Origin of the sequence: Salipiger bermudensis, from assembly GCF_019801965.1 — a bacterium.
Lineage (GTDB): Bacteria > Pseudomonadota > Alphaproteobacteria > Rhodobacterales > Rhodobacteraceae > Salipiger > Salipiger bermudensis_A.
The window spans coordinates 1-450,377 of the sequence record NZ_JAHVIA010000003.1 but is presented as its reverse complement, the minus strand read 5'-3'; the positions used below and the strand labels follow the sequence as shown (position 1 = coordinate 450,377).

Here is a 450,377-nt window from a genome sequence, read left to right as displayed (position 1 = left end):
GCGGCACGCAGCCGATCACCGTCAGCCGCGCGTCGACGCCGCGCGCGCGCAGAAGCTTCATCGTGTCGAAGGCGATGGGGCCGCCCTTGTGGAACCAGTCGCGCCCGACCAGCACCAGCCGCAGCGACCGACCGCGCCCGAAGGGCGTCAGGGAGAACGGCGGCACCGTCTCGATCCCGCCCCCCCAGGGCACCAGCCGCGATCTCTCCGGGGCGAGCCCGTAGCGCGCATCGGCGGCGGTCTTCAGCCACTGCGACGGCCAGAACAGCAGGTCGGTGCGCCGGAAAACCTCGGCCTCGCAGCGCTCCACCCAGGCATCCAGCGCCCGCCCGCCGGGATATTTCGAGCGATACTGCGCGCCGATCTCGGAGGTCCTGTAGGTGGTCTGCGTCGCGTCGGAGGAAAACGCCGTGACCAACGGATAGGGCGGCGTCAGCCGGTGCAGGGAGTGAAAGGAATAGGCCCCGAAGAGCACGTCATAGCGCTGCTTCGCCAGCTCCGCCCGCAGCTTGCGCGCAATGACCGGGGCGAGCGCGAGATGGGCGCGCCAGCGCAGCCGCATCTGCGCCGAGAGCGGCAACCGGGCGATGCCGCGCCGCACCGGCTCTGCCAGCCCCCAGCCGTTCGGCAGGATCGTCACCTCGCCCGCGTGGCGCTGCAGCGCGCGATACATCCGCGCGTTGCCACCCGAATACATCGCGCCGTCGAGCGGGGAGAAATCGCACAGATAGGCGATCTTCAGACGCTGCTCACTCACACTCTGCCTCCCGGCCTTCGTCAAACCACTGCCAGCGGATGCCCGCCCAATCTGGCCAGAACGTGTCGCGCCATGGGCGTTTCCCGAGCATTGCACCGGTTGTGCCAAATCTGCCAGCCCGCCCCGGCCTCGCAAGTGCCGAGGGCGACAAGCGCCGGGCGCGCTGCTATGGTCGGCCACGCAATCCGGGGCATGTGGGGGTCACGGAGCGCCGCGTAACGATCTGCGAAGCCTGAGTATGCCGAACCCTCTCGCCTTCCTCATGCTGGCCGTCTGGCCGCTGGTGACGATTGCCCTGTTCCGACGCCTGCCGGTGGATCGGGCGCTGATCCTGTCGATGATGCTTGGCTACCTGTTCCTGCCCGAGCCGCCCGCCGCCTTCGACCTGCCGCTGATGCCGCCGATCTCGAAGCACAACATCCCGGCGCTCGCCGCCTTCGCCGTCTGCCTCTGGCGCTTCGGCCCGGAGGGGCTGTTTCTGCCGCGCTCCCGTCTGGCGCGGCTGCTGCTCGGGATCTTCATCTTCGTGCCGGTCCTCACCACCCTGACCAATACCGATCCGGTGTTCTTCGGCCGGGTCGGTCTGCCGGGGCTCGGGATCAAGGACGCGATCGCGCTGATGCTGCAGCAATTCATGCTGGTGATCCCGTTCCTGCTGGCGCGTCAGTATCTCTCCGACGGCGGCTCGCAGCGCTTCTTCCTCGTGGCGCTGATGGTCTGCGGGCTGGTCTACTCGCTGCCGATGCTGGTCGAGCTGCGCCTGTCGCCGCAGCTCAACAACTGGGTCTACGGCTATTTCCAGCATTCCTTCGCGCAGTCGATCCGCGGCGACGGCTATCGCCCGGTGGTGTTTCTCTATCACGGGCTCTGGGTGTCGTTCTTCATCATGACCTCGGCGGTGGCCGCCTTTGCCCTCTGGCGGCAGGATGAGCGGCTCGGCACCTCCCGCACCCTGCTCCTCGCGCTCTACCTGCTGCTGCTGCTGGTCGCCTCGAAATCGCTCGGCGCGCTTGTCCTCGCCGTCATCGCCCTGCCCTGCGTGCTGTTTCTGAGCCGCATGATGCAGATCCGCGTGGCGCTGCTGATCGGGGTTCTGGCGATCGCCTACCCGATCATGAAAGGCACCGATGTCATCCCCGAGGACCGCATCCTCGCCGCCGCCGCCAGCATCGACGAGGAGCGCGCCCGCTCGCTCGACTTCCGCTTCAGCCAGGAGCGCATCCTGCTCGACAGGGCTTACGAGAAGCCTGTCTTCGGCTGGGGCAGCTGGGGCCGCAACCACATCCTCGACCCGGTCTCGGGCTTCATCCTCACCGTGACCGACGGCCGCTGGGTCATCGTCATCGGGGTCTATGGCTGGATCGGCTTCCTCGCCGAGTTCGGCCTGCTGGTGCTGCCGATCTTCCTGCTCTGGCGGGAGAGCCGCAAGGCCGACCCGGACCGCATCTCGCCCTTCATCGGGCCGCTTTCGCTGATCCTCGCGGTCAATGTCGCCGACATGATCCCCAATGCGACGCTGACCCCGCTGACATGGCTCATCGCCGGGGCGCTGACCGGCTATGCCGAGCGGCTGAAGGGCGCGCGGCGCGTCGCGCGGGCCGGGCCCAAGGATGGGGTCGCATGGCAATCGATCATGTGAGGCCCGCGCATGGCTGAGCCCTCCCGACCCCGCGTCCTGGCGATCGCCGAGGCGGCCAACCCGGAATGGGTCAGCGTGCCGCTGGTCGGCTGGTCGCTGGCATCGGCGCTTCGCGCGGTGGCCGACGTCCACATCGTTACCCAGATCCGCAACCGCGACGCCTTCCTGCGCGCGGGGCTGATCGAGGGCGCGGATTTCACCGCCATCGATTCCGAGGCCCTGGCCCGCCCGATGTGGCGGCTGGCGGAACGGCTCCGCATGGGCGAGGGCAAGGGCTGGACCGTCGTGCAGGCGATCAACGCCGTGAGCTACCCGCATTTCGAGCGCCTGGTCTGGCAGCGTTTCGGCGGCGAGATCCGGGCCGGCGCGTGGGACATCGTGCACCGCATCACCCCGCTTTCGCCGACGATCCCCTCCTCTCTCGCCCGCCGTTGCGCCCGCGCCGGAGCCCCCTTCGTGCTCGGCCCGCTGAACGGCGGAGTCCCCTGGCCCAAGGGGTTCGAGGCCGAGCGCCGGGCCGAGAAGGAATGGCTGAGCCACCTGCGCGCAGCCTATAAGCTGCTGCCGGGGCGCGGCGCGACGCTCGAGCACGCCGCTGCCATCCTCGTGGGCTCGCGCCACACCGAGAGCGAGATCCCGGCGGCTTACCGCGGCAAGACGGTCTACCTCCCCGAAAACGGCATCGACCCGGCGCGGTTCAACCGCACCGCCGCACCGGAGCCGAGCCAGCTGCGCGCCTGTTTCGTCGGCCGGCTGGTGCCCTACAAGGGGCCCGACATGCTGCTCGAGGCCGCAGCGCCGCTGCTGCGCACGGGCCGGATGCGGCTCGAGATCATCGGCGACGGGCCGATGCGCGCCGCTCTCGAGGCGCAGGCCGCGGCGCTTGGCGCCGGCGCGGCGACCACCTTCCACGGCTGGAAGGCGCATGAAGAGGTGCAGGACATCATGGCGGGCTGCCACCTGCTCTCCTTCCCCTCGATCCGCGAGTTCGGCGGCGGCGTCGTGCTCGAGGCGATGGCGCTGGGCGTGGTGCCGATGATCGTCGATTATGCCGGCCCCGGCGAGCTGGTCGTGCCGGGCACCGGGATCAAGCTGCCCTGCAGCCGCCGCGACGAGATCGTCGCCGGGTTCGCCGCCGAACTGGCGCGGCTGGCCGAGGATCCGTCCGGGCTTGCTGCAATGGCCGCCGCGGCGCAGGCGCGCGTCGCCGATCGTTTCACCTGGGCGCGCAAGGCCGAGCAGGTGGCGCAGGTTTATGCCTGGCTCCGGGCCGGACGCCCCGCCCCGGCGCCGGAGCTGGTCTGAACCGCGCGCGTTGACCAAGGCGCAACCTTTGCGCCCTAGCGTCTGCGCAAGATGGCGCGAGCCTTGTTTTCGCCCCACTTGCCGAGGATAGAGGGGCTTCGAGAAGACCGAAGCGCGTTGTTGTGCCAGTGTGTTGCCGGAGAACCCGGAATTCGAGTGATGAAACAGTCCGCACCCCACCAAGGCGCACCGGCGCACGGCGCGCACGGCTCCGGCGCCCTGCCCTATCGCAGCGATATCGACGGGCTGCGCGCGATCGCCGTGTTGGCGGTGGTGCTCTACCATTTCGGCGTTCCGGGGCTCGAGGGCGGCTTTGTCGGGGTCGATATATTCTTCGTCATCTCGGGTTTCCTGATCGGGGGCATCCTCTGGCGTGAATACGATGCCACCGGCCGGATCTGGCTCCGCCACTTCTACCTGCGCCGCTTTCGCCGCCTGGCCCCGGCCTTCTTCACCATGGCGCTGGTCACCACGGCGCTGAGCTGGGCGCTGCTGCTGCCCTTCGAGTTCCGCGAATTCGGCAAGCAGCTCATCGCGGCGACGGTCTATCTCTCGAACGTGTTGTTCTTCCGGCAGGCGGGCTATTTCGACGCCGCCTCCGAGGAGAAGGCGCTGCTGCACACCTGGTCGCTGGCGGTCGAAGAGCAGTTCTACATCTTCCTGCCGCTGTTCATCCTCCTGCTGTCGCGCAGCCGCCGTGCCCTTCTGGCGGCGCTGGCGGGCTGCTGGCTGGCCTCGCTGATCGCCTGCATCTGGCTCACCCCGCCCTATCAGACCGCCACCTTCTACCTCTTCCCGTTCCGCGCCTGGGAGCTGCTGAGCGGGGTGCTGCTGGCGATCTGGGGCTGCGAGACCGGGCGGCGCTGGCGCGGCTACACCGCCCTGAGCCTCGCCGGGCTGGGGCTGGTCGCGGGCGCGATCCTGCTGATCCCGGCGGGGCCGATGTTTCCCGGCCTGCTGGCGCTGTTCCCGGTGCTCGGTACGGTGCTGCTGCTCGCCAATGGCTGCGGACAGAACCCGGTCAACCGGATGCTCTCGGCCCGCGAAGCGGTGTTCTTCGGCAAGATCTCCTATTCGCTCTATCTCTGGCACTGGCCGGTGCTGACCCTGTCGCTCTACCTGCGTGGCGCGTACGCCGGGCTCTGGGAAGCGCTGCTGTGGATGGCGCTCTCGGTCGGGCTGGCATGGCTCTCGTGGCGCTACGTCGAAACCCCGGTGCGCCGCGCGCGCCTGCCCGGCGTCGCGATCCTCGGCGGCACCGTCGCCGCCTCCGCGCTGACACTGGCGGTCGGCGGCTGGATCTACCAAATGGACGGGCTGCCCGACCGCTTCGGCCCCGAGGCCCGCGTCCACATCGCCGCCTCCGGCGATTTCCTGCAGGACTGGAGCCGCTGCCACGTCCCCTCCGAAGGCCCGCTCATGGGGCTCGAGATTTGCCCCATCGGCCCCGAGGGCGCGCCGGAAGTGCTGGTCTGGGGCGACAGCCACGTGCGCGCGGTCAAGGAGGGGCTCGACCGCGCCGCGCATGAGGCCGGCCGCCCCGGGCTGATCCTCTGGCGCGCCGGCTGCCCGCCGCTTCTCGGCATCCGCAAGGTCGAAAGCGCCGCGACCCTCGCTCAAGACACCGCCTGCACCAATGCCAACCTGCAGATCGCGCAGAGCTTCCAGCGCCTTCCGAGCCTCGAGACCGTGCTGCTGATCGGGCGCTGGAGCTACTATGCCAACGGCATCGGCATCGGACTCGACGCCGAGAACACCATCGCCGTGCACCCGCTCGAAGCGCCAACCCGGCTCGACATGCCGCAATCCGAGATCGTCGCCGGCGCAGCACAGGCCACGGTGGCGCAGCTCTTCGACCATTTCAACGAGGTGGCGGTGCTGCGCCAGCCGCCCGAGATCCCGCAATATGACAGCCGCATCGCCGCGCGCGAAGCCGCGCATGACGGCTGGCCGCTGGCCCGGCACAAGCTCACCCGTAGCAGCATCCCGCGCGCCGCGCTGAGCCAGCGCATCGCCCCCGCCGAGGCGCCGTGGCGCGCCATGGCCGAGGAGGGCGCGATTGCTTGGATCGACCCGTGGCCGCGTCTTTGCGATGACAGCGCCTGCCACGCGCTGCACGGCGGCACCGGCTATTATTTCGACAACAACCACCTCACCAATTCCGCAGCCCTGGCCCTGCACGATCTCTTCGCGCCGGTCTTCGCCGGCGACGGCGGCACCGGCTCGTGAGCGCTCTGGAGGGCAGCTGGGACGTCATCGTCATCGGCACCGGCATCGGTGGCGGGACGGTTGGCCGCGCGCTCGCCGAGGCCGGAAAGAAGGTGCTGTTTCTCGAGCAGGGCACCGCCGGCCACCGGGCCGAGCGCAATGGCCTGTCGGAGATCTTCGTGCCCGAGGCGCGGCGCGCCCGGGGCCTCTGGCCCGGGCCGCTGCACGCCAGGCTCGACGGGCGCGAGAGCCGCTTCTACGCCCCGCTCGGTGCCGGGGTCGGCGGCTCGTCGGTGTTCTACGCGGCAACGCTGGAGCGCCCCGAGCGCCACGATCTCGAGCCCACCGAGGGCCGCCCGCACCCGACCGGCGGCTGGCCGGTGGGGTTCGACGCCATGCGCCCTTGGTTCGACCGCGCGGCAAAGCTCTACCACCTGCACGGGACCGCCGATCCGCTCTCGCCCGAACCATCCCTGCCGCTGGAACCGCCGCCCGCCCCCACCGGCACCGAGGCGGCGTTGATGCAGGCGCTGGAGCGCGGCGGGCTGCATCCCTACCACGCCCACACCGCGATCCGGCGGGTCGAGGGCTGTCTCAACTGTCTGGGCAGCAAATGCCCCAAGCGCTGCAAGATGGATGGCCGCTCAGCGGGCGTCGAGCCGGCGCTTGCCACCGGCAACGCCACGCTGATCGACCGCGCCGAGGTGATCCGGCTTCTGGGCGCGGGCGACCGGGTCACCGGGGTTGAAACGCGGATCGACGGCGAGATCCGCGTCCTGACCGCCCCGCGCATCGTTCTGGCCGGCGGTGCGCTCGGCTCGCCGCGCCTGCTGCTGGCCTCGGCCTGCGAGGCCTGGCCCGAGGGCGCGGCCAACGGCTCCGCGCTCGTCGGGCGCAACCTGATGTTCCACCTCAACGAGATCTTCGCGCTCTGGCCGCCGCGCGGCACGCCCGACGAGGGCGCCACCAAGGCCATCGCCCTGCGCGATCTCTATTTGCGTGACGGCGAACGGCTGGGCATGATCCAGGCGATGGGCATCCGCGCCTCCTATGGCGAGATCGTGTTCTACCTCAACCAGATGCTGGCGCGCACGGCCCTCTCCCGCCTGCCAGGCCTGTCGCAGCTCACCCGCATCCCCGCCGCCATCGCCGCGAAGCTCTTCGGCCATGCGCAGATCTTCGTCGGGCTGATGGAAGATCTGCCCTATCCCGAGAACCGCGTGACCTATGATCCCGCTCATCCCGAGCGCCTGTCGGTCGAGTACAGCTACCAGCCCGAGCTGCTGGCCCGTCGCCGCGCCTTCCGCCGCGCCATTGCCCGCGCCTTCAGGGGCCAGAAGCGGGTGTTTCTCGGCATCGGGCCGGAGCTGAATTTCGGCCACCCCAGCGGCACGCTGCGCTTCGGCGACGATCCCGCAAGCTCGGTGCTCAACCGCGATTGCCGCGCGCATGAGCTGCGCAATCTCTGGGTCGCCGATGCCTCCTTCATGCCGAGCTCGATGGGGGTGAACCCGAGCCTGACCATCGCCGCCAATGCCCTGCGCGTGGCGGATGCCATCCTGAAGGAGACGCCATGACCCGCCTCACCCCGCAGGACGGCCCCGCCATCGTGACAGGCGCCGGTTCCGGCCTTGGCCGGGCGCTTGCGGTCGAGCTGGCGCGGCAGGGCTTCACCGTGATCGGCACCGGCCGCCGCGCCGACGCGCTGACCGAGACCGCAGCGCTCGCCGGCACCAGTTTCCATGCCCTGCCGCTCGATGTGTCCGACCCGCAGGCCGTCCGCGAGGGCTTCGCGCAGGTACGCGCCGCGCACGGGCCGGCGGCGCTGCTGATCAACAATGCCGCTGTCTATCCGCGGCGCGACCTGTTCGATGAAAGCGCCGAGAGCTTCATGGATACCGTCGCGATCAATCTCGGCGGCGTCGTCGCCTGCACACGCGCCGCGCTCGACCAGATGTGCGAGACCGGGCGCGGCCGCATCCTCAACGTGGCGACCTTCGCCGATCTGCACCCGCTGCCCGCCTCCTCGGCCTATTCCGTCTCGAAGGGCGCGGCGCGCATCTTCACCCGCGCAATGATCGCCGATCTGGCCGACCGCTTCCCCGGCATCGTCATCGGCGACTGGATGCCCGGCATGTTGAAGACGGATATGGGCATCCCCGACGGGGTGCTGCCCGAGGTCTCGGCGAAATGGGGTGTCGAGCTGGCGTTGCGCTGCGATCCAGGCCTCACCGGCGCGGTGTTCGAGCAGGATACCGAGATGCTGCCGCCGCGCGGGCTCAAGGGCAGGCTGAAGGATCTGCTCCTGCTGCGGCGGCAAAGGCCGCGTCGCCTGACCTGAGGCACCTCAGTGCTGCGGCGTGCGGAAGCGCTGCAGCATCGCGGAGAACATCTGCCCCGGCAGGATCGCCAGGCATTGCGCATAGCGCGGCAAGAGCCGCTTCGGGCTGCTGAGCGCGCGCCACAGCCATTCCACCGCGTAGCGGCGCGCCCAGTCGGGCGCCCGCGTCTGCGTCCCCGAGAGAAAATCGAGCCCGGCACCGATCGAGGCAAAGCCCACATGCGGCACCTTGCGGCGCCCTGCGGCGGCGAAGATTTCCTGCTTGGGAGCGCCCAGCGCGATGAAGCAGAGCCCGGCGCCCGAGGCGGCGATCTGCTCGAAGACGGCATCGGCCTGCGCACCCGTCGGATCGAAGCCCATCGGCGGCGCCACGGTGAGCGCCACCTCGAGATCGCGGACCTCGCGCTCGAGATAGCTCTTCGCGGCGGCGAGCGAGGCCTGGGTGCTGCCCACCAGCGCGAGCGTGACGCCCTGCTTGGCAGCGATGCGCGCAATCGGCACGATGGCGTCGGAGCCCGCGACCAGCTCGACCGGGCGCTTCGCCAGCCACGACATCCAGACGATGGGGTTGCCATCGGCGGTGACGAAATCCTGCGCCGCGTAGGCACGACGGAACTGCGGCGACTGCCGCAGCTTCACCAGATGGTCGAGATTCAGGGTTGCGAGGGCAAAGCCCTGACGCTGGGCAAGGCGCTCGGTCACGCGGGCCTGCAACACGGCCCAGGTCGGCACATTGACCGAAATCCGCTCGGCGGACACCTTGAAATCCATAAAACGTCGCATCCAATACACACCCCGATCGCCTCATACCTCAAACCTGTGGCAGGCGGAGGCCCACAATCGGGCGATTTAATGTGGACCGTGTCTCACGGGCCGCATCCGGACAGGTTTTCCCGAGCCTGCGTGGTTTGCAAGACAATCGGCCCTTTTTGCCGAATTATGGTCAAAATTGTCTGTTCAACGGAAACAACCGGCCGGTTCAGGATTCGAGAGTACCGATTTCATGCCCGATCTTTCCCGCTCCCGCCCCTGCGGGGCCTGGCTTTTCCCGGCCGGCGACTGGCGTTTCGCATGAGCCGCGCAATCTCGATTCTCGGCTGCGGCTTCGTGGCCGATCTCTACCTGCGATCGCTGCAGGCCATGGAGGGCATCGAGGTCGCCGGGGTCTATGACCACGACGCGGCCCGGCTCGATCGGTTCTGCAGCCACTGGAACCTGCCGAAGAAGACCACGCTGGCCAGCTTCCTCGAGGCGGCACCCGAAGGCGGCGTGATCCTCAACCTGACCAATCCTTCGGCGCATTACGCGCTCAACCGCGCCTGTCTCGAGGCCGGTCACCATGTCTATTGCGAGAAGCCGCTCGCGCTGCGGCTCGACGAGGCCAAGGCGCTCTGCGCGCTGGCCAAAGAGCGCGGCCTGCTGCTGGCCTCCGCGCCCTGCTCGGTGCTGGGCGAGACGGCCCAGACCCTCGGCCACGCGCTGCGCAAGGGCATCGCCGGCACGCCCCGGGCGATCTACGCCGAGCTCGACGACGGCTTCGTGCCGCAGGCCGCCTACGCCAAGTGGCTCTCCGAGACCGGCGCGCCCTGGCCCTACGAGGATGAATTCCGCACCGGCTGCACCCTGGAACACGCGGGCTACTACCTGAGCTGGCTGATCTCGTGGTTCGGCTCGGTGCGCACCGTGGTCGCGGCCAGCGCCGAGACCATTCCCGACAAGACCGGCGCCGGCCCGATGGCGCCCGACCTGAGCATTGCGACGCTGTTCTTCGAGAACGGTCCGGTGACCCGACTGACCTGCTCCATCGTTGCGCCGCATGATCATTCGATCCGGGTGATCGGGGATGAGGGCGTGCTGCGCTGCGGGGCGGCCTGGGACAACAGCGCCAAGGTGACCTATGCCAGGCGCATGACGATCCGCCGCCGGCTGATGGAAAGCCCCCTGCCCCGACGCGTGAAGCTCAAGGGCCCGACCCATCCCAAGGTCAGGCGCTGGGGCGCGGCAGCGATGAACTTCATGCTCGGCCCCGCCGAGATGCTCGAAGCGCTGGACCAGGGCCGCCCCTGCCGGCTGTCGTCGGCGTTTGCCCTGCACATGACCGAAGTCACGCTGGCGATGCAGAACGCCGGCGAGACCAGCGGCGCCCAGTGCATGACCACGCGCTGCGATGCGATGGAGCCGATGCCGTGGGCGAAGTAGGCGGCAAGATGAGCGGCGAGGTGAGCCGCATCCTGATCACCGGCGCCGGCGGCTTCATCGGCCGCGCCACGGTGGCCGAGGCCCGCGCCCGCGGGCTCGAGGTCGTCGCCGTGGTGCGCAAGACCGTCGCGCCGGAATGGGCGGAGGATGACGGCGTGAGCGTGGTCGAGGCCGACCTGTCGCAGCCGCCTTCGCTGCTGACGCTGCGCCGCGCGCTCGAAGGCTGCGGCGCGGTGATCCACGCGGCGGCGCATCTCGGCGACGACGGTGCCGCCATCGAGGCCGACACGCTCGCCGCAACCCGCCACCTGCTGGCCGCGCTGCCAGGGGACATCCGGCTGGTTCTGGTCAGCTCCATCGCGGTCTACGATCTCGGACAGCTTGCACCCGGCGATGCGGTGACCGAGCGCAGCCCGCTCAACCGCCCCGGCCACGCGCAGGACGCCTATGCCGAGTCGAAGCTGGCGCAGGAAGTGCTCTGTCAGGGCGCGCTGCAGCCGCTCTGGCTGATGCGTCCGGGCGCGGTCTGGGGGCCGGGCCGGACGTGGCACGCGTTGAACGGCTTCTGGTCCGGGCCGCTTCAGGTCACGCTGGCCTCGGATGGCGCGCTGCCGCTGGTTCACGTGAAACACCTTGCCCGCGCGCTGATCTCGGCGAGCCTCACCGACCCGCAGAGCATGACCGCGCTCAACGTCATCGACGACGACCTGCCGACGCGCACGCGCTTCGTCTCGGCCCACCGCAAGGCAGCGGGCTGGCCGAAAGCCGCGGTAAACCTGCCGTGGACGCTCTGGCTGTCGCTCACCCGCACGCTGAAACCCTTGCAAAGCCGCCTGCCCGGCCTCCTGCGCGAGCCGGTGCTGCGCGCCCGGATCATGCCGCTGCGCTGGCCCAACACCGCGCTCCGGGCGAGCCTCGGCGGCGTTGATGACGCGCCCTTCGAGACCCTGCTGCGCGACACGCTGGAGAGCCAGACATGAGCCTGCCCAAGCTGGCCTACCTGACCGGGGAATACCCCCGCGCCTCGGACACCTTCATCCAGCGCGAAGTGGCGGCGCTGCGGGCGCTCGGCCACGAGGTGCTGACCTGCTCGATCCGCACTACCGGCGCCGAGCATCTGGTCGGCCCCGAACAGCGTGACGAGCACGCAAGCACCTTCAAGGTCATCGCCGCCGCGAGGAACCCGCTGCGCCTGTTGAAAGCACATCTGCGCTTCGCCCTGCGCCCCGCGCGCTACCTCGGCGCGCTCAGGCTGGCGTGGCAGACCGCGCCGAAGGGCTTCAAGGGCCGGCTCTACAACCTGATCTATTTCCTCGAGGCGGCGGTGCTGGCCGACCGTCTCAAGCGCGAAGGCGTCGAGCACCTGCACAACCACATCGCCAAGGCGTCGTGCACCGTGGCGATGCTGGCGAGCGAACTCTCAGACATTCCTTACAGCTTCACCATCCACGGCCCCGACATCTTCTTCGAGCCGCAGCACTGGCGCATCGACGAAAAGACCGCGCGGGCGCGCTTCGTCGCCTGCATCTCGGAATATTGCCGCTCGCAGCTCATGTGCTTCGCCGATGCGGCACACTGGGACAAGCTGCACATCGTGCATTGCGGCATCGACCCGGTGCGCTACGACACTGCCCCCCACAAAGGCCAGACGCTGCTCTTCGTGGGCCGGATGGCGGGCGTGAAAGGCGTGCCGATCCTGCTCGACGCGGTGGCGTCGCTGAAGGCGCGCCTGCCGCAGCTCCGGCTTGCGCTCATCGGCGACGGGCCGGAGCGCGCCGCGCTCGAGGCGCGGGCCAGGGCGCTGGGCGAGACGGTGACGTTTCTCGGCTACCGGAGCCAGTCGGAGGTGGCCGAGGCGCTGGCGCAGAGCGATGTCTTCGTGCTGCCGAGCTTCGCCGAGGGCGTGCCGGTTGTCCTGATGGAGGCGATGGCGGCGGGTGTGCCGGTGGTCGCCACGCAGATCGCGGGCATCCCCGAGCTTGTCACCCAGTGGGAAAACGGCGTGCTGGTGCCGCCGGGCGATGCCACTGCGCTGGCCGAGGCCATCGCGCAACTCCTCGCCAGCGCCGACCAGCGCCGGGTGATGGGCAGCGTGGGCCGCGCCACCGTCGAGGCCGAGTTCAACATCCATATCGAGGCGGCGCGGCTCTCGCATCTCTTCTCCGCCTATGCCGAGGGCGAGAGCCCCGCCAAGCGCGAGGTGCTGGGATGAGCCACGAACGGCCCCCTGTCGATGTCGTACTGATCGGGCGCAACGAGGGCGCCCGACTGACGGCGGCGCTGGCCTCGGTCGCGGGGCAGGCCCGACAGGTGGTCTATGTCGACAGCGGCTCCACCGATGACAGCCTCGCCGAGGCGCGCCGCGCCGACGCCACCGTGGTCGCGCTCGATCCCGCCACGCCCTTCACCGCCGCCCGCGCCCGCAATGCCGGCTTCGAGGCGCTCAAGGATCCGCAATTCGTCCAGTTCATCGACGGCGATTGCACGCTGGTGCCGGGCTACCTCGAAAGCGCCCGCGCGCATCTCGCGGCCACCCCCCAACTCGGGCTCGTCACCGGCTGGCGCTCCGAGATCCACCGCAACGCCTCGCTCTACAATCAGATGGCCGATTTCGAATGGCGCCGCCCGGCGGGCCAGATCCGCGCCTGCGGCGGCGACATGATGGTCCGCGCCGAGGCCTTCCGCGCCGTTGGCGGCTTCGATGCCACGGTGATCGCCGCCGAGGATGACGAGTTCTGCACGCGGCTGCGCAAGGCCGGCTGGCGGCTCGAACGCATTCCCGCCGAGATGACCCGCCACGACGCCGACACCCACCGCTTCGGCCAATGGTGGACCCGCGCCCTGCGCACCGGGCACGGCTTCGCGCAGGTCGGCGCGCTGCACCCGGAGTATTTCCTGCGCGAGCGCCAGCGGGCGCTGGTCTATGGGCTGGCGCTGCCGCTCTTCATCCTCTTGGGCGGGCTGCTCTGGTGGGGCTTCCCGGTGGCCGGGCTCTGCGTCTACGCCCTGAACTACTACCGCACCGCTCGCGGCCTGATCCGCGATGGCCTGCCCCCGCGCGAGGCCTACCGGCACAGCACGCTCCTGACCCTGTCGAAGATCCCCAACATGATCGGCATGGCGACCTATCACTGGCGTCGCCGCCGCAATGCGCAGATGCGCATCATCGAGTACAAGTGAGGCACGTTTCCATGTCCGAACCTCTCCGCGTGGGCCTGATCGGGGCCGGCTACATCGCCACCTGGCACGCCGATGCCCTCTCCGCCACGCCCGGCGTTTCGGTCGCCGCGGTCTGCGACCTGTCGGAGCCCGCCGCCCGCGGCATGGCCGAGGCCTATGGCGCCCAGCCCTTCACCAGTGTCGAGGCGCTGATCGAGAGCGGGCTCTGCGAGGCCGTCCACATCCTAACCCCGCCGCAGCTGCACAAACCTTTGGCGATCCAGTGCCTCGAGGCCGGGCTGCACGTGCTGGTCGAGAAGCCGGTGGCCGAGAGCGCCGACGACACGCGCGAGATCCTCGCCGCCGCGAAGGCCGCGGGCAAGCGCTTCCACGCCGGACACAATTTTCTCGGTCTGCCCTCCTATGTGCGGCTCAAGGAGATGATGCTGGCGGGCGATCTGGGCCGCATTTCGGCCTGCGAGATCAGCTACGCGCTGCCGCTCGCGCCGCTGCGCTCGGGGCCGTTCAACCTCTGGCTCCTGCGCGAGCCGAAGAACCTGCTGCTCGAGGTCGGGCCGCACCTGATGGCCTTTGCCGTCGATCTCTTCGGCACACCCGAGATCACCTTCGCCGAGGCCAGCAAGCCGGTCGACCTGCCCGGTGGCGATCCCCGTCCGCAGGCCTTCCGCATCCTCGCCCGCGTCGGCGAGGTCGAGATCACCCTGACCATCTCGCTGGTCGAGACGCAGGACGACCGCTCGGTGACGCTGCGCGGCTCCTCGGGCCGGGCGCGGCTCGATTTCGCCTCCGACGTGCTGATCCTCGAGCGCGAGAACAGCTCCGATCTGATCGTGAACCCGCTGCGCAAGCAGCTCGACCTGAGCTGGCAGCACCTGCGCGAAGGCAGCGTCAATGCAGTCCGGCAGGCCGTGTCGCTGAACCAGAAGGGGCCCTACGCGCTGAGCTTCCGCGGCATGGACGCGGCGCTCTACCAGGACATGGGCAAAGCGCAGGATCCCCGCTTCAGCGGCGAGAGCGCGGTGACGGTGATGCAGGCGCTCGACGATGCGCTGGCGCTGCTGCCTGCCGAGGCGCTGGCGGTGAAGGCCCCCGCGCTGCAGACCCGCAAGCCTCGGCCCACCGCCATGGTGATCGGCGGCACCGGGTTCATCGGGCGCGCGCTCACACGGCGGCTGGTGGCCGACGGGCATGACGTGCGGGTGCTGTCGCGCGGCCGCTTGGGCCCCTTCCCTGACCTGCCCGACCAGGTCGAGACGGTGGGCGCCTCGCTGCACGATCTCGAGGGGCTGACAGAGGCGATGCAGGGCATCGACGTGGTCTTCAACCTCGCCAAGTCGATGGACAAGACGTGGGCGGAAGCGCTGATCAATGACGTGGGCGTCGCCACCCGCATCGGCATGGCCTGCGAGAAGGCCGGGGTGACGCGGCTGGTCTATACCGGCACCATCGCCAGCTACGACATGTCGGATCCCGGCCAGACCATCACCGAAGACACGGCCTTCCCCGAGGACATGACCGACCGCAACCTCTATGCCCGCTCCAAGGCCGAGTGCGAGCGCCAGCTGATGACGCTGCACCGCGAGCGCGGGTTGCCGCTGACCATCGCGCGGCCCGGCATCGTGGTGGGCCATGGCGGCCCGCTGCAGCATTGGGGCATCGGGCGCTGGCACGGCGCCGGCGCGGTGCGGATCTGGGGGCCGGGCGACAACATCCTGCCCTTCGTGCTGATCGACGACGTCACCGATGGGCTGGTGCGCATGGCGGCGCGGTCCTCGGCCATCGGCGAGAGCTTCAACCTGATCGGCGAGCCGATGCTCTCGGCGCGCGGCTATTTCGACGCCATCCACGACGCGCTCGGCGCCCGCATCCGGGTCAGCAGCGGCAACCTTACCGCCTTCTACCTTTCCGACGCGGTGAAATACGGGCTGAAGAAATACGCCCTGCGCAAGCACGGCGTGGTCCGCCCGTCGCTGGCCGACTGGAAGAGCCGGGCGCATTTCTCGCCCTTCGCCAACGCCAAGCCGAAGGCAATGCTCGACTGGACACCCGAGACCGACCGCGGCGCCTTCGTGCGGAAGGCCATCACGGAGGCCAACCTGATCGGCTTCTGACCGAGCCGGTGCGGCAGCGGCCCGGCGGGCCCCTCCTCACTTTGGTCAAATTTCTCTGCTTAAAGGGAAGCAAGGTTAACGCATGCCGAATCTTCGAGCGGTCGGCATGCCCGTAAACGGGCTGGTCGATGCAGGTGTTCAAGGTTCTGGTAGGCTCTCAAGCGCCGCATGATCTGCGGAGCGCAAAGGCATGAACATGGTTGAGAGACGCAAGTTCCGGCGCAGGAAGCGCACTCCCGTCGATGACGGGCCCGAGGATCCGCCGATCGAGCCGCTCGAGAGCCGCGATCGGCGGCTCGAGCGCCGTCGTGCCGAGGATCAGGCCGCCCTGGCCGAGGAGACCGCGCATGCGGCCGAGGAGGCCGCCCGGCGCAGCGCCGAGGAAGAGGCTCGCCAGCGCGCCGCCGAAGAGGCGCGACGCGACGCGGAAGCGCGCGAGGAGGCGCGCCGCCAGGCCGCTGCGAAACGCGAGGAGATCCGCGCCCGCCTGCGTGTCCACGAGGGCGACAAGGTCTCGACCCTGGCGTCTTCGCCCGCCCCCGAGGCGCGGCCCGAGCCGGCACCGCGCCGGCCGTTCAGCGACGGCCCCGTGCGCCGGCCGACGCCGCTCTGGCACCGGCTTCAGGAATTCACCGTCAATCCGCGCCATCTCGAGCGCCACCGCATCATCACCGCCGAGCGCCAGGACCCGGCCCATGCCGCCTTCGACGTGCTGCGCACCCGGCTCCTGCAGGCGCTGGCGGAGCGCGGCTGGACCCGCGTGGCAATCACTTCGCCGACCAAGGATTGCGGCAAGACCTTCACCGCGGCCAATCTCGCCATCAGCCTGTCGCGGCAGCAGAATTGCCGCACCTTGCTGCTCGATTGCGATCTGCGCCGGCCCTCGCTGCACAAGGTGCTCGGGGTGAAGAACCCCGGCTCGATGGGCGATGTGCTGCGCGGGCTGGTCGCGCCGGAGGATCACCTGATCCGCATGGGCGAGAACGAGATCCACGCGGGGCGCAACATCGCCTTCGGCTTCAACAGCACCGTCGAGCCCTACGCCTCGGAGCTGCTTCAGGCACCGCAGACCCGCAGCGCGTTGCGACGGATCGAAGAGGAATTCGCGCCCGACGTGATGCTCTTCGACCTGCCGCCGGCGCTCTATTACGACGATGTCATGGCGTTCCGCAGCCAGTTTGACGGGGTGATCCTGGTCCTTGGTGGCGGCATCACCACCGAGAAGGAAGTTCTCGAGGTCCAGCGCCGGCTCGGCGAGGACGTGCCGCTTCTCGGCACCGTTCTCAACAAGGCCGAGGACAGCAAGGTCCGCGACTACACCTACTGAGCCCGGGCCTTCCGGGAGACGCGATGCCCCGGTGAGGCCGGGCGGCGCCTGCGTCGCAGAGGCCAGGCCCCGGCCCGACCCCTGCGACGCTCAGGGCCGGGCCATCCGCGGCAGGAACCTGTCCACGATCCCCTGCCAGGGCATGACCTCGCTGAACAGCCGGTGCAGCGCCAGCGTCAGCGCCGCCAGTAGACCGGCCGCGGTGATGCTGCGCAGCCGACGGGCCTGGCGGTCGCGCCGGGCTTCGATCACCGGGATCGAGACCACCGGCTGCATCCCGAGGATCCGCTCCATCTGCGCCGCGCTGCGGATCGCCGGGTTCAGCAGCTCCGCCATGAAGGCGAGGCCGATGCCGGCAAACAGGCTGGCGGCAACCCCGGCCAGAACGATTTTCTTGCGACCACTCGACGCCGAGACCTCGGGAACGAGCGCGGTCTCGAGCACCTCGAACCGGTCCATCTGCTGGCGATCCTCGAGCATCTGGCCCATCTCCGCGTCGGCCTTGCGGCGGGTGATGACGCTGTACTGATCCTTGAGGCGATCGAGATCGCGCTCGAGGGCGGAAAGTTCACGCTCGACCTCCGGGGCGCGCAGCAGCGTGGCGTCGATCTCGGCGATCCGCTGCTCGATCAGGGCGCTCTGCTCGCGCATCAGGCCGAGCTGACGGGCCAGCACCTCTTCGCGCTGGCGGGTCGAATTGCCCTCCATTTCGACGATCTCGCGCTCCAGCGAGAGCTGGCTGTCCTCGAGCGTGGTGAGCTGGCTGCGCAGCGCGCCGGTGCCACTGGGCAGGGCCTCGGCATTGTCGCGCTTGAAGCTCGCGATCTCGGCTTCCATCGCCTCGATCTCGGTTTCGACCCGCTCGGCTTCGCTCTCGAAGAAGGCCAGCGTCTCGCGGGCATTGCTCAGGCTGCGGTCGCGCGACTGGTTGATGACCTGGTACATCATCTGGTTGGCAATGTCGGCGGCCTTCTGGGCGTCGGGCAGCGCGACGCGGATCCGCAGACCCGAGGGCATTTCCTGCTGGGCGGCATAGCTGGGGGTGTTGGCACGGATTTCCTCGATGCGCACCGCCTCGCGCATCTGGAACAGGCGCTGGCCCATCGACATCGAGGGATCTGCGGTGAAGAGCTCGTGCTCCTGCATCAGCGCAACGAGATTGTCGCGCGACATCAGGCGCTGCTCGATCAGGCGCACCTGACGGGCAGCATCCTGGTTCTGGGCCGACGCCCCGGCGAGTGAGTCGGGCACCTGGCCTTCCTCGATCTGCACCACGGCCGTGGCTTCGAAGACTTTGATTTGGTTGAGGGCGAGCCAGACGGAGGCGGCACTACCAAGTACGGTCACTAGGAAAATCAGCAGGGCACGGCGTTTCAGTGCGGACAGCACCTCACCGATCGACTGGAACTGGTTCATCTCGTTACTCCGGCAACGTCTGGCCCCCACCCTACGTTCGGAGAAAGCGACCGTTCTCGACCGACCCTCAAGTTGGGCCAAAACACGTCGGGAGCGTGCCACCTTCGAGACATAAATTAACAAATTTGCCCCAATTTGGCCACGTTCAAACGCACACGAACAGGAAACAATTCGTGTCCGTATCGCAGATCACGGCCTCATTTTTGCCTCAATATCGGGGGGTTTTAGCCGGTTTTCGCGCTCAGGCAGAGTGAAATGACGTGGTTCGCGACCAGAAGCTGCCACATTGGCAGGATCGCGCCGTGCCCGAGTCCGACATTTTTTGCCATATTCATGCGCCCGATTTGCAGATTCGCCGCCATTGCCTCGAAGCCGAATAGCGCCTCGGTCAGCGGGTACTGGGCCTTGTAGGCGGCCTCCTTGGCACTGAAGATCCGGGTCGCGGCGAGCGCTTCCGGCAGCGGCGCAAGCAGCGCCAGTTCGTCGGGCGTCGCGATCTCGGGAACGAGATCCCGCGGCAGCGGATGGTCGGGTTCGAGATCGACGCCGATCATCCGCCAGTCGGCGCTGCGGCCCACCACGGCGATGCAGAGCGGCCCGGCATGGCTGATGCTCCCCACCACGCCCTTCGGCCAGTGCGGCGTGCGATCGGGACGGGCGGGGATGGCGCAGGGCGGCAGGCCGAGCTGCGCCATCGCGGCGCGCGCGGCGGTGCGGCCGCCGGCAAACTCGGCAACCCGCGCGGGGATGGCTCTGGACACGGCGACGCGCTCCTCGGGGAAGAGCGCGTCGGGATCGCTGGTCGCTTCGGTCACGGCCCAGCCCAGCCCTTCGGGAAAGCGGACCATCGAAAGCGCCAGTCTCAGCGCGGCGGCATCCATCGCCTCAGGCGCTACGCCGCGCCCGCATCGCCCGGCGGCGCGCCATCGCCTCCGATCTCGCGCGGGCGCGGTCATTGGCGATCGGGGCCGGCGCTTCGGGCATCGGGGTCACCGGCGCGGCGGTGGCAGCCGGCTGCGGGCGTGGCGCGCGCTTCGGGGCGGCAGCGGGAGTGCTTTCGGGATCGACGAGCCCCGTCACCCGCGCGGTCAGATCGCCAAGCACCGGGAAACGGAAGATGTCGGTGATCGACAGGCCCTTGGCGCCGAGCTCGTCGCGGATGGCGCGGTGCGCCTGCACCGCCAGCAGCGAGTGGCCACCGAGATCGAAGAAATTGTCGCGCCCCGAGATCTCTGCCACGCCCAGAACCGTCGACCAGATCTCGGCGATCCGCGCCTCGATCCGGGCATTGCCCTGCCCGGCGTCGCGCGCCGCGGCGGGTCTGGCCTCAACCTTCGAAGCGGCCTCCACAGAAGGCGTCAGCTTGGACCGCCGCGACACCGGCTTCGGAAGCGCCTTGCGGTCGACCTTCTTGTTCGGGGTCAAGGGGAAGCTCTCGAGCCGCATCAGCTGCCCCGGCACCATGAAGGCGGGCAGGTCGGCGCCCATGGCGGCCTTCATCGCCGCGGCATCGAGCGGTGTCTCGGAGCTGTAGTAACCCACGAGGCGGATATCGCCGGGCTGGTCCTCCCGCGCCGCTACCACCGCCTGCGTCACCCCCGGCTGCGCCTCCATCACTGCCTCGATCTCACCCAGCTCGATGCGGAAGCCGCGGATCTTCACCTGCTGATCGACGCGCCCGATGAAATCGATGCGTCCGTCGATCCGGCGGCGCACCAGATCGCCGGTGCGATACATCCGCCCGCCGTGGAACGGGTTGGGCAGGAAGCGCTCCGCCGTCAGCTCTTTGCGGCCCCAGTAGCCGCGCGTCACGCCCTCGCCGCCGATCCATAGCTCGCCCGGCTGACCGATGCCCACCGGGCGCATCTCGTCATCGAGCACGTAGAGCTGCTGGTTGGCCAGCGGCAGGCCGATATTAACCACGCCATCGCCGGCGGACGCCGCCTCGGTCGAAGACCAGATCGTGGTCTCGGTCGGGCCGTACATGTTGGTGACGCTGGCCTCGGTGATCTTGCCGAACTCCTGCACCAGCGCGCCGGGCAGCGGCTCGCCGCCAAGGAACAGGTGCTGCACTTTCGAGAGCGCATAGCGCGCCTCGTCGTTCATCGCGATCATCCGCGCCATCGAGGGGGTGCATTGCAGATGCGTGACCTCGTGGCGCAGGATCTGGGCCGCGATGGAGAAATCGCCGGCGTCGAGCGCGGGCGCCACGTTGGCCGCCTGCACCACCTGCGCCAGCGGCCGCAGCCCGGCGAGCACCTGCTCACGCTCGATGCCATAATCGATCAGGCAGGCGATCTCGCCCACGCCGATGCGCTTGAGCTCCTCGGTGCGCGCCAGCGCATCCTCGACGGTGCCGAAGAAGCCGCTGTCGTTGAAGTAGCGCTCGAAGGCGAAGTCGAGGATGGCGTCGAGCTCTTCGGGGGTGAGGATCTCGAGATCTAGCTCGAACGGGTTGTTGAGCCCCTGCGGGCGCTTGAAGGCCGGAAAGGCCCAGGCGTATTGCTTGATCAGGCCGGCGGCGGAGCGCAGGTAATCCTTCATCGGCTCGCGGGCGACCTCGCGCGCCTCCTCGCGGGTGGCGGCCACGAAGGTGTGCAGCATGAGCGTGACGGTGAAGTCCTTCGGATCATGCCCCGCCTCGCGCAGCGCACCGTGATAGAGCCGGATCTTGTCTGCCACCTCGTCGATCGACTGGCCGAGCAGATGGGTGAGCACGTTGCAGCCCAGCCGCCCCGCCTCTTTCCACGTCTCGGGGTTTCCAGCGGTGGTCACCCAGACCGGCAGCTCGGACGAGACCGGGCGCGGCTGCGTCACCACCTCGTGCAGGGTGCCGTCCTTGCGCGGGAAGCCGACCTTTTCACCGCGCCACAAGCGGCGCACCTGCTTGATGCTCTCCAGCATGGCGGGCTTGTTGTCGGGCGGGGTGTTTTCCGGGCGCAGCACGAAATCGTCGGGCTGCCAGCCCGAGGCGATGGCCAGCCCCGCGCGCCCGTTGGTGAGGTTGTCGATCACCGCCCATTCCTCGGCGATGCGCGCCGGATGGTGCAGTGGTGCGACCACCGAGCCCGAGCGCACCGCGATGTTCTGCGTCACCGCTGCCACCGCCGCACCGGTCACCGACGGGTTGGGATAGGGGCCGCCAAAAGCGTGGAAATGCCGCTCGGGCGTCCAGACCGCGCAGAAGCCGTTCTGGTCGGCGAACTTGGCACCTTCGAGCAGCAGTTTGTACTTGTCGCGCCCGGCGCCGTCATCGTTGCCCCAGTAGTAGAGCGAAAACTGCATCGATCGGTCCGACAGAGGCATCGGCCCGTTCGAGATCAGCGCCCGGTCCTCGTCCGAGGTCAGCACCACCTTGAAGCCGCGCGCGGTGGTGTAGAACAGCTCGAGCACCGAGATGTCGAAGCTCAGCGAGGTCACCGCGAGCCACGTCCCCGCCGGCTCGTGCGGCACGTTGGCATCCATGCCGAGATAGAAGTTCAGCACGTTGCGATGCTCGATCATCACGCCCTTCGGGGTGCCGGTCGAGCCGCTGGTATAGATCAGGTAAGCGAGATCCTCCGGCGTGCTGGCCGGGCCGGGGTTCGCGGTCGGCGCCTGCGGCAGGCGCGGATCGGCGTCGATCACCAGCAGGTCGGCGCTGTGCTCGGGCAGGTCGCCCTTCAGTGCCGATTGCGTGACGATCACCGGCGCGCCGCTGTCGGCGATGTAGTGGCGCAGGCGTTCCGCCGGGTAGGCCGGGTCGAGCGGCAGGTAGGCGCCGCCCGCCTTGAGGATGCCCAACGCCCCGACCATCAGGTCGACCGAGCGGCGGGTAAAGAGCCCCACGACCGAGCCAGCGCCCACCCCCATGCCGCGCAGCACATGCGCCGCCTGATTGGCGCGGGCGTTGAGCTGGGCATAGGTCAGGCTCTGATCCTCGAAGACCAGCGCCACGGCATCCGGCGTCTTGGCGACCTGCGCCTCGAAGGCGGCCTGCATGGTCAGGCTGCGATCGTGGGCCTCTCCGGTGGCGTTCCAGAAATTCAGCACCATATCCCGCTCCGCCTCCGGCAGCACCGGCAGGCTGGCAAGGTCGGAGTGCCCCTGCGCCTCGCGCGCCATCAGCTCGAGCCGCGCGGCGAGCAGTTGCGCCTGCGCTTGCGGCAGACGCCCGGTATCCGCGTGCAGCGTGGCGCCTTCGGCGGTCAGTTCGACGGTGATGGCAGTGCCAATGATGTGGCCCGCACCAAAGCTCAGGCCGATATGCGGCAGCTGCGGCGCGCCGGGAAGCTGTGGCTCGCGCGCCGGCAGGTCGGTGGCGAAGCCCTTGCGTTTCTGCACGGTGGAAAGCTCCGCCTCGAGGCTCTGCCCCAGCGTCGCCACGCTCCCGGTTGCCTCGACCCGCAGCGGCACCGACGGCGCGATGACCCCGCCCGAGGCCAGCTTGGTCAACGCGGCATCGGCATAGGCCAGATCGCAGCTCTCGTGCCCATCGAGCCGCGCCGCCCAGGCGCAAGCGATCACATGCGCCGGAACGGCATTGCCCAGCGCCAGCGGACGCGAGACGACCTCGCCGCGCGCCTTGCCCAGCCCCTGAAGCTCTGCCGGCGAAAGCGCCGCGAGACGCTTGCGCCAGTAGCCCTCATGGGGCGCGACCTGCGCCACCGCCTCGGCGATGGCGGCGCGCTCAGCCTCGGACACAAGATCCAGAGCTTCGCCCGGCCTGCCGACCTGCGCCACCAGCGCCAGCGCGCCGCAGGGGTGGCTGAAATGCGCCATCCGCAGCGCGCCGCTGCCGCAGGCCACCGTCAGGTGATCGTCGGTCGCCTCGAGCACCGCGCCCGGAGCGCCGCTGCCCTCGACCGCCCTCGCCTCGCCGACCAGCCAGAGCGAGCCGCGCGCGCGCAGCTTCGGGGCCGAGAGCGGGTTGGCGTAGCCGCCGTGATCCAGCGCGCGCACCAGCCGCGCCAGCTCGGGCGCGGGCTTGGTGAAATCGAGCAGCCCGTGCGCCGAAGGCCGGTCGGCCAGCGCATGGTAGCTGCGCAGCGACAGGTCCTGCGGGAAGCGGCGCAGCCCGTGCTCGAGCTGCTCGATCAGGTCGCCAAAGCTGTCGATGGCGGCCTCGTAGGCCTTGGTGTTGAGGGTCAGCGCGGTATCGGAGGGCGCGATGTCGAAGCCGCGCGAGACGAGGATATCACCCTCGTCGATGCCGCCCTCGATCATGTGCCAGGTGATGCCGTGGCGGCTCTCGCCCTCGATCAGCGCCCAGACTGGGGCGTTGAGCCCGGCATGGCGCGGCAGCGGGCCGTCGTGGAAATTGATCGCGCCCTTGTCGGGCAGCGCCAGCACGTCCGCGGGCAGCATGTCGAGGTTGGCGATGGAGAGCAGCCAGTCGAAGGCCAGCCCCTCGAGCCGCCCGGCCAGCCCCTTGCCCGGCGCAATTACCGTGAGCCCGCGCCCCGCCGCCCAATCGGCGATATCCGCGTTGCGGGTCACCACCGCGCGGATCGGGTGCCCCGCCGCGAGGAGCTTCTCGCTGCATTGCACGAGGAGGGATTCGTTGCCGATCACCACGCTGGAAAACTGCGCCATAGAACCTACTCCGACTGCGCCCCAAGAGCCGCCCCCGGCACGCGGCCGGGTTTGGTTTCACGCGTGACCGGCAGTGGCCGCGTCATCGCCTTGAGGTCATGTACCACGAGATCGCTCAGGAAATGGTCGGGATCGGCCTGCGGCTTGCGCTGCAGCACCCGCCGCAGCCGCCAGAGCAACCCGCCCGCCAGATGCGCGAGCGTCGCCACGGCCGCATACGCGCGCCCGTGGGTCTTGGTGAAATAGTGCCAGCGGCTGTCGAGCCAGAAGCCCGGCACCCGCGCCCATGTCTTCATCCCCGTCGAGACCGACCCGATATGGGTGACCTCGCTGTCGCGGACATAGTGTGTCTCGTAGCCGGCCCTCGCGGCGCGTTGGCAGAGGTCGGTTTCCTCGAAATAGAGGAAGAAGGTCTCGTCGAAGAGGCCGATCTCGTCGAGCACGCTCTGCCGCATCATCAGCGAGGCCCCGGCCACCCAATCGACCCTTTGTGTCTGCGACGGCATCTCGAGCGGCACGCGTCTCCGATGCAGCAGGCGCGAGATCGGCCCCGAGCGCGCCGCGCCCTCGAGTTCGGAGGCGATGGAGGGGAAGCGGAAGGCGGAGACGTGCGGATCCCCCGCCTCGCCGTGGATATAGCTGCCGGCAAAGCCCGCCTCGGGGTGGGCCTCGAGATGGTCGAGCAGCGCTCTCAGGCTGCCCGGGTCCGGGAAGGCATCGGAATTCAGCGCGTAGACGTAATCCGGCGCGCTGCCATCCGACCAACCCGCGCGGATGCCCACATTGTTGCCGGCACCGAAGCCGCCATTGTGCCCCGACTGGATCAGCCGGATCGGCGCGCCCTCTGCCCAGCCCTCGGAAACGAGCGCAGCCTGCATCGTCTCGAAGGAGCCGTCGCCGCTATCGTTGTCAACGATCACCAGTTCGGCATCGAGCCCCGCCATCTCGCGCAGGGCCGCCTGCACGGAGCGCAGGGTCATCTCGGGCGTGCGGTAGTTCAGCGACACGATCAGCAGCTTCGGACCCATGCGCCTACTCCGCCGCCCGGTGGCCGGACTGGCCGGGGAAGTCGACCACCTCCGAGCCGCCGCGCAGATCCGCCTCGGCGCCGGTGATCGCCTCGCGCATCAACGCCGCCAGCACCCGCACGTTGGGCTCGAGCACCATGCTGTCGTGATCGCCGGGCACCTCGTGCACCTCCACATGCGGGACATACTGGCTCCAGTCGTTGTCATGCATCACGTAGGCGCGCTCGGAGTTGACCATGCGCCCCTGCGAGACGGCCCACTTGCCGACCAGCGGCGGGCGGTAGAGCACCAGACGCCCCTGCCACGGGGTGACGTCATATTCCGCCACGGCGGTCAGGAAGGCGGCCTCGATCTCGGCATTGTGGAAGCTGTGCTGCTCGGCGGTGTCCTCTTTCACCTGCCGCTTGGCAATCTCCCAGCGGATGCGGTTGCGGGCCCAGATCAGCGGGTAGAACGGCCCCTTGGCCTTCAGTTCCTGCATCTGGATCAGCAGCCGGTCCTTCGGCTCGAGCGGCCGGCGGGTGGGCAGCGGCGTGTCGAGCAGCACGCAGAGCGCCACCTCCTCGCCCATCGCCTCGAGCTGGCGGGCGATCTCGAAGGCGGTGATGCCGCCCCCCGAGAAACCGCCGACCATGTAGGGCCCCTCGGGCTGCACCTGCCGCATCTCGGCGATGTAGTCGCGCGCCGCCGCCCCGATGCTGGCATGCGGCTCCTCGCCGCCGTAGAGCCCGCGCGCCTGCAGGCCGTAGAACGGCCGGTCGGACCCCAGCAGATTGGCGAGGTGGCGCAGGTTCAGCACGTTGCCGAACATGCCCGCTACGAGGAAAAACGGCCTGCGCGGCCCGCCTTCGCCATCGTGCATCGGCACGAGATGGGTGAAGCGGCGCTCGGGCGCGCGCGGCGCGGCCTCGGCGCCGTCCGCGCTGGCCGTGATCCCCACCTGATCGGCGATCATGCGCGCGCATTTGCGGATCGTCGGCGCCTCGAATAGCACCGAGATCGGGAAATCGACGCGGTAGGCCTTCTTGACCATCGAGAACAGCCGCACCGCGATGAGGCTGTGCCCGCCGAGATCGAAGAAACTGTCCTCGACGCCGACATCCTGCACCCCCAGCAGCTCTTCCCAGAAGCCCGCCAGCGTGCGCTCGATATCATTTTCGGGAGCGACGTAATCGCCGTCGAGCTGGGGCCGGTCGAATTTCTGCACCTCGCCCGCCTCTGCGGTGACGGCGGCGGTCTGGCTTGTGAGCTGGTCGAGATCCATCGACGAGATGACAACCTGCGGAAGCCCCAGCGCCAGCGCGCGGGCAAAGGCGCGCGCGCCCTCCTCGGGAAGGATGCCCTGGCTGAGGTTGTGCGCCAGCCGCTCCTCGGCGGGCGAGAGCGGCTGCGCCGTGCCCGAGGCGCCGTCGATCTCGAGCTCGGCGGCGGTCAGGCGCGGCGCGGCGTGCAGGACATCGGGCTGGGCCAGTTTGTGGATGGTGAAGCCCGAGATCTCCACCAACACCGCGCCATCGGGGGCGCAAAGCGTGATGTCGAAGCTCGCGGTCTCGGCATCGGCGCGGTTCTCGGCGGCGTTGCGGACCCAGCTGACGATCTGATCGGTCAACGGCGCATGCACACGGACACGGGCATAGCTCACCGGCACCCAGAGATGGGTCGGCTGGTAGCCCTCGATCAGCTCCATCGCCCAGCCGGTGGCGATGTCCATCAGCGCCGGGTGCAGCAGGCAGCCATCGTCCTTGGCGGCCTCGGCCAGCGACAGCTCGGCGATGCCCTCGCCATGACCCAGCGCGCGGCTGTCGAGCACCCGCCAGCGCGGGCCGAAGGCGAGCTGCACCTCCTGCGCGGTGGCAAGCTTGCCACCGTCCGCCACCACCACGGGCTTCCCACAGCGGGCGCGGATCGCATCAAGGTCGAGCGGCTCGGGGCGGCGCATCGGCAGGAGCGCCAGCGTTCCCTGCGCGGTCAGCGCATGGCCGCGCTTGCCCGCGAGCGTGGCGTCGGCCAGCAGCTCGAACCCGTAGCCCTCGTCGCGGCGCGAGAGCCGCAGCCGCACGTCGCGAGCGCCCCCCTCGGCCACGCGCAGCGGACGCAGGAGGGTAAGATCGCGGATCTCGAATCCGCCGGTTTCGTGCTGGGCGCGCAGCGCCTCGGCGGCCAATGTCAGGTAGCCGGTGCCCGGCAGCAGCGCATCGCCGGCGCGGGTGCGGTGCTCGTCGATAAACCAGTCATCGGTGGAGTAGCGCGCGGTGAAGAGCCGGTTGCCCTGCGTGTCGAAGCTCTTGTCGTCGAGCATCGGCACGCCGGCGGGCTCGACCGGCGCCGGCGGCACCTCGCCGCTTCGCGCGGCCACGGCCTCGGCGGCCATGCCGACCTCGTTCCAGATCCCCCAGTTGATCGCCAGAACCCGGGTCCTGCCGCCAGACCGCGACTGCGCAAAGGCGTTGAGGTACTCGTTGGCGGCAACGTAATCGACCTGCCCCGCCGGGGCAGTGACGGTCGAGGAAGACGAGAACAGCACCATCCACTCGGCGCAGCCATCGGGGAAGACCTCGCCCAGCACCTGCGTGCCGTGGATCTTCGGCGTGAAGACGTCCTCGACGCTGGCGGGCGACTTGGTGAGCAGCGGCGCGTCGTCGATGACGCCGGCGCCGTGGATCACGCCGGTGATCGGGCCGAAGCGGGCCTCGGCCTCCTCGCGGACGGCGCGCATCTGGCCCGGATTGCAGACATCGGCGGCGGCGATCATCACCTGTGCCCCGGCCTCTTCCAGAGCCTGTACGGCGCGGATGCGCCGCGCGATGCCGTCCTGCGGGGCATGGCGGGCGAGGTAGTCGGGCCATGCGCTGCGCTCGGGCAGCGCCCGGCGGGCAATGAGCACGAGATTGGCGCCGCGCGCGGCGAAGTCCTGCGCCAGCGTCAGGCCGATGCCGCCGAAGCCGCCGGTCAGCACATAGGTGCCGCCCTCGCGCGCCACCGGGGCGGCCTCGGGCAGGTCGACCGGTTTCATGGCGCATTCATAACGCTTGGCGCCGCGCAGGGCGGCGATGGCGTTGGCGGGCTCGGAGAGCAGCTCTTCGAGCAGCTGCAGCACCAGCGCCTCGAGCGCTTGCTCGCGCCGCGCCTCGGCCCTGGCCCGCGCAAAGAGCCCGGCCTCGGCGCGCGGCGGCAGCGCGAGGTCAAGGGTGGAGACGGTGACGCCCGGCAGCTCGCGCGGGATCACCCGGGCGGGGCCGGCGATGGTGGTCTTGGCGGGATGGGGCAGCGCCTCGTCGCGCACCCGGGCGGCACCGTTTGTGACCACGGTCAGGTGCAACGGGCGCGGCAGGTTTTCCTCGGCAATGGCCTGCGCGAGGAAGAGCAGCGCGTAGAAGCCCTGCTCCTGCAACCGGTGGAAGAAGCTCGAGCCGGGGCGGTGGGTCTCGCCTTCGGTGACCATCCAGAAATGCGCGATCCGGGTCGGCACATGGCCACGCAGGGCGAGATCCTGCAGCAGCAGGTCGTAGCCCTCGCGGCCGCGCTCGGGCGGCAGGATGTAGGCGGTGTCGGAAACGCGGGTAAAGGCATCGCCGGGGCGGATCTCGATCACCGTGTGACCGGCGGCGCGCAGCTTCTCCACCGCGCGGGCGGCAAGCCCGGCCTCGTCCATGAAGACCAGCCAGCTCTGCGGCTCGGCATCCGCAAGACCGGCTTCGACATCGACCTCGACGGCGGCGGCACGCGGCCGCCAGACCGGCTTCCAGCCCCAGCTTGCAACATCGTCGCTGCGCATCAGGAATTGCGGCGCGGTCTCGGAGGACGGCTTGCCCGGCGCGATGAAATAGGGTGCGCGCTGAAAGGCGTAGGAAGGCAGCACCACGCGGTTGCGCCGCGCCTCGCCCCAGACCTGCTCCCAGTCGATCTCGGCGCCCAGCGCCCAGAGCCGGCCGAGCACCTCGAACATGTGCTTGTCGTCGGCAATCGCATCGTCGCGATGGCGCAGCGAGGAGAGCACCGCCTGCCCCGCCACTTCCGAATGCTGGCGGGCCAGCGCTGACAGCGCCTTGCCGGGGCCGACCTCGAGATAGATGCGCTCGGGGCGGGCCAGTGTGGCGATGCAATCGGCGAAACGCACGGTGCCACGCAGGTGCTCGACCCAGTAATCGGGCGAGGTCGCCTGCTCGTCGGTCATAAGCTGGCCGGTGCGGTTCGAGGTCAGCGGGATCTGCGGCGCGAAGAGGTCGATGGAGCGCAGATAGGCGCGGAAATCGTCGAGGATCGGCTCGAGCATGCGGCTATGGGCGGCGATGTCGATGGGGATCCGTTGGCAGTCGATGCCATCGCCGCGCAGCCGCGCCTCGAGCGCGTCGAGCGCAGCTTGCGGCCCGGAGGCGACGGAAAGCTCGGGGGCGTTGACCGCGCCGAGGTCGAGCTCGTCGGCGAGCAGCGGAAGCAGCGCGTCGGCGGAGAGGTTGACCGAGAGCATGCCGCCCGCCGGCACAGTATCGAAGAGGCGCCCGCGCAGGTGCACGAGGCCTATGCAGTCCTCGAAGCCCATCACGCCGGCGAGGCAGGCGGCGGTGTTCTCGCCCATCGAGTGCCCGGCCAGCGCCACCGGCTGGACACCCCAGCTCATCCAGAGCCGGGCCAGCGCGTATTCGGTGATCATGATCAGCGGCAGCTGCAGCGACGGCCTGGTCAGCGCCTCGTCGGCCCGGTGCCGGTCTTCCTCGGCGGGCAGCCAGAGCGCCCGGATGTCGGCGTCGGAGATCTCGGCCAGCGCGTCGAGGCCGCGGTCCATCCACTCGGCAAAGACCGGCTCTGTCTCGTAGAGATCGCGGGCCATGCCGGCATATTGCGCCCCGCCGCCGGGGAACATGAAGACGGTCTCGGGCCGGTCGAGCGCGCTGTGCGAATGCACCCGGCGCGGCGCGTCTTCCTCGAGCAGGCGCGCGGCCTCCTCGTGGCTCTCGGCCACCACGATCCGGCGCTTCTCGAAGGCGCGGCGGCCCTGCTGCAGCGTCCAGGCGATGTCGGCCAGCGACTGCTCGGGATGGGCGCGCAGATGCGCCGCGAGACGCTTGGCGCCCGTGTCGAGCGCCGGCTTGCTGCGGGCCGACAGCGTCAGGATCTGGAACGGCCAGTCGCTCTCTTCCGAGGGCGCGCGCCGAGGCGCCTCCTCGAGCACCGCGTGGGCGTTGGTGCCGCCGACGCCCAGCGAGTTGACCCCGGCGCGACGGGGATGATCGCGCGCAGGCCACGGCGTCAGCGTGTCGTTCACCACGAAGGGCGAGCTTGCGAAATCGATCGCCGGGTTCGGCGCCTCGAAGCCCAGCGATGGCGGCATCTCGGCCGCCTCGAGCGCCATCGCGGTCTTGATCAAGCTGGCGACGCCGGCGGCGGTGTCGAGATGGCCGATATTGGTCTTCACCGAGCCGATGCGGCAATGCCCGACCGCCTCCGCGCTCTCGCGGAAACCTTGCGTCAGCGCGGCGATCTCGATGGGATCGCCGAGATAGGTGCCAGTGCCGTGGCACTCGACGTAATCCACGCTGTCGGAGGCGATCCCCGCCATCGCCTGCGCCTCGGCCACCGCCTGCGCCTGCCCATCGACGGAGGGCGCCAGGTAGCCGGCCTTTTGGGCGCCATCGTTGTTGACCGCGGTGCCCTTGATAACGGCCCAGATGTGGTCGCCATCGGCGATGGCGTCAGCGAGCCGGCGCAGCACCACGACGCCCGCGCCGGAACCGAACACCGTGCCCTGCGCGCGGTGATCGAAGGCGTGGCATTCGCCGTCGGGCGAGAGGATCTCGTTTTCCTTGTAGAGATAGCCGCGGTTCTGCGGCAGCTCGATGGTCACGCCGCCGGCCACCGCCATGTCGCATTCGCCGTTGAGCAGCGCCTGGGCAGCGTAATGCGTCGCCACCAGCGAGGTCGAACAGGCGGTCTGCAGGTTGATCGAGGGCCCGTGCAGATCGAACACGTGGCTGGCCCGCGTGGTCATGAAATCCTTGTCGTTGCCGGTATGGCGCAGCAGGAACATGCCGGTGTTTTCGACCAGGTCCGGGTTGGAGCAGACGTTGAAATAGAAATACGAGCCCATGCCGCAGCCGGCGAAGACGCCGATCTGCCCGGCGAAGCGCTCGGGCACGTGGCCGGCGTTCTCAAATGCCTCCCAGGTGGTCTCGAGAAACTGGCGGTGCTGCGGGTCCATGATCGCCGCCTCCTTCGGGGAGAACCCGAAGAACTCGGCGTCGAACATCTCGAAATCATCGAGCGGCGCGGCGAAAGGAACGTAATCCTTGTGCCGCATCAGGCCCGGAGCTTCGCCGGCGGCGCGCAGATCATCCTCGCTCAGGCGGCGGATCGAGGAGCGGCCCGAGCGCAGGTTGTCCCAGTAGGCTTGGATGCTGTCGGCCCCGGGCAGGTGCGCCGCCATGCCGACGATGGCAATATCGTTTTCGCTGCCATGCAGCGGCACTGATGTGCTCATGAACCCGACCCTCGTAACGCGCGACGCGGCGTCTGCGTAAAGGAAAAGTTAGGAGAAATTTGGGCGGTCCCGCCGTTCAGGCAACGATACGCCCCTTTCCCCCCGGTATTCGCCGCCATTGTCAAAGCTAGCAAGACAATGAGCCGGCTCCTCAAATCGGTCGCGCGCCCCGCGTTGGCCCAGCCTATCAACCAAGCTGCGCCAGCGCCACGATTTCGCTCCAGTTGATCGCCACTGCCAGCGCCGCCAGAAGCAGCGCAACCAGCGCAAACAGCGCGTCGTGCAGCGGATCCCACGCCCCCATGCGCCGCGCCAGCCAGACCACCACCGGGTAGGCCAGCACATAGGCGGCACCGATCCCGAGCAGCGCGCCCAGGAGCCCCGCCATCTCAAGCCCGGCGAGCAGGCACGCCACCATCAGAATCGCCCGCGCCAGCGCCAGCACGAAGAAGGTGCGGCTGTCGCCGGCGGCCAGCGCCGCCTGGTCATAGGTCTGCACGATGATCTGGGGCATCTGCACGCAGGCCACGATCACCGTCACCGCACCGGCGGCGAGGTAGCGCGCATCGTAGAGCAGATCGACCATCCAGTGGCCGAGCGCCGCGAAGATGCCGACCATGACGATCAGAGCCGCCGTCACCACGAAGCGCATCTTGCGCAGGCGCAGGAAATTGGCGCGGCTCTCGGTGGGCGGGGTCTCGCGGTAGATCGGGATCAGGATGCGCCGGGTCACCATGCCGCCGAGCAGCATCGGGAAGGCGGCGAGGAAATAGCCGATATTGTAGATCCCGAGCAGGTCGAGGCTGAGATACTTGCCCATCAGGATCTTGTCGCTCTGGCTGAAGAAGAAGCCGCAGACCGTCGACAGGAAGATCCACTTTCCGAAATTGATCAGCTCATGCGCCGCGGCGCGCTCCCAGCGGAAGCGGTTGCCGGCGCCGGGCAGGAAGATCCAGTTGATCACGACCTCGACGGTGACGGCGATCAGACCACTCAGCACCAGTGCCCAGACCGAGCCGGTGATCCAGGCCAGCAGCACCGCCGCGACCACGCCGGTGATCTGGGTGATGAAATCGAGCAGCGTCACCCGTCCGAGACTGAGATGCCGGTTGGCGCTATCCATGCGCGTGGGCTTGAAACCCGCGATCAGCAGCGCGAAACTCGCGGCGGGCAGCATGGCGAGCAACTGCGGCTCGTCGTAGAACTTCGCCATCGGCCAGGCGAGGCCACAGCCAACGAGAAAGAGCCCGATCCCGCGCAGAACCTGAATGGTCCAGGCGGTGTCGAGGAAGTCTCGTTCGTCGCCGCGCTTGCTCTGCAGGATCGCCGGGGTCACCCCGACATCCGAAAACTGTTGCAGCCCCATCATGAACACCGAGACCAGCGCCATCAGGCCGAAGGCCTCGGGGAAGAGCAGCCGTGTCAGGATCAGGTTCGACGCAAGGCGCAGGCCCTGGCTGAAGGCGAAGCCGCCGACGGTCAGCAGCGAGCTGCGCATCACCCGCGCACCGAGCGAGGCGCCGCGGAAGCGGGAGAGCAGAGCCGCGCTCATCGTCCGCGGCTCCAGCCCTCGGCGGCAGGTCGCAGCCGCACCGCCAGCGCTACCCCGGTATAGACCGCGAAGCCCAGCGGGTCGCGCAGCGCCAGGCCAAGCTTTTCGGAAACGGGGAAGGCAGGCTTGTCGTCATTGGCGAGAAGCCCGGGATAGCGGGCCTCGATCTCGGCCACGCCGGCATCCTGCCGCCGCCGCACCCGCACCAGCCGCGAAAAGCCCTCGGCGATCGGCCAGTCATAGCCCGCCGCGACGCCGATGCGCTCGTCGGGCGCGAAGTTCAGCCGCACGAACGTGTCGTCGGAGATGATCTCCGGGAAGCGCCCCCAGCGTGCCCGCCCGGCTGCGTTGACCGCGAAGATCCCGCAGCCCGGGACGCAGCGCGCCATGAACGGCACTCTGCGCCAGACCCGCGCATAGGCGCGCGAGACCGCACCTTTCGCGGTGATGTTGACGCTGCCGCTGGCATAGCGCGGCTCGGGGCGGGAGAGCGCTTGGTGCAGCTGCTGCAGGAGCCTCGGCGCCACGGTGACATCGGCATCGAGATAGACAAGGATCGCCCCGGAGGCCGCCGCATCACCGGCATCGAGCGCCGCCAGCTTGCCGCCCTCGGCGCGCTCGATGACCTGCAGCGTCCAGCCGCGCTCGGCGAAAGCCGGAGCGCAGGCACGGGCGCGCGCGGCGGTGTCGTCAGCGCAGCCATTGGCGATCACGATGACCTCGACCGGCGCGCTCTCGGACCAGTCGGAATCGCACAGCGCCGCAAGGCAGCCGCCGATCAGCGTTGCCTCGTTGCTTGCCGGCAAAATAACCGAAACGGCTGGCGTCCCGCGAGTCTCGGCGGATCCCGTCATTCTCGTACCAAACAGCCACACACATGCGCGATATGCGCCTCAAGCGGCTCAGGTGCCAGCAAATTGTGTCGAGAAGAAGAAGACAGCCCGGATTATATCCAAAATGATACAAACTGTTCTGATGCGCTGTGAACACGGTGCCACGGCATCTTGTGAAATCGGCAGCCCATTGTGGAAACCGAGGCCAAAGCCGGTCACATTGCCGGGGACGAGCTGACAGCGGGGGATGCGTGTCGCAGGCATTGCGGATCGGATACCTGGTACCCCAGTTTCCGGGCCAGACACATATTTTTTTCTGGCGCGAGGTTCAGGCGCTGGAGGCGATGGGCCACAAGGTGGACCTGCTCTCGACGCGCATGCCGCCCTCGGGGCTGATCGCGCATGACTGGTCCGAAGATGCCATCGCCCGCACCACCTATCTCGGCGAGCCCTCCCCCGTAAGGGCAGTGCAGGCCCTGGCCGGTCTGCTGCCGCGTGGACTGCCCGCGGCGATGCTGAAGGAGGGCCCCGGCTTTGCCCGCGACGTGGCGATGACGCTGTCCGCTGCGCAAGCCCTGAAGGCCCACGCCCAAGAGCTGCAGCTCGATCATGTGCATGCGCATTCCTGCGGTCGCGCGGCGCTGATCGCGGCGCTGTCGCAGCAGCTCGGCGGGCCGAGCTACTCGCTGACCCTGCACGGGCCGCTTTCGGATTATGGCCCCGGCCAGCGCTTCAAGTGGCGCGGCGCGGCCTTTGCCACGATCATCACCCACAAGCTGATGGGCGAGGTGCAGGAGGCGCTGGCCGGTGATCTGCCCGAGCGGCTGACGGTGCGCGCGATGGGGGTCGACACCGAGGTGCTCAAGCGCGAGACGCCCTACCAGCCGCCCGAGAAAGGCCGCCCGATCCGGCTGTTCTCCTGCGGGCGGCTCAACGTGGTGAAGGGGCACCAGGATCTGATGTCGGCGATGCGCCAGCTGCTCGACCAAGGGGTCGACGTGCGGCTCGAGATCGCCGGCGAGGACGATGCCGGCGGCGAGGGTTTCCGCAAGGATCTCGAGGCGCATCTGCGCAAGCTGCGGCTGCAGGATCACGTCAAGCTGCTGGGCGCGATCGACGCCGGCGCGGTGAAGGAGAAGCTGCTCGAGGCGCATGGCTTCGTGCTGGCCTCGTGGCACGAGCCGCTGGGCGTCGCCTACATGGAGGCGATGGCCTGCGGGGTGCCGGTGATCGGCACCGACGCGGGCGGCGTGCGCGAGCTGATCGACGATGGCCGCACCGGCAAGCTGGTGGCGCCGAAGGATCCGACGGCGCTGGCCCGGGCGATCCGCGAGCTGGCCCAGAACCCCGACAGCGCGCTGCGCTTCAGCGCCGCCGGGCGCGCCCATGTGGAGGCGCATTTCCGCGCCAGCCTCGGCGCAGAGACGCTGGTCTCGGAGATCCGGGCGACCCGCAGCACCGGCTGAGCCGCGTCAGAGCCCCGCGGTGGGCAGCGCGACGCCCGGCGCATCGGCAAAGCCCAGCGCCTCGACCTGCACCATGCGCACGATGCCCTGCGGGCCTGCCGCCACCAGCCGCCCGCCCTCTTCGCGCGAGAAGGCATAGGCGCCCTGCCCGCCCGGCAGCACCGCAATGTCGCGACCCGCGCCGCCATGCAGCAGATCATCTCCGCCGCCGCCGATCAGCCTGTCATCGCCCGCCCCGCCGAGCAGGATGTCGGGCTTCGGGCTGCCTTCGAGCGTCTCGCCCCCGTCGCCGGCCTCGAGCAGCAGCCCGCCGTCGAACACGCCCGGTGCGCGCGGCTCCCAATCGGTCGGCGCGGTGGCGTTGTAGCTCATCAGCATGTCCCAGCGCGGGTTGTCATCGCCCAGGTGGCGCAGCGCGCCCCAGCTGCCCCATTGCGAGGCTGGCGCGACATCGACGAAGGCATTGAACAGTGCCCCGCCGCTCGCCACCCAGCCGGCCAGCAGCTCTTCGTAGAGCTTGGCGATCTCGGGCGTGTAGTTGAAATAGGTGAAGAACTCGGCCAGCGCGCTCTCGCTGACGCGCTCCATCTGGGCCGAGACATGGGTGCCGCCCTCATACATCACCAGCCGCAGGCCAGCCGCTTCGGCGACGCTGGCATGATAGGGGAAGATTTCTTCGATCAGCTCCTTGAGCGAGCCCTCGAGCAGCGCCAGCGCCACCGGCGCCACGGCGGCGTCAAAGCGGTGCTCGCGGACATATTCGCGCAGCGCCACCCGGCGCAGCCCCTCCGCCTCGCCCGCCGCCACCGCCGCTGCCTCGGAGCGAGCCAGCCAGTCGTCGAGCTGCGGCGCCATCTCCTCGCCACCCATCTCGTAGCCGAAATAGCCAGCCACCGCGTAGGCATCGAAGACATCCTGCGGAGGATGGCCGAGCTGCAGATAGGCCAGCGGCGCCATCAGGATATTCTCCTCGAGCCCCGGCCAGCCGGTATGGGTCGAGATCACCCGCACCAGCCGCTCGGGCACCTCGTCACCGAACACCTCGGTGAAGATCTGCATGACCTGCGCCGAGCGCAGCCCGTAATACTGCATCCAGCCGGCCTCGGAGCGGCCCCAGAGCGCATCGGCCTGCGCCTCGGCCCAGCGTGCCTGCGGGAAGATGAAATTCCAGACCTCGTTGGAATACTCGACATAGGCCTTCAGGCCCGGATCGAGCCGCGCCGTCACCAGCTCGGCGAAGCGGCGGACGTAATCGTCATCGGCCATGTGGGGGATGTTGAACCACGGATCGGCGCCGACGCGGTTGGCCAGCCGGATCATCACCTCCGCCGGCACGCCCCAGGCGCTCCAGGTGTAATCGCTCATCCGGGGGCGATCATCCCAGCGCTGCACCGGCGAGCCGTTGGTCATCATCCAGTCCATGAAGCGCAGGCTGCGCAGGTCGCCGATGCGCGCCAGCCAGAGCGGGTTGAACAGCGCCCCGGCCTCGTGAAGCGCCAGCTGGTCCTCGCGCACGATGCGGACATCGCGGATCGGGTCTTCGGCATCGGTTGCGCTGATCGAGACCCCAACGGCGCCCTCGCCCGGGCTGTACCAGAACTGGCCCTCGCCCTCCCCGAGCCGCACCCGGCTGGCGCGGCCGGTAATGTCGAGCTTGCCCTTGCCTTGCCAGAATACCCGGTAGGTGCCGGTGAGATACTGCGCCTCGGAGGGCTGGTCGGTGAGCAGCAGCGCCTCGAGCCGCTCGACGCGCTCGGGGATGTATTTCGGCCAGCCGTCCTCGTCGAGCGCTCCTTCGGCGCGCAGCTCTTCGGCCTCGACCCCGCCCCATTGCCCCGGCAGGTGGCCGATCCATTCGCGGGCCATCTTCATGTGATCGAGGAAGGGCGCCTGGGTCGACCAGTCGGAGATGCCGTTGAGCCCCATCGCCAGCGCCGGCGCGCCCTCGGGCCGGGCCCCGGAGGCGGGCAGCGCCACCTCGCCGCGCTGCGGCAGGGGCTCGACCGCCGGGGCGGGCGCGGGTGTGGGCGCAGCTTCGGCGCTGCGGGTTGTGGAGAGCTCCGGCGCCAGTCCGGCGCTCTCCAGAACGCCCGAGGCCGAGACCTCGTCCCAGACCCGCGCGGCGAGCTCGGGATAGGCGGCGGCGATGGCGGGATGCAGGCTCGAGGCCGGCGTGTAGCCGGCGGGAGGCGCTTCGCCATAGGTCGCGGCATAGGTGATCATCGCGGCGAGGAAATAGAGGCTCGGGGTGCCATGCGGGTCGAGATCGACATAGAGCGCCTCCGCCGGAACCTCCTCGAGCGGGCCACCCTCGCCCAGCAGCGCCGAGAGGATGCGGGCCACCGGGATCAGCCGGATGTCGGCCTTGGGCCGCGCGGCCCGCAGGTCGTCCAGCAGGGTCTCGTACCAGTCGTGATACTCCGCTTGGTTCAGCGCGTGGTAGGCCCGCGCGTTGCGCACCGAGGGCGGGAAGCGGCGCGAGACCGAGTTCATCTCCGACCAGCCCTCGTAGAGATAGACCGGCATCCCCGGCGATCGGCCCTGCATCCAGTCGACGATCTGCAGGATGACCCCCATCGGGCTTTCGCCGGCGGCGTTGTCGTAATCATAGGGCGCGTCGGGTGCCTGGTACTGGACGAAGTTCGCCGGGGTGATCCAGATCGCGTCGAACCCGGCATCGCCGAAGGCGCCGCGCCCGGCATCCCAGCTGCCGGTCACGCCGGGAATCGTCCAGTTCGGGCGCGGCGGCAGGCTCCGCGCAAAATCGCGCAGGAAGCCCCATTGCCCGTCGAGCGCGAAGCCGTACCCCCCTGCGCGGGCCAGCTCGCCCATCCAGTGCGGCACGTTGGCATGCTCCTCGTCGCCGAGATGGTGCACGAGGCTGTTGCCGAAGACGTAGAGCTTCGCGGCGTCGCGCTCCTGCGCGAGCGCGGCCAGCGGCGTGAGCAGCGCGAGGCATGCGGCGTGAATGAGACGTCGGATCACGGGATCTCCCTCGGGTCGGCTTCCCCGTCAATATGACCGGCTTGGCGCGTCGCTCAAGGGCTGTCTCGGGAGCCGCAGCGCCTGACGATCGCTCCGCGGGAGCGCGGTATTTTGCGGGTTTTCATTTGGAGGATTGAGCGTATAGTCCGCCGCATGATGACCAATGGCCATATCGCTGCAATCTCCCGCGCCCCCGGCGCGGCTCTTGCGCTTGGCCTGACTCTTCTCCTAATCCGCCTCTGAGCGCGCAGTCACCCGGCGCGACCGCTCAGAGGAGGCATCGTTTCGCGCCGGCGAGACACCAGGACGAAGACCATAAAGAGATTCAGTGACATGACCGACCAGACCAAAGACCGCGTGTACATTTTCGACACGACGCTTCGTGACGGCGAGCAATCGCCCGGCGCCACCATGACCCATGACGAGAAGCTCGAGATCGCCGAGCTGCTCGAGGACATGGGCGTCGACATCATCGAGGCCGGCTTCCCGATCGCCTCCGAGGGTGATTTCAAGGCGGTCTCCGACATCGCCGAGCGCAGCAAGGAGACGGTGATCTGCGGCCTCGCCCGCGCCCAGCTCCCCGATATCGACCGTTGCTGGGAAGCGATCAAGAAGGCGCCGAAGCCGCGCATCCACACCTTCATCGGCACCTCGCCGCTGCACCGCGCCATTCCCAACCTCTCGATGGACGAGATGGCCGACCGCATCCACGAGACGGTGACCCACGCCCGCAACCTCTGCGACAACGTGCAATGGTCGCCGATGGATGCGACGCGGACCGAGTGGGACTATCTCTGCCGGGTGATCGAGATTGCCATCAAGGCCGGTGCCACCACGATCAACATCCCCGACACCGTGGGCTACACCGCGCCGCGCGAATCCGCCGACCTCATCAAGCGCCTGATCGAGACGGTGCCCGGCGCCGACGAGGTGATCTTCGCGACCCACTGCCACAACGATCTCGGCATGGCGACGGCGAACGCGCTGGCCGCGGTCGAGGGCGGCGCCCGGCAGATCGAATGCACCATCAACGGCCTTGGCGAGCGCGCCGGCAACACCGCGCTCGAAGAGGTGGTGATGGCGCTGCGCACCCGCGGCGACATCATGCCCTTCTACACCGATATCGACACCAAGAAGATCATGCACATCTCGCGCAGGGTCTCCTCGGTGTCGGGCTTCCCGGTGCAGTTCAACAAGGCCATCGTCGGCAAGAACGCCTTCGCGCATGAGAGCGGCATCCACCAGGACGGCATGCTCAAGAACGCCGAGACCTTCGAGATCATGCGCCCCGAGGATGTCGGCCTTGCCGGTACCTCGCTGCCGCTCGGCAAGCACTCGGGCCGCGCCGCGCTCCGCGCCAAGCTCAAGGATCTCGGGGTCGAGGTCGGTGACAACCAGCTCAAGGACATCTTCTTCCGCTTCAAGGATCTCGCCGACCGCAAGAAGGAGGTCTACGACGAGGACATCCTCGCCCTCGTGACCGCGGCGATGACCACGGAAGGCGCCGATCACCTCGAGATCGTGTCGCTCAAGGTCGTCTGCGGCACCGGCGGCCCGGCGGAAGCCACGCTCGAGATGGAAGTTGGCGGCGAAGAGATGTCGGCCACCGAGCACGGCGATGGCCCGGTCGACGCCACCTTCAAGGCAGTGCGCGCGCTCTATCCCAATAAGGCCCGGCTGCAGCTCTACCAGGTGCACGCGGTGACCGAGGGCACCGACGCTCAGGCCACGGTGTCGGTCCGGCTCGAGGAAGACGGCAAGATCGCCACCGGCCAGTCGGCGGATACCGATACGGTCTATGCCTCGGCCAAGGCCTATGTGAACGCGCTCAACCGCCTTCACGTGCGCCGGGGCAAGACCGGCAGCGACCAGAAGGAAATCAGCTACAAGGATATCGGCTGATCCTCCCGAAACGCCAGCGCCCGCCCTTCTCGGGGCGGGCGTTTTCGATTCTGCTTGGGCGGCCTTACGCGATGTCGATGTGATGCCCGAGATGCGCCGACGCGTGATCGTCCTGCGCGTCGGCGTGGTCCAGATCCTCGGCAAGCTCGAACGCTTCGCTCTCGTCGTGGATCTCGCGCATCACCTCGGCCATCAGAAGCTCCACCATCGCCTCATCCTGCGGTGGCTTGTCATCGGATTTGGCGCTCTCCCGAAGCTCTTCCGGCGCGTAGAACTCGAAGGTTTCGGGCTCGTCATCCGCTAGGAACAGGGCGATCTCGGCGAGCGCCGGGGCAGACGCCGGCCCGACGACGAGATTGCTTTCGGCCATTGTCGTGAAGACCTGCGGCGCCGCACCGGGCGGGTGCGGGGCCGAGAGCGCGTCATCCTGACCGCCGCCCTCGAGATGATCCAGACCGGGGCTCGGTTCTCCTGCAACGCGGGACTCCGCGGCAGACTCGATCTCCGATGCGGTCTCTGTAACGGGCTCGGCCTCGAGCGCGACCGAGACCGATTGCCCCACGACCGACCCTGCCGGGCTCGGATGCGGTATTTCGAGCAGCTCCGTCAGCTCCGGACGGTCGAGGCCGGAAAGCGCGTCCGCCACCTCTTCCTGCCGGATCCCCTCGCTACGGTCCTGCAGCGTTTCGGCGCTCGCGACCTCCTCGAGCGGCACCACGTAGCCAAGGCTGACCGCCGCATTGCGCAGGCCGCGCACGCTGCCGTCGCCTTCGAATTTCATCGTCGACAGCCCGGCCATGCGCCGCCCGTGGTAGAGCTCGTCGCCATAAGAGGCGTTGGCCTCCGCCTCGAGCCGCTCCTCGATGGTTTCGAGCCGCTCACCGACTGGCGACGCCTCCGGCTCGCCGTCCAAGTCCGACCCGAGCTCGGGCGGGATCACCCCTCCGCTTGCCGGAAGGGGTTTGATCAAGCGTTCAAAGATATAACCTAGCACTGTTCTCACTCACTGTTCAGCCCATGACACTCACGGGAGAGACAGTGATCCGCCGCAATGGCGCGGGCGGGCATGCAAAAGCGGCAATCGCGCGGCGCTTCCCCACAAAGCTTTCCGAAAGCTTAGGTCTTTCGAAACTTTTGGGCCGGCGCGAAGGCCGGCCCGGAAGGTCAGTGCATGGCCGGAACGACCTGGTCCGGCGGCCGGTGGCCATCGGCGAAGGTCTTGACGTTGAGCAGCACCTTCTCGCCCATCTCGATGCGGCCCTCGATGGTGGCCGACCCCATATGCGGCAGCATCACCACGTTGGGCATGTTGACGAGCTCGGGGTTGCCCTTGATGCCGTGCTGATAGACGTCGAGCCCCGCGCCCGCCAGTTCGCCGGCCTTGAGCATCCGGGTCAGCGCGCTCTCGTCGATGACCTCGCCGCGCGAGGTGTTCACCAGGACCGCGGTGGGCTTCATCAGCTTCAGCCGGCGCGCGTTGAGCAGGTGGAAGGTCGAGGGCGTGTGCGGGCAGTTCACCGAGATCACGTCCATCCGCGCCACCATCTGGTCGAGGCTTTCCCAGTAGGTCGCCTCGAAGGCTTCCTCGGTCTCGGTGCGCAGGCGGCGGCGGTTGTGGTAGTGGATCTGCATGCCGAAGGCCTGTGCGCGCTTGGCGACAGCCTGGCCGATCCGGCCCATGCCAAGGATGCCGAGCCGCTTGCCGCCCAGCCGCGTGCCGAGGAAGGCGTTGGGCGCCCAGCCCTGCCATTCGCCGGCCTGCATCACCGCGAGCCCCTCCTGCATCCGCCGGGTCACCGCGAGCATCAGCCCCATGACCATGTCGGCGGTGTCGTCGGTCATCACCCCGGGTGTGTTCGACACGAGGATGCCGCGGCGGCGGGCGGTCTCGACGTCGATGTGATCGACCCCGGCACCGTAGTTCGCGATCAGCTTGAGGCGCTCGCCGGCCTGGCCGATCAGCCCGGCATCGATCGAGTCGGTGATGGTTGGCACCAGCACGTCGCACTCGGACATGGCCTCGGCCAGCTCGGCGCGGGACATCGGCGTATCGGTTTCGCGAAGGGTCACGTTGAACAGCTCGCTCAGACGCGTCTCGACCGCTTCGGGCAAGCGTCGCGTCACGACAACACTCAGGCGTTTCTGAGGCATGGCGCGCCTCCCCTCCCTTTCCACAGCTCGTCTCCGATGGCACAGTGTCGCATGAGCGTGCGGGGCACAAGAACCCCGCCTGAAAAACTCGGGCAGGACAGTGAAATGCGCATAGCCGCTTTGATCGTGGGGCTGATGGCCGCCCTGTTGACCGGTACCGTCTCCGCCGCCACCGAAGAGCGTGGCCCGGTCACCAACCTGCCCTTGCCGCGCTACGTGTCGATGAAGGCCTCCGAGGGCAATGTGCGCCGCGGGCCGTCGCTCACCCATCGCATCGACTGGATCTACACCCGCCGCGACATGCCGCTCGAGATCACCGCCGAATACGGCCACTGGCGCCGCGTGCGCGATGCCGACGGGGCCGGCGGCTGGGTGCATTACTCGCTGCTCTCGGGCGTCCGCACCGTCTTGGTGCAGCAGGACATGCTCGAGCTGCACGGCCGGCCCGACGAGACTGCCCCGGTCAACGCAAAGCTGGCGCTCGGCGTGGTGGCGCGGCTCGGCAAATGCGAAGCCGCCTGGTGCGAGCTTTCGGCCGGCGGCTATGACGGCTGGGCGCCGAAATCCGCACTCTGGGGCGTCGCCGCGGACGAGATCCGCGACTGATCCCCGCCGGAGCCGAGCCTGCGCTGCCGCGTCAGGCCGCCTCGTGCATCAGGATCGCCGCCTCCGACTCCGTGAGATTGCGCCGGGCAAAACTGCCATAGCTCTGCGGGCTGTGCTCGATTCCGGGCTTCATCGCCAGAAGCCGCGCCCTGTCCTCGTCGCGCAGGGTGGTCAGCGCGGTATTCGAGGGGTGGAAGCTCTCGGTCTCGACGCCATTGGCAAACAGCACCTCGTGGCGCGGCAGCAGCAGGTGCACATAGGTCACCTCGCGGACGGACAGATCGCGCACCACCGTGCGCCCGTTCACCAGGTCAGATGCCCGAACCAGCACCTCGTCGGTGTTGAACAGCGCCTGCGCAGCCCGGCCGGTCACCAGCATCCGGTGCTCGGGCGACACCAGAAACTCCTCGTCGGGACGCTCGATCCCGAAGGCACCGGCGCGGATGCGCACGGGGCGCAGCCTCGGCATCGCGAAGAGCCGCGCGCCGGTCATCCGGCGGCTGCCGACCCACTGCACCTCCTGCGGGCCGTTGTCCTTGGTCTGGATCAGGTCGCCCTCGCGCAGATCCTGCACCGGGATCGCGCCCGTCGGGGTCAGGATACGGGTGCCGGGGGTGAAGCAGATCACCCCGCCCGACTGCTCCGCGCCCTCGTGCTTCGCCATCGGCCCGAGCGCGGCGTGCACGATCCACAGATCGGCCCCGCGCGGCGGGATCTCGTTGAGGAACATCAGCAGCGGGCGCGCCGCGCCGTCCACCTGGATCAGCGTGACGGTATAGGTCTGCGCCCCATCGGTGACGACGAAATTGCTCTCCGAAAGAGGATGACCGACCTCGACCGTGTCGAGACGACTGTTGTTCGTCACCGCGGCCCCTACAAGCCGGCGCACCATCTGCGCCGCGCGACGGCGGATGGCAACGATGTCATCCGCACGATCAAGCTCGAGAAGCCCCGAAGGCCCATCCACCCGAACCGCTTGGCCACGCCATGCCCAGGCCGCTCCCACGCGAAGCGAAGAAAATCCTGGGCTTTCAAAGCCGTCGATCAGTGTTTGTGACCAGGAAATGACGAACGTGCCCTTGATGCCCGTTCCCATTTTGCCCTTGTCTGCTCTGCTTTATTGTTTTGACATGGGTAACAAAGCCGGCGTTGCATTTATAGGTCAGGCGGCCGGCGCGGCCCTATAATACCACTCAGACCGCCGAAATGTTGCCACCAGACCACAGCGCCAGCCCAAAATACCCTCTATGGGCGAGCGTGACGCAACGGCATGGCGAAAACCTCTCATCAAAACAATTTCGGCGTGTTTCCCCGCGTCGGCACGGCGGCGGTGGCTTCGAATCTCCCGCCACGGGCCGGCCTCGGACAGCCGTTGTTGGACAGCGCTCCCATAGCGCGGTAACAGGCAGCAGGTTCATATACGGTAGATCAATGGCCCAGACCCCCACCGATATCGCCCGCACGGTGCTGACCACCGAGGCCGAGGCGCTGACCCGGCTCGCCGACGAATTGCCGGCCGCCTTCGAGGACGTGATCACGCTCCTGCTGCACATCAACGGCCGCATCATCGTCTCCGGCATGGGCAAGTCCGGCCATGTCGCGGGCAAGATCGCCGCCACGCTGGCCTCCACCGGCGCCCCGGCGCAGGTGGTGCATCCCGGCGAGGCCAGCCACGGCGATCTCGGCATGATCACCCCCGATGACGTGGTCATCCTGATCTCGAATTCCGGCGAGACCCGCGAGCTGGCCGACATGATCGCCCATTGCGCCCGCTTCTCGATCCCGATGATCGCCATGACCCGCCGCGCCGACAGCACGTTGGCGCGCTCGGCCAACCACGTGCTGCTGATGCCCGACGCACCCGAGGCCTGTGCGATCGGCATGGCGCCCACCACCTCGACGACCATGGCCATGGCGCTCGGCGATGCGCTCGCGGTGGCGCTGATGCAGAAGCGCGGCTTCGACCGGCAGAACTTCCTCGCCTTCCACCCCGGCGGCTCGCTCGGCGCCCAGCTGCTGCGGGTCTCCGCGGTGATGCATCGCGGCGACGAGCTGCCGGTGGTCTCCGCCGAGACGCCGATGGGCGAAGCGCTTGTCATCATGTCGCAGAAGGGCTTCGGTGTCGCCGCGCTGGTCGAGGACGGCAAGCTCGAAGGCGTCATCACCGATGGCGACCTGCGCCGCAATCTCGAGGGCCTGATGGACCGAAAAGCCGGCGATGTCGCCACCCGCAACCCGCGCGCCATCGCCCCGGACGCGCTCCTGACAGAGGCTCTTGGCATGATGAACGCCCGCAAGATCTCGGCGCTGTTCGCCGTCGAGGAGGACCGCACGCTGGTCGGCCTCGTCCATATCCACGACGCGCTGCGCGCAGGTGTCGCATGAGCGCCGTCATCTTCATCCCTGCCCGCTACGCCTCGACCCGCTACCCGGGCAAGCCGCTGGTCGAACTGACCGGCGCCACCGGCGAGAAAAAGACCCTGATCCGCCGCGCCTGGGATTGTGCGCAGAGCGTGAAGGGCGCCGATGCCGTCTATGTCCTGACCGATGACGAGCGCATCGCCGAGGCGGCGCGAGGCTTCGGCGCCGACGTTCTGATGACCTCGTCCGAGGCGCGCAACGGCACCGAGCGCTGCGCCGAGGCGGTGGCGCAACTCGCCACCGAGCCCGACGCGATCATCAACCTGCAGGGCGACGCACCGCTGACCCCGCCATGGTTCGTCGAGGCGCTGATCGAGCGCATGACCGACAGCTCGGTCGAGATGGCCACCCCGGTGCTCAAAACCGACCGCGAGACGCTGGTGCATTTCGTCACCGACCGCCAGAACGGCCGCGTCGGCGGCACCACCGCGGTGATGCGCGGCGACGGCACGGCGCTCTACTTCTCCAAGGAAGTGCTGCCCTACGTCGGCAACCTCGAGAGCCCGCCCGAGGTCTGGCACCATGTCGGTGTCTACGGCTACCGCCCCGCCGCGCTGCGTCGCTATGCCAGCTGGGCCGAGGGCCCGCTGGAAAAGGCCGAAGGGCTGGAACAGCTGCGCTTCCTCGAGAACGGCGTGCCGGTCACCTGCGTCGAGGTCGACGCGCGCGGCCGGGTGTTCTGGGAGCTCAACAACCCCGTCGACGTCGCCCGGATCGAGGGCGTCCTGAAGAAGGAAGGCATCGCATGAAGACCGTCACCATCGGCGAGATTTCCGTCTCGAACACGGCGCCGTTCGCACTGATCGCCGGGCCCTGCCAGCTCGAAAGCCTCGATCACGCCCGCATGCTGGCCGAGCAGATCGCCGCTGCCGCCGAAGCCGCGCGCACGCCCTGGATCTTCAAGGGCAGCTACGACAAGGCCAACCGCTCGTCGCTTTCCGGCAAGCGCGGTATCGGCATGGAGGCCGGGCTGTCGATCCTGTCAACCATCGGCCGCGAGTTCGGCGTGCCGGTGCTGACCGACGTGCATGGCCCCGAGCAATGCGCCACCGTCGCCGAGGCGGTCGACGTGCTGCAGATTCCGGCCTTCCTCTCGCGCCAGACCGACCTGCTGCTCGCCGCCGGTGAGACCGGCGCCGCGATCAACGTCAAGAAAGGCCAGTTCCTCGCGCCGTGGGACATGGCCAACGTCGCCGACAAGATCGCCTCGACAGGCAATCAGCGCATCATGCTCTGCGAGCGCGGTGCGAGCTTTGGCTACAACATGCTGGTCTCAGACATGCGCTCGCTGCCGATCATGGCCGAGACCGGCTACCCGGTGGTGTTCGACGCCACCCACTCGGTGCAGCTTCCCGGCGGTCAGGGCGCGAGCTCGGGCGGCCAGCGCCAGTTCGTCGAGCCCTTGGCGCGCGCGGCGCTGGCGGTGGGCGCGGGGGCGGTCTTCATCGAGACCCACGAAGACCCCGACAACGCCCCCTCCGACGGGCCCAACATGGTGCCGATCTCGGATCTCGGGCGGCTGCTGAAAGGCCTGCGAGCCATCGACGACCTGACCAAGGCAGGCTGACTCAGGCCGGAACAGGCTCTGTTTGGGGCGCGGACTGCCGTTCAGCCCGCGCCTCGGCCACCTCGCGGGCGTGCAGGCCCAGCACCACCAGCGCCGGCCACAACAGATAGGCCTCGATCTCGATATTCTCGCCGAACGAGAGCAGCACCAGCACCATGCAGATGCCGAGCGGCAGCCGCCCGCGAGGCCCGAGTGCGGCATCCTTCAGCGCGATCCAGATCTGCCAGACCAGCGGCACGGCGAAGGCTAAGAGCCCTGTCAGCCCCTTCACGAAGAGCAGCCCGAACCAGGTGTGATGGCTGCCGATCGGCATGTATTCGACGATATGCGGGCCCGGATGCACGGTGCCGTGGCCGAACCACACCGCCTCCTCCTGCCAGCGCTCATGCGCAATGCGCTGCAGCGTCTCGCGCACCCTTGTGCTGTCGGCCCGGGCGCCCTTGAAGGCCGAGACGCCGCGGTCGATGGCGCGCAGCAGCCCCGGCCCGACGATGGCCATCGAGGCGGTGAGCCCGGCAAAGGCGCCCCAAGCCCAGCCCTTGAGGATCAGCGGCATCATCCGCGGCCCGATGGTACAGGCGACGAGCCCCACAAGCCCCATCCGCGATTTCGAGGCGAGGATCATCAGCACACCCGCACCGACCCCGGCGGCCCGCCATTTGTTCTCCTTTTCCTCGAGCGCGAAGAGAACGGTCGTCACGCCGAGCAGCGCCGCGAAGGGCGACCACGGCGCGAAGAACTGCCAGCGCGGCGTCCAGGAGGCGGGATCGAAGGTGAAGAGATAGACCGAGAAATACTCCGGCCCCGGCCCGCCAATGGCCTTGAGCGGCGAGGTGAAGATGCGCTCTGGCAAGCCCAGCGTCGGCGCGATGAGCAGGATCGGCGCGAGACAGAGCGTGTAGAAGCCGAGCCTGCACTGCGCCCGGATCAGGATCTCGCGTCGGATCGGCAGCACCGCGCCGGCAAGCGGGAAGAGCGCCAAGAGCGCCCAGCCCTTGGCCCAGCCGATCGAGGACTTGATCGTCTGCTTGAGCCCCAACCCCCAGTCGAGATGCCCGACCCAGAGCGCCACCAGCATGACGAGCATGCCGAGGATCCAGCCCCAGACCACCGGCGGCACCGGCCCGGTGGCGCGCAAGTCGCTGCGGATCGCCGGGCCGAGATAGAGCGCCAGCACCGCCAGCATCGCCAGAAGCCAGGCCAGCACCGGCCCGACCACGTAGAGCGCGCCGATGCCGTAGAGTGGCCAGGTCCAGACGATGGTGGACCAGACCATGCCCTCGGCGGGGTTCCGGGGCGCGATCACTTGCGCTCGGCCTTGGTGAAGAGCAGGCGTTGGATCAGGGCGAGACGGATCCATGCGAGGCTCAGCGAGAACAGCAGCAGGAAGGTCGCCGCCGCTCCCGCCACCACGGCGAGCTTGCGCTTGGGCGAGCTCGGCGCGTCGGGCAGCGAGGGGTCTTCGAGCACCTGCACCAGCGGGTAGGAGGCGTAGATGTCGGTCTTGCTCGACTGGGTGCGGGCAATGGCGGAGGCAAACACCGCCTCGGCGACGCTGAAATCGCGCTGCAGATCCTCGAGCCGCGCGGCCAGCGGCGCCAGCGCGCCGAGCCGGGCGCTTTCGCTGGCGATATGGGCGGTCAACCCCTCGGCCTGCGCGGCAAGCCCGGTGCGCTCGGATTCCTGCCGCACCAGCTCGGTCAGCAGCGTCGCCCGACCGCCGTCGATGGCGCGCTCGAGCTGGCCGCTGCCGCCGGTAAGCGCCTGCGCGCGGGCCCGCGCCTCGGCGCTGGCGGCCTCGTAGGCGGTCGCGGCCTTGACCACCTCCGGGTGCTGGCGGCCATAGCGGGCGCGCGCGCTCGCCAGCTCGGTCGAGGCCTCCGACATGGTCTCGAGCAGGGCGAGGTAATCGGCGTCGCCATTGAGCCGCAGGATGATCGCCGCCTGAGCGGCGTCGGTGCCGAGCTGCCCCTCGAGCCGCGCCACGGCGGCGAGCTTGTTGCGGTGCTCGGCGCTCAGGGTCTCGAGCTGCATGCGCAGATCGTCGAGCTCGTCGAGCTGGCGCTTGTACTGCTCGGCGGAGTGCAGCCCGCTCTCCGCCTGCAGCCGGGCGATATCCTCGCGGGTGGCGGCGACGCTATCCTGGTATTCGCGGATCGCGGCCAGCCCGCCGGTCTGGCGGCTGTCCTGCTCGTCGCCGCGCAGGCGGTCGATCTCGTCGAAGAAGGCGGCCAGCAGCGCGCCGTTGCGATCGTGCGCAGCCTCGGCGCTGGGGCCGACCATCTCGATATGGATGAAGGCGGTCTGATCGACCAGCCGCACCCGGGGCTCGCCGAACCCGGCCTTGTCGGTGCCGAGCCGCTCCGCGGCATCGCGCAGCACCCGGTCGGCGGAGAGCAGGCGCTTGTAGGTCTCGGTGGGGCTGACGGAATTGCTCGAGAAGGCCGAGTTGGAGTAGCTCGAGGCCTGCCCGATCTCGGCGAGGTTGACCGAGGCGGAGGCGCCGGAGCCGGGCAGGATCAGCGACATGTGGCTGGAATATTTCAGCGGCGCGGTCTTGAGGTAGCCGGTGATCGGCGCCCAGATCGCCGCCGCCCCCAGCGCGAAGATCCAGAGATAGCGCGGCAGGCGGCTGAGATCGAGCGTCGCGCCGCCCATGAGCAGCCGGCGGAAACTGATCCTGCGCGGCCACAGCCGGAAGCGACGGCGGGCGGGCGCGGCGGCCTGGTCGTCGGAAAGGGTCTGGTCGGCGAGTGTCATGGGGCAATCCTCCGTTGCCCCTGACATTAACCTTAAGCGTGTATGAAAGCCGCTGCGCTTGCGGAGGACCGGGGGCCGCGGATGCGCCGCCGACCTATCCTTTCGGCGAGGCCGTGACGTGACCGGATCAGAAGATCCCGGCGTCGCGCGCCACGATCGCCGCCTGCGTGCGGTTGTTGACGTCGAGCTTGCGATAGAGCGTCTTCACGTGAAGCTTGATCGTCGGCTCGGTGATCTCGAGATCGCGAGCGATCTCCTTGTTGGACTTGCCCTCGGTCAGCCCCTTCAGGACTTCCATCTCGCGCTTGGTGAGGGTCTTGGCCAGCGGGTGCTCCTCGACCTCCTCGGCGGCGGTCATGAAGGCGATCGGGGCGTATTGCTCGCCCATCGCCATGAAGCGTACCGCGTTGACCAGCGACTTGGCCGGCAGCGTCTTGGGCACGAAGCCCGCGGCGCCGAGCTCGAGCGCCTCCTCGGCAATGTCGCGGCTGGCCTCGCCCGAGATCAGCGCCACGTGGCGCACCCCCTCGATGGCCAGCGCCTGCTTCAGCCCCTCGAGCCCGTTCATGCCCGGCATCTTGTAGTCGAGCAGGACGAGATCGTAGGCCGCGTCATCCTTCATGCGCTGCAACGCCTCGGCGAAGCTCGACGCGCTGCCGGTCTCGATTCCGTCCTCATCGTCGAGGAAGGCGATCAGCGTATCGCGCAGCAGGTCGTGGTCGTCAGCGATGAGAACGCGCATGTCTTGGCACCGTAAGATCTTGCTTTCGGATCTACACGCTACACGAGTGCCCTCACCCCGTTAAGGCAATTCTGCGAAGGCTCGCGGCAAAGCGGAATAGGCATCCTACCCACATGTATAGGTCGCGCTCGCAAACGCTCGCATAGCGGGACTATCCCGCCGGATAGCGGGTCGGGATGAATGCCCGAATGACGCTGCGTCAGGAGAGTTGGTGCGCCGTCCGCGCCGCTCTCCTCACCGGCTGGGAAATTGAGGTTAACGCTATCTTCAAGCGATGCAGGAGGGGCCACTCAGCCAGGAGGAGACCCCGCCATGAAGATGATGCCCCCCGCCGCGTTCACCCGTTCGCTTGCCGCGCCGCGTGCCCTGCCCACCAAGCGGGTGCTCGGCCTGCCGGTGGTCGACGCCACGACAGACGATTGCGTCGAGGCGCTGCTGAGCGGTGCCGCGCGCACGGTCTATTTCCTCAATGCCCATTGCGCCAACATCCGCGCCCGCGATCGTCACTATGCCGCGGCGCTGGCCCGCGCCGGGGCCGTGCTGCCCGACGGCATCGGCGTCGATCTCGCTGCTCGGATGACCGGCTCGGAGCTCACCGAGAACCTCAACGGAACCGATTTCACCCCGGCGCTGCTCAAGGCCGCCGCCCGGCGCGGCCTCTCGGTCTTCCTGTTCGGCGCCACCCCCGGCACCGCCGAGGCCGCCGCCCGCAAGCTCGCCACGACGCTCCCCGGCCTGCGCATCGCCGGCACCCGCGACGGCTATGCCGGTGCCGCCAGCAGCGTCGACGCGATCCGCGAGATCAATGCCTCGGGCGCCGACATCCTGCTTGTCGCCATGGGCGTGCCGCAGCAGGAGCTATGGATCGACCGTCACCTCTCCGAGCTTGCCCCCGGCCTCGTGCTCGGCGTCGGCGCGCTGTTCGACTTCCTCGCCGGCAACGTGCAGCGCGCGCCCGCGCCGGTCCGCAAGGCGCGGATGGAATGGGCCTGGCGGCTGGCGATGGAGCCGCGCCGCATGGCCGGGCGCTACCTCGTCGGCAATGCCACCTTCCTCGCCCGCGCCGCCAGCCACGCGCTGCGCCTCGCCGGCCGCGAGGCCATCGCCAAGCGGGGGCTGGACTTCGCCGGCAGCCTCGCGCTGACGCTGATCCTCGCCCCCCTGCTACTGCTGGTCGCCACGCTCATCCGTCTCGACAGCCGCGGGCCGGTGCTCTTCCGCCAGACCCGCGTCGGACGCAACGGCAAGCCCTTCACCATCTTTAAGTTCCGCACCATGCACACCGACGCCGCCGAGCGTCTGGCCGAGATCCGCGCCAGCTCGGATCGCGAGGGCATCTGCTTCAAATCGCGCAGCGATCCCCGCGTGACCCGCGTCGGCCGCCTGCTGCGCCGCTACTCGATCGACGAGTTGCCGCAGATCTTCAACGTGCTCTTCGGCCACATGTCGCTGGTCGGTCCGCGTCCGGCGCTGCCCAGCGAGGTCGCCGCCTACCCCGCCCACGCGCTCGAGCGGCTCGACACGCGCCCCGGCATCACCGGTCTCTGGCAGGTCTCGGGCCGCGCCGATATCGGCTTCGACAAGATGGTCGACATGGACATTGCCTACGTGCGCTCGCGCAGCCTCCTGCTCGACCTGCTTCTGCTCGGTCTGACCGCGCAGGCCGTTGTCACCGGGCGTGGGGCATATTGAGCGAAGTTCCGCCAGCGCCTCGAAAAAATGCATCGCACCTATCCTTTCGGATAGGGTCACTGTCCTGATCCCCATATGAAAAAATCGCGCTTCGGTGGCAGGATTCAACAAGTTCGGAATCAAGGTTGGTCGTATGTACATACTCACGGAACGTTTCGCCCTGGCGGCTGGCATGCTGCTATTTGTCAGCATCAATGCCGCCACCGCGGCGGAACTCGACGCACCGACTGGCCCCGTCCTCCTGACCATCAGCGGCGAACTCGCGAATACCAATGGCGACGGCACCGCGGCGTTCGACCTCGAGATGCTCCGCGCCCTCGGCGCCACCGACATCACCACCGATACCATCTGGACCCCGGGCACCATCACCTTCACCGGCGTGGAGCTGAAGACCCTGCTCGATCATGTCGGCGCATCGGGAGACGAGATCGACGCCACCGCGATCAATGATTACACCGTCGTGATCCCGGTCAGCGATGCCGTCGAAGGCGGACCGATCGTGGCTTACGAAATGGATGGCGAGCTGATGTCGCGCCGCGACAAGGGCCCGCTCTGGCTGATCTACCCGTACTCGTCCAACTCCGAGTACCGGACCGAGGTCATCTATTCACGCAGCATCTGGCAACTCGACCGTATGGCGATAAAGTAGGGGTCCACTCAACCCATGCCTTTGGAGGCTGAATGACGCTAGCAACGGGTTTCCGTCGCACGGGGCGAGCCGTCTTCGCGGTTCTCGCCCTGTTGTGTTTGTTGGCCATCGGCATTCTCATCCGGGAAGTCGTCAAGGAGCTGCGCTTCCTCAGCTCGGCCAGCTCCGACAACGTTCACTGGACGCTGTCGCAGGCCGAGGTCGAATTCCTCGAATTCCGCAACGCGGTGAACTGGGCCCGCACCGCGCCCGAGACGCCGCTGAGCACCGTTATCGTCGAGTTCGACGTGTTCTACAGCCGCACCTCGACCCTCGCCAACGGCTCGCTCTATTCCTCGCTGCGCGAAGATCCCGCCTTCGACGCCCCGCTGACCGAGGTGCGTGACCGGCTCAACGCGATGATCCCGCTGATCGACGGCCCGCGGGACGAGCTGCGCGCCAATCTCGATGACCTCGCGGCGCAGGCTGACGAGATGCGCATCCTGGTACGCAAGATCGCCACCACCGGCCTGCAGCATTTCGCCCTCGAATCCGACGCGCTGCGCACCTCCGTCGCCGTGACCCTGCTGCGCCTCGCGGTGCTCACCGGCCTGCTGCTGCTCGCCCTCGCGGTGCTCCTGATGCACGCCCGCCGCACTGCCCAGCAGACCGAGAAGCGCGGCAAGGAACTGGCCATCGCATATGCCCGCCTCAACACGATCCTCAACACCTCGCTCGACGCCGTGGTGGTGACCGACACCCAGGGCCGCATCCAAAACTTCAACCCGGCGGCGGAGCGCATTTTTGCCTGCCGTCTTAAGGATGTCCGAGGCAAGCGCGTCGGCGACATCATGGTGCCCGAGCATCTGCGCGACGCGCATGAGGCAGGCATGGCGCGCTTTGCCGCCGATGGCGATCACCGGGTGATCGGCCAGGGCCGGATCAAGCTCGAGGCGATGCGCTGCAGCGGCGAAACCTTCCCCGTCGAACTGGCGATCGAAACCGCCCATGCCGGCGAAGAGCAGCTCATGGTGGCCTTCCTGCGCGATATCTCGCATCGCGTCGCCGCCGAGAACGAGCTGGTGATGGCCCGCGACAAGGCGCTGGCCGGGGAGCAGGCCAAGGCCGAGTTCCTCGCCATGATGACGCACGAGATCCGCACGCCGCTGAACGGCATTCTCGGCAACCTGTCGCTGATGGAAGACACCAAGCTCAGCAGCGACCAGTCGCGCTACATGCGCAACATGAAGATCTCGGGCGAGCTGCTTATGCGGCACGTGGATGCGGTGCTCGACGTGGCGCGCTTCGAATCCGGCGCCGACAAGTCGCAGGAAGACGTCACCCATCTGGGCCACCTGTTCCAGGACATTGTCGACTCGCAGAGCAGCGCAGCGCATGCCCGGGGCAACGCCCTGCAATGGGGCTGGATCGGCACGCCGGAGGAATGGGTCGAGGTCGACAGCTCGCGCCTGCAGCAGATCCTGCTCAACCTCCTGGGCAACGCCATCAAGTTCACCCGCGAGGGCCGCATCACGATCGAGGCCGAAGTCATCGAACGCGGCGAGCCGGCGAAGATCGAGATCCGGGTCAGCGATACCGGCAGCGGCATTGCCGAGGCCGACCTGGCGCGGATCTTCGAGGATTTCCAGACCGTCTCGCACCAGGTCAGCGACAGCGTCGGCGGCACCGGGCTGGGGCTCGGCATCGTGCGCCGCTTCGTGCAGGCGATGGATGGCGAGATCGGTGTCGAAAGCACGCTCGGCGAGGGCAGCACCTTCTGGCTGCGCATCCCGGTCCTGCCGGTCGAGAGCCCGGTCGAAGAGGCCGGCGTCGGCCCCGAGAGCGAGGCGCCCAGCGATCTCGAGATCCTGCTGGTCGAGGACAACGACATCAACATGCAGCTCGCCTACGAGGTGCTGGTCGGCATGGGCCATCACGTGACCGAGGCGCGCAACGGCCAGGAGGCGGTGGAGATTGCCGGCAAGCGCCCGTTCGACCTCGTGCTGATGGACATTCGCATGCCGGTGATGGACGGCCTCACCGCGACCCAGAAGATCCGCGAGGGCGACGGGCCCAACTGGGATGCCCCCATCGTCGCCTTCTCGGCCAATGTCCTGCCCGAGGCCAAGGATCGCTTCGCCGCCGCTGGCATGTCGGATTTCCTCGGCAAGCCGCTGCAACGCTCGGAGCTGGCACAGATCATCATCCGCTTCTGCGCCGGCCGCGAACGCCGGGTGAAACTCGAGGGCAACACGCCCCTGCTGGTCGAACAGAAGGAGAGCCCGATGGAAAAGCTGCGCCACCGCTACATGACCGAGACCGCATCGCTCTTCGAATGGCTGGCCGAGCTGCCCGAGGACAACGACGCCATCGCCGACCGTGCCCACCAGATCGCCGGCAGCGCCGCCGCCTTCGGGCAGCCAGGTGTGCGCGAGGCTCTGCTGCTGGTCGAACAGGCCGCCGAGGCCGGTGACCGCGAGGATCTCGTGGTCGCCATAAGCGAGGCACAGGCGGCGTGGAAGGCAGCCCCGGAGCCCAGCCTCGTCGGCTAGGCCCCGCGCCGCTCAGGGCAGCACCGCCTTGGCGACACCGACCGCCAGCAACGCCTGGGTCAGGTTGGTGACGCTGCTGTCGTAGCAGGCGATGCCGTCGCCGGGCAGCAGGTAGGGATCGTAATCGTCGCGATCCGGGCGGCGCAGCTGGTTCTCGATGCTGCGCTCGATCACCGTCGAGACCTCGGTAACGGGATCGCGCGTCACAAGGATCGCCGAGCGATGCGCGCTGGTGGCGCGTGCGCCACCGACACAGTTGGTATCGATCACCGCCTGCATCATCCGTGTGCCATAGGGCACCTGTCGCACCTCGCGGCCGATCGCCGAGGGCGCGTTGCCGGTGGCGGGCACGGTGAGGTTCGACAGGAACATCGACACGCCCGGCGGCGAGATCGGGCTCGGGCGCATCAGGTCTTCCTGGAAGCACTGGCGCGACGGCACCACCACCTCGTCACCGGTGATCAGCATGACGTCGACCGCGTTGCGCCCCTCGAAGACGCCGCGCATGTCGAGCACGTAGCGCTGTCCGCCGCGAAAGAGCTCGACGGCGGAAATATCAGCGTCGGGGCGGATGCCCCCGGCGGCGCGGATCGCGGCCGAGAGGTTGCGCCCCTCGGTCGAGGCGCCGAGCGCGGTCTGCCGCGCGATGTCGAGATCGTCTCCCGAGACCCGGCCGATCTGCGCCGCGTGCGGCTCGAACACCGCCCCCGAGACCGCCACCGAGACGCCGGAGAAATCCGCCACCCGCACCGAGACGCGCGGCGCCTCGTCGTAGAACTCGTCGTTGAGCAGCGCGTTGATCAGATCCGCCTCGATCTGGCCGGTGCTCCGCCCCTCGGCGCGGATCGGCGGCAGGAAGGGCAGCTTCAGCGTGCCATCGCGCGAGACCACGTAATCGCCGCCGAAGGTCGTGTCATCGGCCACCCGGATATCGACCAGATCGTTACGCGACAGCCGCTCGCCGCGCAGCGCGTGATGCGCCAGCCCGCCGGTCTTGCCATCGCCGTTTGCACCGCCGCCCGCCAGCGGCTTGCAGCGCGCGGCGTTGAGCCGCTGTGATTGCAGGATCGGATCTTCGGCGAAATTCAGCGGCGGGTCGCGATACTGCGCCTGGTAGCCGCCGCCATCGTCGATCGGCCCGAGGTTCTTTGGCGACGGCGCGGGGCCGCAGCCGGCCACCAGGCCAAGCCCGAGACAAAGGCTCAAGGTTTTGCGGCTTGCGCTCGACATGCAACCCTCACGTGATCTGCTTTTTCTTCTTATCTGTCGTCAGCATGACAGAAAATTCGCTCATGTGCAGTGCCTACCTATCCGCAAGGGTAGGAAACCTCTCTCATGAGTTGTCCGGCTCTCCCCCCGGGCGCAGGACAGCGTGAAGCCCGCAATTTATGGTTACTCCAACCTTAGGAGAACCTGACCGTGTCCAGCCCCGCAACCCCTCTGATGAGCCACCTGCTCGCTTATGGCGCCTCCGAAGTCGCCACCAAGCTGTCGCGGCTCGGGGTTGTCATCGCGGTTGCACGCACCCTCGACGCCACCGAGATCGGCGTCGCGGCGGCGGCTCTGGCCACCGGGGACCTGCTGAAATCGCTCACGGAGAACGGTGTCGGGCAACGCATCATCGCCGCGTCCGACACCGAACTTTCCGCGACCTGTAACCGCGCCCACAGCCTCAACTGGATCTGGTGCCTCGGCCTCTTCACTGTCCAGAGCGCCATCGCAGCCGGGGTCTGGGCCCTGACCGGCAACGCGCCGCTGGCGCTGATGATCCTCGTGCTGGCCGGGGAATACCTGTTCATGCCCGGCGGGCTGGTGCAGACCGGCCTCGCCCTGCGCAGCGGCAAGCTCAAGCAGACCGCCGCCATCGCCGGCGGCCAGGCGGTGATGGCGAACCTGATGTCGGTGCTGCTGGCGCTGGTCTGGCCCTCCGCATTGGCGCTGGTGCTGCCGCGGCTGCTGACCGCGCCGTTCTGGCTCGTCTCGATGCGCGCCCTGCATCCCTGGAGTGCCGACAAGGCCGCCGGCAAGGCGCCGATCCGCCCCTTCCTGAGCTTCGGCTGGGCCGTACTTGGCGTCGAGATCGTCAAGGCCGCGCGGATGCAGGCCGACAAGCTGATCGTCGGCGCCCTGCTCGGCCCAGCCGCGCTCGGGATGTATTTCATGGCCTTCAACGCCGGGCTCAGCCTCGCCACCTCGTTCTCCACCGCCTTCGCCGCCGTGCTCTTCCCGCATCTCTGCGGCAGCAGCGATCGCTCGGCGGCGCTGCGCCAGGGGCTCGCCGTGTCGCTCGGCCTCGTGGGCCCGGCGGTGGTGCTGCAGGCGCTGCTGGCACCGTGGTACGTGCCGCTGCTGCTCGGCGCCGACTGGGCCGATCTCAGCGGGGTGGTCTCGATTCTCTGCCTCGCCGCGATCCCCACCATGCTCTGGACCGCTGCCGCCGGATGGATGCGCGCCGAGGGCCGGCCGCAGCAGGAGCTGACCGCCACCGTGCTCCTCACCGCCGCGCTGATGGCCAACATCGCGCTAACCGCCCGCTTCGGTCTCGAGACCATCGCCTGGGGCTACCTCGTCACCGCCAGCCTGACGATGCTGATCGTCTCCCTGCCGGCGCTTCGGTTCGCCTTCGCGCCGATCCTCGTGAAGTCTCTCGTGAAAGTGTAAGCCCATGTCCCTGATTACCGTCGTCATCCCGGCCTACAACGCAGCCACAACCCTCCCCGCCACGGTTCAAAGCCTGATCGGCCAGACCTGGACCGACTGGCAGGCGATCATCGTCGAGGACGGCTCGCAGGACGACACCCTCGCCGTGGCGCAGGCGCTCGCCGCCGGGGAGCCCCGCCTCTCCGTGGTGCGCAACCCGGGCAAGGGCCCGAGCGACGCGCGCAATCATGCTGCGATGGATCTGGCCACCGGCGTCTTCCTCGCCTTCTGCGATGCCGATGACATCTGGCTGCCGGGCAAGCTCGCCTCGGTTGTCACCTCGCTGCTGATGGGCGAAGCCGACGCCGTGTTTGGCCGCATCGGCTTCTTCGAGAGCGATCCTGCCCGCGTCGGCGCCCGCTCGACCGTGCCCGAGACCCGCGTCACCGTTCCGATGCTGATGGGCGAGAACCCGGTCTGCACAATGTCGAACCTCTCGGTCCGCACCGACGTGTTCCGCGCGCTCGGCGGCTTCCGCGCCGAGATGGTCCATAACGAGGATCTCGAATGGCTGATCCGCCTCGTCGGCAGCGGCTACGAGCTCTGGGGCCTGCACGAGGATCACATCCGCTACCGCACCAGCACCGGTGGGCTCTCCGCCGACCTCGCCGCGATGATGCGCGGCCGCGCCCAGGCGCTGGAGACCGCACGCCGCTTCGGCTTTGCCCCCGACGACCGCGCCGAGGCCATCCACCTGCGCTACCTCGCCCGCCGCGCGCTGCGCGTCGGTTGCGAGCCGCGCCTCGCCCTGCGCCTCGCGCTCTCGGGCCTGCGCCGCGACGCCCGCGGCTTCCTGTTCCCGCTGCACCGGGGCGCCGCCACTGCGCTGGCCGCGATGCTCGCCCCGGCGCTCCCCGCGCCGCTGCGCCACAGCCTGTTCTCGAAATAAGGAGCCGCCCGATGTCTTACGCCTCCATCGTCGTCCCTGCTTTCAATGCCGCCGCCACCCTCCCCGAGACGCTGCGTTCGCTCTCGGCCCAGAGCTTCGGCGATTTCGAGATCATCGTCGTCGATGACGGCTCCACCGATGCCACCGCCGCCATCGCCGAGGCCCACGCCAAGACAGACCGCCGCGTGCGGCTCGTGCGGCAGCACAACCGCGGCCTCGCAGGCGCCCGCAACACCGGCATCGCCCATGCCCGCGGCGCGCTCATCGGGTTCTGCGATTCCGACGATCGCTGGATGCCCGACAAGCTCGACGCTCACGTGTTGCACCTTGCCACCGCGCCGCATGTCGGCTTGAGCTACGCCGGCTCGGCCTTCATCGACGAGACCGGCCGCCGCACCGGCCACGCTATGCGCCCCCGGCTGAGCCATGTCGGCACCGCGCATGTGTTCAAGCGCAACCCGGTCGGCAACGGCTCGGTGCCTGTGTTCCGCCGCGAGGCGCTCGAGGCGATCTCCTGGCGCCCGGCCAGCGAAACCAAGCGCGACTGGGTATTCGACGAGACCTTTCGCCAGTCGGAGGATATCGAGTGCTGGCTGCGCTTCGCGCTCACCACCGACTGGAGCATGGAGGGGGTGCCCGGCCTGCTCACCGAGTACCGCATCAACAGCGGCGGCCTCTCGGCCCGCACCGATGCCCAGCTCGCCGCATGGGAGCGCATGGTGACCAAGCTGCGCCCGACCGACCCGGCCTTCTTCGCGCGCCACGAGTCGGCGGCCCGCGCCTACCAGCTGCGCTACCTTGCGCGCCGCGCTGTGAGCAGCGGCGATGGCGAGACCGCCTGCGCGCTGGTCTCGCGCGCCTTCGCCGAATCCCGCGCCCCGCTGCGGGAAGAGCCGATGCGCAGCCTGACCACCATCGCCGCCGCGCGGCTCTGCGCCCGCTACGGCGATGCGCCGATGCGCTTTGCCCGCAATGTCCTGAGTGCCGTCCGGTCCTGAGTGCCGTGTTTTCCGAGGAGATGTTCGTGATGTCCAAGCTGCCCCACATCGTTCACCTGGTCGACGACACCACCCCCGGCGGTGTCATGCGGGTGCTGGATCATATCTACGGCTCGCCGCTCATGGCACAGGCCGCGCATCACGAGATCCGCGCCGTGCCGCGCAACAAGGGCATCGCCTCGGTGCAGGCCGACATGATCGTCTCGCATCTCTCGGTGAGCTGGCGCCGCCTGCCGGCGCTGGTCTCGCTGCGGGCCCGCCACGCGCATCTCCCGATGGTGCACGTGGAGCACAGCTATACCGAGGCCTTCACCGCCCTGAACGTGCCGTCGAAGCTGCGCTTCTTCACCCTGCTGCGCAACGCCTACGCACTGTTCGACACCGTGGTCGCCGTCAGCCACGCGCAGGGCGATTGGCTCACCGCGCGCCGGCTGGCGCAGCCTCAGGCGCTGCGGGTGATCCCCTCCGCGGTCGATCTGCGCAGCTTCCGCGCCCTGCCCGCGCCACGCCCCGGCGGCCGCACCATCGGAGCCATCGGGCGGCTCGACCGGCAGAAGGGCTTCGACGTTCTGGTCCGCGCCGTTACCGAGATCCGCGACGCCGCGCTGCGGCTCGAGATCTTCGGCACCGGCCCCGAGGAAGAGACGCTTCGCGCCCTCGCCAAGGGAGATGACCGCATCACCTTCCACGGGCATGCGATGTCGCCCGAAGAGGCGATGCGCGCCGTCGATCTCGTGGCCATGCCCTCGCGCTGGGAAGCCTACGGGCTGGTGGCGCTAGAGGCACGGGCGGCGGGCCGGCGGCTCGTGGTCGCCGATGTGGACGGGCTGCGCGACAGCGCCGGGCCGGAGGCCCGTTTCGTGCGCGGCCACGGCATCGCGAGCTGGAGCAACGCGCTCACCCTCGCCCTGCGCTCCGGCGCAGAGGGGGGCGACGCGGCCCGTGCCACCGGCGCCGCGACGGAATTCGCGGCAGCGTGGAACAACCTGATTGCCGAGCGGTTGGGCCCGTCGGCGCCAGGCTTGCGCGCGGCAGGCTGAGGCCGCCGCAAAGAGATCCGCGGGCCCTGTGTGTTTGGGGCCCGACTCGGAGGTTCGGTACGTTTTTTCGGGATGTACGGTAACCAGTGACCTTTTCCGTGCGGTGACCAGTGTGTCGGGGAGTGCGGTGAAGAGTGGCCCGGGCGGGATGGAATCGCTCCGCGTGTTTGGAGCGAGGGTCTGTCCGGGCGAGGTGTTTGTGTCTGGTGAGGTAACCAGTCGGTAAGCGGTTACGGCCCTGTTGGCCGTCGGGTGCCAGTTTTGACGGTACGAGTTTTGTATCTGTCACGAGTGTCGGTCTGTTGGACCGGTCCGTCTTTCTGCTTGAGCCGGGCTTGGCGGGGGTCTTCTGCGGCCCCCGCCGCTGGCTTTTCAGGGACGTCACAGGGCTCTCACAGAGACCTCTCCCCCTTATTTCGGCGCGCTATCGCCCGTGACCGGCGGCGAAAAGTGCCCTGTTGCCGAAACGCCATGCAAAAATCTCAATGCTGCTTTGCAGAATGAGATCTTGTTCTGCACTGCAGCATCGCTTATTTGTAGGCCAACGACGCTGACAAGGCGTTCACAAGTTTCCTGGGGTTCTCTCCTCCTCCCTGAACCCCGGAAATCAGCGGCGGCCCTCTCTCCTCCTCCCTGAGGGTCGCCGCGCTCCTCCCCCCAATCGATGCCAATTGACACGCGACCGGGTTTCGGCGCTGCGCGCTTGCTGTTCTGCCTGATTTTTCGGGAGCTGTTGGGTGCTGCGTCTGGTGTCAGACGGGACCGGGGGCGGCCAGGTGCCGCCCGCGGTCGGATATCTCAGGTAAGATCGATCAGAGTGCGTCTGCGCGCTCACGGCGCTCACGCTGGGCGGAAACGGCTTCGAGAAGCAACTCCGGGTCTTCGTTGTCGGCGCAGACGCTGCGCGCGATATCGAAATCCGACATGCCGCGCTTGAGCAGGGTCTCTACGGCATTGGCCTGTTCGCGATTGAAAAGTGTCATGTGATCCTCTCCCTAAGGACTGCTGAACATGCAGGAAGACATGGACAGACAAGCTGTCCAGTGAATGGGCCTTCCTGTGTGGCAACCCGTCCGAGCAGTGACGGGCCTTTGTGTTAGCACAGAACGGTAGCGCAACCAAGGCTTCGATACCCCGAGACGTGTTTCCAAGAGGTTTACACGCCCATCGCGCGATTTCCCGCGCTGCCCGCGCCCGGCGCGTTTGCCCAGGCCGGCGCTGAAAAGATGTGCAGCGGATATGCCAATTGGTCGCAGATCGCGAGTTTGCAAGGTCGTCACGGTTGCGATCCACGACAGGCAGATTACTTGCTTAGAAGACGCCCGGTCGCCCCAAATCCTCCCCAGGGGCGACCGGTACACGACAGGATGGCCCTTCTCCCTTTCAGCGCCATCCGTCTGACGGTCGGTCCGCCTCCTCCTCCCGGCGGGCCGACCTCCGATATCTCCGTGAAGCGCACGACACATCACGTTGCGTTCAAAGTCCAGAAAATTCTCCGCTGCGCCGCGGCATCCGGTCGCAAGCCACGGAAATCAATGCCTTCAGGCGATTCCGCACGACTGCAGATTGCAATGATTCACATAATTTCGAATCACCACGGCCGCGCTCGACCGCGCCGACCGATGGGTTCGAATCACCCGGGCAGCGGCTGTCTCGCAGCTTGAAGGCGCCTGAGGTCTGGAGGGGAAGACTGGTGCCGGTGATAGGACTCGAACCTACGACCCCATCATTACGAATGACGTGCTCTACCAGCTGAGCTACACCGGCACTGGTGGGCGGCCTCTTAACACCGGGGCCGCCCGGGGGAAAGCGCTATTTTGCGGCTTCCTTTTGGCTCTCGTCAGAGACTTCCTCGGCATCCTCGATGGTCGCTTCCGCGGCCGCCTTGCCCTCCTCGGTCGGAGGATTGGGCGTGAGGATCTCGGGCGCCTCCTCGGCCTCCGCCTCGGCGCTCTCGTCCTTGGACGTGTCCTCGAGCGCGCCGACGATCAGCGGCAGCATCTCCGCACCGGCCGGGGCGGCGTCGGATTGCGGCGGGGTGGTCCAGCTCAGCGTGTCGAAGCCACCGCAATTCTCGCAGATCGGCACCCATTCGCCGTGGATGTGGTGGCAGCTGTCGCAGACCCATTGCGGGCCGCGCGGCGCCACCAGCGCCTTGGCTAGCCAGCCACGCACCTCGGTCTCCGCGGCGCCCTCACCGCGCGCGATGGCCGCCATGACGGTCAGGGTCCGGGCATCCGGCTCCTTGTCGACGAGATCGCCCATGGCGCGGCGCGCCTCGGGGAAATCCTCGGCCGCAAGCGCCAGCTCGGCGCGCAGCAGACGGGTCTCGCGGTGATCGGGGCGGATCGAGGTGATGGTGCGGAAGCGCTTCATGCGCTCCGCCGGCGTCTCGTCGGGCGCGATCTCGGCGAAGGCGGCGGCGAGATCGGGATGCGGCTGCACGCTCCACGTCTTCTTGAGGATGCGCACGGCCTTCTTCTGCTCCCCGCGCGCGATGTAGGCGCGCGCCGCCATGCAGGCGCCGGGGATCAGGTCGGGCGAGCCCTTGGCCGAGGCGATGGCTGCCTCGCGGGCCTCGATCGGCTTGTCCTCGGCAAAGATGTCCTTGGCCTCCGACAGCGCCAGCACCGCGTCGCGGCGGCGATAGACGTCGCGCGGCAGCGAGCCATGCTTGAGCTTGGCCGAGAGCGTCTGACGGGCACCGCGCCAGTCGTGCTTCTGGGCCTGCAGCTGCAGCAGCGTGTCCTGGATCTCGGGGTGCTTCGGCTTCAGCGCGAAGGCGCGTTCGGCCAGCTTCAGCGCGGTGTCGGTGTCGCCCTTGGCGAGCTTCAGCTTCATCATGCCGCGGATGCCGACGAACCGGGTCTCGTCCTCGGTGATGAGCTTCTTGTAGACCTCTTCCGCCTTGCGGGTGTCGCCGGTCATCTCGGCGGCCTGCGCGGTCAGCAGGTTGGTGAGACCGGGGCGATGCAGGTAACGGTCGGCCTTCTGAGCCTTGGCCATCGCCAGCTTGCCCTCGCCCGAGCTCAGCGCCAGCATGCCCTCCGACAGCGCCTGGTAGCCCTTGCGCTCGCGGTTGCGGTCGAAATAACGCGACAGCGCCGTGTCGTCGCCGTTGATGAACTTGAGCACCGCGATGAGCAGCGAGACCAGCTTGAACACCACGTAAAGCGCGATGACCAGCACGATGACGGCGATCACCGACTGCAGCGGCCCGAGGTTGAACTCGTAGCCGCCGGCGGTGATCTGGATGCCGCCCTGGCTCTCCATCACGTAACCGGCGCCAAGGGTCAGGGCCGCCACGACGGCGACGAAGAGAACGATCTTCAGAAGTGACCAAAGCATTGTGCGACCCTTATTCCTTGTTCAGTTCCTGAGCCAGACCGTCGGCGGCCTCGACCGCCGCGACCCGGGTCTGCGCCCGGGCCATCCAGTCCGTCAGCGGTGCCTTGGCCTCTTCGGGAAGGGCCTCGAGCTCGGTCAGAGCCTGTTGCAGATCGCCACCGCGCAGCGCCGCCTCGGCGCGCGAGAGGATCGCGTCGGGCGCATCACCCGAGCGTGGTGTCACCGAGCGCGCGCCGACCTGGTCGGCGAGGAAGGTGGCGAAGCGCTGGGTGCCGGTTTCCGCATCGCTCTCGAGCCGACGTGCCTCCGAAAGCGCCTCGCGGGCGGCTGGCGGATAATCCTCGGTCAGCGCGGCCAGCGTCGGGACGCCATCGCCGGCCGGTCCGGCAAGCCCCGCGGGCACCGCCACGCCATTGGCCTCGATGGTGGTCACCTGCTCGGCATAGGGCGCCCCCGCGCCCAGCGCGGCATAGACCTCGGAGAGCGCCGCGCGCGCCTTCGACAGCGCCGCCTGGGTTTCGGCGTTCGATTCCGCCTCGAGCGCCTGCTGGGTCATCTGCTCGACCTCGAGCCGCTGCTGGGCGATGGCGTCGCGCAGCAGGTTGAGCTCGTTCTCGTAGGCGGCCATCGCTTCGGGTGAGACCGACTCTTCCACCGGGCGTCGCTCGATGGCATCGATGCGGCCGGCCAGCGCGTCATAGGAGCCGGAGGCGGCGTCGAGATCGGCGCGCAGAGCTTCGACCGCGGCTTCCAGCGCCGAAAGGTCGATGCCGTTGGCGGTGTCGGTCGCGGTCTGCACTTCGGCGGCCAGCGCATCGATGCGCGTGGTCTGCTCGTCGAGGGCGGCGGCGGTGTCGGTGCGGAAGCTCTCGAGCTCGGCATTGGAGCCGAAGGGCCAGCCCCCGGATGCCAGCGAGGACGCCCCGAAGCCCAGCACCGCCGCGATCACGCCGCCAAGTAGCATCGGGGCGAGGCTCGCCTTGCGCTCCACCACCGTCTCGCGCACGACATTGACCGGGCCGGAATAACCGGCGCTCCGCGCCGCAGGCGCTTCTTCGACCGCCTCCGGCTCGACCGCAACGGTCTCGTCGCCCTTCTCGGCCTCGGCGAGCAGCTCGGCCTCACCGGCGGAATGGATCTGATCATCGCCTTCGAGCGTATCGTCGCCGGCAGGCATATCGGCCGCGATGCTGTCATCACCGGCAGAGAGCGTGTCGTCATCGCTGATGCTGTCATCACCGGCGGCGCTCAGGCTGTCTTCTTCCGCGAGGCTGTCATCCCCGGACGCAACCGTCTCGGCTTCGTCGACATCGCCGCTCTCAGCCGCGCCGGCCGGCGTGTCGTCGCCATCCTCAGCCAGGGTGTTCCCGGCATCGTCCTCTTCGGTCACGACCGCGTCCGCAGCTGTCTCCGGGCTCAGTTCCGTCTCGGGCGTCTTCGCCTCGTCTCCCTGCTCCTCGGTGCCATCCACTGGCTTTTTTTCGTCGGCCACGCTCCACCCTTTCAAAATCTTGCTTCGGCACGGTAATCGCGCCTGTCTAACCTTTCACAGACCCGCGAGGTTTCACAAGCGCCCCGAGGTCCGTCAGCAAACCAATCACAGCCCGCTTCATCGCCTTGGCGTCGGGCTGCGCCAGAATCTCCAATCGAGTCACATATAGCGCCTCGAGCGCCGCGGCCACATCCCCACTCATCGCTGCGACGATAAGCGGCGCGCCACCGCCGCCGCCACGGGCAAACTGGGCCGCGCTGCGCGAAGAGAAAAGCGGAACGATCACAGGGACATCGCCCTGCAGGGCCGCTTTTGCCCCGGCGCTCAATTCCTGTGCAGGCTGGTCGTAGATCACCGCGTCCGTAGCCACCAGCCCGGCCGCCCGCAGCCGCTCGGCCACCGCGCCCCGGGCATGGGTCCCGCGCAAATGCACCAGCGGCACCCCCGGTGCCTCCTCGATGACCATATCGACCAAAGCAGCAGCATCTCCGCCGGCGCTCCTGGGGGCGAATCCCGCCGCGCGGGCGGCCTCGGCGGTGGCATCGCCCACCGTGAAGCAGAGCGGCAGCACCGGTCCGCCCAGCGCCGCGTAGGCGCGAACGCCATTGGCGGAGGTGAAGATCGCCCCGCCGATGCCCTCGAGATCTGGCAGTGGCCCGGTCACCTCGATGCCGATCAGCGGGCTGATGATGCTTTTGAACCCGCTCACCCCCTCGGCCTCGAGCGCCGACAGAAACTGCCTCGAGGCCGCCTCGGGGCGGGTCAGAAGCAGGATGGGCTCGGACGGGGCCATGGGCGCTCCGGCATTGTGGGGCGGGTGAGCAGGTGGTAGCTGCAAGGGAACGACAATGCAACGGACGCACCGATGCCCGAGCCGATCATCCTGGGACTGGAAAGCAGCTGCGACGACACCGCTGCCGCTGTGCTGCGCGGGCGAAAGATCCTCTCCTCGGTGGTGATGGGCCAGACCGAGCTGCACGCGGCCTTCGGCGGGGTGGTGCCCGAGATCGCCGCCCGCGCCCATGCCGAGAAGCTCGATCTGGCGGTCGAGCAGGCGCTGTCCGAAGCCGATCTTCCGCTCTCCGGGATCGACGCCATCGCGGTGACCGCAGGGCCGGGGCTGATCGGCGGCGTGCTCTCGGGCGTGATGTTGGCCAAGGGGCTGGCGGCGGGGCTCGGCAAGCCGCTTGTCGGCGTCAATCACCTCGCCGGCCATGCGCTGACGCCGCGGCTGACCGATGGGCTGGCCTATCCCTACCTGATGCTGCTGGTCTCGGGCGGGCATTGCCAGTTCCTGATCGTGCGCGGCCCGCAGGATTTCACCCGCCTCGGCGGCACCATCGACGACGCCCCCGGCGAGGCCTTCGACAAGACCGCACGCCTTCTCGGGCTGCCGCAGCCGGGCGGGCCCTCGGTCGAGAAAGCGGCGCAAGCGGCTGACGAGACGCGCTTCAAGTTCCCCCGCCCGCTGCTCGACCGCGAGGGCTGTGATCTCAGCTTCTCCGGCCTCAAGACCGCGCTCCTGCGGATGCGCGACAAGCTGGTCGAAGCCCAGGGCGGCTTGCACGAGGCCGACCGCGCCGATCTCTGCGCCGGGTTCCAGGCCGCAGTGCGCGACGTACTGGCGGAAAAGACCCGCCGGGCGCTGGCGCTCTATCTCGCCGAAAGCCCCGCCGTTCCCGCCTTCGCCATCGCCGGCGGCGTGGCGGCCAACCAGGCCATTCGCGGCGCGCTTGAGACGCTTTGCGCCGAGCATGGCGTGACCTTCACAGCCCCGCCGCTCAGACTCTGCACCGACAACGCCGCGATGATCGCCTATGCCGGTGGCGAGCTGCTGGCCAAGGGCAAGACCTCCGACATGGGACTCTCGGCCCGCCCACGCTGGCCGCTCGACCGCGAAGCCGCGCCGCTTCTGGGCTCCGGTAAGAAAGGGGCCAAGGCATGAGCATCGCGGTTCTCGGCGCCGGCGCCTTCGGCACCGCGCTGGCCCTCAGCCTCGCCCGCGAGGGCCACGAGATCCGCATCTGGGCCCGCGACGCCGCCACCGTGGCGGCCATCAACAACGAACGCCGCGCCCCGCACCTGCCCGCCATCCCGCTGCCCGAGGCGATCTCTGCCAGCACCGAAATCGAGACCGTTGCGCAGGCGCAGACCCTGCTCCTCGCCGTGCCGATGCAATCCCTGCACGACGTGCTCTCCCGGATCGAGAGCCCGCTCGCCGGGCAGCGGCTGGTGGCCTGCTGCAAGGGCGTCGACCTACACGAGCTCACCGGCCCCACCGGCGTCATCGCCCATGCCAAGCCGCAGGCGATCCCGGCGATCCTGACGGGCCCGAGCTTCGCCGATGACATCGCCCGCAACCTGCCCACCGCGCTGACGCTGGCCTGCCGCGATGAGGAGGCCGGTGCGGCTCTGCAGCAGCAGCTCTCCACCGGTGCGCTGCGGCTCTATCGCACCACCGACACCAGCGGCGCCGAGCTTGGCGGGGCGCTGAAGAACGTCATCGCCATCGCCTGCGGCGCCTGCATCGGCGAGGGGCTGGGCGACAGCGCCCGCGCCGCGCTGATGACCCGCGGTTTCGCCGAGATGACCCGCCTTGCCGCCAAGCTCGGCGCCCGGCCCGAAACCCTCGCCGGCCTCTCGGGCCTCGGCGATCTGGCGTTGACCTGCACCTCCGAGCTGTCACGCAACTACCGTTTCGGCCTGTCGCTCGGCAAGCACGAGCGCTTCGACCCGAGCCTGACCGTCGAGGGCGTCAAGACCGCCGAGGCGGTGACCCGTCTGGCCGCCAAGCTGGAGATCGAGCTGCCGATCTGCGCCATGGTGCAGGAGGTCAGCCAGGGCGGCACCAGCATCGCCGAGGCCATCACCTACCTGCTCAACCGACCATTGAAGGAAGAATGACATGCTGATCGCCCTCATCGCCAAGGACAAGAAAGGCGCGCTCCAGACCCGCAAGGACAACCGCGACGCCCATCTCGCCTATATCGACTCGACCGGGAGCGTGGCGCAGGCCGGACCGCTGCTCGACGAGGCCGGCGAGATGGCGGGCAGCCTGGTGATCCTCGACGTCACCGACATGAGCGCGGCGCAGGACTGGGCGGCCAATGATCCCTACGCCAAGGCCGGGCTCTTCGAGAGCGTCGAGCTGGTGGCGTGGAAGAAGGTGATCGGATGAAGTACTGGCTGTTCAAGTCCGAGCCCTCGACCTGGTCCTGGCAGGATCAGGTCGGCAAGGGCGATGCGGGCGAGGAATGGGACGGCGTGCGCAACTACCAGGCCCGCAATTTCATGCGCCAGATGGCCGTGGGCGACCGAGGCTTCTTCTACCATTCCCAGAAGGAGAGGGCCGTCGTCGGCACCGTCGAGGTGATCGCCGAGGCCCATCAAGACAGCAGCACCGATGATCCGCGCTGGGAGTGCGTTGACATCAAGGCGGTGCAGGCGGCCAAGGTTCCGGTGACGCTGGAGCAGATCAAGCAGGAACCGACACTCTCGGAGATGGCGCTGGTGAAAAGCTCCCGCCTGTCGGTGCAGCCGGTCACCGAGGCCGAATGGCGGCTGGTCTGCGAGATGGCGGGGCTCGATCCCTGAGGCCTAGGCGGATCGCCCCCGCGCTGCCAGACTGGTGCGGCAACCACGCGGGGGAATCGCCATGGGTCTGGTCTCTGTCATCGTCGCGGCCGCCGCTGCATGGCTGTTTGGCGCAGGCTGGTACATGATGCTGTCGAAGCCGTGGATCGAGGCCGCCGGGCTCGAATGCGACGAGACCGGCCGCCCCAAGGGCGGCAGCCCCCTGCCCTTCCTGCTTTCGGCGCTGGCGATGCTGCTGGTGGCCGGCATGATGCGCCACATCTTCGCGATGGCGGGCATTGCGAGCGTGGGTGGCGGGCTGATCGCCGGGCTCGGCATAGGGCTCTTCTTCATCTCGCCCTGGATCATGATCAACAACGCCTACGCCATGCGGCCCTTCAGGCTAACGCTGATCGATGGCGGCTACGCCACCTTCGGCTGCGCGGTGATCGGGCTGGTGCTGGCGCTGTTCTGAGGCGGAGATCTTCCGAGTTGGCGCAGGGCCCGGACAGGCCGGGCCCCGCTCTCACCCCTGGGCTGCTCCCACGCAGCGCACGGTTCGATGGGCTCCGGCCATTCTGGCCATTCCCCGACCTTACCAGCGGCCGCGGCATCCGACAAAGCAGATGTGCCTAAAATCCGCCGTTCTGCAGCGATGCAATGAACGCCACGGAGCCTCCCCGCAAAGAAAAATGCGCCCCCGAAGGAGGCGCATTTCTCTCGTTCGGAAGATCGGGCTGCGATCAGATCGCTTCCTTGATCCAGCTCTCGATCGAGGCTTTCGGCGCGGCGCCGGTGCGGTTCGAGACCACCTCGCCATCCTTGAACAGGAACAGCGCCGGGATGCCGCGAACGCCGAGCTGGGCGGCGACGGCCTGGTCATGGTCGACGTTGATCTTGGCAACCTTGACCTTGCCTTCATACTGCTCCGACAGCTCTTCGAGCGCCGGGCCGATTTGCTTGCACGGGCCGCACCATTCGGCCCAGAAATCGACCACGACGGGGATGTCGGAGTTCTTCACTTCCTCGTCGAAGGTCGCGTCGGTGACGGGAACGGTGGCCATGATTCTCTCCTTAACGGGTTTGGCAGCCGGTAACTTGAGGCGGGAAGGTAGGTATGGCCCGGCAGGAGGTCAAGCCGTTGTAGCGCGGGCCAGCGCCGCAGACACAAGATCGTGTGGCAGTGCCATGTAGCTTTGCGTCGCTGTCCAGATCAGCGCCGTTTCCACCTCGCGTCCCGGCCAGATCTGCGCCAACGCCGCCGCGTAGGCGCCCATCTGGCGCAGCAGCCCCTCGGGGACCTCGGCGGCCGTCGCAGGCACCGTCCGGTTCGACTTGAAGTCGACCGCGATGATCTTGTCGGGCGTCACGAGCAGCCGATCGATGATGCCGTGAATGCGCCCGACAGGCTCTATGCTGGCGGAAATCGGCACTTCGGCGAGGCTGCCGGGGGAAAAGAACGGCGCCAGCGCGGGCGTGTCGAGCACCGCGATGGCCTCCCCGGCGAGCCGCTCTGTTTCTTCCGGCAGCTCCTCGGCGATGGCCAGCACATGCGGCACCGCACCGGGGCGCGCCTCCGACGGCAAGGCCGAGAGATGCTCGAGCAGCAGGTGCAGGACGGTACCACGGAGCATCGCGGCCTCGGTGTCGTCGCCGGCCTCGCCGCCCAGCGCCTTGGGGCCGCCAAGGTTCGAGGGCGAGACCGCCTCGGTTGCCGCCTCCGGCACCGGCGCGGGATGGCGGAAGATCTCGGGCAGCTCCGCCTCGACACGCGGGGCCTCCTCGACGGTCTCGTGCGGCAGGTCGCTCCAGTCGGCGCGGCCCAGTGTCAGCCCCTCGCCGCTGCCCCAGCCGCCAAAGCCAAACTCGGTGGGTTCGGCGCCCGAGCGCTCCATGCCAAGCCGCACCTGATCGTACCAGGCGTTGCCCTGGCTGCCGAGCTTGCCGGCGGCGGCGACCACCAGCCACTTCTCCGCCCGGGTCAGAGCCACGTAGAGCAGCCGGTCGCGTTCGCGCTGACCGGCCTCCCTGGCCTCGGCAAGCGCCTGCGCCTGCACCTGCGGCTGGCCCTCGGCGCTGGCCTTCCAGACCGTGCCGGTCTCGCCCTCGAGCAGGCTGTCGCGGATCTGGCTGTTGGGCTCGGCGCAATCGGGAAGGATCACGATCGGCGCCTCGAGCCCCTTGGCACCGTGCACCGTCATCACCCGGATGCGGCTGCCCGCGCTGTCGGGGGCGCGCTTGATCTCGAGATCGTCGGTCTGCATCCACTCGAGGAAGCCGGTGAGCGAGGGCACCTCGGTCTGCTCGTAGGCCAGCGCCTGCGCGAGCAGCGCGTTGATGCCGTCCTCGGCCTCTTCGCCAAGCCGTCCGAGCAACCGCTTGCGCCCGTCATGGCGGGTCAGGATGCGCTCGATGAGATCGTAGGGGCGGAGGAAATCCGTCTCGCTGCGCAGATCGTCGAGCACCGACATCACACGCGGGAAAGCGTCTCTGTTCTTGCGCAACTCGGCCCAGAGATAGCCCTTGCGGCCCTGCGCCAGCGTGAAAAGCTGCTGCTGGCCCAGCCCGAAGAGCGGCGAGCGCAGCGCGGTGGCGAGCGAGAGGTCATCCTCGGGCGTGGCAAGGAAGGCCAGCAGCGCCCCGATATCCTTCACCGCCAGCTCCGACATCACCTTGAGCCGGTCGGCCCCGGCGATCGGCAGGCCATGCTGCTTGCAGGCGCGAATGATCTCGGAGAACAGCGTGCCGCGCCCGCGCACGAGGATCAGGAAATCGCCGGCATGGGCGGGGCGGGTCTTGTAACTGCCGCTATGGCCGATCTCTTCCGGCAGCGGCGTGCCGATGGTGCGGTCGATGAAGCCCGCGATGCGGTTGGCGAGGATCACCGCGTGATGACGCTGGCCGACCCGGTCGACCGGCTCGTACCAGTCGGCCTCCTCCTCGTCGTCCTTGGTCGGCTCCACATGCGGCCAGAGATCGACCCGGCCGGGCATCTCCGACTTGAAAGCGCGGTGCTTCTGATCCTGCGAGAACCCCGCCGCCTCGCGCCCGTCGAAGGTGTTGTCGACCAGCCGCAGGATCGGCTCGGCGGAGCGGAAGCTGTATTCCAGCATCATCCGGCTAAGCGGCGCCTCGGTGCGCTGCAGGCGCTCGGCGAACTCGTCGCACATGCGGTCGAACTCGCGCGGGTCGGCGCCCTGGAAGGAGTAGATCGACTGCTTCTTGTCACCCACTACGAAGATCGTGCGCCGCACATCGGCGCGCGCGCCCTCACCGGAGGTGAACTCATGCGCCAGCCGCTCGATCACCTGCCATTGCACCGGCGAGGTGTCCTGCGCCTCGTCGACGAGGATGTGGTCGATGCCGCCGTCGAGCCGGTAGAGCACCCATTCCGCCACCCGCTCGTCGGAGAGCAGATCGCGGGCGCGGATCACCAGATCGTCGAAATCGAGCCAGCCGCGGCGCTGCTTCTCGGTCTCGTAGGCGGGCAGGAAGGCCTGCGCGAAGCGGTGCAGCGCCAGCTCGCGCCCGACCGCGCCCAGCGCAAGGCGGGTCTGACGCGCCTGTTCGACCCTGCGCATGAGGTCTTCGAGCCTGTTCATCAAGGGCTCGAGCGCGCCGCTGCGTAGCGCCTTCGTGGGGAAGCTGCCGATCTTGGCGGTGAACGGCTCCTTGGCGGCCTTGCCGGTGAGCAGCACGCCCTCGAGGATCTGCAGCGCGTCGAGATCGGGGCCGCCGATCCGCGCCAGTTGCAGACCCGCCTTCTGGTCGTTCTTGCCCGAGCCGGCCAGCGCCGCCGCCACCTCGCGCAGCAACTCGACCTCGCCACCGAGGAAGACCGAGGCCAAGAGCGCCTCCTCGCTGTCATCCGGCGAAAGCCCATACATCGCGAGGATCTCCTCGCGCGACCGCGCCGGCAAGAAGGCCTCCTTGTTGCGGCACATCTCGGCCAGCAGCTTGTCGGGGTCGTCGGTCAGGAAGCGCGCAAGCTCGGCGACCAGAGCCTGTTGCGGGCCTTCCGAGAGCCTGTCGAGCACCTCGGCGCGCAAAAGCTGGGCCGCGCGGTCCTCCATCTCGTGAAACTGCGGCGAGACCCCGGCCTCGAGCGGAAAGCGCCGCAAGAGCGAGGCGCAGAAAGAGTGGATGGTCTGGATGCGCAAGCCGCCCGGCGTCTCGATGGCGCGGGCAAACAGCGTGCGGGCACCGGCCAGCCGCTCGGGCGGCAGCGGCCCGTCGAGCCCGAGCTGGCGCAGCTCGGTCCGCAGCGCCTCGTCATCCAGCATCGCCCAGGCGCCGAGACGGCGGAACAGCCGGTTCTGCATCTCGGTGGCGGCGGCCTTGGTGTAGGTCAGGCACAGGATGTGCTCGGGCAGCACCCCGTCAAGCAGCAGCCGCGCCACTCGGTCGGTGAGCACGCGGGTCTTGCCGGAGCCCGCATTGGCCGAAAGCCAGGTCGACAGATCCGGCCTTGCCGCCCGAACCTGCGCTTCGGTCGCCTCGTCGCGCTTCATTCCAGCACCTCGCGGTCGGCCTCGTCGATCACATCCCATTCGCCGAAGCGCGACAGGTGGTCATATTCCGACACGTCCTTCTCCCGCACCAATGCGGCGCGGGCGGTATAGCCGCGCTCAGGCTCGAACCAGCGGGTCATCAGCGTCTCAAACTCGGCCCAGACCTGCTGCGCCGGCATCTCCTCGAGCGGCGCCGGCACCTCGCGGGGATTGCTCGCAACAGAGACAAACACGGCCCGTTCGGTGTGTCGCGGTTGCAGATCCTTGAACGCCCCGCGCTCGACCATCGCCGCCTCAAGCAGCAGCTGCTTGTCGAAATGGCGCTGCTGGCTCTCGGTCGGGGCCGCGCCGGTCTTGTAATCGTAGAGATGCGCGCCGCCGCGGTTGTCGATGTCGATCCGGTCGGCCTTGCCGCGCAGGGTGAAGCCGAGCGCCGGGATCTCGGCATGGCCCATGATCTCGAAATGCGCCGGGCGGGCGATGCTCTGGCGATCCTGCTCGGTCTCGGCGAACCACTCCGCCACCCGCCCGAGCCGCGCTTGCCAAAGATGCCGCGTGGTCGGGTAAGGCACGCGCTCCGGGTCACCGATCAACGCCGTTGTGCGCCTGAGCAGGGCCTCGGTGGTGAGCTGCGTCGGGTCAGCAAGGCTCTCCTTGACGAACTCCTCGAGCACCTCGTGGATCAGGATGCCGCGCAGCAGAGCGTCGGGGGCGCGCTGCAGCGGGTTGAGCGGCGAGAGCTTCAGCACCCTCTTGGCGTAGATGTGGAACGGGTCGCGGATCAGGTGCTTGATCTCGGTGACCGAGAGGCTGACCGGGCGCGCCTCCCTTGGCGGCGCCGGCGAGGGCCGGGTCGCGGGCGGGCTCGGCTGCGGCTTTTCCAGCGCGCGCCCCAGCGCCAGCCAATGACTGCCACGCGCCTTCATCGCCGCCAGCGCCTGCGGCCCGCTGCGGTCGGGCAGGCCGTTCATCAGGTTCATCAGGCGGTTGAGCCAGCGCGAGGGCACCGTCTCGGCATCGTCGGATTTCATCGCGCGGGTCAGCCAGACCTGCGGCGCGGCCACCGCCTGCTGGAAATCATGCGCCGCGAGCCCGATGCGCCGCTCGGGCACCAGAAGCCCCGCCTTGTACCGCATCCGGCGGTTCAGCCACGGATCCGCGCCCGGCAGCTCCGGCCACGAGCCCTCGTTGAGCCCGCCGAGGATCAGCAGATCGGCCCCCATGACGCGGGCCTCGAGTGTGCCCCAGATCAGGATGCGCGGGTGCGGCGCGTCGCGGTCGCGCAGCTCGTGCTGCTGCAGGATCGCGGCGAAGAGATCGCCATAGTCGCGCGCGTCGAGATCGGTGCCGAAACCGGCCTCCTCGCGCAGCCCCTCGACCACCGACCGCGCCTTGCGCCCGGCGGCCTCCTTCCAGAGCTCGGAGTCGTCCCCCTTTGGCCCTGCGGCAATGGCTTCCGCGCGGGCGACATGCTCCTCGATCCAGTCCGACAGCGCACGCTTGCCGCGCTGGGGCGGCTGGCAGAAGCACTCGGCGACCCAGTTGGCCCAGTCCTCGTTCGTTTCCGCCACGCCCCAGGCGCGGATCAGCTCGGGGCGCGGATAGGGCCAGGATTGCTTGCGGATATGCAGCTCGAGCTCGCGGGTGGCGCGCAGGTGCTCGCCCCGGTCGTGGCCGGAATGGCAGAGCGGGTGCTTGAGCAGCGTCAGCAGCGCCTCGGCGGTCAGATCCTGCTGGAACAGGGTCGAAACGTGGCGCAGGAAACGCCCCGGCGGCGAGAGCTGCAGCGGTGTGCCGGCGGAATCGTCGGGCAGTATGTTCCAGCGGTCGAGCGCCGCCGTCACCTGCCGGGTCAGCATCCGGTCCGGGGTGATCAGCGCCGCCGTCAGCCCCTCCTCGGCGGCCTGCCGCAGGCGCAGGGCGATGGCGGTGGCCTCGTCGCGCTGCGAGGCGGCCTCGACCAGCGTCAGATCCTCGGTGGCGGCGATCAGGTCGGGCAGCATCGGCCCCTCGTCGCGCCACTGGTCGGTGACGGGCGCCGGACGCAGCGCCAGCGAGATCAGCCGGTTGCGCGCCGCACTCGGCGGCTCGGCTGCGGACCAGCGCAGCACCTCTTCGGCCTGCATCCCGAGATCGTTCATCAGCTTGGCGAAGCGGAACTGCGGGTGATCCTCGCTCGAGAGCGCATCGGTCAGCCCGTGCCAGACGCTGTCGGGCGTATCGAAATCGAACCCCGGCAGCACCAGTGCGCCCTGCGGCAGCCGCGCCACGGCGCGCATCAGCTCGTTGGTGCCGCCGCGCGAGCCGGTGGAACCGGCCAGGATCACTGGGTGCTCGGGCGGGTGTTCCTCCCAGTCCGACAATCTTTGTTTCAGCGCAAGACGGCGAAACGCGGTGGTGTCGGGGGCATCCTCGGCGCTGTCGAAATAGCGTTGCACGATGTTGAGAAAGCTCAGCGCGCGCTGCCAGTGGCCGGACTCGTCGCTGACATCGAGCGCGGCGATATCCTCGGGCGAGACGCCCTCGTCCTGCATCTCGTCCATCAGCGTGGCGAGGCTGTCGGCGAGATCGAAAAGCGCGGTGCGAGGGGCGAGATCGGGCTGCGCATCGAGCAGGCTCGAGACCAGCCCCGTCAACTCCAGCCGCCGCCGGAGCGGCGAGACCGGCGCCGGAAGATGCGCCAGCGCGATCGGGTCGGCAACATTGCTCAGGAGCCGGATGCGCGGCAGCAGCGTTGCCGCGCCGCGATCAAAGATCTGCCGGATGCGCCGCGCCATGCGGGTGGTGTTGACGATCAGCTCGACCCGCGCCATCGCCTCGGGCGGCTGGCCCTGCATGCGCGCGCAGAGCCCCGCGACCAGTGCCTCGGGGAAATCAATGCCGGGCGCGACGGCAAAGACGCGGGGGGCGACGGAGGGCTCAAACATCGGTCGCCAGCATCTCTTCGGCGAGGCGGATGCCCTCGGGATGGCCCACGTCGCACCATTTCCCGGGATAGGGCAGACCGAAAAGTCGGCCCTCTTCGGCCATCCGGTTCCAAAGCAGGTTCAGCGAGAAAACAGGCTCTAATACAGCCTGAAGCGTGTCGGTCCTGACGATCTGCGCACCAGTATAGACGAAGTCTCCGCCGCGCTGGAGCTGACCGCCCGGGGCGATCTCGAAATCGCCGCCGCCCTTGCGCCCGATGGCGCTGCCAAGCGGCACACAGAGCAGCAGCGCGTCCATGCGCGCGGGATCCCAGGCCTCGGCCAGCAGGCGCAGCGGGTTGGGGCCGGACCAGACGGCGTCGGTGTTGAGGGTAAAGACCGGGTCGGCCCCGAGCAGCGGAAGCGCCAGGCGCAGGCCGCCGCCGGTGTCGAGGATCTCGGGCTCTTCGCGCGAGACAGCCACATCGCGGGGTGCGAGATGCGCCTCGAGTTGGTCGGCACGGTAATGCGCGTTGGCGACGCGGCGCAGCGGGCCGAACCCCTCGGCCAGGTCCAGCGCGTGGTCGATGAGGGGCTTGCCCGCCACCTCGATCAGCGGCTTCGGGCGGTCGGCCGTCAGGGCGCCCATGCGGGTGCCGAAACCGGCGGCGAAGAGCATCAGGGCGTCGGGCATGGGGATTTCAGCCTTTGCAGGATCTCGGGCGTGGGCGCGGGAAGCGCCGGATGCAGGATCGCGGCGACCTCCGCAAGGGCCGGATGGCGCAGATCGGCCTGCAGGTGGCCCCAGACGCGCGGGATCAGGTCGATATAGCCGGGCTTGCCCCGGGTCGCGGCCAGCCGGGCAAAGACGCCGAGAATGCGCAGGTTGCGCTGCGCGCCGAGCACCGCGAGGGCGGTGCGGAAGGGGGCCTCGGGCAGGCCGGTTTGATCGAGATAGTGACGGATCGCGGCCTCTGCGGTCTCGGGGGAAACATCGCGGCGGGCGTCTTCGATCAGCGAGACGAGATCATAGGCGCGGTGGCCTTGCAGCGCGTCCTGGAAATCGAGCAGACCGGCGCGGGCGCGGCCTTCGCGCTCGGGCAGCCAGAGGATGTTTTCGGCGTGATAGTCGCGCAGGATCATCACGTCGGTATCGGGCGCGTGGGCTGCGAGCACGCGCTCGAAGGCGGTGGCGCAGGCCTCGGCGGTGCCGGGTTGCGGGGTCTGGCCGGCATTGCTGGCATAACAGGTGAAGGCGAGGTCGGTCATCGCCGCGAGGGTTCGCGGCGTCGCTTCGAGCAGATCCGGCGGCGGCGCGTGGCGATGGAGGGCGATCAGCGCGTCGGTTGCGGCGAGATAGAGCCTCTTTTCTGTGCCGGGATCGCTGGCGAGCCGGGCGATCAGACCATCGCCCAGATCCTCGAGCAGCAGCTTTCCCGGCGCTTCGGCATAGATCTCTGGTGCGCTGAGCCCGAGCGAACGCAGGTGCCGAGAGAGCCGGGCGAAGAGCGCGGTGTCGCCCTCGGGATCGTCCATCAGGATGGCGCGCTCCGCCCCCTTGGCGAGCCGCGTGTAGCGGCGGGTGGAGGCATCTCCGGCGATCGGCGCTACGGTGGCATCGGCCCAGTCGGCCTCAGCGAGGAAGGTATCGGTCATGCGGTCAGCTCCGCCACGATGGGCGCCCAGCGCGGATCGCTCCAGTCGAGCGCCAGCGCGCGGCTGTCCTCCGCTACGCCGACGTCGAAGCTCAGGGAGAGCGCGTCGGCCGGGGCGAGATCCTCGAGCCGGTCGGGCCACTCGACAAGGCAGATCGCGGTCTCGAAGGCATCGGCGAGGCCGAGCTCCTCGCATTGATCCGGGTCGGAGAGGCGATAGAGATCCGCGTGCCAGAGCTCGCCGGCGGCGGTGTCGTAGACCTGCACCAGCGTGAAGGTCGGCGAGGGCACATCCTCCGGCGCGTCTTGCAGGGCGTGGATCAGGCAGCGGGCGAAATGGGTCTTTCCGGCCCCGATGCCGCCCGAGAGCAGCAGCACGTCGCCGGGCGAGAGCCGCGTCGCCAGCTTTCCGGCGAGGGCACAGGTCGCCTCGGGCGAGGTCAGGGTGAGGACGGCGCGCGGCGAGGTCATGGCGGCGAAGATACCGCCCCGCCCCGCCGGTGCAAGAGCGATCCGCGCCCCTTCGTTCAGCTTGTCGCCAGCGCCTCCGGCTGCGGCGCGGCGAGCGGGGCGAAGCGCACCAGCGTCGCACCGCCGGGCAGCGGCTCGGCGTGGCAGCGCAGCCTGCGCCCATCGAGATCCACCAGCTCCGCATCCCAGGCGGCACGTTCACGCTGGGTCGTCACGAAATCGCGCAGCTCCGACCAGATCGGGCTTGGCCGGAACGCCGCCTGCCAGGTGCGGGTGGCCTCGCCGATGCCGAGATCGGCAGGGCTCTCCTCCGGATCGGCGCCCCACATCTCGCGGTAGGCGGCATTGCAGGACGCCAGCGTTCCGAGCCGCGAGAACACCGCGATCGCATCCTCGAGACTGTCGAGCACCGATTGCGAGGTCTCGAGCTCCTGTCGGAAATGCCGGGTGAGCTTCACCTCGGCGCTGATGTCTTCGAACAGGAAGGCGATACCACCATCAGGATGCGGCCGCCCGGTCATCCGGTAGGTGGCTCCCGAGGGCAGCGACCAGGTCTCGACATGATGGTCGCTGCTGGCGGCGGCGATGACCTCGCCGAGCTTGTCGCGCCAGCTGCGATAATCGCGCGGCTCGGGCAGGACCTGCCGGTCGCGCAGCATGTCGAAGAAGCTGAGCAGGTTCGGCCGCCCGGTCAGGAAATCCGCGGGCAGCTGCGTGAGATCGAGCAGCGCGGGATTGAACAGCACCAGCCGCCGCTCCTTGTCGAATACCGCGAGCGCGATCGGCAGATGCGCGAAGATCCGGGTCAATGTCTGCAGGAAATTGCGCTGCGTGGTCTCCGCCGCGATCACCGCGTCGATGTTCTGGGCGTAATGCAACCAACCGTCCGAGAGCCGGCAGGACTGCACCTCGTACCACGACAGCGTTTCGGCCTCGACGCTGCCGACGCTGGTGCGGGTGACGCGCAGCGCCTGCGCAGGATCCGGGCGCACCGCGAAGGGCGCGGTGCCGACCTGGGCGCGCAGATCCTCGTAGATCGCATTGCTCCAAGTCAGCGCATGATCCGTGTCGGTCATCCAGATGGCGAGCGGGGCGCGCGCCACGATGCGCCGCAGCCGCGCCAGCTCCGGCTCATGACTGCGCAGGCGCAAGGCCTCTCCGGCCGGAAGCGGCGGCACGCGCAGGATGAGCCGCACGGTCTCGTCTTCGGGGATCACGGTGAGCCGGGTCTGGGGATCCTGCTCGGCTGCGAGGCTCGTCGCGCGGTGCAGCAGATCCGGCGGCAGGGTGCCGAAGATCGGCTGCAGCGCGGCGGCGACCTCGGCCCAGCCGATCGCGTCGTCACCGCTGCGCTCGAGCAGGCGATCCGCCTGCGACGAGCTCTCGGTCACCAGGCCGTCGCGCAGCACCATCGTGATGGGCGCATCCGCCGCCATCCCGGGCGGCGGCTCCGGCGCACGGCGACCGGCGTGACTGACCAGCCATCCGGCAAGAAACGCCGCGCCGCCGGCCCCGAGCCCGGTGAAGAGAGCAAGCACTGGTTCGACCACGGTGCATATTCCTGAGGTTGTCCCAGCTCAACCGCTACAGCATAAAGAGTTAACTCCGGGTTAAGCCAAGATTAACCCAAGGTTAAAGCTTGCGAGACGCTGCGCGCATTCACGGTCGGAAAGGCTGGTTCTCGCCCATGCCGGTGCCAACCGGGCTCGCCGGCGGCACGATGCTGGCGCGGGGCCAGACCACCTCGACGATGGCGCCGGTCCTCGGACCCGGCGCCCGGCCGGAGGACGGCTCCGCAGCGTTGGCGAAGCTGAGCTCGGCGCCGCTGCGCTCGAGCAGGGTCTTGGCGATGAACAGGCCCAGCCCCATGCCCTCGTATTCCGGCCGCGCCCGCCGGTCGGCTTCGCTGCGCCGCCGGCGCAGCAGCGGGTCGCCGAGCCGCCCGATCAGGTGCGACGGGAAGCCCGCGCCGTCATCGAGAATTCGCACCGTGACGCTGTCGGCATCCCAGAGCGCCTCGACCCAAACTGAGCTGCTGGCGAAATCGACCGCGTTCTGGATCAGGTTGCGCAGCCCGTGGATGACCTCGGGCCGGCGCAGGATCTGCGGCACCACCGGATCGTCCGGGTCGGGCCGGGTCTCGATGCCGATCTCCTTGCCGCGCCCCTCATGCGGCTCGGCGGCTTCGCGGATCACCTCGGTCAGCGGCGCCTGCCGCATCTGCAGGTCATCCTTGCCGGCGCGGCCCATGCTGCGCAGGATATCGCGGCAGCGGTCGGCCTGATCGCGGATCAGCCGTGCATCCTCCTGTTGGTCGGGGCGATCGTCGAGATCCTCGATCAGCTCGGCGGAGGTCAGCTTGATGGTGGCCAGCGGCGTGCCCAGCTCATGTGCAGCAGCGGCCACCACGCCGCCCAGATCGTTGAGTTTCTGGGCCCGGCCCAGCGCCATCTGCGTCGCGATGAGCGCGTCGGACATCGCGTTCATCTCGGTGGTGACCCGGCGGGCGTAGACCGAGATGAAGACCAGCGCGATGGAGATCGCCACCCATTCGCCGAAGATGAACACCTGCGGCAGCTCCAGAACCTCGCCGTTCATCGGGCGCAGCGGGATGTGCACGAAGGCCATGATCGTCACCAGCACGAAGGCGGTGGCGTTGAGCAGGATGGTCGAGCGCAGCGACAGCACCGTGGCCGAGACCGTCACCGGCGCCAGCACCAGCATCGAGAACGGGTTGTTGAGACCGCCGGTGAGAAACAGCAGGAACGACAGCTGCAACAGGTCGAACATGACCATCAACGTGTTCTCGGTCTCCGACAGGCGCTTGTTCTCCGGGAAGACAAACATCGCGACCAGGTTGCCGGCCACCGACACGCCCACCGCGAGGTAGCAGAGCCCGAGCTCGAGCTGCAGCTCATAAAGCTGGCGGGCCACCGAGATGGCGATGAGCTGGCCCCCGATGGCGACCCAGCGCAGGACGATCATGGTCCGCAGGCGGATGAAATTGCCGCGCTGGTCCTCGTCCAGCAATCCCAGGTCTTCTTCGCCCATCTGCGCGCTTTCGTCTCTTTGATCCGGCCCGGGCAATTGTTAGGTCTGCGGCACAGGATACGCAAACAACTCCGGGACCTCCTCCATGCGCTGGATCGCCGCCGTCGCCGCCGCACTCGTTCTCGCTCTTTTGCTCGGGGGGATATGGTTCGTCACCCGCCCCTCCGACGTGGCCGACCGCTTCGAGCCCTGCCGCTCGGGGGCCATTGCCGGCGGTGCCGGGCAGATCGGCGGGCCGTTCGAGCTGGTGAATGCGCAAGGCGAGACGGTGACCGACAAGGACGTCATCACCGAGCCGACGCTGCTCTATTTCGGCTATACCTTCTGCCCCGATGTCTGCCCGCTCGACACCGTGCGCAACGCCGAGGCGGTCGACCTGCTCGAGGCGCAGGGCAAGATGGTGACACCGGTCTTCATCACCATCGACCCCGAGCGCGATACCCCCGAGGCGGTTGGTGACTTTGCGCACAACGTGCATGAGCGGATGATCGGCCTGACCGGCTCGCCCGAGCAGATCCAGGCCGCGAGCCAGGCTTACCGGACCTATTACAAGAAGCAGGACGGCGACGACGAGTTCTACCTCGTCGATCACTCGACCTTCACCTACCTGGTGCTGCCCGAATATGGCTTCGTCGAATATTTCCGCCGCGACAAGACCCCTGAGGAGGTCGCCACCACAGCGGCCTGCTTCATCGACCGGATGTAACAACTGCGACAAGTCGGTTTGACCCTTCCCACCCCGCGGGATATTTAAATCAGCGGGATAAGTAGGGTTGAGGGAACGCACGTGTCGGAACACAAGATCGAAGACCTTGGCGACGATCGCTCGCTGCTTCTTGTCGACGATGACGAGCCGTTCCTGAGACGCCTCGCCAAGGCGATGGAAAAGCGCGGCTTCGAGGTCGAGACCGCCGACTCCGTTGCCGGGGGTCGCGCCATCGCCACCGCACGCCCGCCGGCCTATGCGGTGGTCGACCTGCGGCTCGAGGACGGCAACGGGCTCGACGTGGTCGAGGTGCTGCGCGAGCGCCGCCCCGACTCGCGCATCGTCGTGCTGACCGGCTACGGCGCCATCGCCACCGCGGTCGCCGCGGTCAAGATCGGCGCCACCGACTACCTGTCGAAGCCCGCCGATGCCACCGACATCACCAACGCGCTGCTGTCGAAGGGCGATGACCTGCCGCCGCCGCCGGAGAACCCGATGAGCGCCGACCGGGTGCGCTGGGAGCACATCCAGCGGGTCTACGAGCTTTGCGACCGCAACGTCTCGGAGACCGCGCGCCGGCTCAACATGCACCGCCGCACCCTGCAGCGCATCCTCGCCAAGCGCTCGCCGCGCTGAGCGCATCGCGTCATATGAGGTGGAGCGCTGTGGAGGCTGCGCTCAGAGGTCGTAGCGCTTGAGCACCTTGTCGACGACCTGCCCGTTGGCCATGACATAGCCGCGAATGACGCCGTAATCTTCGAAACCGCGGCTCTGGTAATAGATCAGCCCGCCCTCGTTGTCGGCGCGGATCTCGGCGTTGATCCAGGCATAGCCCGCGGCCCGAGCCGCCCGCGTGGTTGCCTCGAAGAGCTTCGAGCCGATGCCGAGCCCGGTCCTGCCGATGCGGGAGAAGGTGGCGATCTGGCCCACGGTCTCGCCATGTTCGCGATGCGGCTCGATCCACTGGAACCCCATCAGCTCGCCCGCCGCATCCTCGGCCACGTGCCAGATCGAGCGCGGGTCGGCCTCCATCTTGTTCAACAGGCTCTCGCGGCTCACCGGGTCGGTGAGCGCGGTGGTGCCGCCGGCCTCGATGATCTCGTTCAGCAGCTCGGCCATCTGGCGGGCGTCGAGCGGCGCGGCACGGCGGGTGGTGATGGTCATGGCAGTTGCTCCAACAGTTCGGCGTGGCGCGCGGTGAAGGCGTGGCGGGCCTCGACCGGCGGGCGCAGGTGGATGTCGAGCCCTTCCATCAGCGCATCATCCGGCCGGCCGAAGAACTTCTTCGCCTCGGCGTCGGTGAAACCCGCGATCTGCGTTGCCTCCATGTAGGCAGAGACCATATCGGCCTTCTTGATGCGCTTCTTGAGCGTCACCGGGCAGAGCGCCGGCAGGCCGAAACGGATGTGGATCGCCGCCTCGAGCCGCTTGTCGAGCTCCTTGTATTCCGGCCCCACCGCCGCCTTCACCGGCGAGATCATGTCACCGATGACGTATTCCGGCGCGTCGTGCAGCAGCGCGGTGAGCTGCTGGGCCGGTGTGGCATTGGGATACATCCGGCTGAACAGCGCTTCGACCAGAAGCGAATGCTCGGCCACCGAGTAGGGGAAATCGCCCTCGGTCTGGCCGTTCCAGCGCGCCACGAAGGCGAGCCCGTGGGCGATGTCCTCGATCTCGATATCGACCGGGGTCGGGTCGAGCAGATCGAGCCTGCGGCCCGAGAGCATCCGTTGCCAGGCGCGGCTCTGTTTCGGCATGATCAGACCTCCAGGGGGTCGGTGCTGTAGACGTGATTGCTGTGCAGCTTGCCGCGATGGGCATAGCCGAGGCCCCGGAAGGTGCGGCGAATCCAGGCCTCCTGCCGGAAATACTCCAGCACGAGGATCGGGCGCCAGCGGTGCACGATATGCCAGGCGCCGCGCAGCGCCTGCTTCTCGTGGCCCTCGACATCGAGCTGCAGGATCGAGACCTTGCGCGCCAGCGGCACCGTGTAATCGAGCATCACCGCCGCAACAGGCTCGATCCCCTCCCCAGGCGCCTCGACGAAATGCGACAGGCCGCCGAGCGAGCGGCCCTCTTCATCGCGGGTGCGGAACAGCACCTCTTCGTCGCGGTTCGACAGCGCCGCGTTGGTCAGCTCGACATTGCTCAGCCCGTTGAGCGCGATGGTCTCGCGCGCGGCGGCGTAATTGCCCGGGTTCGGCTCGAACGCCCAGAGCTTGCGACCCTCCGCCAGCCCGGTGGAGAGCGCCGGCAGGAAATCCCCGAAGAAGGTGCCGGCGTGGATGATATCGCCGTCGCTTGCGTGCTTCCGCATGAAGCGCAGCGTGTCGGGCTCGTAGGCGCGGCCCGCGATCACCGCCTTCGCGGCGGGCCGGTTCTCGAGCCCCTTCGGCACGCAGTAGCGCCCGTATTCGTTCGAGGGGTAGACTGCGTCGGCCTCGTCCATGTCCTGCCCTTCGCCTGGTGTGCCCTGCCGTCGCGGCAGCGTTATCCTTCTGTTGGTGCCATTTTCTGATCCACGTTGCCGGGCAATACAAGGGATGCTACCTCCCACCTCAAATCCGCAATGCAGGAATGGAGCGCCGGAACATGGCTGAAGACTATATCGTCAAGGACATCGCACTGGCCGAGTTCGGCCGCAAGGAACTGGATATCGCCGAAACCGAGATGCCGGGCCTGATGGCCTGCCGCGCCGAGTTTGGCGAAGAGCAGCCGCTCAAGGGCGCTCGCATCGTCGGCTCGCTGCACATGACGATCCAGACCGCCGTGCTGATCGAGACCCTCGTGGCGCTCGGAGCCGACGTCCGCTGGGCCTCGTGCAACATCTTCTCGACCCAGGACCACGCCGCCGCCGCCATCGCCGCCGGCGGCACCCCGGTCTTCGCGATCAAGGGACAGACCCTGACCGAGCACTGGGATTACCTCGATCGCTCCTTCCAGTTCCCCGAAGGCGCCAACATGATCCTCGACGATGGCGGCGACGCCACGCTCTACATCCTTCTTGGCGCGCGTGCCGAGGCGGGCGAGGATCTGGGCGTGCCGACCTCGGAAGAGGAAGAGGTGATCCACGCGCAGATCAAGAAGCGCATGGCGCAGAGCCCGGGCTGGTTCACCAAGACCCGCGAGGCGATCATGGGCGTCTCGGAAGAGACCACCACCGGCGTGCACCGTCTCTATGACCTGCAGAAGAAGGGTCTGCTGCCCTTCCCGGCGATCAACGTGAACGACTCCGTCACCAAGTCGAAATTCGACAACAAGTACGGCTGCAAGGAATCCCTCGTCGACGGCATCCGCCGCGCCACCGACACCATGATGGCCGGCAAGGTCGCCGTGGTCTGCGGCTATGGCGATGTGGGCAAGGGCTCGGCCGCCTCGCTGCGCGGCGCTGGCGCCCGCGTCAAGGTCACCGAGGCCGACCCGATCTGCGCCCTGCAGGCCGCCATGGACGGCTTCGAGGTGGTGCTGCTGGAAGACGTGGTCTCGAGCGCCGACATCTTCATCACCACCACCGGCAACAAGGACGTGATCCGCATCGAGCACATGCGCGAGATGAAGGACATGGCCATCGTCGGCAACATCGGCCACTTCGACAACGAGATCCAGGTGGCCTCTCTGAAGAACCACAAGTGGACCAACATCAAGGACCAGGTGGACATGATCGAGATGCCCTCGGGCGCCCGCATCATCCTGCTCTCGGAAGGCCGCCTGCTGAACCTCGGCAACGCCACCGGCCACCCGAGCTTCGTCATGTCGGCCTCGTTCACCAACCAGGTGCTGGCGCAGATCGAGCTCTACAAGAACGGCGACCAGTACGAGAACAAGGTCTACATCCTGCCCAAGCATCTCGATGAAAAGGTCGCACGCCTGCATCTCGACCGCATCGGCGTCAAGCTGACCACGCTCTCGCCCGAGCAGGCCGCCTATATCGGCGTCACGCCGGAAGGCCCGTTCAAGCCGGAACATTACCGCTACTGATCATCCGGCGGGCATCGCTGCCGGCCCTTCGATCGCGAGACGCCCCGCCACCCGCGCGGGGCGTCTTCTTTTCTGGCTCCTGCTTTCCCGCGTGATAGATCAGAGCCGTGCCGCGCTGCGGCAGGACGGATCTAGGGAAGGAAAAGGCAACATGCGGATCATCATTCACGGCGTGGGCGCCATCGGGGGTGTCGTCGGCGCGGCTCTTGTCGAGACGGGGCACGAGGTGCTTGGCATCGCTCGCGGCCGCATGCTCGAGGCGATCCGCGAACACGGCCTGACGATGATCTCGCCCAAGGGCCGCGTCACCGTCGATCTTCCCTGCGTGGCGCATCCCTCCGAGATCGATTTCCGCCCCGATGACGTGGTGCTGCTCTGCGTGAAGGGGCAGGACACCGAGGCCGCGCTCATAGATCTGCGCGCCGCCGGGATGACGGAACAGCCGCTGTTCTGCCTTCAGAATGGGACCGCCAATGAGCGCACCGCGCTGCGCTATTTCCCCAATGTGCATGGCGTCACGGTGATGATGCCGGCGACCTATCTCGAGCCCGGCGAAGTCATCACCCACGGTGGGCCCTGCTACGGGCTCTTCGAGATCGGCCGCTATCCGGTCGGCTCGGACGCCGCCGATGCGGCGCTGAAAGCGGTTCTCGACAAGGCCAATATCGCCACCTTCACCTCAGAGGCGGTGATGGAGTCGAAATACGGCAAGCTGCTGATGAACCTCGGCAACATCGTCGATGCCATGCTGCCGCTCGACGCCGACAAGCCGCGCTTCACCGACCGGCTGAAGGACGAGGCGAAGGCGGTGTTTGAGGCGGCAGACATCGCGTGGCGCGATGTCGGGCTCGACGATCCGCGGCGCAAGGAGTTCATGCAGATCGTCGAGATCGAGGGCACGCCGCGCTCGGGCAGCTCGACCCGGCAGAGCATCGCGCGCGGGGCGGGCAGCGTCGAAACCGACTACCTCAATGGCGAGGTGGCGCTGCTCGGCCGCCTGCACGGCGCTGACGCGACGCTCAATGCCCGCATGGCGGCGCTTGCGGCACGCATGATCGCCGGCGGCAAGGGCGCCGGAGAGATGACGCAAGACGAGATGGAGCAGGTGTTCAGCGGCTGAGCGCGGCTCGGATCGCTTGCCGGTGCGGGCCATCGGAACCCGATCTGAACACCGTGCCACCGTTACCAAACTGACACCGGAGAGCCACGGGAGCGTTACCGTGCCACGATAGCTGGGGCGCATTCAGTCACTCAGAAGGATGTGAAGAATGCGCCTTTCGCTTTCCGTTCTCGCGCTGGCCAATGTGCTGGCCGCCCCCGCCATCGCCATCGCCGAAGAGATGTTCCCGGCAACGCTCGCCGGCCACGCCTACATGCCGGCGCTGTCGCTGGTCGAGCCGCCGGCCGACGCGCCGCGCGACCTGTGGATCTCGGGCAAGTATACCGCGGGCGCCCGCAACGATCGGCCAATGACCGTCATGGGCAACACCGGCAAGAACTACGGCGCGCATGACACCGGCATCTCGCTGCCCTTCATCGGCCAGCCGGTGCAGGGCATGTCGGGCTTTGCCATGACCCGCGCCGAGGATGGCAGCTGGTATACGCTGACCGACAACGGCTTCGGCAACAAGCGCAACTCGCCCGACGCGATGCTGTTCTTCCACAAGATGGCGCCGGATTTCGACTCCGGCACCGTCGAGCGTCGCGAGACCATCTTCCTCAGCGATCCCGACGGCAAGGTGCCGTTCCGCATCGCCTATGAGGGCACCGAGAGCCGCTACCTGACCGGCGCCGATTTCGACCTCGAGTCGATCCAGGTGCTCGGCGACGAGGTCTTCATCGGCGACGAGTTCGGCCCCTACATCATCCGCGCCTCGCTCGATGGCGTCGTCCGCGAGGTCTACGCCACCGAGCTCGACGGCCAGACCCTGACCGGCCCCGACACCTACAGCGTCTACGTTCCCGCCACCGCCGGCACCGATTTTCAGGTGCAGCGCTCGGGCGGCTACGAGGGCATGGCCCTGCAGCCGGGCACCGACATGCTCTGGGCGATGATGGAGAAGCCGCTGCTGCTCGAGGGTGGCGAGACCGAGGGCCCCTTCCTGCGCGTCATTCAATTCGACCCCAAGGCAGGGGAATGGACCGGCGAGAGCGTAAAATTCGCGCTGGCCGAGGGCGCGACCGCCATCGGTGACTTCAACTTCATCGACGAGACCCGCGCCCTGGTCATCGAGCGCGACAATGGCGAGGGCGATGCCGCCAATGCCTGCGCCGACGGCGCCACCGACACCTCCGCCTGCTACCCGAACCCGGCCCGGGTGAAGAACGTCGTGCTCGTCGACATGAGCGACATCGACGCGGACGGCTATGTCCGTCGCATCGGCCATATCGACCTGCTGAACATCGCCGATCCAGACGCCGTCGCACTTGAAGGTCTGAAGCCGGTGGAAGGCAACTTCACCTTCCCGTTCTTCACCATCGAAGACGTGGCCCGCGTCGACGAGACCCACATCCTCGTGGCCAACGACAACAACCTGCCCTTCTCGGGCGGTCGTGTGCCCGGCGAGGCCGCGCATAACGAGTTCATCCTGCTGTCGGTGCCGGAGCTTCTCAGCGCCGAGTAAGGCTCTTTTCCTCGTACAAGAACCGACGGGCGTCTCCGGGCGCCCGTCTTCGTTTTAAGTCGTATCCCCCTCAATGGTGCCGGTTGGAGACGCGGCGGCACAGCTTTTACGTGCATTCCGCCGATACCCAAGTAAAATACTTGACAATTATTGTCCGACACCGCTAACGCAATCCCAGTTGCCAGCCGAACCCCGCGGAGACCGCTCCGCCCTTCGTTCCGCCAGCCAGCTTTCCATTTTCGAAATGAAAAGCGGCCGACCGCTTCCATGCCGTCCTCGCGACATCTGCATCGGAGCGCCGGTCGTCCGACCGTTGCGGGCGCAGCAACCGCCCGCACGGCCCGGAACAGGGACAAGAAGGACGGGACAGATGAAACTTGCAGCACTCTACCGCAACGCCACGGCGATCTCGCTGGTGCTTGCGGCGATGACCGGCAGCGCCGCGGCGCAGGACGCCGCCGTGACCGACACGCATTACCTTGGGCGCATCGTGCTGGGCTATTCCGAGGACGGAACCCCGGTCTATGCCGGCGAAAACATCTCGCGGCTCGAGGGCAACGCGGTGACGGCGCAGGGCGGCACCGCCTCCATCGACGACGTGCTGCGGCAGGTGCCCGGCGTTCAGACCCGGCTCAACCCCGGCCAGCCGGGCGTTGCGGTCTCGATCCGTGGCCTTCAGGGCCAAGGCCGGGTGGCGATGACCGTCGAGGGCGTGCCGCAGAATTTCCGCTTCAACGGCCACGCCTCGGAAGGCTACGCCAATTTCGACCCGCTCTTTCTGCAGGGCATCGATGTCACCCGCGGCGCGGTGCTGACCGCGGGCGGCAGCGGCTCCGCCGGCGCGGTCAATTTCCGCCTGATCGACGCCGAGGATATCGTCGACGGCTATGGCGCTGGCGGCCGGGTCAGGCTCACCTATGGCGACAACGGCGAGAATTTCGGTCGCATGGCGGCGGCGGGCTATGTCGATGAGCGCTTCTCGCTGCTCGGCGCCTATGCCCGCACCACCGCCGATGCCTTCGAGGATGGCGCCGGCAACACCGTCGACAACACCGACCGCGACCTCGACAGCTACCTGCTGCGCGCCGGCTACCAGCTCACCGAGACCCAGAGCCTCGAATTCCTTGCAACCCGGATGAACGCCGATTACGCGTCGAACTCCTATTTCCAAGAGATGACCTCGGACATCTACAAGCTGAGCTACCATCTCGACCACAGCCCGGCGCTCAACCTGACCGCCAATCTCTACCGCGCCGTGACCGACAACGAATATACCGGCTCTATCACCGGCACCGGCTCCTATGTCGGGCGCCAGATGGAGACCATCACCACCGGTATCGATATCACCAATGTCAGCGATTTCATGCTCGGCGGCTGGGCCGTAACCTCGACCAACGGCTTCGAGTATATCGAGGATGTGCTGGGCGGGGCCGAGGGCGGGGCAAACCCGACCTATGGCGAGTCCAAGACGCTCGGCATCTTCACCGAGAACGTCTTCAGCAATGGCCCGTGGGAGATCATGGCCGGCCTGCGCTACAGCGATTACAGCCTGCATGGCCGGCTCGACAACGAGCTGCAGTCGGGCGATGTCGATATCGACGACAGCTCGGTCGATCCCAAGATCAGCATCGCCTACCAGGTCAATGACTGGCTGCAGCCCTATGTCTCGTTCTCGCGCAGCACCCGCGCGCCCTCGCTGCAGGAAACGCTGCAGGAGAGCTTCCACGGCTATGGCTTCTTCAACCTCTATCTCGGGCCGAACCCGGATCTCGAGACCGAGACCTCGGAAGGCGGCGAGATCGGCGTGAACATCGCCAGGCAGAACCTCTTCACGCCGGGCGACAGCCTCACCGCACGCCTCGCCTACTACAAGATGAACGTCGACAACTACGTGGCCTATGTCCAGGAGGACAGCTACACCTCCGTCGGGCCGACCACGCTGGCCTATTACGACAATATCCCCGGCACCACCGTCACCCAGGGCATCGAGCTCGAAGCCGCCTATGACACCGAGCTGTGGTCGGCGGCGATGTCCTACACCCATTCCGACTCGACCCCGCCCTCGGGCTATGACGATTACGAGCTGCAGCCGCCCGAAACCTTCTCGGCGACGCTGGCCCGGCGCTTCCTCGGCGGCGACCTGACCACGGGGGCGACCTACAGCTACACCGCCGCCGGCGTGTCGCTCGACAGCGAAGCCGACAGCGACGATTACGGGCTGTGGGATCTCTTTGCCAATTACGAGGCGAGCGACAATCTCTTCGTCTCGGCCAAGGTCTCGAACCTGACCGACGAGGAATACACCCCCTGGGCCTCGACCGGGAACGGCCCCGGCCGGACCTATTATGTCGGCCTCGAGCTGACCTTCTGATCGCGGGATAACCAGACAGAGCCTTCCGGTCGGCACGCCGGGAGCGCATCGAGGCAGCCTCGCACCGCCCCTCTTCCCTCGGGGCCGGTGCGGGCTTGCAGGCTACAGGCAAGAAATGGAGAGGGGCGCCGAAAGGCGCCCCTCTTGTCGTTTGCCAGTGTCATTTGCGAAGCGCCGGGCTCAGCCCTTGAAGCGCTTGATCTCGCCGGATTTGAGCCGGCTGATATAGCTCGAGAGCTCGCGCTTCACGATCGGCATCAGCAGGTAGAGGGCGATCACGTTGACCACCGCCATCGAGAACAGCATGGCGTCGGAGAAATCGATCACCGGCCCGAGATTGGCCGAGGCGCCGATCACGATGAACAGGCAGAACAGGACCTTGAACACCGTCTCCTTGGCCGTGCCCTCGCCGAAGAGATAGGTCCAGGCCTTGAGCCCGTAATAGCTCCACGAGATCATCGTCGAGAAGGCGAAGAGCACCACCGCGATGGCAAGCAGCGCCGGGAACCACGAGAAGGCCTGGGCATAGGCCGCAGAGGTGAGCTCGACGCCCGCGACCTCGCCAGAGGTCGAGATCCGGCCGGCTTCGGCGTTCCAGATGTAGAGCCCGGTTTCGGGATCGACGTTGAGCACCCCGGTGATGACGATCACCAGCGCGGTCATGGTGCAGATCACCACCGTGTCGATGAACGGTTCGAGCAGGGCGACATAACCTTCGGTCACCGGCTCCTTGGTGCGCACCGCCGAGTGGGCGATGGCGGCCGAGCCGATGCCCGCCTCGTTGGAGAAGGCGGCGCGGCGGAAGCCTTGGATCAGCGCGCCCGTAAAGCCGCCCAGAACCCCGAGCCCGGTGAAGGCGCCCTCGAAGATGCGCCCGAAGGCCCAGCCGATCTGGTCAAAATTCATCAGCAGGATAATCAGCGACACAACGACGTAGAAGATGCCCATGAACGGCACCACCTTCTCGGTCACCTGGGCGATCGACTTGATACCGCCGACGATGACGAGGAAGGTCACCGCGGCGAGCAGCAGGCCGGTGATCCATCCCGGGTAATCGCCCAGCACGCCGGCGAGCTGCGCATGCGCCTGGTTTGCCTGGAACATGTTGCCGCCGCCCAGCGCGCCGAGAATGGTGAAGATGCAGAACAGCACGGCGAGGATTTTGCCGCCGGGCAGGCCGCGCTCGGCGAAGCCCTTGGTGATGTAGTACATCGGGCCGCCCGAGACCCGGCCATCGGGATACTCGTTGCGATATTTCACGCCGAGGGTGCACTCGGTGAACTTGGTGGCCATGCCGAAGAGGCCTGCCATGATCATCCAGAAGGTCGCGCCCGGCCCGCCGATGCCCACCGCGACGGCGACGCCCGCGATGTTGCCGAGCCCCACGGTGCCCGAGAGTGCCGTGGCGAGGGCTTGGAAGTGGCTGACCTCGCCGGCATCGTGCGGATCGGAGTAGTCACCTTTCACCAGCGAGATCGAATGCGCGAAGCCGCGCAGCTGGATGGCGCCGAAATAGACCGTGAAGACCAGCGCGGCGACCACCAGCCAGAGCGCGATCCACGAGAAGTTGGTGCCCGGCAGATCGGCGAAGATCAGCGACACGTACCAGCCGGTATAGTCTGAGAAGATGGTGTTGATGGTTTCATCGATGCCCTGTGCCGCGGCCTGGACAGGCAGCACTGCGGCGAGGAGCGCGAAGAGCGAAGCGATACGATTGAACAAGGGAAGGTCTCCTCGGCTCAGGGAACGATAACGGTAGGAACCGGCGCCAGCTGGGCAAGGCCCAGCGTCACGGAGCCGAAGACCCGCGCGGCCATCGACTGGGAGCCGGAACGCCCGACATAGATCACCGAGGCGCTGGCCTTCTTGGTCTCTTCGAGGATCAGCTCGACGACCTGCCCGTAGCGGATCACCCCGTCAGCGGCGATGCCCGCCGCCTCGCATTTCTGCAGTGCCGGCGCCATCACCACCTCGTTGGCGCGCGACAGCTCCTTCTTGCGCCGACCGTGGCGCTCCTCGACTTCCTGAGGCGTCAGGAAGGAATAGGCCGACCACTCCAGCACATGCACCAGAAGCAGCTTGGCGCCCTCGGCCTTGGCGCGGATGATCGCGTAGTCGAGCACCGCGGGATCGGCTGGATCGCCCTCGTAGGCGACCACGAAAGTCTCCGAACTCATCTTGAATATCCCCGTTGTTGTTATGCTTGTTACGGCCCGGTTTCGTTGCGCCGCGAATGAAACAATGCTCGGTGACGAAGCGGGTCGGTGTCACGGATTATTTGTGAAACAACTCAAAATTGTGCATCCCAAAGCGATTTAACCCCGCCCAAAGCCGCCTGTCGCGACGAAAAAACCCTTTCTATCCGTATTGGTAGCGGTAAGCTGACCGCGATCGCAGCGTTGGTGTCTGCGGCGATAGGGGGCGGCCGCGACCGCATAATCTGGGAGAGCGAACATGGGCAAGAGAGACGAGCTGATCGAGAAATACGCCGAGGACCTGCGCAGCAAGTGCGGCATGGAGCCCGACATGGCGCTGCTGACCAAGGTCACAATCGGCTGCGGTCCGGCGATCTACAACGACGACGCCTCGACCGTCGCGTCGAGCCAGCCGGGCGAGCTGGAGACCGTTAAGGACAATTTCCTCGTCAAGAAGCTCGGCCTTGCCGACGGCCCCGAGTTGATGGAGGCGATCAACGCCGTGGTCGAGACCTATGGCCGCTCCGAGCGCAACAAGTATCGCGCCGTAGTCTACTACATGCTGACCAAGCATTTCGGCAAGGAGTCGGTCTACGGCTGAGCCGCGAGCGGGGGCCACTCACCACCGCCACGAGACAGGCACCGCCCGGAAGGACGGGCGGTGCACGCAAGCCTTGCGCCGAGGGCCTGACGACCCTTTTCCGGCGCATCAGGCTCACATCGCCCGGTCCGTCATTTGCTAGGCGTGCCCCGCGAAGACCCGTTCCGCCAACGCCATGAGCCGCGTGAAGCGCCGGGCCTGCGCCCGGCTCCGCGCCGCCGCGCGCGCCGGAAGCCCCCACCATTCCGCCAGCACCCGGTTGCGCAGCAGCAGCTGCACGGAGGGATCCCCGGGCCCGACGATCCTGTAGCCCTCGAAGAAGGCGGCTTGCGCTTCCGGCGGCAGCACCTCGCCCTCGGGGATCGCCTCCTTGGGGGCATGCAGGATGGCGTAATCGGTCAGCAGGCGCGCGATGTCGTGCCCCACAGGCACCACCCTGCCCCCGGCGAAATCCACGCCCCAGCAGCGGCTGTCATCCAGCACGAGGTTGCGCTGGTGCAGATCGCCGTGGGTCTGCGCGCTCATCGTCTCCTGCCCCTCGAAGCGCGGCTGCATCGCGCAGAGCGCCTCGGCGCAGTCGAGGAAACGCGCGGGCTCGGCCACATCCCGCTCGCCTGCGCGCAGATCGTCGATCACCGAGCGCAGGAAGCGGACGGTGAATTTCGGCTGGAACACCCGCGTCTCTCCGGGCAGTGCGCGGTGGAACCCGTCCAGCCACGCCCCGGCCCGCCGCAGCAGCTCTGCCTGCCGCGCCAGCGGAGCGTCCTCGAGCAGGACCGAGAGCGGCCGCGCCTCGAGGTGGTCCATCACGCAGGCCTGCCGCGCGAGGTCCACCGCCCGCATCAGCGGCAGCCCCTCGGGCCAGACCTCCTGCACCGCCATATGCGTCGCGATGGCTTCCGCGAATGTCTCCGGAACCACCGGCCGCGCCTGGTGCTTCAACACCAGCCGCCGCCCCTCCGGCCCGGTGAGCCGCAACAGCACCCGCGCCACCCGCGCATCCTCGCGCCAGGCCAGCGGCGCGGCCTGCCAGAGCCCGGGATCCTCGCCCATCTCGCCCGCCAGATCCGGCCAGAGCGCCAGCGCCGCCGCCTCGAGATCCCCGCCCCGCATTTCCATCCGCTCGCCCCTGCTCTATGTCGCTTGCAAGGGCATCGCCTTGTCGCGGCAATGTCCAGCCCCCATATGGCGCCCAGCACGAGAAGGAGACGAGACATGGCCGATCAGGAATTCCCCGGCTGGCACGGCACCACGATCATCGGCGTCCGCAAGGGCGGGCAGGTGGTGGTCGCGGGCGACGGGCAGGTGAGCCTTGGCCAGACCGTGATAAAGGGCTCGGCCCGCAAGGTGCGGCGCCTGTCGCCAGGCGGTGCCGACGTGGTCTGCGGCTTCGCGGGCTCCACCGCCGATGCCTTCACCCTGCTCGAGCGGCTCGAGGCCAAGCTCGAGAAGACCCCGGGCCAGCTGCAGCGCGCTTGCGTCGAGCTCGCCAAGGACTGGCGCACCGACAAGTACCTGCAGAAGCTCGAGGCGATGCTGATCGTCACCGACGGCCGCGAGCTCTATGTCATCACCGGCGCCGGCGACGTGCTCGAGCCCGAGCATGACATCGCCGCCATCGGCTCGGGCGGCAATTTCGCCCTCGCCGCGGCGCGCGGCATGATGGACAGCGAGCGCTCGGCGGAAGAGATCGCGCGGCGTGCCATGGCCATCGCCGCCGACATCTGCGTCTACACCAACGGCAATCTCACCGTAGAGACCATTTCGGCCTGAGACGCCGCGAAAGGACCATCATGACCGACCTGACCCCCCGCGAGATCGTCTCGGAACTCGACCGTTTCATCATCGGCCAGAAAGACGCCAAGCGCGCCGTGGCCGTGGCCCTGCGCAACCGCTGGCGCCGCAAGCAGCTCAGCGAAGACCTGCGCGACGAGGTCTACCCGAAGAACATCCTGATGATCGGCCCCACCGGCGTCGGCAAGACGGAGATCTCGCGCCGCCTCGCCAAGCTCGCCAAGGCACCGTTCATCAAGGTCGAGGCGACCAAGTTCACCGAGGTGGGCTATGTCGGGCGCGATGTCGAGCAGATCATCCGCGACCTGGTCGACAGCTCGATCGCGCTGACCCGCGAGCACATGCGCGAGGATGTGAAGGCCTCGGCCCATAAGGCCGCCGAGGAGCGGGTGATCGAGGCCATCGCCGGCTCCGACGCCCGCGAATCCACGCGCGAGATGTTCCGCAAGAAGCTGCGCAATGGCGAGCTCGACAATACCGAGATCGAACTCGACGTGGCCGAGAGCGCCTCGCCCTTCCCGATGATGGAGATCCCCGGCCAGCCCGGCCAGAGCATGGGGATGATGAACCTCTCCGAGATGTTCGGGAAGGCCTTCGGCGGGCGCACCACGCGCAAGAAGCTGACGGTGGCGGAGAGCTACGAGATCCTGATCCAGGAAGAGGCCGACAAGCTGCTCGACGACGAGGTGGTGAAGAAGGCGGCGCTGGAGGCGGTGGAACAGAACGGCATCGTCTTCCTCGACGAGATCGACAAGGTCGCGGCGCGGCAGGAGACCCGCGGCGGCGATGTCTCCCGCGAGGGTGTGCAGCGCGACCTGCTGCCGCTGATCGAGGGCACCACGGTCTCGACCAAGCACGGCCCGGTCAAGACCGACCACATCCTGTTCATCGCCTCGGGCGCCTTCCATATCGCCAAGCCGTCCGATCTGCTGCCCGAGCTCCAGGGCCGCCTGCCGATCCGGGTGAACCTGCGGGCGCTGACCGAGGATGACTTCGTCCGGATCCTGACCGAGACCGACAACGCCCTCACGCGCCAGTACACCGCGCTGATGGCCACCGAGGAGGTCACCGTCGAGTTCACCGAGGATGGCATCCACGCGCTCGCCCGCATCGCGGCGCAAGTCAACGAGAGCGTCGAGAACATCGGCGCGCGGAGGCTCTACACGGTGATGGAACGGGTCTTCGAGGAGCTCTCCTTCACCGCCCCCGACCGCGCCGGCGACAAGATCACGGTGAACGAAGACTTCGTCGAGACCTATCTCGGCGAGCTGACCCGCTCCGCCGACCTGAGCCGCTACGTGCTCTGACGCCCCCACACGTGACCAACCTCCGAGAAGAGCGGCGCCCCCGCTCTTCTCTACGTCCCGAATACTCCCGCCGGAGGCGTCCCACCCTCTCCAGCAACCCAATGCCGGGCTCCCCCCGAGCCCAGCGCCACCAAACCGCCCCCTCCTTCTCTACGTCCCAAATACTCCCGCCGGAGGCGTCGCACCCCCTCCACCAGCCCAACGCCGGGCTCCCCCCGAGCCCGGCACCACCGAACCGGCCCCTCCTTCTCTTCGTCCAAAAATACTCCCTCCGGAGGCATCCCGCCCCTACCGCCGCGCCGGCCCTCTGGCTATCGTCGCGGCGAGAGCCCAAGGAGGAGCCGCATGAAACGTTCGCGCATCAACGAGATCATCCGCGAAGGCGATGCCTTCATCCGCAGCCACGGCTTCTGCCTGCCGCCCTTCGCCTACCTCTCCCCCGAAGCGCTGCGCAAAGCCGAGCATGGCGAGATCAAGCGCCGCAACATGGGCTGGGACATCACCGATTACGGCGCCGGCGATTTCGACAGGATGGGGCTGTTTCTCTTCACCACCCGCAACGGGCTCAATGCCGATCTCGGCAAGCACAGCGCCATGCTCTACGCCGAGAAGATCATGATCTCCCGGCGCGACCAGCTCAGCCCGAACCACCGCCATGACATCAAGGTCGAGGACATCATCAACCGCGGAGGCGGCACGCTGGTGCTCGAGCTCTTCGCGGCAACGCCTGAAGGCGAGATCGACCGCCACGCGCCGGTGACGGTGCTCTGCGACGGCATGGAGCGGACGCTGCCGCCGGGCGGGCACCTGAAGCTCGATCCCGGCGAGTCGGTAACGCTGTTCCCGACCACCTGGCACGCCTTCTGGGGCGAGGGCAGCGACGTGCTGATCGGCGAGGTCTCGACGGTCAATGATGACCTGACCGACAATATCTTCGAGATGGAGATCGGGCGCTTTTCCGAGATCGAGGAAGACGAGCCGCCGCTGCACCTGCTGGTGTCGGACTACGCCGAGAAGCTCTGAGCCTTAGCGCGGCTTACGCGCGCCACCAGCGCTCGGCGAAGCGGGCGTTGTCCATGGCCCAGAGAGTGCCGATGCGGCCCGGCGTGGCGATGCGGTCGCTATGGGCCTGCAGGTGGTTGGCGAAGACCGGCACCAGGAGCCCGCCCTCGTCACGCAGGATCTGCTGCATCTCGCCGTAGAGCCCTCGCCGCCGGGCGCTGTCGAGCTCGGCGCGGGCCTCTAGCAGAAGCGCCTGGAATCGCGGGCTCTGCGCCATGCCCCATTGCGTGTCGTTCCACGGCGCGCCGTCGCGCATCTGGGTCGAGAGCATCCAGTCCTCGGTGACCCGTCCCGACCAGGCGCAGGCGCTGAAAGGCCGGTTGCACCAGACCTCGGACCAGTAGCCCTCGGCGGGCTCGGCGACCGGGGCGATCTCGATCCCCGCCGCGCGGGCGCTTTCGGCAAACAGCGCCGCCGCCTCCGGCGCGCCCTCGAAGGCGGCCTCGGAGACCGAAAGCGGCAGGGTCAGGCTCGAAAGACCGGCCTGCTTGAGATGGTAGCGGGCGCGGTCGGGATCAAAGGCCGGGGCCGCGAGATCCGCCGCATACTGGTTGGCCGGCCCGATCGGGCTGTCGGCGCCGATGCGGCCATGGCCCAGCAGCACCCGGTCGAGGATGGCCTGCCGGTCGATGGCGTGCTTCAGCGCCTGCCGGATCTGCAGCGCGTCAAATGGCGCGGCGCCGGTCTGCATGGCGAAGCCGTAATACTGGTTGCCGGGGATGTCCTGCAGCCGCAGGCTCGGCTCCGCCCGCAGCCATGCAGCGCGCTGCGGCGCCACCCGGCTGATGGTGTCGACCTGCCCACTGCGCAGCGCCGAGACCCGCGCCGCGCCGTTGTTGAGCGCGTGGAACTCGATCTGGTCGAACCAGCCCGCCTGTCCGTCCTTGTAATGCCCCTCGACCCGGCGGCCAATGAAGCGCCGCCCGGGCTCGAAGCTTTCGACCCGGTAGAGCCCGGTGCCGATGCCCTGCGCGATGGCCGTCTCGAGCTGGTCCGCCGGGTAGATCAGCAGGTGGTAATCGGCGAGCAGGTAGGGGAAATCGGCGTTGCCCTCGGCCAGGGTGAAGCGCAGGCGATGGTCCGAGAGACGCTCCATCTTCGCGATGGTCTCGACCAGCGGACGCGCCCCCGAGGCGGTGCCGGGCTCCAGATGCAGGCTGAGCGAGGCGATCACGTCGCGCGCGGTGAAGGGCGTGCCGTTGTGGAAACGCACACCCTCGCGCAGCGTCACGGTCCAGACGCGGGCGTCGGCGCTGGCCTCCCAGCCGGTGGCCAGCTCGCCGCGCAGCGATCCGTCGGCGGCGACCTCGGTCAGCGTATCGAAGACCGCGCCCTGTCCTGCTGCGATCATGAAGAGATCGGAATGGGTCCGGGCATCCCAGCTGTCGGACGGGTGCGCGCCGCCGAGACCCGCGCGCAGCGTGCCGCCGGAGCGGGCCGGCGCCGCGGCAACGCCGGACGCGCCCAGCACCGCGGCGGCGAGGGCTGTCTGGATCAGGCGGCGGCGGCGGAAGGCCGTCATCTTGGCGTCGGTCCCGTGTCTGGTGCGGCCCTGTCAGGGGCCGTCGGTCTGGCAGTATCCGGCCGCGCGGCGCGGCTCAGGAGATGAGGCGATGGTGCGCCTCGGCGTCGAGGCATTCTATGTGCAGGTGCGCGCAGCCCAAAGCAAGCTTTCTGTTGACGTCACGACAGCAGGTTTCGAGCAGATCCAGCGCTTCTGCCTTGAACGCGGGCATCACCAGCAGATCGATGCGCAGAACCCGCTCCTTCATCAGGTTCTCGACATCATAAGGCCCCTCGGCATTTTCGCCGTCCGGGGTCCAGTAGCCGGTGGCGAAGCTCATCGTCACGCCGGCGAAGCGGCGCGAGATGGCGCGGGCGATCTCGTCGGCCGCCTCGTCGAGCCGGTCGGAGGCGCTGCCCATCAGGGCGAGGATCCGGCAGCGGCGGATCGAGGGGGGCGGCGCGTCAGGCATTCATTTCTCGCTCAGATAGGTGAACAGCATCAGCACGATGAGGATCGCGACGGCAAAGTAAAGCACCGTATCGGCCGAGCGCTCGGCAAAGACATCGAGGATGCCCACCACGCCGTCACCCTGCTGGCTGCGGCTCTCATTGACCAGCACGATGGCGAGATCGAAGAGCGAGAAGCCCCCGATCGCGGCGACAATGCTCTTGAGGATGCGGGTCTGCGCCAGCTGGCGGCGGCGGTAGTAGCGGTCGATCTGCTTGCGCAGCAGCGCCGCCCAGCCCTCGACATTGGCGAATTGCAGCGCGCTCTGCCAGGCCTCGTGGGTGTGCCGGACGAGATCGCGCCGAGCGCCCTGAAGGCCGTAGAGCGCACGCTCGTGCTGCAGGCGGATGAAATCGAGGTGGTCGAGCTTGCGCTCGAGGGTCTGCAGGATTCGCTTCTTGATGTCGCGATCGCCCGCATGTTCGAGCATCCGCACTTCGGAGAGCAGCAGCGACTGGTAGTGGTTCAGCAGGGTCGCGTAGAACTGGCACAGGCTCATGCTGCGCATCCAGTCGAAGGCGAAGCGCTCGGGATCGCCTGTGGTCACCGCGAAGAGGCTGTTGCCGGAGCCAATCCAGGCCTGCGCCCCCTCGAGCTCCCGCGGCTCCGGGGGCAGGCCACCGAGGCAGCCCGCCAGCGGCGGCGCATTGGCGCGGTCGCCGGTGACGATCATCGCGCGCGCGGTCCAGATCGGGGCGTCCGGCAGCTCGTCGGCAGGCCTGAAGACGGAATATTCATCCGGCGCCCGCAGCACCTTCATGGCGCCGCTGTCGCGGGCGAGGCTGCGCTGGATCTCGTAGAGCGCGCCAAGGATATGGTCGCGGAACAGGCTCTTGGCGGCGCCGGTATAGGCCTCGTCGAACCGCGACGCCGGGCAGACCACCTCGGTGGCATCCCACTCCACGAAGAGCACGGAGAGGCAATCGTCGTAGATGTGCAGCTCGGCGGAGAGCGCCTCGAACCGATCATCGCGACGGCTGACCGAAACCGGCGCCTCGGCCTTGAGGCGCAGGATCAGGGTCGGCTGAAAGAACACCGGCAGCGCATCGTGCTGCACGGTGCCGTAGCCGAACGGCCAATCGGGGTAATCGACCTCGAAGCGCTCGGTCACCGCCTCGATCTTGCGGATCGCGGTGACCAGCGCCACCGCCTCGGCCTGCGAGCGCCCTAGGCTGTAGAGATTGAGCGAGGTGGCGCAGGGCGACACGGTAAAGAGGCGTGCACCGCCTGCTGCGGCGTCGGTCGCGTCTTTCATCGAGCCTGCCTCCCTGCCTGTGGACGGGCTAGAGCCCGGTGCCCTGCTGCTCCTGACCGAGAGTTTCCGCGATCTGGTCCATGGCGCGCACCAGCTCGGCGCTGATGCCCGGCTCGGAGAGCGCATGGCCGGCGTTGCGGATCATCCGCAGATCCGCGTCCGGCCAGGCCTCGGCCAGCTCCCAGGCGCGCCGCGGCGGGCAGATCATGTCGTAGCGGCCTTGCACGATGACCCCGGGGGTGCCGTGCAGCCGGTCGACATTGTTGAGGATCCAGCCGTCTTCCTCGAGGAAGCCCTCGTTGACGAAATAATGGTTTTCGAGCCGCGCGAAGGCGCGGGCGTAATCGCCCGGCGCATCGCCGCCCGAGCCGTTGGAATAGACCGAGGCCAGCGCGTTTTCCCAGCTCGACCACGCCCGGGCGAACCGGGTCTCCTCACGCATGTCGCCGGAGAACAGCCGCTTGTGATAGGCGCCGATCAGGTCGCCGCGCTCGTCTTCCGGGATCAGGTCGGTGAAGCGCGCCCAGGGCTCGGGCCAGAACTGTCCGGCGCCGCCGCCGTAGAACCAGTCAAGCTCGGTGCGGGTCATCATGAAGACCCCGCGCAGCACCAGGTTGCGCACCCGCTCGGGATGGCTGATGCCGTAGATCAGCGCCAGCGTCGCGCCCCAGCTGCCGCCGAAGACGATGAAGCGGTCGATTCCGAGGGTCTCGCGGATGCGCTCGATGTCGGCGACGAGATGCCAGGTGGTGTTGTCCGTCACGCTAGCATGGGGGCGCGAGCGGCCACAGCCACGCTGGTCGAACAGCACGACGCGATACACGCGGGGATCGAAATAGCGCCGCATTCCCGGCGAGCAGCCGCCGCCCGGGCCGCCATGCAGCACGATCACCGGAACACCGCGTGGATTTCCGCATTGCTCGACATAGATCTTGTGTCCGTCCCCCATGTCGATCATGCGTTGATCGAAGGGGTCGATGGACGGGTAGAGATACTGCACTGCGCGCTTTTGGCCCGGGTATTTGTCCATGTTCCATCTATATTAACAGCGACACCCAAAAGACCATGGGGAAAAAGGACCAATGACCGAAACCGTCGACCCGAGCGAGATCGCGAAATTCGAGGCCATGGCCGCCGAGTGGTGGGACCCGGAGGGCAAGTTCAAGCCGCTGCACATGATGAACCCGGTCCGGCTCGACTACATCACCCGCCAGATCGCCGGCGAATACGACCGTGACATGACCGCGCCGAAGCCCTTCGAGGGGCTGCGCATCGTCGATATCGGCTGCGGCGGCGGGCTGCTCTGCGAGCCGATGGCGCGGCTGGGAGCCGAGGTCGTCGGTGTCGATGCGGCCGAGCGCAACATTCCCGTCGCCCGGCTCCATGCCGAGCAATCCGACCTCGAGATCGATTACCGCCACACCACCGCCGAGGCGCTGGCCTCTGAGGGGGAGCTGTTCGACGTGGTGATCAACATGGAGGTGGTCGAGCACGTGGCCGACCCGCTGGCCTATCTCAAGGCCTGCCGCGCACTGCTGAAACCCGGCGGGCTGCATCTGTGCTCGACCATCAACCGCAACGCCAAGAGCTTTGCCATGGCCATCGTCGGCGCCGAATGGGTGATGCGCTGGCTGCCCAAGGGCACCCATGAATGGTCGAAATTCATCACCCCCGACGAGCTCTACGACCTGATGCGACAGGCCGGTCTGCAACCGGTCGACCGCAAGGGCTACGTCTTCAACCCGATCAGCTGGACGTGGAGAATCTCCGACAGCGACCTGTCCGTGAACTACGTCACCGCCGCGATCCAGCCGGAGGCCGCGTCATGGGCGTGATCCCCGAGGGCCACAGCCTCTTCGTCGTCGATATCGAGTATGTCGTGCCCTTCGAGCAGATCGAGCCGGTGCTGGCGCCGCATATGGATTTCGTCAGGCAGGGCTATGCCGACGGGCATTTCCTGTGCTCGGGGCCGAAAAACCCGCGCAGCGGTGGCATCGTCATCGCGATCGGCGCATCGCTTGCCGCGATCGAGGCGCTGATGGCGGAGGATCCGTTTGTGAGCGCCGGCGTGGTGACGGTGCAGATCACCGAGTTCGCGGCCTCGAACCGGCATCCGGTGCTGGCCTGAACACCAGCCTGAACCGCTTGTGGCTCAGTCTGCCTCGAGCTTGAGGCGCAGCTCGCGCAGGACCGGCAGCGCGGCGCGGACCTTGTCGGCGCCGAGCTCGCCCACCATCTCGGCGATCACCGGCGCCATCGCCGCCAGCGCCGCCTCGCGGGCGCGCTGGCCCGCCGGGCTGATCGACACCATCTTTCGCCGGGCGTCGTCCCAGTCGGGGCGGATATGGACGTATCCCGCAATCTCGAGCTTGGTCAGCGTGTTGGTCATCGCCCCGCGGGTAACGTGGAAGCTCCGCGCCAGCTGCGCCGGGGTGCGCTCTTCCTGCACCCGCGCCAGATGGTTCAGAACCGAGAAATGCGAGATCTCCATCTTGTTCGGAAGCACCCGCGTCAGCCGGTTGCGAAGCAGCTGATCGGCCATCAGAAGCTCGCTGAAGAGCGAGATGGCAAGCGCGTTCTGGGGATCGGTCATTCCGGGACTATGGGATCTGAACAGTGGGTCATATGCGGGGTCCGGCATTTCTGACCCCCGGGCCCCCGGAGGTCAATAGAGACTGTCACCGCCGCGACAGAGGCTCAGCCCGCCAGCAGCGCGTCGAGCTTCCCCGCGCGCTCGAGCGCGTAGAGGTCATCGCAGCCGCCGACATGGGTTTCGCCGATGAAGATCTGCGGCACCGTGCGGCCACCATTGGCGCGCTGGGTCATCTCGGCGCGGCGCTTGGGCTCCTGCATCACGTCGATCTCGGTAAAGGCGGCGTTCTTCTGGGTGAGCAGGCGCTTGGCGGCGTGGCAGAAGCCGCAGATGGGGGTGGTGTAGATCTCGATCGTCTGCATGTCGTGCCCTTCGGATAGGTCAATCTGTTGCATGTGATCTAGGTATCCTTGACCGTCCGCGCCAGTGCGCAGACGCACACGGCGCCCGTATCCGCCGCGCGACAGGCCGCTGTTGCCTCGTAAAACGTCGCGCCCGTGGTCAGAACGTCATCAACCAGCAACACCGGGCGGCCCTTCAGAAGCTCGGCCCGTTTCGGGTTGGCGACGATGGCGTCGGCGAGGGTGCGGAAGCGTTCCTCCCTGCCGCGCCCCTCAAGCACCGGCGTGTGACGGATGCGCAGCAGGGCGTCGGGGCACCAGTCAAGGCCCAGCGCCTCGGCAAGGCCGCGCGCCAGCAGTGCCGACTGGTTGAAGCGCCGCCGCAGGTGACGGCGCAGGTGCAGCGGCACCGGAACGACCAGCGTCTCCGGGCCCGCCAACGGCCGCGCCCGCGCCGCCATCCACGGGCCTGCCGCGGCGGCGATGTCGTGCCGGTCGCCGCGTTTCAGCATGAGAACCAGGGTGCGGCCATTGTCTCGATAGGCCAGCGTCGCACAGCCGGCGCGCCAGAGTGGCGGGCTGGCGAGGCAGGCATCGCAATGCTCCTCGCGCTCCGACTCTCCCGGCAGCGGGGCGCCGCAGGTGGCGCAGGCAAGGCCCGACAGGAAGGGCGTCTCGCGCCAGCAGCCGGCGCATAGGCCGAAATCGCTCTCGACCAGCCCGCCGCAGATCAGGCAGCGCGGCGGGTAGAGCATTCTCAGCAGCGTTTGCATGGGGCCCCGCATCGGTCTACCTACTCTGCCATGTCCAGCCCAGCGCCCCTCACCGACCGCACCGCCCTCGCCCGGCATCGCGCCCGCGCGGCCCGCGATCCGGCCCTGTTCCTGCACGAGGCCGCCCGCGACGAGGTTCAGGATCGCCTGTTCGTGGTTAACAGGGCCTTTACATCACCCGCCGTGGTGACGCCGTTTCCGCAGGTCTGGGAGGGCATGCTGCCGGGGCTGAAAGCGCTGCCGGATGACGAGGTGCTGGATCTCGAGGAAGGCGCGCATGATCTCGTCGTGCACGCCATGGCGCTGCACTGGGCCAACGATCCGGTGGGCCAGCTGGTGCAGGCGCGCCGCGCCTTGAGGCCCGACGGGCTGCTGCTGGCGCTGTGCTTCGGCGGCCAGACCCTGCACGAGCTGCGCGCCGCGCTCGGGCAGGCGGAGATCGAGGTCACCGGCGGGCTGTCGCCCCGGGTCGCTCCGATGGGCGAGATCCGCGATCTCGGCGCCCTGCTGCAGCGCGCCGGGCTGGCGCTGCCGGTGGCCGACAGCTTCACCCTCACCGCCAGCTACGGCTCGGCGCTGCACCTGATGCGCGATCTGCGCGCCATGGGCGAGGGCAATGCGCTCGCGGCGCGCCTGCGCAAGCCCACCCGCCGCGCGGTGATCCTGCGCGCCGCCGCGCTCTACGCCGAGAGCTTCGGCGATGCAGAGGGCCGCGTGCCCGCGAGTTTCGAGATCGTCACCCTCACCGGCTGGGCCCCCGACGCGAGCCAGCAGAAACCGCTGCGACCCGGCTCTGCGGCGCAACGTCTCGCCGATGCATTGAATACGCGGGAAACGCCTCTGGAAGATTGAATCATTCCAAACTTGCGATACCTAAGCAAAGCTATCAGGGACAGACTCAGGACAGGACCATGCTCGACGCTTCCGACCAAGCCGCTCGCCCGGCACATGCCCCCGCCGACCACCCGAAAGTCACCGCGCCCAAGGTGGGCATCCTGCTCGCCAATCTGGGCACCCCGGATCACTATTCCTACTGGCCGATGCGGCGTTACCTGAACGAGTTCCTCTCGGACCAGCGGGTGATCGACTATCCCAAGTGGAAATGGCAGCCGCTGCTGCAGACGGTGATCCTCGGCAAGCGTCCGTTCACCTCCGGCGAGGCCTACAAGTCGATCTGGAACGAGGAGCTCAACGAGAGCCCTTTAATGACGATCACCAAGCAGCAGACCGCCGCCATCGCGGCGAAGATGCAAGAGCGCTACGGCGATCAGGTGATGGTCGATTTCTGCATGCGCTACGGCAATCCCTCGACCAAGTCGAAGGTCGAGGCGATGACCAAGGCGGGCTGCCGCAAGATCCTGTTCTTCCCGCTCTACCCGCAATATGCCGGGGCCACCTCGGCCACCGCCAATGACCAGTTCTTCCGCGCCCTGATGGAGGAAGCCTGGCAGCCGACAGCGCGCGTGGTCGATCCCTATTTCGAGCATCCGCAGTATATCGAGGCGCTGGCCCAGTCGGTGGAGCGTGGCTACTCCGGCATCGCAGACAAGCCCGACATCCTCGTGGTCAGCTATCACGGCATGCCCAAGCGCTACCTGATGCAGGGCGATCCCTACCATTGCCAATGCCAGAAGACGACACGCCTGCTGCGCGAGCGGCTGGGCTGGGACAAGACCGAGATCACCACCACCTTCCAGTCGGTCTTCGGCCCCGAGGAATGGCTCAAGCCCTACACCGTCGAGCACGTGGCCGAGCTCGCGAAGCAGGGCAAGAAGAAGATCGCGGTGATCGCCCCGGCCTTCTCGGCCGATTGCATCGAGACGCTGGAAGAGATCAACGAGGAGATCAAGGAAGCCTTCGAGCATGCCGGCGGCGAGCAGTTCAGCTACATCCCCTGTCTCAACGACGATCCGGCGCATATCGACGCGCTGTCGAAGGTGATCGAGGAAAACCTCGGCGGCTGGCTCACCTGAGCCGCCGCCCCGGCGGCCTCAGACCGGTTGGACAAAAGAAAAAGGCGGTGCCAGCGGCACCGCCTTTTCCATGTTCGTTCGCTGGAAGCGATCAGTCAGCCGAAACGGCCGCTGCCACCACTGCGATGAGCAGCAGCGGGATCAGGATGCCGGCCGACGACGAGCTTTGCTGTGCTTCTTCCACGACGACGACGGGTTCCATGACCACGTCATCCTTGGCGTAGGAACCAGCCATTGCGGTCGATGCGGTGGCGGCCAGAACTGCGGCGAGAGCGAGTTTTTTCATGTTATCCTCCAGATAATCGCTTGTCGCACAACAAAACTGCACGACAAGCACCCAAGACTTACCTCGTGAGTCTGTCTAAGCAGCAAATGCGGTAAAATGCAATCTGGAGGGCTTGACACGCCTTTGCCGCAATTTTCCGGGCGTCAAATAAGCAACACCTGCGTGCCGACCGTCGCCATCTGGTACAGCGCTTCGATGTGCTCGTTGTAGAGCCCGATGCAGCCGTTCGACGAGCGGCGGCCGATCTTGCGCGTGTCATGCGTCCCGTGGATGCGGTAATAGGTCCAGCTCAGGTGCATGGCACGGGTGCCGAGCGGGTTGTCCGGGCCGGGGCCGACATAATCGGGCCATTCCGGGTTGCGCTTCTTCATCGACGGGGTCGGACGCCAATCGGGCTGGGGGTCCTTCAGCGTGACGCGGGTGCGGCCACGCCGGGTCAGATCCTCGGTCAGTGGCACCGAGCAGGGGTAGAGGTGATAGGCGCCGTTCGGTTCCCAGTAGTGCAGCGCCCGCGACGAGATGTCGACGAGGATCGCGCCGTTGCTGAGATTGGAGAAATACGGCTGCCAGTCGAGCGTGCGGAAGCTCGAGATGTTGCGGCGCGTCGCAGCGTTGACGCTGCGCTCGATCTCGGTGGTGCCGGTGTTCACGTCCTGCGCGAGCGCCGGGGAGGCGAGCATCGCCGCGCTGCCGGCCAGAAACACGCGTCGGTCAAAACCCTTCTGTGCCATCGTCCCAATATCCTCGTGTAGCAAAACGAAAGCCCCTAACGGGGCATTAAAGCCCATGATACTGTGCGAGCCGTAGTGCCGTAAAGCCTCAGTCAGTGGCAGAAGGGGCTTCGGACCCGCCCATCACGGGGTTGTGCGTTTGATTAGCGACGCGCCAAAAGGTATTGCAGAGTGAGACCGAAACAACAATTTCAGGCAGAATAATGCAAAGACGCGCGTTTCTCACTGTTGCGGCAGCGCTGCTTGTCGCGTCCTGCGGCCCAAGCATCACCGCGCCGACCATCGGCCCCGACGGCAAGCCGCTCCCGCGCGCCTACCGGATTCCCGCCGGCTCCTCGGCGAAGATCGAGTACAGCATGCTCGATTCGGTCAACGCGCTGCGCCAGGCCGCCGGTGCCCCTGCCCTCCAGCTGAACGCCAAGCTCAACGCGGCCGCGGCCACCCATTCGCGCGACATGTCGGTGCAGAACCGGCCCTGGCATTTCGGCTCCGACGGCTCCTCGCCGATCGACCGCGTGCAGCGCGTCGGCTATAGCGGCCGGCTCGTGGGCGAGAATATTTCGGAGACCTACGAGACCGAGCTCGAGACCCTTGCCGCCTGGATGGAAGAGCCCGCGACGCGCAACGTCATCCTCGATGCCTCCGCCCGCGACATGGGCTTCGCCTGGTATCAGGAGAGCAACGGCAAGATCTGGTGGACCTTGGTCACCGGCGCCCCGGGCCTGTCTTCGACCCCGGGCGGGGTCGAAGTGGCCAGCAACGGCTTCTGATCGCTCGACGATCCCTGCCGATCACCTGCTGATGGTGATCGGCGTTCCCGTCTTCACCATCGCATAGATATGCTCGATCTGCTCGTCGCTGACGGCGATGCAGCCCCATGTCCAATCGACACTATTGCCCTTGGTCATCCAGTCGCCACCGCCGAGCCGCTTGCGATCCTTCGGCGGGCCGCCGTGGATGAAGATGTCGCCGCCCGGGCTCTTGCCCGCCGCCTCGGCGAAGGCCCGGTCATTCGGGTTGGGATAAGAGATCCCGAGGCTGAGGTGGAAGCTCGAGTTCGGGTTGCGCCGGTCGATGAAATAGAGCCCTTCCGGGGTCTTGCCGTCGCCCTCGAACTGCTTGTGACCCTGCGGCTGGAAGCCCAGCCCGATGTCATAGCTCTTCAGCACCTTGTCATGATGAAGGAGGTACATCCTGCGCTGGCTCTTCTTGACCACCACATGCGTCACCTCGGGACCATTATAGGTCCGGAACTTACTGCTGCTGCACGCAGCGAGCCCGATCGCCATCACGATCAGGAAAACTAGCCTGAATACTCGCATTTGTCCGCTCGCTCATTTGCCTTTGGCATTATTCTTGCGCGGACTTTATAGCGCAGAAACGGTCTTCAGGATAGCGGGCAGTTGTCTCGTATTTTTTAGATAATGCGCGCCGGTCACGCGTCCTGCAGGCGGAAGCTCGCAACCAGCTCCACGTGAGTCGACCAGCGGAACTGGTCCACCACCTGAAGCCAGTCCATGACATAGCCCGCCGCATCCAGCGTCGCGGCATCGCGGGCGAAGGTCACCGGGTTGCAGGAAACGAAGGCGATGCGCGGGATGCCGGCGCGGGCAAGCTCGGCGACCTGCGCCTCGGCCCCGGCGCGCGGCGGGTCGATCACCGCGGCGTCGAATCGCTCGAGATCCTCGGGCAGCAGCGGGTTGCGGAACAGGTCGCGCGCCTCGTGGGTGACATGCTTGAGCCCTTCGGCCATGCGCCAGCCCTTGTCGAGCGCCGCGGTCATGCCCTTGTCGCCCTCGACCGCGTGCACCCGCATCTCCTCGGCCAGCGGCAGCGCGAAGGTGCCGCAGCCGGCGAAGAGATCGACCACGTGGCGCGCGCCCTTCACCGCCTCGCGGACGCCGGTCAGCAGTGCGGCCTCGCCTTCGGGGGTGGCCTGCAGGAAGGCGCCGGGCGGCGGCACCACCTCGGCGCGGCCCATGCGCTGCACCGGCGGGCGGCGGGTGAGCGCCACCTCGTCGCCCCAGGCGATGCGCGCCACGTCGTGCTGGCGCGCCAGGTCGGCGAGATCCGATTGCAGCTGCGCATCGAGCGGCTTGCCACCGCTCACCGCCACGTCGAGCCCGTTGAGGCTCACCGTCACCAGCACCGAAAGCTCGCCCTTGCGGCTCGAGCCCAGCACCGCCAGCGCCTCGACCAGCGGTAGCGCCGCGGCGAGCTTCGGATCGACCAGCAGGCAATCGGGCACCGAGACGATGACGTCGGAGCCCTTCATGTGGAAACCGGCCAGCGCGCCCTTCTTGGTGCGCCGGGCCGAAAACGCCGCGCGGCGGCGGCTCTGCGGCGAGGAGGTCGCGATGGGGCGGAACGGGGCTTCGAGCGCGTGGGCGGAGAGCGCGTGGCGCACCACGCCGACCTTCCACTCGGCGACGAAAGCGTCATGCGCGTGCTGCAGCTGGCAGCCGCCGCAGCTCTTGGCGTGGCGGCAGGGCGCCTTCACCCGCCGATCCGAGGGCGTGAGGATGCGCGGCGCCGCCATGACGCCCTTCTCTATATCGCCCTCGACAACCTCGCCGGGGAGCGCGCCGGGGACGAAAACGGGGCCCGGCGCGATGCCGTCGCCCTGATGCCCGAGCCGTTCGATCGTGACCTGTTCCATGCCATGCCTCATGCCCCGATCCGGGGGCCCGAGGCAAGCCTCACTCGGCGGCCTCTCCGGCATCGTCCTCGGCATTCACGAAGCCGCCCGACTGGCGGTTCCAGTATCGCGCGTAGAGGCCACGCTTCGCGAGCAGCGCCTCGTGGGTGCCCGCTTCGGCGATGTGGCCGCGGTCGAGCACGATGATCCGGTCCATCTCGGACAGCGTCGAGAGCCGGTGCGCGATGGCCAGAACGGTCTTGCCCTGCATCACCCGCTCGAGCGCCTCCTGGATGCTGGCCTCGACCTCGCTGTCGAGCGCCGAGGTGGCCTCGTCGAGCACCAGGATCGGCGCATCCTTGAGGATGGCGCGGGCCAGCGCGATGCGCTGCCGCTGCCCGCCCGAAAGCTTCACGCCACGCTCGCCCAGGTGCGCGTCATAGCCCTCGCGGCCCATGTGATCGCGCAACGTCAGGATGAACGCGTGCGCCTCTGCCTTCTCGGCGGCAGCGATGACCTCTTCCATGCTGGCATCGGGCCGGCCATAGCGGATGTTGTCGAGCGCCGAGCGATTGAACATCGCGGTCTCCTGCGTGACCATGCCGATCTGCCGGCGCAGGCTCTCCTGCGTGACCTCCGAGATGTTCTGCCCGTCGATATATATGCCGCCCTGCTCGGCGTCGTAGAGCCTGAGCAGCAGCGCCACCATGGTCGACTTCCCCGCCCCCGAAGCGCCGACCACGCCGACCTTCTCGCCGGGGCGGATATCCAACGCGATATGCTCGATGCCGCCGCCGCCCTCGCGGCCATAGGCAAAGCCCACCTCGCGAAACTCGATGCGTCCTTGGGTGACCGAAAGCGGCTCTGCCCCGGGGGCGTCGAGCAGCGTGTGAGCGGGGGTGATGGTACGGATGCCGTCCTCGATCTCGCCGATATTGGCAAAGATCCCCATCAGCGTGAAGCTGACCCAGCCGGTCATCTGGCTGAGCCGGATCGCCACTGCGCCGGTCGCGGCAATGTCGCCCGCCGTCACGAAGCCCTGCGACCAGAACAACAACGCACCGCCGATCAGCAGCACCGGCAGCGTGCCGGCCAGTGCCATCAGGCAGAGCCGAAACGCCGAGGAGACATGACCAAAGGCGATGAACCGGTCGCGATAGGTCGACATCGCGTCGAGCGCGGCGCGGTCCTCGAAATCGTCATGCGCGAAGAGCTTCACGGTCTTGATGTTGGTGACCGTGTCGACAAGCTGCCCGGTCACCATCGCCCGCGCCGCGGCCCGCGCCTTGGAGCGCAGGCGGATGCGCGGCATGAAGAAGCGCAGCAGGAAGCCATAGGCCACCACCCAGGCCACCAGCGCGATGCCGATGCGCCAGTCGATCGAGCCGACCAGCAGGATCGAGCCGATCACCGAGGCCAGCGCGAAAAGGATCGCCTGCACCACTTCGGAGATGACGTCGTTCAGTGCCCGGGCGGTCTGCATCTCCTTCTGCGAGATGCGACCGGCGAAATCATTGTCGAAGAACGTCACCGAATGGCCCAGCGTGTAGCGGTGCACCCGGCTGAGGATCAGGTTGAAGACGTTGGGCTGCATCACCACCGATTGCACGAAGGCCGAGAGCCCCGCGATCACCGGGCGGATGACGATGAAGAACACCGCGCAAAACAGCAGGAAGGGCCAGTGATCGGCAAACACCGTGCTGGCGGTGCTGTCGAGCGTGCGATCGATCACATCGCCCAGCAGCTTCGCTGTCAGCACCTCGAAGGCGCCGCCCGCCGCCGAGAGCAGCGCCGCCGGGATCAGCACCGGCCACGCCCCGCGCAGCGCCCAGCCGACAAACCGCATCAGGGTCTGCGGCGGCGGCGTCTCGGCGCGCGAGAACGGGTCGATGATGTCGGATAGGCTCATTGCGCCGCCTCCGTGTCTGGATCAAGGAAGCCGCCGGACTGGCGGGCCCAGAACTGCGCATATAGGCCCTGACGCTGCAAAAGCACGTCATGGCTGCCTTCCTCCACGATGCGGCCGCCGTCAAGCACGAGGATGCGATCCATATGGGCGATGGTCGACAGCCGGTGCGCGATGGCGATCACCGTCTTGCCCTCCATCATGCCGTAGAGCGTATCCTGGATCGCGGCTTCGACCTCGCTGTCGAGCGCCGAGGTGGCCTCGTCGAGCAGCAGGATCGGCGCATCCTTGAGGATCACCCGCGCAAGCGCCACCCGCTGCCGCTGCCCGCCCGAGAGCTTCACGCCGCGCTCGCCCACATGGGCATCATAGCCAGTGCGCCCCTGAGGGTCCTGCAGGGTGAGGATGAAGTCATGCGCCTGTGCCTGTTTCGCCGCGGCGATGACCTGATCCTCGGTGGCATCGGGCCGCCCGTAGAGCAGGTTGTCGCGCACCGATCGGTGCAGCAACGCGCTGTCCTGCTGCACCATGCCGATGGCGCGGCGCAGGCTGTCCTGCTGGACCTCCGAGACGTTCTGACCATCGATCAGGATCGCCCCCTTCTCGGCGTCGTAGAACCGCAGAAGCAGCTTCACGAGGGTCGATTTCCCGGCGCCCGAGCGCCCCACCAGCCCGATCTTTTCACCGGGCTCGATGATCAGCGAGATATCCTCGAGCCCGCCGCTGCCGCGCCCGTAATGGTGGGTCAGGTGATCGAGCCGGATCTCGCCCTTCTCGAGCCGCAGCGGCCTGGCGTCGGGCCCGTCGACGAGGGTGATCGGCTGGGCAATGGTCTCCATGCCCTCGGCCACCACCCCGAGCTGGCGGAACAAGGTGGTGAGCGCCCACATGATCCAGCCGGTCATGGCGTTGAGCCGCAGCGTCAGCGCGGTGGCCGCTGCGACGATGCCGACACTCGCCGCCCCCTGCATCCAGAGCAGGAACCCCCATCCCACGACGCCGACGATCAGCAGGCCGTTGAGCACCACGAGGGCGAGATCCATGATGGTATAGAGCCGCATTTCCTTCTGGAACGTCTCCCGCGCGACGTCGATCGCCTCCTTGGCGTAGTCGAGCTCCTGCCGGTCCTGCGCGAACATCTTCACCGAGTGGATGTTGGTATAGGCATCCACAACGCGGCCGTTGACGAGGCTGCGCGCGTCCGAAGCCGCCTTGGAGGCCGGCCCGACCCGGCGGATCGTCCAGCGCATCAGCAGGACATAGCCGCCGAACCACAGGAGCAGCGGCAGGAGCAGGCGCGGGTCGGCATCCGCCAGCAGGACCGCCGCGCCGAGCACATAGGCGAGCGAGAAGGTGATCGCGTCGAAGACCTGGAACACCGCCTCGCCGGCGGCGGGCGGGGTCTGCATGATGCGGTTGGCGATGCGGCCGGCGAAATCGTTCTCGAACCAGCCGATCGACTGGCGCAGCACCTGCGCATGGGCCCGCCAGCGGATCAGGATGCCGAAGCTCGGCATGATGGCGTTGTTCAGCACGAGCACGTCGAGCGCCTGGATCAGCGGCCGCAGCAGCAGGATGAAGAGCCCGATCAGGATCAGCGTGGTGCCGTGCTCTTCCCAGACCTGCGCCGGCTGACCGCTCAGGATGTCGACCACCCAGCCCATCGCCCAGATCAGCCCGATCTCGACCGATGCCACCGCGACCGAGAGGATCGTGGCCCAGATGAAGAGCTTTCGGAACGGCTTGGCGTAGTCCATCAGGAACGGCAGCAGCCTCGTCGGCGGCCGGTCCGTCGGGGTGTAAGCTACGTAGGGGTCTACGAGATTTTCGAAGAAGCGGAACACTTGGGGACATCCTGTCGCTTGAGGGCGCAGTCTCCCCGATTCCCTACAGGAAGACCATGACGGAAAAACTGCCCAGAGCGAGGGCCATGATCCGGCTGAAAACCCGCCACGCGGCGGGGGTCGTCAACAGGTAGGTGAGCAGCGCGCCGGCGCTGGTCCAGAACAGGCAGCAGACCAGGTTGATGCCGGAAAAGGCGGAGCCGAGCCGCACTGCCTCCCACCACGGGCCGCTGGTGCCGGGATAGGCAGAGGCCGCCGCCAGCGCCACCGCCCAGACCTTGGGATTGACCCATTGGAACAGCACCGCCTCGATCAGCGTCATCGGCCGGTCGCGCTCGGCCTTGCCCTTGCGTCGGTCCGAGTTCCACAGCCCCCACGCCATGTAGAGCATCCAGCCGCTGGCGGCGATCTTGAGCGCCAGCTCCAGCATCGGCGCTTGCTGCAGCAGCGCCGCGATGCCGAGCCCGGTGAGACCTGCGGTGATGCCCACGCCCAGCACAACGCCGAAGAGATGCGGCAGCGTCCGGCGGATGCCGAAACGCGCGCCGGAGGCCGTCAGCAGCACGACGTTGGGGCCGGGCGAGAACAGGCCGAAGAAGACGAAGCCGTAGAGCGGGTCGATATTCATGTGGGGAAGGTCACTTCAGAAGGTCGGCCTTGGTCAGGGTGAAGCCGGACGCGATCCAACGCCGCTCGCGCTCGCGCAGGGCCTCGCCCAGCGCCGGGCCCTCGAAGTCAGGCATCAGGTCACGCGGGCGGATCGGCAGCTTCGCCCCTGCCCCGGCAGCGATCTGTGCCTCGAGATCATCCGGCATCGGCTGGCCAAGGCTCGCGCCCCGCAGCGCCGCGACGTCGCGGGCCATCGCCTCACCGTGGCGATAGGCGATCTCGGCATAGCCCGTATTGGCGGATAACAGGCTCTGATACGCTTCGAGATGCTTCTGGCGCGCCTTAGAGAGCCGCAGGCTGCGCGCGTCGAAATAGCCCATCACCGCGAGCCGGCGCATCGGATCGGGCGCCAGCCCCGCGCTCTCTTCCAGCGCCACCAACGGCGCCAGCATCCGCGACGTGGCGCCGGGCAGCACCCGCGCCAGAACCCCCACCTGCTCCATCACCGCCACCGAAGGCGCCGGATCAGGGGCAGAGAGAAGCCGGGTGATCTCGTGCCCGACGCGCTCGGCCGAGAGCGCCTCGAGCCCGTCGAGATTGTCGGCGATGCCCGCCAGAGCCTCGGGATCGACGCCGGCCTGCGCGTCACCATACCAGGCGTGAAAGCGGAAGAAGCGCAGGATGCGCAGGTAATCCTCGCGGATGCGTTCGCCGGCATCGCGGATGAAGCGCACCCGGCGCGCCTCCAGGTCCGGCAGGCCATTGAGCGGGTCGAGCACCGCGCCGCGCGCGTCGGCATAGAGCGCGTTCATGGTGAAATCGCGCCGCGCGGCATCCTCGGCGATGTCATCGGAATAGCGCACCACGGCGCGGCGGCCATCTGTCTCGACATCGGCTCGGAAGGTGGTGACCTCGTGGCCGATGCCCTCGGCGACGACAGTGACCGTGCCGTGATCGATGCCCGTCGGCACCGGCTTCAGCCCCGCAGCGACGGCCAGCGCCACGACCGTGTCGGGGCGGGCATCGGTGGCGATATCAACATCGGCCACCGGTGCCCCGAAAAGCGCGTTGCGGACGCAGCCGCCCACCGCGTAGGCGGCGTGACCGGCCTGCTCCAGCATCGCCAGAACCTCCTGCGTCGATGCGCAGCTGAGCCACTCCCCCCCGACCCGTGTCACGGCGAGATCCGCCCCGCCAGCGCCCGCAGCATCCGCGCCGTCGCGCCCCAGATGTAATAGGGGCCGAAGGGCGCGGTGTAGTAATAGCGCCGCTGCCCGCGCCAGCGCCGCCACTGGATGCTGTAACGCGCCGGATCGGTGACATGTTCGAAGGGCACGCGGAAGATTTCGGCCACCTCGCCGGGCTCTGCCAGCGGCGTGAATTCGTCTCTGACAAGGCCCAGAACCGGCGTGGCAAGGAAGCCTGTCACCGTCTCGTGCGGTGCCATCGTTCCCAGCAACTCGACCGTGTCGCGCGGCAGCCCGACCTCTTCATGCGCCTCGCGCAGGGCGGCATCGACCGGCCCGTCATCTGCCGGATCAACCTTGCCGCCGGGAAAGGCGATCTGGCCGGGATGATGCTTGAGCCGCGACGATCGCTTGGTCAGCAGCAGTTCGAGCCCGTCTTCCCCAGGCAGGAACGCGGCCAGCACACCGGCTGGCCGCAGCTTGCGATTGGCGGGCAGAACCGTCTCGGGGTTCAGATCGAAATCCGATGACGGGGTGTGCTCCCCGGTCACCGCCCGGCGCAGGGCCGCGATCTGATCCTCCGCCCGGCTCACTTCTTCGCCTCGAGCCCCACGCTTGCCGGGTCGAGCTCGTAATGCGCGCCGCAGAACTGGCAATCGGCGGTAACGAGCCCGTCTTCGGTGGTCATCTTCTCGATGTCGCGAGCCGAGTAGATCGACAGCGACTGGCGCACCCGGTCTTCCGAGCAGGTGCAGCCGAAGCGCACCGGCTGGGCGTCGAAGACGCGCGGCTGTTCCTCGTGGAACAGGCGCACGAGCAGGTCGGTCGGCGGCAGGTCGGGGCCGATGAGCTCGAGCTCGTCGACGGTATCGACATGGAAGTTCACCCGCCGCCAGTTTTCCTCCTCGTCGCCATCGACGAGATCCTCGGCGCGCAGCAGGCCGCTCTCACCCGAGCCGCCCTCGGGGTTCTGGGCGAAGGGCGAGGCCTTGGGCATGGTCTGGATCATCATGCCGCCGGCACGCCACTCGCCCGAGCCGTCCGCCTGCAGGGCACGGCCGTAGTTGAGCGCGAAGCGGGTCGGCAGCTGCTCGGACTGGGCGAAATAGGCCTCGGCGCAGGCCGCGAGAGAGCCGCCCGCGATCGGGGTGATGCCCTGGTAGGGCGTGGTGCCCTTGCCCTGGTCGATCAGGATGGCGAAGTAGCCGTCCTCGAGCTGCTCGAAAGCCGGCGCATCCGACACCTTCTCGGCATCGTAGCTGGCATAGGCGCGGATCCGGGCGGGCTCGCCCTCCTTCTCGGGGGCAAAGTAATCTGTGGCGATCATCCGCACCGCGCCGCGGGTCTGGACCTGGAGCGAGAGCTTCCAGCGCAGCTTCACCGTCTGCCCGATCAGCGCCGTGAGCAGCGCCATCTCGGCCACCAGCGCCTCGACCGGCGCCGGGTAATCGTGCTGACTCAGAATGCCGTTGAGCACCCCGTCGAGCCGCGCGACACGGCCCCGGATGTCGGAGAGGTCAAGCTGAAACGGAAGGACGGTATCGTCCCAGGCAAGTTTGCTGCCGATGGTCATGGGGTTTCCTTATTTGCCGGGCGTTGGCATACCGGCACCATATAGGCAGGACAAGGCAGGAACCAAGGGGGCCCCCGATGATCGCACGCTATGGCCAGCCGCCGGAAGCCGGGCGGAAATACACACTGCGCCCCGGCGCTTATGCGATCCTGCCCCGCGACGGGGCGCTGCTGCTCACCCACCAGACCGATCCATGGCCCGAGTTCCAGCTGCCCGGAGGCGGCATCGATCCGGGCGAATCGCCGCTCGAGGCGCTGCACCGCGAGGTGCTGGAAGAGACCGGCTGGCGCATCGCCTGGCCGCAGCGGCTCGGCGCATTCCGGCGCTTCACCTACATGCCGGAATACGATCTCTGGGCCGAGAAGCTCTGCATCATCTACATGGCGCATCCGGTGCGCCCGCTCGGCCCGCCCAGCGAAGACGGCCACAGCGCGCATTTCGTGGCGCCGGAGCTGGCCGCCGACATTCTCGGCAATCCCGGCGATTGCGACTTCGTTCAACGCTTCGCCCTTTGAGCCGCGTCTCGGTGTTGACGGCTCACGGCCCAAGCCTCACGGCCCGTGATACTCGACCAGCGCCGCCGAGACGTCATCCTCGAGCGGGTGGCCCGGCGGGGTAAGCTGGCTCAGCCGCCAGTAGAGATCATCGAGAAACTCGGTGCCCTGCGCCGAGACGCATTCGCGCGCCAGCTCGATCAGGCCGCGCTCGTCGAGCATGCCGCCGCCGTTCAGACGCGCCTCGGTCATGCCATCGGAATAGAGCAGGATGCGATCTCCGGGCGCGAGGGAGAGCCGTGTCTCCTCGTAGCTGGCATCGGCCAGCAACCCCACCGGCAAGCTGCCAGCGCCAACATACTCCATGCCCCCGTCAGCCCGGATCAGCAACGGCGGCGGATGTCCCGCGCGCACCAGCGTGACGAGCCCCGAGCCCAGCTCAAGCGTGAGGTAGGCCATCGTCAGGTATTCAAGCACCCCGGGATCTGCCGAAAGCCGCTGGTTCAGCCGCATCGCAACGACCTTCGGCGGGCAGAAGATCATCTTTCGCTCGCGCCGCCGTTCTAGCGCAATGTTCTGATCGGGGAAATCGCCGCCGAGATAGCCCGCCACCCGGGCGGTCATCATCGCGGAGGTGATGCCGTGGCCCGAGACATCGATGCAATAGACCCCGACACCAGAGAGATCGGGGCTGAACATCCCCACGAGATCGCCGCCAACGTGGCCGCAGGGCTTCAGCAGCAGGCTGACGCTGGCGGTGCGGAAGCGCTGGAACCGCCGCGGCACCAGCGCCTGCTGGATGGTGCGGGCCTGCCGCAGATCGCGGTCGATCGCGTCATAGGCCCGGCGCAGCTTGGCCAGCGTCTCGGAGAGTTGGCGCTGGGTCGAGAGCAGGCGCGCGCCGGCATTGATCCGGGCGCGCAGCTCGTCGGAGCTCACCGGCTTGGTCAGGAAATCGTCCGCCCCCGCATCGAGCCCGCGCACGATGGCACCGCGCTCGTTCTTCGAGGTGAGCAGGATGAAATAGCCGTAGCTGTCGCGCGGAAGCTGCCGGAACCGGCGGCAGAGCTCGAGCCCATCCATCCCCGGCATCATCCAGTCCGACAGCACCGCGTCGAAGGCGATCTCCTCGCAGAGCGCCAGCGCCTCCGCCCCGCTTTCCGCCTGCCATACCTCGAAGCCCCAGTGCCGCATCATCGCGGCGAGGATCTTGAGCTGCACGGCGCTGTCATCGACGAGCAGGATGCGCTGAAGCGGGGTACCCGAGACGCTCGGGTCGGGAATGTCGGTGCGGTCCGGGTGCAAGCGCGATCCTCGCTCGGGCAGGTTGCCGATCTCTAGCCGATCGCCCCTAACGCTTCCTTTCCAGAGCACGGACCGGAAACGCGTCCGTTGGAAAGGATTTCTTCATGCTCTCACGCTACTCCCGGGCAAGGAGGTGTTCCATGATCGATTGGGCCCGCGTTGCCGAGCTGCGCGATGAAATCGGCGCTGCGGAATTCGAGGAGGTCGTGCCCCTCTTCCTGCAGGAGGTCGAAGCCACCGTCGGCGATCTCCCGGTTCTGCTGCACAGCGCCCCGGAAACCGAAGCCGCATTGCATTCGCTGCGTGGCAGTGCGCTCAACCTGGGCTTCTCGGCCTTCGCAGCGATCTGCGACGAATACGAAGCAGCAGCGCGCGCCGGGGCGACAGGCGGCATCGACATGACCCTCATCGCCGGCCTCTACGAGCAGAGCCGCGAAGCCTTCCTGCGCGATCTGTCAGACCGTCTCGCCGCCTGAGCCCCGGCCGCGAGACGGCTCTCAAGCGTTGCACGCCATGGCTCGGGCAAAAGTGGCACGGCCGAGCCGGTCGAGCGCCGGGAAATCGCGAGCCTGCGTCGGATCGGAGAGCGGCATCCCCGGCGAGATCAGGCAAGATCCCCGGATCAGGCAAAAGCCACAAATCAGAGCGCCTCGCCAGATCAGGGCGAGCCTGCGGAGAGAGGCCGCCGGGCGCTCGGATCAAACACTCAGATCAGGAACTGCGCCAGCACCTCGTCATCGGTGATGTCGCGATAGGTGTAGCCGTGGGCGTCGAGCTTGCGGAACAGCTCGTCGAAATGCACCGGGTCCGAGGTCTCGATTCCGATCAGCACCGAGCCGAAATTGCGTGCCGATTTCTTCAGGTATTCGAAGCGCGCGATATCATCCTCCGGCCCGAGGAAACCGAGGAAATCCTTCAGCGCGCCGGGCCGCTGCGGCAGGCGCAGGATGAAATACTTCTTCACCCCCGAGTAGCGCTGCGCCCGCTCCTTGACCTCCGGCAGGCGCTCGAAATCGAAATTGCCGCCCGAGGTCACGCAGACCACGGTGCGCCCCCGGATCGACTGGCCGAGATCCTTGAGCGCATCCACCGCCAGCGCGCCCGCCGGTTCCAGCACCACCCCCTCGACATTCAGCATCTCGAGCATGGTGGTGCAGAGCCGGTCCTCGCTGATGGTCAGCGTGTTGGCCAGCCCGACCCCCTTGAGCCGCGCGAAGGTCTTTTCACCGATCTTCGCCACCGCCGCGCCATCGGCAAAATTGTCGACCCGCTCGAGCGCCACCGGGTGGCCCGCCCGCAGCGCCGCCTGCAGGCAGGCGCCGCCCCGCGGCTCGACGAAGGTGTATTGGCAGTCATTGCCGAAATAGCTCAGCATCCCCGAGCCCAGCCCGCCGCCGCCCACCGGGATCACCACGTGATCCGGCACCCGCCCGAGCTGGCCCTCGACCTCGACCGCGACGCTGGCCTGCCCCTCGATCACGTCCTCATCATCGAAGGGCGACAGGAAATGCCCGCCCTTCTCGGCGCAGAACGCCTGCGCCGCCGCCAGCGTGTCGTCGAAATAATCGCCGGTCATCACCAGCTCGACCGCGTCTCCACCGAACATCCGGGTCTTCTGGATCTTCTGGTCGGGCGTCGTCACCGGCATGAAGATCACGCCCTTCTTGCCGAACTGGCGGCACATGAAGGCGACGCCCTGAGCGTGGTTGCCGGCGCTCGCGGCGACGAAGAGCTCCGCCTCGGGGCGCTTGCGCATGGCGTTGAAGGCGCCGCGCAGCTTGTAGCTGCGCACCGGGCTCAGATCCTCGCGCTTGAGCCAGACATCGGCGCCGAAACGCTCGCTGAGATGGGCGTTGCGCAGAAGCGGTGTCTCGGGGAAGACCTCGCGCATCGCCAGTGCGGCGGCGCGGGCCTTGTCTTGAAAGCTGTCCATTGCCGAGAGTTGGCGCATCCCCCGGCGCAAGGCAAGCCTAGTCGAGCGACCGCCCCTCGACAAAATACCCGTAAAGCGTTGTCAGCACCGAGATGCCGATCATCGTCGCGAACCAGTTGACCACGATGGAATAGACCAGGCTAATCACCGAGCTGCTATTGCCGTCGATCATCGCCGGCACGCTGATCAGGAACTGCCCCGCCATCACGATCAACGCCAGCACGAGGATCGCCTTGTCGTCCTTGGCCGTCGCCTGCCACGATTCGCCAAGGCTCAGTTTCTCGCCCAGCGCCGCGGCCGGCAGGATCAGCCCGATGCGGAAGAACACGTAGCTCGCGAGGCCCACGAGCCCGAAGGCCACCATCCCCATCAGCCCGGGCACCGCCATCGCAGCACCCATCGCCAGCCCGCCGATCACCGCGATGCCGAGCCCGATCAGCAGACCGATGACGATGGAGCGGCCGAGATAGCTCAGGATTTCGGAACCATGCCAGGCCGGCAGCCAGCCGCGCGGGGTCTCTCCGGTCAGCACGAAGCGATGCCAGCCGACCGCGATCCACAGGCTGGCGATCAGCGCAAGTACCATCAGGATCAGCAATTCTCCCGCCGCCACCGGGGCCACGGTGGGATCCCCCGCGGTCGGATCGGCCTGCGGCATGAAGAAGGTCAGGATCTGCGACGCCGCCTGCAGCAGGTAGAGCACCGCCGAGACGCGCAGCGCCGGGCCGAGATTGTCCAGCACCATCCGCACCGAATGCATGAAGATCGTCCAGCCCATCGCACCGCCCGTCATTTCGCCTCACCCCGGCAGGGCTAGCACAGCCCGAGGGGGCGTCAACGCCCGATCCTTGCCCCTGCGTCGAAAAGGCGGTAACCCGCGCTCCAGTTTGCACGTGAGGAAAACCCGATGTCCGCGCCCAAGAAAGTCGTCCTGGCCTATTCCGGTGGCCTCGACACCTCGATCATCCTGAAATGGCTCCAGGTGGAGTATGGCTGTGAGGTCGTCACCTTCACCGCCGATCTCGGTCAGGGAGAAGAGCTCGAACCCGCCCGCAAGAAGGCAGAGATGCTGGGCGTGTCCAAGGTCTATATCGAGGATCTCCGAGAGGAGTTCGTGCGCGATTTCGTGTTCCCGATGTTCCGGGCCAACGCGCTTTACGAAGGGCTCTACCTGCTGGGCACCTCGATCGCCCGACCGCTGATCTCCAAGCGGCTGGTCGAGATCGCCGCCGCCGAGGGGGCCGACGCGGTCGCCCACGGTGCCACCGGCAAGGGCAACGACCAGGTGCGCTTCGAGCTGGCCTGCTACGCGCTCAACCCCGAGATCAAGGTGATCGCACCCTGGCGCCTGTGGGACCTCACCTCGCGGACCCGCCTGATCGACTTCGCCGAGAAGAACCAGATCCCGATCGCCAAGGACAAGCGCGGCGAGGCGCCGTTCTCTGTCGACGCCAACCTCCTGCACACCTCCTCCGAGGGCAAGGTGCTCGAGAACCCGGCCGACGAGGCGCCCGATTACGTGCTGCAGCGCACCGTGCCCGTGGAGCAGGCGCCCGACGCGCCCGAGTTCATCGAAATCGGTTTCGAGAAGGGTGACGCGGTGTCGATCAACGGCGAGGCGATGTCGCCCGCGACGATCCTGACCAAGCTCAACGAACTCGGCGGCAAGCACGGCATCGGCGTGCTCGACCTGGTGGAGAACCGCTTCGTCGGCATGAAATCGCGCGGTATCTACGAGACCCCGGGCGGCACCGTGCTGCTCGAGGCGCATCGCGGCATCGAGCAGATCACCCTCGATTCCGGCTCCGGCCACCTCAAGGATTCGATCATGCCGCGCTATGCCGAGCTGATCTACAACGGCTTCTGGTTCTCGCCCGAGCGCGAGATGCTGCAGGCACTGATCGACAAGAGCCAGGAGCACGTGACCGGCACCGTCCGTCTCAAGCTCTACAAGGGCGTTGCCCGCACCGTGGCGCGCTGGTCCGAGCACTCGCTCTACTCCGAGGCCCACGTGACCTTCGAGGACGACGCCGGCGCCTACAATCAGGAAGACGCGAAGGGCTTCATCCAGCTCAACGCGCTGCGCCTGAAGCTGCTGGCCGCGCGCAACCGCCGCTTCCAGGGCTGAGCCAAGCCTCAGACGTCGAGAAAGACTGCCCCCGCCGGACATGCCTCCGGCGGGGATATTTTTTGGCCAGAAGAAGACAGGGGCGCTTCCCTCATGGCTTCTTCTGGCTCAAAATATCCCGGGGGGTCCGCGCCCCGCGCGGGCGGGGCAGCGCCCCAACCGGCCGGAGGTCGCCATGGCAGAACTTCAGGACTTCGTTGACGCGCAGGATCGCCACTGGCCGCAGATCCTCGCCGAACTGCGCGACGGGCGGAAGGTCACCCACTGGATCTGGTACGTGTTCCCGCAGCTCGACATTCTGGGCCGCTCGCAGATGGCGCGGCATTTCGGGCTGTCCGGGCTGGACGAGGCTGCGGCGTATCTCGGCCACCCAATCCTCGGGCCGCGTCTCTGTGAAGTGAGCGAGCTTCTGCTGAGCCACGAGGGCACGGCGCCGGTGGAGATCCTCGGCCCGGTGGATGCGCTGAAGCTGCGCTCCTGCATGACGCTTTTCGAGGCGGTGCCGGGCGCGCCGGGCTGTTTTCGCGAGGTGCTAGACAGGCTCTATTCCGGCGAAAGATGCCCTGTCACACGTGACGCATTGGGCTGAGGCGGGCAAGAAAAAGCCGCCCCCGCGGCCAGTGCGGGGACGGCGCCGAAGACCGTCATTGAGCCAGGAAGGGCGGCCTCCGGATACTTGTTACGGGAACCGGTTACTCGTTACGAACCCAGTCAACTCATCAAGACGAACCTTGTTTACTCGACGGTGATCGTGGTCATCACGAGGTTGCCGTCGAGACGGATCGGACCGTCTTCCTTGGCGCCGAGCGTGTATTCGAACACGCCGGTCTCCATCCCGCCCTCTTCGCCATGCACCATCAGCATCAGCATGTCGCCCGAGGCGACCTCTTCGGTCAGGATGGCGGCCACGTCCATGGTCTCGCCGGCGCGCAGCGGCGCATGGCCGACCACCGGGCCGGGCTTCATCTCGGCATCGGTGCGGTGCACCACGAGCCAGCCATTGCTCTCGGCCATGACCGCTTCCGCGCTCACGACGCCGTTGGAGACGCTCTGGTCCATCGCCTTGACCATCGGCATAGCGTGGTCGTCGGCAAGGGCCGCACCGGCGGTGAGGGTCAGGGCGGCGGCAACTGCGAAACTCTTCATCATACTCTCCTGTCGTGTCTTGGGCAGGCAACCCGGTGTTGCCTGATCTGCCCTTAACCACGGAGCCCGAGAGGGGGGAGTTTCAGCAGGGACCGAAAAAACCTGAAAAAAAATCAGATCAGGGTTTTGGCGCGCATCATGTCGTAATGAACCATGGCCTCTTCGGCGAGCACCTTCGCGCGTCCCTCGAGCACCGGAAGCGGGCCTTCCGGCCCGGCAAACCCCGTGGAGCGATGCACCGAAGCGTACCAGTGCGGCGCCCAGACGCCATCCTGCGGGTGGCCGCCGGCGGGCCAGCTCAGCATCGCCGGATCGAACTCCAGCCCGATCGCCGCGCAGAGCGCGCGCAGCTTGCCCTCCGGATCATTGCGGATGTCGGCGCTGTCGATGACGTAGGGCGTCAGCCCGAGGGAAGAGACATGCTCGTAAAGCTCGGCCTGCAGGGCAAAGCCGATATCGGCGGCGGTGGGGTTCTCATAGCCCTTGGAAAAGCTTGCCACCACGCGCGCCGGATGGCGCAGCAGGAAGATATTGACGCACTCGGCCATGAACTCGCGCGGCATGCCGGAGATCATGTGCTGGCACATGTGCTTGTGATAGGCGTGCGGCTTTCCCCCCGGGATCGGCCCCGCAAGCTGCACCGCGACCTCCTCGCCGCTCTCGGGGCGGCTGGCCTTGATCTCCTCGCCCATCGGGTGCGCGAGCCCGGTCATGCGCAGGTAGGGGCCGTAGAACGGCTCGTCGACCACATGGAAATCGGCGCGGTTGCCGAAGGCATACATCATCGCGGTCGAGAGGTTCCGCGGGCCGGACCACATGGCGATCTTCATGACGTGACAAGCTCCTTGTAGAGTGCCCGAAGACGCTTGGTCATCGGGCCCATCTCGCCGCTGCCGATGCGGCGGCCGTCGATCTCGCCCACCGGGGTCTGGGCGCCGAAGGTGCCGGTGAGGAAGGCCTCGTCGGCGCCGTAGGTGTCGACCAGCGAGTAGTTGCGCTCGTGCACAGGGATGCCGTTGGCGCGGCAGAGGTCGATGACCTTCTGCCGGGTGATGCCGTTCATGCAGTAATCACCCGTCGAGGTCCAAACCTCGCCCTTGCGCACGATGAAGAAGTTGCAGGCGTTGGTGGTGTTCACGAAGCCATGCACGTCGAGCATCAGCGCCTCGTCCGCCCCCGCCTTCTCGGCGGCGATGCAGGCGAGGATGCAGTTGAGCTTGGAATGCGAGTTGAGCTTGGGGTCCTGCGTCATCGGCAGGCCGCGCTGGTGCGGCACGGTGGCGAGGCGGATCGGGCGCGGGATCGAGGGCTTGGAGTGCTCCATCAGGATCACCACCGTCGGCCCCTGCATCGACAGTCCCGGATGCTGGAACGGCCGCGTCTTGATGCCCCGCGTCACCATCAGCCGGCAATGGGCATCGGTGACCATGCCGTTGGCCTCCTGGGTGGCGGCAATCGCCGCCAGCAGCTCGGCGCGGCTCATGCCGATCTCGAGGTCGATCGCCAGCGCCGCCTCGAAGAGTCGGTCGAGATGCTCGTCGATGAAGCTCCAGCGCCCGTCGTAGAGCCGCAGCCCCTCCCAGATGCCGTCGCCCAGCATGAAGCCGGAATCATAGACCGAGACCAGCGCCTCCGCCTTGGGCTTGAGCGTGCCGTTGACCCAGATGAGGATCTCTTCGTTGCGGGCGTCGTCCTGCGCCTGATGTGTCGTGACCTTGTCCATGCGTGCCACGCTAGGAGCGTTTCGCGGCCTAAGGAAGGGGTCACGCGCGCTCACCATGCGGTGAAATCGCGTTGCAGCGATTGATTGCGCGGCGCGCTGGCCGCAGCCTGTTGTCCAAAGGGAGGCGCATCATGGTCCGCAGCATCATTCTAACCGTTCTGATCGTCATGGGGCTTTGCGTGCAATCGCAGCGTGCCGAGGCCGGAGAGCGCCGCGAGATCGTCGTCGCCGGCGGCTGCTTCTGGTGCGTAGAGGCGGATTTCGAGAAGGTGCGCGGCGTGACCGGGGCGGTCTCCGGCTATACCGGCGGCAGCACCGCCAACCCGACCTACAAGCAGGTGAGCCGCGGCGGCACCGGGCATTACGAAGCGGTAAAGATCACCTATGACAGCGCGCGGGTGAGCGCCGATCAGCTCTACGCGATGTTCTTCCGCTCCGTCGACCCGACCGATGCCGGCGGCCAGTTCTGCGATCGCGGCGAGAGCTATCGGACCGCGATCTTCGTCTCCAACGCCGCCGAAAAGGCCGCCGCGGAAAAAGCCAAGGCCGAGGCGCAGGCGGCGCTCGGGCAGAGGATCGTGACCCCGATCCTGCAGGCGGACCGGTTCTACAATGCCGAGGCCTATCACCAGGATTACTACAAGTCCGACGACATCATCCTGTCGCGCTTCGGCCCGATCTCGAAGGCCAAGGCCTACAAGAAATACCGCGACGCCTGCGGCCGCGACCAGCGCGTGCGCCAGCTCTGGGGCAGCGCCGCGCCCTTCACGGGAGGCTGAGGCTCAGCCCAGCCTTGCGTCCTGCACGTCTTTCAGATCGGGGATGACATCGGCGGTGCCGTGGCGCGTCACCATGATCGCCGCGGCGCGGGTCGCGAGATCGGCGGCCTGCCGGAGCGGCATGCCGCGGTCGAGCCCGGCGATCAGGTAACCGGTGAAGGTGTCCCCTGCCCCGGTGGTGTCCACCGCCTCGACCTTGGGCGCGGCGATGCGCTCAGGGATCCAGCCGGTTTCGGCAAGATGGATACGGCAGCCCTCGGCGCCCTCGGTGACGATTACCGTCTTCACGCCCATTTGCGGCAGGTCGAGCCCGGTGGCCTCTTCGAGCTGCGCCATCTCGATCGCGTTGAGCACGAGGATGTCGGTGTGATCGAGCACCGCCAGCGCCGCCTCCGCCTCGAAGGGCGCCGCGGCATAGGCAACGCGAAGCCCGAGCTTGCGCGCCATGCGCGCCGCCTCGGGCTGCAGCAGCGTTTCGTTCTGCATCAGGAGAATATCGCCGGTATCGGCGTCCGAGAGAACCTGCCCGATCAGCTCCTCTGGAATGGCATGGTTGGCGCCGTGGTGGATGACGATGGAGTTCTCGCCGTGTCCGTCCACGAGAATGATGGCGTGGCCGGTCTCGGGCTCGACGGTGGCAATGTGCCGGGTGTCGACGCCGTATTCCATCAGCCGCTCGATGGCCCAGCCGCCGCCCTTGCCGACAGCGCCCACATGCACCACGCGAGCCGCCGCACGGGCGGCGGCGACCGACATGTTGGCGCCCTTGCCGCCAAGGCCGCGGATCATGCCTGATGCCGCCAGCGTCTCGCCCGGCAGGGGCAGATGAGGCACGGAATAGGCAAGATCCGCGTTGATCGAGCCAAGATTGTAGATCGTCATCCGTGCCTCCTCCGAAAGTTTGCGGTCAGCCCACCTTACAGGCTGCCAGCACCGCCATGTTCAGGATGTCATTGGCGGTCATGTTGGTCGAGCAGATCTGGATCGACTTGTCGATGCCCGCGAGGATCGGGCCGACCACGGTGGCGCCCGCCATCTCCTGCATCAGCTTGACCGAGATCGAGGCCGAGTGCCGTGCCGGCACCACGAGGATGTTGGCCGGGCCGGTGAGGCGCTGGAACGGGTAGGCCTCCTGCGCCTTCGGGTTCAGCGCCACGTCGACGGTCATCTCGCCCTCGTACTCGAAATCGACGCCGCGCGCGTCGAGCACCTGCGGCGCCAGATGCATTTTCTGCGCCCGCTCGGAGACCGGGTAGCCGAAGGTCGAGAACGACACGAAGGCGACGCGCGGCTCCATGCCGAGATGGCGCGCCACGTCGGCCGCGCGCTCGGCGATGGTGGCGAGGTCGTGCTGCTCTGGCCATTCATGCACCAGCGTGTCGGAGATCAGCACGATGCGGCCATTGAGCAGCAGCGCCGTGACGCCGACCGCGCCATGCTCGGCGCTGGCATCGAACACGGTGTTGATGCGCTCGAGCACGTGGGCCGACTTGCGCGTGGCGCCGGTCACCAGACCATCCGCATGGCCATGCGCCAGCATCAGCGAGGCAAACACGTGACGGTCGCGCGCGGCCATGCGGTGAATGTCCTTCAGGTCGCGGCCCCGGCGTTGCAGCCGCTGGTAGAGGAAATCCTTGTAGGCATCGAGATGGCGGGTGTTGCCCGCGTTGACGATCTCGAGCTCGCGATAGGCATCGCCAAGCCCGGCATCCTCGAGCTTCTTCTTCACGTCGTCTTCGCGGCCCACGACCAGTGCCTTGCCGAGACCGTTGCGCTGATACATGACCGCGGCGCGCAGCACGCGCGGATCGTCGCCTTCCGCGAAGATCATCCGCGCCTGCGCCTGACGCGCCCGGTTGTTGATGCTGCGGATGATCGGCGCGGTCGAGTCCATGCGACCCCGAAGCGTCTCTTCGTAGGCCTCCATGTCGATGATCGGGCGCCGCGCCGCACCGGTCTCCATGCCCGCCTTCGCCACCGCGGGCGGGATGCGATGGATCAGGCGCGGGTCGAAGGGCGTCGGGATGATGTAATCGCGGCCGAAGGCCAGCTGCTTGCCATAGGCAAGGCCGACCTCGTCGGGCACATCCTCGCGCGCGATGGCGGCGAGCGCCTCGGCGCAGGCGATCTTCATCTCGTCATTGATGGCGCGGGCGTGGATATCGAGCGCGCCGCGGAACAGGTAGGGAAAGCCCAGCACGTTGTTGACCTGGTTCGGATAGTCGCTGCGCCCGGTCGCCACGATCGCATCCGGGCGCACCTCGTGGGCCTCCTCGGGCGTGATCTCGGGATCGGGGTTGGCCATGGCGAAGATCACCGGGTTCTCGGCCATGCTCTCTACCATCGCCTGGGTCACCGCGCCCTTGGCCGAAACGCCGAGGAAGACATCGGCCCCGGCCATCGCCTCTTCCAGCGTGCGCAGATCGGTGCGCGCTGCGTGGGCGGATTTCCACTGGTTCATGCCCTCGGTGCGGCCCTGGTAGATCACGCCCTTGGTGTCGCACATGATGCAATTGTCATGCTTGGCGCCCATCGCCTTGACCAGCTCGAGGCAGGCGATGCCGGCGGCACCGGCACCGTTGAGCACGATGCGGCACTCTTCGATCTTCTTGCCGCTCAGGTGCAGCGCGTTGATCAGACCGGCTGCACAGATCACCGCGGTGCCGTGCTGGTCGTCGTGGAAGACCGGGATATCGCATTCTTCCTTGAGGCGCTGCTCGATGATGAAACACTCGGGCGCCTTGATGTCCTCGAGGTTGATCCCGCCAAAGGTCGGCGACATCAGCTTGACCGCGCGGATGATCTCTTCCGGGTCCTCGGTGTCGAGCTCGATGTCGATCGAGTTGACGTCGGCGAAGCGCTTGAACAGCACCGACTTGCCCTCCATCACCGGCTTCGAGCCGAGCGCACCGAGATTGCCGAGGCCCAGCACCGCGGTACCGTTGGAGATCACCGCAACGAGGTTGCCCTTGTTGGTGTAGTCATAGGCCAGCTCGGGGTTCTCGGCGATATCCTCGCAGGGCACCGCAACGCCCGGCGAATAGGCCAGCGACAGGTCGCGCTGGGTGGTCATCGGGACGGTGGCCTTCACCTCCCACTTGCCGGGGGTGGGCTCGAGGTGGAAGGCAAGCGCCTCCTCCCGGGTGAATTTGATCTTGGCCATGTCGTCTTTCTCCAGCGCAGCGCGTCGTTTCTCTTAGCGCAGCGTCAAGCATCGCTCAACAGCGCGGATTTCGGCTTTCGTCGGGGTCGGACGCTTTGGTATGTCTCGCCGGAACAGGCAGGCACAGGCAGTCACCCGGGGGCAGACATGACGGCAGTCACGCCAATGATGGCGCAATATCTCGAGATCAAGGCCGGGCACCCGGATGCGCTGCTGTTCTACCGCATGGGCGATTTCTACGAGCTGTTCTTCGACGATGCCGCCGCCGCCGCCGAGGCGCTCGACATCGCGCTGACCAAGCGCGGCAAGCACGCGGGAGACGATATCCCGATGTGCGGCGTGCCGGTCCATGCCGCCGAAGGCTATCTGCTGACGCTGATCCGCAAGGGCTTTCGCGTCGCGGTCTGCGAGCAGATGGAGAGCCCCGCCGAGGCCAAGAAGCGCGGCTCGAAATCGGTGGTGAAGCGCGAGGTAGTGCGGCTCGTCACCCCCGGGACGCTCACCGAGGAGTCATTGCTCGAGGCGCGGCGGCACAATTTCCTCGCCGCCTTGGCCAAGGTTCGAGACGATTGGGCGCTGGCCTGGGCCGATATCTCTACCGGCGCGTTCCACGTCATGCCGCTGGGCCAGGCTCGTATCGGCGCAGAGCTGGCGCGGCTTGCCCCCTCCGAGCTGCTGACCTCCGAGGCCGCCGAGGAAGAGCTGCGCGCGGTGCTGGGCGATCTCGGCATCTACCCCACTGTGCTCGGCCGCGCCTCCTTCGACAGCGCCGGTGCCGAGGCCCGGCTCTGCAGCCTCTTCGGGGTGCAGACGCTCGCCGGCTTCGGCAGCTTCGAGCGCGCCGAACTGGCGGCGATGGGAGCGCTGGTCGATTACCTCGACATCACCCAGAAGGGCCGTCTGCCGCTGCTGCGCGCACCGCAGCGCGACGCGGTCTCGCGGCTTTTGCAGATCGACGCCGCCACCCGGCGCAACCTCGAGCTCACGCAATCGATGAATGGCGGCCGCCAGGGCTCGCTGCTGTCGGTGATCGACCGCACCGTGACCCCCGGCGGCGCCCGCCTGCTCGAGCGCCGCGTCTCCTCGCCCTCGCGCGAGCTTGCGGTGATCTCCGCCCGGCTCGACGCGCTCGACTGGGGCATCGAGACGCCGCTTGCCAGCGCCCTGCGCGATCTGCTGCGAAAGGTGCCCGATCTCGACCGCGCCCTGTCGCGCCTCGGGCTCGACCGCGGCGGCCCGCGCGATCTTGCCGCGGTGCGCAACGCGCTGGCCCAGGCCGAGGAGATCGCGCAAGCGCTCGATGAGGCCGCCCTGCCCGAGCTGCTCGCCAGCTCCCGCGCCGCGCTGCGCGGCCACGACGAGCTGCTCTCCCTGCTCGACGCCGCGCTGGTGGCCGAGCCGCCGCTCCTCGCCCGCGACGGCGGCTTCATCGCGCCCGGATACGACGAGGCACTCGACGAAGCCCGCAAGCTGCGCGACGAGGGTCGCGGCGTGATCGCCGCCATGCAGGCGCAATACGCCCAGCAGGCCGGGGTCAATTCGCTCAAGATCAAGCATAACAACGTGCTCGGCTACTTCATCGAAACCACCGCCACCCATGCGGAAAAGATGATGTCGCCGCCGCTCAGCGAGACCTTCATCCACCGCCAGACCACCGCCAACCAGGTCCGCTTCACCACCGTCGAGCTGACCGAGCTCGAGACCCGCATCCTCAATGCCGGCAACGAGGCTTTGGAGATCGAAAAGCGTCTCTATGCCAGCCTGAGAGACGCCATCCTGGCCAATGCCCCCACTCTTTCCGAGACCGGCCTTGCGCTGTCGGAATTCGATCTCGCGCTTGGCCTCGCCGATCTCGCCCGCGCCCAGGACTGGTGCCGCCCGCAGGTTGACGACAGCCGCGCCTTCGCCATCGAGGGCGGCCGTCACCCTGTGGTCGAACGCGCCCTGCAGGCGCAGGGCGGCAGCGCCTTCATCGCCAATGATTGCGGCCTCTCGGCCGAGGGCGATGCCGCCTCCGTCACCCTGCTCACCGGCCCCAACATGGCCGGTAAGTCGACCTATCTTCGGCAGAACGCCCTGATCGCGCTGCTGGCGCAAATCGGCTCCTACGTCCCGGCCCGCTCGGCGCATTTGGGCCTCGTCAGCCAGATCTTCAGCCGCGTCGGCGCCTCGGACGATCTCGCCCGTGGCCGCTCCACCTTCATGGTCGAGATGGTCGAGACCGCCGCCATCCTCAACCAGGCCGACGACCGCGCGCTCGTCATCCTCGACGAGATCGGCCGTGGCACGGCGACCTATGACGGGCTCTCGATCGCCTGGGCGACGCTCGAACACCTGCACGGCGTCAACCGGGTGCGCGGCCTCTTCGCGACCCACTACCACGAACTCACCGTGCTCGCCGGCAAGCTCGCGGGCGTGCGCAACGCCACAGTCGCGGTCAAGGAATGGGACGGCGAGGTGATCTTCCTGCACGAGGTGCGCGAAGGCGCCGCCGACCGCTCCTACGGCGTGCAGGTGGCCCAGCTCGCCGGCCTGCCCCGCGCGGTCACCGATCGCGCCCGCACCATCCTCGACGCGCTGGAGAAAGGCGAGCGCGAGCGCGCCGCCCCCAAGGCGCTGATCGACGACCTGCCGCTGTTCTCCGCCGCCGCCGAGGCCGCCCCCCAGCCCGCGCGCCCCTCCGGCCCCTCGCCGCTCGAGGAAAAGCTCGCCAGCCTCAACCCCGACGATCTCTCCCCGCGCGACGCCCTTCAGGCGCTCTACGACCTCAAGGCCGCGCTCGAGCACTAAAAAAGCGGCCCCCGGAAGGACCGCTCCACGTGCAACATCGCTCAAATGACCCCGGTCTTCTTCTGGCCGAAAATATCCCGGGGGGAGTCCGCCCCGGGCGGACGGGGGGCAGCGCCCCCCTCCCGCGTCGGGAACGCAGAGATCAGCTCGCCGGCATCGAGCTCACGCCGACCTGCGCGGGGCGCAGCAGGCGGTCGTAGAGCATGAAGCCTTCCGCCGAGACCTGGATGATCTCGCCCGCCTTGGTGCCCGGCACCGGCGCCTCGAACATCGCCTCGTGCTGCTGCGGGTCGAACTTGTCGCCGACCTGCGGCGAGATCGTCGTCATGCCGTGCTTCGAGAAGGTGTTGGTGAGCTCGCGCAGGGTCAGCTCGATGCCCTCGATCAGCGCCGCGGCGGCGTCTTCCTCGCGCGCCACGCCAAGCGCGCGGTGCAGGTTGTCATAGACCGGCAGCAGGTCACGGGCGAGACGCGAGCCGCCATATTGCTGCGCCTCGCGGCGGTCCTTGTCGGCCCGCTTGCGCGCGTTCTCGGCATCCGCCAGCGCGCGCATGAAGCGATCCTTGAACTCGTCGCGCTCGGCACGCAGCGCATCGATCTCCGCTGCCTCGGTATCGATCTCCTCGGCCTCGTCCGCATAGGCCTCGGCCTCGGCGGCTTCGATGTCATCGAGAAACTCGTCGTTCTTCGGGTCTGCCATTGTTCACCTCTAGCTCCGCTCGGCAATCAGCTTGCCGACCAGCTGCGCCGTATAATCCACGATCGGGACGATCCGGCCGTAGTTGAGGCGCGTGGGTCCGATCACCCCCACCGCGCCGATGATCTTACGATCCGCGTTCATATAGGGAGACACCACCAGAGAGGAACCCGAAAGTGAGAAAAGTTTGTTCTCCGAGCCGATAAAAATGCGCACCCCGTCGCCGGTCTCGGCGAGTTCCAGAAATTCGGCAATGTCGCGCTTGCGCTCGAGGTCGTCGAACAGGCTGCGGATGCGGTCGAGCTCCTCGGTCTCGGCCTCGGTGCCGAGCAGATTCGCCCGTCCGCGCACGATCAGCCGGGCCGAATTGTCGGCGTCGCTCTCCCACGTGGCGATGCCCGCCTCGATGAGATCAGCGGCCAGCGTGTCGATTTCCCTGCGCCGGCGCGAGATCTCCTCGGCCATCACCCCGCGCAGCTCAGAGAGCGTCTTGCCCTCGATCAGCGCGTTGAGGAAATTCGCCGCCTCCCGCATCGAGCTCGGCGTCTGGCCGGGCGGCGGTCGGAACAGCCGGTTCTCCACGTGGCCATCGCCAAACACCAATACCACCAGCGCCCGATCATGGCCCAGGCTGACGAATTCGATATGCTTGATCGGCGCCTCATGCTTCGGCGTCAGCACCAGCGAGGCGCCATGAGTCACCCCCGACAGCGCCGAGCCGACGCGGTCAAGAATGCCGCCAACATCATCGCCGCCCGGCCCCAGCGTGGCGTCGAGCTTCTCGCGGTCCGAGAGGTCGAGATCGCGCACTTCGAGCAGCCCGTCGACAAACATCCGCAGGCCAAGCTGGGTCGGGATCCGCCCGGCGCTCACATGCGGGCTGTCGAGCAGGCCGAGATACTCGAGGTCCTGCATCACGTTGCGGATCGTGGCAGCCGAGACCTTCTCGCTCAGCGACCGCGTCAGCGTACGCGAGCCCACCGGTTCGCCGAACTCCAGGTAGCTCTCGACGACCTTGCGGAACACCTCGCGCGAGCGATCGTTCATCTCTTCGAGCAACCGGGTTCCTTCTTTCATCCGTGTCTCTCCGCGTCCTTGGGCCATTAAAAGCCCCTCTCCTGCGCCGTCAATCGGGGTTGCGGGGATAGCGGGGCACCAGTATCCCGGGCGCAACCGAGAAAGGGACTTCCATGAGACCGTCAGGACGAGATTTAAGCGAAATGCGCCCCGTTTCAATCGAGACGGGTGTCACGAAACATGCCGAAGGGTCGTGCCTGATCAAGATGGGCGATACGCATGTGATCTGCACTGCCTCGCTCGAACCGCGCGTCCCTCCGTTCATCAAGGGCTCCGGCCTCGGCTGGGTCACCGCCGAATACGGCATGCTGCCGCGCTCCACCGGATCGCGCATGCGCCGCGAGGCCACCACCGGCAAGCAGGGCGGCCGCACCGTCGAGATCCAGCGCCTGATCGGCCGCAGCCTGCGCGCCGGCGTCGATCGCGTTGCCCTCGGCGAACGCCAGATCAGCATCGACTGCGACGTGATCCAGGCCGATGGCGGCACCCGCTGCGCCGCGATCACCGGCGGCTGGGTGGCGCTGCGCCTCGCGGTCAACAAGCTGATGAAGGCCGGTGACGTGATAACCGATCCGCTGATCTCGCCGGTCGCGGCGGTGAGCTGCGGCATCTATGCCGGCCAGCCGGTACTCGATCTCGACTACCCCGAGGACAGCGAGGCCGGCGTAGACGGCAATTTCATCCTGCGCGGCGATGGCCAGCTCATCGAGGTCCAGATGTCGGCCGAGGGCGCGACCTTCTCGCGCGACCAGATGGGCACGCTGCTCGATCTCGCGGAATCCGGCGTGGCGCAGCTCGTCGAGGCACAGAAGGCAGCGACCGCATGACCCGCAAGTTCGAGGGCAAAACGCTTCTGGTCGCGACCCACAACCGGGGCAAGCTCGAGGAGATCACCGATCTTCTCAAGCCCTTCGGTGTCGAGGTGGTCGGCGCCGCCGAGATGGAGCTGCCGGAGCCGGAAGAGACCGGCACCACCTTCGTCGAGAACGCCCGCATCAAGGCCCATGCCGCCGCGAAGGCCACCGGCCTGCCGGCGCTGTCGGATGACAGCGGCATCGCCATCGATGCGCTGGACGGTGCGCCCGGCGTCTACACCGCCGACTGGGCCGAGACCGGCAATGGCCGCGATTTCATCATGGCGATGACCCGTGCCCATGACGAGCTTGTCGCCTCCGGCAAGCCCGAGCCCTGGACCGCGCGCTTCTGCTGCACCCTGGTTCTGGCCTGGCCCGATGGTCATGACGAGGTCTTCCCCGGGGTGATGGAAGGCCGCGTGGTGTGGCCGATGCGCGGCGATCAGGGTCATGGCTATGATCCCGTCTTCGAGCCGCAGGGCTACGACATCACCTTCGGCGAGATGGATCGCTGGGAAAAGAACAGGATCAGCCACCGCGCCGATGCCTTCGCCAAGTTCGTGACGGGCTGTTTTGGCTGAGACCTGGCAACCCGGGGGCTTCGGCCTCTACGTGCACTGGCCGTTCTGCGAGGCCAAGTGCCCCTATTGCGACTTCAACAGCCATGTCGTGTCGCACGTGGATCAGGCCCGCTGGGCGGCGGCGCTGGTCAGCGAGCTCGCCCGCTACGGTCGCCAGACCGAGGGTCGGGTTCTGCGCTCGATCTATTTCGGCGGCGGCACGCCCTCGCTGATGGCGCCGGAGACGGTTCGCGCCGTGCTCAATGCCTCCCGCGATCACTGGGCCTGGGCCAACGATATCGAGATCACCCTCGAGGCCAATCCCCGCTCCGTCGAGATCAACAAGTTCGAGGGCTTCGCAATGGCGGGGGTCAACCGCGTGTCGCTCGGGGTGCAGGCGCTGCGCCCCGACGACCTCCGCCGCCTTGGCCGTCTGCACGATGTCGACGAGGCGGTTCGCGCGCTCGACATCGCCAAATCGACCTTCAACAGGGTCAATTTCGATCTGATCTACGGCCGGCAGGGGCAGAGTCTTGCGGCGTGGGAAACCGAGCTGCGCGAGGCCCTTGATCTCGCCGCCGACCACCTGTCGCTCTACCAGCTGACCATCGAGGAAGGCACCGCCTTCTGGGACCGTGCCCAGGCCGGCAAGCTGCGCGATCTTCCGAGCGAGGATCTCGGCGCCGACCTCTATCTCGCGACGCAGGAGATCTGCGAAGTGGCAGGCAAGCCGGCCTACGAGGTCTCGAACCACGCCGGTGACGGCGACGAGTCACGGCACAACCTGGTCTATTGGCGCGGGGGTGACTACGTCGGCATCGGCCCCGGCGCGCATGGCCGGGTGACGGTCAACGGACAGCGTAGCGCCACCGTGGCACGCCGCGCCCCGGGCGACTGGATCAACGCCGCAGAAGCCGGTTCGGGGGACCTCGAAATTGAGGCTCTGACCTCCCAAGATGTATGGTCGGAATACATCATGATGGGTTTGCGCCTTAGCGAAGGCCTAGATCTTGCGCGCGCTCACCTTATCGATCCTGGTCGCACAGAGGCCCTGTCGCTCGATCCGCTGGTCGAGCTTGGATTGCTCTGGCATGAGGGCGAGCGTTTCGGGGCTACGCAACAGGGCCGAATGCTGCTCAACACCCTCACCGCCGAGCTTCTCTGAAGCCCTCCAGCAAGACATGAAAAAAGCCCCGGCGCCATCCGGCCCGGGGCTTTTCTTTCTCTCTCTACCCTGCCCTACCGCGACGAGCTCAGGATCATGCAGAGCGTATCTAGTTCCTCGAGGCTCTCGTAAGATATCGTGAGCTTGCCTGCTTCGGTGCCCGGCTTGTGCGCCACCGAGACTTTCATGCCAAGCGCCGCCGAGAGATCGCCCTCAAGCGCCCGCGTGTCCGCATCCTTCTCGACAGCCTGCGGCGCCGCAGCGGACACTTTGGGGCGTTTCGGCTCTGATGCACCGCGAACAAGGGCTTCAGCCTGCCGCACCGACAGCTTCTTCGCCATGATCTCGCGCGCGATGACGTCGGGGTTTTCTGCCGTGACAAGCGTCCGCGCGTGACCGGCGCTCAGATCACCGTTGCGAACGTAATCCTGCACGCTGTCGGGTAGGTTCAGCAGGCGCAGCAGGTTGGCGATATGGCTGCGGCTCTTGCCAAGGGCCTCGGCAATCTTCTCCTGTGTATGACCAAATCGGAACATCAGCGCCTTGTAGCCCGCAGCCTCTTCGATGGCGTTCAGGTCGGCACGCTGGATGTTCTCGATGATGGCGATCTCGAGCGTTTCCTGGTCGTCGAGCTCGCGCACGAGAACAGGCACCTCGTGCTGCTGCGCCAGCTGCGCCGCGCGCCAGCGGCGTTCACCGGCGACGATCTCGAACTTGCCCTCCTCATTCGGCGCCGGGCGCACGATGATCGGCTGGATGATGCCCTTGGTCTTGATCGACTCCGAGAGCTCCTGCAGCTGCTCGGTCGTGAAGGTGCGGCGGGGCTGGTCCTTGTTGGGGACCAGGCTTTCAATTGGGACCATGCGGTCCGGGGTCTTCGGGGTCATGCTGTCCTGCTCGCGGGCAGGTGCAATATCGACATCCGACATCAGCGCGGACAATCCGCGCCCCAGACCCCGGCGTGCTTCCTTCTTCTCTGCCATCTCTGCTCTTTCTTTTCTTCTGGTCTCAGGCGGCGAGCCGCGCATTCTTGCGCAGCAATTCGTCGGCAAGGTCGCGATAGGCCGCAGCCCCCTTCGACTGGCTGTCATAGTTCAGCACCGACATGGCGTAGGACGGCGCCTCGCTGACCCGCACATTGCGCGGGATCACGGTCGAAAACACCAGGTCGCCAAGGTTGTCGCGGGCATCGTCTTCGACCTGGCGCGACAGGTTGTTCCGCGCGTCATACATGGTCAGCAGAACGCCCTCGATCCGAAGGTCCGGGTTGGCGCTCTGGCGGATTTCGCGGACCGTCAGCATCAGCTGCGACAGCCCCTCAAGCGCAAAGAACTCGCTCTGCAGCGGGACAAGCACGGAATGCGCCGCGACCATCGCGTTGACCGTCAGCAGGTTCAGCGAGGGCGGGCAATCGATCAGCACATAATCGAAGCCGAACGCGTCGATCTCGGTCTGGCGCAGCGCATCGTGCAGCAGAAAGCTGCGCTTTTCGTTCGATACAAGCTCAATATCCGCCGAGCTGAGATCCACCGTCGCCGGGATCAGATGAAGGTTTTCCTGATCCGTCGGCAGGATCGCATCCTCAAGCGCGACGTCGTCAAGCAGCAGCTCGTAAGTCGTGTATTGCCGATCATCCGGTTCGATCCCGAGCCCGGTCGACGAATTGCCCTGAGGATCGAGATCGACGACCAGGATCTTCAACCCTTTCTCCGCCAGCGCGGCGCCAAGATTGATCGTCGTCGTGGTCTTCCCGACGCCGCCTTTCTGGTTGGCGATGGCGATGATCTTGGGGGCGCGGGGCCGCGACGGATCAGACATGTGTCAGCTCTCCGATGGTCAGGACGACTGCATTTGGATCAGTTATACTTGTACGCGTCGCGAGATCGAACTTCCACGATTCCCGCGCGGCGGCGACTTCTTTTTCCCAATTTGCGCCCTTCAGGAACACCCCCTGCCCTTCCGGCGCCAAGTGTCGCTCGGCGAAAGACAGCAGTGTCGGAAGGTCCGCAAGAGCGCGTGCACTGAGAACGTCCGCTTGAAGCGGTTCGAGCTGCTCGATCCGCGCAACCTTTACATCTGCCGTCACCCCGGTTTCGCGCAGAACCGAACGCAGGAAGACCGCCTTGCGCTGATCGGATTCCACCAAGGCCACTTTCAGCCCGGGCGCAAGCTCATGTGCCAGGATCGCAACCACCAGACCGGGGAAGCCTCCGCCTGCCCCGAGATCCGCCCAGAGGCCCGTATCGTGCTTCCGGAGCTCGAAAACCTGAGCAGAATCGATGATATGACGGTTCCATCCGTCGGAGAGGGTGCTCTTTGAGACGAGATTAATCTTCGGAGACCACTTCTCGAGCATGGATGCGAAATGGTGCAGCCGGTCTTGTGTTTCACGTGAAACATTAAGCTCCGGCAGGCGCGCGTCGAGAAGGCTCATGCAGACTTCACCTGCCCATGGCGGCGGAGCCGGAGGAGAAGCAAGGACAGCGCGGCCGGCGTCATCCCATCGACCTTGGACGCCTGAGCGAGGTTTTCCGGTCGTGCAAGCGAGAGCTTGTGCTTCAGCTCGTTTGAGAGGCCTTCCACCGTGGCAAACTCGAAATCGCGCGGGATGGTCATGGCCTCATCACGCCGCAGCGCCTCGACATCCTTCTGCTGACGCGCAATGTAATTCGCATACAACGCATCCCGCTCAAGCTGCTCAGCGATCACAGCGTCGATCTCTGCGAAGGACGGCTCGCCCCGCGTCAAGGTCTCCATCGTCACATCGGGAAATGCGAGAAGCTGAAAGCCATTCCGCTTTTGCCCATCAGGAGAGACCTGGATCCCCATGGCTCCGAGGTCCTTCGGTGCAAATTGACGGGATTCCAACAGCTCGCGCCCCTCCGAGAGCTTCTCCATCTTTGCCTCGAAGGCCACACGGCGTTCCTCGGAGAGGCAGCCAAGCTCGATCGCCCTAGGTGTCAGCCGTTGATCGGCATTGTCTGCGCGCAAGGATAGCCGGAATTCGGCGCGCGACGTGAACATACGGTAGGGCTCGCTCACGCCGCGCGACGTCAAATCATCGATCATCACGCCGATATAGGACTCGGAGCGGCCAAACTGCACGCTCCCCTGCCCCATTGCCTCCAGCGCCGCGTTCAAACCGGCCACAAGACCCTGCGCTGCGGCTTCCTCGTAACCGGTCGTCCCGTTGATTTGCCCCGCTAGGAACAAGCCGCCGACATTTCGGACCGCCAGACGCAGATCCAGCGACCGCGGATCGACGAAATCATACTCGATGGCATAGCCCGGCTGCAGGATCTCGGCGCGCTCGAGGCCGAAGATCGAGCGTACATAGTCGAGCTGGACGTCCTCCGGCAACGAGGTCGAGATGCCGTTGGGATAGATCGTGTCATCGTCGAGCCCCTCGGGCTCAAGGAAGATCTGGTGAGAGGTCTTGTCGGCAAACCGCACGATCTTGTCTTCGATCGACGGGCAGTACCGAGGACCGATCCCCTCGATATGGCCCCCATACATCGCGGAGCGATCGAGATTCTCGCGGATAATCTCGTGCGTGCGCTCATTGGTATGGGTGATACCGCAGCTGATCTGCCGCGCGGCGGGCGCCTTCGACAGAAACGAGAACAGCACCGGATCGTCATCTCCGGGCTGCTCCTCAAGCTGAGACCAATCGATGGTCCGCCCATCGAGACGCGGCGGGGTGCCGGTCTTCAGCCGCCCGAGTTCGACCCCAAAATGGTCGATCCGTTCGGCGAGTTTCACAGAAGGGCGATCTCCCATGCGGCCACCGGGGCGACTCTTGTCGCCGATATGGATAACGCCGCGAAGGAAGGTCCCGGTGGTCAAAACCACGGATCCACAGGACAGCTCGGAACCATCTTCCAGGATCACGCCTGTCACGGTGTCCCCCGCCATCATCAGGTCAATGACTTCGCCCTCGATGATGGTGAGATTTGCGGTCGCCTTCATTTCGCGCAGCATGGCTTCGCGATAGAGTTTCCGGTCAGCCTGGGCGCGTGGCCCTTGCACGGCGGGCCCCTTGCGCCGGTTCAACAGTCGATACTGGATGCCCGCCTGGTCCGCGACACGGCCCATAACGCCGTCAAGCGCATCGATTTCGCGGACGAGATGGCCCTTCCCCAGCCCGCCAATGGCAGGATTGCAGGACATGACCCCGATCCCTGCCTCGGTCAGCGTGACCAGAGCGGTCCGGGCACCCATGCGCGCAGACGCCGCCGCGGCATCCGCGCCGGCATGTCCACCACCCACGACGACAACGTCGAAATCACGATGTTTCACGTGAAACACTCCTCACTTACCGATGCAGAAGCTTGAGAAGATCTCGTCTAGCAGATTCTCAACGTCGATGCGACCGATCAAAAGCTCGAGCGCGCGGATTGCCGCCCGGATTTCCTCGGCCGCAATATCGTAAGCGTCGGGCCCGCGCAGCAGCAGACCCATCGCATCTTCCAGAGCGATCCGGCCCTCAAGAAAAGCCACGCGATGACGTTCCCGCGTCGCAAGCCCCGCCGCCTGGACCTTTTCCGACAGGCGCGCACCGATCTCGGAAATCAGCCCATCGAGCCCCTGCCCCGTCTTCGCGGAAATGCCTTTGCCATCGGCAGAGAGATCCGCCTTGGAGCGCAGAACGATGTCGCTCTCCAAGGCGTCAAAATCCGGCATCCCGCGCTCGTCACTCAGGATCACGCGAAGATCCGAGGTCATGGCCCGATCACGCGCACGGGCGATGCCGATCTTCTCGACCGGATCCTGCGTCTCCCGCAGCCCCGCCGTGTCGAGAAGCGTCACCGGAAGCCCGGCGATCTCCATGCGCACCTCGATGACATCACGGGTCGTGCCCGCGATCTCGGAGGTGATCGCGGCGTCGCGCCCCGCCAACGCGTTCAACAAGCTCGACTTGCCGACATTCGGCGCGCCGACAATGGCGACCTCGAAGCCGGTGCGGATGCGCTCGGCGCCGTCCATGCCGCGAATCTCGCGGTCGAGACCGGCCATGACGCGCTCCAGGTAGCTGCGCACCTCTCCGGACACATCGACTGGAACCTCTTCATCGGCAAAATCGATCGTGACCTCGAGCAGAGAGGCCGCATGAACGAGATCGCGGCGCCAGTCTTCAACCCGTTCTCCAAGCGCACCGGCAAAGACCCGGAGGGCCTGGACGCGTTGGCTTTCAGTCTCGGATTCGATGAGATCGGCCAGAGCTTCGACCTGCGTCAGGTCGAGCCGGTCATTTTCCAGTGCGCGGCGGGTAAACTCACCGGCTTGCGCCATGCGAAGCCCGTCCATTTCCTCGAGTTCCCGAAGAACGGCGCGCTGGATCGCGACGCTGCCATGAACATGAAACTCGGCGACGGCCTCGCCGGTGAAGCTGGCCCCTTCCGCGAAGAGTAAGACCAAGGCTTCATCGAGTACCTGCCCCGCGCGATCCTTCAACCGGCGCAGAACAGCCTCGCGCGGCTTCGGCAGCGCGCCAGCCAATTGCTCCGCCGCCGCCCAGGCGGACGGGCCGGAAACGCGGATGACCGCTACGCCGGCTTTCCCCGGCGCACTCGCAAGCGCAAAGATGGTGTCCAAACCTGCCTCCCGGCCGGCGTCAGCTGTTCATCGAGTCGAAGAATTCCGAGTTCGTCTTGGTCTGCTTGAGCTTCGACAGCAGGAATTCGATGGCGTCGGTGGTGCCCATCGGGTTGAGGATGCGGCGCAGGACGAAGGTCTTCTGCAGATCCACCTTGTCGATGAGCAGATCCTCTTTCCGGGTACCCGACTTGAGGATGTCGATCGCCGGGAAGACGCGCTTGTCGGCGACCTTGCGATCGAGAACGATCTCGGAGTTGCCGGTACCCTTGAATTCTTCGAAGATCACCTCGTCCATACGGCTGCCGGTGTCGATCAGCGCCGTCGCGATGATGGTCAGCGAGCCACCTTCCTCGATGTTCCGCGCCGCACCGAAGAAGCGCTTCGGACGCTGCAGCGCGTTGGCGTCGACACCACCAGTCAGAACCTTGCCCGAGGACGGCACCACGGTGTTGAAGGCACGACCAAGTCTTGTGATCGAGTCGAGAAGGATCACAACATCTCGTTTATGCTCGACCAGGCGCTTCGCCTTTTCGATGACCATTTCCGACACCGCCACGTGGCGCGTCGCCGGTTCATCGAAGGTCGAGGAGACGACCTCGCCTTTCACCGAGCGCTGCATGTCGGTGACTTCCTCGGGGCGTTCGTCGATCAGCAGGACGATCAGGAAGCATTCCGGGTGGTTCTTTTCGATCGAGGTGGCGATGTTCTGCAGCAGGACGGTCTTACCGGTCCGCGGCGGCGCCACGATGAGCGAACGCTGGCCTTTGCCGATCGGCGCCACGAGATCAATGATGCGGGCCGAGCGATCCTTGATCGTCGGATCCTCGATTTCCATCTTCAGCCGCTCATCGGGATAGAGCGGCGTCAGGTTGTCGAAGGCAACTTTGTGACGGGCACGCTCGGGATCCTCGAAATTGATCTTCGAGACGTCGACCAGCGCGAAGTAGCGCTCTTCGTTGTCGGGGGCGCGGATTTCGCCTTCGATGGTGTCGCCGGTGCGCAGCGAATACTTCCGGATCATCTCCGGCGAGACGTAGATGTCGTCGGGACCGGGGAGATAGTTGGCTTCCGGAGAACGCAGGAAGCCAAAACCGTCCTGGAGCACCTCGAGGACGCCATCGCCGCAGACTTCCCAGCCTTCATCCGCCCGCTCGCGCAGGATCTGGAACATCATCTCGCCCTTGCGCATGGTCGAGGCGTTCTCGATCTCGAGCTCCTCCGCCATGGCGAGCAGATCCTTCGGGCTCTGCGCCTTCAGGTCAGAGAGGTTGAGCGTTTCGCTGCTCATGCTGAATCCTTTCGGGCCAAGCGTGTCGTCGGCCTCAAAACTGTCTTTCTCTGGGAATTGATCAGCCCGGACGGGCGTCGGACTCGGATTTAGCTATCCCGAGGGGGTGAGTCAATCTTGCTGAGAGATCGAGAGGCGCGAGGCCGGGGCCTCCCTTATCTCAAGAAAGAAAGAGAAAGGATGATTTTGGTTTAGGCCCCCTCGAGTCCGGTGGATTATTGAGTTCTCTCAGAGTTTTCCCGATCCGGATTGCCTGTGGATAAGATTGTGGGGTGCGATACGAGAAGTGCGCAAACTAAACGGAATTATTGTTCATAATCATAAGCTTGTTTGAAAGAAACAGTCTCGGGACAACTTTGGGACAGGCAGGGGAGCGAGGGGGGCATCCCCAGTGGTGAGTTATCCATGCCCACAGACTCAGGAATCACCCCGGCGCGCCGTGAAAGGCCCGGGTTTTCCCCGTGCTTGCATGTCGGAGGGATTTTCCTCAGAACCATCCCCCGACAAGACCCCAAAGCTTTCGACAGGTTTTTCCACATGAGTCTGCCGTTCATCCTCGCCTCCGGGTCCGAAATCCGGGCCGAGCTGCTGCGCAAAGCGGCGGTTCCGCATCGAATCGAGCCCGCGCGCGTCGATGAATCGGCCATCCGCGACTCACTGGCCGCCGAGGAAGCCTCGCCGCGCGACATCGCGGACGCATTGTCGGAGTATAAGGCGCGCAGCGTGGCCCGAAAGAACCCGGGCGCCTTCGTTCTGGGCTGTGATCAGATCCTCGCGCTTGGAAAAGAGGTGTTTGCGAAGCCCGAAACGCCCGAAGACTGCCGCGAGCAACTCGTCCGGCTGCGCGGGCAACGGCATCACCTCTATTCGGGGGCCGTGATCTATCAGGATGGCGAGCCGATCTGGCGTCACGTGGGTGTCGCGCGGCTGGTGATGCGCAACTTCTCCGACGCCTATCTCGACGATTACATCGCCCGGAACTGGGAGAGCGTTCGCCATTCGGTGGGCGGCTACAAGCTCGAGGAAGAGGGCGTGCGCCTTTTCGCCCGCATCGAGGGCGACCATTTCACCATTCTCGGGTTGCCGCTGCTCGAGCTCATCGCCTTTCTGCAGGTCCGGGAGATCATCGCCGCATGACCGACACGCGAATTCCACTGGCCGGCGTCATCGGGCACCCGATCGCGCATTCCCGCTCGCCGCTGTTGCATGGCCACTGGCTCAAGACTTACGGGCTCAAGGGACACTACATTCCGATGGATGTGGCGCCCGACAAGTTGGAGAGTGCCTTCCGCGCCCTGCCCGATCTCGGCTTCGTCGGCGTCAACGTCACCATTCCTCATAAGGAAAAGGTGATGGAGATCGCCGATCTGGTCTCCGACCGGGCGACGCTGATCGGCGCGGCCAACACGATCATCTTCCGCAAGGATGGCAAGATCCACGCCGACAACACCGATGGTTACGGTTTCATCGAGAACCTGCGCCAGGGCGCGCCGGGATGGGATCCGAAGGCCGGGCCGGCGATGGTCCTGGGGGCCGGTGGCGCGGCGCGGGCGGTGATCGCCTCGCTGCTCGAGGTCGGCGCGCCGGAAATCCGCATCTCGAACCGCACCCGCAACCGCGCCGAGCAACTGCGCGAGGAGTTTGGCGCGCGGATCCGCGTCGTCGAATGGGTGCAGGCGGGCAACGCGATGGACGAGGCGGCGCTGGTGGTCAATTCGACCTCTCTGGGCATGGTCGGCAAGCAGGAGCTGCGGGTGCCGCTCGACGGGTTGCAGCCCGGAACGGTGGTCACCGATCTGGTCTACACGCCGCTCGAAACCCGGCTCTTGCGGGTCGCGCGCGAGCAGGGTTGCACCTGCGTCGATGGCCTGGGGATGCTAATCCACCAGGCGGTGCCCGGCTTCGAGCGCTGGTTCGGCAAACGCCCCGAGGTCGATGACGCGACCCGCGCCGCGATCCTGTGATGGGCTTTCTCCTCGGTCTCACCGGCTCGATCGGCATGGGCAAATCCACAACGGCGGGATTTTTCGCCGAGGAAGGCTGTGCCGTGTGGGATGCGGATGCCGCGGTGCATCGGCTCTATTCCAAGGGCGGCGCAGCCGTGGCGCCGATGCAGGCGGATTTTCCGGATGCGATCGAAGATGGCGCGATCTCTCGCGATCGGCTGCGCAAGATCATTGCCGGCGACCCGACCGCCCTGCCCCGCATCGAGGCCATCGTGCATCCTCTGGTGCAGGAAGACCGCGCCGCTTTTATCGCCGCGCATCCCGATGGGATCGTCGTGCTCGACATCCCGTTGCTCTTCGAGACCGGTGCCGAGCGCGCGATGGATGCGGTTGCATGTGTCTCTATTCCGGCGGAACTCCAGCGCGAACGGGTTCTGGCGCGCGGCACAATGAGCGCCGAGGATCTCGAACGGATCCGTGCGCGGCAGATGCCCAATGCTGAAAAATGCGCGCGGGCGGATTATGTCATCGAGACCGACACGCTTGAGCACGCGAAGGCTCAGGTGCAGGCTGTGATGCAGGATATCGAAAGGCGGCGACATGCGTGAGATCGTACTCGACACCGAAACCACCGGCTTCGAGCCGGAAACCGGCGACCGGATCGTCGAGATCGGCGCGGTGGAGCTCTACAATCACGTGCCCACCGGCAAGACCTATCACCAATATATCAACCCCGAGCGCTCGATGCCTCAGGAGGCCTTCGAGGTGCACGGGCTGGGCGACGATTTCCTGCGCGACAAGCCGCTGTTTGCGCAGATCGTCGACGAGTTTCTCGAATTCATCGGCGATTCAAGGCTGGTGATCCACAACGCCACCTTCGACGTGAAATTCCTCAACGCCGAGCTGGGCTGGGCCAAGCGCCCTCTCCTGCCGAAGGATTGCGCCGTCGACACGCTGGCCATCGCGCGGCGCAAGTTTCCCGGCTCGCCGGCCTCGCTCGACGCGCTGTGTCGGCGTTTCGGCATCGACAACTCGTCGCGGACGCTGCACGGCGCGCTGCTCGACAGCGAAATCCTGGCCGATGTCTATCTCGAGCTGATCGGCGGCAAGCAGCCCGATCTCGTGCTGAGCCCGGTGCGACAGGGCGGCGGCTCGGAGGGGGGCGACGACAATTGGCGCCCGCAGCGCCGGCCGGAGCCGCTCGCGCCGCGGATCACCGACGAAGAAAAGGCGGCTCACGCCGCCTTTGTCGAGAAACTCGGAGACGCCGCGCTCTGGTCGCGCGGCTGAGAGCTTACGCGTCGAGCTTCTGTTCGCCGCTCGCCGCGGCCTGCTGCTGGCGACGCATGATCTCGTTGCGATACAGCGCGACGAAATCGATCATCTCGAGGTTCAGCGGCGGGAAACCACCATCGCGGGTCACGTCGGAGACGATGCGGCGCGCGAAGGGGAAGATCATCCGCGGGCACTCGATCAGCAGGAACGGGTGCAGCTGCTCTTCCGGAACGTTCTCGATGTGGAACACGCCGGCATAATCCATCTCGAGGATGAACAGCATGGCGTCGGTGCCCTTGGATTTCGACTCCACCTTCAGCTTGAGGACGACCTCGTACTGGTTCTCGGCCGAGCGCTTCTTGGCGTCGAGATTGACCTGGACCTGAACGTCGGGCTGCACTTCGCCGCCGCTGCCCTTCTGGGCCAGGATGTTCTCGAACGACAGGTCGCGCACGAACTGTGCGAGAACGTTCATCTTCACCGGCGCTTGTGCACCGGCTTCACCGTTCTGGGTGGCTTCTTCTGCCATGATGTTTCACTCCTCGAAGCAGGTTTGGGTATGCAATAGCAGCCCCGTCACGGCGTCTCAATGCTTCGTCCAGCCCGAGCCGGGGTGATTTGGCTTCTTGTCTTGCCCCAGTTCCGTAAATTCGCCGTCAATGACATCGCCTTGCGAAGAATGCTGCGGATTTTGTCGCATGTCCGGCTGGGGGCCTGGGCGCGGCCCGGGGCGTCCCCCCATTTCGAACCGCGTCACGGTCACCCGGCGCGAGATGTAATTCAGCACCATCTTGCGGAACGCCGGGGTCAGCAGCGCGAAGCCCACCGCATCGGTGAAGAAGCCCGGCGTCAGCAGCAGCGCGCCGGCGAGAAGGATCATCGCGCCATGGGCCAGCGGCGTGGTGGGATCCTCGAGCCGCGAGAACGATCCTTGCAGATCACCCATCGCCCTCAGGCCCTGCGACCGCACCAGCCATGTGCCGATCACCGCGGTGATGACGACGATGGCCAGCGTCGGAAACAGGCCGATCAGGCCGCCCACCTGGATGAACAATCCGATTTCGATCAGCGGCACGAGCAAAAATGCCAGAAAAAGCCACATATGCGGTCTCCCTTCGGGTTGGGGGCCGGTAGACTTGCCGGGACCCAGCCCCTACATAGGATTGCAACGACAGAACTTCCACGTTTGCGCGCATGAGGTGCCGATGAACACGCCGATCGTCCAGCTTCTGGTCCTTGCCGGGATCGCGATTTTCCTGATCCTGCGGTTGCGCAGCGTCCTGGGAACCCGCGACGGCTTCGAGAAGCCCCAGGCCCCCGCGCCCAGCCGCCGCGACGATGCCGCGCGCGACTTCGAGGTCATCGAAGGCGGCCCCGATCACGATATCATCGATCACGTGCCCGAAAACAGCCCCGCCGCCGAGGCGCTGGCCAAGATGAAGCGCGCCGAGCCTTCCTTCGGCGTGGGTGAGTTCCTCTCCGGCGCGCGCGGCGCCTACGAGATGATCCTGATGGGCTTCGACAATGGCGAGATCGAGGATCTCAAGCCGTTCCTGTCCGACGAGCTCTACGAGACCTTCAGCGAGGTGATCGAGCAACGCGCCCAGCAGGGCCTGACCATCGAGGCGCAGTTCGTCGGCGTGCGCGAGCTGTCGCTGGTGGATGCGACCTTCGACGAGGGCGAACGCCTGGCCGAAATCACGGTAAAATATGTCGGCGAGCTGACCTCGGTGGTGAAGAACGCCGCGGGCGAGGTGATCGAAGGCAGCCCGACCGCGGTCAAGCGCCAGAAGGATGTCTGGACCTATGCCCGCCGCATGGGCAGCGACGATCCCAACTGGCAGCTGGTCGCGACCGACGAATAATGCGACAGGCGATCCGTGCCGCGATCCTCGCCGGCATGGCACTGGCAGGCACCATGAGCGCGGCGGACACAGACACCACATACCGGATTCTCGAGTTCTCGGATCTCGACGGCTGGGCGGCGGACGATCACTCCGCCGCCCTTTCGGTATTTCTGGAGACCTGCGGCGATCTCGACGAGCCCGACTGGCGCAGCCTTTGCGCCGTGGCCCGTGAGACGGAGGATGCGAAGGATTTCTTCGAGCTGTTCTTCCGCCCGGTTCTGATCTCCGATGGCGGAGACGGGCTGTTCACCGGCTATTTCGAGCCCGAGCTCGACGGATCGCTGGTGGAGACGCCGCGCTATCGCTACCCGATCTACCGCATGCCGCCCGAGGCGGAAGAGATCCGGCCCTGGCTCGAACGGCGCGAGATCCTGTCGACCGACGTGATGCGGGGGCGCGGGCTCGAGATTGCCTGGGTCGACGATCCGGTGGAGCTGTTCTTCCTGCAGGTGCAGGGCTCGGGCCGAATCCGCCTGCCCGATGGTCGTCATCTGCGCGTGGGGTATGGCGGGGCCAACGGCCATCCCTACCGCTCGATCGGCAAGGAGCTGATCCGCCGCGGCACCTTCGATCCGCACCAGGTCTCAGCGCAAGTGATCAAGAACTGGGTCCGCAGCAACCCGTTCGATGGCGAAGACCTGCTCTATCACAATCCGTCGTACGTCTTCTTTCGCGAGGTGAGCGAAGTGCCTGCCGAGCGCGGTCCGCTCGGGGCGATGAATCGCTCGATCACCACGCTGCGCAGCATCGCGGTCGATCCCGCCTTCACGCCGCTCGGCGCGCCGGTCTGGATTGAGAAGGCCGGGGCCGAGCCGCTGCATCGGCTGATGATAGCGCAGGATACTGGTTCGGCGATCAAGGGCGCGCAGCGGGCCGACATCTTTTTCGGCACCGGCGATGCGGCGGGCCGCCGGGCCGGCGAGATCAAGGATCCGGGCCGTCTCGTTGTCTTGCTGCCGATCCAGCGCGCCTATGCGCTGCTGCCGGAATCGGTGCTATGAGAAAGCGGCGGCTGCGACCGGAGGAGCTCGAGCTCTGGCAACAGGTGGCGCGCTCCGCCGAGCGCCTGCCCGGGCAGAAACCGGCACCGGAGCCCGAGGAGGCCGCGAGCCGCCGTCCGCCACGCAAATCGCCGCCGCCAAGAGATCCCCTGCCCGCCTTCGATCTCGGCAGCCGCGTCCAGCCGGCACCCGAGCATCACGATTTCCTCGGAACCACCTCGGATCGTCTGTCCCGCGATCCGGTGCGGATGGATGCCAAGTCGTTCACGCGGATGAAGCGTGGCAAGCTGGTGCCGGAATCGCGCATCGACCTGCACGGCATGACCATTGATCAGGCCCATCCCGAGCTGATCCGCTTCATCCTGACCTCGCAGACCCGTGGCCTGCGGCTGGTGCTGGTGATCACCGGCAAGGGCATGCGCGAGGATCCGCACGATCCGATGCCTCGCCGGCGCGGCGTCCTGAAGACGCAGGTGCCGCAATGGCTGCGCCTGCCGCCGGTGGCGCAGGCGGTTCTGCAGGTCTCCGAGGCGCATGGCAAGCATGGCGGCTCGGGCGCCTATTACGTCTATCTCCGCAAGCGCCGTTGAGGCTCAGGGATCCGCGAGGATCTGCTCGGCATGCTGGTCGAGATAGATCCGCAGCCACGGGGTGAAGCGCTCGGCCTCCTCGCGCGTCTGCCGGTGCAGTTCGTCGATCGCGACCCAGACAGCGTCCATGACCTCGTCCGGGTTGGGCGCGATCTCCAGCCCCTCGGGGGCATGGCCCACGAAGATGTCGACCAGCTCGTGCTCGATCATGCCGCCGCCGACATCGGCACGGTATTCGACCTGACCGCGAGGGCTGAGCGCAACGCCCTCGATCCCCAGCTCCTCGCGCAGCCGGCGCGTGGCACAGCCGAGCGGCGTCTCGTCCCAGTGCGGATGGGTGCAGCAGGTGTTCGCCCAGAGCCCTGGCGTGTGATACTTGCCGAGCGCCCGGCGCTGGATCAGCACCGCGTCGCCGCGCAGCAGGAACACCGAGATGGCCTTGTGCCGCAGGCCCCTGAGATGCGCCTCGAGCTTGTCGACCGGCGTCAGCGTGCCGTCGACCCATGCGGGGATGTCGTTGGTCATGGCGCTTCTTTCCAATGCCGTGCCGATGGCGTCAAGCTGGCACTGCCATTTGGTCGCATGTGAGGGGTCCGGCTATTGTTGAGTTCTGCGCCCCTGCGCTAGGTTTTTGTCCGGAACTACGTCACGGGAGACAGAATCCATGAAACTCAAGATAGCCACGGCCCTCGCCGCAGTGACTCTTGCCGGCAGCGCGGTCGCTCAGGAGGCCGGCGACGCCGCCGCCGGCGAAGACCTGTTCGGCAAGCGCTGTCGCTCCTGCCACATGATCGTCGACGATGCCGGCGAGACCATCGTGAAAGGCGGCCGCACCGGGCCAAACCTCTATGGCATCATCGGCAGCGAGGCCGGCTCGGTGGAGGATTTCCGCTACAAGAAGTCCATCGAGGAAGCCGGCGAGAAGGGGCTGGTCTGGGATGAGGCCTCGTTCGAGGCCTACGTTCAGGATCCGACCGGCTTCCTTCGCGAATATCTCGACGACAGCGGCGCGCGCTCGGGCATGACCTTCAAGCTGCGCGAAGGCGCGGCCGACGTCTATGCCTACCTCGCCTCGCTTGGCGGTGACATGTAAGCTTCGTGTAACCTTTGGCCGGCGGAGTCAGGACCGCCGGTCATCGCCAAACAGAAAGGGCGCATCCGAGGATGCGCCCTTTTGCGTTCCGCTCGGGTCGGTTCGCGTCAGAAACTGATCCCCGCGACCTGCTGGGTCAGGCCGAAGGCCGTGCCGATCAGCGAGAACAGGGTCCGGGTCTGGCTCAGCGGCGACTCGGTGGCGAGCACGGTGTCGCCGGGATTGATCCGGAACTTGCGCGCCGCGAAGAGCCCGTCGGCCGAGGTCAGATCGAAGGCGAAGATCACCTGCTGCATGCTGGGCGCGCTACCATCGGAGCGCAGCTGGTGCACGTCGTATTCGCGGAGCACCAAGACACCCTGCGGGTCGGCGCGGGCATCTGCGAGACCACCGAACAGGGCAACGGACTCGATTGCGCTGAGATCATCCTTGGGAAAGTCGATCAGATCCTCGAGGCCGGAGGCGCCGATCGCGGTGAAGGTCTTCTTGTCCTCCTCGATGATCACCGTATCGCCGGGCATCAGCAGCGTATTGCGAACGCCGTTGTCGAGCAGGTCTTCGACCGAGGTCTCATATGTCGTGCCGCCACGCAGCAGCCGGACACGCGGATTGTTGAGGGTGGGGCTGACCCCGCCGCCATCGGCGATCAGGCCGAGGATCTTGTAGTTGCGCGAGGGCATCGGAAAGGCGCCCGGATTGGCAACGCCACCGACCAGCTCGACCGAGTTGCTGCGCCCTTGCTGCAGGCTGAGCTGAACCTGCGCCGACGGCGCGATCTGCATCAGCTTGTCCTGGATGCGGGCACGGGCGGATTGCGGCGAGAGCCCGCGCACGAAGACCTCATCCACATAAGGTACGAAAACCGCGCCGTTCGGGCCGACCTCAACACCTTTCAGTGCGGCGGATTTCTCGGCCGCGCCGGTCAGAAGCGAGTTTTCCTGGCTGTCCCAGATGACGATATCGAGCTTGTCGCCAGTCTGGATGACGCTGGAATTGGCGCCGTGCGAGGTGCCGGGCCAGGGATATTCGTTTTCCCAGCCGGTGCGGGGCCAGGTGGCGATCATCGGCATGTTGGCGCGGGTGACGCGGATCGCCTGGAAAGATGGGTTCTCGACATTGTATTCGCTGACGATCTCGGCCTGGACCGCCGCGCCGCGCGGCAGTTGCGAGCAGGCTGCCGCAAGCAGGAGGACGAGCGCAGCGACGAAAAAGTGTGGTCTTGGCAATACAGCGTCCCTCGGTGAACCTTCGGTCGTCTCACCGAACTTCTTAGCGTCAGCGCCCGGTGCTAGACAATCTTCTATCGTCGAAATTCCCATTCGGACAGGCCACCGTGACAGTTTCAGCGCTCTCGATTCCGAACAAGCGAGAACCGGCCGCCGGGGCAGGGGCCTCGGATAAGCGGGGGATCCGCGCATGAGCCCGGCCAAGCGCGCCTTCGATATCGGGCTCGCCGGCCTGCTGGCGGTGGTGCTGACGCCGGCGATCCTGATCATCGCGCTGCTGATCCTGCTGCGCGACGGGGCGCCGGTGTTTTACGTCTCCGAGCGGATGAAGACGCCCGATCAAGGCTTCGCGCTCTGGAAGTTCCGCACCATGACCACCGACCGGTCGGACAGCGGCGTGTCGGGCGGCGACAAGACGAGCCGCATCACCCGCACCGGCAAGGTGCTGCGGCGCTACCGTCTCGACGAGCTGCCGCAGCTCTGGAACATCCTGCGCGGCGATATCAGCTTCGTCGGTCCGCGGCCGCCGCTGCGCCGCTACACCGAGATGTTTCCGGAGATCTATGGCGAGGTGCTGAAGGCGCGGCCCGGGGTCACCGGTCTGGCAACGCTGGCCTACCACCGCACCGAGGAGCAGCTGCTGGCGCCGTGTCGCAGCAAGGAAGAGACCGAGGCGGTCTATTGCCGGAGATGCGTGCCGCGCAAGGCCCGGCTCGACCTGATCTACGCGCGTCGGCGCAGCCTGTGCTACGACGCGCGGCTGGTTCTGGCGACGGTGATCCGCCGCCTGCCGCTGCACTGAGCCCGGGGCTCAGCGGCGCAGCTGGTGCATCGCGACGTAGCCGAGATTCTCGCCGAGCCATTGCCGGGAGGCGAGGATCTCGCCATCGCCGCCGACGACATAGTAATCGACGAAGGGCGGGCCATCGGCGCTCTCACAGGCGGCAACGACCTCTGTCGCCTTGCCTTGCACCAGCCCCATGGCGACATCGACCGGCTTGTCGGGCTCGACGCCACAGCGATAGGTGAGCACCTCGGTCACGTCTTCCGGGGTCAGGAAGCGCTGGATATAGGTGGCCTGGCCGGAGCGGCGGGCACGCACCAGCGAGAGCAGCGCGGCTTCGTCGGTCGACATCAGGTCACCGCTGAGGCCGCGCGTGCCGGTGATCATGCCGTTTCGCATGGTGATCGCCTGGCGGTTAGCGTTGGCGTAGGTGTCGTAGGGGCCGTTCTGTTCGATGCCGATCAGCAGCGTCTGCGACTCCCGGTCGGCGACGCCGAGGAAGGTGACCGGCAGATCGCTCTTCGACAGCGTCTCGACGATCTCCTGCTGGCTGACCTGCGAGGGCTCGCCGCCGCGCTTGAGAAGCGAGTTGTAGAACGAGTCGATCGGGAAATCGAAATATGGATCGTTGCTGCAGCCGGCGAGTGTGGTGCTCAGTCCGAGGATCGCGGCAAGGCGGGGCAGGCGCGGGATCATCTCCAGAACCTCCCCCAGGTGTTGGCGACTTCCGGCTCGTGCCATGTTCGGACCTGTTCGTAGAGCCGGCTCGAAACGTTGAGCCGGGCGCCGCCGTCGCGCTGGACGGAGCGGATGGTGAAGGTGTCGGAGCCGCGCGAGGGCTTCGCGGTGCCGATGGAGAACGGGACCGTCAGCATGATGCCCTTGTCGAAGGAGCCTTCGCCGAAATCCTCTTCCGAGACATCGGTGAAGGTCGCGAAGGCGCCGAGACGCCAGCCATTGGCGAACTCGCGCTCCAGCGTGAAGGTGGCGCCGTAATCGCCGGCGAGATAGCGGCCGACATCGACCTGACCGTGGAACCCGTTGCCGAAGGCGTAGTAGCCCGAGACATGGCCGTTCACGTCCGGGATCTCGCGCTCGATGCCGGAGACGGGGTCGACGGTGACGTTTTCCTCGAGGCCGAGCATGCCGTCGAAGGAGCGCCGGCGGATGTAGTTCAGCTCGGCGCCGAGTGCGAAGCGGCTTCCGACCGGCTTCCACAGCACCTCGCCCGACAGGCCGGCATACATCCGCTCGAGATAGCCGACCGTCATCCGGCTGTAGAGATCCGGGCCGGGGCGGCCATAGACATCCAGCGTCAGGCGGCTGATCGCGGGATCGCCCTCGGTGGCGTATTCCTTGTAGTCGGTGCGGACCCGCGGCAGCTTCGATTCCGATTCCCGCGTGATGGTGTCGAGATTGCCGAACACCTTCTTCTTGATCGCGCCCGACAGGACGACGTTGGGGCGCAGCTCCCAGCTTGCCGAGAGGCTTGCGCCGAGGTCGATCCGCAGCGGCGCCTCCGGGTCGAAGGTGGCGTAATCGTAGTAGGGCAGAAGCTTCCAGGTGAAGCGCGGAAACTCCTCGAGATCGGGCAGGGCGCCGCGACCATAGGCATCCGTGATCGCGGTGCGGGCGAGCATCTCGACCGCGGCGTCGTTTTCCAGCGCCTCGAGATCACTGCGCTGCAGCGTCACCGCAGACATCGGAAGGCCGTTCTCGGTCGGAATGATGACGAATTCCTCGACCGAGGCGGGCATCAGGCGGGTCATCGCCCGCGCGGTGCGGCCGATGGCCTGCGCCGGCGCGCCGTAGGTCGGGTTGCGCAGCTGCACGGTGGCCCGGGTCGCGCTCAGATCGAAACCGACGAGATCGAGCTTGTCGCGGTCGAGGCTGGCGGTGAGCCGCTGCTTGACGCTGGCCTCGGTGCCTTCCAGCGATGCGGTCCAGCCGAGATCGCGGGCGGAGCCCGGTGCGCGCGCCTTGACCGGAAGACCGGCGGTCTCGGCGCCGCCCGGGACGCCGAGCGTCTTGGGATTGAACGGGTAGCTCAGCTGAACGCCGAAGGTGTTGCCATAGGCGTAGTAGAGCGACAGCTGGGTGTCGTTGTTGAAGCGATACTGCATCCCGAGATTGAACGGCGAGTCATGCTCGAAATCGCTCTTCCGAGTTTCCTGGTCGTACTGGTCCGAGGAGTATTCGAGCTCGAAGGTCAGGCGGTCGTTCGGAGCCCAGCTGATGCCGGCGAACGGCGCGATGTCGCCACGGAACCAGCGATCGTAGGTCGGGATGCCGCCGCGGCCGAGCACGGTTGCCGGGCGGGTGCCCATCGAGGCGATCGGATCATAGCTGCCGAGACGGCCCCAGCCGAGGCCGCCGGTGATCTTCACGCCCTTGGGGAGCGTCTTGGTGGCGACGAGATACTCGCCGCTATAGATGCCGGTGCCGATGAAATCCTGTAGGCCCACCGCGATGGCGGGGCGCAGGCGGGTCTCGCGCAGCAGTTGCATGCGGATATCGAAGCTGCGGTCGAAATAGACCCCGTCGACGCTCGACGGATCGTCGAAATTCTCGATGCCCGTGTAACGGAAGGTGCCGGTCAGCCACGGGGTCATCTGGAAGGCGAGCGAGCCGCGGTTGCTGCCGGCGATATGGCCATAGGTCAGCGCGACGGTGGCGTCGGGGGCCATCTCCGCGGTGGGCATGTCGATCAGCCCCGGGGAGCCATAGGTGTTGTAGCTCGGGAAGGGTTGCGACAGGGCGCTTCCGGCCAGCAGCATCCCCGCTGCCGTCATCGCCAGGACGCCGACCTGTCCCGCCTTCTTTGCTGCCCTCGCCGCCATGTGGCCAATCCCGTTTCTCGTGAACGCTTTGGCCCCTAGAGCTATTCGGAAACCGGGCAGCTGTCTATCTATGCGAAACCGGCAGGCTCGGTTTGTGGGATTCTCGGCACGTATCTGCGCGCCGGATCCATCGACAGTTTTAATCGTTAAGCGGGAGGTAACCGCTGTTCCGCTAGAGCCTGTGTCGGGGTGAAAGACAAGGTGGTGGAACATGGCGGTCGACAGCAGTGTCGCGCCGGTCATCATCAAGAAGAAGAAGGTTTCGGGCGGTGACGGGCATCACGGCGGCGCGTGGAAGGTCGCCTATGCCGATTTCGTCACCGCGATGATGGCCTTCTTCATGTTGATGTGGCTGCTGAACGCGACGACCGAGAAACAGCGCAAGGGGCTGGCGGATTATTTCAGCCCGACCATCGCGATCAGCCGCGTGTCGGGCGGTGGCGATGGCAATCTCGGCGGCGAGAGCATCTTCTCGGAAAACGAGTTGCCGCGCGTCGGCACCGGGGCGACCAGCCTGCGGCCGACGACGCAGGACGAAGCCCGCGGCGCGGCAAACCCGGACGACACCGAGGCGTCGCCGAAGGATCCGGCCTTCGAGGCGGTCGAGGATATGCTCATGGGCCACGGTGGCGAGAGCTTGCTCAGCGACAACCTGATGCGTCACATCGTGACGCGGGTGACCGATGAGGGGCTCGTGGTCGAGCTCTTCGCGACCAGGGACGCGCCGCTCTTCGACGCGGCCGGCGCCCCGACCGAGCTCTTGCACGCGCTCTCGGGCGTGATCGCGCGGGTGTCGGAGATAGTCACCAACCCGCTCGCCATCGAGGGACATGTCGGGGCCTATCCCATCGTGCTGGCGCGGGATCCCTCCTGGGAGGTCTCGACCCGCCATGCCGACCAGTTCCGCGAATTGCTTCTGGCCGACGGGCTCGCCAAGGAGCGCATCAACCGGGTGACTGCCCATGCCGATCGCGAGCCGTCGGAAAGCAACCCGATGGATCCGCGCAACGAGCGGCTCGAGATCATTTTCCTGCGGAGCTGAGGCGGCGCGGATCTGTGTCGGATTTTAGCTGTTAGGACCGGATTAAGCCGGCGCCTCTAAGTCTGGTTTCGAGTTCTTCGAAGGTGACAGCAGAAAGGCGCGTCCATGACCATTTCCTCGTCTCTCAATGCCGGTGTATCGGGGCTGTCGGGTAATGCCAGCCGCCTCAGCGCGATTTCCGACAATATCGCGAACTCCTCGACCTACGGCTATCGCCGGGTCGAGACGGATTTCACCGCGCTGGTGATGTCGAGCGGCAAGCAGAAGGCCTATACCGCGGGCGGCACGGCGATCGACAATCTCCGCCTGATCGACGAGGGCGGCGCCATCGTCTCGACGAGCAATGCCACCGATCTCGCGATCGACGGTATCGGCATGCTGCCGGTGACCTCGCAGGCCCAGTTCGCGGCGACCGGCGAGCCCGAGCTCCTGCTCACCGCAACGGGCTCCTACCGGATCGACGAGCATGGCTTCCTCGCCAGCAAGAAGGGCTATTACCTGATGGGCTGGCCGGCGGCGCTCGACGGATCGATCCCGCCCTATCCGCGCGATACGATCAACGGTCTCGAACCGATCCAGTTCAGCCTCAGCCTGACCGCCGACCCGACGACCTCGGTCGATGTCGCGCTCAACCTGCCGGCCACCGCGACCCAGGCCGGCGCGCCCGGTGATGCCGAGTATCTCGAGATCGAGTATTTCGACAATGTCGGCATCTCGCAGAGCATCTCGATCACCTTCACGCCCACGGTGCCGGCCACCGGCATCTCGAACGAGTGGCAAATGGTGATGACGGATTCCGCCCAGGGCGGCGCCGTGGTGGGGGATTATCTCATCACCTTCGACAACACGACCGGCTCGGGCGGCACCATCTCTACCGTGGCCGAAACCACCGGCACCGCCTATGATCCGGCCACCGGGGTCTTCGTGGTCACGGTGGCCGGCGGCGTGATCGAGTTCGATATCGGCGCCGCGGGCGAGACCGGTGGGCTGTCGCAGCTCGGCGACAGCTTCGCGCCGATCTCGATCTCGAAGGACGGCTCCTCGGTCGGCAACATGGTCTCGGTCGAGGTAGATGAAAACGGCTATGTGAGCGCCGTTTATGACAGCGGCCAGAGCCAGGTGCTCTACCAGATCCCGCTGGTCGACCTGCCCAATTACAACGGCATGAGCGCGGTCGATGGCTCGACTTTCCGGCCGACCACGCAGAGCGGCTCGTTCTTCCTGTGGGACGCGGGCGATGGCCCGACGGGGAGCGTCAAATCCTTCGCCAGGCAGGAATCCGCGACCGACATCGCGCAGGAGCTGACGGACATGATCCGCACCCAGCGGGCCTATTCCTCCAATGCCAAGGTGATCCAGACCGTCGACGAGATGCTGCAGGAAACCACCAATATGAAGCGCTGATCCCGATAGCGGGATCGGCCCCTGACAGGAGGGCGGAACATGTCACTGGGTTCAGCACTGTCCAACGCGCTGAGCGGGCTCACCGCCAACAGCCGCGCGGCGGGGTTGGTGGCGTCCAACATCGCCAACGCCACGACCGAGAGCTACGGGAGGCGCACGCTCGATCTGTCGTCACGCGCGCTTGGCAGCTCGGGCGGCGTCCTGGTCGACGGGGTGACCCGCAATGTCGATACCGCGGTGCTGGCCGACCGCCGCCTGTCGGACGCGCAATCCGGCTTCGCCGACGAGATGCAGAGCTTTGCCAGCCGCATCGAAACCCTGCTCGGCCCGACCGACACCGCCGGGTCCCTCGTCGGGCGCTACGCGGCGCTCGAAACCGCGCTGCTCTCCGCGGCCTCGGATCCGTCCTCGGATCAGCGCCTGATCCTCGTGGCACAGCGCGCGGAGGATTTTGTCACCCTGCTCAACGAGACCAGCGAGGAGATCCAGGCCGGACGCACCGATGCCGACAGGACGATCGCGGCGCAGGTCGATCGCCTCAACAGCGCGCTGACCCGGGTCTCCGAACTCAACATCGCCATCACCGACAGCCTGGTGCGCGACGGAGATCCCTCGTCTCTGATGGACCAGCGACAGCGCGTGATCGACGAGATCTCCGACATCGTGCCGCTGCGGAGCGTGTCGCGCGAGATGGGCGCGATCGCGCTCTACGCCGCCTCGGGAACGATCCTTCTCGACCCGGATTTTCACAGCGATCCGGCGCGGATCAGCTTCGCGCCCCAGGATCCGGTCACCGCCGCTATGAGGCTCGGGGGCGTGCTCTCCGGGCTCGAGATCAACGACAAGCCCATCAACAGCAGCAATGCCGGGCCGCTGGGGGGCGGCAGCCTCGGCGCCCAGTTCCAGATCCGGGATGTGGTCGGCCCGGAGATGCAGGCGGTGCTCGACGGCATCGCACGGGATCTGATCGAGCGGTTTGCCCCGGGCGGGCCCGATATCACGCTGGCGGCAACGGATCCCGGCCTCTTCACCGATGCCGGAACCGCGTTCGACCCGCTCGATGAGACCGGCATCGCCGGGCGCATCGCGCTCAATGCTCTGGTCGATCCCCTGGGAAGCGACACCTGGCGCCTGCGCGACGGGCTCGGCGCGGTCACTCAAGGTCCGGTGGGCGAGGCACGGCTGTTGCAGGGCTATTCCGGGGCCCTGGAGGATCTGGTCAGCCCGAGTTCCTCGGCGCTTGGCACCGGCGCGCAGAGCTTTGCCAAGCATGTCGCGGATTTCCACGCCGTCATCGCCGCCGCGCGTCTGCGGGCCGATGGTGAGCAGAGCTTCAGCAGCGCCCAGAACACCGCGCTCAAGGAGCTGGAGCTGTCGAAGGGCGTCGATACCGATGCCGAACTGCAGGAGCTGCTGCGGATCGAGCAGCACTACGCGGCCAATGCGCGGGTCATCTCCGTGGTCGACGATCTGTTGGAGAAATTGCTGGCTATCTGAGGAGGGGGTCATGGACACCGTTGGAGATCTCGCCAGGACCTTGGTCCTGCGAACCCACCAGACGCGGCTCAACCGCGATCTCGACCGGCTCGGCACCGAGATCGCCACCGGCTTCGTGCGCGATCCTGTCGCGCATCTCGGCGGCGACGTGTCGACGCTGGTCTCGATCGACCGGCGCCTCGCGCAGCTCGAGACATATCGCGTCAACACCACCGAAGCGGGGTTTCTCTCCGGCACCATGCAGACCACCCTCGACGAGATCCAGACCCGTTCCGAGCTTCTGTCGCAGGTGCTGCTCTCGGTTGAGCTGACCCCGAACGAGGAAATGCTGCGCACGTTCTCGACCGAGGCGGAGAACGCGCTGGGCAACATGCTCAATGGCCTGAACCGCTCGGTCGCCGGCCGCTTCCTGTTCTCCGGAACGGCGACGGACACCCCGGCGGTGGTCGACAGCGAAACGATGATCTCCGATTTGCAGACCGCCCTGGTCGGTGCCGTCGATGCGGCGGATGTCGAAGCGGCGCTCGACACCTGGTTCGACACGCTCGGCGGGGGCTTCGAGACGGATGGCTATCTCGGCTCGACGGTGTCGCTCGCGCCCCTCCAGCTCAGCGCGACCGAGAGCGCCGGTGTCGATATCCGCGCCGACGATCCGGTGTTTCGCGACGTGATGAAGGCAATGGCCAAGGCCGCGCTGGCGAGCGATTCCGCGCTGGGCCTCGCGGGCGATGTCAAGATCGAGCTGATCTCGAATGCCGCGCTCGATCTGCAGACGGCCGTGGCGAGCCTGGTCGAGCTGCGTGCCGGGCTCGGAACGCTGGAGCAACGCATCGAGGAGGTAACGGCGCGCAACTCCGCCGAGCGCACCGCCACGAGCATCGCACGTCTCGATCTGGTCGGCACCGATGAATTCGAAACGGCAACACGATACGAAAACACCCGCGTCCAGCTCGAAGCGCTCTACGCGATCACGGTGCGCTCTTCGCGCATGTCGCTGGTGGAGTTCCTGAGATGAGGCGGCGCGGTCTCTGCGCGCTTCTCTCGGCCATGCTTCTCTGCATTGCGCAGATCGCGCCGGCCCAGGCGGTCCGGATCAAGGACCTGGTGGAATTCGACGGTGTGCGGTCCAATGATCTCGTCGGCTACGGGCTGGTGGTCGGGCTCAACGGCACGGGCGATGGCCTTCGCAATGCGCCCTTCACCGAAGAGATCATGCAGAACATCCTCGAACGGCTCGGGGTGAACGTCACCGGAGAACAGTTTCGCCCGCGCAATGTTGCTGCGGTCTTCGTGACCGGGCGGCTGCCGCCCTTCGGACGGGCCGGGAGCCAGATCGATGTCACGGTTTCCGCTATTGGCGATGCCAGCAGCCTGCTTGGCGGGACCCTCATCATGACCCCGCTCAACGCGGCCGATGGCCAGATCTACGCCGTTGCGCAAGGCACGGTGATCGCCGGCGGGGTCGAGGCGGAGGGCGATGCCGCCCGCGTGGTCCAAGGGGTGCCGACCTCTGGGGTGATCCCGGCCGGTGCGCGGATCGAGCGCGAGGTGGAGTTTGCCTTCGGCGATCTTGCCACCCTGCGGCTGGCACTGCGCGAGCCGGATTTCACCACCGCGGCGCGCATCGAGGCGGCGATCAACCGTCGTGTCGGGCGGCGCGCTGCGGAAATGCTCGATGCCGGGACGGTCTCGGTCGACCTGCGCCAGACCGGGACAGGCTCTCCGGCGCAGGCGGTGGTCGCGATCGAAAACCTGCCGGTCGAGCCGGAGCGCCGGGCGCGGGTCGTCGTGGATCAGCGCTCCGGCACCATCGTGATGGGCGAGGATGTCCGGATTTCGCGTGTCGCCGTGTCGCAGGGGAACCTGACGCTGCGCATCGAGGAAACCCCGATCGCGGTGCAGCCCAACCCGTTTGCGGAGGGCGAAACCGTGGTCATCCCGCGCACCGGGGCCGATATCGTCGAAGAGCCGGGCATCGGGCTGGCCGAGGTTCCGGGTGGCACCTCGCTCTCGGAGGTGATCGCCGGACTGAACGCGCTCGGTGTCTCGCCGCGCGACATGATCGACATCCTCAAGAGCATCAAGGCTGCCGGGGCGCTGCACGCTGATTTCCTCGTGATGTAGCCCCGGGAATGGCCGGGGCTGAGGGTTTTGTTAACCGCCCCTGCGCTAGCAACGCGAAGACAGGCAGCAGAGGTGCGGGAAAGGTGAAGGAGTCGCCGCTATGATGGGAATCATCGGGATCGTCGTGATTTTCGGCATGGTCTTCGGCGGGTATCTCCTCGCTGGCGGCAAGATGTCGATCATCCTCAAATCGCTTCCGTTCGAGATGATGATGATCGGCGGGGCCGCGCTCGGGACCTTCCTGATCGGCAATGATGCGAGCGTGGTGAAGCACACGCTCAAGGATGTCGGCAAGGTCTTCAAGGGCGCGAAGTGGAAGCCGGGAGACTACAAGGAGCTGCTCTGCCTGCTGTTCGAGCTGATCCGGCTGGCGCGCCAGAGCCCGGTTGCCATCGAGGAACACGTTGAATCGCCCGGTGAATCGGCGATCTTCTCCAAGTATCCCAAGATCCAGGGGGACAAGATCGCCATCGAGCTGATCTGTGACACGATGCGCTCGATGTCTATGAACTACGACGATCCGCACCAGGTCGAGGAGGTGCTCGACAAGCGCATCGAGGCGCTCGAGCATCATCGCATGCATTCGAGCCACGCGCTGCAGGCGATGGCAGACGGTCTGCCGGCGCTCGGCATCGTCGCGGCGGTGCTCGGGGTCATCAAGACGATGGGGTCGATCGACCAGCCGCCCGAGGTGCTCGGCAAGCTGATCGGCGGCGCCCTGGTGGGGACGTTTCTTGGCGTGTTCCTGGCCTATGGGTTCGCCGGCCCCTTCGCGGTCAAGGTCAAGGCAGTGGTGGAAGAGGATCTGCATTTCTACCAGCTGATCCGCGAGGTCCTGGTGGCGAACCTCCACAACCACGCCACCAATATCTGCATCGAGGTCGGGCGCCAGAACACGCCGGCCCATTTCCGGCCGAGTTTTACCGATCTCGAGGAAGCGCTGAAATCCGTGAAGCAGGCAGCCGCATGATCCGCCTTGCTCTTCTCTGCTTCACGATTTGCCTCTGGGCCGGGGCGGGCCTCGCGCAGGAGATCCGGGTGCGCTCCGGCGAGCATGGATCGTTCACACGCCTGGCGTTGGACGTGCCGGTGGATACTGCGTGGAACGTGGTGCAGATGGCGCCGAACAGGGTCGAGCTGCGGCTCCGGGAGGGCGGGTTCCGGTTCGATGGCAGTACGGTCTTCAACCGGATCGACAGGGAGCGCATCACCGGGCTCGAGCCGCTTCCGGATGGCGCCGGGCTCGGGATCGAGCTGGCTTGCGCCTGTGTCGCAGAGGCTTTCCTGGCCGAGCCGGCGATGCTGGTGATCGACATTCGGCCAGGGGAGTTTGTGGCATCCGAGGCCGCTGTGGAGCCGGCGCCGCGCGTTGACGATGCGCCCCTGTCGGAGATCCGGGTCGGCGCCTTGCCGGGCATCGGCCCATCGCCAGAGCGCAACCCGCTCTTGCCAGGCTTCGTGCCGAAAGCGCGCCGGGCCGAGCCCGAGAGCGCGCCGCGCGAGCCGGGGGCCGGCATGGATCCAACCCTGCTCGAGCATACGCTCGCAGAGCAGCTCGCGATCGCCGCCACCGATGGGCTTCTCTCTCCCGGGCTCACCCCCGCACCGTCCGCTCCGCCAAGCGCGATGTCTTCCACGCCGGCGGAAGACGAAGAGCCCGGCGAAGGCGTTCCGGATCTCTCCGGGCATCGCGGGGCGATCGAGGCGGCGATCCTCGGGCGCTCGCCCTCCGACATGCAGGCGCGGGTCCGCGTCGGGGGGACAGGTTGCGTCCCGGATGCGGCGCTCGACCTTACTTCCTGGGGATCGGACGAGACCTTTGACAGCGAGATTCCTGTTCTGCGCCGAAGGCTCTACGGCGAATTCGACGCGTTGGACCCGGAGATCCTGCTCGAGCTCGTCCGGGCACATATCTATATCGGCTTCGGGGCCGAGGCGCGCGCCCTGCTCGAGCTTGATCAGGAGAGACGTGATCCGGTGCTCTTCGCGCTGGCCGGCATCGTCGATGGCGGCGCCGATCGCGCCGGGGTCTTCGCCGGCCAGACCGATTGTAAAGGTGCGGCGTCGCTCTGGGCGCTGGCCGGCGCGCCGTCCCTGCCGGAGGGCGCAATGATCGACGACAAGGCGGTGCGCCGCGCCTTCGAGGCCTTGCCGGAGACGCTGCGTGAGTTGCTCGGGCCGACACTGGCCACGCGGTTGGCAGAGGCGGGACACCGGGACGCGGCGCGCAATTTGCTTTCGCGGCTGGCGCGGTCTGGAGGTGCCCCGGACGAGGAGATGCGCTATAGCGAGGCGCAGATCGACAGGCTGGACGGGGCCGTCGACGAGGCGATGAATGCGCTGATGGATCTCTCGCACGGGGCCGGGCGCCACGCGCCGGATGCGGTCGTGGCCACGGTTGCGCTGGCAGCAGAGCAGGGCGCGGGGATCAACAAGCGGCTGACAGATCTGACCGGCGCCTATTCGACCGAGCTGCGCGCCACGGAACAGGGCCCCGATCTCTGGCTCGCCCATTTGCGCGCGTTGACGGCGAGCCGGCTCTTCGATCAGGCCGTCGCGACCCTGCGCGACGGCGCCGACTTTCCCGAGCATCAGCGGCGGCTGGCCGCGTCGGAGCTGATGTCGGCCCTCGCGGCGCAGGGATCCGACACCGGCTTCCTGCGACAGGCGGTCACGCGGAAACGGGATTATGACCGACTGGTTTCCGAAGACACGGCGCTTGCGGTGGCGCGCCGCCTTCTGGCGCTGGGTCTCCCCGACGAGGCGCTGAGCTGGGCGACCCTGCCGGTCATCGCCCGCGATCTTCGCGCGCGCCGGCTCCTCGAGTCGGAGATCCATCTCGTCCGCGCGGATCCGCAACAGGCCGAGATCGCCCTGATCGGGCTGCAGGGGGATGATGCGCTGGAGCTGCGCGCACGCGCGCGGGCAATGATGGGAGATTACACCTACGCGCAGACGGCCTTCGGGTCGCTTGGCGAGACCGGGGAAGCGCGGAGGGCCGCCTGGCTCGCGGGCGACTGGGACGCGGTCGAGGGCGAGGAGGATGCGCTTGCTGCGGCGGCGGCGCTCGTCGACTCCGGCCTGCCTGCCGAGAGCGGCGCGGTGCCGAGCCTCGCGCTGGCTGAAGCGCTGGCGACCTCCGGCGCCGAGACCCGCGACACGCTTCGCGCGCTGCTCGACCAGACCCGGATGGCGGAAGAGTGAGCATGGGCCGGCCCCTCGCCTCCCGCTGGCAGACCGCAGACCGGCGCGCCGGGGCCGCGCTCGCAAGGGCTCCCCACGACCGGGGTCGCCGCCGGCGAAACGGCGGCAGAGGCTCCGCTCCCGAGGCAGGGGCAAGCGCCTGATGCTGGGGGGGCTGGTCTTCAAACCGACGGTGCTGCTGGCGGTGGCGCTGATGGCCGTCATCGTGATGATGATCCTGCCCGTGCCGGCCTGGATCCTCGATGTCGGGCTTGCCGCCTCCTTCGGGCTGGCCATCCTGATCTTCAGGGTCACCCTGTTCATCGAGCGCCCGCTCGATTTCTCCGCCTTCCCGACCATCCTGCTCGCCTCGCTGATGCTGCGCCTGTCGCTCAATGTCAGCTCAACCAAGCTGATCATCGGCGAGGGCCACACCGGAACCTCGGCCGCTGGCGACGTGATCGAGGGCTTCGCCAATTTCGTCATGGGGGGCAGTGTTTTCCTGGGGCTGGTGGTGTTCGGCGTTCTGATGATCGTGAATTTCGCGGTCATCACCAAAGGCGCGGCGCGCATGGCCGAGGTCGGGGCGCGCTTCGCGCTCGACGGTATGCCGGGCAAGCAGCTCGCGATCGACAGCGACGTGTCCGCCGGGGCCATCGACCATGCCGAGGCCAAGGCGCGGCGCGAGCAGGAACAGCAGGAAACAACTTTCTTCGGCTCGCTCGACGGGGCCTCGAAATTCGTCAAGGGGGACGCGGTCGCCGGCCTGCTGATCACGCTGCTCAACCTCGTGATGGGCATGGTGATGGGGATCTTCGGCCATGGCATGCCGCTGGGCCGTGCCTTCGAGACCTATGCCATTCTGACGGTGGGAGACGGGCTGGTGTCGCAGATCCCGGCGGTGATCATTTCCATCGCCTCGGGCCTGCTGCTGGCTCGAGGCGGCGCCATCGGCGCGACCGACGTCGCGGTGGCGGCGCAGCTGGCGCGGCACCCGGCGGCGCTGGGCACGGTCGCTGTTCTGATGGCGCTGTTCGCGCTGGTGCCGGGTCTGCCCTTCCTGCCCTTCATCCTTGGCTCCGGCGTCCTGGGGGCGCTGGCCGTCCACATGGCACGGCGCCAGTCCGAGCCCGTGCCGAGCGCCGAGGCCGAGCCCGCCGAACCGCCGCGCGAGCGACCGATCGGGGATATCCTCGATGTCGACGAGATCCATGTCGAATTCGCGCCGGACCTGGTCAACATGGTGCTCGACCCCGGCACCGGGCTCGACGTGCGGATCGACAATATGAGGCGCCATATCGCGTCGGGCTTCGGGATCATCCTGCCGGAGATCCGCCTCACCGACGCCGCCGCGCTCGAGACCGGGATCTATGTCATCCGGATCCACGGGGTCGAGGTCGCGCGCGGCGAACTCAACCCGGATCTGGTGCTGGCGCTGATGCCCGATGACCACGCCAGCCTGCCCGCCGGACGCGATGTGACCGAGCCGGTCTACGGCGCCCCGGCGCGGTGGATCAAGCCCGAGCAACGTGATCGCGCGGCGCTCACCGGGGCCACCATCGTCACCCCGACGGAGGTGCTCGCCACGCATCTGCTCGAGGTCATCAAGCGGAATTTCGGCCGCCTGCTCACCCTCAAGGCGCTGCGCCGCCTGCTTGACGAGATGGTCAGCCTCAGCAACCCGGTGCGCGCCGAGGCCAATCGCCGGCTGCTCGACGAGCTGATCCCCGACAAGGTTCAGATCGACACGCTGCACCAGGTTCTGCGGCTGCTGCTCGAGGAACAGGTCAGCATTCGCAACCTGCCGCTGATCCTCGAGGCGATCTCGGAAATGCGCGGCCAGCAGGCGCGGGCGGAAGCGATCTGCGAACATGTCCGCCAGCGCCTCGGCTTCCAGCTCGTGGCGGGCATGCGCCGCAAGGACGGGACGATCCCGCTGATCCAGCTGGCCCCGGAATGGGAGGATACCTTCTCGACCTACCAGATCGAGGGCGCTGGCGGCGGGCTCGACATTGCCCTGCCGCCCGAGCTTTTCGAGAGCCTGACCAGCGGCGTCGCCGAAGAGGTCGGCGACGCCGGCAATCGCGGGATCTTCCCGGCCCTGGTGACAAGCGCTCGCCGGCGCCGCTTCCTGCGCACCATCCTGTCGGCCAAGGGCATCGCCAACCCGGTGCTGTCCTTCGAGGAGATCGGCATCGAGGCGCGGCCCTCCCTGGTCGGCGTGGTGCCGGCGTGAGCGCGGCTGCGGCGCTGATGCCGCTGCTGACGGAGTGGTGGTGGCTCGGGCTGATCGTCTTTCTGCGCATCGCCGCGATGATGGCGGTGCTGCCTGGGCTCGGAGAGCAGACCGTGCCGATGCGTCTGCGGCTGGCGCTTGGCCTGATGCTGACCCTGACCGTGATGCCGGCGATCGACACCGGGGCGGCGCTGCCCGCACTCGATCTCGCGGTGGTCGTGCGCGCGCTCCTGACCGAGAGCGTGATCGGGCTGATTCTCGGCCTCTGGCTTCGGCTCTTCATCCATGCGCTGCAGACCGCGGGCAGCATCGCCGCGCAGGCGACCTCGCTCGCGCAGCTGCTCGGCAACAGCGGCGCCGATCCGATGCCGGCCATCGGCCACGTGCTGAGCGTCGCCGCGCTGGCGCTGCTCATGGTCACCGGGTTTCACGTCAAGGTCGCGGCCTTTCTCATCCTGTCCTTCGATCTCTTCCCGCCGCTGATCTGGCCGGATCCGGGCCTGGTGGCGCAGGCCGGGCGCGCGCAGGTGGCCATGGCCTTCACCCTCGCCTTCACGCTTGCCGCGCCCTTCGTGATCCTCTCGGCGCTCTACAACCTCACGCTCGGCTTCATCAACAAGGCGATGCCCCAGCTCATGGTGGCCTTTGTCGGGGCGCCGGTGATCACCTTCGGCTCCATCGCGCTGCTTCTGGTTACCGCGCCCTTGATCCTCTCGGTCTGGCTTGGTGCGGTCGATCGCTTCCTCGCCGGCCAGATTCCGTAGGCGCAGATGGCAGACGACAGCTCCGCCGAGAAATCCCACGAGGCCTCGCCGCGCAAGCTTGAAGAGGCGCGGCGCAAGGGCGAGATTCCCCGCTCCCCCGACCTGCTGACTGCCGCGGCCTATATCGGCCTGCTGGCGACCGGGCTCACGTTGGGCGGGGCCTCGATCCTGCGGCTCGCCGATGTCATGCTGCCCTTCATCGAACGGCCCGAGCGCATCGCGCCGCTGTTCTTCGGCGGCATGGCAACCGCGCCCTCGGGGAGTATCATCGGCGCGGTTCTGAAACCGATCCTGCCGTGCCTGGCAGTGCCGGCGCTGACCGTTCTCTGCACCCTCTTTGCGACGCGCGGGCTCGTCTTCGCGCCCACAAAGCTGGCCTTCAAGGCAAGCCGCCTGTCGCCGATCGAGAATGCGCGCAACAAGTATGGCAGGCGCGGCCTGTTCGAGTTCGGAAAGAGTTTCGCAAAGCTCGTGCTCTACTCGGTGGTTCTCGGCGTGTTCCTGTCGAGCCGCTTCGATCTGATCTTGGGCGTGCTGCGCGGCGAGGCCACCGGGGCGGCCTCGCTGATGGCGGATCTGATGATCCAGCTGCTGGGCATCGCCGCGGTGGTGGCCCTGTGCCTCGGGGCGATCGATTACCTGTGGCAGCGGGCCGAGCATCTCCGCCGCAACCGGATGTCGCAGAAGGAGCTGCGGGACGAGTTCAAGGAGGCCGAGGGCGATCCGATGTTCAAGCAGCACCGCCGCGCCCGCGCCCAGGAAATCGCGATGACGCAGATGATGGCGGATGTGCCCGGCGCCGATGTGGTGATCGTCAATCCGACGCATTATGCCGTCGCCCTGAGCTGGAGCCGCAAGCCCGGCGAGGCGCCGGTTTGCGTGGCCAAGGGGGTCGATGAGATCGCCCGGCGGATCCGTGAGGTCGCGGAGGAGGCGGGGGTCCCGGTGCATTCCGATCCGGCGACCGCGCGGGCCCTGCACGCCACGACCCGCATCGGCGCGCAGATCGCGCCCGAGCATTACCGCCCGGTGGCCGCGGCCATTCGCTTTGCCGAGGACATGCGCGAGGCGATGCGCCGCCGCCGGGGCCAGCGGTGAGCGCGCCCCTCGACGAGCTTCGGCAGGTGACCGCGCTGCTGCGCGATCGGGCCTTCGAACGGCACCGCCGGGAATGCGACACCGAACAGAGCCTCGTGTCGGAGCTGGCACGGATCGATGCGTTGCGCGAGGCAGCTTTCGCTGCTGAGTCGAGCTTGGCGACACGGCGGCTGATCGGTGCCGATACGGTCTGGCAGGGGTGGTTGGCGCAGCGTCGGGGGGAGCTTAACCAGGCGTTGGCGCAATCCCGCGCGCGTCAGGCTCACAGCCTTTCCCGGGCACGGCTTGCGCTCGCCCGCGATGATGCGGCGCTGCAGCTGGCGCGGCGAGACGCTGCCACCGCGCGCCGCAAGACGTTGCACGATGAAGACCATCGGCTCGAGGCGCTGTGGCGGCTTTCGCTGGCGGGCCGGCGCTTCTGGTGAACGATCAGGAATCCTGCCGGGCGATCTCGGTGATCAGGACATCGAACACAGCCGATCCCATCACGTTGCGGGCGGCCTCCCAGAGTGCGCGGCGCAAGCGATCCATGCGATGCTGCTCGGTGAAATTGCCCTCGAACCCGCCGATATTGGCGTGATCGAATAGCACACGAAGGAAGACATCGCGCAGCTTCGGCTCCTGGGCAAAGACCATCTCGCTACTGCCGGCGGTGACCTCGAGGCTGAGCGAGAGCACGACCAGCGAGGCCACGCGGCCATCGCCGACGACAGGAACAACGAACTGATTGCTGAGCTTGACATATTCGTGAGCGTTTTCGGTGTCTTCACCGTCTGCATCGTCATGCGCATCGGTCTCGTGTCCGGGCTCTGCGGTGCCATGACCGTCATCATGCGCGGCGTCGGCCTCGTGGGCCGGCTCTTCGGTCGGCGGTGCCGGAGCGAGGAAGAGCCCTGCGCCGATGCCGGCGCCGGTGCCGATCAAGGCCAGGAGGATGGGAAGCAGTTTCTTCATTGCGGCCCTCAGAACGGCAGGATCATATCGAGCACCTGCTGACCGTAGCGCGGCTGTTGCATGTCGCTGATATGGCCGCGCCCGCCATAGGAGATCTTGGCGGAGGCGATCTTGTCATAGGTGATCTCGTTCTGGCGGCTGATGTCCTCCGGGCGGACGAAGCCCGAGACCAGCAATTCGCGCAGTTCGAAATTCACCCGCACTTCCTGTGCGCCCTCGATGGACAGAACGCCGTTCGGCATGACATCGGTGATGGTGGCTGCGACACGGAGGGCCAGCTCTTCGCTGCGCTGGACCTGTCCGTCCCCCCCGGAGGAGGACTGGCCGTTGAGATCGACCGCGTCGGCGAGATTTGCGCCTTCGGGAAGATCTTCGTCGATACGCTGCGGCAGACCCAGTAATTGCGGAATAGAGAGGCTTTCCGAGCCGGAGCGCGAGCGCGAGGTGCTGTTCGAGATGCTGGCCTGATCGTCGATCTCGATCACCACTGTCAGGATGTCGCCGCGTTTGACGGCGCGCCGGTCTCCGAGCAGTGAGCTTCTTTCCCGGCTCCAGAGCGAGGCTTGATCGGTCGGGCGTTTCGGCAGTGCGACGGTCGGCACGCCGGAATAGGCCATCGCCACTCTTTCGGGGCTCTGGTTCTGCGGGGTGAAGCTCGGGGCCTGGCCAAGGTGATACAGGCGCCCGCAGCCCGGCAGGCAAAGACAAAGAAGGACGAGTCCGCGCAGGATCATAACTCAGTCTCCCGCGATGCGCACGGCGCCATCATCGGTCACGGTTCCGAAGAGGGTGGTTCGGGAGGAGAGGTTCATCACCCGCACGCGCTCTCCGGCGCCGGCACGGTCGAGCGCGCGCCCCTCGGTGACGATGGAGAGCCCGTTGCGGGCGAAGCTGAGCTCGACGATCTGGTTGCGCTCCACCAGGGCGGGTGTGCCGACGGCGCCGCGCATCACCGGCCGGCCGGGATAGAGCGCCACCCTCGCTTCCTGCCCGACCACGTCCTCGAGCGCGCCATGGGCGCCGCGGATCTCTGCCGCGTCGAGACGGACGGCATCCGGGGGCACGATCTCCTGCGCGCGGATCGTCCGCGTCGCGATCACGGTTTCGGCGGTCGCGCTCGAGGCCGCGAGACAGAGGAGCAGCGCCAGCCTCATCAGCGCACCTGGACCGTCGCGCCAAGCATCTGGTCAGCGGCGGAGATGACCTTGGAATTGAGCTCGTAGCCGCGCTGGGCCTCGATCAGCTCGGTGATCTCGTAGACCGGATCGACGGAGCTGTCCTCGAGATAGCCATGCCGGAAGAATCCGAGCCCTTCCTGCCCGGCGGTTGTCTGGATCGGCGGGCCCGAGGCTTCGGTCTCGGTGAAGAGATTGCCTCCGATCGCCTCGAGCCCCTTCGGATTGGTGAATCCGACCAGCGTCAGCTGCCCGAGAAGCTGCGCTTCGACCGCGTCGTTGAAATAGGCGAAAATCTCGCCCTGCGGATTGATCGACAGGCTCGTCGCGTCGTCGGGTATGACGATCTCTGGCGCCACGGGCAGGCCATCGGAGGTCACGATCAGGCCCTCGCCGTCTCGTTTCAGCGCGCCGTCCCGGGTGTAGCCCGCGACGCCCGTCGGCAAGGTCACCTCGAAATATCCGCGCCCTTCGATGGCGAGATCGAGGTCACCCCCGGTCTGCGACAGCGCTCCCTGGGCGAGCTTCATGGTTACCGCCGCAGGGCGGGCCCCGAGGCCGAGCTGGACGCCGGTGGGCAGCATTGTGCCATCCGTGGCATTGACCGTCCCGGCCCGGGCGACCTGCTGGTAGTGCAGATCCGCAAACTCGGCCCGGCGCGCGTTGTATCCTGTGGTGCTCATGTTGGAGAGGTTGTTCGAGATCACCTCGACCCGCATCTGCTGGGCACTCATGCCGGTGGCGGCGATTTTCAGGGCACGCATATCGATCTCCTCATGTGCTCAACGCCTTGATCGCGGCGCGGACGCGCTCATCCTCGCGCTGCAGGAAGTTCTGGCCCATTTCGTAGGCACGCTGGACCTCGATCATCCGCGCGATCTGCAGCACCGGGTCGACATTCGAGCTCTCGACGAAGCCCTGGCGCAGGCGCGGCGCCTCGACAGGGTCGAAACCGGCGTCGGCGCGGAACAAGACGCCGCCTTCGCGCACCATGGCGCCGGGGTCGATCGGTTGGACGACCCCGATCTGCCCGATCGGAGCGCCATTGCTGCTCATCGTCCCGTCCTGCCCGATGGCGAGGTCGGTGGCGTCGGGCGGGACGAAGACCGGGGCACCGCCGGAATCGAGCACCGGGTAGCCATCCTGCGTGACGAGATCGCCCGCCGGGCTGCTGGCGAAGGCGCCGGCGCGGGTCAGCCGCTCTCCCGCCGGGGTCTGCACCAGGAAGAAGCCCTCTCCCTCGATGGCGAGGTCGAGCTGGCCGCCGGTGCGGGTCAGGGTGCCCTGCGCGAGAGAGGTGTTGCGCACATGGGCTGCCGACATGGCGACGCTGCCGTCACGGTCTGTCCCGCGGATATACTCGGAAAAGATCACCCCCTGCTGCCGGTAACCCGTCGTTGCCATATTGGCGATGTTGTTCGCCACCATCTGCATCTCGCGCATCAGGCCGCGCTGACGGGACAGGGTGGTATAATGCGTGATCCCCATCTCAGCCTCCCGTGATGACCGGGATGATCCGGCCCTGGAAGAAGCCGACCAGGGTTTCGGACATGAAACTCATGGACATCCAGAACACCACCACGATGGCCAGCAGCTTGGGCACGAAGGTCAGGGTCATTTCCTGCACCGATGTGAGCGCCTGGAACAGGCCGACGCCGACGCCGGCCAAGAGCGCCGCGGTCAGGATCGGGACCGAGGTGATGGTCGCGATCCAGAGCCCCTGGCGCAGCGTGTCGTAGAAGACGGTTTCGCTCAGCATGGCTCAGACCGGCATCCGGAGGATTTCCTGGTAGGCCTCGACGACCTTGTTGCGCAGCGCCACCACGGTTTCCACCGCGAGCTCGGACTGGGCCAGCGCTTCGACGAGCGCGTGCGGATCGGCATCTCCGGTCATCGCGGCGGCAGAGATTGTCTCTGCGGTCCGCAGCGTTGCAGAGAAATTCTGCGCCGCGGTCGACAGGCGCGCGGCGGCGCTGTCAGGTGCCGGTTGCGGCTCGGTGGCGGTGCGCTGTGCCGCGTATTTCTGAGCGGCGAAGAGCGATCGGACGTCCATTCTGGTCTCCTTTCACGCAGTGTCTGGTCTAGCCGCGGCGCAGCAGATCCATCAGGCTGCTGGACATCTGCCGGGTCTGTTCGAACATCTTGAGATTGGCCTCGTAGCTGCGCTGGGCCTCCCGTGCGTCGGCCAGCTCGATGATGAGGTCGACATTGGTGCCGTCATAGAACCCGGCGGCGTCGGCGAGCGGGTGCTGCGGATCCCAGATCCGCTCGAGCGCGCTGCGATCGAGCCTGGTGTCGCCGGCTTCGACCCGGCGCACGCCATTTTCACCATCGGCGAGGGTGAAGGGCAGGGTCTTGCGCCGGTATCCCGGCGTATCGACATTGGCGATATTCTCCGAGACCACGCGCAGCCGGCTGGCCTGCGCGCGCAGGCCGCTGGTGGAAACGGAGAGGGCATCCGAAAAGGCGCTCATCTGGTAGTCTCCATCTTTAGCGGGCGAGGCTGGCGCGCAGGATGTTGAGGCTCGAGCGGTAGACCGACAGCGCGCGCCCGTGCTTGCGCGACGCCTCGACCGCCGCAACCATCTCATCTTCTAGCGAGACCGCGTTGCCGTTGGGATCGACACTGTTCCGGCGGAAAGTCGGCTCGGGCAGGCCATCCTCGCGCAACCCGTTGAGATGCCTTTCGCGGGTGGCCCGCTGATCGGCGCTCGGCCTTCGGAATGTGTCTGCGAAATCTGGGATTTCGAGCGCGCGATACCCGGGAGTGTCCGCATTCGCGATGTTTTGCGCGGTCAGCGCCTGGCGCAGGCCTGAATGCCTGGCCAGCGCCATGGCGGTCTGAAACACGCCGAGATCTTTGAACATCGGGGCTTCTCCCTCGATTGGCTTCAATCAAGGCTTAACGGTGATTCCTTTAGAAATGGTTTGAGACCGCTGAAAGGGGCGCACGATGGAGCACATCGAATTTTCCGGCCTGCGGACGCAGATTGCGCAGATCCGCCCGGTGCGGGCCCTGGGTCGGGTGCGATCCGTCGATGGGACGGTGATCTGGATTCGGGGGCTTGCGCATCTGGCCTGCATCGGCGATCGGGTGCGGCTCTATCGTGGTGGCGGAGCGCTTGATGGCGAGGTGCTGCGAATCCGCGACGAACTCGTCGCCATGCTGCCCGACGAGGGGCCGGAAGGTGTATCGCAGGGGGATCGGGTCGCGGTGCTCGGGCCGCCTGTTCTGGCACCGTCGGATGACTGGATTGGCCGGGTGATCGATCCGTATGGTCATCCGCTGGACGGGCGGCCGCTCGCACCGGGGCCGCGCCGGCGACCGTTTCGAGCCAGCCCGCCACCGGCCGCGCAACGGCGGGGCCTCGGCCCGCGGCTGCGCACCGGCCTGGCGGCTTTCGATACGCTGCTGCCGCTTGTGCGAGGGCAGCGTATCGGCCTTTTCGCGGGCTCGGGCGTGGGCAAGTCGCGGCTTCTGGCCGCGCTCGGACAGGGGGTCGAGGCCGATGTCGCGGTGCTCGCCCTGATCGGGGAGAGGGGCCGTGAAGTACATGATTTTGTGCATGATATTCTGGGCCCCGAGGGTATGGCCCGCAGCGTCGTGGTGGCGGCGAGCTCGGATCGCTCGCCCCTCGAACGCCGGCGCTGTGCCCTCGCGGCGATGACGGTGGCAGAGCATTTTCGCGATGCCGGACGGCAGGTGCTCTTCCTCGCGGACTCGATCACGCGCTTCGCCGAAGCGCATCGCGAGGTCGCGGTCGCCGCAGGTGAAATGCCGGCGCTGCGGGGCTTCCCGCCCTCCACCGCCAACCAGATCATGCGGCTTGCGGAGCGGGCCGGCCCGGGTTTGCCCGGCGCGGGCGACATCACCGCCGTGTTCAGCGTCTTGGTCGCTGGGTCGGATATGGAGGAGCCGATCGCCGATATCCTGCGTGGCGTGCTCGACGGGCACGTTGTTCTGAGCCGCGAGATTGCCGAGCGCGGCCGGTTCCCGGCAATCGATGTGTTGCGATCGGTGTCTCGCAGCCTTCCAGAGGCAGCAAGTCCGGAGGAGAACGAGGTGCTGCTTCAGGCGCGCCAGCTTCTGGGCGCCTATGCCCGGTCGGAGACGATGCTCCGCGCCGGGCTCTATCGCGAAGGTGAGGATCCGGTGCTCGATCAGGCCATTCGCGCGTGGCCGGATCTCGATGCCTTTGTCTCTGACCCGGCGCCAAATGGGCCGGAGGCGGCGTTCAATCAGCTTCGCCTGATCCTGCGCCGCTCCGGTATACGCCCGCCACAGCCGCGCCCCCGGCTCTCGGCGGCGAGCTAGGCGGCTATCGATCGTCGCGGTTGTAGCGGATGGTACTGAGGAGGCTGAGGGCGATCTGCTGTGAGCCAAAGGCGCCCGCCTGCGAGATCTGGTCCTGAAGAAGGTAGCTCTGCACGATCCGGTTCAGTGTCTTTGGATCTTCCAAGTCTGCAAAACTCTCGATGCCAATACGCTGTCGGGCCCTGTCGGAGACGATTTCGACCTGCTTGTCGAGGTCGATCTGGCTGAATCCGTCTGGCAGTCCGAGCGCGGTCTCGAAGACCTCGCGCATCATCTTGCTGCCGAGAATATTGTACCACTTCGCCTTGTCACTGAGATCGCTGGCGGCCAGTTCCGGCAGCGAGCGCTGGAACTTGAGCGCCGTACCTATCGCCTCGTCGACCTCGCTCACGGCATCTTCGAAACGTTGCCAGCGGAACTGATCGGTGATGTTGGTGGCGAACCCCTCGGTCTGCAGGACCGTCCTGGTCTCTGTCTCGTAGAAGGCGAAGGCCTTGGAGAAGGCACGCAGATTGGGATCGCCCAGAAGGTTGGACAGCGCTCTTGGCTCGGCCGGATCCTCTTCGAGCGTGCGCCGAAGCACGGTGCTGCTGCGCGCCCGGTCGCCCAGATCGAACGCGGTGATCGCAACCTGGCGCAGCTCCGGATCGAGCAGGAGCGCATCCGCGGAAGAGATACGCGAGATGTTTTCGGTGAAATAGGCGCGAGAGATCTCTAGGTTCTCCTCGACCTGAGCCGCGAAGAGCGCAGCATAGTCCGGATCGGCAAGGTATTCCGGCTGGGCCAGGGTCTCGGTGAGGTTGGCGCGGACGCGCTCTTCGTAGCGGGCTAGGATCGTCTCTGCGAAACCCTCTTCCTGGGTTTTGTGCGCTATGACAGGTTCGAAATCGAAGGCCTCGACCAAGGCGACATAGCGGCTGTCGTTCAGCTTGTTGGCAAGGGCATCGTCCTCGGATGTGCCTTCCTCGATCAGCCGCTTGACGAGATATTTGCTGTCGACCTCATCTTCCATGCCGAACGCCGTCAGCGCCACGCTGAGCAGCCGCCGATTGTCGACAAGCTCTTGTGCAGAGCCGATCTCGCCGATGCGCTCCTGGAAATACGTGGCTTCGCGTGTCAGTTCGGAAGTCTTGTTGAAGGCGGCACGCTGGGTCTCGATCGTGTTCTGGAGGATCTGCCAGCCGACGAGCCCCGGCGCGCCGATCATTGGAGTGTAGCTCATTGCTGGCGCGCGGCGAGCAGCCGGTCCTCTCGCGGAATAAGGCTCCGCAGCGCCTTCAGGGACTGATAATACTGGCCGTCGAGCAAGCTGGTCGTGGCCTTGTTGAGGAGCTCGCGGCTGTCCGGGTCGGTCAGGATGCGGCTGAGCTCCTCGATGCCGCGGAGCAGCTGGCGCTGCGCCTCGTCAGGATCGATATCGCCGGTGAGGATCAGCTGTGTCATGTAGCAGAGGCGGCGCACCGGGGTTCGGGCCTCCTCCGGGTGAATGGCATCGCGCAGGCGCAGGATATTGGCCTTCGGAGTGACGATTGAGAGGCGGCTGCGGCGATCCCCGTTCTCGATCACGGCGCCGTTGATCAGAACCCGTTCCCGCGGTCCGAGTTTGAGGACGAGCCCGCTCATCGTGTCGGCCTCTGGCCACCAAGACCGCGCAGGATCGCGGCGTTGACCTCGAGCAGGGGGGCGAGCCGCGCTTTTCGGGCGAGCACCTTGCCGGTGTGGGTCTGAACGAATTCGGCAAGATAGAAAATCTGTGCCCGAAGCTCCTGTGGCAATGCGTTGTCCGGGCTGACTACGTCGACGGCAAGGGCCGTCCAGAGCCTGCGATTGTCGTAAAGCGCCCGCACGAGACAGGGATAGGCCGTTGGCCCGGCCTGTGCGGCAGATTTGATGCGATGCGTCACGCGCGCGAGCAGGTCATATTCGATGGCCCGGTCGGTCCGCGTGCTGGTTGTGGGCTGGGTGTAGGCGCGCTGCGCCATGAGAAGGGCGTTCACGGCGGAACCTTCCGACTGTGTTTCTGCTGAAGCGGTTCGCTAGCGGATGAAGGCCGGCTGGGCCGGCCCTCGAAGCCTTGTCTTACTGGAAGAGCGACAGCAGCGACTGCGGCGCCTGGTTGGCGATCGAGAGCGCCTGAACGCCGAGCTGCTGCTGCACCTGCAGCGCCTGCAACCGGGCCGAAGCCTCTTCCATGTCGGCATCGACCAGCGTGCCAATGCCGGATTTCAGAGAGTCGATCAGGCTCGAGATAAACTCGGTCTGGGTCTCGATGCGGCCCTGAACCGAACCGAAGGCGGCAGCGGAGTCGATGGCCGTCTGCAGAAGACCCTCGATGCCGGCGAGCGCCGCGTCGGTGCCGTCGTCGGTCGTGACGTCGAACTCGGCCAGCAGCTCGAGGCCTCCGCCGATGGTGCCGTCGGCCTCTGCCTCAAGGGTCGCGATGTCGGCGATGTCGGATTGCTCCACCACGCTGTTATCGTCAGAGATCGCTTCATCGTAGTTGTTGGTGAAGTCGATCTGACCCGCATTGGTCGCGTTGACCGAGAAGGTGATTTGCAGACCATCCGAAGCAGCCTGGAAGTTCAGGCGCTCGACCATGGCTGCGGTGACGTCGGCGAGGGTATCGCCGTCGCGGGCCACGTATTCGACATCTGCCGAGAAATCGTAGGCTTCCGCAGAGACATCGCCTGCGAAGTTGCTGCTGCCGGTCACCTTGAAGTTCGCGCCGGCGACCAGCTCGTCATCCGCGCCGACCCCGTCGAAGGTCACGTATGTAGCGGTGGCGCCGACTGCCACACCGGTCGTGTTGGTCGAAACATCCAGGTTCGTGGTGCCGGTCGAGGCTTCCCCGGTCCCCAGGTCCTGTTTCGCAACGGCGATGTCGGAGGCGGAAACGCCGGTCCCGGAGCGGTCGAGCGACGCGAGGACATTGATATTGCCGGAATCGGCGGTCGTGTCGGTGTTCGACAGCAGGTTCAGGCCGTTGAACTGGGCCGCACCCACGACCGCATCGATCTGGTCGCGCAGCGCGTTGATATCCGTCTGGATCTTGGCCCGGTCGACGTTTTCTTCCTGCGCAGCAACGATCTTGCCCTTGATGTCGGTCAGCAGGTCGGTGACCGTTTCCGACGCGGAGCGGGCCACGGCGACGGTCGACTCGCCGAGGTTGAGGCTGTCGGAGATGCCTTTGAAGCCCTTCACATCGGCTTCCATCACCTTCGAGATCGCCCAGACGGCGGCATTGTCCTTGGCGTCGGCAACGCGCTTGCCGGTCGAGATTTCACCTTGCGTGGTGGCGAGGCTGTTGTTGATGGTCTTGAGGGTCTGCAGCGCCACCATGGCGCCGTTGTTCGTCAGAATGCTAGACATGGATGTTCGTCCTTGGGTCATGCGACGCTTTGCGCCGTATTGATGAGGTGCCGGAAACCGGCGATCTGAACGTCTTTCTGACGAGTGCAGGAAGGGCCGCTTGCCCGCTGCGCCATCCGTCTCGGATGCAGGAGCGACCTTGGGCGACAAACCCTAACGAAGCGCTAAGCGCCTCTGGCGGGCTTGGATCGATTCAACACAAATGCCTCATGCCCGGCGCTCGACCTTCTGTGTGGCGGGCAGGTCGATGGTCGCCCGGCGGCCGCCCGAATCGTAGACATCCATGGAGCACCGCATCCTTCGCATGGCGCCGAAGCGCTCCGCCGCATTGCGAATCCCGGCAAGGGATTGATCGAAAAGCGCCTGGTTGCGAACCATGCGCTCATGCATCTGCCGAAGCGCCTCGCGATCCTCTGGCAAGGCCTCGCGGAGCTCGGAAATCAGCGCGGCCTTGGCCTCCATCAACGGTCCGATTTCGTCGAGCGCGCCGGCCAGCAGGCAGGCGCGCTCCTGCGCGAGAAGGCGGCCGAGCGCCTCCAGCGGGTCATCCACCGGATCAGTCATGCTGTCTCCTCGCGAGCGCCTGAAAGATCGACTCTGCCAGCCCGATTCCGCCGGAGCTGGCCAGGGCTTCGGCATGTTCCCGGGCCAGAAGCGAAGCGAACTGATCCTCGCCGACGCCGCCACCGAAGGCGCCCCGGCTCTCTCCAAGCCCCGCGGCGCGCAACATCTCGGCGAGGAAGCTGGCCTCGAGCGCGACGGCGGCGCGATAGAGATGGGCCGTGGCCCCGGGCGTGGGGGCCGAAGAAATATCCATGGGTCTCTCCAATTTGCAGCATTGCTCGTGAGATTGCGGCAAAGGCGGTAAAGAATCGGTAAGGAGAAACGGGGTAAACCGGCCGCAGTGGAAGAATTCCCGGAGCGACTATGCTGAACTCCCTGATCGGTCTGCTGACCTTGACCCAGTCTCATGTGCCATCCGTTGAAGGCGCGAGCGCCTCAGAGGGCGCGGCGAGCTTCGAAGAGGTTCTCGGCGCGCTTTACGGGAAGCATGATGGCGAGAGATCTGACCTCGAGAGGGGGAGCACTCTCGAGACTCCTCCTGAGACTGACCCGATGGCGACGGATGGGGAGAAGGTTGAGGCGGATGATGCCGGGAAGCTGAGGGAGCAAGCCGAGGCAGGCGTGTCGAAGGAAGAGCCGCTTCAGGACGCAGATCCGTTCTCGCCCGAATTCAGTCAGCCAGTCGAGAGCTCGGGCCAGTTAGAGACACGGACCGTGCCGGGAGACCTCGTTGGAGTGCCGCTTGGCCCTCTCCGTGATACGAGCGCGGCCGCGCGAAAACAGGTGGCCGCGGCAAGTGCCAGAGACGCTCTCGAGAAGGCCCCCACCACCGCTTCGGAGCCTGCGGGGGCATCGTCGGCGGCCAACGCGACGACCGGGATGGCGGAGGGTCGGGCGCCCTCTACCATTGCGCCAGATCGTAATGGCACGCTCGGCGCGACCTCTACGGGGCAGACCGATCCTGAGACGCGGGAAAGTCGCCGAGGATTGGAAAAGGGTGGGAGAGAGCTCCCCGATGCCCGAGGTCCTGTGAATGACACTCGTTCTGCGCCGGCTGCTAAGGGCACCGTCAGGTCGAATGGCGCGCTCAAGAGCGGCCGGCGGAATGCATCCGCTGCACAGAGAGGGCAGGCGCTCGGGCCCGGCTCGGTTGAACTGCAACGGGCGGCCTCGATGGCCGCCGGCTCGCGCGCGGGGGCCTCTCTGCGGCTCGCGGGTGAGCCAACGAGAGCGGAGCCCGAGGTAACGAGGGGCGTAGCAAAGAGCGCATCGGTGCCTTCTGAGAAAAATGGTGTGACCAGTCCGCAGAACTCCGGCCTGCTATTCGCCCGCAATGGGCAGGCCATCGAACAGCGAGTGACATCAACCTTGCCTACGGATCCTGCGGTCGCGGCGCCTGATAATGCGATGTCGGCTTCCGATCCGAGCAGAGAAGCGCGCCCTGCAGCAATTCCGAAAGTCACCGGAGCTGCGCCGCAACAGCGATCATTCAGAGTGGGCGCTCCAACCGATAGTGTCAGCTCTTATGCGCAGCGGGGCTTGCACCGGGAGCAGCGCTCGGGTGGGCAGGCCAAAACAGTTAAGCATCTGCAGATCCCGGATGCTGCAGGCTCGAAAGAGATCGGTCGCCATCGAGACAGGCTCGAGCAGGGCGAGGCGCCCGGGACGCGACAGGTCATGGGTGCCTTGATCGAAACCGGTTCGAAAGCACCGGGGTCCGGAGCGAAGCCCGCCAACATGCCCATGGCTCCGCAAGGCGACACTGGCACGCAGGGATCAGAAGTCGGTCGGGGCGCAGAGTGGGAGGGCCGACTGGAGAAATCTGCGCAGCGCCAGGCTGATGATACTGTAGGGGGTGCAAAATCGCCGCTGATTGAGGGCTCACGAGCAGACGGATACCCATCTTCTTTCACAACTGAGCGATCCGGCGCGAGCGCGGAAACTCCTCCCACAGCAGAAACCGGTCGCACTTCGTTCCTTGAGCTTGAAACTCTCTTAGGCGAATCGCGGATATCCTTAAGCCAGCAGAGAGCTGAGCGCTTGGGTGCCGCGCGCAACGGAGGGGCGAGGCCGCTCGACGCGATCACGAAGCCGAAAGCGCAGGACGATACGAGAGGCGCTCGGGGCGGCCAGAGCGTGTTGATTGCGTCCGCAGGCCAAGCGAGCAGCGTTGCAAAGGGCGGTCCGTCCCGGGCGAATTCAGGCTCTGTAAATGCCGAGATCGGTTCGTCGGCAGCGCCTTTGGGCGCTGAGCTCAAGCGAGGCCGGACAGGGCATCCGGACGTCGTTGCGCGCGTGTCTGCCTTGGGCTCGAAGCGGCCCGGTGCAGTAGCGAAAGAGGTGGTCGCAGCTTCGAGCCAAAGGGCTGGGGAGCTCCTCGCGAAGGGGGCCCGAGATGAAGTGCGGGATCGGCCAGCGGAGCCGTTTGAGACCAGACCGAGAAATCGCGTTGTCGCTGAGGATCGGGACGCGCCGCCTCGCGGCATGATCACGTCCGCCAAGGCTTCAGCCCCGATGGTCAGCGCGAGGGCGCCCAAAATCATTCCCGAAATCGGGCAAACCGGCCTGCCGGATGTGACCTCTCCGGTGATCGAGCCCTTGCCGGCGGATCCGCTGTCGAGCGCAACACCAGGCGAGCCGCGCTCCACCGCCCTCGCTTCGCATGCCGGTTCCTTTGCCCCAGTCACACGTGACACGGCGACTCTGCTGCGACAGGCGTCGGAGGCCTTGACCGCTGCGGCCGACGCGCAGGGCGAGGTGATCGAGCTCAAGCTGAAGCCGGAAGAGCTGGGCCAGCTCCGATTTCGGATCGGCCAAGGCGAGGCCGGACTTGTCCTCAGCCTGAGCGCCGATCGACCGGAGACACTCGATCTCCTGCGCCGCCACGTTGATCAACTCGCGCGTCACCTGTCGGATCTGGGCTACGGCTCGGCAAGCTTCAGCTTTTCTGACGGGCAGGGTCAGGCAGGCCCAGGTGCCGGGCAGGGATCGGCGCCGATGGTGATCGACGAGGTGATGCCCGCGGCACAAGAGGCGCCGGCACGGGCATCGGTCATGGCCGCGCCCGAAGGGCTGGATTTAAGACTTTGAGGAGATCGTTATGGAAAGTACTGCAGCAATCGAGGGCGTCCCGAGCGGAGCGGCGAGCGCAGCGGGTCAGGTCGCCGACAAAGGCTCTGATACGACACGGGCGGTTCTCAGCAGCGATTTCGAGACCTTCCTCAAGATGCTGACCACGCAAATGAAATACCAGGATCCGCTGAACCCGGTGGAATCGAGCGAGTATGCCACGCAACTCGCGACCTTTTCCTCCGTAGAGCAGCAGGTGCTGACCAACGATCTCCTGAAGGAGCTTGGCAATGCCCTCGGAGGTGGCGCACTGCAGCAGCTTGGCGCGTGGATCGGGCGAGATGTCTTGGCGGAGGCGCCGGTACAGTTCGATGGCGCGCCGCTCGTGATGCGCCCGGTGTTCGAGCCCGGAGCCAGCTCCGCGCGGCTCATCGTGCGCGATGCTGCGGGCGCGGTGGTGCAGAGGCTGCCGCTGGATCTCTCGAGATCGGTCGTGGCCTGGTCGGGGCTCGATGCGAGCGGGGCGCCTTTCCCGACCGGGATTTACCGCTTCACCGTAGAGAGCCTGTCGGGGTCTGCGACCCTGTCGAGCAAGCCTGCGCAGGTTTACAACCCGGTGATCGAGGTGCGGCGCGATGGACCGTCGGTGCTTCTGACATTGTCTGACGGCAGCGAGATCGACGCCGAGACGATCACATCCGTGCGGTGATGCTGCTCCCGCTTGGCCATTTCTGGCGCCTAATGCGCGAACGCCTCCAGTGCAAGTCGGAGCATCGGCGGGCCAGCCGACCGAAGATCGCGTCCACTCAGCGGCGTTTCAGCTTCGGGGCGGCATGGTCAAATTGGTCCGGTCGCTTCGCGTGTCTTGCGATTTGGCCGTGGCCGACGACCAAGATCCGAAGCAAGACAGGAGCGAATCCGGCAGGGCAGATCCGTTCTCGAAGAAAAGCCCCGCCGCCGGGGTATGCCAAGGGGCGACATGCCATGCTTCATGGACGCAAAGGTCGGAGCCCTGAAAGCGCGATCGCGAAGCGATCAGGCCAGAACGTGCCAGACAAGGACGATCGCCGCCCCGATCGCGGCGCCCGCGCTGCCCCAGCCCAGGCGGGTGCGCCAATGCTTGCGGCTGGTGCCGGTTTCACCTTCCGACTGCCGGATCAGCGCGGCTTCGACCAGCCCTGGCAGGCGCGGCCCGAAGCGCCCGAGCACCTGTGCCGTCTGGACGAGGTCCCGCAGTGCCGCGCGCGGGCCGATGGAGGTCTTGATGTAATCCTCGACCACGGGCTTGGCGGTGTTCCAGATATTCATCCGCGGGTTCAGCGAGCGCGCCACGCCCTCGACCACCACCATCGTGCGTTGCAACAGGATCAGCTCGGTGCGGGTCTGCATGCCAAACCGCTCGGTCACCTCGAAGAGGTAGGAGAGCAGCCGGGCCATCGAGATCCGGGTCGCGTCCATGCCGAAGATCGGCTCTCCGACGGCGCGAAGCGCGCGGGCGAACTCGTCGACATCACGGTCGGCCGGGACGTATCCGGCCTCGAAATGCACCTCGGCAACGCGCTTGTAATCGCGCCGGATGAAGCCATAGAGGATCTCGGCATAGACCCGACGGGTGTACTCGTCGATATGGCCCATGATGCCGAAATCATAGGCGATGATGTTGCCGTTGGGCGCGACCTTGAGGTTGCCTTGGTGCATGTCGGCGTGGAAGAAACCGTCGCGCAGGGCGTGGTTGAGGAACAGTTGCAGCACCCGTTCGCTGAGCAGCTCGCGGTCGTGACCGGCGGCATCGAGCGCGGCATTGTCGCCCAGGGGCGCGCCTTCGGCCCAGCTCATGGTCATGACCCGACGGCCCGACAGCCCCCAGACCACCGAAGGCAGCTCGAAGCCATCATCGTCGGCGGTGTTGGCGGCGTATTCCGAGGCAGCAGCGGATTCGAGCCGCAGGTCGAGCTCGCCCATCACCACGCTTTCGAAATGCGCGATAACATCGCGCGGCCGCAGCCGGCGCGAGGCCGGCGACAGTGTCTCGATCATGTCGGCGGCGAAGTAGAAGGCATCGATATCGGTGCGGAAGGCACGCTCGATGCCCGGGCGCAGCACCTTGACGGCGACGGTCTCGCCGGTATCGGCGCGGCGCGCCTTATGCACCTGCGCGATCGAGGCAGCCGCGACGGGGGCGCTGAACTCGCTGAAGATCTCGGAGACGGGCGCACCCAGTTCCGCCTCGATCTGGCGCTCGGCCTGCTCGATGCCGAAAGGAGGCAGCTTGTCCTGCAGCACCCGGAGCTGGTTGGCGAGGTCCTCACCGACCACGTCCGGCCGGGTCGAGAGGATCTGGCCAAACTTGATATAGGCGGGGCCAAGCGCCGTCAGCGCGCGGGGCGCGGGCGGCATCGAGGGATCGCCCTCGATCCCCGTCCACTTGAACGGCCAGACCAGCGTGCGGAAGGCGATGCGCACCATCTTCGGCGCATCGAACGCGTCGAGCACCACGCCCATCGCGCCGGTGCGCTCGAAGGTGGCGCCGGTGCGGATCAGACGCCAGATATTGTGCGGTCCGCGCATGGCTCAGATCTTCCAGCCGGAATGCAGGCAGGCGATGCCCATGCTCAGGTTGCGGTACTTGGCGTTCTCGAACCCGGCGGCGCGCACCATGCCGAGAAAGGTCTCCTGGTCGGGGAACTTGCGGATCGATTCCACCAGGTATTGATAGCTGTCGCGGTCGCCGGCGATCATCTGGCCCATGCGCGGGATGATGTTGAAGGAATAGAGATCGTAGGCCTTCTGCATCATGTCGTTGGGGATCTGGCTGAACTCGAGCACCATCAGCCTGCCGCCCGGTTTCAACACGCGGAACGCCTCGTTGAGCGCCTCCTGCGGGCGTGTGACGTTCCGGATGCCGAAGGAGATGGTGTAGACATCGAACGTGTTGTCGGGAAAGGGCAGCGCCATGGCGTCGCCCACCACCCAGTCGAGCTGCTCGGCCATCGCCGCGGCATCGGCGCGCTTGCGTCCCTCGACCAGCATCGGCTCGGTCAGGTCGAGCACGGTCGCATGGCCGTGGCCGGCGCGCTTGAGGAAGCGGAACGAGATGTCGCCGGTGCCGCCGGCCACGTCGAGCAGCCGCTGCCCCGGGCGCGGGGCCAGCCAGTCCATCATCGCGTCCTTCCAGACCCGGTGGATGCCGAGCGACATGGCATCGTTCATCACGTCGTATTTCGACGCCACCGAGTTGAAGACGCCCTGCACGCGACCGGCCTTCTCGGTCTCGGGGATGTCGGTGAAGCCGAAATGCGTGGTTTTCTGGGTGTCGTCGGTCATGGGTCTTGCCGTTTTGCTGCTGCATCTCCTTATAGGGCGCAGGCGGGGCGCTGCAATGCGGCCCTTCGACAAGACGCTGTGACCCGGAGAGATCATGCCCGAATTGCCCGAGGTGGAAACCGTGCGCCGCGGTCTTGCCCCCGTGATGGAGGGCAACCGCATCGCCCGCGCGCAGGTCAACCGGCCCGACCTGCGCTGGCCCTTCCCCGAGCGCATGGCCGAGCGGCTCACGGGGGCGCGGATCCTCCAGTTGCGGCGGCGGTCGAAATATATCCTCGGCGATCTCGACACCGGCGAGACGCTGCTGATCCATCTCGGCATGACCGGGCGGATGCTGGTTTCGGGCGACGCGCTGGGGCGCTTCGTGCACGATCACCCCGCTCCGAAGAAGCACGATCACGTGGTGCTCGACCTCGAGGATGGCGCAAGGGTGACCTTCAACGACCCGCGCCGCTTCGGCGCGATGGACCTGATGCAGACCGCCACCGCCGAGGCCCACCCGCTGCTCGCCGCGCTGGGGCCCGAGCCGCTTGGCAACGGGTTCAGCGAATCCCACCTGATGGCGGCGCTCAAGGGGCGCAACATGCCGATCAAGTCGGCGCTGCTCGACCAGAAGATCGTTGCGGGCCTGGGCAATATCTACGTCTGCGAGGCGCTTTATCGCTGCGGAATTCATCCCGGACGTCGCGTCAGACGGATTTCCGAGAAACGCATCGCCGCGCTGGTGCCGGTGATCCGCGGGGTGCTGGAAGAGGCCATCGCCGCAGGCGGATCGAGCCTGCGGGATTTTCGCCAAGCCGATGGCGAACTTGGATATTTCCAGCACAGCTTCGATGTCTACGGCCGTGAGGGCGAACCCTGCCGAACCCCCGATTGCGGTGAGACGGTGCACCGGATCGTTCAATCTGGGCGGTCGTCGTTCTACTGTCCGCGGTGCCAAAGATAGCTTGATTGCGAGGGCCAAGCTGGTAAGGCTGCCGTCTGACGCTAACGGACGGGAGCCCGAAGTCATGGCCTATGAGACGATCATCGTCGAAATAGATGACCACGTCGCAACGATCACACTCAATCGCCCGGATGCCCTCAACGCCCTCAACAGCCACCTGCTGCAGGAGCTGGCGCAGGCGCTCGGCGAGCTGGACGCCAATGACAAGGTGCGCTGCATCATCCTGACCGGCTCGGCAAAGGCCTTTGCCGCCGGGGCGGACATCAAGGAGATGTCCGAGAAGAGCTTTGTCGACATGTTCCTCGGAGATTTCTTCGAGCCGGCGACCGAGGCGGTGAGCAAGGTGCGCAAGCCGGTGATCGCCGCGGTGGCCGGCTACGCGCTGGGCGGCGGCTGCGAGCTGGCGATGATGTGCGATTTCATCATTGCTGCCGACAACGCCAAGTTCGGCCAGCCCGAGATCAATCTCGGGGTCATCGCCGGCATCGGCGGTACGCAGCGCCTGACGCGCTATGTCGGCAAGTCCAAGTCGATGGACATGCACTTGACCGGGCGCTTCATGGATGCCGAGGAGGCCGAGCGCGCCGGGCTGGTGAGCCGCATCGTGCCGGCCAAGCAGCTGATGGAAGAGACCAAGCAGGCGGCCGAGAAGATCGCCGAAAAGTCGATGCTGGCCAGCATCGCCGCCAAGCAGGCGGTGAACCGGTCCTACGAGACCACGCTGACCGAGGGCCTGCTGTTCGAGCGCCGGCTGTTCCACTCGCTGTTCGCGACCGAGGATCAGAAAGAGGGCATGGCGGCATTCCAGGAAAAGCGCACCGCGCAGTTCCGCGACCGCTGAGCCCCGCTTCGCCAGTTTGAGAACGGCCCGCCCAGAGAGGCGGGCCGTTCGCATTTTGGGCTCAGCCTTGCAGAGCACCGCGTCGGCTGCGGATTGCCGCCTGGATGGCGCGCCAATCCTCCGCCTGGGCGGTGTTGCCGCTCTCCTCGCAGGCGCGCGCCTTTTGGGCCGCCTCGGCCTCGGCTCGGTCGCCATGCGCGCGGTAGAGCGATTGGGCATACTCGGAAATCTGCATCGCATTCATCTCTGATTCCTCCTTTCAGAATGAACGGGCCCCATCGGGTCCGGCTCTGAATATAGGGTCTAGAGCGTGATTCTGCGACCGGCAGGCGTGTTTCCGCGCCGACCGGGGTTTGCAAGGGCGCATTTTTGCTGTATGCGCCGCCGCTACATGCGCGTGATGCCCGCTCAGGCAAGAATCGGTCCGGTGACAATCGTCCGGGTCAGAGTGCCATTGCGCGACCCGGATACCGTTGGCCCCCACAGCAGGGGCAGAAGACAGAGGACTGATCATCATGGCTAACTCCCCCCAGGCGAAGAAGCGCGCCCGTCAGAACGAAAAGCGTTTTGCGATCAACAAGGCGCGCCGTTCGCGCATCCGCACCTACCTGCGCAAGGTCGAAGAGGCGATTGCCTCGGGCGACCAGGACGCCGCGAAGGCCGCTCTGCAGGCCGCTCAGCCCGAGCTGATGCGCGGTGTGACCAAGGGCGTCTTCCACAAGAACACCGCATCGCGAAAGATGTCGCGCCTCGCATCGCGGGTGAAAGCGCTGGGCTGAAAAGCCACACCCGATTTGTAGACGAATAAAAAGGCACCACAATCTGTGGTGCCTTTTTCTTATTGAGCCACGATTTCTTGAGCTCAGAGATTCTTTTTCAGGATTCCTCTGAGTCAACATTTAAGTTCGGTTGCCGTGGTTCACGCCAAATTGCTAATTTCACCGAGCGAGTCACATTGCTTGGGGGGACAGGCAAGCAGCGCAACGCCGCGGTTTTTTCTGGCGGTTGCACTGCGCTTTGGCGGTCTGCTGCACCAGCCGCCAAAACAGGGCATTTGCTCTGCCAGTCCGAGGTAAACACATGCGCGAATAGCGCCTGATGAGGTCAGCTCTTGGTTGGGATGCCAAGGGCCCGGTCAGGTGTTGTCCGTTCGGAATGCCAGTCATTTCCGCTCATGCCGTCTTGGCGTGAGGCAAAAGACCTGTTCCCGCATCACATGTGTCCGCAGGGGATGACACACTCGGTCAGCCCCGAGATGATGAGATGGATGAATGGCAGTCGAGCTTTCGGAGCGGGGACAAATGACAAAAGACCAGTGGGGCGCATTGCAGAACCAACTGAGTAGCACGATCGGGGAAAACAACTACAAGACCTGGATCGAACCCATGGAGTTCCACGGCGTGGAACCGGGCGGTGTGGCGGTGTTCAACGTGCCCACAAACTTCATCGGCACCTACGTGTCGCAGAATTTCGGGGACATTCTTCTCGCCAAGCTGTCGGGGATGGACACCGACGTGCGCCGGCTGAAGTTCCAGGTCGCCAATGCCGACAACCGCCCCGCGGCGGCGCAGCAGCAGCCGCGCCCGGCGCCGCAGGCGCAGCCGGCCCCGGCAACGGCCGCGCAGACCAACAGCGATCTGCTGCCCGGTGCCCCGCTCGACGGCCGCTTCACCTTCGACAGCTTCGTCGTCGGCAAGCCGAACGAACTGGCCCATGCCGCGGCCAAACGCGTCGCAGAGGGCGGCCAGGTGACCTTCAACCCGCTGTTCCTCTACGGTGGCGTGGGCCTTGGTAAGACCCACCTGATGCACGCCATCGCCTGGGACCTGCGCAACAACCGGCCCGACCTGAACGTGCTCTACCTCTCCGCCGAGCAGTTCATGTACCGTTTCGTGCAGGCCCTGCGCGAGCGCCGGATGATGGATTTCAAGGAGCTGTTCCGCTCGGTCGACGTGCTGATGGTGGACGATGTCCAGTTCATCGCCGGCAAGGATTCGACCCAGGAAGAGTTCTTCCACACGTTCAACGCGCTGGTGGACCAGAACAAGCAGATCATCATCTCGGCCGACCGCGCCCCGGACGAGATCAAGGACCTCGAGAACCGCATCCGCTCGCGGCTCCAGTCCGGCCTCGTGGTCGATCTGCATCCCACCGATTACGAGCTGCGTCTCGGCATCCTGCAATCCAAGGTCCAGAACTATCGCGAGCAGTATCCCGCGCTGCAACTCGATGACGGCATCCTGGAATTCCTCGCCCACCGCATCTCGACCAACGTCCGCGTGCTCGAGGGCGCCTTGACCCGGCTCTTCGCCTTCGCCTCGCTGGTCGGCCAGCCGATCACCATGGAGCTGACGCAGGATTGCCTCGCCGACGTGCTGCGCGCCTCGGATCGCAAGATCTCGATCGAGGAGATCCAGCGCAAGGTGGCCGAGCATTACCACATCCGTCTCTCCGACCTCATCGGCCCGAAGCGGGTGCGCAACTTTGCCCGCCCGCGACAGGTGGCGATGTATCTGTGCAAGCAGCTCACCGCCCGCTCGCTTCCCGAGATCGGCCGCCGCTTCGGCGGGCGCGACCACACCACCGTCATGCACGGGGTCAAGCGGATCGAGGAACTGCGCACGCAGGACAGCCAGATCGCCGACGATATCGAGCTTCTGCGCCGCGCGCTCGAGGCCTGAGACACGGGCCTGAGCTTCAGGCACAACACAACCGAACGGGGCCGCCTTCGGGCGGCCTCGCGGCCTTGACGCCACTGAAAAACAATCGGATCAATCGCAGAAACAAGGCTTGGAGCGGCTCGCGCATGGCGCTAGGCTGCGCCTCCGGCACGGCGGAGAGGGTGAGGGATGAAAGTCAGTATCGAACGGGCAACGCTGCTCAAAGCGGTCAGCCAGGCGCAATCGGTGGTCGAGCGCCGCAACACCATTCCGATCCTTGCCAACGTGCTGATCGAGGCCGAGGGTGACACCGTCACTTTCCGCGCCACCGATCTCGACATCGAGGTGCTCGATCGCGCGCCGGCGCAGGTCGAGCGGGCAGGGGCCACCACGGTCTCGGCCGTGACCCTGCACGAGATCGTCCGCAAGCTGCCCGACGGTGCGCTTGTCCAGCTTGCCGATGACAGCGCCGCCGGGCGCCTGACCGTCACCGCGGGCCGGTCAAACTTCAACCTCGCGACCCTGCCCAAGGAAGACTTCCCGGTCATGGCCTCGTCGGAATACGCGACGAACTTCACCGCCAAGGCCGAGACCCTGCGCAAGCTCTTCGACAAGTCGAAATTCGCGATCTCGACGGAAGAGACCCGCTACTACCTCAACGGCGTCTACATGCACGTCTCCGAAAGCGAGGAGGGCCGGGTGCTGCGCTGCGTCGCCACCGACGGTCACCGCCTCGCCCGGATCGACGCTCCGCTGCCCGACGGCGCCGAGCTTATGCCCGGCGTGATCGTGCCCCGCAAGACCGTGGGCGAGCTGCGCAAGCTTCTCGACGATGACGAGATGGACATCGCCGTTTCGGTCTCGGAGACCAAGGTACGCTTTGCCACGCCCGACATCACCCTGACCTCCAAGGTCATCGACGGCACCTTCCCGGATTACTCGCGCGTCATCCCCACCGGCAACACCCGCCGGCTCGAGGTCGACGCGACCGAGTTCGCCAAGGCGGTCGACCGCGTGGCGACGGTGTCGTCCGAGCGCTCGCGCGCGGTCAAGCTGCAGCTCGACGAGGATCGCCTCGTGCTGTCGGTGAATGCGCCCGACAGCGGCGCCGCCGAGGAAGAGCTCGCGGTGGCCTATGGTGACGAGCCGCTCGAGATCGGCTTCAACGCCAAGTACCTGCTCGAGATCGCCAGCCAGGTGGATCGCGAGAACGCGGTGTTCATGTTCAACTCGTCCGGCGACCCGACCCTGATGCGCGAAGGCAGCGACACCAGCGCCGTCTATGTCGTGATGCCGATGCGCGTGTGACCCTGACCGGGCCCGACCTGACACAGGAGGGCGGAAGATGACCGCTCTCCACCTCTCCAGCCTGACGCTCTCGCATTTCCGCTCGCACAAGCGCGCGGCGGTGGAGGTCGACGCGCGGCCCGTGGCCATTTACGGCCCCAACGGTGCCGGCAAGACCAACCTGATCGAGGCGGTCTCACTGCTCTCGCCCGGGCGCGGCATGCGGCGCGCCTCGGCGCAGGAGATGACCCGACGGCCCGAGGCGCTGGGCTGGAAGATCGGCGCCGTGCTGCACGGGCCCGAAGGGATCAACGAGATCTCGGTGCGCTCCGAGAGCGGCGGCTCCCGACAGGTCGAGATCGACGGCAAGCCCGCGCCGCAGACGGCGCTCGGGGGCATTGCGCGGGTGCTCTGGCTGATCCCCTCGATGGACCGGCTGTGGATCGAGGCGCCCGAGGGCCGGCGGCGCTTCCTCGACCGCATGACGCTGAGCTTCTTTCCCGATCACGCCGACGCCTCGCTGACCTACGAGAAGGCCATGCGCGAGCGCAATCGGCTGCTCAAGGAGCAGATCCGCGACGCGCATTGGTACGCCGCGCTCGAGACCCAGATGGCGCAGAGCGGCGCGCTGATCCAGCAGAACCGGCAGGCGGCTCTGGCGCGGTTGGCCAAGGCGCAGGACGGGGCGGAGACCAGCTTTCCCGCCGCCGATCTGGCGCTGGTCTCGACCGAGGCCAACATCCCCGAGACCGAGGAGGATCTGCGCGCCGTCTTCGCCGAGGGCCGCTTCCGCGATATGGCCGCCGGGCGCACGCTGGTCGGGCCGCACCGCTCGGACCTCTACGGGGTCTTTGCCGCGAAGGGCGTGCCGGCCTCGGACTGCTCCACGGGCGAGCAGAAGGCGCTGCTGATCTCGCTGATCCTCGCCAACGCGCGGGCGCTGGCCGCCGAGATCGGCGCGCCGCCGCTGCTGCTCCTCGACGAGGTCGCTGCGCATCTCGACGCGCGCCGCCGCGCGGCGCTCTACGACGAGATCTGCGCCCTCGGAGCGCAGGCCTGGATGACCGGCACCGGCCCCGAGCTTTTCGAGGAACTGGGCGATCGCGCGCAGCGGCTTCAGGTCACCGAAGAGGCCGGGCAATCCATCGTTGAAAACCTGCCGATCTGACACCAAATCTTGTGTCATCTGCGTGACAAGGCAGCGCTTCTCACCTATAAAATTCCCAAACTAGACAGAGGATGGCTACATGGCCGAACCGGCAGGCGCTCCGCAGGAATACGGCGCGGATTCCATCAAGGTTCTCAAGGGTTTGGAGGCGGTGCGCAAGCGCCCCGGCATGTATATCGGTGATACCGATGACGGCTCGGGCCTGCACCACATGGTCTACGAGGTGGTGGACAACGGCATCGACGAGGCTCTGGCCGGTCATGCTGACTTCGTGCGCGTGAAGATCCATGCCGACAACTCGGTCTCGGTGCGTGACAACGGGCGCGGGATTCCGGTCGACATGCACGCCGAAGAGGGCGTCTCGGCGGCCGAGGTCATCATGACCCAGCTGCACGCCGGCGGGAAGTTCGACCAGAACTCCTACAAGGTCTCCGGCGGTCTGCACGGCGTGGGCGTTTCGGTGGTGAACGCGCTGTCGGTGTGGCTCGAGCTGCGCATCTGGCGCAACGGCAAGGAGCACTACGCCAAGTTCTCCCACGGCGAGACGGTCGAGCATCTGCGCGTCGTCGGCGATGCCGAGGGCGAGCAGGGCACCGAGGTGCGCTTCCTGGCCTCGACCGACACCTTCTCGAACCTCGAATACGATTTCGCGACGCTGGAAAAGCGCCTGCGCGAGCTCGCCTTCCTGAACTCCGGCGTGCGCATCATCCTCGAGGACGAGCGCCCGGCCGAGCCGCTGCACACCGAGTTGCACTACGAGGGCGGTGTGAAGGAGTTCGTCAAGTATCTCGACCGCTCCAAGCAGCCGATGATGCCCGAGCCGATCTACATGACCGGCGAGAAGGACGGCATCGGCGTCGAGGTCGCGATGTGGTGGAACGACAGCTACAACGAGATGGTGCTGCCCTTCACCAACAACATCCCGCAGCGTGATGGCGGCACCCACATGGCGGGCTTCCGCGGCGCGCTGACCCGCACCCTTACCCGCTACGCCACCGACAGCGGCATCGCCAAGAAGGAGAAGGTCAGCTTCACCGGCGATGACGCCCGCGAAGGCCTGACCTGCGTGCTTTCGGTGAAGGTGCCCGACCCGAAATTCTCGAGCCAGACCAAGGACAAGCTGGTCTCCTCCGAGGTCCGCCCCGCGGTCGAGAACCTGGTCAACGAGAAGCTGACCGAGTGGTTCGAGGAGCACCCGAACGAGGCCAAGATGGTCGTCGGCAAGATCGTCGAGGCGGCGCTCGCGCGCGAGGCCGCGCGCAAGGCCCGCGAGCTCACCCGCCGCAAGAACCCGATGGACGTCAACTTCCTCGCCGGCAAGCTCAAGGACTGCTCCGAGAAGGATCCGTCCAAGACCGAGCTGTTCATCGTCGAGGGTGACTCCGCAGGCGGCTCGGCCCAGACCGGCCGCGACCGGGGCACGCAGGCGATCCTGCCGCTGAAGGGCAAGATCCTCAACGTCGAGCGCGCGCGCTTCGACCGGATGCTCGGCAGCCAGGAGATCGGCAACTTGGTGATGGCGCTCGGCACCGGTATTGGCCGGGACGAGTTCAACATCGACAAGCTGCGCTATCACAAGATCATCCTGATGACCGACGCCGACGTTGACGGCGCCCACATCCGGACCCTTCTGCTGACCTTCTTCTACCGGCAGATGCCGGAGCTGATCGAGGGCGGCTATCTCTACATCGCCCAGCCGCCGCTCTACAAGGTCGCGCGCGGACGGTCGGAGGTCTACGTCAAGGACCAGGCAGCGCTCGATGACTACCTGATCCAGCAGGGCGTCGATGGCGCGCACCTGACGCTCGGCAATGGCGAGGTCATTACCGGGCAGGATCTCGTCCGGGTGATCGACGAGGCGCGCCAGCTCAAGCGCGTGCTGGATGCGTTTCCGACGCACTACCCGCGCCACATCCTCGAGCAGGCCGCCGTGGCCGGGGCCTTCGTGCCCGGCGCGGTCGAGAGCGACCTGCAGGGCGTCGCCGACAAGGTGGCCCAGCGGCTCGACCTGATCGCGCTGGAATACGAGAAGGGCTGGCAGGGCCGCATCACCCAGGATCGCGGCATCCGACTGGCGCGCATCCTGCGTGGCGTAGAAGAGGTCCGGACGCTGGACGGCCCGATGCTCCGCTCGGGCGAGGCGCGCAAGACCGGCAGCTTCACGCAGGCGCTTCAGACCGTTTACGCCACCCCGGCCATGCTCGACCGCAAGGATCGTCGCCAGGCGATCTACGGCCCGCTCGGGCTGCTCGAGGCGATCCTCGAAGAGGGTGAGAAGGGCCTGTCGCTGCAGCGCTACAAGGGTCTCGGCGAGATGAACCCGGGCCAGCTCTGGGAAACCACGCTCGATCCCGACGCCCGCACCCTGCTGCAGGTCCGCATCGACGACATGACCGAGGCCGACGACATCTTCACCAAGCTGATGGGCGACGTGGTCGAACCGCGCCGCGAGTTCATCCAGCAGAACGCGCTCAGCGTCGAGAATCTCGACTTCTGAGCCGGTACAGAGCCGAAAACGCCAAGGGCCGCCCGATCGAGGGCGGCCCTTTTCATGTCATTCGCCAGGTCTTGCCTCTCAGGAGGCCTCGGTCTCCAGCGCGGCGCCCTGGCGCTCGATGCTGGCGGCGATCAGGGCGGGGGTGTCGGCCCAGGCGATGAAGGGCGGCAGCATCGGCCCGTCGAAGCCGGCAGCGGCCAGCGCGGCGGGAACATCGTCTTCCATGTGACCCGATTGCTGCGCGAAATAGGGCAGGCAGATCGCCTGGCCCAGCCCCTGCGCCACGTCCTTGAGGAAGGGCGGTTGCTCGATGAAGCCGGTGCGGGTGGCGGTGAAGCCAAGCCCCGCGTGCAGCGCCTTGGCAAAGCTGTAGGCACTGTCGGCGCTGGTGCGCGACACGGCGCTTCCATGCGCCGCGACGACGAGCGCGGTCTCCGAGGCGTCCCAGCCATTCTGCGCCAGCTGCGCCTTCAATTCGCTCCGGGCGCAGGCCACAAGGCCCGGCTCGACCCCGAACGGCTCAAGCATCCGTAGGCCCAGCTCGCGGGCCTTCTTGGCCAGGACCTGGCCGGTGAACCAGCCCCGCGCCATGAAGAACGGGTAGATCAGCGGCCTCCCGAGTTCGCTGATCTCGGCTTCGAGCCGGCCTTTCGCGGCCAGTGTTGCGCTGCCGATGCGCCATCCTTCGGTGTGAGCCTCGACGCGGGCGGCCAGGGCCCGGAGCGCGGCCTCCTGCGACTCGGGGTCTGACGGGCTGCCGTGCGCCACGATGACAGCGCTACGGGAAGCGGGGCTGTGAGCCATGTGCCTTGTCTATCCTTGTCCTGTAAGCCGCACGGACCCTCCTCCGATCCGTACGTGAGGACGTGATACTAGGTGATTCGAGCGGGTCCGTCGCCCAAAACGCTCTGAAATCTTCGAGATCTCTTCTTCGCTGCCAAATGCGAGGGCACTGGAACCGAGCCCGCGGCAACACGTTGACCTAGGGTTCACGAATTTAGGTCACGGATCCTGCCATGCGCAAAGTCTGCGTCATCCTCAACGAACGCTCTGGCGATCATTCCGAAGGGGATCGACGGGCGCGTCTCTCCGCCCTGTTCGATCAGGCGGGAATATCGGCTGATATCGCTGTTCCGAAAGGCAAGCTCGACCTCGTGGCGTTCGCGCGTCGCGCCCTCGAGAAAAGCGGCGCGGAGATGCTGATCGCCGCCGGTGGCGACGGCACGATCGGCGCGGTCGCGGCAGCCAGCCATGATGCCGGGGTGCCGATGGGGGTGATCCCGCAGGGCACCTTCAACTACTTCGCGCGCGGTCTGAACATCCCCGAGGACATGGACGGCGCGGTCGAGGTCGTCGCGACCGGCCAGCTGCATGACATGCCGCTCGGCGAGGTGAACGGCGAGGTATTTCTCAACAATGCCAGCCTCGGGGTCTATCCGCTGATCCTGCATCGCCGCGAGAGCATCTACAATCGCTGGGGGCGCTCTCGGCTGGCCGCCTACTGGTCGGTGCTGCTGGCGCTGACGGGCTTTCGCCGCCCGCTGAAGCTGCGGATCACGCTCGACGGGCGCGAGGAGAAGCTGCGCACGCCGCTCGCCTTCGTGGCCAACAGCGCCTACCAGCTCGAGCGGTTCAATCTCGATGGCGCGGACGCGATCCGCGACGGACGTTTCGCCCTGTTCACCGCGAAGGGCGAGCGCAGCATCGATCTCGTCCGGACGGCGCTGAAGCTGGCGGGGGGCGCGGCGCAGAAGGGCTCGGATTTCGACCTCGCCACCGCGCGCGACATCACCATCCACACCGGCCGCAAGCGTACCCTCGTGGCCCGCGACGGCGAAAAGGCCCTGATGGAGACCCCGATCCGTATTCGGCTGCGGGATAAGCCGTTGCGGGTGATGGTGCCGAAGGACGGGGCCGGCGAATGACCCGCATCGTCCATATCTCCGACCTGCATTTCGGCCGCACCGATATCGAGCTGCTCGACCCGCTCGTCACGGCGGTGAACGGCGCCGAGCCGGATCTCGTCGCGGTAACGGGCGATTTCACCCAGCGCGCCCGCAACAGCCAGTACCGCGATGCCCGCGCCTTCCTCGAGCGCTTCGAGGCGCCGTGGCTCGCCGTACCGGGCAATCACGACATCTCGCTCGACAATCTCTGGCAGCGGCTGGCGCGCCCGTTCAGGCGGTATAGAGACTATATCTGCAACGATCTCTTCCCGGTGCATCGCGGCGAAGGCTTCGTCGCCGTGGGCCTGAACACGGTGGATCAGTACCGCTGGCAGCGCGGCCGGATCCGTTGGCGGCAGATGCGCAATGCCTGCAAGATCTTCTCCGAGAGCGACGAGGCAATCCGCGTGGTGCTCGCGCATCATCCCTTCGAGCAGGACGAAGACGTCAAGAAGAGCCTGATGCCGAAAGCCGAGAAGGCCATCGAGCAGCTTGCGGAATGCGGCGCGCACCTGGTGCTCTCGGGCCACCTGCACCGCTGGCGGGCCGAGCCCTTCCTGTCGCGCAAGCACGGGGCGCAGGTGCTCCAGATCCATGTCGGCACCGGGCTGTCGACCCGTCTGCGCGGGCAGGAAAACGATTTCGCGGTGCTCGATCTCGCCGATCGTGAAGCGCGGGTGACGCGGATGATCGCGCGCGGCGAGGCCTTCGTTCCGGCGGGCACGCGGCATTTCCATTTCGGCGATGGCGGCTGGCGTGACGCGGCGATACCCGGAACCGCGCCGGCACTCTAGGCGTTGGTTTCGCAGGTATATTCGGGAGGCATCAGATGAGCGGTTCAGACGCAGAGTCGACGCAGGCGAAGCTGCCGAAAGGCGATGTCAGGGCGGGACCCGGCGATGCCGGCGCCAGCGATCGTCCGCTGCACCGCCCCGAAACTCCGAGTGACCGAAAGCAAGGGCGCAGTGCGACGAAGCTCCTGATGTGGCTGGTGGCGGTCGGCTTCCTCGTTGTCTTCGTCCTGAATATTGCGGCTCTGGTCTGAGCCGCTCGAACAACCTCCAACGCACTTAAGAAAAGCCTGAAGCGCACGGCGCGGGCGACTTGCGTGCTCCCCCGAAAGGGGCACGGCCAACACGCTCCTCGGCTGTTCGCCGACCGTCGGTTTCCAAGATGTTCTTACCCTGAACATCGTGGTGCCGATCTTTTCTGAAGAACAGGCTCTAAATCACCCCGAGAACGTTCAGGGGAACCAGAACGGCGCAGGCAATGACGGTGCTGCCCAGCAGGGCGAAGAGCCCGTCACGTGCCAGCATCGCGGTCGCCAGAAGCGTCACGGCGCCGCCGAGCAGTGAGGATGAGAACGGGACGATCTCGAGAAACGGCATGGCGAGCCCGCAGAGGAGGCAGAGCAGCTGCAGCCATTTGCGGGCCGGCGCGGAGGTGAAGATGCGCAGCCGGTTCTTGGAATGCCGGTCGATCCACGAGCTGCCGCCGCGCAGCTTCCGCACCGCCTTCCGCGCCTTCGGGCCGTCGATCTTCATCTTCATCAGCATGTCGGGAAGCCAGAGATGGCGTCGCGAGATCAGCATCTGAGCCGAGATGAACGCAATGGTCAGTCCACAGACCGACGAGAACAGCGGGATCCCCGAGAGCGGCGAGACAACAAGCAGCGACGGCACCATAAGCGCCGGAAGAAACGAGCTTTCACCGAACTCCTCGAAGAGATCGCGAAGCCGGATCTCGTCGCGTTCGACGACGGCATCTAGGCGGTCCACGATGTCGCCCACCGGCTGATGTCGGGTCTGCGCGGTCATTGGTTTGTCTTCCTTCTGGCTCTAACCCGAACGTCGCGGTGCGGCACCGGGTTCCACCGGAGCGTGCGGCAATCTTAGCACATGGCCACGGTTCGGCGGGCATCGGCGCGGGCGCGGGCGATTGCCCGCTGATGCGGGGCCGCAACGATTTTGTCCAGAGTGTGGAACCAAGCCCAGAGAGGCGAGGTTCTACTCGCATGAAAAGGCCAGCCATCGTCTCTGACACCGTGCTGCGCGTCTCGACGGTGATCATGGCGTCTGGCGTGCTGCTCTTCGGGCTCAAGGTAGCCCAGGACATCTTTGCGCCGCTGACGCTGGCCATCGTGACCGGGGTGATATTCGCCCCGCTTGCGGACCGGCTCGAACGGCTGGGCCTGCCGCGCGGCGCCGTGGCGATGGGGTTGATCGTCGGCATCTTCTTCGCCATCGGGGCGCTTGCCTATCTCGTCGAGCCCTACATCACGACGGTGATCGATCGCCTGCCTTCGATCAAATACGAGATCCGCAAGCTGTTCATCGAATATCAGGGTCTCATTCAGGGCTTTGACCAGATGAACAAGGAGGTCGAGGCCGCCCTTGGCAGCGGCAGCGGCGAGAAGGAAGCCACCGACATGCCGGGGCTGACCGACGCCGTATTCCTGGCACCGGTGATCCTGGCGCAGATGCTGATCTTCCTCGGTGGGCTGTTCTTCTTCCTGCTGACCCGCAACGAGATCTATCGCTACGTCTCGGCCAAGATCGGCACCGGGATGGACACGCCGAAACTTCTCGAGCGGTTCTGCGACGCGGAATCGATGGTCTCGCGCTATTTCGCCGCCATCTCGATCGTCAATGCCGGGCTCGGCATTGCTGTCGGCACCGCGCTGATGCTGCTCGGTCTGCCCGGCGCGGTGGTCTGGGGTATCGCCGCGATGCTGCTGAACTTCGTGCTCTACCTCGGGCCGGCGGCTCTGGCGGCGGGCCTGCTGCTGGCTGGCGTGGTCAATTACGACGGGCTGATGACCTTCGCCCCGATGGCGATCTACCTGGCCTGCAACATGACCGAGGCGCAATTCGTCACCCCCGCGCTGATCGGCCGGCACGTGCAGATCAACCCGTTCCTTATCTTCGTGTCGCTGGTGTTCTGGCTCTGGTTCTGGGGCCCGCTGGGCGGCATCGTCGCGATCCCGGTGACCCTGATCCTGCTGCGCCTCTTCGACATCCTCGGCGATACCTCGATCTCGTCCAAGCCGATCTTCGGGCAGGCCTGACCGTTCCATCCGATTGACACGCGTCGCGCCGCCGGGTCTCCGCCCGGCGGTTTTGCGGTGCCGGCCGGACAAGAAAAACCCCGCTCTCCGGGGGGAGAGCGGGGTGGGGACAGGTGCGGGCCGCTTGGGATAGGTCCGGGACAGGGACGCGGCCCGCGAAGGGACAGGACGAAACAGGGCGTCCTTGCAAACAGAACGTCGACCGGCCACCGGGGTTCCGGAAAATTCTAAGAAATTTCAGCGCTCTTTCTGCGCCGCTTGTCGAGCTCGGAATTGAGCTGCGCGCCGAGCAGCGTGACCAGCGCGCTGACATAGAACCAGAGCAGCAGCGCCACCACGGCGCCGAGCGATCCGTAGACCTCGTTCAGCCGGTCGACATTGCGCATGTAGATCGTCAGCAGCACCGAGCCCGCCGCCCATGAGAGCAGCGCCAGTAGGGCGCCGGGGGTAAACCAGCGCATCCGCCGGCTACGGCGGTTGGGGCCGTAGCGGTAGAGCAGCGCGATGGCGAAGAACACAACCGCCAGCAGGATCAGCCACTTCACCGCGCTCACCGCGATCTCCACATGCATCGGCAGGCCGATGAAGGCGATGGCGGCAGGCAGGATGACGACCGCGGCGAAGGCCACCAGCGCGACGAAGACCAGCAGGACGGTGAGCAGGAAGGCCACGGCGATGCGACGGATGGCGTTTTCGCGATGCGGTGCCTCGCTGACCGCATTGAGCCCGCGGATCAGCGCCGCGATCGAGGCGCGCGAGGACCAGAGCGCCACGACGATGGAGATGATCGAGGCCCATTGCAGGGTCGAGCGGTTGGCCGAGATCAGCTGGGTGATCTGGGTCTCGAGCAGAACGTAGGCCTGCTCGGGCATCATCTCGCGCATCAGCTCCATCTGTTCCGAGATCGCCACGGGATCGGCCCAGTAGCCCCAGATCGCAATCACTGCGGAGATCGCCGGAAACAGCGAGAGGAAGGCGTAGAACGCCACCCCGGCCGAGATCAGCCCGAGATTGCGCTCGTCCATGCGCAGCCACGTGCCCCAGAGGGCGCCGACCCAGTCATGCATGCTGAGTTTTTCGCGGCTCGGCCGCGTCTCGGACGCGGGGGCTGTGGTGGTGTCGGTCATGGGATCAGCTTGTGCGCGAAGCGCGGCGCGCGTCAATGCGGGCCGCGTGCTGGCGCGGATTTACCGATAATTAGAGACAAAATCGCCTCTCAACCGGGTGTTAGGGCGAATCCCGTTCCTTGCCGCCATGCTCTCTCGACAAGGATCTTCCTGCATGTCCCGGACCGCTTTCTCGCGGTGCTTCTGCGCCGTCCTGCCGTTGCTTGCCTTGCTCGCCGGGGCGGTCATCGCGCCGACCGAGGCGGGCGCACAGGTCTCGCATCGTCTCGCGTCGGTTCATGTGGTCGGCAATGATCGCGGTGGCCGGCTGCAGCCCCGGCTGGCAGAGATCCGGCAGCTGCGGAGCCAGGGGGTCCGGGTCGAGATCCGCGGCAATTTCTGCCTCTCCTCCTGCACGCTCTATCTCGGCGCCGGCGATGTCTGCGTGGCTTCGAATACCCGGTTCGGGTTTCACGGGCCCTATTACCGGTTCAAGCCGATCAGCCCGGATCGCTTCGACTACTGGTCGCGCCGCATGGCCGAGCACTATCCAGCACCACTGCGCGACTGGTTCCTCTCCGAGGCGCGCTTCGTCAGCAATGGCTATGTCAGCCTGAGCGGGGCAGAGCTCATCCGCATGGGGGTGCCGCGCTGCTAGAGCGGCCGCGGCTCAGCCATCATTGGCGCTCGGGGTATCGGCCTGATCCGTATCCGGACTCCCGGCCTCGGGAGTCGCGGTCGCGGGGGCCTCGGCTTCGGGAGTCCCGGCCTCCGGGGTCTCTTCCTCGGCTTCCGGGTCCTGAACCGGGGTCGCGGTGGTCAGGACGCCGTTGATCCAGTTGCCCGACGCTTCGTCGCCGCTGGCATAGCGCAGCACGCCCTGGCCCTGACGCTTGCCGTCCTGGAAGTTGCCTTCGTAGACATCGCCATTGGCATAGGTGGCGACGCCCTCGCCCTCGAAGGTGCCGTTCATCCACTGGCCGACATAGCGGAACCCGTCGGGCATGACGATCTCGCCCTGGCCGTGGCGCTGATCCTCGCGGAAATCGCCGGTATAGATGGCGCCGTCCGCATAGGTGGCCTTGCCCTCGCCGTGGCGCTGGTTGTCCTGCCAGTCGCCTTCGTAGGTGTAGCCGTCGGGATAGGTGATCTTGCCCTGGCCGTTGTAGCGGGCGTTGCTGAACGCGCCTTCGTAGATCACGCCATTGGGATAGGTTGCGCGTCCGTTGCCCTCGATCACGCCATCGACCCAGTCGCCGTCATAGGTCGAGCCGTCGGGATAGGTGGTCTTGCCGCGCCCGTTTGCGAGGTCGCCGCGGATCTCGCCTTCATAGACCGAGCCGTCGGGATAGACCACGCGGCCCTCGCCCTCGATCTGGCCGGCCACCCAGTTGCCCTCGAGCCGGTAGCCGTCGGCGCCGGTGAAGCTGCCATAGCCCTGGCGCTGGTCGTTGTTGAATTCGCCCTCGTAGACATCGCCGTTGGCATAGGTCTCCTGGCCCTGGCCCTCGCGGCGGCCATCGACCAACTCGCCCTCGTAGACATCGCCATTGGGCAGGCTGAGCTTGCCGCGGCCATCCTGCTGGCCGTCGCGCCACATGCCCTCGTAGACCAGCCCGTCGGCCATCTTGAGCGTGCCCTGGCCCGAGCGCTTGCCGTTGGCGACGCGGCCTTCATAGACCGAGCCGTCGGGATAGGTGATGGTGGCGTTGCCCTCCTCGACGCCGTTCACCCAGTCGCCCTCGTAGCGGTAGCCGTCCGGCGTCGTCATAACGCCGCGCCCGTGATGCAGCGCGTTGCGGAAGGCGCCCTCGTAACGCGCGCCGCCGGCATATTGGATCACGCCCCGGCCGGTGATCTTGCCGTCGAGCCAGGAGCCCTCGTAGACGCTGCCATCGCCCAGCACGATGCGCCCGACGCCCTCGGGCTTGCCCTTGGCAAACTGGCCCTCGTAGACCGCGCCGCTGGGATAGCGGGCGGTGCCGTCGCCGGTGATCTCGCCTTCGACCCAGTCGCCGGAATACTCGAAGCCGTTGGGCAGGCGGTAGGTGCCGGTGCCGTGGCGCAGCCCGTCCTGGAAGGTGCCTTCATAGACCCCGCCATCGTCGAACTGCTTGGTGATGATCTCGTCGCTGTCCTGCGCCAGCGCGGTTCCGGCGAACGCCAGAATGGCGGCGGCGGCAGCGAGTTTTCTGCCTGCGCGTGTCATGTCTTGTCCCCTGCCGGATGGCCCCTCGGATCTGCCCGAACCGTATCCAAGCCCCTGCTAGGTGACAATCTCTTTTGCCCGGCCCGCTTTCCCTCCGGCGTGGTTCTGCTATGTCGGCACGAGGATGTGACTGAAAGGAACAGGGCACATGGCCGATCGCTTCCGTCTGACCATCGCGCAGCTGAACCCGACGCTGGGCGACCTTGCCGGCAATGCCGCGCAGGCCAAGGACGCCTGGGAGAAGGGCAAGGCCGCCGGGGCCGACATGGTGGCGCTGCCCGAGATGTTCATCGCGGGCTACAACGCGCAGGACCTGCCGATGAAGCACGCCTTCACGCTCGACTGCATGGCGGCGGTCAAGGCGCTGGCGGAAGAGTGTGCCGATGGCCCGAGCCTCGGCATCGGCTGCCCTTGGATCGAGGGCACCGAGCTCTACAACGCCTATATCATCTGCCGCGGCGGCAAGATGGTGACGCAGGTCTTCAAGCATCACCTGCCCAACTACAACGTGTTCGACGAGTTGCGGATCTTCGACAGCGGCCCGATCGGCGGCCCCTACGCGGTGGGCAACACGAGGGTCGGCTCGCCGATCTGCGAGGACGCGTGGTACGAGGACGTGGCCGAGACGCTGGCCGAGACCGGGGCCGAGTTCCTGCTGGTCCCCAACGGCTCGCCCTATTTCCGCAACAAGTACGAGACCCGGCTCAACAAGATGATCGCCCGCGTGGTCGAGACCGGGCTGCCGCTGATCTACCTCAACATGGTGGGCGGGCAGGACGACCAGATCTTCGACGGCGGCTCCTTCGTGCTGAACCCGCACGGTGCGGTGGCGCTGCAGCTTCCGGTCTTCGAGACGGCCATCGCCCATGTCGATCTCGAGCGGACGGCGGATGGCTGGCGCGCGCTCGAGGGCGATTTCACCACCCATCCCGACGCCATGGAGCAGGATTACCACGCCATGGTGCTGGCGCTGCGCGACTATTGCCGCAAGACCGGCTTCGGCAAGGTGCTGCTGGGAATGTCGGGCGGGGTCGACTCGGCGCTGGTGGCGACCATCGCGGTGGATGCGCTGGGCCCGGAAAACGTGCGCTGCGTCATGCTGCCCTCGGAATACACCTCCGAGCATTCGCTAGAGGACGCAAAGGCCTGCGCCGAGGCGCTGGGCTGTCACTATGATTTCGTGCCGATCACCCCGGGCCGCGACGCCATCACCGAGACGCTGGCGCCGCTCTTCGAGGGCCGGACCGCCGATCTCACCGAGGAGAACATCCAGTCGCGCCTGCGCGGGCTGCTGCTGATGGCGATGTCGAACAAGTTCGGCGAGATGCTGCTGACCACCGGCAACAAGTCGGAGGTCGCGGTGGGCTATGCCACGATCTATGGCGACATGGCGGGCGGCTACAACCCGATCAAGGATCTCTACAAGACCCGTGTCTTCGATATCTGCCGCTGGCGCAACGCCAACCCGCGGCCGTGGATGATGGGGCCCGAGGCGGCACCGATCCCCGAGCGGATCATCTCCAAGCCGCCCTCGGCCGAGCTGCGCCCCGACCAGAAGGACAGCGACTCTCTGCCCGACTACCCGGTGCTCGACGGGATCCTGCAGATCCTCGTCGATGACGACGGCTCGATCGCCGATTGCGTCGCGGCGGGATATGACCGGGCCGATGCCAAGAAGGTCGAGCACCTGCTCTACATCTCGGAATACAAACGCTTCCAATCGGCCCCCGGCGCGCGCCTGTCGAAGCGGGCCTTCTGGCTCGACCGGCGCTATCCCATCGTCAACCGCTGGCGCGACCCGAGCTGATCCCATGAAAGCCACCATCCTCTTCGTCGTTCCGCGCTTCCACACCAACCTCGCTTTCGCGGTTCGGGCGCTGACCGATGCGGGCGCGAAGGTGGCGGTCTGGGGGTCGAGCTCGGGCGGGGCCGAGGATCACAGCTATATCGAGCCGCAGGTGTTCCGCGATGCTGGCGACATCGCGGCGCTGGAGGCGGCGTGGTCCGAGCTGAAGCCCGACATCGCCTTCCTGCGCAACAGCGCCAAGCTGCGCTTCTCGGCAGCCAAGGTCGGGCGGCGCCACGGCACCGCGCTCTGGTCCTATGACTTGCACCCCTATCACCGGCACGAGCCGTTTTCGCGCCGCTTCTACCTCTGGCGCAAGGGCCTGCCGATCCGTCGGGTGACCGCGACGAAGGGGCTGGGCGAGACCCGCCCCGACCGCTGGGCGCGCTACCTGCCCTGGCCCGTGGTGGGCGACCCGCCGCCGCCGATGCCCGAGCGCAAGGGTGAGGGGCCGGTCACCGTGCTTTGCGTCGCCAAGCTCGGGCAAAAGCGCAAGATGCAGCACCTGGTGATTGACGGCATGCGCGCCGCCGGGCGCGCCGGCGCGGCTCGGCTGATCCTGATCGGCTCGGAGCGCGTTCTCGACACGCCCGAGGACCGCGCGCACGGTGAATTGCTGCGTGCCGAGGCTGAGGCCGAGGGCTGGATCGAGATGCGCGGCCTTATCCCCTTCGCCGAGATGCCGGGGCTCTACGCCTCTTCCGACATCTGCATCCTGCCGAGCTTCGACGAGCCGCTGGGCTTCGCGCCGGCGGAATCGATGGCCTATGGCTGCGTGCCGGTCATCTCTACGGAGGCTGGCTCGGCGGGCTATATCCGCGAGGGCGAGAACGGCCTGCTCTGCGATCCCAATGATCCGGCGACGGTCGAGGCAGCGCTGGTGCGGCTGATCGAGGATGCCGACCTGCGCCGGCGGCTGGGGCAGGGCGCCCGCGAAACCGCGCTCGGAGAGCTCGGGCCGCAGCGCTTCGTGCAGCGGATGCAGGCGCTGATCAACGAAGGCTGACCGGGTAGGGTTACACCAAGGTTAAATTATGCCGGGGTTAAAGTTTCACGAAGGTTGAAGCTCGTTCCGCAATTTTCCTCTTCGTACAAGCTCCTTCAGTAGTCCTGCTGAATTTCTGGCTTTTACCTGTCTTCGCAGACCTTGGCTTCGATTATGCCAGTCGAACTTCTGGCCAAGGCTATGATTATACGAGATAATCGTACGTAGAATAGGCTGGGAGTTTAGGATTGAATACCTCTGACGAGGCCATCGCGCTTCTGCGTGACGCATGGCCGATGATTGTTGAGGAATGCCGAGCATGTCTCGGTGGAGAGCTGCACTACCAAGCTATGATCTATCATTGTTTGAGAAGTTCCGGTGGGCCGCGTGGGCAGATCGGTATGAACGTCAAGCAGTGGATCACAAACGTTGCAAGCGAAGTGTTTCGAAAGGCTGACCTCAGAAAGCACGTGGATTATCGTGGTGGTTTCGAGCCGATCCCAGATATCGTTCTGTTCAAACCGACTGTTGGGGCAGATTGGCGACGGCGTAACCCCGAGCACACGATGCGGGAGATGCTCGTCGCAATCGAGGTCAAGGCTTCCGAGCGTCACCTTAATCGACTGGGTCGCGCTGAAATATGTCGCGATATCGAAAAGCTTGCGGCTCACAAGGAAGAGATCATTGCGAGGGGCTCTGATATGACCCCGGTCATGCTCGTGGTAGACACGGCCCCAGATGAAGAAGAACGGATGACCGAGTGGGCGCTACAAGAGTCCCGCGAACGTGCGTCTGAAATGGGGGTGTTGTGGCTGTATTTGGGGCGCGACCGCGTGGAGAAGCCCTCGAGCTGGGGGTGAGTTTCGGCTACTCCCACCACCGATCAATCGTGGCGATGTCGTCATCCGACCAGCCGAAATGATGCGCGAACTCGTGCACCGTGACGTGGATCACCAGGTCCTCGAGCTCGATGTCCCCGCGGTCGCGCCATTCCGCAAGGATCGGCTCGCGGAACAGCCAGACCCGGTCGGGCCAGGGGGAGGGATCGCTCACCGAGCGCTCGGTCAGCGGGATGCCCTCGTATAGCCCCGTCAGCTCGAGCGGGTCGTCGATCTCCATCTCGGCCAGCACCCCCTCGGGCGGCCAGTCGACGACCTCCACCAGCACCTCCGCTGCACTCCGGCGGAAGGGGTCGGGAAAGCTCTCGATGGCGCGCTGGGCCATGGCTTCGAAGGCGGCGAGATCGGTTCTGCTCATGCGCTTCGATATGGCGCGCGTGGCGCGAGAGGAAAAGGTCGCATTTCGCCGCCGGTGTCGCGAATGGCGCAGAAAGCCGGGTGAAGCGCGCTAGAGCAAGCGCTCGTTCAGCCAGAGGCCCCGCCCATGCTCGCCGTTCATCGCATCCCCGCCGCCTTCTCCGAGATCGATTGCGACCGCATCATCGATCTCGCGCGCAGCGCCGAGAGCGCCGACGCGCGGCTCGTGGGCCGCAACCAGGATCACAACCTGCGCCGCGCGGACCTGGTCTGGCTTGACGATGTCGCGGGCGCCGAGTGGGTGATGGAGAAGATCATCGAGCTGGTGCGGCAGGCCAACCGCGCGGTCTACGGCTTCGATCTCGATGCCTTCGACGAGAGCGCGCAGGTGGCGCGCTACGGCGCCGAGCGGCAGGGCCATTTCAGCTGGCATTCCGATGTCGGGGACGGGCGCCTCGCCGCGCGCCGCAAGCTCACCATGGTGGTGCAGCTCTCTGAGCCGGAGGCCTATCGCGGTGGTGCGCTCGAGGTCATGCCCTCGGCGCATGTGATCGAGGCGGAGCGGTCGCGCGGCAGTGCCACGCTGTTCCCGTCCTACCTGCTGCACCGGGTGACCCCGGTCGAGGCCGGCGAGCGCCACTCGATGACCATCTGGGCGCACGGTCCGGCCTTCCGCTAGGGCGCTCAGAAGCGACCCAGATCGCCCTCGGTCCAGTAGCCTGCACGGCGCATCGCCAGCGATCGACGATAGCTCAGGGTGCCGATGACCGAGATCGCGAAGACGGCAAGCGAGATGCTGGCCACCATGGTCGACAGCGAGGCGCCGCCGACGCCGTTGGCGATGCCTTCGAGCAGGTCGATCGAAACGCTGCCCATGGCGATGAAGTGCAGCGCGCAGACGCCCGACACCATGCCGAGCCCTTTGCGCAGCTGCGCGCGCATGTCGTCGCCCTCCTGCAGCATTGCGAGCACGAAGCCGGCGATGCCGGCCGCGATGCCGATGAGCAGGGTCAGCGGGTTGTAGATCGCAAGGCAGTTCTCCAGCGCCGACATGCCGGTCAGGTGCATGGCCGCGACGCCGAGCCCGGCGGTCACCCCGAGGCCGACGCGGCGATGCTCGCTCTCGACAAAGAGGCTGGCGGCGATCGGCAGCCCGACCAGGGTGATGCCGACGAGGATCGAGATCGTGGTGAGCGACAGGTCATAGGTCAGCGCCGCGTCCGGGCGATAGCCGATCATGGCGACGAAATGGGTGGTCCAGACACCGACACCGGCAACGAGCGCGACCCAGACCGCCACCACGTAGCGCTGGCTGAGGGTGGCGTAGTCGCTGTTGCGCATCAGCAGAACGAGCATGCCCGCGGTGATCACGCAGACACCGGCGGCGGCAGCGATGAAGTTGGTTTGGGTCTCGAGGATCCCCTGAAGAAGTATGGCAAGCACGGCGAACGGCTCCGATGATCGAATCTCAGAATTTGTTGAGTCTGACACCAACCTATTGATGAGGCGCAAAAGTGGCCTCGGAATGATGCTTTAATGTCAGTGTGTTAGTTAATATCAGGCTGAGATGGACCGGCACTTTCGGCACCTGCGCGGATTGCTTCAAGGCTGCGGGATCTTGCTTGTAGGCAAACGACCACGCAAGTCGCGGAACCGCCTGTCGATACGCGAGAATTTTCGGGGAGCGGAGGTGCGGAGGGCGCCGGGCCTCAGGGCGCGGCGTGCCGGCTGGTGCAGACGCACGTCGGCCAAACGTGGGACTCGCGCCTTGGCGGGAGAACGCGGGTCAAAGCCGCCGCGGCCGCAAAATCGGCCGCGGCGGAGGGCTGTCAGAGCATCAGCTGGTAGCTGTGCGGCACGTATTGGAAGCCGTCGTCGCGGGCCTCGGCATAGCCAAGCGCCGGGAACGGCATGTGGTAGCCGATGAACGGGATCTTGTCGGTGGCGAGCATGTCGAGCGTCTTGCGGCGGGTCTGCGCGGCGGCCCCCTTGTCGCTGTCGAAGCTCACCTCCCAATCGGGATGGGCTAGCGAGAAGACGTAGTGGTTGGCGAGGTCGGCGATCAGCATCAGCTGCTTGCCGCCGCTTTCCAGCATGTAGCTCATGTGGCCGGGCGTGTGGCCCGGGGTCATCACCGAGGTGATGCCGGAGGCGATGCTCTCACCGTTCCCGATGAAGCTGAACTGCTCGGCCAGAGGCTGCACCTTGTTGGTGAAGGTCTCATTAGCGACGCCGGACCAGTGGTCGTACTCCGCCTGCCCGGTGACGTGCTGGGCATTGGCGAAGGTCGGGCCGTCACCGCCGGTCAGGCCGCCGACGTGATCGCCGTGCATGTGGGTGATGACCACGTGGCTGACATCGCCGGCCCCGTAGCCCGCCGCCTCGACCGCCGCGACGATGCCGTCGGGGTTCAGGCCGGTGTCGAATAGGATCAGCTCGCTGCCGGTGTTGACCAGTGTCGGCGTGAAGAAGAACTGCGCCTTGTCGGTGGGAATGTTGGCGGACTCGGCGGCTTCGGCAAACTCCTCCTCGGAGGCGTTGAGCCCAAAGATCGATTGTGGATCCTCGCGCGTGGCGGTGCCGGCCATCAGCGCGGTGACCTCGAAATCGCCGAGCATGATCCGGTTCACCTTGGGCACCATCGCGCCCTGCTGCGATGCCTGGGCGCGCGCGCCACCGGCGCTGGCGGCGGCCAGCGGCAGGGCGGCGGCACCGGCAAGAGCGCTGCGGCGGGTGAAACTCATCTTTTCCGTCATGTCTTGGACTCCCTCCTGTTGATGCCTCGGAAATAGATCTTCATCGCCGTCTTGCCAGAGCGCGCTTTGCGGGTTGTTAACACCCGAGACGCTAGTCAACGGCACCCCAAGACGGAGATGCCGATGATTCCCGACACATCCAACCCTTGCTGGCGCCGCGTCCTCACCTCCGAGACCGATCTGTCCGGCGCCGTGCTCGCGACCAAGCTGTTGGTCACGCGGATGCGGCGCGAGGTCAAGGCACGGCCCGGATCGCTGGGCCCCAAGATCGTCGAGCTGCGCGAGTATTTCGAGAAAAACACCTTTGCAGCGAAGGACATCGCCCTCTTCTGAAAGGACAGGCCATGAAGAATGCAATGATGAGCGTGGCCGAGGCTGCGGCCCTGATCGAGGCCGCTAAGGTGCTGGTGATCGCGGGATCCGAGGCGGCGCTGTCGCAGCTGCCCAAGGGCTGCTGGATCGGCGGCACCTCGGTCTATTTCATGACCGATACGGGTGGCCGGGTGGACCGCGATAACCTCTTCGTGACCGAGATCGAGGCCGCCGAGGAGGCGCGCCCGGTGCTCTATGCCGGCGAGGATCTCCCGAGCCTGACGATGAACCGCTACGACAACGGGCTCTCGGTGATCCTGATCCCCGCCTTCAGCAAGGCGCATGAGGCGTTCGCCATTCACGGCAGCGGCTATTCCGGCGTGTTCGACCAGCCGCTGATGGGCTGGGTGACCGGCGTGCATCTCGACGATCTCGAGACCGCAAGGCCCAAGGTGTTCGACGGCGCGCGCGGCATGGCCTTCGAGGAGGGCGCGATGCTGCTTCACGTGAAACTGCGCGCCGACCGGGTCGCGGATATCGACATTCTGAACCTCTTCGAACCCGACCAGAGCGCCGATGAGATCCGCTTCGCCAAGACGGGCTTTTCGGCCAGCACCGCGCTGGTCAACGGTCAGGAGGTAGAGCTTGCGAGCTACCTGACCGAGCAGGGCGTCGACACGCGCTGCCCGATGGTGGCGAATTTCGCCGGTGCGATGATCAACGTCTCGTTCCAGTCGGTCGAGCCGGGCAAGCCGGTGAGTTTCTACGCCCCGGTGATCGAGGGGGTGAGCTATCGCATCGCGAAGCTGCCGGGCGATTACGCCTCGGAATTCGCCGCCCGCGCGCAGGGCGAGGGCAGCCGCGAGCTGTCGTGCAACTGCATCCTGAATTACATCTATGGCGAGCTCGAGGCCAAGAAGACCGGCAGCTTCACCGGCCCCGCCACCTTCGGCGAGATCGCCTACATGCTGCTGAACCAGACCATGGTCCGGCTCAACATCCAGGCGGCGGAAGCCGCCGCCGTGGCGTGAGCGAACGCCGCCCGGCGCGGCGGCGCCGGGGGCTTACTCTGTGATCTGGCTCGCACCGCATTGCGGCAGGTAGCTCATGACCATCTCGTGGGTGCACAGCGCCGTCGCCGGCGTCGTGACGGTGGCGCTGGCCGCCGCCGCGCCGAGCGCCAGCGCGTCCGGGCCGCTCATCCCAGAGGCGAGGCCGTAGGCGAAGGCGCCGACAAAGCTGTCGCCCGCGCCGACGGCGGAGACCACCGAGACATTCGCGGCGCTCACCTGCACCAGCCCGTCGGGCCCCGCCATCACCGAGCCATCGGCGCCGCGCGCCACGATGACCCGCTCGGCGGCGCCGCGCGCCACCAACTCGGCGGCGAATTGCGCCGACTCGAGACGCGTCACCAGCGGACGGCCCGCCAGCCCCTCGGCCTCCTCGGTGTCCATGCGCAGTACGGCCGGGGCTGGGGTGGTGCCCTTGGCGAGATATTCCAGCGCCGGGCCCGAGGTGTCGACGATCACCAGCGCGTTGCGCGCCTCGAGCGCCTTGCAGAGCTGTGTCGCGAACTCGACCGACACGCCCGGCGGCTGGCTGCCGCTCAGAACCACGATGCCGCCTTCCGGCACCGAGACCGCGATGGCGTCGAGCGCTTCCGTCACCTGCTCCTCCGACCACAGCGGGCCGGGCATGACGAAGCGGTATTGCTGGCCGGTCTCGCGGTCATGCACCGCGAGGCTCTCGCGGGTCTCGCCCGGCGCCTGCATCCGCACCAGCGGGATGCCCTGGTCGGCCATCGCCGCCTCGAGCCGCATGCCGCTGGGCCCCGCCAGCGCCACGAAGGCGCGGGCCTGCCCGCCGAGGGCGGCCACCACGCGGGCCACGTTGATGCCGCCGCCCCCGGGATCCACGGTGAACGGATCGCAGCGCAGCTTGGGTCCGGCGACGACGCGATCTGCGGTCGTCGTCAGGTCGAGCGCGGGGTTCAGCGTGACGGTCAGAATATCGTTCATGGCGGCACCATGTCACTCAACCGGCGGTTCGCCAAGAGCCTCGAACTGGACAAATGAGCGCGCTTGTGGGAAGTGCCGTCCGCGTAAGCAGGAGCCTCCCATGACCGTCACCCGTTTTGCCCCTTCGCCCACCGGCCACATCCATGTGGGCAACCTTCGCACGGCACTGTTCAACTACCTGATCGCCCGCAAAGCCGGCGGCACCTTCATTCTGCGCATCGACGACACCGATCCCGAGCGCAGCAAGGAAGAGTATGTCGACGGCATCAAGCGCGACCTCGAGTGGCTGGGCCTGACATGGGATCGCACCGAGCGACAGAGCGAGCGGCTCGACCGCTACCATGCCGCCGCCGACCAGCTGCGCGAGATCGGCCGCTTCTACGAGGCATGGGAGACCCCGACCGAGCTCGACCTGAAGCGCAAAAAGCAGCTCAACATGGGCAAGCCGCCGGTCTATGACCGTGCAGCGCTTGCGCTTTCCGAAGACGAGAAGGCCGCGATGCGGGCCGAGCGCGGCGATGGCGTCTGGCGCTTCAAGCTCGATCAGGAGCGCATCGAGTGGACCGACGGCATCCTCGGCGACATCTCGATCGACGCCGCCTCGGTCTCCGACCCGGTGCTGATCCGCGGCGACGGCCAGATCCTCTACACGCTGGCCTCGGTGGTCGACGATACCGAGATGGGCGTCACCCACGTGGTGCGCGGCTCCGACCACGTCACCAACACCGCGACCCAGATCCAGATCATCAACGCGCTCGGCGGCAACGTCCCGAGCTTTGCCCACCACTCGCTGCTGACCGGCCCGCAGGGTGAGTCGCTCTCCAAGCGCCTCGGCGTGCTGTCGATCCGCGACCTGCGCGAGAGCGGCATCGAGCCGGAGGCGCTGCTGTCGCTGATGGCGCGGCTCGGCTCGAGCCAGCCGGTGGAACTGCGCCTGTCGCTCGAGGAGATCGCCGAGGGCTTCGAGCTGTCGCAGTTCGGCGCCGCGCCGACCAAGTTCGACGTGCAGGATCTCTACCCGCTGACCGCCCGCAAGCTGCACGGTCTGCCGCTCTCCGCGGTGGCCGACGAGATCGCGGCGCTGGGCGTGCCGGCGGACAAGGCCGAGCTGTTCTGGAGCGTCACGCGCGAGAACATCGAGACCCGCAAGGATCTTGCCGGCTGGTGGGCGATGTTCCGAGATGGCGCCGAGCCGCTGATCGCCGACGAGGACCGCGAATTCATCGCCGAGGCGATGGCGATCCTCCCCGAGGGCCCGCTCACTCAGGACAGCTGGGGCGAATGGACCAAGGCGGTGAAGGAGCAGACAGGCCGCAAGGGCAAGGGCCTGTTCATGCCGCTGCGCAAGGCGCTGACGGGCCGTGAGCGCGGCCCCGAGATGGCTGACGTTCTGCCGCTCTTGCAGACCATCCCGGCGCGCAAGCTCGCCAAGGGCTGAGCCTCAGACGCGACGCGCCAGCGCGTCGCGATCCTCCTTCACCTCGATGCTCTCCTGCGCGTGGTGCAGCGCGTAGGCGCGGGTGCGCCGTGCCGCCTGCGCCAGGTCGCGCCACTCGGCGTGCTCGAGCGCGCCCAGCGTATCCAGGACCGTGCCGATCACCTCCGGGTGGCCGGCCCCGGCGCGGATCAGCGGCTCGAACCCGTCTTCCATCAGCTGCGTCGCAGTCAGGGCAGGTGCCTCAATGCGCGGAAATTGCGGCGGCTGCGCCTTCGGCGGCTCCGCCTCGGAGAACAGCCGCGCAAGACGATGCACCACGTCGACCGCGGTGCCCGGATCGTTGATCCCCGGCGACAGCGCCCGCACCGCCGTCTCGTTCAACACCACCACGCCGAAGCGCGCATCCTGTTCGGCGGTGCGAATCTCTCCGAAGGTGAAGCAGTTCGTCAGCGCGTCGCGGTCCTCGACCTCGCCCAGCACCCAGCCGAGCGGCGCGCCCTTCAACAGATGCGCGCCGGGCGAGATGCGCAGGGTGATCGAGGCGCCGGCCTCGGCCAGCGCATCGTTCAGCGCCTCCATGTTGACGAATTGCAGGTAGCCGCTCGACGGCGCGGGCAGCGGCCAGGCGGCGTCGGGGATCTCGGCATCCGGCGCCACCGGCAGCCCGCCGAGGGCGGGGCGCTTGAGCGCGTTGTAGAGCGGCTCGCGGGCCTGCCGGTCGACCATCTGGAGGGTGTCGTCCATGCTGCCCAGCGTGCTCAGATGCTCGATCCAGCGCAGGATCGAGACGATGATCGCCACGATCACCAGCACCGTCACCCCGAGGATCATCACCGCGGCATTGTCTGGATAGAGCCCGGCGCGGAACATCACCAGAGCGGTCAGCGCGTAGAGGAACGCCCCGGTGAACACCGCCAGGACGGTGTGGGTCGTGGTGTCGGAGAGGTGCAGCCGGTAGGCGCGTGGCGTCGCCTGGCTGGCGGCGGCCTGGTAGGCCTGGACCATCACCGAGAGCGAAAAGGTGGTCACTGTCAGCATCGTCGTGGCAAGGATGTTGAGGATCGGGATCACCGCATCGGGGCCGATCTTGATCTCCCATTCATCGGGCAGCAGCGGCTCGAACAGCGGCGACAGGAACGCCATCGCAAAGGCCAGCACGGCGCCGAACAGCACCCGCGCGGTGAGGTTGCGCGCCACCCGGCGCAGCAGCAGCAGGGTCTTCGAGATCATCACGCCGCCACCTTCCGTGCCCCGAGCCCGGCCAGCCGGTCATCGACGAAGCGCCGTTCTTCATCGCTGAGCGCCTGGGCGCGCGGGTAGCGCGGCGCGGCGCGGTCATCGAGGATTGGGGCCTCCCAGCCGGTGGTGGTGGCGAAGAAGCGGTCGGCGCCCCCGGCTCCGAACTCGGCCAGGTAGCCCTGAACCACGACGTCGAGATAGCTCAGCAGCACCGGGTGGTGGGCATCGGGCGGGAAGATGCGCTCCGGGGGGATGGCGTAGATCGCCAGCTGCTCGACGCTGGGAGCGGCGTGGCTGACGCTGTGCAGCGCATCGAGCCGGTCATAGGCATGTTCGCGCAGGTCGAGCGCCGCCCAGCCATCCGGCGGCACCGGCGCGATCAGCCCCTCGATCTCGCAGCCCGGGTCGGGGATCGCGGTGAGATAGGCGACCTCGCGCGCCTCGGTCCAGCGCCAGGCCCGGCGCCAGCCGCGGGCGCGGGCGGTGTGGGCCGGGGTGAAGCCATGGGTCAGGCGGTTCACAAGCGAGCCGTAACCGAAGAAAAAAGCGCTGCTCATACTAGTTTTGCCGGTCCCGGATTGATGTATGTCAAATCGATATTTCCTTAATCATGTATAACTCCCGCATCCTTTGAACATGGAGGACGGGCTGTGCGCGTCACAAAAAGAACCAACATCGCCGTTCGTGTCCTGATGCATTGCGCGGCCAACGCCGGTCGTCTGGTGACCAAATCCGAGATCGCCAAGCGATGCAACGCCTCCGAAAACCATCTCGCGCAGGTCATCAACCAGCTCGCGCAGCTGGGCTACCTGCACACCCAGCGCGGCCGCAACGGCGGGCTCGAGCTGGCGCGCCCGGCCGAGCAGATCCGCGTCGGCGACGTGTTCCGCGCGCTCGAGGCGCCGGTGCCGCTGGCCGAGTGCTTCGCCGATGTCGACAACACCTGCCCGCTGACCGAGGCCTGCCGGCTGAAGATCGCGCTCAGCGACGCGGCCAATGCCTTCTACGCCACGCTCGACCCGATCACCCTCGACACGCTGATCTGCGACAATGCTCCGCTGATGGACATTCTCGCCCCCGAGGGGCGCTGTGCGATGGCCAAGGTCGACCCGGTCCTTGCAGCCCAGTGACAAACATCGTAGCTTGAGTGCCATCGCAGAGGGAGAACCGGCATCGCCGGTGCCGAAGGAGCAACCGCCCCGGAAACTCTCAGGCCCACGGACCTTTGCGGTGACAGAACTCTGGAGAGTGGCGCGGGGGACCGCGCCCGCCGAAGGGATAACGATCTCAGGCTAACGGACAGAGGGGGCATTTCACGCGCGGGATCGGCCCGCGTGACGGAATGTCCGGGGCTGCGCCACGCGCCACATCCGGGCCAGAGGGATGTGAGAGCGCATGGACGAGCTGAAACGCACGCCACTTTACGACCTGCACCTCGCGCTTGGCGCGAAGATGGTGCCGTTTGCCGGTTACGATATGCCGGTTCAGTACAAACTCGGCGTGATGAAAGAGCACCTGCACACGCGTGCAGCCGCCGGGCTCTTCGATGTGAGCCACATGGGGCAGGTGATCCTGCGCGGCGACGATCCCAAGGCTGTGGCGCTGGCGCTTGAGACGCTGGTGCCGGTGTCGGTCGCAGCGCTGGCCGAGGGCCGGCAGCGCTACGGGCTGTTCACCAACGATCAGGGCGGCATCGAGGATGACCTGATGATCGCCAATCGCGGCGATCACCTGTTCCTCGTGGTCAACGCCGCCTGCAAGGAGACCGATGTCGCGCGACTGCGCGCCGGGCTCGAGCCGAAGGGCGTCTCGATCGAGTATATCGAGGACCGCGCGCTGCTGGCGCTGCAGGGGCCAGGCGCCGAAGCGGCGCTCGCCGCGCTGAACCCGGCGGTGGCGGAGATGCGCTTCATGGATGTCGCCACCGTCGAGCTCATGGGTGTCGAGGCCTGGGTCTCGCGCTCGGGCTATACCGGCGAGGACGGCTACGAGATCTCGGTGCCGGAAGGCGCGGCGGTGGCTCTGGCCGAGGCGCTGCTGGCGCAGGAGGCGGTCGATGCGATCGGGCTCGGCGCGCGGGATTCGCTGCGGCTCGAGGCCGGGCTCTGCCTCTATGGCCACGACATCGACACCACCACCACGCCGGCGGCGGGCAACCTGCTCTGGGCGATCCAGAAGGTCCGGCGCGCCGATGGCGAGCGTGCGGGGGGCTTCCCCGGCGCCGACATTATCCTCCCCGAGATCGCCAGCGGCGCGCCGAGCGTCCGCGTCGGGCTGAAGCCCGAGGGCCGCGCGCCGATGCGCGAGGGGATCAAGCTTTTCGAAAACGAGACCGGCGGCGCGCCGGTCGGGCGCATCACCTCTGGCGGCTTCGGCCCGACGGTGGGCGGCCCGGTGGCGATGGGGTATGTTCCCTCGGAACGGGCCACGCCGGGCACGCGTCTTTACGGAGAGGTGCGCGGCAAGCGTCTGCCTGTCGAGGTGGTGACGCTGCCGCACGTGAAACAAAGCTACAAGCGCTGACAAGAGGGATCCAGCGAGATGAAATTCACCGAAGAACATGAATGGCTGCGCGTCGAGGACGATCTTGTCGTGGTGGGCATCACCAGCCACGCCGCCGAGCAGCTTGGCGACGTGGTCTTCGTCGAACTGCCCGAGGCCGGCACCACGGTCAGCAAGGATGACGAGGTGGTGGTGATCGAGTCGGTCAAGGCCGCCTCCGACATCCTTGCGCCCGTCGATGGCGAGATCGTCGAGGTCAACGAGGCGCTGGTCGACGATCCCGGCAAGGTCAACGAGGACCCGGAGGGCGACGCCTGGTTCTTCAAGCTCAAGATCGAGGATCTCTCGGTGCTCGACGAGCTGATGGACGAAGCCGCCTACAAGAAGTTCGTGGGCTGATGCCGCGCGCCGGCCGTCCCTGGCGACGGCTGGCACGGCTGCCCGAAAGACGAGATCCTGCCCCCGTCCCGGCCTCTGCGCGGGACGGGCGTGGCCGGATTTTGAGTATTTGAAACGTAGAGAAGCACAGCGGTGCGCCCTGTCCGCCGCGCTGCAAGAGGTGAGAGATGGCCTTCACGCCCACTGACTACCAGCCCTATGACTTTGCCAATCGCCGCCATATCGGCCCGTCGCCCGCCGAGATGGACGAGATGTTCGCGGCGCTGGGGGTGGCGGATCTCGACGCGCTGATCGCGCAGACCGTGCCGGAGGGCATCCGCCAGGCCGAGCCGCTCGATTTCGGCGCGCCGCTGTCGGAGCGCGAGATGCTCTGGCGCCTGCAGGAGGTGGCCGAGAAGAACAAGGTGCTGACCTCGCTGATCGGGCAGGGCTATCACAACACGATCACCCCGCCGGCGATCCAGCGCAACATCTTCGAGAACCCGGCCTGGTACACGGCGTATACGCCCTACCAGCCCGAGATCTCGCAGGGGCGGCTCGAGGCGCTGCTGAACTACCAGACCATGGTGTCGGACCTGACCGGGCTCGAGGTCGCCAACGCATCGCTGCTCGACGAGGCCACCGCCTGCGCCGAGGCGATGACCATGGCCAAGCGGGTTGCCAAGTCGAAGGCCAATGCGTTCTTTGTCGATGAGAACTGCCATCCGCAGAACATCGCGGTGATCCAGACCCGCGCCGCGCCGCTGGGCATCGAGGTGATCGTTGGCGCGCCGGAAGGGCTCGAGGCCGACAAGGTGTTTGCCGCGATCTTCCAGTATCCCGGCACCCATGGCGGGCTGCGCGATTTCTCGGCCGAGATGGAAGCGCTGCACGAGGCCAAGGCCATCGGCATCGTTGCCGCCGACATCATGGCGCTGTGCCTGGTGAAGGAGCCGGGCGCGATGGGCGCCGATATCGCGGTGGGCTCGACCCAGCGCTTCGGGGTGCCGCTGGGCTATGGCGGCCCGCACGCCGCCTATATGGCCACCAAGGATGCCTACAAGCGCGCCATGCCGGGCCGCATCGTCGGCGTCTCGGTCGACGCGCTGGGCAACCGCGCCTATCGCCTCGCGCTGCAGACCCGCGAGCAGCATATCCGCCGCGAGAAGGCGACTTCGAATGTCTGCACGGCGCAGGCGCTGCTGGCGGTGATGGCGGGCTTTTACGCAGTGTTCCACGGGCCGAGTGGGCTCAAGGCCATTGCGCAGCGCATCCATCTCAAGACCGCGCGGCTCGCCAAGGGGCTCGAGGATGCGGGCTACGAGGTGCAGCCGGAGGCGTTCTTCGACACGCTGACCGTCGAGGTCGGGCTGCTGCAGAAAGGCATCCTGCAGGCGGCGGTGAAGGAGGGCATCAACCTGCGCCGCGTCGGCAAGACCAAGATCGGCATCACCCTCGACGAGGCCACCCGCCCGGCGCAGATCGAGGCGGTGTGGCGGGCCTTCGGCCTCGTGCGCAAGGATGAGGGGCAGGGTGACTACCGTCTGCCCGACGCGCTGCTGCGCCAGAGCGACTATCTCACCCACGACGTGTTCCACATGAACCGCGCTGAGACCGAGATGATGCGCTACATGCGCCGGCTGGCCGACCGCGACCTGGCGCTCGACCGTGCGATGATCCCGCTGGGCTCCTGCACCATGAAGCTCAACGCCGCCGCCGAGATGATGCCGGTGAGCTGGCGCGAGTTCGCCGAGCTGCACCCCTACGCCCCCGCCGACCAGGCGAAGGGCTACGCGGAGATGATCGCGGACCTGTCCTCGAAGCTCTGCGCCATCACCGGCTACGACGATTTCTCGATGCAGCCGAACTCGGGCGCGCAGGGCGAATATGCCGGCCTGCTGACCATCGCCTCGTGGCAGAGGGCGCGCGGCGAGGGCCAGCGCAATGTCTGCCTGATCCCGGTCAACGCCCATGGCACCAACCCGGCCTCGGCGCAGATGGTCGGCTGGAAGGTGGTGCCGGTGAAATGCGACGATCTGGGCTCGATCGACCTCGCCGATTTCCGCGAGAAGGCGGAGAAGCACAGCGACACGCTGGCCGCCTGCATGATCACCTACCCCTCGACCCATGGCGTCTTCGAGGAGACGGTGAAGGAGGTCTGCGCCATCACCCACGAGCATGGCGGGCAGGTCTATATCGACGGTGCCAACATGAACGCCATGGTGGGGCTGTCGCGGCCGGGCGATCTTGGCGGCGACGTGAGCCATCTCAACCTGCACAAGACCTTCTGCATCCCGCATGGCGGCGGCGGCCCCGGCATGGGGCCGATTGGCGTCAAGGCGCATCTGGTGCCGCACCTGCCGTCGGATCCGCTGAAAGGCGGCGTGGCGGGGCCGGTCTCGGCCGCGGCCTTCGGCTCGCCCTCGCTGCTGCCGATCTCCTGGGGCTACATCCTGATGATGGGCGGCGAGGGGCTGACGCAGGCGACGCGGTCGGCGATCCTCAACGCCAACTACATCGCGACGCGGCTCTCGGGGGCCTACGAGATCCTCTACACCGGGCCGCAGGGCCGGGTGGCGCATGAGTGCATCCTCGACGTGCGCCCGTTCGAGAAATCCGCCGGGGTCACGGTGGAAGACATCGCCAAGCGACTCGTCGATTGCGGCTTCCACGCGCCGACCATGAGCTGGCCGGTGGCGGGCACGCTGATGGTGGAGCCGACGGAATCGGAGACCAAGGCCGAACTCGACCGGTTCTGCGACGCGCTGCTGGCGATCCGCGAGGAGATCCGCGACATCGAGGAGGGGCGCATCGACGCGGAGAACAACCCGCTGAAACACGCGCCGCACACGATGGAGGATCTCGTGCGCGATTGGGATCGGCCTTACTCGCGCGAGCAGGGCTGCTTCCCGCCGGGGGCGTTCCGGGTCGACAAGTACTGGCCGCCGGTCAACCGGGTCGACAATGCCTATGGCGACCGGCATCTCGTCTGCACCTGCCCGCCGATGAGCGACTATGCCGAAGCGGCGGAGTAGGGTGTGAGAGCGCCTGAGTGAGGGGCCAGCCCCTCACGCTCCCCGGGATATTTCCGGCCAGAAGAAGCAGCGGCCCCGCTCGCCGGTTGGGAGGGCGGGGCCTTTTCGTTGGCGGCCCGTCGGGAGGGGCGTTTGCCCGGGCGGTGGCGTGGGGTTTCGGGCGCCGGAGCGAGGGGCCAGCCCCTCGCGCTCCCCGGGATATTTTGGGCCAGAAGAAGCAGGGGCGCCGGTCTCTGGTGGGCCCGGTCAGGGGGCGGGCAGGTCGAGGAGGAAGGCGAAGGTGTCGCGGATGCGGCCCCAGGTGGCGGGGTCAGAGGCGCAGAGCAGGTAGCCGTCGCGCTTTGCGGCGTTGTACTCGGAGCCGTCGAGCATGGCGACATGGCCGCCGGCCAACTGGCAGAGCAGGGCGCCCGCGGCGTGATCCCAGGGGGTGAGCCCGGCGGAGAGCACGAAATCCACGTGGCCCTGCGCCAGCATGCGCATCTCGTGGGCCGAGCAGCGCAGCGACAGAACACGCTCGAAGCGGGGCAGGAGGGCGGCCATCTCGGCCTGTTTGTCGGTGGGCAGCATGTAGAGCGGCAGGTAGCCCTGCAGCTCCTGGACCGGGCCGCCGTCGGAGACCGAGAGGGTGCGGCGCTTGCGCCTGGTGGGCATGACCAGCTCCGCCGGGCCGCCGGCCTCGCCCAGCACCACGTCGTCCATCACCGGATCGTAGATCAGGCCGAAGACCGGGGTGCCGAAGCGCAGCGCCGAGACGATGACTCCGAAGGTTGTCAGACCGTGGGCGTAGTTCCAGGTGCCGTCGACCGGATCGATGGTGAAGGCGAGCTCGGCGCCGGCCACCTTGTCGAGCACCTCGGGGTGGGCGGCGACGTTTTCCTCGCCGACGATCAGCGCGTTGGGAAACATCGCCAGCAGGCCGCGGGCGATCATCCGCTCGGCGGCGCGGTCGGCCTCTGTCACCAGGTCCTGGTGGTTCTTCTTCTGGTCGATCTCGCCGCTCTCGAGATTGCGGAAGCGGGGCAGGATCTCGGCCCGGGCGGCGCGGCGCACGAGGTTGAGGATCGAACTGCGCTGCGCCTTGCTCAGGGTCGAGACCGGCATCGGGAGGGTGTCGCTCATCGCTCGGGTCCTTGGTCAGCCAGGGTGTGTGTCGGGCTTTGCCAGCGGCTGCGCCGGGGTGCAAGGCTGCCTATTCGCGCGCCCGCAGGACCCGGGCAGGACGGGCGGAAAGTGGCCGCCAGGCGAAGCCGAGCCCGGCCAGCAGCGTGGCGATGACGCCGCCGGCGATGATGCCGAGCGCCGAGGGCCACATCACCGCGAAATCGGTCTCCATGATGAAGCGGCTGATCGCCCAGCCGCCGAGGATGCCGGCGCCGAGCGCCACGATGCCGGCGCCGGCGCCCAGAAGCGCCGAGCGCAGGGCGAAGCTCTGCAGGATGCGGGCCCGGCTGGCGCCCAGCGTCTTGAGCACCGCCGCCTCGTAGGTGCGCGCGCCCTCTCCCGCCGCCGCCGCGCCGATCAGCACGAGGAAGCCGGTGAGCAGCGTCGCCGCGGCGCCCCAGCGGATGGCGCTGCCGACGCCCTCGAGCAGCTCGGCCACGCGGTCGATGGCGTCCTTCACGCGGATCGCGGTGATGTTGGGATAGGCGGAGGCGAGATCGCGCAGGATCTGCGCCTCGGCCTCGGGCTCGGCATAGACCGTGGAGATGAAGGTGTGCGGCGCGCCCTGCAGGGCGGCGGGGTTCAGCGTCATCACGAAACCGATGCCGGCGGTGGAGAAATCCACGTCGCGGAAGCTGGTGATCGTGGCGGTGATGTCGCGGCCGAGCACGTTGAAGGTGATCTCGTCGCCCAGGGAAAGGCCGATCTCCTCGGCCTCCTCGCGGGCGAAGCTGATCTGCGGCGGGCCGTCATATCCCTCGGGCCACCACTCGCCTTCGGTGATGATGGTGCGCGCGTCCGGTTGCGCGGCGTAGGTGATGCCGCGGTCGCCGCGGACCACCCAGTGATCTCCGGCCACCTGTTGCGCGTCCACGCCGTTGATCTCGGTGATCACGCCGCGCAGCATCGGCGCGGTGTCGATGCGGCTCACGGCTTCATCGCCCTCGAGACGCGCGAGATAGCCGTCGATCTGGTTCGGCTGGATGTCGACGAAGAAATAGGACGGCGCGATCTCGGGAAGGTCGCGGTTGATCGCGGCGCGCAGGTTGCCGTCGATCTGGCCGATGGCGGCGAGCACCGAGAGGCCCAGCCCGAGCGACAGAACCACCGAGGCCGCGGTCTCGCGCGGGCCGCCGATGGCGCCAAGCGCCCAGCGCCAGACCGGACGGCCGCGGGCGGCGCCGGTGGCGCGGCGGGCCAGCGCGCGAATGCCGGTGGCGGCAAGGGCGAGGATCAGCAGCGCGCCGAGGATGCCGCCGGCGGTCCAAAGGGTGATGCGGGGATCGCCGGAGAACAGCATCGCCACGCCCACGAGCAGCGCGACCAGCAGGGCGGTGGCCACGAGGTAGCGCGCGGCGGGCAGAGCGCGGGCGCTGTCGAGCGCGTCGCGGAACAGGGCGGCGGCGCGGACCTCCTCGGTGCGGGCCAGCGGCCAGAGGGTGAAGAGCAGCGCCGTCAGCACGCCGTAGATCGCAGCCTCGAGCAGCGGGCCGGGATAGAGCGTGAAGAGCACCGGGATTGGCAGCGACTGGGTGATGAGCGGGGCGAAGATCAGCGGTACGCCGGCGCCGAGGATCAGGCCGAGCGCGATGCCGAGCAGGCTGAGCGCGCCGATCTGCAGGAAATAGGTCTGGAAGATCACGCCGCGGCTGGCACCGAGGGTGCGCAGCGTCGCGATCACCGGCGTCTTTCGCGCGAGGTAGGAGCGCACCGCCGCAGAGACCCCGATGCCACCGACCGCGAGGCCGGAGAGCCCGACCAGCACGAGGAAGCTGCCCAGCCGGTCGACGAACCGCGCCACCCCCGGCGCGCCGTTGCGGGAATCGCGCCAGCGGATGCCGGTGTCGCGGAAACGGTCCTCGGCCTGCGCCTTGAGCGCGTCGAGATCGGCGCCCTCGGGCAGCAGCATGCGGTACTCGGTCTCGTAGAGCGAGCCGGGGGCGAGCAGGCCGGAGCCCTCGAGATCGGAGGTCCGCACCAGCGTGCGGGGGCCGAGGCCGAAGCCGTCGCCGGCATCGTCGGGCTCGGTGACGATGATGGCGCTTAGGGTAAAGTCCTGGGTGCCGAGGCGGAAGCTGTCGCCGGGGACGAGGCCCAGCCGATCGGCCAGCACCGGCGCCATCACCGCGCCGGGGAAATCGCCGCCATCGAGCGCCTGCGCCAGCGGCATCGGAGGGTCGAGCACCATCTCGCCCAGCAGCGGATAGGCATCGTCAACCGATTTCACCTGCGTCAGCCCGCGCTCGGGGCCGGACACGGTCTCGGCCACCGCCATGGAGCGGAAATCGGTAATCTCGGAGAGCGCCGTCGAGACGCCTTCGAGCCAGGCCAGCTCTTCCTCGGAGGCGAAGCGGTAGGTGAATTCCGCCTGCGCGTCGCCGCCGAGCAGGATGGCACCCTGATCGGCAAGCCCGGCCTGGATCGCCGAGCGCACCGAGCCGACACCCGCAATCGCGGCGACGCCGAGGGTCAGGCAGGCGAGGAAGATGCGGAAGCCGCGCAGGCCGCCGCGCAGCTCGCGGCGGGCGAAGCGGGCCGAGATGGCAAGGCTCATTCGGCGGCCCTCGCCACCTCGCCGGCGACGGTGCCGTCGGTCAGCCGCACCACCCGGTCGCAACGCTGCGCGAGAGTGTTGGAGTGGGTGACGAGCACCAGCGTGGCGCCGTGGCGGTCGCGCAGGCCAAAGAGCAGATCCATGATCGCGTCGCCGTTCTTGCCGTCGAGATTGCCGGTGGGCTCGTCGGCAAGCAGCACATCCGGGCGCGGCGCGGAGGCGCGGGCCAGCGCCACGCGCTGCTGCTCGCCGCCCGACATCTGCGCCGGGTAGTGATCGGCGCGGTGGCCAAGGCCGACCGCCTCGAGCTCCGCCTCGGCCTTGGCAAAGGCCTCGCGGTCGCCGGCCAGCTCCAGCGGCGTGGCGACGTTTTCCAGCGCGGTCATGGTCGGGATCAGGTTGAAGCTCTGGAACACCACGCCCATGTGATCGCGGCGAAAGCGCGCCATGCGGTCTTCGTCCATCGCGGTCAGGTCGCTGCCCAGCACCGAGACGGTGCCCGAGCTGGCGCTCTCGAGCCCGCCCATCACCATCAGCAGCGAGGATTTGCCGCTACCCGAGGGTCCGATCAGCGCCAGCGTCTCGCCCTTGGCCACCTCCAGCGAGATGCCGTGGAGGATTTCCACCATTCCGGCATTGCCGCGCAGGCTGAGTGTGACATCTTTCAGGGCAATGACGGGATCAGGCATGAAGGAGCGTCCGGAAAATGATGCGTTCGCTTACATATGGGTTCCCCGCGTGGCGCAACAAGGCGCTGGCGGGACTGGTTGTCTTCTGCGGAGCCCCGGCGCTGCCCGCGGCGGCCGAGACGGTGCACCTTCTGGCGCTGGGCGACAGCCTCACGCAGGGCTACGGTCTGATCGAGGACGAGGGCTTCGTGCCGCAGATGCGGGCCTGGCTGGCGGAGCGTGGCCATGACGTCCGGCTGGTCAATGGCGGCGTGTCGGGCGACACCACCGCCGGTGGCCTGTCGCGCGTGGAGTGGTCTCTGACGCCGGAAATCGAGGGCATGATCGTGGCGCTTGGCGGCAACGATCTGCTGCGCGGCCTGCCGCCCGAGACCTCGCGGGCCAATCTCGAGGGGATTCTGGAGGTCGCGGAGGCGAAGGAAATCGAGGTCTTGCTGGTGGGCATGACTGCGCCGGGCAATTACGGGGCCGACTACAAGGCCACGTTCGACGCGATCTATCCCGAGCTCGCCGAGACCTATGACACGCTGTATTATCCGGATTTCTTCCGAGGCATCCTGCCCGAGGGCGGCACGCCGCAGGACGCGGCGGGGATGATGCAGGGGGACGGCATTCATCCGAACGCCGAAGGGGTGGCTCTGATCGTCGAGGCGATGGGGCCGTCGGTCGAAGAGCTGATCTCGCGCATCCAGAGCGGCGACTGAGCGCCGCCCGACGCACGGAGAAGAGGGCTTACTGTGCCGGGCTCGCGGCAAGGGCGCGGGTGTCGTCGTTGCCGCGGAGCGCGGTCGCGATCACCGGCAGCAGGCCGAAGCTGAGCGCGGTTGCGAAGTAGAGCAGGACGGCGGAACCGAAGGAGACGTCGAAGGCGAGCCAGCTGGTGAGGGCTCCGATCAGGCCAAAAACGCTGCCCAAGAGAATTGCAATAACCGCCATCTGACACTCCTTAAAATGTGGTGCTGGTTACGTCGTCTATGGGGGTATCTAGCGCTTCGAATCCGGCGGGAATGTGGCCGGCCCACGGCCATACCGGACCAATTCTCGCAACATTTGCAACCTATGCGTGTCTCATTTGGTGGGTAAAAGAAAGCCGGCGCACTGGGTGGCGCGCCGGCTTTGCTTTATCTGTCAGTCGGTTGGTCTTGGTCAGAGCACGGTGACCGGGGTTCCCACAGGAACACGGTTGTAAAGATCGATGACGTGTTCGTTCAGCATCCGGATGCAGCCGTTCGACACCGAGCGACCGATCGATTCCGGCGCCGTGGTGCCGTGGATGCGGAAGAAGGTGTCGCGGCCATTCTGGAAGAGGTAGAGCGCGCGCGCTCCGAGCGGATTGCTCGGGCCGCCCGGCTGCACGTAGTCGTTGTTGACGAACTTGCTGTAGGTCGACGGCTCGCGCTGGATCATCTCGTCGGTGGGGCGCCAGGTCGGCCATTCCTTCTTGACCTGGATGATCGCGTCGCCGGTGAATTCCAGACCGGCGCGGCCGACGCCGACGCCGTAGCGGATCGCCTGACCCGGTGCGGTGACGTAATACAGGAAATGCGCGCGCGGCAGGATCAGGATCTGCCCCGGCGACAGCGTGTTCTTGATGCCGACCTGCTGGGGCCGGAATTTCGGATCGACCTCGAAGGCGAGGGCGGGCGCTGCGGCGGCGAGAGCGGTGCCGGCGGCGGCGCTGGCGACGAATTTGCGACGGGTGATCATGGGCAAGACTCGGACCTCATTTGGACAGCGCATTCATTCTCATCACCTTCAACGTGAAAGCAATGCCGTGTTTCCACGGGGGATTGTCACAATGGCGTGGGGACCACATATGATGATCATGGAATATGACTGTGGAGAGCGGGATGGTCAAACTGGTCTGTTTTGAATGCGGTCAGGCAAACCGGGTGCCGGAGGATCGGCTTTCGGCGGGCCCGAAATGCGGCACCTGCGGCGCGGCGCTGATCGACGGCAAGGCGCATGAGATCGATGCGGCGACGCTGGCAAAGGCAATCCGGACCGACGGTCTGCCGCTGGTGGTGGATTTCTGGGCCCCGTGGTGCGGCCCGTGCCGGATGATGGCGCCGGAATTCTCCAAGGCGGCGCAGGGCGTCAAGGGCCGCGCGCGGCTTGTGAAGCTCAACACAGAGGCCGAGCCTGCGGCGGCAAGTGCCTTTGGCATCAGGGGAATTCCCACGATGATCGGGTTCAGCAAGGGCCGCGAGGCGGCGCGGCAGTCGGGCGCGCTGCCGGCCTCCGAGATCGCGGCCTTCGCCGGACGGGTGGGCTGAGGCGATTCATTCCCGGGGCGCGCCGGCATTCCGTCCGGCCAACATGACGCTGATCGTATAGGCCTTCTGCGGGCTGAGACCGGCCATGATCGCCGCCGCCGCGTCTGGCCGCATCCGCCCAAGGAAGCCAGCCGCGAAATCCGGCTCCATCTCCTCGAAGAGCGCCGCGGCCTGCTTCGGCTTCATCGTGGCGTAGACCTGCGTCAGCTGGGCGACATCATCTTCTGCCGCGGTCTTGGCCAGCGCCAGGGTTTCGCGCAGCCGGCGCTCGGCCTCCTCCATGGCGCGCATCCGGCGATCGATCTCGGCTTCGGCGACGGAGAGCGCCTGCATGCGCGCCCGCAGATCCGATTCGCGCTTCGCGACGCGCGCTTCGCGCGCCTTCAGCGCCTCGAGGATCGGCGTGAGATCGGTATCGGCGGCGCCGTGATCCGGCGTACTCTCCGGGCCCTCGGTATGCGCCGGGGGCGAATGCGCCTGGCCTGTCTCCTGTGCGGTGGCCTCGTGGCTGGCTGCCGCGGGGTCTTCGAGGGCAAGCGCCGCCCCGGCCTGCATGCCGATCCTGGCCAGGGCTGACGCGATGAGCAGCCCGCCGATGACCGCGAGGACCCCGATGCCCCGCTTGCGGCGTGCGGGCTTCGATCTGCGCAGCAACGATCTCATCGTGATGCTCCGGGATGGCGAACGAATCTCGACTCCGACTCGGCCTTGGCGGGCGGCGGCTGTTCGGGGAGGTCATGCAGCGAGGCCAGCATCAGCTCGAGCCGCTTCCCGGCCTCCTCCGCCCGCTTGGTGAGGGCCTCGAGCTGCGCGGTCTCCTCTCCCGCCGTCGTCTGTGCGGCGCCGAGCGTGCGGGTCAGGTCATCCACCTGCGCCGACAGCACCGCCACCGCTCCGCCGACACCGCTTTCGAGATCGGTGAATCGCGACAGGCGGCGCGACAGGACGAAACAGTAGAAGCCTGCGCCCAGCGCGCCGGCGGCGAGAAGGATGTCGGCGATCAGGTTCATTCCGGTCCCCCGTCAGTTGAGCACGAATTCCAGCACCAGCAGGTCGCGCACGCGGTCTTCGCCGGCGACCATCTGCAGCCGCCGAAGCATCTGCGAGCGCAGCCGGATCAATGCGCCCGGCGCCTCGATATCCTCCGGCCGCAGCGCCCGAAGGTAGCTGTTCAATACGTCGATCACCCGTGGCGAGAGCGTCTCCACCTCGGCGGCATATTGCGGCGGCACCTCGAGGCTGGCGCGAAACCTCAGATGGTGCAGATTCGCCATCGTTCCCATCGAGATGGTCAGCGGCGGCAGCTCGACAAAGGCGACATTGGTGTCAGGCATCGGCAGCGGCGGATCGCTGCCATGCCCGTCGCCATGCCCCGAATCGCCGTCGCCCGCTTCGGACGGCGCGTGGCCGCCCCCGAAGGGCAGCAGGCCCGACCACGCGGCGAGAAAGCCGCCGCCACCCCCGGCAAGCGCCAGGACCAGCCCGATCAGCAGCGGCAGTTTCGACCCTTTCTTTGGCGGCGTACCCTCGTCCTCGGCGGGGGCGTCGGCCGTGGCATCGGTCATGGCGGACCTCTCGTTCATTCGCCGCCGATATAGCCATACAGAAACTAACCGATTGTTAAGTCTGATGCTCCATTGATGCGGCTACCGGGCAGAACGGTCGGAACGGAGGTTGGTCTTGCAGCAGCTCGCGACAATCTGGGGGTCTCTCGCGGGGCGCCAGCGGCTGATGGTCATCGTGGCGACGCTGGCCACGATCGCGGCGGTCCTGACGATGGGCCGCATGGCCTCGCAGCCATCGATGGCGCTGCTCTATGCCGGGCTCGAACAGGGGGCCGCGGGCGAGGTGGTGGCGGCGCTGGAAGCGCGCGGCATCCCCTACGAGGTGCGCGGCGGCGCCATCCTCGTGCCCGACATGCAGCGCGATTCGCTGCGCATGACCCTGGCGAGCGAGGGCTTGCCCGCCAATTCCAACCAGGGCTACGAGCTGCTCGACGGGCTGTCCGGCTTCGGCACCACCTCTCAGATGTTCGACGCCGCCTATTGGCGCGCCAAGGAGGGCGAGCTGGCGCGCACCATCGTCGCCAGTCCGATGATCGCCACCGCGCGGGTGCACATCGCCAATTCCACTGCGAATCCGTTTCAGCGCGACGTCTCGCCATCGGCCTCGATCTCCGTCACCACCAATGGCGACGTGCTGTCGCCGGTACAGGCGCGGGCGCTGAAATATCTCGTCGCCTCCGCGGTGCCCGGGCTGATGCCCGAGGACGTGGCGGTGATCGACGGCAAGGGCGGGCTCATCGGCGCGGAGGACGAGCCCGGCGCCGGCCCCACGGCGGAGGATCGCGCGGCGCTGCTGCGCGACCGCGTGCAACGGCTCGTGGAGGCGCGGGTCGGCCTCGGCAATGCCGTGGTCGAGGTCAGCGTCGACACGGTGACCGAGAGCGAGACCATCCGCCAGCGCCAGTTCGATCCCGAGGGGCGCGTGGTGATCTCCACCGATACCGAGGAAGAGAGCAGCACCTCGCAGGATAGCGGTGGCGGCGATGTCACCGTCGCCTCGAACCTCCCGGAGGGCGATGCTGGCGGCGGCGGCAATTCGCAGAGCCAGAGCAGCGAGACCCGCGAGCGGGTGAATTACGAGGTCTCCGAAACCATGCGCGAGGTGACCCGCGCGCCGGGGGCCATCAAGCGGCTGACCGTGGCGGTGCTGGTCAATGGCACGCTGGCGCCCGGCGCCGATGGCACCGAGCAATTCTCGCCGCTGCCGGACGAAGAGCTTGCGGCGCTGCGTGACCTGGTGGCTTCCGCCGTGGGCTTCGAGGAGGAGCGCGGCGATGAGATCACCATCCGCTCGATGCCCTTCGAGCGCCCCGAGGGGCTTGGCACCGGCCCGCTGGAGCCGGGATGGTTCAGCATGCCGCTCGATCCGATGACTCTGATCCAGATCGGAGTGTTGGCCGTGGTGGCGCTGATCCTCGGGCTCTTCGTGGTGCGCCCGATCCTCACCGCCCCTGCGCAGGCGGCCCTGCCCGGCGCGGCTGGCGGCGCGTTGGCACTGCCCGGCGGGGGCGGCGCGGAGGGCTTCGAGGCGGGTTCCGCGCTCGATGGCGAGATCGACGATGGCAGCGGCGATTTCGGCGGGTTGCCGGCGCTGGGGGGTGACGGCGGCTTCGGTGGCATGGGCATGGTCGATTTCGACAGCCCGGCCGAGGAGGATCCGGTCGATCGCCTGCGCAGCCTGATCGAGGAGCGCAAGAGCGAGACGGTCGAGATCCTGCGCAGCTGGCTCGACGAGGGCGAAGACCGGACGGAGGAGGCGAGATGACTGGGCTGGCGGAGTTTCTCGAGGATTTCGGCGTCGCGCCCGCGCGCGCGCCGGTTGCCGGGCTGCACGACGAGAGCGCGCTGGAGGCCGCCAAGCTCGAAGGGTTCGATGGCGGCTACCGCGCCGGCTGGGATGACGCAATCAATGCGCAGAGCGACGATCAGCTGCGCATCGCCAGCGATTTTGCCCAGAACCTGCAGGACCTGTCCTTCACCTATCATGAAGCCTGCAGACAGGTTCTGAACGGCATCTCGCCGCTGCTCGAGGAGGTCGTCGCCAAGCTGCTGCCGGCGTCCCTGCAGGAGACGCTGGGCCTGCATCTTGCCGAGCAGCTGCGCGCCATGGCGGCCGAGATCGGGCGGCTCGACGTGGTGATTGCCGTGGCCCCCGGGGCGTCCACCTCGGTGGCGCCGCTGATCGAGATGGAGTTCGGCTTCCCGCTCTCCCTGGTGGAGGACCCGACGCTGGCGGAGGGGCAGGCCGATATCCGCTTTAGCGAGAGCGAAACGCAGGTCGATCTCGGCGGGCTCGTACAGGAGGTGAGCGAGGCGGTGCAGGCATTCGTGCAGGACAACCGGAGGAAGGCGGCCCATGGCTGAGCAGACCGATAGCACGCGGCCGGAGGCCGCCACTCCCTTCACCGCGGTGCCGATCGAGATCACTGTCTCGGTGGGCCGCGCCCGCCCCCTTGTGCGTGATCTGCTGAAGCTGGGCGCCGGCTCGGTGCTGACGCTGGACAAGCGGCTCGAGGATCCGGTCGAGCTCTATGTCGGTGACCGGCTGATCGGCATCGGTGCGCTTGAGGTGGTCGATGGTGGCGAGAACGGCCAGCTCGCGGTGCGTCTCACAGAGGTCGTGGACTTCCGGAGCCCGAGCTGACCGATGCGGCGCACGGCTCTCACGGCGTTGATCCTGATGATCCTGGCCACGGGTGCCGCCGCGCAGGAGCTGCGGCTCGATCTCGGCGAGGGCGGCTCGCTCACCGCGACCTCGATCCAGCTTATCGCGCTGATCACCCTGCTGAGCCTGGCGCCCGGCATCGCCATCATGGTGACTTGCTTCCCCTTCCTCGTCACCGTCTTCGCGATCCTGCGGCAGGCGGTGGGGCTGCAGCAGTCGCCACCCAACATGCTGATCGTCAGCCTGGCGCTGTTCCTCACCTATTTCGTCATGGAGCCGACCTTCACCGCCGCCTGGCAGGATGGGCTCAGGCCGCTGATCGACGAGGAGATCAGCGTCGAGGAGGGGGTGGAGCGCACGCTGGTGCCGTTCCGCGGCTTCATGGCCGGACGCACCGATGATGATACCTTCGCGAGCATCGCCGATCTGCGCCCGGATGCCCGGGGCGAGACGCTGCGGCCCGAGGCGCCTCTGTCGCTGCTGATCCCCAGCTTCATGCTGTCCGAGATCGCCCGTGCCTTCCAGGTCGGCTTCCTGATCTTCCTGCCCTTCCTGATCATCGACCTCGTGGTGGCGGCGATCCTAATGTCGATGGGCATGATGATGGTGCCGCCGGCGATCGTGTCGCTGCCGTTCAAGCTGGCCTTCTTCGTCATCGCCGATGGCTGGTCGCTGCTCGCTGGAGCGCTGGTGCGCAGCTACTTCTAGCCGCGCCAGAACCGGCAGAGCCGCCCGCGGTGCCAGAGCCGCCAGCAGTGCCAAAACCGCCCGAGCCATCAGTGCCGCCAGAGGCGCCGGACGCGGCAGGGCTACCAGAGTGGGCCGACGCGGTAGAGCTGCCAGAGCCGCAAAGGCCGCGCGCGATCAGAGCTCGGGATCGTTCTCGGGCACATCGGCGTGCAGGTGGCGCTCCCCGCGGGCACGGGCCAGCGCGATCTGCTTCTGGCGCTCGCGGAAGCGCGCCTTGTCCTCCTCCGAGGTCTCGTTGATGCAGAGATGGCAGGAGACGCCGTGCTCGTATTCGGGGCGGTCGCGATCCTCGGGCAGGATGGGGCGGCGGCAGGCGTGGCAGAGCAGGTGCGGCCCCTCGCGAAGACCGTGCTCGACCGAGACTCGCCCGTCGAAGACGAAGCAGCTGCCCTGCCAGCTGCTGTCCTCCGCCGGCACCTCCTCGAGGTATTTCAGGATCCCGCCCTTGAGGTGATAGACCTCCTCGACCCCCTGGCCCATCAGCCAGTTGGTGGATTTCTCGCAGCGGATGCCGCCGGTGCAGAACATCGCGATGCGCTTGTTGTGAAAGCGCTCCTTGTTGGCCTCCCACCAGGCGGGGAAATCGCGGAAGCTCTCGGTCTGCGGGTCCACCGCGCCCTCGAAGGTGCCGATGGCGACCTCGTAATCGTTGCGGGTGTCGATCACCGCCACGTCGGGCGAGCGGATCAGCGCGTTCCAGTCGGCGGGCTCGACATAGTGGCCGACCTGCGCGCGCGGATCGACATCGGCCTGGCCCATCGTCACGATCTCGCGCTTCAGCCGCACCTTCATGCGGGCAAACGGCCGTTCCTGTGCGCTCGAGAGCTTCCACTCGAGCCCCTCGCAGCCGGGCAGGGCGCGGATATGCGCCAGCACCGCGTCGATGCCGGCGCGCGGCCCGGCGATGGTACCATTGATGCCTTCGCCGGCCAGCAACAGCGTGCCGGTGACCTGCTCGGCGCGGCAGAGCTCGAGCAGTGGCGCGCGCAGGGCGTCGGGGGCATCGAAGCGGGTGAAGTGGTAGAGGGCGCAGACGGTAAACATGGGCGGAGACATAGGCCCAAGCCCGCGCCACGCGCAAGCGGACAGGATGGCGCGCCCCGCGCCAGAGCGCCCGGGATCGGTCAAGCTGCCGTTTCTTATGGGGAAACTGGCGCAAACAGGGCGCTTTTCGCTTTCGGGCGCGACCGTCAAAGGCGTAGGGTCTGGCTGTGGGGGTTCTCCTTCACGTTGTGTGGCCAGAACAGATGAAGGATCGTGCTGATGGGGTTTCTGGATACGATATTCAATGCAATCAATGATCTGACCTGGGGTTGGGCGCTGGTGCCCTTCCTTGTGATCCTCGGCGTGTTCTTCACCGCGGCGAGCGGGTTCGTGCAGTTCCGATTCTTCAAGCGGATGTTCGGCGTGCTGACCTCGGGCAGCGACACCAACGATCCGTCCCACATCAGCGCCCGCGAGGCGCTGTTTGTTTCGGTCGGGGGCAGAGTGGGCGGCGGCAACATCGCCGGCGTGGCGGTGGCGATCACCGCCGGCGGCCCCGGCGCGGTGTTCTGGATGTGGGTGATCGCGCTCGTGGGCATGGCCTCGGGCCTGATCGAGGCGACGCTGGCGCAGGTCTTCAAGCGCACCGGACCCAGCGGCGATTATCGTGGCGGCCCGGCACGCTCGATCATCCATGGTCTCGGCAGCCATTACCGCTGGCTGGCGGCGATCTACGCGGTCTGCCTGATCGCCTCCTTCGCCATCGGCTTCAACGCCTTCCAGGGCAACACCGTGGCCGGCGCCGCCGCCGACAGCATGGGCATCCCGCGGGTCGCCACCGGCGCGGTGCTGGCGATCCTGACGGCGGTCATCGTCTATGGCGGCATCCACCGCATCGCCAAGGCCGCCGACGTGATCATCCCGGTGATGGCGATCGGCTATATCGGCATGGCGCTGCTGATCATCGTGCTCAACATCACCAGCCTGCCGGCGGTGATCATCGACATCGTCGCCAACGCCTTCGGCTTCCGCGAGGCCGTCGCGGGCGGCATGGGGGCGGCGCTGGCCAATGGTCTGCGCCGGGGGCTGTTCTCCAACGAGGCCGGTCTTGGCTCCGCGCCCAACGTGGCCGCCACCGCCTACAACCTGCACCCGGTGAGCCAGGGCATCACCCAGAGCTTCTCGGTGTTCATCGACACCATCATCATCTGCTCCTGCACCGCATTCGTCATCCTGCTCGGCGATGTCTACCAGCCCGGCGCCGAGGGCGTGGACGGCGTGGCGCTGACCCAGCAGAGCATGGTGCATCACGTCGGCAACTGGGCGCAGTATTTCCTGACCTTCGCGATCCTGCTCTTCTCGTTCAGCTCGATCATGTACAACTACTACCTCGGCGAGAACGCGCTGACCTTCATGACCGAGAAGCCGATGGCGCTGCAGATCCTGCGCATCGCCATCATCGGCATCGTCTTCCTCGGGGCCACCGCGCCGGGGGCGACGGTGGTGTTCAACTTCTCCGATCCGCTGATGGGCATCCTCGCCATCGTCAACCTGCTGGCGCTGATGATGATGTTCCCGATCGCGCTGCGCCTGATCCGCGATTTCCGCGCCCAGGTGGATGCGGGCGTGTCGCGGCCGGTCTTCGATCCGGCGCAGTTCCCGGATCTCGACGTCGATCACACCGCCTGGCCTGACGCCCCTTCGCGCAAGGCGGCGGAGTGAGCGCGTAGCCTCGCCTTGACCCCGCCTCCGGGCGGGGTCAGGGTCTGCCGAAAGCGATCAGGAGGCTCTGCCATGCACGCGCTCGTCATCATCGACGTCCAGAACGATTTCTGCCCCGGGGGCGCGCTGGCGGTGGCCGGCGGTGACGAGATCGTGGCAAAGATCAACGCCATGATGGCCGATTTCGACGCGGTGATCCTGACCCAGGACTGGCACCCGGCGGGGCATTCCTCCTTCGCCAGTCAGCACGACGGCAAGGCGCCGCTCGAGATGATCGAGATGCCCTACGGGCCGCAGGTGCTCTGGCCCGACCATTGCGTGCAGGGCAGCCCGGGCGCCGCCTTCCACCCCGGGCTCGACACCGATCGCGCCGAGCTGATCATCCGCAAGGGCTTCCGCGCCGGGATCGACAGCTACTCGGCCTTCTTCGAGAATGACCAGACCACGCCCACCGGGCTCGAGGGCTACCTGCGCACGCGCGGCATCAGCCGACTGACGCTGGTCGGGCTGGCGACCGATTTCTGCGTCAATTTCTCGGCCGTGGATGCGGCGAAGCTGGGCTTTGAGGTGACGGTCCACGAGGCCGCCTGCCGGGGCATCGACCTCGACGGCTCTCTGGCGGCAGCGCGTGAGGGAATGACGGCGGCGGGCGTGACGCTGGCCTGATCCGGCCCGGGCGCGAAAAAACCCTTTCGAGAAAGCGCTTGGACCCCTTGGCGCGGATGGCGTATCAGGGGCATCGACGTTGCGCATGAGGAACCGCCAGTGGAAATCGCCACCCGAGTCTGGAACCACAAGTGGAAGATCGACCCGATCGTCCGCTCGTTGATCGACACCGATTTCTACAAGTTGCTGATGTGCCAGTCGGTGTTTCACAACCGACCCGACGTGCAGGTGACCTTCAGCCTGATCAATCGCTCGCACCACGTTCCGCTCGCCAAGCTGATCGACGAGGGCGAGTTGCGCGAGCAGCTCGACCACATCCGCTCGCTGTCGCTGACCCGTGGCGAGAGCACCTGGCTGCGCGGCAACACCTTCTACGGCAAGCGCCAGATGTTCCGCCCGGATTTCATGGAGTGGTTCGAGAAGCTGCGCCTGCCGCCCTATTTCCTCGAGCGCGTCGGCGACCAGTACGAGCTGACCTTCGAGGGCTCCTGGCCCGAGGTCATGCTGTGGGAGATCCCGGCGCTGGCGGTGCTGATGGAGCTGCGCAGCCGCGCCGTGCTCGACGACATGAAGAAGTTCGAGCTCCAGGTGCTCTACGCCCGCGCCGCCACCAAGCTCTGGGAGAAGATCGAGCGCCTGCGCGAGCAGCCCGGCGTGAAGATCGCCGATTTCGGCACCCGCCGGCGCCACAGCTTCCTCTGGCAGGACTGGTGCGTGCAGGCGATGACCGAGGGGCTGGGCGATCGCTTCACCGGCACCTCGAACTGCCTGATCGCCAAGAACCGCGATCTCGAGGCCATCGGCACCAATGCCCACGAACTGCCTATGGTCTATGCCGCGCTGGCCGAGGACGACGCCGCGCTGGCGCGTGCGCCCTACGACGTCTTGGCCGACTGGCATCAGGAGCACGAAGGCAACCTGCGCATCATCCTCCCCGACACCTATGGCACCGAGGGCTTCCTCGAGCGCGCGCCGGACTGGCTGGCGGGCTGGACCGGCATCCGCATCGACAGCGGCGATCCCGCGCGCGGCGCCGAGATCGCCATCGACTGGTGGAAGAAACGCGGCGAGGATCCGACCCAGAAGCTGGTGATCTTCTCCGACGGGCTCGACGAGGAGAAGATCCTCGAGCTCTACAAGCAGTTTGCCGGCCGGGTGCGGGTTTCCTTCGGCTGGGGCACCCTGCTGACCAATGATTTCCGCGGCCTGACGCCGGATGACCGGTTGGCGCCGTTCAGCCTCGTCTGCAAGGCGGTGAGCGCCAACGGCAAGCCCACGGTGAAGCTGTCGGACAATCCCAACAAGGCGATGGGGCCCGAGAGCGAGATCGCGCGCTACAAGCGGGTCTTCGAGGTCGGCGAGCAGGAGCGCCGCGACGTCGTGGTCTGAGCCCCGGCGCACAAGAATTTTCGGACGAAAATTCTTCGGCTCCAGCGGTGGGGCTGGTCTAGGCTGGCAATGCCGCAAGGCGCGGGCTAGAAGGGCGCGGCAGTATCTGTAAGGTGGCATCATGGCTGGTATCGAACCGCAGCCCGGGATCATGGAAATCGCGCTCTACGAGGGCGGCAAATCCAGCGTCGCGGGCGTGTCGAACGTCGTCAAGCTGAGCTCGAACGAGAACCCGTTCGGGCCCTCTCCCGCCGCGCAGGAGGCGGTGAAGCGCGTCGTCCACGAGATGCATCGCTACCCCTCGACCGACCATGCCGAACTGCGCGCCGCCATCGCCGAGGTGCACGGGCTCGATGCCGAGCGCATCATCTGCGGCGTCGGTTCCGACGAGGTGCTGCAAATCCTCTGCCACGCCTATGCCGGCGAGGGCGACGAGGTGATCCACACCGAGCACGGCTTCGCCATGTACAAGATCCTCGCCCACGCCGTCGGCGCGACGCCGGTCGAGGTGGCCGAGACCGAGCGCGTGGTGTCGGTCGACAACATCCTCGCGGCCTGCAACGAGCGCACCAAGCTGGTGTTCATCGCCAACCCCAACAACCCGACCGGCACGATGATCGGGCTGGCCGAGATCGAGCGGCTGGCCGAGAACTTGCCGCCGCAGGCGATCCTCGTGCTCGACGGCGCCTATGCCGAATATGTCGAGGGCTATGACGGTGGCGCGCAGCTCGTCGAGTCGCGTGGCAACGTGGTGATGACCCGCACCTTCTCCAAGCTCTACGGGCTGGGCGGGATGCGCGTCGGCTGGGGCTACGGCCCGAAAGAGATCATCGACGTGCTGGCCCGCATCCGCCAGCCCTTCAACCTGTCGAACGTGGCGCTGGTGGCTGCCGAGGCGGCGATCCGCGACACCGCGCATGTGGAGAAGAGCCGCGAGGACAACACCCGCCTGCGCGCCTGGCTGGCCGAGGCGCTGGCCGAGCATGGCGTGCCGTCGGATGCCTCGACCGCGAATTTCGTGCTGGCCCGCTTCACCAGCCCCGACGAGGCCGCCGCCTGCGACACCTACCTGCAGAGCCAGGGCATCATCGTGCGACGTGTGACCGGCTACAAGCTGCCCGCCGCGCTGCGCATCACCGTGGGCGACGAGGCCTCGTGCCGCCGGGTGGCGCATTGCATCGGGCTGTTCAAGGCAGGCGCGCGATGAGCTACGGCAAGGTCGCCCTGATCGGTCTCGGCCTGATCGCCTCGTCGATGTACTGGGCGATGAAGCGGGCCGGGATGGCGACGCATGTCTCGGGCTATGCCCGCAGCAGCGAGACCCGCGAGACCGCGCGCCGCATCGGCCTGTGCGACACGGTCTGCGACAGCGCCGAAGAGGCGGTCAAGGATGCCGACCTGATCGTGCTGGCGGTTCCCGTGGGGGCGATGGGCCGGGTGGCCGAGGCCATCGCGCCGCATCTCAAGCCCGGCGCCACCGTCACCGATGTCGGCTCGGTCAAGAAGGCGGTGATCGAGGCGGTCGGCCCGCATATTCCCGAGGGCGTGCATTTCGTCCCCGCCCACCCGATGGCGGGCACCGAGCATTCCGGCCCCGAATCGGGCTTCGCCTCCCTCTACGACAACCGCTGGTGCCTGATCGTCCCCGAGGATGCCTCGGAAGAGGCGACCGCCGCGCTCGAGACCTATTGGCAGGCGCTGGGCGCCAACACCCAGCGCATGGAAGCGGCCCATCACGATCTGGTCTGCGCTGTGGTGAGCCACGTTCCGCACCTCATCGCCTACACGATGGTGGGCGTCGCCGACGACCTGCGCCGGGTCTCGGACCAGGAGGTGATCAAGTTCTCCGCCGCCGGTTTCCGGGATTTCACCCGCATCGCCGCCTCCGATCCGACCATGTGGCGCGACGTGTTCCTGACCAACAAGGAAGCCTCGCTCGAGATCCTCGGGCGCTTCACCGAAGAGCTCTTCGCACTGCAGCGGGCGATCCGCACCGGCGACGGTGACACGCTGTTCGACTATTTCACCCATACGCGCGAGATCCGGCGCGGCATCCTGCAGGCCGGGCAGGACACCGACGCACCGGATTTCGGCCGGATTCGGAAGGAATGAGCATGCGGGGGCTCTGGACGCTGATCTGTCTTCTGGCACTTGCGTCGCAGGCCCCTGCCTCTCCTCCCGAAACCTCGCTGCGCCCACTGGCGCGCGATGCGGCGCCGCAGCCCGCCCCGATCCCCGCCTCCGCCTTCATCGTCAGCGCCGCGCCCGATGGCACGCTGTCGCGCCGCCGCCCCGAGGAGCGCCCCTCCGAGATGGCCGCCGCCTTCGAAGAAGGGCTGGCGCAGGATCTGCGCGCCGCCGGCGTGCCGGGCTTCGTGCCGGAGGACGCCGCCGCCGGCATCGCCCGAGCCAAGGCCTTTGCCGCGCGCTCGCCGCAGGCCATCGCGCTGTCGCTGCGGCCACTCTTGCGCCCCAAGGCGATGGTCGAGAAAGCCATGGCGCGGCGGCAGGAGCGCGCCCGCGGCGCGGTCTGCGGCGATCTCGCCATACAGGGGCAGGCTATGGGCTACGTGCCCGGCCGGATCGCCGCCTGCGGCATCGAGAACGCGGTAAAGCTGCGCTCGGTGGCAGGGGTCAGGCTGAGCCAGCAGGCGTTGATGGATTGCACCACCGCCAAGACGCTGAAGCGCTGGATCGAGCAGGGGCTGAAGCCTGCCGTCGGCAGCCAGGGCGGCGGGGTCGAGGGGCTTCGCGTGGCGGCGCATTACGCTTGCCGCACCCGGAACAACCGCCCCGGCGGCAAGATCAGCGAGCATGGCAAGGGCCGGGCCATCGACATCTCGGGCGTCTTGCTGCGGGACGGCTCCGAGATCAGCGTGCTGCGTGACTGGGGCGGTGGCGCCAAGGGGCGCGCGCTGCGCCAGATGCACAAGACCGCCTGCGGCCGCTTTGGCACGGTGCTCGGCCCGGGCTCGGACGGCTATCACCGCGATCACCTGCATTTCGACACGGCCCGCCACCGCAGCGGCTCCTACTGCCGCTGACACGGCTTGCTCTCCCGCCGCGCCCGACGCAGGCTGGCCCCGGGAGGACGACACATGAAGCTCAAGCTGCACCACATCAATTTCTCGACCGAGAAGGTCGGCGAGATGACCGAGTTCTATCGCCGGATCCTGTGCCTCGACGCGGCCGAGGATGATCTCCCGGCGCTCGAGAAGGGCAAGGGCTATGCCGGCGACGTGGGCTTCGTCTGGGATGGCGCGGTGCAGGTCCATCTGGCCGAGAAGGACGTGATGGCCGGCTTCAAGACCGGGCAGGTGGTGAACCCGCTGGTGCGCGGCCACATCGCCTATCGCACCGACGATCTCGACGCCTTCAAGGCGCATCTCGAGGCCGAGGGCGTGCCCTATGCCGATTGGGGCCACGCGGCGGTGAAGGGCTGGCGACAGATCTTCTTCTACGACCCCGACGGCAACATCATCGAAGTGCACCAGGTGGCAGACTGACGGCCGGATTCGGCGCGTAAATGCGGGCATACTCGGCGCTGGCCGCAGGTCTGCGCGACCCGCGTTGCGGGTATTCCGGTGCGGGTCAGAAACGATTCCGAAAGTGCCGACGGGATTGTTTGCCAGAATGAGTGGTTTGAGGCGAAAAAGTGTCACGCGCTTGCCAAGCGTCTGATTTTCGTCAAATTCTCGGAGCTGCGGTGGGGGCCGCTGAACCGGAGTAGGACGCCAATGCGTGCTCTCGTCTTGTCCATCGTGGCCGTTCTGGCCGCCACACCGCTGCCGGGGGATATCGCCTGGCAGACCGGGCGCATGGCGCCGGGGTCGGTGATGGTGATGGAAGAGCAGGGCGGTGTGGTCCTGTCGCATGTGGCGCAGGGCCGTGAGGGCGGTCTGTTCCGGTTCGATACCTACAAGGGCAAGGGCACTGCGCCGGTCTATCAGGGCAGCTACTACACCAATGACCGGGGCGAGGTGGTGCGCAGCGTGACAGCCGAAGGGCAGGTCACCGAGTTTGAACCGCACCGCTGTGCCCGCACACTGGGGACATGCAGCTACGTGATCCTTCATTCCGACGGCTTCCGGGAGACCCGCAGACGGGCGACCCGGGAGACGGTTCTGGGCCTGGCCTGGACGGAATGGGGGCTCGACGGGCTGGTCTCCACCGGCGCGCTCGAGCTCGATCCGCTCGGCGTCGCCAGGACGGGATGGCAGAAGGATCACCGGAGCGGCCGCAGCACGCTGTCGCGACGGATCCTGATGACGCTGCGCTGAAAGGCGTGGCGCCGTGACAGTCCGGATGCGCCCGTGAGGGGGCGTCCAGGTATCGACGTAAGGTGCGGGGCGGGCAGGCGCCTGCCCCGCAAAGCCGCGTCGCACGATCTTTGGCCCTGCAATGCCTCACGGCGAGACGGGCCTGGCCGGGATCAGCTTGCCGGCATCAGCTCTCGGGGCCGATCAGCGCGGAGATAACCGCCCGCGCGCTCTCGGACGCCCAGTCGGCATCGCCGCGCAGCCGCGCGACCTCTTCGCCCTCGGGGTTCAGGATCACTGTGATCGGCAGGCCGAGCACGCCCATCTCGCGCGCCAGCACCGAGCCCGGATCGCGGTGCAGCGGCAGGCTGTCGACGCCGATCTCCTCGAAGAATTCCTGCATCGCGACCGGCGGGTTGCGCCCGGTGGCGATGGTCACGACCTCGAAGCGCTCGCCGCCCAGCTCGTCCTGCAGCGCCGCCAGCGCCGGCATCTCCTTGCGGCAGGGGGCGCACCATGTCGCCCAGAAGTTCACCAGCAGCCATTTGCCCTGCCAGTCCGAGAGCTTGAGAGGCGCGCCCTCGAAGGTCTCGAACGCCGCCGTTCCGGACGGCTTGGCCTCGGAATGGAAGGTGAGCTTCTTCATGTCGCCGTCGCGCAGCGCCTCGGCGGCACTGGTGTCGGCGAGCGCCGGATTTGCAAGCGCCGCGGTGGCGGTATAGAGGAGCGCAAGCGCCAGTTTTCTCATGATCCCTCCCGGAGTGATGCCATGTCCGACAAGTCCTCGAACCAGATGTGGGGCGGCCGCTTTGCCGCTGGTCCCGACGCGATCATGGAGGCGATCAACGCCTCGATCGGGTTCGACAAGCGACTCGCGGCGCAGGATATCGCCGGATCTCGGGCCCATGCCGCCATGCTGGCCGCCACGGGCATCATCAGTGATAGCGATGCCGAGACCATTCGGGAAGGTCTGCTCACGGTACTGTCAGAGATCGAGGAGGGGCGGTTCACCTTCTCCACCGCGCTGGAAGACATCCACATGAACGTGGAAGCCCGGCTCAAGGAGATCGTCGGCGAGCCGGCGGGCCGGCTGCACACCGCGCGCTCGCGCAACGACCAGGTGGCGACCGACTTCAAGCTCTGGGTGCGCGACCAGTTCGACGCCTTCGAGAGCGGCCTTCTGGCGCTGATCCGCGCGCTGGTCGATCAGGCCGATGCCGGCGCCGAGTGGGTCATGCCGGGCTTCACCCACCTGCAGACCGCGCAGCCGGTGACCTGGGGCCATCACATGATGGCCTATGTCGAGATGTTCGCCCGCGACCTGAGCCGCGTGCGCGACGCCCGCAAGCGGATGAACGAATGCCCGCTGGGCTCGGCGGCGCTGGCCGGCACCGGCTTTGCCATCGACCGCCACATGACGGCGGAGGCGCTGGGCTTCGACCGCCCGACCGCCAACTCGCTCGACGCCGTCTCTGATCGCGATTTCGCGCTCGAGTTCCTGAGCACCGCCAGCATCTCGGCCATGCACCTCTCGCGTTTTGCCGAGGAGCTGGTGATCTGGTCTTCGGCGCAGTTCCGCTTCGTGGCGCTGTCGGACCGGTTCTCCACCGGCTCCTCGATCATGCCGCAGAAGAAGAACCCCGACGCCGCCGAGCTGATCCGCGCCAAGATCGGCCGCATCTTCGGCGCCAACGTGGCGCTGATGACGGTGATGAAGGGGCTGCCGCTGGCCTATTCCAAGGACATGCAGGAAGACAAGGAACAGGTCTTCGACGCCGCCGACAACCTGATGCTGGCGCTCGCCGCGATGGAAGGCATGGTCAAGGACATGTCGGCCAATGTCGAGAACCTCGAGGCCGCCGCCTCCGCCGGCTTCTCCACTGCGACCGACCTCGCCGACTGGCTGGTGCGCGAGACCGGCCTGCCGTTCCGCGAGGCGCATCACGTCACCGGATCGCTGGTGGCGATGGCCGAGGGCAAGGGCTGCGACCTGCCGGACCTGTCGCTTTCGGAGATGCAATCTGTGAGCTCCGCGATCACCGAGGGTATCTATGACGTGCTGGGTGTGCATAACTCGGTGGCGAGCCGCCTGAGCCATGGCGGCACCGCCCCTGCCCGCGTGCGCGAGCAGGTCGCCCGCTGGAAGGAGATCCTCGCGTGACACGCCTCGTCCTGAGCTTCGGGCTTGTCGCCCTGCTCGCCGCCTGCGGCGCCGATGGCGCGCCGATCACGCCCGAGCCGAAGGACGAGACGCCGCCGACGGGCATCTCGATCTCGGGCTCGGCCTCGGTGGGAATCGCCAAGCGGTGAGCCTGCGGCTGCGCCATCTCTGGCTGGCGCTGGCGCTCTGGGGCGCGGTGCACCCGATGGTGTATTTCGTTGGCTGGCTGGCGCGGAACGGCTGGTCGCTCAGCGGGATGATCGAGGCGTGGTTTGCCAATGCCGCCGTGACCGGGCTGGCCTGGGATCTGGTGATCAGCGCCGTGGTCCTGACGCTCTGGGTGCTGGCCGAAGTCGCGGTGCGGCGCAACTGGGAGGCGCTTTGGGCGATCCCGGCCACCTTCCTCATCGGCGTGAGCTGCGGTCTGCCGCTCTATCTCTGGCTCCGCTCCCGGCCCGTCTGAACAGGCGGTGCGCGCCCGCGGGGCGCGCGCAGGTCGTCTTGCCGGCGGCCTTTGGCCACCGGCGCGGGGGCCTGTGGATGGTCTGACGCGTTTGCCGGAGGGGGGGCGCGTGGAGGCGGCGCGTTTTTGAGTATTTGGAACGTAGAGAAGCTGGGGATGGGGCGTCTCGGGTCCGGCGTCTGGTCGGCGGTGCGCATGTGGCGCGGGCAGGGGTTTGAGTATTTGGGACGTAGAGAAGACGGGGGCGTCAGGGCGGTGCCGTCGGTTTGCGCGCAGTGGTCGCGGGGGCTGGTGAAAGCGCCGGGGCTGCGCTATGGCGGCGCCTGTAGCGCAGGAGGCCGGTATGGACCATTTTCTCTATCGTGACGGGCAGCTCTATGCCGAGGACGTGCCGGTGGCCGAGATCGCCGCCGCGGTCGGCACGCCGGTCTATGTCTATTCCACCGCCACGCTGCTGCGCCATTTCCGCCTCTTCGACGAGGCGCTGGCCTGGGGGCCGCATCTCGTCTGCTACGCCATGAAGGCGGCCTCGAACCAGGCCATCCTGAAGACGCTGGCCGAGGCCGGGGCCGGGATGGACGTGGTCTCGGGCGGCGAATACGCCCGCGCCAGGGCCGCCGGCGTGCCCGGCGAGCGCATCGTGTTCTCCGGCGTCGGCAAGACCCGCGAAGAGATCCGCACCGCGCTCGAGGGCGGCATCCGCCAGTTCAACATCGAGAGCGAGCCCGAGATGCGGGTGATCTCGGAGGTGGCCTCGGCGATGGGCGTCGTGGCGCCGGTCACCGTGCGGGTGAACCCGGATGTCGACGCCAGGACCCACGCCAAGATCGCCACCGGCAAGAGCGAGAACAAGTTCGGCATTCCGATCGCCAAGGCCCGCGCGGTCTATGCCGAGGCCGCCGCCCTGCCCGGGCTTAAGGTGATCGGCATCGACGTGCATATCGGCTCGCAGCTCACCGAGCTCGAGCCCTTCGCCATGGCCTATCGCAAGGTCGCCGAGCTCACCGAGGCGCTGCGCGCCGACGGGCACGAGATTTCGCGGCTTGATCTCGGCGGCGGCCTCGGGATTCCCTACACCCGCAGCAACGAGGCACCGCCGCTGCCGGTCGAATACGGCGCGATGATCGAGCGCGAGCTCGGCCACCTGGGCTGCGAGATCGAGATCGAGCCGGGTCGGCTGATCGCCGGCAATGCCGGCATCCTCGTCTCCGAGGTGATCTACCTCAAGGAAGGCGAGGGGCGGAACTTCCTGATCCTCGACGCCGCGATGAACGACCTGATCCGCCCGGCCATGTACGAGGCGCATCACGACATCGTGCCGGTGATCGAGCCGGAGGCCGGCGCCGAGCAGGCCGCGTTCGACATCGTCGGCCCGGTCTGCGAATCCGGCGACACCTTCGCCAAGGGCCGGATGATGCCGGCGCTGGGGGCGGGCGATCTCGTCGCCTTCCGCTCGGCGGGCGCCTATGGCGCGGTGATGTCGAGCGAGTACAATACGCGGGCACTGATCCCCGAAGTGCTGGTGAAAGGTGATCAATTCGCCGTCATTCGCCGGAGACCGAGCTTTGAGGAAATCATAAACCGCGATAGCCTGCCCGAGTGGCTGTAGGGCATTCCTCCTGCGGCCGGGACCGCAGGAGACCTTCATGCCCGAGACGGGAACACCGCCGCCGGACATCCTGAAACCCATCAAGTGGCCGCTGCGTCTGACCCTCTGGGGCATGGGCGCGGAGCGCATCACGCGTGCCTTCTGGCCGCTCTGGTCGCTGCTGATCGCGGCGCTGGGACTGTTGATGCTGGGCGTGCAGGACCTCGTCACGGTGGAGTGGGTCTGGGTCGCGGCCGTGGTCTTCTTGGCTGCCGTGGGCTGGGCGATCTGGCGCGGGGCGCGAATGCTGGTCTGGCCGACCAAGGCCGAGGCCATGGCGCGGCTCGACGGCAGCCTGCGCGGCAACCCGATCCAGGCGGCGCTCGACGACCAGGCCATCGGGGCGGGCGACATGGGCTCGCAGGCGGTCTGGCAGGCGCACCAGGCGCGGATGCGCGCCCGGCTGGCCGAGGCCCGGGCGGTGGAGCCGGATCTGCGGGTCGCCAGGGCCGATCCCTTCGCGCTGCGCTACGTGGCGCTCTTGGCCTTCGCCGCGGCGCTGGTCTTCGGCTCGTTCCTGCGCGTCTCCTCGGTGACGGCGATGGGGCCGAGCGGCGTCGATCTCGCCGCCGGGCCCGCGTGGGAGGGCTGGATGGAGCCGCCGGGCTACACCCGCCTGCCGTCGGTCTATCTCAACGACATCACCGCGCCCGGTCTGAGCGTGCCCGAGGGCGCGCAGATCACGCTGCGCATGTATGGCGAAGTGGGGGCGCTGTCGGTCGACGAGAGCGTCTCGGGCCGTGCGGTCTCGCCCGAGGCGGCGCAGGAGACGGCGCAGGATTTCGCCGTGCTGCAATCCGGGCGGCTGGCCATCGACGGCCCGGGAGGTCGGGCCTGGGAGGTGAGCGTCACCGCCGATGCCGCCCCCAGCGTGCGCCGCGAGGGCGAGATCGAATCGAGCTACGAGGGCGACGCGCAGATCCCCTTCGCCGCCAGCGACGATTACGGCGTGGTCGCGGGCAGCGCGCGCATCGAGCTGGCGTTGGGCGAGGTCGCGCGCGACTACCTGCTCGCCGCCGAGCCCGAGCCGCGCCCGGCCATCGAGGTGCCGCTGCCGATGCCCATCGCCGGCGACCGGGCCGAATTTACAGAGACGCTGGTCGAGAATTTCTCCGAGCATCCCTGGGCCAACCTGCCGGTGCGCCTGACGATCAGCGTCGAGGACGAGGCCGGCCAGACCGGGCAGGCCGAGGTCGAGACCATCACCCTGCCGGGGAGGCGCTTTTTCGATCCGATGGCGGCGGCGGTGATCGAGCAGCGCCGGGCGCTGCTCTGGACCCGCGACAACATCCCCGAGATCAGCCGCATCATCCGTGCCGTCAGCCACCTGCCCGACGACGTGTTCCGCTCGGCGGTGCCGTACCTGCGGCTGCGCGCCATCCTGCGCCAGCTCGAGGCGGCGGGGCCGTCGATGGGCGACGAACAGCAGGCCGAGATCGCCAAGGCGATGTGGGATCTGGCAATCATCCTCGAGGAGGGCGATCTGGCCTCGGCGCTCGAGCGGCTGCAGCGCGCGCAGGAGCGGCTTTCGGAGGCGATGAAGAACGGCGCCTCCGATCAGGAGATCGCCGAGCTGATGCAGGAGCTGCGCGAGGCCACCGACGATTACCTCCGGCAGCTGTCGCGGCAGGCGCAGCAGCAGGCCGAGCAGAATCCCGAGATGGCGCAGTCGCAAGACAGCATGGAGATGAGCCAGAACGACCTGCAGCGCATGATGGACCGGATCCAGGAGCTGATGGAGCAGGGCCGCATGGCCGAGGCGCAGGAGGCGCTGCGCCAGCTTCAGGAGCTGATGGAGAACATGCAGGTGACGCAGGGCCAGCAGGGCCAGTCGCCGGGCGAGCAGGCGATGGAAGGGCTCGGCGAGACGCTGCGCGAACAGCAGGGCCTGTCGGACGAGGCGTTCCGCCAGCTGCAGGAGCAGTTCAACCCCGGTCAGCAGGGTCAGCAAGGCCAACAGGGCCAGCAAGGTCAGCAGCAGGGCCAGCAGGGTCAGGGCGGCCAGCAGCAGGGGCAAGGGCAGGGCGAACAGCAGGGCCAGCAGGGGCAGGGTGGAGAGCAGTCGCTCGAAGACAGCCTCGCCAACCGCCAGCAGCAGCTGCGCGACGAGCTGAACCGCCAGCGCCAGAACCTGCCCGGCGCCGGGACCGAGCCCGGCGAGGCCGCGCGCGATGCGCTGCGCCGGGCCGAGGAGGCCATGGACGGGGCCGAGGAGTCGCTCCGGCAGGATGATCTCGCTGGCGCCATCGACAACCAGTCCCAAGCCATGGAGGCGCTGCGCGAGGGCATGCGCAGCCTTGGCGAGGCGATGGCGCAGCAACAGCAGCAGAACCCCGGCCAGCAGGGCCAGCAGCAGGGCGGCAATCCCGGTCAGCAGCGCGACCCGCTGGGCCGCAATGCCGGCGCCAACGGCAATATCGGCACCGACGAGAACATGGTGCAGGACGAAGACGTCTACCGCCGTGCCCGCGAGCTGCTCGACGAGATCCGCCGCCGGTCCGGCGAGGGCGAGCGCCCGCAGGAAGAGCTCGACTACCTCGAACGCCTGCTCGAGCGGTTCTGATCCCTCAGCCTGATGCCACGACTCCCCGTCGCCAGCGCGCCCTGCGCCGGCGGCGGCAATCGACCGCGAGCCTTGCCCCGCGCCCGCCCCAATGGGTATAGCGGAGAAAGACAGCAAGGATCTGAATGGCATGGCCAAGGCGCTCGAGACATTGCGAGAGCTCTACGAGGGCGACAGCGACCGGGCGCACCGCTTTCGCTACGGCGTCCTGGCCTTCGATATCGGCACGATCCTCTACGTGGTCGCCACCTCCTTCAGCAATCACGGCCGCGTCGTCGAGACGGTCGACATGCTCTTCGGGGTGGTGTTCCTCGCGGATTTCCTCGCGAGGATGTCCATCGAACCGCAGAAGTTGCGCTTCCTGATCCGCCCGGTGACGCTGGCCGACATCGTCTCGATCGGCTCCTTCCTCGCGCCGCTGGCGGGCGAGGGCCTGGGCTTCCTGCGCGTGGTGCGGACGCTGCGTTTCCTGCACACTTACCAGCTGTTCCGGCGGCTGCGGGAGGATTTCCCGTTCTTCCGCCGCTACCAGGACGTGTTCAGCGCGACGCTCAACCTGATGGTCTTCATCTTCGTGATGACCGGGCTGGTCTATGCCACCCAGTACCGCACCAACCCCCAGATCGAGAACTACGCCGACGCGCTCTATTTCACCGTGACCGCGCTCACCACCACCGGCTTCGGCGACATCACCCTCACAGGCTCGCTGGGGCGGATGATCTCCGTGGTGGTGATGATCTGCGGCGTGACCCTGTTCCTGCGGCTGGCGCAGGTGCTGTTCCGCCCCGCCAAGGTGCGCGAGACCTGCGGCACCTGCGGGCTGTCGCTGCATGATGCCGATGCGGTGCATTGCAAGCATTGCGGCACCGTCATCCACATCGAAACCGAAGGCGAGTATTGATGATCGACGTGGCGATCCGCCCTTATGCCCAGGAAGATAAGGCCGCGCTGTGGCGCATCCTCGAGCCGGTGTTCCGGGCCGGCGAGACCTATGCGATCGACCCCGACATCCCGCGCGATGATGCGCTGGCCTATTGGTGCGGCCCCGAGCGCCGGGTGTTCTCGGCGCTGATCGACGGCGCGGTGGCGGGCAGCTACTACATCGTGCGCAACCAGAAGGGCGGCGGTAGCCATGTCTGCAATTGCGGCTTCGCCACCGACCCGGCGCAGGCCGGCAGGGGCATCGCCCGCGCCATGCTGGCCCATGCGCTCGAGACCGCCAAGGCGCTGGGCTTCCGCGCCATGCAGTTCAATTTCGTGGTCTCCAGCAACAGCCGCGCGGTGGAGATCTGGCAGCGCGCCGGCTTCGACATCGCGGGCCGCCTGCCGGGCGCCTTCCATCACCCGGAAAAGGGTTATGTCGACGCGCTGGTCATGTATAAGGCCCTCGAAACGGACTGATTTCAGGAGCCTTTCCCGTGGCCGAAGACACCCGCCTGCTCGCCGTCCTGATCGACGCCGACAACACCTCGCCGAAATACGCCAAGGCGATCTTCGACGAGATCGCCTCGCTGGGCGAGGCCAGCGTGCGGCGCGTCTACGGCGATTTTGCCAGCCAGCAGATCTCGGGCTGGTCGAAGATCTCGGCCGAGTTTGGCCTCGTGCCGCACCACTCGCCGGCCAACACCGTGGGCAAGAACTCGTCGGATATCTCGCTGGTAATCGACGCCATGGACCTGATGCATACCGGCCGCTTCGACGGCTTCGTGGTGGTCAGCTCCGACAGCGATTTCACCCGCCTCGCCAGCCGCATCCGCGAGCAGGGGCTCGACGTCTACGGCATGGGCATGCAGAAAACGCCGGATGCCTTCCGCAAGGCCTGCAAGCGCTTCATCTTCCTCGAAAACCTCGATGGTGCGCCGGAGCGCAAAAGCGGCGACCGCGCGCCGCGCGCCGCCGGCAAGCTCGAGGAGGCGCGCAACCTCATCTTCACCGCGATGGATGCCATCGAGCAGGAGGATGACTGGTACACGCTGGGCCAGCTCGGCCAGTTCATCACCGCGGCGAACCCGGATTTCGACACCCGCAGCTACGGCAAGCGCAAGCTCTCGGACCTGGTGTCGGAGCTCAAGGTTTTCGAGACCAAGCGCGGCCCGGGCAATCAGCTGCTGGTGCGCCGGCTCGACTAGCGCGGCCTGAGCGGCAGGAAGAGATCGCTGACCATCGCGGTCGCCCGGACCTGCGGCGGCATGGCGACGCGCTGGCAATAGGCCGGGAAATCGCCGAGCGTCTCGCCGCTTCTCACGAACCAGTCGCGCCGCAGCCAGGGGATCGCTGCCTCGAGCAGCGCCTCGGGCCCGGTGACGCGCAGCACCGCGCGGCGGCCGCCGGGAATCTCGCCAAGCGTGAGCCCTTCGAGCACTTCCCTGCGCCCGTTTGTGCCCGCGCAGAGATCCATCCGGAAGCGCTCGGGCGCCGCGTCGGACGGGCCGATCCGGTAGACATTGTAGGTGGCGCTCTCGGGCGGGCGCAGCCCCGCAGCCTTTCTCAGGGCGATGAAGCGCTCGACGCTCGCGGCGATGCCCGCGGGGTGCCCGACATGCGACAGCATCGCGACCGGCACCGGGGACAGCTCGCGGATTGTGACGTTTGCGAAGGCAAAGGCCGGTGTCACGGGCGCTCCGATCTCAGTTCGACGGGCCGCACCGCGCGAGGAAGGTCTCGACCGCCGCATCCACGACATGGGCGATCTCGTCTTCGGAGAAGTCATCGCGGATCCCGAACAGCCGCTTGATCCAGAGATCCGCCTTGCAGAGCTCGATGAACTGATCTGCGGCAAGCCCCAGATCGTCGATCTCGACTTCGCCGCGCGCCATCGCGGTGGCGAGGTAGGATTTCAACTCGTTTCGCACCAGCACCGGGCCGCATTCGTAAAACTGGGCTCCGAGCTCGGGGAAGCGGTCGGCCTCGGCGACGCAGATCCGAAACACCCGCAGGCCCATCTCCGACAGCAGAAAGCCGAGAACGCTGTGGCCGATATAGCGCAGCACGATCCTGGGCGGCTGGCTTGGATCGAGCGCCAGCAGAACCGCGTCCGCCTGCGCCTGGCACTGGGCGGTGGCCATCTCCATGAAGAGCAGGCGCTTGTCGGGGAAGTAGCTGTAGAGCGTGGCCTTGGACACGCCGGCGGTTCTGGCGATCTCGTCGACACTGGCCCCCTCGAACCCGTCGCGCAGGAAGATCTCGCGCGCGCCGTTCAGGACCTGGTCATATTTGCGCCCGCGCCGGACGCTCGCCGCATTCCCCGGCATGAACACTCTCCTCTGGTGATCTGGATCATAGACCGGCCGGTTTAGATCCGGCAAGCGTGGCGCGATCCGCCGCCCCTCCCGCGCTCCAGGGGCTGCGGCAATCGGCGCATTAGCCGGCAGAGCGAAGGACGTTGCATCCGGGCGCGCTTGCGTTAGTTTAGAATCATTCCAAACTGAGGTTGCCCCATGCGTTTCTTCACCCAACGTCGCCAATTCAAGGATCTCAGCGAGCAGGAAGTGCTCGCGCTGGCGATTTCCTCCGAGGAGGACGACGCCCGCATCTATCGCAGCTATGCCGAGATGCTGCGCGCGGACTATCCCGATACGGCGCAGGTGTTCGACGGCATGGCCCTCGAGGAGGACGGTCACCGCAAGGCGCTGATCGCGGCGCACCGGATGCGCTTCGGAGAGGTGATTCCGCTGATCCGGCGCGAACACGTCGCGGGGTACTATGCCCGCCGGCCGGTCTGGCTGATGCAGAATCTCGGACTCGAGCGCATCCGCGAAGAGGCGGAGATGATGGAGCGCGATGCCGAGCGGTTCTATCTCGAGGCGGCCAAGCGCAGCACCGATGCGGGCACGCGCAAGCTGCTCGGCGATCTCGCCGCCGCCGAGGCCGGTCACGAGACCCGCGCCGCCGCGCTGACGGCAGAGCATCTCGACGCCGATGCGCGCAGCGACGAGGACCGGCTGGCGCATCGGCAGTTCGTGCTGACCTGGGTGCAGCCGGGTCTGGCGGGGCTGATGGATGGCTCGGTCTCGACCCTGGCGCCGATCTTCGCCACCGCCTTCGCCACGCAGGACACCTGGACGACGTTCCTCGTCGGCCTCGCGGCCTCGGTCGGGGCGGGGATATCGATGGGCTTCACCGAGGCGGCGTCGGACGATGGCGAGCTGTCCGGGCGCGGCTCGCCGCTGAAGCGCGGCATCGCCTCGGGGGTGATGACCACGGTGGGCGGGTTGGGCCACGCGCTGCCCTACCTGATTCCGCATTTCTGGACCGCGACGAGCATCGCCTGGATCATCGTCTTCATCGAGCTCTGGGCGATCGCGTGGATCCAGAACAGGTACATGGAGACGCCCTTTCTGCGCGCCTCGATGCAGGTGGTCCTGGGCGGCGCGCTGGTGCTGGCGGCGGGCGTGCTGATCGGCAGCGGTTGAACCGGGCGCCGCTCTTCCGCCCTTGCGGGCGTCCTCGCCGCTGCGTGAGATCGGCTGCGCCCTTGCCCGATCTCGCGCGGGCGGTTGGCATCCGCCTGCCTCCGGCGGGAGTATTTTCGACGAAGAGAAGACAGGAGCGCCGCACCCTTGCCTTCTCTGGTTCGAAAATACCTCGGGGGTGAATTGGCCCAACGGGCCAAGAGGGGGCTGGCCCCCACATCCTCCCTGACATGCGCGCCCACAGTACGACAGGGCCTTGCCCCCTCCACGCCGTGGCGAAGCCGTATAACCGCTGGAAGCCGGGCCGCGCCCGTGGCAAACCAAGCGGGCGCACGGCCAAGGGAGACGCGACCATGACCCAGTTCGGCAAGGGCTGCCACCTGCATCTGATCGACGGATCGGCTTTCATCTTCCGGGCCTATCACGCCCTGCCGCCGCTCACGCGCAAGTCCGACGGGCTGCCGATTGGCGCGGTGTCGGGCTTCTGCAACATGCTGCAGAAATACGTCGAGGACAGCGCCGGCCCCGATGCGCCGACCCATGTGGCGGTGATCTTCGACAAGGGCAGCCACACCTTCCGCAACGATCTCTACGATCTCTACAAAGCCAACCGCGAGGCGATGCCCGAGGATCTGCGGCCGCAGATCCCGCTGACCCGGCGGGCCACCGAGGCGTTCAACATCGCCTGCAAGGAGCTCGAGGGTTATGAGGCCGATGACATCATCGCCACCCTTGCGCGTCAGGCGCGCGAGGCCGGCGGGCGGGTGACGATCATCAGCTCCGACAAGGACCTGATGCAGCTCGTGGGCGACGGGGTCGAGATGCTCGACGCGATGAAGAACCGCCGCATCGACCGCGACGGCGTGTTCGAGAAGTTCGGCGTCTATCCCGAGCGCGTGGTCGACGTTCAGGCGCTGGCGGGCGACTCGGTCGACAACGTGCCCGGGGCGCCGGGCATCGGCATCAAGACGGCCGCGCTGCTGATCAACGAGTTTGGCTCGCTCGAGGAGCTGCTCGACCGGGCCGGGGAGATCAAGCAGCCGAAGCGGCGCCAGACGCTGATCGAGAAGCGCGAGCAGATCGAGCTGTCGAAGCGCCTCGTGCAGCTCGACGAGGAGACGCCGCTGGAATTTGGCCTCGACGATCTCGAGGTCAGGGACCCCGATCCGGAGGTGCTTCTCGGTTTCCTCGCCGAGATGGAATTCCGCAGCCTAACCAAGCGCATCGCCGACCAGCTCGATGCCGAGGCGCCGGTGATCCCCGACACCACCCCCGAGGGCGCCAACCCGCCCGAGGCCGGCGCGCCGGAGATGCCGGCCATCGAGCCGGACAAATACATCTGGGTGAAATCCGCCGAGGATCTGGCGCCCTTCATCGCCGCGGCGCATCAGCATGGCTGGGTCGCGGTCGACACCGAGACCACCGGGCTCAACGAGATGGCCTGCGATCTCGTCGGCATCTCGCTCTGCACCCTGCCGGGTGAGGCCTGCTACATCCCGCTGGCGCATCGCGGCGACAGCGAGGGCGATCTGTTCGGCGATGGCGAACTGGCCGAAGGGCAGATGCCGATGCAGGAGGCGCTCGATCTCCTCAAGCCGCTGCTCGAGGACCCGGCGGTGATGAAGATCGGGCAGAACATGAAATACGACGCCAAGATCTTCGCTCGCTACGGCGTCCGCATCGCGCCGATCGATGACACCATGCTGATGTCCTACGCGATGAACGCGGGCCTGCATGGCCATGGCATGGACGCGCTCTCGGAGCGCTACCTGTCGCACACGCCGATCCCGATCAAGGAGCTGCTGGGCTCGGGCAAGAAGATGAAGACCTTCGACCAGGTGCCGATCGAGGACGCGGTGAAATACGCCGCCGAGGATGCCGACATCACGCTCCGGCTCTGGACCCTGCTGAAGCCGCAGCTGCACCGCAACCATGTCACCCGGGTCTACGAGACCATGGAGCGCCCGCTGGTGCCGGTGCTGGCCGAGATGGAGATCGCGGGGGTGCAGGTCGACCGTGACACGCTCTCGCGCATGTCGAACGCGTTCAGCCAGAAGATGGCGGCGCTCGAGGCCGAGATCCACGAGCTGGCCGGCGAGAGCTTCAACGTGGGCAGCCCGAAGCAGCTGGGCGAGATCCTCTTCGACAAGATGGGGCTCGAGGGCGGCAAGAAGGGCAAGACCGGCGCCTATGCCACCGGGGCCGACGTGCTCGAAGATCTGGCGACGGAGCACGAGCTGCCGGCGCGGGTGCTCGACTGGCGGCAGCTCTCGAAGCTGAAATCCACCTATACCGACGCGCTGCAGGAGCACATCAACAAGGAGACCGGCCGGGTCCATACCTCCTACGTGATCTCGGGCGCCAACACCGGGCGCCTCGCTTCGACAGATCCCAACCTGCAGAACATCCCGGTGCGCTCGGAGGAGGGGCGGCGCATCCGCGAGGCCTTCGTCGCGCCTGAGGGCAAGACCATCGTGGCGCTCGACTATTCCCAGATCGAGCTGCGCATCCTCGCCCACATGGCCGAGATTGATGCGCTCAAGCAGGCTTTCCGCGACGGCCAGGACATCCACGCCATGACCGCGTCGGAGATGTTCAACGTGCCGATGGAGGAGATGACCTCCGAGATCCGCCGGCAGGCCAAGGCGATCAACTTCGGCGTCATCTACGGCATCTCGGGCTTCGGTCTGGCGCGCAACCTGCGCATCCCGCGCGCCGAGGCGCAGGGCTTCATCGACCGCTATTTCGAACGCTTCCCGGGGATCCGCACCTACATGGACGACACCGTGGCCTTCGCCAAGGAGCACAAGCGCGTCGAGACGCTGTTCGGTCGGGTGATCCACACCCCCGAGATCGCCGCCAAGGGGCCGCGCGCCGGCTTTGCCAAGCGCGCCGCGATCAATGCGCCGATCCAGGGCACCGCCGCCGACATCATCCGGCGCGCAATGATCCGCATGCCCGACGCCATCGCCAATCTGCCCGCCACCATGCTGCTGCAGGTGCATGACGAATTGATCTTCGAGGTCGAGCAGGGCGCCGAGGAGGATCTCATCGCCGCCGCCCGCGCCGTCATGGAGGGCGCCGCGGAGCCGGTGGTGAAGCTCGACGTGCCGCTGGTGGTCGATGCCGGGCAGGGCAAGAGCTGGGCCGAGGCCCACTAGGCGGCGGCGGAGCGTCTCAGCCGATGGCCATGGCGGGGGCCTGAACCAGTCCCTGCCCGCGATCCAGACCATCGGTTGCCGGGTCGATCGGCGCGGTGGTGCAGCTGGCCATCAGCCGGGCCTGCACCGCGCCGGCAAAGGCCGGGCTGCCCGAGGCGCGCTGCGCCTCCCACCAGAGGGCGGCGATGCCGGCCACGTGCGGGCAGGCCATCGAGGTGCCGTTGAGCGGGCGCAGCCCGCCGCCCGTCGCCGCCGAGATCACGTTGACCCCGGGGGCGGAAACGGTCGGGTTGCTGTTCGAGAAGCTGGCGATGGTCAGCCCGCCGGCGCCCTGTCCCAGCGCGCCCACAGAGACCACGCCGAAGGCGGCGGCGGGCAGCGAGGCGGAGACCTCGAAATTCGGATCGATGTTGCGGCGGCTCTCGTTGCCGGCGGCGGCACAGACCACCGTCCCGCCGGAAAACGCCGCCTGCGCGCGCAGCATGTCCATCAGCGCGTCGAACATGCGCAGGTTCATGCGATAGGCCTCGAGCGCGGCGGAGCCGGCCAGGATCTCGGGCCAGCCCTGCCCGATCAACTCCTCGACGAGGCCCGGGAAATCGAAGCCGAGCGACATCGAGATCACCTGCGCCTGCTCATCCGAGGCCCATTTGATCGCCCGGAACAGCATGTCCGAGGAGCCGCTGCCGTCATCGCCGAGAACCTTGCCGATCAGCGCATCGGTGACGCCTCGCGCCACCCCGATGCGGGTGCCCTCGACATCGCGGCCGAACACCGTGCCGGCGCAATGGGTGCCGTGCCCGTTGGCATCCTCGATGCCCGATCCGGCGAAATCTCGGGTCTTGAGCGTGACACCATCGAAGGCGGGGTGGCCCGTATCGATGCCGGTGTCGAGCACCGCCACGCGCACACCCGCACCGGTGAAGCCGGAGCTCTCGGCCCCGACGGCGGCGATGCCCCAGCTCGGTTCGGCGTCTTCGCTGCGGACCTCGTCGAGCGGCTGCGGTTCGATCAGCCGTGTCGGCATCCCCCGCGCCACCGCGGTGACCGTCGGATCGCGGCTGATCTCGCGCAGGTCCCTGGCATTGAGCTCGGCGCTTTCGAGCTTCGGCGCGGGCGGGGCGTCGGCCATCGTTCCTGCGTCGAACCCGGCGGTGCCGAAGTTGGGCGCTGCGGGGGGCGAGACCGGCCGCGGCAAGCGGCTGCGGCGCGGGGCGTTCTCGTCACGCAGGATGATGAACATGGCAAATCTCGCTCTAATGGATTTTTCCAATAGCGCGATGATACACCCTTAAGTTGTTCCGACGAAGGTCAACAGCGTGAACCCCGCGTGAAAAGCGAGTCAGATCAGATTGTTCTTGCGGAAAAGCGCCTTGAGATCGGCCTCGGGGCGCGGCCCCATGTGGCTGATGACCTCGGTGGCGGCCACGGTGCCCATGCGTCCGGCGGTTTCCATGTCGGCGCCGGTGGCGAGGCCATAGAGAAAGCCGGCGGCAAACTGGTCGCCCGCGCCGGTGGCGTCGACCGGAACCACCTTGTCGACCGGCACGTCGGTGCGCTCGCCGTTGCGCATGATGCTGACGCCATCGCCCGAGCGGGTGCAGACCACCAGCGGGCAGACCTCGGCGACCCGCGCCAGATCCTTGTCGAGATGGTCGTCCTGGTAGAGCGAGCGGATCTCGGCCTCGTTGCCGATGACGTAGTCCATCTCATTGGCGATCAGGCGCAGGAAATCCTCGCGGTGCCGCTCGACGCAGAACGGGTCCGAGATCGCGATGCCGGCGAGGCCGCCGGCCTTGCGGCAGGTGCGGGCGGCGCGCAGGAACGCTTCCTTGCCCTTCGGCTTGTCGAAGAGATAGCCCTCGAGGAAGATGATGTCGGCCTGGCCGGCGATCTCCTCGGCCACGTCCTCGGGGCCGAGCTCGGCGGAGATGCCGAGATAGGTGTTCATCGAGCGCTCGCCGTCGGGCGAGACGAAGATCATCGAGCGCGAGGTCGGCAGCTCGCCGCCCGGCACCGGCGGGTTGACGAAATCTGTGCCGCCCTTCTCCATCGCGTCGGCGTAGAAGCGCCCCAGCGCATCGTCGCGCACGCGCCCGAAGAAGCCGGTGCGCAGGCCGAGATTGCCCAGCCCCGCCAGCGTGTTGGCCACCGAGCCGCCGGCGGCCTGCACGCGGTTTTCCATGGCGCCGTAGAGCTGCTCGGCGCGCTCGCGCTCGACCAGCTGCATGATGCCCTTCTCGATCCCCATCATCTCGAGGAAGCTGTCATCGGAGCGGGTCAGCACGTCGACGATGGCGTTGCCGATGCCAAGAACCTGGTACTTCTTGGTCGGATGCTGCGGGGTCAGGGTCATACGGTCTTGTCCTCGAACTGGCAGAGGTCGCGGATCAGGCAGGCCTGGCACTTGGGCTTGCGCGCGACACAGGTGTAGCGCCCGTGCAGGATCAGCCAGTGATGCGCATGCTGCTGGAAATCCACGGGAATATTGTCTTCGATGGCGCGCTCGACGGCCACCACGTCCTTGCCGGGGCAGATCCCCGAGCGGTTGCCGACGCGGAAGATATGGGTGTCCACCGCCTGCGCCGGGTAATGCCACCACATGTTTAATACCACGTTGGCGGTCTTGCGCCCGACGCCGGGCAGGCTCTCGAGCGCGGCGCGCGAACAGGGCACCTCGCCGCCATACTGCTCGTGCAGGATCTTCGACAGCTTGATGACGTTCTTGGCCTTGTTGCGATAGAGGCCGATGGTCTTGATATGCTCGATCACGCCCTCTTCGCCGAGCGCGAGCATCTTCTCGGGCGTGTCGGCGATCTTGAAGAGCTCGCGCGTCGCCTTGTTGACGCCGGCATCGGTGGCCTGCGCCGAGAGCGCCACCGCCACCACCAGCGTATAGGCGTTGACGTGGTCGAGTTCGCCCTTGGGTTCGGGCTCCGCCTCGTGGAAGCGGGTGAAGATCTCGCGCAGGGTATGATAATCGAGCTGCTTGGCCATGCCCCCGGATATGAAACGCTTTTCCCGCTGCGGCAAGCCGTTTGCGCTGCCAGTCGGCGCGGCGTCATGGCGCCGGGAAACCGGAGTGAGCGAAGTTGAAACCGCCTGACACACTTTCGAGTTGTGGTGCATCTATCTGAAATTGTATTTTTATGATACAAACACGCTTGGCGGCGGCTCAGGTTTTCAGCCCGCCCGCCGCTGATTTCTTGCGTTGAATTTCATTTAAGGATCGAAGCCATGTTGAACGCAGAGGCCGTGAGCCGTGCCAAGACTCGCCATATCGAGATCGCCAAACCCTTTGACGATGAGCTCGGACCGCTAAAGCTCTTGCCCGGGATCTGGAAGAACACCAATGCCGATGTGCCGTTCGGCTGGAACTGCATCGCCCTGCCATTCGTCACCGCTCCGCCGCCCGCCGGGTTCAACTACCGGCTGATGGTCAACCATTACCGCGAGACGCTGCAATTCTTCACCGCCGACAAGGGCGCGCCCAACCGCGGCATCCAGCGCGATGCCGGCGGGCTCACCGACCTTGATCAACTGGTGGTGGCACTGGACTACCAGCAGCTGGTCGAGCAGGTGGCGGTGGACGAGTTTCCCAAGAGCGGCCCCGACCTCGAGACCGACAAGCTCGCCGATCCCGGCGCGGCGATCCACCACGAGCCCGGCCTCTTCCTGTTCATGACCAACCACACCACCGACGGCATCAACATCGCCCGGCTGGGCACCGTGCCGCATGGCGACTCGCTGCTGGCAATGGGCCGCTTCGACGCGGCGGTCGACATCTTCGAGGGCCCACCCGACATCCCTTCGGTCAACGGCTTCCCGGAGGGCGTGCTGTTGCCGCGCGACGATACGGCCGGCGGCGAGGACGACCTGCTGAAGCCGCTCGAAAGCCTCTATCTCGGGCCCTACAAGCATTTCCACGACAATCCGTTCTTCGGAACCGTCCCCGCGGGGACACCGGGCTTTCCGGGCTTCAACCCGGTGCATCCCGAAGAGCTGCTGCGCGGCGCACAGCCGGCGCCCGACAAGGTGAAGAAGACCACCCGGCTCGACATGACAACCAGCGCCACCGAGGCGGCCGGAATCCTTAACATTCCGTTTATCGTCAAGCACGCCAACGCCACCTCGATGAAATCGACCTTCTGGATCATGGAGCTCGACGAGCCGGGCGTCGGCGACGAGCCCAAGCTGGTGATGCAGTATCTGCAGGTGGTCATGCTCGATTTCTTCCCCCGCCGCGACGGCATTCCGGGCCTGATCGGCTGGCCGCATGTCTCGATCAACACGCTCGAGAAGGTGGCCAACGTGGGCGATGACGCCGAGGTGCTGACCTCCGACGAGTACTGACACTCGCAGATACCGGGGCCTCCCATCCCGGTCGCGACCCGGTCTCCTGAAAGCGCAGGAACCGGGTCGCACAGCCGCGCGTCGCGGCGTAGCCTTGGCCGGCAATATGGGAGCCGGGTCATGTCGGAGATGTCGCAAGGGTATCACTACGAGGTCATGCGCCGCGCCATCGAGTTGGTCGACGCGGCGGGGCCGCAGGCCACGCTCGAGGAGCTGGCGGCGGGCATGGGCATGAGCCCGGCGCATTTCCAGCGCCTGTTCTCGCGCTGGGCCGGGGTCTCGCCCAAGCGTTTCCAGCAATACCTGACGCTCGGCCACGCCAAGGCGCTGCTCTCCGAGCGCTTCACCACGCTCGAGACGGCGCATGCCACCGGGCTCTCGGGTGGCGGACGGTTGCACGACCTGTTCCTGCGCTGGGAGGCGATGAGCCCCGGCGCATACGGGCGCGGCGGCGAGGGGCTGACGATCCGCTGGGGCTGGTTCGACAGCCCCTTCGGCCGGGCGCTGGTGATGGGCACCGACAGGGGCCTCTGCGGCATCGGCTTCGCCTCCGAGGCCGGCGACGACGCCACCATGGCCGACCTGCGCGGCCGCTGGCCGGAGGCGGCCTATGTCGAGGATGTGGCGGCGCTGGAGCCCTGGGTCGCGGCGGCGTTCGGGCAGGGCGGCGGCGAGGTGCCGCTTTTCCTCATGGGCGCGCCGTTCCAGATCAAGGTCTGGGAGGCCCTGATGCGGGTGCCCTCGGGCCATGTCACCACCTATTCCGAGATCGCGCAGGCGGTCGGCAGCCCGAAGGCGGTGCGCGCGGTGGGTACGGCGGTCGGACGCAACCCGATCTCGCTGCTGATCCCCTGCCACCGGGCGCTTCGCAAGTCCGGCGGGCTTGGCGGCTATCACTGGGGCCTGCCGGTCAAACGCGCCATCCTCGCATGGGAGGCGGCCCGTCTTGAGGCGTGACAGGCGGTTGCATCACCGTGAAGTGAGGCGCGGAATGGGCGAAGACCCGCCGACACCCCCGTGACAGCGCTGTTGGTCCGTTGCATGGTCGCTCTATAATTCAGGAGGAGCGCCCCCGCGACGTGGGGGCCATAACGATCAAGAGGCACACCATGATCCGGGCCAAGACGTCCATTCTTCTTTCCCTCGCCGCCGTGATGGGGCTGAGCGCCTGTTCCGAAGGCCAGATGTTCGACGAGAACAACCCCAACCGGAACACCAACCAGGGCGTCCTTCTCGGCGCGCTCGGCGGCGCTGCCGCGGGCCGCATCATCGGTGGCAACAATGACGATGCCGTCAAGAACACCTTGGTCGGGGCGGCTGCGGGCGCCATCGCCGGCGGCGTTATCGGCAACCAGCTCGACAAGCAGGAAGCGGAACTGCGCCAGCAGCTCGGCAACGATGTCGGCATCCGCAACACCGGCGACCGCCTGATCGTGACCATGCCGCAGGACATCCTGTTCGGCTTCGACAGCGACACGCTGCGCACCGACCTGCAGGCCGACATCCGCACCGTGGGCCGCTCGCTGCTCGACTACCCGAACACCAGCGTGCAGGTCGTGGGCCACACCGACAGCGACGGCGATGCAGGCTACAACCAGGGCCTCTCGCAGCGCCGCGCCCAAAGCGTGGCCAACGTGCTGGTCTCGAGCGGCGTGCCGTCGAGCCGCATCTCGGTCATCGGCCGCGGCGAAGCGGCGCCCATCGCGTCCAACCTGACGCCCGAGGGCAAGGCGCAGAACCGCCGGGTCGAGATCGTCATCCTGCCCAACGCCTGATCCGGCGTTGCCTGGCTGAGATCGGCGCGTCGCGGGGCCTCCCGCGGCGCGCTTTTCTTTTCAGAGCCGGTTCGACAGCTCGATGAGGGCGCCGTCCGGATCGCGGAGATAGAGCGACAGGATCGGCCCCTCGGTGCCGTTGCGCCGCACCGGGCCGTCCTCGACGGGGATGTTCCGGGCCCGAAGATGGGCCTGCCAGTCCGCCAGAGGCGTCTCGGTCAGAAAGCAGAGATCGGCCGAGCCCGCCGTGGGCTGCCGGGCTTTGGGCAGGAACTCGGCCCCGGCCTCGTGCAGATTGATCTTCTGGCTGCCGAAGCGCAGCGCCCATCTCTGCGAGCCGTCGGCGGGGCGGAAGCGCTCGGCCCGCATGCCGAGCACCTCGGTATAGAAGGCCAGCGTGGCGTCGAGATCCGCCACGGTGAGGACGAGATGGTCGAGAGACTGGACGGTTGGCGTCATGGGTGGTCTAGATCCTTTCCGCAGGGAGGTGCCCATGAGTGATGATACAGCCGAAACCCGCCTGACCGACGGGCTCGATCCGGCCCGTGCCAACGCGCTTCTGGCGGCGCTGGGCCGCCCCGAGCGGCTGGAGGCGGGCGACGCGCTGCCGCCGTTCTTTCACCAGATCCATTTCTGGGAGGCGCAACCGCCCGAGGGGCTTGGCCGCGACGGCCACCCGCGCACCGGCGGGTTGATCCCCGATCTCGGCCTGCCGCGCCGCATGTGGGCCGGCGGCGCGCTGCGCTTCCTGGCGTCCCTGCGGGTCGGGCAGGAGGCCGAGAAGCGCACCATTCGCGAAAACGTTGCCCAGAAGACCGGGCGCACCGGCCCGCTGGCCTTCGTCACCCTGCGCCACGAGATCCGGCAGGGCGGGGTGCTCTGCGTCGAGGAGCGGCAGGATCTCGTCTATCGCGAGGATCCCTCGCCCGACGCGCCGCGCCCGGTGCCGCCGGAGGCGCGCCGCAACGAGACCGAGGCGCGGGTGGCGCGCTTCGACAGCACGCTGCTCTTCCGTTACTCGGCGCTGACCTTCAACGGCCACCGCATCCACTACGATGCCGACTATGCCCGCGCGGTCGAGGGCTATGCCGATCTCGTGGTGCACGGGCCGCTTCTGGCGCAGCTCCTGATGCTGATGGCCGAGGATCAGGCGCCGCTGAAGGGCTTCCGTTTCCGCGCCACCGCGCCGGTGACGTTGGGCGAGGAGGTCACGCTCTGCCGCGATGCCGGCAGCGCCTGGGTGCGCGGGGCGGACGGGCGCCAGTGCATGATCGCCGAGCTGGAGTTCTGAGCCCGGAATGAGAAAGCCACCGCCATTGGCGAGGGCCTTCTCAAGAAGCGCTTCCGCGCAAAGCTCAGTAGCCGGTGCCGTTCAGCACGACGCGCACGGTGCGGGCCAGGATCCTGATATCGGTGCCGAAGGAGAGCTGGCGCAGGTAGTCGGTGTCGAAGCCGGCGCGCTCGGCAAAGCTCGACTCGTTGCGCACCGAGGTCTGCCAGAAGCCGGTGATGCCCGGGCGCAGCGCGTAATAAGCGGTGCCGGGGTAAAGATCCTGCTGATCCACCATCATCGGGCGCGGGCCGACCAGAGACATATCCCCGCGGAGCACGTTCCAGAGCTGCGGCAGCTCGTCGAGCGAGGTCTTGCGGATCAGCCGGCCAACCGCGGTGATGCGCGGATCGTGGCGCAGCTTCTGGGTCCGGTCCCATTCGGCGCGGGCCTCGGGATCGGCGGCAAGGTAGGCCTCGAGACGGCCCTCTGCATCGGCCACCATCGAGCGCAGCTTGTACATGTAGAAGATCCGGCCATTCCGGCCGACGCGCTTCTGCAGGTAGAAGGGCGACTTGCCGTCGAGCGCGATGACCGCCGCGAGCGTCAGCGTCACCATCAACACCGGCAGCGCGCCGATCAGGACGAGGATCACGTCGAGCAGGCGCTTGGCCATGCGATCGTAGGAGGCGCCTTGCGGAGCGGCGAAGAGCGCGTCGTCGATCAGGCGTTCGATACCGGGGGTCGGCAGCGGGCGGCGAACTTGAATAGTCAACGGAACCTCCTCGAGGCGTGGATTGACAGAAGTTCAAGCGTGAATGTGCTCGGGGCGAGCGCAGGGCGCGATCTATCGTTTCCCTGCAAGCTGCAGGGATCGAGATTGCGCGCAGCGCATCAGGCTTTTTCAGAAAAGATCTGGTCCTACCAAGACCGAAGCAAACTCACCAAACTCCCATGTGGAAGCACCAACCCCCAGTGCTGTAGTATGTCGAAAATATGTTCTTCCATTCGACAATCAAGGTTATGCATCTCGGGCTAAGTCCGGTCAACAACACGTTTTTGCCACAATTAAAAGTTGAACCATCGCCGTGGGGCCGGGCAGAGAGCCACCTGTCGAGCCGGTCGATCCGGGGCTGTTTCCAGCGCTCCGGCAGGGCTTGCAAGGCGCGCCGAGCGCGCCGGTGATTGACGCAGGCCGAAGGTCGGCCGGCGCGGCGTGCCTGGGTGGGGCGAAACAGTCTTTGCCGCCTGAAGGCGAAAAGAGTTTCAAAATCGTAAACAAATGCAGACCTGTGAATTCATCGTTCACGGGGTGTTAGCCGGGCGGCGCCGGCCGAAGCGTCGCCTTGAGACGTGCCGGGCATGCTCCGACGGATTTGGAAACAATGCTGATGGGCGGAAATGCTGCGTTTGACAGCCTTTGGGGGAGGGGGCGCAGCGGGACGTGGCTCCCGCAGGCGCCGCCCGACCTGCGAAAAGAGCCCGCGCGATGGGCATCGCTCCGACACGCTTAGGGGGAGTCTGCGCGCTCACGGAATGTTACAGGCAGGGAGTTTCGCGTGTTCGGGCGCCCGAATCGGGGCGGCTTGACGCCCCTGAATCGTCGAATTTCGTCCGAATCGCGCCACATTCCGGACCGCTTTTCCGCAAATGAGGCGGGGCGGTTCGGCAGGCATCAGTTGCAAGCCACGGGTCAGGGGCCTATTTCGAGCCGGTCACTTGTGCATCGAAAAGGGCGCGTCATGGCGAACCACCTCTACAAGGGAGATCTTCCCGACGGGCTCGACCTTGGCCCGATCGTGGCGATCGACTGCGAGACCATGGGGCTCGAGCCGCATCGCGACAGGCTCTGCGTGGTGCAGCTCTCGGGCGGCGACGGCAATGCCCACCTGGTGCAGGTGGCCAAGGGCCAGACCGAGGCGCCGAACCTCTGCCGCCTGCTGCGCGACGAGAGCGTGCTCAAGCTGTTCCATTATGGCCGCTTCGACATCGCCGCCATGTATCATGCCTTCGGCGCGCTGGCGGCGCCGGTCTACTGCACCAAGATCGCCAGCCGCATGGTCCGGACCTATACCGATCGCCACGGGCTCAAGGCGCTCACCCAGGAGCTGCTCTCGGTCGATATCTCGAAGCAGCAGCAATCGAGCGACTGGGGTGCAGAGACGCTGACCGAGGCGCAGCGCGACTATGCCGCATCAGACGTCTTGCACCTGCACAAGCTGCGCGACGCGCTCGACGCGATGCTGGCCCGCGAGGGCCGCACCGCGCTGGCGCAGAGCTGCTTCGATTTCCTGCCGACCCGGGCGCTGCTCGATCTCGAGGGCTGGCCCGACACCGACATCTTCGCGCATTCCTGATCCGATGGCGCCGCGCGGAGACACCTATTCCTATGTGATCGGCTGGCTGAAGATCCTTCTGCCGCTCGCGGCGCTGGCGCTTCTCTCGACGCTGTTCCTGATCGGCCGCGGCAGCGATCCGGCCGCGAACATCCCCTTCGCCAACCGCGACGGCGGCGATGATCCGGCGCGCCAGCAGATCGTCGCGCCGCGCTATGCCGGGGTCACCGCGAAGGGCGATCAGCTGACCCTGACCGCCGACAGCGCCGAACCGGCGGCCGAGGGGCTCGACCAGGTGCTGGCCCACCAGCTCGATGCGCGCATCGACGTCTCGGATGGCAGCCACATCACCCTGCGCTCCGACCGGGCGCTGGTGAGCGACGGCGAGCAGAGCGCGGATCTCGAGGGCGGGGTACGGATCGAGAGCTCGAACGGCTACCGGATCGATACCGAGCGCCTGCGCACCGCGCTCGACCGGATCGAGGCGGAGACCCTTGCGCCGGTCTCGGGCGAGGGGCCCGCCGGGCGCTTTACCGCGGGAAAGCTGACGATCACGCCCGACGGGACCGGCGAGGACGTGCAACTGCTTTTCACGGAAGGCGTAAACCTGATATACGACCCGAAAGATCCATAGGGGTTCCTGTATGTTCCGATTTCTGACCGTTGCCGCCACGCTTGTCGCCCTTTCGGGGCCGGTTCTGGCACAGGGCGCCCAGGTCGCCTTCGGGGGGATGCAGCAGGATACCAGCGCGCCGGTCGAGGTCAGCGCGGATCAGCTCCAGGTCAACCAGTCGGACGGCACCGCGCTCTATACCGGCAACGTGGTGATCGGGCAGGGCGAGATGCGCCTCGCCGCGCCGCGGGTACTGGTGGTGTTCTCCGAGGGTGAAAACCGCATCGAGCGGCTCGAGGCGACCGGCGGGGTCACGCTTGTCAGCGGCGAGGAAGCCGCCGAGGCGGAGCGCGCCGATTACGATATCGACAACGGCACCGTCGTGATGACGGGCAACGTGCTGCTCACGCAGGGCCAGAATGCCCTGACCTCCGAGCGCATGATCGTGAACCTAGATGACGGCACTGCGCAGATGACGGGGCGCGTGCGCACGGTGATCTCCCAGGGCTCCGAGACCCAAGACCAATAAGAGCTGGAAGAGTAACGACCCCCGATGGCCCGTCCTGACCTGACCGTGACCGAAGGCGATAGCGGCCTGCGCGTCCGGAACCTTCGCAAGAGCTACAAGAAGCGCGTCGTGATCCGCGACGTGACCCTCGATCTCGATCGGGGCGAGGTGGTGGCACTGCTCGGTCCCAACGGTTCGGGCAAGACCACGACCTTCTACGCCGTGGCCGGGCTGGTGAATCCCGAGGGCGGCAAGGTGACCATCGACGGGCGCGATGCCACCTGGATGCCGATGTATCGCCGCGCGCGGCTCGGCATCGGCTACCTGCCGCAGGAGATGTCGATCTTCCGCGGGCTCTCGGTCGAGGACAACATCACCGCCGTGCTCGACATCGCCGAGAGCGACCGGCACCGCCGCCGCGAGCGGCTCGAGGAGCTCTTGGGCGAGTTCTCTATCGAACACCTGCGCCGCGCCCCCGCGCTGGCGCTGTCGGGCGGCGAGCGCCGCCGCGTCGAGATCGCCCGCTGCCTTGCCGCGAATCCCAAGTACCTGCTGCTCGACGAGCCCTTCGCCGGGGTCGATCCGATCAGCGTCAACGATATCCGTCTGCTGGTCTCGGACCTCAAGAAGCGCGGCATCGGCGTCCTGATCACCGACCACAACGTGCGCGAGACGCTCGAGATCGTCGACCGCGCCTACATCCTGCATGACGGCAAGGTGCTGATGTCGGGCAGCCCCGCCGAGGTGGTGCAGAACGAGAATGTCCGCCGGGTCTATCTCGGCGAGAACTTCCGGATCGGATAAAGCGGATTGTTCCCAGATGGCTGCGCGATTTGACGAGGGTTTGCGACAGATCATTGACAGAACGGCCCCGTTTCACGTCAAATATACCCATGACGCAGCGCATTCTTGCATGCCTGAACGAAGCGCCCCGAGGAGAGGGAAGAAGGGGTCTTTGCTGCAATTGCCTTGCGTCTCCCATGACCTGACACCAGATCTAACCTGCCGGTAAGGCAGGAGCTGTAGTCCGGTCCAAAGAAGAGAAGGAAACAAAAATGCGCTATCAGATCACGGGAAAGCAGATCGATATCGGCGAAGCCCTTCAGACTCACGTCAAGAACGAGCTGGGCACCGTCCTGGAGAAATATGCCTTCAGGCCCACGGATGCGACCGTCACCTTTTCCAAGAGCGCACACGAATATATCTGCGAAGTCACGGTACACCTGTCCACCGGCCTGACCTCTTCGGCCAAGGACAAGGCAACCGAGATCTACGCATCCTTCGACGGCGTGGCCGAAAAGGTGGACAAGCAGCTGCGCCGCTACAAGCGCCGCCTGAAAGACCACCACAAGGAGCGTGCCGAGCCCGTTGAACTCTTCGGAGCAGCCTCGTATATCCTCGCCGGCGAAGCCGAGTCGCATGATGACGAACCGGAATCGCTGCAGCCGATCATTGTCGCTGAGATGGAGACCCAGATTCCATCGCTGACGGTTGGCGAAGCCGTTATGCAGATGGAGCTGGCCGGGGCCCCCGTGCTGGTCTTCCGCAATGAGAAAAAGGATGGCGTCAACGTCGTGTATCGCCGCGACGACGGCAATATCGGCTGGATCGATCCGTAAGATTGATGCGGCCGCGGCCTGAAACGCCCCAGAGCAGACAGTGAAAGGCGGTCTATGACCTTTCTGGAACTTCTGAAACCGCAGGCGGTGAAGGTCGTCGCTGCGGCGAGCAGCAAGAAGCGCCTGATGCATGACATCGCGGAGCTGGCCGAGAGTGCCTATGGTCTTTCGGCCCCCTCCGTTGTCGAGGCATTGATGGAGCGCGAAAGCCTTGGCCCCACCGGTGTGGGCCACGGCGTCGCCCTTCCCCACGCCCGCCTGCATGGCATCGACGAGGTGAAGGGCGTCTTCATTCTCCTCGAGAAGCCGGTGGAGTTCGAATCCGTCGACCGTCAGCCGGTCGACGTGGTTCTGTCGCTTTTCGCCCCCGCGGATGCCGGGGTCGAACACCTGAAGGCGCTGGCGCTGGTCTCGCGCACGCTGCGCGACGCGGCGCTGTGCAACAAGCTGCGCGCCAACCCCGACGCCGCCACGCTGCACGCCATCCTCACCGAGGATCGCTCCTCGCAGGCGGCCTGAGCATCGCTCCGCGGCCGGGCTCGCCCGGCCGGGACGGCCTCGACGCCAATTCCCACATGACCAGCCACACACGCGGCAAGACCCGGGGTCGCCGCGCTCTTTGCGTTGGCCTTTGCGGAAGTGGGGCGGTGGGCGGTCAGCCCCAGTCGTCGAAGCCGAACATCAGGTAGTCGCGCTGGTAGGCCTCGCGGGCCGCGCTTTCGAGCTGGTCGTCGTAGATCTGCGCCAGCGCGTAGGGCGCCTGCGTCGGCACCGATACCGGATCCGGCGGCGCGGCGTGGCCGACCTGCATCGCCAGCGCCGGCAGGTAGCTCGCCATCTCGTCTTCGCGCACCAGCATGTCGGGCAAGGTCAGCTCCGACATGCCCTGCAGCACCTGCGCCTGGCTGGCCCAGTGGCCATCGATCCGCACCGCGGTCTGGCCGGCGAGGTTGGCCTTCAGGAAGAGCAGGAAGGCGGTGAAGGCCTCGCGATGCGCTTCGAGCGTGTAGTCGGCGCCGGGCTCGCCCTCCGGGATCGGCAGGTTGTGGGCGCGGCGCAGGGTCTTGCGGATGCCCTTGTAGCTGCCCTTGCCGGTGCTGAGGATCTTCGAGCAGAAGGCATCATGTGCCCGCGCCAGCGGGTGGCGCAGCACGGTGAAGCTGCGATGCCCAGGGCGCTCGCGCTTCCACTGCCGCAGGCTTTGCTGGTTGAAATCCTGCGCCAGCGCGTCCGTGCCCACGCCGTCGAGCGCGCAGAGCCAGTTGAGCACCGCCGTCTCCGGGCCGGAGCGGATCGGCATGTAGAGCAGCGGCGTCTGCGCCGCGCCGACATAGGCCGGCACCGCCGGCCCGCGCCGGGGCTCGAAATTCGGAGTGCGGGTCAGGTTGAAGCGGTCGAGCCGTGCCAAGGCCTGCGCCATCTCGCCGAAATTCTCGACCTTATCGGAGATATGCGCCGGGTTCTGCCGCTTCAGCGCGGTGTTGAGGCTGTCGAGCTGCGAGGACGCGCCCAGCCACTTGGCCAGCCCGTTCATCACCGCGACATCCTGCAGATCCTCGTAGGCGACGTAGAAGGCCGTCTGTCCGGTGGTCTGCAGGGCGGTCATCAGGGTGACCTGGAAAGCCTGCAGCGCCTCGAGATGGGCCTCGAACTCGGCGGCGTCGAACTGCGCCTTGGCATCCTTGCGCTTCTTGACGTTGGTGAGCTTCCACTGCCCCGTCGCCTGCGCGATCTTCCAGCTCACGTAGCTGTCGACCGGGTTGCGGGTGAGGATGATCTTGGCGCAGCTTGGGTCCTCGAGGATCGCGGGAAGGATGCGCGGATCGTGATCGTGGAAGAAGCGGAAGCCGGCGAGCCCGCCCTCGTGGCGGCGGATCTCCTTCAGCAGTCCCATCGGATCGCGGTCGCGTTCGGCCTGGGTGATGCCAAGTACATCTTCTGAATTGGGGTAGCCGATGAAATGCGGGTTGAAGACCTCACCGAGACAGCTCAGCCCGTCGAAAGTGTTGAGGTTGGCCTCGAGGAAATTCGAGCCGGTGCGCATCTCGGCGAAGACGACGAAACTATCGAAACGGTCGGACATGGCGGGCCTATTTCTTCACGAGATACGGTTTGCGCGCACTGCGGCGGGGCTGGTGGGCGGCGTGCTCGACCGGGAAGTCGCCCATCAGGTAGGGATGCATGCCCTGGTTCTTTAGGTTCTGCAGGAACTGCCCGAACCCGGTCAGATCCTCCATCACCGGGGCCTCTGCGAGGCGGCGATGCGCCTTCTGGCCGATCTCGTCGATGACGATCTGCAAGGGCTCCATCGGCGCCTCGATGAACTCCGCCATGGTCCAGATCCGGATCCGCGCCTTGGCTTCGGGCGCGCGCAGCTGATCGAGCATCCTGTGCTCGACCTTCTGCAGCAGCGCGGCCTCGGCGCGCAGGTCGGCGAAATTGGCGTTGGACTTGAACAGCGGCACCGCCCAGGCGCCCGAGATCACGCTGACCTGGGCATTGGGATCGCGCGCGATATCCCAGATGATTTCGGGCGTGTCGTGGGGTCCGTACTGGAAGCACTGGCGCTCGCCGCGGGTGTTCCAGAGCAGGTTGGTGAGGAAAGCCTTGGGGTTGGCATCGCGGATCGCGGCGCTGTCGGAGAGGGCGCCGTTCAGGACGGTCTGCCCGCCGGCGAACTCGGCCCGCTCAGGGCCGAAGAGATGGCCGTGCACCTGCGCGCCCGTCGCGCGGCCGAGCCAACCCTCGAACTCCTTGAACAGCTCCGAGAAGCCCTGGAAGACCGAGTACTTGCTGGCGGTGAGGCCGTTTTCCCAGCCGTGATTGGGGAAGCGCGACTGCATGTAGAGCCCGGTGCGGCCCCGGGTCCGGCGGTCGACCGCCTTGGCGAAGATGCGGTCGATCTTGCCGGGGTTGGGCTCCTGCCGGTTCTGCTGCGATTCCGGGTGGTTGAGGAAGGCATCGTAGAGCCGCTCGGCGTGCGGCCAGATCTTGCGCGCGACGAAGCAGTCGGAGCGGCGCAGCAGCTGCAGGTGATCATCGTAGAAGATGTGCGGCTTGCCCTGGAAATCGAACTTGGACAGCGTCAGCGAGCGGCTCTCGATGCGTGTCGAGTAGAGCCGCGCGAGGGTCTGGAAATAGCTCTCGTCGGGGATCCAGACGCGCTTGAAGTAGCGGTCGAACTTGCGCCGCTCGGGATTCTGCAGGATCGCTGTCAGGGTCTGTCGGGTGAGGCACCACCACTGGCTGCCCATGTGCGGGACGACCCCCTTGGGAATGCGGCGGCGCATCCCGAAGCGGCGCTGCAGCTCGACGAAGCGGTCGAACAGGTAGCGGCTCTTGCGCCAGGAGAACGGGAACAGCAGGGTGAAGCGCTCGTGGTCGAGCCCGCCCACCGTCCAGGGGACATCCGCTGTCGTGGCGCTCTCGATGAAATCGGTGCGCGGACGCTCCTCGAGATAGGCGATCAGCTCCTCGACCGGGCGCAGCGGCAGGCAGGAGCCGGAGGTCAGGTAGACATGGCGGACGCCCGGATAGGCGTCGAGCAGCAGCTCGGAGGCGTCCTGGCTGGCCGCGACCAGCCCCCAGGTGCCCCATTCGCAGCGGTGGCGCCGCGAGAAGTGAATGTCGGGCTCGTCGGAAAGGCTGCGCACGAAGCCGTCATAGACCTTCCTGGGCACCATGCTGTCGACATGGATCACTACCGGGCAGCCGGCTTTGGTCCAGTGGCGGGCAACCTGCTCGGCGCGGCCGAGCGCGGTGTGCACCAGCATCACGATGCCGACGCTCATGCCCAGTTCCCTTTCGACATCAGGCCGAGGATCTCGAGCTGGCGCCAGTTGATGTATTTTTCCGACCACTTGCACCAGAGCTCGGGATTCTCGCGGATGCCGGCGGCATAGGCGAGATACTCGGTCGAGCCGGCGTAATGCTCACGCCGGTTCAGCTCTTCCTCGGCCTTGGCACCGAAGGTGTCGAGGAACTTGGTGTGCAGCAGCAGGCCGCTGGCCTTCTCGCCGCCCCACTCGTCATAGACCGCGTTGAGCCCGCGCGGCAGCAGCATGTGGGTCGAGCTGACATAGGTGTAGCGCCTGTCCCATTTGACCAGCGGGATCTTGTTGAGCGCGGGGGCCCGATCGGGGCGGTCGGGAAAGAACACCCGCGCCCGCGGCCCGCCCTGGATCCACAGGTTGCCGAAACGCTTGTTGCGGCTGATCGTGTAATTGCCGGCATCGAACCACGACGCGATCTCGAGCGGGTTCTGCCCGCGCTCGTAGGGCTGCGCGTCGATCCGGCCCTTGGGATACATGTCGAGCAGCATGGCCGAGAAGCTCTTGATCGAGGAGGCATCGAGCCAGTCGGTCAGGGCGCGCAGAGGCCGGGTGTCGCAGAACGGGTAGAGGAAGAATTCGTCGGGATCGACGGTCAGCGCCCAGTGGCCGTGGCCATATTTGCGCAGCAGGAAATTGATCCAGTCCATGCCGAAGCGCGAGCGCTTGTAGCTGCCCCGGCTGCTCCAGACCGAGACATCTTCCTGCCGCGACAGGTAGTCGAGCGAACCATCGCTGCTGTCATTGTCGACGAAGAAGAAGTGGTTCACCCCCATGTCCCGGTAATACTTCAGGAAATAGGGCAGGCGGACGCCTTCGTTGCGCTGCGTGCAGAACACCAGGAGATCGCTCGAGCGGAGTTTGTCGGTCCGGTTGGTGACGGGCATGAGCTCGCGGCTCTTGCGCAGCGCACGAATGCGCCAGCGCTTGCGCTGAAGCCTCAGCCGGTATGACTGCCATGCACCCACTGTGCGCCCTCGTGCGGCCGGAAGGTCCGGCCCCGTTCCCCTGCGGCTATCAGATCAGGGTTAACACGGTCTTGAAGTGCGCCTCCCAGCCCGGCGGGGCAAATGCCTCCGCAGCGCCTGGTGCCTCGCCCCGTCCTGCCCGCCGATCCTCGGCCATCGTTTTTATCGACTGGGTCCAAAGATACCGCTCCGTTACCGGAGCGTAAACGGGAATATCCCCAAGCACTTCGCGCAGCACCGAAAGGTTGCTCGCGAGCACCGGCACCCCGAGCGCGGCGGCTTCGATCGGGGGCAGGCCGTAGCCTTCGGCGAGGCTGGGGAAGAGCAGCCCGGCGCTGCCCTTCAGCAGCGCCGCGACCTGCCCGTCCGAGAGCCCGGGCAGCTCGTGCACGCGGGGGATGCCTGCGTCGAGCCGGGCGAAGACCTCGGCGTTGTTCCAGCCGCGGCTGCCGCAGATCAGCAGCTCTGCGTCGGGCGGATCCCGTTCCCAGATGTCGAGCAGCAGGGCGTGGTTCTTGCGTGGCTCGATTGTGCCGAGCGCGACGAAATAGGGCCGCCCCTGCCACGGGCCCTGCGGGGGCTGCGTCGGCTCCGGGAGATCGATGCCGAGATGCGCGACGACGCTCGCGGCGGGGCTGTCGGGCAGGTGGCGGCGCAGGTCGTGCTCGGTCTGCTGCGAGTTGCAGATCACAAGATCCGCGTGGCGCCCGATACGCGTCAGCATGCCCGAGAAGCGTTCGGGAATCCCCGGGGCCTGATGCTCGGGAAAATCGAGCGGCAGCGTGTCGTGCAGCAGGACGGCGATGCGGCTCTCCGGCAGCGCGCGGAGCGCGGCGATGCTGCGCTCGGTGACATTGGTGTGGCCGGTGTTGAGGTAATGCGTTCCGGCGGGCAGGTGCCTGTGCAGCACCCGGCCCAGCCCGGAGGGCAGGCAGCGGGCCAGCGCGACGGAGCGCAGCGCGCGTTCGGCCCCCGCGCGCCCGGGATCGAGCCGGCGCAGCCTCGCCAGCAGATCGGGTTCGGGCCAGTCGGCGGCGTCGATGCGGCGCTTCAGCTCGGCGCAGCCGCGCTGGTCGAGCAGCAGGTAGCCCAGCGAAGAGCGCACCAGCCCGAAGAGCGGGCCGGTGCGGGAGAGCTCCCGGAGATAGGCGTATTCGACCCGGTCGATCCCCGTGAAGGGCCGTCCGGCGCGCGAGACGAGGCGCGTCAGATCCAGTAAGCGAGCCGGTGGATCAGCCCTCGTAGTGACCATTCTGGTGCCAGCGCCAGGCGTCGGCGATCATCTGCGGCATGGTCGAGCGCTCCGGCGTCCAGCCGAGCTCGGCGGCGGCGCGGGTCGAACCCGAGACCAGCTTGGTGGCGTCGCCGGCGCGGCGCGGGCCCTCGGAATAGGGCACCTCGCGGTTGGTCACCGCGCCCGAGGCGTCGATCACCTCGCGCACCGAGAAGCCCTTGCCGGTGCCGAGGTTGAACACCCGGCTTTCCTTGCCGTCCTGCAGCCACTTGAGGCCCAGCACATGCGCATCGACGAGGTCCATGACATGCACGTAGTCGCGGATGCAGGTGCCGTCGGGTGTGTCGTAATCGGTGCCGTGGATGGTCAGCGCCGGGCGCTTGCCATCGATCGCCTCGAGCATCACCGGGATCAGGTGGGTCTCGGGGCGGTGATGCTCGCCGACCTCACCGTCGGGATCTGCCCCCGCCACGTTGAAGTAGCGGAAGATCACGTGCTTGAGCCCGTAGGCGGCACCGAAGTCGCGCAGGATGTTTTCGACCGCGCGCTTCGAGGCGCCATAGGCGTTGAGCGGCTCCTGCGGGGTGCTCTCGTCGAGCACCACGTTGTCATGCTCGCCATAGGTGGCGCAGGTCGAGGAGAACACGAAGTTCAGGCAGCCTGCCGCCGTCGCGGCCTCGATCAGCGTCAGCGAGCCCTCGACATTGTTGCGCCAGTAGCGCCCGGGCTCGGACATCGCCTCGCCGACCTGGCTGAGGGCGGCGAAATGCATCACCGCCACCGGCTCATATTTTGCGAACACCGCGGCGAGGCGGGCCCTGTCGGAGAGATCGCCCTGCTCGAAGGGGCCGAACTTGACGGCGTCCTTCCAGCCCGTGACGAGGTTGTCATACGTCACCGGCGTGAAGCCGGCGGCTTTCAGCGCCTTGCAGGCGTGCGAGCCGATATAGCCCGCACCGCCGGTCACCAATACGTTGGTCATCTGTCAGTCTGTACCCGCTTACTGCGCTGCCTTGCGGGCCGAAACGACCTCGTGGAGATAGGCTTCGAGATCGTCGCGCAGATCGTCGCGCGACAGGCCGAAGGCGACGGTGGCCTGCAGGAACCCGGCCTTCGAGCCGCAATCGTAGCGCTGGCCGTTGAAGCGGTAGCCGTAGACGCCGGCCTCGCTGCCGATCTCCTTGGCGATGGCATCGGTGAGCTGGATCTCGCCGCCGGCGCCGGCGGTCTTGGCGTCGAGGTTCTCGAGGATCTTCGGCGAAAGGATGTAGCGGCCGATCACCGCGAGGTTCGAGGGCGCTTCACCGGCCTTCGGCTTCTCCACCATGCCCTTGACCGAGACCAGCGAGCCCATGTCTTCCTGCACGTCGAGGATGCCGTAGGCCGAGGCCTTGTCGGCCGGCACTTCCATCGCGGCGACCATGTTGCCGCCGGTCTCCTCGTAGGATTCGACCATCTGCTGCAGGCAGGGCTTGTCGGCGGCGATGACGTCATCGGGCAGCATCACCGCGAAGGGCTCGTCGCCGATCAGGCGCCGCGCGCACCACACCGCGTGGCCGAGGCCCAGCGCCTTGTGCTGGCGGATATAGGCGATCTCGCCGGAATCCATGTAGGTCTGCTTGAGAACGTCGAGAAGCTTGTCCTTGCCCTTGGTCTCGAGCTCCTGCTCGAGCTGGGGGGCGTGGTCGAAATAATCCTCCAGCGCGCTCTTGCCGCGCGAGGTGACAAAAATGAATTCCTTGATGCCCGCGGCCCGCGCTTCGTCGATGGCGTATTGCACAAGCGGACGATCGACGAGGGTCATGATCTCTTTCGGAACCGACTTCGTCGCCGGAAGAAACCGCGTTCCAAGACCCGCCACCGGGAAGATTGCCTTGGTGACCTTGTTGCTCATAATGTCCTGCTCCTAAAAATCGAAACGCGGCTTTGGCCTGCACGCGTGCACTTGATTCTCTACCATGTAAGCCCTACCGCGCAAACAGGGCAAATTCGCGTCAAATCCCCCGTAGATTGAGTGGATTTGACGCCTTAAATTCGTTCATCGTTATCCCGAACGGCTGAGACTCGGGCAGTCTCAAGCCGCAGGCGTTGCGCGAAACCGTGCAGTTGCAGCGCCGCGCCCGATCGGTCGCTGCGCCCCCAGAGCCCGCCGATCTGCTCCCAGTAGCCTTCCGGGCGAAACCTGAGCCGGTGAAACAGCGCCGTGTGCGAGAAGCGGTAGGCGCTGACGATCTCTCCCTCGGCGGCGCGCCGGGCCGCCTCGCGGCGCATCCCGGCGCGGTTCCAGACCCGTCCGGAGAGCACGTGGCGGGGCGCGCCGGGGCGCCCGGGATAGGCGAGAAACGGCGCGCGCGACGCGGGCAGCGGCGGCAGCTCGCCGAAAGGGCGCGCGCGCCCCTCGCGCCATCCCCTGTCGAGGCCGCGCATCAGGCGGATCACGTCGTCCGGGCCGAGCGGCCCGCGCTGCAGGAAGCGGAGCAAGCGGCGCTTCTGCGCGTCGCGCAGCGCCAGCCACGCCATGCGGCGCTCGGGTTCGGGGCAATGCTTGGCGAGGAACACCGCGAAGGAGGCGCCGATCTCGGTGAGGTCGCGCGGGCTGCGGTCGCCGGCGCGGCGCGGGCTCTCGGCGTAGCCGTGATGCACCTCTGCCAGCGGAACGACCGCCACCGCATGGCCACGGGCGGCGTGGCGCATGTCGAGATCGGTCTCGTCGAGGAAGAAGCGGAAGGCCGGATCGAAGCCACCCATCTCTGCCAGCAGGCGGCGACGGTGGGCCATGTTGGTGCCCTGCAGCTTCACCGCGACGCCGGGGCGGCCCCGCAGGATGCGCGACCCGGTGCCCTCGAGGGGCAGGTCGCGCTCCTGCGCGCGGGCGGTGACGCCCTGCGCCCGCCACTGGTATTCGATGCCGTTGCGCCCGCGCACGTAGCCGCCCGCCGCCGCGACCTGCGGATCGGCGAAGGGCGCGCAGAGATGCGTGAGCCATGTCGGCTCGGGCACCGCGTCATCGTCGAGAAAGGCGACCACCTCGCCGGCGGCCTCGGCAATGCCGAGATTGCGCGCCGCCGAGATGTTGGGCTCATCGAAGGCAACGAGCTTGATCCTGTCCGCGTCCGCGCGGGCGGCGACCGTGGCGGTGCCCTCGGGGCAGGCCACCACGATCACCTCGTAGGCCGGATAGTCGAGCTGGGCGACGCCGGTCAGGCAGAGCGACAGCGCGCCGGGGCGGCCCCGGCTCACGATCACCACGCTGACCGGGAGCGCGCCCATCGACGCGTCAGCCTTCCTTCAGCTCGACGCCGGGGGCGTAGGCGATGAAGAAGGGGTTGGCGAATTCCGCCTTGCCATAGGCCAGCGGGGTGTGGTCGTCGAAGCGCACCACGCGGCCGCCGGCGCCGTTGAGCACGGCGTGGCCGGCTGCGGTGTCCCATTCCATGGTGCGGCCGAGGCGCGGGTAGAGATCCGCCTCGCCGGTGGCCACCAGGCAGAACTTCAGCGACGAGCCGGCGCTCTTGGAATCGCTGACCTGATACTTGTTGATATAGTCGTCGGTGGCCTGATCGCGGTGCGACTTGGAGGCCACCACCATCAGCGCGCTGTTGTCGGCGTCCGACACCTTCATCGGCGTGGTCTCGCCCATCGTCTCCTTGTCGAACGGGCCGGTCTCCTCGACCGAAGCGCCGGTCGCGGTGGTGTAGAACATCCGGCCCTTGGCCGGGGCATAGACCACGCCGCGGGTCGGCACGCCGTCTTCGACCAGCGCGATGTTGACGGTGAAATCACCGCGGCGCTTGACGAATTCCTTGGTGCCGTCGAGCGGATCGACGATCAGGAAGGTCATCACGTCCTGGGTGTGGCTGTCGGCCTGCTCCTCGGTGACCAGCGCAACGTCGGGAAAGGCTTCGCGCAGGCCGGCGGAGATCAGCGCGTCGGCGGCCTCGTCGGCCTCGGTCACCGGGCTGGCATCGGATTTCGACTTCACCTCGAAATCGTCGCTTTCGTAGATCTCCATGATCTTGTCGCCGGCTTCGAGGGCGAGGCGGCGCATGACCTGAACAAGAGTTTCGTAATTCAAAGTGGTTCTCCTTTACCGCGGCGGCGCAATGTTTGCGTTGGCAGCCACGTTTCCTTATGCTTTCCTGATTGAAGATGGGCAAGAAAGACCCGTCGCCCCCGCTGGCACCGGAGCAGTTTTGCCATGTTTCAGACCACGAAGCCGCGCTCGCGGCTGGGTTCCGCGCTCTACATCTCGGAGTTGATCTACCACAACTCGGTGCGCGCCGTCCGCCGGACCCACGGCAACGCGTTCATGGCGATCTTCATGAACATGCTGCAGACCATCATCTTCGTGCTGGCCTTCTACTTCATGTTCCAGATCCTCGGCATGCGCAGCACCGCGATCCGGGGCGATTTCATGATCTACATCATGACCGGCGTCTTCCTCTACATGACCCACACCAAGACGCTGAGCGCGGTGGTGGGCTCCGAGGGGCCGGCGAGCCCGATGATGCAGCACGCGCCGATGAACACCGCCATCGCCATCGCCTCGGCGATGCTGAGCACGCTCTACATCCAGATCCTCAGCCTGGTGTTCATCCTCTTCGTCTATGACGTGGCCTTCAATCCCTTCGTCATGCAGGAGATCCACGATCCCATCGGCTGCCTCGCGATGATCCTGCTGTCGTGGTTCTCGGGGGCGGCGATCGGCATGGTGTTCCTGGCCGCGAAGCCGTGGTTCCCGACGCCGGTGCAGATCCTGTCGACGGTCTACCAGCGCGCCAACATGATCGCTTCAGGAAAGATGTTCGTGGCCAACACGCTGCCCAGCTACATGCTGGTGATGTTCGACTGGAACCCGCTGTTCCACACCATCGACCAGTCGCGCGGCTATGCCTTCGTCGATTACAACCCACGCAATTCCGAATGGGAATACGCGCTGTACCTGTCGCTGGTTCTCATCATGATCGGCCTCATGGGGGAGTTCTATACGCGCAAGCACGCCTCGGCGAGCTGGAGCGCGCGGCGCTGAGGCGCGGCTTCCCGCGAGGGCATCCCAAGAGTTCAAACGTCTCAAAGGAGGGCAACCGATGTTCAGATATGCACTGTTTTGCTTGGCCACCTGTCTTGCGGGGGCGAGCGCCGCACAGGACGCGCCCGCGCTTTATGACGTGACCGGCGTGGCCGGCGATGACCAGCTCAACATCCGTGCCGCCCCCGAGCCCGGCGCCGCGCAGATCGGCACGCTGGCGCCCGACGCCACCGATATCGAGATCACCGCCATCAACGAGGCCGGCACCTGGGGCCGGCTCAACACCGGCGAGGGCAGCGGCTGGGCCTCGCTCTCCTTCCTCGCCATGCAGCCCGGCAGCGCCATGCCCGACGCCGCCGAGGTGGGCTGCTTCGGCAACGAGCCGTTCTGGAGCTACCGGGTCGAATCCGACAAGGTCGCGACCTTCTCGGCGCTGGGCGAAGACCCGCTCGATCTTCTCGCCGGCGAGACCCGGCGGGTGGAGGCGGGCCTGCACCCCTTCGTCTCCGTGGCCGCGGCGCCCGATCTTCAGGCGATCCTCGTCATGACCCCGGATGCGGCCTGCAGCGACGGCATGTCCGACCGGCTCTACGGGCTCGACGCGACGCTGATCCTGACCGGCAAGATCAGCCGGGCGGTCACCGGCTGCTGCACGCTCACGCCGAACTGACGCCGAGCGCCCGCGCCGTGATGCAGCGCTGGCTGCAGGGCATGCGTGGCCGAGGCGGCGCCGATGGGGGCTTCGCGCCGCCGTGACCGCAGCGAAGAGTGCGGCCGATCGCGGAACCCGGGCGGGGCCGCCGGCATTGGGAGAGTGAAGACACGCCAAATAGGAGGCACCATGCGTCACATCACTCTCCCCGCCCTCTCGTTGATCCTCATGACCGGCGCCGCCGCCGCGCAGAGCGTCGACATGTCCTCGCTTTACAGCGTCGATGACGCGGACGTGCTTGGCCCCGATGGCAGCAAGATCGGCGAGGTCGAGGAAATCCTCGTCGACGTCACCGGCATCCCGGTCGCGGCCGTGGTCGAAGCGGGTGGCTTTCTCGACATCGGCGACGAGGACATCGTCGTCTCGCTCGACGATCTCACCTTCGACAGCGGCAATTACAGCACGCTGATGACCGCCGAGGAGCTCTCCGAACTCCCCAAGTGGGACGACTGAGCCTCACCGGCAGGACAGCCTGACTTTGCGGCGCGCCTCTCAAGGGCGCGCCGTTTTGCGGTCGATGGCTGCGCGTTGTGCAGATTGCGAATGATCATGCACTCGTGATCGCGTTATGTGCGCTGGCCAACAGCTCGCGGCATTGTCGCGGCGCGGATCGCACCTATGTCCTGCCTCCGAACCAAGGGAGGGCCGCTTCCCGGCCCGAGCGCGAAAGGACATGACCATGACCGAAGCCCTGTTCAGCAAGTATACCGCCGGCGCCATCGAGATGAGCAACCGCATCGTGATGGCCCCGCTGACCCGCAACCGTGCCGATGACGTAGACGGCACCGTCAACGATCTGCACGTCGAGTATTACCGCCAGCGCGCCAGCGCCGGCCTGATCATCACCGAGGCGACGCAGATCTCGCCCGCCGGCAAGGGCTATATCCAGACGCCCGGCATCCACACCGAGGCGCAGGCCGCGGCGTGGAAGCGCGTGACCGACGCGGTGCACGAGGATGGCGGCAGGATCGTCGTGCAGCTCTGGCACGTGGGCCGGATCTCGCACACGTCGCTGCAGCCCGGCGGGCAGGCCCCCGTGGCGCCCTCGGCGATTTCCGCAGGCGTCCAGACCTTCACCCAAAACGGCTTCGAGGATACCTCCGAGCCGCGCGCGCTGACCGAGGCCGAGATCAAGGCGACGGTCGAGGATTATCGCAAGGCCGCCGCCTTCGCGATCAAGGCGGGTTTCGACGGGGTCGAGGTGCACGGCGCCAATGGCTACCTGATCGACCAGTTCCTCAAGACCGGGGCCAACCAGCGCGATGACGCCTATGGCGGCTCGATCGAGAACCGGGCACGCTTCCTCTTCGAGGTGCTCGACGCGGTGACCGACGAGATCGGCGGCGACCGCACCGGACTGCGCCTGTCGCCCTTCTCGCCGGCCAACGGCATCGACGACGCCGACCCGCAGGCGGATTTCGAATACGTGGTGCCGAAGCTCAACGCCTATGGCCTCGCCTATCTGCACATGGTCGAAGGCGCCACCGGCGGTTCGCGCGAACTCGAGGAAGGCCAGAGCATCGCCGCCCTGCGCAAGCTCTTCGATGGCGCCTACATGGCCAACAACGGCTATGACCGCGAACTGGCGCTGAAGACCGTCGAAAACGGCGACGCCGAGCTGGTGGCCTTTGGTCGTCCGTTCATCGCGAACCCGGATCTCGTCGACCGTCTGCGCCGCGACGCGCCGCTCAACGCGGGCGACCAGAGCACCTTCTACGGTGGCGGCGCCGAGGGGCTGATCGACTATCCGACGCTGGAAGACGAGGCCGCCTGATCCGGTTATGCTTGTGTGGGCCCCCGCCTTGCGGCAATAGCGGGGCCTGCACTCGCGGCAAGGAGCCGGATCATGGATTACTCGAAATCGGGCGGCGCGCGCCCGGGCAGCAACGCCCCGCGCTACGACCGCCACAAGGATGCGCCCAAGGGCAAGTCCAGCACCGCCGGCAAAGCGGCCAGCAAGGCCGAGCTGCTGGCGCGGATGAAAGCCGCCCAGTCCAAGGCCGAGGACAAGACCGAGGACAAGGGCTGAGCCCACCGGCGGATGCGACCGATCAGGGCCGCATCCGCACCCTTTCCGCAACGCCATGCGCCGATCACATCCTCCGCGCCCCGTGACGCGGCGATCCGCCTGTCCGGCGGTGTTTTCGGTGCAATCCTGCAAAAGTCGTCTTGCGGCGCTTGCCGCGCTTGTTCATGCTGCCGTGACCGGAGCGAGGCGCGGTTGATTTCCGCAGGGCGTGACCCCACCTTAATTTCCGAGACAGGGGATGGCGGGAGCCGCCGGAGAACCGGGGCCGGGCCATCCTGCCAAGACGAAGGAATGCTTATGCAACAGCCTCTCAATTCCTCCTATCCCGTGCTGCCGCTTCGCGACATCGTCGTGTTCCCGCACATGATCGTGCCGCTTTTCGTTGGGCGCGAGAAGTCGGTGAAGGCGCTCGAGGAGGTCATGGCCGACGACAAGCAGATTCTGCTTGCCGCCCAGGTCGACCCCGCGGTCGACGATCCCAGCAGCGATGGCATCTACCGCGCTGGTGTGCTGGCCAACGTCCTGCAGCTCCTGAAGCTGCCCGACGGCACCGTGAAGGTGCTGGTCGAGGGGCAATCCCGCGTGAAGATCACCGAATATCTCGAGAACGACGAGTTCTTCGAGGCCAAGGCCGAGCACGTGGCCGAGATGCCCGGCGATCCCGCCGCCATCCAGGCGCTGGTGCGCACCGTCGGTGAAGAGTTCGAGCGCTACGCCAAGGTCAAGAAGAACATCCCCGAAGAGGCGCTTTCGGCGGTCTCCGAGACCACCGAGCCGGCCAAGCTCGCCGACCTCGTCGCGGGCCATCTCGGCATCGAGGTGGAGCAGAAGCAGGAGCTTCTGGAGACGCTGCCGATCAGCGAGCGGCTGGAGAAGGTCTATGGCCTGATGCAGGGCGAGCTGTCGGTTCTGCAGGTCGAGAAGAAGATCAAGACCCGCGTCAAGAGCCAGATGGAGAAGACCCAGCGCGAGTACTATCTGAATGAGCAGATGAAGGCCATTCAGAAGGAGCTCGGCGATGGCGAGGATGGCCAGAACGAGGTCAACGAGCTGGCGGAGCGCATCGAGGCCACCAAGCTCTCGAAAGAGGCACGCGAGAAGGCCGATGCAGAGCTCAAGAAGCTGCGCAACATGTCGCCCATGTCGGCCGAGGCCACGGTGGTGCGCAACTATCTCGACTGGATGCTGTCGATCCCGTGGGGCACCAAGTCGCGCGTGAAGAAGGATCTCGGCCGGGCGCAGGACGTGCTCGATCACGATCATTACAGCCTCGAGAAGGTCAAGGAGCGCATCGTCGAGTATCTCGCGGTTCAGGCGCGCAGCCAGAAGCTCAAGGGCCCGATCCTCTGCCTCGTCGGCCCGCCGGGTGTCGGCAAGACCTCGCTCGGCAAGTCGATGGCGAAGGCCACCGGGCGCGAGTTCATCCGCATCTCGCTGGGTGGCGTGCGTGACGAGTCCGAGATCCGCGGTCACCGCCGGACCTATATCGGCTCGATGCCGGGCAAGATCATCCAGGCGCTGAAGAAGGCCAAGACCACGAACCCTCTCATCCTGCTCGACGAGATCGACAAGATGGGCCAGGACTTCCGTGGCGACCCGGCCTCGGCGATGCTGGAAGTGCTTGATCCGGAGCAGAACGGCACCTTCGTCGACCACTATCTCGAGGTGGAGTACGACCTGTCGAACGTGATGTTCGTCACCACGTCGAACTCCTACAACATGCCCGGGCCGCTGCTCGACCGCATGGAGATCATCCCGCTCTCGGGCTACACCGAGGACGAGAAGGCCGAGATTGCCAAGCGCCACCTGCTGGGCAAGCAGATCAAGGCGCACGGGCTGAAGAAGGGCGAGTTCACCCTCACCGACGAGGCGCTGACCGACATCATCCGCTACTACACCCGCGAGGCGGGTGTGCGGAACCTCGAGCGCGAGATCGCGCGCCTGGCCCGCAAGGCGGTGACGAAGATCGTCAAGAAGGAAGCCGAAGAGGTCACGGTGACGCCGGAGAACCTCGACGATTTCCTCGGCGTTCGGAAGTATCGCTACGGTCTGGCGGAAGATGAGAGCCAGGTCGGCGTGGTGACGGGGCTTGCCTACACCTCCGTGGGCGGCGACCTGCTGCACATCGAGGCGCTGAAGCTGCCCGGCAAGGGCCGCATGAAGACCACCGGCAAGCTCGGCGACGTGATGAAGGAGAGCATCGAGGCCGCGTCCTCCTACGTGCGCTCCATCGCGCCGCAGATCGGGGTCAAGCCGCCGCGCTTCGACAAGTGGGACATCCACGTTCACGTGCCCGATGGCGCGACGCCGAAGGACGGCCCCTCGGCGGGTCTGGCCATGGTGACCGCGATCGTCTCGGTGCTGACCGGGCTGCCGGTGCGCAAGGACATCGCCATGACCGGCGAGGTCACCCTGCGCGGCAATGCCTCGGCCATCGGTGGCCTGAAGGAGAAGCTGCTCGCGGCGCTGCGCGGCGGGATCAAGACCGTTCTCATCCCTGAAGAGAACGAGAAGGATCTGGCCGAGCTGCCCGACAACGTGAAGGAAGGGCTGGAGATCATCCCCGTCAAGCACGTGTCGGAGGTTCTCGAGATCGCGCTGATCGGCAAGCCCGAGCCCATCGAGTGGGACGAGGAGGCCGAGGAGGCTGCCGCGGCCCTGGCCAAGGGCGAGGACACTGCCGCCGGTGCCACCGCGCACTGAGGCTGTTCCAGAGCAAGCATAGGGAAGGCGCCGCAAGCGATTGCGGCGCCTTCTTTCGTTTCCGGCCTTCAAGCGGGACGGGAGCCTTCTTCCGTTCCGGAACTGCAAGCGGGACGCGGCTTCTTTCGGGAGGGCTGGGGGCTGGCGTGAAAGAGGCGTGATCGGTCGGCCTGAGGGGGGCGGGCCCGGCGCTCCGGCGATGGGTCATCGCGAGGGGCCGCGCTCGTGCACATACGAAAAGGCCCCGGCGGATGCCGGGGCCTTGCAACCTCTGTCAGCGGACGATCAGTTGACCGATGTGCTGTCGACCACGTCCTTCTCCAGCGCCGGGGTCTCGGAGGCGCGGGCGATCTGGATGCGGCGCGGTTTCAGCGCCTCGGGGATCTCGCGCTTGAGGTCGATATGCAGCATGCCGTTCTCGTGCACCGCGCCGGTCACGCGCACGTGGTCGGCGAGGGTGAAGCGGCGCTCGAAGGCGCGGGTGGCGATGCCGCGGTGCAGGTAGGTGCGGGCTTCGTCCTCCTCTGCCTTGCGGGCCGACACGACGAGCTGATGCTCCTTCACCTCGACCGACAGGTCGTCATCCGAGAAGCCGGCGACGGCGATCGAGATGCGGTAGGCATCTGCAGCGGTCTTCTCGATGTTGTAGGGCGGATAGGTCGGCTGCGCGACGTCGCTGGTCAGCGCCCGGTCCATAAGGTCGGCAATCTGGTCAAAACCGACGGTTGCGCGGTAAAGCGGTGCGAAATCAAAGTGACGCATGGGTCATCCTCCATTGAGCGATACCATATGTGATGCGCCTTCCCGGCATGGGACAGGCGGCTTGAACGGTCCGGGGCCCTGCAACAGGCACCCCGGATACCCCTTAGTTGGGGAGGCGGATTCGGGCTTTCAAGACCTCGGCGTCAGGGCTTCACGAAGCGCGCGCCGATGCCATCGCGGTTGCTGCCGCCGACGGTGATGCGGCGTGCCCCGGTGGTCACCTTCGGGCGGGCATCCTCATGGTTGAGCCGCTGCGACAGCTCGCGCAAGAGGCTTGGCAGGCTCGGCCCGTAGGCCTCCCCGCTTTCGTTGCCGGACGACACCACCGACAGGATGCGCAGCCGGTCGTTCTCACGCACGAAGACCGGCGCGCCGGAGGAGCCGAAGGTCACGTCGCAGTCGAAGCCGAGGATGTCGGCGCGGTAGCGCTGGGTGATCTCGCAATCGGGCTGGCGGGAGAGCACCTCCTCGCGGCCGCGGCCATAGGAGACGACGCTGACCCGGGTGCCGGGGGATGGGGTCTCGTGCACCCGGAACGGATCGGCCTCGGCGCTCGAGACCGGGGCCTCGAGCTTGAGCAGCGCCACGTCGGTGGCCACCGCGATCTCGGAGGTCATTGCCTGTCCGGCGGCCAGCTCGGCGCTGTAGCGGTCGGGGACCGTCCAGCGCAGCACCCGGCGTTCGGTGATGGCGCTGCCGTGGTGATAGCCGGCGCGGAACACCATGCCGCGGGCCGGCAGGGGCTGCCGGGTTGCCGAGTCGTAGACGCAATGCGCCGCGGTCAGCACGAGATCGCGGGCGATCAGCGCGCCGGTGCAGAAGCCGCCGGGCAGGTCGAGCCGTCCGACCGCCTCCCAGCCGAGCATGTCGCCGCGGCTCTCCATCACGTCGAAGGCCGTGCGGCTCTGCGCCTCGGCGGCCGAGCTCAGGCTGGCAAGTGCCATGCCGACGGCGGCGAGATATCTCAGGGCGTTATAAATTTTGCACCCGTTTCCCGCCGCATCCCGGCGTTGACTGTCTGGCGTACAGTGTCAGTCTCGATTGCAGCGCGTAGCTCCTGCAGCGCGCTGCCGATCTCGGCCCCGAGCGCCACCGGGCGGCCATCGGCCTGCGCTTTGGCCGAGATCACCGAAACGATCACCGGCGCGTCTTCGGGGCCGGAGAAGACCGGCGACCCGGAGGCGCCGAAATCGACCTCGCAGGACAGCACCATCATTCGGCTCTGCCGATCGAGCACGCCGCAGAGCCCCTGAAGGGAGGGCGCCTCGGAGCGGTCATGCGCGTAGGAGACCACGCTCACCTCGCTGCCGACCGCGGGATGCGGACCGGTGGGGAAGGGGCGGATGGTGGTGTTGCGGATCGGAAGCTGCAGCTGGATCAGTGCGATGTCGGTGCCGACCCGGTCACCATCCCTGGGCGCGGTGAAATCGTAGTCGGGATGCGCCATCGTCCGGCGCACCCGGCGATAGGCCGCGGCCCGCCCGCTGCGCCATCCGGCGAGAAACTGGATCCGGTCCGCGGGAATCTTGGCGCCGGTCTCGACGTCGAAGAGGCAATGCGCGGCGGTGAGGACGAGATCGGGGGCGATCAGCGCGCCGGTGCAGAACGCCTTGCCGGCCAGTTCGAGACGCCCCACCGCCTCCCACGGCCGACCATCCTGACGGCTTTGCATCGAGAACAGGCTGCCATCCGCCCAGACCGGGCCACAGAGGCAAATCGTGAGGATCGCCAGAAATGCGCGCACCAATACTTCCCCTTCTTACAGTTTCGGGAAGTATAGACGGTCTTTGTCAAAAATTGGGCGCAACCGGGTCCGGCACTCGCGTCGGCATCACTCCGCCAATGACCTCGGCTTCGGCCCGCCGGTGGCCCAGTCGAGCAGCTCCACGGTGTGCACCACCGGCACTTCGGTGCCGGATCCGATCTGCATCATGCAGCCGATATTGCCGGCGGCGATGATGTCGGGCTGCTTGGCCTCGAGCGTGCGCACCTTGCGCGCCTTGAGCTGGCCCGAGATCTCGGGCTGCAGGAGGTTGTAGGTGCCGGCGCTGCCGCAGCAGAGGTGGCTGTCGGCGGGCTCGACCACCTCGAAGCCGGCGCCCTTCAGAAGCGCCTTGGGGTGGGTCTTGATCTTCTGGCCGTGCTGCAGCGAGCAGGCGGCGTGATAGGCGACCCGGATCGGCCCGCTGCCCTCGGCGCCGGGTGCCTCGGCCATGTCGGTGCCGGCGATCTCGGCCTTGGCGAGGTTGCGCGAGGTGACCTCGGCCTCCGGCATCAGCTCGGACAGCAGCTCGGAGATGTCACAGGCCAGCTCGGAGACCCGCGCGGCATCCGCCGCGAGCGCGGGATCGGTGCGGAACATGTGGCCGTAATCCTTCACCGTGGTGCCGCAGCCCGAGGTGTTGATGACGATGGCATCGAGCCCGTCGCGCTCCAACTCGGCGCACCAGGCGCGGATGTTGCGCGCCGCCGAGCCGTGGCTCTCATCCTCGCGCCCCATGTGATGGGTCAGCGCGCCGCAGCAGCCGGCCCCCTTGGCCACCACCACCTCGCAGCCCAGCCGGGTCAGCAGCCGGATGGTGGCATCGTTGATATCGGTGTTGAGCGCCTTCTGGGCGCAGCCGGTCATCAGCGCGACCCGCTTGCGGCGTGGCGCCTTGGGGGCAAAGCTCTGCGGGTCGTCATTGCGGCTGACCGGCGGGATGACCTTCGGCGCCATCTCGAGCATGGCGCGCAGGCGCGGGTCAGGCATCAGCCGCGCGAAAGGCCGGCCGATCTTGGCGCCCAGGAGGGCGGCGCGGAAGCGGGTCGGGTAGGGGATGATCCGCGCCAGCAGCCAGCGCAGCGCGCGGTCGCTCCACGGGCGTTTGTAGTTCTGCTCGATATAGGCGCGGGCATGATCGACGAGGTGCATGTAATGCACCCCCGACGGGCAGGTGGTCATGCAGGCGAGGCAGCTCAGGCAGCGGTCGATATGTTTGACGGTCTTCTCGTCGGGCACCCGCTCGTTCTCGAGCATGTCCTTGATCAGGTAGATCCGGCCGCGCGGGCTGTCGAGCTCGTCACCCAGCACCTGGTAGGTCGGGCAGGTGGCGGTGCAGAAGCCGCAATGCACGCAGGCGCGCAGGATCTCGTTGGCGCGCTCGGTGCCGGGGTCTTGAAGCTGCTGGTCGGTGAAATGGGTCTGCATGGGGCTCTCAGGAGGTCATCATCCGGGCGGTGGCGAGCCCGAACCAGGGAAGGGGAGTGGCGCAGAGGCCGAGGATCGCGATGGCGCGGCGCGGGGCGGCGGCGGTCAGCTGGCGGCGCAGGGCTAGCGCCACCATCGTCACCGCCAACACCCAGCCAAGCCACATCCGCACCAGCGATGGGGCCGGTGCGACGGGCTGCAGCACCAGCGCGAGGAGCGCGCTCGCCACCACCGCCAGCGCGAGCGCAAGCAGCGCCGTCAGGCCACCGCCAAGCCGCAACAGCAGCGCGAAGAGCAGCGGCCCCGCCACGAAGCACAGCGCGAAGGCGATGAAGGCGGAAGGGCTCATGCCATCAGCCCGGGGTTCAGAAGGCCCCTGGGGTCGAAGCGCGCCCGGAGTCCGGCGCTCAGCGCCGCCACCGGCGCCGGCTCGGGCTGGAAGGTCGGGACATCGCCCCCGCCGCGCACCGCCGTGGCATGGCCGCGGAAGCCGGCGCCGAGCAGGCTGCGCGCGTCGCTGCCCGCGGGCAGCAGCGCCCAGATCAGCCCGCCGCCCCAGTCGAAGACCAGCGCCTCCGCGCCCAGCCGCGCCGCAAGCGCGGGCGCCTCCGACGGCGTGCAGGAGATCCGCCAGACATCGCCCGGTTTCCCGTGAAACGCCTCCACGTCGCGCACCGCTTTCCACAGCGCGGCAGAGCGCGCCGCATCGGTCTCGACCTGTGGCTGGTGGCGGGCGAAAAGCTCCGAGAGCCGCCCGGCGCGGTAGGCCACCGAGTCGGCAAAGCCCTCGATCCGCACCAGCGTCAGCGGCCCGCCCCCGGGCCCCTCGGGCAGATGCGCCGCGCCGCTGACGTCGAAGGGCGAGCCAAGCGCCTGCGACAGCGCCGGCACCGCCTCCTCCGGGCTCAGCCCGGCCATCACCAATGTCGCCGTCGCCGCCGGTTTCGGCAGCACCTTGAAGGCGATCTCGGTCATCACGCCCAGCGTGCCCCAGCTCCCCGCCATCAGCTTGACGAGGTCATAGCCGGTGACGTTCTTCATCACCCGGCCGCCATTGCTCACCACCCGGCCGGCGCCATCGACGAAGCGCAGGCCCAGCATGAAATCCCGGCAGGCCCCGGCCTGCACCCGGCGCGGCCCCGAGACATTCGCCGCCGCCACGCCGCCGATGGTCGGGGCGCCTTCGGTGCCCAAGAGTCCGCGATGATCCATCGGCTCGAAGGCCAGCCGTTGGCCCTCGGCCTCCAGCGCCGCCTCGATCTCGGCCACCGGCGTGCCCGCCTTCGCCACCAGCGTCAGCGCGCCCGGCTCGTGCAGCACGATGCCCGAGAGCGCGCCGGTCTCCAGCACCTTCCCGGCGCTCTTCCCGATGGCGCGGGTGCCGCCGCCGCGCACCCTCAGCGGGCCGCTCGCGGCTCTGATCATCTCGGCCAGCTCGGTCTCTGTCTCAGGTCTCATGTGCTTCTCTGGTTCGAAAATACCTCGGGGGAGTCCGCGCGCCCCGCGCGGACGGGGGCAGCGCCCCCTACTCGGCCGCCACCGCGCGCCGCGTCTCCGACACGTGCAGCGGGAAAACCTTGGCCGGGTTCAGCAGCCAGTTCGGGTCGAACACGTCCTTCACCGCCATCTGCGCTTCGAGATCGGCCGGCGCATACTGCACGTCCATCAGGTCGCGCTTCTCGATGCCCACCCCGTGCTCGCCGGTCAGGCAGCCACCGACCTCGACGCAGAGCTTGAGGATCTCCGCCCCCAGCGCCTCGCATTTCTCCAGCTCGCCGGGCTGGTTGGCGTTGAACAGGATCAGCGGGTGCATGTTGCCGTCGCCGGCGTGGAACACGTTGGCGACCTCGAGCCCGACCTCGCGCGACAGCTCGCCGATCCGGCGCAGCACCAGCGGCAGGGACGACACCGGGATGGTGCCGTCGAGGCACATGTAATCGTTGATCTGACCCATCGCCCCGAAGGCGCTCTTGCGGCCAAGCCAGATGCGGCCGGCCTCGTCGGCATCGCGCGCCTCGCGCAGCTCCACAGGGTCATGACGGCGGGCGATCTGGGTGATCAGCCCGAGCTGCTCGGCGATCTCCGCTTCCGAGCCCTCGACCTCGACGATCAGCAGCGCCTCGCAATCGGGATAGCCCGCTTTGGCAAAGGCCTCGCAGGCGACGATGCAGGGCCGGTCCATGAACTCGATCGCCACCGGCAGCACGCCGGCCTTGATGATGTCCGAGACGCACTCCCCCGCCACCTCGTTGGAGTTGAACGCGATCAGCACCGGGCGCGCGCCCTCGGGCTTGCGCAGGATGCGCAGCGTGGCTTCCGTCACCACGCCAAGCTGGCCTTCCGATCCGCAGACCAGCCCCAGCAGGTCAAGCCCGCCGGGGTCGAGATGCGCGCCGCCGAGCTCGATCACCGTGCCGTCCATCAGGACCATGGTGACGCCGAGCAGGTTGTTGGTGGTGACGCCGTATTTCAGGCAGTGCGCCCCGCCCGAGTTCATCGCGATATTGCCGGCGATGGCGCAGGCGAGCTGCGACGAGGGGTCGGGGGCGTAGAAGAAATCCTCTTCCTCGACGGCACCGGTGACGCTGAGATTGGTGCGCCCGGTTTGCACCCGGATGAAGCGGTTGTCGTAATCGGTCTCGAGCACTTCGTTCATCCGCGCCACGCCCAGGATCACCGAATCCGCCGTCGGCAGCGCGCCACCGGCAAGCGAGGTCCCCGAGCCGCGCGGCACCACCGGAACGCCCTCCTCGTGACAGATCTTCAGAACCGCCGAGACCTCCTCGGTCGTGCTCGGCAGCACGGCGCAGAGCGGCGGGCAGCGATAGGCGGTGAGCGCGTCGCACTCGTAGGCGCGGGTCTCGGCCTCGTCGTCGATCACCGCATCGGCGGGCAGCACCTCGCGCAGGCGGGCAACGATCTCGGCCTTGCGGGTCAGCACCCTGGCATCGGGCTCGGGCATCTGCATCTGAGGGTCCTCCCTTGGAATTGGTAAAGTGATATAACCAATTTGCCGCGCACGCGCCAGACATTTTCCCACGCGCCCTGATCAGGCCCCCGCTGCATCTTGCCTTCGCCGCGCAAACGGTAGCATGACTGGGGCATGGACTGGGTAAAGATCATACATCTTCTCTGCGTGATGGGCTGGATGACCTCCATCTTCGCGGTGCCGCGCGCGCTGATCTACTGGAAGCGCGAATACGACCGGCTGGGCGAGTTCGGCCCGCTGGGTGACCTGACCATCCGGCTCTACCGCTTCTCGGCGGGGCTGGCGGTGATCGCGCTGATCACCGGGCTGGTGCTGGCGCAGTTCTGGTCCTGGGCGCCGTGGATCCACCTCAAGCTGGCGCTGGTGGCGCTGCTCGCGGCGCATTATGTCTGGACCGGCAAGCTGGTGATCCGCGCCAAGCGCGGCGAGTTCCGCGAATCCGACCTGTTCCTGCGCATCTTCAACGAGATCAGCGTGGTCGGCGTGATTGCCGTGCTCTGGGTCGTCGTGGTCAAGCCGTTCTGATCCATGCCCTGGCTCGACCAACTCGGCTATTTCACCCTGCTCGACCTGATCGGGACGCTGCTGCTCGTGCTGGGCTGGCTGCTGTGCTCGTGGTTCGTCGAGCACCCGCCGAGCTGGCGGCCCTCGGTGTCGCGGCTGATGGCCAATTACCGGCGCATCTGGATGGCCCAGTTCGTCACTCGGCAGCCGCGCATCTTCGATTCGCAGATCGTCGCCTCTCTGCGCCAGAGCACCGCGTTCTTCGCCTCCGCCTCGATGATCGCCATCGGCGGCATCTTCGCGCTCTTGGGCAACACCGAGCAGCTGCGCGGGGTGGCCGGGGATCTGACAGACGGGGTGGCGCCGGTCTTCGTCTGGGAGGTGAAGCTGCTGCTGCCGCTGCTCTTCGCCGCCAATGCGTTCCTCAAGTTCGTCTGGTCGAACCGGCTCTTCGGGTATTGCTCGGTGATGATGGGCTCGGTTCCGAACGAACCCAGCGACCTGGCCTATGCCCGCGCCGCCAAGGCGGCCGAGATCAACATCTTCGCAGCGAAGAGCTACAATCGCGGCCTGCGCGCGGTCTATTTCGGCATTGCCTCGACCGGCTGGCTGATCGGGCCGGAGGCGCTGCTCGCCACCACGATCTTCACGCTGGTGATGATTTTGCGCCGCGAGTTCGCCTCGCAGTCGCGCGAAGTGCTGCTGCAGAGCGAGCCCGAGAGCTGAGGCTGCGCGGCTAGTCGACCGCGCGGATCAGCTTGCGCTCGAGCACCCGCAAGACGGTGCGCAGGTCATGTCCGCGCTTGAGCACCTGGCCTTCCATGCTGATCACCGCGTACTGCCCCTGCTTGCTGCGCAGCTTGGGGCGTTTCTCGATGCGGTAGAGCGGGTGTTCGGCGGTGCGGCGGAACACCGAGAAGATGGCGACGTCGCGCAGGCTCGAGATACCGTAATCGCGCCATTCGCCGGCTGCGACCATGCGCCCGTAGAGCGAGAGGATGACGTTCAACTCGGTCCGGTGGAAGGCGACGACGTCCTGCGCGCGCCCGGGCCCCGGAAAAGGCGTTAGGCTGTTCATGGGGTAAAGCTGCGCCTGATATGGGCGCAAATCAAGGGCTCGCCGTTCAAAAGCGGCGTTTCTGCCGTGCGGAGGGCGGGCAGAGCCGCAGGCGGCGGCGCATTTCAATCTGCGGATGTGTGGCCCTGTACCGCGAGCGAAGGCGGCTCCGCCCTGGTGCCGGATCGCGATGGGATCAAGGCGGCAGCGTATCGGCCCCTCGGGGCGAGGTGCGACTATGCCAATACTCGAAGGGGAGTAATGGTGCCCAGGAGAGGACTCGAACCTCCACGGCCGTTAAGCCACTGGTACCTGAAACCAGCGCGTCTACCAATTCCGCCACCTGGGCACAGGTGGTATGAGGGGGGCGTTTAAGGGTCCTGCCAGTCGCCGTCAAGCAGGTTTTTTCGGTTTGTTTTCCATCCCGCTGCCGCGCACCTTGCCGGGCCCCGCCGGGGCCGGTATTCAGGGCTGGAAACCCTGGCAGCAGGAGCATGGCCAATGAGCAAACTCGTCACGATTTACGGCGGATCCGGGTTCGTGGGGCGCTACATCGCGCGGCGCATGGCCAAGCTCGGCTGGCGGGTCCGCGTGGCGGTGCGCCGCCCCAACGAGGCGATCTTCGTCAAGCCCTATGGCGTCGTCGGCCAGGTCGAGCCGGTGCTGTGCAACATCCGCGACGACGAGTCGGTGCGGATGGTCATGCAGGGCGCGGATGCGGTGGTGAACTGCGTCGGCACCTTCGATGCCCGCGGCAAGAACAATTTCGACGCCATCCAGGCCGAGGGTGCCGAGCGCGTGGCGCGGATCGCCGCCGAGCAGGGCGTGGCGCGCATGGTGCAGCTCTCCGCCATCGGCGCCGATGCCGAGAGCAACAGCGATTACGCCCGCACCAAGGGCGAGGGCGAGGCGGCGGTGCTGCGCCACATGCCGGACGCCGTGATCCTGCGCCCGTCGGTGATCTTTGGCGCCGAGGACCAGTTCTTCAACCGCTTCGCCGGTATGAGCCGCATGGGGCCGGTGCTGCCGCTGGTCGGGGCCGACACGAAATTCCAGCCGGTCTATGTCGATGACGTGGCGCAGGCCGCGGTCAAGGGGGTGACCGGCGAGGCTGCCCCGGGCATCTACGAGCTGGGCGGGCCGGACACCGAGAGCTTCCGCGACCTGATCGGCCAGATGCTGGGGGTGATCCGTCGCCGCCGCTTCATCGTGAACATCCCCTTCGGCATTGCCTCGGGCATGGGCTGGGCCTTCGAATGGATCCAGCGCCTGACCGGCGGGCTGTTCTCGGCGCAGATCACCCGCGATCAGGTGAAATCGCTGCGTCACGACAATGTCGTCTCGGAAAGCGCCAAGGGCTTCGCGGATCTGGGAATCACCCCGACCTCGCTGGAGGCGGTGCTGCCCGACTACCTGTGGCGCTTCCGCCCCTCGGGGCAGTACGACGCGATCAAGGAATCGGCGCGCGGCCTGCGCTCCGAATAAGTCTGCGCGCGAGCCTGCGTGCCCGCGCAGGCTCGGGGCGCCAGCAGCAGGCGATCTCCCACGCCAGTGCCGCGCGCTGCTGCGCCGGCGTGCCGGGCTGACCCAATGCGAGATGATCGAGACACAGCGCGTCGCGCCGGGCCTCGTCCCAGTCGATGAGGGCGGGGCCGTCCGCCGTCAGGATCACGTTGCCTGCGTTGAGGTCGCCGTGGATGGCGCCGGCTGCCATGCCCGCAACCGGTGCGAGGCATCGTTCGAGGCACGCGGCGAGCGGTTGCGGCATCTGGTGGAGCAGCCGCCCGGCGGACAGCGCCGAGGGCGCACCGGGGCGCTGGGGCAGGTCTCGGCAGCGGCTGTGGAAGGCGCGAATGAGGGGCGCGAGGCTGGCCAGATCCGCGGCGCTGGCAAGGGGGCCCGGCAGGTAGGGCTCGGCAGTCCAGCCGCGATGCGCCAGCCGACCCGAGCGCGTCGGAAGCAGCGCGGGCACCAGGAAACCGGCGGCGCGCGCGGCGGCTTGCGGGCGGGCGAGCCAGCGCAGGGCGGCCTCGCCATGCCCGGTCGACTTCAGCACATGCGCGCCGCAGCGGAACACGGTGTTGCGCGCACCCTGACCGAGTGGCTGCAATGCCCCCTGCAGCCCCCATGCGCCCGGATCCGGCGCGTCGCCTGCGCTCAATGCGGCCGCTTGAGCTGACAGAGCAAGACGCCGTTGCAGCAGCCCGGTGGCGGTGCGCTGGCGGTGCCGGTCTGGGTCGCGAGCCAGCGCTCGCAGGCCTCGACCAGCGCGCAGCCGCGGCAGCAGGTCACCATACCGGCGTATTGATCCGGTTCGAGCCGCCCGGTCTGCAGGGCCTCCGACAGATTGAGGCCCATCACCCGGGCCACGCTGCGGGTCATCCAAAAATGACGGGCGGGATCTCCCAGCGTCTGTGGCATTGTCTCTACTCTTCTGTTCCTGCTTGTAGAGCCGCGAAATGCTGCCGGTTCACGCAGCCTTCGGGGGTCTCCCGCAGCGCGGTCTCCGGATGCGACAGCCAGCGCTTGCAGCCTTCGGTCCATTTGCAGGCGCGGCAGCGATGCACCATCGCGGCCCAGTCTTCCTGGCTCAGCGCGCCCTCTTCGGCGGCGCTCACCAGATCGGTTCCGTTGGCCCGTGCCATGCGCTGCACGAGCCAGTAATGATCCTTGGTGTCTCCAAGCGGCTGGTTGGGCCGGGTGTCGAACATGGTCTTGTCCTTGCTCATGGGGTCAGGTGTCGCGCAGCGCGTCGAACAGCGCCACGTTGCGGCAATAGCTCGGGGCGTCGGGGGCGGTCTCGGTCTGGGCGGCGAGCCAGGCGTCGCAGGCGCAGGGCTGGGTGCAGCCGGTGCAGCTGAGCACCGCGTCGTGGATCTGCGATGCGGTGATCCTGCCACGCATCATCTGTTCTTCGAGGTCGATACCGAGCGTGCCGGCCATATGGTCGACAAGCCGGGCATGGCGCGTGTAGTCGGTGCGGCTAGGCATCGTCATATCTCCCGGAAGTTGCAGAGTTGGACTGCGACAAGCCTAGCAGCGCAGGGCAGCCCTGCCCTTGATGCATGTCAACGGCCGGGAGTTGGGATCAGTTGGTGGCGTAGGCCGCCGCCGTGCGTCTGACGATGGCGATGCGGGCGGCGTTGGGCGGGTGGCTGCCGAGGAATTTCTCGCCCGGATCGGGGATGCGCATGAAGAACTCCGCCCCGAGAATCGGATCATAGCCGGCGCGCATGGTCAGGATCGTGCCGAGCTGGTCCGCCTCGAGCTCGTATTCCTTGGAAAAGCTGCGTGCCCCGACGCTGGCGCCGAACTCCTCGGCCGAGCGCACCGTGGCCGCATCGGCGCCCGACATCTCTGCCAGGCCCGAGAAGATGATCGCGCCGATGGCGGCATCCTCTTCGACTCGCGCCAGATGGCCGAGAATGTGGTGAGATGCCTCATGACCCATGACAAAGGCCAGCTCGTCGGCATTCTCGACCGAGGCGATGAGCGCGAGATTGAAGGCGATGATCGGGCGGCCCTGCCGGTCGAGCGTCTGGAACGCGTTGGCGTCCTGCCCGGGACGGTCATCGACCACGATCAGGTAATCGCAGTTGAGCCGGGGCGCGGAGCGGCGGCACTCGGACTCGGCGATCGGCTCGATCCGGCTGGCGACATCGACGAATTGCCGGGTGGCGCGCTCCGCCTCGGCGCGGGTGGCGGCCTGTTCCGGGCTCATCGTGACCGGGGCGACCTCGCAGGCGGCGAGCGGCAGGAGAAGGGCGGGAAGCAGGAGGCGGAGGATCAAGAACAGGCTCCGATCGCAAGAGGGTTTCGATCACCATAGGTGGCGCGCGGCCGCAGCGCCAGTGGCTCGCTGTCACGGCTCTCGGGGCCGTGGCTTTTCGGGATAGGCAGCGGATTCCGGCTGGGCTAGGCTGATCCCATGTTTAGCATCGAGCACGAATTCGACGCCACGGTCGTCACCCTTGTCGACGAGGGCAGCACCCATCTCCAGGAAGACGTCATCGTCATGGGGTTCGAGGAATGCGTCACCGTCGAGCAGTATGATCCGCGCACCGACAAGGTGAACAAGATCACCCTTTCCATGACCCAGATGCGCGACCTCGCGGCCGCGATCAACCTGCCCGAAGGCGTCTACGTTCGCGACGAGGATGGCGAGGGCGACGAGGAGGAGTGAGGCTCAGGCCGCGATCCGGAACGCCTTGTCGCGCGAGGTCGCCCCGCGCACCAGCACCAGCCGCGATTTCGGCACGCCGAGCGCCTTGGCCAGCAGCTTCTGCACTGCGGCATTGGCCTTGCCGTCCTCGGGCACCGTGGTGACGTAGACCCTGAGCAGGCCGTCCTCCTCCCGGATCTCGTTGCGCGAGGCCTTGGGTGTCACGCGCAGCTCAAGCGTGGTGCCGGGGGTCGCCAGATGGGCCAGCGTGGCCTTGGCCATGTGCATCGTCCTTCCTCGCCGGGATGGCGTTCGCTTAGCAGCCGAGGGCGCCCCGGGCAACGCGGGCGGTTGAATCCCGCGGGCCAAAGCCTGACATAGGGTCGGACCGTCAAGGAGATGCGCATGCCCACACCGAACCCCGCCGCGATGGACTTCCTGCTGAGCCGCCGCTCGCGCCCGGCCAAGACGCTGACCGGCCCGGCCCCCGACCGCGCGGCGCTGATGCCGCTCCTCACCGCCGCCGCCCGCAGCCCCGATCACGGCAAGCTCGAGCCGTGGCGCTTCATCGTGCTGGAAGGCGCGGCGCTGCAGCGGCTGGCCACGGCGGCGGCAGGGCGCGGCGCGGCGCTGGGCTTCGAGCCGGCACAGGCCGACAAGGCCCGGGCGCAGTTTGCCGACAGTCCGCTCTGCGTGGCGGTCGTCGAATCGCCGAAAGACAGCCCCAAGGTGCCGGCGATCGAGCAGACCTATTCCGCCGGCGCGGTGTGCCTGGCGCTGCTCAACGCGGCGCTGGCCAGCGGCTGGGGCGCCAACTGGCTCTCCGGCTGGATCGCCGAGGACCGCCCCTTCGTCGAAGACACGCTGGGCCTCGCACCGCAGGAGCGCATCGCCGGCTTCCTGCATATCGGCACCGAGAGCTCGGCCCCGCCTGAGCGCCCGCGCCCGGATCTCGACGCCATCACGACGTGGGTGTCGGAATGATCCCGGCCTCATCCTTCCTCGCCGCCGTCGGCCAGCTCGGCGATCGCCGCTTCCAGGCGGTCTTGGCCAAGGGGCTCGGCATCACCGTGGCGATCTTCGTCGCCTTCTACGTGGTCTTCGTGCAGGTGGTGGGCTGGTTCCTCGGCGACAGCGTGTCGCTGCCCTGGATCGGCACCGTGACCTGGGTCGACGACGCCATCAGCTGGGGCGCGATCCCGTTGATGCTGCTCTTGTCGGTGTTCCTGATGGTGCCGGTGGCCTCGGCGATCACCGGCATCTTCCTCGACGACGTGGCGCAGGCGGTGGAAGACCGGCACTACCCGGCGCTGGGGCCCGCAAACGAGCTGTCGCTGATCGACAACATTCGCGATTCGCTGGCCTTCCTGGGCGTGCTGATCGGCGCCAACATCATCGCGCTGGTGCTCTACATCTTCCTCGCGCCGCTGGCGCCGTTCATCTTCTGGGGGTTGAACGGCTTCCTGCTGGGACGGGAATATTTCACCCTCGCGGCGATCCGCCGGGTCGGGCGTGACGGGGCGGCGCAGCTGCGCAAGCGCTACTTCGTGACGATCTGGATCGCCGGCGTGCTGATGGCGGTGCCGCTGACCATCCCGCTGGTGAACCTGCTGGTGCCGATCCTCGGCGCGGCCACCTTCACCCACCTGTTCCACCGGCTGGAGGCTAAGCGCCTGCGGGCATGATGCCTTCGGGTCTGACGCTGCAAAGACTTTGAAAAACGGAGCGGCGCGCCAAAAGCGCGCCGCACAGGTCGTCTCGCCGCAAGGCGCTCGGGGCCTCTGGCCGGCGTGACGCCTCTCAGAGTCCGGAGGGGGGGCCCATGCGGTTGAACATCCAGCTGTCGAGCTCGCGCACCGTGATGACGCCCGAGATGATGACCCCGGCGATCACCGCCCAGAGCGCCAGCGCGATCACCGTGGTGATCAGCGCCTTGCGCTTGAGATTGTGGACCTCGGGGCTGCTGGCGTGGGTGCCCTCGACCACCTCGCCGCGGTCGCCCTGGGTTTCGAGCCGGAACGGGATCACGACCAGGAAGGTCATGAACCAGATGACGGCATAGAGCACGAGCCCGGATGTGAATCCCATGGAAAGCCTCCCTTTCGGCCCGAGATAGGCTCAGACCTGCTCGAGTTCCACCAGCGTGCCCTGAAAATCCTTCGGATGCAGGAACAGCACCGGCTTGCCATGTGCGCCGATCTTCGGCTCGCCGGTGCCCAGCACCCTTGCGCCGCTTTCCTTCAGGTGATCGCGGGCGGCGAGGATGTCGTCGACCTCGTAGCAGACATGGTGAATGCCGCCGGAGGGGTTCTTGTCGAGGAACCCCTGGATCGGCGAGTTCTCTCCCAGCGGGTAGAGCAGCTCGATCTTGGTGTTGGGCAGCTCGATGAAGATCACCGTGACGCCGTGATCGGGCTCGTCCTGTGGGGCGCCGACCTTGGCGCCAAGCGTGCTGCGGTATTGCTCCGCCGCCGCCTCGAGGTCGGGCACGGCGATGGCGACATGGTTAAGACGGCCGATCATGGCGGGTCTCCTCTCTCAGATCGCGATGGTTATCGCCCGCGGGGGGCTGAGTTCGCAAGATGCTGCGAGCGTTAACCCTCCGTTAGGGGCAACCGGCAATCCTGACTTTAGTGCCAGATGGAGGATCAGAATGACCGACTCGGATGGGCAGCCCCACCTGCCGCGCCCCAGTGCCACACGGCCGCTGCTGGGCATGACGGTGCTCGTGGTCGAAGACAGCCGCTTCGCCAGCGATGCCATGCGCCTGCTCTGCCTGCGCAGCGGCGCGCGGATTCGTCGCGCCGATTGCCTGCTCTCGGCGCGTCGCCATCTCAACGTCTACCGCCCCAGTGTGGCGATCGTCGATCTCGGCCTGCCCGATGGCTGCGGCGCCGAGCTGATCGCGGAGATGGTCTCGGCGCTGCCTCGGGTGGGGGTGATCCTCGGCACCAGCGGTGACAGCTTCGCCGAGGATGTGGCGCTCGCGGCCGGGGCGGATGGTTTCCTCGCAAAGCCGGTGGAGAGCGTGCTGCGTTTCCAGTCCGAGATCATCTCGCACCTGCCGGCCGACCGGCGGCCTTCGGGGATGCGCATGGCGGTGGAGGAGCCGATTTGCCCTGATCCGCTGGCCTATCGCGATGATATGGCGCTGGCGGCGGACGTGCTGGGCGATGATGGCGACGAGCGTATGCTCGATTACGTCACCCAGTTCCTGCGCGGCGTGGCAGTGAGCGCCGGGGATGTCGTATTGCAGCGCGCCGCCGAGGGGCTGGCCGAGGCCCGATTCGAGGGCCGCCCGACCAAGGCCGACATCGCCCGCGTCGCCGGGCTGGTGCAGGACAGGCTGGCCGACCGAGTAGCGATCTAGGGGCCATGGAAGGGCAAGGAGGATCAGCAGCAGCGCGGTCAGAAGCATCGTGCGGCGGTAGAGCGCCAGGCCGCGCTTCAGGGCGTGCGCGTCCGGGTCGGGCGCCGCGCCATTGACCCAGGGCTCGTCAGCGATCACGTCGCCATAGACCCGTGGCCCGGAAAGCCGCACCGGCAGGGCCCCGGCCATCGCCGCCTCGGGCCAGCCGGCATTGGGCGAGCGGTGCTGGCGCGCGTCGCGCCGCATCACGCGGATCGCCCGGGCCGGGCGGCCCGAGGCCAGCGCGAAGAGCAAGCCGGTGAGCCGCGCAGGGACGAGGTTCACGAGGTCGTCGAGCCGCGCCGCCGCCTTGCCGAAATCCTCGTAGCGGTCGTTGCGATGGCCGATCATCGAATCCATCGTGTTGATCGCCTTGTAGGCAGCGATGCCCGGAAGCCCGCCGATCACGCCCCAGAACAGCGGCGCGACGATGCCGTCGGAGCTGTTCTCGGCCAGGCTCTCGAGCGCGGCGCGGGCCACGCCCGCCTGCCCGAGCTTTTGCGGATCCCGCCCGACGATCATCGCCACCGCCTGCCGCGCGGCGAAGAGATCGCCTCGCGCCAGCGGCTTCGCCACTGCGGCCACGTGGTCGTGCATCGAGCGCACCGCCAGCAGCGGCCAGGCCAGGACGCCGCCGAGGATCACCCACGCGAGCCCCTCCGGCAGCGCAAGCTGCAGCAGCAGCGCCGGGATCAGCGCGGCGTTCAGCACCAGGATCACCGTCAGCCCACCCATCGCGCGGCGTCGGGAGGGCGGCCCCTCGTTTAGCCTGCCTTCGAGCGCCGAGATCAGCGCTCCGAGCCAGACCACAGGGTGTTTCAACACTGCGAACAGCGCTTTCGGCCAACCCAGCGCGGCGTCGATCGCGAAGCCCACCGCCATCATCCCGGCAAAGATCATGCGCCCGGCCCCGCCCAGTTGGTCGCGATGATCGAGAGCCCGTCCGCGTGGCAGCGCAGCCGGGTGACGGAGAGCGGCGCGATCTCGAAGCCGAGCCCCGCCGAAGGCAGATCGAGCGCCAGCCCCAGCGCCGCGCGCGCCGTGCCCGCATGCGCCACCACCGCCACCGGTCCGCCGGCCCTTGCCTCCTGCGCCAGCGCCATCAACGCGGGCGAGACCCGCGCGGCCATCGCCGCGAAACTCTCGCCGCCCGGGGGACAATGCGCCGCCAATGTCTCGCGATCCATTACTCCGAGATCGGGCAGCTCGGAAAAGCGCAGCCCGTCATGGGCTCCGAAATCCTGCTCCCAGAGCCGCTCATCGACCGCAACGGCGCGCTTCGGAAACAGCGCCTCCGCGGTCTGCACGCAGCGTTGCGCCGGGCTGCTCACCAGCCTCGAACAGCCGGCAAGCCAGCCTCGCAGGGGCGCCATCACATCCTCTTCCGGCAGCAGCGCCGGCACGTCGGTGCGGCCGCAAAGCCGCCCTCCATGGTCGGCGGGGGCGTGGCGGATCAGCAGCAACTCGTTGGTCTCGGGCGGTCTCATGCGGGCTTTCCAAATCGCGCGGAACCTGCTTTGTCACGGGCTTATGGGAAAGTCGATCCTCATCACCGGCGGTGTGCGCTCGGGCAAGAGCCGGCTGGCCGAGCGCATGACGCTCGCGCTGGGCAGCCCTGCGATCTACATCGCCACCGCCGAGGCGCATGACGACGAGATGACTGAGCGCATCGCCCGCCATCGGGCCCGGCGCGGCCCCGAATGGCACACGATCTCCGAGCCGATGGACCTCTGCCGGGCGCTGCGCGACAGCGATGGCGATGCGCCCCGGCTGGTCGATTGCCTGACGCTCTGGCTGTCGAACCTGATGCTGGCCGAGCACGACTGGCAGGGAGAGGCCGAGGCGTTGGCCGCGATCCTGCCGGAGCAGCGCGCCCCGGTGGTCTTCGTCACCAACGAGGTCGGCGCCGGCATCGTGCCCGAGAACGCGCTGGCCCGCGCCTTCCGCGACGCGGCGGGGCTGGTGAACCAGAGAATTGCCGCCGTCAGCGACGAGCTCTGGCTCAGCGTCGCGGGCTACCCGATGAAGGTGAAATAGACATGACCGACCGCTTGCCGCTTGCCTCGCTGCAAGACGCCGAAACGCTTGCGCTTCCGAGCCTCGACGCTGCCGCCGCCGATGCCGCCCGCGCCCGCCAGATGGAGCTCACCAAGCCCCCCGGCTCGCTCGGGCGGCTCGAGGAACTGGCGGTGTTCCTCGCCGGCTGGCAGGGACGCGCGCGGCCCGCGATCGAGCGGGCGCAGGCGCTGGTCTTCGCCGGCAACCACGGCGTCTGCGCTCAGGGGGTGAACCCGTTCCCGCAGGAGGTCACCGCGCAGATGGTGGCCAATTTCGAGCATGGCGGCGCGGCGATCAACCAGCTCTGCGCCCTGGGCGGCGCGGCGCTCTCCGTGGTGGCGCTCGATCTCGACCGCCCGACCGCCGATTTCACCCAAGCCCCCGCCATGACAGAGGCCGAGACGCTCGACGCCATGCGCCGTGGCGCCGAGGCGGTGGACCCGGAGGCCGATGTGCTGATCCTCGGCGAGATGGGCATCGGCAACTCGACCGTTGCGGCGGCGCTGGCGCATGCGGTGTTCGGCGGGGAGGCAAAGGACTGGGTTGGGCGCGGCACCGGCTCGGACACGCCGGCGATTGCCCACAAGGCCGAGGTCGTGGCCCGCGCCGTGGCCCTGCATGACGGCGCGAAGGGCCTCCAGATCCTCGCCGCGCTCGGCGGCCGCGAGCAGGCGGCGATCTGCGGCGCGGTGATCGCGGCGCGGCTGGCGCGCATCCCGGTGCTGCTCGATGGGTTCATCTGCACCGCTGCCGTGGCGCCGCTCTTCGCGGCCCGGCCCGCGCTGCTCGATCACTGCCTCATCGGCCATGCCAGCGCCGAGCCCGGCCATCGCGGCATGACGGAGGCGATGGGCAAGCGCCCGATCCTCGATCTCGGCATGGCGCTGGGCGAAGGTTCCGGCGCGGCACTGGCGCTGGGCATCCTGCGCGGCGCGCTGGCTTGCCACAATGGCATGGCGACCTTCGCCGAGGCCGGGGTCTCGGACGGGTGAGGCGGCGGCGCCTCCCCGAGATCCGGTTGGCGCTGATGCTGCTGACCCGCCTGCCTGTCGGGCAGTTCGAGGGGACGCCGCCGGAAATCACCCACGCCCGCTGGGCCTTTCCTCTGGTCGGCGTCCCGCTGGCGCTGATCGCCTGGGCGGTGCTGTCCGGCGCCGCGGCGCTGGGCCTGCCGCCTCTGGCGGGCGGGCTGCTGGCGGTGATCGCGCTGGTGCTGGGCACTGGCGGGCTGCACCATGACGGGCTGGCGGATTTCGTCGACGGCATGGGCGGGCGCGACCGCGATCAGCGGCTGGCCATCATGCGTGACAGCCGGGTCGGCAGCTACGGCGTCTTGGCGCTGATCCTCGCGGTCGCCCTCGGGGCGGCGGCGCTTGCGGCCTTTCCGAGCGGGCTTGAGGCCGGACTGGCGCTGATGCTCTGCGCCGTGGTCAGCCGGCTGGCGATCCTGATGGTGATGGAATGGCTGCCGCCCGCCCGCGAGGACGGGCTCGGCCATCTCGCTGCCAGCGCCGGCAAGGGCAATATCCGCTGGTTCCCCGGCGGCCTGCTGGCGCTGCTGATCGCGCCCTTCCTCGGCGTGCCGGGCATGGCGGCGCTGCTGGTGATGGCCGCCGCCGCCTGGGTCGTCGGGCGGCGCGCCAAGGCCTTGCTCGGCGGCCAGACCGGCGACGTTCTCGGCACGGTGCAGCTCTGCTCCGAGATCGCCGGCTGGGTGGTCTTGAGCGCCGCGCTCTGAGGGCTCAGCCCAGCGGGTCGGGCGCGATGTTGCCGCCGCAGACCAGGACCGCCACCCGCTCCCCCGGCTCCGGAACGTAGGCGCCCGCGCGCAGCGCCGCGAGCGCGGTGGCGCCCGCAGGCTCGACCAGCAGGCGGTGGGATTGCCACAGCGCCGTCTGGGCCTCGGTGATTGCATCGTCCGGAACAAGCACCGAGGCGCCGAGATGCGCCTGCGACAGATCATGGCAGATGCTGCCCACCTGGCGGGCGCCAAGCGCGTTGGCGGCAACGCCCGAGACCTGCACATCGACAGGCGCCCCGGCCTCGAGGGCCGCGTGCAGGGCGCAGGATGTCTCCGGCTCGACCGCCACGACCTTGCGCGCGCCCTGAAGCCAAGCCAGCGACCCGGCGATCAGCCCGCCGCCGCCGACGGCGATCAGCACCGTGTCGGCCTCGAGCCCCTGCGCCTCCCATTCGCGCATCAAGGTGCCTTGCCCTGCCACCGTGCCGGGGGCGTCATAGGCGTGGACCTGCATCGCGCCGGTCTCCGCCTCGTAGGCGCGGGCCGCCTCGAGCGCGTTGGCGTATTCGCCGGGCACCACTGTCAGCGCCGCGCCGGTGCGCTCGATCAGCGCGATCTTGGCCGGGCCGGCCATCTCGGGCACGAAGATCTGCGCCCTGTGGCCGAGCCGCGTGGCCGCGTAGGCCACCGCCGCGCCGTGATTGCCGCCCGAGGCCGCGACGACGCCCGCCTCCGGCACCGGCTCGGAGAGCAGCGTGTTGAAGGCGCCGCGCGCCTTGAAGCTGCCGGTGTGCTGGAGCTGTTCGAGCTTGAGCTCGACCGGGCGCTGCCAAAGCGCGTCGGTCGTCATGACGGGGGTGATCTGAGCGTGGCCTTTGATGCGGGCGGCGGCGCTCGAGATTTCGTGTTTCCAGTCCATTTCCGGTCTTCCGATAGTGTCGCGGCAGATCGGCACGCTATAGTCAGTCTGATGGCAGGACAAGGATACCCCAGAGCATGAACGACGAACGCCATTCCATCTTCCGCGACGCCGGGCGCGACCGGAAGACCGCCGAGGACATCCCCGATACGCCGCAGACCCGTGCGCCGTCCTATCGGCTGGCCTTTGCAGACGAGGGCTTTCTTTGCCGCGAAGAGCTGCGCCCGGTGCGGCTGCAGCTGGAACTTCTGAAGCCGCAGCTGCTGATGGACGAGCATGAGATCGCCTCGACCGTGGTGCTGTTCGGCGGGGCGCGGATCCCGTCGCCGGCCGAGAAGGGCGGGGCGCGCACGCAGACGCTGGCCGACCTCTCGCATTTCTACGAGGAGGCGCGGCTCTTCGCGCAGAAGATGACCGAGAAATCGATCGCCTCGGGCAACCGCGAATTCGTCGTCGCCACCGGCGGCGGGCCCGGCGTGATGGAGGCGGGAAACTTGGGCGCGCAGGAGGTCGGCGGCGTGTCGATCGGGCTCAACATCGTGCTGCCGCATGAGCAGGCCCCGAACGAATTCGTGACCCCGGACCTGTGCTTCAACTTCCATTACTTCGCGATCCGCAAGATGCACTTCCTGATGCGGGCGCGGGCGATCTGCGTGTTCCCCGGCGGCTTCGGCACGCTCGACGAGATGTTCGAGTCACTCACGCTGATCCAGACCGGGCGCATGAAGCGGGTGCCGTTCCTGCTCTTCGGCCGAGCATTCTGGGAGAAGATCATCAACTGGGAGGCGCTCGAGGACGCGGGCACCATCAGCCCGGAGGATCTCGACCTGTTCCGCTTCGTCGAGACCGCCGAGGAGGCGGCGGCGATCATCGAGGAATGGGATCCCGCGCCGGCGCGCGATGATATTCCCGGCCGCTGAACAGGGGCCCGTGCAAACGCAGACGGGAGGCCAATGGCCTCCCGTTTCGTTTTCGCTCCCGGCCTCGGTGGCGGGCAAGGCTGACGCGCTCAGACGCGCTGCTTTTCCTCGGCGCTTTCGGGCTCTTCGTGGCGCTCCACCCAGCGCGCGATGATCGCCCGCGCCAGCTCTTCGTCGAGCGTCGCGATGGCGTGGCGCAGATCCTTGAGCGCGGTGGCGATCTCGATCTCGGACAGGTAGCTCTCCTGCGCGCGCATGATCTTGTGATGCGGAGTGGTCAGCATGTCGGAGGAGATCAGCAGCTCTTCGTGCAGCTTCTCGCCCTTGCGCAGGCCGGTCACCTTGATCTCGATATCGCCATCCGGGTTGGCCGGCGAGCGCACGGTATAGCCGGCGCCTTCGATCATCTGACGGGCCAGCTTGCGGATCGGCACCGGGTCGCCCATATCGAGAACGAAGACATCGCCGCCGCGGGCGAAGGAGCCCGCCAGCAGCACCAGCCGTGCGGCTTCGGAGATTGTCATGAAGTAGCGCGTCACCTTTGCGTCGGTCAGGGTGACCGGGCCGCCGCGGGCGATCTGTTCTTCGAACAGCGGGATCACCGAGCCCGAGGAGCCGAGAACGTTGCCGAAGCGCACCATCGAGAAGCGGGTGCTGCTGCTGCGGGTGGCGAGATCCTGGATGATCAGCTCGGCCAGGCGCTTGGAGGCGCCCATCACGTTGGTCGGGCGCACGGCCTTGTCGGAGGAGACGAGGATAAAGCGCTCGACGCCCGCGTCGCGCGCCGCCTCGGCCAGAACCTTGGTGCCGATGACGTTGTTGTCGAGGCCCGACAGGACGTTGCATTCGACCAGCGGCAGGTGCTTGTAGGCGGCGGCGTGCAGCACCACCTCGATCTCGTGCTCGCGCATCAGATCCGCCATCAGGGTCTCGTTCAGCACCGAGCCCAGGACCGGCACGATCGTCATCCCGGAGGCGAGATCGCGCAGCTCCTTGTCGATGTTGTAGAGGCTGAGCTCGGCGTGATCGACGAGCACCACGCAATCGGGCTTGCAGGCGATGAGCTGGCGGCAGAGTTCGGAGCCGATCGAGCCGCCGGCGCCGGTCACCAGGATGCGGCGGCCGCTATAGGCGTGGCTGACGCCCGGAAGCTCGTGCTCGAGCCGGTTGCGGCCGAGCAGGTCGTCGAGCGACACCGGGGCGACGCGCTTGCGCAGCTCGCCCTCGCCGACCAGCTCGGCAAAGGAGGGCAGGGCGTGCACTTCGCAGCCGATCTGACGCAGGCGATGGGCGATGCGCGCCAGCTGGGGCTGGCTAATCGACGGCATCGCGAGCACCACACGGTCGATCTGCTTGCGAGTGATGATGTCGCCGATCGCGGAGGCGGCATGGACGCGCAACCCGCCGACGAGCTTGCTCTGCAGCGTCGGGTTGTCGTCGACGAAGGCGACCGGCTCGACCGCGCGGTCGTGGCGCAGCGCGGCCACGAGCTGCTGGCCGGTCTGGCCCGCACCATAGATCAGCACCCGCATGCGGGTCTGGCCGCGGCGGTAGATCTCGATCAGGAGTTGCCGCAGCACGATGCGCCAGGTGGCGCAGAGCACGAGCAGCAGCAGGGCGAAATTGACATAGACCGCCATCGACAGGGCCGGGGCGAGATAGCCGTTCAGCCCGGCGCCGAGCACGCCGCAGATCGCGGCGAAGCCGGCGGTGCGGGTGACGCCGCGGATATCGTAGGCATTGAGTGTGAAGAGCGGCAGGCCGACCCACCAGGACGCCGCGCTGCCAACGGCAACGAGCGCGCCGGTCAGGGGAACGAAGCTGTAGAGCGACGGAAGATCGTGATTCACCGCTGCGTTGAGCAGAAGCGCCGCGAAGAAGGCAATCCCGATTGCGGCCGCGTCCATGAACAGGAATAGGAGTTGTTTTTGCGCTCGCGTCAAACTGGTGACGATCTTGTAGAGCATGTCTTTCCGTCCTTCACGAACACAGTTCGCTCAGCGAGTGGGTCCAAAACAGTATGGGTCGCAATTTGTTTCCGGAAGCTACCGGGCGGCCCCATTTTGTGCCTAACTCGTCATCAAATCTTGATCCCGTTTACGCGATTGCCCATTGAATAGACAAGGAAGGATTTGCTGCGCCTGCGAGAATTGGCGAGATTTCACCGATCTGTTGCGCAGCTTTGCCGGGAAAAATGGCGGCCGCCTCCGGAACGGGCGTTTCACGCCGGGGGTGAGCTCTGGGGCACCGATCTAAACGGATCTTTAACACTTGGCCCGCGCCAAGCCCCCTTTCGCTGACAGGTCCCTTGAGGTATCACGCGCGCCAATCCGACGTGCCGCGGCAGCCGCGTGCACGCGAATTGCAAACGAAGGAGAGCCAGATGGGCTATAAGGTCGTTGTCGCTGGCGCCACGGGCAACGTGGGCCGTGAAATGCTGAACATCCTCGCCGAGCGCGAGTTCCCGGTGGACGAGATCGCGGTGCTGGCATCGCGCCGCTCGCTCGGCACCGAAGTGAGCTTCGGCGACAAGACACTCAAGACCCAGGATCTCGCCACGTTCGACTTCACCGGCTGGGACATCGCACTTTTTGCCATCGGCTCGGATGCGACGAAGGAATACGCGCCGAAGGCTGCCGCCGCCGGCTGCGTGGTGATCGACAACTCGTCGCTCTACCGCTACGACCCCGACGTTCCGCTGGTGGTTCCGGAAGTGAACGCCGACGCGGTGCTGGGCTATGCCAAGAAGAACATCATCGCCAACCCGAACTGCTCGACGGCGCAGATGGTCGTGGCGCTCAAGCCGCTGCATGACCGCGCCAAGATCAAGCGCGTCGTGGTCTCGACCTACCAGTCGGTCTCGGGCTCGGGCAAGGAAGGCATGGACGAGCTCTGGGATCAGACCAAGGCGGTCTACAACCCGGTGACCGAGGTGCCGCCGAAGAAATACCCCAAGCAGATCGCCTTCAACGTCATCCCGCATATCGACGTCTTCATGGAAGACGGCTCGACCAAGGAAGAGTGGAAGATGGTCGCCGAGACCAAGAAGATTGTCGACCCGTCGATTAAGGTCACGGCGACCTGCGTGCGGGTGCCGGTCTTCGTCGGCCACGCCGAGTCGATCAACATCGAGACCGAGGATTTCCTCGACGAGGACGAGGCCCGCGACATCCTGCGCGAGGCGCCGGGCATCATGGTCGTCGACAAGCGCGAGGACGGGGGCTACGTCACGCCGGTCGAATGCGTCGGTGATTTCGCCACCTTCATCAGCCGCATCCGTCAGGACTCGACGATCGACAACGGCCTGAACTTCTGGTGCGTGTCGGACAACCTGCGCAAGGGCGCGGCTCTGAATGCGGTTCAGATCGCCGAGGTTCTGGGCCAGAAGGTGCTCAAGAAGGGCTGAGACGGGCATGCACCCGAAAGCTGATCGAGACGGGGCCCGCGCGGGCCCCGTTTTCGTTTCGGGCCGCGGCGCCGTCTCGGGATCGGCCTGTCCGAACGGATAGGGCGCCCATGCGGTTGCCACTAGGCCCTAGCCCTCGGGACGCTGGCAACGGGCGGCGGCGCCGCGCTAGACAGGGGGCGAGGCGGAGACCCCGCCGTGCATTGCGCCAGAACGGCAACTGATCCAAGCAGGAGCCCGGCCATGACCACCGATTTTCTCGCACTCGCCCGTGACCGTCGCATCGAAGCGCTGACCGCTCGCAGCCTGAGCCTGTGCCGCCGGCGCAGCCGCCCGGCGCGCCGCGCCTGTGTCCGGATCTTCCGCTGGCTCGGCCTTGCCTGCCGACCGGCGATCCCCGCGCCTCGCACGCCCGCTTTCTCTCTCGCCCTCTCCGGGGCGGCGGGGCGCGTCAGTTTCCCCCGCCGCCTGGACTGACTTCGAACGGTTCGATCAGGTCGGGATCGGCCTCCTCCCATGCGGGCCCGAGTGCGGCGCGGGCCAGCTGCACATGGGCATGGCCCGGGAACGGGCGCCCGAAGCGCCGCATCAGGGCGCTGTAGCTGTGCCCAAGCTCGGAGGCCTTGCACAGGCGCTGTCCGCCGGGATGGGCGTGCAGGGCGAGGCCGCCACCGGCTTCGTAGAACGCATAGCCCTTGGCGCGCAGCCGGCGGTCGAGATCGGCCCAGCCGCTGGCGCTGGCGAGATCCGCGGCGAGGAGGGCCTGCAAGGGGCCAAGGAGCTGCTCATCCGCCCGATTGAGCGTCTTCGCAGGATGGCTCTCGCGCCGGATCTCCGCCGCAAGCGCATCTCGGATCACCCGACCGATCGTCTCATCACGCTCGCGCGCGAGCCGCTGTGCCGCCTGATACAGCGGTGCGCTCAGTTTCAGGGTGAAAATCTCGTCTCGCATGCCCGTAAGCCTTGCGCGATCAAGGTTAACAGTAGGTTACAAAATCCGCAGAACGCTCTGTTTCCCCAGCGGCAACTTGTTGCCATAATTCGGGCCAATTCGAGTCGCATTTTCATCAAACTGGCAAGGAGATGACAGATGCGTAACGAGTTCCGCGCCACCGTCGGCGCAGCCCCCCTGACCCCCCAGCTCGACAGCGAAACCGCGGCCCTGCTCCGGCAGATACTGCTGCCGATCCTGGAAGCCGCGACCGACTGGCCCGGCCTCGCCGGCGCCCTGGCCCGCAAGGGCTATGCCCTGACCTTCCGCAGCGGTCGCATGGTGATCGTGCAGACCGAGACCGGCCGCCCGCTCAGCACCGGCCGCGGCCTCGGCATGCCGCTCTCGGTGCTCGCGGCGCGCCTCGGGCGCCCGGCGCTGCGGCTCAGCCGAGACGGGTGCTCGGCCGAACTGCACGCCTGAGCCCGGCTCAGATTTCCTCGAAGCGGCCCAGCTTGGGATCGAAGACCTCGATGCTGCCCTTGCCGATCTCGTGCCAGAGACCGTGCAGGGTCAGCTCTTCGTTCTCCACCGCCTCGCGCACGAAGGGGAAGGTCATCAGGTTCTCGAGCGAGGTCAGCACCGCCTGGTGCTCCAGCGCCTTCGAGACCTTGTCCTCGGGCAGATCCTTCACCTTCTCGTAACCGGGGCGCAGGATGTCCATCCAGCGGCCGACGAAGCTGGATTTCTCCTCCAGCGCCGGGGCCCGGCCCGAGCACATGTCGAGGCAACCCTTCACGCCGCCGCAGCTCGAGTGGCCCATGACGATGACATGCGCCACCTTAAGCGCGGTCACCGCGTATTCCACTGTGGCCGAGGTGCCGTGGTGGTCGCCATCGGGCTCGTAGGGCGGCACCAGGTTGGCGATGTTGCGGTGGATGAAGAACTCGCCGGTATCGGCCCCGAAAATCGAGGTCACGTGCACCCGGCTGTCGCAGCAGGAGATGATCATGGCGCGGGGATGCTGGCCCTCCGAGGCCAGTCGTTTGAACCAGGCGTGGTTCTCGGCATAGCTCGTCGCCTTCCAGCCATGGAAACGCTGCACGAGATATTGCGGAAGCGGCTTGGCGTCCTGCATGTCGTCCTCCTGTTCGGGTCACGCACCGGGCTTGGCAATACGCGGAATTCTTCCGGAATTCGAGAGAATAAATCGGCTTGGCCTAACCTTTTGGGAACTCCGTGCCGCTATCCCCCTCCGCCGTGGGGGAGGTGACGCATGGAGGCCGCTGTGGACCAGGTCGCAAGACTGACGCTGGCGGAACCGGCATTGGTCGATCCCGCGCGGCTCGCGCAGCTTTACGAACGCTTCGGCGCGCAGCGGGGCGAGGATCTCGTCTGCCGCGCGATGGAGGAGCTGGCCTTCCGCCTCGGACAGGCCGCGCGCCTTTACGAGACCGGAGATCGCGCCGAGTTGCGCAGCTGCGCCGGCGCCCTCGCCACCCTGGCCGACGAGATCGGCATGACCGTCCTGCGCCGCGTTGCGGAGAGCGTGGCGCTCTGTATCGACAGTGCCGATGCGGTGGCGCTGGCAGCGGTGCTGGCGCGCATGGCGCGGGTCGGAGAGCGCTCGCTCTACGCGATCTGGGATCTGCAGGACCTCACGATCTGAGGGCGCTGGCTGAGTGCACGGCTGAGCGCGCTGCTCTCGCCTGATCCATCTTGGGTTTGCGGGCGGCTCTCTAGGGTGAGCAGACCCCTCGACATCCGCCCTGGCGGCTTGGGTGGCGCCCGTCCCCGTTGGCTGCCGCACGGGGGATGATCCCTGTGCGATCGCGCCGCCGCCCGGATCTCTGCCGCGTGTGGAGGGCCTTGCAGGTCCGGCGGGCTGCGCTAGGCTCGCGCCAACTGACGTCCCTCCTAGAAAGGCCTCTCCCATGCCGTTCCGTTTCGCCGATCCCTCGACCCCGGCCCTGCCGCTTCACCTGATCGAGGCCGACGCCCTCTCGGACTGGCTCAAGGGGCAGCCAGAGGCGTGGCGTGGCTGGGTCACGGCGAGCGGCTTCTCCGGCGCCATCGGCGAGGCGCTGATCCTGCCCGGTGAGGATGGCGCCCCCGCCGCGGCGCTGGCGGGCTACGGCACCGCCGCCGCCCGCCGCCGGGGCCGCTTCGCTCTGGCCGCCGTGGTGGCGAAGCTCGGCACCGGCACGTACCGCATCGCCAGCGGTCTGCCGGACGAGACCGCCGCCGAGGAAGCGCTCGGCTGGCTGCTCGCGTCCTACCGCTTCACCCGCTATGCCGGCAGCCCCGCCTCCGGCGCGCAGCTCGTGGCGCCGGAGGGCATCGACGCCGCGCGCATCGAGATCCTCGCCAGCGCCGAGGCGCTGACCCGCGATCTGGTGAACACGCCCGCCTCCGACATGGGCCCGCAGGAGCTGGAGGAGGCCGCGCGCGCGCTGGCCGGCGAGTTCTCCGCGCAGATCGAGGTGACCACCGGGGCCGCGCTCGAGCAGGGCTTCCCGATGATCCACGCGGTGGGCCGGGCCAGCCCGCGCGCGCCGCGCCTGATCGACATGCGCTGGGGCGAGAGCGGCCCGACGCTGACGCTGGTCGGCAAGGGCGTCTGCTTCGACACCGGCGGGCTCAACCTCAAGCCCGGCAGCTCGATGGGGCTGATGAAGAAGGACATGGGCGGCGCCGCCAACGTGCTCGGCCTCGCCCGCGCCATCATGGCGCTGGAGCTGCCGCTGCGCCTGCGCGTGCTGATCCCGGCGGTCGAGAACTCGGTCGCGGGCGATGCCTTCCGCCCGCAGGACATCCTGAGCTCGCGCAAGGGCCTCACCGTCGAGATCAACAACACCGACGCCGAGGGCCGGCTGGTCCTGGCCGACGCGCTGGCGCTGGCCGACGAGGAAACGCCCGACCTCATCGTCTCCATGGCCACCCTGACCGGCGCCGCGCGGGTCGCGGTCGGGCCCGACCTCGCGCCATTCTACACCGATGACGAGCCGCTGGCCGCGGCGCTTTCCAGCAGTGGTACGGCGCAGGCCGACCCGCTCTGGCGGATGCCGTTCTGGGAGCCCTACGAGGCCAAGATCGAGCCCGGCATCGCCGATCTCGACAACGCGCCGGCGGGCGGCATGGCGGGCTCGATCACCGCCGCCCTCTTCCTGCGCCGCTTCGTGACCGATAGCCCGCGTTACGCTCATTTCGACATCTACGCCTGGAACCCGTCGCCGCTGCCGGCGCGGCCCAAGGGCGGCGTCGGGCAGGGCCCGCGCGCCATCCTCGCCGCGCTGCCGGAGGTGCTGGGCCTGTGAGCGACCGGCGCCTGACCGCCGCCAATGACCGGGTCGTCGCCCGCAGGCTCGCGACGGAGTTCCCCGAGCTGGTGCCGGTCGATCCTGTGGCCTCCTATGTCTGCGAGCCGGTGGTCGATCTCGTGGCCCGCCCCGGCGGTCGGCGCGAGCGGCAGCTGCGCTACGGCGACGCGTTCGAGCTGCTCGAGACCCGCGACGGCCTGGGCTTCGGCCTCGCGCCCGGCGCGGGCTATGCCGGCTGGGTGCCGGCCGAGGCGCTGCGCCCGGCGGCAGCACGAGGCACCCCGACCCACCGCGTCGCGGCGCGGCACACCCATGTCTACCCCGCGCCCGACTTCAAGAGCCGCGAGACCAGCGCCCTGTCGCAGCTCTCGTCTCTGGTGGTGACGGGGCGCGAGGGGCGGTTCTGCGAGACCGAGCTTGGCTGGGTGCCGACGATGCATCTCACCGATGCGCTGGCGGGCGACCCGGTCGCCGAAGCGGCGCGCTATCTCGGGACGCCCTATCTCTGGGGTGGCAATTCGGCCTTCGGCATCGACTGTTCGGGGCTGGTTCAGGCCGGGCTCTCGGCCTGCGGCATCGCTTGCCCGGGCGACAGCGACCTGCAGGAGAAGGCGCTGGGCGAGACGCTGGCGCCGGGCACGACGCCCATGCGCGGCGACTTGCTGTTCTGGAAGGGCCATGTCGCCTGGGTGTCGGATCCGGAGACCATCCTGCACGCCAATGCTTACCACATGGCCGTGGCCTATGAGGGGCTCGCGGAGGCGGTGGCGCGGATCGAGGCGCAGGGCGATGGCCCGGTGACCCGGCACGCGCGGTTGGGCTGAGCGCGGGCCTCTCGACCAGATGTGATGCACCGCTCGGGCCAAGCCGGTGTAGACTGGCCCAATGAAACCGCTCCTGCCCCTCCTGCTTCTCGCCGCGCCGGCGCTGGCCGACCCGCCCGAGATCGTTGCCACCGAGGCCGCGCGCCAGGGCGAGAACTGGCGCATCTCGGTCACCATCGCGCATCCTGATAGCGGCTGGGAGCATTATGCCGATGGCTGGCGGGTGGAGATGGAGGACGGCACCGTGCTCGGCACCCGCGTGCTGGCGCATCCGCACGAGACCGAGCAGCCCTTTACCCGGTCGCTCTCGGGCGTGTCGATCCCGGAAGGTACGGAGCGGGTCTTTCTCCGCGCGCGTTGCCTTGTCGATGGGTGGAGCGAGGAGCGCACCGTCCACGACCTGCCCTGACAGACCGGCTCTTCCCGTTGAAGGCGAAAGAGCGGCGCTTACCGCCGCCCTTCGCGCAGCCAGGCGCCGATGATGAAACCCGAGGCCAGGAGCAGCGTCAGCCAAGCTGGCAGCAGCGGGATCTGGCGCACGTCCATCGTCTCGTAGGCTTCGCGCGGGGTGAGGCCGATCCAGCCGCGCCCGGCGGCGGGGCGCCCGGCACTGACCGCGCGGATGCTCGGCAGACCGTCCTCGAGCGGCATCACGCCGCCGCGCATGGTGTCGATCACCGGCTCCAGCGCGTCGCCGCTGGCGATGGTCTGCTCGAACTCGCGCGGGGCAGCGGGGCCGAGGCCGATCACCGCCTCTTCGTCTCCCTCGCTCAGGCGGTAGAGCCCGATTTCCGGCCCCTCGTAAAGTGCCTCGAACCGGCCGGGGGAGACCTCCGAGAGCGTCACCTCCTCGGTCTCGCCGTCGGGGCGGGTCACGGTGACGGCGCCCACGCCCTCGCCCAGCGAGCGGCGGATGATGCGCATGGTCTGGCCATTGGCCTCGGCCCAGAGCGCCTCTTCCTCGAGCTCGGGCTCCTTCATCATCCAATGCGCCAGACGGCGCAGCAGGTCGAGCTGCGGGCCGCCGCCCTCGTAGCCGCGCGACCAGAGCCAGGCCTGATCTGAGCCTAGCAGCGCCACGCGGCCTTCGCCGACCCGGTCGAGGATCAGAAGCGGCTTCTCGTCGACGCCAGACATCACCACGTCGCCCTCGAGCGGGTCGAGCTCGATCTGGCGTAGCCAGCGGCCCCAGCTTTCCGGATCGCCCATGCCGGCGGTGACTGGATGGCGCTCGCCAAGTTCGGTGACGCGCGGGCGGTAGCCCTCGTCGATGACGCGGGCGGTGGGTTCGGCGGGTAGGATCTCGGAGAGCGGCGAGCGGTAGATCGAGTCCGCGCTGGCGAAATCGGGGCCCGCGGCCACCAGCACGGCGCCGCCGTTCTCGACGTAGTTGCGGACGTTGTCGAGGTAGATCGCCGGCAGGATGCCGCGGCGCTTATAGCGGTCGAAGATGATCAGGTCGAAATCGTCGATCTTCTCGAGAAATAGCTCGCGGGTGGGAAATGCGATCAGCGACAGCTCGGTGACCGGCACGCCGTCCTGCTTCTCGGGCGGGCGCAGGATGGTGAAATGCACGAGATCGACCGAGCTGTCGGATTTCAGCAGGTTGCGCCAGGTCCGGCCGCCGGCATGCGGCTCGCCTGAGACCAGCAGCACGCGCAGCCGGTCGCGCACGCCGTTGATCTGGACCAGCGCGGCGTTGTTGCGGTCGGTCAGCTCGCCCTCGGCCTCCGGAGTCGAGAAGCGGATGACGTTGAGCCCGCCATGCGGCAGCTCGATCGGCAGCTCGACATCCTGCCCGATGGGCACGGTGAACTGCTGCGGCTCGGCGCCGTCGACCGAGATGTCGAGCCGGGTATCGGTGGCACCCGGGGCGGCGCCGTCATCTTGCACCCGCAGCGTCAGCGTCACCGGCTCGCCGAGGATGGCGAAGGCCGGGGCGTTCTGCACGATGAGGCGACGGTCCCAGTCGCTCTCGCGGCCGGTCATCAGCAGGTGCATGGGGGCGGGTAGGTTGGGCGCGCGCTCGAGATCGTGCAGCCGCCCGTCCGAGAGCAGGAAGATCCCGGCGATGCGGCCGCGCGGTTCCTCGGCCATGGCGGTGGAGAGCGCGGTCATCAGCTGGGTGCCGGTGTCACCCTCGCCATCGCCGAGCTCGATGCGGCGGATCTCGGTGTTGGGCCGCGCCTCGATGCGGGCCTCCAGCGTGTCGGCGGCCTCTTCGGTGACATTGAGCCGGTCGGCCAGGCGCTGCGAGGCGCTCTTGTCGACCACCATCAGCACGATATCCGAGAGCGGCGCGCGGTCTTCCTCCTGGAAGGAGGGCTGGGTCAGCGCCGCGACGAGGATCAGCCCCGCGAAGAAGCGCAGCGGCCAGCCGTTGAGCCCTCGCCACAGCGCGAGGATCACGCCCGCGAGCGCCACGGCGCCAAGCGCGTAGATGGCGGCCCACGGCAGCAGCGGGTCGAAAACGATCTGTCCGGTCATTGGCCAAGCCTGTCGAGCAGCGCGGGCACGTGCACCTGGTCGGATTTGTAGTTGCCGGTGAGCACGTGCATCACGAGGTTGACACCGAAGCGATAGGCGATCTCGCGCTGGCGCTCGCCGGCGAAGCCCGAGCCGATGCGCACCAGAGGGTTGCCCCGCTCGTCCATCGCCCAGGCGGAGGCCCAGTCGTTGCCGCCGATCACCACCGGGGTCACGTTGTCATTGAGGTTGCGGAACGGCATGCCCTCGATCAACTCCGCATCGGGAGCGGCGGCCTCCACCCAGACATCGCGACTGGCGTAGCGGCCGGGGAAATCCTGCAGCAGATAGAAGGTGCGGGTGAGCACGTGGTCCTGCGGGATCGGCTCCAGCGGCGGGATGTCGAGCGGGGCGGCCAGCTGTTGCAGCTTGCGGCCCTCGGCGCTCGAGGCACCGAAGCCGGCCACGTCGGAATCGCGGGTGTCGAAGAGGATCATCCCGCCCGAGCGCAGGTAATCATTGAGCTTGGCATAGGCGGCGTCCGAGGGCACTGGCTGGGCGGCGGTGACCGGCCAGTAGAGCATCGGGAAGAAGGCCAGCTCGTCGGTCTCGAGATCGACGCCCACCGGGTCGGCGGGCTCGACGGAAGTCCGGAAGAACAGGATCTCCGACAGGCCGCGCAGCCCGGCCTGCGCGAGATCGTCGAGCTGGCGGTCGCCGGTCAGCACATGCGCCAGTGTCACCTCCGAGGCGGCGAGCATGGCGGCGGCCTCGTCTCCGGCGGTGCTGTCCTGCGCGCGGGAGGGGGCGGGCGTCAGGCTCAGCGCGACGGCGGCGAGGATAGCCGCAGTCCCGGCGCGGGGCCGGGCGCCGCCGAGGCGGCCCGAGAGGGCCAGGGAGGCGATGACGTCGGCCAGCAGCAGCGCGATGGCGCCGGCGAGAAGCCAGCCGGCGAGCGGCGTTTCCGCCGGGCGCGACAGCCCCTCGACGCTGATCCGCTCGGGCCAGACCGCCGGCTCGAACACGCTCTCGGCACCGACCACGTTGCGCGCGAGGCTGCGGTCCTCGCCCTGGTAGAGCCCGGGCATGAGATCGGGGCCGAGCGCCGCGCTGAGCAGCACCTCGCCTTCGACGCCCGGCAGATTGCCCGCATCCCCCACGCGGCCGAAGGCATCGAGCACGCGCAGCGGCTGCCAGATCGTGCCCTGCAGATCCTCTGCCGCAGGCGCCGCGGGCATCGACGAGACCGCCAGCCGTTCGAGCATCTGCACGAAGAGCCCCGAGAGCGGCAGGCTCGACCATTCGGCGTTGGCGGTGACGTGGAACAGCACGACCTGCCCCTGGCCCACGCGCTTGCGGGTCACCAGCGGCGTGCCGTCGGTCAGTTGCGCGATCACCCGCGCCGCCAGCGTCGGGTCGGGCTGGGCCATGACCTGCGAGGTCACGGTGACATCCTCGGGGATCGCGAGGCCGAAGAACGGGCTCTCCTCGCCGAAAGGGGCCAGCGATTTCGGCTCGCCCCAGCTCATCGCGCCGCCGACGCTTCGACCCCCGGCGCGCAGGCGCACCGGCATCAGCGGATCTTCCTCGCTGCGGCTCACGTCGCTGGCGGCAAGGCGCGGCCCGGCGAAACGCAGCAGCGTGCCGCCGGACTCGAGCCACCCCAGCACCCCGGATTGCTCGCCCGGAGAGAGGGTTGCGACATCGGCCAGCACGATCACATCGGGGTTGGCGGGCAGCACCTCTTCGAGCGTGCCGTCGAGCAGGTCGGCGGTGGGCTCGAGCGCGCGGTCGAGGAAGTGCAGCGGCGAGAGCAGCTCCAGCCCCTCGCGGTTCTCGTTGCCGGCGATCAGCGCCACCTCGCGGCGGCGCAGGCTGTCATCGGGCAGGGTCACCGCTCCGGCGCTGCGGGCGCCCTCGATCTCGAAACGGGTGATGCGGGCGCGCAGCTCGGCGGGCAGGTTCAGCTCCAGCTCGGCGGAGGTCGCCGCCTGCTCGAAGATCACCGGGTTGCGCACCAGAACCGCCGGGTTGCCCGCCGGGTCGAGCCCGTGGCCGGCGATGGTGACCTCGGCTTCCGGGCCGGGGCGCAGCCGGTGCAGGCTCAGCAGCACATGGCCATCCTCGAACCGGGCAGGCGCGAGCGTGTAATGGGCGCGGGGACTCTCGAAAACGGTCACCTCGCCGTGCCCCTCCAGCGCTTCCAGCAGCGGCGCGCGGCTGTCGCGGGCCAGCCCGTCGGACATCCAGTAGCTGTCGAAATCCTGATCCGGCAGCATCTCTATGGCGCGCTCGACGCGCTCGGCGTCGGGCTGCCACGGCTCGGGAAGGATGCCGGTCAGGCGCGATTGCAGCACGCCCGCGGCCTGGAACTGCGGCGCCTCCGGCGCGGTCAGGCGCAACAGCGCGACGGGCCGCGCCTCACGCTCGGCGCGGGCGAGCAGCGTGTCGAGCGCGTCCTGCCGCTGGCGCCAGTCCGAGGCGCTGGACCAGCTCGCATCCATCACCACCAGAAGTGGGCCCGACCCGGCCTCGGCGCCGCTCTGTTCCTGCGGATTCAGTACCGGGCCGGCGAGCCCGATGATCACCGCCGCCACCGCCAGCATCCGCATCAGCAGCAGCCACCACGGCGTGCGGTCGGTGACCTGCTCCTCGTCCTTCAGGCCGAGCAGCAGCACCACGCCGGGAAACATCCGACGGATCGGCGCCGGCGGCACGGCGCGCAGGATGATCCACAGGACCGGCAAAGCCAGCAGCCCGAGCAGCAGCCAGGGCGCGGTGAAGCCGAGGGGGCCGAGAATCGTCATCCGTGGCCTCCGTCCATCGCACGATATACCCACAGCAGCGCCGACTGGGCGCTGTCGGAGGTATGATGACACATGTATTGCCAGCCCGTTAACCGCGACAATCGGTCGAGCCGGTCCTTGCGCTCCGCCAGCCGCTCGAGATAGCGGGCCCGCAGGTCGCCTGCCTTGAGCGTCTCATGCGCCACGCTGCCGCCGACGCTCTCGAAGATCGTGCGCCCCTTGAAGGGAAAGCTCTCCTCGGTCGGGTCGAGCACCTGTAGGAGCACGCCGCGCACGCCGCGGTCGGCGGCCTTGGTGAGCGCCGCCTCGACGGGAGCCAGATCACCGAGGAAATCCGACACGAACATCGCCCTGGAATGCGGGATCATGCCACGCGCCTCGGGCTCGGAATAATCCTCAGTGCTGTCGGTCGAGAGCGCCTCGGCCAGCCGCAGCACCTGCACGTCGCCATTGCGCGGCGGCAGCTGCCAGCCGGTGAAGCCCACCCGCTCGCCGCCGCGGATCAGCAGGATCGCGGTGGCCAATGCCACGAGCCGGGCGCGGTCGCCTTTCTGCGGCAGGTTCTGGTCCGAGGTGAAGCGCATCGAGGCGCCGTGATCGACCCAGAGTTGCACGCTCTGGGCAATCTGCCATTCGCGCTCGCGCACGAACTGCTCATCGCCGCGGCCGGAGCGGCGCCAGTCGATGTTGCGGTAGCTGTCGCCCGAGCGCAGCGGGCGGTATTGCCAGAAATCGTCGCCCATGCCGGCGCGGCGGCGGCCGTGCTCGCCCAGGAGCACGGTGCCGGCGAGATGCTCGGCGCGGGCCAGCAGCGCCGGAAAGCGGCTGGCTTCCTGCTGCGCGTCGCGGCGGAGGTAGGTGACGCTGTCGCTCAAGCCGCGGCCTCGGTGCGGGTGAGCCCGCCCGCGATGTCGTCGATGATGGCGCCGAGATCCTCGCCGCGCGCGCGGGCCGAGAAGGTCAGCGCCATGCGGTGCACCAGCACCGGCCGCGCCATGTCGATCACGTCGGCAGGCGAGGGCGCCAGCCGGCCCTCGAGCAGGGCACGGGCGCGCACCGTCATCATCAGCGCCTGCGCGGCCCGCGGGCCGGGCCCCCAGGCCACGGTTTCGCGCACCCGCTCGGAGGCGGCGGGATCGTTGGGGCGGAAGGCGCGCACCAGGTCGAGGATCATCTCGACCACGGCATCGCCCACCGGCATCCGGCGCAGCAGGGTCTGCGCCGCCATCAGGCTCGCGGGATCGAAGACCTGGTGTGCCTGCGCATCCTCGGTGCCGGTGGTGGCGAGCAGGATGTCCTTCTCGGTCTTGCGGTCGGGATAGGCGACGTCGATCTGCACGAGGAAACGGTCGAGCTGGGCCTCGGGCAGCGGGTAGGTGCCCTCCTGCTCGATCGGGTTCTGCGTTGCCAGAACGTGGAAGGGCAGCTCGAGCGGGCGGGTCTCACCGGCCACGGTCACCACCTTTTCCTGCATCGCCTGCAGCAGCGCCGACTGGGTGCGCGGCGAGGCGCGGTTGATCTCGTCGGCCATCAGCAGCTGGCAGAAGATCGGGCCGGGGATGAACTTGAAAGCGCGCGAGCCGTCGCTGCCGGTCTCGAGTACCTCGGAGCCGAGGATGTCGGCGGGCATCAGGTCGGGGGTGAACTGGATGCGGTTGCCGTTGAGCCCCATCACCGTCGACAGCGTCTCGACGAGGCGGGTCTTGCCGAGGCCGGGCAGGCCGATCAGCAGCGCGTGGCCACCGCAGAGCAGCGAGGCCAGCGTCAGGTCGACCACCCGTTCCTGCCCGATGAAGCGGCTGTTGATGGCGCGCTTGGCTTCGGCCAGCTTCTCCTCGAGCGCTTCGATCTCCGCGACCAGATCCTCGGCCATGCGCTGACTCCCTTGAAATACCCTGTTTACGAGTCAACTCTATCCCGGGCTTGGAAAATGGCAAAAGCAATGACGGCACAAAATTCCGTGACACCCTCCGCAGACGGGCTCGCTGCCTCCGCACGCGCCATCGAAGGCCGCGGGCTGCCCCCGGTTCACAAGTGGAACCCGCCCTTTCTGGGCGATATCGACATGCGCATCGCCCGGGACGGGACGTGGTATTACCTCGGCTCGCCCATCGAGCGACCGGCAATGGTCAAGCTGTTCTCGTCGATCCTTCGCAAGGACGGCGAGGAGTACGTGCTCGTCACGCCGGTCGAGAAGGTGGGAATCACCGTCGAGGATGCGCCCTTCGTCGCCACGGATTTCGAGGCCGAGGGGGAAGGCGCGGCGCAGGTCCTGACCTTCCGCACCCATGTGGGCGACGAGGCGGTCGCGGGCCCGGATCACCCGATCCGCGTCGCCACCGATCCCGAGACTGGCGAGCCCTCGCCCTACGTTCTGGTGCGCGCCAATCTCGAGGCGCTGATCGATCGCAAGAGCTTCTACCGGCTGGTCGAGCTCGGCACCGAGCACGAGCAGGACGGCGCGCGCTGGTTCGGGGTCTGGTCCTCGGGTGCCTTTTTCCCCATCAGCCCGGCTGACGATCTCGCGGACTGAGCGTTCGGGCATCAACGCGCTTTGTCTGCAGGCATTTGCGTGGCATCGTCGGGCGCACCGGGTTGAGGCGGAGACGAGCCAAAGATGACCATCACGCTGCATCAGGCCTTGATCCTCAAGGGCCTCGCCGTCCTGCTGATGTTTGCCCATCACCTCTTTGGACTGCCAACCCTGATCCATCCGCCGGCCGCCTATGTCTCTACGGTGCCGGGGCTGCCGCTCGACTACATGATCGGCCGTTATGGCAAGGTCTGTGTTGCGCTCTTCCTGCTGCTCACCGGCTACGGGCTTGCCGCAAGCGGCGCTGTCGACCGGGCCGCGACGTTGAGACGGGTGCGGCGCTTCTTTATGGCCTACTGGGTCTATTTCGCACTGCTGATCGGCATCGGTGCGGTGTTCTTCGGCGACGTGATGACCGGCCGCGGCCCACGCTTCTCGGTGGAGCCTGTGCGGCTGGTCACCAATGCGCTCGCCCTGCGGCATGACTATGCCTACGAATGGTGGTTCGCCGAGGTCTACCTGCTGCTCCTGCTGCTCTCACCGTTCCTCGTGCCTCTGGGCCGCCGCCCGGGGGCGCTGCTTGCCAGCTGCCTGCTGGCCTTCGTGGCGGGAGCGGCGCTCGACGTGGCCGGGCTGCGCCTTCCGGTGCTGACGCCTGCGAACCTGCTGATCTGGCAACTCCCGTTCGTCTTCGGCGTGGTTCTGGCAACGCAGGATCTGCCGCGCATGCGCGCCGCGCTGACCCCGCTGCGGGCCGCCATCCTGCTCGTCGCCGGGACGGTCGCGGTCGAGCTCGCCGCGCCGAAAGCGATGACGCCGTGGCTGATCCTGAGCTGTCCCGCCTCGTTGATCCTGCTGCATCGGCTGATCGGGCTGCGCCGCGCTCCGACCGCGGCGCTCGCCTTCATCGGACAGCGTGCCCTGCCGCTGTGGCTGGTGCACCCGTTCCTCTGCTACTACTTCGCCCAGCCCCTGGTCTACGCGCCGCGCTGGGCGCCGCTGGTGTTCCTCTGGCTGCTGATCCTGACGCTGGCCATCGTGCTCCCGGTCGAGGCGCTGCGCAGCCGGGCCTTTGCCCGGACGCCGCTCCGCCCCGCCGGCTGAGCCTCTGCCGCGCTCAGTCGCCGAGCTTGGCGTGCACCTCGTCGAGGTCGATCTCGCCGATCGGCAGCTTGTTGGCCGGGTTTTCGAAATCGTATTTGAAGAGCTCGAAGTCGCGCTTGTAGATCTCGTAGACCAGATGCATCGACAGGTCGTCGAAATAGTCCTCCACCGGATGCAGCCGCTTTGGTCCGTGGCCCTCGGACTCGTTGAAACGCGGGATCGCCGAAAGATCGACCGCGTGCGGCGTGCGGATGTTGTCGAGCACCGCCTGCATGCCGTCATTGAACTTCTCGGTCCAGAAGATCTGGTCGTAGCGCCCGCCATTGACGATGAAGGTCGAGACATGGCCCGAGACCGCCGACCAGTGGATGTCGGGCTCCATCGGGCGGCGCCAGCGGATGGTATCGCGCACGAAGAGCAGGAAGCGGCGGAAGCTGCGGACCTGATCGAACTCGTCCTTGCCGTCCTCGCCGCCAACCTCGATGCCGTATTTCTGCACCAGAAGCGGCACCAGATTGCCGCGGTAGCGCTTGCCGTTGCGCTGGATGCCGCAGATCTTGTCGAAGAAGCTCGAGAGCACGCGGGTGTAGGGGTTGCGCACGCAGCTGAAGGCATAGGAGGCGTGGGTTTTCACGTTGGCCCGGATGATCGGCTGGCTGTCGTCGCGCCCCCATTTGTGCAGGCCTTCCTGCGCGTCATGGATATCGCCGTCATAGAACCGGCCGTGATCGGAGTAATACATGATCTGGCCGATCGTCGAGCAGGCGCATTTCGGCACCACCCGATACACCACGCTCTCGCTTTCGGTCATCCACGTGCCCGGAAACCCCATCTGCCCTGCCTCCCGTATGCGCGCCTTGGTCGCGCAGCCTGTTCACGACGCGTCGTGCGCCAACGCCTGATGAATTGTTATGCGCCTGTGATCGCAAAAAATCAGACAAACCCGGTTTCTTCAACGCCCGTTCGGCTTTATCAACGGAGTGGAGCGGCCAAAATTAGGGCAGACGGTTCCCTCAATGGCAAAGATTGCCTTCATCCTCCTGTGTCACAAGGATCCTGACGCCGTCATCAAGCAGGCGCAGAGCCTGACCGCCGTGGGCGATTACATGGCGATCCATTTCGACGCCCGCGCCTCGCAAGCCGATTACGACAAGATCCGCAGCGCACTGGCCGACAATCCCAGCGTGGCCTTCGCCAAGCGTCGGGTGAAATGCGGCTGGGGCGAGTGGAGCCTCGTGCAGGCGACGCTGAACGCCATCGAGACGGCGGCAGAGGCGTTTCCGCGTGCGTCGCATTTCTACATGCTCTCGGGCGATTGCATGGCGATCAAATCGGCCGAATACGCGCATGACTTCCTCGACCGGCGCGACGTCGATTACATCGAGAGCTTCGATTACTTCCATTCCGACTGGATCAAGACAGGTTGGAAGGAGGAGCGGCTGGTCTACCGTCACTGGTTCAACGAGCGCACCCAGAAGAAGCGCTTCTACGCGATGTTCGAGCTTCAGAAGCGGCTCGGCCTGACGCGCCGAATCCCGGCGGATATCGAGGTGATGATCGGCTCGCAATGGTGGTGCCTGCGCCGGCGCAGCATCGAGGCGATGCTCGCCTTCTGCCGCGACAGGCCCGACGTGCTGCGCTTCTTCCGCAGCACCTGGATCCCCGACGAGACCTTCTTCCAAACGCTGGTGCGCCATCTTGTGCCGGAGCGCGAGATCGACAGCCGCTCGCTGACCTTCCTGATGTTCACCGATTACGGCATGCCGGTGGTGTTCTACAACGACCACTACGATCTGCTGCTGGCGCAGGATTACCTCTTCGCCCGCAAGATCAGCCCGGAGGCGCATGAGCTCAAGCGGCGCCTGGGCGTGCTCTATGCCTCCGAGGGGGTAAGCTACCAGATTTCCAACGAGGGCCAGTCGCTGTTTCGCTTCCTGACCGGCAAGGGGCGGATCGGACGCCGCTTCGCGCCGCGCTTCTGGGAGGCCGAGAGCTCGCTGGGGCGCGAGCGCGAGCTGCTGATCGTGGTGTGCAAGAAGTGGCACGTGGCCAAGCGCCTGGCCGAGCGCATCCGGGCGCAGACCAACATTCCCTGCATCGAGTACCTGTTCAACGAGGAGGGCTGCGAGCTGCCCGATCTCGGCGGTATCCAGTCAAGCATGAGCAAGCGCCATCGCCACCGGCGCGCGATGATGCGCATGCTGTTCGAGTTCTACGAGAGCGAGCGGCTGGTGATCTGCCTAGATCCGCAGAATCTCGACCTGCTCGAGGATTTCTGCCGCGACCGGTCGGTGTCGCGCCTGCTCGAGATCGAGTGCCAGTTCAGCGACGCATATCTCCGGGGCCACGCGATGCGGGCCGGGCTGGCGGGCGAGCGGACGCCAACGGAGACGCTGAACCGCTTGCTGCCGACGCTGCGCAACGACATGCTGCACGAGAGCGACCGCATCCGCGACGCCCAGTTCGACAATCACCTGCGCATGCGCGAGATCGATCCGCCCGATGTCAACGCGCGGGCCCTCGCGGCCTTCCTGAGCCTGCCCGAGGATACCGCCCGCACGCTCGCCAACACCGAAAACCTGTTCGTCGATTGAGGATAGAATGGCCTACACCTACGACCCCCAGAACATCTTCGCCAAGATCCTGCGGGGAGAGATCCCCAATGATACCGTGCTCGAGACCGAGCACAGCCTCGCCTTCAACGACATCCGGCCGCAGGCGCCGATCCACGTGCTTGTGATCCCCAAGGGCGCCTACGTGACCTACGACGATTTCGCCGCCAACGCTTCGGATGCGGAGATCATCGACTACACCCGCGCCATCGCGAAGGTCTGCGCGATGAAGGGGGTCGAGGCCGACGGCTTCCGGATGATCTCGAATGCCGGCGAGAACGGCGTCCAGGAGGTGCCGCATCTGCACGTGCACATCCTCGGCGGTCGCGGCCTTGGCCGGATGCTCGAGCGCGGCTGAGCCCTCCTGCCAGGCGGCGCGACCTTGCGGCCGCACTGGTTGCCTCGCCGCCACCTCGCGGTGGCGGCTCACGGTCCTGGCCGGCCTGACGCCTTTGCCGGGATCCGGTGCGAACGGGGAGGTCCGGCCTTCCTCCGGCGGGAGTATTTTTGACGAAGAGAAGCCAGGAGCGCTTGCCCCGGTTTCTTCTGGCCGAAAATATCCCGGGGGAGTCCGCGCCCCACGCGGACGGGGGCAGCGCCCCCGATCCGGTCTCAGCCGACCACGTTGAACGCCGGGCCGTAGGGATAGCCGGTGATGTTGTCGTTGCCGGTTTCGGTGATCACCAGGATGTCGTGCTCCCGGTAACCGCCGGCACCGGGCGTGCCCTCGGGGAGGGTCAGCATCGGCTCCATCGAGATCACCATGCCGGGCTCGAGCACCGTGTCGATATCCTCGCGCAGCTCGAGCCCGGCCTCCCGGCCATAGTAATGCGACAGCACGCCGAAGGAGTGGCCGTAGCCGAAGGTGCGGTATTGCAGCAGGTCGCGCTCGGCGAAGAAGGCGTTGATCGCCCTAGTGACCTCGGCGCAGCTTACCCCGGGCTTCAGGAGCGACATGCCGTATTCATGCGCCGCCACGTTGGCCTCCCAGATCTTCAGGGACGCGTCGTCGACCTCGCCGACGAAGAGCGTGCGTTCCAGCGCCGTGTAATAGCCCGAGATCATCGGGAAGGTGTTGAGCGACAGGATGTCGCCGCGTGCGAGCTTGCGCGCGGTCACCGGATTGTGGGCACCGTCGGTGTTGATGCCCGACTGGAACCAGACCCAGGTGTCGCGGTACTCGGCATCCGGGAAACGCTTCGCGATCTCCAGTTCCATCGCATCGCGTCCGGCCATGGCGATGTCGACCTCGCGCGCGCCCTCGCGGATCGCCTCGCGGATGGCGTAGCCGCCGACATCGGCAACCTGCGCGCCCTGTCGGATCAGCGCGATCTCGGCGGCGGACTTGTGCATCCGCTGGCGCATCGTCGCCGGTGCGATGTCCAGCGTCACCGAGGGCTTGAGGAAGTCTTCCAGCAGGTCGCGCTGCACCAGCGTCAGGTGATCGCCCTCGAAGCCGATGGCCGCGCCCTCGCCGGTCACCGAGCGGATCGCGCGCCAGTAGTTGTTCCGGGCCCAGTCGGTATAGGTGATGTTGTCGCCGTGGCAGCGGCGCCAGGGCTGCGCGGCGTCGATGCCGGCGCTGATCGTGACGCTCTCGGTCTCGGTCACCACCAGCGCGTAGGGGCGGCCGAAGCTGCAATAGAGGAAGCCCGAGTAATAGGCGATGTTGTGCATCGAGGTGAAGACGCAGGCGGTGACACCGGCGGTGTCCATGCTCGCGCGCAGCCCCTCGAGGCGCGCGTCATATTCCTCGGGCGCGAACGGCAGGACGCGGTCGCCCTGGTGGAAACGGTAGAATTCGGGGCGGTCCATGTGAGGCCCTCCTTTGAAGTCGCGGAGGGTCGGACCCGACCCTGCCGCAGTGGCAAAGCAAGGTCCCGGCGTGCAGGACAGGTGAGTTCGGGCATGCCTTGGCGGCACCGGCGACGCCATCGCCTGCCCGGGGCGAAGATGCTGCGGGCCGGCGGGTTTGGCAAGTGAAATTGCGCGACCGCGTGGCGGCGCAGGGCAGGGCACGAAAAAGGGCGCCCGCAGGCGCCCTTTGGTCAGTCGCAAGCCTGCGGCCTCACTCCTGCGGGATCACCCGCAGCGACAGCTCCATGAGCTGGTCCGAGCTCGGCTCGGAAGGGGCCTGCATCATCAGGTCCTCGGCGCGCTGGTTCATCGGGAACATGATGACCTCGCGGATGTTCGAGGTGCCGGCCAGCAGCATCACGATGCGGTCGATGCCGGCGGCGCAGCCCCCGTGCGGCGGGGCGCCGTACTGGAACGCGGTGTAGAGGCCGGCGAAGCGTTTCTTGACCTCGTCCTCGCCGTAGCCGGCGATTTCGAAGGCCTTCAGCATGACCTCGGGCTTGTGGTTCCGGATCGCGCCCGAAACCAGCTCGTAGCCGTTGCAGGCGAGGTCGTACTGGTAGCCTTTGACCGCCAGCGGGTCGCCCTCGAGCGCCTCGGCCCCGCCCTGCGGCATGGAGAACGGGTTGTGCTCGAAATCGATCGCGCCGGTTTCCTCGTCCTTCTCGTAGATCGGGAAGTCGACGATCCAGGCGAAGGCGAAGCGGTTCTTCTCGGTCAGGCCGAGCTCCTCGCCGATCACGTCGCGGGCTTTGCCGGCGACGCGCTGGAAGCTCGCCGCCTTGCCGCCGAGGAAGAACGCCGCGTCGCCGACGCCGAGGCCCAGCTGCTGGCGGATCGCCTCGGTGCGCTCGGGGCCGATGTTCTTGGCCAGCGGGCCGGCGGCCTCGAGGCCCTCGCCCTGGTCGCGCCAGAAGATGTAGCCCATGCCGGGCAGACCCTCTTTCTGGGCGAAGGCGTTCATCCGGTCGCAGAACTTGCGCGAGCCGCCGGTGGGGGCGGGGATGGCGCGGATCTCGGTGCCGTCCTGCTCGAGCAGCTTGGCGAAGATCGCGAAGCCGGAGCCGCGGAAATGCTCGGAGACGTCCTGCATCTCGATCGGGTTGCGCAGGTCGGGCTTGTCGGTGCCGTATTTCAGCGCCGCCTCGTTATAGGGGATCTGCGGCCAGCTCGCGGGATCGTCGACCTTGGCGCCCTCGCCGAACTCTTCAAAGACGCCCGCGATCACCGGCGAGATCGTGTCGAACACGTCCTGCTGGGAGACGAAGCTCATCTCCATGTCGAGCTGGTAGAAATCGGTGGGCGAGCGGTCGGCGCGCGGATCCTCGTCGCGGAAGCAGGGGGCGATCTGGAAATACTTGTCGAAGCCCGACACCATGATCAGCTGCTTGAACAGCTGCGGCGCCTGCGGCAGCGCGTAGAACTTGCCCGGGTGCAGACGGCTCGGCACCAGGAAGTCGCGCGCGCCCTCGGGCGACGAGGCGGTGATGATCGGCGTCTGGTACTCGCGGAAGCCCTTGTCCCACATGCGGCGGCGCATCGAGGCGACGACGTCGGAGCGCAGGGTCATCGAGCGCTGCATCTCCTCGCGGCGCAGGTCGAGGTAGCGATAGCGCAGGCGGGTTTCCTCGGGGTATTCCTGCTCGCCGAAGACCATCAGCGGCAGCTCCTTCGCGGTGCCGAGCACCTCGATGTCGCGCACGAAGACTTCGATCTCGCCGGTGGGCAGCTTGGGGTTTACCAGATCGGCGTCACGCGCCTTCACGGTGCCGTCGATGCGGATGCACCATTCGGAGCGGACTTTCTCGACCTCGGCGAAGACCGGGCTGTCGGGATCGCAGAGCACCTGCGTCATGCCGTAATGGTCGCGCAGGTCGATGAACAGGATGCCGCCGTGATCGCGGATGCGGTGGACCCAGCCCGAGAGACGGACGGTCTCGCCGACGTTCTCCTTGGTCAGCGCGGCGCAGGTGTGCGTGCGGTAGGCGTGCATATCGGGAGCCCTTTGGAAGATGCTGGAAAGTTAGGCGCCGATACACCGCGCGGAGGCCCGGAAGTCAAGGGAATGGGGCCGCTATCTTGGCGAAAACCCGGCAGGGGCGGTCCTGGCCGTGATCCGGGGCCGGTTTCGGGATGCTTGGGGCGCCGTTCTCGGGGGAGGGAATCGCCCTTGCGTGAGCTCGGCGCGATGCGTTGCATCTGACCGCCGCCCCTTGGTGGCCCGCCGTGCCCTGCGTCCGGCGTGGCGACATCTCCGGGAGTCTCCGGCGGTGCGATCGACGAGACAATGGCCAAGGGCGGGGCCTGCGACGCGCGGCATGGTCGCAGACCGTACCCGTTTCACGGCAGCGCTACCGGAGCTGCGCGCGCGGCGTGTGCTGCGCGCCTTCCGGCTCGGGCGCGTCTATCTCGTTGCCGGTGAAGCAACTTTCGAGCGGGGCTCCAAGAGTGCCTTCGGCCTCCGGCTCGCGCTCAGGCGGTGCGCCTTGCCCGATCGCCGCGGTGCCGGCGGCCCCTACGTCAGGCGGCAAGAATTTTCGTCCGAAAATTCTTCGCGCCGGCCCGCGACAGCGCGAACGGTATGGGGTTGCAGCGCGCCTTCCGATCTCTATAACGCACGACAATTTGCGGGCAGCAGCGACTCTCTCCGCCGCTTTGCCGTGCCCGCCTGAAACGCCCCGGAATACGCTCAAGTCAGAGGTCGAGACATGCCCAAGAGAACCGATATCAAATCCATCATGATCATCGGCGCAGGGCCCATCATCATCGGCCAGGCCTGCGAGTTCGACTATTCCGGTGCCCAGGCCTGCAAGGCCCTGCGCGAAGAGGGCTACCGGGTCATCCTGGTGAACTCGAACCCGGCCACCATCATGACCGACCCCGAGCTCGCCGACGCCACCTATATCGAGCCGATCACCCCCGAGGTCGTCGCCAAGATCATCGAGAAGGAGCGCCCCGACGCGCTGCTGCCGACGATGGGCGGTCAGACCGGCCTCAACACCTCGCTGAAGCTCGAGGAAATGGGCGTGCTCGAGAAATACGGCGTGGAGATGATCGGCGCCAAGCGCGAGGCCATCGAGATGGCCGAGGATCGCGCGCTGTTCCGCGAGGCGATGGACCGCATCGGCCTCGAGAACCCGGCCGCCACCATCGTCACCGCGCCCACCAAGCCCGACGGCAAGGCCGATCTCGACGCCGGCGTCGCCATCGCGCTCGAGGCGCTCGAGACCATCGGCCTGCCTGCAATCATCCGCCCCGCCTTCACCCTGGGCGGCACCGGCGGCGGCGTGGCCTACAACCGCGAAGACTACATCCACTACTGCCGCACCGGCATGGATGCCTCGCCGGTGAACCAGATTCTCGTCGACGAGTCGCTGCTGGGCTGGAAGGAATTCGAAATGGAGGTGGTCCGCGACAAGGCGGACAACGCGATCATCGTCTGCGCCATCGAGAACGTCGACCCGATGGGCGTGCACACCGGCGACTCGATCACCGTGGCCCCGGCGCTGACCCTGACCGACAAGGAATACCAGATCATGCGCAACGGCTCGATCGCCGTGCTGCGCGAGATCGGCGTCGAGACCGGCGGCTCCAACGTGCAATGGGCGGTGAACCCGGAAAACGGCCGCATGGTCGTCATCGAGATGAACCCGCGCGTGTCGCGCTCCTCGGCGCTGGCCTCCAAGGCCACCGGCTTCCCGATCGCCAAGATCGCCGCGAAGCTCGCCGTGGGCTACACGCTCGACGAGCTCGACAACGACATCACCAAGGTGACCCCGGCGAGCTTCGAGCCGACCATCGACTACGTCGTCACCAAGATCCCGAAATTCGCCTTCGAGAAATTCCCGGGCTCGGAGCCCTACCTCACCACCGCGATGAAATCGGTGGGCGAGGCGATGTCGATCGGCCGCACGATCCACGAATCGATGCAGAAGGCGCTGGCTTCGATGGAATCCGGCCTCACCGGCTTCGACGAGGTCGAGATCGAGGGCGCACCGGAGAAATCCGCCGTCATCAAGGCGATCAGCCAGCAGACCCCGGATCGACTCCGCACCATCGCGCAGGCGATGCGCCACGGCCTTTCGGATGACGAGATCCACGGCGTGACGATGTTCGACCCGTGGTTCCTTGCCCGCATCCGCGAGATCGTCGAGGCCGAGGAAGAGGTCCGCACGAACGGCCTGCCCAAGGAGGCCGAGGGCATGCGCCAGCTCAAGATGATGGGCTTCACCGATGCCCGCCTCGCCAAGCTGACCGGCTTCTCCGAGAAGGACGTGCGCGGCCGCCGTTCGTCGCTCGGCGTCACCGCCGTGTTCAAGCGCATCGACACCTGCGCCGCCGAGTTCGAGGCCCAGACCCCCTACATGTATTCCACCTACGAAGAGCCGATGATGGGCGAGGTGGAATGCGAGGCGCGGCCCTCGGAAAAGAAGAAGGTCGTCATCCTTGGCGGCGGTCCGAACCGGATCGGCCAGGGCATCGAGTTCGATTACTGCTGCTGTCACGCCTGCTTCGCGCTCACGGAAGCCGGCTACGAGACCATCATGATCAACTGCAACCCCGAGACCGTGTCGACCGACTACGACACCTCGGACCGGCTGTATTTCGAGCCGCTCACCTTCGAGCACGTGATGGAGATCCTGCGGGTCGAGCAATCGAACGGCACCCTGCACGGCGTGATCGTGCAGTTCGGCGGCCAGACCCCGCTGAAGCTCGCCAATTCGCTCGAGGCCGAGGGCATCCCGATCCTCGGCACCACCCCCGACGCCATCGACCTCGCGGAAGACCGCGAGCGCTTCCAGGCGCTGGTGCACGAGCTCGAGCTCAAGCAGCCGAAGAACGGCATCGCCTCGACCGATGGTCAGGCGCTCGCCATCGCCGACGAGATCGGCTTCCCGCTGGTGATCCGCCCGTCCTACGTTCTGGGCGGCCGGGCGATGGAGATCGTCCGCGACATGGCCCATCTCGAGCGCTACATCAAAGAGGCCGTGGTGGTCTCGGGCGACAGCCCGGTGCTGCTCGACAGCTATCTCGACGGCGCCGTCGAGCTCGACGTGGATGCGCTCTGCGATGGTGAGGCGGTGCACGTGGCGGGCATCATGCAGCATATCGAGGAGGCCGGCGTGCACTCGGGCGACTCTGCCTGCTCGCTGCCGCCCTACTCGCTCTCCGATGACGTGATCGCGCGGGTGAAGGTTCAGACCGAGGCGCTGGCCAAGGCGCTCAACGTGGTCGGCCTGATGAACGTGCAGTTCGCCGTCAAGAACGACGAGATCTACCTCATCGAGGTCAACCCGCGCGCCTCGCGCACCGTGCCCTTCGTCGCCAAGGCCACCGACTCGGCCATCGCCTCGATCGCCGCGCGCATCATGGCGGGCGAGAAGCTCTCGGCCTTCCCGCTGCGCGAGGGCTACGCCGCCGATACCGACTATGACAGCGACGTGCCGATCGCCGACCAGATGACCTTGGCCGATCCGAACATGCCGTGGTTCTCCGTGAAGGAAGCGGTGCTGCCCTTCGCCCGCTTCCCGGGCGTCGACACCATCCTCGGCCCCGAGATGCGCTCGACCGGCGAGGTCATGGGCTGGGACCGCTCCTTCCCGCGCGCCTTCCTGAAGGCGCAGATGGGCGCCGGCACCCACCTGCCGCACGAGGGCGCGGTGTTCCTGTCGATCAAGGATGCCGACAAGACCGAGCAGATGCTCGAGGCCGCCAAGGTGCTGGTCGAGATGGGCTTCACCCTGATCGCCACCGGCGGCACCGCCAAGTTCCTCGAGGCGGCGGGGATCACCTGCGAGCAGGTCAAGAAGGTCTACGAGGGGCGCCCGAACGTGGTCGACCTGATGAAGGACGGTGGCATCCAGCTGGTGCTCAACACCACCGAGGGCAATGCCGCGGTCGAGGACAGCCGCGAGATCCGCTCGGTCGCGCTCTACGACAAGATCCCATATTTCACCACCGCCGCCGGTGCCCACGCCGCGGTGATGGCGATGAAGGCCCGCGAGGAGGGGGAAATCGTGGTGAAGTCGCTGCAGGGGTGAAGCCCCGAACGGAAGCTAGGTGAAGCGACGCCAAACGGGGCGCTTCATGGATCAGAACACTTGGAGTGAAACGCCTCTTAAGGTCGTTTGCGAAGGAAATTAAGATGAGGCGGGGCGGAAACGTCCCGCCTTTCTTACGTCCGAACAACGCCCCAGCGCGGAATCAAGCCCGAAGGGCGCCGCGCAAGCGCCGGACCGTCCCCGCGGTCTGGCGCTTTGGTGACACCAGCGCTGCCTGTCGAGGTCCTTCGGATTTGGCCGGGATAAATCGAGAGGTTCGGCGGGCAGAGCGCCAAACCACGGTCCGGCGCTTGCGCGGCTCGCTCTATTGGTCCGGCGTCCGGCAGGCTCGGGGGGAGGGGCGATCTCGTGTCCCGCTTCACGGACTGGCGCTTTGGTGACGTCAGCGCTGCGTGTCGAGGACTTTAGGATTTGGCCGGGATGAATCAGGAGGTTCGACAGGCAGAGCGCAATACCACGGTCCGGCGTTTGCGCGGCTTCCGCTTTCTACCCGGCGTCGGACCGGCCCGAAGGTTGAGTTAATCCGACCGGTAAGCGCGCGCTGCGGCCCGGGCCTTCACGGCTCGCTCCGCTGACCCGACCTTGGGCAAACATCAGCGCCAAGAAGACCATCCCGGCCGCGCGGCGCCGCGTCCTCTCCACATCCCCCCCCAACCCTGCTAAGCCTGCCCTGACCGCATCAGGAGGGCCTCCCACATGACCACGCCGAAACCCGTTGTCCTGACCATTCTCGACGGCTGGGGCCTGCGCGACGAGGAGGCGTTCAACGCGCCGAAGCTCGCCAAAACCCCCACCATGGACAAGCTCTACGCCTCCTGCCCGCATGCCACGCTGGTGACCTTCGGGCCGGATGTGGGCCTGCCCTCGGGGCAGATGGGCAACTCGGAAGTGGGCCACACCAATATCGGCGCCGGCCGCGTGGTGGCGATGGATCTCGGCCAGATCGACCTGGCCATCGAGGACGGCTCCTTCTTCGACAACGACGCGATCAAGGCCTTTGCTGCCAAGGTCACCGAGGCCGGCGGCACCGCGCATGTCATGGGCGTTGTCTCGGATGGTGGCGTGCATGGCCATATCGAACACATCAAGGCCGGTGTGAAGATGCTCACCGATCTCGGCTGCAAGGTCGTCATCCACGCGATCACCGATGGCCGCGACGTGGCGCCGAAATCCGGCGAGGCCTTCGTGAAGGACCTGAACGACAGCCTGCCCGAGGGCGCCTCCATCGGCACCGTTATCGGGCGCTACTACGCCATGGACCGCGACAACCGCTGGGAGCGGGTCGAGCAGGCCTATGAGGCGATGATCCTTGCAAGGGGCGAGACCGCGCCCGACCCGGTGACCGCCGTCAGCCAGAGCTACGCCAACGGCAAGACCGACGAGTTCATCCCGGCCACGGTGATCGAGGGCTACACAGGGCTCGCGGAAGGCGACGGCTTCTTCTGCATGAACTTCCGCGCCGACCGCGCGCGCGAGATCCTCAAGGCCATCGGCGAGCCGGGCTTCGACGGGTTCGAGCGCGACAAGCCCGCGCTCTCGGCGCTGCTCGGCATGGTGGAGTATTCCGACGATCACAACGCCTACATGACCACCGCCTACCCCAAGCGCGAGATCGTCAACACGCTGGGCGAATGGGTGGCCAAGCACGGGCTGCGCCAGTTCCGCCTCGCGGAGACCGAGAAATATCCGCACGTCACCTTCTTCCTCAACGGCGGCAAGGAGACCCCGGAGGAGGGCGAGGACCGCTTCATGCCCAAGTCGCCCAAGGTGGCGACCTACGATCTGCAGCCCGAGATGTCGGAGCCCGAGGTGGCAGAGAAATTCGTCGAGGCCATCGAGGCCGGCTACGATCTCATCGTCACCAATTTCGCCAACCCCGACATGGTCGGCCATACCGGCGATCTCGACGCTGCGATCAAGGCCTGCGAGGCGGTTGATGACGGGCTCGGCAAGGTTGTCGCGGCGCTGGAGAAGGCCGGCGGGGCGATGGTGGTGATTGCCGATCACGGCAATTGCGAGACCATGTGGGACGAGGCCACCGACGGGCCGCACACCGCCCACACCACCAATCTCGTGCCGGTGATCCTGTTCGGCGGCCCCGAGGGCGCGACGGTGCATGACGGCCGGCTCGCCGACGTGGCGCCGACGCTGCTGCAGCTCATGAACCTCGACCAGCCCGAGGAGATGACCGGGAAGAGCCTCATCGACTGATGCTGCGGCTCACGCTGATCCTGTCACTGCTCGCCGCCCCGGTCCTGGCGCAGGATCCGGGTGCCGCCGCGCGCGAGGCCGCACGGGCGCTCGAGGAGGCCTCGCGGCAGCTCGACCGCGCCGAAAGCGCGCGCGACCGGGTGCGGGCCCTGACCACCACCGTGAAGGCCTACGAGGCGGGGCTCGCCGCGATGCGCGACGGGCTGCGCGATGCCGCCATTCGCGAGACCGAGCTGAGCCGCCGGCTGCAGAGCCAAGAGGCCGAGATCGCCCAACTTCTGGGCGTGCTCTCGAGCATGGGCGGTCGCGCGGCACCCGGCGCCATGCTGCACCCCGACGGCCCAGTCGGCGCGGCGCGGGCCGGGATGATGCTGGCTGCGGTGACGCCGGGGCTCAATGCCGAGGCCCGTGCCCTGCGCGCCGATCTCGACGAGGTCACGGCGCTGCGGGCCCTGCAGCAGAGCGCCGCCGAGACGCTTCAGCAGGGGCTGACCGGCGTGCAGGAGGCCCGCACCGAGCTCAGCCAGGCGGTGGCCGACCGCACCGATCTGCCGAGGCGCTTTACCGAGGATCCGATCCGCACCGCGATCCTGATCTCCTCGACCGAGACGCTGGAAGGTTTCGCCAGCGGGCTGTCGCAGATCACCGAGGACGAGACCCGCACCCAGCTGCCACCGATCGACGATCGCAAGGGCGGGCTCGAGATGCCTGTGCAGGGCGAGATCCTGCGCCGCGCCGGCGAGGCCGATGCCGCCGGCGTCACGCGGCCCGGCATCGTCGTCGCGACCCTGCCCGAGGCGCTGGTCACCACCCCCACGGCGGCCACCGTGCGCTATAGCGGGCCGCTGCTCGACTACGGGCTAGTGACGATTCTCGAGCCCCAGCCCGACCTGCTCTTCGTGCTCGCCGGGCTCGACGTGATCTACGGCCAGACCGGCGAAGTCCTGCCCGCGGGCAGCCCGGTCGGGCTGATGGGGCGTATCGCGCCGGGAAACGACCCGTCACCATCTGTTGAAGGGGGTGGCGCTGGACGCACGGAAACGCTCTATATAGAGGTCAGACAGGGCGACAGGCCCGTGGACCCGCTCACGTGGTTCGCAAGCGACAAGGGATGATATGGGCATGAACAAGTTTCTGATGGCCGCGCTCGGTGGCACGGTCGCCGGCGTCGTCGCGACAACGCAGTTTGTCGGGCCGCTCCTGGCGCAGGAGGCCGAGAAGTCGGGCAGCGTCTACGAACAGCTCGACCTGTTCGGCGACATCTTCGAGCGCATCCGTGCGCAATATGTCGAAGAGGTTGACGAGGGCGATCTGATCGAGGCGGCGATCAACGGCATGCTGACCTCGCTCGATCCGCACTCGAGCTACCTCGCGCCCGACGATGCCGAGGACATGCGCGTGCAGACGCGCGGCGAGTTCGGCGGTCTCGGCATCGAGGTCACGCAGGAAGACGGCTTCGTCAAGGTGGTCTCGCCGATCGACGACACGCCCGCCTTCGAGGCCGGCATCGAGGCCGGCGATTTCATCACCCACGTGGATGGCGAAAGCGTGCTGGGCATGACCCTCGACGAGGCGGTCGACCTGATGCGCGGCCCGGTGGGCTCCGACATCGTCATCACCGTGGCGCGTGAGGGCGAGGAAGAGCCCTTCGACGTCACCATCACCCGCGACACCATCAAGCTCACCGCCGTGCGCACCCGTCTCGAGGGCGACACCGTGGTGCTGCGCGTCACCACCTTCAACGACCAGACCTTCCCGAACCTCTCCGAGGGCCTCGCGGAGCGCATCGAAGAGGCCGGCGGTCTCGACGCGGTCAACGGCGTTGTGCTCGATCTGCGCAACAACCCGGGCGGCCTGCTGACCCAGGCGATCAAGGTCTCGGACGCGTTCCTCAACAAGGGCGAGATCGTCTCGACCCGGGGCCGCGACCCGCAGGACGGTGACCGCTACAACGCCACCGAGGGCGATCTGGCCAGCGGCAAGCCGATGGTCGTGCTGATCAATGGCGGCTCCGCCTCGGCCTCCGAGATTGTCGCCGGCGCGCTGCAGGATCACCGTCGCGCGGTGGTCGTGGGCACCAAGAGCTTCGGCAAGGGCTCGGTCCAGACCGTGATGCCGGTGCGTGGCGATGGCGCCATGCGCCTGACCACGGCGCGCTACTACACGCCTTCGGGCCGCTCGATCCAGGCGCTCGGCGTGTCGCCCGACATCGTCGTCGAGCAGCCGCGCCCGCGCCCCGATGACGGCGAGGAGGAGGCGACGAACCCGTTCAGCCGCTCCGAGGCCGATCTGCGCGGCCGTCTCGACAATGACAGCCTCACGGAAGAGGAAATCCGCCAGATCGAGGCCGAGCGCGAGCAGGCCGAGCAGGCCGCGGCGCTGCGCGAGGAGGATTACCAGCTCGCCTACGCGATCGACATCCTCAAGGGGCTGACGGTGCTCGAAACCGAGAACCTCGAGTGATACGGACAAGGGCGGGGATTTCCCCGCCCTTCTTCTTTCTGCACGAGGCCGCTCCATGACCCCCGAAGACATCGCCAAGCTCCCCTACCGCCCCTGCGTCGGCGTGATGCTCGTGAATGCCGACAACGAGGTCTTCGTCGGCCAGCGCATCGACAGCGAGGTGCCGGCCTGGCAGATGCCGCAGGGCGGTGTCGACAAGGGCGAGGCCCCGCGCGACGCGGCCCTGCGCGAGCTTTGGGAAGAGACGGGGGTGATCTCGGATCTGGTCAGCATCGAAGCCGAGACCGAGGAGTGGCTGCCCTACGACTTGCCGCATGACATCGTGCCGCGGATCTGGAAGGGGCGCTATCGCGGGCAGGAGCAGAAATGGTTCCTGCTGCGCTTCCACGGCTCCGATGATCAGGTCAACATCGCCACCAAGCATCCCGAGTTCTCGACCTGGCGCTGGCTGGCGGCGGACGAGGTGGTGGGGCAGATCGTGCCGTTCAAGCGCGAGGTCTACGAGAAGGTGCTGAGCGCCTTCCGCGAACACCTCTGAACACGCTCAGAAGCGCCTGATCTCCCGAGCCGATCGCGCCGCCTCCCACGTGCTCCATCACGGAGGGGGTAGGCGGCGCTCTCAAAAAGCTCGGAACGCGCGGCCTCAGCTCTTGGTGTTGCGCCGCCGGGTGACCTTGCGCTTGACCTTGGCGTCCTTGCGCTTGGCCTTGGCCTCCTTGCGGCGCGGCGGCCCGCCCGGGCGACCGCGCCCACCGGGCCCGCGCGCCCGTCCGCGCCCGGGCCGGCCCGAGCCGCGCCCCTGCGGGATCTCGGCATCCTCGATCTCGAGCAGGTCGAGCGCGATGCCGCCGGTGACCGGCGCGGCCTCCACCAGCTTGACCCGCACCCGCTGCCCCAGCGCGATGATCATCCCGGTATCGGCGCCCATCAGCGTCCCCGCCTCGCGGTCGAAATGGAAATACTCGTTGCCGAGGTTGCGGATCGGCACCAGCCCATCGGCCCCGGTCTCGTCGAGCTTCACGAACACGCCGAACTTGGCGATGCCGCTGATCCGCCCGCCGAACTCGGCGCCGATGCGATCGGAGAGGAAGGCGGCGAGGTAGCGGTCATTGGTGTCGCGCTCGGCCATCATCGAGCGGCGCTCGGTGTCGGAGATATGCTGCGCGGTCTGCTCCAGCGTCTCGATCTCGTGCTCGCTCAGCCCGTCATCACCCCAGCCATGCGCCTTGATCAGGCCGCGATGCACGATGAGGTCGGAGTAGCGTCGGATCGGCGAGGTGAAATGGGCGTAATTCTGCAGTGCGAGGCCGAAATGGCCGAAATTCTTCGGCGAGTAATAGGCCTGCGTCATGCTGCGCAGCGTCGCGATGTTGATCAGCTCCGCCTCTTCCTTGCCGGCGGCGTCATGCAGCAGACGGTTGAGGTGCGCGGTCTTCAGCACCTGCCCCTTGGCCAGCGTCAGCCCCGCGGCGTCGGCGGTCTCGCGCAGGCTCTCGAGCTTGTCCGCCGGCGGCTCCTCGTGGACCCGGAACAGCAGCGGCGTCCGCTTGGCGATCAGGGTCTCGGCAGCGCAGACATTGGCGAGGATCATGAACTCCTCGATCAGCCGGTGCGCATCGAGGCGCTCGACGAAGTTGACGGACGTGACCTTGCCCTCCTCGCTCAGCACCACCTTGCGCTCGGGCAGGTCGAGATCGAGCGGCTCGCGTCGGGCGCGGGCCTCGCGCAGCGCCGCATAGGCGGCGTAGAGCGGCTGGATCACCGGCTCGAGCAGCGGGCCGGTCTTGTCGTTGGGCTCACCGTCGACCGCCGCCTGCACCTCCTGGTAGTTCAGCGAGGCGGGCGAGCGCATCAGGCCGCGGACGAACTTGTGGGATTTCTTGTTGCCCTCGGCATCGATAACCATGCGCACCGCGATGCAGGCGCGGGGCACGCCCTCATGCAGCGAGCAGAGGTCGCCTGAGAGCCGGTCGGGCAGCATCGGCACGACACGGTCCGGGAAATAGCTCGAATTGCCGCGCTTCTTCGCCTCGCGATCGAGCTCCGAGCCCGGGCGCACGTAATGCGCCACGTCGGCGATGGCGACCCAGATCACGTGGCCGCCTTGGTTCTTCGGGTCCTCGTCGGGCTCGGCGAAGCAGGCGTCGTCGTGATCGCGCGCGTCCCACGGGTCGATGGTGACCAGCGGCAGTTCGCGCAGGTCCGTGCGGCCCTTGAGGCCAGCGGGCTTCATCGCGTCGGCCTCGGCCAGCACCTTCTCGGGGAAGTCATCCGGGATGCCGTGCTGGTGGATGGCGATCAGCGAGACGGCCTTGGGCGCGGTGGGATCGCCGAGACGCATGACGATGCGCGCCCGCGGCAGACCCATCCGGGTGGCGCGCGGCCCGGCCTGCTCGGCCTCGACCAACTCGCCATCCTGCGCGCCGTGGGTGGCGTCGGGCGCCACGGTCCATTCCTTGTCGGAGCCCTTGTCGATCGGCAGGATACGGCCGCCTTCGGCGCCCTTGCGGAAGATCCCCACCACCTTGAGCGGGCTGGCCCCGATGCGGCGGATCAGCCGTGCCTCGTAATTGTGGTCGGCCTCGTGCACCACCTGCAGCCGCGCGAGGATGCGGTCGCCCTCGCCAAGCGCCGGATCGGTGGCGCGCGGCACGAAGAGCACCGTGGGCTCGACGCCCTCGCCATGCCATTCCAGCGGCTGCGCGAAGAGATCGCCGTTCCCGTCGACGGCCTTCATTTGCAGCACGGTGACGGGCGGCAGGCGGTCCGGGTCTCGATAGGTCTTCTTGCGCTTTTCCAGATGGCCCTCGTGCTCCAGCTCCTTGAGCAGGCGCTTGAGGTCGATCCGCGCCGCGCCCTTGATGCCGAAAGCCTTGGCAATGTCGCGCTTGGAGGTGAGGGTCGGGTTGGCGGCGATCCAGTCGAGGATATCCGGTTTGGTCGGCAGTTTGCTCATGGCCCTGAGCTAGCACGGCGCACCGTCCCCGTCATGGCGATTCTGGCGATTTTGCCGGCGGGACAGAGGCGCAGCGGGGAAATTATCGCTCAGACGCCCGGCGGGTTGCCGGTGTCGTGATCGCCGGGCACCTTGAGCGGCACCGCATGGCAGATCTCGCGCAGCGCGCCCTTCAGCCCTTCCTCGAGCGTCGGATGGTAGAACGGCATGTCGAGCAGGTCGCCTGCGGTCATCTTCTGGCCGATGGCGAGCGCCAGCAGATGGCCCATGTGATCTGCGCCTGGGCAGAACAGATCGGCCCCGATCAGCCGCCCATCGGGGGCCGCGGCGTAGAGCCGGGCGAGGCCGGTGTTCTCTGCATCGACCTTGGCGCGGCCCTGATCAGCGTAATCCGCGCTGCCGATCTTTGCGCTGTCATCGGGGCTGTCGCCCAGCGCGACCAGAGGCGGCTCGGTGAAGGTGATGGCGAAATTGACCTTGCGCTCGGAGCGCACCAGCGCCGGGTAGGCGACGGCGTTGCGCCCGGCGATCGCGCCCTCGTCGGAGGCCTCGTGCAGCACCGGGCGGCCGGCATTGGCGTCGCCTGCCATGAAGATCGACGCATCGCCGCATTGCATGGTCTCAGGGTCGATCCCGGGCATGCCTTTGTCATCGAGGTCGAGGCCCGTGGTCTCTAGCCCGAGGTCGCTCACATTCGGCGGCCGGCCGGTGGCGACCAGCACCTTGTCGAAGGTCTCGGCGTTGCCATCCCAGTCGATGCGCACGCGCCCATCCTCTTCCGACGGCTTGGGGTCAGTGCCGAGATGCAGGTCCATTTCCTGCGCCATGGCCTCGCTCAGCGCCGCGTGGACCTTCTTGCAACGCACCTGCGCCAGCGTCTCCTGCTGGTCGAACAGCGCCACCCGGACGCCGAGCCGTGCCATCGCCTGCGCCAGTTCCAGCCCGATGACGCCGCCGCCGATCACCGCGAGGCTTTCGGGCAGGTCTTCAAGCTCGAAGATGGTCTCGTTGGTCAGCGCCAGCTCGCCAAGTTTGGCAAAGGGGCCCGGGACCATCGGGCTCGAGCCGGTTGCGATGATGACCGCGCCCGCCGCGACGGTGCGCCCGTCATCCAGCGTGAGCGTGCTCGCGGAGGTGAACCGGGCGCGGGCCTGTACGCGGATCTCGTCGGGCAGGTCCATGATGCTGGCACGGGTGGCTTGCGCGAAGCGGTCGCGGTGTTCGCGGACCCGGCGCAGCACCGCCTTGCCGTGGATCGCGACCTCGCCCGTCTCGATGCCGAAGAGCCCTGCCTGCCGGGCGCCGTGGGCGTTGCGGGCGGCGGCGATCAGCAGCTTGGAGGGCATGCAGCCCACGGTGGCGCAGGTGGTGCCGGAGAAGCTCGGATCGATCAGCAGCGTCTTTGCGCCGTGCTTGCGGGCGTTGCGCTCGGCCGCGAGACCGGCGGTGCCGGCCCCAATAATTGCCACGTCGCATGTGAGATCCGCCATCGCGCTGCCCTTCCTCGGCCCATTGCTCATCGCAGGATCAACCGGGCGGGCGGCAGAGATGTTCCCTGCAGGGCCTCAGGAAAGGGGTCTCAGCGTGCGAAATAATCGCGCAGGATGCGGGTGTAGATCGCCTTGAGGCTCTCGATCTGCGCCACCGGCACGTTCTCGTCGACCTGATGCATGGTCTTGCCGACCAGCCCGAACTCGACCACCGGGCAATGATCCTTGACGAAACGCGCATCCGAGGTGCCGCCCGAGGTCGAGAGCTCCGGCCTGCGCCCGGTCTCGGCCTCGACCGCCGCCGCGACCAGATCCGACAGCGGCCCCGGCGGGGTCAGGAAGCTCTCGCCGGAGATCTTGATCGCGACCTCGGTTCGGGTGCCGAACTCGGCATCCAGCTTGCCGGCCTCTTCACGCAGCCAGTTCGAGAGCGCCGTACCGGTATGGGTGTCGTTGAAGCGGATGTTGACGGTGCCGCGGCTCTGCGCCGGGATCACGTTGGTCGCCGTGTTGCCGGTGTCGATGGTGACCACCGCCAGCGTCGAGGCGTCGAAATGATCGGTACCGGTGTCGAGCTCGTGCGAGGCGAGCCGGTCCATCAGCCGCGCCATCGCCGGCATCGGGTTCAGCGCCCGGTGCGGATAGGCGGCGTGGCCCTGCTTGCCTGTCACCGTGAACCAGGCCGACAGCGAGCCGCGGCGGCCGATCTTCATCATTTCACCCATCTCGGAGGGGCAGGTCGGCTCGCCCACAAGGCAGACCGACATGCGCTCGCCCTGGCGCTCCATCCAGTCGAGCAGCGCCACGGTTCCATCGGTGGCATCGCCCTCCTCGTCGCCGGTGATCGCCAGCACGATGGCGCCGTTGGGGGGGGTGTCCTTGACGAAATCGACGGCGGCGGCGGCGAAGGCCGCGACGCCGGATTTCATGTCGGTGGCGCCGCGCCCGAACATCACCCCGTCGCGGATCTCGGCGCCGAAGGGATCGGCGCTCCACGCTGCCGCGTCGCCCACCGGCACCACATCCGTGTGACCGTTGAAGCCGAAGCTGCGGGCGTGGCCTTTCGCGCCCCAGCGGGCGTAGAGATTGGCGGTGCCGTTGCGATCGACGCGGGTGCAGGTGAACCCCGCCTCTTCGAGCAGCGTCTGCAGCAGCACCAGCGCCCCGCCCTCCTCGGGCGTCACCGAGGGGCAGCGGATGAGATCGGCGGTGAGGGCGACGGGGTCGATCGTCATGGCACGGTTCCTTGCTGTGTCTCGGCTTTGGCTACCCCGACACGGGCGCAAGGGCAAACCCTGCGTCCGCGCGGGGCGGCGTGCGCAGAGCAGCTATGTCACAGGACAATCGATCTGGCCTGAAACCGGCGTGCGTGGTAGGGATTGCCTCAGGACAAGGGGCAAGACTGCCCGAAGCGGGGCGGCGATCCGAAGCGTCCGGAGGCCGGTGTCAGACCACGCCGCGGGCGGATCCGGTCGGCTGCGGGCAGCACGTGTCGCGGGCAGGGTGACAGGCATGAATACGGCAGGGGTTTCTTCACGTCATGGCCGCGCGGAGCATCGCGCAGCATGAGCTGGATCGCTATCTCGGGCGAGGGCAGGCGCTGGACCGATGACCGCGTGTTCGACGCCGGAGGGCGCCCACGTGACGCGCTCCTGGCCAAGGGGTCGCTGCTGATCGAGACCCGGCTCTCGGCCGAAGGCCGGCCACAGACCCTGCTGGCCTTCGAGCGCCAGCATCCCTGGCCCGGCGGGCTCTCGCTCCAGGCGCTGCCCAATGGCAGCATCGTGCTGGTGATGAGCCAGGGCGAAGATGCTTTCCACACGCTGCTGCAATATCCCGACGATGCCCGCACCGATATCCTGCGCGTGACCTTCAGCTGGGATTCGACCGCGCGCTGGGGCCAGTTGGCGCTCGAGCGGCCGGAAAGCGACTGCACGGCGCTCCGCGAGACCCCGCCGCCACCGCCGCTCCTGCTCGCGGACCTGTCAAACCTCGTGCACCGGCCGCAGCTCTGCCGCACCGATCCCGACGTGATCTTCTTCGCGGCCTCCGACGAGATCGAGCCGGTGGGGCCGACGCCCTCCCTGACCGGGCGCGTGCCGGTGGAGACCCCTGAGGGGCCCCGCCCGGTGGCAGAACTGCAGAGCGGCGACACCGTCCGGACCCGCTGTGGCGGCGCCGCCCCGGTTCTGCAGCGGGTGAGCCGCGTGGTGCCGGCGCTCGGCTCCTTTACGCCGGTGCGGCTGCGCGCGCCCTATTTCGGCCTGACCCGAGATCTCGTGGTGTCACCGCATCAGCGCCTGGTGATCGGCGGCTCTGAGGTCGAGTACCTGTTCGGACGCGAAGCGGTGCTGGTGCCGGCGCTCAGCCTGGCCAACGGCTTTGCGGCGGTGCGCGAGGTGGGGGCAATGACGCTGCGCTATCACCAGCTGCTGCTGCCGGCGCATGATGCGGTGATGGCCGGGGGGGCGGCGCTCGAAAGCCTCTATGTCGGCCGTTTGCGGCGCTCGCGCGCGCATCTCGCCGCCTCGCTGCTGGCCGACTGTCCGAGCGCGTTGCTGCCCGAACAGCACCGCGCGGGCTACCAGATCCTGCATCCGTTCGAGGCGATCACACTGGCGCAGGCGCGGGTCGCCTGACCGGCGCGCTCTGAAGATTTTTCGTCCGAAAAATCTTCGGTCCAAGAAAATTGGCTAATTTTCTTCGGCGACCTCAGTCCTTGTCGAAGAACGGGGTGACCTGCGCAACAATGACGGAATTCTCCTCGAGCGCGCGCGCCATCAGCTCCTGCTCGTCGGCCTCGATCTCGTGGCCCTGCGCCCGGCGCTCTTCCTCGGTGCCGTAGCCCGTGACGTCGAGCGGGGCCAAATCTGCCTGCTTGAGGATCGCCACGGTCTCGCGCACCGCCTCGGCCTCGTCGACGCCGCTGGCATAGCACATCAGCGCCGCGCCGGTGGACTTGTCGGGCAGCCCGTCGCCCGCCTTGCGGCCGACCTCGACCAAAAGGGTGTAGACCTGCTGTCTCGATGGTTTCTTGCTGGCCATGCCTGCCGTCTCCCGCGTTTCGGGCGGGATGCGGCAGGCATGGCGGCGAGTCAAGCCCCGCGCGCCCTCGAAGCTCAGGGCGCGAAGAGTTCGACCGCCACGGCACAGCAGTAGATCACGATCAGCAGCACCGACTCGATGCCGATCCGCGCCGGGCCTTCGCGCTGGCGCAGGATCAGCCCTCCAAGAAGGATGGCGGTCATCAGCATGCCGGTGGCCAACCAGTAGAGATCGGTCTCGCCCACCGCCTGGAAGATCGAGCCGTCGCGATAGGCGACATCGGAGAACACCAGGAACAGCGTGTCGAACGTGTTGCCGCCGATGATCCCGCCCACGGCGAGCTGCAGCGCTCCGCGGCGCACGGCGACGAGGGTGGTGACCAGCTCGGGCAGCGAGGTGATGATCGCGGTGATCAGCGCGCCGACCAGGCTCGAGGAGAGCTCGTAGCGGGTGATGAGCACCCCGGCGACCTGGCTGATGACCCAGCCCGACAGACCCATGATGACGACCAGTCCGACGAAGAGCAGGGCCGGGCGCAGCACCGGGGCGTCGGGATCGTTTTCGTCGTCGGGCTCGTCGCGGCGGGTATCGGAGGTCTCGACAGGGCGCCACATCGGACGCTCGCCGACGATCGAGGACAGGCGCACGCCCCAGAGATAGCCGAGAAACATCACGAGCGAGACGGGCGACACGCCGAAATAGGCGATGTCGGGCCCGGCCATGGCGGCAATCGGCATCGACAGCAGGATGAGCAGCATCACCGCCTGAAACAGGTTCGCCGGCTCGGCGGCGGCGTGTTCCAGGTTGACGCGCTTGTAGAAAAGGTCGGCCAACCCGAGAAACAGCGTCTGGGCAGCGATCCCGCCGACGGCATTGGACACCGCGAAACTGGCATCGCCGCCATAGGCCGCGGAGACCGAGACCACGACGCCGGAGAGCGACGTCGCGCCGCCGAGCAGGATGCCGCCCGCCATCGCCTCTCCGAGCTTCGTCCGGTCGGCGAGCAGGTCGGCAAGGCTGGTGGCGCGGATCGAGGCGGCCACGACAATGGCCCCTGCCAGGGCGAAGATCCCGAGCAGGAGCGGAAGCGAAAGACCCTGTATCAAAGGGTCAGCTTCGGACTTTTCGAACGATCCAGATCAGCGCGCTGGCGCCGATGATGCCGACGATGAGCTGAGGCACCCAGGTGTTGGCGGCGTAGATGCCCAGCAGCGAGAGCACGAAGTTGAGCACCACCGCGCCGACGATGCCGAGAATGATGTTCAAGAGGATACCGGTATCGGCCTTCATGATCATGCTGGCAATCCAGCCGGCGAGGCCGCCGACAATGATGGATGCAATCAATCCAAGACCCATGGCAATGTTCCCTTCAATTCCTGTTAACGAAAGGGAAACAAGGATCTTGCCGGTTGGTTCCGTCCGGTCAGGGGCAGGCGGCGAAAAGGCTGATGGCGCCGCCGCGGATGATGGCGATGCCGCCATCGGTGCGCAGCACCATGATCCGGTCGGTGCGGACGCGCGTGCCCTCGCGGCAGGTGGCGTCGTAGAGCCTGGCCTGCATGCCGCGCACCTCGGTTGGGTCGGCCAGAGAGCAGCGGCTGCCCACGCCGATGAAGGCGTTCGGGGTCAGCACCACCGCGCCGCCTTCGCGGCCGATGCTGCGGCAATCCCATCCGTCGGCCCAGTCGTAGGCCGGACGGTAGAGCCCCTCAAGGGCGACGGCGGCGGCCGGGAGGGCCGCCACCACGAGCGCGAGGGTCGCGCCCCAGCGCATCAGTCGCGCAGCAGTTCGTTGATGCCGGTCTTGGAGCGGGTCTTCTCGTCGACGCGCTTCACGATCACCGCGCAGTAGAGGTTGATGCCGTTCTTCGACGGCATCGAGCCTGCGACGACCACCGAGTAGGGGGGCACTTCGCCGTAGAAGACCTCGCCGGTCTCGCGGTCGACGATCTTGGTCGACTGGCCGAGGAACACGCCCATGCCGAGCACCGAGCCCTCGCGGACGATGACGCCCTCGACGACCTCGGAGCGCGCGCCGATGAAGCAGTTGTCCTCGATGATGGTGGGCCCGGCCTGCATGGGCTCGAGCACGCCGCCGATTCCGACGCCGCCCGACAGGTGCACGCCCTTGCCGATCTGCGCGCAGGAGCCGACGGTGGCCCAGGTGTCGACCATGGTGCCGCTGTCGACATAGGCGCCGAGGTTGACGAAGGACGGCATCAGGACAACGCCCGGCGCGATGTAGGCCGACTTGCGGACCACGCAGTTCGGCACCGCGCGGAAGCCCGCGGCCTTCCACTCGCTGTCGCCCCAGCCCTTGAATTTGCTGTCGACCTTGTCCCACCAGCCGCTGCCCTGCGGGCCGCCGTCCTGCATCTCCATGTCCTTGATGCGGAAGCCGAGCAGCACCGCCTTCTTGGCCCACTGGTTGACGTGCCAGTTACCGTCGTCCTGCTTCTCGGCGACGCGCAGCGATCCGCTGTCAAGCGCGTGCAGCGTGGCCTCGATGGCCTCGCGGGTTTCGCCCCCGGTCGACGGGGTGATGCCGTCGCGCGCCTCCCAGGCGGCTTCGATGGCGGCTTCGAGCTGTGCGTTGGACATCTGTGTCTCCTCGTGCGATCCGGTTTCCAGCCCTATAACGGGCGGCCCGCCCCACGGCAACGCATCCCGAGGTCGCCCTTCGCAGGAAAGGATGAGACGCATGGCCAAGGCAATCCACAGCATGATCCGGGTGCTCGACGAAGCCCGCTCGCTGGCCTTCTACGAGACGGCCTTCGGGCTCACCGTTGCCGACCGGCTCGATTTCCCCGAGTTCACGCTGGTCTATCTCTCGAATGCCGAGACCGGCTTCGAGCTCGAGCTGACGGTCAACAAGGATCGTACCGAGCCCTACGATCTCGGCGACGGCTACGGCCATCTCGCGGTCTCGGTCGAGGATCTCGAGGCCGAGCATGCGCGCTTCACCGAAGCGGGGCTGAACCCGCGCAAGCTGGTGGAGTTCGCCCCGGCGGGCGATGTGGTGGCGAAGTTCTTCTTCGTGGCCGATCCCGACGGCTACCAGATCGAGGTGCTGGCACGCGAGGGGCGCTTCGCCTGAGCGCGGCCCGGGGGGCGAAGGCGCGGCTGCTCTCGCCGCTCTCTTCGCCCACCGAACGCCGCGCCCCCTTGCGGAATCGAATCCCGGCGCGTATATGGCCTATCAACAGCGGCGCGTCGGGGCTCTCCCGAGGTTCCACCGGGAAAGATCGACGGGCCGCGCGCCCGTTTTTTTGTGCTCAATCGGACCCGGACACATGACCGACCTGATCGCCAAATCCGCCATCGATCGGCGCCTCGCCGAGATCGTCACCCCGGTCATCGAAGACCTGGGGTTCGAGCTCGTGCGCCTGCGCCTGATGAGCGGTAAGACCGCAACCCTGCAGATCATGGCCGAACGCCCCGAGGGCGGCATCGAGGTCGATGACTGCGCCGATATCTCGACCGCCGTCTCGGCGGTGCTCGATGTCGAGGACCCGATCATCGACGCCTACACGCTCGAGGTCTCGAGCCCCGGCATCGACCGGCCGCTGACCCGGCTCAAGGACTTCGACACCTACGAGGGCTACGAGGCCAAGATCGAAACCCACGAGATGATCGACGGCCGCAAGCGCTGGCGCGGCGTTCTCGCCGGGACCGAGGGCGGCGAAGTGCTGTTCAACATCGAGGGCGAGGGCGGCGAAGAGCAGACCATCGGCCTGCAATTCGACTGGCTCAGCGACGCCAAGCTGATCCTCACCGATGACCTGATCCGCGACATGCTGCGTGCCCGTAAGGCCCAGGAAGTGGACGAAACCCAATTCGACGAAATCCAGGCCGACGACGCGGCCGCTCAGGAGGAGTAAGAAGAAAATGGCAATCACCTCTGCCAACCAGCTTGAGCTTCTGCAAACGGCCGAGGCCGTCGCCCGCGAGAAGATGATCGACCCCGCGCTCGTGATCGAGGCGATGGAAGAGAGCCTCGCGCGCGCCGCCAAGTCGCGCTACGGCTCCGAGATGGACATCCGCGTGAAGATCGACCGCAAGACCGGTCGCGCCACCTTCACCCGCGTGCGTACCGTCGTCGAGGACGAAGAGCTCGAAAACTACCAGGCCGAGCTGACCGTGAAGCAGGCCAAGCAATACATGGCCGATCCCAAGGTGGGCGACCAGTATGTCGAGGAAGTGCCGCCGGTCGACATGGGTCGGATCGCGGCGCAGTCGGCCAAGCAGGTGATCCTGCAGAAGGTCCGCGAGGCCGAGCGCGATCGCCAGTACGACGAGTTCAAGGACCGCAACGGCACCATCATCAACGGCACCGTCAAGCGCGAGGAATACGGCAACGTCATCGTCGATATCGGCCGTGGCGAAGGCATCCTGCGCCGCAACGAGAAGATCGGCCGCGAGGCGTATCGCCCGGGCGACCGCATCCGCTGCTACATCAAGGACGTGCGCCGCGAGGCCCGCGGCCCGCAGATCTTCCTTTCGCGCACCGCGCCGGAATTCATGGCCGAGCTGTTCAAAATGGAAGTGCCGGAAATCTACGACGGCATCATCGAGATCAAGGCCGTGGCCCGTGACCCGGGCTCGCGCGCCAAGATCGGCGTGATCTCCTATGACGGCTCGATCGATCCGGTCGGCGCCTGCGTTGGTATGCGCGGCAGCCGCGTGCAGGCCGTGGTCAACGAGCTCCAGGGCGAGAAGATCGACATCATCCCGTGGAACGAGGACATGCCGACCTTCCTGGTCAACGCGCTGCAGCCGGCCGAGGTCTCCAAGGTGGTGCTCGACGAGGATGCCGAGCGCATCGAGGTCGTGGTGCCCGACGAGCAGCTCTCGCTGGCCATCGGCCGCCGCGGTCAGAACGTGCGCCTGGCGTCGCAGCTCACCGGCCTCGACATCGACATCATGACCGAGGAAGAAGAGTCGGCGCGCCGTCAGAAGGAATTCGAAGAGCGCACCAAGCTGTTCATGGACACGCTCGATCTCGACGAGTTCTTTGCCCAGCTGCTGGTTGCCGAGGGCTTCACCAATCTCGAGGAGGTCGCCTATGTCGAGCTCGACGAGCTGCTGGTGATCGACGGCGTCGACGAGGACACCGCGCAGGAGCTGCAGACCCGCGCCCGCGAATTCCTCGAGGAGCAGGCCCGCAAGGCGCTCGAGCGCGCCCGCGAGCTCGGCGCCGAGGACAGCCTTATTGAATTCGACGGCCTGACACCCCAGATGGTAGAGGCACTGGCAGAAGACGGCGTGAAGACGCTGGAAGATTTCGCCACCTGTGCAGACTGGGAGCTGGCCGGTGGCTGGACCACGGTCGACGGCGAGCGCGTCAAGGATGACGGTCTGCTCGAGAAGTTCGATGTCGATCTCGCCGAAGCGCAGAACCTCATCATGACCGCGCGCGTGCTGCTTGGCTGGGTCGATCCCGACGAGCTCGTGGCCGAGGCCGAAGAAGAGGTCGAGGGCGAAGGTGACGAGTCCGAGACCGAGGAAGAGGTCTGATCCGATGAGCCGGGGCGGCCGGGACAAGGACCGGGCCGATGGTCCGGAGCGGCGCTGCATCGCCACTGGCGAGACGCAGCCCGCCAACGGTCTGATCCGTTTCGTGATCGGGCCGGACAATCAGGTCGTGCCCGATCTCGCAGGCAAGCTGCCCGGGCGCGGCATCTGGGTGTCGTCGGACAAGGCAGCGCTCGAGAAGGCTGCAAGCAAAGGGCTTTTTGCCCGTGCCGCGCGGGCACCGGTCACGGTGCCCGACGATCTGCCCAATCTGGTCGAGCAGATGCTCGCCCGCCGGGTGGTCGAACTGCTGAGCCTCGCCCGCAAGTCGGGGGGCGCGGTTTCTGGCTACGAGAAGGTCAAGGATTGGCTGGGCAAGGAAGAGGCCGATGTGCTTCTTCAGGCCGAAGACGGGTCGACCCGCGGCAAGTCCAAGCTGTCCACCCCGCAATGGGGATCCTATATCGGCTGGCTCACGGCGGACGAGCTGGGGCTGGCCTTTGGTCGGGAAAAGGTGATACACGCGGCGCTTGGCGCTGGTGGACTCACGAAACGTGTTGTAGAGGAAGCCCAACGACTGAAGGGGCTGCGCGTCGGAAGGGCCGACGCGGCGACGGCAGCAGGGGCTGCCGGGGGCGGCAGGGGCCGCCGGAAAGGATAAGAGCTGAATGAGCGATAACGACGGCAAGAAGACTTTGGGTGTTCGTGGCGGGGGTCCCCGTTCGGGATCCGTGAAGCAGAGCTTCAGCCACGGGCGGACCAAGAACGTCGTGGTGGAGACCAAGCGCAAGCGCGTGGTCGTGCCCAAGCCCGGCGCCGGTGGCGCCAAGGGCTCCGGCGGTGTGCCGGGTGGCTCGGGTGGCAAGCGCCCGGCCGGGATCTCCGACGCGGAGATGGAACGCCGCCTGAAGGCACTGCAGGCCGCCAAGGCCCGTGAGGTCGAGGAGCAGGCGGAGCGCGAGGCGCAGGAAAAGGCCCGCGCCGAAGAGCGCGAGCGGATGCGCGCCGAGAAGGAACAGAAAGAGCGCGAGCAGCGCGAGGCCGAAGAGCGCGCCAAGGCGAAAGCCGAGGAAGAGGCGCGCAAGGCCCGCGAAGCCGCGGAAGCTGCCAAGAAGGCAGAGGCCGCAGCCGCGGCCCCGGCGGCCGATCCGGCAGCCGGCGCAGCCCGTGGCGGCGCCAAGCCCGCAGCCGGCGCTCCGGCAGGCGGCCCGGCGGGCCAGCCGCAGCAGCGCAAGGCCGACCGCGAGCGCGAAGAGCGTGGCCGTGGCGGTCGTGGCCGCGGGGGCGACGGCAACCGTCGCTCCGGCAAGCTGACCCTGAACCAGGCGCTCGGCGGCGAAGGTGGCCGGCAGAAATCCATGGCCGCGATGAAGCGCAAGCAGGAGCGTGCGCGTCAGAAGGCGATGGGCGGTGCGCAGCAGCGCGAGAAGGTCGTCCGTGACGTTCAGCTGCCCGAGGCGATCACCGTTGCCGAGCTGGCCAACCGCATGGCAGAGCGCGTCGCAGACGTGGTCAAGGCGCTGATGCAGAACGGCATCATGGCGACCCAGAACCAGTCGATCGATGCCGACACCGCGGAACTGATCATCGAGGAATTCGGCCACCGCGTGACCCGCGTGTCGGATGCCGACGTCGAGGACGTCATCAAGACCGTCGACGACAAGCCGGAAGATCTCCTGCCGCGTCCGCCGGTCATCACGATCATGGGCCACGTCGACCACGGCAAGACCTCGCTGCTCGACAAGATCCGCGAAGCCAACGTCACCTCTGGCGAGGCCGGCGGCATCACTCAGCACATCGGCGCCTACCAGGTGACGACCAAGGGTGGCGACGTCCTGACCTTCCTCGACACGCCCGGCCACGCGGCGTTCACCTCGATGCGCTCGCGTGGCGCCCAGGTGACCGATATCGTGGTGCTGGTGGTTGCGGCCGACGATGCGGTGATGCCGCAGACCGTCGAGGCCATCAGCCACGCCAAGGCAGCCGGCGTTCCGATGATCGTCGCGATCAACAAGGTCGACAAGCCCGAGGCGAACCCGACCAAGGTCCGCACCGACCTGCTGCAGCACGAGGTGATCGTGGAGCAGATGTCCGGTGAAGTGCAGGATGTCGAGGTCTCGGCCCATACCGGGCAGGGTCTTGACGAGCTGCTCGAAGCCATCGCGCTGCAGGCCGAGGTTCTCGAACTGAAGGCCAACCCGAACCGCGCCGCCGAAGGCGCCGTGATCGAAGCCCAGCTCGACGTGGGCCGCGGCCCGGTCGCCACGGTTCTGGTGCAGAACGGCACCCTGAAGCAGGGCGACATCTTCGTCGTGGGCGAGCAGTACGGCAAGGTCCGTGCGCTGATCAACGACAAGGGTGAGCGCGTCCAGGAAGCCGGTCCTTCGGTTCCGGTCGAGGTGCTCGGCCTCAACGGCACGCCCGAGGCCGGCGACGTTCTCAACGTCACCTCTACCGAGGCGCAGGCCCGCGAGATCGCCGAATACCGCGAGCACGCCGCGAAAGAGAAGCGCGCCGCCGCAGGCGCCGCGACGACGCTCGAGCAGCTGATGAAGAAGGCCAAGGACGACGAGAACGTCTCCGAGCTGCCGGTGGTCGTGAAGGCCGACGTGCAGGGCTCGGCCGAGGCCATCGTGCAGGCGCTCGAGAAGGTCGGCAACGACGAGGTCCGCGTGCGGGTGATCCACTACGGTGTGGGCGCCATCACCGAGACCGATATCGGCCTCGCCGAAGCTTCGGGCTGTCCGGTCATCGGCTTCAACGTCCGTGCCAACGCACCGGCCCGCAACAGCGCCAACCAGAAGGGCGTGGAGATCCGCTACTACTCGGTGATCTACGACCTCGTGGACGACGTGAAGGCGGCGGCCTCCGGCCTGCTGTCGAACGAGATCCGCGAGAACTTCATCGGCTATGCCGAGATCAAGGAGGTCTTCAAGGTCTCCAATGTCGGCAAGGTCGCCGGCTGTCTCGTCACCGAGGGGGTTGCCCGCCGCTCCGCAGGCGTCCGCCTGCTGCGCGACAACGTGGTGATCCACGAGGGTACGCTGAAGACGCTGAAGCGCTTCAAGGACGAAGTGGCAGAGGTCCAGTCGGGCCAGGAATGCGGCATGGCGTTCGAGAACTACGACGATGTCCGCCCGCAGGATGTCATCGAGATCTTCGAGCGCGAGGAGATCGAGCGCTCGCTCTGATCGCCAGCCCGCCATCGGGCGCATCGCAGACACGGGAACACCCGGAGGGAAACCTCCGGGTGTTTTCGTTTTCGTGAAACTGTGGTTCCCGCATGCGTTGAAGAGAGGCCGTGGGGCCGCCAGAAAATGGAAAAGCCCGGAGGTTTCCCTCCGGGCTTTTCAGCAGAACTCAGAACTTGTCGTTCGGTTCAGGCTGCCACCGGGTTCCCGGTAAAGACCTGATTTCCGACACGAACGGCAATGCGACCGTCAGGGAGACTCTTCTCGAGAATGCCCTGAACCGAGACGCAGCTGCCAAGAATGATGGTACGCAGCATTTCAGTGTTCCCCGATACGGATATTACAGAAATATGAATACCGGCGAATCGTTAACGGAACCAGAACAAATTTTGTCAACTACGCCTAATTACCTAGCATCTGGGCCATTTTCGGGAGTTTTTCCGCGCTGCAATGCAGAAATTTCTGGACAAACTGCCGCTCAGAGCCAGTCGCGCAGGATTGGGATCAGCGGAATGTCGGCCGGTGGCATCGGGTAATCGCGCAGCTCTCGCGCGTGCACCCATTTCAGCGCCTGGCCTTCCTTCGACTGTGGCGTACCCTGCCACTTGCGGCAGGCGAAGAGCGGCATCAGCAGGTGGAAGCCCTCGTAGGCGTGGGAGGCGAAGGTCAGCGGCGCGAGGCAGCTCTCCCAGGTGTCGATGCCCAGCTCTTCCTGCAGTTCGCGGATCAGCGCGACCTCGGGGCTCTCGCCCGGCTCGACCTTGCCGCCGGGAAACTCCCAGAGACCGGCCATGGATTTGCCCTCCGGGCGCTGCGCCAGGAGGATGCGACCGTCGGGATCGATGAGCGCGACGGCGGAGACGAGGATGATCTTCGACATGTGGGAACTCCCGGTGGCGAGGTCAGGCCGGCGAGGGGCGCTGCCCCTCGCACTCCCCGAGGTATTTCAGAACCAGAGAAGGGAGGGGCTCAGGACCGGTAATCGGCGTTGATCGAGATGTAGCCGTGGGTCAGGTCGCAGGTCCAGACCGTGGCCTTGCCGGCGCCGAGGCCGATATCGACATTGACCGCGATCTCGGGCTGTTTCATCAGCGCGGCGCCGTCTTCCTCCTTGTAGGAGGGCGCGACCCAGCCGTTCTCGGCCACCAGCACGTCGCCGAAGCGGATGGTCAGCCTGTCGCGGTCGGCGGCGGCGCCGGACTTGCCGACGGCCATGACGATGCGGCCCCAGTTGGGATCCTCGCCGGCGATGGCGGTCTTGACCAGCGGCGAGTTGGCGATGGCCAGCGCGTGGGTGCGGGCATCGGCATCGGTCTTCGCACCGGTGACGTTGACGGTCACGAACTTGGTGGCGCCTTCGCCATCCTTGACGACCTGGTGCGCGAGGTCGAGGAATACGCCCTCGAGCGCCTGTGCGAAATCGCTGTCGGCCAGGGTGACCTCGACGCCGGACGCGCCGGTGGCGCCCATCAGCAAGGTGTCGGAGGTCGAGGTGTCGCTGTCGACGGTGATGCAGTTGAAGCTGCGGTCGTTGATCTCGGAGACCATGGTCTGCAGGTCGCCGCGCGACACCTTGGCGTCGGTGAAGATGTAGACCAGCATCGTCGCCATGTCGGGGGCGATCATGCCGGAGCCCTTGGCGAAGCCGGCGATCTTCACCTCGCCGCCGGGCAGCGCCACGGTGGTGCAGGCGCCCTTGGGGAAGGTGTCGGTGGTCATGATGGCGCGGGCCGCCTCGGCGCCCTTGCCGGCGTCGAGCGCTGCCACGAGATCGTCGACCTTGGCGATGATGCGGTCATGCGGCAGGCGCTCGCCGATCACCCCGGTGGAGCTGGTGAAGACCCGCGCCTCGGGCAGGCCGGTGGCCTTGGCAACGGCGGCGCAGATCGCCGCCACCGAGCCGTCGCCGGCCTTGCCGGTGAAAGCATTGGAATTGCCCGAGTTGACGATGATCGCCGCGCCTGCGTCGCTGTCTCCGCCGATCTTCGACTGGCAGTCGAGCACGTTGGCCGAGCGGGTGGCGGAGCGGGTGAAGACCCCGGCAACGGTGCTGCCGGGATCGAGAAGCGTCAGCATCACGTCGGTTCGCCCGGCATATCGGACCCCCGCGGCGACCGAAGCGAAGCGGACCCCCTCGATCACCGGAAGATCCGGGAAGGCGGCGGGGGCGAGGGGCGAAACGGACGTGATCTTGGCCAATTAGTCCTCCAGGAGCTGCATGTTCGAAAGCGCCGAGACCGCGGCCTCGGACTTGTCCATGCGGGTGACTTCCGCCGATGCGAGGGTTTCGTCAATATATTTCTCGACCGCCTGCTGCTGCAGCATGGTCTCGATATCGCCGCGCACCTCCTCGAGCGCAGGGGCTTCCTTGGTGCGGGTGTCGTTGAGCTTGATCACGTGCCAGCCGAACTGGGTCTGCACCGGGGCGGAGACGGCGCCGACCTCGAGGGTCTCGACCGCCACCTGGAACGGCTCGACCATCATGCCGGGACCGAACCAGCCGAGCTCGCCGCCATTGGGGCCGGAGGGGCCAGTGGATTTCTCGCGCGCCAGCTCGGCGAAATCCGCCCCGCCCTCGAGCTCTTCGACCAGCGCCTGGGCGTCTTCCTCGGATTCCACGAGAATGTGCGAGGCGTTGAACTCCATGCCGGAGGCGGCGCCGAGATAATTGCTCTCGTAAGTGGCCTGAACGGCGGCTTCGGTGACCGCATCCTCGGCGATCGCCTTGACCACTTCGCCCGCAAGCAGGGCGCGGCGCTCGTTGTCGATTGCAATCGTCACGCGCTTGGTCTCGACCGCCTTCTCGTCTTGGGCGAGGGCCGCCTGACGCACCAGCTGATCGAGGATGCCATCCCAGAGCACATCGTCGCCAAGCTGTTGGTATTGCTCGGGAAGCGTGGTGCGGACCATCAGCATGTGGCCGAGGGTGATGTCTTCGCCGCCGACGGTCGCGACGACGGTGTCGAGCTCCATCTCCTCGGCCTGATCCTGGGCCTGTGCCGGCATCGCGAGGGTGGCGGCCAGGGCAACGGCGGAGAGCGTGGTGAGGGTTTTGCGCATCGAATAAGGTCCTTTCGGGTCCTTCGTGGACTGCCCGCGAGGGCAGCGTTGACACTTTCTGAGCCGAGCCTTACATGCCCATAAGGCTCTGCAAGGCCGGTCGTTCCCCTGTGTCATATGGGCTGTGTTCGAGGCGGGCAAGCGGATGCCACGACGAGAACACGACTTTGTCAGACAGGAACGGGCAGGCATGCTGGGTATCGGAACTCTCGCGCGGAAGGTGTTTGGAACGCCGAACGACCGCAAGATCAAGGCGACACGCCCGCTGGTCGCAAAGATCAACGCGCTGGAGCCCGAGTTCGAAGCGCTCGACGATGCCGGGCTGATCGCCAAGACCGAAGAGTTCAAGAAGCGCATCGCCGACGGTGAAAAGCTCGACGCGCTGCTGCCCGAGGCCTTTGCCAACTGCCGCGAGGGCGCCAAGCGGGCGCTCGGCCTGCGCGCCTTCGACACCCAGCTGATGGGCGGCATCTTCCTGCACCAGGGCAACATCTCGGAGATGAAGACCGGCGAGGGCAAGACGCTGGTCGCCACCTTCCCGGCCTATCTCAACGCGCTGACCGGCAAGGGCGTCCACATCGTTACCGTCAACGATTACCTCGCCCGCCGCGATGCCGAGTGGATGAGCAAGGTCTACGGCGCGCTCGGCCTGACCACCGGCGTGGTCTATCCGCAGCAGCCCGAGGCGGAGAAGAAGACCGCCTATGCCGCAGACGTGACCTATGCCACCAACAACGAGCTGGGCTTCGACTACCTGCGCGACAACATGAAGTCCGAGCTGGGCCAGATGATGCAGCGCGGGCATTATTTCGCGATCGTCGACGAGGTCGACAGCATCCTGATCGACGAGGCGAGGACGCCGCTGATCATCTCCGGCCCGAGCCAGGACCGCTCGGATCTCTACATGGCGATCGACCGGCTGATCCCGCAGCTCTCCGACGACGCCTACACGATCGACGAGAAGACCCGCAACGTCTCCTTCACCGACGAGGGCAACGAGGCGCTGGAAGAGATCCTGCACCTGCGCGGCGTGCTGCCCGAGGGCCAGACGCTCTACGATCCGGAAAGCACCACCGTGGTGCACCACGTCAACCAGGGCCTGCGCGCCCACAAGCTCTACACCCGCGACAAGGACTACATCGTCCGCGACGGGCAGGTTGTGCTGATCGACGAATTCACCGGCCGCATGATGGTCGGCCGGCGCCTCTCCGACGGTCTGCACCAGGCCATCGAGGCCAAGGAGGGCTGCAACATCCAGCCCGAGAACGTCACCCTCGCGCAGGTCACCTTCCAGAACTACTTCCGCCTCTACGACAAGCTCTCGGGCATGACCGGCACCGCGGCCACCGAGGCCGAGGAATTCATGGAGATCTACGGCCTCGGGGTGGTCGAGGTTCCGACCAACCGCCCGATCGCGCGGATCGACGAGGACGACAAGGTCTACCGCACGGGGGCCGAGAAATACGCGGCCATCGCCGAGGAGATCAAGGCGGCGCATGAGAAGGGCCAGCCTGTCCTCGTGGGCACCACCTCGATCGAGAAATCCGAGATGCTGTCGCAGCTGCTGACCAAGGCCGGGCTGCCGCACAACGTCCTGAACGCGCGCCAGCACGAGCAGGAGGCGCAGATCGTCGCCGATGCCGGCAAGCTGGGCGCGATCACCATCGCGACGAACATGGCCGGCCGCGGCACCGACATCAAGCTCGGCGGCAATGTCGACTTCAAGGTGATGGAGGCGCTCGAGGCCGATCCCGAGGGCGATCCCGAGGAGATCCGGCAACGGATCGAAGAGGCGCACGCCGCCGACGAGGAGGCCGTGAAGGCCGCCGGCGGCCTCTACGTGCTCGCCACCGAGCGCCATGAGAGCCGCCGCATCGACAACCAGCTGCGCGGCCGCTCCGGACGTCAGGGTGACCCGGGCCGCAGCTCGTTCTACCTTTCGCTCGAAGATGACCTGATGCGCATCTTCGGCTCCGAGCGGCTCGACAAGATGCTCTCCAAGCTCGGCATGAAGGAAGGCGAGGCGATCATCCACCCGTGGGTGAACAAGTCGCTCGAGCGGGCGCAGGCCAAGGTCGAGGGTCGCAACTTCGACATCCGCAAGCAGCTGCTCAAGTTCGACGACGTGATGAACGACCAGCGCAAGGTGATCTTCGCCCAGCGTCTCGAGATCATGGAGGCCGAGGACGTCTCCGAGGTCACCGAGGACATGCGCCACGAGGTCATCGACGAGCTGGTCGACACCTACGTGCCGCCGCGGACCTATGCCGACCAGTGGGACACCAAGGGGCTCTACGCCGCCGCGCTCGAGAAGCTCGGCATCGACGCGCCGGTGATTGCCTGGGGCGATGAAGAGGGCGTCGACGCCGACACCATCCGGGAGCGTCTGGAAGAGGCCTCCGACAAGTTCATGGCGGAGAAGGCCGAGGCCTTCGGTCCCGACACCATGCGCCAGATCGAGAAGCAGGTGCTGCTGCAGACCATCGACACCAAGTGGCGCGAGCACCTTCTGACCCTCGAGCACCTGCGCTCGGTGGTGGGCTTCCGCGGCTACGCGCAGCGCGATCCGCTGAACGAATACAAGACCGAGGCGTTCCAGCTCTTCGAGACCATGCTCGAGTCGCTGCGCGAGCAGGTCACAGAGCAGCTCAGCCGCGTCCGTCCGATGAACGAGGAAGAGCAGCGCCGGATGATGGAGCAGCTCGCCCAGCAGCAGGCCCAGCTGCGCCGTCAGGCCGAGGCGGCCACCGCCGGCCACGAGCCCGCTGCCGCGGCACCGCCCCCGGGCGAGCCGGGCGCGCCCGAGGCGCCGGATGCGCCGCTCGTCGAGGGCTTCGACGAATCGGATCCGACGACCTGGGGCAATCCGTCCCGCAACGATCCCTGCCCCTGCGGGTCGGGCAAGAAATTCAAGCACTGCCACGGCCGGCTGGCTTGACCACAAGATCTCCGTCAGGTCCGACAGATCCATGTCGGACCTGACGAATTGACTCCTTCCTTGCGCCCAACCGGCGCCCTTTTTCAGCGCGATAGATTTTCCACAAGGGAACGGGTTGAAAACGAGCGGAGGGTGCAATGGCACGGCTCAAGACATATCTCCTTGCCGCGGTGACGGTCTGTGCCGCACTGGCGATCGGCTTCGTGATGCAGAGCGGAGCGCAGTCGCGCAAGGCCGGGCAGGATGCCGGCGTCGTGGTCAGCGACATCACCGACACCTCCTCCGCCGCGATGCCCCGCCTGCCGGTCGAGGCCGCGCTGGCGCCGGATCTTGCCGGCGCGCTGGCGACGCTCCAGCCCGCCGCCGCCAAGGCCGTCTCCGAGCCGGTCGCGTCGCTGCCGGAAGCGCCGCAGGATCGCGCGGCTCTCGCCACCGTGGCGGAGTGCGGCGTCGCACTTTCCGCCGAGGCCCGCGCCGGTGCGATGGTCGCGCTGTCGCTGCGGGCGCCGTGCTTTGCCTCGGAGCGCGTCACCATCCATCATCACGGGCTGATGTTCACCGAGCTGACCGGCCCCGACGGCCAGCTCGCCATCGACGTGCCCGCGCTGGCGCAGAAGGCCCTGTTCATCGCCTCCTTCGACAATGATGCCGGCGCCACCGCGGTCGTCGAGGTGCCGGCGCTGCCGTTCTACGATCGCGTCGCCCTGCAATGGCGCGATCAGGCCGGGCTACAGCTGCACGCCCGCGAATTCGGTGCCGACTATTTCTCGGAGGGGCATGTCTGGGCCGCCTCTGCCGGTGACATGGGCCGCACCGCCAAGGGGGTGGGCGGCTTCCTGACCCGCCTCGGCAACCCCGACGCTGCCGCCCCGCGCATGGCCGAGATCTACAGTTTCCCGGCCGGCGCCGCTCAGAAGTCCGGCGAGGTCGCGGTCAGCGTCGAGGCCGAGCTGACCGCCGCCAATTGCGGCAAACCCGTCGAGGCGCAGACGCTGGAGCTTCGTGGCGAGGCGGGCCTGCGGGTGCATGACCTGACCCTCGACCTGCCAGCCTGCGACAGCGTTGGTGACTTTCTGGTGTTGAAAAACCTCATCGAAGACCTGAAGATCGCCACCAACTGACGGTCTATCGAGGTCACTTCATGGGACTGGTTCGTGCGGCGATCTTCGCCGCACTTTTCATTGCCGGCGCGCCGCTCTGGGCGCAGGACATCGCGCTGCGCTCCCGGGATGGCGGCATCGAGCTTACTGGCACGCTGCTCGGCTTCGACGGCGAGTTCTATCGCATCGAAACCCGCTACGGCGAGCTGACCGTCGATGCCTCGGGCGTGCTCTGCGACGGGCCGGGCTGCCCCTCGCTCACCGATTTCGTTGCCGAGATGCGGGTCTCGGGCTCCGCCACCATCGGCGAGGTGCTGATGCCCGCGCTGATCGAGGCCTTCGCGCAGCGCAACGGCCTGCAGGCCGAACGCGAGGCGCTTGGCGACCGGCGGTTCCGCTATACCCTCACCGATCCCGAGGAGGCGCGCGTGGTCGGGCGGTTCGGCTTTCATCTGACCAGCACGGAAGACGGGTTCCGCGACCTGCTCGATGACGAGGCGGACATGGTCATGGCGCTGCGCGAGATCCGGCCCGAGGAGCGCGCTGCGGCGCGCGAGGCGGGGCTGGGTGATCTCTCCGAGGCCAACCGCAGCCGCGTGCTGGCGCTCGACGCGGTGATCCCGGTGGTGGCGTCAGGCAACCCGGTGGAGGCGATCTCGCTCGCGGCGCTGGCGGATGTGCTCTCGGGCCAGGTCGACGACTGGTCGGTGCTCGGAGGGGCCGACGCACCGATCGTCCTGCACCTGCGCAACGCGACATCCGGCGTGTCGCAGGGCATCGAGGACCGCCTGCTGCGACCCACCGGGCGGGATTTCGGCGGCGAGATCACGCGGCATCGCGACGGGACTGCGCTGGCGGATGCGGTAGCCCGCGATCCGCTGGCGCTCGGGCTGGCGAGCTATGCGCAGATCGGCAGCGGCAAGCCGCTGCGCCTCACCGGCCCTTGCGGCTTCGAGCTGCGCGGCAGCCGTGCCGCCATCAAGACCGAGGATTACCCGCTGACCTCGCCGCTGTTTCTCTACCTCCCGGCGCGCCGCTTGCCGGCGCTGGCGCGCGAGTTTCTCGCCTATACCCGCAGCACGCCGGCGCAGATCGTCATCCGACGTGCCGGCTTCGTCGACCAGCTGCCCGAACAGATCGGGCTCGGCCAGCAGGGCGACCGGCTGGCCAACGCCATCGTCGTGGCGGAGGGTGATCAGGGGCTCGTCGGCTTGCAGCGTCTGGTGGCGACGCTCGGGCCGATGCGGCGGCTGACCACGTCCTTCCGCTTCGAGGCGGGTTCGAGCGGGCTCGACGCGCAATCGCGCTCGAACGTGCAGCAACTGGCGCGCGCGCTGGAGGCTGGAGAGTATGACGGGCGCGAGCTGGTCTTTGTCGGGTTTTCCGATGCGCAGGGCGCGGCGGAGGCCAATCTCGAGATTGCCTATGACCGGGCGCGGGCGGTGCGCGCGGCGGTGCTCGAGGCGGCGGAGGCTGCGGATCTGCGCCACCTCGAGCTCGGGATCGAGGCCTTCGGAGAGGCCATGCCGATGGCCTGCGATGACACGGTCTGGGGCCGGCAGGTGAACCGGCGGGTCGAGGTCTGGCTGCGCTGAACGAGGACGCCCGCACGGGCGGAGGAGGGGCTCCTCGAGCCCTTGCGGACTCTCCTCGCCCGCTCACAGCAGGCCTTCGGCGCGAAAGCTCAGCTCGCGCGAGCGGCCGATGACGAGGTGATCGTGCAGCGTGATCCCCAGCGCCTCGGCGGCGTTGCGGATCTGGTCGGTCATCTCGATATCCGCCTGGCTCGGGGTCGGATCGCCCGATGGGTGGTTGTGCACCAGGATGAGCGCGCTGGCGTTCAGCTCGAGCGCCCGCTTCACCACCTCGCGCGGATAGACCGGCACGTGGTCGACCGTGCCGCGCGCCTGCGCCTCGTCGGCGATCAGCACGTTCTTGCGGTCGAGAAACAGGATGCGGAACTGCTCGGTCTGCCCGTGCGCCATGGCGGTCTGGCAATAGCTCAGCAGCGCATCCCACGAGCTGACCACGGGGCGCTGAAGCACGCGGGAGCGCGCCAGCCGGTGCGCCGCCGCCTCCACCAGCTTGAGCTCGGTGATCACCGACTCGCCCACGCCCGACACGTCGCGCAGCCGCGGCTCAGGGGCGGAGACCACGCCGTTGAAGTCTCCGAACGCGTCGAGCAGCGCCCGCGCCAATGGCTTCACGTCGCGGCGGGGAATGGCGCGGAACAGCACCAGCTCAAGCAGCTCGTAATCGGGCAGGGCATCGGCGCCGCCCTCGCGGAAGCGCTGGCGCAGCCGGGCGCGATGATCGCGCAGGTAGGAGGGCAGGGTCTTGCCGCCCGGGACGGGCGTGACCGGGGCCTCGTCTCCTCCGAAAAGCGAGGTCTGTGTTTCCGAAAACTGCGCATCCCGTGTCATGGCGTGAGCCTGCCGCAGCGGCCTTTAGATATGGTTAACCCCGATCCGCGGGCCGCGAAACGCAACAGGCCCGGAGGGATGCCTCCGGGCCTGTCGCTGTCCTGTCGGGCTTGGCGCGCCTGATCAGCCTTTCATCGAATCCCAGAAGTTGCGGACCGATGAAAAGAAGCTGTGCGATTCCGGGTTGTTGTCCTCACTCAGCTCCTCGAACTCGCGCAGCAGCTCCTTCTGGCGCGTGGTCAGGTTGACCGGCGTCTCGACCGCCAGCTCGATGAACATGTCCCCGGCGGCACCGCCGCGCAGCGCCGGCATACCCTTGCCACGCAGGCGCATCTGGCGGCCCGACTGGCTGCCCGCGGGGATCTTCACCCGGCTGCGGCCGCCGTCGATCGTCGGCACCTCGATGTCGCCACCAAGCGCCGCGGTGGTCATCGCCACCGGCACCCGGCAATGCAGCTCATTGCCCTCGCGCTCGAAGATCTCGTGCTTCTTCACCTCGATGAAGATGTAGAGATCGCCCGGAGGCCCGCCGCGCATCCCGGCCTCGCCCTCACCGGCAAGGCGGATGCGGGTGCCGGTCTCGACGCCCGCCGGGATGTTGACCGACAGCGCGCGTTCCTTCTGGATCCGGCCCTGGCCGCCGCACTTGGAGCAGGGGTTCTTGATGATCTGGCCGAGGCCCGAGCAGGTCGGACAGGTGCGCTCGACGGTGAAGAAGCCCTGCGTGGCGCGGACCTTTCCCATGCCCGAACAGGTCGGACAGGTCACCGGCTCGGCGCCGCCCTCGGCGCCGGTGCCGCTGCACTCGTCACATTGCACCGAGCTCGGCACGTTGATCGTCTTCTGCAGGCCGTTGAAGGCCTCCTCGAGGGTCACGCGCAGATTGTAGCGCAGGTCGGCCCCGCGCGCGGCACGCTGCCGCCCGCCGCCGCCCTGGCGTCCGCCCATGAAATCGCCGAAGAGGTCATCGAACACGTCGGAGAAGGCACTGGCGAAATCGCCCTGGCCCTGGAAGCCGCCGCCGGGGCGACCGCCACCGCCGCCCATGCCACCCTCGAAGGCGGCGTGACCGAAGCGGTCATAGGCGGCTTTCTTCTCCGGGTCCTTCAGGACGTCGTAGGCTTCGTTGGCCTCCTTGAAGAGGTTCTCGGCATCGGGGTTGTCGGCGTTCCGGTCGGGGTGGAGCTCTTTGGCCTTCTTGCGATAGCCCTTCTTGATCTCGTCCGCGGAGGCACCTTTGCTGACACCGAGCACGTCGTAATAGTCACGCTTGGACATTCATGCCCTCCTGTATCCCGGAACGGAGAGGGGCCGGCCCGGCATCCGGACCGGCCCCCGCTCTGTTCCTACGCGCGGCCTCAGCTGCGCTTGTCGTTGCCAAGGTCCTCGAAATCGGCATCGACGATATCGTCGTCACCGGCGTTCGAGTTGCTGTCGTCGGCGGCCTCGGGCTCGTCCGCGCCGTCGCCGGCGTCGGCCTGTGCCTTGTAGATCGCCTCACCCAGCTTCATCGCCGACTCGGTGACGTTCTGGATGCCGGCCTTGATCTTGTCGGCCTTCACGTCGTCTTTCTCGAGGTCTTCCTTCAGCGCGGCAACGGCCAGCTCGATCGCTTCGATGGTCGTCGGATCGACCTTGTCGCTGTGCTCTTCCATCGACTTCTCGGTCGAGTGGATGAGGCTCTCGGCCTGGTTGCGTGCCTCGACGAGCTCGCGGCGCTCCTTGTCCTTCTCGGAGTTCTCCTCGGCTTCCTTGACCATCTTTTCGATGTCTTCGTCCGAGAGACCGCCGGAGGCCTGGATGGTGATCTTCTGCTCCTTGTTCGTGCCCTTGTCCTTGGCGGACACGGAGACGATGCCGTTGGCGTCGATGTCGAAGGTCACCTCAATCTGCGGCAGGCCGCGCGGCGCCGGCGGGATCTGCTCGAGATTGAACTGGCCGAGCAGCTTGTTGTCTGCGGCCATCTCGCGCTCACCCTGGAAGACACGGATCGTCACGGCGGACTGGTTGTCCTCGGCGGTGGAGAAGATCTGCGACTTCTTGGTCGGGATCGTGGTGTTGCGGTCGATCAGGCGGGTGAACACGCCACCCAGCGTCTCGATGCCGAGCGACAGCGGCGTCACGTCGAGCAGAACCACGTCCTTGACATCACCCTGCAGAACGCCGGCCTGAATGGCGGCACCCATGGCGACCACCTCGTCCGGGTTCACGCCCTTGTGGGGCTCCTTGCCGAAGAACTTGGTCACCTCTTCGATGACCTTCGGCATCCGGGTCTGACCGCCGACCAGCACGACCTCGTCGATCTCGTCCTTGGACAGGCCCGCATCCTTCAGAGCGGCTTGGCAGGGCTTGATCGAGTTCTTGATCAGGTCACCGACGAGGCTTTCCAGCTTGGCGCGGGTCAGCTTCATGACCATGTGCAGCGGCTGGCCGTTGGAGCCCATCGAGATGAACGGCTGGTTGATCTCGGTCTGGGTCGCGCTCGACAGCTCGATCTTGGCCTTCTCGGCAGCTTCCTTGAGGCGCTGCAGAGCCATCTTGTCCTTGGTCAGGTCGACCGAGTGCTCTTTCTTGAACTCGTCCGCCAGGTAGTTGACGATCCGCATGTCGAAGTCTTCACCACCGAGGAACGTGTCGCCGTTGGTGGACTTCACTTCGAACAGGCCATCGTCGATCTCGAGGATGGTCACGTCGAAGGTGCCGCCGCCGAGGTCATAGACGGCGATGGTCTTGGTCTCTTTCTTGTCGAGGCCGTAGGCCAGCGCGGCCGCGGTCGGCTCGTTGATGATGCGCAGGACTTCGAGACCGGCGATCTTGCCGGCGTCCTTGGTGGCCTGACGCTGGGCGTCGTTGAAATAGGCCGGCACGGTGATGACCGCCTGGGTCACCTCTTCGCCGAGATAGCTCTCGGCGGTTTCCTTCATCTTGCCGAGGATGAAGGCGGAGATCTGCGACGGCGAGTACTTCTCGCCCTTGGCTTCAACCCATGCGTCGCCATTGCCGCCGTCGACGATCTTGTAGGGCACGATGCCCTGATCCTTGGTCACCTCGGCGTCGGTGGTGCGACGGCCGATCAGGCGCTTCACGGCAAAGATGGTGGCTTCCGGGTTGGTGACGGCCTGGCGCTTTGCGGGCTGGCCGACGAGGCGTTCATCGTCGGCGAATGCGACGATGGAGGGGGTGGTGCGGGTGCCTTCGGCGTTTTCGATCACGCGCGCCTGGCTGCCGTCCATGATGGCGACGCAGGAGTTCGTGGTGCCGAGGTCGATACCGATAACTTTACCCATACTTCGATCCCTTTCCAATTCAAGGCGATGACACGAGGCGTCGGACCCGATTACGGCATCCAGCCCCGCTGATTGCGATGCCGTTTGGCCGGGGCCTCGCGGCTTCGGACGGTATATAAGGAGGGGGTTTCAGCGCTGCAAGCGCCCTGCAACGGCTGAATCCGGCGAATCCGGGGATTTTCTTTGCGACGCCCCGTCCTTTGCGGAAGAAAGTGGCCATGGCACATCACATCGAACAGCGCGGCTTCCGGATCTACCCGGACTACCTTGACCGCCCGGCGCAGGAGGCGCTTGTTGATCGGCTGCGCGATTGCCTGCGCGTCGCGCCGCTCTACCAGCCGGTGACCGCGCGGGGACAGAAAATGTCGGTGCGGATGTCGGCGGCGGGCCGTTTCGGCTGGGTCACCGACCGGCGCGGCTACCGCTACGAGCCGCGCCACCCCGAAGGCATGGACTGGCCGCCGATCCCCGACGAGGTGCTGGCAATCTGGGAGGATGTGGCGGGCTGCGCGCGTCAGCCGGAATGCTGTCTGATCAACTGGTATGGCGAGGGCGCCCGCATGGGTCTGCACCAGGACAAGGACGAGGCGGATTTCGCCTGCCCGGTGGTCTCGGTCTCGCTGGGCGATGACGGGCTCTTTCGCATGGGCAATACCGAGCGCGGCGGCAAGACCGAGTCGGTCTGGCTGCGCTCCGGCGCGGTGGTGGTGATGGGCGGCGAGGCGCGGCTGCGTCACCATGGCGTCGACCGCATCCGCTTCGGCTCCTCGACGCTGCTGCCGCAGGGCGGGCGCATCAACCTGACCCTGCGCGTGGTGACCTGAGAGCCGGGCCCGGGAGGCCCGTTCTCACGGCTCCGCGATCCTGCGCGGCACCGGCAAGCGCGGCCTTTGTTTTTCTGGCCGAATCCTGTATAGGGGCGTCTTCTTCAGACAGAGGACGACCGAGATGGCCGCAGATGCGCCGATCACGCAGGACGTGATGACGATCCCCCGCAAGCTGCCCGAGAGCGGCAAGCTGAACCTGGTGGGCCTGACCCGCGAGGCGCTTCGCGCTGCCCTGATCGAGATGGGCACGCCGGAAAAGCAGGCCAAGATGCGCGTCAACCAGATCTGGCAGTGGGTCTATCACTGGGGCGTTCGCGACTTTGCCGAGATGACCAATCTCGCCAAGGACTACCGCGCCAAGCTCGAGGCCCATTTCGAGATCTTGCTGCCCGAGATCGTCTCGAAAAACGTCTCTGTCGACGGCACCCGCAAGTATCTCGTGCGCATCGCCGGCGGCCACGAGGTCGAGGTGGTCTACATCCCCGAGGAAGGCCGCGGCACGCTCTGCATCTCGAGCCAGGTCGGCTGCACGCTGACCTGCTCGTTCTGCCACACCGGCACCCAGAAGCTGGTGCGCAACCTGACCGCCGGGGAGATCGTCGGCCAGATCATGCTGGCGCGCGACGATCTCGACGAGTGGCCCGAGCCCGGCACCGGCACCGGCGAGAGTGGCCCGCGCCTGCTGTCGAACATCGTGCTGATGGGCATGGGCGAGCCGCTCTACAATTTCGACAACGTGCGTGACGCGATGAAGATCGCCATGGACGGCGAGGGCATCGCCCTGTCGCGCCGCCGCATCACGCTGTCGACCTCCGGCGTCGTGCCCGAGATCGCCAAATGCGCCGAGGAGATCGGCTGCCTGATGGCGGTGAGCTTCCACGCCACCACCGACGAGGTGCGCAACAAACTGGTGCCGATCAACAAGCGCTGGAACATCGAGACGCTGCTGAACGCGCTGCGCGAGTATCCGCGCCTGTCGAACTCGGAGCGCATCACCTTCGAATACGTGATGCTCAAGGACGTGAACGACAGCGACGCCGACGCCCGCCGCCTGGTGAACCTGATCAAGGGCATCCCGGCCAAGATCAACCTGATCCCGTTCAACGAATGGCCCGGCGCGCCTTACCAGCGCTCGGACTGGGAGCGGATCGAGCGCTTTGCCGACATCGTTTACAAGGCCGGCTACGCTTCGCCGATCCGCACCCCGCGCGGCGAGGACATCATGGCTGCCTGCGGTCAGCTCAAATCGGCCACCGAACGCGCCCGCAAGTCCCGCGCCCAGATCGCCGCCGAAACCGGCGCGAGCGGCGCCGCTTGACTTACCTGATTTAAAAAGTCAGGATTAACTCACCCAGCCAGCCCGCCCCCCGGGCAGCCCGGTCGTGCAAAGACACTGGCTGGGAGAGTTTCCATGCGACATGAACGGTTCGACCGCGTCGAGCTGAGGCAAGCGGAGCGCTGGGTCATCGATCTGCTGCGGCTCTGGCGCGACGATGACGAGGCCTCGGCGCAACTAGTGCTGCGCGATGCGCTCGGTTTCACCCGCGCCCGCGCCTGCCTGCGCGCCTTCGGCGAACTGGCCGAGCTGCTGACCCGCCACGGCTGGCACAGCCCGCTGATCCTGCAGCAGGGCGCCGCCAGCAGCAGCGAGGACGAGCGCACCATCGCGCGGTTCGTGCTCACCGCCACCGAACAGGACCGCGAGCAGGCGCTGGCCGAGGCGACGATGCTGGTCACGCCGGTGCATGTGCTGACGCTGGTGAATACCGCCGAGCGCGTTGGCCTCCCGCTGCTCTGCGGCGAATGCCGCCTGCGGCAGCGCTGCGTGCTGAACTGACGCAAGCCGCGCGACCCGCCCCTTGACCTTCCAGTCACTGGAAGGACTATATCCCGGTCCAGACCAGACGAAGGGAGTCTGCCATGGCCGCGGAACCGATCCGATTCGAAGTGACCAAGCTGAACTGCGGCGGCTGCGCCGGCCGGGCGCAGAAGGCGCTCGCAGGCGTTGCGGGCGTCGAGGAAGCCAGCGTCAACCTCGCCAACCGTATGGCGACGGTCGAGGGTTCGGCGGGTGTTCAGGCGCTGCGCGATGCGCTGGCCTCTGCCGGCTACCCGGCGCGCGAGGCTCAGGTGAGGCTCGCCATCGAGGGCATGAGCTGCGCCTCCTGCGTGAACCGCGTCGAGACCGCTCTGAACGCGGTGCCGGGCGTGCTGAAGGCCAGCGTCAACCTCGCCAGCGAGACCGCCGAGGTGACGCTGCTGGCGGGCAGCATAGAGGCCGCCGATCTGGCCCGCGTCGTTGCGCAGGCAGGCTACAAGGCCCGCCCCGCCGGCGATGACAGCGCCGAGCACGAGGCGCGCAAGGCCGCCGAGCATCGTGCGCTGAGGCGCGACCTGACCCTTGCCGCCGCCCTCACCCTGCCGGTCTTCATCATCGAGATGGGCGGCCACCTGATCCCCGGCTTTCACGACCTGATCATGAACAGCATCGGCATGCAGGCCTCGTGGCTGCTGCAATTCGTGCTGATCACCGCCGTGCTGGCCTTCCCCGGACGTCGCTTCTACCGGGTCGGCCTGCCACTGCTGCTCAAGCGCGCGCCCGACATGAACTCGCTGGTAGCGCTCGGCACGCTGGCGGCCTGGGGCTATTCCACCGTGGCGCTGTTCCTGCCGGGACTGCTGCCCGAAGGCACTCGCGCGGTCTATTTCGAGGCGGCCGGCGTCATCGTAACGCTGATCCTGCTGGGCCGCTTCCTCGAGGCCCGCGCCAAGGGCCGCACCGGCGCCGCGATCAAGCGGCTGGTCGGGCTGCGCCCGGCCACCGCGCGGATCGAACGCAAGGACCAGATCACCGAGATCGCCATCGACGAGGTGCAGCTCGGTGACGTGGTGCATGTGCGCCCTGGCGAGCGCATCGCGGTCGATGGCGAGCTGATCGCCGGCACCAGCTATATCGACGAGAGCATGATCACCGGCGAGCCCGTTCCGGTCGGCAAGGGCCCCGGCGACACGGTGGTGGGCGGCACGGTGAACGGCTCGGGCGCGCTCAGCTTCCGCGCCACAGCTGTCGGGCGCGACACCATGCTGGCGCGGATCATCGCGATGGTCGAGGACGCGCAGGGCGCCAAGCTGCCGATCCAGGCGCTGGCCGACAAGGTGGTGATCTGGTTCGTGCCCGCGGTGATCGCCGCCGCCGCGCTGACCTTCCTCGCGTGGATGGTCTTCGGCCCGTCGCCGGCGCTGACCCATGCGCTGGTGACCGCGGTTTCGGTTCTCATCATCGCCTGCCCCTGCGCCATGGGGCTGGCCACGCCGACCTCGATCATGGTCGGCACGGGCCGCGCCGCCGAGCTCGGCGTGCTGTTCCGCAAGGGCGACGCGCTGCAGACCCTCGAGGCGAGCCGCGTGGTGGCCTTCGACAAGACCGGCACGCTGACCGAGGGCAAGCCCGCGCTGGTGCGCTCCGAGGCCGCTCCCGGTTTTGCACCCTCCGAAGTGTTGCGCCTCGCGGCCAGCGCCGAGCAGGGCTCGGAGCACCCGATCGCCCGCGCGCTTGAGGCCGCCGCGCAAGGCACGCTGAGCCAGCCGGAGAGTAGCGAGGCCATCGCCGGCCACGGGCTCTCTGCAACAGTCGAGGGCCGTAGACTTCTGGTGGGCGCCAAGCGGCTGATGGCGCGGGAGGGCATCGCGCTCGGCCCGCTGGAATCAGCGCATGACGAGATCGCCGCCGCTGGCCAGACGCCGGTTCTCGTGGCCGTCGACGGCGCGATTGCCGGGGTCTTTGCCGTGGCCGACCGGGTCAAGCCCGGCGCCAAGGCGGCGGTGCAGGCGCTGCACGCGCAAGGCATCAAGGTCGCGATGATCACCGGCGACACACGCGCCACTGCGCAGGCCATCGCGGGCGAGCTGGGCATCGACCATGTGGAGGCCGAGGTGCTGCCCGAGGGCAAGCTCGCGGCGGTCAAGGCGCTGCGCGAGCGCTTCGGCCCGGTGACCTTCGTCGGCGACGGCATCAACGACGCCCCGGCGCTGGCCGAGGCCGAGGTCGGCATCGCCATCGGCACCGGCACCGACGTCGCCATCGAGAGCGCCGATATCGTGCTGGTCTCGGGTGAGCTCTCGGGGGTGGTCGAGGCGTTCCATGTCAGCGGCGCGGTGCTGCGCAACATCCGGCAGAACCTGTTCTGGGCCTTCGGCTACAACGTCGCGCTGGTGCCGGTGGCAGCGGGTGCGCTCTACCCGGCCTTCGGGCTATTGCTGTCGCCGATGCTGGCGGCGGGGGCCATGGCGCTGTCCTCGGTCTTCGTGCTCTCCAACGCGCTGCGGCTGCGGCGGCTGGCGCCGGTGATGGCGCCGGCGCGTGAGACGGCGAAGGCGCAGCCCATGACCCTGGAGGCGGCGGAATGAACATCGGACAGGTGGCAGAGCGGGCGGGCATCCCGGCCAAGACGATCCGCTACTACGAGGATATCGGGCTGGTGCGTCCGCAGCGCTCCGAGAACGGCTACCGCGCCTTCTCGGAGCAGGATCTGCACAAGCTCGCCTTCCTCGCCCGCGCCCGGGCGCTGGGCTTCACCATCGAGGATTGCCGCACCCTGCTGGGGCTCTACGAGGATGAGGCGCGCGAGAGCGCCGACGTCAAGGCGCTGGCGACCGAGCATTTGGCGCAGATCGAGGAGAAGATCGCCCAGCTGCGCGAGATGCATGCCACGCTGGCGCGGCTGGTCGAGGCCTGCCACGGCGATCACCGGCCCGATTGCCCGATCCTGCAGGGGTTGGCGGAAGAGGGCTGAGGGCGCGACCCGCGGCGGGTCAGCCGCTCCGGCGCCCGAGCCAGATCTTGTATTGCAGCCTTGCGCCCTCGGCCTGCGCCCGGCGCAGCTTGGCGCGGAACAGGCGAAAGGCGCGCTCGGGATCCTGGTGGTCGTCCCAGTTCTCGCCGGGGCTGTCGGCGCCGATGATCTCCCACGCCACGTCGCGCGGGGGTTCGTGCAGCATCAGCGAGGCGGCTTCCATCATCCGCAGCCCTTCGCCGTGATAAAGCCCGTAGCGCACCAGCGCCTCGGCGAGGTCGACCGGGAGCCAGGGGCTGCCCGCGCCGGTATGGGCCGCGACACGCCAGCGTTCTAGATCGGATGGTTTGGGAAGCTGGTGCGGCGCGGGGAGAGGCCCCCCGCGCCGGCGCTTGCTCGTCATACGCTCAGGCAGACGTATTTCATCTCGAGGTAGTCCTCGATGCCGTGATGCGAGCCCTCGCGGCCGAGGCCGGACTGCTTCACACCGCCGAACGGGGCGACCTCGGTCGAGATGATGCCGGTGTTGACGCCGACGATGCCGTATTCCAGCGCCTCGGCGACCTTGTACACGCGGCTCAGGTCCTTGGCGTAGAAGTAGGAGGCGAGGCCGAAGATGGTGTCGTTGGCCAGCTCGATGACCTCGTCCTCGTCCTCGAACTTGAACAGCGGGGCCAGCGGGCCGAAGGTCTCGTCGGTGGAGAACTTCATCTCGCGGGTCGCGCCGGTGACGATGGTGGGCTCGATGAAATAGCCCGGGCCCTGCAGGGTCGAGCCGCCGCCGAGGATCACCTCTGCGCCCTTCGACTTGGCGTCGGCGATGTGGTCCTGGACCTTCTCGATCGCCTTCTCGGTGATCAGCGGGCCCAGATCGGTGCCGTCCTCGAGCCCGTCGCCGACCTTCATGTTGGCGACCGCCTCCTTCAGCTTGGCGGCAAAGGCGTCATAGACGCCGGCCTGCACGTAGATCCGGTTGGCGCAGACGCAGGTCTGGCCGTTGTTGCGGAACTTGCACATGATCGCGCCCTGCACCGCCGCATCGAGGTCGGCGTCGTCGAACACGATGAAGGGCGCGTTGCCGCCGAGCTCCATCGAGCATTTCATCACCTGGTCGGCGGCCTGCGCCAGCAGGATGCGGCCGACGCCGGTGGAGCCGGTGAAGGTCAGCTTGCGGACCTTGGGGTTCTCGCAGAACTCCTTGCCGACCTCGGAGGCGCTGTCGGAGGGTAGCACGTTCAGAACGCCCGCGGGGATGCCGGCGCGCTCGGCCAGAACCGCCAGCGCCAGCGCCGAGAGCGGCGTCTCGGAGGCCGGGCGGGCGACAAAGGCGCAGCCCGCGGCCAGCGCCGGGGCGACCTTGCGGGTGATCATCGCGTTGGGGAAGTTCCACGGCGTGATCGAGGCCGCGACGCCGATCGGCTGCTTCATCACCATGATGCGCTTGTCGCGCTGGTGGCCGGGGATGGTCTCGCCGTAGATGCGCTTGGCCTCCTCGGCATAGAACTCGATGAAGCTGGCGCCATAGGAGATCTCGCCCGCGGCCTCGGCCAGCGGCTTGCCCATCTCGGCGGTCAGGATGGTGGCCAGGTCCTTCTGGTTCGCCATGATCAGGTCGAACCATTTGCGCATCACGGTGGAGCGCTCCTTGGCGGTCCAGGCGGCCCAGCTCTTCTGCGCGGTGTAGGCGCCGTCGATGGCCCCGGCGACCTGCGCGCGGCTGAGGTTGGCGACCTTGGCGATGACGTCGCCGCGGGCCGGATTGGTGACCTCGAACTCGCCGTCGGCGCCGGTGATCCACTCGCCGTTGACGTAGGCCTTGGTCTGCAGGAGGCTGGGATCGTCGAGAAGCGACGGGAGATTGGTTGCGGTCTGATCCAGCATGGTATCCTCCTTGGGGATGGTCTTACGTTGCGGCATGGCAGAGCATCTGTTTGCACGAAAGTCTAGTCTAAGCCGGGAGAAAAGCCATGGACCTGAGCGACGCCTATGCCAACGGGCCATATATTGCGCAGGCCGAGGACTACCCTCCGCGCTGGACGCAGGCGGCCTCCTGTTACCGCAAGGCATTGGCCCTAAAGGGGCGGCTGCGCGAGGGGCTTGCCTACGGGGCAGGCGCGCGCGAGCGGTTCGACCTGTTTTTGCCCAAGGGGGCGCCGAAGGGGCTGCTGGTCTTCGTGCATGGCGGCTACTGGATGGCGTTCGGGCGCGAGACCTGGTCGCATCTGGCGGGCGGCGCGGTGGTGCGGGGCTGGGCGGTGGCGCTGCCTTCGTATGATCTCTGCCCCGAGGTGCGGATCTCCGGCATCACCCGGCAGATCGCCGCGGCGGTGACGGCGGCGGCGCGCGAGATCGACGGGCCGATCCGGCTGGCCGGCCACTCGGCGGGCGGGCATCTGGTGGCGCGGATGCTGGCCCCGGCGATGCTGCCGGACGAGGTCGCGGCGCGGGTCGATCATGTCATGCCGATCTCGCCGCTCTCGGACCTGCGGCCGCTGATGCAGACCGGTATGAACGAGAAGCTGCAGCTCGACGCCGACGAGGCCTGGGCGGAGAGCCCGGTCGCGATGGCGCCGCCGGAGCGGCCGGTGACGGTCTGGGTCGGCGCCGAGGAACGGCCGGTCTTTCTCGATCAGGCGCGCTGGCTGGGCGAGGCGTGGTCCTGCCCGGTGGTGGTGGCAGATGGCAAACACCATTTCAACGTCATCGACGGGCTGGCCGAGCCCGACAGCGCGATCATCGAGCGACTTCTGGGCTAGCGCCTCGGCGGGCCCTTTCGGGCCGCTTCTCGGCCCCGACCCCGGCGTTTCGCAAATCCTTAACCGTCCTGTCACGCTGCCGTTACGCGGCGGGCGCATGGCCTTGCCGGACCAAGACAGGGGACCTTCCATGCACTTCCGCACGCTCTGCCTCACCTCGGCGCTGGCGCTGTCGGCAACCGCCGCCGCAGCCGAGATGAACTTCAACCGCATCGCCTCCTTCGCGACCCCGGCCGACATGGCCGAGGGCGAGGACCGCGCGCGCGTCACCTCGGCCGAGATCATCTACGCCACCGAGGATGGCAACACGCTGGTCTATACCGACAGCCCGCTCGGCGTCATCGGCCGCATCGACATCACCGACCCGGCCAACCCGCAGCCGCTCGGCAACATCGCCGTCGATGGCGAGCCGACCTCGGTCTACGTCTCCGGCAACACCATCTTCGCCGGCGTGAACACCTCCCAGAGCTACACCGATCCCTCGGGCAAGCTGGTGATGATCGACGCGACCTCTGGCGAGACGCTGGGCGAATGCGACCTCGGCGGCCAGCCCGACAGCACCGCCATGGCCAAGGATGGCAGCTTCGTCACCATCGCCATCGAGAACGAGCGTGACGAGGATCTGGGTGACGGCCGCGTGCCGCAGATGCCCGCGGGCTTTGTCGCGATCCTCGACGTGGTCGATGGCGTGGCCGCGTGCGACAGCCTCGTGAAGGCCGATGTCACCGGCCTTGCAGAGATCGCACCGGAAGATCCCGAGCCCGAGTTCGTCGACGTGAACGGCGCCGGCGAGATCGTCGTCACCCTGCAGGAAAACAACCACATCGTGGTTCTGGACAAGGCGGGCGAGGTGCTGTCGCACTTCTCCGCCGGCGCGGTCGACCTCGAGGGTATCGACGCCACCGACGAGCGCGGCGCGCTGCTCTTCACCGAGAGCCAGCAGGGTCGCCTGCGCGAGCCCGATGGCGTGCAGTGGATCGACGATAGCCACTTCGCCATCGCCAACGAGGGCGACATGGATGGCGGGGCGCGCGGCTTCACCGTGTTCCACAAGGACGGCACCGAGGTCTTCGAGAGCGGCATCACCTTCGAGCAGGCGGTGATCCGCGCCGGCCACTACCCGGACAAGCGCTCCGACGCCAAGGGCGTCGAGCCCGAGGGCATGGAATTCGCGCGTTTCGGCGAGACTCCCTTCCTCTTCGTGCTGGCCGAGCGCGCCTCGATGGTCGGCGTCTACGACATGACCGACCCGGCGGCGCCGGTGCTCAAGCAGCTGCTGCCCTCGGGCATCGCCCCCGAGGGCGCCGTGGCGATCCCGCAGCGCAACCTCTTCGTCACCGCCAACGAGGAAGACCTCGTCGAGGATGGCGGCGTGCGCGCTCACGTGATGATCTACGAGTATGCCGAGGGCGCGGCGCAGTACCCGACACTGACCTCGGACGGCGCCGACGAGCTGATTGGCTGGGGCGCGATCTCGGGCATGGTCGCCGGCGATGACGGCATGATCTACGCCGTCAATGACAGCTTCTACGGCTACCAGCCGCGCATCTTCACCATCGATCCGTCGCAGAGCCCGGCGCGCATCGTCGCGGCCACCGACGTGACCCGCAAGGGCCGCAACGCGCAGAAGCTCGACCTCGAGGGCATCACCACCGATGGCGAGGGCGGTTTCTGGCTGGCCTCCGAGGGCCGCAGCGACCGGCTCGTGCCGCACGCGCTCTACCACGTGAGCGCCGAGGGCGAGATCGAGGAAGAGGTCTCCCTGCCGGCCGAGCTGCTGGCCGTCGAGAAGCGCTTCGGCTTCGAGGGGGTGACGATGGTCGACGGCACGCTGTGGATGGCGGTGCAGCGCGAGTGGGGCGACGATCCGGCGGATCACGTCAAGCTGGTCTCCTACACCCCCGAGACCGGGGAATGGGGCGCCGTGCGCTATGCCAAGGCCACGCCGGAGACCGGCTGGGTCGGCCTGTCGGAGATCACCGCCCATGGCGATTACGTCTACGTCGTCGAGCGCGACAACCAGATCGGCGCCAATGCGGTGACCAAGAAGGTCTACCGCATCCCGCTGGCCGAGATGCAGCCCGCGGCGCTGGGCGGCGAGCTGCCAGTGGTGAGCAAGGAAGAGGTGCGCGACCTGATCCCCGACCTGAAGGGCTGGGGCGGCTACGTGGTCGACAAGGTCGAGGGGCTGGCGATCACCGAGGCGGGCACCGTCTATGTCTCGACCGACAATGACGGCGTCGACGACAGCTCGGGCGAGACCTTCTTCTGGTCCTTCGAGCTCGAGTGATCGCCGCGCGATTGGCATGAAATTCCGGGAAGGGGCGGGCCTGCGGGTCCGCCCTTTTCCGTCTGGCCCGGGTTGGGCTCAGAGCCCCGCCTGCAGCGCCCGGTCGGCCATCACCGCCGCCGAGGTGCGGTTGTCGACGCCCATCTTGTGAAACACCTGCTCGAGATGCTTGTTCACCGTGCGGGCGCTGAGATCGAGGATCTCGGCGATGTCGCGGTTGGTCTTGCCGCGCGACAGCCAGAACAGCACCTCCGCCTCGCGCCGGGTCAGGCCGAACTCGGCCTCCAGCCGGCGCTCGTTCTGGCCCTCCTGGTAGGCGCGGATCGAGACCATGGTCTCGCCGGGGCCGGCGCCGAGATATTTCAGCGCGAAGCCGTCGGCGGTATAGGCAGAGGTCGCCGAGAGCGGCTGCCGCCCGAGCTCTGCCAGCCAGTTGGACAGGGGCGGCGTGGCGCGGCCGTCCTGTACCAGCGCCTGCGCGGCGGGCTGCGCCAGCAGCGCCATCGCGCCGGCCGAGCCCCAGTTCAGCGTGCCGCGCGGCCCGAAGGCCAGGACGCTCTGCCCGGCGCGGTCGAGCGCGGTGCGGGCCGAGCTGATGGCGCGGGCGTTGAGCACGTGGGTGATGATCCGCGCGATCAGCTCGTCGACGATCACCGGCTTTGTGATGTAGTCGACCCCGCCGGCGCGCAGCCCCTTGAGGATGTGCTCGGGCTCGGTCAGCCCGGTCATGAAGATCACCGGCGCGGTGATCGGATCGGCGGCGGCCTTGAGCCGGCGGCAAGTCTCGAACCCGTCCATGCCAGGCATCACCGCGTCCATCAGGATCACGTCGGGCTGCACCCGGCGGGCCAGCTCCTGACCCTCGGCGCCGGAGCGGGCCACGAGCACGGTCATGCCGTTGTCTTCCAGCGCCGCCGAGACCAGCCCGAGGGTCTCGGGCGCGTCGTCGATGACGAGGGCGATGGAGCGGTCGGTGGGAAGGAGATGTCGTTCAGGCTGCATGGCGTTTCATCTCTTCTATCAGGCGCTGGAGACCCTGCATGTCGAATTCCTGCAGGCGTCCGCGGAAGCGTTCGATCTGGGAGGTGGCGAGGCTGCCGCTGTCTTCGAGGCTCTTGAGTTCGCGGGCGATCCCCGCCGCGTGGCCGATGGCGACGAGCTCCGACAGGCGGCTCAGAACGGCGGGGGCAAGGGCAGACTCGGCGGCAGTGGGCGCGTTGACCGTCGGCTCGTAGACCAGCTCGAGCTTCATCATCCCGGCCATGCGGTTGAGCGCGTCGGCGATGGAGTAGGGCTTGACGATGAAGGCGTCGAACAGGCCCTTGCGCTCGACCGGCTCGGTGGCCTCGAGCGCGTGGCCCGAGACCATGAGGATCGGCGTGGTGCGATGCTCGGGGGTGGCGCGCAGGTGCTCGGCGAGCTGCCAGCCATCCATGCCGGGCATGTCGATATCGAGCACGAAGACATCGGGCGCCACGTCGCCCAGCACCTGCAGCGCGGTCTCGGCATCGGGCATCGCCTGCACCAGAAAGCCGAGCGGGCGCAGCACCGTCTCGAGCAGGCGCAGGTGGTTGATATCGTCATCGACGACCATCACCGTGCGGCGCGCCCCGAGGTAGCCCACGGGCAGCTCGCCGCCGCGCTCGAGTTGCTCGGCCCGCGGCCGCAGCGGGCTGCCGGCCACCGAGGGCAGCATCAGCTTGACGGTGAAACAGCTGCCGCGGCCCGGTTCGCTCTCGACGGTGATCTCGCCGCCGAGGATCTCGACCAGCAACTTGGTGATGGTCAGCCCAAGGCCGGAGCCCGCGGCGGAGCTGCTGCGCAGCCGCTCGAAGGGCGACCAGATGCGCCCGATCTGGTCTTGCGGGATGCCTATGCCGGTATCGGCCACCTCGATCACCGCGACCTCGTTGCGGTAATGGACATGCAGCGTCACCGAGCCGCTCTCGGTGTAGTGGATGGCGTTGGACAGCAGGTTGATGATGATCTGGCGCAGGCGCTTCTTGTCGAAATCGACCCATTCCGGCAGCGCGCCGGTGGTGCGGATGCCGAAATCGAGCCCCTTGGCGCGGGCCTGCCCCTCGAAGATCGAGGCGGCATGGCGGAGCAGCGAGGGCAGGTTGATGCGGTCGCGGTTGATCTCGAGCCGGCCGGCCTCGATCTTGGAGATGTCGAGCAGGTTCTCGATCAGCCCGGCGAGATGCTCCGAGGAGCGCCGGATCGCCAGCACCGCGTCGCGCCGGCCGTCGGGCATGTCGGGGTCGTGCTCGAGCAGCTGGGCAAACCCGTAGATCGCGTTGAGAGGCGTGCGCAGCTCGTGGCTGATGCCGGCCATGTAGCGGGTCTTGGCGTTGTTCGCGGCCTCGGCCTTCTCCTTGGCGGCCTGAAGCGCTGCGTCGGTGCGCTCGTGGGCGCGGATCTCGCGCAGGAGGCGCTGTGTCTGCAGGTCGGCCTCGTCGCGCGCCTTGTGCTGGCTCTCGGTGGCGAGGATCAGGGTCCAGACGATGATGCCGATGACCACCAGCATGGTCGAGAAGATCGCCGTCAGCACGGCGTCGAAATTGTCGCTCCCCGCCCGCGCCCGGATCACCAGAAGCACGACGCCGAAGGCCGAGGCGGGCACCGCCGTCCCGATCATGAACCGCGCCAGCCGCGACATCAGCGCGTTGGCCACGCGCTCTGGCAGCAGGCGGCGTATGGTGGCCACGGTCATGGTGTCGAGCCGGGCCTGCGGCTTGCAGGCGTCGCGGCAGGAGCTGTCGAGCGTGCAGCAGAGCGAGCAGATCGGGCCCGAGTAGAACGGGCAGTCGGTCATGTCCTGCGGGTCGAAGCGGTATTCGCAGACGGTGCAGCTGCAGGTGCCCTGCGCATCGATGGGCAGGTCTTCGGCGCCGACGACGGGCCGCGCGATGTAATAGCGTCCGCGCGTCAGGGCGGCGATCAGCGGCGCCGCGACCAGCGCCGCCGCCAGCGCTACGAAGGAGGAGAGCGACTGCGCCAGCGGGCCGAAGCCGCCGAGGAAGGCGATGAGCGAGAGCGTCAGGCCCAGCCCCATCGCACCGATGCCCACCGGGTTCACGTCGTAGAGATGGGCGCGGCGGAACTCGATGCCCTTGGGGCTGAGCCCAAGCGGCTTGTTGATGACGAGATCGGCCACCAGCGCCCCGATCCAGGCCAGCGCCACGTGGGAATAGAGCGCGAGGATGTATTCGATGGCGTGAAACACCCCGAGGATCATCAGCAGCAGCGCGATGGCGACGTTGAACACCAGCCAGACCACGCGGCCGGGGTGCGAATGGGTCAGCCGCGAGAAGAAGTTCGACCAGGCGATCGAGCCGGCATAGGCGTTGGTGACGTTGATCTTCATCTGGCTGAGGATGACGAAGGTTCCGGTTAGCCCGATTGCCAGCATTGGCAGCGGCAGGACGTAATCGAAGGCGATGAAGTAGAGCTTGGTGGGATCTGTTGCCTCGGCTGCCGGCACACCCGAGGCCACCGCGAGGGTGACGAGGAACGAGCCCGCCAGCATCTTTGCCACGCCGAGCACGCTCCAGCCCGGGCCCGCGGCGAGCAGCGCCGCCCACCAGCGCAGGCGCTCCTTCGGTGTCCCGGGCTCGGGCAGGAAGCGCAGGAAATCGACCTGTTCGCCGATCTGCGCGATCAGCGACAGCGCCACCCCTGCGGCGGCGCCCACCGTTGCCACGGTGACCAGCGAGTCGCCGCGCCCGCCGAAGCTGGTCCAGACCTCGAGATCGAAGCCGTGCCAGGCCAGAAGCCCGAAGGGCAGCAGGTGAAGCATGATCCAGAACGGCTGCGTCCAGGCCTGAAAGGCCGAGATCTTGGTAAAGCCGTTCATCACCAGCGGGATCACCACCAGCGCCGAGACCACGTAGCCCAGCATCACCGGCAGCCCGAAGCAGAACTCGAGCGCCAGCGCCAGGATCGCCGCCTCCAGGGCGAAGAAGATGAAGGTGAAGCTTGCGTAGATCAGGGAGGTGATGGTCGAGCCGATATAGCCGAAGCCCGCGCCGCGGGTCAGCAGGTCGATATCCACGCCGTAGCGGGCGGCGTAGTAGCAGATCGGCAGCCCGGTCAAGAACAGGATCAGCCCCACCAGCATGATCGCGATGATCGCCGGCGAGAAGCCGTAGGTCAGGGTGATCGCGGCCCCGATGGCCTCGAGCGCGAGGAACGAGATCGACCCCAGCGCGGTGTTCGCCACGCGGCCATAACTCCAGCGCCGTGCACGCCGCGCGGTGAAGCGCAGCGCGAAATCCTCGATCGTCTCGTTGGCGACCCAGCGGTTGTAGCGCCGCCGTTCACCCGTCGCGTCAAAGGGGACCAGCATGCGGTTACCTCGCCGATTCCCTCCTCCCTCGACCGCGCATGTCCCTCGGCTGCCGGGCGCGCCTCTCCTTGGCGCCGTCCGGTGGCTGTCGCGGTCCTCATGTCCTCGAGCTCATCGGGCGCGTTCGCGCTCTCCCGAACTCCCTGTCGGTTGTCTCCGGAGCGATTCCGCGCCTGCGGTGGCGCTCCGGTTCATGGTCAAAATGATAGGTGGAAAAACGCGCATGAATATACGTCATTCAACGTATACGCGCCCGGCGACAAAGCTGCCAGCCTTCAGGTCAAGGGGGCCCACAACCCCGATCAAGCAAAATTGACCGACAAGGAGGCACCATGTCTGATTTCGATAAGTCCAGAAAAAACAACGGCGTATCGCGTCGCGCCCTGCTTGCGGGCGGGGTCGCGCTGAGCGCATCGCTGTTCGCACCCAAGGTCCTGCGGGCGCAGGATTACCCGACGGCAGAGGTCAACACGACCGGCCTCGCGGTGACCGACGATACCGTCACCATCGGCATCCTGCACTCGGTGACCGGCACCATGGCGATCTCGGAGACCGGCTCGGTTCAGGCCGAGAAGCTCGCCATCGAGCAGATCAACGCGCAGGGCGGCATCCTCGGCCGCAAGATCGAGTACATTCAGGAAGACGGCGCCTCCGACTGGCCGACCTTCGCCGAGAAGGCCAAGAAGCTCTTGGTCAACGACAAGGTCGCCTCGGTGATGGGCTGCTGGACCTCGGCCTCCCGCAAGGCGGTTCTGCCGGTGTTCGAGCAGTATAACGGCTTCCTCTACTACCCGACCTTCTACGAGGGCCTCGAGGAGAGCCCGAACGTGATCTACACCGGGCAGGAAGCGACGCAGCAGATCATCGCCGGCCTCGACTGGGTCAACAAGGAGAAGGGCGCCAAGAGCTTCTACCTGCTCGGCTCCGACTACATCTGGCCGCGCACCTCGAACAAGATCGCGCGCAAGCACATCGAGAACTTCCTCACCGACTGCAAGGTCGTGGGCGAGGAGTATTACCCGCTGGGCCACACCCAGTTCAACTCGGTGATCAACAAGATCCGCCTGAAGAAGCCCGACGTAATCTACGCCATCGTCGTGGGCGGCTCCAACGTGGCCTTCTACAAACAGCTCAAGGCCGCCGGCATCGACATGACCAAGGAAAGCCCGCTGCTGCTCACCATCTCGGTGACCGAGGACGAGATCCGCGGCATCGGCGGCGAGAACATCGAGGGCGCCTACGCCTGCATGAAGTACTTCCAGTCACTCGACAACGACAACAACCGCGAGTTCGTGGCCGCCTTCAAGGAGATGTGGGGCGACGACATGGTGATCGGGGACGTGACGCAGGCGGCCTATCTCGGCCCGTGGCTGTGGAAGGCGGCGGTCGAGAAGGCGGGCTCCTTCGATGTCGACAAGGTGCGCGCGGCCAGCCCGGGCATCGAGCTGACCTCGGCGCCGGAGGGCTACGTGAAGGTGCACGAGAACCACCACCTGTGGTCCAAGACCCGCGTCGGGCGGGCCCAGGCCGACGGCCAGTACGAGGTGGTCTTCGAGACCGCGGACCTCGTCGAGCCGAACCCCTTCCCCGAGGGTTACCAGTAAGAGGCAGGGGCGCAGGGCCGGGCAACCCCGACCGGACCCTGTGCAAGGTGCCCGCGCCGTCTTCCCTTCGGCGCGGGCCAACCGTTCCCTGCTCCTCCCCCGCCGCGTCGGGACAGGCGCGCGGGTGTTCTCTCCCGACAGGAAAGCTGACCACATGTTTGCCGATTACAGCTGGAGCGAGCTGACCGCGATCTTCGCGATGCAGGGTTTCGCCGGCCTCATCCTCTTCTCAGTCTTCGTGCTCATGGCGCTCGGGCTGGCCATCATCTTCGGCCAGATGGGCGTCATCAACATGGCGCATGGCGAGTTCATGATCCTTGGCGCCTACGTGACCTACCTGGTCTCAATCTTCTTCGCCGAGGCGCTGCCGGCGCTGTTCCCGGCCTATTTCTTCATCGCGATGATCCTCGCCTTCATAGCCGCCGGCGCGCTGGGCATGTTCGTCGAATGGGCGATGATCCGGCATCTCTACAAGCGCCCGCTGGATACGCTTCTCGCCACGTGGGGCCTCAGCCTGATCCTGCAGCAGGTTTATCGCTCGGTGTTCGGCGCCCGCGAGGTCGGCGTGACGATTCCCGACTGGATGATGGGGTCGCTGCCGCTGACCGACATGATCGAGATCCCGATCAACGGCATCTTCGTGATGGTGCTGGCCATCGGCATTTCCGTCGGTGTCTACGTGATGATGTACCGCTCGCGCTGGGGCCAGCAGGTCCGCGCAATCAACCAGAACCGCGTCATGGCCGGCGCCGTCGGCATCAACACCGAATGGACCGACCGGATGACCTACGGCATCGGCTGCGGCATCGCCGGGGTCGCGGGCTCGGCCTTCACGATGATCGGCTCGACCGGGCCGACCGCCGGCCAGCTCTACATCGTCGACACCTTCCTCGTGGTGGTCTTCGGAGGCGCGGCCAGCCTGCTCGGCACCATCGCCTCCGCCTTCACCATCAGCCAGGCGCAATCGATCATGGAGTTCTTCCTCTCGGGATCGATGGCCAAGGTTCTCACGCTGCTCGTGGTGATTGGCATCCTGATGCTGCGCCCGCAGGGCCTCTTCGCCCTCAAGCTGCGCAAGTAAGGAGCCCGGACCGATGCAAGTCACGCGCAAGAATTCACTGTTCACCCGCTACGAGCTGATCGGCTTCGCCATCCTCGCCGCCATCATCTTCATCGTCTTCCCGATGATCATGGACACCTTCCGGCTCAACCTCTTCGGCAAGTACCTGACCTATGCCTTCGTGGCGGTGGGGCTGGTGCTGTGCTGGGGGGCGGGGGGCATCCTGTCGCTGGGACAGGGGGTGTTCTTCGGGCTGGGGGGCTATTGCATGGCGATGTTCCTCAAGCTCGAGGCCTCGACGCCCGAGAACACCTCGATCCAGTCGACCCCGGGCATCCCCGATTTCATGGACTGGAACCAACTCACCGCGCTGCCGTGGTGGTGGGAGCCGTTCCACTCGCTGACGCTCTCGCTGATCGCGGTGATCGTGGTACCGGTGGCCTTCGCCTTCATCATCGGCGTCGCGATGTTCCGCCGCCGGGTGGGGGGCGTCTACTTCGCCATCATCACCCAGGCCATCGCGGCGGTGATGACGATCCTGATCATCGGCCAGCAGGGCTATACCGGCGGCGTCAACGGCATCACCGACCTGCGCACCCTGCTGGGCTGGGACATCCGCACCGACGAGGCCAAGGAGATCCTCTACTTCGTCAACGGCGCGCTGCTCTTCGTCTGCCTCGGGATCGCGCAATACGTCCGCAAGTCGAAGCTCGGCCGCCTGCTCATCGCCATGCGCGATCAGGAGGACCGGGTGCGCTTCTCCGGCTATGACGTGGCCAATTTCAAGATTTTCATCTTCTGCCTCGGCGCGGCCTTCGCCGCCGTTGGCGGGGCGATGTTCACCCTGCAGGTGGGCTTCATGTCGCCGAGCTTCGTGGGCATCGTGCCCTCGATCGAAATGGTGATCTTCGCCGCCGTCGGCGGGCGCCTGTCGATCCTCGGCGCGGTCTACGGAACCCTGCTGGTCAACTGGGCCAAGACCACCTTCTCCGAGAGCTTCCCCGAGCTCTGGCTGCTCGGTCTCGGCGCGCTGTTCATCGCGGTCGTCATGGCCTTCCCCAACGGGCTTGCGGGCGTCTGGTCGGAGCACGTCATGCCGCGGCTGCGCAAGCTCGGCTCGCGCGGCGACAGCGGCACGCCCGATGCTGCGCCCTCCACCCCGGCCGCTGAATAAGGAAACCCGACATGCTGGAACACGCCAAGGGCAATCCCAACTACGTGCTGATGGTCGAGGGGCTGACCGTCTCCTTCGACGGCTTCAAGGCGGTCAACGACCTCAGCTTCTATGTCGAGCCCAACGAGTGCCGGGTCATCATCGGCCCGAACGGGGCCGGCAAGACCACAGTGCTCGATCTGATCTGCGGCCGCACCCGCGCCACCGAGGGCTCGGTGCAGTTCAAGGGGCAGGAGCTTCTCAGGATGCGCGAGGACCAGATCGTGCATGCCGGGGTGGGGCGCAAGTTCCAGACCCCTTCGGTCTACGAGGATCTCTCGGTCTACGAGAATCTCGAGCTGAGCTTTCCCAAGGGCCACGGGGTCTTCGGGGCGCTGTTCTTCGCCCGCGACGAGGAGGTCAACGCGCGTATCCTCGAAATCGCCGAGCTGATCTTTCTCGACGAGCAGCTCGACGAGAAGGCGGCCTATCTCAGTCACGGCCAGAAGCAATGGCTCGAGATCGGCATGCTGCTGATCCAGGACCCGCAGCTTCTGATGCTCGACGAGCCGGTTGCCGGCATGTCGGTGGCCGAGCGCAAGAAGACCGCCGAGCTGCTCAACCGCATCATCCAGGACCGCTCGGTCATCGTCATCGAGCACGACATGGGCTTCGTCGAGGACATCGCGACCCGCGTCACCGTTCTGCACCAGGGCAAGGTCCTATCCGAGGGCTCGATGGAGCGGGTGCAGAACGATCCCAAGGTCATCGAAGTCTATCTCGGCCACTGAGGAGCGCGAGCCATGCTGAACATTTCCCGACTGCGCGCGGCCTACGGCGAATCCGAGGTGCTGCACGGGCTCGACCTCGAGGTGCCCAAGGGTGAGATCGTCGCCATCATGGGCCGCAACGGCATGGGCAAGACGACGCTCATGAAGACCCTCATGGGGATCGTGCCTACCAAGTCCGGCGGCGCCAGCATCGACGGCGCCGACGTCACCGCGATGAAGAGCCACGAGCGCGTCGCTTCCGGCATCGCCTACGTGCCGCAGGGCCGGATGATCTTCTCGTCGATGACGGTGCAGGAGAATGTCGAGACCGGGCTCACCGTCACCGGCAAGAAAACCGTGCCTGGCGATATCTACGAGCTCTTCCCGGTGCTGCTCGAGATGAAGGGCCGCCGCGGCGGCAACCTCTCAGGCGGCCAGCAGCAGCAGCTCGCCATCGCGCGGGCGCTGGCCTCGGACCCCAAGGTCCTGCTTCTCGACGAGCCGACCGAGGGCATCCAGCCTTCGATCATCCGCGAGATGGCCCGCACGCTGCGCCGCATCCGCGACGAGCGCGGCCTGTCGATCGTGGTGTCCGAACAGGTGCTGAGCTTCGCGCTCGACGTCGCCGACCGGGTGCTGGTGATCGAGAACGGCAATTTCGTCCACGACAGCCCGCGCGAGGGCATCGACGAGGCCAAGGTCTCGAAATTCCTTTCCGTCTAACCAAACCAAGCAGGGAGACTACCATGCCTGACACCTCGTTCTCCGCCACCACCGGCACCGATACGCTGATCTCGGTCGATCTGTCCGAGAGCCCCCACACCAACGAGAACATCCACAACCGCTGGCATCCCGACATCCCGATGGCGGTCTGGGTCGAGCCGGGCGACGATTTCAAGATCGAGACCTACGACTGGACCGGCGGGCAGATCCACAACAACGACGATGCCTCCGACGTGCGCGATGTCGAGCTGCAGCAGGTGCATTACCTCTCCGGCCCGATCGGGGTGAAGGGGGCCGAGCCGGGCGACCTGCTCAAGGTCCACATCCTCGATATCGGCGCCAAGGAAGAGATGAACTGGGGCTTCAACGGCTTCTTCTCCAAGCAGAATGGCGGCGGCTTCCTGACCGATCATTTCCCCGAGGCGCAGAAATCTATCTGGGATTTCGAGGGCATGTTCACCAAGTCGCGCCACGTGCCCGGTGTGAAATACGCCGGCCTCATCCACCCGGGCCTGATCGGCTGCCTGCCGGATCGGAAGATGCTCGACATGTGGAACGCCCGCGAGGCGGCGCTGGTCGCCACCGATCCCAACCGGGTACCGGCGCTGGCCGAGCTGCCCAACACCCAGTCGGCCCACATGGGCAAGATGAAGGGCGACGAGCGCGCCGCCGCCGCCGCCGAGGCCGCCCGCACCGTGCCGCCGCGCGAGCATGGCGGCAATTGCGACATCAAGGACCTGTCGCGCGGCTCGACCTGCTTCTTCCCGGTCTATGTCGATGGCGCGGGCCTCTCGATGGGTGACCTGCATTTCAGCCAGGGCGACGGCGAGATCACCTTCTGCGGCGCCATCGAGATGGCCGGCTGGCTGCATATCCGCGTCGAGCTGATCAAGGGCGGCATGGAGAAATACGGCATCAAGAACCCGATCTTCAAACCCTCGCCGATCCAGCCGAAATACGACGATTTCCTGATCTTCGAGGGCATCTCGGTCGATGAGGGTGGGTCGCAGCATTATCTCGACGTGCACGTGGCCTATCGCCAGGCCTGCCTCAACGCCATCGAGTACCTGAAGAAGTTCGGCTACACCGGGGCGCAGGCCTACGCCATCCTCGGCACCGCGCCGGTGCAGGGCCATATCTCGGGGGTGGTCGACATTCCCAATGCCTGCGCCACGCTCTGGCTGCCGAACGACATCTTCGAGTTCGACATCATGCCCGGCGCCGACGGACCGACCAAGCATCTCGACGGCTCGGTCGACGTGCCGCTGGCCCCCGATCTCTGAGGCCTCTCGCGGGTCGGGGCGGCAGCGCCCCGGCTCCCTCCCTGCACTTCCCGGAGCGGATGACCATGCCCTATTACGATTACCTCTGCGCCGATTGCGGCCCGTTCACCGCGATGGCGGCGATGGCCGATTACGACAAGCCCTGCGATTGCCCCGACTGCGGCAGCGAGGCGCCGCGCGCGCTCTTCACCGCGCCGCAGCTGGCGATGATGGACGGCGCCCGGCGCGGCGCCTTCGCCACCAACGAGCGCGCCCGGCATGACCCGAAGAGCACCCGCAAGCACGGGCCCGGCTGCGGCTGCTGCTCGGGATCGAAGAAGCTGCCGTCGAAGACGCTGCACCGCCCCGACGGCTCCAAAAGCTTCCCGGCGGCGCGGCCGTGGATGATCTCTCACTGAAGGCGAGGCCCTAGCGAAGCGGGTGGAAGCAGGCGACCTGCCCGCTCTCGCCTTCGAGCCGCGGCACCTCTTCGGCGCAGCGCGCCCCGGCATTGGGGCAGCGCGCCCGGAAGGCGCAGCCCTTGGGCGGGTCCAGCGGGTCGGGCAGCTCGGTCTCGCGGCCCTCGGGCGCGCTCAGCGCCCGACCCACCACCGGCGCGCTCTCGGCCAGCAGCTTGGTGTAGGGATGGCGCGGCGCGGCGAAGACCTCTTCGGCCCGCCCGACCTCGACCACCGAGCCGAAATAGAGCACCGCGACGCGGTCGCTCACCGCCTCGACCACCGCCAGATCGTGCGAGATGAACAGGTAGGTCAGCCCCAGCCGCGCCTTAAGATCGGCCAGCAGGTTCAGCACCTGCGCCTGCACCGACACGTCGAGCGCCGAGACCGGCTCGTCGAGGATCAGGATGCGCGCCTCCGCCGCCAGCGCCCGGGCGATGCCGATGCGCTGGGCCTGCCCGCCGGAGAACTCGTGCGGGTAGCGTTCGAGAAACTCCTCGCGCAGGTTCACCTGGGCGAAGATCTCGGAGATGCGCTTCTCGCGCTCCGCGCGCCCCATGCCATGCAGGCGCTTGAGCGGTGCCTCCATGATCTGCCGGATGGTCTTGCGCGGGTTGAGCGAGCTAATCGGATCCTGGAAGACATACTGGATGCGTTTGCCAAAAACCGCCGGGTCGGCATTGTCGAGCGGTTGCCCCTCGATCTCGATATGCCCGCCCGAGGGCTCGAGCAGCCCCACAAGCATCCGAGCCAGAGTGGACTTGCCGCAGCCCGACTCGCCGACGATCCCCAGCGTCTCGCCCTGCGCCACCTCGAGGCTCACCGGGTGCACCGCGTGCACGTGCCCCTTGGGCGCGCCGAAGAGCCGCTTGCCTACGGCGAAGGTCTTGGACAGGTTTTCCAGCCGCAAAGCGAGGCTCATGCGCGGCCCTCCAGCTCGGTTTCCGGGAACAGGCAGCGCAGCTTGCGCGCCCCGTGCGTCTCCAGCGCGATCTCGCCCTCGCGGCAGGCCGGTTGCGCCTTGTCGCAGCGCGGCGCGAAGGCGCAGCCCGGCGGCAGGTCGTCGACAGCCGGCGGCAGGCCGGGGATCGCGTGCAGCGCGCGCTTGCCGCCGCCCAGCTCCGGCACGCAGGCGATGAGCCGGCTTGTGTAGGGATGCGCCGGGGCTTCGAGCAGGGCGCGCGTCGGCCCTTCCTCGACAATGCGCCCGGCATACATCACCGCGACCCGGTCGCAGAGCTGCGCCACGACGCCGAAGTCATGGGTGATGAAAACGATGGCCAGACCCTTCTCGCGCCGCAGCGTGTCGAGCAGCGACAGGATCTGCGCCTGCACGGTGACGTCGAGCGCGGTGGTCGGCTCGTCGGCGATGATCACCTCGGGATCGTTGGCCAGCGCCATGGCGATGCCGACGCGCTGCCGCATCCCGCCCGAAAGCTCGTGCGGGAAGCTGTCGAGCCGGCTCTCGGGGTTGGGGATGCGCACGTCGCGCAGCAGGCTCAGTGCTTTGGCCCGCGCCTCCTTGTTAGAGATGGCATGGTGCACCCGGATCGCTTCGACCAGCTGGTCGCCGACCTTGTAGAGCGGGTGCAGCGTCGCCAGCGGGTCCTGAAAGATATAGGCCACCTCACGCCCGCGCAGATCGCGCAGCCGGCCATAGGGCGCGCCCACCAGATCCTCGCCCTTGTAATGCACCGCCCCGCCGGTGATCACCCCGGGCGGCGAGGCCACCAGCCCCATCACCGACAGCGCCGTCACCGACTTGCCCGAGCCGCTCTCGCCGATGATGCCGAGGCATTCGCCGGGCTTCACCCCGAGGCTGACCCCGCCCACGGCACGGTAGACCCGTTGCTTCACGTGGAACTGCGTCTGCAGATCGCGCAGGCTCAGCACGTCATCGCCCACGGGCTCCGGCACAGGCCCCTCGCGCCGCACCAGCGTCGCCGCCATCGGCCGGGTCAGCGCGCCCGAGCGCAGCCGCGGATCGAGCGCATCGCGCACCCCGTCGCCCAGCAGGTTGATCGCCATGACGATCACCAGGATCATCGCGCCGGGCACGATGGAGGTGTGCGGGCTGGTGATCAGCGCCGCCCGCGCCTCGCCCAGCATCGAGCCGAGATCGGCTTGCGGCGGCTGCGAGCCGAGCCCGAGGAAGGAGAGCCCGGCGGTCTCGAGGATCATCCAGCCCACGGTGGTCGACATGGCGATGACGATGACCGGGATCACGTTGGGCAGCACCTCGCCGAGGATGATGCGCGCATCATTCATGCCGGCGAGCCGTGCCGCGTCGACAAATTCCTTGTTGGCGATGCCCACGGTGATGCCGCGGATGTTGCGGGCGAAGAACGGGATGTTGACGGCGGCCACCGCGATCAGCGCGTTGAGCAGGCCGGGGCCGAGGGCCGCCACGATGGCCAGCGCCAGCAGGATGTAGGGAAACGCCATCAGCATGTCGACGCCGCGCATGATCAGGTTGTCGACCCGGCCGCCGTAATAGCCCGCGACGATCCCCACCGCCGCGCCCAGGACCGCGGCGATCGCCGCGGCGGCGAAGCCCACGGCGAGGCTCAGCCGCGTGCCCCACATCAGCCGCGAGAGCTGGTCGCGGCCGAGATGATCCGTCCCCAGCAGGGCGCCCTCGGAGAACGGTTTCACGAAGCGGTTGCCGGTGTTGGTCACGTCTGGGTCGGGCAGCGGCAGCACCGGCGTCAGCAGCGCCAGTACGACCACCAGACCCATGACGATCAGCCCGGCCAGCGCCAGCCTGTTGCGCGCGAGAAGCGCCAGCGTGCTCATGTCTTGATCCTCGGGTCGAGCAGGCTCTGCGCCACGTCGACCACGATGTTGAACATCACGTAGCAGGCCGCCACCAGCACCACGCCGCCCTGCACCAGGAGGATGTCACGCTTTAGGATGGCGTCGACCAGCATCCGCCCGACCCCGGGCCATTGGAACACCATCTCGATATAGACCGCCCCCGACAGCACGAAGCCCGCCTGGATGCCCAGCACCGGCAGGATGCTGACCATGGCCGCGCGCAGGGCGTGGCGCCAGATCACCCCGCGCTCCGGCACCCCCTTGGCGCGGGCGGTGCGGATGTAATCCTGCCGCAGCACCTCGAGCATGGCCGAGCGCGACAGCCGCGCCACCACGCCGGTGGCCACCACGGCGAGCGCCAGCGCCGGCATGGCGAGGTGCTTCATCAGCACCAGCACTGTCCGGTCGCCGTAGATCGGCCACATGCCCGAGGCCGGAAACCAGCGCAGCTCGACCGCGAAGATCAGGATCATCATCATGCCGAGGAAGAAGGACGGGATCGAGATCCCCAGCAGCACCGCGAAGGTGATCGCCTTGTCCGCCAGCCCGTATTGCCGCGCCGCCGAGACCACGCCGGCCGCCACGCCCAGCACCGAGCACAGCACGAAGGCGGTCCCCGCCAGCACCAGCGTCGCGCCGAAGCGGTCGAGCACCTCGTCGAGCACGGGTCTGTTCAGCGAAAAGGACCGCCCGAAATCGCCCTGAGCCATGTTCCAGAGCCAGATGAAATAGCGCTGCACCGCCGGCTTATCGAGGCCCAGATCCCGGTTCAGCTTCTCCACGTTCTCGGGCGTGGCATAGCTGCCGAGGATCGCGGTGGCCGGATCGCCCGGGATCATCGCCATGATGGCAAAGACGATCACGGTGATGCCCAGAAGCACCGGTACCGCCGAGACCAGACGTTTCAGAATATAGCGACCCAAACCGCCCCCTTCCTGACCCTGCGCGGCCGATCCTCTCCGCGCGACCCTGCATCTTCTCTACGTTCCAAATACTCCGGGGTGAATGCGCGCAAGCGCAGAGGGGCAGCGCCCCTTCTTCCGGCGGGCCGCAGGCCCGCAACCTTTCTCTTCGGGCCGTGGGCCCGCCCCCGTCTTTCGCGGACCGCAGGCCCGCGCCGGTCGGACCGGGCAACGCCCGGTCCGAAACCCTTGTGAACAGTCTCAGTCCTTGCTCACCCCGTCCAGCAGCAGGAAGAAGGACGGCTGCAGCTCGAACCCCTCGACCCGCTCGTTGGTGACCGCGTTCTGCTTCCAGTTCGCCACGAAGACCCAGGGCGCGTCTTCCTGGACGATCTCCTGCATCTCCTTGTAGAGCGCCGCGCGCTCGTTCTGGTCGGTGGCCACCCGCGCCTTCTCGAGCAGGTCGTCGACCTCCGGGTTCGAGTAATAGCCGGAGTTGAAGCCGCCCTTGTCGGGCCAGGCCTCGCTGCGCAGGGCGAGGAAGGGCAGGGTGTCGGGGTCGTTGGTCATCCAGGCCATCTCGGCCATGTCAGCCTTGCCCTCGAGACCGGGGTTCACCTGTCCGAGGAAGGTGTTCCACTCGTAGGTCTCGATCCTGGTGGTCAGCCCCACCGCGTTGAGATCGGCCTGGATCGCCGTGCCCATGGCCACCGGGTCGAGCATGCCCGAGCCGCCCTCGGTGACGTAGAAGGTCAGCTCCGCGCCCTCGGCCCCGGCCTCGGCGATCAGCTCTTTCGCTTTCTCGGGATCGTAGGGATAGGGCTCCAGCGCTTCGTTATAGGCCCAGGCAAAGGCCGGCGGGGTCGGGCCGGCGGCGACCTCGGCGGTGCCCTCGAGCACGTCGTTGACCAGCGCCTCCTTGTTGATGGCGTAGTTCGCCGCCTGCCGCACGCGCTTGTCGGCGAAGGGGCCTTCCTTGGCGTTGAGGATCAGGAACCAGACATGCGGGCCGGCCTGCTCGAAGACCTGGAAGGCATCGCCCTGGAACTGCGAGAGCGCCACCGGCGGCACCTCGACCATCATGTCGATGCCGCCCGCCAGCATCTCGGCGGTGCGGGTGTTGGCGTCGGTGATCGGGCGGAAGACGACCGCCTGCAGCTCCGGCGCGCCGCCCCAGTAATCGGGGTTGGCCTCGACCGCCACCGCCTCGTTGCTGCGCCATTCGGCGAAGGTGAACGGCCCGGTCCCCGAAGGGTTGCGGCCGAAATCGGCGCCGTGTTGCTCGACCGCCGCCGGCGAGACGATCAGCCCGGTCGGGTAGGCGAGGTTCGACAGGAACGGCGCGTAGGGTTCCGAGAGGGTGAATTTCACCGTCATGGGGTCGATCGCCTCGACGCTCGACACCGAGGAGAAGAAGAAGGCCAGCGGGAACGGGCCGGTATCATGATAGGGGTGGTCCTCGTTCAGCATGCGCTCGAAGTTGAACACCACCGCCTCGGCGTCGAACGGGGTGCCGTCATGGAACGAGACGCCCTCGCGCAGGGTGAAGGTATACTCGGTGCCGTCCTCGCTGATCTCCCACTCCGTCGCCAGCGCCGGCTCGACCTCGAGCGTACCCGACTTGTAGCGCACCAGCCCGTCATAGACATTCATCAGGATGCGGAAATCGTTCACCGCGGTGACAGCCGCCGGATCGAGCGCCTTGGGTTCAGCGATCTGGCCGACGATCAACACGCCGGGCGGGGTCCGCGCCGCGGCGGGAAGGCCGAAACTCAGGGCAAGCGCGGTGCCGGCGGCGAGCATGCCCCTCCGGGTCCAGGTCAGCAGGTCCATTTTTTCATCCTCTCCGTTGGCTGTGTGCGACAAATTATCATGATCAATTGAAGCAGGCCAAATTATCGTGATAAATTCAACTTGAAATCTCCACGGAGTCGCCAGTGACCTTCTCGCTTCTCGTTCATGACCACGAATCCGGCACTTATGGCGGCGCGGCGGCGACGGGCAGCCTCTGCGTCGGGGGCTGGGTGCTGCGCGGCGGGCTCGATTCGGGTCTCTCTGCCAGTCAGGGTACCGCACCTTCGACCTTCTGGGGCGAGGATGTGCTGCGCGCCATGCGCGACGGATCGTCCGCACGCGAGGCGGTGGCGTCGATCACAAGTGCCGATCCGGGGCGTGGACACCGTCAGTTGAGCGCCCTCGATCTCTCGGGGCGGACGGCGGGGTTCACCGGGGATGCGAGCGTGCCTTATGCCAACCACATCGCCGAGCCCGGGCTCGTCGTGGCGGGCAACATGCTGGGCGGCGACGGCGTGCTGCCGGCGCTGCGGCGGGGCTATCTGGAGGCGGTGGGCAGCATGGCCGAGCGGCTGGTCGCGGCGCTGCGCGCGGCGGATGCGGACGCGTCCGACAAGCGCGGGCTGAAATCGGCGGCGCTGCTGGTCTTGCACCCTGAGAGGCCGCCGCTCACGCTGCGCATCGACTATGCCGAGGCGCCGCTCGATGCGCTCGAGGCGCTGCTCGGGCGGGCTACCTCCTCGCCCTATGCCGACTGGCTCGAGGTGGTGCCAGTGGCGGTCGACCGCAGCCGCGCGCCGAAGACCGCGCCGAAGGTCTGAGGCCGCCGGTTCACTCCGCGATGAAGCGGCGCAGCACCTCGGCCTCCTGCTCCTGCATCTGTTCCTCGGCGCCTTCCATGTGATCGCGCATGATCCGGCGCGCCTTCTCGGCGTCGCCCTCGCGCAGCGCCTTCACGAGATCGAGCTGGTGGCGCCGCCCCGCCTCCCAGAGCGCCCGGTTGTGCGGCTCGTAGAGACGGCGCCAGACCGTCAGCTCGGTCAGCATGCGGGCCATGAAGCGCACCGCAAAGGCCAGCAGCGCGTTGTCCGAATAGGAGGCGAGCAGGGCGTGGAACTGCAGCGACGAGACATGCTGCGCGCGTTCTTCCTCGACGGTCTTCGCGGGCTCCGGATATTCCGCCACCACCGCCTCGAGCGCGGCAAGCTGCTCCTCGCTGAGCTTGCCGGCAAGGGTCGCTGCGACCTCTGGCTCGAGCAGCTTGCGGATCTGGTAGATGTCCTTGATCGAGAGATCGCGGAAGTAGAAGAAGTTCGCCAGCAGCGAATGCGCCCGGTCGGGTGAGACCTCGGCCACGAAACTGCCGCCGCCGGGGCCGGTGCGGGTCTCGACGAGGCCCTGCGCCTCGAGGATGCGCATCGCCTCGCGCACGGTGCCCTTGGAGCGGCCGTAGCGCTCGATCAGCTCGGCCTCGCCGGGCAGGCGGTCGCCGGCCTTGAGCTGGTGCTCGACGACCCATTCCTTGATCGTGTCGGCAAGCTGCACCGGGCGCGAGCGCTTGGGCGAGAATTTCTTGGATCGTTGCGGCACAAGGTCCTCCGGGAGCCCGTCACCGGCCCGGCAGGGCGGCGCTCGGGATCATGTCATCTTAACGCCGGTCAGTTGCCTTGGGCCAGCGCTGACGTTCAGTATTTTGCGAGGAGGGCCAGAAAAAACTCCGCCGCGCGGGGCGCGGCGGAGTCTCCTAGCGATACTGTTGCCCTGAGGCTCAGTCGGCGGTGAGAAGCGGCGGCTTCTTCGAGGACAGGCGAAGCTTGTCCGGCCCCTCGATCGACAGCGAGAGCTTGTCGTCCTTGACGCCGACCTTGACCACACCGCCCTTGGTGAGCTTGCCGAAGAGCAGCTCCTCCGCCAGCGGCTTCTTGAGGTTCTCCTGGATCACGCGGCCCAGCGGGCGGGCGCCCATGCGGTCGTCGTAGCCCTTGTCGGCGAGCCACTCGGCCGCCGGCTTGGTGAGCTCGATGGTGACGTTGCGGTCCATGAGCTGGGCTTCGAGCTGCAGCACGAACTTCTCGACCACCGAGAGGATGACCTCCTTGGGCAGCGGCTGGAAGCTGATGACCGCGTCGAGACGGTTGCGGAACTCCGGCGTGAAGGTGCGCTCGATGGCGGCGGTGTCCTCGCCCTCGCGACGATCGCGACCGAAGCCGATGGCGGCCTTGGCCTGCTCGGCGGCGCCGGCATTCGAGGTCATGATCAGGATCACGTTGCGGAAATCCACCGTCCGGCCGTTGTGGTCGGTCAGCGAGCCGTGGTCCATCACCTGCAGAAGGATGTTGTAGACATCCGGGTGTGCCTTCTCGATCTCGTCGAGCAGGAGCACGCAATGCGGGTGCTGATCGACGCCGTCGGTGAGCTGGCCGCCCTGGTCGAAGCCGACATAGCCCGGAGGCGCACCGATCAGGCGCGAGACCGCGTGTTTCTCCATGTATTCCGACATGTCGAAGCGCAGAAGCTCCACGCCCAGCGTGCTGGCGAGCTGCTTGGCCACCTCGGTCTTGCCGACACCGGTCGGGCCGGCGAACAGGTAATTGCCGATCGGCTTTTCGGGCTCGCGCAGGCCGGCACGGGCCAGCTTGATCGCCGAGCTGAGCGCCTCGATGGCGGTATCCTGACCGAAGACCACGCGCTTGAGGGTCTTTTCGAGATCCTTGAGCACTTCGGCATCGTCCTTGGAGACGTTCTTCGGGGGGATGCGCGCGATCTTGGCGACGACCTCCTCGATCTCCTTCGCGCCGATGGTCTTGCGGCGCTTGGATTCGGCCACCAGATGCTGCGCCGCACCGGCCTCGTCGATCACGTCGATCGCCTTGTCGGGCAGCTTGCGGTCATTGATGTAGCGCGCCGAGAGCTCGACCGCCGACTTGATGGCGTCGGCCGTGTACTTGATCGAGTGGTGCTCCTCGAAATAGGGCTTGAGGCCCTTGAGGATCTTCACCGTGTCCTCGACCGAAGGCTCGCTCACATCGATCTTCTGGAACCGGCGGCTGAGCGCGCGGTCCTTCTCGAAGTGCTGGCGGAACTCCTTGTAGGTGGTGGAGCCCATGGTGCGCAGCTTGCCGCCCTGAAGCGCGGGCTTGAGCAGGTTCGACGCGTCCATCGCGCCGCCGGAGGTGGCGCCGGCGCCGATCACGGTGTGGATCTCGTCGATGAACAGCACCGCGTCGGGGTGTTCCTCGAGCTCGGTCACCACGGCCTTGAGCCGCTCCTCGAAATCGCCGCGGTAGCGGGTGCCGGCCAGCAGCGCGCCCATGTCGAGCGAGTAGATCGTGGTGTTCGACAGCACCTCGGGGGTGTCGCCGTTGACGATCTTGCGGGCCAGGCCCTCGGCGATGGCGGTCTTGCCGACGCCGGGATCGCCGACCAGCAGCGGGTTGTTCTTGCGGCGGCGGCAGAGCACCTGGATTGCGCGCTCGACCTCGTGCTCGCGGCCGATCAGCGGATCGACATCGCCCTTGCGCGACTTGGCGTTGAGATCGACGCAATACTTGCCAAGCGCCGATTCCTTGTTGTCGCCGGCGGGCTCCTGCGCTTGCGCCTTGGCCTCTTCCTCGGCCTCGGTGGCGCCCTGAACCGGGCGCGCCTCGCCATAGGCGGGGTTCTTGGCCACGCCATGGGCGATGAAGTTCACCGCGTCGTAACGGGTCATGTCCTGCTCCTGCAGGAAATAGGCCGCGTTCGACTCGCGCTCGGCGAAGATCGCCACGAGCACGTTGGCGCCGGTCACCTCGGTGCGGCCCGAGGACTGCACGTGGATGGCGGCGCGCTGGATCACGCGCTGGAATGCTGCGGTCGGCACCGCCTCGGAGCCCTCGATATCGGTGACGAGATTCGAGAGGTCTTCGTCGATGAACTCCACCAGGGTGGTCCGCAGCTCCTCGGTGTCCACGGAGCAGGCCTTCATCACGCGGGCAGCATCGGGTTCGTCGATCAGGGCGAGCAGGAGATGTTCCAGCGTCGCGAATTCATGGCTGCGCGAGTTCGCGAGCGCCAGAGCTGCGTGGATGGCCTGTTCCAGGGTATTCGAGAAAGACGGCACGGCGGCGCTCCTCTTTGTCTGCGTCGGGCTCGGGGCCCGACTTTGCCTTCTACGGTTTAAAGTTTGGTCGATACCGACCTCGCTTCAAGAATTTTCTCGACCCTTGGCGCTCACATTTGCGGTGATCCCTGCAATCTGGCGTGAAAAGCGGCGGGTCAGAAGCTGTCCTTTCGGGCCCGGATCTCGGCAAATACGGCCGCATCGGGTGCGTCTTTCATGCCCAGTCGATCGCGGATCTCGGGGGATGCGGGACGCAGGAAAGGGTTCGTGGCCAGTTCCTCGGACAGCTTGCAGGTGGCAGTGGCGCGCCCCTCTGTCCGGGCTTTGGCAATGGCGTCAGATCTCAATTTAAGCGCCTCGTTGCCCGGTTCAATAGTCAACGCGAAGCGGGCGTTCGATGTGGTGTATTCGTGACCGGAACAAACCAGTGTCTCCGCCGGTAGCGCTGACAGTTTCGACAGGCTCTCCCACATCATGTCGGGTGTGCCCTCGAAGATGCGGCCGCAGCCGAGCGCCATCAGGCTGTCGGCGGTGAACACGGCCTCTGCCTCAGGGAAATGGAAGGCGACGTGGCCCAGCGTGTGGCCCGGCACGAAGATCACCTCGACCGGGGTGCCGCCGATCCGCAGCGTGTCGCCGCCCTCGACCGCGGTGTCGAGCGGCGGAAGCTTTTCTTTCTCGGCCTTGGGGCCATAGACCGTGCAGCCGTATTTTTCGCGCAGCTCGGCGACGCCGCCGACATGGTCGTGGTGATGATGGGTGATGAGCAGCGCATCGAGCTCCCAGCCGCGGCTCTCGAGCGCCTCGATGATCGGCCCGGCCTCGGGGGCGTCGATCAGGCAGACGCCCTCGGGCGCCTTCACCAGGTAGGCGTAATTGTCGCTGAGACAGGGAACGGTGACGATCTCCATGGTCTTTCCTTATCGGCTTTGCCAGAGTGGCCCCCAACTTGGAGGATCACAGAGAGCGCCGCAATGCACCTTGATGTGCATAATCTCAGGGATTTCTATTACCGCAGCGCGCTTGGCCGCGCGGCGCAACGGGCCGTGCGCGACCAGGTGCAGCGCTACTGGCCCGACGGCAAGGGGCTCACCATGGTGGGCTACGGCTTCGCCGTTCCGCTGCTGCGCCCCTACTTGCCCGATGCCCGCCGGGTGATCGGGCTGATGCCGGCCCCGCAGGGCGTCCTGCGCTGGCCGCAGGGGCAGCCCAATGTCACGGTGCTTTGCGAGGAGACACTCTGGCCGCTCGAGACCGGCCATGTCGACCGGCTGGTGATGATGCACGGGCTCGAGACCTCCGACAGCCCGTCCGAACTGCTCGACGAGTGCTACCGGGTGCTGGGGCCGGGCGGCGAGGCGCTGTTCATCGTGCCCAACCGCTCCGGGCTCTGGGCGCGCTCGGACGCGACGCCCTTCGGCTATGGCCGGCCCTACTCGCTGAGCCAGCTCGACAGCCAGCTCAAGCGGCACGATTTCATCCGGCAGAGCCACGTGTCGGTGCTCTACCAGCCGCCGTCGAGCCGGCGCTTCTGGATGCGCACCGGCCCGGCCTGGGAGCGCATCGGCCGGGCGATCCCGGCGCTGGTCGCGGGGGGCGTGCTGATCGTGCGTGCCTCGAAGCGCTACCCGCCGCAGCGCAAGGGGCTGGGCGACAAGGTCCGGGTGCCGAACCCGCTCGACGTGCTGGCGCCATCGCCCAAAAAAGAGCCAAAGGCGATCTGAGCCCGGTTTCCCTGCGGCAGCGGCGCGACCGGCGAAAAGAATCGGTCACCGGGACGTGACTCGCCTCGTCTTGACCGTGCTGCCGTTTGCGATACCACGATCTCCCTGAGACACGCCGGAGCTCCGACTTTTGTCGGGCAGGACAGGCGGTTGCGCTGCGTCGCGGCAACGGTTTTTCCGCGTTTGCGCTATCGCTCTCCACCGCTCCGAAGTTTGACGAAAGGCTGAACCGGTCCGTCCGGATTAATGAAAAATCCACTGTTTCCAAACGCCTGCCGCGTTCCTCCCTTGGGGAAATGCGCAAGTGCTTGGAAAAAGGCGGGTTCCAGTCCGTCCCAAAGCCGCCTAAGCATGTTGCGAGGGCGGGGAGGCTCTGCTACATCCGCGCTGATTTCGACGCCACGGGGCTTCCCGCGGCAGGGACAACGCCTCCGGACACCGGGAGACACCCGTGTGTCGCGGGGGCCTCATATCGGAAGGGTGGACGTGTCAGAACCAGCTTCGATCTCCAGCGGCATCGCGGCACGCTATGCCACGGCGATCTTCGACATCGCCAAAGAGAACAACTCCGTCGGGAAGCTCGAGAGCGACACCGACGACCTCGCTCAAGCGCTGGCTGACAGCCCCGACCTGCGCGACATGATCTCCTCGCCGGTCTATCCGCGCCAGGCACAGAAGGACGGCATCCTTGCCGTGTCTTCCAAGATGGGCCTCGACAAGGCGCTGCACAACGCGCTGGGCCTGATGGCCGAGAAGCGCCGCCTGTTCGTGCTGCCGTACCTGGTGGCGCAGCTGCGCGAGATGATCGCAGAGGAAAAGGGCGAAGTGACCGCCGAGGTGACCTCGGCCACCGCGCTCAGCGATGCGCAGGCCAGCAAGCTGGCCGAGACCCTCAAGAACAGCGTCGGCAAGGACGTGAAGATCAAGTCGACCGTCGATGAATCCCTCATCGGTGGTCTCGTCGTTAAGGTGGGCTCGAAGATGATCGACACGTCGGTCCGTGCCAAGCTCAACTCCCTCCAGAATGCAATGAAAGAGGTCGGATAAATGGGTATCCAAGCAGCCGAGATTTCTGCGATCCTAAAGGACCAGATCAAGAACTTCGGTCAGGAGGCCGAAGTCGCCGAAGTGGGTCGCGTGCTCTCCGTCGGCGACGGTATTGCCCGCGTGCACGGCCTCGACTCCGTCAAGGCCGGCGAGATGGTCGAGTTCCCGGGCGGCATCATGGGGATGGCCCTGAACCTCGAGCGCGACAACGTCGGTATCGTGATCTTCGGCTCCGACCGCGACATCAAGGAAGGTGACGTCGTCAAGCGCACCAACTCGATCGTGGACGTGCCCGCCGGCCCCGCCCTGCTGGGCCGCGTGGTCGACGCTCTCGGCAACCCGCTCGACGGCAAGGGCCCGATCGAAGCCGCCGAGCGCCGCGTCGCCGACGTCAAGGCGCCGGGCATCATCCCGCGTAAGTCGGTGCACGAGCCGATGGCAACCGGCCTCAAGTCGGTCGACGCGATGATCCCGATCGGCCGTGGCCAGCGCGAGCTGATCATTGGCGACCGCCAGACCGGCAAGACCGCGATCGCCCTCGACGCGATCCTGAACCAGAAATCCTACAACGACGCCGCTGGCGACGACGACAGCAAGAAGCTGTACTGCGTCTACGTGGCCGTCGGCCAGAAGCGCTCGACCGTGGCGCAGCTGGTGAAGCGCCTCGAAGCCACCGGCGCCATCGATTACTCGATCGTCGTGGCCGCAACCGCGTCCGACCCGGCACCGATGCAGTTCCTCGCGCCCTACGCCGCGACCGCGATGGCTGAGTACTTCCGCGACAACGGTAAGCACGCGCTCATCATTTACGATGACCTGTCCAAGCAGGCCGTGTCCTACCGTCAGATGTCGCTGCTGCTGCGCCGTCCGCCGGGCCGCGAAGCCTACCCGGGCGACGTGTTCTACCTCCACTCGCGCCTGCTCGAGCGTTCGGCAAAGCTGAACGAGGATCACGGTGCCGGCTCGCTGACCGCGCTGCCGATCATCGAGACCCAGGGCGGCGACGTGTCGGCCTTCATCCCGACCAACGTGATCTCGATCACCGACGGCCAGATCTTCCTCGAGACCGAACTGTTCTTCCAGGGCATCCGTCCCGCTGTGAACACCGGTCTGTCGGTGTCGCGCGTCGGCTCCTCGGCCCAGACCAAGGCGATGTCCTCGGTTGCCGGCCCGGTGAAGCTGTCGCTCGCGCAGTACCGCGAGATGGCGGCCTTCGCACAGTTCGGTTCCGACCTCGACGCCGCGACCCAGAAGCTGCTGAACCGCGGTGCGCGTCTGACCGAGCTGATGAAGCAGCCGCAGTACTCGCCGCTGACCAACGCCGAGATCGTCTGCATCATCTTCGCCGGCACCAACGGCTACCTGGACAACATCCCGGTCCGTGAAGTGGGCAAGTATGAAGCCGCTCTGCTGTCCTTCCTGCGCGGCCAGCGCAAGGACATCCTCGAGTGGATCGAGAGCGAAGACCCGAAGATCAAGGGTGAACCCGCTGACAAGCTGAAGGCTGCGCTCGACGAATTCGCCGCGACCTACGCCTGAGCGCCCTGAAAGGACAGGATTATGCCTAGCCTCAAGGACCTCAAAACCAGGATCTCCTCGGTCAAGTCGACCCGGAAGATCACCAAGGCCATGCAGATGGTGGCCGCCGCGAAACTGCGGCGGGCACAGGACGCGGCCGAGATGGCACGCCCGTATTCCGAGCGCTTCAACGCGGTGCTCGGATCGCTGGCGGCGTCGGTGGGCGGAAGCCCGACCGCGCCCAAGCTGCTGTCCGGCACCGGCAAGGACGACGTGCAGCTGCTCGTCGTCATGACCGCCGAGCGCGGCCTTTGCGGGGGCTTCAACAGCTCCATCGTGAAGGCAGCCCGCGCCGCGATCGCGAAGCTGAAGGCCGAGGGAAAGACGGTGAAGATCCTCACCGTCGGGAAGAAGGGCCGTGAACAGCTCGCCCGTGAATACGGGTCGCTGTTCGTGGGTCACGTGGACCTCAGCGAGGTCAAGAAGATCGGTTACGCGGATGCGCAGTCGATCGCCAAGAACCTGCTCGACCGTTTCGACGAGGGCGAGTTCGACGTGGCGACCATCTTCTATGCGAAGTTCGAGACCGTGATTTCGCAGGTCCCGACCGCCCAGCAGATCATCCCGGCCGAGTTCGACGCGGCCGAGGGCGACGACGCTGGCGCGTCCCCGCTCTATGAATACGAGCCCGGCGAGGAAGCCATCCTTGCCGATCTCCTTCCCCGGGGTGTCTCTACCCAGATCTTCTCGGCTCTGCTGGAGAACGCCGCCTCGGAACAGGGGGCTCGGATGAGCGCCATGGACAACGCCACGCGCAATGCGGGCGAGATGATCGACAAGCTGACCATCGAGTACAACCGCTCGCGTCAGGCGGTCATCACCAACGAACTGATCGAAATCATCTCGGGCGCCGAGGCGCTCTAAGAACCGGAGACGATAAATGGCAAACGCAAAAGGCAAAGTGACCCAGGTCATCGGCGCCGTGGTCGACGTGCAGTTCGACGACCACCTGCCCGAGATCCTGAACGCGCTGACCACCACCAACGACGGCAAGACTCTGGTTCTTGAAGTTGCACAGCACCTCGGTGAGAGCACCGTCCGCACCATCGCGATGGACTCGACCGAAGGTCTGGTCCGTGGCCAGGAAGTGGTCGACACCGAGAAGCCGATCTCGGTCCCGGTGGGCAACGCCACCCTGGGCCGCATCCTCAACGTCGTGGGCGAGCCCGTCGACGAGCAGGGCCCGGTCGAAGCGGAAGAGTACCGCGCGATCCACCAGCCCGCTCCCGAGTTCGACGAGCAGGCGACCGACACCGAGATCCTCGTGACCGGCATCAAGGTCATCGACCTGCTGGCCCCGTACTCGAAGGGCGGCAAGATCGGCCTCTTCGGCGGCGCCGGCGTGGGCAAGACCGTTCTCATCATGGAGCTGATCAACAACATCGCAAAGGTGCACTCGGGCTTCTCCGTGTTCGCCGGTGTTGGCGAGCGCACCCGTGAGGGCAACGACCTCTACCACGAGATGATCGAATCCAACGTCATCAAGCCCGACAACCTGTCGGAGTCGCAGGTGGCCCTGGTTTACGGTCAGATGAACGAGCCTCCGGGGGCCCGTGCCCGCGTCGCGCTGACCGGCCTGACCCTGGCCGAGCAGTTCCGTGACCAGTCCGGCACCGACGTTCTGTTCTTCGTCGACAACATCTTCCGCTTCACCCAGGCCGGTTCCGAGGTGTCCGCACTTCTCGGCCGTATCCCGTCCGCCGTGGGGTACCAGCCGACGCTGGCCACCGACATGGGCGCGATGCAGGAGCGCATCACCTCGACCAAGAACGGCTCGATCACCTCGATCCAGGCCGTCTACGTTCCCGCGGACGACCTCACCGACCCCGCGCCGGCAACCACCTTCGCCCACCTCGACGCGACCACGGTTCTCAACCGTGCGATCTCGGAGCTCGGCATCTACCCGGCCGTGGACCCGCTGGACTCCAACAGCCGGATCCTCGACCCGCAGGTCGTCGGTGAAGAGCACTACAACGTGGCCCGTGACGTGCAGGGCATCCTCCAGCGCTACAAGTCGCTGCAGGACATCATCGCCATCCTCGGCATGGACGAACTGTCGGAAGAGGACAAGCTGACCGTGGCCCGCGCCCGGAAGATCCAGCGTTTCCTGTCCCAGCCGTTCGACGTGGCGAAGGTCTTCACCGGCTCGGACGGTGTCCAGGTTCCGCTGGAAGACACCATCTCGTCGTTCAAGGCCGTGGTTGCGGGCGAGTACGACCACCTTCCGGAAGCCGCCTTCTACATGGTCGGTGGCATCGACGAGGTGCTCGCCAAGGCCGAGAAGCTGGCCGCGGAAGCTGCCTGATGACTGCCGGGGGGCCTTCGTGCCCCCCATTACCAACCGGAGGCCCTAATGGCTGATACGATGCAATTCGATCTGGTGAGCCCCGAGCGGAGCCTTCTGTCGACCCAGGCCAAGACCGTGTCGATCCCGGGCACCGACGGCGACATGACGGCAGGCCCCGGCCACGCCGCCGTGATCACCACGCTGCGCCCCGGCATCCTCAAGGTCGAGACCGAGAAGGGCACCGAGGAATTCGTGGTCACCGGTGGCTTCGCCGAGATCGGCACCACCATGACCGTGCTGGCCGAGCGTGCCGTTCCCTACGCCGACATGACGCAGGAGACCTATGAGGATCTCGTGCGCGAGGCGCAGGCCTACTACAAGAAGGTCGTCGAAGAGACCGAGAACGAGCCGGGCCCGGTCGACGACGCGGCCAAGCTGCTGCAGGATATGGTTGCCGTCGGTGGCCATATCGGCCTCGACCCGAAGCAGCCGAACTTCTGACCAGGGCCACAGTGCGACATCGATCGGAAACCCCGCCACTGGCGGGGTTTTCTGCGTCTGGGGCCCGCGCACAAGGGACGTGACGCCAAAGCGCAACGCTATGCCTCCGGCCGTGGCCGGGGCCTTCCCATCTCGCGGCGCCTTGCAGATGATGCACGCAAGGGTAGATGAGGACAGCATGCGCCGACTGAATGCCAGCCTGATCGGGATCGATCAGGGCGAAGTGGAAGTGTTTTCGGATTTCGCCGATGGCGGCGATATGTGGACCGGCAGCGGCGCCCGCGAGCGCCGCCGGGCGGTGCGGTTCTCCGAGCCCTTCCGCGCTCCGCCCAGCGTCCAGCTGACGCTGACGCTCTGGGACATGGACCACAGCGCCAATATCCGCGCCGACCTGCAGGCAGAGAATGTCAGCGAGACCGGCTTCGAGATGGTGTTCCGCACATGGTCGGATTCGCGCATCGCGCGGGTGCGCATGGCATGGCTGGCCATCGGCGAGCTCGGCAGCGAAGAGGACTGGGAGCTCTATTGAGCGCAAGGGGGCCGGTGCCGCGCTGTGACGTCGGGCAGGGCGGTGGAGGTCGGCCCACCGGGGGGCGCTGCCCCCTCTTGGCCTGCGGCCAATTCATCCCCGAGGTACTATTAACCAGAGAAGGGGAGGGGCGCCCTTCTCCGGCCCGCCTTGGCTGTGAGCGGGGAGGGGCGGCGACTTTCGGGAAACTGTGAGCAGGCCGTTGTCGGGCATGAAAAGGGGGGCGCTGCCCCCTCTTGGCCGATGGCCAATTCACCCCCGAGGTATTTCGGAACCAGAGAAGGGCAGGGGGAGCGCCCTTCTCCGGCGTTGGATCAGAGGATGCCTTCGTAGATCGGGCCGAGCGTGTCGGTCTCGAACAGCGAGGACACCGAGGTGCCGTTCCAGATGTTGAGGATCGCCTGGGCGAACATCGGCGCGGTGGGCACCACGCGGATATTCGGGGCCGCGGCGACCGCGTCGGTGGCGGCGATCGAATCGGTGATCACCAGCGACTTCATCACCGAATTCTTAACCCGCTCGACCGCGGGGCCGGAGAGCACGCCGTGAGTGATGTAGGCATGCACTTCGGTGGCGCCGTGATTCATCAGGATCTCGGCCGCCTTGCACAGGGTGCCGGCGGTGTCGCAGATGTCGTCGACGATGATGCATTTCTTGCCGGTCACGTCGCCGATCACGGTCATCTCGGCAACCTCACCGGGCTTCTCGCGGCGCTTGTCGACGATCGAGAGCGGCGCGTTGATGCGCTTGGCCAGCTCGCGGGCACGGGCCACGCCGCCGACATCGGGCGACACGATCATCACGTCTTCGAGCTCGCCCGCGAAATGCTTCATGATGTCGAGCGCGAAGACCGGCGAGGCGTAGAGGTTGTCGACCGGGATGTCGAAGAAGCCCTGGATCTGGGTGGCGTGCAGGTCCATGGTCAGAACCCGCTCGATGCCGGCCTCGGCGATCATGTTGGCCACCAGCTTGGCGGTGATCGGGGTGCGGGCCTTGGTCCGGCGGTCCTGGCGGGCATAGCCGAAATAGGGGATCACCGCGGTGATGCGTGCGGCCGAGGAGCGGCGCAGCGCATCGGCCATGATCAGCAGCTCCATCAGGTTGTCGTTCGCCGGGCGCGAGGTCGACTGCAGGATGAACATGTCCTCGCCGCGGACGTTCTCGTAGACCTCGACGAAGATCTCCTGGTCGTTGAAGCGCTCGACCCGGGCGTCGACGAGCCCCACGGACATGCCGCGATAGAGGGACATGCGGCGGGCGATGGCAGTGGCCAGCGGCTTATTGGCGTTGCCCGCGATAAGCTTGGGCTCGATGACGGTGGGCATGGGAGGCGGCTCCGGCAGCAGAATGACAGATTCGTGACGTTGCCGGTCGCTTAGCATGCGGCTAGCGTGGCGCAAAGACGCACTCCGATACGAGGGACGACATGGCGCATCTGGACTACTATTTTACCGTTCTTTCCCCTTACGCCTACCTTGCCGGGAACCGCATGGAGGAGATCGTTGCGCGCCACGGCCTCACGGTGACCTACAAGCCGCTGGACATCATGGCGCTGTTCCCGCGCACCGGTGGTGCCGCGCCGAAGGATCGGCACCCGTCGCGCATCGCGTACCGGGCGCAGGAACTGCCGAGGCAGGCGAAGAAGGCGGGGATGGAGCTGAACTTCAAGCCGGCGCATTGGCCGACCAACCAGGCCCCGGCCTCCTACGCGATCATCGCGGCGCAGAAGGCGGGCGGCGGCGACTTGGGCGGGCTGGTGCAATCGATCCTGCGCGCGGTCTGGGTCGAGGAGAAGGACATCGCGGAGGATGCCGTGGTGCAGGACTGCCTGAAGGCCGCGGGCTTCGATCCGTCGCTGACCTTCAGCGGCATGCTCACCGGGGCGGAGATCTACGCGTCCAATCTCGAGGATGCGGTCGCTGCGGGGGTCTTCGGCTCGCCGTTCTACGTGCTCGACGATGGCGCGATGTTCTGGGGGCAGGACCGTCTCGAGGATCTCGACCTGCATCTCTCGGGCAAGCTCTGAGCGTCTGCCCGATCGCTCTCAGGCCTGCTTGTTGAGGCCGACCGTCGGGGTTGTCTGCTGGTCGGCCACCGGGAGCCGCCCGAACCACCAGATCGCCACTGCGTTCAGGGCAAACAGACCTGCGACACAGGCTGCCATGAGAAGAATGGTGACGATCGCGCTCATCGGGGGTGGCTCCTTTTCCTTTGTAAGCCAATCCCGTGTCGTAGAGAAAGTTCCCTGCCGGCTCTAGCCCGTGATTCGCCGGCGGGGGATCAGAACAGCGAAAGTTGCCGCCCGGCCACACCGGCAATGCGGGCCTCGTGCTGCAGCAGCCAGGTCTTGGTATCGAGCCCGCCGCCGAAGCCGGTCAGCGCCCCGCCGCTTCCGATAACCCGATGACAAGGCAGAATAATCGGCAGCGGGTTGGCGCCGTTCGCAGCGCCGACCGCACGGCTCGCGCCGGGCGATCCGAGGGCGCGGGCGATCTCGCCGTAGCTGCGGGTTTCGCCATAGGGGATGGTTGCCAGGCAGGCCCAGATTTTCTTTTGAAAATCCGTGCCGCGAATGTCGAGCGGCACGCTAAATACGCGAAGTTGCCCGCTAAAATACGCGTCAAGATGGTGGCGCACGGCGTCGAACGGTGTGGGGTCGGGCTGCCAGCCGTCCTGCGGCGCGACGGCCTTGTGGCCCGTCGGGAAGCTCAGGAGGCGCAGCGACGCGCCGTCGCCCGCCAGAAGCAGCGGGCCGACGGGGCTGTCGTGGTGGCAGTAGCGCAGGCTCATGGCGCGGGCCTTCGCAGCGAGGAGGGCGGGCGGCCGTAGAGCGAAGCGAAGGCGGCGTTGAAGCGGCGCAGGCTGCCGAACCCGGCACGGCTGGCAATCTCGGCCATCGGCAGATCGCTGTCATCCAGCAGCCGCTTGGCGCGCTGCATGCGCCGGGTCTGGGCCACCTGCAGCGGCGAGGCTCCAACCTGCTCGGTGAAAAGCCGGGAGAGATGCCGCGGGCCGATGCCGAGCCGGGCGGCGAGCGCCGCCACGGTGCCGGTGTCGAGCGCGCCCTCCTCGATCAGACGCAGGGCGCGGGCGACGGTGGTGCGGGTGCCGTTCCACGCCGGGGAAAACGGCGCGGTCTCCGGGCGGCAGCGCAGGCACGGGCGGTAGCCGGCGCGCTCGGCGCTGGCGGCGCTGGGGAAGAACGACACGTTCTTGGTCAGCGGCGGGCGCACCGGACAGACCGGGCGGCAATAGATCCCGGTTGTCCGCACGGCGGTGAAGAACAGCCCGTCATAGGCGGGGTCGCGGCGCATCCTTGCGGCATTGCATGTGTCGAAATCCAGCATGGGCCGAGCATAGCGCGCAGGCCGGCCCGGAGCGAGCCTGCGCGGGCAATGAGGTCCGGAAATGGCGAGTGGGGTTCAGGTCGTCTTCTTCTTGCCGATGCGCGGCTCGGTGCCGGCGCGCAGGCGGGAGATGTTGCTGCGGTGACGCCAGAAGATCACGATGGTCAGCGCCACGGTGAGCGCCGTCAGGTCGTATTCACGCAGCAGGATCATCCACGCGGTCGACATCAGCGCCGCGACCAGCGCGCCGACGCTCGAGATGCTCGACAGCGCCGCTGCAGCGAGCCATGTGGCGCAGCACATCAGGCCCACGGGCCAGCTCAGCGCCAGCATCAGGCCGAGGAAGGTGGCAACCCCCTTGCCGCCCTGAAACCGCAGCCAGACCGGGTAGCAATGGCCGAGAAAGGCAGCGAGACCGGCGAGCTGCGCCGCGTCTTCGCCCGCGAGCCAGCGCGCCAGCAGCACCGCGACCGCGCCCTTGCCTCCATCGAGCAGCAGGGTACCCGCGGCAGCGGCCTTGTTGCCGGTGCGCAAGACGTTGGTGGCGCCGATATTGCCGGAGCCGATCTTACGCAGGTCGCCGAGATTCATCGCCCGCGTCAGCAGCATCCCGAAGGGAATCGAGCCGAGCAGGTAGCCGATGACGGCCCAGAGCAGCAGCAGGAACGGCGGAGTGGTGATCTCGGGCAGCATCAGGCGCTCCGGTAGACGGCGGTGCCGGCGACAAAGGTTGCCAGAACCTTACCCTGAAGCCGGGCCCCATCAAACGGTGTATTCTTCGACTTCGACTGCAGCTTGAAGCGGTCGAGCACAAAGGGCTTGTCGGCGTCGAACAGCACGAGATCGGCGGGCGCACCCTTGGCCATGCGGCCCGAGGCGAGGCCCAGCCGCTTCGCCGGGTTGAGCGACAGCGCACGGAACAGCGTCGGCAGCTCGAGCTCGCCGGAATGGTAGAGCCGCAGCAGCACCGGCAGCATGGTCTCGAGACCCACGGCGCCCGAGGCGGCCTCCTCGAAGGGCAGGCGCTTGGATTCCTCGTCCTGCGGGGTGTGGAAGCTGCCGATGATGTCGATCAGCCCCGAGCGCACTGCCTCGACGGTGGCCTGCCGGTCCTCTTCGGAGCGCAGCGGCGGCTTGACCTTGAAGAAGGTGCGGTAGTCGGAGACGTCGAGCTCGTTGAGCGTCAGGTGGTGCATCGAGGTGCCCGCGGTGACGTCGAAGCCGTTCTTCTTGGCCCGCTCCAGCGCCGGCAGGGCACGGGCCGTGGTGATCTGGTCGGCGTGGTAGCGCACGCCGGTCATCTCGACGAGGGCGATATCGCGGTCGAGCCCCATGCGCTCGGCCATCGGCGAGACCGCCGGCAGGCCGCGCAGCGAGGCGAACTTGCCGGAAGTGGCGGCGCCGCCCTTCGACAAGCCGGGCTCCTGCGGGTGGCACATGACCAGCGCGCCGAGCGAGCGGGCGTAGGTCATGGCACGCGAGAGCACCTTGGTGTCGGTGAGCACGTGGTCGCAATCGGTGAAGGCCACCGCGCCGGCATCGAGCAGGAAGCCCAGCTCGGTCATCTCGCGCCCGGCGCGGCCCTTGGTGAGCGCCGCCATCGGCAGCACGTGGACCGGCGCGTCATCTTCGGCGCGGTCGCGGATGAACTCGAGCACCTCGGGCGTGTCGATCGCGGGATCGGTGTCGGGGCGAGTGACCATGGTGGTGACACCACCGGCGGCGGCGGCGAGGCCGGCGGTCTTGTAGCTTTCCTTGTGCCGGTCGCCGGGCTCGCCAACCTTGACGCCGATATCGACGATGCCCGGCGCGAGGAAGGCGCCGCCGGCGTCGATGCGCTCGGCATCCGCGACCTGCGGGTCGGGCTCCTTGAAGATCTCGGCGATCAGGCCGTCGCGCAGCAGCACGGCGCCTTCCGAGACGGTATCGGCTTCGGGGTCGATCAGGCGGGCATTGGTGAGGAGCGTTGCGGTCATGCGATGCGGTTCCCGGTCAGTCTCTGCGGTTGGCGGCGTCTGCCCGCGCAGGGGTGGAGTAGTGCAAGAGCGGCAAAAGGGAAAGGGTCATCCCGCCTCCGGCCGCGCGGCCCCGATGCGCGCGACGACCGCCGCCGGCTCGCGCTGGAACTTGATCAGGTGCTTGTCGCCCGAGTGGGTGACGAGCTGCACCGCCGAGCCGATGCGGCGCACCCTGGCGAGATCGGTGAGCGGCACGTGGCGCTCGGCCGGGCCGGTGAGGGCGCTGTCGGTCATTTCCCAGACATGGCCCAGCTCTTCCGACATCAGGTACCAGCCGCGCGCCGCCACCGCGGCCAGCGCCCCGACGGCACCGGTCCAGACATGCGGCGTGCCGGTGAGCCAGAGCAGGATCATCGCTGCGGGCATGGCGAGCAGCGCCAGGGTCACGTGGCTCTGCAGGTAGGTGGAGCGGTCGGGCGCGAAGCGGGCGCGCGGGACGGCGCCGGCAGGGCTCATGCCAGACCCTGCAGCAGCCAGGCAAGGATCAGCAGCGCCAGCACGCCAAGCCCGACGAGCAGCAGCACCCGGCCGCGCCGGTCGCGCGGGGCGGGGCCGGCACCGTCGCCGGCGGGACGGCTGCGGGCGGCCTTGCTGCGGGGCGAGAGGCCGCGCGGTCGGGCGGCCTCTTCCTCGAAGCTGCCGATCCAGCGCAGCGGGCTGGCGACGGTCAGATCCTGCGAGACATGTGCGAAGGCCTGGCTCGGCAGCACCACCACGTGGCCCCGGAGCGCGTCGATGCGCGGGCGCATGGCGCGGAAGTCGCCGCCCGAGAGCTGGTAGGCCTCGGCGAGATAGGCCGAGAGGCTCATGTCGCCGAGATCGCGGATCGCCACCACGTCGACGAAGGAGGGCCGCAGGCGCTGCGCGCCGAGCCCGTATTGCAGCGGGTATTCACCGGTCCCGGCCTGGGTGGTGTAGCGTTCGATCGCCTCGGGCGGCAGGTCGAGGTGAAAGAGCCGCACGACGCCGGTCTCGGAGCCGTTGATCTGCATCTGCGTCATGCGGAGAGTTCCGTGGGCCTTGCCCGCAGGTTGCGCGCGAGCAGGTCCATCGCCGCCATGCGCACGGCGACGCCCATCTCGACCTGCTCCTGGATCACCGAGCGGTTGATGTCATCGGCGATGGTGCCGTCGATCTCGACGCCGCGGTTCATCGGGCCGGGGTGCATGACGATGGCGTCGGGCTTGGCATGGGAGAGCTTGTCGGCGTCGAGCCCCCAGCGGTGATAGTATTCGCGCTCGGAGGGGATGAAGCCGCCATCCATGCGCTCTTTCTGGAGCCGCAGCATCATCACCACGTCGACATCCTCGAGCCCCTTGCGCATGTCGTCGTAGATCTCGACGCCGAACTCGGACATGCCGGCGGGAATCAGGGTCGAGGGGCCGACGAGGCGGACGCGGTTTTCCATCTTCTGCAGCAGCAGGATGTTGGAGCGCGCGACGCGGGAATGGGCGATGTCGCCGCAGATGGCGATGTTGAGCCGGTGCAGCCGGCCCTTGGCGCGGCGGATGGTGAGCGCGTCGAGCAGCGCCTGGGTCGGGTGCTCGTGGCGGCCGTCGCCGGCGTTGAGGACGGCGCAGTTGACCTTCTGGGCCAGCAGGTCGACGGCGCCGGAATGCGGGTGGCGCACCACCAGCAGGTCGGGATGCATGGCGTTGAGCGTCAGCGCGGTGTCGATCAGGGTCTCGCCCTTTTTGATCGAGCTGGCCTGCATCGCCATATTCATCACGTCCGCGCCGAGGCGCTGGCCGGCGATCTCGAAGCTGGCCTGGGTGCGGGTGGAGTTCTCGAAGAACATGTTGATCTGGGTGAGTCCGGAGAGCACGTTGGAGTGTTTCTCGCGGCGCCGCGACAGGGTGACATACTGTTCGGCGAGGTCGAGCAGCGTGGTGATTTCGTCGGGGCGCAGGGGCTCGATGCCCAGAAGGTGACGCTGGTCGAAACGCATGGCGGTGCTCCGTGAAAGATTGCCTGCCTGTATAGGAAGGGGGAGAGGACGCGACAAGTGGCAGCCCCGCATCCCGGGCACACTCCCGCCCACCCACCCGTGCGCCCGGGATGCGCGGCGATGCTGCGCGTCTTGGCACGTGTGGAATCGTGAGTATTTGAAACATGGAGAAGACAGCGGGGATTTCCGCCGTCGTGCGCTGCGTCTAAGGTCTGGCTCATGGATTCGGGACTGGATTGGCATTACGCCCGCGCGGCGCTTGAGTGGCAGCTGGAGCTGGGCGCCGACGAGGCGATCGGCGAGGCGCCGGTCGACCGCTTCGCCGTGGAGGTCGAGCTGCAGGCGGCGCGAGCTGCGGCAGCCGTGGCGCAGCCCGCGCCGCGCGGCGGGGGGGGGATGCCGCCGCCGAAGATCGACGAGGGGCCGGACCCGGTGGCGGTTGCGAAGCAGGCGGCCGCGGCGGCGGCCACGCTCGACGATCTGCGCGCGGCGATGGCGGCCTTCGAGCATTGCGAGCTGAAGCGCGGCGCGCGCAACCTAGTGTTCAGCGATGGCGTGGCCGAGGCGCGGGTGATGATCGTCGGCGAGGCGCCGGGGCGCGACGAGGACCTGCAGGGCAAGCCGTTCGTGGGCCGCGCCGGGCAGTTGCTCGACCGCATGCTCGGGGCCATCGGCCTTTCGCGGGCGGAGAGCGTCTACATCACCAACGTGCTGCCCTGGCGCCCGCCGCAGAACCGCGACCCAAAGCCCGACGAGATCGCCATGATGACGCCCTTCCTCGCCCGGCATATCGAGCTGGTCGCGCCCGAGGTGCTGGTGATCATGGGCAACATCTCCTGCGACGCGCTGCTGGGCAAGCGCGGCATCACCCGGCTGCGCGGCAAATGGGCCGAGGTGCAGGGACGCCCGGCGCTGCCGATGTTTCACCCCGCCTACCTGCTGCGCCAGCCGCAGATGAAGCGCGAGGCCTGGGCCGACCTGCTCGAGCTGAAGGCGAAGCTCCGGGCCGGGGCGTGAGCCGGCTGTCCGCCGCCTGCCTGGTGGCGACGCTTGCGGCCTGCCCGGCGCTCGCCGAGCCGCCGGGTTTCACCATCGATTACGACCTGCTCTTCGAGCGCGAGGCCGATGCCGTGCAGCACCCGTCGCCGGGTGTGGCGCATCTCGATCTGCCGGGGCCGGTGATCGTCGAGCGCCGGGGCGGGCGGGTGCGGGCCGAGGATCAGAGTGGCTGGGGCGCGGCGGGCTGCGCCCTCGAGCGGCTGACCACCGCGGCAGCAACGGTGTTGAGCTGCCCGGACCTGTTCTCGGCAGAGCAGCGCGACCGGGTGGCGGGACAGCTCCTGCGCGGCGTTCGCTTTTACGCCGAAAACACCGTCCCGGCGATGGACGCGGCCGAGGCGCGCCGCGCCATGCAGGCGGCGCTGGCGCGCGAACGTGCCTCGCTCGCGCTCTCGTGTGGCGACCGCGACGCCGCGCCACTGGCATTTGCCGCCCATATCGCGGAGGATCTCTCCCTGCGGCGCTTCGAGCGGATCTTCGAGGCGCCGCGCCTGCCCGTGACCGCCCCTTGCCCCTGAAAGACCCGAGACCGCCCGCATGTCCCGTATCGACGACACCAAGCCCTTCATTCCCGTCCGCATCGCCGTTCTGACCGTCAGCGACACGCGCAGCCTCGCCGAGGACCGCTCGGGCGATACGCTGGTGCAGCGGCTCACCGACGCCGGGCACGCGCTTGCGGCGCGGGCGATCTGCACCGATGACCGCGACAAGATCGCGGACCAGCTGCGCGCCTGGGTCGCCGACAGCGAGATCGACGTCATCCTGTCCACCGGCGGCACCGGGCTGACCGGGCGCGATGTCACCGTCGAGGCGCATCGCGATGTCTACGAGAAGGAGATCGAGGCCTTCGGCACGGTCTTCACCATCGTTTCGATGAAGAAGATCGGCACCAGCGCGGTGCAGAGCCGCGCCACCGGTGGCGTCGCGGGCGGGACCTATCTCTTCGCGCTGCCGGGCAGCACCGGCGCCTGCAAGGATGCCTGGGACGAGATCCTCGCCTTCCAACTCGATTACCGGCACCGGCCCTGCAACTTCGTCGAGATTTTTCCACGTCTCGACGAACATCAGCGGCGGAAATGATCCTCTGCCACGTATGAATACGGTGGCGCGGGGTCGCGACCGCACACATATGATATCCTGAACGGGTCTTCAGAGCCCGAGACAACGGGAAGTTACGGTATGCGTTTCCTTCGACAGAGCCTTGTCGGGCTCTTTCTGCTCTCTGTCACGCTCGGCCTGCTGGTCTATGCCGGGGCGCTGGTGCGCGATGCGGTCGAGGCGCGGCTGAACGATGAGCCCCGCGTGCCGCAGGCGCGTGAGCGGGTGTTCGCGGTCAACGTGACGCCGGCGCGTTTCGAGACGGTGACCCCGGTGCTGACCGCCTTCGGCGAGGTGCAGAGCCGGCGCACCCTGGAGCTGCGCACCGCCATCGAGGGCACGCTGGTCGATCTGGCGCCGGATTTCGTCGAGGGCGGACGCGTCGAGGCGGGGGAGCTGCTGGCGCGCATCGACCCGGCCGACATGGAGGCCGAGCTGGCCCGCACCGAGAGCGCCGTGGTCGATGCCGAGGCCGAGCTGCGCGAGGCGCGCCGGGCGGTGGCACTCGAGCAGGATGCGCTGACGGCGGCGCAGGAGCAGGCGGCGCTGCGCCAGCGCGCCTTCGAGCGCCAGACCGACCTGGCGGCGCGCGACGTCGGCACCGCGGCGGCGGTCGAGGAGGCCGAGCTCAGCGCCTCGTCGGCGCGGCAGGCGGTGGTGACCGCCCGGCAGTCCCTGGCGCTGGCCGAAGCGCGGGTGGACCAGGCGCAGACCAGCCTGACGCGGGCGCGGATCGCCCGCGACGACGCGCAGCGCCGGGTCGATGAGACCGAGATCCGCGCCGGGTTTGCGGCGCAGCTCAGCGATGTCGCGGTGGTGGCGGGACGTCGGGTCTCGGCCAACGAGCAGCTCGCGGTGCTGATCGATCCCGATGCGCTCGAGGTCGCCTTCCGGGTCTCGACCCTGCAATACGCAAGGCTGCTGGGCGAGGACGGGCGGCTGCGGCAGGTGCCGGTGACCGCAAGACTCGAGCTCTACGGCGGCAACCTCGTGGCCACCGGCACGCTCTCGCGCGAGGGCGCGGCGGTGGGCGAGGGGCAGACCGGCAGGGTGCTCTATGCCACGCTCGACCAGGCAGCGGGATTCAAGCCCGGCGATTTCGTCACCGTCGACGTGACCGAGCCGGCGCTCGCGCAGGTGGCGCGGCTGCCCGCGACCGCGCTGGATCCGGCCGGTGCGGTGCTGGTGGTCGGCGAAGACGAGCGGCTCGAGAGCGTGCCGGTGACACTGGTGCGGCGTCAGGGCGACGACGTGCTGGTGCGCGGCGAGGCGCTCGAGGGGCGCGACGTGGTGATGCAGCGCACGCCGCTGCTGGGGGCCGGTATCAAGGTACGGCCGCTGCGCGGCGCCGCGGCGCCCGAGGCACCGCCGTCTCAGGCCGAGATGCTTGAGCTGACCGACGATCACCGCGCCCGCCTGATGGCCTTCGTCGAGGCGGCGAACGGCATGCCGGATGATGACAAGGAGCGCATCCTCGCCCAGCTCTTGCAGGACAAGGTTCCGGCGCAGGTGGTGCAGCGCATCGAAGCCCGGATGGGAGGCTGACCGATGCGCCAGATCCCCGGACAGGCCAGCGGCATCCTCAGCTATTTCACCCGTCACCCGACCGTCGCCAACCTTCTGCTGGTGATCCTCGTGGTCGCCGGGCTGTTGGCCGGCCCGAACATGCGGGCGCAGTTCTTTCCCGACGTGATCGACGATGATGTGACGGTGAACGTGAGCTGGGACGGGGCCGGCGCCGAGGACGTGGATTCCGGCATCGTCCAGCTGCTCGAGCCGACGCTGCTGGCGGTCGAGGGGGTGGTCAACACCTCCAGCCGCTCACGCGAGGGCAGCGCCCGCATCGAGCTCGAATTCGAGCCGGGCTACGACATGATGAAGGCGGTCGACGACGTCGAGACCGCGGTCGATTCGGTTACGGATCTGCCCGAGGATGCCGACGATCCGACCATCCGCAGCGGCGGCTGGCGCGACCGGGTGACCGACGTGGTGATCACCGGACCGGTGGCGGTCGACCAGCTCGGCCGCTTCGCCGACGAGTTCGTGATCCGGCTCTTCGCCGAGGGCGTCACCCGCACCACGATCCGTGGCGTCGCCGCGCCACAGGTGATCGTCGAGGTGCCGTCGCAAAATCTCATCGGCCACGACGTCACCATGCGCGAGATTTCCGACGCCATCTCGGGCGAGGTCAACGCCAACCCGGCCGGCGACGTGAGCGGCGCCAATGCCCGCGTCCGCACCGGCGTCGAGAAGCGCAGCGCCGAGGCGATCGAGGCGATCGTGCTGCGCTCGGACGCGGACGGCACCAAGCTCACCGTGGGCGATGTGGCGACCGTGCGGCGCGAGGGCATCGACCGCGCGCGGACCTATTTCGTCGGCGAGAACCCGGCGATCTCGATCAGGGTCGACCGCTCGGCACAGGGCGACGCCATCGAGATCCAGCGCCAGGTCGAGGAGGTGGCGCGCGAGTTCCAGGCCTCCCTGCCCGAGGGCACGCGCATCGACCTGATCCGCACCCGCGCCGAGGCGATCACCGGGCGTCTCAACATCCTGCTCGACAACGGCGCCATGGGGCTGGTGCTGGTGGTGGTGCTGCTCTTCCTTTTCCTTAACGCGCGCATCGCGATCTGGGTGGCGGCGGGCATTCCCACCGCCATGCTCGCGGCGCTGGCGCTGATGTATGCCTCGGGGCTCACGATCAACATGATCTCGCTCTTCGCGCTGATCATCACGCTGGGCATCGTGGTCGACGACGCCATCGTGGTGGGCGAGCACGCCGATCACATGTCGCGCCACGGGCTCGGGCCGGTGCAGGCCGCCGAGACCGCGGCGCAGCGCATGGCGCTGCCGGTGTTCTCCTCGACCCTGACCACGATCATCGCCTTTTTCGGCCTGACCGCCATCGGCGGGCGCTTCGGCGACATGATCCAGGACATCCCCTTTACCGTCATCATGGTGCTGATCGCCTCGCTGGTGGAATGCTTCCTGATCCTGCCCAATCACATGGCCCATGCCATCGCCTCGGCCCAGAAGGAGCACTGGTACGACCTGCCGTCGCGGCTGGTGAACCGCGGCTTCCGCTGGGTGCGCGAACGGCTGTTCCGGCCGCTGATGGTGGGGGTGATCCGGGCGCGCTACGTGGTTCTGGCGCTGGCGCTGGTGGCGCTGGCCAGCCAGGCGGCACTGTTCATCCGCGGCGACGTGCAATGGCGCTTCTTCAACTCGCCGGAGCAGGCCTCGGTGACCGGCAATTTCGCCATGGCGCCCGGGGCCACGCGTGAAGACACGATGGCGCAGATGCGGCTCATGCAGCAAAGCGCCGAAGCGCTCGGGCGGGAATACGAAGAGCGCTACGGCCTCGATCCGATCGCCTACATGATCGCCGAGATCGGCGGCAATTCCGGCCCCTCGCTCGCCGGCGCCGAGAGCAAGGACGAGGATCAGCTTGGGGCGATCTCGATCGAGCTGATCGATGCCGACCTGCGGCCCTATTCCAGCTTCGCCTTCGTCGGCGAGCTGCAGGAAAAGGTCGAGCGCCACCCGCTACTCGAGGTGGTCAGCTTCCGCGGCTGGCGTTCGGGCCCCGGCGGCGATGCGCTGGACGTGCAGTTCTACGGTGCCGATTCCGACACGCTGAAGGCCGCCTCGCTCGACCTGCAGGAGGCGGTGCTGCGCTTCCCCGAGGTCTCCGGCGTCGAAGACAACCTGTCCTACGACATGGACGAGTTGGTGCTCGAGCTGACGCCGCAGGGCAAGGCGCTGGGCTTCACGATCGACGCGCTGGGGCAGGTGCTGCGCAACCGCGTCGCGGGCATCGAGGCGGCGACCTATCCCGACGGTCCGCGCTCTGCGGCGATCCGGGTCGAGCTGCCCGATGGCGAACAGACCGCGGATTTCCTCGAGCGGATGCAGATGCGCACGCCGGATGGGGCCTATGTGCCGCTGGCCGATATCGTCAGTGTCTCGCGCACCACGGGCTTTTCCACGGTGCGGCGCGAAAACGGCCTGCGGGTGATCTCGGTCACAGGCGACATCTCCGAAGACGATCCCGCCCGCGCCACCGAGGTCATGAGGGCGCTCGAAGAGGAGATCCTGCCCGAGATCGCCGCCACGCGGCAGGTCGAATGGCGGCTGGCCGGCCTCTCCGAGCAGGAAGACCGCTTCCTCGCCGACGCCGGCACCGGGCTGACGCTGGTTCTGCTGGGGATCTACCTCGTGCTGGCCTGGGTCTTTGCGAGCTGGACCCGCCCGCTGGTGGTGATGTCGATCATCCCCTTCGGACTGGTGGGCACGATCTATGGTCACGCCGCGTGGGATGTGCCGTTGTCGATGTTCACGGTGGTCGGGCTGCTTGGCATGACCGGAATCATCATCAACGATTCCATCGTCCTGGTGACGCAGATCGACGAATACGCCCCCGACCGCGGCATCTTCCAGGCCATCGTCGACGGCGCGGCCGACCGCCTGCGACCGGTCTTCCTGACCACCGCCACCACCGTGCTGGGCCTTGCGCCGCTGCTCTACGAACGCTCGGCCGATGCGCAGTTCCTCAAGCCCACGGTAATCACGCTGTGCTACGGGCTGGGCTTCGGCATGGTGCTGGTGCTGCTGGTGGTGCCGGCCCTGATCGCGGTGCAGCACGATGTGGCGCGCCACATCGCGGCCTTCCGGCGCGGCCTGCGCTTCCGCCACGGGCGGGTGCGGGCGCTGATGCTGGTGGCGTTCGCGGGCGTGCTGGGCTGGCTGGCCGCCACCATGGGCTACGCCGCTGTCACCGGCGCGCTCTGGCCGCCGGTGGCGCTGCCGGCGCTGGCGATGCTCTCGCCGATGCTGGCCGGCTTCCTGCTCTTCGTGGGCGGCGTCGGCGCGGCGGTGCTGGTGATCTGGGCCGTCGCCGTGCTGGCCTTCGCGCTCAGCCGGCGGTCGCCTTCGGCCTGAGCGGGCTTGCCCGCAAAACAAGCGGGTGCAGCACTATGGGAACGGATCAGGTCACGGGGTGGGTGCAGGTGGTGTGCCCGCTCTGCCTCAGCTGTCGCAGCCCTGGATGTCGACCGCGTGGTTCTCGCCCAGCACGGTGATCCTGACACGGGAACGGTCGAGCATGAAGGGCTTGCCCTCCATGTGCATGAGCTTGGTCTCGGTGACCAGTATGCCGCCCTCGCGATGGGTGGCGGGCTCGGCGGCCCAGACCGTCGGCTGGCCGCTCTCGACAACCGCCTCTTCGCGACCGCCCGCGCGCGGCATGTCAATCTCGGCGCGCAGCTTGAGGCCGCGCTTGGCGGGGCTGACGGTGCAGCGCACGCCGCGCACCGAGGCTTCGGCCTCGGTGAAGGGCGCGGAGGCCATGGCGGCGGCGATGCGCGGATCGGGCTTGCCGCCCGCCGGCAGGGTGGCATTGATCTCGAGCGTGTGCGGCAGGCAGATGTCGTTGCAGAGGCCGAGTTGCATCTCGGTCTTGAGCGCGATCTGGCCATCGCCGCGCGGCGTGATGCGCAGCGGCAGCACGAGCTCGTCCTTGTAGCCGACCGAGCGCATGTCCGATTGCCAGAACACGTGCGGCGTCGGCCAGAGCACGTCGATCCGGCCGGCATTGCGCGAACCGTCCCAGTCGAAGGAGGGCGGAATGCCGGCATCACCGGGCGCGCGCCAGTAGGTCTTCCAGCCGGGCGCGAGGATGAGGTGCAGCGCCGCCACGTGGTCGCCGTTGGGCAGCCGCCAGCCGGGCAGCAATTGCGCCTGCACCGGCTCCTCGGCAAAGCCGGGCGCGGCGGGCAGGACAAGGGCCAGACAGGTGGCCAGGGCTGAAGTCAGGCGACGGAACATGGTAAATCACATGGCGAGTCAGGAATGAAATGCCAAGTCACATTGAGTCGAGCCTGCCGTGTCCGGCCCGACCTGTTGCAGCTCCTCCCTTGCCTCGCGGGGGGGCGGGGGCCATGTTGAGAGGGAGACCTTGCACGGAAAGCCCTCTCTCATGGACAGCGCCTCTGATCCCACCGATCTCACAGGGAAGATTCTCATCGCCATGCCCGGCATGGGCGATCCGCGATTCGAGCATTCGGTGATCTATCTCTGTGCCCATTCGGCGGAGGGCGCGATGGGGCTGATCGTGAACAAGCCTTCGGCGGATGTCAGCATGGCGGCGCTGCTCGAACAGCTCTCGATCACCCCCTCGGCGGAGCTCGGGCCGCGGCAGGTGCATTTCGGCGGCCCGGTCGAAATGGGGCGCGGCTTCGTGCTGCATTCGCCCGACTACATGTCGGGGCTGACCACGCTGCAGGTCAATGACGGCTTCTCGATGACCGGCACGCTCGACGTGCTCGAGACCATCGCCCGCGGCGACGGCCCGGCGCGCTGGATGGCGATGCTGGGCTATGCCGGCTGGGGGCCGGGGCAGCTCGAGGAGGAGTTGGCGGCGAATGGCTGGCTGGTCTGCGATGCCACGCCTGAGCTGGTCTTCGAGACCGCCGATGCCTCGAAATGGGAGGCGGCACTGAACTCGATGGGCGTCTCGGCACACCTGCTCTCCGCCGAGGGCGGACGGGCCTGAGGGCGCGGCGCGGCTCCGAACTCTCTGACAACAGGGCATGCCCGACGGGAGGCATTGGGGGCGCTGCCCCCGCCCGCGCGATGCGCGGACTCCCCCGAGGTATTTGGAAACCAGAGAAGATGAGGGCGCAGCGCTCCTGTCTTCTTCTGGCCAAAAATATCCCCGCCGGAGGCAGGCCGAAACCGGCGGCCGGGAGTTGATGGCGGGACCGGAGCGGGTGGCGTGGTGACGGGTTTGCGGCCTCAGTCGCGCGGCGCGGCGGCGCGGCTCAGGCGGTCGTTGATCGCGATGCCGAGGCCGACATGCGGGATCGGCATCACCGCGATGGTCTCGGCCCCGCCGGCATCGAGACGGTGCAGGTATTCGAAGAGATTGGCCGCGGCCTCGACCAGGTCGCCCGAAGGCGAGAGGTTGAGGTCGCAATCGCCCTCGGTCTGGCCGAAGCCGAGCCGGGCCTCGCCCGCTTCCCACTCGGCGGCGTTGAGCCGCACCCGGGCGCGCGGGGCGTAGTGCGAGGAGAGCTGGCCGGGGGCCGAGATCTGCTCGCGGTCCTTGCGCTCCATCACCGGGCGTCCGAGCACCTGCGAGAGCGCGTCGATGCCGATGCGGCCGGGGCGCAGCAGGGTCGGTTTGCCGGCGAGGCCGAGAATCGTCGATTCGAGCCCCACGTCGCAGCGCCCGCCGTCGAGCACGCCTTCGATACGGCCGTCGAGCGTGTCGAGCACGTGTTCGGCGCGCGTCGGGCTGATGCGGCCCGAGCGGTTGGCGGAGGGCGCCGCCACCGGGCCGCCGAACTCTGACAGCAGTGCGCGCGCCACCGGGTTGGCGGGCATCCGCACCGCCAGCGAGTCGAGCCCCGCGGTCACCAGCTTCGACACCTTGGTGCCGTCGCGCAGCGGCAGAACCATGGTGAGCGGGCCGGGCCAGAAGGCCTCGGCGGCGGCCTCGGCGAGATCGGACCAGACCACCAGCGCCTTGACCGCGTCGAGATCGGCGAGGTGCACGATCAGCGGGTTGAAGGACGGCCGTCCCTTGGCCTTGTAGATCCGCGCCACCGCGCGGTCGTTGCAGGCGTCGCCGCCGAGCCCGTAGACCGTCTCGGTGGGGAAGGCGAGCAGGCCTCCGGACCGGAGGATCTCGGCCCCGCGGGCGAGCCCCGCCGGGTCGGCGTGAAGGCGCTGGGTTGCGATCTCGCTCATGAGGTATGACGCCGCGTTTTGGTTGGACAGGGGCGCGGGGGCCGGTAGGCTCCCGGGCAAGAATGTGACGCTCTGACTATCCGAGCGCCGTGTCATTGCCAACCGGGATTGGACCCTGACCATGCCATATCGCGCGCCTGTTTCCGAATTCAGCTTCCTCCTCGACAAGGTCATCGGCTTCAAGGCCGTGCAGGAGACCGAGCGCTTCGCGGAGGCGAGCCCCGACATGGTGAGCGCGGTGCTGACCGAGGCGGGCCGGATGTGCGACGAGGTCATGGCGCCGCTGCAGCGCAATGGCGACCTGCACCCGGCGGTGCTGGAGAACGGCGTGGTGCGCAGCTCGAAGGGCTTCGACCAGGGCTACAAGGCCATCGCCGAGGGCGGCTGGGTGGCGATCACCGCCGATCCCGAGTTCGGCGGCATGGGCCTGCCGCTCACCGTGGCAACCGCGGTCAACGAGATGATGTCGGGCGCCTGCCTGTCGCTGCAGCTCAACCCGCTGCTGACCCAGGGCCAGATCGAGGCGCTCGAGCATCACGCCTCCGACGAGATGAAGGCGCTCTACCTGCCCAAGCTGATCTCGGGCGAGTGGTCGGGCACGATGAACCTGACCGAGCCGCAGGCGGGCTCGGACGTGGGTGCGCTCTCGTCCAAGGCCGAGCCCAACGGCGACGGCACCTATGCGATCACCGGGCAGAAGATCTATATCTCGTGGGGCGACTCGGACCTCGTTGAGAATGTCTGCCACCTGGTGCTGGCGCGTCTGCCCGATGCGGCCCCGGGCACCAAGGGGATCAGCCTGTTCATGGTTCCGAAGTTCCTGCCCGACGAGAATGGCAACCCGGGCGTGGCCAACACGCTCAAGGTGGTCAGCCTCGAACACAAGATGGGCCTGCATGGCAGCCCGACCTGCGTGATGTCCTACGAGGGCGCCAAGGGCTGGATCGTGGGCGAGCCCGGTGGCGGCATGAAAGCGATGTTCACCATGATGAACAATGCCCGGCTCGGCGTCGGCGGGCAGGGCGTGGGGGCGGCGGAAGGCGCCTACCAGCACGCGCTGGCCTTCGCCAACGAGCGCAAGCAGGGCAAGAACCCCTACGACACGATCATCGGCCATGCCGATGTGCGCCGGATGCTGGCCACGATGAAGGCCGAGATCCTCGCCGCCCGGGCCATCGCGCTCGACTGCGCGGTGTCGATCGACATGGGCCGCGCCACCGGCGAGGCCGAGTGGACCGCGCGCGCCGCCTTCCTGACCCCGATCGCCAAGGCCTTCGGCACCGATATCGGCTGCGAGGTCTCGGAGATGGGCGTGCAGGTGCATGGCGGCATGGGCTATGTCGAGGAGAGCGGCGCGGCGCAGTTCTATCGCGATGTCCGCGTGACGGCGATCTACGAGGGCACCAACGGCATCCAGGCGATGGACATGGTCGGCCGCAAGCTGATGGATGGCGGCGAGGCCGCGACCCGGCTGCTCGACGAGATCGAGGCCGAGGCCGAGGCCGCCAAGGGCACCATGCCGGAGCTGGCCGGGGCGGTCTGGGAGGCCGCCGAGACCCTGCGCGAGACCACCGAGTGGCTGGTGGCGCAGGCGATGCCGGCGCGGTTCGGCACCGCGGTGCCCTACCTCAGGGCCTTTGCCCGGGTGCTGGGCGGGCATTACCACCTGCGCGCGGCGATGGCTGATCCCGATGGCGCCCATGGCAAGCTGGCGCGGTTCTACATCACCCGGCTGCTGCCCGAGCACGCAGGCCTCCTGGCGCATGTGCGCGCCGACGATGCCGAGCTGATGGCGATCTCGCCCGACGATCTCGCGGCCTGACGCATGACCACCGGCATCCGCTACCCGTTCGAGACGCCGCCCGATCATGGCGAGGTCATCGAGGTGGCGGAGGGCGTGCTGTGGATGCGGATGCCGCTGCCGATGGCGCTCGATCACGTCAATGTCTACGCGCTCGATGACGGCGACGGCTGGACGCTGATCGACACCGGCTTTTCCTCGCCCCGCAGCCGCGCGCTCTGGGAGGGGCTGTTGGCAGGGCCGCTCGGGGGCAAGCCGGTGCGCCGGGTGCTGGTGACCCATCACCACCCGGATCACGTCGGGCTTGCGGGCTGGTTCCAGGAACGCGGCGCCGAACTTCTCACCACCCGCACCGCCTGGCTCTACGCGCGGATGCTGACGCTCGACGATCAGGATCGGCCCTCGACGGCCGAGGTCGACTACTGGCGCCGCTGCGGCATGGATGCGGAGATGCTGGCGCAGCGCGTCAACGAGCGTCCGTTCAACTTCTCGGATTGCGTCTGGCCGATGCCGGTGGGCTTCACCCGCATCGGGCAGGGCGACCGGCTCGAGATCGGCGGGCGCAGCTGGGACGTGCATATCGGCGACGGCCATGCGCCCGAGCACGCGACGCTTTGGTCGCGCGATGACAATCTCGTTCTGTCCGGCGACCAGATCCTCTCGACCATCAGCTCGAATCTCGGCGTCTACGCCACCGAGCCCGAGGCCGACCCGGTGGCGGAGTGGCTTGCCTCCTGCGAACGGCTTTCGGACCTGGCGCGCTGCGAGCACCTGGTGCTCGGGGGCCACAAGCTGCCTTTCACCGGGCTGCCGTTCCGCATGGCACAGCTGATCGAGAACCACCATTCGGCGCTCGACCGGCTGCACGGTTACCTGGAAGAGCCGAAGGCGGCGGGGGAGTGTTTCCCGGTGCTGTTCAAGCGCCGCATCGGCAGTGCTGAATATGGCCTCGCGCTGGTCGAGGCGATGGCGCATTGCCTTCACCTCTGGCATCAGGGCCGTGCCACCCGCGAGCGGCGCGAGGATGGGGCGTGGCTCTGGCAGGCGGTCTGATCCGCAGGCAGGCGCAAAAGATAGCTGCAAGCTACGGCTTTTGGGCAGGTGACAGGGCCCGGGAAATCCGCTAGTCAAAACAGCGACAACTGGAATGCCACAGGGACGGATCTGGAGATGGCTGAGCACAAGCTGGGAACCATGGATATCACGGAGCAGGAAAAGACTTTCCACGGCTTCATCAAGTTCACCATTCGCACGCTCTACGTGATCTTTGCGATCCTGGTCATTCTGATGATCTTCGGCGCCTGAGGGCGCCACCTTTTCCCTTTCAGGAGCACGTTCGGATGACGTTCAGAGCCGCCATTCTTGCCGGTCTGGCGGCGCTTTCGCTTGCCGGATGCACAACGCCGAGCGCCCGCACGCCCAACGCCACCGAGGCCGAGATCGCGCGCGCCGCCTATCGGCATGACGGCCCGGCCTCGATCACGCTCTACACCATGATCAACAACCGCAGCGATGCGGGGGCGCATTCGAGCATGATGATCAATGCGCCGTCGCAGCGAGTGATCTTCGATCCCGCCGGCTCGGTGCGGGCCGACTGGCTGGTGGAGGCGGATGACGTGCTCTACGGAATCACTCCCGAGATCGAGCGGGTCTACGAACGCGCCCATGCGCGCGAGACCTACCGGGTGCGCATCCAGCAGGTCGAGGTCTCGCCCGAGGTCGCGGAGCGTGCGCTGCGGCTGGTGCAGGATTATGGCGCCGTCTCGCAGTCGCGCTGCACGGTGGCGACATCGAGCGTTCTGCAGCAATTGCCGGGCTTCGAATCCGTCAGCACCACCTGGTTCCCGAACAACCTCGCCGACCAGCTCGCCGGGATGCCGGGAATCGAGGATCGCGTGGTGCGTGAGAACGATGCCGACGACAAGCGCCTGGCGATCGCGGCCTATTCGGAAGAGCTGGCCAGCCAGTAAGGCCAGCCGCCATCGCGCGGGCGGTCAGCTGGTCAGGTAGATCCCGGAGACCAGCACCACCCCACCCACGACCATCGCGAGCAGCGGGTTCTTGAAGTAGAACCCCAGCCCCAGCGTGATCGCGGCGGCCGCCAGCCGCACCGGCTCGGGCTGGCCGTCATTGGCGGCGGGCCAGACGATCAGCGGCATGATCAGCGCCGGCAGCACCGACACCGCGGTATAGCGCAGGTGGCGCATCAGCCAGGCCGGGATCGGGCGATCTCCGACCAGTCCGAGGAAGACGAAGCGCAGGCCGAAGCTGCCTAACCCCAGTCCGATGATGACGATCCAAAGCTCGGTACGGTCGATCATGTCGCCTCGCTCCGGCGCTCGATCTCGGCGCCGGCCATCATGCCGAGCAGCGCCGCGACCAGCAGGCCGAGATTATAGGGAAGGAAGGCGAAGAGCAGCGCCGAAACCGAGGCCACCAGCGCCGCCGCGCCGTGGGCACCAGTGCGCAGCGCCGGACCGACCAGCGCCAGGAAGGCGATAGGCATGGCGAAATCGAGACCGCTCTCGAGCGAGATCTGCGCTCCCACCAGCGCGCCGACCACGGTGAAGCCGTACCAGAGCGGGCAGATCGGGGTGATCGTCCCGATGAAATAGGCGAAGCGCTCGCCATTCGTCATGTCGGGCTCTCGCTCGTATTTCACGATCCCCAGCGCGTAGGCCTGGTCGACGAGGAAATACGCCACCACGCCGCGCTTCCAAAGCGGCAGGTGGCCGAGATAGGGCGTCAGCGAGGCGGAATACATCGCCATGCGCAGGTTGACCGCCAGCGCCGAGGCCAGCACCACCAGCGTAGGCGCCTGGTCCTGCATCAGCTGCAGCGCGGTGAACTGCGCCGCCCCCGCGATCACCGCGACCGAGAAGGCCAGCGCCTCGAGCACGTTGAGCCCGGCGCTTTTCGAGAGCACGCCGAACACCATGGCGAAGGGGGCGATCACGAGAATGAAGGGCGCTCCGTCACGGAGACCCTTGATGTAGCTTGACCGCAGGTCGCCCGTGTCCATCCTGCCTCTCCGTTATGGGGGAACAGTTCTGACCTAACGAAGCGCGGGAAGAGATGCAATTGCAGCGGGTCTGCCCAAGCGCACCCATGATTGTGCGGGCCTGCAGGGGCGACGTCCGGCCGCGAGCCGGGGCCGGACGCAACGCGTGATTGGATGGTGGGGTTTGCGAGTGGCGCGGCGTCGCTTCCGGGCTCAGTCGAACGTGCCCGCGACCCGGCCCAGCAGCATGAAGGCGCGCGACGAGCGGGTGTTGGCCAGCTCGGTGATCTCGGCATCGCTGGCCTCGGGCGCGAAGCGCGCCACGCCCTTGTCGAACAGGCGCAGGAAGTGATGCGCCGCGTCGCGGAAGATCGGGTCCTGCTTCATGCGCGCATGGGTCAGGGTCAGCGACGAGCGGTCGCGCACGCCGCCGAGCGCGGCGATTTCGCGGCCCCGCGTGCCCTCGGCGAAGGCGCGCCAGAGCTCGGGGCGGGCCATGTCGGGGCGCAGGTCGTCCATGTAGATGCCATCCTGGCTGAGCAGGGTCAGTACGTCCTGCGCCGCCTGGATCAGCTGCGCGGCCTGCCGGTCCTTCAGCGCCCGGCGCAGGGCGGCGAAGCCGGTCTCGTCCTCGGCGCTTTCGGGGAAGTTAAGCGCGCGGATGAAATCGCCGTTGGAGACCGGCGGCTGCAGGACCTCTGCCGGGGTGCCGAGCGAGAGCCTCGGCTGATCGTCGCCGGCCGGCGCCGTCTCGGGCTGCGGAGCGGGCGCCATGACCGGCTGACCGGACGGGCCCTGAGAGACCGCGAAGCGCGCCAGCGTGGTTTCCGCCTTGCGCTGGGAGGCGGCGATCTCTTCGAGCTTCTTGGCCAGCGAGCCGGCGCCCGCCTCCTTCCGCCCGGCCTGCGCCTGGCTGATATAGCTGGTGCGAATCGCGTCGATCGCCGCCTGCAGCCGCGCGCTCTCATCGCGCATGACCCGGCTGGCCCGGGCCGCGGTGGCCGCGACCCAGATCATCGCCACCGGCATGAACATCACCATCATCGCCAGCAGGAAGCGCAGCCCGTCGCTACCCTCGCCGTCGAAATACAGGAAGAACACGCCCGAAAGCGCCAGCCATGCGAGGCTGAGCGCAATCGCGGTGATCTCGATGCCGGTGATGCCGGGCGGCTGCGGCCGGTCATAGATCCCCAGGGGGGTGGAGCGGCTGTCTTTGCTGTCGGCCATCTGGCGCGGACCTTACTTGAACTCGATGCTGAGGATCTCGTAGCTCTTCTCGCCACCGGGCGTGCGCACTTCGACGCTGTCGCCTTCATCCTTGCCGATCAGGGCACGGGCGATGGGCGATTTGATGTTGAGCAGGCCCTTGTCAATATTGGCCTCGTGCTCGCCGACGATCTGCCAGGTCTTTTCCTCGTCGGTATCCTCGTCGACGACCGTGACGGTGGCGCCGAACTTCACCGCGCCGTTGAGCTTGGTGGGGTCGATCACCTCGGCGAGGCTCATCACCGCCTCGATCTCCTTGATCCGGCCTTCGATGAAGCCCTGCTTCTCGCGGGCCGAATGATATTCGGCATTCTCTTTCAGGTCGCCGAGCTCGCGCGCTTCCGCGATCGCCTGGATCACGGCGGGGCGCTCCTTGCTCTTGAGCGTCTTCAATTCGGTTTCGAGCGCGGTAAAGCCCGCGCGGGTGATCAGTATCTTTTCCAAGGAGGGGGCTCCTGAACGTACGGTTCGTGCATTCCAGTCTGAGTATGGCACATAACGTGTCTCACGCCCCCCAAGTCAAGTGGGCAGGCCAAGAACCGGCGAGGCTTTGCATGCCGCGCCGGCGCTCGGATGCGGCCCTTGGTGACAGGACAACTGCGACATAGGTGCTGTAACCCGGCGGCAATAGGCTCTCCGAATACTTGCGACGCGGTGTTTTGATTGACCTTCGCTGCGCTGCCGCGCTACCTCGGTGCGCAAGAAAATTTCAAACGCAGCCAGCGGAGGGGTCGGCATGTCCGAGATCGAGCGCGAGTCGATGGAATATGATGTGGTGATCGTCGGGGCAGGGCCGTCTGGCCTGTCCGCGGCGATCCGCCTGAAGCAGCTTGATGCCGATCTCGAGGTCGTGGTGCTCGAGAAGGGCTCCGAGGTTGGCGCGCATATCCTGTCCGGTGCGGTGCTCGATCCCTGCGGGCTCGACGCGCTGATCCCCGACTGGAAGGAAAAGGGCGCCCCGGTCTCGGTGCCGGTCACCGAGGACAAGTTCTACATGCTGGGCGAGGCCGGCAAAATGGCCATCCCGCACTGGCCGATGCCGCCGTTCATGTCGAACCACGGCAATTACATCGTCTCGATGGCCAATGTCTGCCGCTGGATGGCGGAGCAGGCCGAGGCACTCGGGGTCGAGATCTTCCCGGGCATGTCCTGCTCGGAGCTGGTCTATGGCGACAATGGCGAAGTGAAGGGCGTGATCGCGGGCGAGTTCGGCAAGAACCCCGACGGCACCGCCGGCCCGGGCTACGAGCCGGGCATGGAGCTGCACGGCAAGTACGTGTTCCTCTCCGAGGGCGTGCGTGGCTCGCTCTCCAAGGAAGTCATCGCGAAATACAATCTCTCCGAGGGCAAGGAGCCGCAGAAATTCGGCCTCGGCATGAAGGAGATCTGGGAGATCGATCCCGCCAAGCACAAGGAGGGCCGGGTCGAGCACACCATGGGCTGGCCGCTGGGCGGCAATGCCGGTGGCGGTGCCTTCATCTACCACATCGACAACAACCAGGTGTATGTCGGCTTCGTGGTGCACCTGAACTACAAGAACCCGCACCTCTTCCCCTACATGGAATTCCAGCGCTTCAAGCATCACCCGCACGTGGCGGCGCTGCTCGAGGGCGGCAAGCGCGTGGCCTATGGCGCGCGGGCGATCTCGGAGGGCGGCTACCAGTCGATGCCGAAGATGGTCGCGCCCGGCGTGGCGCTGCTGGGCTGCTCGGTGGGCATGGTCAACGTGCCGCGCATCAAGGGCAACCACAATGCCATGCTCTCGGGCAAGGCGGCGGCCGAGGCAGCCTATGAGGCGCTGCAGGCGGGCCGCGCGTCGGACGAGCTGAGCGCCTACGAGACCGAGGTCCGCGAGGGCGCCATCGGCAAGGACCTGTGGAAGGTGCGCAACGTCAAGCCGATGTGGTCGAAATGGGGGATGTCGGCCTCGCTCGCGATGGGCGGGCTCGACATGTGGACCAACCAGCTCGGCTTCTCGTTCTTTGGCACCATGGGCCACGGCAAGACCGATGCGGCCTCGACCGAGCCGGCGAGCCACCACAAGCCGATCGACTATCCCAAGCCCGACGGCAAGCTGAGCTTCGACCGCCTGACCAACGTGTCGTTCTCGTTCACCAACCACGAGGAAAGCCAGCCCTGCCACCTGCGCCTTAAGGACGAGAACGTGCCGGTCGCGGTCGACTACACCAGCTTCGCCGGCCCGTCGCAGCGCTATTGCCCGGCCGGGGTCTACGAGTTCGTCGAGGATGACGGCAAGCCGCGCTTCGTGATCAACTTCCAGAACTGCGTCCACTGCAAGACCTGCGACATCAAGGACCCGGCCCAGAACATCACCTGGACGGTGCCGCAGGGCGGTGACGGCCCGAATTATCCCAACATGTAACGGCGCTTTCTCGCGTCGCGTGTGGCAAAGCCCCGGACATTGTCCGGGGCTTTGTCTTATCGGGGTTTTGCCCCTTGCAACGGGGTTGGGTGTTCCGCTAAAGGGGTCGGCGGAGAGGTGGCCGAGTGGTCGAAGGCGCACGCCTGGAAAGTGTGTAGGCGGGAAACCGTCTCGAGGGTTCGAATCCCTTCCTCTCCGCCACTTGCCCGCGCGAAAGCGTTCTCCCGATCCGGCTGCGGCCGGATTTTTCCGTTGTATTCGGGGGTTATGCGGGTGGGGCTGAGCACTGGCCGCCGCGCCAGGAGGCCTGGATGCAGTCTCTCAGGGCCTATATTCTCCGGACCTCATGACTGCGTCGGTTAGGTGAATGGCTTGCAAGGCACAGAAAGTTCACAGTTTTTTGACCTGCCGATCTGACCACTTCGACGTCAGTCGTTTCGGCTTATGGAACACACATCGAACCACTGGCCAAGGCAGCAGAAATCCCCGATCGGCTCTTGAAAGCGTGCAACCGTTTCATTGCTTGCCCCGCCGGCTCCCGAAGTGCATCCTCATGAATCGAAAACCATACCATGGCACCAATCGAATCCTTCCAACCGCGGCCGATGAGTAGAACCGGGATTGACCGAAGCTGGAGATGGTCCGAGGGTAGAAGTCAAAACGTTCGTCCAACAAGAAGGGCTTGTATCAAAGCCGAGAAATGCAAAGAGCAATAATGACTAATAATGCAACGGAGATTGCTTTTAGGGGGGATTTATCAAAACTCGACCTTGATACTGAATACCGCTCTACAAAGAATGATCCGGTCGAGACTTTTTACAAAAAATGCCTTCGAAATGCTGATCTATATCAAAGAGCTGTCGGCTATTTTCGATCTTCTGTTTTGCTGATCATTGGACGGACACTTCTCGAGTTCGCACGTCGCGGAGGTCGAATTCAACTGATCTGCTCGCCGAGCCTCAGTGAGGAGGATGTCAGAAGTATTTCAGGCGGTTACGCGCGTCGCGACGAAGTTTTGGCCTCAGCGGTTATTGAAGAATTTGATCGATTGCTAGCTGAGCCCTCGACAGCCTTTCCTGCCAAAGCCCTAGCAACTCTTATTTCTTGTGGGGCACTAGAGGTTAGGCTAGCTCAACTGATTTCTGGAAATGGCATATATCATGAGAAGATTGGACTTTTCACAGATGGCTTTGGTCACACCGTAAGCTTCCGTGGATCAACAAATGAAACATGGAGCGGCTGGCACGCAGAAGGAAACTTCGAAGCAATTGAAGTTTTTTGCGATTGGGATGGGCCTTCCGATAGGATCCGGATCGAGAAACATAGAAACCATTTCGCGACACTCTGGTCGGGGAAGGATCCTAGCGTCACGGTCTCGGCGTTCCCCGAGACGGCCGAAATCTATCTACGCAAATACGCCGCTAATAGCATCGAAGAAATCATGGAAAGCGTCCCAGTCACCTCGACGTCACGCCGACAACCCCTGCCACACCAAACCGAGGCACTTGAGGCTTGGCGAAGGCAAGGTTGCCGCGGCATCTTTGAGCACGCAACTGGAACTGGCAAAACCTTCACAGCGATCGTAGCAATCAGAGATCATGTCAGGACCGGCAAACCTGCCCTTGTTCTCGTGCCGAGCAGGCTACTGCTGCATCAGTGGGCTGAAGAGATAAGCGATGAGATACCAGACGCGGCCTTGATGCTGGCTGGTGATGGTCAAAACCGTTGGAAGTTGCACGGTAGGCTCAAGAGCATGACAGCTGCAGATCTGGAATTAGGACCACGGGTAACATTGGCTATGATGCCCACCGCTGCAACTGATCTCTTTCTGGCAGGGGTCGCTGAGAGCGACGAACTGCTGCTGGTTGTTGACGAAGTTCATCAAATAGGCAGTCCCATTAATTCGCGTGCGCTCAAGATAGCGGCGGGCCTAAGACTTGGACTGAGCGCGACACCACGGCGCTACGGCGATACTGAGGGAACAAAAAGGCTCATGGACTACTTCGGCGGTGTTGTGCCTCCACCAATCACGCTTGGAGATGCCATGAAAGCCGGTCGCTTGGTGCCTTATCAGTATTTCCCGCACGCGATCAGCCTTAACGCGGATGAAGCGGACCAATGGCTTGATTTCACAAATAGAATAAAAAAGGAAATCGCAAGAAGCAGCACCGATGCCAACGGAAAAAAGCTGCTAAGCGAACGAGCAAAAATGCTGCTCATTCAACGTTCGAGGATTGCCAAGAAGGCGACAGCGAAGGTGGATCTTGCAGTTCGTACAATCAAACGGGAGTACCGCGACGGTCAGAGTTGGCTGATCTACTGCGAGGACAGTGAGCAACTTGGCGATGTTGTAAACGCGCTTCGGGTGACGGGAATTGAGACTATCGAGTACCACTCGAACATGATTGGCGATCGAGTGGCCACGATGGAATGGTTCCACAAGTTTGGCGGCATTCTGGTTTCAATCAAGTGCCTCGACGAGGGAGTAGACATACCCAAGGTTTCCCACGCACTGATTTTAGCGTCGTCTCAAAACCCAAGGCAATTCATTCAGCGACGAGGAAGAGTATTGCGGATTTCTCCTGGTAAGAACATGGCACAGATTCATGACGCAATCGTGCGACCATTGAGGTCGGAGTCTGAACCCGAGCAACTTGGCCTCCTCCGTGGGGAACTGATACGTGCTATTGAGTTCGCTAATGGTGCCATCAACAAGTCAGCTGGAGCGGAATTGAGGGCGATTGCCATGGAAATGGGCATCGACATAGACGACCTTGCAGCTCGAGACGGAGTAGAAGAAGATGACTGAACGGTCAGGACCAGACATTGCACTCGAAGTACTTTTGGCACAACGCTTGGAGGTTGCCCCAGACTTGCCGGAAGAGCTTATTCGTGCATGCTACTTTGTTCAAAAGAACAATCAGTTTACTTCTGACCGCTCGCTGCCGATGGCTGAGATGGAAAGACTAATTGACTCCGAAGTTGAGAAACTGTCAGCCGAATCCGAGGTTTTCAAATGAAGCTCATCCGTCTGACAATGAAGAACTTCATGCCTTACAAAGACCAGGCTGTTATTGATTTTCCTAAAGACGGGTCCCAAAATGTGATGCTCGTCTTTGGCGACAATATGAGGGGGAAGACCTCGCTTCTCAACGCACTTCGATGGGGCTTCTATGAAAAGGCGTTGGGAAGGCATTCCCGCCTCATCCCTCTGATAGATATCGTCAATAAGGACGCATTGCTCGAGGACAACTGGCGCGTCGAAGTGTTTGTTGAATTCGAAGCTAACGGTGATGTCTTCGAGCTTCGCCGGACGGCGGACCGCCGCTCCCCAGTCGTGCGTCCTTTCCGTTCGGAAGACCTGCAGACCTCAGTACTACTGAAGAAAAATGGCTCTGTCGTCGCGGGCAACCAAGTGGCCTATGAACTCGATCAAGTTGCCCCCGAGCAGACGTCACGATTCTTCCTTTTTGACGGTGAACTGCTTCAGGAGTATGAGGAGCTTCTGTTCGAAGGAAGCGAACAAGGGCGCCAGATCAAAGACGCGATTGAGCAAGCTTTAGGTGTTCCGACTCTAGTCAGAGGACGTGATGAACTCGGCACCATTCTAAAGAATGCTTCGCGAGCCCAAACCAAGGCACTGGCTCACATCCAGGGCCTGAAAGCACAAGCATTGCGCACCGACGCTTTGAACGAGAAGCTAGAGGCCTTTGAAGCTGATCAAAAATATCTTGAAGCCTCGATCTCTGGGGTTCGCGAGGAACGCGAAAACCTGGAAGACGAAATTGAGGCTGCTGCGACGGTTCTTGCGCTAAAGGCCAAACTTGACGCCGCTCGAGCTGACCGCGACGAAAGCCAATCCACCATTGCTCGGAAGTACACCGAGCGCCATGAAGTACTAGCCTCTGCTTGGAAGGACATGCTCGACGCACGACTGGGCGAAAAGAAGAGAAAACTGCGGGAGGAGCAGCTTCGCGTTACTGGAGAAATAAAGACAACCTCCCGATTTGAAGCGGACATTGATCGTCTCCAACAGTTGATTGATACTGACTCCTGTCCAACGTGTCTGCAGCCGGTTACGGGCCAAATCCGCGAAACTCTAAAGACGACACTCGGTGAAATGCAAGCCGGGCTTATGGCTCAGAAAGATGTAAGCGCCCGACTTAATGAAATATCAGCTCAACTTGGCAACCTGGAAAAAATTCGTGGATCTGGTGCGGGGCAGCGGTTGTTTCAGATCCAAAAGGACGTGAATCTCGCGCAGATCAAGCTTCAGAAAGCGGAGAACGAGATTGAAGACATTGAGGATAAAATCGATGAGCAGGACGCAACCGAAATTGCTCGAAAACGGTCGCGGATTGCGGATCTCCTTAAGGAAGAAGGAAAGCTGAACAGCGATGTTGACAGTGTGAGGACCAATATCCGGAAGGTTAAGGAAGACCTCGCGATCGCAAGAAAGGCAATTGAAGGAGTGGCATCAGCGAGGGCCGACAAGACCACCAAGAAAGTTGCACTAACCTCCAATTTGGAAAGAGCTTTCTCAGCTAGTATCGAAAAGCTCCGTGACCGGCTTCGTGGCAAAGTCGAGCAACTGGCGAGCGACGCTTTTCGCGAAATGACGACGCAGGGCGCTTATCAAGGTCTCCAGATAAACGAAAATTATGGTCTGAGTATTATCGACAGCCATGGACGCACCGTTTCGATGCGAAGCGCCGGTGCTGAACAGATCGTCGCACTATCATTAATAGATGGACTCAACAGGACGGGCCGATCGGCGGGACCAGTGGTGATGGACACTCCATTCGGCCGCCTCGACCCTAAGCACCGGAACAACATTTTGGGCTACCTACCGTCGGTGACCACTCAGTTTGTCTTGTTCGTTCATGGCGGCGAGATTCGTCGAGAAACAGATCTTGAGTCCATTAAGGACCGTATCGGCGCGGTTTACGATCTGATCGAGGTCTCAGAGACACAGACGAAAATCGAAAGGTCCAAACTATGATTGAATCTGAAGTCACAACGGTCGGTCTTTCCGAGCACGCCGACGATCTCCTTGATCAGATGAAAGAGCAAGAAATCTTTGCTGATAAACTGGACGGCTATCGATTCGCGATCAGTTTTGCTGTTGCTTCCGGTATTGTTCCCTCAGAGATCGGAAAGCGAAAGACATTGTTTAACGTGGGATCGCTTGACCCGGGGCAGTTGATACGGAGCGCTATCGAGGCATTGTACGAAGATGAACTAACGACTACCTCAGTCTATCGAGTCGCCGAGCGCCTGGCGGATTGGGGCGTTCGTGAACTGTATGAACAGGCCTCGCAGGGGCAGCTGGATTTTGCTGCCCTTCTGAAGAGCGTGGACGAAGCATCAGCCCAATGAACTCTCCGCTCAGACTCTTTTTAATGACCCAAAAACGAGGGTCGGAATGGAAAATCTTTGTCTCCCAGAAACTGGAAGAGGTTCACGAGGAATGGACCAGGTTACTGGCGGATGGAGCACTTGCAGGTGTCATACATGTAGGTTTCGGGCGCCCGCCGACACGCGTTTTCAATGAAGTTGCTAGCAACAACGAAGGGCGGATGCTCGTGACTCAGAGCGCCAAATTTGTGCTGCCGCAGCCTTTCAAATGCTCAGTAGCAAAAGTCGCCGAAGTGGATGACTTGCCTATATTTCTCGCTCTTGAAGGCTGGGGATACAGTATTAAGGATCCAACTGTACGTTTAATATCTCAAACAGGATTTTCAGGCAACGATTACACGGCATGCGGCGTTAATCAAGTGCCCGTTGCGCGTGGATGGGTGTCTGAATTCTTGTCAGTGGCTCCCGAGATTGAGGGAAACTTGAATCAGTTGGGCATCTATGATGAAGAAAGCTACCTCGAGAAAGAGGGAGAGTTGCAGGATTCAATTCGAACCTCGTTGGGGCAGTTTCGCTTTGACTCTTTGATTCAGGACCCAGACGATCCGTTGGACATTGTGCGCTGTGCGCCGCCGTGGCTCCGGTCTCTTGAAGTCGGAAGATTGTCTCTGACGGTTCGTCTAGGGAACGTTTTTAGCAACAACCGGATAAAGATCGTCTCCGACCTGGACCACTATTCAGAGGCGGAACTTTTTCGCCTGAAAAACTTTGGGCGCCATTCAAAAAAGCACTTAGCTGAAGCTCTTCTTGAAGGCCTCCGTCGTGGAGCGATCGATACACACGCCTCAATGGCCTTATTTGACCGGGGGTCGGGACATACGCGAGAAAACGATGTTGTACGTGGCCAGACTGGCGAATCATCCGCGGCTATCTCGCTCGGATTGATTGGAAACCTTCTCAAAACATTAAATGAAATCGAAGACCGGGATCGCAAGGTCCTCCTCGGTCGAATGGGTTTCAATGAACCGCCACGAACACTCGAGGATCTCGGCGGCGATTACGGCATAACACGCGAACGAATTCGTCAAATTGAGAAGCGAACACTTGATCGTATCATCACAAAAGAGCTCTGGGATGATGTGATGCGCCATCGGCTAAGCGCTATTTTAGAGTCTCGGGAAGAACCATTGCCTCTCTTCGGGTTAGAGGTCGTGGATGACTGGTTTAGAGGCACTTCCGGTAAGCAAGACGTCCTTGCGTATCTGATAGACTCGATTTGCGAGAAGCGTTTCCATGTTTTGAAAGTCGGCACTGTTGGTTATGTATCCCGTGTCGACCAGGAAACTTGGAACGAAAAGCTAAGGGAAGCTCGGCAACTGCTCGAGAGCGCGGTCGACCTTAATTGGTCGGAGAGGGAATGCCGCCAGACAGTTGAATGCTTCTTTCCTGATCAAGGGAAAGAATTGACGCCACTTCTCTGGGCTGAGGCATCCCGCCTTTGTCATTTTTCCGGATCTGAGGACTCGCGGACCCTTACTGCCTACGGGCGCGGCATAGAGCAACTGGTTCAAGTTGCCTTAGAAGATAGTCCAAACCCGCTCCACACGAGCGAGGTGGCCCAGATGGTTAGCGAAATCTCGGGCAGGCATATCGGTGAGTCTCAAATTCGCAACGCTGTTGCTAACGTAGGTGTTCTTCTTGGCCGAGGAACCTACGGCCTCAGGAAACACGTTCCTTTATCCGATGCCGAGATTGAGAAGGTGGCGGAAATGGCATTCGATATCGTGGCGGACCAAGCCGATGGCCGTCAATGGCATGCCTCCGAATTGGTGTCGGAGTTACAAGAAATAGATGGCGCTCTATGCGAAAGAATGGATAAATACGGGCTTAATGTTGCACTACAGATGAAGTCGCCATTGAAGTACCTTGGTCGACTAGTTTGGGCTCTTCCCGAAGCGGATGATCAACATCGCGTTGACCTTAGAGATGCCGTCATTGGGATTTTGGAAGCTGCCGGCGGCCCACTTTCAACGGGTGAAGTCAACAAGCGTCTTTCTGAATTCAGAGGAGTAAACAGTACCTTTCAGATATGGAACCGTGACCCAGTATTGCGGGTGGGACGAGGTCTTTGGGGGCTAAACGACCGAGATCTTGTAGTGAAGCGAGACCAACAACCAGCCCTCGTCGACAAGGTTTTCAGCGCGCTTCGGAAAAAGGGCGCCGGGATACATCTAGATGAGCTGAAGCAGTACATCGATTGCTCGCCTTTGGTGGACGCGGAGGCCATCTTTAGTATTGCTGCATTAGATGATCGAATAGCAATCGGTGTTGGCCGCTTCGCCTACTTGAAAGAATGGGGCGGCACCAGGCGGGTTACACTTAAAACTGCGCTCGACAGGCTGATGCAACAGGTTCCAGGGCCAATGAAAATTTCGGACATTAAGGACTGGCTAGAATTCATCACTGAACGGCAGATTGACAAGAGTACTGTGTCGCATGCGCTTTCGTCGTCAGGTACGCGTTACCTTGGGGATGGTATCTGGGAGATAAAGGAGCGAGACTTGTCTGATGAAGCCGATGAAGCTGATGAGTAAATAACTATCGGCAAGCTTTGGGCAATATCGAATTTCCCGCGGAATTGACGCTTCTGTGCATGGCTGATTCTTTCCTATTTAGTAGAATTTATTTATCGCCCATTCCGGCGAGGTTCGAACGTGATGCCCTGACATGTGGATAAGAGGCTAGTTGGAGGAAAGCGGCCTATTGAGTGCGCTGCGTATTTCCAATCGGCCTCAACTGCGAGCCATTTACGTCCGAGATCCTCGGCAACCGCGCCGGTGGTGTTGCTTCCCGCAAATGGGTCGAGAACCATGTCGCCCTCGTCGGTAAGAAACCGCACAAAAAAGTCCACCAGACTCCTTGGCATTCTCGCTGGGTGAACCTGAGTTCCTTGATCGAGGCAAAATTTGCGATAGCCATCGCTTGATACTGTGTTGGCAGCCCTTATTAGGTTCGTGGCTCCCTGAAACTCAGAGACAAGTTGCAGGGTTTGTTCGAACTGTTCTTGCGAAATCACTCCGTCGATCGGCGGAATGCCGTCAACATCACCAACATTTGGCGGGATCGCCCCCTTGTTGTCGGTCTTAAAGCTCTCTGCCCCAATATTGTGAGCTGAGGGCCGTGGCCCGGCGTTGTACTTTCCAGACTTGATCAATCGCTTCATGCTGGGACTGTATTCGCGCAGAACTTTTCGATTGTCGGCTTTCGGCCGCTCGTTCGGTGACATCCACCAAATGCGTGTGAACGCATCTTTGACTCTAGATCGTTCTTTATTGACCCATTCTACAGGTGACGGAAGACGTGCAGGGTTGTACCAAATGAATTCTTGGCAAAGATGTAAATCACCCTTTTCCAAAAAGTTCAGAAAAGCCTTCATAACGTGAACTGACATTACGGGACGACCAGGCATCCACGCGTTGCCGATTTCAATTACAATCGACCCGTCTTCGGTCACCATATCGCGCAAAATCGGCGCAAAATCGGCGAACCATTCAACGTATTCATCCTGCGTTCGATTTCCGTAGGCTTTCTTAGTGTTTAACGGGAATGGCGGTGAGGTCATCACAAGTTGAACCTGGCCTGCATATTTTTTTACAGGTTTGGTGCAAAGAACGTCCTCGGACTGCCCCAGATACATTTCACCAAGCTTGGTGGAATAGACGGGCAAAGAAGCATCATGCGCAACTGGTCGGTCAGCCACGATACTCGCTGTGTGTGTTTCAAACCAATCAGACATTCCTAGTTTCCTTTCTGGTATTCCGCCTACCATATTATCGAATTCATTCGCCAGCCACCTCAAAACCTAGAGTACCACTCAACGGCACCGTCAAGTGTCTGGTATTCCCACTCAATTGGAAATGGTTCCAGAATCCGCGCCAGTGTCATTTCGGCCCCTTGCCGCCCGTCGAGGATAGTCTGAACTACTTCCGGCGCGAGCAGCGTCATCCGTAGTAATCGGGTCATGTAGGACGGTGCAATCCCCTCATGCGCAGCCAACTCGGCGACTGTCGCGAACGCGCCTGTTTCGAGCATTCGTTTCCACCGGAAGGCGCGGGCCAGCGCCTTGACCAGTGTGCTGTCGGTCCGCCGCCGCTGGGGCGCGCCTTCGGGCAGCTGCATCTCCTTGCGCCCGCCGCGCTTTACCAGTCGGAATGGGATTCGCACTGTCACCGTTTCCGGCGTTGGCTTCGCACGGTTCATTTTGATGCTCCGAGATCTGCCAGCATTTCGCACGCGAGCTCGGTCAACCCGTCGATGCGCAGGCGAACATCGAGGCCATCGGTGTCGATGTCGATCCGTTCGACCAGCAGCGACGCGATACGCGCCTGTTCTGCGTGGAAGAGTTCATCCCACAGCGGATCCAGACGAGTCAACGCGTCACGGGCATCGGCCTCGGTGATCCCGTCGCCCTGCGGCCGCGCCGCCTTCCATGTGCCCGCGATAATCTCGGGCTGGCGGAAGACGGCACGCAGTTGGTCGATGACGGCGGCCTCGATCTCGCCGGCAGGCACGCGGCCGATGGGACATGCCCCGGCGCCGTGCTTCAGCACCGTCTGGCTGACGTAGTAGCGGTAGAGTTTGCCGCCCTTGCGGGTGTGTGTCGGCGAGAACGCGGCGCCATCGGGACCGAAGAGAAGCCCCTTCAGCAGCGCGGGCGTGCTGGAGCGAGTCCGGGCAGCCCTCTTGCGGGGGCTCTCCTGCAGGATGGCGTGAACCTTGTCCCAAGTCTCGCGGTCGATGATCGCGTCGTGTTCGCCAGGATAGCTGTCGCCCTTGTGGACCGCCTCGCCAAGGTAGGCGCGGTTTGACAGCATCCGGTACAGATACTTCTTGTCGATCCGGTTGCCACGTGGCGTGCCGAGGCCACGCGCGCCGACCTCGCTGGCCAGCACCGTGCAGGATCCGATTTCGATGAAGCGGGTGAAGATCCAACGCACATGCGCGGCGGTGTCCTCGTCGACGAGCAGCTTGCGGTTATCCACCCGGTAGCCGAAGGGCGGCACCCCGCCCATCCACATCCCCTTCTTCCGGCTGGCGGCGACCTTGTCGCGGGATGCGCTCGGCCGTGACCTCGCGCTCGAACTGGGCGAAGGACAGCAGGATGTTCAGCGTCAGACGGCCCATGGACGTGGTCGTGTTGAACGACTGCGTGACCGAGACGAACGTCACGCCGTTCCGGTCGAACACCTCGACCAGCTTGGCGAAGTCGGCGAGCGAGCGGCTAAGGCGGTCGATCTTATAGACCACCACCACGTCGACCAGCCCGTCCTCGATGTCTTCAAGCAGCCGCTTCAGTCCGGGCCGTTCCAGCGTGCCGCCGGAGATGCCGCCGTCGTCGTACTGATCGCGGACCAGCACCCAGCCCTCGGAACGCTGGCTGGCAATGTACGCCTCGCAGGCCTCGCGTTGGGCGTGGAGGCTGTTGAATTCCTGCTCCAACCCTTCCTCGGAGGATTTCCGGGTGTAGACCGCGCAGCGCAGCTTGCGGACGACCTTCGATTTTTCGGGCGGCTTCTTCATGTCCGCCCCCTGTGGTTCTTGAGGCCGAAGAAGACCCAGCCGTTCCAGCGCGTGCCGGTGATGGCCCGCGCGATGGCAGAAAGCGACTTGTAAGGCCGCCCCTGCCATTCGAAGCCATCGGCTGTGACAGTGACGATGTATTCGACACCCTGCCATTCGCGCAGGAGGCGCGTGCCGGTGATGGGGCGGTCGCGGTCGAGGCGCATTCCGCGCTTCTTCTTGTCGCCGCCGTCCAGTTCTTCGCCCAGCCGTTCCAGCCGCCGGATCGTCTCGGGCTTCAAGCCGCCATAGGCGAGTTCCTGGATGCGGTAGGCGATACGGCTTTCGAGAAAGCGCCGGTTGAACGGCGGCGGTTCGCTGTCGAACAGATCGCGCCACTGCTTTTTCAGGTCAGGCGTCGGTGTAGTCTTCAGCGCGGCCAGGCGCGCGGGGATGGGGTCGTGAGTCGTCATGTTTTCTCCGTTGGGTTCGGGGTTGCATGACGGCATTGGTCGGCCCAATAGTGTAGGCGAATTTCTCCAGTATCGTCAGAAGGTTCGCTCCGATTGCGCCGCATCAGGCGGACCAGCCCGAGGGCGAGCAGGCCACACAGCTCGGTGCGGCGTTCGGCGGGCGTCATCTGGGCGGGAGGCAGTGGATTGGGGCGTTTCATGCGGGGATCGGCCGTGTTCGGTAGAGTTGCTACCGATCAAAAGCCATCCGGGCGATGGAGACGGGACATCAAAGCGACATGAGCTTCCTCGACGCGAACAGGTTAAGAACATCGGGTCTTGCAGGGTGCGGTTTTGTCCACAATTATCGGAAGTTGAATCAAACAAGAGAAGTTATTCGTTGAGGTGGTTTCATGGCACGAAAGGCATCCCCGGTTGGCCCGCACATCCATAGCCTGATCGAGGATGCCCGCATTGACCTCGTCCGGGCTGTCCTCGCGGTGCGAGAGGGCGACAACGAGCCCGATTTCGGCCTGCCCACAGATGTGCCAGATCCCTCGGATGAGGAATTGGCTCACGGGTTTCGGCAGAGCCTGTTGGAAATCCTGTCGAAATTCGATGCAGACGAATTGCGGCCCGCCGAGCAGAGATCACGCCGCGTCCTGGCGCTCGCCGAAGGCAAGGGTATCGATTCTCTCACGGCAATCACCGAACAACAACTCGACGTCGAGCAAACGCTCGAGTTCGATCGGCAACCCGATCCGCTCTGCAAGAGCATCTGGGCATTTCTGAATGCCCGCCAGACATTCGAGGATGCAGAGAGTTTCCACTTCGCCCGAAAATTCAGGGACTATGGCAAGCTTTACGATGCCTTCGAGGTGGAACTCGAAAAAGCGGTCAACCTCAATTCGGGGTCGATCGACGAAGCGGCACTGGCCGCGAAGATCACGTCGGTTCTGCAACTTAAAACCGCCTGCACGGTGAAGGCGCTGGATCTGCCCGCCACTGCCGCGCACCCAGCGTCGATCATGCTGATCGTTCGCCATGGCGGGCCGCTGTCGAGCGTCCATGACCATCGTGACGACGGGCGCCGGGGCACGATCTATTATCGCCCGCCGAACGAGGCCACTCTCATCTACACGCCCGCCATCCGTCAGATCGAGGTCTGCGCGGACAGTCCGGTCGTGCGGCAGGGCGTTGCCGGGTCATTCGCCGAGGAGGCGCTGGGGCACGACGTGTCGCAGAAGCCGCTGACCTGGAAGCGCTACAACCTTTCGCGTTTCCGCAGTTCGCTGCGGCTCGATCTGCCGCGTATCTCTGGCTACGAGATCACGGACGCGCGCGTCCTCGAGGCTGAAATCCGCCTTGGCTCGTGGAGCCGGAAGCTTCTTCTGAAGGTGGCGGCCAACGACGACATCGAGGAGGTCGCCGACCGATATCTGAAGCCCAACAACATCTTCCGCCGCGCCGATGGCTTCAGCCGCGTGGGGATCGCCGTCACCTACAACCGCATCGGAGACGACAAGGTACGCACGCTCAACATCACCATTTCCGGCTCGAAGAGCTGCAAGCTCCAGAGCAACAAGGATCCGGATGAACGCAACCTCGGGTTCGCGCTTCTCGACGCCTGGGGCATTCTCAGCGCCTTCAAGCAGATCGAGCCCACCGACTTGCGCGGGATATTCCCGCAACTGGTCATGCTTCACGACCGGACCGAGGACGATGTCAGCGGCGAGTATCTGCGCGAGCTCGGTCTCGATCCGGACCGCATGATCCAAGGCGGTCTTCTCGACCGGCGGGGGCGCCAAGACATTGTGCTTATCGACGATGATGACCTGGGCCGAGAAGCCGAGGTCAAGCCATCCGGCATCGAAGGCATGTCGCGTGTTGAAGGTGCCTTCGGAAAAGATGGGGGCCTGAGGCCAACATCGGATCTCGAGATGTACGAGATCAACCGCGAGTGGCTGCACGAAACCGTGGTTGGGCTTTTGAAGCCGATGCTGAACAAGCTCGCGGCGCAGGTGCTGGATCCGGACCTGTCGCTGCTCGGCTCCATGCGGATCGACGGTGCCGATGTTCCGATCTACTTCGCCCGCCGCCTTCACGACCTCAAGACGATTTCGCGCCTAGATCAGCTGATGCGCGCGCGCAACGCGGCAGGCGTCGGAATCGTGCTGTCGGCCAGCACTGAAGGTCCCGGATACCTGGGGCCGAACCTCGTCGTCCCCGTTTCTGGTTGCATCTCAACCGGCACAGACGATCTTCTTCTCTCCCGAGATGCGCTCGAACTCGCCTACCGAACCAATCGTTCGCTGGCGCGGGGTGGTGCGACACCGCAGGTCCTGCGATCGGGCACGCAATCGGCGACGTTACACATTCCTGGCAAGACATCGCTCGCGCTGACGGGTGCGGATCAGATCACGATCTTCGAACGACTGGTCGCGGCCGAGAAGGCTGGCAGCCCCGATGTCCAGGTCAAGCAGCTGATGGACGGACTTGGGTCGCGCAGTCCGCAGCAGGCCTTCCGGAAAGAAGCCTGGGACAGCATCCGCGACGTCTACATCGGCGCGGGCGCGAAACGGGGATACTGGCGCCTTCTCGTTGAAGCACAGCCAGCCGAAGACGTAGCCGAAGCCCCGGTCGAGGAACCCGTCTAATAACGGTCTAACATGCGACGGAAGACGGTCTAACAAACCGCTGATTATTGGAAGGGCTCCACATAGAGGAGCTTTTTCATGCCGACTCCCTTCCCCCCGCGCCAGGCAGCCCCGACGAGCTGGTCCGGCGCCGCGAAGACCAAGCCCACCTCCCACAATTCGGAATGGCGCTGCACGCGCTGTGACAAGCTGCTCGGCGTCTGCCGTGACGGCCGCATGCACCTGCGCTTCGCGCGGGGGCACGAGTATCTCGTGGGCTTCCCGGTGCAGGCGACCTGCCGCGGCTGTGGCACGCTGAACAACGCGACCGCGCCCGCGCGCTGACGCGCGCATTCACCCAACCCCCCGAAATCGCAGAGACGCGCGACGTCCTGACCTGGCCACGAGAAGGCGCCGGACGCCTGGCCGCAAGGCAGGCGTCCGATGTCCTTCGCGTGGCACGAGATCCGTGATCACCTCATGCATTCATCCACGATGACCTGCTCCCCTGAAAAGTCCGCGGTTTGAAGTTAGCCTGTTCTCCAAACGAGGAGACAGACGATGCGGAAAAGCCGTTTTAGCGAAGAGCAGATCATTGGCATCCTGAAGGAGCAC

414 protein-coding genes, 3 tRNA genes, 2 pseudogenes and 1 riboswitch (1 of these 420 running past the window's edge) are annotated in these 450,377 nt (G+C 66.9%); of the genes and pseudogenes, 217 read left to right on the top strand and 202 right to left on the bottom strand.

Features of this window, described 5'->3' with window-relative positions; all coding sequences use genetic code 11:
* Window positions 1–757, bottom strand: partial view of a glycosyltransferase family 4 protein gene (locus KUV62_RS09100; RefSeq protein ID WP_315901571.1) — the 5' portion only. It extends 413 nt beyond the left edge of the window; only the first 757 of its 1,170 coding nucleotides appear in the window; it begins with the start codon at window positions 755–757; its stop codon lies off the left edge, out of view.
* A gap of 238 nt (window positions 758–995) precedes the next feature.
* Here KUV62_RS09100 and KUV62_RS09095 point away from each other — a divergent pair, with 238 nt between their 5' ends.
* The 5 genes from KUV62_RS09095 (at window position 996) to KUV62_RS09075 (ending at window position 8,250) form a co-directional block, all read left to right on the top strand.
* On the top strand, window positions 996–2,396 hold the full coding sequence (locus tag KUV62_RS09095; RefSeq protein ID WP_222603360.1) for a hypothetical protein: 1,401 nt from the start codon (window positions 996–998) through the stop codon (window positions 2,394–2,396).
* A gap of 9 nt (window positions 2,397–2,405) precedes the next feature.
* The gene (locus KUV62_RS09090) at window positions 2,406–3,701 is read left to right on the top strand and encodes a glycosyltransferase family 4 protein (protein WP_222603359.1); all 1,296 of its coding nucleotides are present in this window, start codon (window positions 2,406–2,408) and stop codon (window positions 3,699–3,701) included.
* Window positions 3,702–3,860: 159 nt separating this feature from the next.
* Window positions 3,861–5,930: an acyltransferase family protein gene (locus KUV62_RS09085; RefSeq protein ID WP_222603358.1), complete on the top strand. Its 2,070-nt coding sequence runs from the start codon at window positions 3,861–3,863 to the stop codon at window positions 5,928–5,930.
* Window positions 5,927–7,486 carry a GMC oxidoreductase gene (locus KUV62_RS09080; protein ID WP_222603357.1) on the top strand — a complete coding sequence of 520 codons (1,560 nt, stop codon included), beginning with the start codon at window positions 5,927–5,929 and terminating at the stop codon, window positions 7,484–7,486. Before KUV62_RS09085 ends, KUV62_RS09080 begins: the two co-directional genes overlap by 4 nt.
* Entirely contained in the window at window positions 7,483–8,250 is a 768-nt protein-coding gene (locus KUV62_RS09075) for an SDR family oxidoreductase (protein ID WP_222603356.1), read from the top strand. Before KUV62_RS09080 ends, KUV62_RS09075 begins: the two co-directional genes overlap by 4 nt.
* Window positions 8,251–8,256: 6 nt before the next feature.
* Here the strand turns inward: KUV62_RS09075 and KUV62_RS09070 are convergent, their stop codons facing one another.
* Window positions 8,257–9,021: a WecB/TagA/CpsF family glycosyltransferase gene (locus KUV62_RS09070; RefSeq protein WP_222603355.1), complete on the bottom strand. Its 765-nt coding sequence runs from the start codon at window positions 9,019–9,021 to the stop codon at window positions 8,257–8,259.
* A 300-nt stretch (window positions 9,022–9,321) separates the two neighbouring features.
* On the opposite strand from KUV62_RS09070, the gene KUV62_RS09065 reads away from it, so the two are divergent.
* From KUV62_RS09065 to KUV62_RS09040, 6 genes are all read left to right on the top strand, one after another.
* A complete protein-coding gene (locus KUV62_RS09065) occupies window positions 9,322–10,449 on the top strand; it encodes a Gfo/Idh/MocA family protein (RefSeq protein ID WP_222603354.1) in 1,128 nt (375 codons plus the stop codon).
* Window positions 10,437–11,429: an NAD-dependent epimerase/dehydratase family protein gene (locus KUV62_RS09060; RefSeq protein WP_315901570.1), complete on the top strand. Its 993-nt coding sequence runs from the start codon at window positions 10,437–10,439 to the stop codon at window positions 11,427–11,429. Before KUV62_RS09065 ends, KUV62_RS09060 begins: the two co-directional genes overlap by 13 nt.
* Window positions 11,426–12,661, top strand: a complete 1,236-nt coding sequence (locus KUV62_RS09055; protein WP_222603353.1) for a glycosyltransferase — start codon at window positions 11,426–11,428, stop codon at window positions 12,659–12,661. The genes KUV62_RS09060 and KUV62_RS09055 overlap by 4 nt, the downstream gene beginning before the upstream one ends.
* A complete protein-coding gene (locus tag KUV62_RS09050; RefSeq protein WP_222603352.1) occupies window positions 12,658–13,629 on the top strand; it encodes a glycosyltransferase in 972 nt (323 codons plus the stop codon). Before KUV62_RS09055 ends, KUV62_RS09050 begins: the two co-directional genes overlap by 4 nt.
* Window positions 13,630–13,640: 11 nt before the next feature.
* A complete protein-coding gene (locus KUV62_RS09045) occupies window positions 13,641–15,740 on the top strand; it encodes an NAD-dependent epimerase/dehydratase family protein (protein WP_222603351.1) in 2,100 nt (699 codons plus the stop codon).
* 190 nt (window positions 15,741–15,930) lie between these two features.
* Entirely contained in the window at window positions 15,931–17,067 is a 1,137-nt protein-coding gene (locus KUV62_RS09040; RefSeq protein WP_222603350.1) for a CpsD/CapB family tyrosine-protein kinase, read from the top strand.
* 90 nt (window positions 17,068–17,157) lie between these two features.
* Here the strand turns inward: KUV62_RS09040 and KUV62_RS09035 are convergent, their stop codons facing one another.
* From KUV62_RS09035 to KUV62_RS09005, 7 genes are all read right to left on the bottom strand, one after another.
* Window positions 17,158–18,483 carry a GumC family protein gene (locus tag KUV62_RS09035; RefSeq protein ID WP_222603349.1) on the bottom strand — a complete coding sequence of 442 codons (1,326 nt, stop codon included), beginning with the start codon at window positions 18,481–18,483 and terminating at the stop codon, window positions 17,158–17,160.
* Between the two features lie 224 nt (window positions 18,484–18,707).
* Window positions 18,708–19,364, bottom strand: a complete 657-nt coding sequence (locus KUV62_RS09030; protein ID WP_222603348.1) for a 4'-phosphopantetheinyl transferase — start codon at window positions 19,362–19,364, stop codon at window positions 18,708–18,710.
* Window positions 19,365–19,368: 4 nt separating this feature from the next.
* Window positions 19,369–24,057, bottom strand: coding sequence for a MupA/Atu3671 family FMN-dependent luciferase-like monooxygenase (locus tag KUV62_RS09025; RefSeq protein ID WP_222603347.1), 4,689 nt, complete (start codon window positions 24,055–24,057; stop codon window positions 19,369–19,371).
* 5 nt (window positions 24,058–24,062) lie between these two features.
* The gene (locus KUV62_RS09020) at window positions 24,063–25,085 is read right to left on the bottom strand and encodes a glycosyltransferase family 2 protein (RefSeq protein ID WP_222603346.1); all 1,023 of its coding nucleotides are present in this window, start codon (window positions 25,083–25,085) and stop codon (window positions 24,063–24,065) included.
* A gap of 4 nt (window positions 25,086–25,089) precedes the next feature.
* A complete protein-coding gene (locus KUV62_RS09015) occupies window positions 25,090–31,560 on the bottom strand; it encodes a type I polyketide synthase (RefSeq protein WP_222603345.1) in 6,471 nt (2,156 codons plus the stop codon).
* 187 nt (window positions 31,561–31,747) lie between these two features.
* Window positions 31,748–33,112, bottom strand: a complete 1,365-nt coding sequence (locus tag KUV62_RS09010; protein ID WP_222603344.1) for an oligosaccharide flippase family protein — start codon at window positions 33,110–33,112, stop codon at window positions 31,748–31,750.
* Window positions 33,109–33,966, bottom strand: coding sequence for a glycosyltransferase (locus KUV62_RS09005; RefSeq protein ID WP_222603343.1), 858 nt, complete (start codon window positions 33,964–33,966; stop codon window positions 33,109–33,111). The genes KUV62_RS09010 and KUV62_RS09005 overlap by 4 nt, the downstream gene beginning before the upstream one ends.
* A gap of 242 nt (window positions 33,967–34,208) precedes the next feature.
* On the opposite strand from KUV62_RS09005, the gene epsE reads away from it, so the two are divergent.
* Window positions 34,209–35,411 carry an exopolysaccharide biosynthesis GT4 family glycosyltransferase EpsE gene (epsE, locus tag KUV62_RS09000; RefSeq protein ID WP_222603466.1) on the top strand — a complete coding sequence of 401 codons (1,203 nt, stop codon included), beginning with the start codon at window positions 34,209–34,211 and terminating at the stop codon, window positions 35,409–35,411.
* A 6-nt stretch (window positions 35,412–35,417) separates the two neighbouring features.
* On the opposite strand, the gene KUV62_RS08995 is transcribed toward epsE, so the two are convergent.
* Window positions 35,418–38,396 (bottom strand): calcium-binding protein, encoded by a 2,979-nt coding sequence (locus tag KUV62_RS08995; protein WP_222603342.1) that lies wholly within the window; start codon window positions 38,394–38,396, stop codon window positions 35,418–35,420.
* A 333-nt stretch (window positions 38,397–38,729) separates the two neighbouring features.
* On the opposite strand from KUV62_RS08995, the gene KUV62_RS08990 reads away from it, so the two are divergent.
* Window positions 38,730–40,298, top strand: a complete 1,569-nt coding sequence (locus tag KUV62_RS08990) for a 2-isopropylmalate synthase (protein WP_222603341.1) — start codon at window positions 38,730–38,732, stop codon at window positions 40,296–40,298.
* 64 nt (window positions 40,299–40,362) lie between these two features.
* On the opposite strand, the gene KUV62_RS08985 is transcribed toward KUV62_RS08990, so the two are convergent.
* Both KUV62_RS08985 and KUV62_RS08980 read right to left on the bottom strand, forming a co-directional pair.
* Complete coding sequence (locus KUV62_RS08985) at window positions 40,363–41,238, bottom strand: hypothetical protein (protein ID WP_222603340.1); 876 nt, start codon at window positions 41,236–41,238, stop codon at window positions 40,363–40,365.
* 224 nt (window positions 41,239–41,462) lie between these two features.
* Window positions 41,463–42,449, bottom strand: a complete 987-nt coding sequence (locus tag KUV62_RS08980) for a 2-hydroxyacid dehydrogenase (protein WP_222603339.1) — start codon at window positions 42,447–42,449, stop codon at window positions 41,463–41,465.
* A gap of 105 nt (window positions 42,450–42,554) precedes the next feature.
* Here KUV62_RS08980 and KUV62_RS08975 point away from each other — a divergent pair, with 105 nt between their 5' ends.
* Window positions 42,555–43,055, top strand: coding sequence for an SH3 domain-containing protein (locus KUV62_RS08975; RefSeq protein WP_222603338.1), 501 nt, complete (start codon window positions 42,555–42,557; stop codon window positions 43,053–43,055).
* 31 nt (window positions 43,056–43,086) lie between these two features.
* On the opposite strand, the gene KUV62_RS08970 is transcribed toward KUV62_RS08975, so the two are convergent.
* Window positions 43,087–44,151, bottom strand: a complete 1,065-nt coding sequence (locus tag KUV62_RS08970; RefSeq protein WP_222603337.1) for a Hint domain-containing protein — start codon at window positions 44,149–44,151, stop codon at window positions 43,087–43,089.
* A 335-nt stretch (window positions 44,152–44,486) separates the two neighbouring features.
* Here KUV62_RS08970 and KUV62_RS08965 point away from each other — a divergent pair, with 335 nt between their 5' ends.
* Genes KUV62_RS08965 through kdsA form a run of 3 tightly spaced genes read left to right on the top strand, consistent with a single transcriptional unit; the run spans window position 44,487 to window position 47,043 of the window.
* The gene (locus KUV62_RS08965; protein WP_222603336.1) at window positions 44,487–45,440 is read left to right on the top strand and encodes an SIS domain-containing protein; all 954 of its coding nucleotides are present in this window, start codon (window positions 44,487–44,489) and stop codon (window positions 45,438–45,440) included.
* Window positions 45,437–46,225: a 3-deoxy-manno-octulosonate cytidylyltransferase gene (locus KUV62_RS08960; protein ID WP_222603335.1), complete on the top strand. Its 789-nt coding sequence runs from the start codon at window positions 45,437–45,439 to the stop codon at window positions 46,223–46,225. The genes KUV62_RS08965 and KUV62_RS08960 overlap by 4 nt, the downstream gene beginning before the upstream one ends.
* A complete protein-coding gene (gene kdsA, locus KUV62_RS08955) occupies window positions 46,222–47,043 on the top strand; it encodes a 3-deoxy-8-phosphooctulonate synthase (protein ID WP_222603334.1) in 822 nt (273 codons plus the stop codon). Before KUV62_RS08960 ends, kdsA begins: the two co-directional genes overlap by 4 nt.
* A 1-nt stretch (window position 47,044) precedes the next feature.
* On the opposite strand, the gene KUV62_RS08950 is transcribed toward kdsA, so the two are convergent.
* The 3 genes from KUV62_RS08950 to KUV62_RS08940 all read right to left on the bottom strand — a co-directional run bounded on the left by KUV62_RS08950 (window position 47,045) and on the right by KUV62_RS08940 (window position 50,545).
* On the bottom strand, window positions 47,045–48,319 hold the full coding sequence (locus tag KUV62_RS08950; RefSeq protein ID WP_222603465.1) for an O-antigen ligase domain-containing protein: 1,275 nt from the start codon (window positions 48,317–48,319) through the stop codon (window positions 47,045–47,047).
* A 26-nt stretch (window positions 48,320–48,345) separates the two neighbouring features.
* A complete protein-coding gene (locus KUV62_RS08945; RefSeq protein ID WP_222603333.1) occupies window positions 48,346–49,803 on the bottom strand; it encodes a GumC family protein in 1,458 nt (485 codons plus the stop codon).
* A 127-nt stretch (window positions 49,804–49,930) separates the two neighbouring features.
* On the bottom strand, window positions 49,931–50,545 hold the full coding sequence (locus KUV62_RS08940) for a response regulator transcription factor (RefSeq protein WP_222603332.1): 615 nt from the start codon (window positions 50,543–50,545) through the stop codon (window positions 49,931–49,933).
* Between the two features lie 312 nt (window positions 50,546–50,857).
* Between KUV62_RS08940 and KUV62_RS08935 the strand changes: the two genes are divergently transcribed.
* The 3 genes from KUV62_RS08935 to KUV62_RS08925 all read left to right on the top strand — a co-directional run bounded on the left by KUV62_RS08935 (window position 50,858) and on the right by KUV62_RS08925 (window position 55,417).
* Window positions 50,858–52,237 carry a WecB/TagA/CpsF family glycosyltransferase gene (locus tag KUV62_RS08935; protein WP_222603331.1) on the top strand — a complete coding sequence of 460 codons (1,380 nt, stop codon included), beginning with the start codon at window positions 50,858–50,860 and terminating at the stop codon, window positions 52,235–52,237.
* 172 nt (window positions 52,238–52,409) lie between these two features.
* Entirely contained in the window at window positions 52,410–52,886 is a 477-nt protein-coding gene (locus KUV62_RS08930; RefSeq protein WP_261395488.1) for a molybdopterin-dependent oxidoreductase, read from the top strand.
* 101 nt (window positions 52,887–52,987) lie between these two features.
* Window positions 52,988–55,417 (top strand): ATP-binding protein, encoded by a 2,430-nt coding sequence (locus tag KUV62_RS08925; protein WP_261395487.1) that lies wholly within the window; start codon window positions 52,988–52,990, stop codon window positions 55,415–55,417.
* Between the two features lie 12 nt (window positions 55,418–55,429).
* On the opposite strand, the gene KUV62_RS08920 is transcribed toward KUV62_RS08925, so the two are convergent.
* On the bottom strand, window positions 55,430–56,647 hold the full coding sequence (locus KUV62_RS08920; protein ID WP_222603329.1) for a polysaccharide biosynthesis/export family protein: 1,218 nt from the start codon (window positions 56,645–56,647) through the stop codon (window positions 55,430–55,432).
* Window positions 56,648–56,860: 213 nt separating this feature from the next.
* Here KUV62_RS08920 and KUV62_RS08915 point away from each other — a divergent pair, with 213 nt between their 5' ends.
* Genes KUV62_RS08915 through KUV62_RS08900 form a run of 4 tightly spaced genes read left to right on the top strand, consistent with a single transcriptional unit; the run spans window position 56,861 to window position 61,044 of the window.
* Entirely contained in the window at window positions 56,861–58,078 is a 1,218-nt protein-coding gene (locus KUV62_RS08915) for an oligosaccharide flippase family protein (RefSeq protein ID WP_222603463.1), read from the top strand.
* Window positions 58,079–58,082: 4 nt separating this feature from the next.
* Window positions 58,083–59,006, top strand: a complete 924-nt coding sequence (locus KUV62_RS08910) for a glycosyltransferase family 2 protein (protein WP_222603328.1) — start codon at window positions 58,083–58,085, stop codon at window positions 59,004–59,006.
* Between the two features lie 11 nt (window positions 59,007–59,017).
* Window positions 59,018–60,004: a glycosyltransferase family 2 protein gene (locus KUV62_RS08905; RefSeq protein ID WP_222603327.1), complete on the top strand. Its 987-nt coding sequence runs from the start codon at window positions 59,018–59,020 to the stop codon at window positions 60,002–60,004.
* 29 nt (window positions 60,005–60,033) lie between these two features.
* The gene (locus KUV62_RS08900; protein ID WP_222603326.1) at window positions 60,034–61,044 is read left to right on the top strand and encodes a glycosyltransferase; all 1,011 of its coding nucleotides are present in this window, start codon (window positions 60,034–60,036) and stop codon (window positions 61,042–61,044) included.
* Window positions 61,045–61,856: 812 nt separating this feature from the next.
* Here KUV62_RS08900 and KUV62_RS08895 read toward each other — a convergent pair.
* The 5 genes from KUV62_RS08895 to KUV62_RS08875 all read right to left on the bottom strand — a co-directional run bounded on the left by KUV62_RS08895 (window position 61,857) and on the right by KUV62_RS08875 (window position 66,677).
* Entirely contained in the window at window positions 61,857–62,027 is a 171-nt protein-coding gene (locus KUV62_RS08895; protein WP_222603325.1) for a hypothetical protein, read from the bottom strand.
* A 708-nt stretch (window positions 62,028–62,735) separates the two neighbouring features.
* Window positions 62,736–62,811 (bottom strand) — tRNA-Thr (locus KUV62_RS08890).
* A gap of 45 nt (window positions 62,812–62,856) precedes the next feature.
* Entirely contained in the window at window positions 62,857–64,392 is a 1,536-nt protein-coding gene (locus KUV62_RS08885) for a heme biosynthesis protein HemY (protein ID WP_222603324.1), read from the bottom strand.
* A gap of 10 nt (window positions 64,393–64,402) precedes the next feature.
* The gene (locus KUV62_RS08880) at window positions 64,403–65,884 is read right to left on the bottom strand and encodes a hypothetical protein (RefSeq protein ID WP_315901569.1); all 1,482 of its coding nucleotides are present in this window, start codon (window positions 65,882–65,884) and stop codon (window positions 64,403–64,405) included.
* 46 nt (window positions 65,885–65,930) lie between these two features.
* Window positions 65,931–66,677, bottom strand: coding sequence for a uroporphyrinogen-III synthase (locus KUV62_RS08875; protein WP_222603323.1), 747 nt, complete (start codon window positions 66,675–66,677; stop codon window positions 65,931–65,933).
* A gap of 72 nt (window positions 66,678–66,749) precedes the next feature.
* Here KUV62_RS08875 and tsaD point away from each other — a divergent pair, with 72 nt between their 5' ends.
* The 5 genes from tsaD to KUV62_RS08850 all read left to right on the top strand — a co-directional run bounded on the left by tsaD (window position 66,750) and on the right by KUV62_RS08850 (window position 69,932).
* A complete protein-coding gene (gene tsaD / locus KUV62_RS08870; RefSeq protein ID WP_222603322.1) occupies window positions 66,750–67,829 on the top strand; it encodes a tRNA (adenosine(37)-N6)-threonylcarbamoyltransferase complex transferase subunit TsaD in 1,080 nt (359 codons plus the stop codon).
* Window positions 67,826–68,788, top strand: coding sequence for an NAD(P)H-dependent glycerol-3-phosphate dehydrogenase (locus KUV62_RS08865; protein ID WP_222603321.1), 963 nt, complete (start codon window positions 67,826–67,828; stop codon window positions 68,786–68,788). Before tsaD ends, KUV62_RS08865 begins: the two co-directional genes overlap by 4 nt.
* 1 nt (window position 68,789) lies before the next feature.
* Complete coding sequence (locus KUV62_RS08860; RefSeq protein WP_222603320.1) at window positions 68,790–69,062, top strand: YciI family protein; 273 nt, start codon at window positions 68,790–68,792, stop codon at window positions 69,060–69,062.
* Complete coding sequence (locus KUV62_RS08855) at window positions 69,059–69,478, top strand: EVE domain-containing protein (protein WP_222603319.1); 420 nt, start codon at window positions 69,059–69,061, stop codon at window positions 69,476–69,478. The genes KUV62_RS08860 and KUV62_RS08855 overlap by 4 nt, the downstream gene beginning before the upstream one ends.
* Window positions 69,479–69,539: 61 nt before the next feature.
* On the top strand, window positions 69,540–69,932 hold the full coding sequence (locus tag KUV62_RS08850; protein ID WP_222603318.1) for a DUF1761 domain-containing protein: 393 nt from the start codon (window positions 69,540–69,542) through the stop codon (window positions 69,930–69,932).
* Between the two features lie 268 nt (window positions 69,933–70,200).
* Here KUV62_RS08850 and trxA read toward each other — a convergent pair whose 3' ends face one another.
* The 8 genes from trxA to regB form a co-directional block, all read right to left on the bottom strand.
* Complete coding sequence (gene trxA / locus KUV62_RS08845; protein WP_222603317.1) at window positions 70,201–70,521, bottom strand: thioredoxin; 321 nt, start codon at window positions 70,519–70,521, stop codon at window positions 70,201–70,203.
* 69 nt (window positions 70,522–70,590) lie between these two features.
* On the bottom strand, window positions 70,591–73,968 hold the full coding sequence (addA, locus tag KUV62_RS08840; RefSeq protein ID WP_222603316.1) for a double-strand break repair helicase AddA: 3,378 nt from the start codon (window positions 73,966–73,968) through the stop codon (window positions 70,591–70,593).
* Window positions 73,965–76,895 carry a double-strand break repair protein AddB gene (addB, locus tag KUV62_RS08835; protein ID WP_222603315.1) on the bottom strand — a complete coding sequence of 977 codons (2,931 nt, stop codon included), beginning with the start codon at window positions 76,893–76,895 and terminating at the stop codon, window positions 73,965–73,967. The genes addA and addB overlap by 4 nt, the downstream gene beginning before the upstream one ends.
* Window positions 76,888–77,568, bottom strand: a complete 681-nt coding sequence (locus KUV62_RS08830) for a nucleotidyltransferase family protein (RefSeq protein WP_222603314.1) — start codon at window positions 77,566–77,568, stop codon at window positions 76,888–76,890. Before KUV62_RS08830 ends, addB begins: the two co-directional genes overlap by 8 nt.
* Window positions 77,553–78,530 carry an aminoglycoside phosphotransferase family protein gene (locus KUV62_RS08825; protein WP_222603313.1) on the bottom strand — a complete coding sequence of 326 codons (978 nt, stop codon included), beginning with the start codon at window positions 78,528–78,530 and terminating at the stop codon, window positions 77,553–77,555. The genes KUV62_RS08830 and KUV62_RS08825 overlap by 16 nt, the downstream gene beginning before the upstream one ends.
* Window positions 78,527–79,000: a tRNA (adenosine(37)-N6)-threonylcarbamoyltransferase complex ATPase subunit type 1 TsaE gene (tsaE, locus tag KUV62_RS08820; RefSeq protein WP_222603312.1), complete on the bottom strand. Its 474-nt coding sequence runs from the start codon at window positions 78,998–79,000 to the stop codon at window positions 78,527–78,529. Before tsaE ends, KUV62_RS08825 begins: the two co-directional genes overlap by 4 nt.
* Window positions 79,001–79,056: 56 nt before the next feature.
* On the bottom strand, window positions 79,057–80,550 hold the full coding sequence (locus KUV62_RS08815; protein ID WP_315901568.1) for a PAS-domain containing protein: 1,494 nt from the start codon (window positions 80,548–80,550) through the stop codon (window positions 79,057–79,059).
* Between the two features lie 109 nt (window positions 80,551–80,659).
* The gene (gene regB / locus KUV62_RS08810) at window positions 80,660–82,051 is read right to left on the bottom strand and encodes a sensor histidine kinase RegB (RefSeq protein WP_222603311.1); all 1,392 of its coding nucleotides are present in this window, start codon (window positions 82,049–82,051) and stop codon (window positions 80,660–80,662) included.
* Window positions 82,052–82,136: 85 nt separating this feature from the next.
* Between regB and KUV62_RS08805 the strand changes: the two genes are divergently transcribed.
* Together KUV62_RS08805 and KUV62_RS08800 are read left to right on the top strand one after the other, a co-directional pair.
* Entirely contained in the window at window positions 82,137–82,757 is a 621-nt protein-coding gene (locus tag KUV62_RS08805; protein WP_222603310.1) for an SCO family protein, read from the top strand.
* Window positions 82,758–82,838: 81 nt separating this feature from the next.
* On the top strand, window positions 82,839–83,393 hold the full coding sequence (locus KUV62_RS08800) for an ActR/PrrA/RegA family redox response regulator transcription factor (protein WP_007795793.1): 555 nt from the start codon (window positions 82,839–82,841) through the stop codon (window positions 83,391–83,393).
* A gap of 42 nt (window positions 83,394–83,435) precedes the next feature.
* On the opposite strand, the gene KUV62_RS08795 is transcribed toward KUV62_RS08800, so the two are convergent.
* The 3 genes from KUV62_RS08795 to KUV62_RS08785 are packed head-to-tail and all read right to left on the bottom strand — an operon-like array spanning window position 83,436 to window position 85,206.
* On the bottom strand, window positions 83,436–83,921 hold the full coding sequence (locus KUV62_RS08795) for a GNAT family N-acetyltransferase (protein ID WP_222603309.1): 486 nt from the start codon (window positions 83,919–83,921) through the stop codon (window positions 83,436–83,438).
* A complete protein-coding gene (locus KUV62_RS08790; RefSeq protein ID WP_222603308.1) occupies window positions 83,918–84,514 on the bottom strand; it encodes an HD family hydrolase in 597 nt (198 codons plus the stop codon). Before KUV62_RS08790 ends, KUV62_RS08795 begins: the two co-directional genes overlap by 4 nt.
* 2 nt (window positions 84,515–84,516) lie before the next feature.
* Entirely contained in the window at window positions 84,517–85,206 is a 690-nt protein-coding gene (locus KUV62_RS08785; protein WP_222603307.1) for an FkbM family methyltransferase, read from the bottom strand.
* Window positions 85,207–85,349: 143 nt separating this feature from the next.
* On the opposite strand from KUV62_RS08785, the gene ahcY reads away from it, so the two are divergent.
* The 4 genes from ahcY to KUV62_RS08765 all read left to right on the top strand — a co-directional run bounded on the left by ahcY (window position 85,350) and on the right by KUV62_RS08765 (window position 91,730).
* Complete coding sequence (gene ahcY, locus KUV62_RS08780) at window positions 85,350–86,735, top strand: adenosylhomocysteinase (RefSeq protein WP_222603306.1); 1,386 nt, start codon at window positions 85,350–85,352, stop codon at window positions 86,733–86,735.
* Window positions 86,736–86,886: 151 nt separating this feature from the next.
* Window positions 86,887–87,855: a ketopantoate reductase family protein gene (locus tag KUV62_RS08775; RefSeq protein ID WP_222603305.1), complete on the top strand. Its 969-nt coding sequence runs from the start codon at window positions 86,887–86,889 to the stop codon at window positions 87,853–87,855.
* A 148-nt stretch (window positions 87,856–88,003) separates the two neighbouring features.
* A complete protein-coding gene (locus KUV62_RS08770; RefSeq protein ID WP_222603304.1) occupies window positions 88,004–89,359 on the top strand; it encodes an esterase-like activity of phytase family protein in 1,356 nt (451 codons plus the stop codon).
* Between the two features lie 370 nt (window positions 89,360–89,729).
* Window positions 89,730–91,730: a TonB-dependent receptor domain-containing protein gene (locus KUV62_RS08765; RefSeq protein ID WP_222603303.1), complete on the top strand. Its 2,001-nt coding sequence runs from the start codon at window positions 89,730–89,732 to the stop codon at window positions 91,728–91,730.
* Between the two features lie 180 nt (window positions 91,731–91,910).
* Here the strand turns inward: KUV62_RS08765 and KUV62_RS08760 are convergent, their stop codons facing one another.
* Entirely contained in the window at window positions 91,911–93,452 is a 1,542-nt protein-coding gene (locus KUV62_RS08760) for an alanine/glycine:cation symporter family protein (RefSeq protein WP_222603302.1), read from the bottom strand.
* A 17-nt stretch (window positions 93,453–93,469) separates the two neighbouring features.
* Window positions 93,470–93,907, bottom strand: coding sequence for a universal stress protein (locus KUV62_RS08755; protein WP_222603301.1), 438 nt, complete (start codon window positions 93,905–93,907; stop codon window positions 93,470–93,472).
* A gap of 277 nt (window positions 93,908–94,184) precedes the next feature.
* On the opposite strand from KUV62_RS08755, the gene KUV62_RS08750 reads away from it, so the two are divergent.
* Window positions 94,185–94,526 carry a DUF2853 family protein gene (locus KUV62_RS08750; protein WP_222603300.1) on the top strand — a complete coding sequence of 114 codons (342 nt, stop codon included), beginning with the start codon at window positions 94,185–94,187 and terminating at the stop codon, window positions 94,524–94,526.
* A gap of 138 nt (window positions 94,527–94,664) precedes the next feature.
* Here the strand turns inward: KUV62_RS08750 and KUV62_RS08745 are convergent, their stop codons facing one another.
* Window positions 94,665–95,645: a phosphotransferase gene (locus KUV62_RS08745; RefSeq protein WP_222603299.1), complete on the bottom strand. Its 981-nt coding sequence runs from the start codon at window positions 95,643–95,645 to the stop codon at window positions 94,665–94,667.
* 96 nt (window positions 95,646–95,741) lie between these two features.
* Here KUV62_RS08745 and hslV point away from each other — a divergent pair, with 96 nt between their 5' ends.
* From hslV to KUV62_RS08730, 3 genes are all read left to right on the top strand, one after another.
* Complete coding sequence (gene hslV / locus KUV62_RS08740) at window positions 95,742–96,299, top strand: ATP-dependent protease subunit HslV (protein ID WP_222603298.1); 558 nt, start codon at window positions 95,742–95,744, stop codon at window positions 96,297–96,299.
* 20 nt (window positions 96,300–96,319) lie between these two features.
* Window positions 96,320–97,627, top strand: coding sequence for an ATP-dependent protease ATPase subunit HslU (gene hslU / locus KUV62_RS08735; protein ID WP_222603297.1), 1,308 nt, complete (start codon window positions 96,320–96,322; stop codon window positions 97,625–97,627).
* A gap of 345 nt (window positions 97,628–97,972) precedes the next feature.
* A complete protein-coding gene (locus KUV62_RS08730) occupies window positions 97,973–98,650 on the top strand; it encodes a D-lyxose/D-mannose family sugar isomerase (RefSeq protein ID WP_222603296.1) in 678 nt (225 codons plus the stop codon).
* 13 nt (window positions 98,651–98,663) lie between these two features.
* On the opposite strand, the gene KUV62_RS08725 is transcribed toward KUV62_RS08730, so the two are convergent.
* The 4 genes from KUV62_RS08725 to pip all read right to left on the bottom strand — a co-directional run bounded on the left by KUV62_RS08725 (window position 98,664) and on the right by pip (window position 102,988).
* On the bottom strand, window positions 98,664–100,211 hold the full coding sequence (locus KUV62_RS08725) for an ABC transporter substrate-binding protein (protein WP_222603295.1): 1,548 nt from the start codon (window positions 100,209–100,211) through the stop codon (window positions 98,664–98,666).
* Window positions 100,212–100,287: 76 nt separating this feature from the next.
* Window positions 100,288–100,665, bottom strand: coding sequence for a hypothetical protein (locus tag KUV62_RS08720; RefSeq protein ID WP_222603294.1), 378 nt, complete (start codon window positions 100,663–100,665; stop codon window positions 100,288–100,290).
* Window positions 100,666–101,958 (bottom strand): hypothetical protein, encoded by a 1,293-nt coding sequence (locus tag KUV62_RS08715; protein WP_222603293.1) that lies wholly within the window; start codon window positions 101,956–101,958, stop codon window positions 100,666–100,668.
* 28 nt (window positions 101,959–101,986) lie between these two features.
* On the bottom strand, window positions 101,987–102,988 hold the full coding sequence (gene pip, locus KUV62_RS08710; RefSeq protein WP_222603292.1) for a prolyl aminopeptidase: 1,002 nt from the start codon (window positions 102,986–102,988) through the stop codon (window positions 101,987–101,989).
* A 52-nt stretch (window positions 102,989–103,040) separates the two neighbouring features.
* On the opposite strand from pip, the gene ubiG reads away from it, so the two are divergent.
* Window positions 103,041–103,793 (top strand): bifunctional 2-polyprenyl-6-hydroxyphenol methylase/3-demethylubiquinol 3-O-methyltransferase UbiG, encoded by a 753-nt coding sequence (gene ubiG / locus KUV62_RS08705; RefSeq protein ID WP_222603291.1) that lies wholly within the window; start codon window positions 103,041–103,043, stop codon window positions 103,791–103,793.
* Window positions 103,784–104,086 carry a YciI family protein gene (locus KUV62_RS08700; RefSeq protein ID WP_222603290.1) on the top strand — a complete coding sequence of 101 codons (303 nt, stop codon included), beginning with the start codon at window positions 103,784–103,786 and terminating at the stop codon, window positions 104,084–104,086. Before ubiG ends, KUV62_RS08700 begins: the two co-directional genes overlap by 10 nt.
* A 24-nt stretch (window positions 104,087–104,110) precedes the next feature.
* On the opposite strand, the gene KUV62_RS08695 is transcribed toward KUV62_RS08700, so the two are convergent.
* The 3 genes from KUV62_RS08695 to KUV62_RS08685 all read right to left on the bottom strand — a co-directional run bounded on the left by KUV62_RS08695 (window position 104,111) and on the right by KUV62_RS08685 (window position 105,665).
* Entirely contained in the window at window positions 104,111–104,551 is a 441-nt protein-coding gene (locus tag KUV62_RS08695; protein ID WP_222603289.1) for a MarR family winged helix-turn-helix transcriptional regulator, read from the bottom strand.
* Window positions 104,552–104,655: 104 nt separating this feature from the next.
* On the bottom strand, window positions 104,656–104,913 hold the full coding sequence (gene grxC, locus KUV62_RS08690; protein ID WP_222603460.1) for a glutaredoxin 3: 258 nt from the start codon (window positions 104,911–104,913) through the stop codon (window positions 104,656–104,658).
* Between the two features lie 38 nt (window positions 104,914–104,951).
* The gene (locus KUV62_RS08685) at window positions 104,952–105,665 is read right to left on the bottom strand and encodes a ComF family protein (RefSeq protein WP_261395485.1); all 714 of its coding nucleotides are present in this window, start codon (window positions 105,663–105,665) and stop codon (window positions 104,952–104,954) included.
* Between the two features lie 30 nt (window positions 105,666–105,695).
* On the opposite strand from KUV62_RS08685, the gene KUV62_RS08680 reads away from it, so the two are divergent.
* Entirely contained in the window at window positions 105,696–106,517 is an 822-nt protein-coding gene (locus tag KUV62_RS08680) for a methyltransferase domain-containing protein (protein ID WP_222603287.1), read from the top strand.
* A gap of 59 nt (window positions 106,518–106,576) precedes the next feature.
* The gene (gene hemH, locus KUV62_RS08675) at window positions 106,577–107,638 is read left to right on the top strand and encodes a ferrochelatase (RefSeq protein ID WP_222603286.1); all 1,062 of its coding nucleotides are present in this window, start codon (window positions 106,577–106,579) and stop codon (window positions 107,636–107,638) included.
* Between the two features lie 91 nt (window positions 107,639–107,729).
* Here the strand turns inward: hemH and KUV62_RS08670 are convergent, their stop codons facing one another.
* On the bottom strand, window positions 107,730–107,924 hold the full coding sequence (locus KUV62_RS08670; protein WP_040545198.1) for a hypothetical protein: 195 nt from the start codon (window positions 107,922–107,924) through the stop codon (window positions 107,730–107,732).
* Between the two features lie 143 nt (window positions 107,925–108,067).
* Window positions 108,068–108,655, bottom strand: a complete 588-nt coding sequence (locus KUV62_RS08665; protein ID WP_222603285.1) for a L,D-transpeptidase — start codon at window positions 108,653–108,655, stop codon at window positions 108,068–108,070.
* Window positions 108,656–108,858: 203 nt separating this feature from the next.
* On the opposite strand from KUV62_RS08665, the gene KUV62_RS08660 reads away from it, so the two are divergent.
* The gene (locus tag KUV62_RS08660; protein ID WP_222603284.1) at window positions 108,859–109,425 is read left to right on the top strand and encodes a CAP domain-containing protein; all 567 of its coding nucleotides are present in this window, start codon (window positions 108,859–108,861) and stop codon (window positions 109,423–109,425) included.
* A 21-nt stretch (window positions 109,426–109,446) separates the two neighbouring features.
* On the opposite strand, the gene KUV62_RS08655 is transcribed toward KUV62_RS08660, so the two are convergent.
* From KUV62_RS08655 to KUV62_RS08620, 8 genes are all read right to left on the bottom strand, one after another.
* Entirely contained in the window at window positions 109,447–109,977 is a 531-nt protein-coding gene (locus KUV62_RS08655; protein WP_222603283.1) for a murein L,D-transpeptidase family protein, read from the bottom strand.
* Between the two features lie 113 nt (window positions 109,978–110,090).
* A complete protein-coding gene (locus tag KUV62_RS08650; RefSeq protein ID WP_222603282.1) occupies window positions 110,091–111,314 on the bottom strand; it encodes a class I SAM-dependent RNA methyltransferase in 1,224 nt (407 codons plus the stop codon).
* 40 nt (window positions 111,315–111,354) lie between these two features.
* Window positions 111,355–113,202, bottom strand: a complete 1,848-nt coding sequence (locus KUV62_RS08645; RefSeq protein ID WP_222603281.1) for an ABC transporter ATP-binding protein — start codon at window positions 113,200–113,202, stop codon at window positions 111,355–111,357.
* Window positions 113,199–115,043, bottom strand: a complete 1,845-nt coding sequence (locus KUV62_RS08640; protein ID WP_222603280.1) for an ABC transporter ATP-binding protein — start codon at window positions 115,041–115,043, stop codon at window positions 113,199–113,201. The genes KUV62_RS08645 and KUV62_RS08640 overlap by 4 nt, the downstream gene beginning before the upstream one ends.
* A 43-nt stretch (window positions 115,044–115,086) precedes the next feature.
* On the bottom strand, window positions 115,087–115,671 hold the full coding sequence (locus KUV62_RS08635) for a LysE family translocator (protein ID WP_222603279.1): 585 nt from the start codon (window positions 115,669–115,671) through the stop codon (window positions 115,087–115,089).
* Between the two features lie 10 nt (window positions 115,672–115,681).
* Window positions 115,682–116,773 (bottom strand): CCA tRNA nucleotidyltransferase, encoded by a 1,092-nt coding sequence (locus tag KUV62_RS08630; protein WP_222603278.1) that lies wholly within the window; start codon window positions 116,771–116,773, stop codon window positions 115,682–115,684.
* A 53-nt stretch (window positions 116,774–116,826) separates the two neighbouring features.
* Window positions 116,827–117,432: a CoA pyrophosphatase gene (locus KUV62_RS08625; protein WP_315901567.1), complete on the bottom strand. Its 606-nt coding sequence runs from the start codon at window positions 117,430–117,432 to the stop codon at window positions 116,827–116,829.
* A complete protein-coding gene (locus KUV62_RS08620; protein ID WP_222603277.1) occupies window positions 117,429–118,412 on the bottom strand; it encodes an Hsp33 family molecular chaperone HslO in 984 nt (327 codons plus the stop codon). The genes KUV62_RS08625 and KUV62_RS08620 overlap by 4 nt, the downstream gene beginning before the upstream one ends.
* 77 nt (window positions 118,413–118,489) lie before the next feature.
* Between KUV62_RS08620 and KUV62_RS08615 the strand changes: the two genes are divergently transcribed.
* Window positions 118,490–118,927: an NUDIX hydrolase gene (locus KUV62_RS08615; protein WP_222603276.1), complete on the top strand. Its 438-nt coding sequence runs from the start codon at window positions 118,490–118,492 to the stop codon at window positions 118,925–118,927.
* 36 nt (window positions 118,928–118,963) lie between these two features.
* Here the strand turns inward: KUV62_RS08615 and KUV62_RS08610 are convergent, their stop codons facing one another.
* Window positions 118,964–120,211 carry a PP2C family protein-serine/threonine phosphatase gene (locus tag KUV62_RS08610; protein ID WP_222603275.1) on the bottom strand — a complete coding sequence of 416 codons (1,248 nt, stop codon included), beginning with the start codon at window positions 120,209–120,211 and terminating at the stop codon, window positions 118,964–118,966.
* 140 nt (window positions 120,212–120,351) lie between these two features.
* Here KUV62_RS08610 and KUV62_RS08605 point away from each other — a divergent pair, with 140 nt between their 5' ends.
* A complete protein-coding gene (locus KUV62_RS08605) occupies window positions 120,352–120,687 on the top strand; it encodes an Hpt domain-containing protein (RefSeq protein WP_222603274.1) in 336 nt (111 codons plus the stop codon).
* Between the two features lie 230 nt (window positions 120,688–120,917).
* On the opposite strand, the gene ilvA is transcribed toward KUV62_RS08605, so the two are convergent.
* Both ilvA and KUV62_RS08595 read right to left on the bottom strand, forming a co-directional pair.
* On the bottom strand, window positions 120,918–122,144 hold the full coding sequence (ilvA, locus tag KUV62_RS08600) for a threonine ammonia-lyase IlvA (protein ID WP_222603273.1): 1,227 nt from the start codon (window positions 122,142–122,144) through the stop codon (window positions 120,918–120,920).
* A 37-nt stretch (window positions 122,145–122,181) separates the two neighbouring features.
* A complete protein-coding gene (locus KUV62_RS08595; RefSeq protein WP_261395484.1) occupies window positions 122,182–122,937 on the bottom strand; it encodes a hypothetical protein in 756 nt (251 codons plus the stop codon).
* Between the two features lie 114 nt (window positions 122,938–123,051).
* Here KUV62_RS08595 and KUV62_RS08590 point away from each other — a divergent pair, with 114 nt between their 5' ends.
* Both KUV62_RS08590 and KUV62_RS08585 read left to right on the top strand, forming a co-directional pair.
* A complete protein-coding gene (locus KUV62_RS08590; RefSeq protein ID WP_222603272.1) occupies window positions 123,052–124,272 on the top strand; it encodes an argininosuccinate synthase in 1,221 nt (406 codons plus the stop codon).
* Between the two features lie 175 nt (window positions 124,273–124,447).
* Complete coding sequence (locus KUV62_RS08585; RefSeq protein ID WP_261395483.1) at window positions 124,448–124,861, top strand: DUF1810 domain-containing protein; 414 nt, start codon at window positions 124,448–124,450, stop codon at window positions 124,859–124,861.
* 146 nt (window positions 124,862–125,007) lie between these two features.
* On the opposite strand, the gene KUV62_RS08580 is transcribed toward KUV62_RS08585, so the two are convergent.
* The 3 genes from KUV62_RS08580 to KUV62_RS08570 form a co-directional block, all read right to left on the bottom strand.
* On the bottom strand, window positions 125,008–125,418 hold the full coding sequence (locus KUV62_RS08580; RefSeq protein WP_222603270.1) for a hypothetical protein: 411 nt from the start codon (window positions 125,416–125,418) through the stop codon (window positions 125,008–125,010).
* Between the two features lie 113 nt (window positions 125,419–125,531).
* Window positions 125,532–126,248, bottom strand: a complete 717-nt coding sequence (locus KUV62_RS08575; RefSeq protein ID WP_222603269.1) for an HAD family hydrolase — start codon at window positions 126,246–126,248, stop codon at window positions 125,532–125,534.
* Window positions 126,245–127,141, bottom strand: a complete 897-nt coding sequence (locus KUV62_RS08570; protein WP_222603268.1) for a D-amino acid aminotransferase — start codon at window positions 127,139–127,141, stop codon at window positions 126,245–126,247. Before KUV62_RS08570 ends, KUV62_RS08575 begins: the two co-directional genes overlap by 4 nt.
* Window positions 127,142–127,272: 131 nt before the next feature.
* Between KUV62_RS08570 and msrA the strand changes: the two genes are divergently transcribed.
* Complete coding sequence (gene msrA / locus KUV62_RS08565) at window positions 127,273–127,920, top strand: peptide-methionine (S)-S-oxide reductase MsrA (RefSeq protein WP_222603267.1); 648 nt, start codon at window positions 127,273–127,275, stop codon at window positions 127,918–127,920.
* Window positions 127,921–127,923: 3 nt separating this feature from the next.
* On the opposite strand, the gene KUV62_RS08560 is transcribed toward msrA, so the two are convergent.
* Together KUV62_RS08560 and KUV62_RS08555 are read right to left on the bottom strand one after the other, a co-directional pair.
* Window positions 127,924–128,802 carry a ribokinase gene (locus KUV62_RS08560; RefSeq protein WP_222603266.1) on the bottom strand — a complete coding sequence of 293 codons (879 nt, stop codon included), beginning with the start codon at window positions 128,800–128,802 and terminating at the stop codon, window positions 127,924–127,926.
* Between the two features lie 25 nt (window positions 128,803–128,827).
* Complete coding sequence (locus KUV62_RS08555) at window positions 128,828–131,083, bottom strand: NADP-dependent malic enzyme (protein WP_222603265.1); 2,256 nt, start codon at window positions 131,081–131,083, stop codon at window positions 128,828–128,830.
* Window positions 131,084–131,230: 147 nt separating this feature from the next.
* On the opposite strand from KUV62_RS08555, the gene mutS reads away from it, so the two are divergent.
* The gene (gene mutS, locus KUV62_RS08550) at window positions 131,231–133,873 is read left to right on the top strand and encodes a DNA mismatch repair protein MutS (protein ID WP_222603264.1); all 2,643 of its coding nucleotides are present in this window, start codon (window positions 131,231–131,233) and stop codon (window positions 133,871–133,873) included.
* 142 nt (window positions 133,874–134,015) lie between these two features.
* Here the strand turns inward: mutS and KUV62_RS08545 are convergent, their stop codons facing one another.
* Together KUV62_RS08545 and hrcA are read right to left on the bottom strand one after the other, a co-directional pair.
* Complete coding sequence (locus KUV62_RS08545; protein WP_222603263.1) at window positions 134,016–134,573, bottom strand: nucleotide exchange factor GrpE; 558 nt, start codon at window positions 134,571–134,573, stop codon at window positions 134,016–134,018.
* A 9-nt stretch (window positions 134,574–134,582) separates the two neighbouring features.
* The gene (gene hrcA, locus KUV62_RS08540) at window positions 134,583–135,647 is read right to left on the bottom strand and encodes a heat-inducible transcriptional repressor HrcA (RefSeq protein WP_222603262.1); all 1,065 of its coding nucleotides are present in this window, start codon (window positions 135,645–135,647) and stop codon (window positions 134,583–134,585) included.
* Window positions 135,648–135,760: 113 nt separating this feature from the next.
* Between hrcA and rph the strand changes: the two genes are divergently transcribed.
* The 3 genes from rph to hemW are packed head-to-tail and all read left to right on the top strand — an operon-like array spanning window position 135,761 to window position 138,226.
* Window positions 135,761–136,474, top strand: coding sequence for a ribonuclease PH (gene rph / locus KUV62_RS08535; RefSeq protein WP_222603261.1), 714 nt, complete (start codon window positions 135,761–135,763; stop codon window positions 136,472–136,474).
* The gene (rdgB, locus tag KUV62_RS08530; protein WP_222603260.1) at window positions 136,471–137,082 is read left to right on the top strand and encodes an RdgB/HAM1 family non-canonical purine NTP pyrophosphatase; all 612 of its coding nucleotides are present in this window, start codon (window positions 136,471–136,473) and stop codon (window positions 137,080–137,082) included. Before rph ends, rdgB begins: the two co-directional genes overlap by 4 nt.
* On the top strand, window positions 137,075–138,226 hold the full coding sequence (gene hemW, locus KUV62_RS08525) for a radical SAM family heme chaperone HemW (RefSeq protein ID WP_222603259.1): 1,152 nt from the start codon (window positions 137,075–137,077) through the stop codon (window positions 138,224–138,226). The genes rdgB and hemW overlap by 8 nt, the downstream gene beginning before the upstream one ends.
* 74 nt (window positions 138,227–138,300) lie before the next feature.
* Here hemW and KUV62_RS08520 read toward each other — a convergent pair whose 3' ends face one another.
* From KUV62_RS08520 to rho, 6 genes are read right to left on the bottom strand one after another with little or no spacing between them, the layout of a single operon-like run.
* Window positions 138,301–139,209, bottom strand: a complete 909-nt coding sequence (locus KUV62_RS08520; RefSeq protein WP_222603457.1) for a ParB/RepB/Spo0J family partition protein — start codon at window positions 139,207–139,209, stop codon at window positions 138,301–138,303.
* A 25-nt stretch (window positions 139,210–139,234) separates the two neighbouring features.
* Window positions 139,235–140,044 (bottom strand): ParA family protein, encoded by an 810-nt coding sequence (locus tag KUV62_RS08515; protein ID WP_222603258.1) that lies wholly within the window; start codon window positions 140,042–140,044, stop codon window positions 139,235–139,237.
* The gene (gene rsmG, locus KUV62_RS08510) at window positions 140,037–140,660 is read right to left on the bottom strand and encodes a 16S rRNA (guanine(527)-N(7))-methyltransferase RsmG (RefSeq protein ID WP_222603257.1); all 624 of its coding nucleotides are present in this window, start codon (window positions 140,658–140,660) and stop codon (window positions 140,037–140,039) included. Before rsmG ends, KUV62_RS08515 begins: the two co-directional genes overlap by 8 nt.
* Window positions 140,657–142,525: a tRNA uridine-5-carboxymethylaminomethyl(34) synthesis enzyme MnmG gene (gene mnmG, locus KUV62_RS08505; RefSeq protein ID WP_222603256.1), complete on the bottom strand. Its 1,869-nt coding sequence runs from the start codon at window positions 142,523–142,525 to the stop codon at window positions 140,657–140,659. Before mnmG ends, rsmG begins: the two co-directional genes overlap by 4 nt.
* A 12-nt stretch (window positions 142,526–142,537) precedes the next feature.
* Complete coding sequence (gene mnmE, locus KUV62_RS08500) at window positions 142,538–143,821, bottom strand: tRNA uridine-5-carboxymethylaminomethyl(34) synthesis GTPase MnmE (protein ID WP_222603255.1); 1,284 nt, start codon at window positions 143,819–143,821, stop codon at window positions 142,538–142,540.
* Window positions 143,822–143,840: 19 nt separating this feature from the next.
* Entirely contained in the window at window positions 143,841–145,112 is a 1,272-nt protein-coding gene (gene rho / locus KUV62_RS08495; RefSeq protein WP_222603254.1) for a transcription termination factor Rho, read from the bottom strand.
* A gap of 537 nt (window positions 145,113–145,649) precedes the next feature.
* Here rho and KUV62_RS08490 point away from each other — a divergent pair.
* The 4 genes from KUV62_RS08490 to dnaQ are packed head-to-tail and all read left to right on the top strand — an operon-like array spanning window position 145,650 to window position 148,348.
* Entirely contained in the window at window positions 145,650–146,249 is a 600-nt protein-coding gene (locus KUV62_RS08490) for a Maf family protein (protein WP_222603456.1), read from the top strand.
* Entirely contained in the window at window positions 146,246–147,076 is an 831-nt protein-coding gene (locus tag KUV62_RS08485) for a shikimate dehydrogenase (RefSeq protein WP_222603253.1), read from the top strand. The genes KUV62_RS08490 and KUV62_RS08485 overlap by 4 nt, the downstream gene beginning before the upstream one ends.
* Window positions 147,076–147,666 carry a dephospho-CoA kinase gene (gene coaE, locus KUV62_RS08480; RefSeq protein ID WP_222603252.1) on the top strand — a complete coding sequence of 197 codons (591 nt, stop codon included), beginning with the start codon at window positions 147,076–147,078 and terminating at the stop codon, window positions 147,664–147,666. The genes KUV62_RS08485 and coaE overlap by 1 nt, the downstream gene beginning before the upstream one ends.
* Window positions 147,659–148,348, top strand: coding sequence for a DNA polymerase III subunit epsilon (dnaQ, locus tag KUV62_RS08475; protein ID WP_222603251.1), 690 nt, complete (start codon window positions 147,659–147,661; stop codon window positions 148,346–148,348). Before coaE ends, dnaQ begins: the two co-directional genes overlap by 8 nt.
* Window positions 148,349–148,352: 4 nt before the next feature.
* Here the strand turns inward: dnaQ and secB are convergent, their stop codons facing one another.
* Together secB and KUV62_RS08465 are read right to left on the bottom strand one after the other, a co-directional pair.
* Window positions 148,353–148,862, bottom strand: coding sequence for a protein-export chaperone SecB (gene secB / locus KUV62_RS08470; protein ID WP_222603250.1), 510 nt, complete (start codon window positions 148,860–148,862; stop codon window positions 148,353–148,355).
* 57 nt (window positions 148,863–148,919) lie between these two features.
* Window positions 148,920–149,435 carry an FxsA family protein gene (locus tag KUV62_RS08465; protein WP_222603249.1) on the bottom strand — a complete coding sequence of 172 codons (516 nt, stop codon included), beginning with the start codon at window positions 149,433–149,435 and terminating at the stop codon, window positions 148,920–148,922.
* 103 nt (window positions 149,436–149,538) lie between these two features.
* On the opposite strand from KUV62_RS08465, the gene KUV62_RS08460 reads away from it, so the two are divergent.
* The 3 genes from KUV62_RS08460 to KUV62_RS08450 are packed head-to-tail and all read left to right on the top strand — an operon-like array spanning window position 149,539 to window position 151,831.
* On the top strand, window positions 149,539–150,198 hold the full coding sequence (locus KUV62_RS08460) for a Tim44/TimA family putative adaptor protein (RefSeq protein WP_222603248.1): 660 nt from the start codon (window positions 149,539–149,541) through the stop codon (window positions 150,196–150,198).
* On the top strand, window positions 150,198–151,241 hold the full coding sequence (locus tag KUV62_RS08455; RefSeq protein WP_222603247.1) for a murein transglycosylase A: 1,044 nt from the start codon (window positions 150,198–150,200) through the stop codon (window positions 151,239–151,241). The genes KUV62_RS08460 and KUV62_RS08455 overlap by 1 nt, the downstream gene beginning before the upstream one ends.
* Complete coding sequence (locus KUV62_RS08450; protein WP_222603246.1) at window positions 151,238–151,831, top strand: Smr/MutS family protein; 594 nt, start codon at window positions 151,238–151,240, stop codon at window positions 151,829–151,831. Before KUV62_RS08455 ends, KUV62_RS08450 begins: the two co-directional genes overlap by 4 nt.
* Window positions 151,832–151,834: 3 nt before the next feature.
* Here the strand turns inward: KUV62_RS08450 and idi are convergent, their stop codons facing one another.
* Complete coding sequence (idi, locus tag KUV62_RS08445) at window positions 151,835–152,356, bottom strand: isopentenyl-diphosphate Delta-isomerase (RefSeq protein ID WP_222603245.1); 522 nt, start codon at window positions 152,354–152,356, stop codon at window positions 151,835–151,837.
* Between the two features lie 139 nt (window positions 152,357–152,495).
* On the opposite strand from idi, the gene KUV62_RS08440 reads away from it, so the two are divergent.
* Entirely contained in the window at window positions 152,496–152,924 is a 429-nt protein-coding gene (locus KUV62_RS08440; RefSeq protein WP_222603244.1) for a c-type cytochrome, read from the top strand.
* A gap of 107 nt (window positions 152,925–153,031) precedes the next feature.
* Here KUV62_RS08440 and KUV62_RS08435 read toward each other — a convergent pair whose 3' ends face one another.
* Window positions 153,032–154,150 carry a polysaccharide biosynthesis/export family protein gene (locus tag KUV62_RS08435; RefSeq protein WP_261395481.1) on the bottom strand — a complete coding sequence of 373 codons (1,119 nt, stop codon included), beginning with the start codon at window positions 154,148–154,150 and terminating at the stop codon, window positions 153,032–153,034.
* Between the two features lie 190 nt (window positions 154,151–154,340).
* Between KUV62_RS08435 and KUV62_RS08430 the strand changes: the two genes are divergently transcribed.
* The gene (locus KUV62_RS08430; protein WP_222603243.1) at window positions 154,341–154,952 is read left to right on the top strand and encodes a sugar transferase; all 612 of its coding nucleotides are present in this window, start codon (window positions 154,341–154,343) and stop codon (window positions 154,950–154,952) included.
* Between the two features lie 9 nt (window positions 154,953–154,961).
* Here KUV62_RS08430 and KUV62_RS08425 read toward each other — a convergent pair whose 3' ends face one another.
* Both KUV62_RS08425 and KUV62_RS08420 read right to left on the bottom strand, forming a co-directional pair.
* On the bottom strand, window positions 154,962–155,630 hold the full coding sequence (locus tag KUV62_RS08425; protein WP_222603242.1) for a YjbF family lipoprotein: 669 nt from the start codon (window positions 155,628–155,630) through the stop codon (window positions 154,962–154,964).
* Window positions 155,627–157,774 carry a YjbH domain-containing protein gene (locus tag KUV62_RS08420; RefSeq protein WP_222603241.1) on the bottom strand — a complete coding sequence of 716 codons (2,148 nt, stop codon included), beginning with the start codon at window positions 157,772–157,774 and terminating at the stop codon, window positions 155,627–155,629. Before KUV62_RS08420 ends, KUV62_RS08425 begins: the two co-directional genes overlap by 4 nt.
* A gap of 211 nt (window positions 157,775–157,985) precedes the next feature.
* Between KUV62_RS08420 and KUV62_RS08415 the strand changes: the two genes are divergently transcribed.
* The 11 genes from KUV62_RS08415 to KUV62_RS08365 all read left to right on the top strand — a co-directional run bounded on the left by KUV62_RS08415 (window position 157,986) and on the right by KUV62_RS08365 (window position 171,547).
* Window positions 157,986–158,816: a flagellar motor protein MotB gene (locus KUV62_RS08415; protein WP_222603240.1), complete on the top strand. Its 831-nt coding sequence runs from the start codon at window positions 157,986–157,988 to the stop codon at window positions 158,814–158,816.
* A gap of 105 nt (window positions 158,817–158,921) precedes the next feature.
* Window positions 158,922–160,220: a flagellar hook protein FlgE gene (locus tag KUV62_RS08410; protein ID WP_222603239.1), complete on the top strand. Its 1,299-nt coding sequence runs from the start codon at window positions 158,922–158,924 to the stop codon at window positions 160,218–160,220.
* 39 nt (window positions 160,221–160,259) lie between these two features.
* Window positions 160,260–161,717 carry a flagellar hook-associated protein FlgK gene (gene flgK, locus KUV62_RS08405; protein ID WP_222603238.1) on the top strand — a complete coding sequence of 486 codons (1,458 nt, stop codon included), beginning with the start codon at window positions 160,260–160,262 and terminating at the stop codon, window positions 161,715–161,717.
* A 10-nt stretch (window positions 161,718–161,727) separates the two neighbouring features.
* A complete protein-coding gene (locus KUV62_RS08400; protein ID WP_222603237.1) occupies window positions 161,728–162,732 on the top strand; it encodes a flagellin in 1,005 nt (334 codons plus the stop codon).
* A 32-nt stretch (window positions 162,733–162,764) separates the two neighbouring features.
* Window positions 162,765–163,841: a flagellar basal body P-ring protein FlgI gene (locus KUV62_RS08395; RefSeq protein WP_222603454.1), complete on the top strand. Its 1,077-nt coding sequence runs from the start codon at window positions 162,765–162,767 to the stop codon at window positions 163,839–163,841.
* Window positions 163,842–163,941: 100 nt separating this feature from the next.
* A complete protein-coding gene (motA, locus tag KUV62_RS08390) occupies window positions 163,942–164,811 on the top strand; it encodes a flagellar motor stator protein MotA (RefSeq protein ID WP_222603236.1) in 870 nt (289 codons plus the stop codon).
* Window positions 164,808–167,045: a hypothetical protein gene (locus KUV62_RS08385; RefSeq protein ID WP_261395480.1), complete on the top strand. Its 2,238-nt coding sequence runs from the start codon at window positions 164,808–164,810 to the stop codon at window positions 167,043–167,045. The genes motA and KUV62_RS08385 overlap by 4 nt, the downstream gene beginning before the upstream one ends.
* Before the next feature lie 142 nt (window positions 167,046–167,187).
* A complete protein-coding gene (gene flhA, locus KUV62_RS08380; RefSeq protein WP_222603235.1) occupies window positions 167,188–169,260 on the top strand; it encodes a flagellar biosynthesis protein FlhA in 2,073 nt (690 codons plus the stop codon).
* Window positions 169,257–170,024 carry a flagellar biosynthetic protein FliR gene (locus KUV62_RS08375; RefSeq protein ID WP_410000842.1) on the top strand — a complete coding sequence of 256 codons (768 nt, stop codon included), beginning with the start codon at window positions 169,257–169,259 and terminating at the stop codon, window positions 170,022–170,024. The genes flhA and KUV62_RS08375 overlap by 4 nt, the downstream gene beginning before the upstream one ends.
* A 6-nt stretch (window positions 170,025–170,030) precedes the next feature.
* Entirely contained in the window at window positions 170,031–171,122 is a 1,092-nt protein-coding gene (locus tag KUV62_RS08370; RefSeq protein WP_222603234.1) for a flagellar biosynthesis protein FlhB, read from the top strand.
* A gap of 26 nt (window positions 171,123–171,148) precedes the next feature.
* Window positions 171,149–171,547, top strand: coding sequence for a hypothetical protein (locus KUV62_RS08365; protein WP_315901566.1), 399 nt, complete (start codon window positions 171,149–171,151; stop codon window positions 171,545–171,547).
* Window positions 171,548–171,551: 4 nt separating this feature from the next.
* Here the strand turns inward: KUV62_RS08365 and KUV62_RS08360 are convergent, their stop codons facing one another.
* The 9 genes from KUV62_RS08360 to KUV62_RS08320 are packed head-to-tail and all read right to left on the bottom strand — an operon-like array spanning window position 171,552 to window position 176,146.
* Window positions 171,552–172,076: a flagellar basal body-associated FliL family protein gene (locus tag KUV62_RS08360; protein ID WP_222603232.1), complete on the bottom strand. Its 525-nt coding sequence runs from the start codon at window positions 172,074–172,076 to the stop codon at window positions 171,552–171,554.
* A gap of 8 nt (window positions 172,077–172,084) precedes the next feature.
* Window positions 172,085–172,810, bottom strand: a complete 726-nt coding sequence (gene flgH, locus KUV62_RS08355) for a flagellar basal body L-ring protein FlgH (RefSeq protein WP_222603231.1) — start codon at window positions 172,808–172,810, stop codon at window positions 172,085–172,087.
* Between the two features lie 3 nt (window positions 172,811–172,813).
* On the bottom strand, window positions 172,814–173,230 hold the full coding sequence (gene flgA, locus KUV62_RS08350; RefSeq protein WP_222603230.1) for a flagellar basal body P-ring formation chaperone FlgA: 417 nt from the start codon (window positions 173,228–173,230) through the stop codon (window positions 172,814–172,816).
* Window positions 173,230–174,015: a flagellar basal-body rod protein FlgG gene (gene flgG, locus KUV62_RS08345; RefSeq protein WP_222603229.1), complete on the bottom strand. Its 786-nt coding sequence runs from the start codon at window positions 174,013–174,015 to the stop codon at window positions 173,230–173,232. The genes flgA and flgG overlap by 1 nt, the downstream gene beginning before the upstream one ends.
* A 10-nt stretch (window positions 174,016–174,025) precedes the next feature.
* Entirely contained in the window at window positions 174,026–174,739 is a 714-nt protein-coding gene (locus KUV62_RS08340) for a flagellar hook-basal body complex protein (protein ID WP_222603228.1), read from the bottom strand.
* Between the two features lies 1 nt (window position 174,740).
* Entirely contained in the window at window positions 174,741–175,010 is a 270-nt protein-coding gene (locus tag KUV62_RS08335) for a flagellar biosynthetic protein FliQ (protein WP_222603227.1), read from the bottom strand.
* 3 nt (window positions 175,011–175,013) lie between these two features.
* Entirely contained in the window at window positions 175,014–175,304 is a 291-nt protein-coding gene (fliE, locus tag KUV62_RS08330; protein WP_222603226.1) for a flagellar hook-basal body complex protein FliE, read from the bottom strand.
* A gap of 28 nt (window positions 175,305–175,332) precedes the next feature.
* The gene (flgC, locus tag KUV62_RS08325; protein ID WP_222603225.1) at window positions 175,333–175,725 is read right to left on the bottom strand and encodes a flagellar basal body rod protein FlgC; all 393 of its coding nucleotides are present in this window, start codon (window positions 175,723–175,725) and stop codon (window positions 175,333–175,335) included.
* A 16-nt stretch (window positions 175,726–175,741) separates the two neighbouring features.
* Window positions 175,742–176,146: a FlgB family protein gene (locus KUV62_RS08320; protein WP_315901565.1), complete on the bottom strand. Its 405-nt coding sequence runs from the start codon at window positions 176,144–176,146 to the stop codon at window positions 175,742–175,744.
* Between the two features lie 58 nt (window positions 176,147–176,204).
* On the opposite strand from KUV62_RS08320, the gene KUV62_RS08315 reads away from it, so the two are divergent.
* Window positions 176,205–177,566 (top strand): FliI/YscN family ATPase, encoded by a 1,362-nt coding sequence (locus tag KUV62_RS08315; protein ID WP_222603224.1) that lies wholly within the window; start codon window positions 176,205–176,207, stop codon window positions 177,564–177,566.
* 4 nt (window positions 177,567–177,570) lie between these two features.
* Here the strand turns inward: KUV62_RS08315 and KUV62_RS08310 are convergent, their stop codons facing one another.
* The 6 genes from KUV62_RS08310 to KUV62_RS08285 form a co-directional block, all read right to left on the bottom strand.
* The gene (locus KUV62_RS08310) at window positions 177,571–178,773 is read right to left on the bottom strand and encodes a DUF1217 domain-containing protein (RefSeq protein WP_261395469.1); all 1,203 of its coding nucleotides are present in this window, start codon (window positions 178,771–178,773) and stop codon (window positions 177,571–177,573) included.
* An 11-nt stretch (window positions 178,774–178,784) separates the two neighbouring features.
* Window positions 178,785–179,189 carry a flagellar biosynthesis repressor FlbT gene (gene flbT, locus KUV62_RS08305; RefSeq protein WP_222603222.1) on the bottom strand — a complete coding sequence of 135 codons (405 nt, stop codon included), beginning with the start codon at window positions 179,187–179,189 and terminating at the stop codon, window positions 178,785–178,787.
* Window positions 179,186–179,563 carry a flagellar biosynthesis regulator FlaF gene (gene flaF, locus KUV62_RS08300; RefSeq protein ID WP_222603221.1) on the bottom strand — a complete coding sequence of 126 codons (378 nt, stop codon included), beginning with the start codon at window positions 179,561–179,563 and terminating at the stop codon, window positions 179,186–179,188. The genes flbT and flaF overlap by 4 nt, the downstream gene beginning before the upstream one ends.
* Window positions 179,564–179,645: 82 nt before the next feature.
* Window positions 179,646–180,935 carry a flagellin gene (locus KUV62_RS08295; RefSeq protein ID WP_222603220.1) on the bottom strand — a complete coding sequence of 430 codons (1,290 nt, stop codon included), beginning with the start codon at window positions 180,933–180,935 and terminating at the stop codon, window positions 179,646–179,648.
* Between the two features lie 207 nt (window positions 180,936–181,142).
* Window positions 181,143–181,499: a flagellar protein FlgN gene (locus KUV62_RS08290; RefSeq protein ID WP_222603219.1), complete on the bottom strand. Its 357-nt coding sequence runs from the start codon at window positions 181,497–181,499 to the stop codon at window positions 181,143–181,145.
* Window positions 181,492–181,752: a rod-binding protein gene (locus KUV62_RS08285; protein ID WP_222603218.1), complete on the bottom strand. Its 261-nt coding sequence runs from the start codon at window positions 181,750–181,752 to the stop codon at window positions 181,492–181,494. Before KUV62_RS08285 ends, KUV62_RS08290 begins: the two co-directional genes overlap by 8 nt.
* A 2,231-nt stretch (window positions 181,753–183,983) precedes the next feature.
* Here KUV62_RS08285 and KUV62_RS08280 point away from each other — a divergent pair.
* Together KUV62_RS08280 and KUV62_RS08275 are read left to right on the top strand one after the other, a co-directional pair.
* Window positions 183,984–184,589, top strand: coding sequence for a flagellar hook-length control protein FliK (locus KUV62_RS08280; protein ID WP_222603217.1), 606 nt, complete (start codon window positions 183,984–183,986; stop codon window positions 184,587–184,589).
* 10 nt (window positions 184,590–184,599) lie between these two features.
* Entirely contained in the window at window positions 184,600–185,277 is a 678-nt protein-coding gene (locus tag KUV62_RS08275; RefSeq protein ID WP_222603216.1) for a flagellar hook capping FlgD N-terminal domain-containing protein, read from the top strand.
* A gap of 326 nt (window positions 185,278–185,603) precedes the next feature.
* Here KUV62_RS08275 and ubiB read toward each other — a convergent pair whose 3' ends face one another.
* Together ubiB and ubiE are read right to left on the bottom strand one after the other, a co-directional pair.
* Window positions 185,604–187,136, bottom strand: a complete 1,533-nt coding sequence (ubiB, locus tag KUV62_RS08270; RefSeq protein ID WP_222603215.1) for a 2-polyprenylphenol 6-hydroxylase — start codon at window positions 187,134–187,136, stop codon at window positions 185,604–185,606.
* A gap of 3 nt (window positions 187,137–187,139) precedes the next feature.
* On the bottom strand, window positions 187,140–187,892 hold the full coding sequence (gene ubiE, locus KUV62_RS08265; protein WP_222603214.1) for a bifunctional demethylmenaquinone methyltransferase/2-methoxy-6-polyprenyl-1,4-benzoquinol methylase UbiE: 753 nt from the start codon (window positions 187,890–187,892) through the stop codon (window positions 187,140–187,142).
* 94 nt (window positions 187,893–187,986) lie between these two features.
* On the opposite strand from ubiE, the gene mutM reads away from it, so the two are divergent.
* Window positions 187,987–188,838, top strand: a complete 852-nt coding sequence (mutM, locus tag KUV62_RS08260; RefSeq protein ID WP_222603213.1) for a bifunctional DNA-formamidopyrimidine glycosylase/DNA-(apurinic or apyrimidinic site) lyase — start codon at window positions 187,987–187,989, stop codon at window positions 188,836–188,838.
* A gap of 64 nt (window positions 188,839–188,902) precedes the next feature.
* Window positions 188,903–189,679, top strand: a complete 777-nt coding sequence (locus KUV62_RS08255) for an enoyl-CoA hydratase (RefSeq protein ID WP_222603212.1) — start codon at window positions 188,903–188,905, stop codon at window positions 189,677–189,679.
* Between the two features lie 61 nt (window positions 189,680–189,740).
* On the opposite strand, the gene KUV62_RS08250 is transcribed toward KUV62_RS08255, so the two are convergent.
* Window positions 189,741–189,923 carry a hypothetical protein gene (locus tag KUV62_RS08250; protein WP_222603211.1) on the bottom strand — a complete coding sequence of 61 codons (183 nt, stop codon included), beginning with the start codon at window positions 189,921–189,923 and terminating at the stop codon, window positions 189,741–189,743.
* Between the two features lie 271 nt (window positions 189,924–190,194).
* Between KUV62_RS08250 and rpsT the strand changes: the two genes are divergently transcribed.
* From rpsT to gyrB, 5 genes are all read left to right on the top strand, one after another.
* Window positions 190,195–190,458 carry a 30S ribosomal protein S20 gene (gene rpsT / locus KUV62_RS08245; protein WP_222603210.1) on the top strand — a complete coding sequence of 88 codons (264 nt, stop codon included), beginning with the start codon at window positions 190,195–190,197 and terminating at the stop codon, window positions 190,456–190,458.
* Window positions 190,459–190,980: 522 nt separating this feature from the next.
* Window positions 190,981–192,360: a chromosomal replication initiator protein DnaA gene (gene dnaA, locus KUV62_RS08240; RefSeq protein WP_222603209.1), complete on the top strand. Its 1,380-nt coding sequence runs from the start codon at window positions 190,981–190,983 to the stop codon at window positions 192,358–192,360.
* A gap of 168 nt (window positions 192,361–192,528) precedes the next feature.
* Window positions 192,529–193,647: a DNA polymerase III subunit beta gene (gene dnaN, locus KUV62_RS08235; RefSeq protein ID WP_222603208.1), complete on the top strand. Its 1,119-nt coding sequence runs from the start codon at window positions 192,529–192,531 to the stop codon at window positions 193,645–193,647.
* A gap of 37 nt (window positions 193,648–193,684) precedes the next feature.
* Window positions 193,685–194,794: a DNA replication/repair protein RecF gene (recF, locus tag KUV62_RS08230; RefSeq protein ID WP_222603207.1), complete on the top strand. Its 1,110-nt coding sequence runs from the start codon at window positions 193,685–193,687 to the stop codon at window positions 194,792–194,794.
* A gap of 79 nt (window positions 194,795–194,873) precedes the next feature.
* Entirely contained in the window at window positions 194,874–197,291 is a 2,418-nt protein-coding gene (gene gyrB / locus KUV62_RS08225; protein WP_222603206.1) for a DNA topoisomerase (ATP-hydrolyzing) subunit B, read from the top strand.
* 78 nt (window positions 197,292–197,369) lie between these two features.
* Here the strand turns inward: gyrB and KUV62_RS08220 are convergent, their stop codons facing one another.
* Window positions 197,370–198,095, bottom strand: a complete 726-nt coding sequence (locus tag KUV62_RS08220; protein WP_222603205.1) for a CbiX/SirB N-terminal domain-containing protein — start codon at window positions 198,093–198,095, stop codon at window positions 197,370–197,372.
* Window positions 198,096–198,307: 212 nt separating this feature from the next.
* On the opposite strand from KUV62_RS08220, the gene KUV62_RS08215 reads away from it, so the two are divergent.
* Genes KUV62_RS08215 through KUV62_RS08205 form a run of 3 tightly spaced genes read left to right on the top strand, consistent with a single transcriptional unit; the run spans window position 198,308 to window position 200,282 of the window.
* The gene (locus KUV62_RS08215) at window positions 198,308–199,216 is read left to right on the top strand and encodes a diacylglycerol/lipid kinase family protein (protein WP_222603204.1); all 909 of its coding nucleotides are present in this window, start codon (window positions 198,308–198,310) and stop codon (window positions 199,214–199,216) included.
* Window positions 199,213–200,031 carry a metallophosphoesterase family protein gene (locus tag KUV62_RS08210; RefSeq protein WP_222603203.1) on the top strand — a complete coding sequence of 273 codons (819 nt, stop codon included), beginning with the start codon at window positions 199,213–199,215 and terminating at the stop codon, window positions 200,029–200,031. The genes KUV62_RS08215 and KUV62_RS08210 overlap by 4 nt, the downstream gene beginning before the upstream one ends.
* Window positions 200,032–200,066: 35 nt before the next feature.
* Window positions 200,067–200,282, top strand: a complete 216-nt coding sequence (locus KUV62_RS08205; protein WP_222603202.1) for a hypothetical protein — start codon at window positions 200,067–200,069, stop codon at window positions 200,280–200,282.
* Window positions 200,283–200,460: 178 nt separating this feature from the next.
* Here KUV62_RS08205 and KUV62_RS08200 read toward each other — a convergent pair whose 3' ends face one another.
* Window positions 200,461–201,054 carry an exopolysaccharide biosynthesis protein gene (locus KUV62_RS08200; protein WP_222603201.1) on the bottom strand — a complete coding sequence of 198 codons (594 nt, stop codon included), beginning with the start codon at window positions 201,052–201,054 and terminating at the stop codon, window positions 200,461–200,463.
* A gap of 197 nt (window positions 201,055–201,251) precedes the next feature.
* Here KUV62_RS08200 and KUV62_RS08195 point away from each other — a divergent pair, with 197 nt between their 5' ends.
* Window positions 201,252–202,304: an AI-2E family transporter gene (locus KUV62_RS08195; protein WP_222603200.1), complete on the top strand. Its 1,053-nt coding sequence runs from the start codon at window positions 201,252–201,254 to the stop codon at window positions 202,302–202,304.
* 227 nt (window positions 202,305–202,531) lie between these two features.
* On the opposite strand, the gene KUV62_RS08190 is transcribed toward KUV62_RS08195, so the two are convergent.
* Window positions 202,532–203,431: a YihY/virulence factor BrkB family protein gene (locus KUV62_RS08190; RefSeq protein ID WP_261395459.1), complete on the bottom strand. Its 900-nt coding sequence runs from the start codon at window positions 203,429–203,431 to the stop codon at window positions 202,532–202,534.
* A gap of 154 nt (window positions 203,432–203,585) precedes the next feature.
* Here KUV62_RS08190 and KUV62_RS08185 point away from each other — a divergent pair, with 154 nt between their 5' ends.
* A complete protein-coding gene (locus KUV62_RS08185) occupies window positions 203,586–204,068 on the top strand; it encodes a hypothetical protein (RefSeq protein ID WP_222603199.1) in 483 nt (160 codons plus the stop codon).
* A gap of 12 nt (window positions 204,069–204,080) precedes the next feature.
* On the opposite strand, the gene KUV62_RS08180 is transcribed toward KUV62_RS08185, so the two are convergent.
* Window positions 204,081–205,619, bottom strand: coding sequence for an MORN repeat-containing protein (locus KUV62_RS08180; protein ID WP_222603198.1), 1,539 nt, complete (start codon window positions 205,617–205,619; stop codon window positions 204,081–204,083).
* Window positions 205,620–205,767: 148 nt separating this feature from the next.
* Here KUV62_RS08180 and KUV62_RS08175 point away from each other — a divergent pair, with 148 nt between their 5' ends.
* The 3 genes from KUV62_RS08175 (at window position 205,768) to KUV62_RS08165 (ending at window position 209,310) form a co-directional block, all read left to right on the top strand.
* Complete coding sequence (locus KUV62_RS08175; RefSeq protein ID WP_222603197.1) at window positions 205,768–207,426, top strand: NAD+ synthase; 1,659 nt, start codon at window positions 205,768–205,770, stop codon at window positions 207,424–207,426.
* A gap of 4 nt (window positions 207,427–207,430) precedes the next feature.
* Complete coding sequence (locus KUV62_RS08170) at window positions 207,431–208,471, top strand: glycosyltransferase family 4 protein (protein ID WP_222603196.1); 1,041 nt, start codon at window positions 207,431–207,433, stop codon at window positions 208,469–208,471.
* A 227-nt stretch (window positions 208,472–208,698) separates the two neighbouring features.
* Window positions 208,699–209,310: a hypothetical protein gene (locus KUV62_RS08165; protein WP_222603195.1), complete on the top strand. Its 612-nt coding sequence runs from the start codon at window positions 208,699–208,701 to the stop codon at window positions 209,308–209,310.
* Between the two features lie 7 nt (window positions 209,311–209,317).
* Here the strand turns inward: KUV62_RS08165 and KUV62_RS08160 are convergent, their stop codons facing one another.
* Window positions 209,318–209,707 carry a metallopeptidase family protein gene (locus KUV62_RS08160; RefSeq protein WP_222603194.1) on the bottom strand — a complete coding sequence of 130 codons (390 nt, stop codon included), beginning with the start codon at window positions 209,705–209,707 and terminating at the stop codon, window positions 209,318–209,320.
* 126 nt (window positions 209,708–209,833) lie between these two features.
* Here KUV62_RS08160 and KUV62_RS08155 point away from each other — a divergent pair, with 126 nt between their 5' ends.
* Window positions 209,834–210,385: a 2OG-Fe(II) oxygenase gene (locus KUV62_RS08155; protein ID WP_222603193.1), complete on the top strand. Its 552-nt coding sequence runs from the start codon at window positions 209,834–209,836 to the stop codon at window positions 210,383–210,385.
* 5 nt (window positions 210,386–210,390) lie between these two features.
* Here KUV62_RS08155 and KUV62_RS08150 read toward each other — a convergent pair whose 3' ends face one another.
* Window positions 210,391–211,149: an MHYT domain-containing protein gene (locus tag KUV62_RS08150; protein ID WP_222603192.1), complete on the bottom strand. Its 759-nt coding sequence runs from the start codon at window positions 211,147–211,149 to the stop codon at window positions 210,391–210,393.
* A gap of 386 nt (window positions 211,150–211,535) precedes the next feature.
* On the bottom strand, window positions 211,536–212,462 hold the full coding sequence (locus KUV62_RS08145) for an MBL fold metallo-hydrolase (protein WP_222603191.1): 927 nt from the start codon (window positions 212,460–212,462) through the stop codon (window positions 211,536–211,538).
* 123 nt (window positions 212,463–212,585) lie between these two features.
* On the opposite strand from KUV62_RS08145, the gene KUV62_RS08140 reads away from it, so the two are divergent.
* Complete coding sequence (locus KUV62_RS08140) at window positions 212,586–212,795, top strand: hypothetical protein (RefSeq protein WP_261395458.1); 210 nt, start codon at window positions 212,586–212,588, stop codon at window positions 212,793–212,795.
* A gap of 11 nt (window positions 212,796–212,806) precedes the next feature.
* Window positions 212,807–213,805, top strand: a complete 999-nt coding sequence (locus KUV62_RS08135; protein ID WP_222603189.1) for a DUF6976 family protein — start codon at window positions 212,807–212,809, stop codon at window positions 213,803–213,805.
* A gap of 33 nt (window positions 213,806–213,838) precedes the next feature.
* On the opposite strand, the gene KUV62_RS08130 is transcribed toward KUV62_RS08135, so the two are convergent.
* Window positions 213,839–214,792: a 1-phosphofructokinase family hexose kinase gene (locus KUV62_RS08130; RefSeq protein WP_222603188.1), complete on the bottom strand. Its 954-nt coding sequence runs from the start codon at window positions 214,790–214,792 to the stop codon at window positions 213,839–213,841.
* 100 nt (window positions 214,793–214,892) lie between these two features.
* Here KUV62_RS08130 and gltX point away from each other — a divergent pair, with 100 nt between their 5' ends.
* Window positions 214,893–216,230 (top strand): glutamate--tRNA ligase, encoded by a 1,338-nt coding sequence (gltX, locus tag KUV62_RS08125; protein WP_222603187.1) that lies wholly within the window; start codon window positions 214,893–214,895, stop codon window positions 216,228–216,230.
* A 3-nt stretch (window positions 216,231–216,233) separates the two neighbouring features.
* Here the strand turns inward: gltX and KUV62_RS08120 are convergent, their stop codons facing one another.
* Together KUV62_RS08120 and KUV62_RS08115 are read right to left on the bottom strand one after the other, a co-directional pair.
* The gene (locus KUV62_RS08120; RefSeq protein ID WP_222603186.1) at window positions 216,234–217,460 is read right to left on the bottom strand and encodes a DUF2254 domain-containing protein; all 1,227 of its coding nucleotides are present in this window, start codon (window positions 217,458–217,460) and stop codon (window positions 216,234–216,236) included.
* Window positions 217,460–218,026: a gamma-glutamylcyclotransferase gene (locus KUV62_RS08115; protein WP_222603185.1), complete on the bottom strand. Its 567-nt coding sequence runs from the start codon at window positions 218,024–218,026 to the stop codon at window positions 217,460–217,462. Before KUV62_RS08115 ends, KUV62_RS08120 begins: the two co-directional genes overlap by 1 nt.
* Before the next feature lie 93 nt (window positions 218,027–218,119).
* Here KUV62_RS08115 and KUV62_RS08110 point away from each other — a divergent pair, with 93 nt between their 5' ends.
* The 4 genes from KUV62_RS08110 to gcvP all read left to right on the top strand — a co-directional run bounded on the left by KUV62_RS08110 (window position 218,120) and on the right by gcvP (window position 223,384).
* Window positions 218,120–218,599, top strand: a complete 480-nt coding sequence (locus KUV62_RS08110; protein WP_222603184.1) for an RrF2 family transcriptional regulator — start codon at window positions 218,120–218,122, stop codon at window positions 218,597–218,599.
* 19 nt (window positions 218,600–218,618) lie between these two features.
* Window positions 218,619–218,704: riboswitch (glycine riboswitch) on the top strand.
* A 160-nt stretch (window positions 218,705–218,864) separates the two neighbouring features.
* Window positions 218,865–219,992, top strand: a complete 1,128-nt coding sequence (gene gcvT, locus KUV62_RS08105; protein ID WP_222603183.1) for a glycine cleavage system aminomethyltransferase GcvT — start codon at window positions 218,865–218,867, stop codon at window positions 219,990–219,992.
* A gap of 18 nt (window positions 219,993–220,010) precedes the next feature.
* Window positions 220,011–220,370: a glycine cleavage system protein GcvH gene (gcvH, locus tag KUV62_RS08100; RefSeq protein WP_222603182.1), complete on the top strand. Its 360-nt coding sequence runs from the start codon at window positions 220,011–220,013 to the stop codon at window positions 220,368–220,370.
* Window positions 220,371–220,537: 167 nt separating this feature from the next.
* Window positions 220,538–223,384 carry an aminomethyl-transferring glycine dehydrogenase gene (gene gcvP, locus KUV62_RS08095; RefSeq protein ID WP_222603181.1) on the top strand — a complete coding sequence of 949 codons (2,847 nt, stop codon included), beginning with the start codon at window positions 220,538–220,540 and terminating at the stop codon, window positions 223,382–223,384.
* Between the two features lie 246 nt (window positions 223,385–223,630).
* Here gcvP and KUV62_RS08090 read toward each other — a convergent pair whose 3' ends face one another.
* The 3 genes from KUV62_RS08090 to KUV62_RS08080 form a co-directional block, all read right to left on the bottom strand.
* Window positions 223,631–224,506, bottom strand: coding sequence for an inositol monophosphatase family protein (locus KUV62_RS08090; RefSeq protein WP_222603180.1), 876 nt, complete (start codon window positions 224,504–224,506; stop codon window positions 223,631–223,633).
* Between the two features lie 70 nt (window positions 224,507–224,576).
* Complete coding sequence (locus tag KUV62_RS08085) at window positions 224,577–227,102, bottom strand: ABC transporter permease (RefSeq protein ID WP_222603179.1); 2,526 nt, start codon at window positions 227,100–227,102, stop codon at window positions 224,577–224,579.
* The gene (locus KUV62_RS08080) at window positions 227,099–227,791 is read right to left on the bottom strand and encodes an ABC transporter ATP-binding protein (RefSeq protein WP_222603178.1); all 693 of its coding nucleotides are present in this window, start codon (window positions 227,789–227,791) and stop codon (window positions 227,099–227,101) included. Before KUV62_RS08080 ends, KUV62_RS08085 begins: the two co-directional genes overlap by 4 nt.
* Before the next feature lie 17 nt (window positions 227,792–227,808).
* Between KUV62_RS08080 and KUV62_RS08075 the strand changes: the two genes are divergently transcribed.
* Entirely contained in the window at window positions 227,809–228,495 is a 687-nt protein-coding gene (locus KUV62_RS08075; protein WP_222603177.1) for an arylesterase, read from the top strand.
* A 28-nt stretch (window positions 228,496–228,523) separates the two neighbouring features.
* Here the strand turns inward: KUV62_RS08075 and KUV62_RS08070 are convergent, their stop codons facing one another.
* Complete coding sequence (locus tag KUV62_RS08070) at window positions 228,524–228,727, bottom strand: hypothetical protein (RefSeq protein ID WP_261395457.1); 204 nt, start codon at window positions 228,725–228,727, stop codon at window positions 228,524–228,526.
* A gap of 210 nt (window positions 228,728–228,937) precedes the next feature.
* Window positions 228,938–229,498 carry a L,D-transpeptidase gene (locus KUV62_RS08065; RefSeq protein WP_222603448.1) on the bottom strand — a complete coding sequence of 187 codons (561 nt, stop codon included), beginning with the start codon at window positions 229,496–229,498 and terminating at the stop codon, window positions 228,938–228,940.
* A gap of 143 nt (window positions 229,499–229,641) precedes the next feature.
* On the opposite strand from KUV62_RS08065, the gene trxC reads away from it, so the two are divergent.
* Window positions 229,642–230,067, top strand: a complete 426-nt coding sequence (trxC, locus tag KUV62_RS08060) for a thioredoxin TrxC (protein WP_222603176.1) — start codon at window positions 229,642–229,644, stop codon at window positions 230,065–230,067.
* A 6-nt stretch (window positions 230,068–230,073) separates the two neighbouring features.
* Here the strand turns inward: trxC and KUV62_RS08055 are convergent, their stop codons facing one another.
* Genes KUV62_RS08055 through fliL form a run of 3 tightly spaced genes read right to left on the bottom strand, consistent with a single transcriptional unit; the run spans window position 230,074 to window position 231,632 of the window.
* The gene (locus KUV62_RS08055) at window positions 230,074–230,730 is read right to left on the bottom strand and encodes a MotE family protein (RefSeq protein WP_222603175.1); all 657 of its coding nucleotides are present in this window, start codon (window positions 230,728–230,730) and stop codon (window positions 230,074–230,076) included.
* The gene (locus tag KUV62_RS08050) at window positions 230,727–231,077 is read right to left on the bottom strand and encodes a hypothetical protein (protein WP_222603174.1); all 351 of its coding nucleotides are present in this window, start codon (window positions 231,075–231,077) and stop codon (window positions 230,727–230,729) included. The genes KUV62_RS08055 and KUV62_RS08050 overlap by 4 nt, the downstream gene beginning before the upstream one ends.
* A 12-nt stretch (window positions 231,078–231,089) precedes the next feature.
* Complete coding sequence (fliL, locus tag KUV62_RS08045) at window positions 231,090–231,632, bottom strand: flagellar basal body-associated protein FliL (RefSeq protein WP_222603173.1); 543 nt, start codon at window positions 231,630–231,632, stop codon at window positions 231,090–231,092.
* A gap of 115 nt (window positions 231,633–231,747) precedes the next feature.
* Here fliL and fliF point away from each other — a divergent pair, with 115 nt between their 5' ends.
* Genes fliF through fliP form a run of 4 tightly spaced genes read left to right on the top strand, consistent with a single transcriptional unit; the run spans window position 231,748 to window position 235,005 of the window.
* Window positions 231,748–233,397, top strand: coding sequence for a flagellar basal-body MS-ring/collar protein FliF (gene fliF, locus KUV62_RS08040; protein WP_222603172.1), 1,650 nt, complete (start codon window positions 231,748–231,750; stop codon window positions 233,395–233,397).
* Window positions 233,394–233,996: an ABC transporter ATP-binding protein gene (locus tag KUV62_RS08035; protein WP_222603171.1), complete on the top strand. Its 603-nt coding sequence runs from the start codon at window positions 233,394–233,396 to the stop codon at window positions 233,994–233,996. Before fliF ends, KUV62_RS08035 begins: the two co-directional genes overlap by 4 nt.
* Window positions 233,989–234,276, top strand: coding sequence for a FliM/FliN family flagellar motor switch protein (locus tag KUV62_RS08030; protein ID WP_222603170.1), 288 nt, complete (start codon window positions 233,989–233,991; stop codon window positions 234,274–234,276). The genes KUV62_RS08035 and KUV62_RS08030 overlap by 8 nt, the downstream gene beginning before the upstream one ends.
* Window positions 234,277–234,279: 3 nt before the next feature.
* Window positions 234,280–235,005, top strand: coding sequence for a flagellar type III secretion system pore protein FliP (gene fliP / locus KUV62_RS08025; protein ID WP_222603169.1), 726 nt, complete (start codon window positions 234,280–234,282; stop codon window positions 235,003–235,005).
* Between the two features lie 156 nt (window positions 235,006–235,161).
* On the opposite strand, the gene KUV62_RS08020 is transcribed toward fliP, so the two are convergent.
* On the bottom strand, window positions 235,162–236,091 hold the full coding sequence (locus KUV62_RS08020; protein WP_222603168.1) for a rhodanese-related sulfurtransferase: 930 nt from the start codon (window positions 236,089–236,091) through the stop codon (window positions 235,162–235,164).
* Window positions 236,092–236,310: 219 nt separating this feature from the next.
* Between KUV62_RS08020 and KUV62_RS08015 the strand changes: the two genes are divergently transcribed.
* From KUV62_RS08015 to KUV62_RS07980, 8 genes are all read left to right on the top strand, one after another.
* Entirely contained in the window at window positions 236,311–237,753 is a 1,443-nt protein-coding gene (locus KUV62_RS08015) for an alanine/glycine:cation symporter family protein (protein ID WP_222603167.1), read from the top strand.
* A gap of 72 nt (window positions 237,754–237,825) precedes the next feature.
* Window positions 237,826–238,419: a bifunctional nicotinamidase/pyrazinamidase gene (gene pncA, locus KUV62_RS08010; protein ID WP_222603166.1), complete on the top strand. Its 594-nt coding sequence runs from the start codon at window positions 237,826–237,828 to the stop codon at window positions 238,417–238,419.
* Between the two features lie 99 nt (window positions 238,420–238,518).
* Window positions 238,519–239,808, top strand: coding sequence for a nicotinate phosphoribosyltransferase (pncB, locus tag KUV62_RS08005; RefSeq protein WP_222603165.1), 1,290 nt, complete (start codon window positions 238,519–238,521; stop codon window positions 239,806–239,808).
* A gap of 121 nt (window positions 239,809–239,929) precedes the next feature.
* Window positions 239,930–241,015 carry a histidinol-phosphate transaminase gene (gene hisC / locus KUV62_RS08000; RefSeq protein ID WP_261395456.1) on the top strand — a complete coding sequence of 362 codons (1,086 nt, stop codon included), beginning with the start codon at window positions 239,930–239,932 and terminating at the stop codon, window positions 241,013–241,015.
* A complete protein-coding gene (locus KUV62_RS07995; RefSeq protein ID WP_222603164.1) occupies window positions 241,012–241,920 on the top strand; it encodes a prephenate/arogenate dehydrogenase family protein in 909 nt (302 codons plus the stop codon). Before hisC ends, KUV62_RS07995 begins: the two co-directional genes overlap by 4 nt.
* Before the next feature lie 2 nt (window positions 241,921–241,922).
* On the top strand, window positions 241,923–242,852 hold the full coding sequence (locus KUV62_RS07990) for an extensin family protein (protein WP_222603163.1): 930 nt from the start codon (window positions 241,923–241,925) through the stop codon (window positions 242,850–242,852).
* A gap of 54 nt (window positions 242,853–242,906) precedes the next feature.
* On the top strand, window positions 242,907–243,314 hold the full coding sequence (locus KUV62_RS07985; protein WP_222603162.1) for a VOC family protein: 408 nt from the start codon (window positions 242,907–242,909) through the stop codon (window positions 243,312–243,314).
* Between the two features lie 231 nt (window positions 243,315–243,545).
* A complete protein-coding gene (locus KUV62_RS07980; RefSeq protein ID WP_222603161.1) occupies window positions 243,546–244,088 on the top strand; it encodes a hypothetical protein in 543 nt (180 codons plus the stop codon).
* Between the two features lie 166 nt (window positions 244,089–244,254).
* Here the strand turns inward: KUV62_RS07980 and KUV62_RS07975 are convergent, their stop codons facing one another.
* On the bottom strand, window positions 244,255–244,815 hold the full coding sequence (locus tag KUV62_RS07975) for a TlpA family protein disulfide reductase (RefSeq protein WP_222603160.1): 561 nt from the start codon (window positions 244,813–244,815) through the stop codon (window positions 244,255–244,257).
* Window positions 244,816–244,836: 21 nt separating this feature from the next.
* Here KUV62_RS07975 and argH point away from each other — a divergent pair, with 21 nt between their 5' ends.
* The 8 genes from argH (at window position 244,837) to KUV62_RS07935 (ending at window position 253,031) form a co-directional block, all read left to right on the top strand.
* Entirely contained in the window at window positions 244,837–246,228 is a 1,392-nt protein-coding gene (gene argH, locus KUV62_RS07970) for an argininosuccinate lyase (RefSeq protein WP_222603159.1), read from the top strand.
* Window positions 246,225–246,377 (top strand): argininosuccinate lyase, encoded by a 153-nt coding sequence (locus KUV62_RS07965; protein WP_222603158.1) that lies wholly within the window; start codon window positions 246,225–246,227, stop codon window positions 246,375–246,377. The genes argH and KUV62_RS07965 overlap by 4 nt, the downstream gene beginning before the upstream one ends.
* Window positions 246,374–246,691 carry a DUF2834 domain-containing protein gene (locus KUV62_RS07960; protein ID WP_222603157.1) on the top strand — a complete coding sequence of 106 codons (318 nt, stop codon included), beginning with the start codon at window positions 246,374–246,376 and terminating at the stop codon, window positions 246,689–246,691. Before KUV62_RS07965 ends, KUV62_RS07960 begins: the two co-directional genes overlap by 4 nt.
* Before the next feature lie 343 nt (window positions 246,692–247,034).
* Window positions 247,035–248,300 (top strand): diaminopimelate decarboxylase, encoded by a 1,266-nt coding sequence (gene lysA / locus KUV62_RS07955; protein WP_222603156.1) that lies wholly within the window; start codon window positions 247,035–247,037, stop codon window positions 248,298–248,300.
* A gap of 37 nt (window positions 248,301–248,337) precedes the next feature.
* Window positions 248,338–250,902: a TIGR02302 family protein gene (locus KUV62_RS07950; protein WP_222603155.1), complete on the top strand. Its 2,565-nt coding sequence runs from the start codon at window positions 248,338–248,340 to the stop codon at window positions 250,900–250,902.
* A 130-nt stretch (window positions 250,903–251,032) separates the two neighbouring features.
* Window positions 251,033–251,803, top strand: a complete 771-nt coding sequence (locus tag KUV62_RS07945; protein ID WP_222603154.1) for a potassium channel family protein — start codon at window positions 251,033–251,035, stop codon at window positions 251,801–251,803.
* On the top strand, window positions 251,803–252,303 hold the full coding sequence (locus KUV62_RS07940) for a GNAT family N-acetyltransferase (protein ID WP_222603153.1): 501 nt from the start codon (window positions 251,803–251,805) through the stop codon (window positions 252,301–252,303). The genes KUV62_RS07945 and KUV62_RS07940 overlap by 1 nt, the downstream gene beginning before the upstream one ends.
* 17 nt (window positions 252,304–252,320) lie before the next feature.
* Window positions 252,321–253,031 carry an NYN domain-containing protein gene (locus tag KUV62_RS07935; RefSeq protein WP_222603152.1) on the top strand — a complete coding sequence of 237 codons (711 nt, stop codon included), beginning with the start codon at window positions 252,321–252,323 and terminating at the stop codon, window positions 253,029–253,031.
* Here the strand turns inward: KUV62_RS07935 and KUV62_RS07930 are convergent.
* Together KUV62_RS07930 and KUV62_RS07925 are read right to left on the bottom strand one after the other, a co-directional pair.
* Complete coding sequence (locus KUV62_RS07930) at window positions 253,028–253,516, bottom strand: GyrI-like domain-containing protein (protein ID WP_222603151.1); 489 nt, start codon at window positions 253,514–253,516, stop codon at window positions 253,028–253,030. The genes KUV62_RS07935 and KUV62_RS07930 overlap by 4 nt on opposite strands.
* Before the next feature lie 13 nt (window positions 253,517–253,529).
* Entirely contained in the window at window positions 253,530–254,153 is a 624-nt protein-coding gene (locus tag KUV62_RS07925) for a TetR/AcrR family transcriptional regulator (RefSeq protein ID WP_222603150.1), read from the bottom strand.
* 186 nt (window positions 254,154–254,339) lie between these two features.
* On the opposite strand from KUV62_RS07925, the gene mbfA reads away from it, so the two are divergent.
* On the top strand, window positions 254,340–255,314 hold the full coding sequence (gene mbfA / locus KUV62_RS07920) for an iron exporter MbfA (RefSeq protein ID WP_222603149.1): 975 nt from the start codon (window positions 254,340–254,342) through the stop codon (window positions 255,312–255,314).
* A gap of 353 nt (window positions 255,315–255,667) precedes the next feature.
* Complete coding sequence (gene polA, locus KUV62_RS07915; RefSeq protein WP_222603148.1) at window positions 255,668–258,475, top strand: DNA polymerase I; 2,808 nt, start codon at window positions 255,668–255,670, stop codon at window positions 258,473–258,475.
* A 16-nt stretch (window positions 258,476–258,491) separates the two neighbouring features.
* On the opposite strand, the gene KUV62_RS07910 is transcribed toward polA, so the two are convergent.
* The 3 genes from KUV62_RS07910 to nth all read right to left on the bottom strand — a co-directional run bounded on the left by KUV62_RS07910 (window position 258,492) and on the right by nth (window position 261,472).
* Complete coding sequence (locus KUV62_RS07910) at window positions 258,492–259,718, bottom strand: S8 family peptidase (RefSeq protein WP_222603147.1); 1,227 nt, start codon at window positions 259,716–259,718, stop codon at window positions 258,492–258,494.
* A gap of 99 nt (window positions 259,719–259,817) precedes the next feature.
* Window positions 259,818–260,831: an adenosine kinase gene (locus KUV62_RS07905; protein WP_222603146.1), complete on the bottom strand. Its 1,014-nt coding sequence runs from the start codon at window positions 260,829–260,831 to the stop codon at window positions 259,818–259,820.
* Complete coding sequence (nth, locus tag KUV62_RS07900) at window positions 260,828–261,472, bottom strand: endonuclease III (protein ID WP_222603145.1); 645 nt, start codon at window positions 261,470–261,472, stop codon at window positions 260,828–260,830. Before nth ends, KUV62_RS07905 begins: the two co-directional genes overlap by 4 nt.
* Window positions 261,473–261,712: 240 nt before the next feature.
* On the opposite strand from nth, the gene KUV62_RS07895 reads away from it, so the two are divergent.
* The 3 genes from KUV62_RS07895 to KUV62_RS07885 all read left to right on the top strand — a co-directional run bounded on the left by KUV62_RS07895 (window position 261,713) and on the right by KUV62_RS07885 (window position 264,603).
* A complete protein-coding gene (locus tag KUV62_RS07895) occupies window positions 261,713–262,828 on the top strand; it encodes a heme-binding protein (RefSeq protein WP_222603144.1) in 1,116 nt (371 codons plus the stop codon).
* 120 nt (window positions 262,829–262,948) lie between these two features.
* Entirely contained in the window at window positions 262,949–263,785 is an 837-nt protein-coding gene (locus KUV62_RS07890) for a methylated-DNA--[protein]-cysteine S-methyltransferase (RefSeq protein WP_222603143.1), read from the top strand.
* 152 nt (window positions 263,786–263,937) lie between these two features.
* Window positions 263,938–264,603, top strand: coding sequence for an OmpA family protein (locus KUV62_RS07885; protein WP_222603142.1), 666 nt, complete (start codon window positions 263,938–263,940; stop codon window positions 264,601–264,603).
* A 60-nt stretch (window positions 264,604–264,663) separates the two neighbouring features.
* Here KUV62_RS07885 and KUV62_RS07880 read toward each other — a convergent pair whose 3' ends face one another.
* Complete coding sequence (locus KUV62_RS07880; protein WP_222603141.1) at window positions 264,664–265,062, bottom strand: VOC family protein; 399 nt, start codon at window positions 265,060–265,062, stop codon at window positions 264,664–264,666.
* A 34-nt stretch (window positions 265,063–265,096) separates the two neighbouring features.
* On the opposite strand from KUV62_RS07880, the gene KUV62_RS07875 reads away from it, so the two are divergent.
* Window positions 265,097–265,894, top strand: coding sequence for an acyl dehydratase (locus tag KUV62_RS07875; RefSeq protein WP_222603140.1), 798 nt, complete (start codon window positions 265,097–265,099; stop codon window positions 265,892–265,894).
* A 64-nt stretch (window positions 265,895–265,958) separates the two neighbouring features.
* On the opposite strand, the gene KUV62_RS07870 is transcribed toward KUV62_RS07875, so the two are convergent.
* Complete coding sequence (locus KUV62_RS07870) at window positions 265,959–266,648, bottom strand: sugar transferase (RefSeq protein ID WP_222603139.1); 690 nt, start codon at window positions 266,646–266,648, stop codon at window positions 265,959–265,961.
* 967 nt (window positions 266,649–267,615) lie between these two features.
* On the opposite strand from KUV62_RS07870, the gene KUV62_RS07865 reads away from it, so the two are divergent.
* The 6 genes from KUV62_RS07865 (at window position 267,616) to KUV62_RS07840 (ending at window position 271,468) form a co-directional block, all read left to right on the top strand.
* Complete coding sequence (locus KUV62_RS07865) at window positions 267,616–268,230, top strand: ribonuclease D (protein ID WP_222603138.1); 615 nt, start codon at window positions 267,616–267,618, stop codon at window positions 268,228–268,230.
* A gap of 4 nt (window positions 268,231–268,234) precedes the next feature.
* Window positions 268,235–268,843, top strand: a complete 609-nt coding sequence (gene lptC, locus KUV62_RS07860; protein WP_222603137.1) for an LPS export ABC transporter periplasmic protein LptC — start codon at window positions 268,235–268,237, stop codon at window positions 268,841–268,843.
* A 10-nt stretch (window positions 268,844–268,853) separates the two neighbouring features.
* On the top strand, window positions 268,854–269,351 hold the full coding sequence (gene lptA / locus KUV62_RS07855; RefSeq protein WP_222603136.1) for a lipopolysaccharide transport periplasmic protein LptA: 498 nt from the start codon (window positions 268,854–268,856) through the stop codon (window positions 269,349–269,351).
* 24 nt (window positions 269,352–269,375) lie between these two features.
* Window positions 269,376–270,134, top strand: a complete 759-nt coding sequence (lptB, locus tag KUV62_RS07850; protein WP_222603135.1) for an LPS export ABC transporter ATP-binding protein — start codon at window positions 269,376–269,378, stop codon at window positions 270,132–270,134.
* Between the two features lie 251 nt (window positions 270,135–270,385).
* Window positions 270,386–270,949, top strand: a complete 564-nt coding sequence (gene hpf / locus KUV62_RS07845) for a ribosome hibernation-promoting factor, HPF/YfiA family (protein ID WP_222603134.1) — start codon at window positions 270,386–270,388, stop codon at window positions 270,947–270,949.
* A 54-nt stretch (window positions 270,950–271,003) separates the two neighbouring features.
* A complete protein-coding gene (locus KUV62_RS07840; RefSeq protein WP_222603133.1) occupies window positions 271,004–271,468 on the top strand; it encodes a PTS sugar transporter subunit IIA in 465 nt (154 codons plus the stop codon).
* 136 nt (window positions 271,469–271,604) lie between these two features.
* On the opposite strand, the gene KUV62_RS07835 is transcribed toward KUV62_RS07840, so the two are convergent.
* The 8 genes from KUV62_RS07835 to cysQ form a co-directional block, all read right to left on the bottom strand.
* Complete coding sequence (locus tag KUV62_RS07835) at window positions 271,605–273,032, bottom strand: nodulation protein NodH (RefSeq protein ID WP_222603132.1); 1,428 nt, start codon at window positions 273,030–273,032, stop codon at window positions 271,605–271,607.
* A gap of 7 nt (window positions 273,033–273,039) precedes the next feature.
* Window positions 273,040–274,740, bottom strand: coding sequence for a beta-1,6-N-acetylglucosaminyltransferase (locus tag KUV62_RS07830; RefSeq protein WP_222603131.1), 1,701 nt, complete (start codon window positions 274,738–274,740; stop codon window positions 273,040–273,042).
* Window positions 274,737–275,666 carry a glycosyltransferase family 2 protein gene (locus tag KUV62_RS07825; protein ID WP_261395455.1) on the bottom strand — a complete coding sequence of 310 codons (930 nt, stop codon included), beginning with the start codon at window positions 275,664–275,666 and terminating at the stop codon, window positions 274,737–274,739. The genes KUV62_RS07830 and KUV62_RS07825 overlap by 4 nt, the downstream gene beginning before the upstream one ends.
* Before the next feature lie 130 nt (window positions 275,667–275,796).
* Complete coding sequence (locus tag KUV62_RS07820) at window positions 275,797–276,999, bottom strand: glycosyltransferase family 4 protein (RefSeq protein ID WP_222603130.1); 1,203 nt, start codon at window positions 276,997–276,999, stop codon at window positions 275,797–275,799.
* Complete coding sequence (gene galE, locus KUV62_RS07815; protein WP_222603129.1) at window positions 276,980–277,963, bottom strand: UDP-glucose 4-epimerase GalE; 984 nt, start codon at window positions 277,961–277,963, stop codon at window positions 276,980–276,982. Before galE ends, KUV62_RS07820 begins: the two co-directional genes overlap by 20 nt.
* A gap of 18 nt (window positions 277,964–277,981) precedes the next feature.
* Window positions 277,982–278,875: a UTP--glucose-1-phosphate uridylyltransferase GalU gene (gene galU / locus KUV62_RS07810; RefSeq protein WP_222603128.1), complete on the bottom strand. Its 894-nt coding sequence runs from the start codon at window positions 278,873–278,875 to the stop codon at window positions 277,982–277,984.
* Between the two features lie 134 nt (window positions 278,876–279,009).
* Window positions 279,010–280,251: a glycosyltransferase family 2 protein gene (locus KUV62_RS07805; RefSeq protein ID WP_222603127.1), complete on the bottom strand. Its 1,242-nt coding sequence runs from the start codon at window positions 280,249–280,251 to the stop codon at window positions 279,010–279,012.
* A gap of 7 nt (window positions 280,252–280,258) precedes the next feature.
* Complete coding sequence (cysQ, locus tag KUV62_RS07800; RefSeq protein WP_222603126.1) at window positions 280,259–281,056, bottom strand: 3'(2'),5'-bisphosphate nucleotidase CysQ; 798 nt, start codon at window positions 281,054–281,056, stop codon at window positions 280,259–280,261.
* A 123-nt stretch (window positions 281,057–281,179) separates the two neighbouring features.
* Between cysQ and KUV62_RS07795 the strand changes: the two genes are divergently transcribed.
* From KUV62_RS07795 to lon, 6 genes are all read left to right on the top strand, one after another.
* Window positions 281,180–282,010 (top strand): ABC transporter permease, encoded by an 831-nt coding sequence (locus KUV62_RS07795; protein ID WP_222603125.1) that lies wholly within the window; start codon window positions 281,180–281,182, stop codon window positions 282,008–282,010.
* Between the two features lie 58 nt (window positions 282,011–282,068).
* Window positions 282,069–282,680 carry a peptide-binding protein gene (locus KUV62_RS07790; protein WP_222603124.1) on the top strand — a complete coding sequence of 204 codons (612 nt, stop codon included), beginning with the start codon at window positions 282,069–282,071 and terminating at the stop codon, window positions 282,678–282,680.
* A 171-nt stretch (window positions 282,681–282,851) separates the two neighbouring features.
* A complete protein-coding gene (locus KUV62_RS07785; protein ID WP_222603123.1) occupies window positions 282,852–283,175 on the top strand; it encodes a PRC-barrel domain-containing protein in 324 nt (107 codons plus the stop codon).
* Window positions 283,176–283,401: 226 nt separating this feature from the next.
* Entirely contained in the window at window positions 283,402–284,496 is a 1,095-nt protein-coding gene (locus KUV62_RS07780) for an alkene reductase (RefSeq protein ID WP_222603122.1), read from the top strand.
* 72 nt (window positions 284,497–284,568) lie between these two features.
* Window positions 284,569–284,751 carry a hypothetical protein gene (locus KUV62_RS07775; RefSeq protein ID WP_222603121.1) on the top strand — a complete coding sequence of 61 codons (183 nt, stop codon included), beginning with the start codon at window positions 284,569–284,571 and terminating at the stop codon, window positions 284,749–284,751.
* Window positions 284,752–285,048: 297 nt separating this feature from the next.
* Entirely contained in the window at window positions 285,049–287,454 is a 2,406-nt protein-coding gene (gene lon / locus KUV62_RS07770; RefSeq protein ID WP_222603120.1) for an endopeptidase La, read from the top strand.
* A 285-nt stretch (window positions 287,455–287,739) separates the two neighbouring features.
* Here lon and KUV62_RS07765 read toward each other — a convergent pair whose 3' ends face one another.
* From KUV62_RS07765 to KUV62_RS07735, 7 genes are all read right to left on the bottom strand, one after another.
* Window positions 287,740–288,216, bottom strand: a complete 477-nt coding sequence (locus KUV62_RS07765; protein WP_222603119.1) for an Hsp20 family protein — start codon at window positions 288,214–288,216, stop codon at window positions 287,740–287,742.
* 143 nt (window positions 288,217–288,359) lie between these two features.
* Window positions 288,360–289,160 (bottom strand): trypsin-like serine peptidase, encoded by an 801-nt coding sequence (locus KUV62_RS07760; RefSeq protein WP_222603118.1) that lies wholly within the window; start codon window positions 289,158–289,160, stop codon window positions 288,360–288,362.
* A 20-nt stretch (window positions 289,161–289,180) separates the two neighbouring features.
* On the bottom strand, window positions 289,181–289,963 hold the full coding sequence (locus KUV62_RS07755; RefSeq protein ID WP_410000841.1) for a trypsin-like serine peptidase: 783 nt from the start codon (window positions 289,961–289,963) through the stop codon (window positions 289,181–289,183).
* A gap of 84 nt (window positions 289,964–290,047) precedes the next feature.
* Window positions 290,048–291,406 (bottom strand): glycolate oxidase subunit GlcF, encoded by a 1,359-nt coding sequence (gene glcF, locus KUV62_RS07750; protein ID WP_222603117.1) that lies wholly within the window; start codon window positions 291,404–291,406, stop codon window positions 290,048–290,050.
* 7 nt (window positions 291,407–291,413) lie between these two features.
* Complete coding sequence (locus tag KUV62_RS07745; RefSeq protein ID WP_222603116.1) at window positions 291,414–291,755, bottom strand: hypothetical protein; 342 nt, start codon at window positions 291,753–291,755, stop codon at window positions 291,414–291,416.
* A complete protein-coding gene (locus tag KUV62_RS07740) occupies window positions 291,752–292,864 on the bottom strand; it encodes an FAD-binding protein (protein ID WP_222603115.1) in 1,113 nt (370 codons plus the stop codon). The genes KUV62_RS07745 and KUV62_RS07740 overlap by 4 nt, the downstream gene beginning before the upstream one ends.
* Window positions 292,865–292,931: 67 nt before the next feature.
* Window positions 292,932–294,374, bottom strand: coding sequence for an FAD-linked oxidase C-terminal domain-containing protein (locus KUV62_RS07735; protein WP_222603114.1), 1,443 nt, complete (start codon window positions 294,372–294,374; stop codon window positions 292,932–292,934).
* A gap of 135 nt (window positions 294,375–294,509) precedes the next feature.
* Between KUV62_RS07735 and KUV62_RS07730 the strand changes: the two genes are divergently transcribed.
* Window positions 294,510–294,920, top strand: coding sequence for a CopD family protein (locus tag KUV62_RS07730; protein WP_222603113.1), 411 nt, complete (start codon window positions 294,510–294,512; stop codon window positions 294,918–294,920).
* A gap of 3 nt (window positions 294,921–294,923) precedes the next feature.
* Window positions 294,924–295,625 (top strand): DUF599 domain-containing protein, encoded by a 702-nt coding sequence (locus KUV62_RS07725; protein WP_222603112.1) that lies wholly within the window; start codon window positions 294,924–294,926, stop codon window positions 295,623–295,625.
* Between the two features lie 10 nt (window positions 295,626–295,635).
* On the opposite strand, the gene KUV62_RS07720 is transcribed toward KUV62_RS07725, so the two are convergent.
* Together KUV62_RS07720 and KUV62_RS07715 are read right to left on the bottom strand one after the other, a co-directional pair.
* Window positions 295,636–295,977, bottom strand: coding sequence for a DUF2794 domain-containing protein (locus KUV62_RS07720; RefSeq protein WP_222603111.1), 342 nt, complete (start codon window positions 295,975–295,977; stop codon window positions 295,636–295,638).
* Between the two features lie 241 nt (window positions 295,978–296,218).
* Window positions 296,219–296,305, bottom strand: a tRNA-Leu gene (locus KUV62_RS07715).
* Window positions 296,306–296,457: 152 nt separating this feature from the next.
* Between KUV62_RS07715 and KUV62_RS07710 the strand changes: the two genes are divergently transcribed.
* Entirely contained in the window at window positions 296,458–297,441 is a 984-nt protein-coding gene (locus KUV62_RS07710) for a complex I NDUFA9 subunit family protein (RefSeq protein WP_222603110.1), read from the top strand.
* Here KUV62_RS07710 and KUV62_RS07705 read toward each other — a convergent pair.
* The 5 genes from KUV62_RS07705 to KUV62_RS07685 all read right to left on the bottom strand — a co-directional run bounded on the left by KUV62_RS07705 (window position 297,407) and on the right by KUV62_RS07685 (window position 299,746).
* Window positions 297,407–298,117: a phosphotransferase gene (locus KUV62_RS07705; RefSeq protein ID WP_222603109.1), complete on the bottom strand. Its 711-nt coding sequence runs from the start codon at window positions 298,115–298,117 to the stop codon at window positions 297,407–297,409. The two genes, KUV62_RS07710 and KUV62_RS07705, sit on opposite strands and share 35 nt — an antisense overlap.
* The gene (locus KUV62_RS07700) at window positions 298,114–298,377 is read right to left on the bottom strand and encodes a DUF6455 family protein (RefSeq protein ID WP_222603108.1); all 264 of its coding nucleotides are present in this window, start codon (window positions 298,375–298,377) and stop codon (window positions 298,114–298,116) included. Before KUV62_RS07700 ends, KUV62_RS07705 begins: the two co-directional genes overlap by 4 nt.
* Window positions 298,378–298,382: 5 nt before the next feature.
* A complete protein-coding gene (locus KUV62_RS07695) occupies window positions 298,383–298,685 on the bottom strand; it encodes a DUF6455 family protein (RefSeq protein WP_261395453.1) in 303 nt (100 codons plus the stop codon).
* Window positions 298,686–298,689: 4 nt separating this feature from the next.
* The gene (locus tag KUV62_RS07690; protein ID WP_222603107.1) at window positions 298,690–298,947 is read right to left on the bottom strand and encodes a DUF6455 family protein; all 258 of its coding nucleotides are present in this window, start codon (window positions 298,945–298,947) and stop codon (window positions 298,690–298,692) included.
* A gap of 97 nt (window positions 298,948–299,044) precedes the next feature.
* Window positions 299,045–299,746 carry a M48 family metallopeptidase gene (locus KUV62_RS07685; protein ID WP_222603106.1) on the bottom strand — a complete coding sequence of 234 codons (702 nt, stop codon included), beginning with the start codon at window positions 299,744–299,746 and terminating at the stop codon, window positions 299,045–299,047.
* 138 nt (window positions 299,747–299,884) lie between these two features.
* Here KUV62_RS07685 and KUV62_RS07680 point away from each other — a divergent pair, with 138 nt between their 5' ends.
* Window positions 299,885–300,139 carry a hypothetical protein gene (locus KUV62_RS07680; RefSeq protein WP_222603105.1) on the top strand — a complete coding sequence of 85 codons (255 nt, stop codon included), beginning with the start codon at window positions 299,885–299,887 and terminating at the stop codon, window positions 300,137–300,139.
* A gap of 3 nt (window positions 300,140–300,142) precedes the next feature.
* Here KUV62_RS07680 and KUV62_RS07675 read toward each other — a convergent pair whose 3' ends face one another.
* Window positions 300,143–300,400: a DUF167 domain-containing protein gene (locus tag KUV62_RS07675; protein ID WP_222603104.1), complete on the bottom strand. Its 258-nt coding sequence runs from the start codon at window positions 300,398–300,400 to the stop codon at window positions 300,143–300,145.
* A gap of 123 nt (window positions 300,401–300,523) precedes the next feature.
* Between KUV62_RS07675 and KUV62_RS07670 the strand changes: the two genes are divergently transcribed.
* On the top strand, window positions 300,524–301,102 hold the full coding sequence (locus tag KUV62_RS07670; protein WP_222603103.1) for a nitroreductase: 579 nt from the start codon (window positions 300,524–300,526) through the stop codon (window positions 301,100–301,102).
* Window positions 301,099–301,803 carry an EI24 domain-containing protein gene (locus KUV62_RS07665; protein ID WP_222603102.1) on the top strand — a complete coding sequence of 235 codons (705 nt, stop codon included), beginning with the start codon at window positions 301,099–301,101 and terminating at the stop codon, window positions 301,801–301,803. The genes KUV62_RS07670 and KUV62_RS07665 overlap by 4 nt, the downstream gene beginning before the upstream one ends.
* 115 nt (window positions 301,804–301,918) lie before the next feature.
* Here the strand turns inward: KUV62_RS07665 and KUV62_RS07660 are convergent, their stop codons facing one another.
* The gene (locus KUV62_RS07660; protein WP_222603101.1) at window positions 301,919–302,206 is read right to left on the bottom strand and encodes a DUF1467 family protein; all 288 of its coding nucleotides are present in this window, start codon (window positions 302,204–302,206) and stop codon (window positions 301,919–301,921) included.
* Window positions 302,207–302,236: 30 nt separating this feature from the next.
* A complete protein-coding gene (gene mce / locus KUV62_RS07655) occupies window positions 302,237–302,641 on the bottom strand; it encodes a methylmalonyl-CoA epimerase (protein WP_222603100.1) in 405 nt (134 codons plus the stop codon).
* Between the two features lie 130 nt (window positions 302,642–302,771).
* Here mce and KUV62_RS07650 point away from each other — a divergent pair, with 130 nt between their 5' ends.
* Window positions 302,772–303,488 carry a response regulator gene (locus KUV62_RS07650; protein ID WP_222603443.1) on the top strand — a complete coding sequence of 239 codons (717 nt, stop codon included), beginning with the start codon at window positions 302,772–302,774 and terminating at the stop codon, window positions 303,486–303,488.
* A 9-nt stretch (window positions 303,489–303,497) separates the two neighbouring features.
* Here the strand turns inward: KUV62_RS07650 and cbiB are convergent.
* Together cbiB and KUV62_RS07640 are read right to left on the bottom strand one after the other, a co-directional pair.
* A pseudogene (cbiB, locus tag KUV62_RS07645) lies at window positions 303,498–304,427 on the bottom strand (adenosylcobinamide-phosphate synthase CbiB); the annotation flags it as partial.
* Window positions 304,424–305,014 carry a histidine phosphatase family protein gene (locus KUV62_RS07640; protein WP_222603099.1) on the bottom strand — a complete coding sequence of 197 codons (591 nt, stop codon included), beginning with the start codon at window positions 305,012–305,014 and terminating at the stop codon, window positions 304,424–304,426. The gene KUV62_RS07640 and the pseudogene cbiB, both read right to left, overlap by 4 nt.
* A gap of 43 nt (window positions 305,015–305,057) precedes the next feature.
* On the opposite strand from KUV62_RS07640, the gene cobU reads away from it, so the two are divergent.
* Genes cobU through cobS form a run of 3 tightly spaced genes read left to right on the top strand, consistent with a single transcriptional unit; the run spans window position 305,058 to window position 307,323 of the window.
* Complete coding sequence (gene cobU, locus KUV62_RS07635; protein WP_222603442.1) at window positions 305,058–305,564, top strand: bifunctional adenosylcobinamide kinase/adenosylcobinamide-phosphate guanylyltransferase; 507 nt, start codon at window positions 305,058–305,060, stop codon at window positions 305,562–305,564.
* A 2-nt stretch (window positions 305,565–305,566) separates the two neighbouring features.
* Complete coding sequence (cobT, locus tag KUV62_RS07630; RefSeq protein ID WP_222603098.1) at window positions 305,567–306,577, top strand: nicotinate-nucleotide--dimethylbenzimidazole phosphoribosyltransferase; 1,011 nt, start codon at window positions 305,567–305,569, stop codon at window positions 306,575–306,577.
* The gene (gene cobS, locus KUV62_RS07625; RefSeq protein WP_222603097.1) at window positions 306,574–307,323 is read left to right on the top strand and encodes an adenosylcobinamide-GDP ribazoletransferase; all 750 of its coding nucleotides are present in this window, start codon (window positions 306,574–306,576) and stop codon (window positions 307,321–307,323) included. The genes cobT and cobS overlap by 4 nt, the downstream gene beginning before the upstream one ends.
* Window positions 307,324–307,327: 4 nt before the next feature.
* Here cobS and KUV62_RS07620 read toward each other — a convergent pair whose 3' ends face one another.
* Window positions 307,328–308,245 (bottom strand): threonine/serine dehydratase, encoded by a 918-nt coding sequence (locus KUV62_RS07620; protein WP_222603096.1) that lies wholly within the window; start codon window positions 308,243–308,245, stop codon window positions 307,328–307,330.
* 77 nt (window positions 308,246–308,322) lie between these two features.
* On the opposite strand from KUV62_RS07620, the gene KUV62_RS07615 reads away from it, so the two are divergent.
* Window positions 308,323–309,165, top strand: coding sequence for an LOG family protein (locus KUV62_RS07615; RefSeq protein WP_222603095.1), 843 nt, complete (start codon window positions 308,323–308,325; stop codon window positions 309,163–309,165).
* 89 nt (window positions 309,166–309,254) lie between these two features.
* Here the strand turns inward: KUV62_RS07615 and KUV62_RS07610 are convergent, their stop codons facing one another.
* Window positions 309,255–311,132: a polysaccharide biosynthesis protein gene (locus tag KUV62_RS07610; RefSeq protein ID WP_222603094.1), complete on the bottom strand. Its 1,878-nt coding sequence runs from the start codon at window positions 311,130–311,132 to the stop codon at window positions 309,255–309,257.
* 416 nt (window positions 311,133–311,548) lie between these two features.
* Between KUV62_RS07610 and KUV62_RS07605 the strand changes: the two genes are divergently transcribed.
* A complete protein-coding gene (locus KUV62_RS07605; RefSeq protein ID WP_222603093.1) occupies window positions 311,549–312,571 on the top strand; it encodes an aspartate-semialdehyde dehydrogenase in 1,023 nt (340 codons plus the stop codon).
* A 243-nt stretch (window positions 312,572–312,814) separates the two neighbouring features.
* Window positions 312,815–313,048: a hypothetical protein gene (locus KUV62_RS07600; protein ID WP_222603092.1), complete on the top strand. Its 234-nt coding sequence runs from the start codon at window positions 312,815–312,817 to the stop codon at window positions 313,046–313,048.
* On the opposite strand, the gene KUV62_RS07595 is transcribed toward KUV62_RS07600, so the two are convergent.
* Window positions 313,023–313,523, bottom strand: a complete 501-nt coding sequence (locus KUV62_RS07595; RefSeq protein ID WP_222603091.1) for a relaxase/mobilization nuclease domain-containing protein — start codon at window positions 313,521–313,523, stop codon at window positions 313,023–313,025. The two genes, KUV62_RS07600 and KUV62_RS07595, sit on opposite strands and share 26 nt — an antisense overlap.
* 138 nt (window positions 313,524–313,661) lie before the next feature.
* On the opposite strand from KUV62_RS07595, the gene KUV62_RS07590 reads away from it, so the two are divergent.
* The gene (locus KUV62_RS07590; protein ID WP_222603090.1) at window positions 313,662–313,985 is read left to right on the top strand and encodes a hypothetical protein; all 324 of its coding nucleotides are present in this window, start codon (window positions 313,662–313,664) and stop codon (window positions 313,983–313,985) included.
* A 7-nt stretch (window positions 313,986–313,992) separates the two neighbouring features.
* Here the strand turns inward: KUV62_RS07590 and KUV62_RS07585 are convergent, their stop codons facing one another.
* Complete coding sequence (locus tag KUV62_RS07585; protein ID WP_007795044.1) at window positions 313,993–314,640, bottom strand: carbonic anhydrase; 648 nt, start codon at window positions 314,638–314,640, stop codon at window positions 313,993–313,995.
* Between the two features lie 138 nt (window positions 314,641–314,778).
* Between KUV62_RS07585 and KUV62_RS07580 the strand changes: the two genes are divergently transcribed.
* From KUV62_RS07580 to KUV62_RS07565, 4 genes are all read left to right on the top strand, one after another.
* Window positions 314,779–315,171: a hypothetical protein gene (locus KUV62_RS07580; RefSeq protein ID WP_222603089.1), complete on the top strand. Its 393-nt coding sequence runs from the start codon at window positions 314,779–314,781 to the stop codon at window positions 315,169–315,171.
* Window positions 315,172–315,436: 265 nt separating this feature from the next.
* On the top strand, window positions 315,437–316,819 hold the full coding sequence (locus tag KUV62_RS07575; protein WP_222603088.1) for a leucyl aminopeptidase family protein: 1,383 nt from the start codon (window positions 315,437–315,439) through the stop codon (window positions 316,817–316,819).
* Window positions 316,816–317,646, top strand: a complete 831-nt coding sequence (locus tag KUV62_RS07570) for a C40 family peptidase (RefSeq protein ID WP_222603087.1) — start codon at window positions 316,816–316,818, stop codon at window positions 317,644–317,646. The genes KUV62_RS07575 and KUV62_RS07570 overlap by 4 nt, the downstream gene beginning before the upstream one ends.
* 61 nt (window positions 317,647–317,707) lie before the next feature.
* Complete coding sequence (locus KUV62_RS07565; protein ID WP_222603086.1) at window positions 317,708–318,055, top strand: hypothetical protein; 348 nt, start codon at window positions 317,708–317,710, stop codon at window positions 318,053–318,055.
* Between the two features lie 38 nt (window positions 318,056–318,093).
* Here the strand turns inward: KUV62_RS07565 and KUV62_RS07560 are convergent, their stop codons facing one another.
* From KUV62_RS07560 to KUV62_RS07545, 4 genes are read right to left on the bottom strand one after another with little or no spacing between them, the layout of a single operon-like run.
* A complete protein-coding gene (locus KUV62_RS07560; protein ID WP_222603085.1) occupies window positions 318,094–320,133 on the bottom strand; it encodes a hypothetical protein in 2,040 nt (679 codons plus the stop codon).
* Entirely contained in the window at window positions 320,130–322,919 is a 2,790-nt protein-coding gene (locus KUV62_RS07555) for a DUF4159 domain-containing protein (protein WP_222603084.1), read from the bottom strand. The genes KUV62_RS07560 and KUV62_RS07555 overlap by 4 nt, the downstream gene beginning before the upstream one ends.
* Window positions 322,916–323,794 (bottom strand): DUF58 domain-containing protein, encoded by an 879-nt coding sequence (locus KUV62_RS07550; RefSeq protein WP_222603083.1) that lies wholly within the window; start codon window positions 323,792–323,794, stop codon window positions 322,916–322,918. Before KUV62_RS07550 ends, KUV62_RS07555 begins: the two co-directional genes overlap by 4 nt.
* On the bottom strand, window positions 323,791–324,792 hold the full coding sequence (locus KUV62_RS07545; protein WP_222603082.1) for an AAA family ATPase: 1,002 nt from the start codon (window positions 324,790–324,792) through the stop codon (window positions 323,791–323,793). Before KUV62_RS07545 ends, KUV62_RS07550 begins: the two co-directional genes overlap by 4 nt.
* A gap of 69 nt (window positions 324,793–324,861) precedes the next feature.
* Here KUV62_RS07545 and KUV62_RS07540 point away from each other — a divergent pair, with 69 nt between their 5' ends.
* Complete coding sequence (locus tag KUV62_RS07540) at window positions 324,862–325,452, top strand: DUF1285 domain-containing protein (protein ID WP_222603081.1); 591 nt, start codon at window positions 324,862–324,864, stop codon at window positions 325,450–325,452.
* An 84-nt stretch (window positions 325,453–325,536) separates the two neighbouring features.
* Window positions 325,537–326,556: an acyltransferase family protein gene (locus tag KUV62_RS07535; protein ID WP_222603080.1), complete on the top strand. Its 1,020-nt coding sequence runs from the start codon at window positions 325,537–325,539 to the stop codon at window positions 326,554–326,556.
* Window positions 326,557–326,569: 13 nt separating this feature from the next.
* Here KUV62_RS07535 and KUV62_RS07530 read toward each other — a convergent pair whose 3' ends face one another.
* Window positions 326,570–327,388 (bottom strand): sulfotransferase family protein, encoded by an 819-nt coding sequence (locus tag KUV62_RS07530; protein WP_222603079.1) that lies wholly within the window; start codon window positions 327,386–327,388, stop codon window positions 326,570–326,572.
* A gap of 184 nt (window positions 327,389–327,572) precedes the next feature.
* Between KUV62_RS07530 and KUV62_RS07525 the strand changes: the two genes are divergently transcribed.
* Together KUV62_RS07525 and KUV62_RS07520 are read left to right on the top strand one after the other, a co-directional pair.
* Window positions 327,573–329,150 carry a DUF5928 domain-containing protein gene (locus KUV62_RS07525; RefSeq protein ID WP_222603078.1) on the top strand — a complete coding sequence of 526 codons (1,578 nt, stop codon included), beginning with the start codon at window positions 327,573–327,575 and terminating at the stop codon, window positions 329,148–329,150.
* Between the two features lie 7 nt (window positions 329,151–329,157).
* Window positions 329,158–329,526 (top strand): histidine triad nucleotide-binding protein, encoded by a 369-nt coding sequence (locus tag KUV62_RS07520; protein WP_222603077.1) that lies wholly within the window; start codon window positions 329,158–329,160, stop codon window positions 329,524–329,526.
* A 254-nt stretch (window positions 329,527–329,780) separates the two neighbouring features.
* Here KUV62_RS07520 and KUV62_RS07515 read toward each other — a convergent pair whose 3' ends face one another.
* Together KUV62_RS07515 and aspS are read right to left on the bottom strand one after the other, a co-directional pair.
* Window positions 329,781–330,983: a M24 family metallopeptidase gene (locus KUV62_RS07515; protein ID WP_222603076.1), complete on the bottom strand. Its 1,203-nt coding sequence runs from the start codon at window positions 330,981–330,983 to the stop codon at window positions 329,781–329,783.
* A 253-nt stretch (window positions 330,984–331,236) separates the two neighbouring features.
* Window positions 331,237–333,018 carry an aspartate--tRNA ligase gene (gene aspS / locus KUV62_RS07510; protein WP_222603075.1) on the bottom strand — a complete coding sequence of 594 codons (1,782 nt, stop codon included), beginning with the start codon at window positions 333,016–333,018 and terminating at the stop codon, window positions 331,237–331,239.
* A 715-nt stretch (window positions 333,019–333,733) separates the two neighbouring features.
* Here aspS and carB point away from each other — a divergent pair.
* The 5 genes from carB (at window position 333,734) to KUV62_RS07485 (ending at window position 342,299) form a co-directional block, all read left to right on the top strand.
* Window positions 333,734–337,066 carry a carbamoyl-phosphate synthase large subunit gene (carB, locus tag KUV62_RS07505; protein WP_222603074.1) on the top strand — a complete coding sequence of 1,111 codons (3,333 nt, stop codon included), beginning with the start codon at window positions 333,734–333,736 and terminating at the stop codon, window positions 337,064–337,066.
* Window positions 337,067–337,783: 717 nt separating this feature from the next.
* On the top strand, window positions 337,784–339,298 hold the full coding sequence (gene gpmI / locus KUV62_RS07500) for a 2,3-bisphosphoglycerate-independent phosphoglycerate mutase (RefSeq protein WP_222603073.1): 1,515 nt from the start codon (window positions 337,784–337,786) through the stop codon (window positions 339,296–339,298).
* Window positions 339,298–340,413, top strand: a complete 1,116-nt coding sequence (locus KUV62_RS07495; protein ID WP_222603072.1) for a murein hydrolase activator EnvC family protein — start codon at window positions 339,298–339,300, stop codon at window positions 340,411–340,413. Before gpmI ends, KUV62_RS07495 begins: the two co-directional genes overlap by 1 nt.
* A gap of 7 nt (window positions 340,414–340,420) precedes the next feature.
* The gene (locus KUV62_RS07490; RefSeq protein ID WP_222603071.1) at window positions 340,421–341,761 is read left to right on the top strand and encodes a S41 family peptidase; all 1,341 of its coding nucleotides are present in this window, start codon (window positions 340,421–340,423) and stop codon (window positions 341,759–341,761) included.
* A gap of 55 nt (window positions 341,762–341,816) precedes the next feature.
* Window positions 341,817–342,299: an RNA pyrophosphohydrolase gene (locus KUV62_RS07485; RefSeq protein ID WP_222603070.1), complete on the top strand. Its 483-nt coding sequence runs from the start codon at window positions 341,817–341,819 to the stop codon at window positions 342,297–342,299.
* A 105-nt stretch (window positions 342,300–342,404) separates the two neighbouring features.
* On the opposite strand, the gene rnr is transcribed toward KUV62_RS07485, so the two are convergent.
* The 3 genes from rnr to dapE all read right to left on the bottom strand — a co-directional run bounded on the left by rnr (window position 342,405) and on the right by dapE (window position 347,442).
* The gene (gene rnr / locus KUV62_RS07480; protein ID WP_222603069.1) at window positions 342,405–344,717 is read right to left on the bottom strand and encodes a ribonuclease R; all 2,313 of its coding nucleotides are present in this window, start codon (window positions 344,715–344,717) and stop codon (window positions 342,405–342,407) included.
* Window positions 344,718–344,806: 89 nt separating this feature from the next.
* Window positions 344,807–346,207, bottom strand: coding sequence for a dihydrolipoyl dehydrogenase (locus KUV62_RS07475; protein ID WP_222603068.1), 1,401 nt, complete (start codon window positions 346,205–346,207; stop codon window positions 344,807–344,809).
* An 89-nt stretch (window positions 346,208–346,296) separates the two neighbouring features.
* Entirely contained in the window at window positions 346,297–347,442 is a 1,146-nt protein-coding gene (gene dapE, locus KUV62_RS07470; RefSeq protein WP_222603067.1) for a succinyl-diaminopimelate desuccinylase, read from the bottom strand.
* A 330-nt stretch (window positions 347,443–347,772) separates the two neighbouring features.
* On the opposite strand from dapE, the gene KUV62_RS07465 reads away from it, so the two are divergent.
* Window positions 347,773–348,846, top strand: a complete 1,074-nt coding sequence (locus tag KUV62_RS07465) for a Hint domain-containing protein (protein ID WP_222603066.1) — start codon at window positions 347,773–347,775, stop codon at window positions 348,844–348,846.
* A 73-nt stretch (window positions 348,847–348,919) separates the two neighbouring features.
* Here KUV62_RS07465 and KUV62_RS07460 read toward each other — a convergent pair whose 3' ends face one another.
* The 5 genes from KUV62_RS07460 to dapD form a co-directional block, all read right to left on the bottom strand.
* The gene (locus KUV62_RS07460) at window positions 348,920–349,252 is read right to left on the bottom strand and encodes a hypothetical protein (RefSeq protein ID WP_222603065.1); all 333 of its coding nucleotides are present in this window, start codon (window positions 349,250–349,252) and stop codon (window positions 348,920–348,922) included.
* Between the two features lie 74 nt (window positions 349,253–349,326).
* Window positions 349,327–350,358 carry a sodium:calcium antiporter gene (locus tag KUV62_RS07455; protein ID WP_222603064.1) on the bottom strand — a complete coding sequence of 344 codons (1,032 nt, stop codon included), beginning with the start codon at window positions 350,356–350,358 and terminating at the stop codon, window positions 349,327–349,329.
* A gap of 4 nt (window positions 350,359–350,362) precedes the next feature.
* Window positions 350,363–350,608: a GlsB/YeaQ/YmgE family stress response membrane protein gene (locus KUV62_RS07450; RefSeq protein ID WP_222603063.1), complete on the bottom strand. Its 246-nt coding sequence runs from the start codon at window positions 350,606–350,608 to the stop codon at window positions 350,363–350,365.
* A 67-nt stretch (window positions 350,609–350,675) separates the two neighbouring features.
* Entirely contained in the window at window positions 350,676–351,026 is a 351-nt protein-coding gene (locus KUV62_RS07445; protein WP_222603062.1) for a hypothetical protein, read from the bottom strand.
* Complete coding sequence (gene dapD / locus KUV62_RS07440) at window positions 351,026–351,853, bottom strand: 2,3,4,5-tetrahydropyridine-2,6-dicarboxylate N-succinyltransferase (protein WP_222603061.1); 828 nt, start codon at window positions 351,851–351,853, stop codon at window positions 351,026–351,028. Before dapD ends, KUV62_RS07445 begins: the two co-directional genes overlap by 1 nt.
* Window positions 351,854–351,953: 100 nt before the next feature.
* Here dapD and KUV62_RS07435 point away from each other — a divergent pair, with 100 nt between their 5' ends.
* The 5 genes from KUV62_RS07435 (at window position 351,954) to infB (ending at window position 357,957) form a co-directional block, all read left to right on the top strand.
* A complete protein-coding gene (locus KUV62_RS07435; protein ID WP_222603060.1) occupies window positions 351,954–352,349 on the top strand; it encodes a VOC family protein in 396 nt (131 codons plus the stop codon).
* 196 nt (window positions 352,350–352,545) lie between these two features.
* A complete protein-coding gene (rimP, locus tag KUV62_RS07430; RefSeq protein ID WP_222603059.1) occupies window positions 352,546–353,133 on the top strand; it encodes a ribosome maturation factor RimP in 588 nt (195 codons plus the stop codon).
* Between the two features lie 7 nt (window positions 353,134–353,140).
* Window positions 353,141–354,769: a transcription termination factor NusA gene (gene nusA, locus KUV62_RS07425; RefSeq protein WP_222603058.1), complete on the top strand. Its 1,629-nt coding sequence runs from the start codon at window positions 353,141–353,143 to the stop codon at window positions 354,767–354,769.
* 4 nt (window positions 354,770–354,773) lie between these two features.
* Window positions 354,774–355,427 carry an RNA-binding protein gene (locus KUV62_RS07420; protein WP_222603057.1) on the top strand — a complete coding sequence of 218 codons (654 nt, stop codon included), beginning with the start codon at window positions 354,774–354,776 and terminating at the stop codon, window positions 355,425–355,427.
* A 7-nt stretch (window positions 355,428–355,434) separates the two neighbouring features.
* Window positions 355,435–357,957: a translation initiation factor IF-2 gene (infB, locus tag KUV62_RS07415; RefSeq protein ID WP_222603056.1), complete on the top strand. Its 2,523-nt coding sequence runs from the start codon at window positions 355,435–355,437 to the stop codon at window positions 357,955–357,957.
* 478 nt (window positions 357,958–358,435) lie between these two features.
* On the opposite strand, the gene mutT is transcribed toward infB, so the two are convergent.
* The 3 genes from mutT to KUV62_RS07400 all read right to left on the bottom strand — a co-directional run bounded on the left by mutT (window position 358,436) and on the right by KUV62_RS07400 (window position 361,017).
* The gene (gene mutT / locus KUV62_RS07410) at window positions 358,436–358,837 is read right to left on the bottom strand and encodes an 8-oxo-dGTP diphosphatase MutT (protein WP_222603055.1); all 402 of its coding nucleotides are present in this window, start codon (window positions 358,835–358,837) and stop codon (window positions 358,436–358,438) included.
* 89 nt (window positions 358,838–358,926) lie between these two features.
* Window positions 358,927–360,156, bottom strand: coding sequence for a bifunctional glutamate N-acetyltransferase/amino-acid acetyltransferase ArgJ (argJ, locus tag KUV62_RS07405; protein WP_222603054.1), 1,230 nt, complete (start codon window positions 360,154–360,156; stop codon window positions 358,927–358,929).
* The gene (locus KUV62_RS07400; RefSeq protein ID WP_222603053.1) at window positions 360,157–361,017 is read right to left on the bottom strand and encodes a peptidylprolyl isomerase; all 861 of its coding nucleotides are present in this window, start codon (window positions 361,015–361,017) and stop codon (window positions 360,157–360,159) included.
* Window positions 361,018–361,207: 190 nt separating this feature from the next.
* Here KUV62_RS07400 and secA point away from each other — a divergent pair, with 190 nt between their 5' ends.
* The 3 genes from secA (at window position 361,208) to KUV62_RS07385 (ending at window position 366,650) form a co-directional block, all read left to right on the top strand.
* On the top strand, window positions 361,208–363,955 hold the full coding sequence (gene secA, locus KUV62_RS07395) for a preprotein translocase subunit SecA (RefSeq protein ID WP_222603052.1): 2,748 nt from the start codon (window positions 361,208–361,210) through the stop codon (window positions 363,953–363,955).
* Window positions 363,956–364,092: 137 nt separating this feature from the next.
* Entirely contained in the window at window positions 364,093–365,076 is a 984-nt protein-coding gene (locus KUV62_RS07390) for a translocase (protein WP_222603051.1), read from the top strand.
* A 20-nt stretch (window positions 365,077–365,096) separates the two neighbouring features.
* Entirely contained in the window at window positions 365,097–366,650 is a 1,554-nt protein-coding gene (locus KUV62_RS07385) for a phosphate ABC transporter substrate-binding/OmpA family protein (RefSeq protein ID WP_222603050.1), read from the top strand.
* 63 nt (window positions 366,651–366,713) lie between these two features.
* Here the strand turns inward: KUV62_RS07385 and radC are convergent, their stop codons facing one another.
* The 3 genes from radC to dnaK all read right to left on the bottom strand — a co-directional run bounded on the left by radC (window position 366,714) and on the right by dnaK (window position 370,765).
* Complete coding sequence (radC, locus tag KUV62_RS07380) at window positions 366,714–367,478, bottom strand: RadC family protein (protein WP_222603049.1); 765 nt, start codon at window positions 367,476–367,478, stop codon at window positions 366,714–366,716.
* Window positions 367,479–367,601: 123 nt separating this feature from the next.
* The gene (dnaJ, locus tag KUV62_RS07375; RefSeq protein WP_222603048.1) at window positions 367,602–368,756 is read right to left on the bottom strand and encodes a molecular chaperone DnaJ; all 1,155 of its coding nucleotides are present in this window, start codon (window positions 368,754–368,756) and stop codon (window positions 367,602–367,604) included.
* A gap of 80 nt (window positions 368,757–368,836) precedes the next feature.
* Window positions 368,837–370,765 (bottom strand): molecular chaperone DnaK, encoded by a 1,929-nt coding sequence (gene dnaK, locus KUV62_RS07370; protein ID WP_222603047.1) that lies wholly within the window; start codon window positions 370,763–370,765, stop codon window positions 368,837–368,839.
* A 218-nt stretch (window positions 370,766–370,983) separates the two neighbouring features.
* Here dnaK and KUV62_RS07365 point away from each other — a divergent pair, with 218 nt between their 5' ends.
* The 5 genes from KUV62_RS07365 (at window position 370,984) to cueR (ending at window position 376,385) form a co-directional block, all read left to right on the top strand.
* Entirely contained in the window at window positions 370,984–371,589 is a 606-nt protein-coding gene (locus KUV62_RS07365; RefSeq protein ID WP_222603046.1) for an alpha-ketoglutarate-dependent dioxygenase AlkB family protein, read from the top strand.
* Between the two features lie 124 nt (window positions 371,590–371,713).
* Window positions 371,714–372,910: a 23S rRNA (adenine(2503)-C(2))-methyltransferase RlmN gene (gene rlmN, locus KUV62_RS07360; RefSeq protein WP_222603045.1), complete on the top strand. Its 1,197-nt coding sequence runs from the start codon at window positions 371,714–371,716 to the stop codon at window positions 372,908–372,910.
* Window positions 372,911–373,003: 93 nt separating this feature from the next.
* The gene (locus tag KUV62_RS07355) at window positions 373,004–373,429 is read left to right on the top strand and encodes a hypothetical protein (protein WP_261395443.1); all 426 of its coding nucleotides are present in this window, start codon (window positions 373,004–373,006) and stop codon (window positions 373,427–373,429) included.
* An 83-nt stretch (window positions 373,430–373,512) separates the two neighbouring features.
* The gene (locus KUV62_RS07350; RefSeq protein ID WP_222603044.1) at window positions 373,513–375,999 is read left to right on the top strand and encodes a heavy metal translocating P-type ATPase; all 2,487 of its coding nucleotides are present in this window, start codon (window positions 373,513–373,515) and stop codon (window positions 375,997–375,999) included.
* A complete protein-coding gene (cueR, locus tag KUV62_RS07345; protein WP_222603043.1) occupies window positions 375,996–376,385 on the top strand; it encodes a Cu(I)-responsive transcriptional regulator in 390 nt (129 codons plus the stop codon). Before KUV62_RS07350 ends, cueR begins: the two co-directional genes overlap by 4 nt.
* Before the next feature lie 19 nt (window positions 376,386–376,404).
* Here the strand turns inward: cueR and KUV62_RS07340 are convergent, their stop codons facing one another.
* Both KUV62_RS07340 and KUV62_RS07335 read right to left on the bottom strand, forming a co-directional pair.
* Window positions 376,405–376,788 carry a hypothetical protein gene (locus KUV62_RS07340; protein ID WP_222603042.1) on the bottom strand — a complete coding sequence of 128 codons (384 nt, stop codon included), beginning with the start codon at window positions 376,786–376,788 and terminating at the stop codon, window positions 376,405–376,407.
* Window positions 376,785–378,266 carry an NAD-dependent succinate-semialdehyde dehydrogenase gene (locus tag KUV62_RS07335; protein ID WP_222603041.1) on the bottom strand — a complete coding sequence of 494 codons (1,482 nt, stop codon included), beginning with the start codon at window positions 378,264–378,266 and terminating at the stop codon, window positions 376,785–376,787. The genes KUV62_RS07340 and KUV62_RS07335 overlap by 4 nt, the downstream gene beginning before the upstream one ends.
* A gap of 86 nt (window positions 378,267–378,352) precedes the next feature.
* Here KUV62_RS07335 and KUV62_RS07330 point away from each other — a divergent pair, with 86 nt between their 5' ends.
* Together KUV62_RS07330 and KUV62_RS07325 are read left to right on the top strand one after the other, a co-directional pair.
* Window positions 378,353–379,141, top strand: a complete 789-nt coding sequence (locus KUV62_RS07330) for an alpha/beta hydrolase (protein WP_222603040.1) — start codon at window positions 378,353–378,355, stop codon at window positions 379,139–379,141.
* Window positions 379,142–379,271: 130 nt separating this feature from the next.
* Entirely contained in the window at window positions 379,272–381,431 is a 2,160-nt protein-coding gene (locus tag KUV62_RS07325; RefSeq protein ID WP_222603039.1) for an esterase-like activity of phytase family protein, read from the top strand.
* A 78-nt stretch (window positions 381,432–381,509) separates the two neighbouring features.
* On the opposite strand, the gene KUV62_RS07320 is transcribed toward KUV62_RS07325, so the two are convergent.
* On the bottom strand, window positions 381,510–382,433 hold the full coding sequence (locus KUV62_RS07320) for a DNA-binding response regulator (protein ID WP_222603038.1): 924 nt from the start codon (window positions 382,431–382,433) through the stop codon (window positions 381,510–381,512).
* Window positions 382,423–385,779: an ATP-binding protein gene (locus KUV62_RS07315; RefSeq protein ID WP_222603037.1), complete on the bottom strand. Its 3,357-nt coding sequence runs from the start codon at window positions 385,777–385,779 to the stop codon at window positions 382,423–382,425. Before KUV62_RS07315 ends, KUV62_RS07320 begins: the two co-directional genes overlap by 11 nt.
* A 332-nt stretch (window positions 385,780–386,111) precedes the next feature.
* On the opposite strand from KUV62_RS07315, the gene urtA reads away from it, so the two are divergent.
* The 7 genes from urtA to KUV62_RS07280 all read left to right on the top strand — a co-directional run bounded on the left by urtA (window position 386,112) and on the right by KUV62_RS07280 (window position 392,770).
* Entirely contained in the window at window positions 386,112–387,383 is a 1,272-nt protein-coding gene (gene urtA / locus KUV62_RS07310) for an urea ABC transporter substrate-binding protein (RefSeq protein WP_222603036.1), read from the top strand.
* Window positions 387,384–387,537: 154 nt separating this feature from the next.
* Complete coding sequence (urtB, locus tag KUV62_RS07305; protein ID WP_222603035.1) at window positions 387,538–388,464, top strand: urea ABC transporter permease subunit UrtB; 927 nt, start codon at window positions 387,538–387,540, stop codon at window positions 388,462–388,464.
* A 13-nt stretch (window positions 388,465–388,477) separates the two neighbouring features.
* A complete protein-coding gene (gene urtC / locus KUV62_RS07300) occupies window positions 388,478–389,617 on the top strand; it encodes an urea ABC transporter permease subunit UrtC (RefSeq protein ID WP_222603034.1) in 1,140 nt (379 codons plus the stop codon).
* A gap of 11 nt (window positions 389,618–389,628) precedes the next feature.
* The gene (gene urtD / locus KUV62_RS07295; RefSeq protein WP_222603033.1) at window positions 389,629–390,387 is read left to right on the top strand and encodes an urea ABC transporter ATP-binding protein UrtD; all 759 of its coding nucleotides are present in this window, start codon (window positions 389,629–389,631) and stop codon (window positions 390,385–390,387) included.
* Between the two features lie 12 nt (window positions 390,388–390,399).
* A complete protein-coding gene (urtE, locus tag KUV62_RS07290; RefSeq protein ID WP_222603032.1) occupies window positions 390,400–391,089 on the top strand; it encodes an urea ABC transporter ATP-binding subunit UrtE in 690 nt (229 codons plus the stop codon).
* Between the two features lie 23 nt (window positions 391,090–391,112).
* Complete coding sequence (fmdA, locus tag KUV62_RS07285; protein WP_222603031.1) at window positions 391,113–392,372, top strand: formamidase; 1,260 nt, start codon at window positions 391,113–391,115, stop codon at window positions 392,370–392,372.
* Window positions 392,373–392,437: 65 nt separating this feature from the next.
* Window positions 392,438–392,770 carry an FmdB family zinc ribbon protein gene (locus tag KUV62_RS07280; RefSeq protein WP_222603030.1) on the top strand — a complete coding sequence of 111 codons (333 nt, stop codon included), beginning with the start codon at window positions 392,438–392,440 and terminating at the stop codon, window positions 392,768–392,770.
* 10 nt (window positions 392,771–392,780) lie between these two features.
* Here the strand turns inward: KUV62_RS07280 and KUV62_RS07275 are convergent, their stop codons facing one another.
* The 4 genes from KUV62_RS07275 to KUV62_RS07260 form a co-directional block, all read right to left on the bottom strand.
* A complete protein-coding gene (locus tag KUV62_RS07275; RefSeq protein ID WP_222603029.1) occupies window positions 392,781–393,731 on the bottom strand; it encodes an ABC transporter ATP-binding protein in 951 nt (316 codons plus the stop codon).
* Window positions 393,728–395,605 carry a dipeptide/oligopeptide/nickel ABC transporter permease/ATP-binding protein gene (locus KUV62_RS07270; protein WP_222603028.1) on the bottom strand — a complete coding sequence of 626 codons (1,878 nt, stop codon included), beginning with the start codon at window positions 395,603–395,605 and terminating at the stop codon, window positions 393,728–393,730. The genes KUV62_RS07275 and KUV62_RS07270 overlap by 4 nt, the downstream gene beginning before the upstream one ends.
* The gene (locus KUV62_RS07265; protein WP_222603027.1) at window positions 395,602–396,549 is read right to left on the bottom strand and encodes an ABC transporter permease; all 948 of its coding nucleotides are present in this window, start codon (window positions 396,547–396,549) and stop codon (window positions 395,602–395,604) included. The genes KUV62_RS07270 and KUV62_RS07265 overlap by 4 nt, the downstream gene beginning before the upstream one ends.
* A 240-nt stretch (window positions 396,550–396,789) precedes the next feature.
* On the bottom strand, window positions 396,790–398,361 hold the full coding sequence (locus KUV62_RS07260; protein ID WP_222603026.1) for an ABC transporter substrate-binding protein: 1,572 nt from the start codon (window positions 398,359–398,361) through the stop codon (window positions 396,790–396,792).
* A gap of 104 nt (window positions 398,362–398,465) precedes the next feature.
* Between KUV62_RS07260 and KUV62_RS07255 the strand changes: the two genes are divergently transcribed.
* Window positions 398,466–399,143 carry a DUF1028 domain-containing protein gene (locus KUV62_RS07255; RefSeq protein WP_222603025.1) on the top strand — a complete coding sequence of 226 codons (678 nt, stop codon included), beginning with the start codon at window positions 398,466–398,468 and terminating at the stop codon, window positions 399,141–399,143.
* A 10-nt stretch (window positions 399,144–399,153) separates the two neighbouring features.
* Here the strand turns inward: KUV62_RS07255 and KUV62_RS07250 are convergent, their stop codons facing one another.
* The 3 genes from KUV62_RS07250 to gloB form a co-directional block, all read right to left on the bottom strand.
* Window positions 399,154–399,867, bottom strand: a complete 714-nt coding sequence (locus KUV62_RS07250; RefSeq protein WP_222603440.1) for a FadR/GntR family transcriptional regulator — start codon at window positions 399,865–399,867, stop codon at window positions 399,154–399,156.
* A 223-nt stretch (window positions 399,868–400,090) separates the two neighbouring features.
* A complete protein-coding gene (gene clpA / locus KUV62_RS07245) occupies window positions 400,091–402,421 on the bottom strand; it encodes an ATP-dependent Clp protease ATP-binding subunit ClpA (RefSeq protein WP_222603024.1) in 2,331 nt (776 codons plus the stop codon).
* A gap of 155 nt (window positions 402,422–402,576) precedes the next feature.
* Window positions 402,577–403,332, bottom strand: coding sequence for a hydroxyacylglutathione hydrolase (gene gloB / locus KUV62_RS07240; protein WP_222603023.1), 756 nt, complete (start codon window positions 403,330–403,332; stop codon window positions 402,577–402,579).
* Between the two features lie 63 nt (window positions 403,333–403,395).
* Between gloB and KUV62_RS07235 the strand changes: the two genes are divergently transcribed.
* From KUV62_RS07235 to KUV62_RS07205, 7 genes are all read left to right on the top strand, one after another.
* Complete coding sequence (locus KUV62_RS07235; RefSeq protein ID WP_222603022.1) at window positions 403,396–404,145, top strand: class I SAM-dependent methyltransferase; 750 nt, start codon at window positions 403,396–403,398, stop codon at window positions 404,143–404,145.
* A 480-nt stretch (window positions 404,146–404,625) separates the two neighbouring features.
* The gene (locus KUV62_RS07230) at window positions 404,626–405,192 is read left to right on the top strand and encodes a F0F1 ATP synthase subunit delta (protein WP_222603021.1); all 567 of its coding nucleotides are present in this window, start codon (window positions 404,626–404,628) and stop codon (window positions 405,190–405,192) included.
* A complete protein-coding gene (gene atpA, locus KUV62_RS07225; protein ID WP_222603020.1) occupies window positions 405,193–406,731 on the top strand; it encodes a F0F1 ATP synthase subunit alpha in 1,539 nt (512 codons plus the stop codon).
* Between the two features lie 21 nt (window positions 406,732–406,752).
* On the top strand, window positions 406,753–407,634 hold the full coding sequence (locus KUV62_RS07220; RefSeq protein ID WP_222603019.1) for a F0F1 ATP synthase subunit gamma: 882 nt from the start codon (window positions 406,753–406,755) through the stop codon (window positions 407,632–407,634).
* 16 nt (window positions 407,635–407,650) lie between these two features.
* Window positions 407,651–409,075: a F0F1 ATP synthase subunit beta gene (gene atpD, locus KUV62_RS07215; RefSeq protein WP_222603018.1), complete on the top strand. Its 1,425-nt coding sequence runs from the start codon at window positions 407,651–407,653 to the stop codon at window positions 409,073–409,075.
* 48 nt (window positions 409,076–409,123) lie between these two features.
* Window positions 409,124–409,558 (top strand): F0F1 ATP synthase subunit epsilon, encoded by a 435-nt coding sequence (locus KUV62_RS07210; protein WP_222603017.1) that lies wholly within the window; start codon window positions 409,124–409,126, stop codon window positions 409,556–409,558.
* 178 nt (window positions 409,559–409,736) lie between these two features.
* Window positions 409,737–410,087: an H-type lectin domain-containing protein gene (locus KUV62_RS07205; protein ID WP_222603016.1), complete on the top strand. Its 351-nt coding sequence runs from the start codon at window positions 409,737–409,739 to the stop codon at window positions 410,085–410,087.
* A gap of 314 nt (window positions 410,088–410,401) precedes the next feature.
* Here the strand turns inward: KUV62_RS07205 and KUV62_RS07200 are convergent, their stop codons facing one another.
* The gene (locus KUV62_RS07200) at window positions 410,402–411,412 is read right to left on the bottom strand and encodes a ribose-phosphate pyrophosphokinase (RefSeq protein WP_222603015.1); all 1,011 of its coding nucleotides are present in this window, start codon (window positions 411,410–411,412) and stop codon (window positions 410,402–410,404) included.
* A gap of 101 nt (window positions 411,413–411,513) precedes the next feature.
* Here KUV62_RS07200 and KUV62_RS07195 point away from each other — a divergent pair, with 101 nt between their 5' ends.
* Window positions 411,514–412,113, top strand: coding sequence for a 2-hydroxychromene-2-carboxylate isomerase (locus KUV62_RS07195; protein ID WP_222603014.1), 600 nt, complete (start codon window positions 411,514–411,516; stop codon window positions 412,111–412,113).
* An 18-nt stretch (window positions 412,114–412,131) separates the two neighbouring features.
* Here the strand turns inward: KUV62_RS07195 and KUV62_RS07190 are convergent, their stop codons facing one another.
* From KUV62_RS07190 to KUV62_RS07155, 8 genes are all read right to left on the bottom strand, one after another.
* Window positions 412,132–412,278 (bottom strand): hypothetical protein, encoded by a 147-nt coding sequence (locus tag KUV62_RS07190; protein ID WP_222603013.1) that lies wholly within the window; start codon window positions 412,276–412,278, stop codon window positions 412,132–412,134.
* A gap of 89 nt (window positions 412,279–412,367) precedes the next feature.
* Entirely contained in the window at window positions 412,368–412,877 is a 510-nt protein-coding gene (locus tag KUV62_RS07185) for a methylated-DNA--[protein]-cysteine S-methyltransferase (RefSeq protein ID WP_222603012.1), read from the bottom strand.
* On the bottom strand, window positions 412,874–413,434 hold the full coding sequence (locus KUV62_RS07180; protein ID WP_222603011.1) for a bifunctional transcriptional activator/DNA repair enzyme AdaA: 561 nt from the start codon (window positions 413,432–413,434) through the stop codon (window positions 412,874–412,876). The genes KUV62_RS07185 and KUV62_RS07180 overlap by 4 nt, the downstream gene beginning before the upstream one ends.
* A 75-nt stretch (window positions 413,435–413,509) precedes the next feature.
* A complete protein-coding gene (gene plsY / locus KUV62_RS07175; protein WP_222603010.1) occupies window positions 413,510–414,127 on the bottom strand; it encodes a glycerol-3-phosphate 1-O-acyltransferase PlsY in 618 nt (205 codons plus the stop codon).
* Window positions 414,127–415,410, bottom strand: coding sequence for a dihydroorotase (pyrC, locus tag KUV62_RS07170; RefSeq protein WP_222603009.1), 1,284 nt, complete (start codon window positions 415,408–415,410; stop codon window positions 414,127–414,129). Before pyrC ends, plsY begins: the two co-directional genes overlap by 1 nt.
* An 87-nt stretch (window positions 415,411–415,497) precedes the next feature.
* Window positions 415,498–415,908 (bottom strand): hypothetical protein, encoded by a 411-nt coding sequence (locus KUV62_RS07165; protein WP_222603008.1) that lies wholly within the window; start codon window positions 415,906–415,908, stop codon window positions 415,498–415,500.
* A complete protein-coding gene (locus KUV62_RS07160; protein ID WP_222603007.1) occupies window positions 415,905–416,453 on the bottom strand; it encodes an aspartate carbamoyltransferase catalytic subunit in 549 nt (182 codons plus the stop codon). Before KUV62_RS07160 ends, KUV62_RS07165 begins: the two co-directional genes overlap by 4 nt.
* Complete coding sequence (locus tag KUV62_RS07155) at window positions 416,450–417,400, bottom strand: aspartate carbamoyltransferase catalytic subunit (protein ID WP_007795182.1); 951 nt, start codon at window positions 417,398–417,400, stop codon at window positions 416,450–416,452. The genes KUV62_RS07160 and KUV62_RS07155 overlap by 4 nt, the downstream gene beginning before the upstream one ends.
* 219 nt (window positions 417,401–417,619) lie before the next feature.
* On the opposite strand from KUV62_RS07155, the gene KUV62_RS07150 reads away from it, so the two are divergent.
* The 5 genes from KUV62_RS07150 to KUV62_RS07130 all read left to right on the top strand — a co-directional run bounded on the left by KUV62_RS07150 (window position 417,620) and on the right by KUV62_RS07130 (window position 424,495).
* Window positions 417,620–418,417, top strand: a complete 798-nt coding sequence (locus KUV62_RS07150) for a uracil-DNA glycosylase family protein (RefSeq protein ID WP_222603006.1) — start codon at window positions 417,620–417,622, stop codon at window positions 418,415–418,417.
* Window positions 418,414–418,977, top strand: coding sequence for a hypothetical protein (locus tag KUV62_RS07145; RefSeq protein ID WP_315901563.1), 564 nt, complete (start codon window positions 418,414–418,416; stop codon window positions 418,975–418,977). The genes KUV62_RS07150 and KUV62_RS07145 overlap by 4 nt, the downstream gene beginning before the upstream one ends.
* Window positions 418,978–418,996: 19 nt before the next feature.
* On the top strand, window positions 418,997–419,539 hold the full coding sequence (moaB, locus tag KUV62_RS07140; protein ID WP_222603005.1) for a molybdenum cofactor biosynthesis protein B: 543 nt from the start codon (window positions 418,997–418,999) through the stop codon (window positions 419,537–419,539).
* A 99-nt stretch (window positions 419,540–419,638) separates the two neighbouring features.
* Complete coding sequence (locus tag KUV62_RS07135) at window positions 419,639–421,102, top strand: efflux RND transporter periplasmic adaptor subunit (protein WP_222603004.1); 1,464 nt, start codon at window positions 419,639–419,641, stop codon at window positions 421,100–421,102.
* A 3-nt stretch (window positions 421,103–421,105) separates the two neighbouring features.
* Window positions 421,106–424,495: an efflux RND transporter permease subunit gene (locus KUV62_RS07130; protein WP_222603003.1), complete on the top strand. Its 3,390-nt coding sequence runs from the start codon at window positions 421,106–421,108 to the stop codon at window positions 424,493–424,495.
* A gap of 87 nt (window positions 424,496–424,582) precedes the next feature.
* Here KUV62_RS07130 and KUV62_RS07125 read toward each other — a convergent pair whose 3' ends face one another.
* On the bottom strand, window positions 424,583–425,380 hold the full coding sequence (locus tag KUV62_RS07125; RefSeq protein ID WP_222603002.1) for a protein-disulfide reductase DsbD domain-containing protein: 798 nt from the start codon (window positions 425,378–425,380) through the stop codon (window positions 424,583–424,585).
* Between the two features lie 151 nt (window positions 425,381–425,531).
* On the opposite strand from KUV62_RS07125, the gene KUV62_RS07120 reads away from it, so the two are divergent.
* On the top strand, window positions 425,532–426,107 hold the full coding sequence (locus KUV62_RS07120; protein WP_222603001.1) for a YqgE/AlgH family protein: 576 nt from the start codon (window positions 425,532–425,534) through the stop codon (window positions 426,105–426,107).
* A 242-nt stretch (window positions 426,108–426,349) separates the two neighbouring features.
* Here the strand turns inward: KUV62_RS07120 and KUV62_RS07115 are convergent, their stop codons facing one another.
* Window positions 426,350–427,306 (bottom strand): L-threonylcarbamoyladenylate synthase, encoded by a 957-nt coding sequence (locus tag KUV62_RS07115; RefSeq protein ID WP_222603000.1) that lies wholly within the window; start codon window positions 427,304–427,306, stop codon window positions 426,350–426,352.
* A gap of 121 nt (window positions 427,307–427,427) precedes the next feature.
* Here KUV62_RS07115 and KUV62_RS07110 point away from each other — a divergent pair, with 121 nt between their 5' ends.
* The 4 genes from KUV62_RS07110 to KUV62_RS07095 all read left to right on the top strand — a co-directional run bounded on the left by KUV62_RS07110 (window position 427,428) and on the right by KUV62_RS07095 (window position 431,077).
* Entirely contained in the window at window positions 427,428–429,128 is a 1,701-nt protein-coding gene (locus KUV62_RS07110; protein ID WP_222602999.1) for an acyl-CoA dehydrogenase, read from the top strand.
* 3 nt (window positions 429,129–429,131) lie between these two features.
* Window positions 429,132–430,160, top strand: a complete 1,029-nt coding sequence (locus KUV62_RS07105; protein WP_222602998.1) for an MBL fold metallo-hydrolase — start codon at window positions 429,132–429,134, stop codon at window positions 430,158–430,160.
* A 117-nt stretch (window positions 430,161–430,277) separates the two neighbouring features.
* A complete protein-coding gene (locus KUV62_RS07100; protein ID WP_207075753.1) occupies window positions 430,278–430,412 on the top strand; it encodes an aa3-type cytochrome c oxidase subunit IV in 135 nt (44 codons plus the stop codon).
* A 35-nt stretch (window positions 430,413–430,447) separates the two neighbouring features.
* Entirely contained in the window at window positions 430,448–431,077 is a 630-nt protein-coding gene (locus tag KUV62_RS07095; RefSeq protein ID WP_222602997.1) for a hypothetical protein, read from the top strand.
* Between the two features lie 24 nt (window positions 431,078–431,101).
* On the opposite strand, the gene KUV62_RS07090 is transcribed toward KUV62_RS07095, so the two are convergent.
* From KUV62_RS07090 to greA, 4 genes are all read right to left on the bottom strand, one after another.
* On the bottom strand, window positions 431,102–431,428 hold the full coding sequence (locus KUV62_RS07090) for an AzlD domain-containing protein (protein ID WP_222602996.1): 327 nt from the start codon (window positions 431,426–431,428) through the stop codon (window positions 431,102–431,104).
* Entirely contained in the window at window positions 431,425–432,129 is a 705-nt protein-coding gene (locus tag KUV62_RS07085) for an AzlC family ABC transporter permease (protein WP_222602995.1), read from the bottom strand. The genes KUV62_RS07090 and KUV62_RS07085 overlap by 4 nt, the downstream gene beginning before the upstream one ends.
* Before the next feature lie 192 nt (window positions 432,130–432,321).
* Window positions 432,322–433,335: a hypothetical protein gene (locus KUV62_RS07080; protein WP_222602994.1), complete on the bottom strand. Its 1,014-nt coding sequence runs from the start codon at window positions 433,333–433,335 to the stop codon at window positions 432,322–432,324.
* Window positions 433,336–433,347: 12 nt separating this feature from the next.
* Complete coding sequence (gene greA / locus KUV62_RS07075) at window positions 433,348–433,818, bottom strand: transcription elongation factor GreA (protein WP_222602993.1); 471 nt, start codon at window positions 433,816–433,818, stop codon at window positions 433,348–433,350.
* Window positions 433,819–434,110: 292 nt separating this feature from the next.
* Here greA and KUV62_RS07070 point away from each other — a divergent pair, with 292 nt between their 5' ends.
* The 7 genes from KUV62_RS07070 (at window position 434,111) to KUV62_RS07040 (ending at window position 443,709) form a co-directional block, all read left to right on the top strand.
* Window positions 434,111–435,757, top strand: coding sequence for an electron transfer flavoprotein-ubiquinone oxidoreductase (locus tag KUV62_RS07070; RefSeq protein WP_222602992.1), 1,647 nt, complete (start codon window positions 434,111–434,113; stop codon window positions 435,755–435,757).
* 111 nt (window positions 435,758–435,868) lie between these two features.
* Window positions 435,869–435,958 (top strand) — tRNA-Ser (locus tag KUV62_RS07065).
* A 514-nt stretch (window positions 435,959–436,472) separates the two neighbouring features.
* Complete coding sequence (locus tag KUV62_RS07060; protein WP_222602991.1) at window positions 436,473–438,566, top strand: DEAD/DEAH box helicase family protein; 2,094 nt, start codon at window positions 436,473–436,475, stop codon at window positions 438,564–438,566.
* The gene (locus KUV62_RS07055; protein ID WP_222602990.1) at window positions 438,559–438,777 is read left to right on the top strand and encodes a hypothetical protein; all 219 of its coding nucleotides are present in this window, start codon (window positions 438,559–438,561) and stop codon (window positions 438,775–438,777) included. The genes KUV62_RS07060 and KUV62_RS07055 overlap by 8 nt, the downstream gene beginning before the upstream one ends.
* Window positions 438,774–440,759 carry an AAA family ATPase gene (locus KUV62_RS07050; protein WP_222602989.1) on the top strand — a complete coding sequence of 662 codons (1,986 nt, stop codon included), beginning with the start codon at window positions 438,774–438,776 and terminating at the stop codon, window positions 440,757–440,759. Before KUV62_RS07055 ends, KUV62_RS07050 begins: the two co-directional genes overlap by 4 nt.
* Window positions 440,756–441,136, top strand: coding sequence for a hypothetical protein (locus tag KUV62_RS07045; RefSeq protein ID WP_222602988.1), 381 nt, complete (start codon window positions 440,756–440,758; stop codon window positions 441,134–441,136). Before KUV62_RS07050 ends, KUV62_RS07045 begins: the two co-directional genes overlap by 4 nt.
* A complete protein-coding gene (locus KUV62_RS07040) occupies window positions 441,133–443,709 on the top strand; it encodes a sigma factor-like helix-turn-helix DNA-binding protein (RefSeq protein WP_222602987.1) in 2,577 nt (858 codons plus the stop codon). Before KUV62_RS07045 ends, KUV62_RS07040 begins: the two co-directional genes overlap by 4 nt.
* 92 nt (window positions 443,710–443,801) lie before the next feature.
* Here the strand turns inward: KUV62_RS07040 and KUV62_RS07035 are convergent, their stop codons facing one another.
* The 4 genes and pseudogenes from KUV62_RS07035 to KUV62_RS07020 form a co-directional block, all read right to left on the bottom strand.
* Window positions 443,802–444,911, bottom strand: a complete 1,110-nt coding sequence (locus KUV62_RS07035; protein ID WP_222602986.1) for a DNA-methyltransferase — start codon at window positions 444,909–444,911, stop codon at window positions 443,802–443,804.
* A gap of 59 nt (window positions 444,912–444,970) precedes the next feature.
* Entirely contained in the window at window positions 444,971–445,375 is a 405-nt protein-coding gene (locus tag KUV62_RS07030; RefSeq protein WP_222602985.1) for a hypothetical protein, read from the bottom strand.
* A pseudogene (locus tag KUV62_RS07025) lies at window positions 445,372–446,695 on the bottom strand (recombinase family protein). The gene KUV62_RS07030 and the pseudogene KUV62_RS07025 overlap by 4 nt, the downstream one beginning before the upstream one ends.
* Window positions 446,692–447,147: a DUF2924 domain-containing protein gene (locus KUV62_RS07020; protein WP_222602984.1), complete on the bottom strand. Its 456-nt coding sequence runs from the start codon at window positions 447,145–447,147 to the stop codon at window positions 446,692–446,694. The pseudogene KUV62_RS07025 and the gene KUV62_RS07020 overlap by 4 nt, the downstream one beginning before the upstream one ends.
* A gap of 392 nt (window positions 447,148–447,539) precedes the next feature.
* Here KUV62_RS07020 and KUV62_RS07015 point away from each other — a divergent pair, with 392 nt between their 5' ends.
* Window positions 447,540–449,783: a hypothetical protein gene (locus KUV62_RS07015; RefSeq protein WP_222602983.1), complete on the top strand. Its 2,244-nt coding sequence runs from the start codon at window positions 447,540–447,542 to the stop codon at window positions 449,781–449,783.
* Between the two features lie 78 nt (window positions 449,784–449,861).
* Window positions 449,862–450,107 carry a hypothetical protein gene (locus tag KUV62_RS07010; protein WP_222602982.1) on the top strand — a complete coding sequence of 82 codons (246 nt, stop codon included), beginning with the start codon at window positions 449,862–449,864 and terminating at the stop codon, window positions 450,105–450,107.
* Window positions 450,108–450,377: the final 270 nt, after the last annotated feature.

Excerpts from the sequence above, each read along its gene's own strand:
- dapD (WP_222603061.1), bottom strand. The coding sequence starts at position 351,853 with ATGTCCAACGCACAGCTCGAAGCCGCCATCGAAGCCGCCTGGGAGGCG.
- KUV62_RS08755 (WP_222603301.1), bottom strand. The coding sequence starts at position 93,907 with ATGAGTTCGGAGACTTTCGTGGTCGCCTACGAGGGCGATCCAGCCGAT.
- KUV62_RS07785 (WP_222603123.1), top strand. The coding sequence starts at position 282,852 with ATGCGTCACATCACTCTCCCCGCCCTCTCGTTGATCCTCATGACCGGC.
- KUV62_RS08620 (WP_222603277.1), bottom strand. The coding sequence starts at position 118,412 with ATGACCATCGGCAGCAAACTTGCCTGGGACGATACCGTCCTTCCGTTT.
- hemH (WP_222603286.1), top strand. The coding sequence starts at position 106,577 with ATGCTCGACGCTTCCGACCAAGCCGCTCGCCCGGCACATGCCCCCGCC.
- KUV62_RS08295 (WP_222603220.1), bottom strand. The coding sequence starts at position 180,935 with ATGTCTAGCATTCTGACGAACAACGGCGCCATGGTGGCGCTGCAGACC.
- KUV62_RS08885 (WP_222603324.1), bottom strand. The coding sequence starts at position 64,392 with ATGCTTTGGTCACTTCTGAAGATCGTTCTCTTCGTCGCCGTCGTGGCG.
- kdsA (WP_222603334.1), top strand. The coding sequence starts at position 46,222 with ATGAAGACCGTCACCATCGGCGAGATTTCCGTCTCGAACACGGCGCCG.
- KUV62_RS08910 (WP_222603328.1), top strand. The coding sequence starts at position 58,083 with ATGTCCCTGATTACCGTCGTCATCCCGGCCTACAACGCAGCCACAACC.
- KUV62_RS08630 (WP_222603278.1), bottom strand. The coding sequence starts at position 116,773 with ATGCTGGAGCAGGCCGGTCACGCCGCCTACGCGGTGGGCGGCTGCGTC.
- KUV62_RS08485 (WP_222603253.1), top strand. The coding sequence starts at position 146,246 with ATGACCGACACGCGAATTCCACTGGCCGGCGTCATCGGGCACCCGATC.
- KUV62_RS07940 (WP_222603153.1), top strand. The coding sequence starts at position 251,803 with ATGATCGACGTGGCGATCCGCCCTTATGCCCAGGAAGATAAGGCCGCG.
- KUV62_RS08635 (WP_222603279.1), bottom strand. The coding sequence starts at position 115,671 with ATGAATATCGACCCGCTCTACGGCTTCGTCTTCTTCGGCCTGTTCTCG.
- KUV62_RS08205 (WP_222603202.1), top strand. The coding sequence starts at position 200,067 with ATGAGCGGTTCAGACGCAGAGTCGACGCAGGCGAAGCTGCCGAAAGGC.
- KUV62_RS08385 (WP_261395480.1), top strand. The coding sequence starts at position 164,808 with ATGATCCGCCTTGCTCTTCTCTGCTTCACGATTTGCCTCTGGGCCGGG.
- KUV62_RS07865 (WP_222603138.1), top strand. The coding sequence starts at position 267,616 with ATGGCGAACCACCTCTACAAGGGAGATCTTCCCGACGGGCTCGACCTT.
- KUV62_RS08170 (WP_222603196.1), top strand. The coding sequence starts at position 207,431 with ATGAAAGCCACCATCCTCTTCGTCGTTCCGCGCTTCCACACCAACCTC.
- KUV62_RS07835 (WP_222603132.1), bottom strand. The coding sequence starts at position 273,032 with ATGTCCGACCGTTTCGATAGTTTCGTCGTCTTCGCCGAGATGCGCACC.
- KUV62_RS07275 (WP_222603029.1), bottom strand. The coding sequence starts at position 393,731 with ATGAGCCTCGCTTTGCGGCTGGAAAACCTGTCCAAGACCTTCGCCGTA.
- KUV62_RS07280 (WP_222603030.1), top strand. The coding sequence starts at position 392,438 with ATGCCCTATTACGATTACCTCTGCGCCGATTGCGGCCCGTTCACCGCG.
- KUV62_RS07475 (WP_222603068.1), bottom strand. The coding sequence starts at position 346,207 with ATGGCGGATCTCACATGCGACGTGGCAATTATTGGGGCCGGCACCGCC.
- KUV62_RS08140 (WP_261395458.1), top strand. The coding sequence starts at position 212,586 with ATGATTCCCGACACATCCAACCCTTGCTGGCGCCGCGTCCTCACCTCC.
- KUV62_RS08195 (WP_222603200.1), top strand. The coding sequence starts at position 201,252 with ATGAAAAGGCCAGCCATCGTCTCTGACACCGTGCTGCGCGTCTCGACG.
- KUV62_RS07050 (WP_222602989.1), top strand. The coding sequence starts at position 438,774 with ATGAAGCTCATCCGTCTGACAATGAAGAACTTCATGCCTTACAAAGAC.
- KUV62_RS07980 (WP_222603161.1), top strand. The coding sequence starts at position 243,546 with ATGCGTGCTCTCGTCTTGTCCATCGTGGCCGTTCTGGCCGCCACACCG.
- KUV62_RS07155 (WP_007795182.1), bottom strand. The coding sequence starts at position 417,400 with ATGCGTTTCGACCAGCGTCACCTTCTGGGCATCGAGCCCCTGCGCCCC.
- KUV62_RS08765 (WP_222603303.1), top strand. The coding sequence starts at position 89,730 with ATGAAACTTGCAGCACTCTACCGCAACGCCACGGCGATCTCGCTGGTG.
- KUV62_RS08695 (WP_222603289.1), bottom strand. The coding sequence starts at position 104,551 with ATGACCGATCCCCAGAACGCGCTTGCCATCTCGCTCTTCAGCGAGCTT.
- KUV62_RS07725 (WP_222603112.1), top strand. The coding sequence starts at position 294,924 with ATGCCCTGGCTCGACCAACTCGGCTATTTCACCCTGCTCGACCTGATC.
- KUV62_RS07905 (WP_222603146.1), bottom strand. The coding sequence starts at position 260,831 with ATGACCCTGACCCCGCAGCATCCGACCAAGAAGTACCAGGTTCTTGGC.
- KUV62_RS09035 (WP_222603349.1), bottom strand. The coding sequence starts at position 18,483 with ATGAACCAGTTCCAGTCGATCGGTGAGGTGCTGTCCGCACTGAAACGC.
- KUV62_RS08210 (WP_222603203.1), top strand. The coding sequence starts at position 199,213 with ATGACCCGCATCGTCCATATCTCCGACCTGCATTTCGGCCGCACCGAT.
- tsaE (WP_222603312.1), bottom strand. The coding sequence starts at position 79,000 with ATGACCTCGCCGCGCGCCGTCCTCACCCTGACCTCGCCCGAGGCGACC.
- flbT (WP_222603222.1), bottom strand. The coding sequence starts at position 179,189 with ATGAGCGGGCTCGTCCTCAAACTCGGACCGCGGGAACGGGTTCTGATC.
- KUV62_RS08950 (WP_222603465.1), bottom strand. The coding sequence starts at position 48,319 with ATGGTCTGGTCCACCATCGTCTGGACCTGGCCACTCTACGGCATCGGC.
- KUV62_RS08065 (WP_222603448.1), bottom strand. The coding sequence starts at position 229,498 with ATGATCACCCGTCGCAAATTCGTCGCCAGCGCCGCCGCCGGCACCGCT.
- nth (WP_222603145.1), bottom strand. The coding sequence starts at position 261,472 with ATGGCCAAGCAGCTCGATTATCATACCCTGCGCGAGATCTTCACCCGC.
- urtE (WP_222603032.1), top strand. The coding sequence starts at position 390,400 with ATGCTGAACATTTCCCGACTGCGCGCGGCCTACGGCGAATCCGAGGTG.
- KUV62_RS07590 (WP_222603090.1), top strand. The coding sequence starts at position 313,662 with ATGCGTAACGAGTTCCGCGCCACCGTCGGCGCAGCCCCCCTGACCCCC.
- KUV62_RS07035 (WP_222602986.1), bottom strand. The coding sequence starts at position 444,911 with ATGTCTGATTGGTTTGAAACACACACAGCGAGTATCGTGGCTGACCGA.
- KUV62_RS08860 (WP_222603320.1), top strand. The coding sequence starts at position 68,790 with ATGCTGATCGCCCTCATCGCCAAGGACAAGAAAGGCGCGCTCCAGACC.
- KUV62_RS07745 (WP_222603116.1), bottom strand. The coding sequence starts at position 291,755 with ATGAGCCCTTCCGCCTTCATCGCCTTCGCGCTGTGCTTCGTGGCGGGG.
- KUV62_RS07110 (WP_222602999.1), top strand. The coding sequence starts at position 427,428 with ATGCCATATCGCGCGCCTGTTTCCGAATTCAGCTTCCTCCTCGACAAG.
- KUV62_RS08785 (WP_222603307.1), bottom strand. The coding sequence starts at position 85,206 with ATGGACGAGGCCGACGCAGTCTACCCCTCGAACGAATACGGGCGCTAC.
- rsmG (WP_222603257.1), bottom strand. The coding sequence starts at position 140,660 with ATGAGCCTTCTCGACGCGCGCCTGCCGGAGCTTAATGTTTCACGTGAA.
- KUV62_RS07190 (WP_222603013.1), bottom strand. The coding sequence starts at position 412,278 with ATGAGCGCGATCGTCACCATTCTTCTCATGGCAGCCTGTGTCGCAGGT.
- KUV62_RS07790 (WP_222603124.1), top strand. The coding sequence starts at position 282,069 with ATGTTCAGATATGCACTGTTTTGCTTGGCCACCTGTCTTGCGGGGGCG.
- KUV62_RS07120 (WP_222603001.1), top strand. The coding sequence starts at position 425,532 with ATGGACAGCGCCTCTGATCCCACCGATCTCACAGGGAAGATTCTCATC.
- KUV62_RS08655 (WP_222603283.1), bottom strand. The coding sequence starts at position 109,977 with ATGCGAGTATTCAGGCTAGTTTTCCTGATCGTGATGGCGATCGGGCTC.
- KUV62_RS07340 (WP_222603042.1), bottom strand. The coding sequence starts at position 376,788 with ATGACGAGCAAGCGCCGGCGCGGGGGGCCTCTCCCCGCGCCGCACCAG.
- KUV62_RS08415 (WP_222603240.1), top strand. The coding sequence starts at position 157,986 with ATGGCGGTCGACAGCAGTGTCGCGCCGGTCATCATCAAGAAGAAGAAG.
- KUV62_RS08725 (WP_222603295.1), bottom strand. The coding sequence starts at position 100,211 with ATGACGGCCTTCCGCCGCCGCCGCCTGATCCAGACAGCCCTCGCCGCC.
- rimP (WP_222603059.1), top strand. The coding sequence starts at position 352,546 with ATGACCGACCTGATCGCCAAATCCGCCATCGATCGGCGCCTCGCCGAG.
- regB (WP_222603311.1), bottom strand. The coding sequence starts at position 82,051 with ATGGGCGAAGAAGACCTGGGATTGCTGGACGAGGACCAGCGCGGCAAT.
- KUV62_RS08805 (WP_222603310.1), top strand. The coding sequence starts at position 82,137 with ATGCGCTGGATCGCCGCCGTCGCCGCCGCACTCGTTCTCGCTCTTTTG.
- KUV62_RS08420 (WP_222603241.1), bottom strand. The coding sequence starts at position 157,774 with ATGGCGGCGAGGGCAGCAAAGAAGGCGGGACAGGTCGGCGTCCTGGCG.
- lptB (WP_222603135.1), top strand. The coding sequence starts at position 269,376 with ATGGCCCGTCCTGACCTGACCGTGACCGAAGGCGATAGCGGCCTGCGC.
- KUV62_RS08900 (WP_222603326.1), top strand. The coding sequence starts at position 60,034 with ATGTCCAAGCTGCCCCACATCGTTCACCTGGTCGACGACACCACCCCC.
- KUV62_RS09090 (WP_222603359.1), top strand. The coding sequence starts at position 2,406 with ATGGCTGAGCCCTCCCGACCCCGCGTCCTGGCGATCGCCGAGGCGGCC.
- KUV62_RS07115 (WP_222603000.1), bottom strand. The coding sequence starts at position 427,306 with ATGAGCGAGATCGCAACCCAGCGCCTTCACGCCGACCCGGCGGGGCTC.
- infB (WP_222603056.1), top strand. The coding sequence starts at position 355,435 with ATGAGCGATAACGACGGCAAGAAGACTTTGGGTGTTCGTGGCGGGGGT.
- KUV62_RS07085 (WP_222602995.1), bottom strand. The coding sequence starts at position 432,129 with ATGGACACGGGCGACCTGCGGTCAAGCTACATCAAGGGTCTCCGTGAC.
- KUV62_RS08580 (WP_222603270.1), bottom strand. The coding sequence starts at position 125,418 with ATGAAGAGTTTCGCAGTTGCCGCCGCCCTGACCCTCACCGCCGGTGCG.
- KUV62_RS08940 (WP_222603332.1), bottom strand. The coding sequence starts at position 50,545 with ATGCGCGTTCTCATCGCTGACGACCACGACCTGCTGCGCGATACGCTG.
- KUV62_RS08075 (WP_222603177.1), top strand. The coding sequence starts at position 227,809 with ATGATGCGTTCGCTTACATATGGGTTCCCCGCGTGGCGCAACAAGGCG.
- KUV62_RS08715 (WP_222603293.1), bottom strand. The coding sequence starts at position 101,958 with ATGAAAGACGCGACCGACGCCGCAGCAGGCGGTGCACGCCTCTTTACC.
- KUV62_RS07130 (WP_222603003.1), top strand. The coding sequence starts at position 421,106 with ATGCGCCAGATCCCCGGACAGGCCAGCGGCATCCTCAGCTATTTCACC.
- trxA (WP_222603317.1), bottom strand. The coding sequence starts at position 70,521 with ATGGCCACCGTTCCCGTCACCGACGCGACCTTCGACGAGGAAGTGAAG.
- KUV62_RS07560 (WP_222603085.1), bottom strand. The coding sequence starts at position 320,133 with ATGACCGGACAGATCGTTTTCGACCCGCTGCTGCCGTGGGCCGCCATC.
- KUV62_RS08035 (WP_222603171.1), top strand. The coding sequence starts at position 233,394 with ATGACTGGGCTGGCGGAGTTTCTCGAGGATTTCGGCGTCGCGCCCGCG.
- galE (WP_222603129.1), bottom strand. The coding sequence starts at position 277,963 with ATGACCAACGTATTGGTGACCGGCGGTGCGGGCTATATCGGCTCGCAC.
- KUV62_RS09065 (WP_222603354.1), top strand. The coding sequence starts at position 9,322 with ATGAGCCGCGCAATCTCGATTCTCGGCTGCGGCTTCGTGGCCGATCTC.
- mbfA (WP_222603149.1), top strand. The coding sequence starts at position 254,340 with ATGCGTTTCTTCACCCAACGTCGCCAATTCAAGGATCTCAGCGAGCAG.
- KUV62_RS08665 (WP_222603285.1), bottom strand. The coding sequence starts at position 108,655 with ATGGCACAGAAGGGTTTTGACCGACGCGTGTTTCTGGCCGGCAGCGCG.
- addB (WP_222603315.1), bottom strand. The coding sequence starts at position 76,895 with ATGTTTGAGCCCTCCGTCGCCCCCCGCGTCTTTGCCGTCGCGCCCGGC.
- KUV62_RS08615 (WP_222603276.1), top strand. The coding sequence starts at position 118,490 with ATGATCGCACGCTATGGCCAGCCGCCGGAAGCCGGGCGGAAATACACA.
- KUV62_RS07910 (WP_222603147.1), bottom strand. The coding sequence starts at position 259,718 with ATGTTCATCATCCTGCGTGACGAGAACGCCCCGCGCCGCAGCCGCTTG.
- rlmN (WP_222603045.1), top strand. The coding sequence starts at position 371,714 with ATGGCCGCAGATGCGCCGATCACGCAGGACGTGATGACGATCCCCCGC.
- KUV62_RS08055 (WP_222603175.1), bottom strand. The coding sequence starts at position 230,730 with ATGAGATCGTTGCTGCGCAGATCGAAGCCCGCACGCCGCAAGCGGGGC.
- KUV62_RS07885 (WP_222603142.1), top strand. The coding sequence starts at position 263,938 with ATGATCCGGGCCAAGACGTCCATTCTTCTTTCCCTCGCCGCCGTGATG.
- KUV62_RS08605 (WP_222603274.1), top strand. The coding sequence starts at position 120,352 with ATGATCGATTGGGCCCGCGTTGCCGAGCTGCGCGATGAAATCGGCGCT.
- KUV62_RS07525 (WP_222603078.1), top strand. The coding sequence starts at position 327,573 with ATGGCAAAGATTGCCTTCATCCTCCTGTGTCACAAGGATCCTGACGCC.
- KUV62_RS07150 (WP_222603006.1), top strand. The coding sequence starts at position 417,620 with ATGGATTCGGGACTGGATTGGCATTACGCCCGCGCGGCGCTTGAGTGG.
- KUV62_RS08085 (WP_222603179.1), bottom strand. The coding sequence starts at position 227,102 with ATGAGCCTTGCCATCTCGGCCCGCTTCGCCCGCCGCGAGCTGCGCGGC.
- KUV62_RS07355 (WP_261395443.1), top strand. The coding sequence starts at position 373,004 with ATGCGACATGAACGGTTCGACCGCGTCGAGCTGAGGCAAGCGGAGCGC.
- KUV62_RS08555 (WP_222603265.1), bottom strand. The coding sequence starts at position 131,083 with ATGGCCAAGATCAAATTCACCCGGGAGGAGGCGCTTGCCTTCCACCTC.
- KUV62_RS08730 (WP_222603296.1), top strand. The coding sequence starts at position 97,973 with ATGAAACGTTCGCGCATCAACGAGATCATCCGCGAAGGCGATGCCTTC.
- cobT (WP_222603098.1), top strand. The coding sequence starts at position 305,567 with ATGACCGACCGCTTGCCGCTTGCCTCGCTGCAAGACGCCGAAACGCTT.
- KUV62_RS08850 (WP_222603318.1), top strand. The coding sequence starts at position 69,540 with ATGGGTCTGGTCTCTGTCATCGTCGCGGCCGCCGCTGCATGGCTGTTT.
- KUV62_RS08400 (WP_222603237.1), top strand. The coding sequence starts at position 161,728 with ATGGACACCGTTGGAGATCTCGCCAGGACCTTGGTCCTGCGAACCCAC.
- KUV62_RS09050 (WP_222603352.1), top strand. The coding sequence starts at position 12,658 with ATGAGCCACGAACGGCCCCCTGTCGATGTCGTACTGATCGGGCGCAAC.
- pyrC (WP_222603009.1), bottom strand. The coding sequence starts at position 415,410 with ATGACCGCAACGCTCCTCACCAATGCCCGCCTGATCGACCCCGAAGCC.
- KUV62_RS08680 (WP_222603287.1), top strand. The coding sequence starts at position 105,696 with ATGTCCAGCCCAGCGCCCCTCACCGACCGCACCGCCCTCGCCCGGCAT.
- KUV62_RS07460 (WP_222603065.1), bottom strand. The coding sequence starts at position 349,252 with ATGGCCAGCAAGAAACCATCGAGACAGCAGGTCTACACCCTTTTGGTC.
- KUV62_RS08490 (WP_222603456.1), top strand. The coding sequence starts at position 145,650 with ATGAGTCTGCCGTTCATCCTCGCCTCCGGGTCCGAAATCCGGGCCGAG.
- urtD (WP_222603033.1), top strand. The coding sequence starts at position 389,629 with ATGCTGGAACACGCCAAGGGCAATCCCAACTACGTGCTGATGGTCGAG.
- pip (WP_222603292.1), bottom strand. The coding sequence starts at position 102,988 with ATGGACAAATACCCGGGCCAAAAGCGCGCAGTGCAGTATCTCTACCCG.
- dnaN (WP_222603208.1), top strand. The coding sequence starts at position 192,529 with ATGAAAGTCAGTATCGAACGGGCAACGCTGCTCAAAGCGGTCAGCCAG.
- KUV62_RS08340 (WP_222603228.1), bottom strand. The coding sequence starts at position 174,739 with ATGGGGATCACGCATTATACCACCCTGTCCCGTCAGCGCGGCCTGATG.
- KUV62_RS08980 (WP_222603339.1), bottom strand. The coding sequence starts at position 42,449 with ATGCCTCAGAAACGCCTGAGTGTTGTCGTGACGCGACGCTTGCCCGAA.
- KUV62_RS09040 (WP_222603350.1), top strand. The coding sequence starts at position 15,931 with ATGAACATGGTTGAGAGACGCAAGTTCCGGCGCAGGAAGCGCACTCCC.
- KUV62_RS08250 (WP_222603211.1), bottom strand. The coding sequence starts at position 189,923 with ATGAATGCGATGCAGATTTCCGAGTATGCCCAATCGCTCTACCGCGCG.
- KUV62_RS08315 (WP_222603224.1), top strand. The coding sequence starts at position 176,205 with ATGGAGCACATCGAATTTTCCGGCCTGCGGACGCAGATTGCGCAGATC.
- KUV62_RS08015 (WP_222603167.1), top strand. The coding sequence starts at position 236,311 with ATGGGGTTTCTGGATACGATATTCAATGCAATCAATGATCTGACCTGG.
- KUV62_RS08790 (WP_222603308.1), bottom strand. The coding sequence starts at position 84,514 with ATGCCGAAACAGAGCCGCGCCTGGCAACGGATGCTCTCGGGCCGCAGG.
- atpA (WP_222603020.1), top strand. The coding sequence starts at position 405,193 with ATGGGTATCCAAGCAGCCGAGATTTCTGCGATCCTAAAGGACCAGATC.
- nusA (WP_222603058.1), top strand. The coding sequence starts at position 353,141 with ATGGCAATCACCTCTGCCAACCAGCTTGAGCTTCTGCAAACGGCCGAG.
- KUV62_RS08215 (WP_222603204.1), top strand. The coding sequence starts at position 198,308 with ATGCGCAAAGTCTGCGTCATCCTCAACGAACGCTCTGGCGATCATTCC.
- aspS (WP_222603075.1), bottom strand. The coding sequence starts at position 333,018 with ATGCACGCCTACCGCACGCACACCTGCGCCGCGCTGACCAAGGAGAAC.
- KUV62_RS08585 (WP_261395483.1), top strand. The coding sequence starts at position 124,448 with ATGGCAGAACTTCAGGACTTCGTTGACGCGCAGGATCGCCACTGGCCG.
- flgC (WP_222603225.1), bottom strand. The coding sequence starts at position 175,725 with ATGAGCGCCTTTTCGGATGCCCTCTCCGTTTCCACCAGCGGCCTGCGC.
- KUV62_RS08160 (WP_222603194.1), bottom strand. The coding sequence starts at position 209,707 with ATGAGCAGAACCGATCTCGCCGCCTTCGAAGCCATGGCCCAGCGCGCC.
- KUV62_RS07985 (WP_222603162.1), top strand. The coding sequence starts at position 242,907 with ATGAAGCTCAAGCTGCACCACATCAATTTCTCGACCGAGAAGGTCGGC.
- KUV62_RS07680 (WP_222603105.1), top strand. The coding sequence starts at position 299,885 with ATGTTTAGCATCGAGCACGAATTCGACGCCACGGTCGTCACCCTTGTC.
- KUV62_RS08770 (WP_222603304.1), top strand. The coding sequence starts at position 88,004 with ATGCGCCTTTCGCTTTCCGTTCTCGCGCTGGCCAATGTGCTGGCCGCC.
- KUV62_RS07975 (WP_222603160.1), bottom strand. The coding sequence starts at position 244,815 with ATGAGAAAACTGGCGCTTGCGCTCCTCTATACCGCCACCGCGGCGCTT.
- urtC (WP_222603034.1), top strand. The coding sequence starts at position 388,478 with ATGCAAGTCACGCGCAAGAATTCACTGTTCACCCGCTACGAGCTGATC.
- KUV62_RS08595 (WP_261395484.1), bottom strand. The coding sequence starts at position 122,937 with ATGACGGGCGGTGCGATGGGCTGGACGATCTTCATGCATTCGGTGCGG.
- rho (WP_222603254.1), bottom strand. The coding sequence starts at position 145,112 with ATGAGCAGCGAAACGCTCAACCTCTCTGACCTGAAGGCGCAGAGCCCG.
- urtB (WP_222603035.1), top strand. The coding sequence starts at position 387,538 with ATGTTTGCCGATTACAGCTGGAGCGAGCTGACCGCGATCTTCGCGATG.
- KUV62_RS08425 (WP_222603242.1), bottom strand. The coding sequence starts at position 155,630 with ATGATCCCGCGCCTGCCCCGCCTTGCCGCGATCCTCGGACTGAGCACC.
- KUV62_RS07450 (WP_222603063.1), bottom strand. The coding sequence starts at position 350,608 with ATGGGTCTTGGATTGATTGCATCCATCATTGTCGGCGGCCTCGCCGGC.
- ubiG (WP_222603291.1), top strand. The coding sequence starts at position 103,041 with ATGACCGAAACCGTCGACCCGAGCGAGATCGCGAAATTCGAGGCCATG.
- hslU (WP_222603297.1), top strand. The coding sequence starts at position 96,320 with ATGACCGACCTGACCCCCCGCGAGATCGTCTCGGAACTCGACCGTTTC.
- KUV62_RS08080 (WP_222603178.1), bottom strand. The coding sequence starts at position 227,791 with ATGCCTGATCCCGTCATTGCCCTGAAAGATGTCACACTCAGCCTGCGC.
- KUV62_RS07730 (WP_222603113.1), top strand. The coding sequence starts at position 294,510 with ATGGACTGGGTAAAGATCATACATCTTCTCTGCGTGATGGGCTGGATG.
- gltX (WP_222603187.1), top strand. The coding sequence starts at position 214,893 with ATGACCGTCACCCGTTTTGCCCCTTCGCCCACCGGCCACATCCATGTG.
- KUV62_RS08335 (WP_222603227.1), bottom strand. The coding sequence starts at position 175,010 with ATGCTGAGCGAAACCGTCTTCTACGACACGCTGCGCCAGGGGCTCTGG.
- flgK (WP_222603238.1), top strand. The coding sequence starts at position 160,260 with ATGTCACTGGGTTCAGCACTGTCCAACGCGCTGAGCGGGCTCACCGCC.
- KUV62_RS08895 (WP_222603325.1), bottom strand. The coding sequence starts at position 62,027 with ATGACACTTTTCAATCGCGAACAGGCCAATGCCGTAGAGACCCTGCTC.
- gcvP (WP_222603181.1), top strand. The coding sequence starts at position 220,538 with ATGGCCTTCACGCCCACTGACTACCAGCCCTATGACTTTGCCAATCGC.
- KUV62_RS08450 (WP_222603246.1), top strand. The coding sequence starts at position 151,238 with ATGAGAAAGCGGCGGCTGCGACCGGAGGAGCTCGAGCTCTGGCAACAG.
- polA (WP_222603148.1), top strand. The coding sequence starts at position 255,668 with ATGACCCAGTTCGGCAAGGGCTGCCACCTGCATCTGATCGACGGATCG.
- KUV62_RS07775 (WP_222603121.1), top strand. The coding sequence starts at position 284,569 with ATGGATTACTCGAAATCGGGCGGCGCGCGCCCGGGCAGCAACGCCCCG.
- ahcY (WP_222603306.1), top strand. The coding sequence starts at position 85,350 with ATGGCTGAAGACTATATCGTCAAGGACATCGCACTGGCCGAGTTCGGC.
- KUV62_RS07640 (WP_222603099.1), bottom strand. The coding sequence starts at position 305,014 with ATGAGACCGCCCGAGACCAACGAGTTGCTGCTGATCCGCCACGCCCCC.
- lon (WP_222603120.1), top strand. The coding sequence starts at position 285,049 with ATGCAACAGCCTCTCAATTCCTCCTATCCCGTGCTGCCGCTTCGCGAC.
- KUV62_RS07220 (WP_222603019.1), top strand. The coding sequence starts at position 406,753 with ATGCCTAGCCTCAAGGACCTCAAAACCAGGATCTCCTCGGTCAAGTCG.
- KUV62_RS07690 (WP_222603107.1), bottom strand. The coding sequence starts at position 298,947 with ATGCCTAGCCGCACCGACTACACGCGCCATGCCCGGCTTGTCGACCAT.
- KUV62_RS09055 (WP_222603353.1), top strand. The coding sequence starts at position 11,426 with ATGAGCCTGCCCAAGCTGGCCTACCTGACCGGGGAATACCCCCGCGCC.
- rdgB (WP_222603260.1), top strand. The coding sequence starts at position 136,471 with ATGACCCGCAAGTTCGAGGGCAAAACGCTTCTGGTCGCGACCCACAAC.
- KUV62_RS07950 (WP_222603155.1), top strand. The coding sequence starts at position 248,338 with ATGCCCGAGACGGGAACACCGCCGCCGGACATCCTGAAACCCATCAAG.
- fliP (WP_222603169.1), top strand. The coding sequence starts at position 234,280 with ATGCGGCGCACGGCTCTCACGGCGTTGATCCTGATGATCCTGGCCACG.
- ubiE (WP_222603214.1), bottom strand. The coding sequence starts at position 187,892 with ATGACCGACGACACCCAGAAAACCACGCATTTCGGCTTCACCGACATC.
- KUV62_RS08830 (WP_222603314.1), bottom strand. The coding sequence starts at position 77,568 with ATGCCCGACGCCCTGATGCTCTTCGCCGCCGGTTTCGGCACCCGCATG.
- KUV62_RS07070 (WP_222602992.1), top strand. The coding sequence starts at position 434,111 with ATGTCCGAGATCGAGCGCGAGTCGATGGAATATGATGTGGTGATCGTC.
- KUV62_RS07695 (WP_261395453.1), bottom strand. The coding sequence starts at position 298,685 with ATGAGCAAGGACAAGACCATGTTCGACACCCGGCCCAACCAGCCGCTT.
- KUV62_RS07090 (WP_222602996.1), bottom strand. The coding sequence starts at position 431,428 with ATGATCGACCGTACCGAGCTTTGGATCGTCATCATCGGACTGGGGTTA.
- KUV62_RS07335 (WP_222603041.1), bottom strand. The coding sequence starts at position 378,266 with ATGCTGGATCAGACCGCAACCAATCTCCCGTCGCTTCTCGACGATCCC.
- KUV62_RS07445 (WP_222603062.1), bottom strand. The coding sequence starts at position 351,026 with ATGCGCTGGGGCGCGACCCTCGCGCTCGTGGTGGCGGCCCTCCCGGCC.
- fmdA (WP_222603031.1), top strand. The coding sequence starts at position 391,113 with ATGCCTGACACCTCGTTCTCCGCCACCACCGGCACCGATACGCTGATC.
- pncA (WP_222603166.1), top strand. The coding sequence starts at position 237,826 with ATGCACGCGCTCGTCATCATCGACGTCCAGAACGATTTCTGCCCCGGG.
- KUV62_RS07260 (WP_222603026.1), bottom strand. The coding sequence starts at position 398,361 with ATGGACCTGCTGACCTGGACCCGGAGGGGCATGCTCGCCGCCGGCACC.
- KUV62_RS09030 (WP_222603348.1), bottom strand. The coding sequence starts at position 19,364 with ATGGATGCCGCCGCGCTGAGACTGGCGCTTTCGATGGTCCGCTTTCCC.
- KUV62_RS07735 (WP_222603114.1), bottom strand. The coding sequence starts at position 294,374 with ATGCAGATGCCCGAGCCCGATGCCAGGGTGCTGACCCGCAAGGCCGAG.
- KUV62_RS08915 (WP_222603463.1), top strand. The coding sequence starts at position 56,861 with ATGAGCCACCTGCTCGCTTATGGCGCCTCCGAAGTCGCCACCAAGCTG.
- addA (WP_222603316.1), bottom strand. The coding sequence starts at position 73,968 with ATGAAGCGCGACGAGGCGACCGAAGCGCAGGTTCGGGCGGCAAGGCCG.
- KUV62_RS08155 (WP_222603193.1), top strand. The coding sequence starts at position 209,834 with ATGCTCGCCGTTCATCGCATCCCCGCCGCCTTCTCCGAGATCGATTGC.
- KUV62_RS08720 (WP_222603294.1), bottom strand. The coding sequence starts at position 100,665 with ATGCCTGACGCGCCGCCCCCCTCGATCCGCCGCTGCCGGATCCTCGCC.
- KUV62_RS08905 (WP_222603327.1), top strand. The coding sequence starts at position 59,018 with ATGTCTTACGCCTCCATCGTCGTCCCTGCTTTCAATGCCGCCGCCACC.
- fliE (WP_222603226.1), bottom strand. The coding sequence starts at position 175,304 with ATGGACGTCCGATCGCTCTTCGCCGCTCAGAAATACGCGGCACAGCGC.
- flhA (WP_222603235.1), top strand. The coding sequence starts at position 167,188 with ATGCTGGGGGGGCTGGTCTTCAAACCGACGGTGCTGCTGGCGGTGGCG.
- KUV62_RS08945 (WP_222603333.1), bottom strand. The coding sequence starts at position 49,803 with ATGACACTCGCCGACCAGACCCTTTCCGACGACCAGGCCGCCGCGCCC.
- gloB (WP_222603023.1), bottom strand. The coding sequence starts at position 403,332 with ATGGAGATCGTCACCGTTCCCTGTCTCAGCGACAATTACGCCTACCTG.
- KUV62_RS07760 (WP_222603118.1), bottom strand. The coding sequence starts at position 289,160 with ATGGCACTTGCCAGCCTGAGCTCGGCCGCCGAGGCGCAGAGCCGCACG.
- KUV62_RS08975 (WP_222603338.1), top strand. The coding sequence starts at position 42,555 with ATGCGCATAGCCGCTTTGATCGTGGGGCTGATGGCCGCCCTGTTGACC.
- KUV62_RS08575 (WP_222603269.1), bottom strand. The coding sequence starts at position 126,248 with ATGAAGATCGCCATGTGGTCCGGCCCGCGGAACCTCTCGACCGCGATG.
- hisC (WP_261395456.1), top strand. The coding sequence starts at position 239,930 with ATGGCTGGTATCGAACCGCAGCCCGGGATCATGGAAATCGCGCTCTAC.
- KUV62_RS07200 (WP_222603015.1), bottom strand. The coding sequence starts at position 411,412 with ATGCCCACCGTCATCGAGCCCAAGCTTATCGCGGGCAACGCCAATAAG.
- KUV62_RS07195 (WP_222603014.1), top strand. The coding sequence starts at position 411,514 with ATGGCGCATCTGGACTACTATTTTACCGTTCTTTCCCCTTACGCCTAC.
- KUV62_RS07620 (WP_222603096.1), bottom strand. The coding sequence starts at position 308,245 with ATGGACTGGAAACACGAAATCTCGAGCGCCGCCGCCCGCATCAAAGGC.
- KUV62_RS08650 (WP_222603282.1), bottom strand. The coding sequence starts at position 111,314 with ATGGAACAGGTCACGATCGAACGGCTCGGGCATCAGGGCGACGGCATC.
- KUV62_RS08700 (WP_222603290.1), top strand. The coding sequence starts at position 103,784 with ATGGGCGTGATCCCCGAGGGCCACAGCCTCTTCGTCGTCGATATCGAG.
- rph (WP_222603261.1), top strand. The coding sequence starts at position 135,761 with ATGAGACCGTCAGGACGAGATTTAAGCGAAATGCGCCCCGTTTCAATC.
- KUV62_RS08520 (WP_222603457.1), bottom strand. The coding sequence starts at position 139,209 with ATGGCAGAGAAGAAGGAAGCACGCCGGGGTCTGGGGCGCGGATTGTCC.
- mce (WP_222603100.1), bottom strand. The coding sequence starts at position 302,641 with ATGATCGGCCGTCTTAACCATGTCGCCATCGCCGTGCCCGACCTCGAG.
- KUV62_RS07700 (WP_222603108.1), bottom strand. The coding sequence starts at position 298,377 with ATGCCACAGACGCTGGGAGATCCCGCCCGTCATTTTTGGATGACCCGC.
- KUV62_RS07270 (WP_222603028.1), bottom strand. The coding sequence starts at position 395,605 with ATGAGCACGCTGGCGCTTCTCGCGCGCAACAGGCTGGCGCTGGCCGGG.
- KUV62_RS07780 (WP_222603122.1), top strand. The coding sequence starts at position 283,402 with ATGACCGAAGCCCTGTTCAGCAAGTATACCGCCGGCGCCATCGAGATG.
- KUV62_RS07105 (WP_222602998.1), top strand. The coding sequence starts at position 429,132 with ATGACCACCGGCATCCGCTACCCGTTCGAGACGCCGCCCGATCATGGC.
- KUV62_RS07125 (WP_222603002.1), bottom strand. The coding sequence starts at position 425,380 with ATGTTCCGTCGCCTGACTTCAGCCCTGGCCACCTGTCTGGCCCTTGTC.
- KUV62_RS07720 (WP_222603111.1), bottom strand. The coding sequence starts at position 295,977 with ATGAACAGCCTAACGCCTTTTCCGGGGCCCGGGCGCGCGCAGGACGTC.
- KUV62_RS08030 (WP_222603170.1), top strand. The coding sequence starts at position 233,989 with ATGGCTGAGCAGACCGATAGCACGCGGCCGGAGGCCGCCACTCCCTTC.
- KUV62_RS08825 (WP_222603313.1), bottom strand. The coding sequence starts at position 78,530 with ATGACCGATACCTTCCTCGCTGAGGCCGACTGGGCCGATGCCACCGTA.
- KUV62_RS08990 (WP_222603341.1), top strand. The coding sequence starts at position 38,730 with ATGACCGACCAGACCAAAGACCGCGTGTACATTTTCGACACGACGCTT.
- dnaQ (WP_222603251.1), top strand. The coding sequence starts at position 147,659 with ATGCGTGAGATCGTACTCGACACCGAAACCACCGGCTTCGAGCCGGAA.
- KUV62_RS08310 (WP_261395469.1), bottom strand. The coding sequence starts at position 178,773 with ATGATCGGCGCGCCGGGGCTCGTCGGCTGGCAGATCCTCCAGAACACG.
- KUV62_RS07995 (WP_222603164.1), top strand. The coding sequence starts at position 241,012 with ATGAGCTACGGCAAGGTCGCCCTGATCGGTCTCGGCCTGATCGCCTCG.
- KUV62_RS08935 (WP_222603331.1), top strand. The coding sequence starts at position 50,858 with ATGAAGATGATGCCCCCCGCCGCGTTCACCCGTTCGCTTGCCGCGCCG.
- KUV62_RS07485 (WP_222603070.1), top strand. The coding sequence starts at position 341,817 with ATGACCCCCGAAGACATCGCCAAGCTCCCCTACCGCCCCTGCGTCGGC.
- KUV62_RS08360 (WP_222603232.1), bottom strand. The coding sequence starts at position 172,076 with ATGAAGAAACTGCTTCCCATCCTCCTGGCCTTGATCGGCACCGGCGCC.
- hpf (WP_222603134.1), top strand. The coding sequence starts at position 270,386 with ATGCGCTATCAGATCACGGGAAAGCAGATCGATATCGGCGAAGCCCTT.
- argH (WP_222603159.1), top strand. The coding sequence starts at position 244,837 with ATGTCCGACAAGTCCTCGAACCAGATGTGGGGCGGCCGCTTTGCCGCT.
- idi (WP_222603245.1), bottom strand. The coding sequence starts at position 152,356 with ATGACCAACGACATCCCCGCATGGGTCGACGGCACGCTGACGCCGGTC.
- KUV62_RS07495 (WP_222603072.1), top strand. The coding sequence starts at position 339,298 with ATGCTGCGGCTCACGCTGATCCTGTCACTGCTCGCCGCCCCGGTCCTG.
- gpmI (WP_222603073.1), top strand. The coding sequence starts at position 337,784 with ATGACCACGCCGAAACCCGTTGTCCTGACCATTCTCGACGGCTGGGGC.
- flgH (WP_222603231.1), bottom strand. The coding sequence starts at position 172,810 with ATGATCCTGCGCGGACTCGTCCTTCTTTGTCTTTGCCTGCCGGGCTGC.
- flgA (WP_222603230.1), bottom strand. The coding sequence starts at position 173,230 with ATGAGGCTGGCGCTGCTCCTCTGTCTCGCGGCCTCGAGCGCGACCGCC.
- flgG (WP_222603229.1), bottom strand. The coding sequence starts at position 174,015 with ATGCGTGCCCTGAAAATCGCCGCCACCGGCATGAGTGCCCAGCAGATG.
- KUV62_RS08185 (WP_222603199.1), top strand. The coding sequence starts at position 203,586 with ATGTCCCGGACCGCTTTCTCGCGGTGCTTCTGCGCCGTCCTGCCGTTG.
- KUV62_RS08275 (WP_222603216.1), top strand. The coding sequence starts at position 184,600 with ATGGAAAGTACTGCAGCAATCGAGGGCGTCCCGAGCGGAGCGGCGAGC.
- KUV62_RS07390 (WP_222603051.1), top strand. The coding sequence starts at position 364,093 with ATGGCACGGCTCAAGACATATCTCCTTGCCGCGGTGACGGTCTGTGCC.
- KUV62_RS07925 (WP_222603150.1), bottom strand. The coding sequence starts at position 254,153 with ATGCCGGGGAATGCGGCGAGCGTCCGGCGCGGGCGCAAATATGACCAG.
- KUV62_RS07530 (WP_222603079.1), bottom strand. The coding sequence starts at position 327,388 with ATGGGGTTTCCGGGCACGTGGATGACCGAAAGCGAGAGCGTGGTGTAT.
- KUV62_RS07875 (WP_222603140.1), top strand. The coding sequence starts at position 265,097 with ATGAGTGATGATACAGCCGAAACCCGCCTGACCGACGGGCTCGATCCG.
- lysA (WP_222603156.1), top strand. The coding sequence starts at position 247,035 with ATGGACCATTTTCTCTATCGTGACGGGCAGCTCTATGCCGAGGACGTG.
- KUV62_RS07665 (WP_222603102.1), top strand. The coding sequence starts at position 301,099 with ATGATCCCGGCCTCATCCTTCCTCGCCGCCGTCGGCCAGCTCGGCGAT.
- KUV62_RS09025 (WP_222603347.1), bottom strand. The coding sequence starts at position 24,057 with ATGGCGCAGTTTTCCAGCGTGGTGATCGGCAACGAATCCCTCCTCGTG.
- plsY (WP_222603010.1), bottom strand. The coding sequence starts at position 414,127 with ATGCTGCCCGAGATCACCACTCCGCCGTTCCTGCTGCTGCTCTGGGCC.
- KUV62_RS07545 (WP_222603082.1), bottom strand. The coding sequence starts at position 324,792 with ATGGCCGAGGATCTGGTCGCGGAGATCGAAGCGCTCGAGGAGAAGCTG.
- rpsT (WP_222603210.1), top strand. The coding sequence starts at position 190,195 with ATGGCTAACTCCCCCCAGGCGAAGAAGCGCGCCCGTCAGAACGAAAAG.
- KUV62_RS07045 (WP_222602988.1), top strand. The coding sequence starts at position 440,756 with ATGATTGAATCTGAAGTCACAACGGTCGGTCTTTCCGAGCACGCCGAC.
- KUV62_RS07675 (WP_222603104.1), bottom strand. The coding sequence starts at position 300,400 with ATGGCCAAGGCCACGCTGGCCCATCTGGCGACCCCCGGCACCACGCTT.
- KUV62_RS07040 (WP_222602987.1), top strand. The coding sequence starts at position 441,133 with ATGAACTCTCCGCTCAGACTCTTTTTAATGACCCAAAAACGAGGGTCG.
- KUV62_RS08145 (WP_222603191.1), bottom strand. The coding sequence starts at position 212,462 with ATGACGGAAAAGATGAGTTTCACCCGCCGCAGCGCTCTTGCCGGTGCC.
- KUV62_RS07805 (WP_222603127.1), bottom strand. The coding sequence starts at position 280,251 with ATGGGCGCGCTCCCGGTCAGCGTGGTGATCGTGAGCCGGGGCCGCCCC.
- urtA (WP_222603036.1), top strand. The coding sequence starts at position 386,112 with ATGTCTGATTTCGATAAGTCCAGAAAAAACAACGGCGTATCGCGTCGC.
- KUV62_RS08460 (WP_222603248.1), top strand. The coding sequence starts at position 149,539 with ATGAACACGCCGATCGTCCAGCTTCTGGTCCTTGCCGGGATCGCGATT.
- KUV62_RS07160 (WP_222603007.1), bottom strand. The coding sequence starts at position 416,453 with ATGACGCAGATGCAGATCAACGGCTCCGAGACCGGCGTCGTGCGGCTC.
- KUV62_RS07235 (WP_222603022.1), top strand. The coding sequence starts at position 403,396 with ATGCACCTTGATGTGCATAATCTCAGGGATTTCTATTACCGCAGCGCG.
- KUV62_RS07825 (WP_261395455.1), bottom strand. The coding sequence starts at position 275,666 with ATGCCCGTCACCAACCGGACCGACAAACTCCGCTCGAGCGATCTCCTG.
- glcF (WP_222603117.1), bottom strand. The coding sequence starts at position 291,406 with ATGCAGACCCATTTCACCGACCAGCAGCTTCAAGACCCCGGCACCGAG.
- KUV62_RS09005 (WP_222603343.1), bottom strand. The coding sequence starts at position 33,966 with ATGACGGGATCCGCCGAGACTCGCGGGACGCCAGCCGTTTCGGTTATT.
- KUV62_RS07490 (WP_222603071.1), top strand. The coding sequence starts at position 340,421 with ATGAACAAGTTTCTGATGGCCGCGCTCGGTGGCACGGTCGCCGGCGTC.
- KUV62_RS08750 (WP_222603300.1), top strand. The coding sequence starts at position 94,185 with ATGGGCAAGAGAGACGAGCTGATCGAGAAATACGCCGAGGACCTGCGC.
- KUV62_RS07435 (WP_222603060.1), top strand. The coding sequence starts at position 351,954 with ATGGCCAAGGCAATCCACAGCATGATCCGGGTGCTCGACGAAGCCCGC.
- KUV62_RS07210 (WP_222603017.1), top strand. The coding sequence starts at position 409,124 with ATGGCTGATACGATGCAATTCGATCTGGTGAGCCCCGAGCGGAGCCTT.
- KUV62_RS07990 (WP_222603163.1), top strand. The coding sequence starts at position 241,923 with ATGCGGGGGCTCTGGACGCTGATCTGTCTTCTGGCACTTGCGTCGCAG.
- KUV62_RS08120 (WP_222603186.1), bottom strand. The coding sequence starts at position 217,460 with ATGATCTCGAAGACCCTGCTGCTGCTGCGCCGGGTGGCGCGCAACCTC.
- KUV62_RS08190 (WP_261395459.1), bottom strand. The coding sequence starts at position 203,431 with ATGACCGACACCACCACAGCCCCCGCGTCCGAGACGCGGCCGAGCCGC.
- KUV62_RS08410 (WP_222603239.1), top strand. The coding sequence starts at position 158,922 with ATGACCATTTCCTCGTCTCTCAATGCCGGTGTATCGGGGCTGTCGGGT.
- KUV62_RS07015 (WP_222602983.1), top strand. The coding sequence starts at position 447,540 with ATGGCACGAAAGGCATCCCCGGTTGGCCCGCACATCCATAGCCTGATC.
- KUV62_RS08090 (WP_222603180.1), bottom strand. The coding sequence starts at position 224,506 with ATGAGCGACACCCTCCCGATGCCGGTCTCGACCCTGAGCAAGGCGCAG.
- KUV62_RS07205 (WP_222603016.1), top strand. The coding sequence starts at position 409,737 with ATGCGCCGACTGAATGCCAGCCTGATCGGGATCGATCAGGGCGAAGTG.
- KUV62_RS07595 (WP_222603091.1), bottom strand. The coding sequence starts at position 313,523 with ATGCGAGACGAGATTTTCACCCTGAAACTGAGCGCACCGCTGTATCAG.
- KUV62_RS08685 (WP_261395485.1), bottom strand. The coding sequence starts at position 105,665 with ATGCAAACGCTGCTGAGAATGCTCTACCCGCCGCGCTGCCTGATCTGC.
- KUV62_RS07385 (WP_222603050.1), top strand. The coding sequence starts at position 365,097 with ATGGGACTGGTTCGTGCGGCGATCTTCGCCGCACTTTTCATTGCCGGC.
- KUV62_RS07020 (WP_222602984.1), bottom strand. The coding sequence starts at position 447,147 with ATGACGACTCACGACCCCATCCCCGCGCGCCTGGCCGCGCTGAAGACT.
- KUV62_RS07820 (WP_222603130.1), bottom strand. The coding sequence starts at position 276,999 with ATGGTCACTACGAGGGCTGATCCACCGGCTCGCTTACTGGATCTGACG.
- secB (WP_222603250.1), bottom strand. The coding sequence starts at position 148,862 with ATGGCAGAAGAAGCCACCCAGAACGGTGAAGCCGGTGCACAAGCGCCG.
- KUV62_RS08920 (WP_222603329.1), bottom strand. The coding sequence starts at position 56,647 with ATGTCGAGCGCAAGCCGCAAAACCTTGAGCCTTTGTCTCGGGCTTGGC.
- KUV62_RS08670 (WP_040545198.1), bottom strand. The coding sequence starts at position 107,924 with ATGAAAAAACTCGCTCTCGCCGCAGTTCTGGCCGCCACCGCATCGACC.
- KUV62_RS07465 (WP_222603066.1), top strand. The coding sequence starts at position 347,773 with ATGAGCTGGATCGCTATCTCGGGCGAGGGCAGGCGCTGGACCGATGAC.
- KUV62_RS08020 (WP_222603168.1), bottom strand. The coding sequence starts at position 236,091 with ATGTTTACCGTCTGCGCCCTCTACCACTTCACCCGCTTCGATGCCCCC.
- KUV62_RS08430 (WP_222603243.1), top strand. The coding sequence starts at position 154,341 with ATGAGCCCGGCCAAGCGCGCCTTCGATATCGGGCTCGCCGGCCTGCTG.
- KUV62_RS07350 (WP_222603044.1), top strand. The coding sequence starts at position 373,513 with ATGGCCGCGGAACCGATCCGATTCGAAGTGACCAAGCTGAACTGCGGC.
- KUV62_RS07890 (WP_222603143.1), top strand. The coding sequence starts at position 262,949 with ATGTCGGAGATGTCGCAAGGGTATCACTACGAGGTCATGCGCCGCGCC.
- KUV62_RS07605 (WP_222603093.1), top strand. The coding sequence starts at position 311,549 with ATGGGCTATAAGGTCGTTGTCGCTGGCGCCACGGGCAACGTGGGCCGT.
- KUV62_RS08130 (WP_222603188.1), bottom strand. The coding sequence starts at position 214,792 with ATGAACGATATTCTGACCGTCACGCTGAACCCCGCGCTCGACCTGACG.
- cobU (WP_222603442.1), top strand. The coding sequence starts at position 305,058 with ATGGGAAAGTCGATCCTCATCACCGGCGGTGTGCGCTCGGGCAAGAGC.
- KUV62_RS07580 (WP_222603089.1), top strand. The coding sequence starts at position 314,779 with ATGGAGGCCGCTGTGGACCAGGTCGCAAGACTGACGCTGGCGGAACCG.
- KUV62_RS08965 (WP_222603336.1), top strand. The coding sequence starts at position 44,487 with ATGGCCCAGACCCCCACCGATATCGCCCGCACGGTGCTGACCACCGAG.
- KUV62_RS08050 (WP_222603174.1), bottom strand. The coding sequence starts at position 231,077 with ATGAACCTGATCGCCGACATCCTTCTCGCCGCCGGCGCGCTGGGCGCA.
- radC (WP_222603049.1), bottom strand. The coding sequence starts at position 367,478 with ATGACACGGGATGCGCAGTTTTCGGAAACACAGACCTCGCTTTTCGGA.
- KUV62_RS07650 (WP_222603443.1), top strand. The coding sequence starts at position 302,772 with ATGACCGACTCGGATGGGCAGCCCCACCTGCCGCGCCCCAGTGCCACA.
- KUV62_RS09045 (WP_222603351.1), top strand. The coding sequence starts at position 13,641 with ATGTCCGAACCTCTCCGCGTGGGCCTGATCGGGGCCGGCTACATCGCC.
- KUV62_RS08930 (WP_261395488.1), top strand. The coding sequence starts at position 52,410 with ATGCTGCTATTTGTCAGCATCAATGCCGCCACCGCGGCGGAACTCGAC.
- KUV62_RS07330 (WP_222603040.1), top strand. The coding sequence starts at position 378,353 with ATGGACCTGAGCGACGCCTATGCCAACGGGCCATATATTGCGCAGGCC.
- KUV62_RS07400 (WP_222603053.1), bottom strand. The coding sequence starts at position 361,017 with ATGCGCAAAACCCTCACCACGCTCTCCGCCGTTGCCCTGGCCGCCACC.
- KUV62_RS07830 (WP_222603131.1), bottom strand. The coding sequence starts at position 274,740 with ATGAGCGTCGGCATCGTGATGCTGGTGCACACCGCGCTCGGCCGCGCC.
- KUV62_RS08285 (WP_222603218.1), bottom strand. The coding sequence starts at position 181,752 with ATGGATATTTCTTCGGCCCCCACGCCCGGGGCCACGGCCCATCTCTAT.
- KUV62_RS08370 (WP_222603234.1), top strand. The coding sequence starts at position 170,031 with ATGGCAGACGACAGCTCCGCCGAGAAATCCCACGAGGCCTCGCCGCGC.
- KUV62_RS08590 (WP_222603272.1), top strand. The coding sequence starts at position 123,052 with ATGTCCGCGCCCAAGAAAGTCGTCCTGGCCTATTCCGGTGGCCTCGAC.
- KUV62_RS07840 (WP_222603133.1), top strand. The coding sequence starts at position 271,004 with ATGACCTTTCTGGAACTTCTGAAACCGCAGGCGGTGAAGGTCGTCGCT.
- KUV62_RS07670 (WP_222603103.1), top strand. The coding sequence starts at position 300,524 with ATGCCCACACCGAACCCCGCCGCGATGGACTTCCTGCTGAGCCGCCGC.
- KUV62_RS07610 (WP_222603094.1), bottom strand. The coding sequence starts at position 311,132 with ATGCTCTACAAGATCGTCACCAGTTTGACGCGAGCGCAAAAACAACTC.
- atpD (WP_222603018.1), top strand. The coding sequence starts at position 407,651 with ATGGCAAACGCAAAAGGCAAAGTGACCCAGGTCATCGGCGCCGTGGTC.
- KUV62_RS07080 (WP_222602994.1), bottom strand. The coding sequence starts at position 433,335 with ATGGCCGACAGCAAAGACAGCCGCTCCACCCCCCTGGGGATCTATGAC.
- KUV62_RS07535 (WP_222603080.1), top strand. The coding sequence starts at position 325,537 with ATGACCATCACGCTGCATCAGGCCTTGATCCTCAAGGGCCTCGCCGTC.
- KUV62_RS07555 (WP_222603084.1), bottom strand. The coding sequence starts at position 322,919 with ATGACGATTCTCGGCCCCCTCGGCTTCACCGCGCCCTGGCTGCTGCTC.
- KUV62_RS07420 (WP_222603057.1), top strand. The coding sequence starts at position 354,774 with ATGAGCCGGGGCGGCCGGGACAAGGACCGGGCCGATGGTCCGGAGCGG.
- KUV62_RS07135 (WP_222603004.1), top strand. The coding sequence starts at position 419,639 with ATGCGTTTCCTTCGACAGAGCCTTGTCGGGCTCTTTCTGCTCTCTGTC.
- mutS (WP_222603264.1), top strand. The coding sequence starts at position 131,231 with ATGACGGCAGTCACGCCAATGATGGCGCAATATCTCGAGATCAAGGCC.
- KUV62_RS07030 (WP_222602985.1), bottom strand. The coding sequence starts at position 445,375 with ATGAACCGTGCGAAGCCAACGCCGGAAACGGTGACAGTGCGAATCCCA.
- KUV62_RS08775 (WP_222603305.1), top strand. The coding sequence starts at position 86,887 with ATGCGGATCATCATTCACGGCGTGGGCGCCATCGGGGGTGTCGTCGGC.
- KUV62_RS09020 (WP_222603346.1), bottom strand. The coding sequence starts at position 25,085 with ATGGGTCCGAAGCTGCTGATCGTGTCGCTGAACTACCGCACGCCCGAG.
- KUV62_RS07615 (WP_222603095.1), top strand. The coding sequence starts at position 308,323 with ATGAACGACGAACGCCATTCCATCTTCCGCGACGCCGGGCGCGACCGG.
- KUV62_RS08395 (WP_222603454.1), top strand. The coding sequence starts at position 162,765 with ATGCTTCTCTGCATTGCGCAGATCGCGCCGGCCCAGGCGGTCCGGATC.
- gcvT (WP_222603183.1), top strand. The coding sequence starts at position 218,865 with ATGGACGAGCTGAAACGCACGCCACTTTACGACCTGCACCTCGCGCTT.
- KUV62_RS08465 (WP_222603249.1), bottom strand. The coding sequence starts at position 149,435 with ATGTGGCTTTTTCTGGCATTTTTGCTCGTGCCGCTGATCGAAATCGGA.
- dnaA (WP_222603209.1), top strand. The coding sequence starts at position 190,981 with ATGACAAAAGACCAGTGGGGCGCATTGCAGAACCAACTGAGTAGCACG.
- KUV62_RS07585 (WP_007795044.1), bottom strand. The coding sequence starts at position 314,640 with ATGCAGGACGCCAAGCCGCTTCCGCAATATCTCGTGCAGCGTTTCCAT.
- KUV62_RS08070 (WP_261395457.1), bottom strand. The coding sequence starts at position 228,727 with ATGGCGGTTATTGCAATTCTCTTGGGCAGCGTTTTTGGCCTGATCGGA.
- KUV62_RS07180 (WP_222603011.1), bottom strand. The coding sequence starts at position 413,434 with ATGCTGGATTTCGACACATGCAATGCCGCAAGGATGCGCCGCGACCCC.
- gcvH (WP_222603182.1), top strand. The coding sequence starts at position 220,011 with ATGAAATTCACCGAAGAACATGAATGGCTGCGCGTCGAGGACGATCTT.
- grxC (WP_222603460.1), bottom strand. The coding sequence starts at position 104,913 with ATGCAGACGATCGAGATCTACACCACCCCCATCTGCGGCTTCTGCCAC.
- dnaK (WP_222603047.1), bottom strand. The coding sequence starts at position 370,765 with ATGGGTAAAGTTATCGGTATCGACCTCGGCACCACGAACTCCTGCGTC.
- KUV62_RS07315 (WP_222603037.1), bottom strand. The coding sequence starts at position 385,779 with ATGCTGGTCCCCTTTGACGCGACGGGTGAACGGCGGCGCTACAACCGC.
- KUV62_RS08175 (WP_222603197.1), top strand. The coding sequence starts at position 205,768 with ATGGCCGATCGCTTCCGTCTGACCATCGCGCAGCTGAACCCGACGCTG.
- KUV62_RS07185 (WP_222603012.1), bottom strand. The coding sequence starts at position 412,877 with ATGAGCCTGCGCTACTGCCACCACGACAGCCCCGTCGGCCCGCTGCTT.
- lptA (WP_222603136.1), top strand. The coding sequence starts at position 268,854 with ATGTTCCGATTTCTGACCGTTGCCGCCACGCTTGTCGCCCTTTCGGGG.
- KUV62_RS07795 (WP_222603125.1), top strand. The coding sequence starts at position 281,180 with ATGTTTCAGACCACGAAGCCGCGCTCGCGGCTGGGTTCCGCGCTCTAC.
- KUV62_RS08560 (WP_222603266.1), bottom strand. The coding sequence starts at position 128,802 with ATGACGATCTACAATCTTGGCTCGATCAACGCGGATCTTGCCTATTCC.
- KUV62_RS08115 (WP_222603185.1), bottom strand. The coding sequence starts at position 218,026 with ATGAGCAGCGCTTTTTTCTTCGGTTACGGCTCGCTTGTGAACCGCCTG.
- KUV62_RS09070 (WP_222603355.1), bottom strand. The coding sequence starts at position 9,021 with ATGGATTTCAAGGTGTCCGCCGAGCGGATTTCGGTCAATGTGCCGACC.
- KUV62_RS07515 (WP_222603076.1), bottom strand. The coding sequence starts at position 330,983 with ATGGACCGCCCCGAATTCTACCGTTTCCACCAGGGCGACCGCGTCCTG.
- coaE (WP_222603252.1), top strand. The coding sequence starts at position 147,076 with ATGGGCTTTCTCCTCGGTCTCACCGGCTCGATCGGCATGGGCAAATCC.
- KUV62_RS08660 (WP_222603284.1), top strand. The coding sequence starts at position 108,859 with ATGCAAAGACGCGCGTTTCTCACTGTTGCGGCAGCGCTGCTTGTCGCG.
- hrcA (WP_222603262.1), bottom strand. The coding sequence starts at position 135,647 with ATGAAAGAAGGAACCCGGTTGCTCGAAGAGATGAACGATCGCTCGCGC.
- KUV62_RS07880 (WP_222603141.1), bottom strand. The coding sequence starts at position 265,062 with ATGACGCCAACCGTCCAGTCTCTCGACCATCTCGTCCTCACCGTGGCG.
- KUV62_RS08440 (WP_222603244.1), top strand. The coding sequence starts at position 152,496 with ATGAAACTCAAGATAGCCACGGCCCTCGCCGCAGTGACTCTTGCCGGC.
- KUV62_RS08865 (WP_222603321.1), top strand. The coding sequence starts at position 67,826 with ATGAGCATCGCGGTTCTCGGCGCCGGCGCCTTCGGCACCGCGCTGGCC.
- KUV62_RS08970 (WP_222603337.1), bottom strand. The coding sequence starts at position 44,151 with ATGGGAACGGGCATCAAGGGCACGTTCGTCATTTCCTGGTCACAAACA.
- hslV (WP_222603298.1), top strand. The coding sequence starts at position 95,742 with ATGGCCGATCAGGAATTCCCCGGCTGGCACGGCACCACGATCATCGGC.
- KUV62_RS08875 (WP_222603323.1), bottom strand. The coding sequence starts at position 66,677 with ATGGCCCCGTCCGAGCCCATCCTGCTTCTGACCCGCCCCGAGGCGGCC.
- dnaJ (WP_222603048.1), bottom strand. The coding sequence starts at position 368,756 with ATGTCCAAGCGTGACTATTACGACGTGCTCGGTGTCAGCAAAGGTGCC.
- KUV62_RS07060 (WP_222602991.1), top strand. The coding sequence starts at position 436,473 with ATGACTAATAATGCAACGGAGATTGCTTTTAGGGGGGATTTATCAAAA.
- KUV62_RS09015 (WP_222603345.1), bottom strand. The coding sequence starts at position 31,560 with ATGAGCACATCAGTGCCGCTGCATGGCAGCGAAAACGATATTGCCATC.
- mutM (WP_222603213.1), top strand. The coding sequence starts at position 187,987 with ATGCCCGAATTGCCCGAGGTGGAAACCGTGCGCCGCGGTCTTGCCCCC.
- KUV62_RS07320 (WP_222603038.1), bottom strand. The coding sequence starts at position 382,433 with ATGCAGCCTGAACGACATCTCCTTCCCACCGACCGCTCCATCGCCCTC.
- KUV62_RS08290 (WP_222603219.1), bottom strand. The coding sequence starts at position 181,499 with ATGACTGATCCGGTGGATGACCCGCTGGAGGCGCTCGGCCGCCTTCTC.
- KUV62_RS09075 (WP_222603356.1), top strand. The coding sequence starts at position 7,483 with ATGACCCGCCTCACCCCGCAGGACGGCCCCGCCATCGTGACAGGCGCC.
- KUV62_RS07740 (WP_222603115.1), bottom strand. The coding sequence starts at position 292,864 with ATGAGACCTGAGACAGAGACCGAGCTGGCCGAGATGATCAGAGCCGCG.
- dapE (WP_222603067.1), bottom strand. The coding sequence starts at position 347,442 with ATGACGATCGACCCCGTCGCCCTCACCGCCGATCTCATCCGCTGCCCC.
- KUV62_RS08855 (WP_222603319.1), top strand. The coding sequence starts at position 69,059 with ATGAAGTACTGGCTGTTCAAGTCCGAGCCCTCGACCTGGTCCTGGCAG.
- KUV62_RS08220 (WP_222603205.1), bottom strand. The coding sequence starts at position 198,095 with ATGGCTCACAGCCCCGCTTCCCGTAGCGCTGTCATCGTGGCGCACGGC.
- KUV62_RS07055 (WP_222602990.1), top strand. The coding sequence starts at position 438,559 with ATGACTGAACGGTCAGGACCAGACATTGCACTCGAAGTACTTTTGGCA.
- KUV62_RS08745 (WP_222603299.1), bottom strand. The coding sequence starts at position 95,645 with ATGGAAATGCGGGGCGGGGATCTCGAGGCGGCGGCGCTGGCGCTCTGG.
- KUV62_RS07945 (WP_222603154.1), top strand. The coding sequence starts at position 251,033 with ATGGCCAAGGCGCTCGAGACATTGCGAGAGCTCTACGAGGGCGACAGC.
- motA (WP_222603236.1), top strand. The coding sequence starts at position 163,942 with ATGATGGGAATCATCGGGATCGTCGTGATTTTCGGCATGGTCTTCGGC.
- carB (WP_222603074.1), top strand. The coding sequence starts at position 333,734 with ATGCCCAAGAGAACCGATATCAAATCCATCATGATCATCGGCGCAGGG.
- KUV62_RS07010 (WP_222602982.1), top strand. The coding sequence starts at position 449,862 with ATGCCGACTCCCTTCCCCCCGCGCCAGGCAGCCCCGACGAGCTGGTCC.
- KUV62_RS07365 (WP_222603046.1), top strand. The coding sequence starts at position 370,984 with ATGGCACATCACATCGAACAGCGCGGCTTCCGGATCTACCCGGACTAC.
- KUV62_RS09085 (WP_222603358.1), top strand. The coding sequence starts at position 3,861 with ATGAAACAGTCCGCACCCCACCAAGGCGCACCGGCGCACGGCGCGCAC.
- lptC (WP_222603137.1), top strand. The coding sequence starts at position 268,235 with ATGGCGCCGCGCGGAGACACCTATTCCTATGTGATCGGCTGGCTGAAG.
- galU (WP_222603128.1), bottom strand. The coding sequence starts at position 278,875 with ATGAGCAACAAGGTCACCAAGGCAATCTTCCCGGTGGCGGGTCTTGGA.
- KUV62_RS07100 (WP_207075753.1), top strand. The coding sequence starts at position 430,278 with ATGGCTGAGCACAAGCTGGGAACCATGGATATCACGGAGCAGGAAAAG.
- rnr (WP_222603069.1), bottom strand. The coding sequence starts at position 344,717 with ATGAGCAAACTGCCGACCAAACCGGATATCCTCGACTGGATCGCCGCC.
- secA (WP_222603052.1), top strand. The coding sequence starts at position 361,208 with ATGCTGGGTATCGGAACTCTCGCGCGGAAGGTGTTTGGAACGCCGAAC.
- KUV62_RS07520 (WP_222603077.1), top strand. The coding sequence starts at position 329,158 with ATGGCCTACACCTACGACCCCCAGAACATCTTCGCCAAGATCCTGCGG.
- KUV62_RS08255 (WP_222603212.1), top strand. The coding sequence starts at position 188,903 with ATGGCCTATGAGACGATCATCGTCGAAATAGATGACCACGTCGCAACG.
- msrA (WP_222603267.1), top strand. The coding sequence starts at position 127,273 with ATGGTCCGCAGCATCATTCTAACCGTTCTGATCGTCATGGGGCTTTGC.
- KUV62_RS07710 (WP_222603110.1), top strand. The coding sequence starts at position 296,458 with ATGAGCAAACTCGTCACGATTTACGGCGGATCCGGGTTCGTGGGGCGC.
- KUV62_RS07565 (WP_222603086.1), top strand. The coding sequence starts at position 317,708 with ATGAAACCGCTCCTGCCCCTCCTGCTTCTCGCCGCGCCGGCGCTGGCC.
- KUV62_RS08135 (WP_222603189.1), top strand. The coding sequence starts at position 212,807 with ATGAAGAATGCAATGATGAGCGTGGCCGAGGCTGCGGCCCTGATCGAG.
- ilvA (WP_222603273.1), bottom strand. The coding sequence starts at position 122,144 with ATGGACAGCTTTCAAGACAAGGCCCGCGCCGCCGCACTGGCGATGCGC.
- KUV62_RS08570 (WP_222603268.1), bottom strand. The coding sequence starts at position 127,141 with ATGGACAAGGTCACGACACATCAGGCGCAGGACGACGCCCGCAACGAA.
- KUV62_RS08795 (WP_222603309.1), bottom strand. The coding sequence starts at position 83,921 with ATGACCATCACCACCCGCCGTGCCGCGCCGCTCGACGCCCGCCAGATG.
- KUV62_RS08180 (WP_222603198.1), bottom strand. The coding sequence starts at position 205,619 with ATGACACGCGCAGGCAGAAAACTCGCTGCCGCCGCCGCCATTCTGGCG.
- KUV62_RS08960 (WP_222603335.1), top strand. The coding sequence starts at position 45,437 with ATGAGCGCCGTCATCTTCATCCCTGCCCGCTACGCCTCGACCCGCTAC.
- moaB (WP_222603005.1), top strand. The coding sequence starts at position 418,997 with ATGTCCCGTATCGACGACACCAAGCCCTTCATTCCCGTCCGCATCGCC.
- KUV62_RS07765 (WP_222603119.1), bottom strand. The coding sequence starts at position 288,216 with ATGCGTCACTTTGATTTCGCACCGCTTTACCGCGCAACCGTCGGTTTT.
- KUV62_RS07600 (WP_222603092.1), top strand. The coding sequence starts at position 312,815 with ATGACCACCGATTTTCTCGCACTCGCCCGTGACCGTCGCATCGAAGCG.
- recF (WP_222603207.1), top strand. The coding sequence starts at position 193,685 with ATGACCGCTCTCCACCTCTCCAGCCTGACGCTCTCGCATTTCCGCTCG.
- tsaD (WP_222603322.1), top strand. The coding sequence starts at position 66,750 with ATGCCCGAGCCGATCATCCTGGGACTGGAAAGCAGCTGCGACGACACC.
- cueR (WP_222603043.1), top strand. The coding sequence starts at position 375,996 with ATGAACATCGGACAGGTGGCAGAGCGGGCGGGCATCCCGGCCAAGACG.
- KUV62_RS07095 (WP_222602997.1), top strand. The coding sequence starts at position 430,448 with ATGACGTTCAGAGCCGCCATTCTTGCCGGTCTGGCGGCGCTTTCGCTT.
- KUV62_RS07325 (WP_222603039.1), top strand. The coding sequence starts at position 379,272 with ATGCACTTCCGCACGCTCTGCCTCACCTCGGCGCTGGCGCTGTCGGCA.
- KUV62_RS08545 (WP_222603263.1), bottom strand. The coding sequence starts at position 134,573 with ATGGCAGACCCGAAGAACGACGAGTTTCTCGATGACATCGAAGCCGCC.
- ubiB (WP_222603215.1), bottom strand. The coding sequence starts at position 187,136 with ATGCGCGGACCGCACAATATCTGGCGTCTGATCCGCACCGGCGCCACC.
- KUV62_RS07660 (WP_222603101.1), bottom strand. The coding sequence starts at position 302,206 with ATGGGATTCACATCCGGGCTCGTGCTCTATGCCGTCATCTGGTTCATG.
- KUV62_RS09010 (WP_222603344.1), bottom strand. The coding sequence starts at position 33,112 with ATGAGCGCGGCTCTGCTCTCCCGCTTCCGCGGCGCCTCGCTCGGTGCG.
- KUV62_RS07540 (WP_222603081.1), top strand. The coding sequence starts at position 324,862 with ATGACGGCACAAAATTCCGTGACACCCTCCGCAGACGGGCTCGCTGCC.
- KUV62_RS07895 (WP_222603144.1), top strand. The coding sequence starts at position 261,713 with ATGTTGAACGCAGAGGCCGTGAGCCGTGCCAAGACTCGCCATATCGAG.
- KUV62_RS07165 (WP_222603008.1), bottom strand. The coding sequence starts at position 415,908 with ATGAGCCCTGCCGGCGCCGTCCCGCGCGCCCGCTTCGCGCCCGACCGC.
- KUV62_RS07575 (WP_222603088.1), top strand. The coding sequence starts at position 315,437 with ATGCCGTTCCGTTTCGCCGATCCCTCGACCCCGGCCCTGCCGCTTCAC.
- gyrB (WP_222603206.1), top strand. The coding sequence starts at position 194,874 with ATGGCCGAACCGGCAGGCGCTCCGCAGGAATACGGCGCGGATTCCATC.
- KUV62_RS08280 (WP_222603217.1), top strand. The coding sequence starts at position 183,984 with ATGATCACGTCCGCCAAGGCTTCAGCCCCGATGGTCAGCGCGAGGGCG.
- KUV62_RS08645 (WP_222603281.1), bottom strand. The coding sequence starts at position 113,202 with ATGAGCCTATCCGACATCATCGACCCGTTCTCGCGCGCCGAGACGCCG.
- mutT (WP_222603055.1), bottom strand. The coding sequence starts at position 358,837 with ATGTCGAAGATCATCCTCGTCTCCGCCGTCGCGCTCATCGATCCCGAC.
- KUV62_RS09095 (WP_222603360.1), top strand. The coding sequence starts at position 996 with ATGCCGAACCCTCTCGCCTTCCTCATGCTGGCCGTCTGGCCGCTGGTG.
- trxC (WP_222603176.1), top strand. The coding sequence starts at position 229,642 with ATGGTCAAACTGGTCTGTTTTGAATGCGGTCAGGCAAACCGGGTGCCG.
- KUV62_RS08455 (WP_222603247.1), top strand. The coding sequence starts at position 150,198 with ATGCGACAGGCGATCCGTGCCGCGATCCTCGCCGGCATGGCACTGGCA.
- fliL (WP_222603173.1), bottom strand. The coding sequence starts at position 231,632 with ATGACCGATGCCACGGCCGACGCCCCCGCCGAGGACGAGGGTACGCCG.
- KUV62_RS08515 (WP_222603258.1), bottom strand. The coding sequence starts at position 140,044 with ATGTCTGATCCGTCGCGGCCCCGCGCCCCCAAGATCATCGCCATCGCC.
- KUV62_RS08200 (WP_222603201.1), bottom strand. The coding sequence starts at position 201,054 with ATGACCGCGCAGACCCGACATCAGCCGGTGGGCGACATCGTGGACCGC.